This is a genomic window from Variovorax nitratireducens (genome assembly GCF_051216545.1).
Classification (GTDB): domain Bacteria; phylum Pseudomonadota; class Gammaproteobacteria; order Burkholderiales; family Burkholderiaceae_C; genus Variovorax.
This window is the reverse complement of record NZ_JBPJZO010000002.1, coordinates 1-443,313: the sequence shown is the minus strand read 5'-3', so window position 1 is coordinate 443,313 and position 443,313 is coordinate 1. Positions and strand designations below refer to the sequence as shown.

General features: G+C 67.2%; 428 protein-coding genes, 7 pseudogenes and 2 riboswitches (1 of these 437 only partly in view). Of the genes and pseudogenes, 252 read left to right on the top strand and 183 right to left on the bottom strand.

The annotated features are described in order from the left end of the window. Positions 1-1,407, bottom strand: partial view of a CYTH and CHAD domain-containing protein gene (locus ACSFA8_RS07435; RefSeq protein ID WP_435478853.1) — the 5' portion only. 120 nt of this gene lie to the left of the window's left edge; only the first 1,407 of its 1,527 coding nucleotides appear in the window; its start codon is at positions 1,405-1,407; its stop codon lies beyond the left edge, outside the window. 100 nt (positions 1,408-1,507) lie between these two features. Between ACSFA8_RS07435 and ACSFA8_RS07430 the strand changes: the two genes are divergently transcribed. The 3 genes from ACSFA8_RS07430 to ACSFA8_RS07420 all read left to right on the top strand — a co-directional run bounded on the left by ACSFA8_RS07430 (position 1,508) and on the right by ACSFA8_RS07420 (position 3,281). Then, positions 1,508-2,605 (top strand): pirin family protein, encoded by a 1,098-nt coding sequence (locus tag ACSFA8_RS07430; RefSeq protein ID WP_435478852.1) that lies wholly within the window; start codon positions 1,508-1,510, stop codon positions 2,603-2,605. A gap of 5 nt (positions 2,606-2,610) precedes the next feature. After that, a complete protein-coding gene (locus ACSFA8_RS07425; protein ID WP_435478851.1) occupies positions 2,611-2,829 on the top strand; it encodes a SlyX family protein in 219 nt (72 codons plus the stop codon). Positions 2,830-2,948: 119 nt separating this feature from the next. Then, positions 2,949-3,281, top strand: coding sequence for a hypothetical protein (locus ACSFA8_RS07420; protein WP_435478850.1), 333 nt, complete (start codon positions 2,949-2,951; stop codon positions 3,279-3,281). Between the two features lie 9 nt (positions 3,282-3,290). Here the strand turns inward: ACSFA8_RS07420 and ACSFA8_RS07415 are convergent, their stop codons facing one another. Then, positions 3,291-4,049 (bottom strand): S1 family peptidase, encoded by a 759-nt coding sequence (locus ACSFA8_RS07415; RefSeq protein ID WP_435478849.1) that lies wholly within the window; start codon positions 4,047-4,049, stop codon positions 3,291-3,293. Between the two features lie 82 nt (positions 4,050-4,131). Beyond that, positions 4,132-5,247, bottom strand: coding sequence for a YihY/virulence factor BrkB family protein (locus ACSFA8_RS07410; RefSeq protein WP_435478848.1), 1,116 nt, complete (start codon positions 5,245-5,247; stop codon positions 4,132-4,134). A 234-nt stretch (positions 5,248-5,481) separates the two neighbouring features. Between ACSFA8_RS07410 and ACSFA8_RS07405 the strand changes: the two genes are divergently transcribed. The 3 genes from ACSFA8_RS07405 (at position 5,482) to ACSFA8_RS07395 (ending at position 7,050) form a co-directional block, all read left to right on the top strand. Then, positions 5,482-5,790, top strand: a complete 309-nt coding sequence (locus ACSFA8_RS07405) for a putative quinol monooxygenase (RefSeq protein WP_435478847.1) — start codon at positions 5,482-5,484, stop codon at positions 5,788-5,790. Positions 5,791-5,872: 82 nt separating this feature from the next. Continuing rightward, positions 5,873-6,442, top strand: coding sequence for a hypothetical protein (locus ACSFA8_RS07400; RefSeq protein ID WP_435478846.1), 570 nt, complete (start codon positions 5,873-5,875; stop codon positions 6,440-6,442). Positions 6,443-6,459: 17 nt separating this feature from the next. Next, on the top strand, positions 6,460-7,050 hold the full coding sequence (locus ACSFA8_RS07395; protein ID WP_435478845.1) for a hypothetical protein: 591 nt from the start codon (positions 6,460-6,462) through the stop codon (positions 7,048-7,050). A 227-nt stretch (positions 7,051-7,277) separates the two neighbouring features. Here the strand turns inward: ACSFA8_RS07395 and gap are convergent, their stop codons facing one another. Then, positions 7,278-8,276, bottom strand: a complete 999-nt coding sequence (gap, locus tag ACSFA8_RS07390; RefSeq protein ID WP_435478844.1) for a type I glyceraldehyde-3-phosphate dehydrogenase — start codon at positions 8,274-8,276, stop codon at positions 7,278-7,280. Between the two features lie 33 nt (positions 8,277-8,309). Further along, on the bottom strand, positions 8,310-10,430 hold the full coding sequence (locus tag ACSFA8_RS07385; RefSeq protein ID WP_435478843.1) for a transketolase family protein: 2,121 nt from the start codon (positions 10,428-10,430) through the stop codon (positions 8,310-8,312). 109 nt (positions 10,431-10,539) lie between these two features. On the opposite strand from ACSFA8_RS07385, the gene ACSFA8_RS07380 reads away from it, so the two are divergent. Together ACSFA8_RS07380 and ACSFA8_RS07375 are read left to right on the top strand one after the other, a co-directional pair. Continuing rightward, on the top strand, positions 10,540-10,929 hold the full coding sequence (locus ACSFA8_RS07380) for an S-adenosylmethionine decarboxylase family protein (RefSeq protein WP_435478842.1): 390 nt from the start codon (positions 10,540-10,542) through the stop codon (positions 10,927-10,929). A gap of 11 nt (positions 10,930-10,940) precedes the next feature. After that, positions 10,941-11,675: a nucleotidyltransferase family protein gene (locus ACSFA8_RS07375; RefSeq protein ID WP_435479208.1), complete on the top strand. Its 735-nt coding sequence runs from the start codon at positions 10,941-10,943 to the stop codon at positions 11,673-11,675. Here the strand turns inward: ACSFA8_RS07375 and ACSFA8_RS07370 are convergent. Both ACSFA8_RS07370 and ACSFA8_RS07365 read right to left on the bottom strand, forming a co-directional pair. Further along, complete coding sequence (locus tag ACSFA8_RS07370) at positions 11,672-14,230, bottom strand: hypothetical protein (RefSeq protein WP_435478841.1); 2,559 nt, start codon at positions 14,228-14,230, stop codon at positions 11,672-11,674. The genes ACSFA8_RS07375 and ACSFA8_RS07370 overlap by 4 nt on opposite strands. A 268-nt stretch (positions 14,231-14,498) precedes the next feature. Continuing rightward, positions 14,499-16,472, bottom strand: a complete 1,974-nt coding sequence (locus ACSFA8_RS07365; RefSeq protein ID WP_435478840.1) for a hypothetical protein — start codon at positions 16,470-16,472, stop codon at positions 14,499-14,501. A gap of 134 nt (positions 16,473-16,606) precedes the next feature. Here ACSFA8_RS07365 and ACSFA8_RS07360 point away from each other — a divergent pair, with 134 nt between their 5' ends. Together ACSFA8_RS07360 and ACSFA8_RS07355 are read left to right on the top strand one after the other, a co-directional pair. Beyond that, positions 16,607-17,989 (top strand): aminopeptidase P N-terminal domain-containing protein, encoded by a 1,383-nt coding sequence (locus ACSFA8_RS07360; RefSeq protein ID WP_435478839.1) that lies wholly within the window; start codon positions 16,607-16,609, stop codon positions 17,987-17,989. A gap of 11 nt (positions 17,990-18,000) precedes the next feature. Then, a complete protein-coding gene (locus ACSFA8_RS07355) occupies positions 18,001-18,987 on the top strand; it encodes a hypothetical protein (RefSeq protein WP_435478838.1) in 987 nt (328 codons plus the stop codon). On the opposite strand, the gene ACSFA8_RS07350 is transcribed toward ACSFA8_RS07355, so the two are convergent. The 5 genes from ACSFA8_RS07350 to ACSFA8_RS07330 all read right to left on the bottom strand — a co-directional run bounded on the left by ACSFA8_RS07350 (position 18,978) and on the right by ACSFA8_RS07330 (position 25,283). Next, on the bottom strand, positions 18,978-20,558 hold the full coding sequence (locus tag ACSFA8_RS07350) for an FAD-dependent oxidoreductase (RefSeq protein WP_435478837.1): 1,581 nt from the start codon (positions 20,556-20,558) through the stop codon (positions 18,978-18,980). The genes ACSFA8_RS07355 and ACSFA8_RS07350 overlap by 10 nt on opposite strands. 109 nt (positions 20,559-20,667) lie before the next feature. Continuing rightward, complete coding sequence (locus ACSFA8_RS07345) at positions 20,668-22,197, bottom strand: polyamine aminopropyltransferase (RefSeq protein WP_435479207.1); 1,530 nt, start codon at positions 22,195-22,197, stop codon at positions 20,668-20,670. 34 nt (positions 22,198-22,231) lie between these two features. Further along, positions 22,232-22,450, bottom strand: coding sequence for a DUF350 domain-containing protein (locus ACSFA8_RS07340; RefSeq protein ID WP_435478836.1), 219 nt, complete (start codon positions 22,448-22,450; stop codon positions 22,232-22,234). 180 nt (positions 22,451-22,630) lie between these two features. Continuing rightward, positions 22,631-24,109: a DUF4178 domain-containing protein gene (locus ACSFA8_RS07335; RefSeq protein WP_435478835.1), complete on the bottom strand. Its 1,479-nt coding sequence runs from the start codon at positions 24,107-24,109 to the stop codon at positions 22,631-22,633. A 118-nt stretch (positions 24,110-24,227) separates the two neighbouring features. Next, positions 24,228-25,283, bottom strand: coding sequence for an SPFH domain-containing protein (locus ACSFA8_RS07330; protein ID WP_435478834.1), 1,056 nt, complete (start codon positions 25,281-25,283; stop codon positions 24,228-24,230). Positions 25,284-25,479: 196 nt separating this feature from the next. Here ACSFA8_RS07330 and ACSFA8_RS07325 point away from each other — a divergent pair, with 196 nt between their 5' ends. From ACSFA8_RS07325 to ACSFA8_RS07315, 3 genes are all read left to right on the top strand, one after another. After that, entirely contained in the window at positions 25,480-27,825 is a 2,346-nt protein-coding gene (locus tag ACSFA8_RS07325) for an NADP-dependent malic enzyme (protein ID WP_435478833.1), read from the top strand. Between the two features lie 182 nt (positions 27,826-28,007). Continuing rightward, on the top strand, positions 28,008-28,421 hold the full coding sequence (locus ACSFA8_RS07320) for a guanyl-specific ribonuclease (protein ID WP_435478832.1): 414 nt from the start codon (positions 28,008-28,010) through the stop codon (positions 28,419-28,421). Positions 28,422-28,483: 62 nt separating this feature from the next. Next, positions 28,484-28,903: a barstar family protein gene (locus ACSFA8_RS07315; RefSeq protein ID WP_435479206.1), complete on the top strand. Its 420-nt coding sequence runs from the start codon at positions 28,484-28,486 to the stop codon at positions 28,901-28,903. Between the two features lie 347 nt (positions 28,904-29,250). Here the strand turns inward: ACSFA8_RS07315 and rsmA are convergent, their stop codons facing one another. From rsmA to ACSFA8_RS07300, 3 genes are read right to left on the bottom strand one after another with little or no spacing between them, the layout of a single operon-like run. Then, positions 29,251-30,027, bottom strand: a complete 777-nt coding sequence (rsmA, locus tag ACSFA8_RS07310; protein WP_435478831.1) for a 16S rRNA (adenine(1518)-N(6)/adenine(1519)-N(6))-dimethyltransferase RsmA — start codon at positions 30,025-30,027, stop codon at positions 29,251-29,253. Beyond that, entirely contained in the window at positions 30,024-31,451 is a 1,428-nt protein-coding gene (locus tag ACSFA8_RS07305) for a peptidylprolyl isomerase (protein ID WP_435478830.1), read from the bottom strand. Before ACSFA8_RS07305 ends, rsmA begins: the two co-directional genes overlap by 4 nt. Positions 31,452-31,462: 11 nt before the next feature. Further along, positions 31,463-33,853: an LPS-assembly protein LptD gene (locus ACSFA8_RS07300; protein ID WP_435478829.1), complete on the bottom strand. Its 2,391-nt coding sequence runs from the start codon at positions 33,851-33,853 to the stop codon at positions 31,463-31,465. 100 nt (positions 33,854-33,953) lie between these two features. Between ACSFA8_RS07300 and ACSFA8_RS07295 the strand changes: the two genes are divergently transcribed. The 5 genes from ACSFA8_RS07295 to ACSFA8_RS07275 all read left to right on the top strand — a co-directional run bounded on the left by ACSFA8_RS07295 (position 33,954) and on the right by ACSFA8_RS07275 (position 39,124). Then, positions 33,954-35,042, top strand: coding sequence for an aminoglycoside phosphotransferase family protein (locus ACSFA8_RS07295; RefSeq protein WP_435478828.1), 1,089 nt, complete (start codon positions 33,954-33,956; stop codon positions 35,040-35,042). 7 nt (positions 35,043-35,049) lie between these two features. Further along, entirely contained in the window at positions 35,050-35,775 is a 726-nt protein-coding gene (locus ACSFA8_RS07290; RefSeq protein WP_435478827.1) for a 16S rRNA (uracil(1498)-N(3))-methyltransferase, read from the top strand. Positions 35,776-35,968: 193 nt separating this feature from the next. Continuing rightward, on the top strand, positions 35,969-37,336 hold the full coding sequence (locus ACSFA8_RS07285) for a M20/M25/M40 family metallo-hydrolase (RefSeq protein ID WP_435479205.1): 1,368 nt from the start codon (positions 35,969-35,971) through the stop codon (positions 37,334-37,336). Between the two features lie 121 nt (positions 37,337-37,457). After that, positions 37,458-37,907 (top strand): YidB family protein, encoded by a 450-nt coding sequence (locus ACSFA8_RS07280; RefSeq protein WP_475544484.1) that lies wholly within the window; start codon positions 37,458-37,460, stop codon positions 37,905-37,907. A 41-nt stretch (positions 37,908-37,948) separates the two neighbouring features. Further along, the gene (locus tag ACSFA8_RS07275) at positions 37,949-39,124 is read left to right on the top strand and encodes an MFS transporter (RefSeq protein WP_435478826.1); all 1,176 of its coding nucleotides are present in this window, start codon (positions 37,949-37,951) and stop codon (positions 39,122-39,124) included. On the opposite strand, the gene ACSFA8_RS07270 is transcribed toward ACSFA8_RS07275, so the two are convergent. Both ACSFA8_RS07270 and ACSFA8_RS07265 read right to left on the bottom strand, forming a co-directional pair. Further along, entirely contained in the window at positions 39,121-39,930 is an 810-nt protein-coding gene (locus ACSFA8_RS07270) for an alpha/beta hydrolase (RefSeq protein WP_435478825.1), read from the bottom strand. The genes ACSFA8_RS07275 and ACSFA8_RS07270 overlap by 4 nt on opposite strands. An 8-nt stretch (positions 39,931-39,938) precedes the next feature. Further along, the gene (locus ACSFA8_RS07265; RefSeq protein ID WP_435478824.1) at positions 39,939-41,450 is read right to left on the bottom strand and encodes a M20 family metallopeptidase; all 1,512 of its coding nucleotides are present in this window, start codon (positions 41,448-41,450) and stop codon (positions 39,939-39,941) included. 91 nt (positions 41,451-41,541) lie between these two features. On the opposite strand from ACSFA8_RS07265, the gene ACSFA8_RS07260 reads away from it, so the two are divergent. Continuing rightward, positions 41,542-42,324 (top strand): DUF72 domain-containing protein, encoded by a 783-nt coding sequence (locus ACSFA8_RS07260; protein ID WP_435478823.1) that lies wholly within the window; start codon positions 41,542-41,544, stop codon positions 42,322-42,324. Here the strand turns inward: ACSFA8_RS07260 and ACSFA8_RS07255 are convergent. Beyond that, entirely contained in the window at positions 42,321-42,854 is a 534-nt protein-coding gene (locus ACSFA8_RS07255) for a bactofilin family protein (RefSeq protein WP_435478822.1), read from the bottom strand. The two genes, ACSFA8_RS07260 and ACSFA8_RS07255, sit on opposite strands and share 4 nt — an antisense overlap. 162 nt (positions 42,855-43,016) lie before the next feature. On the opposite strand from ACSFA8_RS07255, the gene ACSFA8_RS07250 reads away from it, so the two are divergent. Next, complete coding sequence (locus ACSFA8_RS07250; RefSeq protein ID WP_435479203.1) at positions 43,017-43,946, top strand: ion transporter; 930 nt, start codon at positions 43,017-43,019, stop codon at positions 43,944-43,946. 109 nt (positions 43,947-44,055) lie between these two features. Here the strand turns inward: ACSFA8_RS07250 and metW are convergent, their stop codons facing one another. From metW to ACSFA8_RS07235, 3 genes are all read right to left on the bottom strand, one after another. Then, entirely contained in the window at positions 44,056-44,640 is a 585-nt protein-coding gene (gene metW / locus ACSFA8_RS07245; RefSeq protein ID WP_286540425.1) for a methionine biosynthesis protein MetW, read from the bottom strand. After that, the gene (gene metX, locus ACSFA8_RS07240; protein WP_435478821.1) at positions 44,637-45,776 is read right to left on the bottom strand and encodes a homoserine O-succinyltransferase MetX; all 1,140 of its coding nucleotides are present in this window, start codon (positions 45,774-45,776) and stop codon (positions 44,637-44,639) included. Before metX ends, metW begins: the two co-directional genes overlap by 4 nt. 111 nt (positions 45,777-45,887) lie before the next feature. After that, on the bottom strand, positions 45,888-46,448 hold the full coding sequence (locus tag ACSFA8_RS07235) for a TMEM165/GDT1 family protein (RefSeq protein ID WP_435478820.1): 561 nt from the start codon (positions 46,446-46,448) through the stop codon (positions 45,888-45,890). 5 nt (positions 46,449-46,453) lie between these two features. Next, a riboswitch (yybP-ykoY riboswitch) is annotated at positions 46,454-46,639 on the bottom strand. A gap of 252 nt (positions 46,640-46,891) precedes the next feature. On the opposite strand from ACSFA8_RS07235, the gene ACSFA8_RS07230 reads away from it, so the two are divergent. Then, a complete protein-coding gene (locus tag ACSFA8_RS07230; RefSeq protein WP_435478819.1) occupies positions 46,892-47,443 on the top strand; it encodes an RNA recognition motif domain-containing protein in 552 nt (183 codons plus the stop codon). A 59-nt stretch (positions 47,444-47,502) separates the two neighbouring features. On the opposite strand, the gene ACSFA8_RS07225 is transcribed toward ACSFA8_RS07230, so the two are convergent. The 4 genes from ACSFA8_RS07225 to ACSFA8_RS07210 are packed head-to-tail and all read right to left on the bottom strand — an operon-like array spanning position 47,503 to position 50,512. Next, the gene (locus ACSFA8_RS07225; RefSeq protein WP_435478818.1) at positions 47,503-48,285 is read right to left on the bottom strand and encodes an SDR family oxidoreductase; all 783 of its coding nucleotides are present in this window, start codon (positions 48,283-48,285) and stop codon (positions 47,503-47,505) included. A 21-nt stretch (positions 48,286-48,306) separates the two neighbouring features. After that, positions 48,307-48,930 carry an LPS export ABC transporter periplasmic protein LptC gene (lptC, locus tag ACSFA8_RS07220; RefSeq protein WP_435479202.1) on the bottom strand — a complete coding sequence of 208 codons (624 nt, stop codon included), beginning with the start codon at positions 48,928-48,930 and terminating at the stop codon, positions 48,307-48,309. Between the two features lie 20 nt (positions 48,931-48,950). Then, positions 48,951-49,511 carry a KdsC family phosphatase gene (locus tag ACSFA8_RS07215; protein WP_435478817.1) on the bottom strand — a complete coding sequence of 187 codons (561 nt, stop codon included), beginning with the start codon at positions 49,509-49,511 and terminating at the stop codon, positions 48,951-48,953. After that, a complete protein-coding gene (locus tag ACSFA8_RS07210) occupies positions 49,511-50,512 on the bottom strand; it encodes a KpsF/GutQ family sugar-phosphate isomerase (protein ID WP_435478816.1) in 1,002 nt (333 codons plus the stop codon). The genes ACSFA8_RS07215 and ACSFA8_RS07210 overlap by 1 nt, the downstream gene beginning before the upstream one ends. A gap of 54 nt (positions 50,513-50,566) precedes the next feature. Here ACSFA8_RS07210 and ACSFA8_RS07205 point away from each other — a divergent pair, with 54 nt between their 5' ends. Then, entirely contained in the window at positions 50,567-52,552 is a 1,986-nt protein-coding gene (locus ACSFA8_RS07205) for a monovalent cation:proton antiporter family protein (RefSeq protein ID WP_435478815.1), read from the top strand. Between the two features lie 80 nt (positions 52,553-52,632). Here the strand turns inward: ACSFA8_RS07205 and ACSFA8_RS07200 are convergent, their stop codons facing one another. Both ACSFA8_RS07200 and ACSFA8_RS07195 read right to left on the bottom strand, forming a co-directional pair. Continuing rightward, positions 52,633-53,325, bottom strand: coding sequence for a hypothetical protein (locus ACSFA8_RS07200; RefSeq protein ID WP_435478814.1), 693 nt, complete (start codon positions 53,323-53,325; stop codon positions 52,633-52,635). 170 nt (positions 53,326-53,495) lie between these two features. Further along, positions 53,496-54,053 carry a hypothetical protein gene (locus tag ACSFA8_RS07195; protein ID WP_435478813.1) on the bottom strand — a complete coding sequence of 186 codons (558 nt, stop codon included), beginning with the start codon at positions 54,051-54,053 and terminating at the stop codon, positions 53,496-53,498. On the opposite strand from ACSFA8_RS07195, the gene ACSFA8_RS07190 reads away from it, so the two are divergent. Next, complete coding sequence (locus ACSFA8_RS07190) at positions 54,052-54,513, top strand: hypothetical protein (protein WP_435478812.1); 462 nt, start codon at positions 54,052-54,054, stop codon at positions 54,511-54,513. The genes ACSFA8_RS07195 and ACSFA8_RS07190 overlap by 2 nt on opposite strands. Positions 54,514-54,581: 68 nt before the next feature. Here the strand turns inward: ACSFA8_RS07190 and ACSFA8_RS07185 are convergent, their stop codons facing one another. The 6 genes from ACSFA8_RS07185 to rpmH all read right to left on the bottom strand — a co-directional run bounded on the left by ACSFA8_RS07185 (position 54,582) and on the right by rpmH (position 59,253). Then, positions 54,582-55,049, bottom strand: coding sequence for a Crp/Fnr family transcriptional regulator (locus tag ACSFA8_RS07185; RefSeq protein WP_435478811.1), 468 nt, complete (start codon positions 55,047-55,049; stop codon positions 54,582-54,584). An 85-nt stretch (positions 55,050-55,134) separates the two neighbouring features. Continuing rightward, on the bottom strand, positions 55,135-56,541 hold the full coding sequence (gene mnmE, locus ACSFA8_RS07180) for a tRNA uridine-5-carboxymethylaminomethyl(34) synthesis GTPase MnmE (RefSeq protein WP_435478810.1): 1,407 nt from the start codon (positions 56,539-56,541) through the stop codon (positions 55,135-55,137). Between the two features lie 111 nt (positions 56,542-56,652). Next, positions 56,653-58,398, bottom strand: coding sequence for a membrane protein insertase YidC (yidC, locus tag ACSFA8_RS07175; RefSeq protein WP_435478809.1), 1,746 nt, complete (start codon positions 58,396-58,398; stop codon positions 56,653-56,655). Continuing rightward, complete coding sequence (yidD, locus tag ACSFA8_RS07170; RefSeq protein ID WP_286540450.1) at positions 58,395-58,661, bottom strand: membrane protein insertion efficiency factor YidD; 267 nt, start codon at positions 58,659-58,661, stop codon at positions 58,395-58,397. Before yidD ends, yidC begins: the two co-directional genes overlap by 4 nt. Continuing rightward, positions 58,658-59,047 carry a ribonuclease P protein component gene (locus ACSFA8_RS07165; RefSeq protein WP_435478808.1) on the bottom strand — a complete coding sequence of 130 codons (390 nt, stop codon included), beginning with the start codon at positions 59,045-59,047 and terminating at the stop codon, positions 58,658-58,660. The genes yidD and ACSFA8_RS07165 overlap by 4 nt, the downstream gene beginning before the upstream one ends. A gap of 71 nt (positions 59,048-59,118) precedes the next feature. Further along, complete coding sequence (rpmH, locus tag ACSFA8_RS07160) at positions 59,119-59,253, bottom strand: 50S ribosomal protein L34 (protein WP_007834827.1); 135 nt, start codon at positions 59,251-59,253, stop codon at positions 59,119-59,121. Between the two features lie 280 nt (positions 59,254-59,533). On the opposite strand from rpmH, the gene dnaA reads away from it, so the two are divergent. The 7 genes from dnaA (at position 59,534) to ACSFA8_RS07125 (ending at position 68,559) form a co-directional block, all read left to right on the top strand. Next, the gene (gene dnaA / locus ACSFA8_RS07155; protein WP_435478807.1) at positions 59,534-60,913 is read left to right on the top strand and encodes a chromosomal replication initiator protein DnaA; all 1,380 of its coding nucleotides are present in this window, start codon (positions 59,534-59,536) and stop codon (positions 60,911-60,913) included. A gap of 42 nt (positions 60,914-60,955) precedes the next feature. Next, on the top strand, positions 60,956-62,062 hold the full coding sequence (gene dnaN / locus ACSFA8_RS07150; protein WP_435478806.1) for a DNA polymerase III subunit beta: 1,107 nt from the start codon (positions 60,956-60,958) through the stop codon (positions 62,060-62,062). A gap of 152 nt (positions 62,063-62,214) precedes the next feature. After that, positions 62,215-64,821, top strand: a complete 2,607-nt coding sequence (gene gyrB, locus ACSFA8_RS07145) for a DNA topoisomerase (ATP-hydrolyzing) subunit B (RefSeq protein ID WP_435479201.1) — start codon at positions 62,215-62,217, stop codon at positions 64,819-64,821. 1,104 nt (positions 64,822-65,925) lie between these two features. After that, complete coding sequence (locus ACSFA8_RS07140) at positions 65,926-66,429, top strand: hypothetical protein (RefSeq protein WP_435478805.1); 504 nt, start codon at positions 65,926-65,928, stop codon at positions 66,427-66,429. Positions 66,430-66,528: 99 nt separating this feature from the next. Then, on the top strand, positions 66,529-66,993 hold the full coding sequence (locus ACSFA8_RS07135; RefSeq protein WP_435478804.1) for a hypothetical protein: 465 nt from the start codon (positions 66,529-66,531) through the stop codon (positions 66,991-66,993). Continuing rightward, complete coding sequence (locus tag ACSFA8_RS07130) at positions 66,993-67,322, top strand: hypothetical protein (RefSeq protein WP_435478803.1); 330 nt, start codon at positions 66,993-66,995, stop codon at positions 67,320-67,322. Before ACSFA8_RS07135 ends, ACSFA8_RS07130 begins: the two co-directional genes overlap by 1 nt. A 67-nt stretch (positions 67,323-67,389) precedes the next feature. Next, positions 67,390-68,559 carry a metallophosphoesterase gene (locus ACSFA8_RS07125; RefSeq protein WP_435478802.1) on the top strand — a complete coding sequence of 390 codons (1,170 nt, stop codon included), beginning with the start codon at positions 67,390-67,392 and terminating at the stop codon, positions 68,557-68,559. 9 nt (positions 68,560-68,568) lie between these two features. Here ACSFA8_RS07125 and ACSFA8_RS07120 read toward each other — a convergent pair whose 3' ends face one another. The 4 genes from ACSFA8_RS07120 to ACSFA8_RS07105 form a co-directional block, all read right to left on the bottom strand. Next, entirely contained in the window at positions 68,569-69,069 is a 501-nt protein-coding gene (locus ACSFA8_RS07120; protein ID WP_435478801.1) for a polyhydroxyalkanoate granule-associated phasin, read from the bottom strand. A 92-nt stretch (positions 69,070-69,161) separates the two neighbouring features. After that, a complete protein-coding gene (locus ACSFA8_RS07115; protein ID WP_435478800.1) occupies positions 69,162-70,184 on the bottom strand; it encodes a lysylphosphatidylglycerol synthase domain-containing protein in 1,023 nt (340 codons plus the stop codon). After that, the gene (gene clsB / locus ACSFA8_RS07110) at positions 70,181-71,413 is read right to left on the bottom strand and encodes a cardiolipin synthase ClsB (RefSeq protein WP_435478799.1); all 1,233 of its coding nucleotides are present in this window, start codon (positions 71,411-71,413) and stop codon (positions 70,181-70,183) included. Before clsB ends, ACSFA8_RS07115 begins: the two co-directional genes overlap by 4 nt. A 16-nt stretch (positions 71,414-71,429) precedes the next feature. After that, positions 71,430-72,158: an endonuclease/exonuclease/phosphatase family protein gene (locus tag ACSFA8_RS07105; RefSeq protein ID WP_435478798.1), complete on the bottom strand. Its 729-nt coding sequence runs from the start codon at positions 72,156-72,158 to the stop codon at positions 71,430-71,432. Positions 72,159-72,437: 279 nt separating this feature from the next. On the opposite strand from ACSFA8_RS07105, the gene ACSFA8_RS07100 reads away from it, so the two are divergent. Next, positions 72,438-72,797: a serine/threonine protein kinase gene (locus tag ACSFA8_RS07100; RefSeq protein WP_435478797.1), complete on the top strand. Its 360-nt coding sequence runs from the start codon at positions 72,438-72,440 to the stop codon at positions 72,795-72,797. 84 nt (positions 72,798-72,881) lie between these two features. Here the strand turns inward: ACSFA8_RS07100 and ACSFA8_RS07095 are convergent, their stop codons facing one another. Beyond that, positions 72,882-73,409: a Spy/CpxP family protein refolding chaperone gene (locus ACSFA8_RS07095; RefSeq protein WP_435478796.1), complete on the bottom strand. Its 528-nt coding sequence runs from the start codon at positions 73,407-73,409 to the stop codon at positions 72,882-72,884. 191 nt (positions 73,410-73,600) lie between these two features. On the opposite strand from ACSFA8_RS07095, the gene ACSFA8_RS07090 reads away from it, so the two are divergent. Continuing rightward, a complete protein-coding gene (locus ACSFA8_RS07090) occupies positions 73,601-74,263 on the top strand; it encodes a hypothetical protein (protein WP_435478795.1) in 663 nt (220 codons plus the stop codon). A gap of 49 nt (positions 74,264-74,312) precedes the next feature. On the opposite strand, the gene ACSFA8_RS07085 is transcribed toward ACSFA8_RS07090, so the two are convergent. From ACSFA8_RS07085 to ACSFA8_RS07015, 15 genes are all read right to left on the bottom strand, one after another. Continuing rightward, entirely contained in the window at positions 74,313-75,578 is a 1,266-nt protein-coding gene (locus ACSFA8_RS07085; protein WP_435478794.1) for an RNA polymerase sigma factor, read from the bottom strand. A gap of 19 nt (positions 75,579-75,597) precedes the next feature. Further along, a complete protein-coding gene (locus ACSFA8_RS07080) occupies positions 75,598-76,026 on the bottom strand; it encodes a YciI family protein (protein WP_435478793.1) in 429 nt (142 codons plus the stop codon). Beyond that, complete coding sequence (locus ACSFA8_RS07075) at positions 76,023-76,466, bottom strand: YciI family protein (RefSeq protein WP_435478792.1); 444 nt, start codon at positions 76,464-76,466, stop codon at positions 76,023-76,025. The genes ACSFA8_RS07080 and ACSFA8_RS07075 overlap by 4 nt, the downstream gene beginning before the upstream one ends. Before the next feature lie 142 nt (positions 76,467-76,608). Beyond that, on the bottom strand, positions 76,609-76,938 hold the full coding sequence (locus ACSFA8_RS07070) for a thioredoxin family protein (RefSeq protein WP_435478791.1): 330 nt from the start codon (positions 76,936-76,938) through the stop codon (positions 76,609-76,611). 2 nt (positions 76,939-76,940) lie between these two features. Next, complete coding sequence (locus ACSFA8_RS07065) at positions 76,941-77,840, bottom strand: pirin family protein (protein WP_435478790.1); 900 nt, start codon at positions 77,838-77,840, stop codon at positions 76,941-76,943. Positions 77,841-77,903: 63 nt separating this feature from the next. Then, positions 77,904-78,635, bottom strand: coding sequence for an aspartate/glutamate racemase family protein (locus ACSFA8_RS07060; RefSeq protein ID WP_435478789.1), 732 nt, complete (start codon positions 78,633-78,635; stop codon positions 77,904-77,906). Positions 78,636-78,642: 7 nt separating this feature from the next. Beyond that, positions 78,643-79,536: an ABC transporter permease gene (locus tag ACSFA8_RS07055; protein ID WP_435478788.1), complete on the bottom strand. Its 894-nt coding sequence runs from the start codon at positions 79,534-79,536 to the stop codon at positions 78,643-78,645. Positions 79,537-79,936: 400 nt separating this feature from the next. Further along, positions 79,937-80,854, bottom strand: a complete 918-nt coding sequence (locus ACSFA8_RS07050; protein WP_435478787.1) for an ABC transporter permease — start codon at positions 80,852-80,854, stop codon at positions 79,937-79,939. Positions 80,855-81,008: 154 nt separating this feature from the next. Next, positions 81,009-82,289: an ABC transporter substrate-binding protein gene (locus tag ACSFA8_RS07045; RefSeq protein WP_435478786.1), complete on the bottom strand. Its 1,281-nt coding sequence runs from the start codon at positions 82,287-82,289 to the stop codon at positions 81,009-81,011. A gap of 63 nt (positions 82,290-82,352) precedes the next feature. Further along, positions 82,353-83,450 (bottom strand): ABC transporter ATP-binding protein, encoded by a 1,098-nt coding sequence (locus ACSFA8_RS07040; RefSeq protein ID WP_435478785.1) that lies wholly within the window; start codon positions 83,448-83,450, stop codon positions 82,353-82,355. Between the two features lie 60 nt (positions 83,451-83,510). After that, the gene (locus tag ACSFA8_RS07035; RefSeq protein WP_435478784.1) at positions 83,511-84,254 is read right to left on the bottom strand and encodes a GNAT family N-acetyltransferase; all 744 of its coding nucleotides are present in this window, start codon (positions 84,252-84,254) and stop codon (positions 83,511-83,513) included. A gap of 3 nt (positions 84,255-84,257) precedes the next feature. Next, complete coding sequence (locus ACSFA8_RS07030) at positions 84,258-85,514, bottom strand: biosynthetic peptidoglycan transglycosylase (protein ID WP_435478783.1); 1,257 nt, start codon at positions 85,512-85,514, stop codon at positions 84,258-84,260. Between the two features lie 10 nt (positions 85,515-85,524). Further along, positions 85,525-86,109 (bottom strand): hypothetical protein, encoded by a 585-nt coding sequence (locus tag ACSFA8_RS07025; RefSeq protein ID WP_435478782.1) that lies wholly within the window; start codon positions 86,107-86,109, stop codon positions 85,525-85,527. Continuing rightward, a complete protein-coding gene (xrtQ, locus tag ACSFA8_RS07020) occupies positions 86,090-86,983 on the bottom strand; it encodes an exosortase Q (protein ID WP_435478781.1) in 894 nt (297 codons plus the stop codon). Before xrtQ ends, ACSFA8_RS07025 begins: the two co-directional genes overlap by 20 nt. Positions 86,984-86,998: 15 nt before the next feature. Next, complete coding sequence (locus ACSFA8_RS07015; RefSeq protein ID WP_435478780.1) at positions 86,999-89,074, bottom strand: VIT and vWA domain-containing protein; 2,076 nt, start codon at positions 89,072-89,074, stop codon at positions 86,999-87,001. A gap of 194 nt (positions 89,075-89,268) precedes the next feature. On the opposite strand from ACSFA8_RS07015, the gene creD reads away from it, so the two are divergent. Next, positions 89,269-90,705, top strand: a complete 1,437-nt coding sequence (gene creD, locus ACSFA8_RS07010; protein WP_435478779.1) for a cell envelope integrity protein CreD — start codon at positions 89,269-89,271, stop codon at positions 90,703-90,705. Between the two features lie 13 nt (positions 90,706-90,718). Further along, complete coding sequence (locus ACSFA8_RS07005) at positions 90,719-93,094, top strand: penicillin-binding protein 1A (RefSeq protein WP_435478778.1); 2,376 nt, start codon at positions 90,719-90,721, stop codon at positions 93,092-93,094. Here ACSFA8_RS07005 and creC read toward each other — a convergent pair whose 3' ends face one another. From creC to ACSFA8_RS06975, 6 genes are all read right to left on the bottom strand, one after another. Then, complete coding sequence (creC, locus tag ACSFA8_RS07000) at positions 93,095-94,534, bottom strand: two-component system sensor histidine kinase CreC (protein ID WP_435478777.1); 1,440 nt, start codon at positions 94,532-94,534, stop codon at positions 93,095-93,097. 4 nt (positions 94,535-94,538) lie between these two features. After that, positions 94,539-95,279 carry a two-component system response regulator CreB gene (gene creB / locus ACSFA8_RS06995; protein WP_435478776.1) on the bottom strand — a complete coding sequence of 247 codons (741 nt, stop codon included), beginning with the start codon at positions 95,277-95,279 and terminating at the stop codon, positions 94,539-94,541. A gap of 42 nt (positions 95,280-95,321) precedes the next feature. Further along, positions 95,322-96,095, bottom strand: coding sequence for a methyltransferase, TIGR04325 family (locus ACSFA8_RS06990; RefSeq protein ID WP_435478775.1), 774 nt, complete (start codon positions 96,093-96,095; stop codon positions 95,322-95,324). Between the two features lie 13 nt (positions 96,096-96,108). After that, on the bottom strand, positions 96,109-97,155 hold the full coding sequence (locus ACSFA8_RS06985; RefSeq protein ID WP_435478774.1) for a cupin-like domain-containing protein: 1,047 nt from the start codon (positions 97,153-97,155) through the stop codon (positions 96,109-96,111). A gap of 84 nt (positions 97,156-97,239) precedes the next feature. Beyond that, positions 97,240-97,638, bottom strand: a complete 399-nt coding sequence (gene cueR / locus ACSFA8_RS06980) for a Cu(I)-responsive transcriptional regulator (RefSeq protein WP_435478773.1) — start codon at positions 97,636-97,638, stop codon at positions 97,240-97,242. Then, positions 97,638-97,832: a heavy-metal-associated domain-containing protein gene (locus ACSFA8_RS06975; protein ID WP_286540512.1), complete on the bottom strand. Its 195-nt coding sequence runs from the start codon at positions 97,830-97,832 to the stop codon at positions 97,638-97,640. Before ACSFA8_RS06975 ends, cueR begins: the two co-directional genes overlap by 1 nt. A gap of 109 nt (positions 97,833-97,941) precedes the next feature. On the opposite strand from ACSFA8_RS06975, the gene ACSFA8_RS06970 reads away from it, so the two are divergent. After that, on the top strand, positions 97,942-100,161 hold the full coding sequence (locus ACSFA8_RS06970) for a heavy metal translocating P-type ATPase (RefSeq protein WP_435478772.1): 2,220 nt from the start codon (positions 97,942-97,944) through the stop codon (positions 100,159-100,161). Here ACSFA8_RS06970 and ACSFA8_RS06965 read toward each other — a convergent pair. The 3 genes from ACSFA8_RS06965 to ACSFA8_RS06955 are packed head-to-tail and all read right to left on the bottom strand — an operon-like array spanning position 100,136 to position 102,566. Further along, positions 100,136-101,419 carry a beta-ketoacyl-[acyl-carrier-protein] synthase family protein gene (locus tag ACSFA8_RS06965; protein WP_435478771.1) on the bottom strand — a complete coding sequence of 428 codons (1,284 nt, stop codon included), beginning with the start codon at positions 101,417-101,419 and terminating at the stop codon, positions 100,136-100,138. The two genes, ACSFA8_RS06970 and ACSFA8_RS06965, sit on opposite strands and share 26 nt — an antisense overlap. Further along, positions 101,416-101,691: a phosphopantetheine-binding protein gene (locus ACSFA8_RS06960; RefSeq protein WP_435478770.1), complete on the bottom strand. Its 276-nt coding sequence runs from the start codon at positions 101,689-101,691 to the stop codon at positions 101,416-101,418. Before ACSFA8_RS06960 ends, ACSFA8_RS06965 begins: the two co-directional genes overlap by 4 nt. Beyond that, a complete protein-coding gene (locus ACSFA8_RS06955) occupies positions 101,688-102,566 on the bottom strand; it encodes an alpha/beta hydrolase (protein WP_435478769.1) in 879 nt (292 codons plus the stop codon). Before ACSFA8_RS06955 ends, ACSFA8_RS06960 begins: the two co-directional genes overlap by 4 nt. A gap of 104 nt (positions 102,567-102,670) precedes the next feature. Between ACSFA8_RS06955 and ACSFA8_RS06950 the strand changes: the two genes are divergently transcribed. After that, positions 102,671-103,378: a response regulator transcription factor gene (locus ACSFA8_RS06950; protein ID WP_435478768.1), complete on the top strand. Its 708-nt coding sequence runs from the start codon at positions 102,671-102,673 to the stop codon at positions 103,376-103,378. A gap of 1 nt (position 103,379) precedes the next feature. After that, on the top strand, positions 103,380-104,759 hold the full coding sequence (locus tag ACSFA8_RS06945) for a sensor histidine kinase (protein WP_435478767.1): 1,380 nt from the start codon (positions 103,380-103,382) through the stop codon (positions 104,757-104,759). Here the strand turns inward: ACSFA8_RS06945 and ACSFA8_RS06940 are convergent. The 5 genes from ACSFA8_RS06940 to gstA all read right to left on the bottom strand — a co-directional run bounded on the left by ACSFA8_RS06940 (position 104,754) and on the right by gstA (position 107,901). Further along, positions 104,754-105,221: a GNAT family N-acetyltransferase gene (locus ACSFA8_RS06940; protein WP_435478766.1), complete on the bottom strand. Its 468-nt coding sequence runs from the start codon at positions 105,219-105,221 to the stop codon at positions 104,754-104,756. The genes ACSFA8_RS06945 and ACSFA8_RS06940 overlap by 6 nt on opposite strands. After that, positions 105,218-105,499 (bottom strand): putative signal transducing protein, encoded by a 282-nt coding sequence (locus ACSFA8_RS06935; protein WP_435478765.1) that lies wholly within the window; start codon positions 105,497-105,499, stop codon positions 105,218-105,220. Before ACSFA8_RS06935 ends, ACSFA8_RS06940 begins: the two co-directional genes overlap by 4 nt. 11 nt (positions 105,500-105,510) lie before the next feature. Next, positions 105,511-105,888: a PH domain-containing protein gene (locus ACSFA8_RS06930; protein WP_435478764.1), complete on the bottom strand. Its 378-nt coding sequence runs from the start codon at positions 105,886-105,888 to the stop codon at positions 105,511-105,513. Between the two features lie 190 nt (positions 105,889-106,078). After that, complete coding sequence (locus tag ACSFA8_RS06925; RefSeq protein ID WP_435478763.1) at positions 106,079-107,182, bottom strand: alkene reductase; 1,104 nt, start codon at positions 107,180-107,182, stop codon at positions 106,079-106,081. A 110-nt stretch (positions 107,183-107,292) separates the two neighbouring features. After that, the gene (gstA, locus tag ACSFA8_RS06920; RefSeq protein WP_435478762.1) at positions 107,293-107,901 is read right to left on the bottom strand and encodes a glutathione transferase GstA; all 609 of its coding nucleotides are present in this window, start codon (positions 107,899-107,901) and stop codon (positions 107,293-107,295) included. A gap of 172 nt (positions 107,902-108,073) precedes the next feature. Between gstA and ACSFA8_RS06915 the strand changes: the two genes are divergently transcribed. The 9 genes from ACSFA8_RS06915 (at position 108,074) to ACSFA8_RS06875 (ending at position 116,109) form a co-directional block, all read left to right on the top strand. Then, positions 108,074-108,259 (top strand): DUF1328 family protein, encoded by a 186-nt coding sequence (locus ACSFA8_RS06915; RefSeq protein ID WP_435478761.1) that lies wholly within the window; start codon positions 108,074-108,076, stop codon positions 108,257-108,259. Positions 108,260-108,331: 72 nt separating this feature from the next. Next, positions 108,332-109,219 carry a transglutaminase-like domain-containing protein gene (locus ACSFA8_RS06910; protein ID WP_435478760.1) on the top strand — a complete coding sequence of 296 codons (888 nt, stop codon included), beginning with the start codon at positions 108,332-108,334 and terminating at the stop codon, positions 109,217-109,219. 172 nt (positions 109,220-109,391) lie between these two features. After that, on the top strand, positions 109,392-111,338 hold the full coding sequence (mnmG, locus tag ACSFA8_RS06905) for a tRNA uridine-5-carboxymethylaminomethyl(34) synthesis enzyme MnmG (protein ID WP_435478759.1): 1,947 nt from the start codon (positions 109,392-109,394) through the stop codon (positions 111,336-111,338). Then, the gene (gene rsmG, locus ACSFA8_RS06900; RefSeq protein WP_435478758.1) at positions 111,335-111,982 is read left to right on the top strand and encodes a 16S rRNA (guanine(527)-N(7))-methyltransferase RsmG; all 648 of its coding nucleotides are present in this window, start codon (positions 111,335-111,337) and stop codon (positions 111,980-111,982) included. The genes mnmG and rsmG overlap by 4 nt, the downstream gene beginning before the upstream one ends. Positions 111,983-112,087: 105 nt before the next feature. Next, the gene (locus ACSFA8_RS06895) at positions 112,088-112,702 is read left to right on the top strand and encodes a LysE family transporter (RefSeq protein ID WP_435478757.1); all 615 of its coding nucleotides are present in this window, start codon (positions 112,088-112,090) and stop codon (positions 112,700-112,702) included. Positions 112,703-112,710: 8 nt separating this feature from the next. Beyond that, positions 112,711-113,583 (top strand): ParA family protein, encoded by an 873-nt coding sequence (locus ACSFA8_RS06890; protein ID WP_435478756.1) that lies wholly within the window; start codon positions 112,711-112,713, stop codon positions 113,581-113,583. Positions 113,584-113,625: 42 nt separating this feature from the next. Next, positions 113,626-114,168: an RBBP9/YdeN family alpha/beta hydrolase gene (locus ACSFA8_RS06885; RefSeq protein ID WP_435478755.1), complete on the top strand. Its 543-nt coding sequence runs from the start codon at positions 113,626-113,628 to the stop codon at positions 114,166-114,168. Positions 114,169-114,171: 3 nt separating this feature from the next. Beyond that, the gene (locus ACSFA8_RS06880; RefSeq protein ID WP_435478754.1) at positions 114,172-115,113 is read left to right on the top strand and encodes a ParB/RepB/Spo0J family partition protein; all 942 of its coding nucleotides are present in this window, start codon (positions 114,172-114,174) and stop codon (positions 115,111-115,113) included. 99 nt (positions 115,114-115,212) lie between these two features. Then, positions 115,213-116,109: a CsgG/HfaB family protein gene (locus tag ACSFA8_RS06875; RefSeq protein WP_435478753.1), complete on the top strand. Its 897-nt coding sequence runs from the start codon at positions 115,213-115,215 to the stop codon at positions 116,107-116,109. 170 nt (positions 116,110-116,279) lie between these two features. Here ACSFA8_RS06875 and ACSFA8_RS06870 read toward each other — a convergent pair whose 3' ends face one another. After that, entirely contained in the window at positions 116,280-117,704 is a 1,425-nt protein-coding gene (locus ACSFA8_RS06870; protein WP_435478752.1) for an FAD-binding oxidoreductase, read from the bottom strand. Between the two features lie 62 nt (positions 117,705-117,766). On the opposite strand from ACSFA8_RS06870, the gene ACSFA8_RS06865 reads away from it, so the two are divergent. Further along, positions 117,767-118,339: a cob(I)yrinic acid a,c-diamide adenosyltransferase gene (locus tag ACSFA8_RS06865; protein ID WP_286540543.1), complete on the top strand. Its 573-nt coding sequence runs from the start codon at positions 117,767-117,769 to the stop codon at positions 118,337-118,339. A gap of 6 nt (positions 118,340-118,345) precedes the next feature. Here the strand turns inward: ACSFA8_RS06865 and ACSFA8_RS06860 are convergent, their stop codons facing one another. After that, positions 118,346-119,566: a D-amino acid dehydrogenase gene (locus ACSFA8_RS06860; RefSeq protein ID WP_435478751.1), complete on the bottom strand. Its 1,221-nt coding sequence runs from the start codon at positions 119,564-119,566 to the stop codon at positions 118,346-118,348. Positions 119,567-119,744: 178 nt separating this feature from the next. On the opposite strand from ACSFA8_RS06860, the gene ACSFA8_RS06855 reads away from it, so the two are divergent. The 3 genes from ACSFA8_RS06855 to ACSFA8_RS06845 all read left to right on the top strand — a co-directional run bounded on the left by ACSFA8_RS06855 (position 119,745) and on the right by ACSFA8_RS06845 (position 123,402). Beyond that, positions 119,745-120,629, top strand: coding sequence for a transporter substrate-binding domain-containing protein (locus ACSFA8_RS06855; protein ID WP_435478750.1), 885 nt, complete (start codon positions 119,745-119,747; stop codon positions 120,627-120,629). 122 nt (positions 120,630-120,751) lie between these two features. Continuing rightward, on the top strand, positions 120,752-122,767 hold the full coding sequence (locus ACSFA8_RS06850; RefSeq protein ID WP_435478749.1) for a tetratricopeptide repeat protein: 2,016 nt from the start codon (positions 120,752-120,754) through the stop codon (positions 122,765-122,767). A 134-nt stretch (positions 122,768-122,901) separates the two neighbouring features. Further along, positions 122,902-123,402, top strand: a complete 501-nt coding sequence (locus ACSFA8_RS06845) for an RcnB family protein (protein WP_435478748.1) — start codon at positions 122,902-122,904, stop codon at positions 123,400-123,402. A 16-nt stretch (positions 123,403-123,418) separates the two neighbouring features. Here ACSFA8_RS06845 and ACSFA8_RS06840 read toward each other — a convergent pair whose 3' ends face one another. The 7 genes from ACSFA8_RS06840 to minC form a co-directional block, all read right to left on the bottom strand. Next, positions 123,419-123,670, bottom strand: a complete 252-nt coding sequence (locus ACSFA8_RS06840) for a hypothetical protein (protein ID WP_435478747.1) — start codon at positions 123,668-123,670, stop codon at positions 123,419-123,421. Positions 123,671-123,755: 85 nt separating this feature from the next. Then, positions 123,756-125,477: a long-chain-fatty-acid--CoA ligase gene (locus tag ACSFA8_RS06835; RefSeq protein WP_435478746.1), complete on the bottom strand. Its 1,722-nt coding sequence runs from the start codon at positions 125,475-125,477 to the stop codon at positions 123,756-123,758. Continuing rightward, positions 125,474-126,388, bottom strand: a complete 915-nt coding sequence (locus ACSFA8_RS06830) for an alpha/beta fold hydrolase (RefSeq protein ID WP_435478745.1) — start codon at positions 126,386-126,388, stop codon at positions 125,474-125,476. Before ACSFA8_RS06830 ends, ACSFA8_RS06835 begins: the two co-directional genes overlap by 4 nt. Beyond that, positions 126,385-126,927, bottom strand: a complete 543-nt coding sequence (gene phaP / locus ACSFA8_RS06825; RefSeq protein ID WP_435478744.1) for a TIGR01841 family phasin — start codon at positions 126,925-126,927, stop codon at positions 126,385-126,387. The genes ACSFA8_RS06830 and phaP overlap by 4 nt, the downstream gene beginning before the upstream one ends. Positions 126,928-127,146: 219 nt before the next feature. After that, positions 127,147-127,422, bottom strand: coding sequence for a cell division topological specificity factor MinE (minE, locus tag ACSFA8_RS06820; protein WP_286540557.1), 276 nt, complete (start codon positions 127,420-127,422; stop codon positions 127,147-127,149). A 3-nt stretch (positions 127,423-127,425) separates the two neighbouring features. Continuing rightward, complete coding sequence (minD, locus tag ACSFA8_RS06815; protein ID WP_435478743.1) at positions 127,426-128,241, bottom strand: septum site-determining protein MinD; 816 nt, start codon at positions 128,239-128,241, stop codon at positions 127,426-127,428. Between the two features lie 13 nt (positions 128,242-128,254). Beyond that, positions 128,255-129,019: a septum site-determining protein MinC gene (minC, locus tag ACSFA8_RS06810; protein WP_435478742.1), complete on the bottom strand. Its 765-nt coding sequence runs from the start codon at positions 129,017-129,019 to the stop codon at positions 128,255-128,257. A 234-nt stretch (positions 129,020-129,253) separates the two neighbouring features. Between minC and ACSFA8_RS06805 the strand changes: the two genes are divergently transcribed. Genes ACSFA8_RS06805 through ACSFA8_RS06795 form a run of 3 tightly spaced genes read left to right on the top strand, consistent with a single transcriptional unit; the run spans position 129,254 to position 132,173 of the window. Further along, the gene (locus tag ACSFA8_RS06805) at positions 129,254-130,063 is read left to right on the top strand and encodes an esterase/lipase family protein (RefSeq protein WP_435478741.1); all 810 of its coding nucleotides are present in this window, start codon (positions 129,254-129,256) and stop codon (positions 130,061-130,063) included. 53 nt (positions 130,064-130,116) lie between these two features. Then, positions 130,117-131,838 (top strand): WS/DGAT/MGAT family O-acyltransferase, encoded by a 1,722-nt coding sequence (locus tag ACSFA8_RS06800; protein ID WP_435478740.1) that lies wholly within the window; start codon positions 130,117-130,119, stop codon positions 131,836-131,838. Beyond that, complete coding sequence (locus ACSFA8_RS06795) at positions 131,835-132,173, top strand: hypothetical protein (protein ID WP_435478739.1); 339 nt, start codon at positions 131,835-131,837, stop codon at positions 132,171-132,173. The genes ACSFA8_RS06800 and ACSFA8_RS06795 overlap by 4 nt, the downstream gene beginning before the upstream one ends. Here the strand turns inward: ACSFA8_RS06795 and ACSFA8_RS06790 are convergent. Then, the gene (locus tag ACSFA8_RS06790) at positions 132,170-133,462 is read right to left on the bottom strand and encodes a solute carrier family 23 protein (protein ID WP_435478738.1); all 1,293 of its coding nucleotides are present in this window, start codon (positions 133,460-133,462) and stop codon (positions 132,170-132,172) included. The two genes, ACSFA8_RS06795 and ACSFA8_RS06790, sit on opposite strands and share 4 nt — an antisense overlap. 43 nt (positions 133,463-133,505) lie before the next feature. Next, on the bottom strand, positions 133,506-133,931 hold the full coding sequence (locus tag ACSFA8_RS06785; protein ID WP_435478737.1) for a hotdog fold thioesterase: 426 nt from the start codon (positions 133,929-133,931) through the stop codon (positions 133,506-133,508). A gap of 106 nt (positions 133,932-134,037) precedes the next feature. Here ACSFA8_RS06785 and ACSFA8_RS06780 point away from each other — a divergent pair, with 106 nt between their 5' ends. Together ACSFA8_RS06780 and ACSFA8_RS06775 are read left to right on the top strand one after the other, a co-directional pair. Then, complete coding sequence (locus ACSFA8_RS06780; protein WP_435478736.1) at positions 134,038-135,348, top strand: AsmA family protein; 1,311 nt, start codon at positions 134,038-134,040, stop codon at positions 135,346-135,348. An 82-nt stretch (positions 135,349-135,430) separates the two neighbouring features. Beyond that, positions 135,431-136,042, top strand: coding sequence for a nuclear transport factor 2 family protein (locus ACSFA8_RS06775; RefSeq protein WP_435478735.1), 612 nt, complete (start codon positions 135,431-135,433; stop codon positions 136,040-136,042). Positions 136,043-136,120: 78 nt separating this feature from the next. Here the strand turns inward: ACSFA8_RS06775 and fahA are convergent, their stop codons facing one another. Genes fahA through ACSFA8_RS06740 form a run of 7 tightly spaced genes read right to left on the bottom strand, consistent with a single transcriptional unit; the run spans position 136,121 to position 142,348 of the window. Further along, on the bottom strand, positions 136,121-137,440 hold the full coding sequence (fahA, locus tag ACSFA8_RS06770) for a fumarylacetoacetase (RefSeq protein WP_435478734.1): 1,320 nt from the start codon (positions 137,438-137,440) through the stop codon (positions 136,121-136,123). Position 137,441: 1 nt separating this feature from the next. Continuing rightward, a complete protein-coding gene (locus tag ACSFA8_RS06765) occupies positions 137,442-138,248 on the bottom strand; it encodes a cyclase family protein (RefSeq protein WP_435478733.1) in 807 nt (268 codons plus the stop codon). 28 nt (positions 138,249-138,276) lie between these two features. Further along, positions 138,277-139,059, bottom strand: coding sequence for an ABC transporter permease (locus tag ACSFA8_RS06760; RefSeq protein ID WP_435478732.1), 783 nt, complete (start codon positions 139,057-139,059; stop codon positions 138,277-138,279). Next, positions 139,056-139,910, bottom strand: a complete 855-nt coding sequence (locus ACSFA8_RS06755; protein ID WP_435478731.1) for an ABC transporter permease — start codon at positions 139,908-139,910, stop codon at positions 139,056-139,058. The genes ACSFA8_RS06760 and ACSFA8_RS06755 overlap by 4 nt, the downstream gene beginning before the upstream one ends. Then, on the bottom strand, positions 139,903-140,673 hold the full coding sequence (locus ACSFA8_RS06750; protein WP_435478730.1) for an ABC transporter ATP-binding protein: 771 nt from the start codon (positions 140,671-140,673) through the stop codon (positions 139,903-139,905). Before ACSFA8_RS06750 ends, ACSFA8_RS06755 begins: the two co-directional genes overlap by 8 nt. Next, positions 140,673-141,620, bottom strand: a complete 948-nt coding sequence (locus tag ACSFA8_RS06745) for an ABC transporter substrate-binding protein (protein ID WP_435478729.1) — start codon at positions 141,618-141,620, stop codon at positions 140,673-140,675. The genes ACSFA8_RS06750 and ACSFA8_RS06745 overlap by 1 nt, the downstream gene beginning before the upstream one ends. Continuing rightward, a complete protein-coding gene (locus ACSFA8_RS06740) occupies positions 141,617-142,348 on the bottom strand; it encodes a TetR/AcrR family transcriptional regulator (RefSeq protein ID WP_435478728.1) in 732 nt (243 codons plus the stop codon). Before ACSFA8_RS06740 ends, ACSFA8_RS06745 begins: the two co-directional genes overlap by 4 nt. A gap of 99 nt (positions 142,349-142,447) precedes the next feature. On the opposite strand from ACSFA8_RS06740, the gene ACSFA8_RS06735 reads away from it, so the two are divergent. From ACSFA8_RS06735 to ACSFA8_RS06725, 3 genes are all read left to right on the top strand, one after another. Further along, positions 142,448-144,475, top strand: a complete 2,028-nt coding sequence (locus tag ACSFA8_RS06735) for an acetoacetate--CoA ligase (RefSeq protein ID WP_435478727.1) — start codon at positions 142,448-142,450, stop codon at positions 144,473-144,475. 31 nt (positions 144,476-144,506) lie between these two features. After that, positions 144,507-145,088, top strand: coding sequence for a DUF4124 domain-containing protein (locus tag ACSFA8_RS06730; RefSeq protein WP_435478726.1), 582 nt, complete (start codon positions 144,507-144,509; stop codon positions 145,086-145,088). A gap of 130 nt (positions 145,089-145,218) precedes the next feature. Next, the gene (locus ACSFA8_RS06725; protein ID WP_435478725.1) at positions 145,219-145,785 is read left to right on the top strand and encodes a hypothetical protein; all 567 of its coding nucleotides are present in this window, start codon (positions 145,219-145,221) and stop codon (positions 145,783-145,785) included. Positions 145,786-145,820: 35 nt separating this feature from the next. Here the strand turns inward: ACSFA8_RS06725 and ACSFA8_RS06720 are convergent, their stop codons facing one another. From ACSFA8_RS06720 to ACSFA8_RS06710, 3 genes are read right to left on the bottom strand one after another with little or no spacing between them, the layout of a single operon-like run. After that, the gene (locus ACSFA8_RS06720; protein WP_435478724.1) at positions 145,821-146,297 is read right to left on the bottom strand and encodes a DUF2269 family protein; all 477 of its coding nucleotides are present in this window, start codon (positions 146,295-146,297) and stop codon (positions 145,821-145,823) included. Beyond that, the gene (locus ACSFA8_RS06715) at positions 146,294-146,680 is read right to left on the bottom strand and encodes a DoxX-like family protein (RefSeq protein WP_435478723.1); all 387 of its coding nucleotides are present in this window, start codon (positions 146,678-146,680) and stop codon (positions 146,294-146,296) included. Before ACSFA8_RS06715 ends, ACSFA8_RS06720 begins: the two co-directional genes overlap by 4 nt. Then, the gene (locus ACSFA8_RS06710) at positions 146,667-147,794 is read right to left on the bottom strand and encodes a saccharopine dehydrogenase family protein (protein WP_435478722.1); all 1,128 of its coding nucleotides are present in this window, start codon (positions 147,792-147,794) and stop codon (positions 146,667-146,669) included. The genes ACSFA8_RS06715 and ACSFA8_RS06710 overlap by 14 nt, the downstream gene beginning before the upstream one ends. Positions 147,795-147,988: 194 nt before the next feature. Here ACSFA8_RS06710 and ACSFA8_RS06705 point away from each other — a divergent pair, with 194 nt between their 5' ends. Further along, positions 147,989-148,369, top strand: a complete 381-nt coding sequence (locus tag ACSFA8_RS06705) for a VOC family protein (RefSeq protein ID WP_435478721.1) — start codon at positions 147,989-147,991, stop codon at positions 148,367-148,369. Positions 148,370-148,372: 3 nt separating this feature from the next. On the opposite strand, the gene dapB is transcribed toward ACSFA8_RS06705, so the two are convergent. Then, positions 148,373-149,185: a 4-hydroxy-tetrahydrodipicolinate reductase gene (gene dapB, locus ACSFA8_RS06700; protein ID WP_435478720.1), complete on the bottom strand. Its 813-nt coding sequence runs from the start codon at positions 149,183-149,185 to the stop codon at positions 148,373-148,375. Between the two features lie 19 nt (positions 149,186-149,204). Continuing rightward, positions 149,205-150,113: a LysR substrate-binding domain-containing protein gene (locus tag ACSFA8_RS06695; protein ID WP_435478719.1), complete on the bottom strand. Its 909-nt coding sequence runs from the start codon at positions 150,111-150,113 to the stop codon at positions 149,205-149,207. 173 nt (positions 150,114-150,286) lie between these two features. Between ACSFA8_RS06695 and ACSFA8_RS06690 the strand changes: the two genes are divergently transcribed. From ACSFA8_RS06690 to treF, 3 genes are read left to right on the top strand one after another with little or no spacing between them, the layout of a single operon-like run. Beyond that, positions 150,287-151,486 (top strand): acyl-CoA dehydrogenase, encoded by a 1,200-nt coding sequence (locus ACSFA8_RS06690; protein ID WP_435478718.1) that lies wholly within the window; start codon positions 150,287-150,289, stop codon positions 151,484-151,486. A 2-nt stretch (positions 151,487-151,488) separates the two neighbouring features. Next, the gene (locus ACSFA8_RS06685) at positions 151,489-152,721 is read left to right on the top strand and encodes a CaiB/BaiF CoA transferase family protein (RefSeq protein ID WP_435478717.1); all 1,233 of its coding nucleotides are present in this window, start codon (positions 151,489-151,491) and stop codon (positions 152,719-152,721) included. After that, positions 152,718-154,340: an alpha,alpha-trehalase TreF gene (gene treF, locus ACSFA8_RS06680; protein ID WP_435479200.1), complete on the top strand. Its 1,623-nt coding sequence runs from the start codon at positions 152,718-152,720 to the stop codon at positions 154,338-154,340. Before ACSFA8_RS06685 ends, treF begins: the two co-directional genes overlap by 4 nt. 93 nt (positions 154,341-154,433) lie before the next feature. Here the strand turns inward: treF and ACSFA8_RS06675 are convergent, their stop codons facing one another. The 6 genes from ACSFA8_RS06675 to ACSFA8_RS06650 all read right to left on the bottom strand — a co-directional run bounded on the left by ACSFA8_RS06675 (position 154,434) and on the right by ACSFA8_RS06650 (position 159,620). After that, positions 154,434-155,414, bottom strand: coding sequence for a Bug family tripartite tricarboxylate transporter substrate binding protein (locus tag ACSFA8_RS06675; protein WP_435478716.1), 981 nt, complete (start codon positions 155,412-155,414; stop codon positions 154,434-154,436). Continuing rightward, entirely contained in the window at positions 155,411-155,815 is a 405-nt protein-coding gene (locus ACSFA8_RS06670) for a cupin domain-containing protein (protein ID WP_435478715.1), read from the bottom strand. Before ACSFA8_RS06670 ends, ACSFA8_RS06675 begins: the two co-directional genes overlap by 4 nt. Further along, on the bottom strand, positions 155,812-156,801 hold the full coding sequence (locus ACSFA8_RS06665; RefSeq protein WP_435478714.1) for a quinone oxidoreductase family protein: 990 nt from the start codon (positions 156,799-156,801) through the stop codon (positions 155,812-155,814). Before ACSFA8_RS06665 ends, ACSFA8_RS06670 begins: the two co-directional genes overlap by 4 nt. Before the next feature lie 282 nt (positions 156,802-157,083). Further along, positions 157,084-157,974, bottom strand: coding sequence for a beta-keto acid cleavage family enzyme (locus ACSFA8_RS06660; protein ID WP_435478713.1), 891 nt, complete (start codon positions 157,972-157,974; stop codon positions 157,084-157,086). Continuing rightward, the gene (locus tag ACSFA8_RS06655) at positions 157,971-158,735 is read right to left on the bottom strand and encodes an SDR family NAD(P)-dependent oxidoreductase (protein WP_435478712.1); all 765 of its coding nucleotides are present in this window, start codon (positions 158,733-158,735) and stop codon (positions 157,971-157,973) included. Before ACSFA8_RS06655 ends, ACSFA8_RS06660 begins: the two co-directional genes overlap by 4 nt. Positions 158,736-158,753: 18 nt before the next feature. After that, the gene (locus ACSFA8_RS06650) at positions 158,754-159,620 is read right to left on the bottom strand and encodes a dioxygenase family protein (protein WP_435478711.1); all 867 of its coding nucleotides are present in this window, start codon (positions 159,618-159,620) and stop codon (positions 158,754-158,756) included. A gap of 132 nt (positions 159,621-159,752) precedes the next feature. On the opposite strand from ACSFA8_RS06650, the gene ACSFA8_RS06645 reads away from it, so the two are divergent. After that, a complete protein-coding gene (locus ACSFA8_RS06645; RefSeq protein ID WP_435478710.1) occupies positions 159,753-160,781 on the top strand; it encodes a LacI family DNA-binding transcriptional regulator in 1,029 nt (342 codons plus the stop codon). A gap of 83 nt (positions 160,782-160,864) precedes the next feature. Here the strand turns inward: ACSFA8_RS06645 and ACSFA8_RS06640 are convergent. Then, positions 160,865-161,005: pseudogene (locus tag ACSFA8_RS06640) on the bottom strand (YjiS-like domain-containing protein); the annotation flags it as partial. An 88-nt stretch (positions 161,006-161,093) separates the two neighbouring features. Here ACSFA8_RS06640 and ACSFA8_RS06635 point away from each other — a divergent pair. From ACSFA8_RS06635 to ACSFA8_RS06530, 22 genes are all read left to right on the top strand, one after another. Continuing rightward, positions 161,094-161,984 (top strand): LysR family transcriptional regulator, encoded by an 891-nt coding sequence (locus ACSFA8_RS06635; protein ID WP_435478709.1) that lies wholly within the window; start codon positions 161,094-161,096, stop codon positions 161,982-161,984. A gap of 120 nt (positions 161,985-162,104) precedes the next feature. After that, positions 162,105-163,286 (top strand): CaiB/BaiF CoA transferase family protein, encoded by a 1,182-nt coding sequence (locus ACSFA8_RS06630; RefSeq protein ID WP_435478708.1) that lies wholly within the window; start codon positions 162,105-162,107, stop codon positions 163,284-163,286. A gap of 82 nt (positions 163,287-163,368) precedes the next feature. Continuing rightward, complete coding sequence (locus ACSFA8_RS06625; RefSeq protein ID WP_435478707.1) at positions 163,369-164,382, top strand: AraC family transcriptional regulator; 1,014 nt, start codon at positions 163,369-163,371, stop codon at positions 164,380-164,382. 96 nt (positions 164,383-164,478) lie between these two features. After that, positions 164,479-165,981 (top strand): class I adenylate-forming enzyme family protein, encoded by a 1,503-nt coding sequence (locus tag ACSFA8_RS06620; protein ID WP_435478706.1) that lies wholly within the window; start codon positions 164,479-164,481, stop codon positions 165,979-165,981. Further along, entirely contained in the window at positions 165,978-166,397 is a 420-nt protein-coding gene (locus ACSFA8_RS06615) for a PaaI family thioesterase (protein ID WP_435478705.1), read from the top strand. Before ACSFA8_RS06620 ends, ACSFA8_RS06615 begins: the two co-directional genes overlap by 4 nt. 49 nt (positions 166,398-166,446) lie before the next feature. Then, a complete protein-coding gene (locus ACSFA8_RS06610) occupies positions 166,447-167,433 on the top strand; it encodes a tripartite tricarboxylate transporter substrate binding protein (RefSeq protein ID WP_435478704.1) in 987 nt (328 codons plus the stop codon). A 5-nt stretch (positions 167,434-167,438) separates the two neighbouring features. Beyond that, entirely contained in the window at positions 167,439-168,254 is an 816-nt protein-coding gene (locus tag ACSFA8_RS06605) for an SDR family oxidoreductase (RefSeq protein ID WP_435478703.1), read from the top strand. Next, on the top strand, positions 168,251-168,694 hold the full coding sequence (locus tag ACSFA8_RS06600) for a PaaI family thioesterase (RefSeq protein WP_435478702.1): 444 nt from the start codon (positions 168,251-168,253) through the stop codon (positions 168,692-168,694). The genes ACSFA8_RS06605 and ACSFA8_RS06600 overlap by 4 nt, the downstream gene beginning before the upstream one ends. 123 nt (positions 168,695-168,817) lie before the next feature. Further along, positions 168,818-170,002: a lipid-transfer protein gene (locus ACSFA8_RS06595; RefSeq protein WP_435479199.1), complete on the top strand. Its 1,185-nt coding sequence runs from the start codon at positions 168,818-168,820 to the stop codon at positions 170,000-170,002. Positions 170,003-170,009: 7 nt separating this feature from the next. Then, positions 170,010-170,453 (top strand): MaoC family dehydratase N-terminal domain-containing protein, encoded by a 444-nt coding sequence (locus ACSFA8_RS06590; RefSeq protein ID WP_435478701.1) that lies wholly within the window; start codon positions 170,010-170,012, stop codon positions 170,451-170,453. Positions 170,454-170,747: 294 nt separating this feature from the next. Then, positions 170,748-171,176 carry a MaoC family dehydratase gene (locus tag ACSFA8_RS06585; protein ID WP_435478700.1) on the top strand — a complete coding sequence of 143 codons (429 nt, stop codon included), beginning with the start codon at positions 170,748-170,750 and terminating at the stop codon, positions 171,174-171,176. A 22-nt stretch (positions 171,177-171,198) separates the two neighbouring features. Then, positions 171,199-172,026: an SDR family NAD(P)-dependent oxidoreductase gene (locus ACSFA8_RS06580; protein ID WP_435478699.1), complete on the top strand. Its 828-nt coding sequence runs from the start codon at positions 171,199-171,201 to the stop codon at positions 172,024-172,026. Between the two features lie 58 nt (positions 172,027-172,084). After that, positions 172,085-173,239 (top strand): acyl-CoA dehydrogenase family protein, encoded by a 1,155-nt coding sequence (locus ACSFA8_RS06575; protein WP_435478698.1) that lies wholly within the window; start codon positions 172,085-172,087, stop codon positions 173,237-173,239. Next, the gene (locus tag ACSFA8_RS06570) at positions 173,236-174,957 is read left to right on the top strand and encodes a long-chain-fatty-acid--CoA ligase (RefSeq protein ID WP_435478697.1); all 1,722 of its coding nucleotides are present in this window, start codon (positions 173,236-173,238) and stop codon (positions 174,955-174,957) included. Before ACSFA8_RS06575 ends, ACSFA8_RS06570 begins: the two co-directional genes overlap by 4 nt. After that, positions 174,954-175,754, top strand: coding sequence for an enoyl-CoA hydratase/isomerase family protein (locus ACSFA8_RS06565; protein ID WP_435478696.1), 801 nt, complete (start codon positions 174,954-174,956; stop codon positions 175,752-175,754). Before ACSFA8_RS06570 ends, ACSFA8_RS06565 begins: the two co-directional genes overlap by 4 nt. Before the next feature lie 24 nt (positions 175,755-175,778). Then, positions 175,779-176,684 (top strand): SDR family NAD(P)-dependent oxidoreductase, encoded by a 906-nt coding sequence (locus ACSFA8_RS06560; RefSeq protein WP_435479198.1) that lies wholly within the window; start codon positions 175,779-175,781, stop codon positions 176,682-176,684. An 8-nt stretch (positions 176,685-176,692) separates the two neighbouring features. Then, positions 176,693-177,088, top strand: a complete 396-nt coding sequence (locus tag ACSFA8_RS06555; protein ID WP_435478695.1) for a Zn-ribbon domain-containing OB-fold protein — start codon at positions 176,693-176,695, stop codon at positions 177,086-177,088. Further along, the gene (locus tag ACSFA8_RS06550; protein WP_435478694.1) at positions 177,085-178,263 is read left to right on the top strand and encodes a thiolase; all 1,179 of its coding nucleotides are present in this window, start codon (positions 177,085-177,087) and stop codon (positions 178,261-178,263) included. The genes ACSFA8_RS06555 and ACSFA8_RS06550 overlap by 4 nt, the downstream gene beginning before the upstream one ends. A gap of 35 nt (positions 178,264-178,298) precedes the next feature. Beyond that, entirely contained in the window at positions 178,299-179,267 is a 969-nt protein-coding gene (locus tag ACSFA8_RS06545) for a Bug family tripartite tricarboxylate transporter substrate binding protein (RefSeq protein ID WP_435478693.1), read from the top strand. Continuing rightward, entirely contained in the window at positions 179,264-180,769 is a 1,506-nt protein-coding gene (locus ACSFA8_RS06540; protein WP_435478692.1) for a class I adenylate-forming enzyme family protein, read from the top strand. Before ACSFA8_RS06545 ends, ACSFA8_RS06540 begins: the two co-directional genes overlap by 4 nt. Before the next feature lie 16 nt (positions 180,770-180,785). After that, the gene (locus tag ACSFA8_RS06535) at positions 180,786-181,940 is read left to right on the top strand and encodes an acyl-CoA dehydrogenase family protein (RefSeq protein WP_435478691.1); all 1,155 of its coding nucleotides are present in this window, start codon (positions 180,786-180,788) and stop codon (positions 181,938-181,940) included. A gap of 32 nt (positions 181,941-181,972) precedes the next feature. Beyond that, on the top strand, positions 181,973-182,959 hold the full coding sequence (locus ACSFA8_RS06530; RefSeq protein WP_435478690.1) for a Bug family tripartite tricarboxylate transporter substrate binding protein: 987 nt from the start codon (positions 181,973-181,975) through the stop codon (positions 182,957-182,959). Between the two features lie 528 nt (positions 182,960-183,487). Here the strand turns inward: ACSFA8_RS06530 and ACSFA8_RS06525 are convergent. After that, positions 183,488-184,324 (bottom strand): hypothetical protein, encoded by an 837-nt coding sequence (locus ACSFA8_RS06525; RefSeq protein WP_435478689.1) that lies wholly within the window; start codon positions 184,322-184,324, stop codon positions 183,488-183,490. Next, entirely contained in the window at positions 184,324-186,000 is a 1,677-nt protein-coding gene (locus ACSFA8_RS06520; protein WP_435478688.1) for an AAA family ATPase, read from the bottom strand. Before ACSFA8_RS06520 ends, ACSFA8_RS06525 begins: the two co-directional genes overlap by 1 nt. 550 nt (positions 186,001-186,550) lie before the next feature. Here ACSFA8_RS06520 and ACSFA8_RS06515 point away from each other — a divergent pair. Beyond that, positions 186,551-187,360: a hypothetical protein gene (locus ACSFA8_RS06515; protein WP_435478687.1), complete on the top strand. Its 810-nt coding sequence runs from the start codon at positions 186,551-186,553 to the stop codon at positions 187,358-187,360. A gap of 61 nt (positions 187,361-187,421) precedes the next feature. Beyond that, positions 187,422-188,618 carry a hypothetical protein gene (locus ACSFA8_RS06510; protein WP_435478686.1) on the top strand — a complete coding sequence of 399 codons (1,197 nt, stop codon included), beginning with the start codon at positions 187,422-187,424 and terminating at the stop codon, positions 188,616-188,618. A gap of 286 nt (positions 188,619-188,904) precedes the next feature. Here ACSFA8_RS06510 and ACSFA8_RS06505 read toward each other — a convergent pair whose 3' ends face one another. Then, a complete protein-coding gene (locus ACSFA8_RS06505; RefSeq protein WP_435478685.1) occupies positions 188,905-190,377 on the bottom strand; it encodes an aminotransferase-like domain-containing protein in 1,473 nt (490 codons plus the stop codon). A 169-nt stretch (positions 190,378-190,546) separates the two neighbouring features. On the opposite strand from ACSFA8_RS06505, the gene ACSFA8_RS06500 reads away from it, so the two are divergent. From ACSFA8_RS06500 to ACSFA8_RS06475, 6 genes are all read left to right on the top strand, one after another. After that, positions 190,547-190,900 (top strand): hypothetical protein, encoded by a 354-nt coding sequence (locus tag ACSFA8_RS06500; protein WP_435478684.1) that lies wholly within the window; start codon positions 190,547-190,549, stop codon positions 190,898-190,900. Next, complete coding sequence (locus tag ACSFA8_RS06495) at positions 190,897-191,382, top strand: RidA family protein (RefSeq protein ID WP_435478683.1); 486 nt, start codon at positions 190,897-190,899, stop codon at positions 191,380-191,382. Before ACSFA8_RS06500 ends, ACSFA8_RS06495 begins: the two co-directional genes overlap by 4 nt. 96 nt (positions 191,383-191,478) lie before the next feature. After that, positions 191,479-191,940, top strand: a complete 462-nt coding sequence (locus ACSFA8_RS06490) for a hypothetical protein (protein ID WP_435478682.1) — start codon at positions 191,479-191,481, stop codon at positions 191,938-191,940. 12 nt (positions 191,941-191,952) lie between these two features. Next, positions 191,953-192,492: a DUF2867 domain-containing protein gene (locus tag ACSFA8_RS06485; RefSeq protein WP_435478681.1), complete on the top strand. Its 540-nt coding sequence runs from the start codon at positions 191,953-191,955 to the stop codon at positions 192,490-192,492. A gap of 112 nt (positions 192,493-192,604) precedes the next feature. Next, a complete protein-coding gene (locus ACSFA8_RS06480; RefSeq protein WP_435478680.1) occupies positions 192,605-193,246 on the top strand; it encodes a CerR family C-terminal domain-containing protein in 642 nt (213 codons plus the stop codon). Further along, positions 193,243-194,436: a multidrug effflux MFS transporter gene (locus ACSFA8_RS06475; RefSeq protein WP_435478679.1), complete on the top strand. Its 1,194-nt coding sequence runs from the start codon at positions 193,243-193,245 to the stop codon at positions 194,434-194,436. Before ACSFA8_RS06480 ends, ACSFA8_RS06475 begins: the two co-directional genes overlap by 4 nt. Positions 194,437-194,455: 19 nt before the next feature. Here ACSFA8_RS06475 and ACSFA8_RS06470 read toward each other — a convergent pair whose 3' ends face one another. The 3 genes from ACSFA8_RS06470 to ACSFA8_RS06460 are packed head-to-tail and all read right to left on the bottom strand — an operon-like array spanning position 194,456 to position 197,247. Continuing rightward, positions 194,456-194,974: a hypothetical protein gene (locus ACSFA8_RS06470; RefSeq protein WP_435478678.1), complete on the bottom strand. Its 519-nt coding sequence runs from the start codon at positions 194,972-194,974 to the stop codon at positions 194,456-194,458. A 27-nt stretch (positions 194,975-195,001) separates the two neighbouring features. Then, positions 195,002-195,922: a glutaminase gene (locus ACSFA8_RS06465; RefSeq protein ID WP_435478677.1), complete on the bottom strand. Its 921-nt coding sequence runs from the start codon at positions 195,920-195,922 to the stop codon at positions 195,002-195,004. A 23-nt stretch (positions 195,923-195,945) separates the two neighbouring features. Then, a complete protein-coding gene (locus tag ACSFA8_RS06460) occupies positions 195,946-197,247 on the bottom strand; it encodes a UDP-N-acetylglucosamine 1-carboxyvinyltransferase (protein WP_435478676.1) in 1,302 nt (433 codons plus the stop codon). 86 nt (positions 197,248-197,333) lie between these two features. On the opposite strand from ACSFA8_RS06460, the gene ACSFA8_RS06455 reads away from it, so the two are divergent. Then, on the top strand, positions 197,334-197,501 hold the full coding sequence (locus ACSFA8_RS06455; protein WP_286540657.1) for a hypothetical protein: 168 nt from the start codon (positions 197,334-197,336) through the stop codon (positions 197,499-197,501). A gap of 45 nt (positions 197,502-197,546) precedes the next feature. On the opposite strand, the gene ACSFA8_RS06450 is transcribed toward ACSFA8_RS06455, so the two are convergent. Then, positions 197,547-198,440 carry a DMT family transporter gene (locus ACSFA8_RS06450; RefSeq protein ID WP_435478675.1) on the bottom strand — a complete coding sequence of 298 codons (894 nt, stop codon included), beginning with the start codon at positions 198,438-198,440 and terminating at the stop codon, positions 197,547-197,549. 88 nt (positions 198,441-198,528) lie between these two features. On the opposite strand from ACSFA8_RS06450, the gene ACSFA8_RS06445 reads away from it, so the two are divergent. Next, positions 198,529-199,494: an isopenicillin N synthase family dioxygenase gene (locus ACSFA8_RS06445; protein ID WP_435478674.1), complete on the top strand. Its 966-nt coding sequence runs from the start codon at positions 198,529-198,531 to the stop codon at positions 199,492-199,494. Here ACSFA8_RS06445 and ACSFA8_RS06440 read toward each other — a convergent pair. Further along, positions 199,431-200,285, bottom strand: coding sequence for an SDR family oxidoreductase (locus tag ACSFA8_RS06440; RefSeq protein ID WP_435478673.1), 855 nt, complete (start codon positions 200,283-200,285; stop codon positions 199,431-199,433). The two genes, ACSFA8_RS06445 and ACSFA8_RS06440, sit on opposite strands and share 64 nt — an antisense overlap. A 90-nt stretch (positions 200,286-200,375) precedes the next feature. Here ACSFA8_RS06440 and ACSFA8_RS06435 point away from each other — a divergent pair, with 90 nt between their 5' ends. After that, on the top strand, positions 200,376-200,852 hold the full coding sequence (locus tag ACSFA8_RS06435) for a winged helix-turn-helix transcriptional regulator (RefSeq protein WP_435478672.1): 477 nt from the start codon (positions 200,376-200,378) through the stop codon (positions 200,850-200,852). Here ACSFA8_RS06435 and ACSFA8_RS06430 read toward each other — a convergent pair. Both ACSFA8_RS06430 and ACSFA8_RS06425 read right to left on the bottom strand, forming a co-directional pair. Next, entirely contained in the window at positions 200,802-201,341 is a 540-nt protein-coding gene (locus ACSFA8_RS06430) for a flavin reductase family protein (protein ID WP_435478671.1), read from the bottom strand. The genes ACSFA8_RS06435 and ACSFA8_RS06430 overlap by 51 nt on opposite strands. Positions 201,342-201,371: 30 nt before the next feature. Continuing rightward, positions 201,372-202,601: a nucleoside recognition domain-containing protein gene (locus ACSFA8_RS06425; RefSeq protein ID WP_435478670.1), complete on the bottom strand. Its 1,230-nt coding sequence runs from the start codon at positions 202,599-202,601 to the stop codon at positions 201,372-201,374. 86 nt (positions 202,602-202,687) lie between these two features. Between ACSFA8_RS06425 and ACSFA8_RS06420 the strand changes: the two genes are divergently transcribed. After that, positions 202,688-204,259 (top strand): phospholipase D-like domain-containing protein, encoded by a 1,572-nt coding sequence (locus ACSFA8_RS06420; RefSeq protein ID WP_435478669.1) that lies wholly within the window; start codon positions 202,688-202,690, stop codon positions 204,257-204,259. A gap of 109 nt (positions 204,260-204,368) precedes the next feature. On the opposite strand, the pseudogene ACSFA8_RS06415 reads toward ACSFA8_RS06420, so the two are convergent. Further along, positions 204,369-204,649: pseudogene (locus ACSFA8_RS06415) on the bottom strand (FAD-dependent oxidoreductase); the annotation flags it as partial. Between the two features lie 195 nt (positions 204,650-204,844). Between ACSFA8_RS06415 and ACSFA8_RS06410 the strand changes: the two are divergent. Then, positions 204,845-205,465 carry a TetR/AcrR family transcriptional regulator gene (locus ACSFA8_RS06410; RefSeq protein WP_435478668.1) on the top strand — a complete coding sequence of 207 codons (621 nt, stop codon included), beginning with the start codon at positions 204,845-204,847 and terminating at the stop codon, positions 205,463-205,465. Between the two features lie 4 nt (positions 205,466-205,469). On the opposite strand, the gene ACSFA8_RS06405 is transcribed toward ACSFA8_RS06410, so the two are convergent. Continuing rightward, positions 205,470-206,276, bottom strand: coding sequence for a metallophosphoesterase (locus tag ACSFA8_RS06405; RefSeq protein ID WP_435478667.1), 807 nt, complete (start codon positions 206,274-206,276; stop codon positions 205,470-205,472). A 124-nt stretch (positions 206,277-206,400) separates the two neighbouring features. Between ACSFA8_RS06405 and ACSFA8_RS06400 the strand changes: the two genes are divergently transcribed. Continuing rightward, positions 206,401-206,574: a hypothetical protein gene (locus ACSFA8_RS06400; protein WP_435478666.1), complete on the top strand. Its 174-nt coding sequence runs from the start codon at positions 206,401-206,403 to the stop codon at positions 206,572-206,574. A gap of 3 nt (positions 206,575-206,577) precedes the next feature. Here the strand turns inward: ACSFA8_RS06400 and ACSFA8_RS06395 are convergent, their stop codons facing one another. Continuing rightward, positions 206,578-207,564 (bottom strand): LysR family transcriptional regulator, encoded by a 987-nt coding sequence (locus tag ACSFA8_RS06395; RefSeq protein ID WP_435479197.1) that lies wholly within the window; start codon positions 207,562-207,564, stop codon positions 206,578-206,580. Between the two features lie 107 nt (positions 207,565-207,671). On the opposite strand from ACSFA8_RS06395, the gene ACSFA8_RS06390 reads away from it, so the two are divergent. Next, positions 207,672-208,214 carry a hypothetical protein gene (locus ACSFA8_RS06390; RefSeq protein WP_435478665.1) on the top strand — a complete coding sequence of 181 codons (543 nt, stop codon included), beginning with the start codon at positions 207,672-207,674 and terminating at the stop codon, positions 208,212-208,214. A gap of 80 nt (positions 208,215-208,294) precedes the next feature. Here ACSFA8_RS06390 and ACSFA8_RS06385 read toward each other — a convergent pair whose 3' ends face one another. The 3 genes from ACSFA8_RS06385 to ACSFA8_RS06375 form a co-directional block, all read right to left on the bottom strand. Then, the gene (locus tag ACSFA8_RS06385) at positions 208,295-210,145 is read right to left on the bottom strand and encodes a phosphoenolpyruvate carboxykinase (GTP) (RefSeq protein WP_435478664.1); all 1,851 of its coding nucleotides are present in this window, start codon (positions 210,143-210,145) and stop codon (positions 208,295-208,297) included. A gap of 144 nt (positions 210,146-210,289) precedes the next feature. Continuing rightward, on the bottom strand, positions 210,290-210,442 hold the full coding sequence (locus tag ACSFA8_RS06380; protein WP_286623977.1) for a hypothetical protein: 153 nt from the start codon (positions 210,440-210,442) through the stop codon (positions 210,290-210,292). Positions 210,443-210,553: 111 nt separating this feature from the next. Further along, the gene (locus ACSFA8_RS06375; protein WP_435478663.1) at positions 210,554-211,783 is read right to left on the bottom strand and encodes a threonine ammonia-lyase; all 1,230 of its coding nucleotides are present in this window, start codon (positions 211,781-211,783) and stop codon (positions 210,554-210,556) included. 113 nt (positions 211,784-211,896) lie between these two features. On the opposite strand from ACSFA8_RS06375, the gene ACSFA8_RS06370 reads away from it, so the two are divergent. Next, positions 211,897-214,221, top strand: coding sequence for an ATP-binding protein (locus ACSFA8_RS06370; protein WP_435478662.1), 2,325 nt, complete (start codon positions 211,897-211,899; stop codon positions 214,219-214,221). Next, entirely contained in the window at positions 214,199-215,782 is a 1,584-nt protein-coding gene (locus ACSFA8_RS06365; RefSeq protein ID WP_435478661.1) for a S41 family peptidase, read from the top strand. Before ACSFA8_RS06370 ends, ACSFA8_RS06365 begins: the two co-directional genes overlap by 23 nt. Here ACSFA8_RS06365 and ACSFA8_RS06360 read toward each other — a convergent pair. Next, positions 215,779-216,606 carry an IclR family transcriptional regulator gene (locus ACSFA8_RS06360; protein WP_435478660.1) on the bottom strand — a complete coding sequence of 276 codons (828 nt, stop codon included), beginning with the start codon at positions 216,604-216,606 and terminating at the stop codon, positions 215,779-215,781. The genes ACSFA8_RS06365 and ACSFA8_RS06360 overlap by 4 nt on opposite strands. A 150-nt stretch (positions 216,607-216,756) precedes the next feature. Here ACSFA8_RS06360 and ACSFA8_RS06355 point away from each other — a divergent pair, with 150 nt between their 5' ends. The 8 genes from ACSFA8_RS06355 (at position 216,757) to amaB (ACSFA8_RS06320) (ending at position 225,127) form a co-directional block, all read left to right on the top strand. Beyond that, positions 216,757-217,845 (top strand): ABC transporter ATP-binding protein, encoded by a 1,089-nt coding sequence (locus ACSFA8_RS06355; protein WP_435478659.1) that lies wholly within the window; start codon positions 216,757-216,759, stop codon positions 217,843-217,845. Continuing rightward, positions 217,842-218,702 carry an ABC transporter permease gene (locus ACSFA8_RS06350; protein ID WP_435478658.1) on the top strand — a complete coding sequence of 287 codons (861 nt, stop codon included), beginning with the start codon at positions 217,842-217,844 and terminating at the stop codon, positions 218,700-218,702. The genes ACSFA8_RS06355 and ACSFA8_RS06350 overlap by 4 nt, the downstream gene beginning before the upstream one ends. Before the next feature lie 136 nt (positions 218,703-218,838). Then, entirely contained in the window at positions 218,839-219,633 is a 795-nt protein-coding gene (locus tag ACSFA8_RS06345; protein WP_435478657.1) for an ABC transporter permease, read from the top strand. Continuing rightward, entirely contained in the window at positions 219,630-219,935 is a 306-nt protein-coding gene (locus ACSFA8_RS06340) for a (2Fe-2S)-binding protein (protein WP_435478656.1), read from the top strand. Before ACSFA8_RS06345 ends, ACSFA8_RS06340 begins: the two co-directional genes overlap by 4 nt. Next, positions 219,932-221,350: an FAD/NAD(P)-dependent oxidoreductase gene (locus tag ACSFA8_RS06335; protein WP_435478655.1), complete on the top strand. Its 1,419-nt coding sequence runs from the start codon at positions 219,932-219,934 to the stop codon at positions 221,348-221,350. Before ACSFA8_RS06340 ends, ACSFA8_RS06335 begins: the two co-directional genes overlap by 4 nt. Beyond that, a complete protein-coding gene (locus tag ACSFA8_RS06330) occupies positions 221,347-222,534 on the top strand; it encodes an NAD(P)/FAD-dependent oxidoreductase (RefSeq protein WP_435478654.1) in 1,188 nt (395 codons plus the stop codon). The genes ACSFA8_RS06335 and ACSFA8_RS06330 overlap by 4 nt, the downstream gene beginning before the upstream one ends. Positions 222,535-222,545: 11 nt before the next feature. Continuing rightward, positions 222,546-223,592 (top strand): ABC transporter substrate-binding protein, encoded by a 1,047-nt coding sequence (locus ACSFA8_RS06325; RefSeq protein WP_435478653.1) that lies wholly within the window; start codon positions 222,546-222,548, stop codon positions 223,590-223,592. Between the two features lie 17 nt (positions 223,593-223,609). After that, on the top strand, positions 223,610-225,127 hold the full coding sequence (amaB, locus tag ACSFA8_RS06320) for an L-piperidine-6-carboxylate dehydrogenase (protein WP_435478652.1): 1,518 nt from the start codon (positions 223,610-223,612) through the stop codon (positions 225,125-225,127). Between the two features lie 9 nt (positions 225,128-225,136). Here the strand turns inward: amaB (ACSFA8_RS06320) and recQ are convergent, their stop codons facing one another. Next, complete coding sequence (gene recQ, locus ACSFA8_RS06315) at positions 225,137-227,038, bottom strand: DNA helicase RecQ (protein ID WP_435478651.1); 1,902 nt, start codon at positions 227,036-227,038, stop codon at positions 225,137-225,139. A 220-nt stretch (positions 227,039-227,258) separates the two neighbouring features. Between recQ and ACSFA8_RS06310 the strand changes: the two genes are divergently transcribed. The 14 genes from ACSFA8_RS06310 (at position 227,259) to ACSFA8_RS06245 (ending at position 241,972) form a co-directional block, all read left to right on the top strand. After that, a complete protein-coding gene (locus tag ACSFA8_RS06310; protein WP_435478650.1) occupies positions 227,259-228,221 on the top strand; it encodes an ABC transporter substrate-binding protein in 963 nt (320 codons plus the stop codon). A 122-nt stretch (positions 228,222-228,343) separates the two neighbouring features. After that, positions 228,344-229,117 carry an ABC transporter permease gene (locus ACSFA8_RS06305; protein ID WP_435479196.1) on the top strand — a complete coding sequence of 258 codons (774 nt, stop codon included), beginning with the start codon at positions 228,344-228,346 and terminating at the stop codon, positions 229,115-229,117. A gap of 154 nt (positions 229,118-229,271) precedes the next feature. Continuing rightward, positions 229,272-230,057: an ABC transporter ATP-binding protein gene (locus ACSFA8_RS06300; RefSeq protein ID WP_435478649.1), complete on the top strand. Its 786-nt coding sequence runs from the start codon at positions 229,272-229,274 to the stop codon at positions 230,055-230,057. 135 nt (positions 230,058-230,192) lie between these two features. After that, on the top strand, positions 230,193-230,927 hold the full coding sequence (gene hutC, locus ACSFA8_RS06295) for a histidine utilization repressor (protein WP_435478648.1): 735 nt from the start codon (positions 230,193-230,195) through the stop codon (positions 230,925-230,927). Positions 230,928-230,979: 52 nt separating this feature from the next. After that, complete coding sequence (gene hutH, locus ACSFA8_RS06290; protein WP_435478647.1) at positions 230,980-232,530, top strand: histidine ammonia-lyase; 1,551 nt, start codon at positions 230,980-230,982, stop codon at positions 232,528-232,530. Positions 232,531-232,532: 2 nt separating this feature from the next. Next, the gene (gene hutU / locus ACSFA8_RS06285) at positions 232,533-234,338 is read left to right on the top strand and encodes a urocanate hydratase (protein ID WP_435478646.1); all 1,806 of its coding nucleotides are present in this window, start codon (positions 232,533-232,535) and stop codon (positions 234,336-234,338) included. Positions 234,339-234,366: 28 nt separating this feature from the next. Then, positions 234,367-235,116, top strand: a complete 750-nt coding sequence (locus ACSFA8_RS06280; RefSeq protein ID WP_435478645.1) for a transporter substrate-binding domain-containing protein — start codon at positions 234,367-234,369, stop codon at positions 235,114-235,116. Positions 235,117-235,122: 6 nt separating this feature from the next. After that, positions 235,123-235,791, top strand: a complete 669-nt coding sequence (locus ACSFA8_RS06275) for an amino acid ABC transporter permease (protein WP_435478644.1) — start codon at positions 235,123-235,125, stop codon at positions 235,789-235,791. Continuing rightward, the gene (locus tag ACSFA8_RS06270; protein ID WP_435478643.1) at positions 235,788-236,372 is read left to right on the top strand and encodes a HutD/Ves family protein; all 585 of its coding nucleotides are present in this window, start codon (positions 235,788-235,790) and stop codon (positions 236,370-236,372) included. The genes ACSFA8_RS06275 and ACSFA8_RS06270 overlap by 4 nt, the downstream gene beginning before the upstream one ends. Then, complete coding sequence (hutI, locus tag ACSFA8_RS06265) at positions 236,369-237,589, top strand: imidazolonepropionase (protein ID WP_435478642.1); 1,221 nt, start codon at positions 236,369-236,371, stop codon at positions 237,587-237,589. Before ACSFA8_RS06270 ends, hutI begins: the two co-directional genes overlap by 4 nt. After that, a complete protein-coding gene (locus ACSFA8_RS06260; RefSeq protein WP_435478641.1) occupies positions 237,586-238,974 on the top strand; it encodes a formimidoylglutamate deiminase in 1,389 nt (462 codons plus the stop codon). Before hutI ends, ACSFA8_RS06260 begins: the two co-directional genes overlap by 4 nt. Further along, the gene (gene hutG, locus ACSFA8_RS06255) at positions 238,971-239,786 is read left to right on the top strand and encodes an N-formylglutamate deformylase (protein WP_435478640.1); all 816 of its coding nucleotides are present in this window, start codon (positions 238,971-238,973) and stop codon (positions 239,784-239,786) included. Before ACSFA8_RS06260 ends, hutG begins: the two co-directional genes overlap by 4 nt. A 23-nt stretch (positions 239,787-239,809) precedes the next feature. Further along, on the top strand, positions 239,810-240,874 hold the full coding sequence (locus ACSFA8_RS06250; RefSeq protein WP_435478639.1) for a homocysteine S-methyltransferase family protein: 1,065 nt from the start codon (positions 239,810-239,812) through the stop codon (positions 240,872-240,874). Between the two features lie 171 nt (positions 240,875-241,045). After that, positions 241,046-241,972 carry an SH3 domain-containing protein gene (locus ACSFA8_RS06245; protein WP_435478638.1) on the top strand — a complete coding sequence of 309 codons (927 nt, stop codon included), beginning with the start codon at positions 241,046-241,048 and terminating at the stop codon, positions 241,970-241,972. A 6-nt stretch (positions 241,973-241,978) separates the two neighbouring features. On the opposite strand, the gene ACSFA8_RS06240 is transcribed toward ACSFA8_RS06245, so the two are convergent. Beyond that, entirely contained in the window at positions 241,979-242,893 is a 915-nt protein-coding gene (locus ACSFA8_RS06240) for a LysR family transcriptional regulator (RefSeq protein WP_435478637.1), read from the bottom strand. Positions 242,894-242,963: 70 nt separating this feature from the next. Here ACSFA8_RS06240 and ACSFA8_RS06235 point away from each other — a divergent pair, with 70 nt between their 5' ends. The 6 genes from ACSFA8_RS06235 to ACSFA8_RS06210 all read left to right on the top strand — a co-directional run bounded on the left by ACSFA8_RS06235 (position 242,964) and on the right by ACSFA8_RS06210 (position 250,492). Further along, positions 242,964-243,437: a PACE efflux transporter gene (locus ACSFA8_RS06235; protein WP_435478636.1), complete on the top strand. Its 474-nt coding sequence runs from the start codon at positions 242,964-242,966 to the stop codon at positions 243,435-243,437. 7 nt (positions 243,438-243,444) lie between these two features. Next, a riboswitch (S-adenosyl-L-homocysteine riboswitch) is annotated at positions 243,445-243,527 on the top strand. A gap of 25 nt (positions 243,528-243,552) precedes the next feature. Continuing rightward, positions 243,553-246,291: a methionine synthase gene (gene metH / locus ACSFA8_RS06230; RefSeq protein WP_435478635.1), complete on the top strand. Its 2,739-nt coding sequence runs from the start codon at positions 243,553-243,555 to the stop codon at positions 246,289-246,291. A 71-nt stretch (positions 246,292-246,362) separates the two neighbouring features. After that, entirely contained in the window at positions 246,363-248,063 is a 1,701-nt protein-coding gene (locus ACSFA8_RS06225) for an ArnT family glycosyltransferase (RefSeq protein WP_435478634.1), read from the top strand. Continuing rightward, entirely contained in the window at positions 248,060-249,076 is a 1,017-nt protein-coding gene (locus ACSFA8_RS06220; protein WP_435478633.1) for a glycosyltransferase family 2 protein, read from the top strand. Before ACSFA8_RS06225 ends, ACSFA8_RS06220 begins: the two co-directional genes overlap by 4 nt. Beyond that, complete coding sequence (locus ACSFA8_RS06215; protein ID WP_435478632.1) at positions 249,073-249,459, top strand: GtrA family protein; 387 nt, start codon at positions 249,073-249,075, stop codon at positions 249,457-249,459. The genes ACSFA8_RS06220 and ACSFA8_RS06215 overlap by 4 nt, the downstream gene beginning before the upstream one ends. Before the next feature lie 136 nt (positions 249,460-249,595). After that, a complete protein-coding gene (locus ACSFA8_RS06210) occupies positions 249,596-250,492 on the top strand; it encodes a hypothetical protein (RefSeq protein WP_435478631.1) in 897 nt (298 codons plus the stop codon). A gap of 12 nt (positions 250,493-250,504) precedes the next feature. On the opposite strand, the gene ACSFA8_RS06205 is transcribed toward ACSFA8_RS06210, so the two are convergent. The 3 genes from ACSFA8_RS06205 to ACSFA8_RS06195 are packed head-to-tail and all read right to left on the bottom strand — an operon-like array spanning position 250,505 to position 253,178. Then, positions 250,505-251,692 carry an amidohydrolase family protein gene (locus ACSFA8_RS06205; RefSeq protein ID WP_435478630.1) on the bottom strand — a complete coding sequence of 396 codons (1,188 nt, stop codon included), beginning with the start codon at positions 251,690-251,692 and terminating at the stop codon, positions 250,505-250,507. 26 nt (positions 251,693-251,718) lie between these two features. Next, positions 251,719-252,402: a TetR family transcriptional regulator gene (locus ACSFA8_RS06200; RefSeq protein WP_435478629.1), complete on the bottom strand. Its 684-nt coding sequence runs from the start codon at positions 252,400-252,402 to the stop codon at positions 251,719-251,721. A 2-nt stretch (positions 252,403-252,404) separates the two neighbouring features. Next, complete coding sequence (locus ACSFA8_RS06195; RefSeq protein ID WP_286540733.1) at positions 252,405-253,178, bottom strand: ferredoxin--NADP reductase; 774 nt, start codon at positions 253,176-253,178, stop codon at positions 252,405-252,407. Between the two features lie 173 nt (positions 253,179-253,351). On the opposite strand from ACSFA8_RS06195, the gene ACSFA8_RS06190 reads away from it, so the two are divergent. The 13 genes from ACSFA8_RS06190 (at position 253,352) to ACSFA8_RS06130 (ending at position 269,794) form a co-directional block, all read left to right on the top strand. After that, positions 253,352-254,968, top strand: coding sequence for a 6-hydroxynicotinate reductase (locus tag ACSFA8_RS06190; RefSeq protein WP_435478628.1), 1,617 nt, complete (start codon positions 253,352-253,354; stop codon positions 254,966-254,968). Between the two features lie 5 nt (positions 254,969-254,973). Beyond that, a complete protein-coding gene (locus ACSFA8_RS06185) occupies positions 254,974-255,882 on the top strand; it encodes a UPF0280 family protein (RefSeq protein WP_435478627.1) in 909 nt (302 codons plus the stop codon). A 10-nt stretch (positions 255,883-255,892) separates the two neighbouring features. Next, positions 255,893-256,534, top strand: coding sequence for an amino acid synthesis family protein (locus tag ACSFA8_RS06180; protein WP_286540736.1), 642 nt, complete (start codon positions 255,893-255,895; stop codon positions 256,532-256,534). Next, positions 256,531-257,115, top strand: coding sequence for an amino acid synthesis family protein (locus tag ACSFA8_RS06175; protein ID WP_435478626.1), 585 nt, complete (start codon positions 256,531-256,533; stop codon positions 257,113-257,115). Before ACSFA8_RS06180 ends, ACSFA8_RS06175 begins: the two co-directional genes overlap by 4 nt. A 158-nt stretch (positions 257,116-257,273) precedes the next feature. Beyond that, the gene (locus ACSFA8_RS06170) at positions 257,274-258,479 is read left to right on the top strand and encodes an ABC transporter substrate-binding protein (protein ID WP_435478625.1); all 1,206 of its coding nucleotides are present in this window, start codon (positions 257,274-257,276) and stop codon (positions 258,477-258,479) included. Between the two features lie 216 nt (positions 258,480-258,695). After that, positions 258,696-260,612 carry an ABC transporter permease gene (locus ACSFA8_RS06165; protein ID WP_435478624.1) on the top strand — a complete coding sequence of 639 codons (1,917 nt, stop codon included), beginning with the start codon at positions 258,696-258,698 and terminating at the stop codon, positions 260,610-260,612. Next, on the top strand, positions 260,609-261,421 hold the full coding sequence (locus ACSFA8_RS06160) for an ABC transporter ATP-binding protein (RefSeq protein WP_435478623.1): 813 nt from the start codon (positions 260,609-260,611) through the stop codon (positions 261,419-261,421). Before ACSFA8_RS06165 ends, ACSFA8_RS06160 begins: the two co-directional genes overlap by 4 nt. A 58-nt stretch (positions 261,422-261,479) precedes the next feature. Next, positions 261,480-262,214 (top strand): ABC transporter ATP-binding protein, encoded by a 735-nt coding sequence (locus ACSFA8_RS06155; RefSeq protein ID WP_435478622.1) that lies wholly within the window; start codon positions 261,480-261,482, stop codon positions 262,212-262,214. Between the two features lie 160 nt (positions 262,215-262,374). Continuing rightward, positions 262,375-263,094, top strand: coding sequence for a bifunctional nicotinamidase/pyrazinamidase (gene pncA, locus ACSFA8_RS06150; RefSeq protein WP_435479195.1), 720 nt, complete (start codon positions 262,375-262,377; stop codon positions 263,092-263,094). 57 nt (positions 263,095-263,151) lie between these two features. Continuing rightward, on the top strand, positions 263,152-264,258 hold the full coding sequence (locus ACSFA8_RS06145) for an ABC transporter substrate-binding protein (protein ID WP_435479194.1): 1,107 nt from the start codon (positions 263,152-263,154) through the stop codon (positions 264,256-264,258). Further along, the gene (locus ACSFA8_RS06140; protein ID WP_435478621.1) at positions 264,236-264,745 is read left to right on the top strand and encodes a (2Fe-2S)-binding protein; all 510 of its coding nucleotides are present in this window, start codon (positions 264,236-264,238) and stop codon (positions 264,743-264,745) included. Before ACSFA8_RS06145 ends, ACSFA8_RS06140 begins: the two co-directional genes overlap by 23 nt. Further along, entirely contained in the window at positions 264,742-268,539 is a 3,798-nt protein-coding gene (locus ACSFA8_RS06135; RefSeq protein ID WP_435478620.1) for a molybdopterin cofactor-binding domain-containing protein, read from the top strand. The genes ACSFA8_RS06140 and ACSFA8_RS06135 overlap by 4 nt, the downstream gene beginning before the upstream one ends. A gap of 46 nt (positions 268,540-268,585) precedes the next feature. Then, the gene (locus ACSFA8_RS06130) at positions 268,586-269,794 is read left to right on the top strand and encodes a fumarylacetoacetate hydrolase family protein (RefSeq protein WP_435478619.1); all 1,209 of its coding nucleotides are present in this window, start codon (positions 268,586-268,588) and stop codon (positions 269,792-269,794) included. A gap of 101 nt (positions 269,795-269,895) precedes the next feature. Here the strand turns inward: ACSFA8_RS06130 and ACSFA8_RS06125 are convergent, their stop codons facing one another. From ACSFA8_RS06125 to ACSFA8_RS06110, 4 genes are all read right to left on the bottom strand, one after another. After that, on the bottom strand, positions 269,896-271,152 hold the full coding sequence (locus tag ACSFA8_RS06125) for an NAD(P)/FAD-dependent oxidoreductase (protein WP_435478618.1): 1,257 nt from the start codon (positions 271,150-271,152) through the stop codon (positions 269,896-269,898). A gap of 24 nt (positions 271,153-271,176) precedes the next feature. Next, entirely contained in the window at positions 271,177-272,682 is a 1,506-nt protein-coding gene (gene amaB / locus ACSFA8_RS06120; protein WP_435478617.1) for an L-piperidine-6-carboxylate dehydrogenase, read from the bottom strand. A gap of 22 nt (positions 272,683-272,704) precedes the next feature. Further along, positions 272,705-274,456 (bottom strand): thiamine pyrophosphate-binding protein, encoded by a 1,752-nt coding sequence (locus tag ACSFA8_RS06115; protein ID WP_435478616.1) that lies wholly within the window; start codon positions 274,454-274,456, stop codon positions 272,705-272,707. A gap of 76 nt (positions 274,457-274,532) precedes the next feature. After that, positions 274,533-275,669 carry a saccharopine dehydrogenase family protein gene (locus tag ACSFA8_RS06110; protein ID WP_435478615.1) on the bottom strand — a complete coding sequence of 379 codons (1,137 nt, stop codon included), beginning with the start codon at positions 275,667-275,669 and terminating at the stop codon, positions 274,533-274,535. Positions 275,670-275,996: 327 nt separating this feature from the next. Here ACSFA8_RS06110 and ACSFA8_RS06105 point away from each other — a divergent pair, with 327 nt between their 5' ends. The 4 genes from ACSFA8_RS06105 (at position 275,997) to ACSFA8_RS06090 (ending at position 278,904) form a co-directional block, all read left to right on the top strand. Next, a complete protein-coding gene (locus ACSFA8_RS06105) occupies positions 275,997-276,917 on the top strand; it encodes a transporter substrate-binding domain-containing protein (RefSeq protein WP_435478614.1) in 921 nt (306 codons plus the stop codon). A 106-nt stretch (positions 276,918-277,023) separates the two neighbouring features. Further along, on the top strand, positions 277,024-277,731 hold the full coding sequence (locus ACSFA8_RS06100) for an amino acid ABC transporter permease (protein ID WP_435479193.1): 708 nt from the start codon (positions 277,024-277,026) through the stop codon (positions 277,729-277,731). 1 nt (position 277,732) lies between these two features. After that, a complete protein-coding gene (locus ACSFA8_RS06095) occupies positions 277,733-278,521 on the top strand; it encodes an amino acid ABC transporter ATP-binding protein (RefSeq protein WP_435478613.1) in 789 nt (262 codons plus the stop codon). Then, positions 278,518-278,904, top strand: coding sequence for a GFA family protein (locus ACSFA8_RS06090; protein WP_435478612.1), 387 nt, complete (start codon positions 278,518-278,520; stop codon positions 278,902-278,904). Before ACSFA8_RS06095 ends, ACSFA8_RS06090 begins: the two co-directional genes overlap by 4 nt. Here the strand turns inward: ACSFA8_RS06090 and ACSFA8_RS06085 are convergent. Continuing rightward, the gene (locus tag ACSFA8_RS06085) at positions 278,872-279,819 is read right to left on the bottom strand and encodes a LysR family transcriptional regulator (protein WP_435479192.1); all 948 of its coding nucleotides are present in this window, start codon (positions 279,817-279,819) and stop codon (positions 278,872-278,874) included. The two genes, ACSFA8_RS06090 and ACSFA8_RS06085, sit on opposite strands and share 33 nt — an antisense overlap. A 162-nt stretch (positions 279,820-279,981) precedes the next feature. Here ACSFA8_RS06085 and hglS point away from each other — a divergent pair, with 162 nt between their 5' ends. Genes hglS through ACSFA8_RS06060 form a run of 5 tightly spaced genes read left to right on the top strand, consistent with a single transcriptional unit; the run spans position 279,982 to position 285,224 of the window. After that, on the top strand, positions 279,982-281,370 hold the full coding sequence (hglS, locus tag ACSFA8_RS06080; RefSeq protein ID WP_435478611.1) for a 2-oxoadipate dioxygenase/decarboxylase HglS: 1,389 nt from the start codon (positions 279,982-279,984) through the stop codon (positions 281,368-281,370). A gap of 5 nt (positions 281,371-281,375) precedes the next feature. After that, entirely contained in the window at positions 281,376-282,812 is a 1,437-nt protein-coding gene (locus ACSFA8_RS06075; RefSeq protein WP_435478610.1) for an FAD-binding oxidoreductase, read from the top strand. A 12-nt stretch (positions 282,813-282,824) separates the two neighbouring features. Continuing rightward, positions 282,825-284,045: an aminotransferase-like domain-containing protein gene (locus ACSFA8_RS06070; protein WP_435478609.1), complete on the top strand. Its 1,221-nt coding sequence runs from the start codon at positions 282,825-282,827 to the stop codon at positions 284,043-284,045. A 20-nt stretch (positions 284,046-284,065) separates the two neighbouring features. Beyond that, positions 284,066-284,527 carry an Lrp/AsnC family transcriptional regulator gene (locus ACSFA8_RS06065; protein WP_435478608.1) on the top strand — a complete coding sequence of 154 codons (462 nt, stop codon included), beginning with the start codon at positions 284,066-284,068 and terminating at the stop codon, positions 284,525-284,527. A 16-nt stretch (positions 284,528-284,543) separates the two neighbouring features. Continuing rightward, positions 284,544-285,224 (top strand): aspartate/glutamate racemase family protein, encoded by a 681-nt coding sequence (locus tag ACSFA8_RS06060; RefSeq protein WP_435478607.1) that lies wholly within the window; start codon positions 284,544-284,546, stop codon positions 285,222-285,224. 199 nt (positions 285,225-285,423) lie between these two features. On the opposite strand, the gene ACSFA8_RS06055 is transcribed toward ACSFA8_RS06060, so the two are convergent. Then, positions 285,424-285,786 carry an HU family DNA-binding protein gene (locus ACSFA8_RS06055; protein WP_435478606.1) on the bottom strand — a complete coding sequence of 121 codons (363 nt, stop codon included), beginning with the start codon at positions 285,784-285,786 and terminating at the stop codon, positions 285,424-285,426. A gap of 101 nt (positions 285,787-285,887) precedes the next feature. Further along, complete coding sequence (locus ACSFA8_RS06050; protein ID WP_435478605.1) at positions 285,888-287,432, bottom strand: YifB family Mg chelatase-like AAA ATPase; 1,545 nt, start codon at positions 287,430-287,432, stop codon at positions 285,888-285,890. Positions 287,433-287,646: 214 nt separating this feature from the next. Between ACSFA8_RS06050 and ACSFA8_RS06045 the strand changes: the two genes are divergently transcribed. The 3 genes from ACSFA8_RS06045 to ACSFA8_RS06035 all read left to right on the top strand — a co-directional run bounded on the left by ACSFA8_RS06045 (position 287,647) and on the right by ACSFA8_RS06035 (position 290,489). After that, complete coding sequence (locus ACSFA8_RS06045; RefSeq protein ID WP_435478604.1) at positions 287,647-288,510, top strand: TorF family putative porin; 864 nt, start codon at positions 287,647-287,649, stop codon at positions 288,508-288,510. A 66-nt stretch (positions 288,511-288,576) separates the two neighbouring features. After that, positions 288,577-288,915, top strand: coding sequence for a P-II family nitrogen regulator (gene glnK, locus ACSFA8_RS06040; protein ID WP_187053895.1), 339 nt, complete (start codon positions 288,577-288,579; stop codon positions 288,913-288,915). A 32-nt stretch (positions 288,916-288,947) separates the two neighbouring features. Further along, positions 288,948-290,489, top strand: coding sequence for an ammonium transporter (locus ACSFA8_RS06035; protein WP_435478603.1), 1,542 nt, complete (start codon positions 288,948-288,950; stop codon positions 290,487-290,489). Between the two features lie 156 nt (positions 290,490-290,645). Here ACSFA8_RS06035 and ACSFA8_RS06030 read toward each other — a convergent pair whose 3' ends face one another. Next, on the bottom strand, positions 290,646-291,662 hold the full coding sequence (locus ACSFA8_RS06030) for a Bug family tripartite tricarboxylate transporter substrate binding protein (protein WP_435478602.1): 1,017 nt from the start codon (positions 291,660-291,662) through the stop codon (positions 290,646-290,648). Between the two features lie 92 nt (positions 291,663-291,754). On the opposite strand from ACSFA8_RS06030, the gene ACSFA8_RS06025 reads away from it, so the two are divergent. The 7 genes from ACSFA8_RS06025 to ACSFA8_RS05995 all read left to right on the top strand — a co-directional run bounded on the left by ACSFA8_RS06025 (position 291,755) and on the right by ACSFA8_RS05995 (position 298,876). After that, positions 291,755-292,678 carry an SMP-30/gluconolactonase/LRE family protein gene (locus ACSFA8_RS06025; protein WP_435478601.1) on the top strand — a complete coding sequence of 308 codons (924 nt, stop codon included), beginning with the start codon at positions 291,755-291,757 and terminating at the stop codon, positions 292,676-292,678. Between the two features lie 46 nt (positions 292,679-292,724). Beyond that, complete coding sequence (locus ACSFA8_RS06020; RefSeq protein WP_435478600.1) at positions 292,725-294,230, top strand: FAD-linked oxidase C-terminal domain-containing protein; 1,506 nt, start codon at positions 292,725-292,727, stop codon at positions 294,228-294,230. 11 nt (positions 294,231-294,241) lie between these two features. Further along, positions 294,242-295,363 (top strand): glycolate oxidase subunit GlcE, encoded by a 1,122-nt coding sequence (gene glcE / locus ACSFA8_RS06015; RefSeq protein ID WP_435478599.1) that lies wholly within the window; start codon positions 294,242-294,244, stop codon positions 295,361-295,363. A gap of 6 nt (positions 295,364-295,369) precedes the next feature. Next, a complete protein-coding gene (locus ACSFA8_RS06010) occupies positions 295,370-296,170 on the top strand; it encodes a YoaK family protein (protein WP_435478598.1) in 801 nt (266 codons plus the stop codon). A gap of 9 nt (positions 296,171-296,179) precedes the next feature. After that, on the top strand, positions 296,180-297,433 hold the full coding sequence (gene glcF / locus ACSFA8_RS06005) for a glycolate oxidase subunit GlcF (RefSeq protein WP_435478597.1): 1,254 nt from the start codon (positions 296,180-296,182) through the stop codon (positions 297,431-297,433). Then, positions 297,430-297,831: a carboxypeptidase regulatory-like domain-containing protein gene (locus tag ACSFA8_RS06000; RefSeq protein WP_435478596.1), complete on the top strand. Its 402-nt coding sequence runs from the start codon at positions 297,430-297,432 to the stop codon at positions 297,829-297,831. Before glcF ends, ACSFA8_RS06000 begins: the two co-directional genes overlap by 4 nt. A gap of 430 nt (positions 297,832-298,261) precedes the next feature. Further along, positions 298,262-298,876, top strand: coding sequence for a hypothetical protein (locus ACSFA8_RS05995; protein WP_435478595.1), 615 nt, complete (start codon positions 298,262-298,264; stop codon positions 298,874-298,876). Here the strand turns inward: ACSFA8_RS05995 and ACSFA8_RS05990 are convergent. Then, positions 298,867-299,661: a winged helix-turn-helix domain-containing protein gene (locus ACSFA8_RS05990; RefSeq protein ID WP_435478594.1), complete on the bottom strand. Its 795-nt coding sequence runs from the start codon at positions 299,659-299,661 to the stop codon at positions 298,867-298,869. The genes ACSFA8_RS05995 and ACSFA8_RS05990 overlap by 10 nt on opposite strands. Positions 299,662-299,916: 255 nt before the next feature. Here ACSFA8_RS05990 and ACSFA8_RS05985 point away from each other — a divergent pair, with 255 nt between their 5' ends. From ACSFA8_RS05985 to ACSFA8_RS05940, 10 genes and pseudogenes are all read left to right on the top strand, one after another. Then, a complete protein-coding gene (locus tag ACSFA8_RS05985) occupies positions 299,917-300,657 on the top strand; it encodes a response regulator transcription factor (protein WP_435478593.1) in 741 nt (246 codons plus the stop codon). Next, positions 300,654-301,901: a FecR family protein gene (locus ACSFA8_RS05980; protein ID WP_435478592.1), complete on the top strand. Its 1,248-nt coding sequence runs from the start codon at positions 300,654-300,656 to the stop codon at positions 301,899-301,901. Before ACSFA8_RS05985 ends, ACSFA8_RS05980 begins: the two co-directional genes overlap by 4 nt. Before the next feature lie 38 nt (positions 301,902-301,939). Then, on the top strand, positions 301,940-304,354 hold the full coding sequence (locus tag ACSFA8_RS05975) for a CHASE2 domain-containing protein (RefSeq protein ID WP_435478591.1): 2,415 nt from the start codon (positions 301,940-301,942) through the stop codon (positions 304,352-304,354). A gap of 139 nt (positions 304,355-304,493) precedes the next feature. Further along, entirely contained in the window at positions 304,494-305,018 is a 525-nt protein-coding gene (locus ACSFA8_RS05970) for a hypothetical protein (RefSeq protein WP_435478590.1), read from the top strand. A 36-nt stretch (positions 305,019-305,054) separates the two neighbouring features. After that, positions 305,055-305,492, top strand: coding sequence for a DUF4019 domain-containing protein (locus tag ACSFA8_RS05965; RefSeq protein WP_435478589.1), 438 nt, complete (start codon positions 305,055-305,057; stop codon positions 305,490-305,492). Positions 305,493-305,737: 245 nt separating this feature from the next. Further along, positions 305,738-305,911 (top strand): annotated as a pseudogene (locus tag ACSFA8_RS05960) (ESPR domain-containing protein); the annotation flags it as partial. A 93-nt stretch (positions 305,912-306,004) separates the two neighbouring features. Next, positions 306,005-309,169 (top strand): beta strand repeat-containing protein, encoded by a 3,165-nt coding sequence (locus tag ACSFA8_RS05955; protein ID WP_435479191.1) that lies wholly within the window; start codon positions 306,005-306,007, stop codon positions 309,167-309,169. A gap of 17 nt (positions 309,170-309,186) precedes the next feature. Next, positions 309,187-310,107: an OmpA family protein gene (locus ACSFA8_RS05950; protein ID WP_435478588.1), complete on the top strand. Its 921-nt coding sequence runs from the start codon at positions 309,187-309,189 to the stop codon at positions 310,105-310,107. Positions 310,108-310,129: 22 nt separating this feature from the next. Further along, on the top strand, positions 310,130-310,459 hold the full coding sequence (locus ACSFA8_RS05945; protein ID WP_435478587.1) for a hypothetical protein: 330 nt from the start codon (positions 310,130-310,132) through the stop codon (positions 310,457-310,459). Positions 310,460-310,527: 68 nt separating this feature from the next. Further along, positions 310,528-310,722, top strand: coding sequence for a hypothetical protein (locus ACSFA8_RS05940; RefSeq protein WP_435478586.1), 195 nt, complete (start codon positions 310,528-310,530; stop codon positions 310,720-310,722). 158 nt (positions 310,723-310,880) lie between these two features. On the opposite strand, the gene ACSFA8_RS05935 is transcribed toward ACSFA8_RS05940, so the two are convergent. After that, the gene (locus ACSFA8_RS05935) at positions 310,881-311,786 is read right to left on the bottom strand and encodes a GntR family transcriptional regulator (protein ID WP_435478585.1); all 906 of its coding nucleotides are present in this window, start codon (positions 311,784-311,786) and stop codon (positions 310,881-310,883) included. Between the two features lie 101 nt (positions 311,787-311,887). Here ACSFA8_RS05935 and ACSFA8_RS05930 point away from each other — a divergent pair, with 101 nt between their 5' ends. Both ACSFA8_RS05930 and ACSFA8_RS05925 read left to right on the top strand, forming a co-directional pair. Continuing rightward, positions 311,888-313,375 (top strand): NCS1 family nucleobase:cation symporter-1, encoded by a 1,488-nt coding sequence (locus ACSFA8_RS05930; RefSeq protein WP_435478584.1) that lies wholly within the window; start codon positions 311,888-311,890, stop codon positions 313,373-313,375. 139 nt (positions 313,376-313,514) lie between these two features. Next, a complete protein-coding gene (locus ACSFA8_RS05925; RefSeq protein ID WP_435478583.1) occupies positions 313,515-314,633 on the top strand; it encodes a serine hydrolase domain-containing protein in 1,119 nt (372 codons plus the stop codon). Positions 314,634-314,642: 9 nt separating this feature from the next. Here ACSFA8_RS05925 and ACSFA8_RS05920 read toward each other — a convergent pair whose 3' ends face one another. From ACSFA8_RS05920 to ACSFA8_RS05910, 3 genes are read right to left on the bottom strand one after another with little or no spacing between them, the layout of a single operon-like run. After that, positions 314,643-315,257: a hypothetical protein gene (locus tag ACSFA8_RS05920; protein WP_435478582.1), complete on the bottom strand. Its 615-nt coding sequence runs from the start codon at positions 315,255-315,257 to the stop codon at positions 314,643-314,645. 8 nt (positions 315,258-315,265) lie between these two features. Next, positions 315,266-316,387 carry a DUF2827 domain-containing protein gene (locus ACSFA8_RS05915; RefSeq protein WP_435478581.1) on the bottom strand — a complete coding sequence of 374 codons (1,122 nt, stop codon included), beginning with the start codon at positions 316,385-316,387 and terminating at the stop codon, positions 315,266-315,268. 26 nt (positions 316,388-316,413) lie between these two features. Then, entirely contained in the window at positions 316,414-317,565 is a 1,152-nt protein-coding gene (locus ACSFA8_RS05910) for a DUF2827 family protein (protein WP_435478580.1), read from the bottom strand. 152 nt (positions 317,566-317,717) lie between these two features. Here ACSFA8_RS05910 and ACSFA8_RS05905 point away from each other — a divergent pair, with 152 nt between their 5' ends. Together ACSFA8_RS05905 and ACSFA8_RS05900 are read left to right on the top strand one after the other, a co-directional pair. Beyond that, positions 317,718-318,854 carry a DUF2827 domain-containing protein gene (locus ACSFA8_RS05905; protein WP_435478579.1) on the top strand — a complete coding sequence of 379 codons (1,137 nt, stop codon included), beginning with the start codon at positions 317,718-317,720 and terminating at the stop codon, positions 318,852-318,854. A gap of 183 nt (positions 318,855-319,037) precedes the next feature. Further along, a pseudogene (locus tag ACSFA8_RS05900) lies at positions 319,038-320,174 on the top strand (ESPR-type extended signal peptide-containing protein); the annotation flags it as partial. Positions 320,175-320,314: 140 nt separating this feature from the next. Here the strand turns inward: ACSFA8_RS05900 and ACSFA8_RS05895 are convergent. Beyond that, the gene (locus ACSFA8_RS05895; RefSeq protein WP_435479190.1) at positions 320,315-320,509 is read right to left on the bottom strand and encodes a hypothetical protein; all 195 of its coding nucleotides are present in this window, start codon (positions 320,507-320,509) and stop codon (positions 320,315-320,317) included. On the opposite strand from ACSFA8_RS05895, the pseudogene ACSFA8_RS05890 reads away from it, so the two are divergent. The 4 genes and pseudogenes from ACSFA8_RS05890 to ACSFA8_RS05875 all read left to right on the top strand — a co-directional run. Further along, positions 320,415-320,660: pseudogene (locus ACSFA8_RS05890) on the top strand (hypothetical protein); the annotation flags it as partial. The gene ACSFA8_RS05895 and the pseudogene ACSFA8_RS05890 overlap by 95 nt on opposite strands. Positions 320,661-320,672: 12 nt before the next feature. Beyond that, positions 320,673-324,239, top strand: a pseudogene (locus tag ACSFA8_RS05885) (beta strand repeat-containing protein); the annotation flags it as partial. Continuing rightward, positions 324,228-325,028 carry a YadA family autotransporter adhesin gene (locus ACSFA8_RS05880; protein WP_435479189.1) on the top strand — a complete coding sequence of 267 codons (801 nt, stop codon included), beginning with the start codon at positions 324,228-324,230 and terminating at the stop codon, positions 325,026-325,028. The pseudogene ACSFA8_RS05885 and the gene ACSFA8_RS05880, both read left to right, overlap by 12 nt. 190 nt (positions 325,029-325,218) lie before the next feature. Further along, positions 325,219-326,112, top strand: a complete 894-nt coding sequence (locus tag ACSFA8_RS05875) for an OmpA family protein (protein WP_435479188.1) — start codon at positions 325,219-325,221, stop codon at positions 326,110-326,112. 147 nt (positions 326,113-326,259) lie between these two features. Here the strand turns inward: ACSFA8_RS05875 and ACSFA8_RS05870 are convergent, their stop codons facing one another. Beyond that, positions 326,260-328,410, bottom strand: coding sequence for a LamG-like jellyroll fold domain-containing protein (locus ACSFA8_RS05870; protein ID WP_435478578.1), 2,151 nt, complete (start codon positions 328,408-328,410; stop codon positions 326,260-326,262). A gap of 193 nt (positions 328,411-328,603) precedes the next feature. Here ACSFA8_RS05870 and aqpZ point away from each other — a divergent pair, with 193 nt between their 5' ends. Then, positions 328,604-329,320 carry an aquaporin Z gene (aqpZ, locus tag ACSFA8_RS05865; RefSeq protein ID WP_435478577.1) on the top strand — a complete coding sequence of 239 codons (717 nt, stop codon included), beginning with the start codon at positions 328,604-328,606 and terminating at the stop codon, positions 329,318-329,320. A gap of 44 nt (positions 329,321-329,364) precedes the next feature. On the opposite strand, the gene ACSFA8_RS05860 is transcribed toward aqpZ, so the two are convergent. Genes ACSFA8_RS05860 through lplT form a run of 3 tightly spaced genes read right to left on the bottom strand, consistent with a single transcriptional unit; the run spans position 329,365 to position 332,063 of the window. After that, positions 329,365-329,850, bottom strand: coding sequence for a glutathione peroxidase (locus ACSFA8_RS05860; RefSeq protein WP_435478576.1), 486 nt, complete (start codon positions 329,848-329,850; stop codon positions 329,365-329,367). Positions 329,851-329,860: 10 nt separating this feature from the next. Continuing rightward, positions 329,861-330,757, bottom strand: a complete 897-nt coding sequence (locus ACSFA8_RS05855) for a DMT family transporter (RefSeq protein ID WP_435478575.1) — start codon at positions 330,755-330,757, stop codon at positions 329,861-329,863. Between the two features lies 1 nt (position 330,758). Further along, positions 330,759-332,063 carry a lysophospholipid transporter LplT gene (gene lplT, locus ACSFA8_RS05850; protein WP_435478574.1) on the bottom strand — a complete coding sequence of 435 codons (1,305 nt, stop codon included), beginning with the start codon at positions 332,061-332,063 and terminating at the stop codon, positions 330,759-330,761. 180 nt (positions 332,064-332,243) lie between these two features. Here lplT and alr point away from each other — a divergent pair, with 180 nt between their 5' ends. Then, a complete protein-coding gene (alr, locus tag ACSFA8_RS05845) occupies positions 332,244-333,335 on the top strand; it encodes an alanine racemase (protein ID WP_435478573.1) in 1,092 nt (363 codons plus the stop codon). Positions 333,336-333,354: 19 nt separating this feature from the next. Beyond that, the gene (locus ACSFA8_RS05840) at positions 333,355-334,092 is read left to right on the top strand and encodes a hypothetical protein (RefSeq protein WP_435478572.1); all 738 of its coding nucleotides are present in this window, start codon (positions 333,355-333,357) and stop codon (positions 334,090-334,092) included. Positions 334,093-334,112: 20 nt separating this feature from the next. On the opposite strand, the gene ACSFA8_RS05835 is transcribed toward ACSFA8_RS05840, so the two are convergent. Then, positions 334,113-334,910, bottom strand: coding sequence for a CDP-alcohol phosphatidyltransferase family protein (locus ACSFA8_RS05835; protein WP_435478571.1), 798 nt, complete (start codon positions 334,908-334,910; stop codon positions 334,113-334,115). On the opposite strand from ACSFA8_RS05835, the gene ACSFA8_RS05830 reads away from it, so the two are divergent. The 4 genes from ACSFA8_RS05830 to ACSFA8_RS05815 all read left to right on the top strand — a co-directional run bounded on the left by ACSFA8_RS05830 (position 334,909) and on the right by ACSFA8_RS05815 (position 338,489). After that, on the top strand, positions 334,909-335,907 hold the full coding sequence (locus ACSFA8_RS05830) for a zinc-dependent alcohol dehydrogenase (protein ID WP_435478570.1): 999 nt from the start codon (positions 334,909-334,911) through the stop codon (positions 335,905-335,907). The genes ACSFA8_RS05835 and ACSFA8_RS05830 overlap by 2 nt on opposite strands. A gap of 135 nt (positions 335,908-336,042) precedes the next feature. Next, complete coding sequence (locus ACSFA8_RS05825) at positions 336,043-336,459, top strand: 6-pyruvoyl trahydropterin synthase family protein (RefSeq protein WP_286623845.1); 417 nt, start codon at positions 336,043-336,045, stop codon at positions 336,457-336,459. Positions 336,460-336,465: 6 nt separating this feature from the next. Then, entirely contained in the window at positions 336,466-337,602 is a 1,137-nt protein-coding gene (locus tag ACSFA8_RS05820; protein WP_435478569.1) for a glycosyltransferase family 4 protein, read from the top strand. Then, positions 337,599-338,489 carry a hypothetical protein gene (locus tag ACSFA8_RS05815; RefSeq protein WP_435478568.1) on the top strand — a complete coding sequence of 297 codons (891 nt, stop codon included), beginning with the start codon at positions 337,599-337,601 and terminating at the stop codon, positions 338,487-338,489. Before ACSFA8_RS05820 ends, ACSFA8_RS05815 begins: the two co-directional genes overlap by 4 nt. Here the strand turns inward: ACSFA8_RS05815 and ACSFA8_RS05810 are convergent. The 13 genes from ACSFA8_RS05810 to hpaR form a co-directional block, all read right to left on the bottom strand. Continuing rightward, positions 338,486-339,301 carry a RibD family protein gene (locus tag ACSFA8_RS05810; RefSeq protein WP_435478567.1) on the bottom strand — a complete coding sequence of 272 codons (816 nt, stop codon included), beginning with the start codon at positions 339,299-339,301 and terminating at the stop codon, positions 338,486-338,488. The two genes, ACSFA8_RS05815 and ACSFA8_RS05810, sit on opposite strands and share 4 nt — an antisense overlap. An 85-nt stretch (positions 339,302-339,386) precedes the next feature. Next, complete coding sequence (locus ACSFA8_RS05805) at positions 339,387-340,364, bottom strand: 2-dehydropantoate 2-reductase (protein ID WP_435478566.1); 978 nt, start codon at positions 340,362-340,364, stop codon at positions 339,387-339,389. Between the two features lie 3 nt (positions 340,365-340,367). After that, complete coding sequence (locus ACSFA8_RS05800) at positions 340,368-341,153, bottom strand: class II aldolase/adducin family protein (RefSeq protein WP_435478565.1); 786 nt, start codon at positions 341,151-341,153, stop codon at positions 340,368-340,370. A gap of 112 nt (positions 341,154-341,265) precedes the next feature. After that, positions 341,266-342,255, bottom strand: coding sequence for a Bug family tripartite tricarboxylate transporter substrate binding protein (locus ACSFA8_RS05795; RefSeq protein WP_435478564.1), 990 nt, complete (start codon positions 342,253-342,255; stop codon positions 341,266-341,268). Between the two features lie 83 nt (positions 342,256-342,338). Next, entirely contained in the window at positions 342,339-343,148 is an 810-nt protein-coding gene (hpaI, locus tag ACSFA8_RS05790) for a 4-hydroxy-2-oxoheptanedioate aldolase (protein WP_435478563.1), read from the bottom strand. Positions 343,149-343,161: 13 nt separating this feature from the next. After that, on the bottom strand, positions 343,162-343,965 hold the full coding sequence (gene hpaH / locus ACSFA8_RS05785; RefSeq protein ID WP_435478562.1) for a 2-oxo-hept-4-ene-1,7-dioate hydratase: 804 nt from the start codon (positions 343,963-343,965) through the stop codon (positions 343,162-343,164). 4 nt (positions 343,966-343,969) lie between these two features. Beyond that, positions 343,970-344,374: a 5-carboxymethyl-2-hydroxymuconate Delta-isomerase gene (locus ACSFA8_RS05780; RefSeq protein WP_435478561.1), complete on the bottom strand. Its 405-nt coding sequence runs from the start codon at positions 344,372-344,374 to the stop codon at positions 343,970-343,972. A gap of 5 nt (positions 344,375-344,379) precedes the next feature. Beyond that, positions 344,380-345,198, bottom strand: a complete 819-nt coding sequence (locus tag ACSFA8_RS05775) for a DODA-type extradiol aromatic ring-opening family dioxygenase (RefSeq protein ID WP_435478560.1) — start codon at positions 345,196-345,198, stop codon at positions 344,380-344,382. Next, positions 345,195-345,530, bottom strand: a complete 336-nt coding sequence (locus tag ACSFA8_RS05770; RefSeq protein ID WP_435478559.1) for an aromatic ring-opening dioxygenase subunit LigA — start codon at positions 345,528-345,530, stop codon at positions 345,195-345,197. Before ACSFA8_RS05770 ends, ACSFA8_RS05775 begins: the two co-directional genes overlap by 4 nt. A gap of 360 nt (positions 345,531-345,890) precedes the next feature. Beyond that, on the bottom strand, positions 345,891-347,348 hold the full coding sequence (gene hpaE / locus ACSFA8_RS05765) for a 5-carboxymethyl-2-hydroxymuconate semialdehyde dehydrogenase (protein WP_435478558.1): 1,458 nt from the start codon (positions 347,346-347,348) through the stop codon (positions 345,891-345,893). Next, a complete protein-coding gene (locus ACSFA8_RS05760) occupies positions 347,345-348,118 on the bottom strand; it encodes a fumarylacetoacetate hydrolase family protein (RefSeq protein ID WP_435478557.1) in 774 nt (257 codons plus the stop codon). Before ACSFA8_RS05760 ends, hpaE begins: the two co-directional genes overlap by 4 nt. Then, positions 348,115-348,729: a fumarylacetoacetate hydrolase family protein gene (locus ACSFA8_RS05755; RefSeq protein ID WP_435478556.1), complete on the bottom strand. Its 615-nt coding sequence runs from the start codon at positions 348,727-348,729 to the stop codon at positions 348,115-348,117. Before ACSFA8_RS05755 ends, ACSFA8_RS05760 begins: the two co-directional genes overlap by 4 nt. Next, positions 348,726-349,160, bottom strand: coding sequence for a homoprotocatechuate degradation operon regulator HpaR (gene hpaR, locus ACSFA8_RS05750; protein WP_435478555.1), 435 nt, complete (start codon positions 349,158-349,160; stop codon positions 348,726-348,728). The genes ACSFA8_RS05755 and hpaR overlap by 4 nt, the downstream gene beginning before the upstream one ends. Positions 349,161-349,280: 120 nt before the next feature. Here hpaR and radA point away from each other — a divergent pair, with 120 nt between their 5' ends. Both radA and ACSFA8_RS05740 read left to right on the top strand, forming a co-directional pair. After that, entirely contained in the window at positions 349,281-350,672 is a 1,392-nt protein-coding gene (radA, locus tag ACSFA8_RS05745; protein ID WP_435478554.1) for a DNA repair protein RadA, read from the top strand. Positions 350,673-350,692: 20 nt separating this feature from the next. Continuing rightward, positions 350,693-351,115 carry a glycerate kinase gene (locus ACSFA8_RS05740; RefSeq protein ID WP_435478553.1) on the top strand — a complete coding sequence of 141 codons (423 nt, stop codon included), beginning with the start codon at positions 350,693-350,695 and terminating at the stop codon, positions 351,113-351,115. Here the strand turns inward: ACSFA8_RS05740 and ACSFA8_RS05735 are convergent. Further along, positions 351,112-352,083: a recombination-associated protein RdgC gene (locus ACSFA8_RS05735; RefSeq protein ID WP_435478552.1), complete on the bottom strand. Its 972-nt coding sequence runs from the start codon at positions 352,081-352,083 to the stop codon at positions 351,112-351,114. The two genes, ACSFA8_RS05740 and ACSFA8_RS05735, sit on opposite strands and share 4 nt — an antisense overlap. Before the next feature lie 111 nt (positions 352,084-352,194). On the opposite strand from ACSFA8_RS05735, the gene ACSFA8_RS05730 reads away from it, so the two are divergent. Continuing rightward, the gene (locus tag ACSFA8_RS05730; protein ID WP_435478551.1) at positions 352,195-353,142 is read left to right on the top strand and encodes a branched-chain amino acid transaminase; all 948 of its coding nucleotides are present in this window, start codon (positions 352,195-352,197) and stop codon (positions 353,140-353,142) included. Positions 353,143-353,144: 2 nt separating this feature from the next. Beyond that, positions 353,145-353,354: a zinc-finger domain-containing protein gene (locus ACSFA8_RS05725; RefSeq protein ID WP_286540865.1), complete on the top strand. Its 210-nt coding sequence runs from the start codon at positions 353,145-353,147 to the stop codon at positions 353,352-353,354. A 284-nt stretch (positions 353,355-353,638) separates the two neighbouring features. On the opposite strand, the gene ACSFA8_RS05720 is transcribed toward ACSFA8_RS05725, so the two are convergent. The 7 genes from ACSFA8_RS05720 to ACSFA8_RS05690 all read right to left on the bottom strand — a co-directional run bounded on the left by ACSFA8_RS05720 (position 353,639) and on the right by ACSFA8_RS05690 (position 362,175). After that, positions 353,639-354,895 (bottom strand): O-antigen ligase family protein, encoded by a 1,257-nt coding sequence (locus ACSFA8_RS05720; protein ID WP_435478550.1) that lies wholly within the window; start codon positions 354,893-354,895, stop codon positions 353,639-353,641. 77 nt (positions 354,896-354,972) lie between these two features. Continuing rightward, positions 354,973-356,187 carry a HAMP domain-containing sensor histidine kinase gene (locus tag ACSFA8_RS05715; RefSeq protein ID WP_435478549.1) on the bottom strand — a complete coding sequence of 405 codons (1,215 nt, stop codon included), beginning with the start codon at positions 356,185-356,187 and terminating at the stop codon, positions 354,973-354,975. Continuing rightward, positions 356,187-356,900, bottom strand: coding sequence for a response regulator (locus tag ACSFA8_RS05710; protein ID WP_435478548.1), 714 nt, complete (start codon positions 356,898-356,900; stop codon positions 356,187-356,189). The genes ACSFA8_RS05715 and ACSFA8_RS05710 overlap by 1 nt, the downstream gene beginning before the upstream one ends. A 67-nt stretch (positions 356,901-356,967) precedes the next feature. After that, positions 356,968-358,620 (bottom strand): NAD(P)/FAD-dependent oxidoreductase, encoded by a 1,653-nt coding sequence (locus ACSFA8_RS05705; protein WP_435478547.1) that lies wholly within the window; start codon positions 358,618-358,620, stop codon positions 356,968-356,970. 4 nt (positions 358,621-358,624) lie between these two features. After that, positions 358,625-359,491, bottom strand: coding sequence for a beta-ketoacyl synthase chain length factor (locus tag ACSFA8_RS05700; protein WP_435478546.1), 867 nt, complete (start codon positions 359,489-359,491; stop codon positions 358,625-358,627). Further along, positions 359,488-360,681: a beta-ketoacyl-ACP synthase gene (locus ACSFA8_RS05695; RefSeq protein ID WP_435478545.1), complete on the bottom strand. Its 1,194-nt coding sequence runs from the start codon at positions 360,679-360,681 to the stop codon at positions 359,488-359,490. The genes ACSFA8_RS05700 and ACSFA8_RS05695 overlap by 4 nt, the downstream gene beginning before the upstream one ends. Before the next feature lie 135 nt (positions 360,682-360,816). Then, positions 360,817-362,175 carry an AmpG family muropeptide MFS transporter gene (locus tag ACSFA8_RS05690; RefSeq protein ID WP_435478544.1) on the bottom strand — a complete coding sequence of 453 codons (1,359 nt, stop codon included), beginning with the start codon at positions 362,173-362,175 and terminating at the stop codon, positions 360,817-360,819. A 36-nt stretch (positions 362,176-362,211) separates the two neighbouring features. On the opposite strand from ACSFA8_RS05690, the gene ACSFA8_RS05685 reads away from it, so the two are divergent. Beyond that, complete coding sequence (locus ACSFA8_RS05685) at positions 362,212-363,051, top strand: M48 family metallopeptidase (protein WP_435478543.1); 840 nt, start codon at positions 362,212-362,214, stop codon at positions 363,049-363,051. A gap of 6 nt (positions 363,052-363,057) precedes the next feature. Here ACSFA8_RS05685 and ACSFA8_RS05680 read toward each other — a convergent pair whose 3' ends face one another. From ACSFA8_RS05680 to ACSFA8_RS05660, 5 genes are all read right to left on the bottom strand, one after another. Continuing rightward, the gene (locus ACSFA8_RS05680) at positions 363,058-363,999 is read right to left on the bottom strand and encodes a hypothetical protein (protein ID WP_435478542.1); all 942 of its coding nucleotides are present in this window, start codon (positions 363,997-363,999) and stop codon (positions 363,058-363,060) included. 431 nt (positions 364,000-364,430) lie between these two features. Continuing rightward, a complete protein-coding gene (locus tag ACSFA8_RS05675) occupies positions 364,431-365,384 on the bottom strand; it encodes an ABC transporter substrate-binding protein (RefSeq protein WP_435478541.1) in 954 nt (317 codons plus the stop codon). Continuing rightward, a complete protein-coding gene (locus tag ACSFA8_RS05670) occupies positions 365,381-366,205 on the bottom strand; it encodes a class II aldolase/adducin family protein (protein WP_435478540.1) in 825 nt (274 codons plus the stop codon). Before ACSFA8_RS05670 ends, ACSFA8_RS05675 begins: the two co-directional genes overlap by 4 nt. Positions 366,206-366,341: 136 nt before the next feature. Beyond that, positions 366,342-367,451, bottom strand: a complete 1,110-nt coding sequence (locus ACSFA8_RS05665; protein ID WP_435478539.1) for an LLM class flavin-dependent oxidoreductase — start codon at positions 367,449-367,451, stop codon at positions 366,342-366,344. A 174-nt stretch (positions 367,452-367,625) separates the two neighbouring features. Next, the gene (locus tag ACSFA8_RS05660) at positions 367,626-368,606 is read right to left on the bottom strand and encodes an ABC transporter substrate-binding protein (RefSeq protein WP_435478538.1); all 981 of its coding nucleotides are present in this window, start codon (positions 368,604-368,606) and stop codon (positions 367,626-367,628) included. Positions 368,607-368,713: 107 nt separating this feature from the next. Between ACSFA8_RS05660 and ACSFA8_RS05655 the strand changes: the two genes are divergently transcribed. The 5 genes from ACSFA8_RS05655 (at position 368,714) to ACSFA8_RS05635 (ending at position 373,375) form a co-directional block, all read left to right on the top strand. After that, positions 368,714-369,925 (top strand): acyl-CoA dehydrogenase family protein, encoded by a 1,212-nt coding sequence (locus ACSFA8_RS05655; protein WP_435478537.1) that lies wholly within the window; start codon positions 368,714-368,716, stop codon positions 369,923-369,925. Beyond that, positions 369,922-370,899: an ABC transporter substrate-binding protein gene (locus ACSFA8_RS05650; protein ID WP_435478536.1), complete on the top strand. Its 978-nt coding sequence runs from the start codon at positions 369,922-369,924 to the stop codon at positions 370,897-370,899. The genes ACSFA8_RS05655 and ACSFA8_RS05650 overlap by 4 nt, the downstream gene beginning before the upstream one ends. Continuing rightward, complete coding sequence (locus tag ACSFA8_RS05645; protein ID WP_435478535.1) at positions 370,896-371,465, top strand: cysteine dioxygenase family protein; 570 nt, start codon at positions 370,896-370,898, stop codon at positions 371,463-371,465. The genes ACSFA8_RS05650 and ACSFA8_RS05645 overlap by 4 nt, the downstream gene beginning before the upstream one ends. Next, positions 371,462-372,709, top strand: coding sequence for a rhodanese-like domain-containing protein (locus ACSFA8_RS05640; RefSeq protein ID WP_435478534.1), 1,248 nt, complete (start codon positions 371,462-371,464; stop codon positions 372,707-372,709). The genes ACSFA8_RS05645 and ACSFA8_RS05640 overlap by 4 nt, the downstream gene beginning before the upstream one ends. Before the next feature lie 141 nt (positions 372,710-372,850). Continuing rightward, positions 372,851-373,375 (top strand): hemerythrin domain-containing protein, encoded by a 525-nt coding sequence (locus tag ACSFA8_RS05635; protein ID WP_435478533.1) that lies wholly within the window; start codon positions 372,851-372,853, stop codon positions 373,373-373,375. A 151-nt stretch (positions 373,376-373,526) separates the two neighbouring features. Here ACSFA8_RS05635 and ACSFA8_RS05630 read toward each other — a convergent pair whose 3' ends face one another. Then, positions 373,527-373,934 carry a nuclear transport factor 2 family protein gene (locus ACSFA8_RS05630; RefSeq protein ID WP_435478532.1) on the bottom strand — a complete coding sequence of 136 codons (408 nt, stop codon included), beginning with the start codon at positions 373,932-373,934 and terminating at the stop codon, positions 373,527-373,529. Between the two features lie 141 nt (positions 373,935-374,075). On the opposite strand from ACSFA8_RS05630, the gene ACSFA8_RS05625 reads away from it, so the two are divergent. The 3 genes from ACSFA8_RS05625 to ACSFA8_RS05615 are packed head-to-tail and all read left to right on the top strand — an operon-like array spanning position 374,076 to position 376,832. Further along, on the top strand, positions 374,076-375,296 hold the full coding sequence (locus tag ACSFA8_RS05625) for a helix-turn-helix domain-containing protein (RefSeq protein ID WP_435478531.1): 1,221 nt from the start codon (positions 374,076-374,078) through the stop codon (positions 375,294-375,296). A gap of 46 nt (positions 375,297-375,342) precedes the next feature. After that, entirely contained in the window at positions 375,343-376,020 is a 678-nt protein-coding gene (locus tag ACSFA8_RS05620; RefSeq protein ID WP_435478530.1) for an NHL repeat-containing protein, read from the top strand. Between the two features lie 20 nt (positions 376,021-376,040). Beyond that, positions 376,041-376,832 (top strand): DUF899 domain-containing protein, encoded by a 792-nt coding sequence (locus tag ACSFA8_RS05615; RefSeq protein ID WP_435478529.1) that lies wholly within the window; start codon positions 376,041-376,043, stop codon positions 376,830-376,832. A gap of 109 nt (positions 376,833-376,941) precedes the next feature. Here the strand turns inward: ACSFA8_RS05615 and ACSFA8_RS05610 are convergent, their stop codons facing one another. Next, complete coding sequence (locus ACSFA8_RS05610) at positions 376,942-377,355, bottom strand: hypothetical protein (RefSeq protein WP_435478528.1); 414 nt, start codon at positions 377,353-377,355, stop codon at positions 376,942-376,944. A 28-nt stretch (positions 377,356-377,383) separates the two neighbouring features. After that, the gene (locus tag ACSFA8_RS05605; protein WP_286623770.1) at positions 377,384-377,632 is read right to left on the bottom strand and encodes a DUF3297 family protein; all 249 of its coding nucleotides are present in this window, start codon (positions 377,630-377,632) and stop codon (positions 377,384-377,386) included. A 107-nt stretch (positions 377,633-377,739) separates the two neighbouring features. Here ACSFA8_RS05605 and atzF point away from each other — a divergent pair, with 107 nt between their 5' ends. From atzF to ACSFA8_RS05535, 14 genes are all read left to right on the top strand, one after another. Continuing rightward, a complete protein-coding gene (gene atzF / locus ACSFA8_RS05600) occupies positions 377,740-379,452 on the top strand; it encodes an allophanate hydrolase (RefSeq protein WP_435478527.1) in 1,713 nt (570 codons plus the stop codon). A gap of 43 nt (positions 379,453-379,495) precedes the next feature. Next, the gene (locus ACSFA8_RS05595; protein ID WP_435478526.1) at positions 379,496-380,497 is read left to right on the top strand and encodes an ABC transporter substrate-binding protein; all 1,002 of its coding nucleotides are present in this window, start codon (positions 379,496-379,498) and stop codon (positions 380,495-380,497) included. Positions 380,498-380,628: 131 nt separating this feature from the next. Then, the gene (locus tag ACSFA8_RS05590) at positions 380,629-381,456 is read left to right on the top strand and encodes an ABC transporter permease (protein WP_435478525.1); all 828 of its coding nucleotides are present in this window, start codon (positions 380,629-380,631) and stop codon (positions 381,454-381,456) included. A 165-nt stretch (positions 381,457-381,621) separates the two neighbouring features. Further along, the gene (locus ACSFA8_RS05585; RefSeq protein WP_435478524.1) at positions 381,622-382,455 is read left to right on the top strand and encodes an ABC transporter ATP-binding protein; all 834 of its coding nucleotides are present in this window, start codon (positions 381,622-381,624) and stop codon (positions 382,453-382,455) included. Beyond that, positions 382,452-382,658 carry a DUF4089 domain-containing protein gene (locus ACSFA8_RS05580; protein ID WP_435478523.1) on the top strand — a complete coding sequence of 69 codons (207 nt, stop codon included), beginning with the start codon at positions 382,452-382,454 and terminating at the stop codon, positions 382,656-382,658. The genes ACSFA8_RS05585 and ACSFA8_RS05580 overlap by 4 nt, the downstream gene beginning before the upstream one ends. Beyond that, positions 382,655-384,079 carry an AtzE family amidohydrolase gene (locus ACSFA8_RS05575; protein ID WP_435478522.1) on the top strand — a complete coding sequence of 475 codons (1,425 nt, stop codon included), beginning with the start codon at positions 382,655-382,657 and terminating at the stop codon, positions 384,077-384,079. Before ACSFA8_RS05580 ends, ACSFA8_RS05575 begins: the two co-directional genes overlap by 4 nt. 325 nt (positions 384,080-384,404) lie before the next feature. Beyond that, the gene (hpxZ, locus tag ACSFA8_RS05570) at positions 384,405-384,779 is read left to right on the top strand and encodes an oxalurate catabolism protein HpxZ (RefSeq protein ID WP_435479187.1); all 375 of its coding nucleotides are present in this window, start codon (positions 384,405-384,407) and stop codon (positions 384,777-384,779) included. 80 nt (positions 384,780-384,859) lie between these two features. After that, positions 384,860-385,975, top strand: a complete 1,116-nt coding sequence (locus ACSFA8_RS05565) for a BMP family ABC transporter substrate-binding protein (RefSeq protein ID WP_435478521.1) — start codon at positions 384,860-384,862, stop codon at positions 385,973-385,975. 127 nt (positions 385,976-386,102) lie between these two features. Further along, the gene (locus ACSFA8_RS05560; protein ID WP_435478520.1) at positions 386,103-387,185 is read left to right on the top strand and encodes an ABC transporter permease; all 1,083 of its coding nucleotides are present in this window, start codon (positions 386,103-386,105) and stop codon (positions 387,183-387,185) included. Beyond that, positions 387,182-388,102 carry an ABC transporter permease gene (locus ACSFA8_RS05555; RefSeq protein WP_435478519.1) on the top strand — a complete coding sequence of 307 codons (921 nt, stop codon included), beginning with the start codon at positions 387,182-387,184 and terminating at the stop codon, positions 388,100-388,102. Before ACSFA8_RS05560 ends, ACSFA8_RS05555 begins: the two co-directional genes overlap by 4 nt. Positions 388,103-388,111: 9 nt before the next feature. Then, positions 388,112-388,801: a biuret amidohydrolase gene (gene biuH / locus ACSFA8_RS05550; protein WP_435478518.1), complete on the top strand. Its 690-nt coding sequence runs from the start codon at positions 388,112-388,114 to the stop codon at positions 388,799-388,801. Between the two features lie 16 nt (positions 388,802-388,817). Continuing rightward, positions 388,818-390,482 (top strand): ABC transporter ATP-binding protein, encoded by a 1,665-nt coding sequence (locus tag ACSFA8_RS05545; RefSeq protein ID WP_435478517.1) that lies wholly within the window; start codon positions 388,818-388,820, stop codon positions 390,480-390,482. Continuing rightward, positions 390,479-391,153 carry a cysteine hydrolase family protein gene (locus tag ACSFA8_RS05540; protein WP_435478516.1) on the top strand — a complete coding sequence of 225 codons (675 nt, stop codon included), beginning with the start codon at positions 390,479-390,481 and terminating at the stop codon, positions 391,151-391,153. The genes ACSFA8_RS05545 and ACSFA8_RS05540 overlap by 4 nt, the downstream gene beginning before the upstream one ends. A 31-nt stretch (positions 391,154-391,184) precedes the next feature. Beyond that, positions 391,185-391,910 carry a GntR family transcriptional regulator gene (locus ACSFA8_RS05535; RefSeq protein ID WP_435478515.1) on the top strand — a complete coding sequence of 242 codons (726 nt, stop codon included), beginning with the start codon at positions 391,185-391,187 and terminating at the stop codon, positions 391,908-391,910. A gap of 5 nt (positions 391,911-391,915) precedes the next feature. Here ACSFA8_RS05535 and ACSFA8_RS05530 read toward each other — a convergent pair whose 3' ends face one another. Further along, the gene (locus tag ACSFA8_RS05530; protein ID WP_435478514.1) at positions 391,916-393,529 is read right to left on the bottom strand and encodes a bifunctional AfsR/SARP family transcriptional regulator/alpha/beta hydrolase; all 1,614 of its coding nucleotides are present in this window, start codon (positions 393,527-393,529) and stop codon (positions 391,916-391,918) included. A 131-nt stretch (positions 393,530-393,660) separates the two neighbouring features. Here ACSFA8_RS05530 and ACSFA8_RS05525 point away from each other — a divergent pair, with 131 nt between their 5' ends. Together ACSFA8_RS05525 and ACSFA8_RS05520 are read left to right on the top strand one after the other, a co-directional pair. Then, positions 393,661-394,446: a sterol desaturase family protein gene (locus tag ACSFA8_RS05525; RefSeq protein ID WP_435478513.1), complete on the top strand. Its 786-nt coding sequence runs from the start codon at positions 393,661-393,663 to the stop codon at positions 394,444-394,446. Between the two features lie 276 nt (positions 394,447-394,722). Then, entirely contained in the window at positions 394,723-395,148 is a 426-nt protein-coding gene (locus tag ACSFA8_RS05520) for a DUF3830 family protein (protein WP_435478512.1), read from the top strand. 28 nt (positions 395,149-395,176) lie between these two features. Here ACSFA8_RS05520 and ACSFA8_RS05515 read toward each other — a convergent pair whose 3' ends face one another. After that, positions 395,177-395,980, bottom strand: a complete 804-nt coding sequence (locus ACSFA8_RS05515; protein WP_435478511.1) for an exodeoxyribonuclease III — start codon at positions 395,978-395,980, stop codon at positions 395,177-395,179. A gap of 15 nt (positions 395,981-395,995) precedes the next feature. Between ACSFA8_RS05515 and pyrE the strand changes: the two genes are divergently transcribed. Then, positions 395,996-396,688 carry an orotate phosphoribosyltransferase gene (gene pyrE / locus ACSFA8_RS05510; protein WP_435478510.1) on the top strand — a complete coding sequence of 231 codons (693 nt, stop codon included), beginning with the start codon at positions 395,996-395,998 and terminating at the stop codon, positions 396,686-396,688. Positions 396,689-396,712: 24 nt separating this feature from the next. Further along, on the top strand, positions 396,713-397,363 hold the full coding sequence (locus ACSFA8_RS05505) for a DUF4124 domain-containing protein (RefSeq protein ID WP_435478509.1): 651 nt from the start codon (positions 396,713-396,715) through the stop codon (positions 397,361-397,363). Between the two features lie 103 nt (positions 397,364-397,466). Here the strand turns inward: ACSFA8_RS05505 and gatB are convergent, their stop codons facing one another. The 3 genes from gatB to gatC form a co-directional block, all read right to left on the bottom strand. Beyond that, complete coding sequence (gene gatB, locus ACSFA8_RS05500) at positions 397,467-398,963, bottom strand: Asp-tRNA(Asn)/Glu-tRNA(Gln) amidotransferase subunit GatB (protein ID WP_435478508.1); 1,497 nt, start codon at positions 398,961-398,963, stop codon at positions 397,467-397,469. 372 nt (positions 398,964-399,335) lie between these two features. Continuing rightward, on the bottom strand, positions 399,336-400,829 hold the full coding sequence (gene gatA, locus ACSFA8_RS05495; protein WP_435478507.1) for an Asp-tRNA(Asn)/Glu-tRNA(Gln) amidotransferase subunit GatA: 1,494 nt from the start codon (positions 400,827-400,829) through the stop codon (positions 399,336-399,338). Beyond that, the gene (gene gatC, locus ACSFA8_RS05490; protein ID WP_435479186.1) at positions 400,826-401,125 is read right to left on the bottom strand and encodes an Asp-tRNA(Asn)/Glu-tRNA(Gln) amidotransferase subunit GatC; all 300 of its coding nucleotides are present in this window, start codon (positions 401,123-401,125) and stop codon (positions 400,826-400,828) included. The genes gatA and gatC overlap by 4 nt, the downstream gene beginning before the upstream one ends. 212 nt (positions 401,126-401,337) lie before the next feature. Between gatC and ACSFA8_RS05485 the strand changes: the two genes are divergently transcribed. The 4 genes from ACSFA8_RS05485 to mrdA all read left to right on the top strand — a co-directional run bounded on the left by ACSFA8_RS05485 (position 401,338) and on the right by mrdA (position 406,036). Continuing rightward, positions 401,338-402,381, top strand: a complete 1,044-nt coding sequence (locus tag ACSFA8_RS05485; RefSeq protein WP_286540939.1) for a rod shape-determining protein — start codon at positions 401,338-401,340, stop codon at positions 402,379-402,381. Positions 402,382-402,466: 85 nt separating this feature from the next. Next, positions 402,467-403,450 carry a rod shape-determining protein MreC gene (gene mreC / locus ACSFA8_RS05480; protein WP_435478506.1) on the top strand — a complete coding sequence of 328 codons (984 nt, stop codon included), beginning with the start codon at positions 402,467-402,469 and terminating at the stop codon, positions 403,448-403,450. After that, positions 403,447-403,968 (top strand): rod shape-determining protein MreD, encoded by a 522-nt coding sequence (gene mreD, locus ACSFA8_RS05475; protein ID WP_435478505.1) that lies wholly within the window; start codon positions 403,447-403,449, stop codon positions 403,966-403,968. Before mreC ends, mreD begins: the two co-directional genes overlap by 4 nt. Before the next feature lie 97 nt (positions 403,969-404,065). Beyond that, positions 404,066-406,036 carry a penicillin-binding protein 2 gene (mrdA, locus tag ACSFA8_RS05470; RefSeq protein WP_435478504.1) on the top strand — a complete coding sequence of 657 codons (1,971 nt, stop codon included), beginning with the start codon at positions 404,066-404,068 and terminating at the stop codon, positions 406,034-406,036. Between the two features lie 8 nt (positions 406,037-406,044). Here mrdA and ACSFA8_RS05465 read toward each other — a convergent pair whose 3' ends face one another. Then, positions 406,045-406,233: a short-chain dehydrogenase gene (locus ACSFA8_RS05465; protein ID WP_435478503.1), complete on the bottom strand. Its 189-nt coding sequence runs from the start codon at positions 406,231-406,233 to the stop codon at positions 406,045-406,047. Positions 406,234-406,561: 328 nt separating this feature from the next. Between ACSFA8_RS05465 and ACSFA8_RS05460 the strand changes: the two genes are divergently transcribed. Continuing rightward, a complete protein-coding gene (locus ACSFA8_RS05460; RefSeq protein WP_435478502.1) occupies positions 406,562-407,623 on the top strand; it encodes an ABC transporter substrate-binding protein in 1,062 nt (353 codons plus the stop codon). A gap of 62 nt (positions 407,624-407,685) precedes the next feature. Here the strand turns inward: ACSFA8_RS05460 and ACSFA8_RS05455 are convergent. The 4 genes and pseudogenes from ACSFA8_RS05455 to ACSFA8_RS05440 form a co-directional block, all read right to left on the bottom strand. Then, a pseudogene (locus tag ACSFA8_RS05455) lies at positions 407,686-407,856 on the bottom strand (sulfite exporter TauE/SafE family protein); the annotation flags it as partial. Positions 407,857-408,203: 347 nt separating this feature from the next. Further along, on the bottom strand, positions 408,204-408,665 hold the full coding sequence (locus ACSFA8_RS05450; RefSeq protein WP_435478501.1) for a methyltransferase family protein: 462 nt from the start codon (positions 408,663-408,665) through the stop codon (positions 408,204-408,206). A gap of 24 nt (positions 408,666-408,689) precedes the next feature. Continuing rightward, entirely contained in the window at positions 408,690-410,321 is a 1,632-nt protein-coding gene (locus ACSFA8_RS05445) for a GMC family oxidoreductase (protein ID WP_435478500.1), read from the bottom strand. Between the two features lie 88 nt (positions 410,322-410,409). Beyond that, positions 410,410-411,834 carry an aminotransferase-like domain-containing protein gene (locus ACSFA8_RS05440; protein WP_435478499.1) on the bottom strand — a complete coding sequence of 475 codons (1,425 nt, stop codon included), beginning with the start codon at positions 411,832-411,834 and terminating at the stop codon, positions 410,410-410,412. Positions 411,835-412,016: 182 nt separating this feature from the next. Between ACSFA8_RS05440 and ACSFA8_RS05435 the strand changes: the two genes are divergently transcribed. The 7 genes from ACSFA8_RS05435 (at position 412,017) to ACSFA8_RS05405 (ending at position 419,907) form a co-directional block, all read left to right on the top strand. Continuing rightward, the gene (locus ACSFA8_RS05435) at positions 412,017-413,633 is read left to right on the top strand and encodes an ABC transporter substrate-binding protein (protein WP_435478498.1); all 1,617 of its coding nucleotides are present in this window, start codon (positions 412,017-412,019) and stop codon (positions 413,631-413,633) included. Between the two features lie 52 nt (positions 413,634-413,685). Then, complete coding sequence (locus ACSFA8_RS05430) at positions 413,686-414,627, top strand: ABC transporter permease (protein ID WP_435478497.1); 942 nt, start codon at positions 413,686-413,688, stop codon at positions 414,625-414,627. Positions 414,628-414,629: 2 nt separating this feature from the next. Beyond that, complete coding sequence (locus ACSFA8_RS05425; RefSeq protein ID WP_435478496.1) at positions 414,630-415,502, top strand: ABC transporter permease; 873 nt, start codon at positions 414,630-414,632, stop codon at positions 415,500-415,502. Between the two features lie 20 nt (positions 415,503-415,522). Then, entirely contained in the window at positions 415,523-417,175 is a 1,653-nt protein-coding gene (locus tag ACSFA8_RS05420) for a dipeptide ABC transporter ATP-binding protein (RefSeq protein ID WP_435478495.1), read from the top strand. Continuing rightward, the gene (locus tag ACSFA8_RS05415) at positions 417,175-417,912 is read left to right on the top strand and encodes an AzlC family ABC transporter permease (protein ID WP_435478494.1); all 738 of its coding nucleotides are present in this window, start codon (positions 417,175-417,177) and stop codon (positions 417,910-417,912) included. Before ACSFA8_RS05420 ends, ACSFA8_RS05415 begins: the two co-directional genes overlap by 1 nt. Beyond that, positions 417,912-418,256, top strand: coding sequence for an AzlD domain-containing protein (locus tag ACSFA8_RS05410; RefSeq protein ID WP_435478493.1), 345 nt, complete (start codon positions 417,912-417,914; stop codon positions 418,254-418,256). Before ACSFA8_RS05415 ends, ACSFA8_RS05410 begins: the two co-directional genes overlap by 1 nt. A gap of 178 nt (positions 418,257-418,434) precedes the next feature. Next, positions 418,435-419,907, top strand: coding sequence for an amidase (locus tag ACSFA8_RS05405; protein ID WP_435478492.1), 1,473 nt, complete (start codon positions 418,435-418,437; stop codon positions 419,905-419,907). Positions 419,908-420,245: 338 nt separating this feature from the next. Here ACSFA8_RS05405 and ACSFA8_RS05400 read toward each other — a convergent pair whose 3' ends face one another. After that, a complete protein-coding gene (locus ACSFA8_RS05400; RefSeq protein ID WP_435478491.1) occupies positions 420,246-421,763 on the bottom strand; it encodes a CoA-acylating methylmalonate-semialdehyde dehydrogenase in 1,518 nt (505 codons plus the stop codon). Positions 421,764-421,870: 107 nt separating this feature from the next. Here ACSFA8_RS05400 and ACSFA8_RS05395 point away from each other — a divergent pair, with 107 nt between their 5' ends. From ACSFA8_RS05395 to ACSFA8_RS05365, 7 genes are all read left to right on the top strand, one after another. Further along, positions 421,871-422,857: a LysR family transcriptional regulator gene (locus tag ACSFA8_RS05395; RefSeq protein WP_435478490.1), complete on the top strand. Its 987-nt coding sequence runs from the start codon at positions 421,871-421,873 to the stop codon at positions 422,855-422,857. A 44-nt stretch (positions 422,858-422,901) separates the two neighbouring features. Further along, entirely contained in the window at positions 422,902-424,044 is a 1,143-nt protein-coding gene (locus ACSFA8_RS05390; protein ID WP_435478489.1) for an MlaE family ABC transporter permease, read from the top strand. A 61-nt stretch (positions 424,045-424,105) separates the two neighbouring features. Next, positions 424,106-424,891 (top strand): ABC transporter ATP-binding protein, encoded by a 786-nt coding sequence (locus ACSFA8_RS05385; RefSeq protein ID WP_435478488.1) that lies wholly within the window; start codon positions 424,106-424,108, stop codon positions 424,889-424,891. 4 nt (positions 424,892-424,895) lie between these two features. Then, positions 424,896-425,873 carry an MlaD family protein gene (locus ACSFA8_RS05380; RefSeq protein ID WP_435478487.1) on the top strand — a complete coding sequence of 326 codons (978 nt, stop codon included), beginning with the start codon at positions 424,896-424,898 and terminating at the stop codon, positions 425,871-425,873. Between the two features lie 12 nt (positions 425,874-425,885). Further along, complete coding sequence (locus tag ACSFA8_RS05375) at positions 425,886-426,578, top strand: ABC-type transport auxiliary lipoprotein family protein (protein ID WP_435478486.1); 693 nt, start codon at positions 425,886-425,888, stop codon at positions 426,576-426,578. Between the two features lies 1 nt (position 426,579). After that, positions 426,580-427,074, top strand: coding sequence for a metallophosphoesterase family protein (locus ACSFA8_RS05370; protein WP_435478485.1), 495 nt, complete (start codon positions 426,580-426,582; stop codon positions 427,072-427,074). Beyond that, entirely contained in the window at positions 427,046-427,663 is a 618-nt protein-coding gene (locus ACSFA8_RS05365) for an HAD family hydrolase (RefSeq protein WP_435478484.1), read from the top strand. Before ACSFA8_RS05370 ends, ACSFA8_RS05365 begins: the two co-directional genes overlap by 29 nt. A gap of 3 nt (positions 427,664-427,666) precedes the next feature. Here the strand turns inward: ACSFA8_RS05365 and ACSFA8_RS05360 are convergent, their stop codons facing one another. Both ACSFA8_RS05360 and ACSFA8_RS05355 read right to left on the bottom strand, forming a co-directional pair. Beyond that, positions 427,667-428,308, bottom strand: coding sequence for a MarC family protein (locus tag ACSFA8_RS05360; protein WP_286541487.1), 642 nt, complete (start codon positions 428,306-428,308; stop codon positions 427,667-427,669). A 16-nt stretch (positions 428,309-428,324) separates the two neighbouring features. Beyond that, the gene (locus ACSFA8_RS05355; RefSeq protein WP_435478483.1) at positions 428,325-429,071 is read right to left on the bottom strand and encodes an SDR family oxidoreductase; all 747 of its coding nucleotides are present in this window, start codon (positions 429,069-429,071) and stop codon (positions 428,325-428,327) included. Positions 429,072-429,145: 74 nt separating this feature from the next. Between ACSFA8_RS05355 and ACSFA8_RS05350 the strand changes: the two genes are divergently transcribed. The 3 genes from ACSFA8_RS05350 (at position 429,146) to ACSFA8_RS05340 (ending at position 431,381) form a co-directional block, all read left to right on the top strand. Further along, positions 429,146-429,769: a 2-hydroxychromene-2-carboxylate isomerase gene (locus ACSFA8_RS05350; protein WP_435478482.1), complete on the top strand. Its 624-nt coding sequence runs from the start codon at positions 429,146-429,148 to the stop codon at positions 429,767-429,769. Positions 429,770-429,771: 2 nt separating this feature from the next. Continuing rightward, positions 429,772-430,455, top strand: coding sequence for a dienelactone hydrolase family protein (locus tag ACSFA8_RS05345; protein WP_435478481.1), 684 nt, complete (start codon positions 429,772-429,774; stop codon positions 430,453-430,455). An 80-nt stretch (positions 430,456-430,535) separates the two neighbouring features. Then, positions 430,536-431,381 (top strand): amidohydrolase family protein, encoded by an 846-nt coding sequence (locus tag ACSFA8_RS05340; protein WP_435478480.1) that lies wholly within the window; start codon positions 430,536-430,538, stop codon positions 431,379-431,381. A 7-nt stretch (positions 431,382-431,388) separates the two neighbouring features. Here ACSFA8_RS05340 and ACSFA8_RS05335 read toward each other — a convergent pair whose 3' ends face one another. After that, positions 431,389-432,300, bottom strand: a complete 912-nt coding sequence (locus tag ACSFA8_RS05335) for a LysR family transcriptional regulator (RefSeq protein WP_435478479.1) — start codon at positions 432,298-432,300, stop codon at positions 431,389-431,391. A 210-nt stretch (positions 432,301-432,510) separates the two neighbouring features. Here ACSFA8_RS05335 and ACSFA8_RS05330 point away from each other — a divergent pair, with 210 nt between their 5' ends. Both ACSFA8_RS05330 and ACSFA8_RS05325 read left to right on the top strand, forming a co-directional pair. After that, complete coding sequence (locus ACSFA8_RS05330) at positions 432,511-432,867, top strand: alpha/beta hydrolase (protein WP_435478478.1); 357 nt, start codon at positions 432,511-432,513, stop codon at positions 432,865-432,867. A gap of 236 nt (positions 432,868-433,103) precedes the next feature. Then, positions 433,104-433,472: a DUF4148 domain-containing protein gene (locus tag ACSFA8_RS05325; RefSeq protein ID WP_435478477.1), complete on the top strand. Its 369-nt coding sequence runs from the start codon at positions 433,104-433,106 to the stop codon at positions 433,470-433,472. Positions 433,473-433,538: 66 nt separating this feature from the next. Here ACSFA8_RS05325 and ACSFA8_RS05320 read toward each other — a convergent pair whose 3' ends face one another. Continuing rightward, entirely contained in the window at positions 433,539-434,666 is a 1,128-nt protein-coding gene (locus ACSFA8_RS05320) for a magnesium transporter CorA family protein (protein ID WP_435478476.1), read from the bottom strand. 6 nt (positions 434,667-434,672) lie between these two features. Further along, positions 434,673-435,677 (bottom strand): porphobilinogen synthase, encoded by a 1,005-nt coding sequence (hemB, locus tag ACSFA8_RS05315; protein ID WP_435478475.1) that lies wholly within the window; start codon positions 435,675-435,677, stop codon positions 434,673-434,675. Between hemB and ACSFA8_RS05310 the strand changes: the two genes are divergently transcribed. The 10 genes from ACSFA8_RS05310 to ACSFA8_RS05265 all read left to right on the top strand — a co-directional run. After that, complete coding sequence (locus ACSFA8_RS05310) at positions 435,676-435,816, top strand: hypothetical protein (protein ID WP_435478474.1); 141 nt, start codon at positions 435,676-435,678, stop codon at positions 435,814-435,816. The genes hemB and ACSFA8_RS05310 overlap by 2 nt on opposite strands. 173 nt (positions 435,817-435,989) lie before the next feature. Beyond that, entirely contained in the window at positions 435,990-436,418 is a 429-nt protein-coding gene (locus ACSFA8_RS05305) for a CopD family protein (protein ID WP_435478473.1), read from the top strand. Between the two features lie 5 nt (positions 436,419-436,423). Beyond that, entirely contained in the window at positions 436,424-437,533 is a 1,110-nt protein-coding gene (locus tag ACSFA8_RS05300) for a VanZ family protein (protein ID WP_435478472.1), read from the top strand. A 9-nt stretch (positions 437,534-437,542) separates the two neighbouring features. After that, positions 437,543-437,896: a (2Fe-2S) ferredoxin domain-containing protein gene (locus ACSFA8_RS05295; protein WP_435478471.1), complete on the top strand. Its 354-nt coding sequence runs from the start codon at positions 437,543-437,545 to the stop codon at positions 437,894-437,896. Further along, entirely contained in the window at positions 437,896-438,528 is a 633-nt protein-coding gene (locus ACSFA8_RS05290) for an alpha/beta hydrolase (protein ID WP_435478470.1), read from the top strand. Before ACSFA8_RS05295 ends, ACSFA8_RS05290 begins: the two co-directional genes overlap by 1 nt. A 27-nt stretch (positions 438,529-438,555) precedes the next feature. Next, positions 438,556-439,725, top strand: a complete 1,170-nt coding sequence (locus tag ACSFA8_RS05285; protein WP_435478469.1) for a D-alanyl-D-alanine carboxypeptidase family protein — start codon at positions 438,556-438,558, stop codon at positions 439,723-439,725. Positions 439,726-439,848: 123 nt separating this feature from the next. Next, complete coding sequence (gene rpsL, locus ACSFA8_RS05280) at positions 439,849-440,226, top strand: 30S ribosomal protein S12 (RefSeq protein ID WP_174328402.1); 378 nt, start codon at positions 439,849-439,851, stop codon at positions 440,224-440,226. Between the two features lie 171 nt (positions 440,227-440,397). Next, positions 440,398-440,871, top strand: coding sequence for a 30S ribosomal protein S7 (gene rpsG / locus ACSFA8_RS05275; RefSeq protein ID WP_114968651.1), 474 nt, complete (start codon positions 440,398-440,400; stop codon positions 440,869-440,871). A gap of 86 nt (positions 440,872-440,957) precedes the next feature. Further along, the gene (gene fusA / locus ACSFA8_RS05270; protein WP_435478468.1) at positions 440,958-443,057 is read left to right on the top strand and encodes an elongation factor G; all 2,100 of its coding nucleotides are present in this window, start codon (positions 440,958-440,960) and stop codon (positions 443,055-443,057) included. Positions 443,058-443,199: 142 nt separating this feature from the next. Further along, the coding region (locus ACSFA8_RS05265) for a GTP-binding protein (RefSeq protein ID WP_296316415.1) at positions 443,200-443,313 on the top strand (114 nt) is incomplete at its 3' end.

Genomic DNA, 443,313 nt, shown 5'->3' with positions numbered 1-443,313 from the left:
GGCGAACCAGGCACCGGGGTCGTGTTCCACCGCCTGGCGGTACAGCGCGCAGGCGACTGCTTCGTCGTTGAACTCGCCCAGCGCGTCTTGCGCGGGGCCAAGCCGTGCGAGGTAGCGCTTCGCCCGGGTTTCGATAAACAGCGGCGCGACGAATTCGCCCAGGTAGCGCAGCCGTTTGAGCCGTTTGCGCGCCCGGTGCTGGCTTTCGGCAGCCAGGGTTTCGAAGCGCTTGCCGTCGCGCACCGTCTTCTCGTGCAGCTGCTGCAGGTGCTTGCGCAGCAGACGCAGCGTGGCTTTGGAGTTGAGCGAGGGCTCGCTCACATCCTGAGCTTCAGCGGCAGTGAAGCCGATCAGCGCCACCAGAACGGCCTGGAAAGCCGGCGCACGCACGGCCGCACTCGCCGGGGGTGCGGGCGCGTTTTCGGGCGGCAGCGAAATGGCCGGCGCACCGGCCTCGCGCAATTGAGGTGCCACGTGTTGCACCACCTGCACGCGGTCGCGCAGAGCGCCGAGCGCGCGAAAGGCGTCGACCAGCGGGGATTCCCAGGCCGCATCGAAAGCGGACGGGGCGAGGTCGTTCAGCTCGCGCAGCGCGGTGCGCAGGCGCCGGATGCCGATGCGCAGCTGGTGGACTTGCTCCTCGTCCTCGCTGCCTGCCGCGAGCTCGCTGGCGTTGGGCAGCATCTGCGCCAGGCAGCTCGCGACGACGGCGCGCTGCACGGCCGGGCCGTCAGGTGGCAGGTCTTGCATCGGAAAATGCGGCGGCAGCGCCTTGACGGCCGGCACCACGTCGAGGCCCGCCAGCAGGCGCTCGCCGCGCTCGGCCTTGGAAACGGTGCTGAACCACAACCCGTGCTGCTGCGACCAGCGCTGGGCGAGGGCGACCAGGCCGGCCACCGGGCCGCGCTTGAGCTCGAGTTCCAGCTCGCACACCGGCGACTCTCGCGCCTCGGGCGTGCCCGCATGCGCGACCACCTTGCCCAGGTCGAGCGCGAGTTCCACGGTGCTGGCGCCGGCACGCAAGTCGCGCGTCAGCCGCCAGATGTCGGTGGCATAGGTTTCGGCCAGCGGCGCCCCGGCCAGCACCTGGGCCAGCCGCTCGCCCACCGGTGTGCCGTGGTGGCGCTGCGCATCGGGCGCCGGCACCACCCCGGCGCGCGCGACGCCGAGGTCCACGTTGTGCTCCTCGCGATGCAGGGGCCCGTCGCCCGCGGCCTTGACGGTCTGCACCCAGCGCCGGCCCTCCTTGCGCAGCCGCAGCACCATGCCACTGGAAGCCAGCGCGCGGTCGGCGGTGTCGAAGTAGCGCGCCTGCAGCCGCGTGCGAACCACGGCGCCGCGGCGCATGGCGGCTTCGACGGCCGGGAGGCGTGCGGACGGAATGCAGAATTTGAATTCGATTTCCATGGAGGGCGAGGGTAACGGCGAGAAGGCCATTGTTCTGCCAGCAGGTCGCTGCGTCCCATGCCGACCCCTTTCGCATCGGGGTGGGCGCCCCCATATTTCAATGATTCACAGAAGGAGTGCCCCCGTGTCCACGATTGCTGCCAGCCCGATCCTCCAGATCAAAGCCCTCGGTTTCCCCTGGGAGACGATCGACCCTTTCCTGTTCTGCGCGTATCACGACGATGCCTATCCGCAGGGCAACGGCGAGATGGCGGTCGACGAAGCGATGCTGGCCGGCCGCCAGCTCGGCTCGGACTTCAGCCGCAAGGACGGCTGGAGCATGTACCACGGCAACCCGGTGCCGGGCTTTCCGGGGCATCCGCACCGCGGCTTCGAAACCGTGACGGTGGTGCGCAAGGGCCTGATCGACCATTCCGACTCGCTCGGCGCCGCGGCGCGCTTTGGCGGCGGCGACGTGCAGTGGCTCACGGCCGGCAAGGGCATCGTGCATTCCGAGATGTTCCCGCTGCTCGATGCCGCGGCGCCGAACCCGCTCGAGCTGTTCCAGATCTGGCTGAACCTGCCGGCGCGCAACAAGATGGTGGCGCCGCACTTCACCATGTTCTGGGCCGAGGACATCCCGCACTTCACGGCCACCGATGCCGAAGGCCGCAGCACCGAAGTGTCGAGCGTGGCCGGCCGCATCGGCCCGGTCGACGGTGCGCCGGGCGAGGGCGGGCCACTGGCGCCGCCGCCGGACTCCTGGGCTGCGCAGCCCGACGCCGACCTGGCGATCTGGACGATCCGCATGGCGCCCGGCGCGCGCTGGACGCTGCCGGCCGCCACCGGAGAGGGCACGCGCCGCACGCTCTATTTCTTCAAGGGCACGTCGGTCGCCGTGGCCGGCCAGGACGTGACGCAGCACGCGATGATCGAGCTGCGCGCCGCGGAAGCGGTCGAGCTGGTCAACGGCAACGACGCAGTCGCCGAGTTCCTGGTGCTGCAGGGCCGGCCGATCGCCGAGCCGGTGGTGCAGTACGGGCCGTTCGTGATGAACACGCAGGCCGAGATCGCGCAGACCATGCAGGACTACCGCCGCACCCAGTTCGGCGGCTGGCCTTGGGCCGACGACGCACCGGTGCACGGGCGCGACCCGGCCCGCTTCGCACGGCATCCGGGCGGGCGCGAGGAGCGGCCGGCAGCGCTTCCTGTCAAATAGGCAGGATGGAACACCCGCAAGACGTCGAACACCGCCTGACCGAGCTGGAGATCAAGGCGAGCTACACCGAAGACCTGCTGGACCAGCTCAACCTGGTGGTCTACCGGCAGCAGCAGCAGATCGATAGCCTGGTTCAGCAGGTGGTGCAGTTGCGCCAGCAGAGCACCGACGCGGGCAGCGGGGGCCCGCGCAACCTGCGCGACGAACTGCCGCCGCACTACTGACCTGCGGGCGAACGCCCTGCACGCGCTGTAACGCGTTGTGCCCGGCGGGTGTCGCGTCCTACAGCCGTTTGCGGCCTGGATGTTTGGCCGGCGCCGTCGCCCGGCACTAGCCTCTCGGCATGACCCTTTCCAATTCCATTCGCAGCAAACTGACGCTCGGCCTGCTGGTCGCCGCCGCGCTGGCACTCACGGCCTGCACCGATCGCGCCGGCAACGAACCTTCGCGCGAGCAGGTCAACGCGGCCGTCGACAAGACCGAAGCGGCGGCCATCGCCGCTGCCAAGAAGGCGGCCGAACTGGCAGAGACGGCGCGCGACAAGACCGTTGCTTTCGCGAAGTCGCCGCAAGTGAAGCAGGACGCCGAAAACGCCAAGCAGGCGCTGGAGCGCGCCCTCGACAAGAGCCGGCGCGAGAAGGAGCCGTCGCCGAACGAGCCGTCGCCGAAACCGTAAGCGCCGCAGTCAGGCCACGGGCGCCGTGACCTTCGCCACCACGGCACCGGGCCCGGTCAGCGTGAGCAGGATGTCGGCGTACCAGGCGCAGTTGAGGCCGAGCGACTCGTCGAGCATCAGGTCGCGCGTGCGCATGTCCATGCGCGACGAATGCACGCCGAGCAGCTTCCATGGCAGCGGGCCACCGCCGGCCGGAACCCGCATCACGACCGGCGCACCGCTCGTGCCGCGGTGGGTGCGCGCATCCGTCAGAAAGAAGCCCTGGCCCTGAAACCGGATGCCGAACGACGACGCGACGACGGCCTGCCGCACTACCGGCAGGTGATGCACCACGTCGTGAAAGCCGAGCGGGAAGCCGACCACCAGAAGCACACTGCCGACCTCCACCTCGTCGAGCGAGCGCTGCAGGTGCGCGGGCGTGAAACAGAACATCGCGGTCGATGCCGGTATCGCGGCGCGCGAAATTTCGATCACCGCGACATCGATCTCGCCGCCCATGTCGCTGCCCTGGCGCCAGACGCTCTTGCCGTCCGCATACAGCCAGACCGAGACCGAGAACGAGCGCGTGAGATCGACCGCGTCGGTGTGCAGCTCGATCTCGATGCGGTTGGGAAAGTGCTTGGTCGGCGCGTCCACCACCACGTGCCGGCTGGTCACGAAGAACAGCCGCTCGTCGCGCTCGAAGAAAAAGCCGCTGGCGCCGGTGAGGAGCTGGTCGCCATCGAAAGTCGAAACGCGGGCGGTGGTGAGAAGCAGCGATTCGGCCATGGCAGTCTTTCGAAGGGGCCGGCGCTGCAGGATCGCGCACCGGTCACCCATCTATTGAACACCACAACCTCGCCGGCCGTGCTCAATGCTGCCGCCGTGCCGCCTTGCGCTGCCGTTTTTGCCAGCGCGACACCACGGCGCTGGCCAGCGTCACCGCGGCGAACACGGCGACCTGTTGGGTCAGCGTCCGGGTGGCAACCTGCAGCCGCTGTGCGACTTCGCGCTGTGCGGCGGTGGCGTGTGCCAGGGCCGCGCCGTCGGGCGCCGATGTCGCTACCGCTGCAGGCGGCGCGTCGGTGCCGGCCGCCGCCATCGTGGCCGTAGCCTCGGTGGCGACCATCGCCTTTGCACCCGCCACCGAGCCGTGCTCATTCGCATAGACCTTGGTGAACTCCGCGCCCAACAGGAAGATCTGCGCCGCGTAGTACACCCAGGCCAGCACCACCACCAGCGAGCCCGCCGCCGCGAATGATTCGGTGACGCCGCTCTTGCCGAGGTAGAGGCCTATCAACGCCTTGCCGACTTCGAACAGCACCGCGGTGACCATCGCGCCGATCCACACGTCGTGCCAGGCAATGGGCGCGGTCGGCATCAGCTTGAAGATCATCGCGAACAGTGCCGTGCTTACGGCCAGCGAGATCGCCACGTTGAGGAGCTGCAGCAGCAGCTCCGAGCCGGGCATCAGCCCGCCGGCCCAGCTGCCGAACGCGGCCAGCACCGCGCTGACCGTCAGCGACACCATCAGCAGGAAGGCCAGGCCCAGGATCAGCCCGAATGACAGCACCCGGGCGCGCAGCAGCGCCCAGACGCCCTTCGGCTTGTCTTTCTCGGGCACGTGCCAGATCCGGTCGAGCGCGCTCTGCAGCTCGGCGAATACCGTGGTGGCGCCGATGATCAGGATGCCGACGCCGAGCAGCCCGGCGACCAGGCCCTTGGCCGGCTCGCTCGCGCTGCGCACAAGACCCTGCACCGCGATCGCGCCTTCGCTCCCGATCAGCCCGGTGAGCTGGCCGACGATCTCGCCCTGCACGGCCTCTCGGCCGAACAGTGCACCGGCGATGGCGGTCACGATCACCAGCAGGGGCGCCAGCGAAAATATCGTGTAGTACGAAATCGCCGCGCCCATGCTCGGCGCGAAGTCATCCACCCACGCGCTGACCGCCTTGCGGGACAGGTCGAAGAGATATTTGGGATTCATGGTGTGCGACAGCGAGGCGTTTGGACGAAAGAACTGTCGCGCCCGCCACGCCGTGCCTCCATGCGCCAAGTTTGAAATTCCAGGTAGGCCAACAGCCCTGAAATTTCGCTTGCCCTGCCAATCGCGAGCGGCCGGGTGTCCCTGGCAGGCCGCGCGGGCGACAGACGAGGGCAGAGGCCTCGGCTAGAGTCCGGGACGCATTCCCTCGTCCAAACCAACGGAGCCAGCTTCACCATGATCCACGTCGTCGCCGTCATCACCGCCAAGGCCGGCCAGCGCGCCACCATGCTCGAACTCTTTGCCGCCAACCGCGCCGCCGTGCTGGCCGAAGCAGGCTGCATCGAATACGTCGCAACCGTCGACGCCGCCGGAATGCCGCCTTCCAAGGGCAGCTTCGGCGCGGACACTTTCGTGGTGGTCGAGAAGTGGGAGAGCCTGGCCGCGCTGCAGGCGCACGCAGTCGCGCCGCACATGGCGGCTTATGGCGCGAAGACCAAGGAGATGACCGAGAGCCGCGCAATCCACGTGCTTGAACCGGTCTGACACTGGAGCGCCGTGCTCCGGCGGATGAGTTGTTGCGGTGTGTTACCGTCGCCTCTCCCAATAAATTCAGAGGAGGGGGATCATGGCGATTTCACGCCTGCATGGCGCTGCAATGTGCGCGCTGGCAATTCTGGCAACGGGGTGCGCCCAGCTAAAGGCGCCGCCCTACGCGGCAGACTACGAAGCACTCGATAGGCTCAAGGCCGGCCGTCCGGCACCGGTGTCGGTCGCGACGGTGCAACCGACCGACCCTGCCCATCGCGTCAACAACCTCTCGCTGCGCGGCACCGGCCTGGGATCACCGAGCGGCACCTTCGCGAAGTACCTGGAAGACGCGCTGATCCGCGATCTCAAGGAAGTCTCGGCTTACGACGCCAACGCGAAGACCCGGCTTGACGCGACGATCGTCACCAACGAAATCAGCGTGGGCAGCATCGTCACCGGCTCCGGCACGATGGAAGTCACGCTGACGATCATGCGCGACGGGCAGAAGAAGCTCAGCAAGACCTACAAGGCCAACACCAGCTTCGAGTCGAGCTTCGCCGGCATCGTCGCAATTCCTGCCGGGCAGGCCGCTTATCCCCAACTCGTGCGCGCGCTGCTGCGCGAGGTGTATTCCGATCCCCAGTTCATCGCCGCCATCGGCAAATAAAAATCAGGAGAAATGACATGTCCATCGTTCGATTCGGCCGCATGGCCGCTGCCCTTGCGTTCGCCGCCGTACTGGTCGGCTGCGCCCATCCGATCTCGATGAATGCCGAAACGGCACCGGAGCGCGTGGAGTCGAAACTGATCCCGAAGAAGGTCGCCTACGCGCTGAGCGACGCGGAACGCGGCAAACAAGTGATCACCCCCGGCGGTGGCGGCGACCGCGTGAGCTACTACCCGTATCGCGACCTGGAGAAGTCGATCCGCGACGCGCTGCGTGCGGTCTACCAGGACGTGGTCGTGGTGAAGTCGGCCACTGATGCCGAGGCCGTCAAAACCTCGGGCGCCGCGCTGGTGTTTACACCCGAGATCAAGACCGATTCCAGCTCGCCATCGCCCTTCACCTGGCCGCCAACGATCTTCAAGACCGAGATCGCATGCACGATCACCGACGCATCGGGCGTGGAGGTGACGCGCGTCAAGGCCGTCGGCAATGGTGTGGCGGAGTTCAGCGAGTTCAAGGGCAACTTTGGCCTGTCAGCGAACCGCGCTGCCACCGATGTGACCGCCAAACTGGCACAGGAAATCCGGAGCAATGAGAAGCTGCACTGAGCGATGCCCTGCCCATGAAAGAAGCGCGCCCCAGGCGCTCTTTTTTTGGCGCTGAACCGCTTTGAATCCATTCAGCTTTTCGCGATCGCCGGCAGCGCCCGCACGTCTGTGTCGCTGATCTAGCGCGGCGACTCGAAGGGCATCACCTTGACCGCCGAGCGCAGCCGCCGGCGCCGCCAACAAAAACGCGCCCGAAGGCGCGTTCCTGAAGCGAAGGTTGGTCGGCCTTACTTGGCCACCACGCGCACCATCTCGAGCACCTTGTTCGAGTAGCCCCATTCGTTGTCGTACCAGCTCACGACCTTGACGAAGGTGCTGTCCAGCGCGATGCCGGCTTCGGCGTCGAACACCGAGGTGCGGGGCTCGCCACGGAAGTCGGTTGAGACGACCTTGTCTTCGGTGTAGCCGAGCACGCCCTTGAGCGCGCCTTCGGACTGCGCCTTCATCTCGGCGCAGATTTCGGCATAGGTCGCCGGCTTCTCGAGTTCGACCACGAGGTCGACCACCGACACGTCGGAGGTCGGCACGCGGAAGCTCATGCCGGTGAGCTTCTTGTTGAGCGACGGGATCACCACGCCCACGGCCTTGGCGGCGCCAGTGCTCGACGGGATGATGTTTTCCAGGATGCCGCGGCCGCCGCGCCAGTCCTTGTTGCTCGGGCCGTCGACGGTTTTCTGCGTCGCGGTGGTGGCGTGCACGGTGGTCATCAGGCCGCGCTTGATGCCCCACTTGTCGTGCAGTACCTTGGCCACGGGCGCCAGGCAGTTGGTGGTGCAGCTGGCGTTGCTGATGATGGCCTCGCCCTTGTAGGTGCTGTCGTTGACGCCGTAGACGAACATCGGCGTGTCGTCCTTGCTGGGCGCCGACATCACGACCTTCTTCGCACCTGCGTCGATGTGCTTCTGGCCGGTTTCCTTGGTCAGGAACAGGCCGGTGGCCTCGACCACCACGTCGGCGCCGATGTCGCTCCACTTGAGGTTGGCCGGGTCGCGCTCCTGCGTCAGGCGGATCTTCTTGCCGTTGACGATGAGGGTGTTGCCCTCGACCGCGACTTCACCCCTGAACCGGCCATGCACCGAGTCGTACTGGAGCATGTAGGCCAGGTATTCGGGCTCGAGCAGATCGTTGATGCCGACCACTTCGATTTCCTTGAAGTTCTGCACGGCCGCACGAAACACCATGCGCCCGATACGGCCGAAGCCGTTGATACCGATCTTGATAGCCACTGATTTGCTCCTGGATGGTTGTAAGAAACTGGTTTACTTCTTGCCGAGCACGGCGCGCACGGTGGCGGCCACGTTGTCTGGCGTGAAGGCGAAGTGCTTGAACAGCGCCGGCGCAGGCGCCGATTCGCCGAAGGTGTCGATGCCGACCACGGCCGCGCAGCCGTATTTCCACCAGCCGTCGGTCACGCCCATTTCGACCGCAATGCGGGGCAGGCCGGCCGGCAGCACGCTCTTCTTGTAGCCCGCGCTCTGGCGGTCGAATACGCTGGTGGAAGGCATGGAGACGACGCGCACCGCGATCTTCCTTTCGGCCAGCAGCTTCTGCGCGGCGAGCGCGAGCTGCACTTCGGAGCCGGTCGCGATCAGCACGGCCTTGGCTTTCTTCTTCAAGCCGACATCGGCCGGCTCGCTGAGCACGTAGGCGCCCTTGCTGATGTCGGCCAGGTCTTTCTTCGGCGAATAGGCGAGGTTCTGGCGCGACAGCAGCAGCGCGCTCGGACGGCGTGCGTTCTGCAGCGCGACGGCCCAGGCCACCGCGGTTTCGGCGGTGTCGCCCGGACGCCAGACGTCGAGGTTCGGAACCAGGCGCAGCGACGCCGCGTGTTCGATCGACTGGTGCGTCGGGCCGTCTTCGCCAAGGCCGATGGAGTCGTGCGTGAACACATGGATCACGCGGTGCTTCATCAGCGCGGCCATGCGGATCGCATTGCGGCTGTAGTCGCTGAACGTGAGGAAGGTGCCGCCATAGGGGATGTAGCCGCCATGCAGCGCGACGCCGTTCATCACCGCGGCCATGCCGAACTCGCGCACGCCGTAATTGATGTGGCGGCCGATCACGCCGTGCGGTGGCTCGGCGTTGTCGGTGCTGCTGGCGGGCTGGGCTTCGTCTTCTGCGCCCTGCTTGGCCGTTTCGTGCGGCGCACCGAGCACGACGTCGCCGGTCTTCGCGTCGAAGCGCAGCGGCGCAGTGCTCTTGGTGTTGGTGAGGTTGGAGCCGGTGAGGTCGGCGCTGCCGCCCAGCATCTCGGGCAACGCGGCGGTGAAGAACTCGAGCGCGATCTGCGAGGCCTTGCGCGAGGCCACTGTCTCGGCCTTGGTGTGGGCCGACACCACCGCGTCGAACGCGATCTGGTTGAAGTCCTTCGGCAACTCGCCCTTCATGCGGCGCGTGAACTCGGCGGCCAGTTCGGGATATGCCGCGCTGTAGGCGGCGAAGCGCTCGTTCCAGGCGGCTTCTTGCTTCGCGCCGCGGGCCTTGCCGTCCCAGTCGGCATAGACCTCGGCCGGAATCTCGAAGGCCGCATACGGCCACTGCAGCGCGCTGCGCGTGAGCGCGATTTCCTCGGCGCCGAGCGGCTCGCCGTGGGCCTTGGCGGTGTTGGCGCGGTTCGGGCTGCCCTTGCCGATCTGCGTCCTGCAGATGATCAAGGTGGGGCGCTGGTCGCTCTCGCCGTCCTTCTTCGCCTTGGCAATGGCCTTCGACACGTCCTTCGCGTCGTTGCCGTCGAGCGGGCCGATCACGTTCCAGCCATGCGCCTCGAAGCGCTCCTTGGTGTTGTCGATGAACCAGGGCTTGACCTGGCCATCGATGCTGATGCCGTTGTCGTCGTATAGCGCGATCAGCTTGCCGAGACGCCATGCACCGGCCAGCCCGGCCGCTTCATGGCTGATGCCTTCCATCATGCAGCCGTCGCCCAGGAAGGCGTAGGTGTGGTGGTCGACGACCTGGTGGCCCTTGCGGTTGAACTCGGCCGCAAGCAGCTTCTCGGCCAGCGCGAAGCCGACCGCGTTGGTGATGCCCTGGCCCAGTGGACCGGTGGTGGTTTCGACGCCCGGCGTCACGTCGATTTCAGGGTGGCCCGGGGTCTTGCTGTGCAGTTGGCGGAAGTGCTTGAGCTCGTCAATGGGCAGCTCGTAGCCGGTGAGATGCAGCACCGCGTACAACAGCATCGACGCGTGGCCGTTCGAGAGGATGAAGCGGTCGCGATTGGCCCAGTGCGGGTTGGCCGGATTGAACTGCAGGTGATCGCCCCAGAGCGCCACTGCCATGTCGGCCATGCCCATCGGCGCGCCCGGGTGGCCGGAGTTCGCGAGTTGGACGGCGTCCATTGCCAGCGCGCGAATCGCGTTGGCCATCAAGGCTTGGTTGGCCATTTGGGAAGGCTTTCGAGGAGGAGGGGGTTGGGGGGAACCCGCGATTTTAGCGAGCGGGGGGGTGCTTCTTCCGCAGACCCCCGGTTTGTCCTTTGCTAGAGTGCCGGCCATGCATGGACTGCACCTCACCGCCGACCTTCACGATTGCCAGTGCGAGACGCACTGGCTGCTCGATGCCGAAGCGCTCGGCGCGGCATGCCTGAAGGCGGTCGAGGCCGTCGGCCTGCAGGGCGTGGGCCGCCTCTTCCACAGCTTTCCCGCCACGCCGCAGGGCCCGGGTGGCGTCACGGCCACTGTGCTGCTGGCCGAGTCGCACCTCTGCATTCATACCTGGCCGGAGCAGCGCGCCGTGACGCTGGATGTGTACGTCTGCAATTTCGGCGGCGACCATTCGGCCAAGGCGCACGCGCTGATGTCCGCGCTGCTCGCGCTGTTTCGGCCCGGCCATGCCGAGCGGCATGCGCTGGCGCGGGGCAGCCTTGCTGCGGTGAACGCGTGACTGCGAAGGCGATGATCCTCGCCGCGGGTCGCGGCGAGCGCATGCGGCCGCTGACGGATGTCACGCCCAAGCCCCTGCTGGAGGTGCGCGGCAAGCCGCTGATGCAGTGGCCGATGGAGGCGCTGGCGGCCGGAGGCTTCACCGAACTGGTGGTCAATACCGCCTGGCTGGGCGACCGGATTTCAAGCCATTTCGGCCCCCGGCACATGCTCGAGGGGCATGGCGGGCTGTCCATTTCATACTCCCACGAGGGACGCGACTTCGGTGGCGCGCTCGAGACCGCCGGCGGCATCGTGCGTGCGCTGCCATTGCTGGGCGAAGTTTTCTGGGTGGCGGCCGGCGATGTGTTCGCGCCGGGCTTCCGCTTCACGCAGGAGGCCGTCGCACGCTTCGCGGCAAGCGGGATGCTGGCCCACCTGTGGCTGGTGCCCAACCCCGCGCACAACCCGCGCGGTGATTTCGGACTGTCGCCCGAAGGGCTTGCGCTCGACGATGCGCCGCAGCGCCTGACCTTCTCGACCATCGGCCTGTACCGTGACGCGCTGTTCGCGCCACCCTACAGCGAGATTGCCGCGGGCAACCCGCAGGGCATCCGGGCCGCGCTGGCGCCGCTGTTGCGTGCGGCCATGAAAAAGGGCCTGGTTAGCGCAGAACGCTACCCAGGCCCTTGGACTGACGTCGGCACGCCGGAACGGCTTGCGGCGTTGAACCGCACCGTGCCGGACGAACCGACTGCTATGCCTTAAGGCACGTTCGCACCGGCGACCCCGAACGCCTTGCCGGGCAGCATCAGGCTTCCGCCGAACTCGAACGGTGCGGCGCCGCCACTCGCATTGATCGTCGGGCAGCCCCCGTTGGTCTGCTGGCAGGCCGCGAAGCCCGGGTGCAGGTACAGCACGCCATAGCGGTAGTTGGAGATCGCCTTGCCGCTGTAGTCGGCGATCGAGATCACCGGCGCATAGGTGCCGCCACCCTCGTTGTCATCGGCCGAGATCGGGTCGATCAGGTTCCTGTCCTGCAACGTGCGCTCGATGGCGCCGCTGTTGACATCGAGCCACTGGATCTTGCGCTCGCCCCGCGAGACGACGATCAGCTTGTTGTTGATGTCGTTGCCGGCATTGCCCACCGTGTTGCGGAAGTAGGTCAGGCCCGTCACGTTCTGCCCGATCGCCATGACACCGGTTTCCGTAACTTCGGCGGGGGTGCCGGTTGCGGTTGGCGACAGGTAGTTGCCCAGCCCGAAGGTGTGCAGCACGCCGTCCTGCGTGGCGATCCACGCACGCGGCATGTTCCACAAGGTGGCCTTCACCGCCGTCGGCGAGTTTCCGAAGCTGACGGTCTTGATGACCTTCGGCATCTGCTCACCCGTGTTGGCGAAGGTGAACGGCCACTGGTTGGCAGCCTGCCCCACGTTCTTGGTCTGGTTGAAGTCGCTCAGCGTGCCGAAGTACATCTTCTTGTAGTACGCGAACAGCGGCTTCAGGTCGATGAAGGTGGCCTTGCGCTCGGACTTCGAGATCACCACCGCCACACCGGTCTTGGCATACGCGTTGACGTTGCCGCCGCTGATGAAGCTCTGGCGATTGCTCTCGGTGCTCAGGTTCAGGCTGTCGCGGTCGGCGGTAGTCTGGCCATAGCCCGTCCACGGGTTCACGCCGGTGGTGGCACTGATCTCCGTGGGCGCCTTCATGTCGGGCAGCTCGATGTAGCCCACCACCTTCATGAACGCGTAGTTGCCCAGGTTCTGCAGCCCCGGGTAGGTCGCGTTCCACTCACCCCAGAAGGTCTCCTTGGTCGGCTGCGCCGGCGTGCAGCTGTTGCACAGGCCCGCCAGCGCGATGACGGCCACGCGTCCACGCACGTTGACGGTGTCCCACACGGTGACCAGCGCAAACTCGCCGCTGTTGGTGACAGCCAGGCCCGTGGGCACCATGCCGGCTTCCAGCTGGGTGGTGACCTCGTTCAGCGCGTTGTTGCTGCCGCGCGCATTGGCGATCAGCCCGCTCTGGTAGGCCACGATGCCTTGCACGCACCAGCCGGGGCGGCCCGCGCAGCGAGCCATCGCCACCGGGTTGTTGGCCGCCAGGCCTTGGCGCTGGAAGTTGGCCGCGTTCGGGTCGACGATGCCGTCCGGGTAGATCCAGCTGATCTCGGGCTTCTGCGACAGCGCGTTGTTGCCCGCTGCGAGCTGCTGGTACACCGACACGCCCGGGCTCGTTGCCGGGTTGTCGGCGACGAAGGCCGCGTTCGCCATGTCCGAGAAGTACCAATCCGCGCCGTCCGTGACAGGGCCGCCGACCTGCCAGCTGGTGCGGGTGCCATCGCCTGCGAGTGGCTGCTGAGATCTCGTGAACACATTGTCCGGCCGCTTGTAGTACTGCGTGCTGACACTGACGGTCGACGGCGAACCGTAGCGGTAGGCAATGCCCGCGTCCTTGCTCAACAGCGGCGCCATGGCGCGGTAGGAGGCTGGGATCACATTGAGCGACGAGTCGACGATATCACCGGCGCCGGGTGCGGGTGCGGGTGCAGGCGCTGGTGCCGGAGCGGGTGCGGGCGCTGGTGCCGCGCCGACCATGAAACACGCCTTCAGTGTTTGCGGCGCCGGATCGCTGCCGAAGAAGGCATTGTTGCAGGTGCCCATGCCGTAGACGGTCTGCTGAACCCAGCTGGTGCCCGAGCCGTATTTCACGACCGCCCCGGCACCGAGCGTGAACGACTGGCCTTCGTCGGCGATCTTGGCGCCGGCGGCCGGTGCGGGCGCAGGTGCGGGAGCCGGCGCAGGGGCCGGTGCGGGCGCAGGCGCCGGCGCAGGGGCCGGTGCGGCGCTCACCGCATAGCATTCCTTCAACGTTTGCGGTGCGGGATCGCTGCCGAAGTACGTGTTGCTGCAGGTGCCAGTGCCGGAGACGGTCCGCTGGACCCAGCGGGTGCCCGAGCCGTATTGCACGAGCGTTGCGCTGGCGACCGTGAAGTTCTGGTTCTCTGCCGCGAGGCGTGCACCGGGCGTGGGTGCTGGCGCAGGCGCAGGCGCTGGCGCCGGTGCAGCGCCGGTTTGCACGAAACAGCCCTTGATCGTCATCGGCGCCGGATCTCCGAACTCCGCGTTGGTGCACTCAACTGCACCCGACAGCGTCTTGCTGGCCCAGCCCGCATCGGAGCCGTACTGCACGACCGTGGCGGACGCGAGCGTGAAGGTTTCGTTCTCGGAGGCCACCTGTGTCCAGCTCGAGTCGAGCGCCTTGCGCAGGACGGCGTCCTGCTTGACGGATGCAGTGTCCTGCGCCGCCGCTGCAGTCACCGCGGGTGAATCCGCGGCTTTTTCTGCGCCCAGCGAAATGCCGCTGCCAGACCCGAGGCCGGAGCCGGAACTCCCGCCTCCGCAACTCGCCAAAAATGCTGCTGCCGCCGCGCAGGTCACGGTTTTTAAAATATGCATGTTCTCACCAATGAATGGAAAAATAGAAGAGCGCTGCACCGCCGTCGCCGTGGTCATGCGCGACCACGCGACAGCCTCCGGCGCGCGCCGGGATCGTCAGAAAAAGGGGGGGGGGAGGAGGAAAGAGGTTTCAGGGCACATTGCTGCCGGCGACCCCAAACGCCTTGCCGGGCAGCATCAGGCTGCCGCCGAACTCGAACGGTGCGGCACCACCACTCGCATTGATCGTCGGGCAGCCCCCGCTGGCCTGCTGGCAGGCCGCGAAGCCCGGGTGCAGGTACAGCACGCCATAGCGGTAGTTGGAGATCGCCTTGCCGCTGTAGTCGGCGATCGAGAGCATCGGCGTATAGGTGCCGCCACCCTCGTTGTCGTCGGCCGAGATCGGGTCGATCAGATTCTTGTCCTGCAGCGTGCGCTCGACGGCGCCGCTGTTGACGTCCACCCAGGTGACCTTGCGCTCGCCCCGCGAGACGACGATCAGCTTGTTGTTGATGTCGTTGCCGGCATTGCCCACCGTGCTGCGGAAGTAGGTCAGGCCCGTGGGATTTGCACCGATGCCACCGAAGCTGCCGGTCTCGGCAACTTCCGAGGCCGTGCCGGTCGCGGTGGGCGACAGGTAGTTGCCCAGCCCGAAGGTGTGCAGCACGCCGTCTTGCGTGGCGATCCACGCACGCGGCGTGTTCCACAGGCTGGCCTTCACCGCCGTGGGAGCATTGGCCAGGCTGACCGTCTTGATGATCGTGGGCATCTGCTCGCCCGTGTTGGCGAAGGTGAACGGCCACTGGTTGGCAGCCTGCCCCACGTTCTTGGTCTGGTTGAAATCGCTCAGCGTGCCGAAGTACATCTTCTTGTAGTACGCGAACAGCGGCTTCAGGTCGATGAAGGTGGCCTTGCGCTCGGACTTCGAGATCACCACCGCCACACCGGTCTTGGCATACGCGTTGACGTTGCCGCCGCTGATGAAGCTCTGGCGATTGCTCTCGGTGCTCAGGTTCAGGCTGTCGCGGTCGGCGGTAGTCTGGCCATAGCCCGTCCACGGGTTCACGCCGGTGGTGGCACTGATCTCCGTGGGCGCCTTCATGTCGGGCAGCTCGATGTAGCCCACCACCTTCATGAACGCGTAGTTGCCCAGGTTCTGCAGCCCCGGGTAGGTCGCGTTCCACTCACCCCAGAAGGTCTCCTTGGTCGGCTGCGCCGGCGTGCAGCTGTTGCACAGGCCCGCCAGCGCGATGACGGCCACGCGTCCACGCACGTTGACGGTGTCCCACACGGTGACCAGCGCAAACTCGCCGCTGTTGGTGACAGCCAGGCCCGTGGGCACCATGCCGGCTTCCAGCTGGGTGGTGACCTCGTTCAGCGCGTTGTTGCTGCCGCGCGCATTGGCGATCAGCCCGCTCTGGTAGGCCACGATGCCTTGCACGCACCAGCCGGGGCGGCCCGCGCAGCGAGCCATCGCCACCGGGTTGTTGGCCGCCAGGCCTTGGCGCTGGAAGTCGGCCGCGTTCGGGTCGACGATGCCGTCCGGGTAGATCCAGCTGAGCTCGGGCTTCTGCGACAGCACATTGTTGCCCGCTGCGAGCTGCTGGTACACCGACACGCCCGGGCTCGTTGCCGGGTTGTCGGCGACGAAGGCCGCGTTCGCCATGATCGAGAAGTACCAATCCGCGCTGACCGTGGGAGGGCCGCCGACCTGCCAGTGCGTGCGGGTGCCATTGCCGGCGAGCGGCTGCTGCGCTGCGGTAAACTCGGTGTCCGCCCGCTTGAAATACTCGGTGCTGACGCTGACGGTCGACGGCGAACCGTAGCGGTACGCAATGCCTGCGTCCTTGCTCAGTTGCGGCGCCATGGCCTTGTAGGCTTCCGGGGAGATGGTGAACGACGTGTCGGCGATGTCGTTCGGCTGCGCCGGGCCTGCAACCGCAGCGCCCGTGCCCGACGACCCCGTTCCGGTACCTGTGGCGGCTGCGCCGGTGGCGGTCGTGCTGCTCAGCCCTACTGCGCTGAAGCCGCCACCGCCACCGCTACCACCACCCCCACCCCCACAACCCACAAGTGCGACCGCTGCGATCCATGGCAGCAGGATTGCCGAATTTCTTACTTTCAATTTGCTTGTCCTCTGATTGACTTGTGCGGTTTTTACATGCATGACTATGCTCGGGGCAATGTTTTTTTCAAATCCTTTCGGGATGTGCTCCTACACAACAAGCGCTTGTTACAGAGCTGTGGCATCGTCCGGGGATGACCTCAACCCTCTACGAAAATCGCCGCGCCCGCTTGGCCACGCAACTGGGTCGCGACGGAATCGCCGTCATTCCGACCGCGGCTGAACGCGCCCGCAACCGCGACAGCGAGTTCCTTTATCGCCACGACAGTTACTTTTACTACCTCACCGGTTTTGCCGAGCCGAACGCCTGGCTGGTGCTGACCGGCGACGGAAATTCGACGTTGTTCTGTGCGCCGAAGGACTTGGAACGCGAGATCTGGGACGGCTATCGCCTGGGCCCCGATGCGGCGCCCGCAGCCCTCGGGGTCGACCAGGCTTTCGCGACCGGCGAACTCGACGCTCAGCTGCCCAGGCTGCTTGAGAACCGCACCACCGTCTGGTATCCCTTTGCCACGCACAAGGGGCTGGAGTCACGCATTGACGGTTGGCTGTCGTCGGTGCGGGCCCGCGTGCGCTACGGCGCGCTGTGCCCCGACGAGCAGCGCGACCTGTGCGGCCCGCTCGACGAGATGCGGCTTGTGAAGGACGCGCACGAGCAGGACGTGATGCGCCGCGCGGCGCAAATCAGCGCCCGCGCCCACATTCGCGCGATGAAAGTGAGCGCTCGCATGCTGCGCGAGGGCAAGGATGTGCGCGAGTACCACCTCGACGCCGAACTGCTGCACGAGTTCCGCCTCGGCGGTTCGCAGTGCCCGGCTTACGGCTCGATCGTGGCGGCCGGCGCCAATGCCTGCGTGCTGCACTACCGTGCCGATGCGGCACCGGTGCGCGCCGGGGAGCTGGTGCTGATCGACGCCGGCTGCGAACTCGACGGCTACGCGAGCGACATCACGCGCACCTTTCCGGCCGACGGCAAGTTCAGCGGCCCGCAGCGCGTGCTGTACGACCTGGTGCTGGCCAGCCAGGAAGCGGCCGTGGCGGCAACCAGGGCTGGCGCGCGCTTCAACGACCCCCACGATGCCACGGTCCGCGTGCTGGCGCAGGGCATGCTGGACGTGGGCCTGCTCGACGCCGACAAGGTCGGCAGCGTCGACGACGTGATCGAGCAGCGTGCCTACTTCCCGTTCTACATGCACCGCACCGGGCACTGGCTCGGCATGGACGTGCACGACTGCGGCAGCTATGTGGAGCCGACGCAGGTCGGCGAAGTGAGCGAACGCAAGGATCCCTTGTCGAACGAGATCATCAAGAACCGCCCCAGCCGCATCCTGCACCCCGGCATGGTGCTGACCATCGAACCCGGCATCTATGTGCGGCCGGGCGAGGGCGTGCCGGAACAGTTCCACAACATCGGCATCCGCATCGAGGACGACGCGATCGTGACGGACAGCGGCTGCGAGCTCATTTCGCGCGGCGTGCCGGTGAAGGCGGACGAGATCGAAGCGCTGATGCGCTGAGTCGGCGCTGCATGTCCGACCGCATCTCGATGATCATCCCCAACCAGTCGGGCGGGGTGATGGACTATGTCGCCACCATGACCGCGCAGCTCGGCGGCGACGCGCGCATGCTGGTGTTCGACCCGACCCGGGACATGGCGATGGACGGCGACAGCGTGCTGCTGCACTACAGCGGCTACGGCTACGGCCGCTACGGCGCGCCGCTGCATCTGCTGGCCTGGGTGCGCCGGAACCGGCCGCGCATGAAGCGCTTCGGCGTCTTCTTCCACGAAACCCATGCGCAGAGCAGCTCGCCGCTGTCGTCGGTGTTCTGGGTGTCGCCGGTGCAGCGCTTCATCGCGACGCAGTTGGCCAGGCATGCCGACTTCTGGATCTCCAACATCGAGGTGTCCACCGACTGGCTGCAGGCCCGGGCCGACGGGGTGCCGCATGTGCGGCTGCCGATCTATTCGAGCGTGGGCGAGTTGGCCGAGCTGCCGCCTGTGCGCGACAAGTCGCTGGTGGTGTTCGGCAGCGAGCCGCTGCGCGCCGGCACCTGGCGCGAGGCGGGCGAGCCGCTGTTCCGATGGGCCGGCGCCAACGGTGTCGCGCTGCACGACATCGGCTCGACGATCCGCGACGCCGACATCGCGGCCTCGCTGCAGGCGCACGGCGTCACGCTGCACGGCCGCCTGCCGGTTGAGCGCATCCATGCGCTGATGCGCTCGGCGACCTTCGGCATGGTGGCCTACTCGCCGCACTGCGTGGCCAAGAGCAGCGTGTTCGGCGCCTATTGCGCGCACGGGCTGGTGCCGGTGCTGCTGTCGGGCAACACAGGTACCTACGACGGCTTGGAGAGCGGCGCGAACTACCTGCACGGGGTGCCCGCCGCAGAGCCGGCGCCGGCCGACCTGAAGCGCATCTCGCGGGCGGCCTTCGACTGGTACCAGGGCCATTCGGTTGGCGCATCCGTCACCGCCATAGACGCATTGCTGCGCCCGCAGGCCGTTCAGCGCTGAACAGCACGCCCGGCCAGGTGCCCGCGCGTGAACGCCTCCTCGAAGATCGAATAGCCCGACCAGTCGGCGTGCGCGAAGGCAAGCCGCCCCGCGGATGGCGCCTGCGCGCCAAGCCGGCGCAGCAGCCCGGGCACAGGCATCGCCATCGCGTGGCCGTAGCGGGTGATGTCGACGCGCGTCGCTTGCGTGCGCAGATCGGCATGCGGCACCGACAGCTCGTCCAGCAGCTCGTCGCGCCAGCCACTCCACGGACGCTCGAGCAGCAGTCGGCGCCCGTCGCCCGGGTCGTAGCGGCTGGGGCCGAGCGGCCGGTACCAGGTCAGCACGGTCGGGCCGGGGGTCGGGTCGAGCGTCTGGTGGCGCGCATCGACGTAGCCGAGGCCGCGCGTGCCGTACACCACGTTGTCCCAGCTGGGCGCGGCGCCGGGGCGGTCGGCCAGCGGCGCGCGCAGGTGCACGTTGGCGACCAGCCAGGGCGCGTACGCCAGGTGTGCGGCCGCGTTGCGCAATGCTACGGGCGGCGATTCGACCACGCGCGCGGCGATGAACACCGGCAACGCGACGATGCAGCGCTCCGCCTGCCAGCGCAACAGCGACTTCGATGCCACGTCGAACACGTCGACCTCGACCCCGTCCCGCGTCTCGGCAATGCGCGTGACGACCTGGCCGCAACGGAGCCGATCCCCGAGCGGCTGCGCGAGCCGGCCTGCCAGCCAGCCGTTGCCCTCGGGCCAGGTCAGTACCGCATCGCGCTCCTCGCTGCCGTCGCCCGGCGCATTAAAGCCGTGACGGCTCGCGAAGTAATGGATGCCGGCCCAGGCCGACACATGCGCCGCATCGGCGCCGTAGTCGTCGCGGCAGCAGTAGTCCAGATACCAGCGCAGGTGCGGTTCGTCGAAGCCTTCTCGATCGAGCCAGTCCGCGAACGTCACCGCGTCGAGCGCCAGCAACACGGGCGAAAGCGGCGCATGCAAAGTGGGAATGACGAAGCGCGCCGCGGCCTGCAACGCCTCGACGCGCTGGCCGAACAGGCGGTACTGCGCCAGCGCGGTGGCACCGACGCCCTGCACCGGCAGCAGGCCCTCGTGCCATTCGTCCTCGAAAAAAATGCGCTCCTGCGGGCTGTGGCACAGATGGCGTTCGTCGTACTGCCAGCGTCCGGCCACGCGCTGGCGCAGCCCGAATTCCTCCAGCAGGTTCTGCACTTCGGCCGCATCGTCGCCCGGCACCGGCAAGTAGTGCGCGCCGAGCGGGCAGGCGATGCCGCCCACCGCACCGCCCCGGCTGTTGCCGCCGGCCGTGTCTTCGAGTTCGAGCAGCACGAAGTCCTCGATGCCGGACTGGCGCAGCGCACGCGCCGCCGCCAGCCCCGCGATACCGCCCCCCGCGATCACCACGCGGGTACGGCGCACCTGCGTCGGCACCTTCGCGCGCAACGCGCCATCGCGCAGCGCGTGCCCGCGCGCGACATCGATGCCGGTAAAACCGCCCGCGATCTCGACCGCCGGTGGGCTGCAGCCCCCCAGCGCGAATGCCCCCGCCGTAGCGCCGACGAAGTCGCGCCGTCTCATGCCATGCCGGGAACACCGCAGAACCGGCTTTGCCGGGCTGCTGGTGTTGCCCCCTGCCAGGGGGTTGGCGCAGCGACACGAAGTGCGCGAAGACTGGGGGTGTGCGCAATCAATGCGCCACCACCTTGCCCCATTCCCGCTCGTAGGTGGTGACGAGAATCTGGTTCGAGAGACGGTTCACTTCAGTCGGCACCCGCGCCATGTCCTTCGGAAAATCGAACAACAGCGGCAGTGTCTTTGCCGTCAGGAAGCGCAAGCCGTCGGGCAATGCGTCGGGCTGCCGGTAGGGTCGGCGGCTCGCGATGATGAAGCCCCATTCGCCGAAGCTCGGCACATGCGCGTGGTAGGGCGTCGCCAGCAAGCCCACCGATTCGATCGTCGTGGCGACCGTCCAGAAGCTGCGGCGCGCGACCAATGGCGAGGTGGTCTGGATCACGGCGTAGCCGCTGGCCGACAGGCGCTTTTCGAGCAAGGCGTAGAAAGCGCTGGTGTAGAGCTTGCCGATCGCGAAGTTGGTCGGGTCGGGAAAGTCGACCACGATCACGTCGAAGGTATCGTCGGCGCTCGGGCCGCCCTGCTGCAGCCACTGGAACGCATCGGTGTTGACGATGCTCAGCTTCGGCGATTTCAGCGCACCGCCGTTCAGCGCCGACAAGGTTTCGTGCGTGCTGAACAGGGTCGTCATGCTCGGATCGAGCTCGACCAGCGTGACCTGCTCGACCGACGGGTACTTGAGGATCTCGCGCACCGCCATGCCATCGCCGCCACCGAGCACCGCGACTTTCTTCGGCGCGCCCTGTGCGGCCATCACCGGGTGCACCAGCGCCTCGTGGTAGCGGTACTCGTCGCGCTCGGCGAACTGCAGGTTGCCGTTCAGGAAGAGGCGGTGCCCAAGCTGGCCGCGCGTGACCACGATGCGCTGGTAGGGCGAGCTCGCGCTGAACACGATGCGGTCTTGATAGAACTTGTCTTCGGCCACGGTCGTGATGTGTTCCGCGCCGGCGAAGGCCGCGCCGAGGGCGGCCAGTGTCAGCAGGCAGGCCAGCGCATGAGCGCCGACGCGCCGCAGTTCGTGGCGGAACAACCAGAGCGCCCACAACGCCACCGCTGCATTCATGAAGCCGAACAGCAGGCCGGTACGGATCATGCCGAGCTGCGGCACCAGCAGCAGTGGGAAGGCGATCGACACCGCGAGCGCGCCGAGGTAGTCGAAGGTGAGCACCTGCGACACCAGATCCTTCAACTGCACGTCGCGCTTGAGGATGCGCATCACCAGCGGGATCTCCAGCCCGACCAGCGCGCCGACCACCATCACCAGGCCATACAGCAGCGGCCGGAACGCGCCCGGAACCCAGGCGTTGGCAAGAAACAGGATGGCCGGCAACATGCCGCCGACCAGCGCCACCAGCAGTTCGATGCGCAGAAAGTGCGCCGGCAACTGGCGCTCGAAGTAGCGTGACAGCCAGGAACCCACGCCCATCGCGAACAGGTAAGTGCCGATGATGGTGCTGAACTGCAGCACCGAGTCGCCGAGCAGGTAGGAGCTCAGCGCCGCCGCGGTCAACTCGTACACCAGCCCGCAGGCCGCAATGACGAACACGCTGGCCAGCAGCGCGATCTCGACCGGCCGCGCGCCCATGGCCCGCGCGGGCGCAGAGGCGGCGCTCACAGCGTCAATGGATCGCCGCCGCGACGATCACGCAGATGCCGAGGCTCATGGCCGCGACCACGAGGCCGAGCGCCACGTTCTGCTTCTCGACGATCTCGCTCCACAGGTCGTAGGGCGTGATCTTGTCGATGATCAGGAAGCAGAGCCAGAAGATCACGACGCCCACCAGCGCGTACACGAGGGAGCCGAGGACCACGCCCGGTTTCAGCCATTCAAATCCCATGATGAGGACCTCCAGTCAAAGTTGATTCAGTTTGCACTCAGTCATCGCACAATGCGCGCGCTCCAAAACTGGCGCCGCCAAGTCGGGGAACACCGCAGAACCGCCTTCGCCGGCCTGCTGGTGTTGCCCCCGGTGAGGGGGAGGGCGAAGCGACACGAAGTGCGCGAAGCCTGGGGGTGGTCATTTGTGCCCACCGCCACTCGAGTAGCCACCGGACGAGCCGCCCGAGCTGCGGTAACCGCTGCCCGACGAGCTGCTGCAGGTGCTCAGGATGATCAGCAGGATGATGATCACCACCACGATCAGGATGATGGTGCCGCAGCCCAGGCCGGACGCGGCGCTCAGCGGCGCCGCATCGTTGCGCTTGAACATCTCCTTTTTCGCATCGAGCTTGAAGGCGGTGGCGACGGCGGCGCTGTCGAGCTTGTCGCCGGACGACCAGGTCAACTCGCTGGCCGAGCGCTCCATCGACAGCAGCGACTTGCCCGCCGCGAAGTCGCGGTTGAAGGTTTTCTGGCCGCGCTCGACCTTCCAATAGAACTCGCCGGCCACGTAGGTGGTTTCGGCGTTGTAGGCGTACTGCTGCTGGTAGCTTTTGCCCAGGTAGGTGGCGGTGGTCGCATTGCTGCTGGCCAGGGTCGGCGCACCGGTCGTCGGCTTGACCATGCTCCAGCCGTCTTCGGCATCGACCAGGAAGCTGAAGCCGCGCTTCTTGTTGTAAAGCAGGTATTCGTCCCAGCCGAAGTGCTCGTCGTCGCCGGGTTCAGCCCCCATGCGGTGCTGGAAGCCCACCACCTGCCAGGTCACGCCCTGCAGCTGGCCCAGGGTGCCGAGCGGAATCAGCGGGCGCACCGGCTCGTCCTGCTCGGCATGCTTGAGTTCGCCGCCGATGCCCTGGGTCAGGTCGATGATGCTGTTGCAGCTTGCGCAGGTGATGCTCTTGCTGTTCTCGAAGTTGACCGTGACCGGCGAGCCGCAGTTGGGGCAGGCGAAGCCGCGGCCTTTTTCGTCCTTGGCCGATTCGTCGCGCAGGCCGGTGAGCTGCAGGTCTTCGAGCTGCACCGCGCGGCCGAGGTACGCGCCGGGCGGGCTGGTGTCGTAGTCGAGGCTGAGCACGAGGCCCTTGTCGCTGCGAAGTTCGACCACGGTGAAGGGCTTGCCGAGCTCCGGCAGCCGCGGCAGTTCGCCCTGGGCCGACAGCAGCGACACCAGTTCGCTCGACGCCACCGTGTAGTTCTGGCCGTTGAAGGCGGTCGTGGCGCCCACGCGCAACTCGCCGGCCGGCGGCGCGGGCCGCTGCAATTCGAGCGGCAGCGAAAAGACGTAGGCGCCGTTGTCCTCGCTCAGCGTTCCGGTGCGGTCGCCGTCGAGCGCAGCGATCCACTCCGTCCAGCGCCCGCCCGGGTAGCTGTACTGCAGCCGGCCGACCAGCGTGAAGGGCTTGTCCTGGATGCGGCCAGCGGCAAACAGCTGCAGCGGGCTGAAGTCGTCGAACAGCTCGGCCATCTTGCCGATGCGCGCCAGGGTGTCGCCCTGCCGCACCACGGTGCTCTGGCAGTAGGGGCAGACGGCAAAGGTCGATTGGGCCGAACGGAACTCGACCGGCGCGCCGCAGCCGGGGCAGGGCGCGCGGTAGGCGCGTTGGGGGGCCTCAGCCATGGCGGCGATGGCCGGCAAGCAGGTTCAGGAACACCGCGGAACCGGCTTTGCCGGGCCGCTGGTGTTGCCCCCTGCAAGGGGGTTGGCGTAGCGACACGAAGTGCGCGAAGACTGGGGGTTAGACCAATTTCTTGAGCAGGTCGGCCTTCTTGGCGTCGAACTCTTCCTGCGTGAGGATGCCCTTGGTCTTGAGCTCGCCGAGCTTTTCGAGCGTGGTCATGACGTCGGCAGCGCTCACCACGGCTACCGCGGGCTGGGCCGCGGTAGCCGCAGCGGCAGCGGCCGCGTTGTTGTTCGGGTTCAGCCCCTGCGCCAGGTTCTGCGCCATCACCTGGCCGAGCGCCACGCCAGCCCCCAGGCCCATCGCGTCGCCCGCGATACCGCTGCCCTGACCCGAGCCTTCGGCGAACTTCGGAATCGCCTGCGCGGTCTGGTACTGCATGAATTTGCCCATGTCGTTGCCGACCATGCCCATGCCGATTTTCTGGTCGAGGATTTTCTGCAGTTCTTCGGGCAGCGAGACGTTCTGAACCGTGATGCCTTCGAGCTTGATGCCGATCTTGGCGAACTCGGGCACCAACTGGGTGGCCAGCGCCGTCGCGAACTGGATCTGGTTGGCCGCGAGATCGAGGAACGGCACGCCGCTGGAGGCAATGGCGTTGCTGATGTTCTGCAGCACCAGGCCGCGCAGCTGGCCGTCGAGGTCGGCCACGCTGTAGATGTCGCGCGTGCCCGAGATCTCGGTGTGGAACAGCTTGGCATCGCCGATGCGGAAGCTGTAGTTGCCGAAGGCGCGCAGCCGCACCGCGCCGAAGTCCTTGTCGCGGATCGTGATCGGCTGGGGCGTGCCCCACTTCTGGTCGACTTGCTGGCGCGTGCTGAAGAAGTAGACGTCGCTCTTGAACGGGGACTCGAACAGCTTGTCCCAGTTCTTCAAGTAGGTGAGCACCGGCAGCGTCTGCGTCGTGAGCTTGTACATGCCGGGGCCGAACACGTCGGCCACCTTGCCCTCGTTGACGAACACCGCAACCTGGGACTCGCGCACCGTGAGCGAGGCGCCGTTCTGGATTTCCATCTCGGCCATCGGGAAGCGCCAGGCCAGCGTGCCGTCGCCGGTCTCGGTCCACTGGATGATGTCGATGAACTGCTTCTTGATGAAATCCATCAGGGCCATGGCTTCTCCTCGTCAGGTTGTTCTGGGCGGGGGCATATTGCCACATTGGCGCCGGCCTTCGCCGGCTTTTTGACGGCCGCGCAGGCCGGCCATGCTGGCTATGCCGCCAGGCCCCGGGTCTACAATCGCGCCCCCTACAACAGTGTCGCGGACGCGCCATTCGACGCGCGCCAGCGACAGCCGGAGCCAGTTGCCCATGTCCGATTCCGCCTCGACCATCACTGCCCCCAGCGCCGAAGACAAGCGCACCGAACTGCGCCGCGCCGCGCTCGAGTACCACGAGTTTCCGGTGCCCGGCAAGATCGCCATCGCGGCGACCAAGCAGATGGTGAACCAGCGCGATCTGTCGCTGGCCTACTCGCCCGGTGTGGCGGCGCCCTGCGAGGAGATCGTCAAGGATCCGCTCAACGCCTTCAAGTACACGTCACGGGGCAATCTGGTGGGCGTCATCACCAACGGCACTGCGGTGCTCGGCCTCGGCGACATCGGCCCGCTGGCCTCCAAGCCGGTGATGGAAGGCAAGGGCGTGCTGTTCAAGAAGTTCGCCGGCGTCGATGTGTTCGACATCGAGATCGACGAGAAGGATCCGGTCAAGCTGGTCGAGGTGATCGCCGCGCTGGAGCCGACCTTCGGGGCGATCAACCTCGAGGACATCAAGGCGCCGGACTGCTTCTACGTGGAGCGCGAACTGCGCAAGCGCATGAAGATTCCGGTGTTCCACGACGACCAGCACGGCACGGCCATCACGGTGGCGGCGGCGATGGTCAACGGCCTCAAGGTCGCGGGCAAGGACATCGCCAAGGTGAAGCTCGTCACCTCGGGCGCCGGCGCCGCGGCGCTGGCCTGCCTGAACCTGCTGCTCAAGGTCGGCCTGAAGCGCGAGAACGTCTACGTCACCGATCTGGCCGGCGTGGTTTACGAAGGCCGCGAAGAGCTGATGGACGACGACAAGCGCCAGTACATGCAGAAGACCGACCTGCGCAAGCTGGCCGAAGTGATCGAGGGCGCGGACGTGTTCCTCGGCCTCTCGGCCGGCGGCGTGCTGAAGCCTGCCATGGTGGCGAAGATGGCGGCCAACCCGGTGATCTTTGCACTGGCCAATCCGAATCCCGAGATCGCGCCCGAAGACGCGCACGCGGTGCGCGGCGACATCATCATGGCCACCGGCCGCACCGACTACCCGAACCAGGTCAACAACGTCCTGTGTTTCCCGTACATCTTCCGCGGCGCACTCGATTGCGGCGCCACCACGATCACCGACGAGATGGAAATCGCAGCGGTGCATGCGATTGCCGACCTGGCCCAGGCCGAGCAGAGCGAGCGTGTGGCGGCTGCCTACGTCGGTGAGAAGCTGAGCTTCGGCCCCGAATACCTGATTCCGAAGCCGTTCGATCCGCGGCTCATGATGAAGATCGCGCCGGCCGTGGCCAAGGCCGCCGAAGACAGCGGCGTGGCAACCCGGCCGATCAAGGATCTGGACGCCTACCGCGACCGCCTGCAGAGCTTCGTCTACGCGTCGGGCACGACGATGAAACCCATCTTCGATGCCGCCAAGCGCGCCAGCAAGAAGCGCGTGGCTTTTGCCGAAGGCGAGGAGGAGCGCGTGCTGCGCGCGGTGCAGATCGTGGTCGACGAGGGCGTTGCCCGGCCGACGCTGATCGGCCGCCCGGCCATCATCGCGGCGCGCATCGAAAAGTTCGGCCTGCGCCTGAAGGAAGAGCTCGACTACGACATCGTGAACGTCGAGCAGGATCACCGCTACCGCGATTTCTGGCAGACCTACCACCGCATGACCGAGCGCAAGGGCCAGACCGTGCAAACGGCCAAGATCGAGATGCGGCGCCGCCTGACGCTGATCGGGTCGATGCTGCTGCACAAGGGCGAGGTCGATGGCTTGATCTGCGGCACCTGGGGTACCACCCAGACGCACCTGCACTACATCGACCAGGTGATCGGCAAACGCGCCGGCGGTTGCGAAAGCACGCCGCAGGACGTGCCGGTGTATGCCTGCATGAACGGGCTGCTGCTGCCCGATCGCCAGATCTTCCTGGTCGACACCCATGTCAACTACGACCCGACCCCGGAAGAGTTGGCCGAGATCACCACCATGGCAGCCGAGGAAATGATGCGCTTCGGCCTGAAGCCCAAGGCCGCGCTGCTGTCGCATTCGAACTTCGGCACCAGCGAGCAGCCCAGCGCGATCAAGATGCGCAAGACGCTGGCGCTGCTGCGCGAACAGGCGCCGTGGCTCGAAGTCGACGGCGAAATGCACGGCGACGTGGCGCTCGACGGCAAGCAGCGCGCCGTCGTGATGCCGCACAGCGCGCTGGCGGGCAACGCCAACCTGCTGGTATTCCCGAACATCGACGCGGCCAATATTTCCTACAACCTGCTGAAAACGGCGGCAGGCGGAAATATTGCGATCGGGCCGGTGCTGCTCGGTGCGGCCAAACCTGTGCATATTCTCACCGCCAGTGCAACAGTTCGCCGCATCGTGAACATGACGGCACTCACCGTTGCGGATGCCAACGCCGAGCGCTGAGCGTTTTCCCGACAGCAATCGCTAACTTCGTTGCGAGGGGATCGCCCTCTTCGCCCTGCCCATTCCTTGGGCAGGCGCTTGCTATTTGGGCAAGGCTGGTGCACACTCACGGGCTTGAATTTGCGGGTTAACCCCAAGGTTGATCCCTGATTCGGCTCCGCTCTTTTTCCTTCTGGTGCTCCATGGTGGCTAACGCCCCGAACACGTCCCCTTTTTCCAGTTTTGCGCTCACCGGCTTGCTGCTGTTGGCGTTGAGCACCGGAGTTCAGGCTCGTGAGTGGTTCGGCACCAAAGCCGGGCAGCCGGTTCGGGAATCGATTGCGTTGACCGAACTGCCGATGCAAGGGCAGAAAACCTACGCGACCATTTTGAACGGTGGTTCCTTCCGACATGAAAAAGACGGCTCGGTGTTCGGCAACCGCGAACAACTGCTGCCGCGGGAACGGCGTGGCCACTACCGTGAATACACGGTCGATACCCCCGGTTCGCGTGATCGCGGTGCGCGGCGCATCGTCTGTGGGGGCGAGCGCACGACACCGGTGGCCTGCTGGTATACGGCCGACCACTACGCCAGCTTTCGGCGGATCGTGCCATGAGCAGCGATGAACTCGATTGGAGCGGCGCCCCGAAGCGCCTGGAAAAAATGACGACGACAACCATGGAAAGACCAGCGGAGATGACCTTATCCCTTCGTGCCGTGCGACCGAACATCGTGCAGTCGATTCGCGCCTTCCGCGTGAGCGACCTGCAGGAAGCGGCGCATTCGGCGGGCCAGCACTTTCTGTATGCCAATCTGGGCAACGCCCAGACCAAGCAGGACGTGCTCGACCTGATCGCCCAGCAGTTCACCTTTCCGGCGCATTTCGGCAAGAACTTCGATGCGCTGTACGACTGCATGACCGACCCGTTGCACAAATCGGGCCCGCAGCCCGGCTTCGTGATCGTGCTCGAGCAGATCCCGGCCAATGCCAAGTTCGACAAGGAAGCCCGCGAGCAGCTGCTCGACATCTTCCGCGACGCCTCTGACTACTGGGGGGACCGGAAGATACCGTTCAGGTGCTTCTATTCTTTTCTGTAGCCCGTTCTGCACACACCAGCCAAGCAGAACGGGCGAACGAGGCTTCGCAGGGCACCAACGTGCTCCCGGGTATCGACTTGAACGCCGATCCCAACGCCGAGAAAATGCCGACCGACAAATTGGTCGACGTCTCGCCACTGGCGCTGCGCATGAGCAGCCCTTTCAATGCCGGCTACTGGCTGGCTGCCGCGTAGCTGTTGCTCGGGGGCTGTTGCTCGCCCCCAGGCTGCGCGGCACTTCGTGTCCGCTTCGCCTACCCCCTACCGGGGGCAACACCAGCGGACTGGCTGAGCCAGATCCGCGGTGTTTCACGAACAAAAAAGTGCCTCGCAATGCGAGGCATTTTTTTATGGGGTCACGGCGGGTGGAACGGCTTGTGCCAGGGCCACGTATTCGGCCACCGGCACCTCCTCGGCGCGCCGCTGCACGTCGAAGCGGCCGGCAAAGCCGTGCGTCTCCAGCCATTTGCCCAGCGTGTGCCGCATGATCTTGCGGCGCTGGCTGAAGGCGACCTGCACGATCTCGCCCAGGCGCGCCGCATCGACCACCGGCGGCTCGGCCAACGGCACCATGCGCACCACGGCACTGTCGACCCGCGGCGGCGGCTCGAAGCTCTCGGGCGGCACGAACAGCACGTTCTCCATCGCATAGCGCCACTGCAGCATCACGCTGAGCCGGCTGTAGTCGGAGGTGGCGGGGCGCGCCACCATGCGGTCGATCACTTCCTTCTGCAGCATGAAGTGCTGGTCGGCGATGAGGTGCGCAGAGCCGAGCAGGTGAAAGAGGATCGGCGTCGAGATGTTGTAGGGCAGGTTGCCCACCACGCGCAACGGGGCCGGCGCCTTCTGTGCCGCCAGTGCTGCAAAGTCGACCCTGAGCACGTCGGACTCGATCACCTCCAATTGCGGATGGGCGCGCAGGCGCGCCGCCAGGTCGCGGTCGAGTTCGATCACGGTGAGGTGGCCTAGCCGTTCGACCAGCGGCTGCGTGAGTGCGGCCAGCCCGGGCCCGATCTCGACCATCGCATCGCCCGGCTGCGGCGCTATCGCCTGCACGATCGCGTCGATGATGCCGCCGTCGGACAGGAAATGCTGGCCGAAGCGCTTGCGCGCGATGTGCTTCAAGACTGCGGCGGTTCGCGAAACTCGACATACGCGCGGGCGCGGACTTCCTGCGACCAGGTGTCGAAGGCTTCGTCAAGACGCTTCTCGCGCAGCACGTTGCGCGCGGCTTCGCGTTGTTCGGCTGGCGTGAGCTTGTTTTCGCGCCGGCCTTCGACCTGGATCAGGTGCACGCCAAAACGCGACACCACCGGATCGCTGATCTGGCCCGGCGCAAGGCGGTTCATGGCCTCCTCGAACTCGGGCACGAACTGGCCCGAACGCGACCAGCCTATTTCGCCGCCATCCTTGGCGCTGGCGTCCTGCGAGTTGTCGCGTGCCAGCCCGGCAAAGTCGGCCGTGCCGCCCTGGATGCGGCGCTTGAAGTCCGCCAGCCTGGCCACCGCCTGCTCGGTGGTGAGGCGGGCATCGGTGCGCAGCAGGATGTGGCGCACCTGGGTTTGCGTGACGGTGGCATCCGACGCGCCGGCCTGTACCTTGGCCAGCACCTTGAGCACATGGAAGCCGGCACCCGAGCGCACCGGCCCGGCCACGCCGTTCACCGGGGTCGACGCCGTCGCTTCGACGAACAGGGGCGGGTAGCGTTCGGCGTTGCGCAATCCCAGCGCACCGCCGTTGGCCTTGTCGGGCGAGTCGGACAGTTCGGTGGCGAGCTTGGCGAAATCCTCGCCGCTGCGCGCACGTTGCGCGATGCCCTGGGCCTTTTGCTGCAGCGTGGCGACCTGAGCGTCGCTGGCGCCTTCGGGCACCGCCACCATGATCTGCGCGATGTTGATGTCGGGTGCCAGCGCGGCATTGGGCGAGGTGCGCTGGTCGCGCAGGAACTGCTCGACTTCGAGGTCGCTGATCTTCACGCGTGGCTCCACCTCGCGCTCGCGCAAACGCGTGAGCAGCAGCTGGTTGCGCAGGTCGCGGCGGAACTCCACCTGCGTGAGGCCTTCGGCCGCCACGCGCTTGCGCAACTCTTCCACCGTGAGCTGGTTCTGCCGCGCCACGGTCTGCTCGGCCTGATCGACCGCCACGTCATCGACCTTGATGTTCTGTTCCTTGGCAACCTGCAACTGGGCGCGTTCGCCGATCAAGCGTTCGAGCACCAGCGAATTCAGTTCAGGGCGCGGGATCTTGCCGGCCTCGGCCGGGTTCTGCTCGATGATGCGCGCCACCCGCTGCTGCACGTCGGAATTGGTGATCGGTTCGGAGTTGACCAACGCCACGATGTACTCGGCGGCACGTTGCGTCGTCGGCGCTGCGGGCGCACGTGGCGCCGGCGGCACCGCGCCGAAACGCTGGGGCGCCCGCATGATGTCGGTGATGCCGCGGCTGGCGGTGCTCGCGGTGCTGGGGCGGGTGCCTTGCGCCTGCGCGCCGGACGCCGCGGCCAGTGCCGCAATGACGGCCAGGGTGAGGGTGGAGCGAAGGTGTTTCATGGCGAAGATGCTCAGTCGTAATTGGTGAAGCGGCTGGGGCCGGGAACCGGCTGGCGCAGCGGCGTGTAGCGCGGGATGTTGGTTCGCAAGGTCTGCATCGGGCTGGAACCGACGCTCGAAAAGCCGACGAACTCAAGCTGGAACATGATGCGCTTGTTGGCTGTGACCTGGCCGGTGGTCAGACGTTCCAGCACGACGCGCGCGATGTAGCAGCAGCCGTCGTATTCGAGGCCGACCACGGCGTCGGTCAGCTTGCGGTCGATCATGCTGTAGTTGAGCCGGCCCACCGAGTACCAACGCCCGCCGCCCTGGCCCTTGCCGGGGCCGAGGTCCTTGCCCTTGTCGCCCCACAGGTCGTTCAGCGGCCACTGCCAGCCGATATCGATGGACTTGTTGCCGTCGCCCGCGCCCACGCTCGAATCGGCCTGGAAGCGGTAGGCCGCGCTGATGGTGCGGTACGGTCCGGGGCTGTAGCGCACACCGACGGTGTTGCGCGTCGAGGTCTGGGTGTCGGGGTTGTACTGAATCGTCGTGTCGACACTCCACTTCGGCGTCCAGTTGATCTGGGCGCCGAGCAGCAAGTCGCTGACCCGGTCGGTCACCGGCGCGACGCCGGGCAACTGGACTTTCTGATCGGCGAACCGGAGCCGCTGCGCGATGCCGAAGCGCGCCGCCTCGGCGCCGGTATCCGGATCGATCAGGCGCGAGGTGACGCCCAGCGTGAGCAGGTTGTTGTCGGCAATGCGGTCGTTGCCCGAGAACGCGTTTTCGGTGTAGATCGTGGCGAAGTTGAAGTCGTTCGCCGCGGTGTCGTACACCGGAATGACGCTCTGGTTGCGGTAGGGCGTGTAGACGTAGAACGCGCGCGGCTCGAGGGTCTGGCGGAACGAGCGGCCGAAGAAGCTCGCGTCGCGCTCGAAGATCAGGCCGCTGTCGAGGCTGAAGGTCGGCACAGTGCTGCTGGCCGAGCTGGCACCGGTGGAAAGCGGCGCATCGAACTGGTAGGCGCGGGTGTGCAGCTGGAGCTTCGGAATGATGAAGGTGCCGGGCGTCAGGAATGGCCGGCTGATCGCCGCCAGCGCGTAGACCCGCTCGGCGTTGGGCTGGAGTTGCACCGACGGGTCGCCACTGAAGCGCGTGTAGTCGGTGTTCAGCGTGATGTCGAAGCCGTTCCAGTCGTACTTGTTGTAGTTGGCGGTGATCTGCGGCAACCGGTCGTAGGGCGGCGTGATCGGCGACAGGTCGTATTTGAGCGTCTGGTACTGCAAGGCGCGCGCCTGGCCGCTCCAGTCGCCCTTGCTCCAGTTGAGCGAGGCCTCGCTCGCGAGCAGGCGCTGGGTGAGCGACGGCGTGCGCGTGAAGTCGCGCCAGTAGTCGTCATCGCTCACACGGTTGAGGCTGAGCGAAGCGCTCAGCGAATCGAGGCCGAAAGGCTTGGGGTCGAAGGTCTGCGAGTGGTGGCCCCAGATGCCCCAGCGATCGCGGCTGCGCAGCGTATCGCTCGGCATGTAGTCGAGCCGGATCTCGCCGCTGTAGCCTTTTTCGAGATAGCGGAAATCGTTGCTCAGGTTCACGCCGCGCTTGCTCATCACCGTCGGGGTGAAGGTGGCATCGCGGTTCGGCGCGATGTTCCAGTAGTACGGCTGCGTGACCTCGATGCCGTTGATGTTGTCGACACCGATCGTCGGCGGCAGGAAGCCGCTCTTGCGCGCGCTGCTGAGCGGAAAGCTCAGGCTCGGGAAGGGAGGTGTGCGCAGGCCCATGAAAGAGAGCTGCGCGTTCTCGGCCACGCCGACGTTTTCTTCGGTGTCGGTGGTGAGCCTGGTCGCGCTCAGCATCCAGGCCGGCACCCAGCCCGGGAAGTCTTCGCGCCGGCAGGTGGTGTAGGTGGCCTGCCGCGCAATCGAGCGGGACTCGTCGACGAAGTCGATACGCTGCGCATCGCCATGACCGCCAGTGGCGAGAAAGCGGTAGCGCACATTGTTGAAGAAGCCTTCGAAGCTCTCGACCTTGAGTTCGAGTTCCGGCCCCTCGTACACATTGCCGGCCTGGTTCACGCGCACGTTGCCGGTGGCCTTGGCAAGGTCGCCGGGCTGGTCGTATTCGAGCCGGTCGGCGTTGATCACGGTGTCGCCGCGGCGCAGCGAAGCATTGCCGGTGACCACGGTTTCCAGATCGGGCCGGCCCGTGATCTTGTCGCCGGTGATGAAGCTCGACTGCTCGCCGCGCATCGCTTTCGGCAGCGTTTCCAGCAGTTGAGGGGTGCGTTTGAGCGTCAGCGGCGCATCGAAGTCTGCGCCCTGCGCTGCGGCGCCATGGGCATGCAGCAACGCGAGCGAAAGCACAGCCAGCGGCAGCGGAGGGCGGCACCGGCGCCGGGTGGCGCGGGTCAGATCAGGCATCGGCACAGGCAACAAGATGGTCGGGCAAGAGCGGCGCAGCGCGGCCGGAGGGGGCGAGGGGTCGGCCGGAGCCGTCTCGCATTTGTAGAATCGATTATCCATGACAGCACCCCCGCCACCGGCCACCGGCCCCGCCCCGCCCATCTCCTGGAGCGACCCGGCCCGCGCCGTGGCGTTTGAACGCTGGCTCGCGGCCATCGCGCCGGCCCAGCGGCTGCTGCCCGAATCGGTGCGGCTGGCTTCGGCCGACGCCAGCTTCCGGCGCTATTTTCGCGTTGACAGCAGAGATGGCGCGGTCGGCACCCGGATCGTGATGGACGCGCCTCCCGACAAGGAAAACAGCGCCCCCTTTGTCCAGGTCGCGCAATTGATGGCCGGGGCGGGCGTCAAGGCCCCGCAGGTGCTCGATTGGCACCAGGCCGACGGCTTCCTGCTGCTCGACGACCTCGGCACCCGGACCCTGCTCGATGTGATCGACCCGGCCCGGCCCGAGGCGAACCTGCCGCACTACGTGCAGGCGATCGACGCGCTCATCCACTGGCAGCTCGCGTCAAAGCCCGGCGTGCTGCCGCCCTACGACCGGGCGCTGCTGGAACGTGAGCTGTCGCTGTTCCCGCAGTGGTATCTGGGCGCGTACCGCGGTGTCGCGGTCGAAGGCATGCTGAAGGAGCGGCTCGACCGGGCTTTCCGTCAGATCGTCGAAACCAACCTCGCGTCGGCCAGCGTGTATGTCCACCGCGACTACATGCCGCGCAACCTGATGGTCGGCGCCGACGGCGGGCTCGGTGTGCTCGACTTCCAGGATGCGACCTATGGCCCGATCAGCTACGACATTGCCAGCCTGCTGCGCGACGCCTTCCTGAGCTGGGATGAGGAGTTCGTGCTCGACGTCACCGTGCGTTACTGGGAGGCGGCCCGCCGTGCGAAGCTGCCGGTGGACGACGACTTCGGCAGCTTCTACCGTGCGGTTGAATGGATGGGCCTGCAGCGCCATCTGAAGGTGGCCGGCATCTTCGCGCGGCTGACGCTGCGCGACGGCAAGCCCAGGTACCTGGCCGACACGCCGCGCTTCATCCGCTACATCCGCACCACCGCCGCGCGCTATACGCAGCTCACGCCGCTGCTGCGCGTGATCGACGAAGTCGAAGGCACTGCCGACGCAACCGGTTTCGCATTCGGTCGGGTCTGATCCGCCGATGCCACGCTTTCACTGTTCCGTCCCGCTGTCGGCCGGCGTCGCGCTGACGCTGCCGCCGGGTGCGGCGCGTCACGTGCAGGTGCTGCGGCTGCAGCCTGGCAACGAGATCACGCTGTTCGATGGCGCTGGCGGCGAATACGCTGCGACAGTCGAACGCATGGGCCGCAGCGAGGTCACGGTGCAGGTCGGGGCCCACGACTCGGTCGAGCGCGAGGCACCGCGGGCGGTGCAGCTCGCGGTCGGCATGCCGACCAACGAGCGCATGGACTGGCTGGTCGAAAAAGCCACCGAACTCGGCGCGGCTGTGATCCAGCCGCTGGTGACCGCGCACGGGGTGTTGCGGCTCTCGGGCGAGCGCGCGGACAAGAAGGTCGCGCACTGGCAGGCGGTGGCCATCGCTTCGTGCGAGCAATGTGGCCGCAACCGCGTTCCGCAGGTGCTGCCGGTGCGCTCGCTGAACGAATGGCTCGGCGCACTGCCGAACGCCGATGCCGGGGAAGCGCGCAGCGTGCTGAGTTTCGCGCCGGGCGCGCGCGCCGCATCGGCGCTGGCCGCCGCCGGATCGCAACTACGCTTCACGGTGCTCAGCGGCCCCGAGGGCGGCCTCAGTGCCAGCGAAGAAGAAGCAGCGCTGCGCAGCGGCTTCGCGCCGCTCACGCTCGGCCCGCGCGTGCTCCGCGCCGAGACGGCCGCCCTCGCCGCCCTGGTCGCCCTCGCCGGTTAGCCGGCTCGCCCGGCGCGGGGCCGGCTGCTTGGGCGAGCGAGCCCGTGAACGACCGCGTCGAACACCAGCAGTGCGGGATCGTGGGCAGATGACGACGGGTGTTAGAAAAACTCACAGCTCGCTAGATTAAAGAAGAGCAGCCCAGGCCGGAAACCGAAAGAATGTCGGCTTGCTGTCCAACTCCGCACACGCCATGCCGCACGCCCTCCGCCCCCGCCTTGCCACCCTTGCCGCCGCAGCCGCGCTGATGGCGGCCGCCGCCGCGCATGCCCAGAGCTTCAACGCAGTGGCACCGACGCCCACGCAGGTCAAGCCCGGCATCGACCAGGCCTACACGCAGTTGATGGCGTCGCCGGCCATCCTGAAGCTGCTCGACGCGGTCAAGGCCGACCACGACCGCTCGGTCGAAGACCTGAAGATGCTGACCGAGATCGAAGCGCCGCCGTTCAAGGAACAGAAGCGCGCCGAAGCGTTTCTGGCACGCATGAAAGCGCTCGGCTTGGCCGACGCGAAGATCGATGCCGAGGGCAACGTGGTCGGGCTGCGCAAGGGAACGGGCAACGGGCCGAAGCTCCTGGTTTCGGCGCACCTGGACACCGTGTTCCCGGCCGGCACCGACGTTAAGGTGAAGGAGCGCGACGGCAAGCTCTACGCGCCCGGCATCTCGGACGACACGCGGGCGCTCAGCGTGCTGTTGTCGTGGCTCAAGGTGCTGAACGACAACAAGGTGCAGACGGTTGGCGACCTGCTGTTCGTGGGCAACGTGGGCGAGGAAGAGCTCGGTAACCTGCGCGGCATGAAGGCGCTGTTCCGCGACCAGCTCGACATCGACGGCATGGTCGGCCTGGAGCCGGCACCGGAGGGCAGCGTGCTGATCCTCGGCACCGGCAGCCACCGCTACGAGTTCACCTTCAAGGGCCCCGGCGGGCACAGCTACGGTGCCTTCGGCCAGGTGCCGAGCGCGATCCACGGCATGGGCCGCGCGATCGCCAAGGTCGCCGACATCAAGACACCGAGTTTCCCCAAGACCACCTTCACGGTCGGCACGGTCGGCGGCGGCACCTCGGTCAACACCATCGCGCCCGACGCGCGCATGACGGTGGACATCCGCTCCGACGCGATGGAACCACTGCTTGAGACCGAAAAGAAGATCCTCTCCGCGGTCGACGAGGCCGTGGCCGAAGAGAACAAGCGCTGGGGCGTCACCACGCTGGCGGTGTCGAACAAGCTCATCGGCGACCGGCCGGGCGGCCGCACTCCGGCCGATTCGGTGCTGGTCGAGGCGGCCATCCGCGCGAACACCGCGTTCGGCCACAAGACGCTGCTCTCGGGCGCGAGCACCGACGCCAATGTGCCGATGGCACTGGGCATCCCGGCCATCATCATCGGCGGCGGCGGCAAGACGGGCGGATTCCATTCGTTGAGCGAGTGGATCGACGTGACAGACGGCTGGAAAGGCGCGCAGAATTCGCTGGTGACGGTGTTGGGGCTGGTGGGGGTTCAGGGCGTGAGCGAACCATTGCTGCAAAAGCGGCCACCGCGCGCCGCGGCCGTGAAGTAATACTTCACGCCAAGACGCCGAAGTTACGACACCGCCGCATTCCGGGCACGCGGCATTCGACAGTGCATGCAGTCTGTCACACACCAAGCGCACTTCGGCGCACAACCAGCAGGGAAACATCATGGGATTGCTCGATTCGGTACTCGGACAAGTGCTCGGCGGCGGCGCACAGCAGCAGCCGGGCGGGGGGCTAGGGGGCCTCGGCGATCTCGGCGGTTTGGCCGGCGCACTCGGCGGACTGCTCGCGAACAACGGCGAGCAGGGCGGGCTCGGCGGGCTGGTCACGAAGTTCGAGCAGGCCGGCATGGGCGACGTGATCGGTTCGTGGATCGGCAAAGGCGAGAACGCGCCGGTCTCGGGCAATCAGCTGAACGACGTCCTCGGCAGCGACACCATCGCGTCCATCGCCAGCAAGCTGGGCATCAATGCCCAGACGCTGCTGCCGATGCTGGCGACGATGTTGCCGGCATTGATCGATCACCTGACTCCGAATGGCAAGGTGCCGGAGCAGGGGGTCGGCAACCACGACGATCTGCTGGCATCGCTCAGCGGCTTGCTGCAAAAGGGCTGACGCCCGTCGCGGAGCCGGCGCCCGCGGGCAACAATGCCGCCATGAACCGCAACCTCTGGCTGCTGGCGATCTGCCAGGGACTCTTTCTCACCAACAACGTCACCTTCATCGCCATCAACGGCCTGGTCGGGCTGAGCCTGGCGCCGCGCGGCTGGATGGCAACCCTGCCGGTCATGGGCTACGTGCTCGGCGGCGCCCTCTCCACCGGGATCGTGGCGCGCACGCAGCGCCGCTTCGGCCGGCGCGGCTCGTTCCAGACCGGGCTGGCCGTGGCGTTCGGCTCGGCGCTGCTGTGCGGCTACGCAGCCTATTCGAAGAACTTCTGGCTGCTGACGCTGGCCACGCTGGTGGCCGGCTACTACAGCGCCAACGCCAGCCTCTACCGCTTCGCCGCAGCCGAGCTCGCGGCACCGGCCTGGCGCGAGAAGGCGGTGTCGCTGGTGATGGCCGGTGGACTGATCGGCGCGGTGATCGGGCCCAACCTGGCTTCGGCCACGCGCGGGTTGTTCGAGGTGCAGTTCGTCGGCGCCTACCTTGCACTCGCCATCGTGGCGCTGCTGTCGATGGCGCTGCTGGCCTTCATCGATTTTCCGCCGGCCCTCACGAAACAGCAGGCCGCCGGTGGCCGGCCGCTCGGCCAGATCATGCGGCAGCCGGTGTTCATCGTTGCCGCGGCGGCCGGCTCGCTTGGCTTCGGCGTGATGAACCTGCTGATGGCCGCCACGCCAATCGCCATGCAGATCTGCAGCCTGCCGTTCCCGGACATCGCACTGGTGCTCGAGTGGCACGTGATCGGCATGTTCGCGCCGGGCTTCTTCACCGGCCACCTGATCCGGCGCTTCGGCGCGCTGCCGGTGATGGGCGTGGGATTGCTGCTGAACCTCGGCTGCATCGCGGTGGCGCTGTCGGGCGTCGAGTTGCACCAGTTCCTGATCGCGCTGGCCCTGCTCGGCGTGGGCTGGAATTTTTTGTTCACCGGTGCGACCACGCTGTCGCTCACGGCCTATGCGCCGGAAGAGAAAGACCGGGCCCAGGGCGCGCTGAACTTCTGCATCTTCGCCACGCTCGCCGTGACCTCGTTCGCATCGGGCGTGCTGGTCACCACGCAGGGCTGGCGCCTGCTGAACTTCGGGTCGCTGTTGCCGGTGGCGCTGACGGGTGCAGCCTTGCTGTGGCTCTCCGTCATCCAGCGGCGCACCGCACGCGCAGCCGCCTAGAAGCGCTGTTCGAGCCAGCCACGGAGCGCGGCGAACACCGGCTCTGCATGCAGCTCGTTGAAGATCTCGTGGAACAGCTTGTCGAAGCAGGTTGCGCTCACGACGCCGGCCGGCGCGGCGTGCGCAAAGGCGGCGCTCGCGGCCGGCCGCACGAGCTTGTCGTCGCCCGCGTAGAGCAGCAGCGTCGGCACCTTCCAGCGCGACGCCGCCGCCTGCACCACGACGCCTTCTTCCGACAGGAAGCGCGCCAGCCGGCCGCAGATGCGGTCGTGGTTGAGCGGGTCGTCGCGGTAGGCCTGCACCACAGCCGGGTCGTGCGAGATGTCGTTGCTGTCGATGCCGTTGCCGACGCGCATGTCCGGCGCGATGCGCGGCAGCACCGCGATCAGCATCTTCTGCACCGCGTCGAGGCCCGGGTCGAGCCCCGGTGAGGACAACACCAGGCCTTCGACCGGCCGCACGCCGCGCGTGACGAAGCTGGATGCAACCAGGCCGCCGAGGCTGTGGCCAAACAAGATCAACGGCACCTCGGGGCAGGCACGGCGCGTCTCGTCGACCACCGCTGCCAGGTCGTCGATCAACCGCAGCGTGCTCGGCAAGCCGCCCCGCACGCCGCTCGACTGGCCATGACCGTAGTGATCGTGCGCCCGCACCGCGAAACCCCAGCTGTTGAGCCGTTGCGCCACGTGCTCATAGCGGCCCATGTGTTCGCCGAGGCCATGCAGAAGCTGCACGGCCGCGCGCGGCGCCGCACCCTCGACCGTCCACTCGCGCAACGCGAGCGTCTCGCCGTCGGGCTGCTTCAATCCGGCGCTCAAGCGCTGACGGCTTCGGCCGCGTGCGACACCGGCAACGCGGCGATCACTTCGGCCACCGCGGCGGTGAGCTTCTTGGCATAGGGCACATGCAGGAATTCATTGGGTCCGTGCGCGTTGCTCTTGGGGCCGAGCACGCCGCAAACCATCATCTGCGCCTGAGGAAAGCCTTCGCTCAGCATGTTCATGAGCGGGATGGTGCCGCCTTGGCCGATGTAGCCGCAGGGTGCGCCGAAATGGGCCTGGCTCGCGGCGTTGAGCGCCTGCTCGAACCACGGCGTGATCGCGGGTGCGTTCCAGCCGGTTGCGCCGCCGCCATGCTCGAAGGTCACCCGCGCCTGATAGGGCGCGTTGTCTTCAAGTAGCTTCTTCATTTCCGCCACCGCGGCGTCGGCTTCCACCAGGGGCGGCAGGCGCAGCGAGAGCTTGAACGCGGTGTAGGGGCGCAGGACATTGCCCGCGTCCTTCAGTGCAGGGAACCCCTCGGCACCGGTGACGCTCAGTGTCGGCTTCCAGGTGCGGTTCAGCAGCGCCTCGACAGGGTCGGTGGTGGTCGGCAGCGCGAAGGTGGTCGAGCCGCCGCAGTCGTAATGCGCCCACGGAAAGCGCTTGTAGACCTCGTCGCCGAGGATCGCGGCCGTGGCCCGGGCCTGTGCCAGCCGGTCGGCTGGCACTTCGCAATGGAAGCTGGCGGGCAGCATGCGGCCGGTGGCGCTGTCTTCGAGCCGGTCGAGCACCTGACGCATGATCCGGAAGCTCGACGGCACCAGACCCGAAGCGTCGCCGGAGTGGATGCCTTCGGTCAGCACCTCGACCTTGAGCGTGCCGCTCGCCATGCCGCGCAGCGAGGTGGTGAGCCAGAGCTGGTCGTAGTTGCCGGCGCCCGAGTCGAGGCAGATCACCAGGCCGACATCGCCGAGCCGGTCTTTCAGTGCGGTCACGTAGGGCAGCAGGTCGTAGGAGCCAGACTCCTCGCAAGTCTCGATGAGGCCGACGATGCGCGGGTGGGCCGCGTCCTGTGCCTTGAGCGCCTGCAGCGCCGCGACGCTGGCGTAGACCGCGTAGCCGTCATCGGCGCCGCCGCGGCCATAGAGCAGGCCGTCCTGGTACTTGGGCGTCCAGGGGCCGAGATCGTTGCGCCAGCCGGTGAACTCGGGCTGCTTGTCGAGGTGGCCGTACATCAGCACGGTGTCGGTCATGGCCGTGCCGGTCGCAGGCACCTCGAAAAACAGCACCGGCGTGCGGCCTTCGAGCCGCACGATCTCGAGCTTCAGGCCCTCTACCTTCTGCGCCTCGACCCAGCTGGCCGCGTTGCGTATCACTGTTTCGAGATACCCGTTGGCCGACCAATCCTTGTCGAAGCCCGGCGACTTGGCCGGGATCTCGATGTAGCTGGTGAGCTGTTTGACGATGTCGGTGTCCCACTTCGTGGTGACGTCGGACAAGGCGCGTTCGGCGTCGAGGAAGCCGGCGGGCCGTTCCAGCTGACTGCGGTACAGCGGTGCGTTCATGGTGTGGGGATCTCCGCGGGTGAGGAAAAAAGCATTTTGCGCCTGCGCACCGGCTTGCGTAGAGTGCGATGGCATCAACCCGGAGACCGACGTGAGCAAAGCAGCAGCAAGCAACGTGAGAGTGGGCATCGGCGGCTGGACTTTCGAGCCCTGGCGCGACAACTTCTATCCCAAGGGGCTGTCGCATGCGAAAGAGCTGGGCTACGCCAGCCGCCGCCTGAGCGCCATCGAAGTCAATGGCACTTACTACAGCACCATGAAGCCCGAGAGCTTTCGCAAGTGGCACGACGAAACGCCCGACGATTTCGTGTTCTCGCTGAAGGCCTCACGCTTTGCGACCAACCGCCGCGTGCTGGCCGATGCCGGCGATTCGATCCAGCGTTTCCTGGGCAGCGGTCTCGCCGAACTGGGCGACAAGCTCGGCCCGATCGTCTGGCAGTTCATGCCGACCAAGCAGTTCGACGCAGAGGACTTCGAGGCATTTCTGGCGCTGCTGCCGAAGAAGGAGGGCAGCCGCAGCTTGCGCCATGTGATGGACGTGCGGCACGAGAGCTTCATCGTGCCCGCCTACCAGAAGCTCGCGAAGAAGTACCAGGTGGCGACCGTCTTCACCGACTCGGACAAGTTCCCGTCATTCGAGGAGCCCGAAGGCGAGTTCGCCTATGCACGGCTCATGATGGCCGACGCCGGGCTCAAGGCCGGCTATGCGCCGAAGGCGCTCGATGCATGGGCCGAGCGGGCGCAGGGCTGGGCCAAGGCGCCGAAGAAGCGCGATGTGTTCGTCTACTTCATCAACGGCGCCAAAGAAAAAGCACCGGCCGCGGCCGGTGCCTTGCTGGAGCGTTTGGGCTGGAAGCCCGCAGAAGGCCCTTAGGCGGCGGCTTGCAGGGCCGGCTTGCTTTCGGACTTGGCGCCCGAGGTGCCGAACGTGATTTCGCCCGAAAGCTGGCCGCCTTCTTCGATCACGATCTTGCTGTAGCGGATCTTGCCCGTGACCTTGCCGGTCGAGTGGATCACGAGCTTTTCGCGCACCGTAAGGTTGCCCTCGAACAGGCCATGGATCTCGGCAATGTCGATTTCGGCGGAGCCCTTGAAGGCGCCCTGCTCGGCGATCTGCATCACGCGCGAATCCATCGTGGCTTCCACCAGGCCTTCGACGATCAACGTGTCGCAGTCGGTGATCTCGACGCCCTTCAGCTTGATGTTCGGGCCGACGGTGAGCTTGCTGCCGCCTTCCTTGGACGCCGCCACGGCATTGGCCGCCTGCGCATTGATCAACGACGACGAGGGACTCACTGGCGAGCCCGACAAGTTAGTGGGGGAGCCGACCAGCGGTGCAGGACGGGAGGTGAGGTTGTCGGTGTCGCTGGTGCGTTTGCCGAAGAAGGGGGACTGTGTGGCCAAAAGAGAGCTCCTCAAGAAAGAGGACTATCGTAAGAACGCGCTTACGCATCCCGGCACTTCATTGCGAAAGATGCGTAACTGAATAAATCGAAAAACGGGCGGGCTGGGTACTTAAGATTGCGTTGCGCACCGGATCGCGCGGCAGCACCCGACACGCCGACAATCACCCGCATGTCGATCCTCGCCCCCTCCGCTTCGCCGGTCGCAGCCACCACGGACGACGACGCGCGCTTCGGCAAGCCCGACCAGGGCTGGCGTAGAGCGCTCTTTTCCGTGATCTTCGAATCCGGAACACGCGCCGGCCGCCTGTTCGACCTGGTGCTGATCGCGGTGATCCTGGCCAGCGTGGCCGTCGTCATCCTGGACAGCGTGCAGCCGATCCGCGCGCGCTGGGGCAGCGCCTTCGGCGTGCTCGAATGGGTTTTCACCGGGCTGTTTACGCTCGAGTACCTGGGCCGGCTCGCCTGCGTGCGGCGGCCGCTGCGCTATGCGATGAGCTTCTATGGGGTGATCGATCTGCTCGCGCTGCTGCCGACCTTTCTGGTGGTGCTGGTGCCCGAGGCCTCATACCTGATCGACGTGCGCATCCTGCGGTTGCTGCGCGTGTTCCGCATCTTCAAGCTGTCGCGCTATTCGGCCGAGTACCGCATGCTGGTCACGGCGGTCGCGGCGAGCCGCCGCAAGATCACCGTGTTCGTCGGCTTCGTCATGCTCGTGGTGCTGGTGATGGGCACGCTGATCTATGTGGTCGAAGGGCCGACGCATGGCTTCACCAGCATTCCGGTGGCGGTGTACTGGGCGATCTCGACCATGACCACGGTCGGCTTCGGCGACCTGGTGCCGAAGACCGACCTGGGCCGCTTCATCGCCTCCGTGATGATGCTGCTCGGATGGGGTGTGCTTGCGGTGCCGACCGGCATTGTGTCCGCGGAAATGGCGCGTCGAGGGCCGGACGGCGAACCGGTGCTGCTGCCCTCGCGCGGCCTGCTTGCGGCCACCGGCCCCGATGCCGCCCCCCCGGTTTCGCCGCGCCGCCTTACGCCGGCTGCCAGACGACGCGCCCTTGCGCAGCATCGTCGAGGCGGGCGATGACGCGAGCGCGGCCACCCGGTCGGCCACCGGCTGCACGCAGCCGATGAAGCGGCTCTAGCGGATCACGAGCTCGCTGTGCAGCGGTGCGGCGAGCGTGAAAGGCACCGCGTCAGGTGCGTTCGAACTTGAACACCGCGGTGCCGGCACGCGCGTTCGGAAGCCAGCGCACTTCACGCCCTTCCTGCAGGCCGAAGGCATCGAGCAGCCGCAGCTTGTTGCGCTGCGCGAGCACCTCGAAGTCCTTGAAGGTGCCGACGCGGATATTGGGCGTGTCGTACCACTGGTAGGGCAGCCGCCGGGTCACGGGCATGCGGCCGCGCGCCACGCTGAGCCGATTGGGCCAGTGCGCGAAGTTGGGGAACGCGACGATGCCGGTGCGGCCCACGCGCGCGGTTTCGCGCAGCATGATCTCGGCATTGCGCAGATGCTGCAGGGTGTCGATCTGCAGCACCACGTCGAACGAGGCGTCGTCGAACATCGCGAGGCCTTCGTCGAGATTGAGCTGGATCACGTCGACGCCGCGGCGAATGCACTGCAGCACGTTGCCGTCGGCAATCTCGACGCCGTAGCCGCTGCAGCCGCGCTCGCGCTGAAGCAGGTCGAGCATGGCGCCGTCGCCGCAGCCGAGATCGAGCACGCGCGCGCCGCGGGGCACCAGGCGGGCGATCAGCTGTTGGGTTGCCAGGTCGCTCACAGCGCGATCCTCTCGAAGTAGGAACGCACCACGCCGTGGTAGCGGGCGTCGTCGAGCAGGAACGCGTCGTGGCCGTGCGGCGCGTCGATCTCGGCGTAGCTCACGCTGCGCCGGTTGTCGAGCAGTGCCTTCACCAGTTCGCGACTGCGCGCCGGCGAGAACCGCCAGTCGGTCGTGAAGCTCACGAGCAGAAACCTGGCCGAGGCCCGGGCCAGCGCCTCGGTCAGGCTGCCGCCGAAGGAGCGTGCAGGGTCGAAGTAGTCGAGCGCGCGCGTGATCAGCAGGTAGGTGTTGGCGTCGAAGTACTCGCTGAACTTGTCGCCCTGGTGGCGCAGGTAGCTTTCGATCTGGAACTCCACCTCCTGCGTCGAATACCGGTAGGCTGTGCCGGCCACTTCGCCCTCGACCGCGCTGCGCAGCATGCGGCCGAATTTCTCGTTCATCACGTCGTCGCTGAGGTAGGTGATGTGCCCGATCATGCGGGCGATGCGCAGGCCCCGCTTGGGCACCACGCCGTGCTCGTAGAAGTGGCCGCCGTTGAAGTCCGGGTCGGTCACGATCGCGCGGCGTGCGACCTCGTTGAAGGCGATGTTCTCGGCCGTGAGGTTCGGCGCGCTGGCCACCACCACGGCATGGCGCACGCGCTCGGGGTATTGCAGCGTCCAGCTCAATGCCTGCATGCCGCCGAGGCTGCCGCCCATCACGGCCGCGAGTGTCTGGATGCCGAGCGCGTCGAGCAGGGCGGCCTGCGCGTCGATCCAATCTTCGACCGTGACGACCGGAAAGTCGGCGCCGTAGACGCGGCCCGATTGCGGGTTGATGTGCATCGGCCCGGTCGAGCCGAAGCACGAGCCGAGGTTGTTGACGCCGATCACGAAGAAGCGGTCGGTGTCGACCGGCTTGCCGGGGCCGATCATGTTGTCCCACCAGCCCGTGGATTTCGCCTGGCCCGCATAGCTGCCCGCCACATGGTGGTCGGCATTGAGCGCATGGCAGACCAGCACCGCGTTGCTCTTGTTTGCATTGAGCGCGCCGTAAGTCTCGTAGGCCAGCGTGTAGTCGGCGATCGACCTGCCGCTGCGCAAGGGCAGCGGGCCCGCGAAGGACATCGACTGTGGAACGACTTCAAAAGACATGAAAAAACCCGGCCTCGCCAAAAACGAGCCGGGTCGGCCACGGTCTTTAGCTGAATTTGTTAAGCGCCCGCAAGCTGTAGCAAATCGGCGCAGGGGAAGTATAGCCGCCGGTCAGCCGGCGATCATCACGAGGCCGAGGATCAGGAAGATCACGGCGGAGATGCCGTGCACCAGCTTGATCGGCACGCGGCGCATGATGCGTTCGCCGAGAAAGACCACGGGCGCGTTGGCCAGCATCATGCCCAGCGTGGTGCCGGCCACGACCCAGACGTAGTCGTGCACGAAGCGGGCGGCGAGCATCACGGTCGCGATCTGGGTCTTGTCGCCCATCTCGGCCAGAAAGAACGCGATGACCGTGGTGCCGAACACGCCGAAGTGCGAACTTCTGCCAGCTTCGTCGTCGTCGAGCTTGTCCGGAATCAACACCCAGATCGCCATGGCAATGAAGGAGCCTCCGAGGATCCAGCGCAGCGGGGTCGGCCCGAGCCAGTGCGTGACCCAGGTGCCGACTGCGCCGGCCAGCGCGTGGTTGACGAGGGTGGCGGCGAAGATGCCCAGCACGATCGGCCAGGGCTTGCGAAAGCGTGCGGCGAGCACAAGCGCCAGCAGTTGGGTCTTGTCGCCCATTTCGGCGAGCGCGACGATGCCGGTGGCAACCAGAAAAGCTTCCATGACGTGAGGTTCCTTGGGCCGAAGGACGCAATTGACCGTGCAACACCTTCGGCCATATTCCCGAAGTTGCACAGTCAAAGGTCTCGCCAGGTGGAACACTGTTTGCGCCATGTTCTGCTGGGCCGCAGGACAAGTCTGTTGACGCAAGCCCTTCTCGCGATGGAAGGCGGCTACTCCCCAATGACAGCGACGATTCTAGCCCGATGGGGCGGCGTGCAATGTGAGTGGGCGCTGGCTCCTGGAATTTTGCGGGCGGCGTGATCCAAGCCGCAAATTCCGTTTTGCGTGTTTGATATTTCACTCATAATGAACGGGCGTCCCTCCGCAAAATACTGGAAGACGCATTCGGGTGATCGGTCAGTTTCGCGCGACTCAGCGATTCAATGTTGGTTGTGCTCTCGGGACTCCATCGCTTTCTTTGATGTGTTTATAGGAGTCCCGTGATGGGCAACAAACTGTACGTCGGCAACCTGCCTTATTCGGTTCGCGACAGTGACCTCGAGCAGGCCTTCGGCCAATTCGGCGCAGTAACCAGCGCCAAAGTCATGATGGAGCGCGACACCGGCCGCTCCAAGGGCTTCGGTTTCGTCGAGATGGGCAGTGATGCCGAAGCGCAAGCCGCCATCAGCGGCATGAACGGCCAGCCGCTTGGCGGCCGCAGCGTCGTCGTGAACGAAGCACGCCCGATGGAAGCACGACCACCCCGCACCGGCGGCTACGGTGGTGGCAGTGGCGGCGGCGGCGGTGGTTACGGCGGTGGTGGTGGCGGCGGCGGCTACGGCGGTGGTGGCGCGGGCGGCGGCCGCAGCGGCGGCGGTTACGGCGGTGGCGGTGGTGGCCGCAGCGGTGGTGGCGGCGGCTATGGTGGTGGTGGCGGCGGCGGCGATGGCGGGTTCCGCAGCCCTTACGGCGCTGGTCCGCGCGGCGGCGGTGGTCGCAGTGGTGGCGGAGGCTACGGCGGCGGCAACAACAACGGCGGCAACAGCGGTTACTGACCACCCGGCGTCTTTCGACGCATGCAAAAAGAAGGCTCCTCTCGGGAGCCTTTTTGTTTTCAGCTTTCGCCAAGCCGCTTCTTGCGGCCACGGCCCTGGACGGCGCGGTCGTAGAGCGCGTTCGGCAGCACCCGCATGATCTTGGCGATCACGCCCATCTGCCATGGGATGACGCGGTAGCTCACGCCGGACTCGATGCCGCGAAAAGCCTGTTCGGCGAAATCCTCGGCCTTCATCAGGAACGGCATGCCGTAGCGGTTGCCTTGCGTCAGCGGCGTGTCGATGTAGCCGGGGCAGAGCGTGACCACCCGGACGCCGCTGGGTCGCAGTTCGCCGCGCAGGCTTTCGCAGTACGCCACCACGCCGGCCTTGCTGGCGCTATAGGCGCCGTGGCCCGGCAGGCCACGGATCGCAGCGACGCTGCCGATGCCGACCAGACGGCCGCTGCCGCGCGCCACCATGGCCGCGACGAAAGGATGGAAAGTGGCGGCCAAACCGGTGTTGTTGGTGGCGAAGGTGCTGGCCAGCACATCGAGATCGCTCCGTTCCGCGGTGTCGATGCCCACGCTGATGCCGGCGTTGGCAATGACCACGTCGGGCAGGCCCTGCTGCACGATGCAGGCCTGGCCGGCACCCACGATGCTGTCGGTCTGCGCCACGTCGGCGCTGTAGATCCGATAGCGTGCTGCGTCCAGCTGACGGGCGCTGGCCCACGATTCGATCTGATCCGTGCGGCGCGCCACCAGCGCCAGGTCATAGCCGGCGCTGTAGAAACGTGCGGCCAGCGCCTGGCCGATGCCGCTCGAAGCGCCGGTGATGAAAACCAGGCGGCGTTGCGTCATGCTTCTCCCTTGCTCCTGTTGTCAGGGTTTCGGCGCGGGCGCAGCCGCCGAGGGAATCAGCACGCCGCGCACGCGGCCCTGCAGGTTGGCGACACCGCTCAGGTTGTCGTAGTCGAGTGTATTGGCAGTGAACGTGTCGGTGCCGCGGGTCAGCGTGACCGGTTTGTTCGAGCGCACCTGTTCGGTGTCGAGAAACACGTGCAGGAACTCGCCGCGGAACTCGAGCCGCGGCAGCGGCCGGCCGTTCGCGCCGACGGCCGCATCGCGCACCACCACCGCATTGCCGAACAGCTGGATCTCGCTGCCATCGCCGTTCGAGAGGCCACGGTCGGCGGTGGCGCGGGTGACGAGGCCGGCCGGCGAAACCGAGCGTGTTCGAACCTGGTCCACCTCCAGCGTGTCGTTGTCGGGATAGTGCCGGCCTTCCTTGCCGGCCAGCTCGCTGCGCAGCTCGCCGTTCGGCAGGAAGTTCTTGATCACGAAGCCGCGCATGAAGTAGTCGGGCTCGTGCCGCGGCGCCTCTTGGGTGGTCGGCTCAAGCAAGCGCGGCGCGTTGCGCACCAGCCAGTAGGTGCCGAGCGCCAGCGCGGCCGTCAGGATGATCGGCAGGTAAAGCGTGGCGCGGTCGATGCCGCGCCGCAGCATCGCGAACAGGGTGGAATGGTTCAAGCGACCGGCCCCCGCGCCAGATCGAGCAGTCGCCGGTAGTGGCCGCCGGCTGTGAGCAACAGGTCGCAGAACTCGCGCCCCGCGCCTTCGCCGCCGCGTGCCGTTGTCACATAGTGCGCGATGGCGCGCACTTCGCAGTGCGCGTTGGCCGGCGCGGCGGCAAAGCCGCAATGCGCCAGCACCGGCAGGTCGGGCCAGTCGTCGCCAATGCCGGCAGCTTGCGTCCAGTCGAGGCCCAGCGCCGCCAGCATCGCCTCGGCCGCAGGCAGCTTGTTCTCGGTGCCGTAGCGCACGTGTTCGATGCCAAGTGCTTCGAGCCGGACGCGCAACGGCCTCGAATCGCGCCCCGTGATCACGGCCGGGGTGATCCCGGCCTGGCGCAGCAGCTTGAGGCCATGCCCGTCGAGGATGCTGAAGCGCTTGAGCGTTTCGCCGTGCTCGCTGAAGTAGACGCCGCCATCGGTCAGCACGCCATCGACGTCGAAAAACGCGATGCGCACATCCTGCGCGGCGAGCAGGGTCTCGGGGCTGAAGCGGGCGACCGGTGTTGCGGCCATCAGATGACCTTGGCCCGCATCAGGTCGTTGATGCTGAGTGCGCCGATCAGCAGCCCGGCCGCATCGACCACCAGGATGCTGGTGATCCGGTGCTGCTCCATCGCCTCGGCCGCCTCCACGCCCAGCGCGTCGGCGCGCACGGTGCGCGGGCCGGCATGCATCACGTCGGCGGCGGTCAGCTCGCGCAGATCGGCGCCGGTTTCGACCAGCCGGCGCAGGTCGCCGTCGGTGAACACGCCGATCGCCCGGCCCTGCGGGTCGATCACGGCGGCGGCACCGAGGCCCTTGGAACTCATCTCGCGCATCAGCTCGCTGAGCTTGGCGGAAGGCGCAACGCGCGGCACTTCGTCACCGGTGCGCATGAGGTCGCTCACATGCGTCAGCAACTTGCGCCCGAGCGCGCCCCCCGGATGCGAGCGCGCGAAGTCTTCGGTGCCGAAGCCACGGGCGTCGAGCAGCGCGACAGCGAGCGCATCGCCCAGCGCCATCTGTGCGGTGGTGCTTGCGGTGGGTGCGAGGTTGAGCGGGCAGGCTTCCTTTTCGACGCCGCTGTCGAGCACCAGGTCGGCATGGCGCGCCAGCATGGATTCGGGCCCGCCCGTGATGGCGATCAGCGGGACGCCCTGGCGCTTGACCACAGGCAGGATCGCGGCAAGTTCGTCGCTCTCGCCGCTGTTGGAGATGGCCAGCACCAGATCGACGGCCTTGATCATGCCGAGGTCGCCATGGCTGGCCTCGGCCGGATGCACGAACATGGCCGGCGTGCCGGTGGAGGCCAGCGTGGCGGCGATCTTGCGGCCGACGTGGCCGCTCTTGCCCATGCCCATCACGACCACGCGCCCGCGCACGTTGAGGATCTTCTGCACCGCCTCGACGAAGCTGGGCCCGACGCGCTCTTTCAGCCCCAGCACGGCCGCCGCTTCGATGTCGAAGGTGAGGCGGGCGCGTGCCAGCAGCTTGTCGGGGTCGGCGCTGGCGGCCAGATCGGGGCGGGAACTCATCGCGGCGATTTTAGGCGGGGCTCGCAAGCCGCCCACATCCTCTAGCATCGGGTCATGTCCTCGTTCCATCTCACGCTCCTTTATCTGCTTTCTGCGGTGGTTGGCGTGGTGGTGTGTCGCTCGCTCAAGCTGCCGCCGATGCTCGGCTACCTGGTGGCCGGCGTATTGATCGGGCCGCACGCGATGGCACTGACGGACAACACCGAAGGCATTCGGCACCTCGGCGAGTTCGGCGTGGTGTTCCTGATGTTCGTGATCGGGCTCGAGTTCAGCCTGCCCAAGCTGCGCGCGATGCGCCAGCACGTGTTCGGCCTGGGGATGCTGCAGGTACTGCTCACCATGACCATCGCGACGGCCGGCGCACTGATCGTTGCCTCCTGGCTGCCGCCGGAATGGCAGCTCGGCTGGCAGACCGCACTGGCCCTGTCCGGCGCACTCACCATGAGCAGCACCGCTATCGTGGTCAAGCTGATGTCGGAGCGGCTCGAGCTCGAAAGCGAGCACGGCAAGCGCGTGATGGGCGTGCTGCTGTTCCAGGATCTGGCCGTGGTGCCGCTGCTGGTGCTGATTCCGGCGCTCGGCGCGCCGCCCGAGGCGCTCCTCAGGGCGCTGGCGCTGGCCCTGGTGAAGGCCAGCTTCCTGATCGGCATCCTGCTTTATGGCGGGCCGCGCGTGATGCGCTGGTGGCTCACCATCGTGGCGCGGCTGCGCAGCGAGGAGTTGTTCATCCTCAATGTGCTGCTGGTCACGCTCGGCCTGGCCTGGCTGACCGAGCTGGCGGGCCTGTCGCTCGCGCTGGGCGCCTTCGTCGCCGGCATGCTGGTGTCGGAGACCGAATACAAGCACCAGGTCGAGACCGACATCCGGCCGTTCCACGATGTGCTGCTGGGGCTGTTTTTCATCACCATCGGCATGTCGCTGGACTGGCATATCGCGGTCGACCACTGGCTGCTGGTGGCCGTGCTGCTGGTGCTGCCGCTGAGCTTCAAGCTGGTGCTGGTGACAGTGCTGGCGCGCACGCTCGGCGCGACCTCCGGTGTATCGCTGCGCACCGGCCTCTACCTGGCGCAGGCCGGCGAGTTCGGCTTCGTGCTGCTGGCGCTGGCGCAGGAACGCAGCCTGTTGCCGGCGTGGTTGGTGAACCCGGTGCTGGCCTCGATGGTGCTGTCGATGCTGGCCACGCCCTTCATCATCATGTACAGCAACAAGATCGTGCGAAAGCTGGTTGCGAGCGACTGGCTGCAGCAGTCGCTGCAGATGACCAACATTGCGCGCAAGACCATCAACACGAGCAAGCACGTGATCATCTGCGGCTATGGCCGCTGCGGCCAGAACCTGGCGCGCATCCTCGAACGCGAAGGCATTCCCTACATGGCGCTCGACCTCGATCCTGACCGAGTGCGCCAGGCTGCCGCTGCCGGCGACTCGGTGGTGTTCGGCGACGCCGCGCGGCTGCAGGCGCTGATGGCCGCAGGCCTGGCGCGCGCCAGCGCCGTCGTCGTGACCTACCTCGACGTGGCTGGCGCGCTCAAGGTGCTGTCCAGCACGCGCACCCATGCACCGCAGGTGCCGGTGATCGTGCGCACGCAGGACGACCACGATCTCGAAAAGCTGCAGGCCGCAGGCGCCACCGAAGTGGTGCCCGAAGCGATCGAGGGTTCGCTGATGCTGGCCAGCCACGCACTGGCGCTGGTCGGCGTGCCGATGCGGCGCGTGATCCGCGTGGTGCAGGATCAGCGCGACGCTCGCTACAACCTGCTGCGCGGCTACTTCCACGGCGCCGACGACGACAACGCCGACGAACTCGACCACGAGCGGCTCAACTCGTTCACGCTTACGCCGGGCGCGCGGGCGATCGGCCAGTCGCTCGCGCGGCTGGCGCTGCATGCGGTCGGGGTGCGCGTGGCCAGCCTGCGCCGGCATGACGGCAAGGCGGTAACGCCGGAGGACGACACGGTGCTGTCGGATGGCGACACGCTGGTGCTGTCGGGCAAACCGGCCGCGCTGGCGGTGGCGATCGACAAGCTGCAGAAAGGCTGACCCCCGCGAGCCGCTGCAGGCCATCGCGCCCGCCGGTCGGACGCGAGGCGCTATTCGCTATTGATGGACAGCGCCAGACGCTACATGGGCGTCGTTGCGCTGCGCACCGGCGCCGACCGGTCGCGCTCCACCAAATCGCCGGACATCCATTGCGCATCGACCAGCACGAAGCTCTTGCGCTGGGTTAACGTCCAGCCCTCCGGGCCCGGCTGCCAGCGCGCGCTGCGCCAGCTCGGCAGTTCGCGCGCCAGCGCTTCGCCGACACCGGGCTGGGCCAGCCAGGGCGCCGGCTGGTCGAGCGACCAACGCACATCCGCCAGTACGCCGGTGTAGCGCTTGCCGCGCAGACGCATGTCCTCCACCGGCCCGATGTTGGACACCGTGTCGAGCCGAACCGCCTTGGCCACGCAAAGGCGCCGCGCCCCACCCCATTGCGCGAGCTCGGGCAGCGGGCGATAGACCGAGATCGGCTCCGGAAGAAAGCCGCCCGAACTGCCGCCTTCTGGCCCGGCGTAGAGGCCGGCCTCGACCAGCATGTTCATCCACGCCAAGGTGGCCGGATTGTCCAGCTGGACATTGACCGGTTCCTGGTCGTAGGCGATGCCGTTGGCCACGCAAATTGGATCCTGTCCGGGTGCCTGGCCGTTTGCGATGGCACTGGTCATGGCGGCATGCAGTGCGGGGGCGGCGACCTCCGGCGGGGCCATCCACCGATTGACGCCGAAGGCCGCCATGGCGAACAGCGCCAGTGCAACGAGAACGCGCGGCAGCACCCGGCGTCGATGCCCCCCGGGAACGACTGGCGAAGCTGCGCTCAACAGCGGCGCTCGCTGCACCGCCGCGCCACAGTGGTCGCAGAAAGGCGCCTCACTTTCGACTTCGCGGGAACAGACGGGACACAGCATCTTTTTGAAACCCCCTGGCTGCTTCGGCGCGGCCCGCGTCAGTTGAGCAGGCTCGGGTTGCGTTTTTCTTCCTCGAGCCGCTGCTGTGCGCGCACTGCCTCGCATTGAGCGGTGGCCTTGAATTCGGCCTTGCTGCATTGGGCTGCCATGCACTGCGCTTGCGCGACAAAGTTGCGGCCAGCACAAGCGGTTTGCGGGTTGGCTGGCGGCGGGGGGGCAGCCGGTGGCGGTGCGGGCACCGCCGGAGCGGCCGTCACAGCCGGCGCGGGCGGTGCTGTAGCAACGGGCACCTTGCGTGGTTTCGGTGCCGCTGCAACGACCGGCGGTCGCGCCGGTGCGGCGGCCTCGACAGGCGTCGGGGTGGGCGCGGGCGCGGCCACAACGGGCGGCGGTGGCTCGGGCGCCGGTGCGGGCTCCATGGCGGCGGGCTCAATCACCGGAACCGGAACCGGAACCGGAACCGGAACCGGCGCAGGCGCCACCGCCGTCGGCGGCGCTATGGCGACAGCGGGCGCGGTGTTGCCATCGCGCAGTAAGTACCAGCCACCGCCGCCCACCACGACGGCAAGGACGGCGATGCCGATCTTGAGTCCCATGCCGGACGATCTCGGAATCGCAGCCGGCCCTCTGCTGACGTGCGTCGATGGTTTCCGGGTGGCCGCGGGTCGTGCGGGCGCAGGCGGCGATTTCGGCGGATTCGCCGGGATCGCCGGCGTCGCCAACTGCGGCGCGCGCGCCGCAGGGCCCACGATCACCGTGGCCTCTTCCGGCGGCAGGGCAGCACGCGCAGGCATTTGCGGCGCAGGTGCCGAAACGCTGGGGTCGAACAAACCGACTGGCAGCTCCGGCGTGCGCGCAAGCGGTGCCGGGGCCGTGACCGGCCACGCCGTATCGGCCGGCCACGCCGTATCGGCCGACGGCGCCGGGGCGGGCAACGGCACCGGGGCGGGCAACGGCGACCCCGAGGCGATCAGCTTGGCGCCGCAACTCTTGCAAAATCTGGCTGCCTCACGGTTTTCCGTGCTGCAGTCTGCGCATACCACAGACATCTGTTGACTCTCCGATCTGTTTGTAACGCTGCCGCCAGGCCGGCGCCCGCTGGAGCGACGCTGGTCGCGGCTGCTTCAAGTGACGGCGACGCGTTTGGGACGGTTGACCATCCGCTTGGCGATCACCGAGCCGAGCGCCATGGTGAGTTCGAGCGCCACGCTCGGCTGACGATTGGCCAACTCTGCAAAGCGGATCGGCGGCATGCGCCAGACCCGCGCCGCACCGGTTGCAACCACGTTGGCAGAGCGCGGCAGACGCGAGAAAAAGGAGCCTTCGCCCACCACCGAGCCGGGGTTGAGAATGGCCAGCTGCATCTGGCCTTTATCGCCGATCAGGTGCACGCTGAGGGCGCCGCTTTCGATGAAGAACAGGGTGCGGTCGTGTGTGCCCTGGTTGATCAGCACCTCTCCCGCAGAGAGGTCGTTCGGCACCATGTAGGCGGCAAGCAACTCCCATTGCTGCGGGCTCAGCGCCGGCGCGAAGGCGTCATGACTGGTGTTTTGTGCAACTGCGCGGCACAGATCCTGGATCGTGGAAGACATATTCAACCCTTGGTTGGCCTCTTGAAGTATGAAGGATCGGCCAAACCGGGGGGAACAAATGTCACGTTAATGCACACTTCTGTTGTTACTTGCCAATACAGAAGCTGGAAAAGATCACTCCCAACAGTTCGTCGGCGCCGAACTCGCCCGTGATTTCGTTCAGCGCATTCTGGGCCAGCCGAAGCTCTTCGGCCAACAGGTCGAGCGCCGGCAGCCGCGCCGCCAGTTGGTCGGCCGCCAGGCCCACGTGGTCGGCCACCCGACTCAAGGCCTGCACATGGCGCGCACGCGCCAGATACACGCCTTCGGGCACTGTCTGCCAACCCGCGATGTCGAGCAGCCGGCTGCGCAGCGCCTCGATCCCGAAACCGGTCTTGGCGGACAGCACCAGGCCGTCCCGCGGAGCCGCAGCCGATACCGCGTCGTGCTTGTTCCAGACATCGAGCACCGGCACTCCGTTCGGCAGCTTGCGCTGAAGCGAAGCAAGGATGTCGCCATCGCCCGACGCGTAGGCTGCGTCGCCCGCGCGCGTGAGGTCGTGCAGGAACAGCACGGCGTCGGCCGACTCGATCTGGTTCCAGGCCCGGGCGATGCCGATCTGCTCGACCTCGTCGTGGCTCTCGCGCAGGCCGGCGGTGTCGGCCACATGCACCGGCACGCCGTGGATCTGGATGGTTTGCGCCACGACGTCGCGCGTGGTGCCGGGCACCGCGCTCACGATCGCGAGTTCGGCCCCGGCGAGCGCGTTGAGCAGCGAGCTCTTGCCGGCGTTGGGCTGGCCGGCGATCACAACCTTGATGCCTTCGCGCAACAGCGCACCCTGCCGCGCGCGCCGGCGCACTGCGGCCAGTTGCGCCTGAAGCGCTGCGAGCTGGCCCGCCGCGTCGGCCTTCTGCAGGAAATCGATGTCGTCCTCGGGGAAGTCGAGCGTGGCCTCGACCAGCATGCGCAGGTGCACCAGAGCGTCGCGCAGCACATGGATCTCGCGTGAGAACGCGCCCGACAGCGAGCGACCGGCGCTGCGCGCGGCGGCTTCGGTGCTGGCATCGATCAGGTCGGCGATCGCCTCGGCCTGGGCCAGATCGATCTTGCCGTTGAGGAAGGCGCGCTGGCTGAACTCGCCGGGCTGCGCGACGCGCAGGCCGGGCAGGCGTGCACGGCCGGTCGCGCCATCGACCTCGGCCGCTGCTTCGAGGCAGCGTGCGAGCAGCAGTTGCAGCACCACTGCGCCGCCATGCGCCTGCAACTCGAGGACGTCTTCACCAGTGAACGAATGCGGCGCAGGAAAATGGATGGCCAGCCCATGGTCGACCGGCTCGCCCGCGGCATCGCGGAAGGGGAGGTAGGTGGCCTCGCGCGGCCTGAGCGGTTTGGCGCAGACCGCGGCGATCAGCGACGCCAGCCGGACACCCGACACGCGCACGATGCCGACCGCGCCGCGCCCCGGCGCCGTGGCGATGGCAACGATCGGATCAGATGAGCGAGCAAACAAGGCAACTCTCATTCCGGAAACACCGTGGAGCCGGCTTTGCCGGACCACTGGTGGTGCCCCCGGCAGGGGGTTGGCGAAGCGACACGAAGTGCGCGCAGACTGGGGGCGAGCCTAGTTCACGCCGAGCCGTTTGTTGATGAACCACTGCTGCGCAATCGACAGCGTGTTGTTGGTGATCCAGTACAGCACCAGGCCGGCCGGGAAGAAGATGAACATCACGCTGAACGCGAGCGGCATGATCCACATCAGTTTGGCCTGCATCGGATCGGGCGGCGTCGGGTTAAGCCAGGTCTGGAACAGCGAAGTGGCGGTCATCACCACCGGCAGGATGAACCAGGGATCCGGTGCCGACAGATCCTGGATCCAGCCGATCCACGGTGCGTGGCGCATTTCGACCGACGACAGCAGCACCCAGTAGAGCGCGATGAACACCGGGATCTGGACCACGATCGGGAAGCAGCCGCCCATCGGGTTGACCTTTTCCTCGCGGTAGATGCGCATCATTTCCTGCTGCATCTCCTGCGGCTTGTCTTTCAGCCGCTCGCGCATCTCCATCACCTTCGGGTTGATGGCCTTCATCTTGGCCATGCTGGCGTAGGCCTTGGCATTGAGCCAGTAGAAGGCCGCCTTCAGCAGCACCACCAGCGCGACGATGGCCCAACCCCAGTTGCCCAGGATGCCGTGCAACTGGTTCAGCAGCCAGTAGAGCGGCTTCGAGATGATCGCGAAGATGCCGTAGTCCTTGACCAGTTCGAGGCCCGGGGCGAGGGCCTCGAGCTTCTTTTCTTCTTCGGGGCCGGCGAACAGGTCGCTGTCGATGGTCTGCGAAGCACCGGGCGACAGCTTGGGCAGCGGCAGCACCATGGCCACCGAATAAAGGTTGTCGCCAAGATCGCGCACGCGGAATTCACGCTGCAGACTCTTGCTGTCCGGCGTGTTGAGCAGCCAGGCCGACACGAAGTAATGCTGAACCATCGCGATCCAGCCGTTGTCGGCGGGCGGCGGCACTTCGGCTTTTTTCTTCGCGATGTCGCTGAAATCGACCTTGTGGAACTTCTTCTGCTCGGTGTACATCGCCGGGCCGGTGAAGGTGTTGGTACCGAACATGGTGCCGGCCGCCACCGTGCCGTGCCGCTCCAGCTGCAGGTAGAGCTGCGCTTCGACGGGCTGGTCGCTGACGTTGACGATCTGGTGCCTGACGCGGATCGAATAGTCGCCGCGCGTGAAGAGATACGTCTTCACGTACTTCAGGCCGCCGGCCGGCTGCGATTCGAACACCACTTCCAGCGTGTTCTGGCCGTCGGCCAGTTCGCGCGGGCCGGGCCGGGCCGTCATCTGGCTCAGGTGGTTCGGAAAGCGGGCGCCGGTATCGACCGGGTTCACCAGGCCGGTTTGCGCTACATAGCGCGTGGCCGGCGAGCCGCTTTCCATCAGGGTGACCTCTTTGACCTCGTTCGGCGGCACCGGGTAGCCGAACAGCTTGCGCACCGATTCGACCAGTCCGCCATTGTTGGTCTGGTCGACGTACTTGCGCAGTTGCAGTTGCGACAGCGTGCCGCCCTGGCCGTCGAGGACGGCCTTGAACACGTCGGTCGAAATGCTGACCTTTTCGCCCGCGGGTGCTGCCGCTTGCGCGGGCACCGCCGCCGAGCTTGCCGCCGCGCTGCCGGCAGCGGCCGGCAAGGCGCCGGGCGCCGACGAGGCCGCGGGCGCGACGGGCGTGTTCGCCGGCTTCGTCTGTTGCGCGGACGGCAGGAAGGTAGGCTTGTTGCCGTTGTGAACCTGCCATTGATCCCACAGCAGCACCAGCGAGAAACCAAAGATCACCCAGAGGATGGTTCGGCGGATATCGTTCATGAAGAAGGCTTCTTGTCGGAGATAAGAGAAGTGAACAGCGCGCCGGAGGCAGGCGGCACCGGATCGTGCCCGCCTTCGCACCAGGGCTGGCATCGTGCCAGCCGTTTCAGCGTGAGATAGCTGCCGCGCGCGGCGCCATGGGTTTCGAGCGCGCCGATCGCGTACACCGAGCAGGTCGGCTCGAAGCGGCAGGAAGCGCCGAGCCATGGGCTCAGCAGCAGCCGGTAGCCTTTGACCAAGCCGACCAGCAGCCGCTGTATCACGGTCGTGGCCCCGCCGCGCGTGCCAGCAATTGCTGGAGTTCGGCCCGCACGGCGGCCTTGAGCCGATCGGAGCTGGCGCTCACGAATTCCTTGCGATCGAAACCGGCGCGCAGGCGCACCACGTGCGCAGCGCGCGGCAGCACCACGTCAGGCGAGGCACTCACGTTGTAGATCTGGCGTTTGATCGCGTTGCGCGTGACGGCGCGCTTGGCCCAGCGCTTGGGCACCATCGCGCCAATCCACACGTCGTCGACGGTGAACAGGGGTGCGGCAGGATGCGAAAGGCCGTCGAGCGCACAACGGTGCAGGGCGAAGTGAGCGGTGCGCGCCACGGTGGAACCCGCGAGGACGGCCTGAAATTGAGCGCGGGTCTGGAGCCGCTGCATGGAAGCCAGTGCGCCTGCCGGTAAAGCTGGCGGTGGCTCGATGGCTGACAACGGCGCCCGCGAGGGTGCCGTCAGACGGCCAGGCGCTTGCGGCCCTTGGCGCGGCGTGCGTTGATCACAGCGCGGCCGCCACGGGTCTTCATGCGAACGAGGAAGCCGTGGGTACGGGCGCGGCGAACTTTGGATGCTTGGTAGGTGCGTTTCATGATGCTTTTCCTGATGAGCCGCCCGAGGAACGATTGCTTCGGTACGGTGCTCGGTGCGGTGGAACCCCGAAACACACAAAGAGGTTTTCAGGGAAACCCGCGATTATCGCAAACATTTGGCCGAGCGACAATATTGGTGGTGTTTCATAACGGTTTGGTGACAGCCCCGGGCCATGTGGATAAGGGTTTGACAAGTTAGAATGCCGGGCGCTTTGCACTAGAACTATCCACAAAGTAAAACAAGAGATGACAGCGGGTTTCACCACACGCCAGCGCACCCATGCCGGGTGACAGCATCGGCGACAGCCTGTGGCAGGCCTGTGTCGATCAACTGGCGCAGGAACTGTCCGAACAGCAGTTCAATACATGGATCAAGCCGCTGACCGCACAGGTCGCGGACGACCTGTCGCGCATGACCGTGTTCGTCGCAAACCGCTTCAAGCTCGACTGGATCCGCGCCCAGTATTCAGGCCGCATTGCCTCCATGGCCGAGAAGCTTTATGGCCAGCCGGTGACCGTTGAGTTAGCGCTTGCTCCTCGGGAAGCGCCATTGCGCTCTACGCCGATGGCCATCATGTCCGAAACCGACGTGCCGCGCGACGTGCCCGGCCCGGGGGAGGACATAGCCGCCGCCGCCTTTAAGAACCGGCTCAATTCCGGCCTGACTTTCGACACGCTGGTGGAAGGCACGGCCAACCGCATGGCGCGCGCCGCAGCCATGCACGTGGCCGGCATGCCGGGCCATCTGTACAACCCGTTGTTCATCTACGGCGGCGTCGGCCTGGGCAAAACCCACCTGATGCACGCGGTGGGCAACCGGCTGCTGGCCGACAGGCCCGATTCCAAAGTTCTCTACATCCACGCCGAGCAGTTCGTGTCGGATGTGGTCAAGGCCTACCAGCGCAAGACTTTCGATGAGTTCAAGGAGCGCTATCACTCGCTCGACTTGTTGCTGATCGACGATGTGCAGTTCTTCGCCAACAAGGATCGGACGCAGGAAGAGTTCTTCAATGCGTTCGAAGCCCTGCTCGCCAAAAAATCGCACATCGTGATGACCAGCGACACCTACCCGAAGGGCCTGGCCGACATCCATGAGCGGCTGGTGTCGCGCTTCGATTCGGGCCTGACGGTGGCGATCGAGCCGCCCGAGCTCGAGATGCGCGTAGCCATCCTGATCAACAAGGCGCGCGTCGAATCGGTCGAGATGCCGGAAGAAGTCGCCTTCTTCGTGGCCAAGAACGTGCGCTCCAACGTGCGCGAGCTCGAAGGCGCGCTGCGCAAGATCCTCGCGTACTCGCGCTTCAACCAGAAAGAGATCTCGATCGCATTGGCGCGCGAAGCGCTGCGCGATCTGCTGTCGATTCAAAACCGCCAGATCTCTGTGGAAAACATCCAGAAGACGGTGGCCGATTACTACAAGATCAAGGTCGCCGACATGTACAGCAAGAAGCGCCCGGCCAGCATTGCACGGCCGCGCCAGATTGCGATGTACCTGGCCAAGGAACTCACGCAGAAGAGCCTGCCGGAAATCGGCGAGCTGTTCGGTGGACGCGATCACACCACCGTGTTGCACGCGGTGCGCAAGATCTCGGGTGAACGGCAACAGTTGACCGAGCTGAACCAGCAGCTCCACGTACTCGAACAAACGCTCAAGGGCTGAAGCGTTGGAACGCAACTCAAGAAAGTTAGGAAGAGGTAAGCAATGATCGTGCTGAAGGCAACCCAAGACAAAGTTCTCGCCGCGCTGCAGTCGGTGTCCGGCATCGTCGAGCGCCGCCACACGCTGCCGATCCTGGCCAACGTGCTGATCCGCAAGACCGGCGGGCAGCTGCAGCTCACCACGAGCGACCTGGAAATCCAGATCCGCACGACGGCCGAGCTGGGCGGCGACGAAGGCAACTTCACGACGACCATCGGCGCGCGCAAGCTGATCGACATCCTGCGCACCATGCCGGCCGACCAGACCGTGAGCCTCGAGTCGAGCGCGAGCAAGCTGGTGCTCAAGGGCGGCAAGAGCCGCTTCACCCTGCAGTCGCTGCCGGCCGAAGACTTTCCGCTGGTGCAGGAGGCCGCGAGCTTCGGCCCGGTGTTCAGCGTGCCGCAGAAGACGCTGAAAGACCTGCTGAGCCAGGTTTCGTTTTCGATGGCGGTGCACGACATCCGCTATTACCTCAACGGCATCCTGTTCGTCGCCGAAGGCAAGCAGCTCTCGCTGGTGGCCACCGATGGCCATCGGCTGGCCTTTGCCTCGGCCACGCTCGACGTCGAAGTGCCGCGCCAGGAAGTGATCCTGCCGCGCAAGACCGTGCTCGAGATGCAGCGCCTGCTGTCCGACGCCGAAGGCGCCATCGAGATGCAGTTCGCCAACAACCAGGCCAAGTTCAGCTTCGGCGGCATGGAGTTCGTCACCAAGCTGGTCGAGGGCAAGTTCCCCGACTACAACCGCGTGATTCCCAAGACCCACAAGAACAGCGTCACGCTGGGCCGTGCGCCGCTGCTGGCCAGCCTGCAGCGCACCGCCATCCTTACCAGCGAGAAGTTCAAGGGCGTGCGCCTCAACATCGAGCCCGGCACCCTGCGCATTGCGTCGAGCAACGCCGAGCAGGAAGAGGCGCAGGACGAGCTTGACATCGACTACGGCGGCGACGCCATCGAGATCGGCTTCAACGTCACCTACCTGATCGACGCGCTCGCCAATATGAGCCAGGACATGGTCAAGCTCGACCTGGCCGACTCGAACAGCTCCGCGCTGCTGACGATCCCCGACAACGCGAGTTTCAAGTACGTCGTCATGCCGATGCGCATTTAGCTCGCCCCCAGGCTGCGGCGCACTTCGTGTCGCCTGCGCCAACCCCCTGCCCGGGGGCAACACCAGCGGCCGGGCAAAGCCCGATCCGCGGTGTTTCTGGACGGGAACATGCACCGTTCCGCCGAGTTACCGAGAGAGAGATAGGAAGGATCCTGATGAGCGAAGAAAACAAGCCGCAAGTCCCGCACACCGAGCCGGTCTACACGCCGGAGATTCAGATCGTCGGCGAGCCCGACACTTCGTACGGTGAAGGCTCCATCACGATCCTCGAAGGGCTGGAGGCGGTGCGCAAACGGCCCGGCATGTACATCGGCGACACCTCCGACGGCACCGGCCTGCATCACCTCGTGTTCGAAGTGGTCGACAACTCGATCGACGAAGCACTGGCCGGCCATTGCGACGACATCGTCGTCACCATCCACACCGACAACTCGATCTCCGTCACCGACAACGGCCGCGGCATCCCGACCGGCGTGAAGATGGACGACAAGCACGAGCCTAAGCGCTCGGCCGCCGAGATCGCGCTGACCGAGTTGCACGCCGGCGGCAAGTTCAACCAGAACAGCTACAAGGTCTCGGGCGGCCTGCACGGCGTGGGCGTGAGCTGCGTCAACGCACTGAGCAAGACGCTGCGCCTGATCGTGCGGCGCGAGGGCAAGATCCACGAGCTGGAGTTCAGCCGCGGCTTCGTGCAGAACCGCCTGCTCGAAACGGTGAACGGCTTCGAGGTGTCCCCGATGAAGATCATCGGCGAAACCGACAAGCGCGGCACCGAAGTCCACTTTCTGCCCGACACCACCATCTTCATCGAGAACGCGGATTTTCATTACGAGATCCTGAGCAAGCGCCTGCGCGAGCTGAGCTTCCTGAACAACGGCGTGCGCATTCGCCTGAAGGACGAGCGCACCGGCAAGGAAGACGACTTTTCGGGCGCCGGCGGCGTGCGCGGCTTTGTCGAGTTCATCAACAAGGGCAAGACCGTCCTGCACCCGAACGTGTTCTACGCGGCGGGCGAGCGCCCGGCCGAAACCTATGGCGGCATCCCCGGCACGCACATCGGCGTCGAAGTGGCGATGCAGTGGAACAGCGGCTACAACGAGCAGGTGCTGTGCTTCACCAACAACATTCCTCAGCGTGACGGCGGCACCCACCTGACCGGCCTGCGCGCCGCGATGACGCGCGTCATCAACAAGTACATCGAAGTCAACGAGTTCGCCAAGAAGGCCAAGGTCGAAGTCACCGGCGACGACATGCGCGAAGGGCTTTGCTGCGTGATGAGTGTCAAGGTGCCCGAGCCCAAGTTTTCGAGCCAGACCAAGGACAAGCTGGTCAGCAGCGAAGTGCGCGCGCCGGTGGAAGACATCGTCGGCAGGCTGCTGAGCGACTACCTCGAAGAACGCCCGAACGACGCCAAGATCATCTGCGGCAAGATCGTCGAGGCTGCGCGTGCCCGCGAAGCCGCACGCAAGGCACGCGAAATGACGCGCCGCAAGGGCGTGCTCGACGGCATGGGCCTGCCCGGCAAGCTGGCTGACTGCCAGGAGAAAGACCCGGCGCTGTGCGAGGTGTACCTGGTCGAGGGCGACTCCGCCGGCGGCTCCGCCAAGCAGGGCCGCGACCGGAAGTTCCAGGCCATCCTGCCGCTGCGCGGCAAGATCCTGAACGTCGAGAAGGCACGCTACGAAAAGCTGCTGACCAGCAACGAAATCCTGACCATGATCACCGCGCTGGGCACCGGCATCGGCCGCGCCGGTGCGAGCACGGCGGGCGGCGGCGCCGACGACTTCAACGTTGCCAAGCTGCGCTACCACCGCATCATCATCATGACCGACGCCGACGTGGACGGCGCGCACATCCGCACGCTGCTGCTCACGTTCTTCTACCGCCAGATGCCCGAGCTGGTGGAGCGCGGCCACATCTACATTGCGCAGCCGCCGCTCTACAAGGTGAAGGTCGGCAAGGAAGAGCAGTACCTGAAGGACGGCCCCGCGCTCGATGCATTCCTGCTCAAGGTGGCGCTGAAAGACGCGAGCATCGAAACCGGCGGCGACAAGTCGACCACCATCACCGGCGACACGCTCGCCGAACTGGCGCGCAAGCACCAGCTGGCCGAGGCCGTGATTGCGCGCCTGCGCAACTTCATGGACGCGGAAGCCCTGCGCGCGATCGCCGACGGCGTCGTGCTCGACCTGGACACCACGCCCGCAGCCGAGGCCTCGGCCGTGGCGCTGCAGACCAAGCTGCGCGAGCTCAACACCACCGGCGTGCCGGCCGAAGTGTCGAGCGAATTCGACGTGCGCACCGACAAGCCGCTGCTGCGCATCAGCCGCCGGCACCACGGCAACATCAAGAGCAGCGTGATCACGCAGGACTTCGTGCACGGCGCCGACTACGCGGCGCTGGCCGAAGCCGCCAACACCTTCCGCGGCCTGCTCAGCGAGTTTGCGGTGGTGAAGCGCGGCGAAGGCGAGCGTGCCAAGGAAGAAAAAGTGGGCGACTTCCGCATTGCCATGAAGTGGCTGATCGGCGAAGCCGAACGCACCAGCTCACGCCAGCGCTACAAGGGCCTGGGCGAAATGAACCCCGAGCAGCTGTGGGAAACCACGATGGATCCCGCCGTGCGGCGCCTGCTGCGCGTGCAGATCGACGACGCGATCGAAGCCGATCGCGTGTTCACCATGTTGATGGGTGACGAGGTGGAGCCGCGGCGCGAGTTCATTGAGCAGAATGCGCTGCGGGCGGCGAATATCGACGTTTGAACGTGCGCGCGAGGGCTGCTGCACGCCACCCTCGGGTGGCGTCTTGCTTTCAGGCGTCGACGAGGACGGCTGCATTGACAGCGGCTGCCGATCCCGCGATTCCTTCCGGTCTCGGGTCAGTTCGTCTTGTGTCCACGCGATCTGCGGCTGTCGCGCCATCGCATCGATCCACCTGATGTGCACATCCAGCGCCGCGCATTCTCCGAAGCGGTCATTGCTTCGCGGAGTTGCTCCGGCAGATCGCGCAAGTCAGAGGTCATGGAGTCGTGAGTGACTCCCATCCCCAAAAGCTCGAGCTGGATCGGCTCGCCGCTATCAAATGGAGAGCGACCCGGCAGCCAAGCGCTCGATCGCGCCTGAGATTCACGAAGCTGGCACGAAAAAATAAACCCAGCGGCCTACTCCCCACCGTCACCGCGGCGTCACAACCTTCTCCCCACAATCGTTGGCTAACCCTGTGAACAACTTGCGGACTGCTGTGTAGGGCACGTGCAAGTCATTGTTTTTCAAGGGAAAACTACAGTCTGCTTAATCCACAAGCAGCACCTCGCCGCCTGCACCCCCTCCCTTTAGCGACTCGTTCGCGCCGTGTCAAAGCACAACTCTGGGGACAGTTCCGGCACAAGGCAGCGGTTGTCCACAGGCCGGTCGGCAAAGGCGATGTTGTCCCTTTTGGATGGACACCAGGGAAGCGCGGCTGCGCACAGTGGTTGAGAGGGCGCAAGTCGTTGTGGCACAACGAGAAAGAGGCACTGTCCACAGAGCAGTGCCTCCCTTACTACTACTACTAATTTAAATAAGAAGAATAAGAAGAGATAAGAAGGTCGAGCCCGCCCGGTCAGGGCGTCTTGGTCAGGGGTGCGCTGTGAGCGACTGCGCTCCAGCATCCGGCACCTGTATTCGCTCAAGCAGCGCGCGATGGTGCTCAAGCACGCGGTGGCGCCTCTGCAACTACCTCTACTACCGGTTTCGCAAGGCCGGCTGGTTGTAACGCGCTGCCGGGCGGCGGGGCAGGGTCGCACCGAATAGCCGAAGGGCGCGCAATGGGGCAAATTGCGACCGCGCCCGAGTCTTGCTTGGGGTGCCTCAAAGGACTTTTCACCGATGAACCTTCGCACCATGTCAGCCCACTCCCGATTCGCCACAGTGCTTTGTTGTTGCGCCGCCTTGTCGGGGAGCTTCGCAACCGGCGCGGAGGCGGCGGCCAACCCGCCGATCCGGATGGCGCAGGGCATCGAGTACATGTGTGGCGGTGCGAACCGCGACGAAGCCGACTTTCTGAAGATGGTGTCGCCGCGCTGGTCGACCACGCTCGAATTCGCGGTCAATCGGGGGCAGCGTGGTGCGTTTCCGGTGCCCGTGCAGGTCAAGGTGCGCGACCGCTACAACGGCCATGCAGTGATGCAGGCCGAGGTCGATGGCCCGTTGATGCTGGCGCGGCTGGAGCCGGGCGCCTACGAGGTCGAGGCGTCGGTGGGGGGCGTTTCGGTGGTGCAGCAGGTCACGGTGATCGGCGGCTATGCGGCGAGCGCGCTGTTCCTGTTTCCTTCGAACGTCGACTTTGCCGCGCTGGCGCATCCACCGCGCACGCTGGCGCAGGGCCAGTAAAGCGCCACTCGTCGCGCGCTGAGTTCAGGTTGGCCTAAGCAGGCCGTCGGAAAGTGAAGCCGTGAAGTTGCTTCACTCAAGACGAAAAGGATTTCGACCATGAACACCTCCTGGCAAACAACGATGCGGCCCGTGACGGCCGCGATACTTTGCGGCGCGGCCCTGCTGGGCGCACTTTCGGCGCAGGCGGCCAATCCGCCCATTCATTTCACCAATGGCATCGAGTACATGAGCGGCGGCATCGGCAGCGACGAGGCCCGGTTCATGGAAACGGTGTCGCCGCGCTGGGCGGCCACGCTCGAATTTGCGGTGAAGGATCGGGCGGACAAGCAAGGCGCCGATTTCGCTGCCAACGTGATGGTGCAGGTGCGCGACGCCTCGTCTGGCAATGCGCTGCTGAGCACCACCTCCGAAGGCCCCTTCATGCTGGCCCGCCTCGAGCCCGGCCGCTATGAGGTCGAAGCCACGCTCAACGGCCAGACGCTCAAGCAGGAACTGATCGTGCGGGCCGGCATGCCGAGCAAGGCCACCTTCGTGTGGCCGAGCAGCGCACTGCATTCCTGATGCGCAGCAGCAGCGCAAGCGATCAGGTCGTCGTCGTGGCGCGGGGGCTTTCGGCACACATTCTGCCCACGTCGGCCACGATGATCGGCGTGTGCATGACGGTGCTGTCGATCGGGCACCTGCGCCAGGGCGGGCATTCGCGCGTCGTCGTCGACAAGCTGCTGGCCGCCGATGCGCTGGTGTTTCTGGCCAGTGCGGTGCTGTCGTTCATGTCGATCCGCTCGCGCCATGGGGGCGCACAGCATGAGCGGCGCGCCGAAATGGTTTTCCTGGTCGGGCTGGCCGTGCTGGCCATTGGCGCGGTGGTGCTGGCTTTTGTGATCGCGTGACCTTGAATGCAGGGCACGCGCCTTGCATCTGCATTGCCCCGGGCTGCGCCCGTTGCACAAGGCACCGATGCCGCTTCGCCCCCTGACCCTTTTGACCACGCTGCTGCACCTGTATATCGGGCTGCGGCTGTTGCCCGGATTGGCAGCGTTCACGCCCACTTGGCCCGTTCTGGTGCTACTGCTTGCGGTGTCTGCCCTGACCATGCCGCTGCCCTTTGTTGGCCTGCGCTCGGCCGCCAAGCCTGTGGCCGACACCTGGAAATGGATCGGCCTGCTCAGCATGGGCTGGTTCTCGTCGATGTTGGTGCTGACCGTGGTGCGTGATTTCGGGCTGTTGGTGGCCTGGGCGGCGAACTCGTGGAGCGGCCTGGCGGTCGATTGGCCCGTGTTCAAGGCCTGGAGCGCCGCTGCAGTGCCTTTGGCCGCCACGGCCACCTCTCTCATCGGTTTCGTGAATGCGCGGCGCACAGCGGGCGTGAAGCGGGTCGACGTGCCCATTGCGGGGCTACCGGCAGCGCTGGAAGGCTTCACGATCGCTCAGCTCAGCGACATCCACGTCGGCCCGACCATCAAGCGTGGCTATATCCACCGTATCGTCGAGGCCGTGAACAAGCTCGGTGCCGACGTGGTGGCGATCACTGGCGACCTGGTTGATGGCAGCGTGCCCGAGTTGCGCGAGCACATTGCGCCGCTGGGCGGCCTGCGGGCACGACACGGCACCTACGTGGTGACCGGCAACCACGAGTACTACGCCGGTGCATCGGCCTGGATCGCCGAATTGCGCCGCATCGGGCTGCGCGTGCTGCTCAACGAACACGTGGTGCTGCGGCAGGACACGCCGGGCCGCTCGACCGGCGATAGCGACGCACTGGTGCTGGCCGGTGTGACCGACTTCACCGCCGGGCACTTCGATGCCGCGCACGAGAGCGACCCCGAAGGTGCGCTGGCTGGTGCGCCGACCGGCAGCACCACGCGGGTGTTGCTGGCGCACCAGCCGCGCAGCGCGCCGGCTGCGGCAGAAGCGGGCTACCAGCTCCAGTTGTCGGGCCACACGCACGGCGGACAGTTCTTTCCGTGGAACCTGTTCGTGCCGCTGCAGCAGCCGTTCACGGCAGGGCTGCACCGATTGCGCGATATGTGGGTGTACGTGAGCCGGGGCACCGGCTACTGGGGCCCGCCCAAGCGCTTTGGCGCGCCGTCGGAGATCACGCTGCTGCGCCTGGTTCGGGCGGGCTGACGGCGTTCTTCAGTCGGTGGTCGCCTGCGAGAGACGGCGATGGTTCGAGGTCGCCTTGGCGTGAATCGGCTTGAGCGCGCGCTGCACAACGCGGGCGCCGGCGCTGGAGACGTGTGTAAGGGTGGCGGCCGCGCGGGTGCTGGCATCGACCAGGGCCTGGCCGCGCGACAGTGCCTGCGCCGGTGTGAAACTGGTGGCCAGCGAGACCAGCGCCGTGCCGGTGGTTACCCACTGCTGCACCGCGCGGTTCATCAGCGCGTACTGCGTGGTGTGAAGCTGGTTGGCAATGGCCGCGCCCGACTCGGTGACGGCGGCGAGTTTTTCCTCGCTCATGAGTTGGATCTCGCGCATGTCGGCCGACGTCGGCTGCATGCCGTGCTCGGCCATGCGGCGGGTGCGCATCTGGATCACCGAGCCCGAGGAGACCAGCATTTCGCCGGTCTTGAGCGCGACATCGGTCCACAGCATCAACGGGTTGATGAAGCGGGGATAGGAGTTGAGGGTGCGCATGAAGTGAACTATAGGCCTCGTCGCGCTATTTTGCTGCAGTGCAACATGAGTCTGGTGGCGCTCGCCTATTCGGGAGGCGTTAAAACTGCCAACTAATACCGTTTTGACGGTTTCGGTGCGGCGACGTGGATGCTGGCACTGGCCGCGCGGCGCGCACGCACCTCCATCACCACATAGGCGACGGTCGCGATGGCCAGCGGGGCCAGGTAGTAGAGCGCGCGGTAGCCGATGAGCCCCGCGAGGATCTGGCCCTGCGGCAGCTTGTGCGACAGGAGCGCGACGAACACGGCCTCGAGCACGCCGAGGCCGGCCGGCACGTGGGTGATGACGCCGGCCACTGCCCCAACCAGCAGCACGGCCAGCACCTCGGGGTAGGCCACCTTCTGCTGCAGCAGCAGCCAGACCACGCCGCCCATGAGCGACCAGTTGGTGCACGACATCACCAGCTGCAGCAGCGCCATGCGCAACGTGGGCACCTGCAGTTCGTGGCCGCGCAGGCTCAGGATCTTTTCTTTCGCGGTGGCGCACAGCACCAGATACCCGGCGCCGAGCGCCAGCAGCACGCCGCCCAGCACGCGCAGGCCGCCGCTGTCGATCTTCCAGTCGGGCGGCAGATCGAGCGGCCAGAAGCAGAAGGCCGCACCGGCCACCACCAGGTAGCCGAACCAGTTGGTGAGCATGCTGAAACCCAGCACCCTCGTGATCACGGCGTTGTCGAGGCCGAACCGCGAGTAGAGCCGGTAGCGGAACGCGACGCCGCCGACCAGCGAGCCGAGGTTCAGGTTGAACGCATAGCTGATGAAGGTCACGCCCATCACCGTGCGGGTGCTGAGCGGATGGCCGGTGAGGTTGCGACCCAGCAGGTCGTAGGTGCTGTAAAGCGCGAAGCTCGCGGCGGCCAGCCCGGCGGCGATGAGCAGCGTGCTCGCCGGCAGGCGCGAGAACGCAGTCATCACGTCGTCCCAGTCGATGCCGCGTGCCTGCTTCACGAGCAGCCAGCCAACCAGCCCGAAAAAGACCCAGGTGCCGATGCGCCGGGCCCAGAGCCACCGGGGTTTGGCGGTCGGGCCCGATGCGCCTGCGCCTTCGCGCGACGCGGGCATGGCGGTGGTCATGCGACGTCCGTCTGCGTTGACCCGTTGGGGGCGAGTTCGCCCGCATCGACCCGCCGAAGTCGCGGTGCGTGGCGCGGCAGCCAGCCGGCCCAGGCCGGGTACCAGCGCATCAGGTGGAAGATGAAGAAGCTGCGCACCAGCCGCCAACCGCTCCAGTCGCCAAGCTGTTGGCTGTCGATCTGCTTGCAGCTGTGGTGCATCAGGTGCTCGAGGCGTTCGGCGAGCACGGCATTGAACGCCTGGTCGCGCACCACGACGTTGGCTTCGAGGTTCAGCGACAGCGAGAGCGGATCGAGGTTGCTGGAGCCCACCGTGCACCACCGGTCGTCGACCAGCGCGACTTTGCCGTGCAGCGGCCGGTCGCAGTATTCGTAGATGCGCACGCCGGCATGCAGCAGGTGGTGGTAGAGCATGCGCGCGGCGGTCTTGACGATCGGCATGTCAGGCTCGCCCTGCAGGATCAGTTGCACGTCGACGCCACGTCGCGCCGCGCGCCGCATCTCCCGGATCAGCGTGTAGCCCGGAAAGAAGTACGCGTTGGCAATGATGATGCGTTGGCGGGCCGTGCGGATCGCGGCCCGGTAGTGGCGCTCGATGTCGTTGGTGTGGCGGCGGTTGTCGCGTGTGACGAACAGCACCTCGGCATTGCCGGCGTCGGCTACCGCGCTCATGTCGGGCGCCTGCTTCACGCGCTGGCGGTACCAGCGATGGCCCTTGCCGCCGACCGCGATCGCATGCAGGACGAAGCGGTGGATCTCCTTGACGACTGGGCCGGCGAGTTCGACCGCGTAGTCCTGCTTGGCCTTCGGCCCGAAGTCCGTCAGATGGTCGGCCGAGAAGTTGATGCCGCCGACAAACGCGCGCAGCCCGTCGACCACCACGATCTTGCGATGCATGCGCCGCAGCATGTTGGTACGCCAGCCCATGAGCTTGCCGCCGGGGTCGAACATGCGCACCTTGACGCCGGCCGCAGTGAGGCTGCTGATGTAGTCACCCGACAGGTCGGGCGAGCCGAAGCCATCGATCATCAGGTCGACGCGCACGCCGCGCTGCGCGGCGGCGAGCATCGCCTCCTGCAGGCCCTTGCCGACCTTGTCCTCGAACAGGATGAAGGTCTCGATGATCACCTCGCGTTCGGCTGCGGCGATGGCCTCGAACACGCGCGGGAAGAACGCCTCGCCGTTCTCGAGCAGGTCGACCTTGTTGCCGGAAACCCAGCGCGCGCTCATGGTGCAAAGCCTCTTTTCACAGTTCGATCTCCGCAACCAGCGGGGCATGGTCAGACAGGTGCGACCACGGCTTGCGCGGCAGCACGACCGGCGCGTGCACGGCGGCATTGCGCACGTAGATGCGATCCAGCTGGAGCAACGGAAACCGGGACGGAAAGGTCTTGGCAGCGCTGCCGTTGGCCTGCACGAACACCTCGCGCAACGCGGCGCCTTCTTCAAGGACATCGTGTGCGCGGCCGCGCCAGTCGTTGAAGTCGCCGGCGACGATCAGCGGGGCGTCGCCCGGCACCTCGTCCCGGACGATGTGGCATAGCAGCTCGAGCTGTTGTTGGCGGTGCGTTTCGGCCAGGCCGAGGTGTGCGCAGATCACGTGCACGTCGATGGGTCGGCCAGGCAGCCTCAGAATGCAGTGCAGCAATCCGCGCTTTTCGGGCCCGGCGATCGAAATGTCGTGGTTCTGGAAATGCACGATTGGAAACTTCGACAGCACCGCGTTGCCGTGGTGCCCCTTCGGATAGACCGCGTTGCGGCCGTAGGCGAACTGCGGCCACATGGTGTCGGCCAGGAATTCGTAGTGCGGCGCCTCGGGCCAGTTGTCGTGCTTGCGCGCATGGCGCTCGTGGGTGCCTTGCACCTCCTGCAGGAACACCACGTCGGCCCCGATCGTGCGCACCGCATCCCGCAGTTCGGGCAGGATGAACTTGCGGTTCAGCGCCGTGAAGCCCTTGTGGGTGTTGACGGTCATCACTTTGAGCGAAGTGGGCGCAAACGGCGAAAGGGGGGTCGCGGCAGAAGCCGCCGGCGGTGATTGAAGCAGCATGGGATGTCGTTTGTACGACCGGGCGGGCATATCGCCTGTAGGAAAGGAACGCGCCGAGGAGGGTCTTGCCTGCGGCGCTCGCCGGCCTGCTCCTACAGGCCTGGCTTGCGGAGGATCACACCCGCGCCGTGCACCGGGGACCTACGGTGGATCAGAGCTTCGAAAAGGGGCTCGCGTGTTCCAACTATTTCAAAGGACGACAACATGAAGCACCCCCATCTTTTCTCTTCCGCGCTGCTGGCCGGCATGGTGGCTTTCGCCGGCATCGCTTCGGCGCAGAACCCCGGCCCGGTCAAACCCTCCGAGGTCGAACCGGCGTCGCGCGAAGCGGTGCGTGCCGAAGCGCGCGCCAACAACAAGAGCCCTGCCAACACCCTCACGCCGGGCGGCGAGGCGAGCACCAAGACCAACAACCAGCCGAACATGGCGCCAACGCCGATCAGCGGCACCACGCGCGGCGAAGTGCGCCAGGAGGTGCTCAAGAGCAGGCCGCAGTTCGGTCAGAAGGGCGAACGCCCCGCCGTGCCCACCAATCCGAAGCATGAGACCGGAACGCCTCAATAGCGTGCGTCTTGCCAGGTGAAAAAAGCCCGCAGTGCGCAAGCGCTGCGGGCTTTTGTTCAAGGGCCGCCAAGGGGTGGCCGGCCCTCAACCCTTGGCGGGCGGGGCCTGGTGACCGTGATTGCCGTGGCTGCCACGGTGGCCACGGCGCATCGATTCGGCGTCGAAGGTCTTCTGTTGCTCGGGCGTCAGCACGGCGTAGAAGGTCTTGGTCGCCTCGGCGCGCTGGGCAAACCTTGCGCTGCGTTCAGCCTGGCGCGCCTGCATGCGTTCCAGGCGTTGCGGCGTCGTCAGCTTCTCGAACTCGGCCCGTGCCGCCGCGCGATCCGGACGCTGTGCCGGGCGGGCCGGCGGCTGCGTCGCGGCGGTGAAGGTCGACCATGCGCCCTCCTGCGATGCGTTGAGCTTGAGCTTGGTCTTCAGTTCGGCCAGGTGCTTGGCGCGGCGTTCCTGCATGCGCTCGAAGTGCTTGCCGTCATGGGGCTTGTGCATGCGGTGTTCGGCCGCCGGGCCGGCAGGCGGCGCGGCGGTGGGGGCCGGCGCCTGGGCCGAAGCGGCAAAAGCCGCGGTGGCCAGCAAGCCGGCGGAAACGAGACGTTGTGTGAGCGAGATCATGGAGAGAGCTTCCTTTCTGAGAAGCCTGATGCCACTCGGCAGCAGGTGAAGGAAGTGTGGAAGCGCACTGTTTCCCCGCCGTGAGCGATCGGTAGCGTTGCGTAAAGATCCGATGAATCGCCGCCTCTTCCGCAAGTAACCATTTGTATGATCCAATCGCCAGACGTGTCAACGAACTGGTAGGTGAATGCATGAAGAAGGTGCTCAGCATGTTGTGCGTCGCGGCATTGGTCTGCGGCTGCGCGGTTCGGCCCAAGGAGGGCCCGGGCTCGGGTTCCGGCGCGACCTATGTGCCTGTGGTGGAGCCGACGCAAGTCGACAGCGCCGTCTATGACGCCGACGTGGCGACCTGCCGCAAGTCCGCCAGCAGCCTGCCGTTCACCGCCACGCAGCACGACGACGCGCTGCTCGGCGTCGACGCGATCACGATTGGCGCAGGCATCCTCTACGGCTGGCCGACGTTGGCCGGGTTCGCTGCGATCGGCGGGTTGGCCGGCTTCGACTACGCCGTCTACACCCCTGAGCGTGCGACCTGGAAGGCGCGGCAGGAGACCCTGATGGCCAATTGCCTGGCCCAAAAGGGTTACGTCAACGCCGACCCGACGGTGCGTGTGACCTGGGTTCCCCTGAACAAGCGCCCGGTGGACGCGCTGCGGGCGACCGGCGTCGACACTTACAACGCCGAGCGACTCGCCAAGACGCAACGCTGCAACGCCATGCCGCTGGCCCAGCTGGTCGACAAGGGCCCGGGCTATGAGCGTCATTCCATCGCGTGCAGCAACGGCCAGGTGATGGCGGTGCGCTGCGAGTTCGGCAACTGCCGGGCGACGCAGGGCATCGCATCGCGCAACTGAGCGTTTGTCGCCGTCACCAAGCCCGCCCTCGCGCGGGCTTTTTTTTGCGCTACCGCGCGCAGTCGGCCGCGCGTTCGAGCAGCAGGGCGCGTTCGCGCACATTGCGCGTCAGCGCGGCAGCGGCCTTGAAGTGAGCGCAGGCTTCGGCGGAGCGGCCCAGCTTGGCCAGCAGGTCGCCCCGCACGCTCGGCAGCAGGTGGTAGCCCTGCAGGGCACCGTCGGCGACCAACGCATCGACGATCTCCAGCCCCGCGGCCGGGCCGAAGGCCATTGAGACGGCGACTGCGCGGTTGAGCGCCACCACGGGTGAGGGCATCAGCTGCGCCAGTGCGTCGTACAGCGCCGCAATGCGGGCCCAGTCGGTCGCCTCGGCGGTGCGCGCCCTCGCGTGGCAGGCAGCGATCGCACCTTGCAGTGCATAGGGGCCGAGTGCGCCGCCGAGCGCTTCGGCCCGTGCCAGCGCGGTGAGCCCGCGACCGATCAGCAGCCGATCCCAGCGCGCCCGGTTCTGCGCCAGCAGCAGGATCGGCACGCCCTGGGCATCGATCCGGGCGGCGGTTCGCGACGCCTGGATTTCCATCAGCGCGACGAGGCCGTGCACTTCGGGCTCTCCGGGCATCAGCTCGGCCAGCACCCGGCCGAGGCGCAACGCCTCGTCGCACAGCGTCGGCCGCATCCAGTCGCCGCCCGCGGTGGCGGCATAGCCCTCGTTGAAGACGAGGTAGATCACCTCCAGTACCGAGGCCAGCCGCGACGGCAGCTCGGCGGCACGCGGCACTTCGAACGGCACGCGCGTCTCGGCCAGCGTGCGCTTCGCGCGCACGATGCGCTGGCCGATGGTCGGTTCGGGCACGAGAAACGCGCGGGCGATCTCGTCGGTGGTCAGGCCCCCGAGCAGGCGCAGCGTGAGTGCCACGCGCGCATCGGGCGACAACACCGGGTGGCAGGCGGTGAACACCAGCCGCAGCAGGTCGTCGCCCACGTCGTCGTCAAGTGCCTCGTGCGTGTCGACCACGAAGTGCGCCTCCCGGGCCACGAGCTCGTGCCCGTATTCCTCGTGCTTGCGCTCCAGCAGCTTGCGGCGGCGCAGTTCGTCGAGCGCGCGGTACTTGGCCGCGGCCATGAGCCAGGCGCCGGGGTTGTCCGGCACCCCCGTCGAGGGCCACTTCTCCAGGGCGGCGACCAGTGCATCCTGCGCCAGTTCTTCGGCCAGACCAACATCGCGCACGATGCGCGCCAGGCCCGCGATGATCTTCGCGGACTCGATGCGCCAGACCGCATCGATTGCGCTGTGCGTCGCTCCCGGGCCGTTCACGGCACGGCCTTGGCCTTGGTCATGCCGCGCCGCCCATCTGCCGGTCGAGCGCGGCCCGCTCGACCTCGGTGATGCCTTCGAAGTCGTCGAGCTCGTAAAGCTGCCGCAGCTCGAGCGACACGTTGCCCTGGCCGTCGCTGGCTGGCCAGCGGCGCACCCAGTCGAGCGCCTCTTCCTTCGACGCCACCTCGATCAGCGTGAAGCCGGCGATCAGTTCCTTGGCTTCGGCAAACGGGCCATCGGTCACGCTCGGCTTGCCGGCCTTGAACTGAATGCGTGCGCCGCAGGCGCTGGGCTTCAGGCCCTGGCCGCCGCGCAGGATGCCGGCGTCCGTCATGGCCTGGTTGTAGGCCATCATGTCCTTCAGCAGTTGGTCGTTGCCCTCGCCGACCGGGCTGGCTTCCGATTCGCTCTCGGCGTCGGCCTTGCGGATGATCATGAATTTCATGCCGTGCCCGCCGACTGTTGCTGCGCGGCCGCCTGGGCCCGCAGCCGCTCTTCCTGGTCGCGCAACTCCGGCGTGAAGGCCTCGCCGAAGTCCTCGGCCGCGAAGATCTGGCGGATTTCGATCTCGGAATCGCCCGGCATCGGGTTCGGACAGCGCTTGACCCACTCGATGCACTCCGCCTTCGACTTGCATTGCAGCAGCCAGAAGCCGGCGACCAGTTCCTTGGTTTCGGCGAACGGGCCGTCGATGACGGTGCGCTCCTTGCCCGAGAAACGCACGCGCGCGCCCTTCGAGCTCGGGTGCAAGCCTTCGCCGGCGAGCATCACGCCGGCCTGGACCAGCGACTCGTTGTAAGCGCCCATCTCGGCAAGCAGTTGCTCGCTGGGCATGATGCCGGCTTCGGAATCGGCAGTGGCCTTGACGATGACCATGAATTTCATTTCGATCTCCTGATAGGTTGCGGGGGTGGATGAGCCGCCGGCCGGTCAGCAATCGACTGGATTCACGGCGCCTCTGTTGTCACGCCGAACGGGCCGGCGCGGATTCGACATCGGCACGGCCCTTGTTTTGTAACAGTCGTTTTCAGGCCGGCGCGCTGATTTCGCCGAGCGCACGTGCGATCTCGTCGGAGCTGGTGGGCCGCACCACGCGCGCGGTTTCCTTGCCGTCGCGCAGGAACACCAGCGTGGGCCAGAGCTTGATCTGGAACGAGCGGCCCAGCGGCAGGCCGCTGCCGTCCTCGACCTTGATGCGGCGCACCCCGGAATGGCCTTCGAAGGCGGCATCGACCAGTGGCTCGGCGCGTTGGCAGTAGCCGCACCAGTTTGTGCCGAATTGCACGACGGTGGCGCCTTCGTGCCGGTTGAGTTCGGCGCGGGTGGTGGATTCGGGGGTGTAGGGGATGGCGCTCATGTTCAGCCCAGTTTGCCATTCTGGAAGTCATGCATGGCTTGCGTGACCTGTTCGCGCGTGTTCATCACGAATGGGCCGTACTGCACGATCGGCTCATGCAGCGGTCGGCCGGCGATCAGCAAGGCGCGGGCGGCGCTGTGGTTGGTGGCGGCGGCACGCAGGTGTACGCCGTCGCTGCCGAGGTCGTTGGCCAAAATCGCCATGCGCCGCGTCGGCACCTCGCTGCCGGCAATCCAGACCGACTCGCGAAAGGCGTAGACCAGCGCGTTGTGGTCGTCGGGCAGCGGCTGCGCAAACTCAGTGCCCGGTGGCAGGGTGATGTCGAGGTAGAGCGGCTCGGTGTGCTCGCGCTGTTCCGCGCCCTGCACGCCATGGCTCGCGCCGGCGATCACGCGCACCTGCACGCCGGAGGGCGTCGTGTACTGGGGAATCTCGGTGCTCTGGATGTCGCGGTACCAGGGCTCGCGCATCTTGTCCTTGGCCGGCAGGTTGAGCCAGAGCTGAAAGCCTTCCATCAGGCCGTCTTCCTGCTCGGGCAGTTCGCTGTGCACCAGGCCGCGGCCGGCCGTCATCCACTGCACGCCGCCGTTGGACAGCAGGCCCTCGTGGCCGGCGCTGTCGCGGTGCCGCATGCGGCCGGCAATCATGTAGGTGACGGTTTCGAAGCCGCGGTGCGGATGGTTCGGAAAGCCGCCGATGTAGTCGCCCGGGTTGTCGCTGCCGAAGGCGTCGAGCATCAGGTACGGGTCGAGCCGTTGCTGCAGCGTCTGTTGCAGCACGCGCGTGAGCTTGACGCCGTCGCCGTCGCTGGTCGAGACGCCGGCCACGATGTGGTCGATGCCGCGCGGCGTGGCCACGGGCATCAAGTCGGTGAGATGGTGGTGGGTGTGTGCGCTGGTCATCGGAACATGGTGGCACCAAGTCGCGAACCGCGCCAGCAACGCGGATGTCCGGTCTGTGGTTGGTCAGGGCAGCGCGGCCATCTCCCAGGAGACGTTTTCCCAGGCGACGCCGAAGCCGCTGTCGCCAGCCTCGCGCCGGGTGCCGCGCACCGCCTCGAGCGCCCACTGCACGCCGGCTTGGACGCTGTCGATCAATGGCACCGGCACGTCGCCCGCAATGTCGGCCGCCATGCCCGCGAGCCCGGCGCCGCCAAGGATCACGGCCTGCACCTTGAAGCGCTCGGCCGCATCGCGGCAGGCCTGCGCCAGCAGCTTGCGCGCGCCGACCGGGTCGGCTGCGAGTTCGGCACCGGTCGGTGCCACCGTGTGGATACCGGCCAGCGTTTGCGTGTGGCCGAGCGCGCCGGCCAGGCGCGACAGCATCGGCCGCCAGCGCTCGCCGCCGGTCACGATGGCAAAACTCCCATGCCAGGCCGCCGCCGCAAAAGCCGCCTCGGCCAGACCGGTGACCGGCACACCCGCGCCTTCGCGCAGCGCGAACAGGCCGGGGTCGCCGAAGCAGCCGATCAGCACCGCGTCGGGCTTCGGCCGCTGCGTGAGCGCGACGGCCCAGGCGTCGAGCACCGTGTGGTTGGCCACCGCGTAGCTTGCTTCGGACGAGATGTAGGGCGCGCCGAAGCGGGCGGTGAGGGTGTGCACCTCGAGCGCGCTGCCGGCTTCCTTTTGCACATGCTGCTGCAGCAGCGCACTGACTGCGGTCGAAGTGTTGGGGTTGATGACGAGCAGCGAAGGCATTGCGCGCTCAGTGCGTCTTCTGGGTGGAGCGGCGGCGCAGCAGCGCGGCGGTGCCGAGCGCGACCGCCATCACGCCGAACGAGACGATGGTCGTCACCGTGCCGAGCGCGTAGATCGACGGCGTGGTAACGGTCGACGTGAGGCCCTGCAGTTCGAGCGGCAGGGTGTTGACGTCGCCGATGGCCTGCGAGGTGCGCGCGATCTCGTCCCAGCTCAAGGTGAAGCCGAACATGCCGATGCCGATGATCGACGGCCCGATCAGCGGCAGCACCACGTGGCGAAAGGCCTGCCAGGGCGTGGCGCCGAGGTCGCGTGCGGCTTCTTCGTAAGCCGGGTTGAAGCGGTTGAACACCGCGAACATGATCAGGAGGCCAAATGGCAGCGTCCAGGTCAGGTGCGCGCCGAGCGCGGAGGTGAGCAGGCCGAGCGCGGTGCCGTAGTTCTCCAGCGTGCCGGTCGCGTCCATGGCGGTCAGCATTTCCTTGATGCCGGTGTCGAGCAGGCGGAACTGCAGCCCGATGCCGAGCGACACGATGATGGACGGCATGATGAGGCTGGCGACGGTGATGAAGAACAGCGCGTTGCCGCCCTTGAGTTTCTTGCGGAACGCGAGGCCGGCCAGCACCGACAGCACCACGGTGAACAGCATCACCACGGCGCCGAGCATCAGCGAGCGGCGAAATGCCGCGCCGATGTCGACGGTGCCGAGGCCCTCGGCGAGCTTGTGGAACCAGTGCAGCGACATGCCGCGCAGCGGAAACGTGAGGCCGCCTTCCGGGCCCTGGAAGCTGAGCACGAAGATCGTGATCATCGGGCCGTAGAGGAACAGCACGAACAGTGCGAAGACGATGGCAAGGGGCCAGAAGCCGGCGGCGCGTTGTTCACCGATGCGTTGGCTCATCCTTGTTGCTCCGCTGTTGCGCGTTGCTGCCAGTAGGCTGCGTTCGGGGCGGGGGCGGGGGCGGGGGCAGGGGCGCTTGGGGCGCGGGGGGTCAGGGCGCGTGCCGAGGACACCGGGTACCTCCCTCCGCGAATGTCCCCCGGCTTCGCCTCCTCCTTTATTTCGCTGCGGGAGGCACCCGATGCCCTCGGCACGGGTAGCGCTGCGCCAGTTCCGTCGATGAACCACCGCTCTGCCGGATCACGTCGATGGTGTGCTCTGCGCAGCGAAATAAAGGAGGAGGCCGAAGGCCGGGGGACATTCGCGGAGCAGAGTACGCCGTCGGCCTGATCCCGCCCCGAGCCACCCCAGCGACCGAAACCACGCAACCCGCATCGCATCGAAAGGCCAGGTTTCATCCTCAGAGCTCCTTGCGAATGTCGACGAGCCGCGTCAGACCCCAGATGATCATCAGCACCACCGCCAGCAGAATCATCGCGTTGGCCGCGGCCAGGGGAAACTGCAGGTACGAGGTCTGCACCTGGATGATCTTGCCGATCGACGCGATCTGCTGGCCGCCCATCACGCCGATGGTGACGAAGTCGCCCATGACGATGGTGATGACGAAAATCGAGCCGATCAGGATGCCGGTGCGCGACAGCGGCACGATCACGTTCCACAGCGTCTGCCAGCCGGTGGCGCCCGAGTCGCTGGCCGCTTCGAGCAGCGAGCGGTCGATGCGCATCATTGAATTGAAGATCGGCACGATCATGAACATCGTGTACAGATGCACGAAGGCCAGCACCACCGAGAAGTCGGAGAACAGCAACCACTCGACCGGCTCGTGCACCATGCCCATGCCCATCAGCCCCTGGTTGACCAGCCCGTTGCGGCCCAGCAGCGGCACCCACGAGATCATGCGGATCACGTTGGATGTCCAGAACGGCACGGTGCACAGCACGAACAGCACGGTCTGCATGCCCGGCGACCGTACATGGAACGCAAGAAAGTACGCGACCGAAAACCCGATCAGGAGCGTGATGCCCCAGACCAGCAGGCAGAACTTGAGCGTGCTGATGTAGGTGCTCAGCGTGACGCAGAAATCACCGTTGTCGGTGAGCTGCGAACAGCCCTCGAAGATGCTCAGGTAGTTGCGCAGCGTGACGGCCGGAATCAGCTCGTACTCGTTGAAGTTCCACAGGCTGACCATCGCGATCAGCGCCAGCGGAATCAGGAAAAAAAGCAGGAACACCAGCGCAAACGGCGCCGCCTGCCACCACGCCTTCACGGCGTGGGTGGGCATGGAGGCGGCGTGGCCGGATGTCGCAGGTGCACTCATGAATCAAGGGTGAAGGTCTATTTATTCCCAGAGGCGAGCAAAGCGAAGCCCCTTCGTGAGACACCGCGGAACCGGCTTTGCCGGGCCGCTGGTGTCGCCCCCGGCAGGGGGTGGGAGTCGCGACACGAAGTGCGCAGCGACCTGGGGGCGAGCTCTATGCCGCGACGAATTCGTTCCACTTTTTGACCATGTACTCGTTCTCGTCCATCACAGCGTTCCAGCATGCGATGCCGCCCATGCGCTGCTCGTAGCTGCCGCCGTCGCGCACCGCACCGGTTTTGGCCAGCACATCGCCGTTCGGGCTCTTGATGTCCTGTGCGGCGGCCTTGCCTTCCATCCAGTAGGCCCACTCGTAGGCTTCCATCTTGGCCTTGGCGGTTTCGAGCACGGCGCTGTAGTAGCCCTGGCGATTTAGGTACGCACCGGCCCAGCCGTCGAGGAACCAGTTGATGAATTCGTAGGCGCCATCGAGCTTCTTGCCCGACAGCGTGGCCGGCAGGCCGAAGCCGGCGGCCCAGGCGCGGTAGCCTTCCTTGAGCGGCTGGAAGTTGCAGGCGATGCCCTTGGTGCGCACGGCAGTCACGGCCGGGCTCCACATCGACTGGATCACCACTTCGCCGGACGCCATCAGGTTGACCGACTCGTTGAAGTCTTTCCACAGCGCGCGGAACTGGCCGGCCTTCTTGGCTTCGATCAGGGTCTTGATCGTCAGGTCGATCTCGGCCTTGGTCATGTTGCCCTTGTCCTTGTACTTGTGGATGCCCTTGGCCTCCACCACCATCGCGGCGTCCATGATGCCGATCGAGGGGATGTTCAGGATCGCGGCCTTGCCCTTGAACTCGGGGTTCAGCAGTTCGGCCCAGGAGCTGATGGGGCGCTTGATCAGATCCGGGCGAATGCCCAGGGTGTCGGCGTTGTAGACCGTCGGGATCAGCGACATGAACTGCGTCGGCGTGGCCGAGAACTTCTTGGACTTTTCGCCTTCGAGGTAGATCACCTTCTTGGGGGCCGTGCCCTGGTCGCCAACCGCCTTGCCCGCCACTTCACCCTTGGTGAACAGCGAGGTGATCTTGTCGGCGTTCTTGATCTTCTTGGTGTCGATGCCCTTCAGGTTGCCGGTCGGCACGATCTTCTTGAGCGAGAAGAACTCGGTGTCGATCAGGTCGAAGCTGTTGGGTGCGGTGACGGCGCGCTTGGTCACGTCGTCGGTGGTCACGGCCACGTACTGGATCTCGATGCCGGTGTCGGCCTTGAACTTGTCGCCGATCGCCTTGTCCTGGTTGACTGCGGTGCCGAGGTAGCGCAGCACGATCTTCTCTTGCGCGTGGACGAAGGGCGCCATGCCCGTGGCCAGGATGCCGGCCATGCCGGTTGTGCCTTGCAGCAGGGCACGGCGCTTGATGCCGTTGGCGGAAGAGTCGATCGGTTCGGACATGAGGAGGCCTCCAGAGTTGGTGATGAGGGGTGAGCGCGGTGAAAAAAAACGAAGAAGAAAAGCTCAGGCGGCGACGGCAGCGAGCTCGTCGCGGTGCCCGCGGCCTCGTGCGGAGGGCGTGCTGCGCTGCGCCGGCCGCTTGACGCCGGGGCCGAGCACGCGCGCGTCGGCCGCATCCCACGACAGGCGCACCTGCTCGCCCGCCGCGTAGGGACGGGCCAGGAAAGCAGCCTCGTTGAGCAGCACTGACACGCCCTTGCGGCCGGCCGCGGCTTCGGTCACTTCAAGGCCCATCAGCACGTAGGTGCCCTGGTACTCGACATCGGTGATTTGCGCCGCGATGCCGGCCTCGTCGGGGCCGCCGACGCGCATGTGGTCGTTGCGCACCGCGATGGGGCCGGTGGGGGTGTCGATCACGTTGTGGCCGCCCATGAAGCGCGCCACGAACTCGCTGGCCGGATGGTTGTAGACCATGTGCGGCGAGCCGACCTGCTCGATCAGGCCGTGGTTCATGACCACCATGGTGTCGGCCAGCGCCATCGCTTCTTCCTGCGAGTGCGTGACGTGGATGAAGGTGAGGCCCAGCTCCTTCTGCCAGCGACGCAGCTCGGCGCGCATCTGGATGCGCAGGAAGGGGTCGAGCGCCGACAGCGGCTCGTCGAGCAGCAGCACGCGCGGTTGGGTGATGAGCGCCCGCGCCAGCGCCACGCGCTGCTGCTGGCCGCCCGACAGTTCGGCCGGCTTGCGTTCGGCCAGATGGCCCATGGCCACGCGTTCGAGCAGGTCGCCCGCGCGCTTGTGGCGCTCGGCCTTGCCGACGCCTTTCATCTTGAGGCTGAACGCGACGTTGTCGAGCGCCGACAGGTGCGGGAACAGCGCAAAGCTCTGGAACATCATGGCCGTGCCGCGCGCAGCGGCCGGCAGGTTGGTGATGTTGCGGTTGTCGAGCAGGATGTCGCCGACGGACACCGACTCGTGCCCCGCGATCATGCGCAGCGTGGTGCTCTTGCCGCAGCCCGACGGCCCCAGCAGGCAACAGTAGCTGCCGCTCTCGATGCGCAGGTCGATCTGGTCCACCGCGGCGGGTGTACCCGCGGCGTAGCGCTTTGTCAGCGCGACGATTTCAACGGCCGCAGGCGGGGGAGTGACAACAGCATCCATTGATGCCGCAATTGCAAGACATGTGCCACCCGGCACCGCACCGAATCGGTGCGACCGACGCTATGCCGGCTGCCAGTATGCGTAGCGCCAGGCCGGACCGAAGCCTGCGCGGCGGTAGAGCGAAAGCGCAGCGGCGTTGCCCGCTTCGACCTGCAGAAATACCCGCTCGACGCCCCGGGCCAGCGCCGCCTGCGCGAGTCCGGCCAGCACCCGGCCGGCCAGACCGCGGCCGCGCGCGGCCTGCTCGGTGCGCATGCCGTGCACGCTGGCCCAGCCGTGGCCGAAGGCGATCGCACCGGCCGCCACGGTGCGGCCGTCCTCGCGCACGCTGGCGAACAGCGTGCCGGACGCGCGGCTCAATGCACGCACGCGGCTGGCGCCATCGACCGGGTCGAAGCCGGGGCCGAGGAACACCGATTCCCAGCCGGCATCGGGTGCGGCGTCGAGTTCGGCCGGCGCACCGGCCGTGAGCGCCCCCATGGCCTGTGCACGGCCGAACTGCGTGACAGTGGCTTTGCAAGCGCCATAGCCGCGTTGCGCGAGCGCCTCGCGCATCGCGTCGAAACACGGCGCGTCGGGCAGGCGGAACGCGGGTGGCAGGCCGTGCGCGTGATAGCGGGCCTCGATGCGCTCGGCCAGCCCAGGCTCGGGTGTCGCATGGCGCAACGGCAGAGCGGTTTTCGCGCGGCTCACGGTGCCGCTGTCGAAAGGAAGGAGCCAGCCTTCGGGCAGCTCTTCAATGGCCTCCGGCGAGACGGCGGCGAGGGTGGCGCGTTCGATCGCCTCGATGTCGGCCGGCTCCATCGCTCAGGGCGGCGGCGCGAACCGCGCGTTGGCCACGCCTTTCAGCAGCGATTCGCGCTGGCCGCGCGTGATGCCACGAATCCCTTCGGCTACCAGCTTTGAGCGTGCCGCGTCGATGTTGCCGCTGCGCTGCCATTGCGCGATTTCGGCGCCGGGGTTGTGCAGCATCGCGGCCAGCCAGACGGCCTGCGCCGGCTCCAGCCTGGCTGCACTGCGCTTGAAGTAGCGTTTGGCCGCCGCTTCGGCGCCGCACACCCCGCTGCCCCAGGGCGCGTTGTCGAGGTAGAGCTGCAGGATGCGCGGTTTGCCGAGCGTCTGTTCCATCTCGACCGCATAGAGCAGTTCACGCAGCTTGCGTTCGCCGGTGCGCTCGCTACCGGTGACCAGCAGCTTGGTGAGTTGCTGCGTGAGCGTGCTGCCGCCGCGCTCGACCTGGCCGGCCTTCTGGTTCGCGGCAACGGCGGCGCCGAGTTCGGTCAGGTCGTAACCCGGGTGCTGGAAGAAACGCTGGTCTTCGGCCGCGATCACCGCGCGTGTGAGCCAGCTCTCGGCTGCAAGCCGCGATGGCGCGCCGCAGCTGCTGCGCGCATTGAGCATCGCCTCGGTGCCGAGCCCTTCGACCGTGAATTGCGAGATCGTCGGCTGGACCGTGAAACTGTCGGCCGGCAAGGCCAGCTGCGCGCGCAGCGCCATGGTGCCGCCGATGCGCGCGCGCTGCAGTTCGGGCAGCGCCGGCATGAACACGCCATACCACTGGGCGATCGGGGCGTCGGCCATGGTGATGTCGAGCTGCAGCGTTTTCTGCGTGAGGCGGCCGTCCCAGCGGCCACGCAGCGCGGGCGTGTCGGCGCCCGCTGCTTTGGCTTCGAGCGTGCCGTTGAGCACGACGACGTCGCGGCGAACCGTGATCAGCAGGCTCTCGACCTTGATCGGCTGGGCGCCGAATTCGGGCACGGTGGCGCTGCAGGGTGCGCAGACCAGTTCCAGCGTCTGACGGGGCGCGTTCCAGCCAAAATGCACCGGCCCGTAACGTGTGTCGAGCGTCTGGCCGTCGAGCTGCGGGGCGAACCAGGACGCGGTGGCGAGGCGGATCGCGGTTGGCACGCCGACATCGAAGCCGACTGGCCCGGCCTGCACCCGCATCGACCATTCGCCGGCCGCTGGTGCCAGCGCGATCTTCACGATCAGAACAATAGCGACGGCGACTGTGGCCACCAGCGCCAGAGCCACAAGAAGCAGGTCACGCAGAGTCTTCTTCACAAATTCTTCTTCAGAGCAGTTTCGCTGTCGTGACGGCTTGCCACGGTCCCTTCGATTGTCCGCTGGCCGCAGCCCAGTACCAGGCTGAAGTGTCGGTGAAAGAACTGCCGTCGGCGGCCTCGATGCGCTCGCATACCCTCAAGTTTGAGGGGAGGGTTTGCCCTTGGCTGCGCTTGGCCGAGAAGCAGCGCCAGAGCCGTTGCTGCGCGTCGCGCTCGAGCCGGGCCTGCTCGATGCGGTAACCCAGGGCACGGTAGCAATCCGCGGCCGGGTGCAGCATGCGGGTGGGCGACTTGACCTCGCGCAACACCAGCAGCTGGCGGCCATCGGTCATGCGCGCAATGCTGCCCGGGAACTGCTGCGCGAAGCGTTGCTCGATGGCGCTCAGCGCGAGCGGGCGCAGCGGCGCGCCGTCCCATTCGGCGGGCCATTCGTGGAAGGCGGCTGGTGCGGCTGGCGCTGCAGCAGGCCGCAGCGCCTGGGCGCTGGCCCAGAGCAGGCACAGCAGCATCGCGAGCGCGAACAGCGCCTTGTGCGCGACGCGCTGCATGAAATGGTTGGCGAACAGAAAACGTTCAAGCAGTCGTATCGACACGGCGGCCTCCAGGGATGGTGATCAGGCCGGGAATGGCCGGTGCGCGGCGCGGTGCCATGGCCCACGCGATGCCGCCGCAGACGGCGGCCAGTACCAGCAGTCCGAAGGCGTTGTGCGCCCAGGGTGCAAGCGGGCGGTCTGCGGCTTCGAAAGCCACCAGCACGCTGTTGCGCAGGATGTTGCCGGCCAGCACGAGCAGGCCGACGGCCGGCAGCCGTGCGAGGAACGCGCGGTCGCTGCGGGACGCCCACAGCGCGACCGCGCAGGCCGTGAAGTAACCGAACCACACCATCTGCACGCCGGAGCAGGGCGCATCGACGATCACGAGCCGGCCGTCCACCAGCAAGGAGGTGCCTTCGCGTGCCACGCCGAAGCCCGGCGCCAGCAGCCAGCGGCTGGCTTCGGCCGTGACCACGCGCAGCGGGTAGCCGGCGTAGAACTGCAGCGACGAGAGTAGCGGCAGCGCCAGCACTGCCAGCCCGGCGACCGGCAACGCGGCCACGCGGCGCGGCAGGAAAGCCATCAGTCCGCAGGCGAGCGCCAGTACCGCGAGCAGGCTGGCGGCGAGCGGCGGCAGGGCTATTCGCAGCAGCGTGGCTGCGAGCGTCCCGCCGGCGGCCAGCGCGAGCCAGCCGAGGCGCGGTGAGGCGCGCAGGTCGTGCCGCAATTGCCAGACCAGCAGCGCGAGCGATGCGAGTGCCAGCAGGCCGAGCGGATCGTCCGAGCCATCGCGCAGGCGTGCCGCCATCCAGAGCCAGGTGGGCGTGAGCGCCACGGCCTGCAGTGCAAGCCAGCCGGCGGCGGGTGCGCGGTCGAGGCGGATGCCCCAGTCGACCAGGCGCGGGTGGGTTTGTGCCAATGATGCAAGCGACATGTGCAGCCTTCTTCTTCAGGCAGTCAGACGGCGCGGGTCATGCCGGCGCGCGCGGCGGCGCAACATGGCCAGCATCGACAACACCACGGCGATGGCACCCAGCGTCTCGGGCTCCGGCGTGCTCGGCACCTCGGCGCCGAGCGTTGCGCCGCCAACGGCCAGCTCGCTCACGCCCTTGGGCAGGGGCGAGGGCTGATCGACGCTCGCAGCGTTTTGCGGCACCGGGTTGCGTACCACCTTGTCGACCGCGATGAAGCTGGTGTACTGCGTGAGCAGGCTGTACTTGAGGCCCAGGTCGGTGATGCGCTGCTTGAACGCGTCGCCGCCTTCCAGCGCTTCCTGGTCGCTCAAGGCGCCGATGCGATGGCGTGCCCACAGCGTGCGCAGCGCGGCCGTGTCCTGGCGCACCTTCGCGTCGATCGCGAGTTCCTGGCGGTACGGGCCGTTGGCGCTCTGGCCTTCGATGATCACGCGGCCCTTGGGCAGTCCCTCCGAGTTCGAGCGCCATTTGCCGAACACGATCACCGGGCGCTCGCCGAGCACGTCGGGCAGGGCGGTCGGCTCCACGTCGTAGACATCGAGGCCGCCGAAGGTGGCCTTCACATTGGTGAGCACCGGCGACTCGACCATGCGGCGAAAGCGCGCGGCCTGCTCGGGCGCCTGGATCGGGTCGGTGATGATGAACGGCTCGCCCATGCCGGCACGGGCCAGGCCTTCCATCAGATGCCGGTTGACCGAACTGCCGATGCCGAACGCGAACACGTTGGCTTTCGACAGGTTCTTGCGCACCAGCTCGAAGGCTTCGCGCTCGACCGTCACATAGCCGTCGCTCACCACCACCACGGTGCGCGACACGTTCTCGGGCTTGGGTTCGGCATAGACGCGCTTCAAGGCAGGAATCAGCTCGGTGCTGCCGCCGCCCTCGTACTTGTTGATGGTGGCGAGTGCCTGCTCGATGTTGGCGCGCGTGGCCGGCACCGACTTTGGCGACAGCATCTTGCTGCTGCCCGAAAACAGCAGCACGTTGAAGGTGTCGCTCGGGCGCAGCCCGCCGATCAGGCGTTCGAGCATCACCTTGGCGGTGTCGAGCGGAAAGCCGTGCATCGAGCCCGAGATGTCGACCACGAAGATGTAGTCGCGCGGCGAGATGGCGCTGGCGGCCACCGACTTGGGCGGCTCGACCATCGCGAGAAAGAAGTTCTCGTCCTGGCCCTTGTAGAGCATCAGGCCCGATTCGATCCTGTCGCCGGCAAGCCGCCAGGCGAGCACGAAGTCGCGGTTGTTGGCGGGCTCGGTGCTCGCGGCCAGTGCGATGTCGGCGTGCTGGTCGTTGTCGTCTTTCCTGACGTCGACCGCGTGCGTGGCCGAGCGAATCTCCTTGATGCCGAGTGGCGTGTCGATCGCGACCTTGAGCTTGAAGGCGGTGTCCGGCGCCACGCCGGCGCGCAGCACCGGTTGCGCAACCCACCGGGCATTGGCGTTTTCGGATTGCGGGCTGTTGTAGCGCGGGCCCACCACCGTCGGAAACACGAACTGGTAGTTGCCGCCACTGGGCACCAGCAGTTCGGTGTAGCGCAGCTCCACCTTCACGTCGTCGCCCGGCAGGATGTTGGCGACGTTCATCTGGAACACGTTGGGCAGGTGCTGTTCCAGCAGGGCGGCGGTCTTGCCTTCCTTCTTCGCCGTGTCGTATTCGATCTTCGCCTGCTGCTTCTCGCGGATCTGCGCGGTGATGAGGCGGTCGCCCAGGCGCACGTTGAGGCCGCTCACGGCCGCCTTGGTCGAACCCGGGAACACATAGCGCGCCTCGATCGGGCGCTGACCTTCGTTGCGGTAGGTCTGCGTCACGGTCACGTCGGCGATGACGCCGGAGACGCGCACGTTGACCTCCGTGCCCTTGAGCGGCAGCCGGTCGGTATCGGGCGAATCGCTCTTGACGAAGAAGTACGGGCTCTCGGTCTTCAGGCGCGGGCCGGGCGCCTCCTGCGCGCCGACCGGCCGGGCCGTGAGCAATACGAAGCAGGTGGATGCAATGCTCACGGTGGCGAGCCAGAGCCAGCGGCCGGGGCGGGGAGAAGTGGCTTGCAGCATGGGTTGTGTCCTCGGGTCGTGCGAACTTGCACGGGACTCAATGTCGCGAGCGGCTGCGAAGCCAATAGGAAGACTGCGGGAAGGCAAAACGCTTGTGTGAAGTCTGTGTGAAGCGCAGCGGTGGCAGTGCTTCATGAAGGCTTCTGCAACGGCCGCGAGCATCGGCGCTTCGAACAAACCGAAGGAGGACATCCATGTTTCAGGCGCTGAAGAATTCCATGCTGCTCAAGGTCATCGGCCTGGTGCTGCTGACCTTGTTGCTGTGCATCCCGCTGGCCGAGATCGGCTCGCTCAACCGCGAACGCGGGCGCAGCCAGCAGGAAGCGGCACAGGAGCTGGCCAGCACCTATGCCGGCAGCCAGACCGTGATCGGCCCGCTGCTGGTGGTGCCCTATGTGGAGCGCTGGAGCGAGACCCAGCGCGATAGCAAAGGCAGGGTCATCGGCAGCGTGGCGCGCAGCAAAGAGCTGACGCACATCGTGTTCCCCGAGAAGCTGAACACCGAGGGAAGCCTGACGCCGCAGGAGCGCTACCGCGGCATCTTCAAGATTCCGTTCTACACGCTCGACGCCACGTTGAGCGGCGGGTTCACCGGGTTCGATCCAGCGAGCGTTGCGCACAGCGAGGAAGACTCGAGGATCGAGTTCAAGGCGCCCTTCGTCGCGGTCAGCGTGAGCGACCTGCGTGGGCTCGACGGATCGCCCGCGCTCGACCTTGGCGGCGAGACCTTGCGCTTTGCCCAGCGCGTGCCGGGCATGGCCGCCGACGGCTGGCTCGATGGCGGCATCCACGCTCCGCTCGTGGGCAGTGCGCTCTCGGCCTGGCAGACGAAGAAGCCCCTGCCCTTTGAGCTCAAGCTGCGCCTGGTGGGTCAGGAAACGCTCTCGATGGTGCCTATCGGCGAGGAGACCACGGCGCACCTGACGTCGCCCTGGGCACACCCCAGCTTCGGTGGCCGCTTTCTGGCTTCGGAACGCACCATCACGGCACAGGGCTTCGATGCGAAGTGGCGCGTGTCCTCGCTCGTGACCTCGGCGCGGGAACAGGTGCGCGCCGGCATGGCCAGCCCGGGCCCGGCGGCCGCCGCCACGGCTGCGGCCGCCGTTGCTGTGGACACCGCACGCTATGCCGACAGTGCACGGCGCATGACCGGCCCGCTGGAAAGCTTCGATGTGTCGCTGGCCCAGCCTGTCAACGTCTATTCGATGTCGACGCGCGCCGGCAAGTACGGTGCGCTGTTCATCGGGCTGGTGGTCATGGCCGCCTTCATGTTCGAACTTTTCCGCAAGCTGCGACTCCATCCGGTGCAATATGGCCTGGTCGGCCTGTCGATCGCGCTGTTCTTTCTGTTACTGCTGGCGCTCTCGGAAAAGCTAAGGTTCCCGGTTGCCTACGCTGGTGCGGCCGGCGCCAGCGTGTTGCTGCTCGCGGCCTACTTCAGCGCCGTGCTCGGTGGCTGGCAACGCGGCGTGTCTTTCGGTGCCTATGTGGCGGTGCTGTACGGTGCGCTCTATGGACTGCTGGCATCGGAGAGCAATGCCCTCTTGCTCGGCGCGTTGCTGATCTTCGGCATGCTGGCCACGCTGATGCTCGCGACCCGCAAGGTCGACTGGTATGCGCTGGCGAATTGATAGCTCCCTCCTCATGAAAAAACTCTTCTTCATCCCCAAACCCGCTTCGCGACCCATGCGTGTCCTCTGGTGGGGCGGTGCCGTGCTGGCGTCCGGCGCGCTCGCGACGCTGTGCGTGGTCGGCCTGGCCGTGGCGGTGATCACGCCCAAGTTGCCGGATGTGTCCGAGCTGTCCGACTACCGCCCGAAGTTGCCGCTGCGCGTGTATTCGGCCGAGGGCGTTCTGATCGGCGAGTTCGGCGAGGAGCGCCGCAGCTTCGTGCCGATCGCGGCCGTGCCCAAGGTATTGAAGGACGCAGTGCTTGCCGTCGAAGACGCGCGTTTCTACGAGCACGGTGGCCTCGACTACAAGGGGCTCGCGCGTGCGGTGCTGGTCAACTTGCGGCATGGCGTGAGCCAGGGCGCCTCCACGATCACGCAGCAGGTGGCGCGCAACGTCTATCTCAGTTCCGAGAGAACCCTGACGCGCAAGACCTACGAAGCATTGCTGGCGTTCAGGCTTGAGCGCGAGCTGACCAAAGACCAGATCCTCGAGATCTACCTGAACCAGATCTACCTCGGCAACCGCTCCTATGGTTTTGCGGCGGCGTCGGAGGCGTATTTCGGCAAGCCGTTGCAGGACCTCACGGCCGCCGAAGCGGCGATGCTGGCCGGCCTGCCCAAGGCGCCGCGCAGCGGCAATCCGCTGAGCAACCCGCGTCGTGCGCGCGACCGCCAGCTGCATGTGATCGGCCGCATGCAGGCCACCGGCGTGTTGACGGCCGAACAAGCCGATGCAGCCAGGGCCGAGCCCTTGCGTCTGCGCGATGCGGCCGACCCGAAGCGCCTGCATGCCGAGTACGTGGCCGAGACGGTGCGCCGCCTGATGGTCGAGAAGTACGGCGACAGCACCTACACGCGCGGCCTCAAGGTCTACACCACGCTGGTGGCCGCCGACCAGGCGGCGGCCTACAAATCGTTGCGCAAGGGGATCATGGATTACGAGCGGCGCCAGCCCTACCGCGGCCCCGAGAAGTACGTCGACCTGCCGGCCGACCCGACGCCGACGGCGCTGGACGAAGCGGTCGACGACGCGCTGGCCGATCATCCGGACAACGGCGACGTGATTGCGGCCGTGGTGCTGACGGCAGGCCCGAAGGAAGTGACCGCGGTGCGCGCGAACGGCGACACGCTGCAGATCACGGGCGAAGGGCTTCGACCGGTGCAAACGGGCCTGTCGGAGAAGGCGGCGCCGAACGTCCGGATCCGGCGCGGTGCCGTGGTTCGCGTCGCGAAGACGGCGAAGGGCGGCTGGGAGATCACGCAACTGCCGGAGGTCGAGGGCGCCTTCGTCGCGGTCGATCCGCGCAACGGCACGGTGCGCGCACTGGTCGGCGGCTTCGACTTCGACAAGAACAAGTTCAACCACGTCACGCAGGCCTGGCGCCAGCCGGGCTCGAGCTTCAAGCCCTTCATCTACTCGGCCGCGCTGGAAAAAGGCTTCACGCCCGGCACCGTGATCAACGATGCGCCGCTGTTCTTCGACGGCAGCACCACCGGCGGCACACCCTGGGAGCCGAAGAACTACGACGGCACCTTCGATGGCCCGATGACGATGCGGCATGCGCTCGAGCAGTCGAAGAACATGGTGTCGATCCGGTTGCTGCAGTCGATCGGCACCCAGTACGCGCAGGACTGGATCACCCGCTTCGGCTTCACGGCCGAGAAGCACCCGGCCTACTTGCCGATGGCGCTCGGCTCCGGCTCGGTCACGCCGATGCAGATGGCCACCGCCTACGCGGTGTTCGCCAACGGCGGCTACCGCGTGAGCCCGCACCTGGTGACGCGCGTCACCGACCACAAGGATCAGGTGCTGGTCGACACCCCGCCGCCGCCGCTCGACGAAAGCATGCGCGCCATTCCTGCGCGCAACGCGTTCGTGATGGACACGCTGTTGAACAGCGTGGTGAAGAACGGCACCGGCCGCAAGGCCTGGACGACGCTGCGGCGCGACGACATCTACGGCAAGACCGGCACTACCAACGACTCGATCGACACCTGGTTTGCCGGCTTCCAGCCGACGCTGGTTGGCATCGCGTGGATCGGCTACGACACGCCGCGCCAGCTCGGCGTGCGCGGCGAAACCGGCGGCAGCCTGAGCTTGCCGGTGTGGACAGGCTTCATGGACACCGCGCTCAAGGGCGTGCCGGTGGCCGCGCTGAAGGCGCCCGACGGCGTGGCGCAGGTGGACGGCGAGTGGTACTTCGACGACTTCACGCCGGGCCACGGTATCGCAACCCTGGGGATCGACGTGGCCGAGCCGCAACCTGCCGAAGCGCTGGCCCCCGAACAGGTGGCACCGGCGCCGCCGCCGGAGGAGCGCAACCGGATCCTGGAGTGGTTCCGCTAGTCAGTCGTGCGCCGCCAGCGGCAGCGTCAGAGTCGCCAGCGCCCCGCCGCCGGGCCCGTTGACCAGCTCGACGCGGCCGCGGTGCAGGTTCGCAATCTCTTTCACGAACGCGAGGCCGAGGCCGGTGCTTTTCTTCTGGTTGTGCGGGCGCGCCAGTGAATAGAACTTCTCGAACACCTTGTCCTTGGCGTAGTCGGGAATGCCCTGGCCGCGGTCGCGCACCGTGATGCGGGCCAGGCGTGCGGTGGCCTGCAGCGTAAGCACCACCTCGCGGCCGGCCGGCGAGAAGTCGATCGCGTTGTCGAGCAGGTTGCTCACCGCGCGGCGCACCAGGAAAGGGTCGCCTTCGGTCGTTGCCTGCGCATCGATGGCCACGCGCAGCCCGACGTTGCGTGCCGACGCGGCGGGGCGGGCGCCGGCCGCGATGTCCTGCAGCAGCGGCGCCAGCGCGACCGGCTCGGTGCGGTCCAGCGCGCGCCGCGTTTCGAGCGCGGTGAGTTCCATCATGCGGTCCACGATCTCCTGGATGCGCTGCGTCTCGCGCGTGATGTTGACCAGGAAGTGCTCACGCTCGGCCTGCGGCATCGAGGGCTCCTGCAGCAGTTCGGCCGCGCCGCGGATGGCTGAGAGCGGGCTCTTCACTTCGTGCGTGAAGGTCTGCACATAGTCGGCCACGTAGTTGCGGCCGGTGAGCGTGTCGCGCATTTCGCCGAAGCTGCTGCGCAGTGCATCGAGCGCGCGGCGCGCCATGCGCGGCACGCTCAGGCGCGGCTGGCTGCGCACCCAGCCCCAGTAGTCCGAAATCAGCCCGAACGGCCGCACCAGCCAGACCGACACGATGAGGGCCAACACCAGCAGCGCGAAGGCCGAGCCGACACCGACCCACAGCGTGCGGGCGCGGGCGTCTTCGACGAACTGGCCGAAGCTCTGCACCGGCTTGCCGACGCTGACCACGCCGACGATCTCGTCGTTCCAGCGGATCGGCGCGCTCACATACATCACCGAGGTGCGCGGGTCGCTTTCGACATCGCGCGAGGTGCGTGCGCCGTACACGCCGGCCAGCGTGCGGCTGACGTCGCTCCACTTGGAAAAGTCAGCACCGTTCTGGCGGCCGGTCGAGTCGAACATCACGCGGCCGCTGCGGTCGGTCACGTACACGCGCAGCTCGACCCGGCGCTTGTGCAGGTTGTAGATCTGGGCCGAGAACTCGCGGGCGTAAACCGACTGGAACAGCGGCTCGAGCCGGGCCGTGTTGAGCGCGCCGGCGATCACGTCCTGCTCGATCAGGCTGGCCATGAGCTGCGAGGTTTCGACCAGCGATTCTTCGGCCGACTCGCGGTAGCGCGGGTCGATGTCGCCGACCACCCGGTAAAGCAGGAACGCGATGCCCGCCGTGTAGATCAGCAGGATGCCGATGAAGATGCGGGTTCTGCGGCTCACGGGCTCAGGGCGTGGCCGGCAGTTCTTCGTTCAGCGCATAACCGGTGCCGCGCAGCGTGCGGATCGGCTCGACCTCGGGCGCAATCGTCTTGAGCTTGGCACGCAATGTCTTGATGTGCGCGTCGACGGTGCGGTCGAAACTTTCGCTCGCGTCGTCCCACACCAGCTGCAGCAACTCGTCGCGCGTGAACACGCGGCCGGGGCGCTGTACCAGCAGGCGCAGCAGCCCGTATTCGTAGCGCGACAGATCCAGCGCGCGGCCGTAGTAGCGGATCTGCATGCGCTCGACATCGAGTGCGAAGGGCTGCGGGCTGGCTGCCGCCGGCGGGGTCGGCATGGCAGCGGGTGCCGGGGCCTGGCCGCGTCCGCTGCGGCGCAGGATGGTGCGAACGCGCGCCACCAGCTCGCGCGGCGAGAAGGGCTTGGCGATGTAGTCGTCGGCACCGAGTTCGAGGCCGACCACGCGGTCGATCTCGTCGCTGCGCGCGGTGAGAAAGATCATCGGCACCTGCGCGCCACCCGGCAGCGCGTGCAGGCGCTTGAAGAGTTCGAAGCCGTTGAGGTCGGGCAGCCCGACATCGAGAATGGCCAGGGCCGGTGGCTCCAGCGCGAACTGTGCCAGCGCCTCTTCTGCCGTGGCGCACCACACGGGCGTGAAGCCGTCGCTCTTGAGCACGTACTGCAGTGTGTCGGCAATGCCGGACTCGTCTTCGGCGATCAGGATGCGGGGGTTCGGCGACGGCATGGCGCGAATGGTAGCGGCTCGCGCCGCGCCGGCCTGCTTTGACTACAGCAGGTCGAAGCAGCAGCCGGCGTAGTAGACGCTGTCGCCGCCTTCGACGAAGGGCACGTCGATCGGCTTGCCTTCGTTGCGCCAGGCGTCACGGCGCTTGTAGCCGGCGTTGGTGAGCTGGGCGATCAGGTCGTCGTAGCGCTGGATGCGGTAGGGGCTGAAGCCGAAGCCGAGGCTGTGCACCGTGAAGATCGCGCGATCGGCATGCACCGCGGTGGTGTTGAGGATGATGCGCTTGGGCTTGACCGCCAGCGCATCGATCACCTGGGCCAGCGTTTCCGGCATGAACTGCAGGGTGCCTGCGATGAACAGCACGTCGCAGCCGCTGGCGTCCTTGTAGTCGGTCGTGAAATCCAGCTCCTTGCCGACACCGCGTTCGGCCGCAATCTCGCGGCCGGCCTGCACCACGCCGGGCACGTCGCAGACCGTCCAGCGCAGGTCGGGCGGGTAGTTGAGCATGCGGCGGAACGCATGGAATTTGATGCCCGCGTGGCCACCGAGGTCGAACACGCTGCGCATGCCGTCCTCGAGCGAGCGGCCGAGCCAGAACAGACCCGGGTAGTCGAAAAAGAAGACTTGCTGGCTGTAGAGCTTGCGCGCTTCCTCGGCGTTGTCGAAGCCCAGCGGCTTGCAGGTGGGCGCGGCCGCCGCGGCAGCCTCGAAGCTCGGGTAGGAGCCCATGAAAAGGTGCTCGTCGACGTTGTCGATGAACTTGCGGCGATACGCCGCTTCGCGCATCTTGCGCACGGGCGGCAGTTGATCCAGCATGGGTGGGAGGTACTCAGTTCGTGGGAATGCGGATGCGCAGCTGGCGACGCGACGGCTCGGGTGCCACTTCGGCCGATACCGGCGCCAGCAAGCCCGGCAGCACCAGCGCGCGGGCCAGCGCGGGGGAGTTGTGCTGCAGGCGCTCCATCGCGTCGAGCAGGCGGCCGGCGGTCTTGAGGTAGGTGCGCATCAGCCAGGCCTTGCGCGGCGCTTTCTTGGCCTCGTCGTTCGCCACTTCGTCGATATAGTCGCCCCAGTTGGAGCCGTCGAGCATGTTGGTGCAGACCGAGATCGAAGTCGACAGGGCGCGCGCCGCATGCCACCACTTGGCCGGCACGAAGATCATGTCGCCGGGCTTGAGTACGGTGCGGTATTGCGTTGCCTTGGCCAGCAACGGGTAGCGCGCCAGATCCTGCGAGACCGGATCGTCCACCATCGAGTGGTTGGGAAAGAACTTCTTCGGATACAGGTACTGCCCGTCTTCGGGCGCGTACATCACGAATTCCTTGTCGCCATAGATCTCGGTGATGGCCGCATGCGCGTTCTCGCCGTCGTAGTGCATCACCGGAAACTTGCTGCCCACGCCGCCGATCAGGAGCTTGAGGTAGCCGTCGGGCCGGCGCCATTTCTCGAGCATCAGCGGGCTCGCATAACGGCGCGCAAAGGCGAACTTGTTCTGCGGAATCACGTCGGGCAACAGCTCGGGCAGCACCTCGTGCAGGAACGAGCGATACATGTAGGGCCCGGGTTGCTCCGGGCTCGAGGCCAGCACCTGGTCGATGAACTGGTCGAACGGCATGTTGCGGTCGTAGCCGATCGCCACCGGCTGGCTGCCGAAGCGCTGCTTGAAATGCTCCGGCGTCCAGTTGCGCATCGCGGGCCAGTCGCCTGCCACGTTGGAGATCACGACTGGCCGGTTGGCGTGCATGAAGCGCGCGAGGAAATCGTCGTAACTGAGGTGCGTGCCGTCGATTCGTTCGATTGGCAGCCAGGCCGCCGGCGTGCGGCCGGTCGCAGTGGCCGGCATCGCCGAGGGCACCGGCGCGGCTTGATTTTGCATTTGCATACATTTATCTTACAAAAACCCTTGCCGGCCGGCAATGACCTTGGCATGCACAAACTGCCTATATCTCGCGTTCGACGCTCAATTGCCGGCCAGGTCCTCCAGGATCGGGCAGTCCGGCCGGCTGTCGCCGTGACAGCAATGCACCAGATGCGACAGCGTCTGGCGCATCGCCTGCATCGCGGCGATACGCTGGTCGAGCTCGGCCAAGTGCTTCCGGGCGATGGTCTTGACGCTCGAACTGGTGCGCTGGCGGTCGTGCCACAGGTTGGCCAGTTCGGCGATCTCGTCCATCGAGAAGCCGAGATCCCGGGCCCGCTTGATGAAACGCAGGCTGTGGATGTCGGCCTCGCCGTACTGCCGGTAGCCGCTCTCGGTGCGAACCACCGCAGGCAGCAGGCCGAGGCCTTCGTAGTGCCGCACCATGCGGGCCGATACGCCGGAGCGCCGGGCCGCTTCCCCGATGGCGACAGCGGACATCACGCGGCCTTGTAGCCCGCGTTCTCGATCGCGAGGATGATGTTTTCGCGCGGCTGCTGGCTCACCACGTCGACGTGGCCGGTCGGCAGGTCGACCGTGACCTGCGCCTCGGGGTCGATTTGTTGCACGGCGCGCGTGACGGCCTGCTGACAATGGCCACAGCTCATGCCGCTGACCTGGAATTTCTGGCTCATGGAAGGCTCCTTGGGTATCGAACGGCTTTCAGTCTGAACCTTGACAGCATGGCAAGGTCAAGTGGGCGGGCCTTGACCTTGCCATGGTGTGAGGCTTTAGCCTACAGGCATGAGCTCTGTGAACACCACCACGCTGGACATTTCCGTCGGCGGCATGACCTGCGCTTCCTGCGTGAGCCGGGTCGAGCATGCGCTGCAGAACGTGCCAGGCGTGCAGGCCGCAACGGTCAATCTGGCCACTGAATCCGCGCGCATCGCCTACGCCGCCGACGAGGGCATGGATGCGCGCCTGCGCCGCGCAGTGCGCGCGGCCGGCTACGAGCCGCGTGCCGCCGCCGAGGCGCAGGCCCTGCAGGCGGCATCGGGCTGGAGCGGCTTCGCACCGGTTGCGGCCGGACTGCTGTTGTCGGCGCCGCTGCTCGCGCCGATGCTGGTTCAGCCCTTCGGGCTGGACTGGATGCTGCCGCCCTGGGTGCAATTGATGCTGGCCGCGCCGGTGCAGTTCTGGCTCGGCGCTCGCTTCTACCGCGCCGGCTGGCATGCGGCGAAGGCGCGCACCGGCAACATGGACTTGCTGGTGGCGCTCGGCACCAGCGCGGCCTTCGGGCTGTCGCTCTGGCTCTGGTGGCGTGCGGCCAGCGGCGAGCACGCCGGCCACGCCGTGCCGCATCTGTACTTCGAGGCCTCGTCGGTGGTGATTGCGCTGGTGCTGCTGGGCAAATGGCTGGAGGGCCGCGCCAAGCGTCAGGCCACCTCGGCGATTCGCGCGTTGCAGCAGTTGCGGCCCGAGACGGCGCACCTGGTCGGCGCGCAAGGCGAAACCGATCTGCCGCTGGCCGAGGTGATGCCGGGCGACCGGCTCGCGGTACGGCCCGGCGAGCGCGTGCCGGCCGACGCGCGGGTGCTCGAAGGCGAATCGGAGGTCGATGAATCGATGCTCACCGGCGAGCCCTTGCCGGTGGTCAAGGGTGTGGGCGACATGCTCACGGGCGGCTCGGTCAACGGCGCCGGCCGGCTGGTGGCCGAGGTGCGTGCGGTCGGTGCCGAGAGCGTGCTGGCGCGCATCATCCGGCTGGTCGAAGACGCACAGGCGGCCAAGGCGCCGATCCAGCGGCTGGTCGACCGGGTCGCCGCCGTGTTCCTGCCGGTGGTGTTGCTGATCGGGCTGGCCACGCTCGCGGGCTGGTGGATGGCCGGCGCGGGCATCGAGCCGGCGCTGATCCATGCGGTGGCGGTGCTGGTGATTGCCTGCCCCTGCGCGCTCGGCCTTGCCACGCCGGTCGCGGTGATGGCCGGCACCGGTGTCGCGGCGCGCAACGGCATCCTCATCAAGGACGCGCAGGCGCTGGAGCTGGCGCACCGCGTCGACACCGTGGCCTTCGACAAGACCGGCACGCTGACGCTCGGTACGCCCGAAATGACCGCGTTGCTGCCGGTGGATGGCGACGGCGACGAGGCCGCCTTGCTGAAGATCGCGGCCAGCCTGCAAAGCGGCAGCGGGCATCCGCTGGCGCGCGCGGTGCTCGCTGCCGCGCAAGCCCGTGGCGTGCCGGTCGAGTCGCCGCGCGACCTGCAGGCGCTGCCCGGTCGTGGCGTGCGCGGCACCGTCGCCGGCGCTGACTGGGCGATCGCGAGCCTGCGCTGGTGCGAGGAGCTCGGCGTGCCGGTGCAGGTGCCGCCGGCCCAGCAGGATCAGGGCGCGACGCTGTCGGCGCTGCTCCGGTTCGAAGGCGGCCAGCCCGCCGTGCGTGCACTGCTTGCCTTCATCGACCAGCCCAAGCCGCACGCGGCCGAAGCGATCGCCGCGCTGCGTGCGCGTGGCTTGCGCGTGGTGATGATCTCGGGCGACAACACGCGCGCCGCGCAAGCCATGGCGGCGCGGCTCGGCATCGACGCCGGCGACGTGCGCGCCGAGGTGCTGCCGGCCGACAAGGCTGCGCAGGTGAGTGCGCTGAAAGAGGGCCAGCATGTCGTCGCCATGGTCGGCGACGGCGTCAACGATGCGCCGGCGCTGGCTGCAGCCGATGTCGGCATCGCCATGGCCAACGGGACCGACGTGGCGATGGAGGCGGCCGGCATCACGTTGATGCGCGGGGATCTCGCGCTGGTGGGCGAGGCGCTCGATCTGTCGGCGCGCACCGTCGCCAAGATCCGGCAAAACCTGTTCTGGGCCTTTGCCTACAACGTGGCCGGCATCCCGCTCGCGGCCTTTGGGCTGCTGAGCCCGGTGGTGGCCGGTGCGGCGATGGCGCTGTCCAGCGTCAGCGTGATGGCGAATGCGTTGCTGCTGCGGCGCGTGCGGCTCAGCCCGCAGCGCGGCCGGCGATGAGCACGGCGTTGGTGCCGCCAAACGCGAACGAATTCGACATCGCGTAGCGCAGACCCTTCGCTTCGCGCGCCGCGCCGCGCACCAGGTCGAGCGCGAAGGCCGGGTCGGGCAGCCTCAGATGGGCGGTCGGCGGCATCAGTTGCCGATCGAGCGCGCGCAGCGCGGCCACCAGTTCCACCACGCCGCCACCGCCGAGCAGGTGGCCGTGGACGGCCTTGGTGGCGCTGACCGGCACGCCGTTGCCGAATACCGTGTGAATCGATGCCGCCTCGGCCGCGTCACCGGCCAGGGTGGCAGTGCCGTGCGCGTTGACGTGGCCGATCTGCCGCGCATCCAGCTTCGCGTCGCGCAGCGCGGCGCGCATGGCGCGAGCCTGGCCACCGGCGTCAGGGTTGGTGATGTGGCTGCCGTCGCAATTGGTCGCATAGCCGACCAGCAAGCAGTTGCCGGCGGCGCCGCGGGCCTTTGCATGCGCTTCGGATTCGAGCACCAGCGCAGCCGCACCTTCGCCCAGCGCGAAGCCGGCCCGGTCAACGGAAAAAGGCCGGCACGCGGTCGCGGGGGCGCCCGCGGGCGGCGGCGCTATCACGCGCATGCCGTGCCAGGCCGTCATGAGGCCGGGCGTGAGCATGGCATCGTGGCCACCGACGATGGCCACGTCGATCCAGCCGCCGCGGATTGCGCGCATCGCCTCACCGACCGCCACCGCCGACGATGCGCAGGCACAGGCGTAGCCGATGGCGCCACCGCGCGCGCCGAAGTGCAGGGCAAGTTCTGCCACGGCCGCGTTGGGCATTACGGTCAACACCGTGGTGGGCCGCATGCGGCGCTGCTCGCCATAGAACGCTTGCGTGGTGGTGTCGAAGGTTGCGGCGCCGGCCATGCCGCTGCCCCAGAACACGCCCATGCGGTCGGGGTCGAGCGTGGCGGTGTCGAGGCCTGCCTGTGCGGCGGCGTCCTGTGCCGCGGCCAGCGCCATCGCGGTGCCGCGATCGAGCGGCAGGCGCGAGCTGCTGCGCACGCTCGCGTCGAAGTCGCAGGGAGCGATGGCCAGCTCGACCGGGTCGAAGCCGTCGACCGCCAGGGTGTGCGCGCGCACCGCCGAGCGGCCGTTGAACAGCGCGTCGTCGAAATCGGCGAGCGTGCGGCCGATCGGCGTCAGCAGGCCAATGCCGCTCACGCGCACCGGTGCAACGGCGATGCTGGCGATGCCGGCGGTCGACGCCGCCAGCGCCGCGTGAACCGCGCTGTTGCTCACGCTGAAAATGCAGGCACGCCCGCCGCCGGTTCGCCGGCCAGGTCGATCACCTCGCACAAACGCTGCAGGGTGAGGCCTGCCTCGCGCGGGTCGAGCCGGTCTTCGGGGATGCGCAGGTGAAACGCGTCCTCCACGGCAAACACGAACTCCATCAGCCCGAGCGAGTCGAGCCCGAGATCGGACAGCACGGCCTCCGGCTTCAGGCTGGCCCGTTCGACATGGAAATCGTTCACCAGAATCGCGGCGATGCTGTTGAAGGTGGGCGTGTTCATGCGATGGTTTCCTGCAGGCGGGGGAGGGGCAGCAGCGGCGCGCTGCAGTGGGCGACAGCGTCGGCGAAGGCGAGCGTCTCGCGCAGCACCTGGTGGCGGTCGTTGTCGATGGTGATCATGTGGTAGCTGTTGCCGAGCACCACGCTGCGAAAGGTGCCGCAGCCGAGGCCGCGTGCGAGCAGTTCGAGGTTGGCCACGCTGGCCACTTCGTCCTCGCGCGCGTGCAGTGCCAGCACCTGTGCGCAGCGCACCTGGCCCAGGTGGCGCCGCACATGGCGCAACAGCCGGTCGTGCTCGCGCAGATGGTCGATGCCGATCACCGCGCTGCCTGCGCGCGAGATCTGGCGGCTGCGCAGTTCGCGTGCGATCCAGGCGCGCACGCGTTCGTTCTTCACGCCGTAGGGCGCGCGTTCGCGGTACCGCCAGAAGCGCCCGAGCGGCGTGTAGAGTGCCAGCGGCAGCAGCGCCTGGGTGCGCGGAACGGCCCAGCCGTCGAAGCGCAGCGCGGTCGACATCAGCACCAGCGCATCGACGCGCTCGCCGCAGCGGATGGCCGCGCCGAGCGCGAGCGCCGAACCGGCCGAGATGCCGACCAGCAGCACCTTGTCGTGCATGGCACGCAATGCGTCGACGCGCGCCTCGATCGTGGCCAGCCACTGCGTCCACGGTGCGGCTTGCTGCAACGGCCTGGCGGCGTCGAACGAATAGCCTTCGATCGCCAGCGCTTCCACCGCGTAGCCGTGCTGGCGCAGCGCCGACTGCACGCTGGAGAGTTCGTCCGGCGTGCTGCACAGGCCGTGCAGCAGCACGACCGCGGTGCGGTGCACGGCGGGGTGCACGAAGCTCAATGAACCATCGGGTTCGCGTGCGCTCATAGGGTCAGCTGTCGTATGCTCATGCCGCGTTTATCGGGCCGAGCCACTGACTGCGCGCTGACCCTCCCGGCTGGTGGACATAACCAACTCTTTCATACCGCCCCATGCGAATCCTCCTGGTTGAAGACGATGTGGTGCTGCGCGACATGATGCTGCGCAGCCTCGGTGATGCGGGCCACCGCATCGATGTGGCGACCAACGTCGAGGACGCCGACCACCTCTGGCGCGTGCAGCCCTTCGATGCGGTGCTGCTCGACCTGAACCTGCCGGCCAGCGGCAGCGCGACCAGCGGGCTGGCCAGCGGGCTCGTCGCGCTGCGGCAGGCGCGCGCGCGCGGCGACCGCACGCCGGTGCTGGTGTTGACCGCACGCGACCGCACCGAGGAGCGCATTGCCGGCCTCGATGCCGGCGCCGACGACTACCTCGGCAAGCCGTTCGACCTGGCCGAAGTGGAGGCGCGGCTGCGCGCGCTGGTGCGGCGGGCGCAGGGCACCGAAGACATCGCCACACTGGGCAAGCTGAAGCTCGATCGCAAGGCGCGCCGCTTCTCGAGCGGTGACGGCCCGCTCGACCTGCCTGCGCGCGAGTTCGAGGTGCTGTGGGAACTCATGAGCCCACCCGGCCGTGCCGTGAGCAAGCGCACCTTGTCCGACAAGCTCTCGGGCTTCGATGAAGCGCTCGGCGACAACGCGCTCGAAGCCTTCATCTCGCGGCTGCGCAAGAAGCTGGCCGGCAGCGGCGCCGGCATTCGCACGCTGCGCGGCATCGGCTACCTGCTCGAAGCAGAACCTGAAGCCGAGCCGAACGACTGACATGGCACAGCCCCGCGCGCCCTCGCTCACACGCAGGGTTCTGCGCAATGTGCTGTGGCCACTGGCGTTGACCTGGTTGCTCGGCACCGCGGTGGCGACCGGTGTGGCCAACTACCTCACCGACCAGGCGTTCGACCGCGCCATGCTCGACGACGCCCACGCGGTCTCGGCCAACATTCAGGCGGGCGAGCGCGGACCCGAACTGCTGCTGTCGCCGCGCGAGGTCACCACCGTGCTGTTCGACGAGCAGGAAGAGGTTCACTTCGCCGTGCTGCGGCCCGACGGTTCGCTCATCGCGGGCGACGCGGGCCTGCAGGCGCTCGCGCCGGAGGGCGGGACGCGCTATCGCTTTTCCGACATCGCGTACCACGGCAAGACCTTGCGCGCGGTGGTTCTGAGCCAGGAGGCGCCGACCGCCTTCAGCGTGGTGATCGCGCAGACAACGCACGAACGTGCGGCCTTGATCGAGCGGCTGCTGTTCTACGCGCTGACACCGCAGCTGTTGTTGCTGATGCTGCTGGCGGTGTGGATCTGGCGCGGCATTCGCAGCGACCTGCGGCCGCTCGGCGCGCTTCAGCAGGCGCTCGATCGTCGTGATGCCGACGACCTGGCACCGGTCGCGGTGGTGCGCACCTCGCGCGAAGTCGAGCGGCTCGGCGACGCGGTCAACTCGCTGTTCGAGCGGCTCGGCCACAGCGTGGCCGCGCAGCGGGAGTTCACTGGCAATGTCGCGCACGAATTGCGGACGCCGCTGGCCGGCATTCGCGCGCTGGCCGACTACGGCCTCGGGCAGAACGATCCGGCCGTATGGCGCGAGCAGCTGGAGCGCGTGGCGAAGAGCGAGGCGCGCGCCAGCCACCTGATCGACCAGTTGCTGGCGCTGGCGCTGGCCGACGAGGCCCATGCCGCGCAGCAGCGCGCGCCGGTGCGGCTGGCCGAGGTCGTCGAGCGCACCGTGCTGCGCCACCTGGCGCGCGCCGATGCACGCGGCGTCGACCTCGGTGCGCGCGGCATCGACGTTGACGCCGGCGTGACGGTGCAGGCCAACGTGGCGCTGATCGAAGGCATCCTCGACAACCTGATCGACAACGCCTTTCGCTACGGGGGCCGCACCATCACGGTCGAGTTGGCCGGCACCGTGCTGAGCGTGATCGACGACGGACCCGGCATTCCACCCGAGGCGCAGCGCGATCTGCTGCAGCGCTGGGCCCAGGGCCCCGCCGGGCTCCAGCTCGGTAAAGGCGCCGGCCTGGGCCTGTCGATCATGGCGCGCTATGCGCAGCTGCTCGGCGCCGGCTTCACGCTGCAGAACGATGCAGTGACTGGCGGCCTGCGTGCCAGCGTGGCGTTCGGCCGACCAGGCGACCCCGGGGCGTCATAGCGCCAGCGGCTTGCGATAGAACACGCGGTCGTAGCCATCTTCAGTGCGGCGACCGGTCTCTACGTAGCCTATGTGCGGATAAAAGCGCTGATTCTCGGTCATCTTCGCGTTGGTCGCAAGGCAGATGCTGCTGTGGCCCAGGCGGCGCGCTTCGTCTTCCGCGAACTGCAGCAACGCGCGTCCGAGCCCGGTGCCCTGGTGCGACGGCAGAACCGCCACCGTGTCGACATGGAAGCCGTCCTTGTAGCCGGGCTCCAGCACCAGCGCGCCGACGATGCATTCGCCGTCCTGCGCGACCCAGGCGCGTGCCGCCTCGATCAGCCCCGCGAAGTCCGCGCGCATCGGGCCCGGCACCTGGCCGCCCATGCGCTCGATGTAGTGGCTGAACGCGGCACGCACGCACGCGGCAAGGGCCTCTGCATCGGCGGGCCGGGCCAGGCGGATGGCCGGCATGGGTTTCATGCGGCCGGATCGAAGTCGTCGTCGAGCGCAAAATCTCCGCGCTCGAAGGCCGCGATCACCTGCTTCGCTTCGTCCACATGCGCCGCCGCCACGCGCAACTTGGCACCGCCGACGGCCACGCTCCACAACGCGTTGGCCTGCACGAGGTTGGCGTCGGCCACGGTGGCGGGCACGCCGGCCGCGGCCAAGCAGGCGCAGAGCATGTGGGCGTCGGTGGGCGTGAGGTCGCGCGCGACCGTGATCATGTCGCCAGCGTAGTCGTCGGGGTGGTGGATCATGCGGCGCCTGCTCACTTCAGCACATAGCTGGCCAGGACAGACTGAACTTCGTAGATGCTCAGCTTCTTGTTGAACCGTTTCTGGATCGGCGCTGCGGTGCCCGATATCCAGATCTTCAACTCGGCGTCGAGATCGAAGGTGCCGGCCGTTTCGATGCTGAAGTGCGTGATGCTCTTGTAGGGAATCGAGTGGTATTCGACCTTGCTCCCGGTCACGCCCTGCTTGTCGACCAGCACGAACCGCTTGTCGGTGAAAACCAGGTAATCGCGGATCAGCTGAAACGCATGTTCCACGGTTTCGCCGGGCGCGAGGATCTGCTCGAACTCCCTTTGGATCTTCGTGGCGTCGATCTTCGATGCATTGCCAAGCATGCCGTCCAGCAGTCCCATGATGTTCTCTCCGTTGTGTCTTCGAACAGGCGCCGACATGTGAATGTTGGTCGATCCGAAGACATGTACCCGGTCATCGTATCCAGCACCAGAATCCGATTCTGATCCCAAAGAAAAAGGCGCGGTCGATTCGACAGCGCCTTGCATTCGTCAGGCAGGCATCGCGGCCCGCCTTCGCTTCGGAAAGTCGTCAGGCCAACGCCGGGTAGTCGGTATAGCCCTTCTCGCCTCCGCCATACATCGTCGCCTTGTCCACCTCGTTCAGCGGCGCGTTCTCGCGCAGGCGGCGCACCAGGTCGGGGTTGGCGATGAAGGGCTTGCCGAACGCGACCAGGTCGTCGCCTTCTTTGACGGCGGTTTCGGCCAGCGGCTTGTCGTAGCCGTTGTTCACCATCCAGGCGCCTCTGCCGCCGGCGGTGCGGTAGGCAGCTTTCAGGGCGTCGTAGTCGAACGGGCGGTCGTCGATCTCTCGCGGGCCGCCGGTGGCACCTTCGATGATGTGGATGTAGGCCAGGTTCAGCGTGGCGAGCTGTTTCACCACGTGGTCGAACAGCGGTTGCGGATCTTCGTCGTGCGCGTCGTTGGCTGGCGTCACCGGCGACAGGCGGATACCAGTCTTGCCGCCGCCAATGGCGTCGACCACGGCGCGCGTCACCTCGAGCAGCAGGCGGGCACGGTTTTCGATGCTGCCGCCGTAGTCGTCGGTGCGCCGGTTGCTGCCGGTCTTCAGGAACTGGTCGAGCAGGTAGCCATTGGCGCCGTGCACTTCGACGCCGTCGAAGCCCGCGGTTTCGACCGCGTTGCGTGCCGCCGCAGCGTAGCTGTGAACGATGCCGGGCAGCTCTTCGGCCTTGAGCGCGCGCGGCTCGGAGGTCTCGACGAAGGTCGGCACGCCGTCCTTGATCAGCACGGTCTTGGTCTTGGCCGTGATGGCCGAGGGTGCGACCGGCTTGCCGCCATCGGGCTGCAGTTCGGTGTGCGAGACGCGGCCCACGTGCCACAACTGCACCACGATCTTGCCGCCCTTGGCATGCACGGCATCGGTGACCCGCTTCCATGCGTCGAGCTGCTCGGTGCCGTAGAGGCCGGGCACGTCGGCGTAGCCCTGGCCCTGGTGGCTGATGGCGGTGGCCTCGGTGATGAGCAGGCCAGCGCTGGCACGCTGGGCGTAGTAGGTGATGGCGATGTCGCGCGGGATCGCGTCGGGCGAGCGGTTGCGCGTGAGCGGCGCCATCACGACGCGGTTGGCGAGCTGCAGGTCGCCGGCCTGGACGGGGTCGAAAAGAGTGGGCATCTTCGGTGTACGGATCGTGTTGTGGATGAACACCCGCAGCGTATGCCCGCGCCTGCAACCGTGCTGCCGCGGGGTTGTCGGCTTTGATGTAGGCGTGCCGACGACGCGGGCTACTTGAGCAGGCCTTCGGCCTTCATCGCTGCCTGCACGGCCGGCCGCGCGCCGACGCGCGCGTGCCAGGCCTGCACGTTCGGAAACGGTGCGAGATCGACACCCGTGGGCTTGGCCCAGTTGGTAACGGTGAAGAGGTAGCCGTCGGCCACGCCGAAGTGTTCGCCCATAAGCCACTCCTTGTTGGCGAGCTCTTTGTCGAGCCAGGTGTAGCGGCTGGTGAGCTTGTCCCGGGCGATGGTCTTGTATGCGTCGGGGGTGGCCGGGTTGAACAGCGGGCTGAAGCCCTTGTGGATCTCGGTGCCGATGAAGGTGAGCCACTCCTGCAGGCGGTAGCGCTGCAGCGTGCCGTTGGCCGGTGCCAGGTTCTTCTGCGGCGACAGGTCGGCAATGTACTGAAGGATGGCCGGGCCTTCGCGCAGGTGGGCACCGTCGTCGAGTTCGAGCAGCGGCACGTAGCCGAGCGGGTTGATGCCGTAGTAGTCGGTGCCGTCCTGCAGCTTGTGGCTCTTGGTGCTGGCCATCACCGGCTCGAAGGCCAGGCCGGCTTCGTGCAGCGCGATGTGGGGCGAAAGCGAACAGGCGCCGGGCGAGTAATACAGCTTCATGAAGAGATGCTCCTGATGGATGGAATGGGGGTTTGCAGCGCACGGATGCTAGCTGTTTCGCCGCGCGGGCTTGTCCTACGGGCCTTTGGGCGGGCTGCCGATCCGTTGCAGCAAGCCGCGTCTTCTAAGCTTTTCTTACCGTGGCCGGAGGGCCGCTTTCAGGAGTCCAGTCATGTTGAAGTACGCCCTAATTTTTGCGATCGTTTCGCTGATCGCCGGCGCGCTCGGCTTTGGCGGCGTGGCCGCCGGCGCGGCGGGCATTGCCAAGGTGTTGTTCGGCCTGTTCCTTATTCTGGCGGTGGTCTTCCTGGTGCTCGCGGCACTCGGAGTTGGCGCCGTGAAAAAGGCGCTCGACTGAGCGCGACCGGCCGTCAGGGGGCGCGGTGCCCGGCAAGCAGCCGGACGCCGTTTCCCCCTGCAGGGAGGATCAATGCACTGTTCAACGATCGACGCGACACTCGAGTACCAGGTAAGGGCGCCAGCGCACATGGTGCTCAACATCGAGGCTGCGCGTTGCGGCGCGCAAGCCGTGCTGAGCGAGCAACTCGTGGTCGAGCCGCCGGTTGAGATGAAGGCTTTTTGCGACGAGGGCAGCGGCAACCGTTTCATTCGCTTCGATGCGCAGCCGGGCCCGCTCAGCATCCGCTACCGTGCCAGCGTGCGGCGCTCGCCGGTGGCGGTGCCGCCGGATCTTGCCGAGGCACCCGTGAATGCTGTGCCCGACGAGGTGCTGCACTACCTGATGCCGACGCGCTACTGCGAGTCGGACTTGATGTCGCGGGCCGCGCAGCAGCTGTTCGGCAATCTGCCGCCCGGCATCGCCCGCGTGCAGGCGATCGCCGACTGGGTTCACGACAGCATCACCTACGAGCCGGGCAGCAGCAGCTCCACGACGACCGCGCAAGAAGTGTTCGTGCAGCGTGCGGGTGTCTGCCGCGACTTTGCGCACCTGGGCATCACGCTGTGCCGGGCGCTCAACATTCCGGCGCGGCTGATGGTGGGTTACGTCTGGTTCGACGAGCCGCCACAGGATTTCCACGCAGTGTTCGAGGCCTGGATCGGCAGCCAGTGGGTGCTGTTCGACGCCACCCGCATGGCGCCGGTTGACCGCATCGTGCGCGTCGGCACCGGGCGCGATGCCAAGGACGTGGCCTTCTGCACCATCTTCGGCCCGGTCAGCATGACCAACAAGGTGCTGACCGTGCGTGAGTTTCAGGACGAGACCGGGCCGCTCGTTGGCATCGGGAAACCGGTGCCGGCGACAACCAGGCCTGCCCGCCCAGAGGCGGCCGCGCACACGGCGGAAGCGGCGGCCTGAATTGATTGCTATTAAAATGATAGCAATAAACACCGACGGGACGCGCGCTGCAGCTCGATCTGGCTTGTGGCTCGACGGCCACGGCACTTGACCTTGCTGACGGCATACGACAGGGCGCCCGACTAAAATCGATGCCCCGTTTCGCTGTGCGCACACCTTGCGCCTGCTCCCCATGCTTTACCCTGAAGAATTCGATGTGATCGTCGTCGGCGGCGGCCACGCCGGCACCGAAGCCGCGCTGGCCGCGGCCCGGATGGGCGCGAAGACGCTGCTGCTGAGCCACAACATCGAGACGCTGGGGCAGATGAGCTGCAACCCGTCGATCGGCGGCATCGGCAAGGGCCATCTGGTGAAAGAAGTCGATGCGCTTGGCGGCGCAATGGCGATCGCCACCGACGAAGCCGGCATCCAGTTCCGCATTCTCAATTCGAGCAAGGGGCCGGCCGTGCGTGCGACGCGTGCGCAGGCAGATCGCGTGCTCTACAAGGCCGCGATCCGGCGCCGGCTCGAGAACCAGCCGAACCTATCGCTGTTCCAGCAGGCGGTGGACGACCTGATGATCGAAGGCGATCGCGTTGTCGGCGCAGTCACGCAGGTCGGCATTGCGTTCCGCGGCCGCACCGTGGTGCTGACTGCCGGCACCTTTCTCGACGGCCGGATCCATGTGGGGCTCGACAATTACCAGGCCGGCAGGGCGGGCGACCCGCCGGCGATCAGCCTTTCGGCGCGGCTCAAGGAGCTGAAGCTGCCGCAGGGTCGCCTCAAGACCGGCACGCCGCCGCGGCTCGACGGCCGCACCATCGACTTCAGCAAGTGCACCGAGCAACCGGGTGACGGCATGCCTGGCGGCACCACCGACGCGCTGCCGGTGTTCAGCTTCATGGGCAGCACGGCAATGCACCCTCAGCAGATGCCGTGCTGGATCACGCACACCAATGCGCGCACGCACGAGATCATCCGCTCCGGCTTCGACCGCAGCCCGATGTTCACCGGCAAGATCGACGGCGTCGGGCCGCGCTATTGCCCGAGCGTGGAAGACAAGATCAACCGCTTTGCCGACAAGGAAAGCCACCAGATCTTTCTGGAGCCCGAAGGCCTGACCACCAACGAGTACTACCCGAACGGGATCTCGACCAGCCTGCCGTTCGACATTCAATACCAGCTGGTGCGGTCGATGGCTGGGTTGGAGAATGCGCACATCCTGCGGCCGGGGTATGCGATCGAGTACGACTACTTTGACCCGCGCGCACTCAAGACGAGTTTCGAGACGAGGGCGATCCAGGGACTGTTTTTTGCCGGCCAGATCAACGGCACCACTGGCTACGAAGAAGCGGCGGCCCAGGGCTTGTTCGCCGGCATCAACGCCGCGCTGCAATGCCGCGGCGAAGACGCCTGGCTGCCGGGCCGCGACCAGGCCTACCTTGGCGTGCTGGTCGACGACCTGATCACCAAGGGCGTGACCGAGCCCTACCGCATGTTCACCAGCCGGGCTGAGTTCCGCCTGCAACTGCGCGAGGACAATGCCGACATGCGTTTGACCGAGGCGGGGCGCAAGCTGGGCTTGGTCGACGATGCGCGCTGGGATGCGTTTGCGCGTAAGCGCGACGTTGTTTCACGTGAAACAGAGCGGCTTAAGTCCATCTGGGTCAATCCGCGCAACTTGCCTGCAGCCGAGTCCGAGCGAGTGCTCGGCAAGGTGATCGAGCACGAATACAACCTGGCCGACCTGCTGCGCCGGCCCGATGTGAGCTACGGGGCCTTGATGTCGCTGGACGGCGGCAAGTACGCCCCGGAGGAGGGCGCGACCCTCGGTGCAATTGAGATCGAACAAATCGAGATTGCGGCCAAGTACTCTGGCTACATCGACCGCCAGAACGATGAAGTGCAGCGCGCTGCGCATTTCGAAAATCTCAAGCTTCCGGCCGACTTCGACTACGGGCAGGTTGCGGCTTTGAGCTTCGAAGTGCGACAGAAATTGACCAAGCATCGGCCTGAGACGCTGGGCCTGGCCTCGCGGATCTCGGGCGTGACGCCGGCTGCCATCTCGCTATTGATGATCCATCTGCGCAAGGGCGGGCATCGCGCCTTCACCACGGCTGCGGCCGAGCTGACGGAATGACGCCGCAAGAAGCCGCGCTGCGTGAGGGCGCGGCGGCTTTGGGCTTGGTGCTAACCGATCGCCAGTCGGAGCGTCTGCTGGCCTATGCCGCGCTGATCCTCAAGTGGAACAAGGTCTACAACCTGACGGCGTTGCGTGACCCGGGGTCGGTGCTGACACACCACCTGCTCGACAGCCTGGCCGTGATCGCGCCGCTGAATCGGGTGCAGCCGGGCGCGGGCAAGCTGATCGATGTGGGAGCGGGCGCCGGGCTGCCGGGCGTCGTCATTGCCATCCTTCGGGACGATATCGATGTGAGCTGCCTGGACGCGGTGGCGAAGAAGGCCGCTTTCGTCCAGCAGGTGGCGGCGGAATTGGCGCTGCCCAATCTGCGCGGCGTGCATGCGCGGGTCGAATCGCTGGCGGGGCGCTACGACATCGTGAGTTCACGCGCATTCGCGTCGTTGGGCGATTTCTTCAACGGCTCGGGGCAACTCGTCGCGCCGGATGGTGTCTGGCTCGCGATGAAGGGCAAGGCGCCCACGGACGAACTCGCTGCGCTGCCCATCGACGTCGAAGTGTTTCACGTGGAACAGTTGACGGTGCCTGGGTTGGACGCCGAGCGCTGCATTGTCTGGGCGCGGCCCAAACTGTCGTCGACCTGATTTTTCTCGCCTTTCGGCGGTTGGGACGGGTATCGCGAGGCCAGAGCGCAGTGGCCTTGCGTACACTCCGTGTTCCCCCTTTCTTCAGCCCCTGAGGCCCATCCTATGTTCGGCATCGCTGATTACGGCGCGTTCGTCGCAGCCATCGTTGTGTTTCTTGCGATTCCCGGCCCGGGCAATCTGGCACTGATCACTTCCACCAGCAAAGGCGGCATCCGCGGCGGCCTTGCGGCCACCCTGGGCGTGATTGCTGGCGACCAGGTGCTGATGTGGGCCGCCGTCGCCGGCATCGCCGCCTTGCTGAGCGCCTACCCCACGGTTTTCCACGCTGTCCAGTGGCTGGGCGCTGCCTATCTCGCATGGCTCGGCTTCAGGATGCTCATGGCCAAGCCCGGCGCGGCGCCGATACTGAACATCCGCCCGCGCCAGTATTTCCGCCAGGCATTGACGATCACCCTGCTGAACCCCAAGGCCATCGTGTTCTACATGGCCTTCTTCCCGCTCTTCATCGACCCCGCGCAGCACCAGGGCGCCACGACTTTCGGTGTGATGGCGTTGACGATAGCGATGCTGACCTTCCTCTATGGGCTGGCCGCCACGCTGTTGACCCACTTTCTTGCGGAGCGGCTGCGCGCCAATCCGCGTATTTCGGCCGGGCTCGAAAAGCTGGCCGGCGTGTTCTTGATCGCCTTCGGCGTCAAGCTCGCGATCTCGCGCTGAAGGCACGCATGGCCCGCATTTTCTGCATCGCCAACCAGAAGGGTGGGGTCGGCAAGACCACAACCACGGTGAATCTGGCCGCCGGCCTGGCCAGGGTCGGGCAGCGGGTACTCATGATCGACCTGGATCCGCAAGGCAATGCGACCATGGGTTCGGGCATCGACAAGCGCAAGCTCGAACTCACCGTCTACGACGTGCTGCTCGAATCGGCAACCGTGGCCGAGGCGCGCATCCGGGCCGACAAGTGCGGCTACGACGTGCTCGGCGCCAATCGCGAGCTGGCCGGCGCCGAAGTGGAAATGGTTGCGCTCGACCGCCGCGAAAAGCGTCTGCGCACCGCGCTGGCCTCCGTCGGTGCCGAGTACGACTTCGTGCTGATCGATTGCCCGCCTTCGCTGAGCCTGCTCACGCTCAACGGCCTGTGCGCCGCGCACGGCGTGATCGTGCCGATGCAGTGCGAGTACTTCGCCCTGGAGGGGCTGACCGACCTCGTCAACACCATCAAGCAGGTGCACGCCAACCTCAACAAGAACTTGCAGATCATCGGCCTGCTGCGCGTGATGTTCGACCCGCGCATCACGCTGCAGCAGCAGGTGAGCGAGCAGCTCAAGGCGCACTTCGGCAGCAAGGTGTTCGACACCGTGATTCCGCGCAACGTGCGTCTGGCCGAGGCGCCGAGCTACGGCCTGCCGGGCGTGGTGTTCGACCCGGCCGCCAAGGGCAGCCAGGCCTTCGTCGCTTTCGCGCAGGAGATGGTGGAGAAGATGCCGCCCGCGAGCGCCACCACCGGCGCAACGCCGGTGCCTGCGCCCGAGGCGGCGCCGCAGTTCACGGCCGCACCCGCGACCGCTCCCGAAGTTTCGGCCCCAAACGACCTTTAGCGCCCGCCAGTCGGGCGCAGGTCGCTATCAATTTAATAGCAAATGACGATTTCATCGATCTGGCTGCTGCCCGGCTGGCTCAACAGCGACGCGGCGCACTGGCAGAGCCGCTGGGAGGCGGTGCACGGCGACCACCGCGTCGAGCAGCACGACTGGCAGCGCCCGCTGCGCGGCGACTGGCAGGCCCGGCTCGAAGACGAATTGCTGGGGGCGCCCAGCCCGGTGACGCTGGTCGCGCACAGCCTTGGCTGCATACTCGTCGCGGCATGGGCGGCCCACTCGCGCAACGCGCACAAGGTTCGGGCTGCCTTGCTGGTGGCGCCGGGTGACCTCGAACGCGACGATGTCCGGCAGATGATTCCGGGCTGGGCGCCGATCGTGCGCCAGCCGCTGCCGTTCCCGGCGCTGATGATCGCGGCCAATGACGATCCGTACTGCGACCAGAGCCGCTCGCGCCAGCTGGCTGCCGACTGGGGCGCACACTTCATTGATGCTGGCCCGGGCGGGCATCTCAACGGCGAATCGGGCCTGGGTGACTGGCCCGAAGGCCGCAAGCTGCTCAACGACCTCCTGAAAGAAAGCTGACCCATGGCCACCAAAAAACCAAAGGGCCTCGGCCGCGGACTCGAAGCACTGCTCGGCCCGACCGCCAGCGAATCGGGTGAAGCCCGTGCCGACAGCGATCAACCGCAGAACCCGACCAACCTGATGCTCGACCAGATGGTGCCCGGGGTCTACCAGCCGCGAACCCGCATGGACGAGGGCGCCCTGTACGAACTGGCCGAAAGCATCAAGGTGCAGGGCATCATGCAGCCGATCCTGGTGCGCCGGCTCGATGCCGATTCGGCCGTCGCCAAGAACGCCGAGTACGAAATCATCGCGGGCGAGCGCCGCTTCCGTGCGGCCAAGCTGGCCGGGCTCGAAAGCGTGCCGGTGCTGGTGCGGGACGTGCCGAACGAAGCCGCGGCAGCCATGTCGCTGATCGAAAACATCCAGCGCGAAGACCTCAACCCGCTCGAAGAGGCCCAGGGTCTGCAACGCCTGGTGGCTGAGTTTGGGCTCACTCACGAGTTGGCGGCGCAGGCCGTGGGCCGCTCGCGCAGCGCCGCCAGCAACTTGCTGCGCCTGCTCAATCTGGCCGAGCCGGCGCAAGCGATGCTGATGGCCGGGGACATCGACATGGGCCACGCGCGCGCGCTGCTCGCACTCGAGAAGGCCATGCAGATCACGGCCGCCAGCCAGATCGTGGCGCGCAAGCTGTCGGTGCGCGAGACCGAGGCGTTGGTCAAGAAGCTCGGCGCCGACTTCAGCCTGTCGTCGCCGCGCCACTCGCGCACCGAGGAAAAGTCGCGCGACCTGCAGCGCGTTGAAGAGGAACTGGCCGACCTTTTGACTGCCGAGGTCGAGGTGCGCATCAAGAAGCGCAGCAAACGCGGAGGCAAGGTGGAGCAGAGCGGCGAGCTCGCAATCCACTTCGGTTCGCTCGACGCGCTGAACGGCCTGATCGAGCGCATCCGCCGAATGACATAGTCCGCGGCGGCATGACTTTCGGCAATTGGCCGACTGCTTTTTTCAGCCTATGCTCCCGAAGTTACCTTTTCTAACCATGAGCTTCCGAGGGCCTCGACCATGCATTTAGCCAAACTACCGCTCGCCGCCGCTGTCGTCGGCGCGCTGCTTCTGACCGGCTGCCAGACCACCGACATGCAGATGGGCAGCCAGTCTGCCAAGACCGTGGCCACCGGCAGCGCGGCCGGCTCTTCGTCGGCCAATGCCAGCGGCGCGCTCGAGCGCTGCGCATCGCCGCTCGGCACCGTCTCGCTGATCGAGAACCAGTCAGCCGGCTGGTACACGATCATTACCGGCGAATACAAACTGCCCCCAACAGCCACACTGTTGCGCCTGCTGATCCAGCAATCCAACTGCTTCGTCGTGGTCGAGCGCGGCGCTGCAGGCATGAACGCGATGAACCGCGAACGCGCCTTGATGCAGTCCGGCGAGATGCGTGCCGGCAGCAACTTCGGCGCCGGCCAGATGGTGGCCTCCGACTACGGCATTTCGCCCGAGGTCGTGTTCAACAACAGCGATGCGGGCGGCATGGGCGCGGCGCTGGGCGGCATCGTGAACCGCGGCCGTTACAGCAACGTGCTGGCCAACGTCGGCGGCAGCCTGCAAACGCGTGAAGCCAGCACCATGCTGACGCTCATCGACAACCGCTCGGGCGTGCAGATCGGCGTGTCGGAAGGCAGCGCCTCCAAGACCGACTTCGGCGGCTTCCTGAACGTTGCGGGCGCTTCGGCGGCCGGTGGCATCGGTGGGTACTCGCGCACGCCACAGGGCAAGGTGATCGCGGCAGCCTTCATGGACTCGTACAACCAACTGGTCATCTCGCTGCGCAACTACAAGGCGCAGGTCGTGCAGGGCCAGGGCCTCGGTGGTGGTGGCCGACTGGGCGTCGACGGCGGCGCAGCCCCGTCGCAAACCTCGGCGCCGGCCGAGCGTCGCCAGAACACCCGCAAGAAGTAAGCGCTCGACAACGTAACGAAGAAGCCCGCCATCAGCGGGCTTCTTTCTGTTCGCGAACACCGCGGAACCGGCTTTGCCGGGCCGCTGGTGTTGCCCCCGGTAGGGGGTTGGCAAAGCGACACGAAGTGCGCGCAGCCTGGGGGGGAGCCTATAGCGCCCTGGGGGCGAGCCTATATCGCGAAGATCTTGCCCGGGTTCATGATGTTCTTCGGATCCAGAGCGCGCTTGATGGTGCGCATCATGTCGATCGCACCGGTGCCAGCCTCCGTCACCAGGAAGTCCATCTTGTGCAGCCCCACGCCGTGCTCGCCGGTGCAGGTGCCTTCGAGCGCGATCGCGCGCATTACCAATGCGTGGTTCAGCGCCTCGGCCCTTGCGCGCTCCTCCACGTCGTTGGGGTCGATGAGATAGCCGAAGTGGAAGTTGCCGTCGCCCACGTGGCCGACCAGGAAGTAGGGGATGCCGCTGGCATCGGCTTCGGCCACCGACTCAAGCAGGCAGTCGGCCAGGCGCGAGATCGGCACGCAGGTGTCGGTGCTGATGACACGGCAGCCGGGGCGCGACTGGATCGCCGCGAAATAGCTGTTGTGCCGCGCCGTCCAGAGACGCGTGCGTTCTTCCGGCGTGCTGGCCCATTCGAAGGCATTGCCGCCGTGCCCGCTTGCGAGTTCCTGCACCGTCTCGGCCTGCTCCTTCACGCCGGCCGGCGAACCGTGGAATTCCATCAGCAGCATCGGTTCTTCGCGCAGGTCGAGCTTGGAATATGCGTTGACCATGCGTACCGTGTTCACGTCGATCAGCTCCACCCGCGCGATCTGAACGCCGAGCTGGATGATTTCGATCGTGGTGCGCACGGCCGCCTCGATGCTCGGGAACGAACAGATCGCAGCCGACACAGCCTCGGGCAGCGGGTAGATGCGCAAGGTGATTTCGGTGACCACGCCGAGCGTGCCTTCGCTGCCGACCATCAGGCGCGTCAGGTCGTAGCCGGCCGAAGATTTCTTGGCGCGCGTGCCGGTGCGGATGATCTCGCCGCTCGCCGTCACGACCTCGAGCGACAGCACGTTCTCGCGCATGGTGCCGTAGCGCACAGCGTTGGTTCCGCTGGCGCGCGTGGCCGTCATGCCGCCGATCGAGGCATCGGCGCCGGGGTCGATCGGGAAGAAGAGGCCGGTGCTCTTGATGTCTTCGTTGAGCTGCTTGCGCGTGACCCCCGGCTGCACCGTGACCGTGAGGTCGTCCGCATTGACCGACAGCACCCGGTTCATGCGCGATACGTCGATGCTGATGCCACCCTGCACGGCGAGCAGATGGCCTTCGAGCGAAGAACCGACACCGAACGCAATGACCGGCACGCTGTGCTCGCTGGCCAGCTTGACCGCATCGGCCACATCCTGCGTGCTTTCGGCGAACACCACGGCCGAAGGCGGCGGCGCTTCGAAGGACGACTCGTCGCGCCCATGCTGCGTGCGCACGGCGAGCGCGGTCGAGCAGTTCGTGCTGAAGCGGGCCTTGAGTGCGTCGATCAATGCGTCGGGCACGTTGCGCAGGGCGAGCTCGGGCGTCAGGTGGGCGAGGGCGGTGGGGGCATTCATGGGGCGCGTCTCCAGGGGGCGGTTTACCATTCTATGAACCGCTCCTCCAGAAAGACAGCTTCATGGGCAATCGCCTCACCCAGATCGCCACCCGCACCGGCGACGACGGCACCACCGGCCTCGGCGACAACACCCGCGTGCCCAAAGACCACCTTCGCGTGCACGCGATGGGTGACGTGGACGAGCTCAATTCGAACATCGGCGTGCTGCTGTGCGAGCCGATGCCCGCGGGCGTGCGCGAGTTGCTGGTCGATGTGCAGCACCAGCTGTTCAACCTCGGTGGCGAACTCTCGATGCCGGGCTACACGCTGCTCAAGCCCGAGGCACTGCTGCAACTCGACAACGCGCTGGCCGAGCACAACGCCGCGCTGCCGCGGCTGGCCGAATTCATCCTGCCGGCCGGCACGCGCGCGGCCTCGCTCGCACACGTGTGTCGCACGATCGCGCGACGTGCCGAGCGCGCGGTGGTGGCGCTGGGGCAGGGCGAGACGCTCAACGACGCGCTGCGCCAGTACCTGAACCGCCTGAGCGACCTGCTGTTCGTGCTGGCACGCGTGCTCAATCGCGTCGATGGCGGCGACGACGTGTACTGGAAGAGCGAGCGCATGGCGCGCGCGCAGGCTGACGACCAATAGCGCCGGTCAGGCCTGCGCTTCCAGCGCGTCGGCGATTCGCTCGGCCGAGCCGAACGCCAGCGTGAAGCCGAGCGCGCCGTGGCCGGTGTTGAACAGCAGATTTTTCGGCGCTCCCGCCAGGCGACCTAGGATCGGCAAGCCGGTCGGCGTGGCGGGCCGCATGCCCGTCCAGGGATGGCGCTCGGCGAAGTCGCTGCAATTCGGGAACAGCGCGCGCGTCGAGGCCACCAGCGACTCGATGCGCGTCGCGGGAATCGAGGCGTCGTGCCCGACCAGTTCGGCCATGCCGGCCACGCGCAGGCGGTTGCCCAGGCGCGCAAACACAACTTTGCGTGCGGCGTCAGTCACGCTCACGGTCGGCGCCGCGTTGGGCTCGGGATCGACATCGAGCGTGATGCTGTAGCCCTTCAGCGGATACACAGGCAGCCGCAGGCCGAGCCGGCGCGCGAGCGTGTGTGACGCGGTGCCGAGCGAGAGCACGAACGCCTCGCCGTCGATCGCGCCGCGCGCCGTGGTCACGGCACTGACCCTGTCGCCGCGCAATGCGAAGCCGTCGACCCCCTCGCCGAGCACAAACTGCACGCCACGCTCGCGCAGCGAAGCGACGAGTGCGGTACAGAGCTTCAGGCAGTCGGCCGCGCATTCGCTGTCGGTGTAGACCGCACCGGCGATCTCATGCCGCACCGCGGCCAGCGCCGGCTCGATGTCAAGGCACTCGTCGGGCTTGACGATGCGCTGCGGTGCACTGCCGAGCTCGCGCTGCAAGTCGAGCTGGCGCGCGGCACCGTCGAGCGCAACCTGGCTGCGATAGATCACCAGCTTGCCGGTGGCCGAGAAATCGCAATCCGGTTGCAGCGCCTGGCGCATCGCCTCGAAGCCGGCGCGGCTGCGCAGCGCGAGCGCCAGCAGTTGCGCTGTGGTCGCGCGCGAGGTCGTGCCATTGCAGGCCGCCAGAAACGCAAGCCCCCAGCGCCACTGGTGCGGATCGAGCTGCGGCCGCAGCTTTAGCGGCGAGGCCGGCGAAAGCATCAGCTTGGGCAACTGCTTCCATATCGATGCATCCGCCAGCGGTTGAACGTACGAATAGCTCAGTTGCGCGCCGTTCCCGCCGCTCGCGCCGTGGCCGGGTTCGGCGCGATCGACCACGGTGACCGCGTGGCCGCGTCGTGTGAGTTCCCACGCGGCTGCGAGACCCACGATACCGGCGCCGAGCACTGTGACTTGCATGTCGGGTTGAGAGTGAGGGGAGGAGGGATAAGGGCTGGTGTCGTTCTTGCGTTGGCCGCAAGCACTGCGCCAACTTTACGGGCGTTCGGGAAAAGGAGGGGATCACCATGGCCCCGCCGCTCCTAGACTGACCGCTCGTTGCGTTCCGTTTCATACCGAAGCGAAAGGAATTTTCGACATGAAGTTTTCTGCTGTGACCTCCGCCCTGCTGTTGCTCGGCCTCGCAGGTGGCGCCCAGGCCGCCGACACGCTGGCGAAAATCGCCGCGGCCAACAAGATCACGCTGGCCTACCGCGAGTCGTCGGTGCCGTTCAGCTACCTCGACGGCCCCGACAAGCCGATCGGGTTCTCGGTCGACATCGCCAATGCGGTCGTGGCAGAGGTTCGCAAGAAGCTCAACAAGCCGAGCCTCGAGGTCGGCCTGATGGCCGTGACCTCGCAGAACCGCATCCCGCTGATCAGCAACGGCACGATCGACCTGGAGTGCGGCTCTACCACCAACAACACCGCGCGCGCCAAGGACGTGGCCTTCGCCGTCAATCACTTCTACACCGGCACCCGGCTGCTCGTGAAGAAGACCGCGGGCGTCAAGGACTACGCCGACCTCAAGGGCAAGAAGGTCGCGATCACCGCGGGCACCACCAACATGCTGGTGGTGCGCAAGTACAACGAGGACAAGAAGCTCGACATCGACATCGTGTCGGCCAAGGACCATGCCGATGCGCTGCTGCTGGTGGAGAGCGACCGTGCCACTGCTTTTGCGATGGACGACATCCTGCTGTTCGGCCTCAAGTCGAACGCCAAGGCGCCGAACGAGCTCGAAGTGGTCGGCGAGTCGCTGCAGGTCGAGCCCTACGCCTGCATGCTGCCGAAGGACGACCCGCAGTTCAAGGCGCTGGTCGACGGCGTCATCACCGGCATGATGAAGTCGGGCGAGTTCGAGAAGCTCTACAACAAGTGGTTCATGGGCCCGATCCCGCCGAAGAACCAGGCGATCGGCCTGCCGTTGAGCCCGCAACTGCGCGACAACATCAAGGCTCCGAGCGACAAGCCGGCCACATAACCCTAGCGTCCACTTTATTGCTGCAGTCTGAGAACTTTCGGACTACAGTGGATCCCGAAAAAAGGGGAGTGCGACCAGCCGGGGCGCGCCCGTAGCGCGCAAGGATTCCCAGGAGGAATCTCATGCAGCGCGTTGCTTCGTCCCGCGCCCACATCGAAGGCGCCAACCATTTCCGTGTCGAGCACCAGCGCGGCGTGCTGCTGGCCGGCAATGCCGAGCGGGTGCACGTTTCGCTCGCCGGCCGCGACGTGGCCGAGCGCGGCGCGGAACACCGCAGCAAGCCGCGGACGCCCGCCGGGTTCCTGGATCGCGAAGAAATCACCGGCGTCATTCTTGGCTCGTTGCAGGCCGGCCTGTCGGCAGTCGAGGTAACGGGCGAGGCCGGTAGCGGCAAGACGTGGCTGCTGCGCCACACCGGCGCACAGGCCGGAACGCTCTTCGGCGACGGCGTGGTGTGCGTTCCGGACGGCATGCTGGGCGGCTTCGACCTGTTGCAGTCGCTGTTCGACGCGTTTTACAGCGTCGATGCGCGCTGCCGCCCCGCCCGAGTCGAGTTGCGCGCACGTCTGGCCGCCAAACGCGTGCTGCTGCTGGCGGACGACGCCGCGCTGGACGACCGCGCGGTCGAGCAATTGCGCGACATCGCGCCCGACTGCGCCGTGTTGATGACCACCAGCGTGCCGACGCTGCAGCGCGAAGCCACGCCCATCGCGCTGGGCGGGCTGCCCACGAGCTATGCAATGACCTTGCTCGAGCAGCTGCGCGGAGGGCCGCTGTCGGGCGCCAGTTTCGGCGAAGCGCTCGAGCGTTGCCAGGCCTTGGGCGGCAACCCCGAACAGCTCGCGCGCAGCGCGCCGCCCGGGTCGGTGGTCCGGGCCGAACTGCCAGGCCTGCCGTCGCGCACCAGTCCGGCTGCGCTCGCCATGCTCGGCGCCGATGCCCGCGCCGTGCTCGACACGCTGGCCGCCTTCAGCCCCTACCCGGTGCCAGCCACCGTGCTGGCCGAGCTTTGCGGCAAACCCGATGCGCACGCACTGGTGCTGCGCCTCTGCGACGCGGGCTGGATCTACGAAGACGACGATCAGCTGCGTCTGCTGCCGCATGCCGTGCCGGCGCTGCAGGCGCCACCGGCGCTGGTGCGGCACCGTCGCACCGCAGGGCTGGTTCGCCTGGGCCGCCATATCGCGCAACAGTCGTCCTCGGCGGCTCCGGCGTTGCTGGTGATGCCCTTGTTGTGGCTCGCCCTGGCACAGGCGCGCGAGGCCGACGCGCTGGCCGATGTGGTCGCCCTCGGGCGCGCCTGGGACTTGCCGCTCACGCTGGCGACGCGCTGGGATGCGGCCAGGTACCTGCTCGAGCGGCATGCTGAAGCGGCCAGGGCGCTCGGCGATCCGGTCGAGTGCGCCTGGGCGCTGCACCAGCACGGCACGCTGGAGTTGGCACAGGGCTATCCGCCCCGCGCCGCGCAACTGCTGCGCGAGGCCTTCAAGCTTGCGCAACTGGCCGACGAGCCGCAGCTGGCCGCATCGGCGCGCTACCACCTCGGCTGGCTGATGCCGGAGGCACCCCCGGAAGGCTGGGGCGATGCGCCGCAACCCGGGTTTGGGGTGGCCGCGAGCGATTCCACCATTGGCCAAGGTCATCCGTCGTGGTTGCCGCCGCCGACGCCGGCGCTACCGGCCTACGCCACTGCGGTGCCGTGGGGCGAGCGCCCGCTGCTGGGCCAGCTCGGCGTCGCGTTCGGCCTCGGCCTGGTCGGGGCGCTCGGCGTGGTGGGCCTGCTGCGCCTCACCGAGAAACCGGAGTTGGCGCTGGTGCCGCCGGCGCCCATCGATTTCGGCCACATCGCGCTGTCGGCGGCGCCGGGCGTGCCGCCCTATGTTCTATTGGTGCAAAACGCGGGCTCGCGCACAGCGGCGCCGCCCGCCCCGCAGCTCGGGGGCGCCGCCGCCTCCCAGTTCAGCGTGGAAGACGACTGTCAGGGGCGCGAGCTGGATGCCGACCAGACCTGCCGGCTCGTGGTGCGCTATGTGCCCACGCGCCCCGGCAAGCACCAGGCGCAGCTGGTGCTCGGCGCCAGGGCGGGCCTGCCGCTGTCGGGGGAGGCCCTGGCCGACCCTCTGCCGGCCGCTAAGTAGCCATGCGGCCGGCACACACCGACCCTGAAGGCTACCTGACCCTGACACAGCTTTACATTGCCGCCACCTCCGCAGCGCCAGTCCGATACACGCGCCGCCGACACTGAACTCGTCATCCAACCAAGGAGTTCAGCATGAACATCAAGTCCAGAACCGTTGCCATCGTGGCCGCCACCCTCGCGCTGGCGAGCGTCGGCAGCGCCTTCGCCCAGGATCGCTTCCAGCCGCGCGGCCCGGATCGCGATGGCCGCTTCGAGCAGCGGGGTGATCGCCAGGACTTCCGCAATGACCACAATGACCGCGACGGCCGCTTTGACCGCGATGGGCGCTTTGACCGCGATGGTCGCTTTGACCGCGATGGTCGCCATGACCGCTTCGGCCACCGTGGTGACCGCCAGGACTTTCGCGATGGCCGCCACGTGGATCGCAGCGGCTTTCCGTCACCGCGTGCCGAATGGCGTCGCGGTGGCCGTGTGCCGACCGAATACCGCGGCCGCAACTATGTCGTGAACGACTGGCGCGGCCACCACCTGAATGCGCCGCCGCGCGGCTATCAGTGGGTGGGAGTGGGTGGCGACTACGTCCTGGCCGCCCTGACGACCGGACTGATCGTCCAGATCGTCGCCGGCCAGTGACCGCGGGCAACGGCGGCTAAACCGCCGTTGGCGCCAGCTGCGCGCGCACGTTGCGCCCGGTGATGGTGAGCCGCAGGCCACCGCCGTGCCACTCGAGCCAGTTGAGCGCGACGTAGTCCTCGATGTCTTTGGCATCGATCTGGTCGGCGTGGCGTTGCTGGAGCCGGTCGACCGTGTCCGGCAATGCTTGCCGGAGACGCTCGCGGTGCGCGGCCTGCTCGGTCTCCTTTTGGGAGGGCGCCGAGTATGCGCGGGAAGTTGCTGCCATTGCTTGTCCGTTCTGGAACTTGGAATGTTCCCCAATGTACCCTCGTGCGGTGACGCCGGGCGCATTCTTTTTCTAGCTGCCGATCTCAGGCCGGCGTCTTGCTCGCTGCACGCTTGGCGTTCTCCTCGTCGTACAGCTCTTTCTTCGACAGCTTGCCGACCGCGGTCTTGGGCAGCTCGGCGCGCACGTCGATCTCGCCCACCATCTCGTGCTTGCCGAGGCGGTCTTTCAGAAACACCTTGAGCGTATCGAGGCTCAACGGTTCGGCGCCGGCCTTGAGCTTGATGAAGGCCTTTGGCGACTGGCCGCGGTAGGCGTCGGGAATGCCGATCACCGACACCTCTTCCACCGAAGGGTGCTCGTAGATCGCCTCTTCGACCGTGCGCGGGTAGACGTTGAAGCCGCTGCACAGCAGCATGTCCTTGGTGCGGTCGACGATGAAGACGAAGCCGTCGTCGTCCATGATCGCAACGTCGCCGCTGCGGAAGAAGCCGTCGCTGGTCATGCTTTCGCGCGTCGCCTTCTCGTTGTGCCAGTAGCCCTTCATCACGTTCGGACCCGAGATGCAGAGCTCGCCGCGTTCGCCGCGGGGCACTTCTTGATCCGGGTTCTCCAGGCTGCGCATCGACAGCGTGATGCCCGGCAGCGGCATGCCGCAGGAGCCTCCCTTGCGCCGTCCGCGCGCTGGCGTGAAGCTGCCGGTCGGCGAGGTCTCGGTCATGCCCCAGCCTTCGTTCAGGTTGCAGCCCGTCATGGCGAAGAACTTGTGGGCGACCTCCACCGGCAGCGGCGCACCGCCCGAGCCGCAGGACTTGAGCGAGCGCATGTCGATCTCCTTGGCCTTCGGGTGGTTGGCGATGGCGGTGTACATGGTCGGCACGCCGGCAAACATGGTGATCTTCTTGGCTTCGAACTCCTTCATCACGGTCTCGAGTTCGAAGCGCGTGTGCAGCACGATCTCGGCGCCGAGCCGGATGCCCATCAGCATGTTGACCGTGAGCGAGTAGATGTGGAACAGCGGCAGTACCGCGAGCACGCGCTCCTCGCCGAATTTCACGATCGGGTCGTCCCCCGAAAGGCTTTCCACATACTGGCCGCACGCCGCTGTCAGGTTGCCGTGCGTGAGCATGGCGCCCTTGGGCAGTCCGGTGGTGCCGCCGGTGTACTGCAGCGCCGCCACGGCTTCGGCCGGGTTGCCGATATCGTGCGGCGTGTACTTGCCGTCGTTGTCGAGCAGTTGCGCAAACGACATGTGGAAGTCGTCGCTCGCCACCGGTGCCAGCATCTTCGCGGCTTCGAGGTGCGCGCGCGTCGGCGCCGGCGCGGCCGAGTACTCGCCGAGCGTGCCGACGATGAGTTTCTTCAAGCGCGAATGGCCCAGCAGGCGCGCCATCTGCGGGTACAGCACCGCCAGATCCAGCGTGACGAGGATGTCGGTCTCGCTGTCTTCCACCTTGTGCTCGAGCACGCGCTCGGCATCGAGCGGCGAGTAATTGACCACGGTGCCACCGGCCTTGAGGATGCCGAAGAACGCGATCGGGTAGTGCGGCGAGTTCGGCAGGTAGAGCCCCACATGCACGCCCGGCTTCACGCCGAGCCTCTGGAAACCGCTGGCCGCGTGGTCGACCAGGGTGCCGAACTCGCGGTAGCCGATGCGCCGGCCCATGAAGTCGAGGAACGGCCGATCGGGCCACTTCGCCACGGCATCGTCGAGCAGTTGCTGCACGGGCGTGGCGGGCAGGGGTGCGTCCCAGCGCACCCCGGCGGGGTAGGAGGACGTCCACGGATGCGGGTTGGCGTTGCTCATGCTTGTCTCTCTCCTGATATTGATTTCCGGGAATGATTGGCGATGGCGCCGACCAGCTGCGGCCACAGCGACACCGGCAACGCGTGCCCCATGGTCGGCAGGCGCAGCAGCTTCGCGCCCGGGATCGCGGCGGCCACGTCGATGCCGGCCTGCACCGGCACCAGCGGATCGGCATCGCCGTGGATCACCAGCGTCGGCACCTGCGTGTCGCGCAGGGCCGCCTTGCGGTTGCCGGACGCAAAGATGGCCGCCAGCTGGCGCGCCGTGCCCGCGGGGTTGAGTCCTCGCGTGAACACGGCCCGCGCGCGTTCGGCATCGCGCGCTTCGTCTTCCGGGAAAGGGTGCGGCCCGCGCAGCACGCGCCAGACCTTGGCGTAGTGCGGAATGAAAGCCTCGAGCGTTGCAGGCGCCGGCGTGAACAGCACGGCCATCGCTTCCGCCGTGGGCGGCGGCAGCGTCGGGTCGCCGGTCGACGACATGATGCTGGTGAACGACAGCATTCGCCTGGCATGGTGGATTGCCATCTCCTGCCCGATCGCGCCGCCCATCGAGGCGCCGACGATGTGCGCGCGTTCCAGCTTCAGTGCGTCGAGCAGGCCGACCACGTCGTTGGCCATGTCGCGCAGCGTGTAGGGAACGGTGAACGGATGGCCGCCCAGGGCCTTCATCATCAGCGCCTGCACGTCGGGCACGCCGAGCTGCGGGAACTGGGTCGACAGCCCGATGTCGCGGTTGTCGAAGCGGATCACATGCAGGCCGCCGGCAGCGGCCAGATGGGCGCAGAACACCTCGTCCCAGCCGATCATCTGGGTGCCGAGGCCCATGACCAGCACCATCGGCACGGCGCCCGGGTCGCCGAAGCTGTCCCAGGCCAGCTCGACGCCGTTGGCCCGGGCGACGCCCTGGCTCACTTACCGCCGCGCTTCAGCAGCTTGCTGACCTGTTCCACGTTGTCGTTGATGCGCTCGCGCACCACGTTGAAGGCGTCGGCCTGCGACTTGGCGGCCAGGTCGGCTAGCTCCTTCATGTCGTCGAGTGCGCGCTTGAACGAGGCGCGGGCCATCTCGTCGAGCTGGGCCAGGTTTTCCTTCGGATTCTTGCCGGGCATGCCCTTAACCGCACCCTGCCAGTCGCTGATGGACGACTTGAGCATTTCGGTCTGCCGCGCCACCACGGCCTGCAGGCCCTTGTAGGACTTCTCGTTGGCCTCGACCAGCGCCTTCAGATCCTTGCGGCCGTTGTCGAGCAGCGCGCTGGCGGCTCCCTGGACGTTCATGTCCTTGAAGCGCTCGGCGATGCCGGGGATGTTCAGGGATTGCAGCCGCTCGGTCACGCCCTTGAACGGCTTGGCCATCGCTTCCTGGATGTCTTGCACCGGGTTCGCGCGCGGCGCTGCTGTCGGTGCAGCGGCGGCGGTCTTCTTGGGAGCGGTCTTCTTGCTGGTGGCCATGTTTGCTTTCGGTTGGGGTTGTGGAATCGGGCGGCTGACACGATACGCCGCCGCCGCGCATTCGGGGAGCTTCGCCGCGCAGATTTCGCTGCGGGGTTTCCCGCTGTCCCGCACCGGACTGTGCCGCACGCAACCCCTGGGCGCCAACGAAAACGCCCGCCGGCGCAATGCGGGCGGGCGTGGGCGGCGATCAGATCGATGGCCGGGCGTGGCGCGGCCTCAGCGTGCCGGCACCACCGCGTCGGGCAACTCGATCTTCACCTCGAGCACTTCGAGATCGTCCTGGCGCTCCAGGTTGACCTTGATGTCTTCCGGCCGGATCGAGACGTACTTGGAGATCACCGCCACCAGCTCGCGCTGAAGGTCGGCCAGGTAGGCCGGCGGCCGGCTGTTGCCGAGGCCCGAGCGTTCGTGCGCCAGGATGATCTGCAGCCGCTCCTTGGCGACGCTCGCCGTCTTTTTCTTTTCGCCGAGCAGGAACGAGAGAAAGGACATGGTTTACTTCCCCCCGAACATGCGCTTGAAGAAGCCCGGCTTCTGCGCTTCGACAAAGCGCAGGGGCTTGTCTTCGCCGAGGAAGCGCGCCACCACGTCGCCATACGCTTCGGCCACGTCGCTGCCCTTGTCGTGGATGGCGGGCACGCCCTGGTTCGAGGCGTTGAGCACGCTTTCGGACTCGGGGATCACGCCGATCAGCTTGATGCGCAGGATGTCCTGGATGTCTTCGAGCGACAGCATCTGGCCGCCGGCCACGCGATTCGGGTTGTAGCGCGTGATCAGCAGGTGCTCCTTGATCGGCGCACCGCCGTCCATCGCGCGCTTGGTCTTGCTGCTGAGCATGCCCAGGATGCGATCCGAGTCGCGCACCGAGGAGACCTCGGGGTTGGTCACGACCAGCGCCTCGTCGGCGAAGTGCATCGCCATCAGCGCGCCGGTTTCGATGCCGGCCGGCGAGTCGCAGACGATGTAGTCGAAGTCCATCGCGGCCAGATCCTTCAGCACCTTCTCGACGCCGTCCTGCGTCAGCGCGTCCTTGTCGCGCGTCTGCGAGGCGGCCAGCACGAACAGGTTGTCGCACTGCTTGTCCTTGATCAGCGCCTGGTTCAGGTTGGCCTCGCCTTGAATGACGTTGATCAGGTCGTACACCACGCGGCGCTCGCAGCCCATGATCAGGTCGAGGTTGCGCAGGCCCACGTCGAAGTCGATCACCGCCGTCTTCTTGCCCGCGAGTGCAAGCCCCGAGGCGAAGCTCGCGCTCGTGGTCGTCTTGCCGACGCCGCCCTTGCCCGAGGTCACCACCACAATTTTGGCCATCGCCTGTCCTTCTCTATTTTGTTGATGTGATCGGATCGATCACGAGTTTCTTGCCGTCGAGGCTGATCTGCGCCGCCTTGCCGGCCACGTCGGGGCCGAGCGGCACTTCGGCCGTGCGGTAGATGCCTGCAATCGCCACCAGCTGCGCTTCGAGGCAGGTCGTGAAGATGCGCGCCTCGGTGTTGCCGCGGGCCCCCGCAATCGCCTTGCCACGCAGCGGCGCGTAGACGTGCACGTTGCCGTCGGCGATCACTTCGGCGCCGAAGCTCACCACCGCGGTCACGATCACGTCGCCGCCACGGGCGTAGACCTGCTGGCCCGAGCGCAGCGGCTTGTCGATCAGCAATGTGCCGTTGGCTGGCACCGGCACCTCGCGCACGATCTGCGGAGCGGGGCTCGCTGCCTCGGCGGCGGCTGGCGGCGGGCGGGCCGGCGGCGACACCGGCATGGCGGCCAGCGCCAGGCCGGCGGCTCGGGCGGCGGTGTTTTGTTCGGGATTGCCGCCGCGCACGGCGATCGGCTGCGTCTGGTGCCGCGCCAGCAGGGCGCGCAGCGCGGCGAAGTCGAGCACGGCCGCTTCTCCCTCGCCCTGCAGCAGCGAGAGGTCGATGACCACTGGCTCCTGCTCGAAGAAATCGGGAGAGTCGGCCAGCTGGGCGTCGAGCGCCTCGGTCAGGACGGCCAGGTCGGCCGTCTTGAGGATCACCGCAATCAGCGGCAGCGTCGCGCTCTTGAATTCGAAAACCGCTCGGGTGCGCGCGGCGGATGCATCGGCCATGGAAAAGGTCTTGCGGAAAGCGCTCAAGTCTAACGGGCGCAGCTTCCGGTCCCGTCACAGGACGGCGCAGCCGCTGACGCCGCACAACACTCTTTGCATCGGGTTGCATTTGAGGCGCACCGCTTTCGTGCCTGCGGTAAACCCTAGTCGCGGCGGCGACGCGGTAGTGCTCCACTTTTGGGCTCAACCTTACAAAATCCGGCGCACACGAAAGATCCACAGGGAGCTATTTTTTTGAAACTCGCCGATGTCCTGCCTTTCAAGGGCCTGTTCCGGAACACGCCCGACGAAAGCCGTCCGTCCAGGCTGCTGCTGTTGCTCGAGGGCCGTGTGATCTGGGAGTTGTCGAGCCTGCCGCTCGCCATGCCCTGGCTGATGGCCCGCGTGCCGCGCGGCGATGGCCATCCGGTGCTGGTGCTTCCGGGGCTGATGGCCGACGACATTTCCACGGTGCCGCTGCGCCGCTTTCTGGCCGCGCGCGGCTACGACGTCACGGGTTGGGGCCAGGGCCGCAACTTCGGTCCGCGCCAGGGCGTGCTCGGCCAGATGCGCAAGACGCTGGCCGAAATGCACGGGCGCAGCGGCCGCAAGGTCAGCGTGATCGGCTGGAGCCTGGGCGGCGTGTACGCACGCGAGCTGGCGCGCGAGGTGCCCGGACAGGTGCGGCAGGTCGTCACGCTCGGCAGCCCGATCTATGGCGACCCCCATACCAGCAGCAATGCCTGGGGCGTCTACCAGATGGTGAGCGGCAAGAACGCCATCGACCCCGGCGAACGCGGCGAAGGCCCGCCGCCGGGCGTACCCACCACCTCGATCTTCACGCGCACCGACGGCATCGTCGGCTGGGGCTGCTGCATCGAGAAAAAGGGCCCGCTCACCGACAACATCGAGATCCGCGGCGCCACCCACAGCGGGCTGGGCGTGCACCCCCTGGTGCTCTATGCGCTGGGCGACCGGCTGGCGCAGGCCGAAGACGGGTGGACACATTTCAGCCCGCGCGGGCTGGAACGCGCGCTTTATCCAGCGGCCAGCCCCGATCGCTGAGCGAAAACCGGGGCGGCAGAACAACTTCAAGCGACACGGACAGAGGAGACACCATGAAACACCTTAGCGGCCTCGATTCGACCTTCCTTCACCTCGAAACGCCGGAGATGCCGATGCACGTCGGCTCGCTCAACGTGCTCGACCTGCCCGAAGGCTACGAGGGCGACTTCTACGAAGACGCCAAGGCCTACCTGCTGTCGCGCATCCACCTGGCCGACGTGTTCACGCGCAAGCTGGCGCTGATGCCGTTCGACCTGTCGAACCCGGTGTGGGTCGACGACGAAGACATCGACATCGACTACCACGTGCGCCACGTCACGCTGCCCAGCCCCGGCACCAATCGCCAGCTGCAGCAGTACGTGGCGCGCCTGCATTCCACGCTGCTCGACCGCAGCCGGCCGCTCTGGGAGTTCTTCATCATCGACGGGCTCAAGAGCGGCCAGGTCGGCCTCTACACCAAGGTGCACCATGCCGGCATCGACGGCCAGGCCGGCGTCGAGGTCGGCAAGGCGATCTTCGACATGGAGCCGACCGGCCGCGTGGTCAAGCCGCCGCGCACGCGTCCGCATCGCAACGAATACCAGCTCGGCATGGCCGAACTCGCGGGGGCCGCGCTGCGCAACACCGCACAGCAGTACGTCAAGCTCTTCAAGATGGCGCCGGCACTGGCCAAGGCCATCGGCGGGCTGGCCAAGCCGGTCGAAGGCGCGGACGGCAAGTCGGTCAGCGCGATGCCGAAGAAGTTCAGCCTGTTCGCGCCGCGCACCTCGTTGAACGTGTCGATCACCAACCAGCGCACCTTTGCCGGCCGCACGATCTCGCTGGCCGAAACCAAGCACATCGCCAAGCACTTCGGCGTGTCGCTCAACGACGTGGTCATGGCCACCGTGGCCGGCGCCATGCGCCACTTCCTGGCCGACAACAACGAGCTGCCCGACAAGCCGCTGGTGGCCGGCGTGCCGGTGAGCCTGCGCGAAGCGGGCGACACCACGGCCAACAACCAGGCCAGCATCATCCTGGTGAGCCTGGCGACCGACATCAAGGATCCGGTCGAGCGCATGCGCGCGATCAACAGCTCGTCGACCTCGTCCAAGTCGATGATGAGCCGGTTCAAGGCGGTGGTCATGGACGACTTCCCGACCTTCGGCGCGCCCTGGCTGATGTCCGGCATGGCATCGATGATCGGGCGTTCCGGCCTGGTCAACCTGCTGCCGCCAACGGCCAATGTGGCGATCTCCAACGTGGCCGGCGCGCCGTTCCCGATGTACTTTGCCGGCGCGCTCGTCACCTGCTACTACCCGGTGTCGATCGCGAGCCACGGCATGGCGCTCAACATCACCGTGCAGAGCTACAACGGCCGCATGGACTATGGCCTGATCGCCTGCCGCCGCGCCGTGCCCGACCTCACCGAGCTCGGCGACTACCTGCTGGCCGAGCACCGGCTGCTGATGGAGCTGACCCAGACGCTGCCCGGCGACGCCAAGACGGCCGGCGCCGCCGGCAAGGCCGCTGCCGCCAAGACCGCCGCGCCGCCGCCACCGGTTGCCGAGGTCGTGAAGGCCAGGCCTGCCGCGGTGATGGTGGAAGCGCCCCAGCCCGCGGCGAAGAAGGCGGCAGCGAAGAAGGCAAGCCCCGTCGCTGCCAAGGCGGTCGCAAAGCCGGCCGCAAAGCCGGCCGCCAAAAAGGCGGTGGGCAAGAAGGCTGTGCCGAAGAAGGCAGTGCCGAAGAAAGCCGCGCCGGCCGGGCGTGCGCGCAAGACCGCGAGGGCCGCATGATGAACCGAGCACCGATGATGCGCAGCGCTTTCGTGGCGTGCGTGGCGGCGCTCGTGCTGTCGCCGCTGGCAGCGCAGGCTGCCGACGATCACGCCAAACCGGCGCCGGCGGGCAGCCAAAGCAAGCCGCTGCAAAGTGTGAAGCGCGGCACCGATACTGCCGGCCGCAGCATCAACCGCGCCGACCACGCGGCACGCCGCGGCATCGCCACCGGCAGCGAGCGCGCCAGCGCCGGCCCGCGCCGGGTTGGCGAGGCGTTCGGCCGCAAGCTGGCCCCCGGTTCGAGCGGACGCGCTGCGCCGCCGCCGGTCGGGCCGCAGGGCAACCCGCCCTAGGCGTTGCGCGAGCGCCCGAGCAGCGCCCACAGCAGGATCGCGCCAAAGGTCGCGGTGCCGATGCCGCCCAGCGCGAACTGGCCGAACTTCAGCGTGAAGTCGCCGGTGCCGATGATCAGCGTGATGGCGGCCACGATCAGGTTCCGGTTCTGCGAGAAGTCGACCTTGTTGTCGACCCAGATCTTGGCGCCCGCGATCGCGATCAGGCCGAACACCACGATGCTCACGCCGCCCATGACCGGCAGCGGAATCGCCTGGATCACTGCGCCGAACTTGGGGCTGAAGCCCAGCACCAGCGCGATCAGCGCGGCCACCACGAACACCGCGGTCGAGTAGATGCGCGTGGCGGCCATCACGCCGATGTTCTCGGCATAGGTGGTCACGCCGGTGCCGCCCGCCGCACCGCTCACCACCGTGGCGATGCCGTCGCCGATGAAGGCGCGGCCCATGTAGCGGTCGAGGTTGCGGCCGGTCATCGCGTTCACGGCTTTCAGGTGGCCCAGGTTCTCGGCCACGAGGATGATCGCCACCGGCGCGATCAGCAGCATCGCGTTGCCGGTGAACACCGGCGCCGTGAAGGCCGGCAGGCCGAACCAGGCCGCGTTGGCAATGCCGCTCAAGTCCATCGGCTTGCCCAGGCCCAGACCGTTGGTGAGCACCGCGTAGACGATGCTCGCGAGGATCAGGCCGACCAGGATCAGCAGCCGTTGCAGCATGCCGCGCGCAAACACCGCCACCAGCCCGACGCAGAGGAACGTGACCGCCTGCATCCACGCGTCGAAATTGCTGGCCGCCATGTTCTTGATCGGAATGCTTGCCAGGTTGAGCCCGATCACCGCGACCACCGCGCCCGTGACCACCGGCGGCATGAAACGCTCGATCCAGCCGGTGCCGACCATCTGCACGATGGCGCCGATCAGCACGTAGAGCACGCCGCAGGCCACGATGCCGCCCAGCGCTACTGCGATGTTGGCGTTCGGCCCCGTCCCGGCATAGCCACTGGCCGCGATCACCACGCCGATGAACGCGAAGCTCGACCCGAGATAGCTCGGCACCCGCCCGCCCGTGACCAGGAAAAAGATCAGCGTGCCGACGCCGCTCATCAGGATTGCGATGTTGGGGTTGAAGCCCATCAGGATCGGTGCCAGCACCGTGGCACCGAACATCGCGATCACGTGCTGCACCCCCATCACGGCGGTCTGCGGCCAGGGCAGGCGTTCGTCGGGCGCGACCACGCTGCCGCTGGTGGCCTGCACCTCGCGCCAGCGGGGGAGGTAGGAATCGGTCATGTGCACTCTCCTTTTGTAGTTGTGGGAAAGCGGGTGCGGGCGGCTATGTGTGCTGCGGATGCATCGCCATCGTGAGGCGCGAGACGCAGGTCAACTCGCCGGCCTCGTTGGTCATCTCGATCTGCCAGACCTGGGTGGTTCTGCCGCGGTGCACCGGCCGCGCGGTGCCCGTGACCCAGCCGCCCATGGCGCCGCGCAAGTGGTTGGCATTGCTGTCGAGGCCTACGGCGCGTTGCCCTTCGGGCGAGGCGTAGTAGGCGCCCGCCCCGCCCAGGGTTTCGGCCAGCAGCACCGACACGCCGCCGTGCAGCAGGCCGTACGGTTGCACGGTGCGCGCGTCGACCGGCACGCGCGCGCGCAGGAAGTCGTCGCCGATCTCGGTGAACTCGATGCCGAGCACGGCCACTGCGCCCTCGGCGCTGCGCGAATTGAGGAGGTCGAGCGTGACGGGTTTTTGCCAGATGGGCATGCGGGGGCTCCAGGCCAGGGAAGGTGCAAAACTATAGCGAGCCCGCGCCGTGCAAACGGGCGGCCGGCCGACATCGGCGACACCGCCCTGACCCTAAGCTCGACGCATGACCCGTCCACAACGATGGATCGCCGGCATCGCCGCCACGGCGGTGGCGGTGGTCGTGCTGCTGGCCGCCGGCCTGGCCTGGTGGCTGCCCAGCAATGAAGAGCTTGCCGCGCGCATTGCGAGCGAGTTCGAGCAGCGCACCGGCATCGGCCTGCGCGTCGGCGCCGCGCACTGGACGCTGCGACCCGGCCCCGCCATCACGCTCAGCGAGGTCGCCACCGCCCAAAAGGAGCCGATCACCGTGCAACGGCTGGTGCTGCGTGCCGACCTGTCGGCCCTGCTGGCGCGGCGTGTGCAAATCGACACCGTCGAAATCGACGGTGCCGTGCTGCCGCGTGCATCAGTGCGCGCGTTTCGCGGCCGTGGCGGTGGCATGCATAAACCGGTCGGCAACTGGACGGTGCACGAGGTGCCCGTGGCACACGCCCGCTTCAGCGACCTGACCTGGATCGACCGGCGCGGCATCGCGCTGGCTTACGACGGCCGCATCGACTTCGATCCAGGCTGGCTGCCGCGCCACGCCGAAGTGGCGCGACGCGACGTGACGCCGCCGGCGCGCCTCGCGCTGAAGCGCGAAGCAGACACCGACCGCTGGCGCACCGACATCGAGGTGGCGGGCGGCAGCTGGAACGGCACCACCACCGTGCAGACCCTGCCTGATCAGCGCCTGCGCCTGCATGCCGAGCTGGCGCCGCGCAACGTCGACATCGCGCTGCTCACGGCCGCATTCAAGCGGCGCGCGCCGGTCGAGGGCCGCATCGAGGGCCGCACCGAAGTCGATGCCGAAGCCGACGACCCCGTCGCGCTGTTGCGGGCGCTGCACACGCGCACGCGCTTCACGGTGCGGCCTGCCACGCTGCTGCGCTTCGACCTGGCCAAGGCGGTGGTCACCGCCGGCATCAGCCGCGGTGGCCAGACCCGGCTCGACGAACTCGTCGGCACGCTCGAAACGCAGAACACCGACGACGGCGTGGTGATGCGCTATCGCGACCTCAAGGCGCGTTCGGGCCTGCTCACCGCCAGCGGCAGCGTCACCATGGTGAACCGCAAGCTCGACGGCCAAGCTGCGGTCGACCTGGTCGACGGCGTGGTCGGCGTGCCGCTCAAGGTGGGCGGCACGGTCGACGCGCCGGAACTGTCACTCACCGGCGGTGCGCTGGCCGGCGCCGCCGTCGGCAGTGCCGTGCTGCCGGGCGTCGGCACCGCGATCGGCGCGCGCATCGGTCAGAAGGTGGAGCAGATGTTCGACGGCGGCGGCGGCGACAAGAAGCCGAAAAAGCCCGCGGCACGCGGGCCGCGCAGCAACTGAGGCCGGGCGGGGGGTCGCCTGGCTGGCTTGCGTTGCGAACCCGCGAGGCGTCTAATTTCCTCCGCTTCCAACAGGAGGTGCCATGACGTTCAACGAACTCCGGTTCAGCGTGGTTTCTGTCCCTGTCCTCGTGGCCGACCGATCCCGGCGGGTGCTATTGCGCGGCGGTAGCGGCCTGCGGCGCCGGGCCCTCCTCGCGCTGGGTGGTGCGGCCCTGGTGCTCGCATGGCCCCCCGACGCGCCAGCCCAAACGAAGAAGGCGTCATCGGGCGGGACGGAGGCCGCCGTCCGCGACACCATCGCCCGGTTCGAGGCCGCATGGAACCGTCACGACGTGAAGGCCTGGCTCGCGCTCATGACCGAGGATGTGTGGTTCACGGCTGCCAGCGACTTCTATGGGCGGATGAAGGGCAAGGAGGCCGTGCGCGCGTTCTTCGAGTACGACGTGAAGAACACGGATCTGCGGTGGGAGATCAAGCAGCTCAAGATGATGCCGGACGGCACGGCCAGCGCGTCGCTGCGCCATACCGCGCTGCTGCTGCCAAAGGTCGACGGCAAGTACAAGCGCGAAGACGTCAGCGACCCCTGCCTGAGCCGTTGGCGGTTGGAAGGAGGGCGGTGGCGCCTGTTTTTCTTCACGGCCTACAAGGGTCTAGCCATCTCGGAAATGAAGAAGGATGGGCTGGATCCTTGACAGAAGCCGCAGCGGCACGTTGGAGTTCCTGTTCGCGCATCTGCGCCTGCAGGATGGCCGTCGACGCGCCGGTATCGGTCACCCCAGCGCCGGCAGCACCGTTCCCCGGCTCTCTCCAAACCCGATGCGCGCCGCGCCGGGTCTGGCGCAGGCGCCGCGCAGGATCACTGCGTCGCCGTCCCCCAGAAAGCTGCGTTGCTCGCCGTTGGCCAGCGTCACCGGTGACTGGCCCGCGCGGGCCAGTTCGATGATGGCGCCGGCCTCGCCCGGCCCGGGGCCGGAGATGGTGCCGCTGCCGAACAGGTCGCCCGCATTCAGACTGCAGCCGCCGACCGTGTGGTGCGCGACCATCTGCGCCGGTGTCCAGTACTGGTGCCGGAAGCTGGTGGCCGACAGGCGCGATGCGCCGCTGCCTTCGGCGCGCGCCTTCTCGCTCTCCAGCCAGACCTCAAGCTGGATGTCGATCGCCCCCTCGGCACGGTTGGCCTCGGTGTCGAGGTAGGCGAGCGGCTGCGGCTCGCCGGCCGCCCGCGTCCAGGCTTGGCGGTAGGGCGCCAGCGCTTCCATCGTCACGATCCACGGCGAGACCGTGGTGGCGAAGTTCTTGGCCAGGAAGGGGCCGAGCGGCGCCATCTCCCAGAACTGGATGTCGCGCGCCGACCAGTCGTTCAGCAGGCAGATGCCGAAGATGTGCTGCTCCGCCTGCGCGAGCGGAATCGGCTCGCCGGCCGCGTTGCCCTGGCCGATCCAGATACCGAGTTCCAGCTCGTAGTCGAGCCGCGCGCAGGCGTGGAAGGTGGGCGATGCGGCGCCGGGCGCCAGGGTCTGGCCCATCGGGCGGCGGAACTGCTGGCCGCTCACGCCGATGGTCGACACGCGGCCGTGGTACGCGATCGGGATCCAGCGGAAGTTGGGCGTGACGTCGCCCTCGGGGTTGAAGATGCGCGTGATGTTCAGCGCATGGTCGATCGAGGTGTAGAAGTCGGTGTAGTCGCCGATGCGTGCGGGCACGGCGTATTCCACCTCGGCTTGCGCCACCAGGCATTGGCGCACCCTGTCGGTGTTGTGGCGTGCGTCGGATTTCAGCAGCGCGAACAGGGCGTGGCGCAAAGCCTGCCACGCGGCCGGGCCTTGCGCGAAGAAGTCGTTGAGCGCCGGCTGCGCGGCGGCGCGTGCGGCGTCGCGCGCGAGGCCGTCGAGCTGCCCGCCGGCGGCCAGCGCCGCCAGGTCGAGCACCTGGTCGCCGATCGCCACGCCGCCGCGAAAGGCTTCGCTGCTGCCTGCGCGGCGAAACACCGCATGCGGCAGGTTCTGGATTGGAAAGTCGCAGCCCTCGGCATTGGCCGAGGCCAGCCAGCTGCGTGCTGCGGGGTCGTGGGTGTGGTTGAGCGCCGGCATGTCAAACCGAGGCCATCAAGGCGTCATCGAAGATCGCGACGGCGCGCGTCCAGCCGGCCGAGGCACCGCGGATCTTGTGCGGGAAGCAGCTGATGAAGAAGCCCGAGGGCGGCAGCGCCTCCAGGTTGTGCAGCTTCTCGAGGTGGCAGTAGCCGATGTCGCGGCCGGCCTTGTGGCCTTCCCAGATGAGGGACGCGTCATGCGTCTCGCCATACTTCTTGGCGGTGTGCACGAAGGGCGCGTCCCAGCTCCAGGCGTCGGTGCCGGTCAGGCGCACGCCGCGTTCCAGCAAATACATCGTCGCCTCGTAGCCCATGCCCGCGCCGGCCGAGACGAAATCGGAGTGACCGTAGCGCGAACCGGCGCGGGTGTTGACCACCACGATCTCCAGCGGCTTGAGCGTGTGGTCGATGCGCTTGAGCTCGGCCTCGACGTCTTCTGCCGTCACCACGTAGCCGTCGGCGAAGTGCCGGAAGTCCAGCTTCACGCCGGGCTGGAAGCACCATTCGAGCGGCACGTCGTGGATCGCGATCGCGGGCTTCTTGTCGCCCAGCGCCTTGTCCATGGTCGAGTGGAAGTGGTAGGGCGCATCGAGGTGCGTGCCGTTGTGGGTGGAGAGCTGCACCATCTCCACCGCCCAGCCTTCGCCGTCGGGCAGGTCTTCCTTTTTCAGGCCGGGAAAGAACGGCTCGATCTGCTCGTAGGTCTGCTCGTGCGTGAAGTACTGGATCTTCGGCGCGAAGGCGGGCGGGTCGGACAGCACGTCGTTTTCGAGAAAGATCGAGAGATCGACAAACTTGCGTGGCATGGGGGCTCCTTTGGAATGTGTTGTGAGTTCAGGGGTGCTGCCAGCGCAGCAGCTTCTTTTCGGCGATGGCCAGCAGTGCGTTGCTGGCAAAGCCAATCAGGCCCAGCAGCACGATGCCGGCGAACAGGTCGCTCGCACGGAACGCGCGCGCCGCGAGCAGGATGGCCTGGCCCAGGCCGCTTTGCGAGGCGATCATTTCGCCCACCACGGCGACGATCAGCGAGATCGTCATCGACAGGCGCATGCCGGCCAGGATGTCGGGCAGGGCGTTCGGCAGGCCGACCTTCCAGATGAAGGCTGCGCGCGACATCTGCAGGCAGCGCGCCACCTCCGACAGGCGCGGCTCCACCGCCGCAAAGCCATGCACCGTGGCCAGCAACACCGGCCACATGGCGCCGAAGGCGACCACGAACAGCACCATGCCCGGGTTCAGGCCGAAGATCGAAATCGCCAGCGGCAGCAGTGCCGAGGCCGGCAGCGGGCGGACGAACTCCAGTGTCGGCTGCACCCAGGCGCGCACCGCCGGTGAGACACCGATCGCCGCGCCCAGCAGCACGCCGAACAGCGATGCCAGCAGCCAGCCCTGCAGCATGCGCAGCACCGTGGCCTGCGTGAAAGCCAGCAGCTCGCCATTGCCGGTGCCGGAGAGATTGAGGCCGTCCGCCAGGCTCGCCAGCGTGGCCTGCGGCGTCGGCAGGAACACGCGGCTGACCCAGCCGGCATTGCTGGCGCCCCACCAGAGCGCAACCAGCAGGGCGAGCACGCCGACCGAGCCGAGCCAACCCGCCGCCTGATTCTTGCGGCCGTTCATGCCGGCACTCCCATTCGGCGCGCCACGAAGCGTTGCAACTGCAGCATGCCGACATTGACCGCGAAGCCGACCACGCCGATCCAGCCCAGCCAGGCCAGCATCAGTGCCGGGTCGAGGCTCTGCTGCGCGATCATCATTGCGTAGCCCATGCCGTTGGGGTTGGCCGCGATCTCGACGGTCACGGCCACCACCAGCGCGACCGCGACGCCAAGCCGCAATGCCACGAACAGCCGCGGCACGATCGCGGGCAGCACGATCTTCCAGGCCCGCTCGCGCGCCGAGAGGCCTAGCACGCGGCTCACTTCGAGCAGGCGCGGCTCGACCTGCTGCACCGCCGACTGCACCAGCACCAGCATCGGCCAGAAGGTGGCGAAGGCGACGATCGACAACTCCATGCGCACGCCGAAGCCGAACATCAGCATCGCCAGCGGAATCAGCGCCACCGAGGGCACCGGGCGGAACACCTCGATCGACAGAAAGCTCAGGCGCGCGGCGCGGCGCGAGAGCCCGAGCGCAATGCCAAGCCCCACGCCGAGCCCGGCGCCGATCAACAGCCCGAGCGCGGCGGTGCCGAGCGTGAAGCCGGTGGCCTGCCAGAGCGAGCCATCCATGGCCGCCGCGACGAAGGCCTTGGCTGCCGCGCTCGGCGGCGCGAGCGCATCGCTGCCCAGTGCCGCCGCACGCCGCGCGTACCACTCGAACAAAGCCAGCAGCGCCAGCGGCAGTGCAAAAGGACGGACGAATCCAGGAACACCGCGGAACCGGCTTCGCCGGGCCGCTGGTGTTGCCCCCTGCAAGGGGGTGGGCGAAGCGACACGAAGTGCGCGAAGCCTGGGGGTGTGCCTAATCATTGCCGTGCTCGATGAAGGCGAAGAGCTCGCGGCGCAGCTTGACGAACTCGGGGTGTTCCTTGGTCGTCAGCTGGTCGCGCGGGCGCGGGATCTGCACGTCGATCATCCGCGCCAGGCTCGGCCGGCCCGGGCCGGGGTTGGCCTGCAGCGCGATCACGCGGTCGCCGAGGTAGATCGCTTCCTCGAGGTCGTGCGTGACGAACAGCACCGTCAGCCCGTCGTCGCGCACCAGTCGAGCGAGCTCATCCTGCAGGCTCTGGCGCGTGAGCGCATCGAGCGCGCCGAAGGGCTCGTCCATCATCATCAGCTCGGGCTTTTGCGCGAGGCAGCGCGCGATCTGGGCGCGCTGCTGCATGCCGCCCGAGAGCTGCACCGGGAATTTGTGCCCGTGCTTCGCGAGGCCGACCTTGGCCAGCACTTCGGCGATGCGCGCCGGGCGCTCGGCGCCCGGAATGCCGGCGGCTTCGAGTGCCAGGCTCACGTTGCCCTCGACGGTGCGCCAGGGCAGCAGCGCGCGGCCGTAGTCCTGGAACACGAAGGCCACTTCGCGCGAAGGCCCGGTCATGGGCACGCCGTTGCGCCGCACCTCGCCGGCGCTGGCCGTGGCCAGCCCGCTGGCCGCGCGCAGCAGCGTGGTCTTGCCGCAGCCGCTCGGGCCGACGATGCAGACGAACTCGCCGCGCCCCACGTCGAAGGAGGTGGGCGAGAGGATCTCCTGCCTGCCGAAGCAGATGGCCACGCCGTCGAAGCGCAGGAACGGCATCACTTGGCGATCAGCCTGGCGGCTTCGAGCGGGGTCTTCAGCATTTCCTGGTCTTTCATCAGATCGATCCAGTAGCCGACCTGCTTCTCGCTCACGATCGCGCCGGGCGGCGAGATCTGGGCCTTGGCCAGCACCTCCGGCGGCAGCTTGATGTACTTGCCGATCGCACTGCGCATCCGGGCGTCGTTCTTCGGCTGCTGCATGAAGGCTGCGGCCTCGACCACCGCCTCGCGGAAGCCACGCGCAGCGGCCGGGTTCTTTGCCACCCACTCGCGCTTGGCGGCATGCACGATGGTCTGGTTGCCTTCGGGCAGAAAGGTGGCGTAGTACGAGGCTACATAGCCCGCGCCGCTCTCGGTGATGCGGCTCATGAACGGGTCGGCCGTCACCACCGCATCGACCGAGCCGCCGCGCAGCAGATCGGCATGCTGCGGGAACGAGGCCTCGACGAAGCTCACCTTGCGGTAGTCCACGCCACTGCCCTTGAGCCAGGCACGGAAGGTCACGTGCAGGAAGGCACCGAGGCCGGGCACGCCGATCTTCTTGCCCACGCAGTCCTGCGGCGTGCGGATGCCCGAGCCCGCGCGCGCCACCAGGCCAAAGCCGGTGAAGGTCTTGGAGGTGACGCCGCCGCCGGACACCAGCACCAGGTCGAGCCCGCCATCCACCGCCTGCAGGAACACCGAAGGCGTCGGCCCGCCGATGTGGAGCGAGTCCGACTGCAGCGCCGCCGGAATGGTCGAGTTGAGCGGAATGAACTTGAGCTCGACATCGAGGTTGCGCTTCTTGAAATAGCCCTCTTCGGTCGCCACGAAGACCGAGGCGAAGTCGGTCACGGCCGTGTAGCCGAACACGATCTTCGAAGGGGGCTGCTGCGCATGCGAGGGCAGTGCGGCGGTGGCCGATGCGGCTGCGAGCGCCGACAGCAGGGTGCGTCGTTTCATCATGGCTTGGGTCTCCTGGGGATGGTCTTTTGTGTGCGCGGGGTCTTGGGTTTCGGCAGCGCGGCACGCAGGCCGCCGACGATGAAGTTCACGAGCATCGGCGCCACGGCCGGGTCGCTCGGCTGGTTCTCGCCATGCGAGAGGCGCTCGATGCGGGTGCTGTTCAGATGGCTCAGCAGCGTTCCCAGCGCGAACTGGTAGCCCCAGGCGACCTGGCCGCGCGTGGCATGCGGCAGCGCGATGAGCAGTGCGTCGATGAATGCCTCGGCCAGCGGGTCGAAGTAGCCGCGCAGCACGCGGTCCGCCTCTTCGTTGGTGTGAAAGAGCTCGCGCGCCACCAGCAGTGCGTAGTGTTCGCCCTCGGTGCTGGCGCGCAGGGCCAGCACCGGGGCAGTGAAGGCTTCGATGATGCGCGGCAGCGTGTGCGGGTCTTCGGGGTCGTTCTCGACCGCGGCGAGGCCTGCAAGCCGCGCCTTGATGGTGTGGCTCCAGTGTTCGAAGATGGCGTGAAAAAGCTCGTGCTTCTGGCCGTAGTAGTAGCCCACCAGGGCCAGCGGCACGCCGGCCTCCTCGGCGATCTGGCGGATCGTCACGGCGTGGTAGCCGTGCTGTGCGAACAGCTTCTCGGCCGCCAGCAGGATGGCCTGCCGGCGGTCGGGCCGGGCGGCCTCGGCGCTTACGGCGGCGGCCCGATGGGCGCTGCGCCTGGCGGGCGGGGTGCGAGCATTCATGGCGCGTATTGAACGCTTGTACAAAAATCTTGTACACACGTACAAACCCTGAGGTCAACCCCGATTGAGCATGCTCGTTCGCAGGGCTACGCTCGGTTCATGCCCGCTCCCAACATTCCCCAGATCCGCCTCTATCAAAACTGGCTGCGCGAGACGCGCGGCCTGTCATTCGACAGCTACGACGCGCTGTGGCGCTGGTCCGTCACCGATCTCGATGCCTTCTGGCAAAGCATCTGGGACTACGCCGGCCTCCAGTCGCCGACGCCGCACAGCGCGGTGCTGGCCGACCGCAAGATGCCGGGTGCCGTATGGTTTCCGGGCGCCCAGGTCAACTACGCGCGCGAGATCCTGCGCCACGCCGATGCAGCCCATGCCGCCGGCATGCTCGCCATCGTCAGCGACAACGAACTCGGCGAAGTTCGCGAGCTGTCATGGCCTGAGCTGCGCCGGCAGATCGGCGCGGTGGCGCTCACGCTGAAGTCGCTCGGCGTGCAGCGCGGCGACCGCGTGGCCGCCTACCTGCCAAACGTGCCGGAAACCATGGTCGCCTTTCTCGCCTGCTCGAGCATCGGTGCGGTCTGGAGCGTGTGCGCGCCCGACATGGGCACGGCCGCCGTGGGCGACCGCTTCCGCCAGATCGAGCCCAAGGTGTTGATCGCGGTCGACGGCGTGCACTACGGCGGCAAGCCGCTCGACCGCAGTGCGGTGCTGCAGGAACTGCGCGGCCAGCTGCCGAGCGTGCAGAAGCTGCTGCTCGTGAAAACGCCCTTCGCCGCGAGCCCCGTCGAACATGATGTCGACTGGGCCGAGGCCATGGCGCGCAACGATGCCGCAGTGGCCGCCTTCGAACCCGAGTGGCTGCCCTTCGACCACCCGATCTGGATCGTCTATTCGAGCGGCACCACCGGGCTGCCCAAGCCCATCGTGCACGGGCAGGGCGGCATCCTGCTCACCATGCACGCCTGCGGCCTGCACAACGACGTGGGTGCGAGCTACGGCGCCAACAACTTCGGCGAGCGCTACCACTGGTACAGCTCCACCGGCTGGGTGATGTGGAACTCGCAGCTCTCGGGACTGGCCTTCGGCGCCACCATCTGCATCTACGACGGCAACCCCGCGGGCAGCAAGGAGAAGCCCGACTGGAGCGTGCTGTGGCGCTTCGTCGCGCGGCACAAGGTCACCTTCTTCGGCGCGGGTGCGGCCTACTTCACCAACTGCATGAAGGCCGGCATCGTCGCGAAGGATTGCGGCGACCTGTCGCGCGTGCGTGCCCTCGGCAGCACCGGCTCGCCGCTGCCCGAAGAAGTGCAGCGCTGGGGCACGCAACAGATCCTCGATGCAGGCTCGAAGGAAGTGTGGTGGTGCAACATTTCCGGCGGCACTGACTTCTGTGGCGCCTTCGTCGGCGGCAACCGCGAGCTGCCCGAAGTGCCGGGCCAGATGCAGTGCCGTGAGCTTGGCCATGCGGTCGAAGCGTGGAATGAGCAGGGCCAGCCGGTCATCGGCGAAGTCGGCGAGCTGGTCTGCACCCAGGCCATTCCGTCGATGCCGCTCTACTTCTGGGGCGACGAAGGCAACGCGCGCTACCTGTCGAGCTACTTCGACACCTATCCCGGCGTCTGGCGCCACGGCGACTGGATCAGGATCGGCGAAGACGGCGGCTGCATCATCTACGGCCGCAGCGACGCCACCATCAATCGCCAGGGGCTGCGCATGGGTACCAGCGAGATCTACAGCGCCGTCGAAGGCCTGCCCGAGGTGCTCGACTCGATGGTGGTCGATCTCGAATACCTCGGCCGCGACAGCTACATGCCGCTGTTCGTGGTGCTGCGCCCCGGCGTCGCGCTCGACGACACGATGCGCGGCAAGCTCAACAACGCCATCAAGACCTCGCTGTCGCCACGCTTCTTGCCGAACGACATCTTCCAGGTGGACGAGATCCCGCGCACGCTGTCGGGCAAGAAGCAGGAGCTGCCGATCAAGAAGCTGCTGCTGGGCCAACCGATCGAGCGCGTGGTCAACAAGGAGGCGATGGCGAATCCCGGCAGTCTGGATTGGTACGTCGCGCTGGCGAAGCAGCGCGCCGCCGGCGCACTGGCCGCGGCCCCGGCGTCGAGCAGCTCGTAGTGCCATTCCAACGGCGTCACAATGGCCGTTCATGAAGTCCTTGCTTGTCCTCGCAATCCTGGCCACCTTCGGCGCGGCTGCCGATGCGGAGGTCGTTCGTTGCGCCGACGCAGCCGGCAACGTGAGCTACACCGACAACGCTTGCCCCCCAGGTGCCAAGCCGGTGGGGCGCGTCGCGATTCCAGAGCCCGTGGTTCCGAGTGCCGACGAAGTCGAACGGCGCCGCCAGGCGCAGATCGACAGCGCTGCCCGTTCGAGCCAGTCGCAGCGCGAATCGGCCGAAGCGGCCGCGCGCCAGCCGGCACCGCAACCGAGCGGGCCGATCGTCATCGACGCCGGCCGCAGTGGCCCTACGGGCGGCCGGGCGTCGGACAGCCGCTGGAGCAACCGCAGCGACGAACCGGCATTCATCGACGATGGCGAGCCTTACCCCGGCGTGGCGGGCCGCCCGGTGCGGCCGCGCAACATGGCGCCGCGCATTCGCAACTGCGATGCCGGTGGCTGCCAGGACACGCAGGGCAACCACTACAACCGCTCGGGCCAGCTCGACCGCTATCGCAGCATCGACGGCAAGACCTGCCAGCCGGTCGGCACGACCACGATCTGCCGCTAGCCGCTACTGCGGCTTGCGGCAATCGCCGCCGACCGACGCCGTGCCGGCGGCCTGCATGAATCCCCCGCGGGACGGCATAGGCCACGCGGACGATCGCGAGCCGGCGCCATCGCCGCTAAGCTCGCGACCCATGCCTGCAGACACCCGCCCGCAAGACGCGACGAAGATCGCGCTGTCGCCGGACGGCATGCTGCGCATCGAGCAGGAACTGATCGAAGACGATCGATCCGGCCCGTGGGAAACCACACGCGTGTTCGCGCTGCCCGGCGGCACGCTGCTCGCGCAGGCAACGAGCCACGGCTACGCGACCGAGCCGCCGCGCTTCCCGGCGCATGGCGTGGTCGTGCTGCCGCTCACCGACCGCTCGGGCCAGTGGCGGCAGGTGCGCATCGATGCGGTAGCGCGCGGCTTCCGGCTGCTGCCGGGCGAGGTCGACGAACCGCTCGGGCTGCTGTCGAAGCGGCTGGGCCTGGACGAGGCGGCCGCGCCCTACACACCGCCGCCGGCGGTGGTGTCGGCGGCGCAAACCTTCCTGATGCTGCTCACCACTTTCGGCAGCCTCGTCTTCGTGCTCGGCGGGCTGTGGATGATGTGGTCCGGCCAAACCGCGAAGGATCGCTGGACGGGGCTCGCGGGCGTGGTGTTCTTCGGCGGCTGCATGTGGGGGTCGTTGTCGGAGATGCGGCAGCGGCGCTGATCAGGGCGGCGCGGCTGTCGCGTCCGGCCTTCGCCTCAGCCCCAGAGTGCAGGCTTGGCGACCATCAAATAGAACACCCCCAGCATCGCGACGAAGGCCGGGTATCCCAGGCCCTCCCAGCAGCGGGCGTAGCGCCAGTACATCGCTGGCAGGGCGCCGCCGCGTCGGCTCGCCTCTTGTGCCATCGCCGCCATGCGCAGTTGCAGCCAAACAACTGGCAGCCAGCAGGCGCCGGCCAGCGCGAACAGGCCCAGCGAGGCCACCAGCCAGGGCGTGGTGAAAGGCAGGCCGGCCAGGTACGCCATCAGCAGGCCGGTGGCCGGCTGGATCAGTACGGTGGGCGTGGTGAACCACCAGTCGGCCCGCACCACGAGCCGCGTGACCACGGCCTGCGCTGCCACGCTCTCGCTGCGGTTCGCAAAGAACATGTAGAAGGCCGAGCCGAAGCCGGTGCCCACGAGCACCACGCTCGACAGGATGTGCAGCCACTTCACCAGCAGATAGAGGCTCATGCACGCTTCCTGGCCAGCACCCACAGCGCGGCGGCGATGGGCAGGTTCTTGGTCAATGGCCCCAGCGGGTGCAGCCACCAGGCGGGTTCGATGGCGGTCGCGATCAATGTCATGAGCAGCATCATCCCCAGCGCGGCGAGAAAAACGGCGCGCACGGGTCGCAGCCACAGCAGGAGCCCGAGCACCACGTCGACCGCCGCGCCGGCCAGAATGACCGCGCGCGTCAACGCCGGGTTCGCGATGCCCGCAAGCGACACGAGCTGCGCGCTTTGCCCCTGCAGCTCCCACACGCTGGCCGCCGCGGTGAACAGCCAGACAAACACCAGGCTGAAGCGAAGCAGGTTCAAGTCGTTGTCCGTCGTCATGGTGTCAGCGGTGGGCATGCGGCGGGTCCTCGTCGACGGTGTCGCAGACCATGCCCCAGCGTGCGAACTCCGGCGCGAACGCGTCCAGCGGCAGCAGGCCCATGCAGCTCATGGCGCCAGACGGCAACCCGGGCCGGCCTTGCGCCAACCGGCGCGCCAGCAGAATCGCGGCCATGCACGGAATCTCGGGCCCGTGGTCGTGATCCGCGGCGATGTGCCAGGCGCGCCGCGCCGGTTGGCCCATGGCATCACGCCCTTCGACGCGCACCACCATGCCACCCAGCGCCGAGCCGAGGAAGTCGAAGGTGCGACCAAAGCGATTCAGCAATGCCGCCAACCGTGCCGGCCTGGACAGGACGCCGGCTGCACGCAACGCTGCCAGCAGCGCAAACACGCGCTGCGCCAGTCCCACCTCGAGCGCTGCACGGAACATCACGCGTTGCGTGACGCCATAGCGTGCGGGGAACAGCTCCAGGTCAGGGATGTCGCAAAGCGCACCCCGGCGCGGCTTGATGCGCTCGAACTGCACGCGCGCGGGCCGCGCCCACCCGGGCTGCTTCTGCCAGCGGCCCTGATCCCACACCTCGATGGCCTCGCCGCAATAGCTCAGCACGCCGGCCAGCGTCGCTTCGCCGCGCGGTGCCGTCTGCGCGGGTGCAATGCAGGTGTCGATGCTTTGGATGTGCTGCCATCCGGCGGCAAGGTGATCGACCACGGCGGACGAAAGCGCCGGCACCGTGCTTGCGCCGCTGACGGCCGTGCGGCCTGCGGCCCTGAACCGCGCGTCGAGCGCCGCCCCGAAGTCGCAGACGAAGCGCCGCCCGTCGGCCAGGTCGATGTAGTGGGCGCCGGCGGCAGCCGCGGCCTCTGCCACACGCCAAGCCTGTGCCTGGAACGGCCCCGCGGTATGGATCACCAGTTCGACGCCGAGCATACGCAGGGTCGGAGCCAGATCAGGCGCGGCGTGGTCGATGGTCACGCCGCGCGCACCGCCACCCAGTTCGTTCGCCAGCGCATCGGCCCGCTGCGGGTCTCGGCCACCGATCAGCAGCGCGATGGCGCTGTCGCCCGCAAGCGCGCGGCAGATGCGTGTGCCGAAGTTGCCATAGCCGCCGAGCACCAGTGTTTTCAACGCCGCGATTCCCTATCGATACAACTTGCTTACTATGAAATTAATAGCTGACCGCGTCCGCCGGACGGGCGCGCGAGGCCTATTCTGCTTGCAAGGAAAGGTGCCGGCGCCGACGACCGACGCAGACTGTCACAGCGCCGCGGCGCCCGCATGTGAAGAATGCCGATTGCGAGCCACGACGACCAAGGACTGCCATGCTCAAGACCGCCACGCTGCACGCCTATGTGCCCGCCCACGACGTGGAGCGCTGCCGCCGTTTCTACGACGAGAAGATCGGCCTCGGCCCCGGGCGCAAGGCCGGCCCGGGCTACACCTTCGACTGCGCGGGCGGCACCTCCTTCTTCGTCTACCCGTCGCCCGGTGCCGGCACCAACAAGGCGAGCTGTGCCTTCTGGCATGTTGACGACGTTGCGTCCGTTGTCGACTGGCTGAAGGCCCGCGGCGTGGCGTTCGAGCAGTACGACATGCCGGAGACCGCGCCCGGCAGCCGCATCTATCCGGCCGAGGATGCCAGTGCCGCGTGGTTCAAGGACACCGAGGGCAACATCATGGCCGTGGTGCAGAGCCCGTACTGAGCGCTAGATATCCATCACCTTGTCGAGCCCGCGCAGCAGCCCGGTGTGGCCGCCGACCTTGCGGATCGCGAGCAGCGCGCCATCGACATAGGGCTCCGCGCTGGCGCCGGCTTCGTGCCGCAGATGCAGTCGCTGGTCTTTCATGCCGAAGATGGTTTCGATGCCGAGCACGAAGCCCGGCACGCGCACCGCGTGCACCTGTACGCCGTTCAGCGTGGCACCGCGAACGCCATCCGGGCCGTTGACCTGGTCGAGCGGCACGCCAATCGCCGGCTGCCGCACCGCTCCGAGCCGCAGCGCGAGTTCGCGGCCGGTGCCGGAAGGCGCATCGGGCTTCGAATCCTTCGCGTAGTCGATGATCTCGAAGTTCGGGATGTAGCGCGCTGCCATTTCCGCAAAACGCTGCAGCAGCACAGCCGTGAGGGCGAAGTTGCCGCAGGCGAGCACGCCGCGGTCTGTGTCGCGCGCGGCCTTGTCGATCGCGGCGTAGTCCGCGTCGCTCAGGCCCGAGCTGGCGACCACCACATGCGCGCCGGCCGCCAGCGCGGCCAGGATGTTGGTCTTGACGATCTCGATGCTGCCGGGCTTCGCATACTCGACATACACGTCGCAGCCCTTGGCCAGCGCGATCGCCTCGGCGGCGCTGCCGGACACCATGCCCGTGATCGCCGGCAGGTTCAGCAACTCGCCGAGCGGCCGTCCGGCATTGCGGTGCCCGACGGCACCCACCAGCTGGAGATCGTCTTGTGCCGCGATGCCGCGGGCCAGCGCCGCGCCGGCCCAACCCGTGGCGCCGGAAAGAATCACACGCTGCATGGCTGCTCCTTTTCTTGTGTCATGTGCTGCTACTACGCGCCTGCGCCTGCAGCCAGGTGATGAACCGCATCAACAGCGGCCGGTCGTCGCCGCGTTCGGGGGTGACGAGATAGTAGTTGCGCTCGCCCGAGAGCGGCCGCGCAGAGGCCACCACCAGGTCGCCGCGCGCCAGTTCGTCTTCCACCAGCATGGTCGGCATCAGCGCCACTCCAAGGCCGTGCGCGGCGGCGGTGGCCAGCATCGAGAACAGTTCGTAGCGCGGGCCGCCGCGCGCGTTGGGCGCGTCGACCTGCTGCGCGTCGAACCACTGGCGCCAGCCGTCGGGGCGGGTGCTCTGCTGCAGCAGCGGCAGCTTCGCCACCGCCGCGGGCGCGACCGGCTTGCCCCGTGGCAGCAGCTTCGGGCTGCACACCGGCACCACGTCCTCGTGCAGCAGCAATAGCGCGCGCGTGCCGGCCCAGTTCGCGACCTGCGCGGGGGTGCCGGCGTACAGCGCCGCATCGAACTCGGCATCGGCAAACAGGAACGGGCGGGTGCGCGTCTCGATGTGCACCACCACGTCGGGTTGCAGCGCAGCGAACGCAGGCAGGCGCGGGATCAGCCAGCGCGTGGCGAAGGTCGGAACGGCAGCCAGCGCGAGCGACCCCCCTTCGCCCTGGTGCGCCATCGCGTCGAGCGTGTCGCGCTCCATCGCCTCCAGCCGTTTGGTGATCTGCCGGGCGTAGGCGGCGCCGCTCGCGGTGAGCGCGACGCCGTGCCGCGTGCGGCGAAACAGGGCCACGCCCAGAAAGGCCTCAAGCGTGCCGATCTGGCGCGACACGGCGCTCTGCGTCAGCGCGAGCTCCTGCGCCGCGCGCGTGTAGCTCTCGTGCCGGGCTGCGGCATCGAAACACACGAGAGTTTGCAGGGGCGGGATTTTTCGGCGCATGTATGCTGCCAGTGTATGACTGGGGCGGGGTCGTTGCCAATGGCAATGGCGGGAAAGTTCGCCACGAGACATGCGCTTGTCTCATATCTGGGTGCGGATTACTCGTTTGCGCCATGGCCCTTGCGCCGCTAGGATCGACCGCATCCCCCCATTCAATTTCCGGAGACAGCCACATGGCCACCAAAGCGCACTTTCACTGGGACGACCCGATGTTGCTCGAGCAGCAGCTCACCGACGACGAGCGCATGGTGCGTGACGCGGCCAATGCCTACTGTCAGGAACGCCTGCTGCCGCGCGTGACCGAAGCCTTCCGTTCCGGCGTGACCGACCCGGCCATCTTTCGCGAGATGGGCGCACTGGGCTTGCTGGGCCCGACCATTCCCGAGCAGTACGGCGGCCCCGGCCTCAACTATGTCTGCTACGGCCTGATTGCGCGCGAAGTCGAACGCGTCGACTCCGGCTACCGTTCCATGGCCAGCGTGCAGAGCTCGCTCGTGATGGTGCCGATCAACGAGTTCGGCACCGAAGCGCAAAAGCAGAAGTTCCTGCCCAAACTCGCCACGGGCGAATGGATTGGCTGCTTCGGCCTGACCGAGCCCGACCACGGCTCCGACCCCGGCAGCATGGTCACCCGCGCGAAGAAGGTGCCGGGCGGCTATTCGGTCAGCGGCGCCAAGATGTGGATCAGCAATTCACCGATCGCCGACATGTTCGTGGTCTGGGCCAAGGAAGTCAGCGAGTCCGGCACGGTCGGCCCGATCCGCGGCTTCGTGCTCGAGAAGGGCATGAAGGGCCTGAGCGCCCCCGCGATCCACGGCAAGGTCGGCCTGCGCGCCAGCATCACCGGCGAGATCGTCATGGACAACGTGTTCTGCCCTGAGGAAAACGCGTTCCCCGAAGTGCAGGGCCTCAAGGGCCCGTTCACCTGCCTCAACAGCGCCCGCTACGGCATCTCGTGGGGCGCACTCGGCGCCGCCGAAGACTGCATGCACCGCGCCCGCCAGTACACGCTGGACCGCAAGCAGTTCGGCCGCCCGCTCGCGGCCAACCAGCTGATCCAGAAGAAGCTGGCCGACATGCAGACAGAGATCGCCCTGGGCCTGCAGGGCAGCCTGCGCCTGGGCCGCATGAAGGACGAAGGCACGGCATCGGTCGAGATCACCTCGATCGTCAAGCGCAACAACTGCGGCAAGTCGCTCGACATCGCCCGCATGGCACGCGACATGATGGGCGGCAACGGCATCAGCGACGAGTTCGGCGTGGCACGGCATCTGGTCAACCTCGAAGTGGTCAACACCTACGAAGGCACGCACGACATCCATGCGCTGATCCTGGGCCGTGCCATCACGGGCATCGCGGCGTTCGCGAACTGAGCATGGCAGCGGCAGCCCTCGACGGCATCAAGGTTCTCGACCTCTCGCGCGTGCTCGCGGGCCCGTGGTGCACGCAGATCCTTGCGGATCTGGGTGCCGACGTGGTCAAGATCGAGCGCCCCGGCGTCGGTGACGACACGCGCACCTGGGGCCCGCCGTTCCTGAAGGACGCGGCCGGCCACGACACCAACCAGTCGACCTACTTCACCGCCTGTAACCGCAACAAGCGCTCGGTCACGCTCGACATGGCCACGCCCGAAGGGCAGGCCCTGCTCAAGAAGATGGCCGCGCAGAGCGACATCGTGGTCGAGAACTTCAAGACCGGTGGGCTCAAGCAGTACGGGCTCGACCACGAGAGCCTGCGTGCCGCGAACCCGCGCCTCATCTACTGCAGCGTCACCGGCTTCGGCCATGACGGCCCGCACGCGTCGCGCGCCGGCTACGACCTGATGATCCAGGCCACCAGCGGCATGATGAGCATCACCGGCCGCCCCGACGAGGCACCCGGCGGCGGCCCGCTGCGCGTGGGCGTGGCGCTCACCGACCTGTTCACCGGCGTCTATGCGAGCACCGCGATCCTGGCCGCGCTCGAAGTGCGGCACCGCACGGGCGAGGGCCAGCACATCGACATGGCCTTGCTCGATGTCGGCATGGCGATCCTCGCGAACCAGGCCAGCGCCTTCCTGAACACCGGCGTGGCGCCGCAGCGCCAGGGCAACAGCCATCCGAGCCTGGCGCCCTACCAGGACTTCCACACCAAGGACGGTTCGATGCTGCTGGCCATTGGCAACAACGGCCAGTTCGCGCGCTTCTGCGAAGCGGCGGGCCATCCCGACTGGGCCGCCGATGCCCGCTTTGCCACCAACACGCTGCGCGTGCGGCACCGCGAACTGCTGATTCCGCAGATGGAAGCGGTCACGCGCACGCGCAATACGGCCGAGTGGATCGCGCTGCTCGAAGACAAGGCCGTGCCCTGCGGCCCGATCAACGACATCGCACAGGCTTTCGACGACGAACAGGTCAAGGCGCGCGGCCTGGCCGTCGCCATGCCGCGCGATGCGGGCGATGGCATTGCGCAGATCGTCGGCGTGGCGAGCCCGCTGCGCCTTCAGGCCACGCCCCCGGTGCTGCGGCATGCACCGCCGGCACTCGGCCAGCACACCGACGAGGTGCTGGCCGAATTGGGCCTTGATGCGAAACAGCTGGCCGCGCTGCGCTCGGCGGGGGTGGTCTGACGACGCATCACGCACAACGGGCCGCGGCGTGTCCGGCGCCGGACACGCTGACGCCGGCGGATCGCTACCAGGAGCTGTTCACGGCCGTGCAGGGCGCGCGCGTGTTTGCCGACAGCAAGACCTTCGTCGACTGCGCGCCGCGCGGCGAACCGGCCGACATCCTCGCGTCCTTCCGCGCGCAGTGCAACGCAGCCGGCTTCGACCTCGCTGCATTCGTCGCTGCCAACTTCGAGGTGCTGCTGCCCGAACCCAGCGAGTACGTCTCGGTGCCAGGCCAGCCGCTCTGTGCGCACATCGACGACCTGTGGCCCGTGCTCACGCGGCAGCCGCTCGACCATCCGCCGCGCGGCTCGCTGCTGCAGTTGCCGTACCCGTACGTGGTACCGGGCGGCCGCTTCGGCGAGCTCTACTACTGGGACTCGTACTTCACGATGCTTGGCCTCGCCGCCAGCGGCCGACCCGAGCTGCTGCACGATATGGTCGGCAACTTCGCGCACCTGATCGACACCTACGGCCATGTGCCGAACGGCACGCGCACCTACTACCTCACGCGCTCGCAGCCGCCGCTGTTTGCATTCATGGTCGAGCTCGCGCAGCGGCTGGGCAGCATCGACGCGGCGGACTGCCTGCCCCAACTGCGGCAGGAGCACGCCTGGTGGATGCGCGGCAGCGAAGGCCTGGCGCCGGGCGCGGCCAGCGGGCGCGTGGTGCGGCTGCCCGACGGGCGGCTGCTCAACCGCTACTGGGACGAGCGCGATACGCCGCGCGAAGAAGCCTGGCTGGAAGACGTGACGACGGCGCGCGCCTCGGCATCCGACGCAGCGCAGGTCTATCGGCACATCCGCGCCGCGGCCGAATCGGGCTGGGACTTCAGCACGCGCTGGCTGGCGTCGTCGTCGCCGGCCGCGAACGATGCCGCGTCGCTCGCCGGCATCTGCACCACCGACATCGTGCCGGTGGATCTCAACGCCTTCCTCTACAAGCTCGAAACCACGATCGCCGACATCGCGCAACAGGCGGGTGACGCGGCCACGGCGCAGGCGTTCGCGCAGCATGCGCAGCAGCGCAAGGCCACCGTCGTCGAGCTGCTGTGGGACGAAGGGCAGGGCGCGTTCTTCGACCACGACTGGCGGCTCGGCACCCGGCGCACCTGCCTCACGGGGGCCACCATTGCGCCGCTGTTCGCCGGCCTTGCCGAACCGGCACACGCCGACGCATTGGCGGCCACCGTGTCACGCCGGCTGCTCGCACCCGGCGGCTTCTCGACCACCGAATACGCCAGCGACCAGCAGTGGGACCAGCCCAACGGCTGGGCCGCACTGCAATGGATGGCGATCGACGGCTTTGCGCGCTACGGGCACGAGGCGCTCGCGCGCACCATCGCGCACCGCTGGCTCGCCACGGTTGCGGCGGTCTATGAGCGCGAGGGCAAGCTGGTAGAAAAGTACGCGCTGCGCCAGCGCGAGCATGAAGCTTCGGCCGGCGGCGACGGCGGGGAGTACCCGCTGCAGGACGGCTTCGGCTGGACCAATGGCGTCACCCGCGCATTGCTGGCGACGCACCTGCAGCACACGGCGCACGGCTGCGTCGCCCACTCGGCTGCGCCGCTGCACCGTTAGTGCGGTGCAGCGTCGAACGGCGCCGCCGCATAGACCACCTTGCCGCCCACCATCGTCATCAGCGACACCGTCTTGCCGATGCGCTCGACCATCTCAGTCGACTTTGATGCCAGCCGCCTTGACCACCTGCTGCGCCTTGCCGGTTTCGTCGACGATGAACTTGTCGAACTGCGCCGATGGCATGGTGAAGGGTTCGGCGCCGAGCTTGTCGAGCCGCTCCCTGAGTTCGCTCGATGCCATGATCTTCGCGACCTCTGCCTGCAGCGCGTCGACCACCGGCTTCGGCGTTTTGGCCGGCGCGAACAGGCCGACCCAGAACAGGTATTCCGAACCCGGCACGCCGCCTTCGACCGTGGTGGGCAGGCTGGGCTGCACCGCCGAGCGCTTGCCGGTGCCGACCGCCAGCGCCTTGAGCTTGCCGCTCTGGATCAGTGGCAGTGCCGACACCATGGGCGCAAAGAACCAGTCGATGCGGCCGCCCATCACTTCGGTCATGGCCTCGGGCGTGCCGCGAAAAGGCACATGCTGGGCCTGGATGCCGGCGGCCAGGCGGAACACCTCGGCATTCATGTGCGTGGCCGAGCCGTTGCCGGCCGACGCGTAGTTGAAGCCGCCCGGCTTGGCCTTCGCCTGCGCGACCAGCTCCTTCACGTCGTTGAACTTGCCCGGCGTGGTGACCAGCACATTGGGCAGGCTCGCCATCGGCGTGATGCCGGCGAAATCCTTCAGGGTGTCGTACGAGAGGTTCGGGTAGATCGACGGATTGACCAGGTGGCCGGCCGAATGCACCAGCAGCGTGTAGCCGTCGGCCGGCGCCTTGGCCACCAGCGCTGCGCCCAGCGTGCCGCCGGCACCGGGCTTGTTGTCGACGATCACGCTCGTGCCGAGCGCCGGGCCGAGCCGCTCCGCCACCAGGCGCGCGACGATGTCGGTGCCGCTGCCGGCTGTGAACGGCACGACCAGCCGGATCGGCAGACCGGCCGGCCAGGCGCCCTGCGCACGTGCGCCGGCGACGGTACAGGCGGCCAGCGCGCCGATGACGATGTGGCGACGGGTGGGATGCAAGTAAGTCATGGTGTCGTTGTCTCCGTTGGATGGGGTCTTCTTTTCAGGGGGGCGGCCGGCGGCGCGTTCGCCATCACCAGCGCCACCAGCACCGGCCGGTTGGTGCGGTTGATCAACTGCCGCTTTTCGCCGGGCGCGAAGCGGGCGGAGTCGTAGCGCTCCAGCACCTGCTCCTGTCGCGCTTGTCCATCGACCTCGCCGACCAGCGTGAGCTGGCCTTCGAGCACCAGGTAGAGCTTCTCGATCGCCGAGCCCTCGAGCGTGGTGTGGCCGCCGGGCAGGATCTGGCTCATGCCCATCCACATCTGCGCCGACGGGCCTGCCTCCTTGCCCTGCAGGCGCAGGCAGCGCATGTCGAAGTGGTTCGGCGCCTCGTAGGCCGGCGCTGCATCGAGTCGCGTGACGTTCATGGCCGCAGCACCACGCGGTCGGTGCTGCCCGACAGCACCAGGCGGTAGGCGTCGATCGCCTCGTCGAGCCCGAAATGCCGCGCCACCGGAAATGGCTTCAGCGTGCCGCGCTCGAAGCCCTCGCGCATGGCATCGAGCTGCGCGGCGCAACGCACGCAGTCCATCGCGAGCGAGTCGATGCCGACGAAGGTGTGCATGCCGCGGTAGAACGCGAAGATGTCGAACGGCACGGCGCGGTCATGGGTGGCGATGAAGATCTGCGTCGCGCCCTTGGCCATGGCCTTGTTCGCGGCCTCGAAGTAGGCGCTGCCGACCGTGTTGTAGACCACGTCGGCACCGCGCCCGCCGGTGAGTTCGCGCACCTGCTCGCCCACCTGGCCCTGCGTCGCGTCGATCACATCGACCGGACCGCTGGCAAAACCCTCGAACGCGCCGGCGCGCCGTTGCACCGCGATTACGCGCGCACCGGCCTGCGCCGCCAGCTGCACGGCCGCCTGGCCGACCTTGCCGTTGGCGCCGAGCACCAGCACCGTCTGGCCCGGCTGCGGCATGCCGCTGCGGCGGAAGCCTTCATATGCGGTGACAAAGGGCACGCCCACCGCACCGGCCTCGTCCATCGAGATGCCCCGGGGCTTGGCACGCAACGCGCCTTCGGGCAGCACGAGGTAGCGTGCATGCGAACCGTCACGCGTGATGCCGATGTCGCCACCCGAGCCGTAGACCTCGCGGCCGATCCATTCGCTGGGCCCGCTCACCACGGTGCCCGCGAAGTCGCGGCCCGGGGTGCGTGGCCAGGCGGCCTGCGGCATGATGCCCAGCGCCGCTTTCACGTCGCTAGGGTTCACCGCGGCGGCGGCGACACGTACCGCGGCGTGGCCGGGCGGCGCTGTGGGTTCCGGCTGGGGCGCGGCTTCAAGTTGCAGCGCGTCGAGGTTGGCGGCCTTCTCGTTCACACGCAGTGCGCGAGAGGTGTGGGTTGTGTGCATGGCGGCGACGCTCATCTCAGTTCTTCACCGTGTGTTGTGTTGTGTTGCGGAGGTGACTTTGTTCGGGGCGCGGGCGCGGCTGTTGTGCTGGCCGATCAACCGCTGCGCCGAGCGATCACGCCGATGGGGTGCCTTGCGCAGCGAAATAAAGGAGGAGGCATGCGGCCCTAGGCCGCGCCGGGGGACATTCGCGGAGCAAGGTACCCCGTCGGCGTGATCGCGCCCTGAACAGCAGCGCCCCAAACGCACACCGCGACGAACAGAAAAGCAAGGCGTCATCTCCTAGCTCCCCGCACCAGGCAAGCCCAGCATGGCGCGCGCCTCGCGCGGGTTGGCAACCTCGCCGCCCAGGCTCCGCAGAATGTCGCGCGCCTTCGCCACGAGCTGCGCATTGCTCTCGGCCAGCACGCCCTTCTCCAGGTAGATGTTGTCTTCCATGCCGACGCGCACATGGCCACCCAGGAGCCAAGCCTGCGCCACGATCGGAAACTCCATGCGGCCAATGCCGAACGCGCTCCAGAAGGCGCCGCGCGGCAGCATGTTGCGGGCGTAGAGCAGCGTTTCCGGCGTGGGCGCAAAGCCGTACTTCACGCCGAGCACGAAGGTCCACATCGCCGGCCCGTCGAGCGTGCCATCGGCGATCAGGTCGAGTGCAAGGTTGATGTCGCCCGAATCGAAGATTTCCAGCTCGGGCTTCACGCCCGCCGCGCGAATAACCTTCGCCATGCGGCGCACGTTCTTCGGCGTGTTCATCACCACGTCGGGCCCGGAGTTCATGGTGTTGAGGTCGAGCGAGCACACGTCGGGCCGGATCAGCGCGATGTGCTCGACGCGCTTTTCCGGCGGCAGCAGCGAGGTACCGGGCGCGTAGACCTTGGGGTCGTCCTCGCTCGGAATGAAGCGGCCGCCCGGCCCGGTCGTGAGGTTGATCACCAGTTCGCGGTTCTGCTTGCGGATGCGTTCCACCACCTCGCGGTAGAGATCGACCTCCATCGACGGCTTGCCGGTCTGCGGATCGCGCACATGGATGTGCACCTGAGCAGCCCCGGCCTCGGCCGCGGCGAGGCACTCGTCGGCAATCTGCACCGGCGTGATCGGCAGGTGCGGCGTCTGCTCGGGCTTCACGAGGTTGCCGGTCACCGCGCAGGTGATCAGTGTTTTTGTTTCGCTCACAGGTGCCTTCCTCCATCGACCACGATGCGGGTGCCGGTCACGAAGCGCAGCGTGGTTGCAAGTGCTTCCACCGTGGCCGCCACGTCTTCGGGCAGGCCGATGCGGCCCAGCGGCGTGGTGGCGGCCATCTTGTCGGCAAACTCGGCGCCGCGGCCCGGCACGAAGGCCGACGCCACCGCGCCCGGCGACACCGACACCACGCGCACCGCCGGCGCCAGTGCCTTGGCCAGGGCATCGCCGACCACGTCGAGTCCGGCCTTGGCCGCGACGTAGGCGAGGTTGCTGCCGACGCCGGTGAAGCCCGCGATCGACGACACGTTCACGATCAGCCCGTCGCCGCTGGCCTTGAGCAGCGGCGCAAAAGCGCGGATGGTGGCAAACACGCCGCGGAAGTTGGCGCGCAGCAGTTCGTCGATGAGCTCGTCGGTCAGCGCGTCGAGGTCGGCGGCCGGCACCGGCTGCGTGTGGCCCGCGCTGTTGATCAGGATGTCGCAGCGGCCGTGCGTGGCCTGCACGTTCGCGGCCGCGGCCTGCAGGCTGGCGCTGTCGACGATGTCGGCGCGCAGCGCACCGTGGCGCTGGCCGTGGTCGGAGGGCAGGGCGGCGGCGCGCTCTGCGGCATCGTCGCCCTTGCGGTGCAGCAGCACGCAGGTCGCGCCCAGCGCAGCCAGCCGGCGCGCACTCGCGTAGCCGATGGCGCCGAGGCCGCCGGTGATGACGGCCACCTTGCCGTCAAGTCGGGAAACAGGATCGAAGCTCATGGGATGGCCGTGTGTTCATCAGGGAATGGGGGGGCGCGGAAACTTCATCTCGCCGGGTTCCAGCGCAAAGTCGTACTGCAGCGTGGCGCTGCCGCCATCGGACGCCGGCGCGAACCGGCCGATGAGCCGGCGCGTGACGCCGAAGGTCGGGTCGCTTTCGAGGTTCTGGTCGTCGTCGGCGAACACCTGCGTAACCAGTACCTTGAAGCCCGGCTTGCTCACCATGAAGTGCAGGTGCGCCGGCCGGTTGGGATGGCGCTGCTGCGCGCGCAGCAGTCCGCCGCAGGGCCCGTCGGTCGGCACCGGGTAGCCGGCCGGCCGCACGCTGCGAAAGTGAAAGCGGCCCTCGGCATCGGTGCGGAAGCGCCCGCGCAGGTTCATGTCGTCCTGGGTCGGATCCTGGTTCTCGTAGAGGCCGACCGGCGAGGCCTGCCACACGTCGACCACCGCATCGGCCACTGGCTGCCCCTGCGCGTCGCGCACCGCGCCCGCCACGGCGAGCGGAATGCCCGGCGTGCCGGAGCGCGCGATCGAGTCGCCGCCCTCGCAGGCTGGCGAGCCGTCGCGCCAGAACGGGCCCAGCAGCGCGGCCGGCGATTCGCCCTGCGGGTCCTGGTTGTTCTGCAGCGCGACCAATGTCGAAATGCCGAGCAGGTCCGCCGCCAGCACCACCTCGTTCTTGGTGTCGCCGGTGGCTTGGCCGAGGGCGACGACGAACTCCAGCGCCTGCTCGAACTCGTCTTCGGTCAACTTCACTTCCTGCACGAACGCATGAAGATGGCGCGTAAGCGCAGCCATCAGGGTGCGCAGGCGGGCATCGGGCGTGCGCGCCATGGCTTCGAGCGCGATCGGCAGCACGGAGTCGGGGGTGGTCACGAGGTTCATGGATGAAACCCAGGTTATGCAATCGTTTGCATATTATGTGATGGGATGATCGATGCCCCCAATCAGGGTTTACGCGAGTCCTTCCTGTCAAAGAGGGCTTAGGATCCGGCAGGACACAAACGTTTGCACCCAATGGCCCCCCAGCCCGCCCCCCCGATCACCATTCGCGATGTCGCGCTGGCGGCCGGGGTGCACGTGTCGACCGTGTCGCGCGCGCTCAATCCGGCCAAGCGCCGCTTGATCAGCGACGACGTGCTGCGCGTGGTCGAAGAGGCCGCGCAGCGGCTCGGCTACCGGCCCAACCGGGCCGCGGCGGCGCTGCGCACCGGCCGCACCCACACCATCGGCGTGCTGGTGCCGGACATCACGAACCCGGTGTTTCCGCCGATCCTGCAGGGCATCGAAGCCAGCGCAGCGGCGCGCGGCTACTTCGTGTTCGTAGCGAACGTGGGCGACCCGCAGTTGGCGCAGCCGATCCTCGAGCGCATGCAGGCCCAGCAGATCGATGGCCTGGTGCTGGCGATTGCGCTGCGCGACGATCCGTTGGTCGACTACATCACGCGAAATGGCATGCGCGCGGTGATGGTCAACCGTGCCGACGAAACCGGCCGCCTGCCCGCCGTGGTGAGCGACGACCGCCTCGCGATGAAGCTCGCGGTCGACCATCTGGTAGGGCTCGGCCACCGCCGCATCGCGCACCTGGCCGGTCCCCAGAACGTGCCGACCGGCGTCGGCCGCCGGCAGGGCGTCGAGCAGGCGCTGCGCGACCAAGGCATGGCGCTGGCCGCAGTGGTCGAATGCGACAGCTACAGCCGCGAGGGCGGCCGCGCCGCCATGCGCGAGCTGCTGGCGCTCGGCAGCCCGCTGCCCGATGCAGTGGTCTGCTGCAACGACCTTGTCGCGCTCGGCGGCTACGACGTGCTGCGCGAAGCGGGCATCCGCATTCCGCAGGACATCTCGATCACCGGGCACAACGACATGCCGCTGGTCGACATGGTCGACCCGCCGCTCACCACGATCCGGCTGCCCCATCGCGAACTCGGCTGGCGTGCGGCCGGGCTGCTGTTCGACGAGATCGAAGGCAAGGCACTTTCGGCATCGACCGTGGTGCTGCGGCCCGAACTCATCGTGCGCGCATCGACGCGCATGCGCCCGGCCTGACGCCAGCCCGGCGCGTCGGTAGCGTCAGAGATACCAGGTGCATTTGTCACGCGCGGTCGAGACCACTCCTGAACTTCGCTCCGGCCGATCCCCAGGTCTTTGAGTTCCCGGTCGCTCATGTGATGGAGTTCCAGCCGCTGGTGCCGCGCAGCCAGCACGCGGCCAACCCAGCGCCGCAGCGCGGTGAGCAGGGAGAAGGACGACGGTTGCTGCGGGCTAGACATGATGTGCTCCTGTGATGGAAGTGCATCTTCAGCGCCTGCGTGCTATTGTGGAAGTTGAGAATTCTGAAGCCATCGATCAGGAAACCTGATGCGTCAAATCAACCTCGACCAGCTGCGCACGCTGGTTGCCATCGCCGATCTCGGCACCTTCTCGGCCGCCGCGCAGGCGCTGCACCTGGCGCAGCCGACCGTGAGCCTGCACGTCAGCGAACTCGAGTCACGGCTCGGCGCGCGGCTGGTGGTGCGCGGCAGCCGGAGCGTCACGCCGACCGCGGCCGGCGCGGCACTGGTCGAGCGCGCACGCAGGCTGCTGCGCGACGCTGATGACGCGGTCGAAGCCGTCAAGCGCCAGGCCGAAGGCCGGCTCGGCCGGGTGCGCCTCGGCACCTCGACCGGCGTGGTGATCGACCTGCTGCCGCAGGTGCTGCAAGCGCTGCAGGTCAGCCACCCGGGCATCGACGTCGAAGTGAGCATCCTCGGCTCCAACGAGGCGATGGCGCGCCTCGCGCTCGGCACGCTCGACATCGGCCTGGTGGCCGTGCCACAGCCGCCGATGCGCGACCTCGTCGTCGCACCGTGGCGCAGCCAGCCCATGATGGCCTTCGTGCCGCAGAAGTGGAAGGCGCCGAAGCGCGCAACGCCCCAGTGGCTGATCGAGCAGCCGCTGATCTTCAACGACGCGACCACCCACATGTACCGCCTTACGATGGAGTGGTTCGCCAACGCCGGCTGCTCGCCGCGCGCCCGCATCGAGCTCAACTACGACGCAGCGATGCGCAGCCTGGTGGCGGCCGGCTACGGCGCTGCGGTCCTGCCGGTGCAGCAGGGCACCGACGCGGCGCTGAATGGCCGCATGCAGATCCTGCCGCTGAGCCCGAAGCTCACGCGCCGGCTGGGCATCGCGCACCGGGCGAAGGCGTCGCTCGACGGTGCAACGCTGCGCGTCGTCGACACCCTGATGGAATTCCGGCAGCGTTGACCTCGGTCGCACCGGCCCAGGCCGCGGTCACGGCGTTCGGGGCGTTGACGCTTTTCGCCAATCGACTAGACCACTGCCGCCATTGCCGCGAAGCTCCGCGCCCTCTAGATTGCCGACCCAATGAACTCTTCTTCTGAATCCCTGGCGAGCGTACCCACCGGCGCCCCGCTCGCAGGTGTGCGCGTGCTGGACCTGACCCGGCTGTTGCCGGGCCCGCTCGGCACGATGCATCTCGCCGACCTCGGCGCCGACGTCGTCAAGATCGAGGACACCGGCGCCGGCGACTACGCAAGCCTCACCGTGCGCGCGCTCGTCAACCGCAACAAGCGCGCGATCCGCATCGACCTCAAGCACCCCGAGGGCGTTGCCGCGCTGCTGCGCCTGTGCCGCGATGCCGACGTGCTGGTGGAGGGCTTCCGGCCCGGCGTGATGCAGCGGCTGGGCGTGGGCTACGCGGCGGTGGCGGCCGTCAACCCGCGCATCGTCTACTGCAGCATCAGCGGCTTCGGCCAGACCGGCCCGCTGTGCGACACGCCGGGGCACGACCTGAACTACGCGGCCCTGGCCGGCGTGGCCGACCAGGTCGGCAACGCCGCAGGCCCGGCGCTGTCGAATGTGCCCGTGGCCGATCTGCTGGGCGGCACCATGACGGCGGTGGCCGGAATTCTTGCTGCGCTGTTCGACGCCGCCCGCAGCGGCCGCGGACGCCATGTGGACATCGCCATGGCCGATGGCGTGCTGGCCCACGCGGTGCTGCCGCTGGCCAGCCTGCACCAGCACGGCCAGGTGCCGCGCACCGGCCACGGCGCGCTGACCGGCGCGCTGGCCTGCTACGGTTTCTATCGCACCGCGGACGATCGGCACGTCGCGGTCGGCGCGCTGGAAGCGAAGTTCTGGGACGACCTGTGCCGCGCGCTGGAGCGCCCCGACCTCGCACCACTGCACCGCAGCGGCGACCCCGCGATCGAGGAACGCCTGCGCGCCGAACTGGCCGCCATCTTCGGCGCGCAGCCGCTCGCGCACTGGCGCAGCCTGTTCCACGACGGCGTCGGCTGCGTGACGCCGGTGCTTCGCATCGAAGAGGCGCTGGCGCATCCGCACTTCCGTGCGCGCGGCATGCGCATCGCGGTCGACGATGCGGCGCTGCCGCAGCTCGGCTGTGCCATCAAGATGACGGGCTTCGACCCGTCCGCCCCGCGGCCCGCCCCGCACGCCGGGGAGCACACCGATGAGATCCTGCGCCAGGCCGGGCTCGACGCGCCGGCCGTGGCCGCCTTGCGGGCGACCGGCGCCGTCGGGTGAGGCAACCCCACGCCCGGCACCACGCCCGGCACTGTGGGTGCTGCCTACAATTGCGCAGGCCGAGCCGCGGAGACCGCCATCGATGACGCTCACCCACCACACCGTTGCCATCCAGCAGGTGCACCACATCCTGATGGGGGCGCGGCATCGCGGGCTCGATGTGGCCCCTCTGCTGGCCCGGGCAGGCATCGCAGCCCCGTTGCTGGAGTCGCCGCTGGCCCGCATTTCGCAGCGCCAGTACGCGCTGTTGATCCACGCCCTGCGGCGCGAAATGCGCGACGAGATCTGGGGCTTGCTGAGCAGCCCGCTGCCGCCTGGAAGCTTCGGCCAATGCATGCGCCAGCTGGTGCACTGCGCCACGCTGGGCGAGGCCATGCGCGAGGGCTTTGCCTGGTATCACCTGCTGCTGCACGACTTCGTGCCGCGCCTGTCGGTGCAGGCCGGCAGCGCGCACGTGCAGTTCGTGCTGCGGCGCGCCTCCGATCCGCGGCTCGACTACGCGGTGAAGGCCTTCATGCTGCTCGGCTTCAACACCTTTTCGTGGATGGTGGCACGCCGCATCCCGGTGCTGAGGGTCGACTACACGGCGCAGCAGACCGGCATGGACAGCTCACGCGTGTACCAGGTGCCGATCCGCTACGGGCAACCCCACGTCGGCCTGTGGTTCGACGCGCGCTGGCTGGATCTGCCGGTTGTGCAGTCGCAGCAGAGCCTGCGCGAATTCCTGGCCGGCTCGCCTGCCAACTTGATCGTGAAGTACCGCGACACCAGCAGCCTCACCGAACGCATTCGCCGGCTGCTGCGCAAGGGGCTGGGCACCGACATGCCGTCGCTCGAGGCGGTGGGCGAGGCGCTCGCCGTGACGCCGCAGACGCTGCGCCGGCGGCTGCGCGAGGAGGGCCGCGGCTTCCAGCAGATCAAGGACGAACTGCGGCGCGATGCCGCCATCGACGACCTTTTGCACACGCAACTGCCGCTGCTCGACATCGCCAACCGCGTGGGCTTCTCGGAAGCCAGCACCTTCCACCGCGCCTTCAAGCAGTGGACCGGCGTGGCCCCGGGTGAGTACCGCCTGGCGCACGGCCCGGAACGCTGACCGCATCCGCCAAGCCCTTTGGCGCTTCCTGCCATTGGTTGGGGCCGCACGCGGGCCTAACCTTCGCCGCATCCTCAACAAGCCGGCGGTTCCATCGTGTATCTCACCCAAGGCCTGCATCGCGCGCTGCAGCGCTGCCCCGACAAGACGGCGCTCACCCACGTCGGCGAAACCGGCGCGCGCAGCCATACGCATGCGCAGCTGGCGAACGGCATTGCCTTGCAGGCGGCCGCGCTGGCCAGGCGCGGCATCGGGCGCGGCGACCGCGTGGCGCTGCTCGCGCCCAACAGCGACCAGCTGGTGCGGGCCATCCTCGCCTGCTGGTGGCTTGGCGCCGTCGCCTGCCCGCTGAACATCCGCTGGAGCACACCCGAGCTGGCGCACGCGCTGCAGGACAGCGAAGCGTCGCTGCTGCTCGTCGACGAAACGCTGCAAACGCTTGCGCCGGCCGGCGCAAGCGAGCTGCTGCGCCTGGGCGCGCTGGAAGAAGAGAGCGCCGCGCTGGCGCCGCTGGCCGATACGCGCACCGGCGGCGACGCCCTAGCCGCCATCCTCTACACCGGCGGAACCACCGGCCGCTCCAAGGGCGTGATGCTGAGCCACGCGAACTTCTGGACCGCATCGATGACGCGGGGCGCCGAGCTGAACAATGCGCCGGACTCGGTATCGCTGCTGGTGGCACCGCTGTTCCACGTTGCCGGGCTCGGCCGCCTGGTGGGCCAGCTGATCGTCGGCGGCAGCTGCGTGACGATGGCGCAGTTCCGTCCCGCATCGGTGATCGAGGCGATCGCGGCGCATCGCATCGGCGACATCATCGTGGTGCCGAGCATGCTGCAGTCGCTGCTCGACGATCCCTCGTTCACGCCCGGGCGCGTGCGCAGCCTCGCGCGCATCGCCTTCGGTGCGGCGCCGATGCCGCCGGATCTGCTGGATCGCGCACTGGCCGCCTGGCCCCACGCCGAGTTCTTCCAGGCCTATGGCCTCACCGAAACCGCGGGTGCCGTGTGCATCAACCTGCCGGCGAACCACCGGCCCGAAGCGCGCGCCACCGGCCGCCTGAACTCCGTCGGCCGTGCCGGCCTGGGCGCCGAGATCATCGTTGCCGACGAGAGCGGCTGCGAACTGCCGCGCGGCGAAGTCGGCGAGATCCTGGCGCGCGGGCCGATGGTCATGCAGGGCTACTGGCGCAACCCGGAGGCAACGGCCGCCGCGCTGCAGGGCGGCTGGCTGCACACCGGCGATGCGGGCCGCATGCTGCCCGACGGCCACCTCTTCATCGTCGACCGCCTGAAGGACATGATCATCAGCGGCGGCGAGAACGTGTACTGCGCCGAGGTCGAAGCCGCGCTGCGCGGCCATCCGCAGGTCAGGCAGGCGGCGGTCATCGGCGTGCCGGATGCGCGCTGGGGCGAGGCAGTGCATGCGGCGGTCGTGTTGGCCGACGGTGCCAGTGCCGACGCCGATGAACTGCGCGCCTGGTGCCGCGAGCGTCTGGCCGGCTACAAGTGTCCGCGTGGCATCAGCTTCGTGCGCGAACTGCCGCTGTCGGCCGCCGGCAAGGTGCTGAAGAACGTGCTGCGCGAGCAGGTGCGCGCATGAAACCCGTCGCGGGCGCAGACCGCCGCAACCTGTTCGCACAGGTGCCCTTCACGCGGCTGCTGGGCGCGCGCCGCGAGTACTCCGAGGCCGGCCGCGCCCGCCTCGTCATCGACGCGCGGCCGGAACTCGGCAACGTCATCGGCGCCATTCACGGCGGGGTGCTGGTCACGCTGCTCGACGTGGCCATGGCCAGTGCCGCCGTGTCGCTGTTCGACTTTGCCCGCACCGCCGTCACGCTCAACCTCAACACCAGCTTTCTCGAACCGGGCCACGGCCGACTCACCGCCGATGGCGAAGTCGTGCAGCACGACGACAGCGTCGCCTGGTGCCACGCCTCGGTCACCGATGACGACGGGCGCGTCGTCGCGCGTGCCCAGGGTTCCTTCCGCTACCTACCGCTGCCGCAGGCCGCTTGAAACACCTACCCAGCCAGACCCGCCAACACCGACAACAGGAGACAACACCATGAACCGACCCCTCCATTCACTGCGCCGGCGCGCCGCCCTCGGCGCGCTGCTCGCGTTCGGCGCCGCAGCCGTGGCCGCTCCGGCTTTCGCCGCCGACCCTTTCCCCAGCAAGCCGATCACTCTGGTGATGCCCTTCCCGCCGGGCGGCTCGTTCGATCCGGTCTTCCGCGCGCTGGCGGAGGCGGCTTCACGCGAGCTCGGGCAACCGATCGTGCTGATGCACCGGGCCGGCGCGGGCGGCATCACCGGCCCGGGCTCGGTGGCGGCGATGAACGAATCCGACGGCTACACGCTCGCAGTGATCCACAACTCCGTGATCCGCGCGCCGCTGCTGCAGAAGATCAACTGGCATCCGCTGCGCGACTTCACCTACCTGGCCGGCCTGTTCGGCATGTCCACCGGCGTTGCTGTGGCGAGCGACGCGCCGTGGAAGACACTGGACGAGCTGCTCGCCGATGCAAAGAAGCGCCCCGGCGCGATCAGCTGGGGCAACGTGGGCGCCACCAGCATCAACCGCATCTACGGCGAGCGGCTCGCGCGCATGAACGGCACCACCTTCAACATGGTGCCCTTCAAGGGCGGCGGCGAAGCCTTCACGGCCTTGATCGGGCGCCACCTCGACGTCTATGGCGACCCGGGCTTCGGCCCGCAGGTGCAGGGCGGCAAGGTGCGGCTGCTGGCCACCTTCACAGCCGAGCGCCTGAAGCGCCATCCGGGCGTGCCGACGGTGAAGGAGCTCGGCCACGATCTCGTCATCGAGTCGCCGGTTGGCCTCGCAGCGCCGAAGAACTTGGATCCGAAGATCGCCGTGCGCCTGGCCGGCGCATTCCGCAAGGCAGCGGCCGATCCGGCCTACCTGAACCAGCTGGAGCAGTTCGACATGCAGCCGCAGTGGATCGACGGCGACGCCTACGCCGCCTATGCGAAGGCGCAGTTCGAGCGCGACGCGAAGATGCTGGCCGAGCTCGGCTTCAAACCGGAGTGATGCGCATGGACTTCTCTGCTTTCAATTTCAAGGGACGCCACGTGGCCGTGGCCGGTGGCTCCAGCGGCATCAACTTCGGCATCGCGCAGGCCTTCGCGCGTGCCGGCGCACGCATCACGGTGCTCAGCCGCTCGGCCGACAAGGTGGCTGCGGCTGCGCAGCAGCTCGAAGCCCTCGGCACCGAGGCGCTCGGCATCTCCGCCGACGTGCGCCAGCCCGAAGCGCTGGAACGCGCCTTTGCGCAGGGCGCCGATCGCTTCGGCCCGATCGACGTGCTGGTCTCGGGCGCGGCGGGCAACTTTCTCGCCAGCGCGCTCGACATGTCGCCCAACGCGTTCAAGACGGTGGTCGACATCGACCTGCTCGGCAGCTTCAATGTCGCGCGCCTGGCCCATGCGCACCTGCGCAAACCGGGCGCCTGCGTGATCCAGATCTCGGCCGGGCAGGCCTTCACGCCCACGCCCTTTCAGGCCCATGTGTGCGCGGCCAAGGCGGGCGTGGACATGCTGACGCAGGTGCTCGCGCTGGAGTGGGGGCCGCAGGGCATCCGCATCAACTCCATCGTGCCCGGGCCGATCGCCGACACCGAGGGTCTGAAGCGGCTTGCGCCGACCGACGACACGATGGCCGCGATGGCGCAGCGCGTGCCGCTGAAGCGCCTGGGCCGCATCGAGGACATCAGCCGCATCGCCATGCTGCTGGCCAGCGACTGGGGCTCGTACATCACCGGCGCGATCATTCCCGTCGACGGCGGCCTGGCGTTGACCGGCCCGCGCGACTTCACCGCGGCCGCTGCTGCCTCGAAGCGGGAGGCAGCATGAGTTTGCAACTGGCGAGCGCGCAGCAGCAACAGCAGGAGGAGGGCGACCGGCCGCGCAGCGGCCCGCAGCGCTACGTGCCCTTCTCCGAGCACATCGGCCTTTGGGTTGAAAGCGCCGAGGCCGGCGAAGCCGTGGTGTCGGTGGAGCTGCGCCCCGAACTGCTGAACAACCACGCGAGCGGCCACGGCGGCGTGCTGATGACCTTGCTCGACAGCGCGATGGCGCATGCCGCGCTCTCGCGCGTGGCCTATGCGCGCGAGGTCGTCACCGTCGACATGCACGTCGCCTTCATGCGGCCCAACAGCGGGCGGCTGCAGGCGCAAGGGCGCGCCACCGGCGGCGGCCGCTCGGTGTGCTTCTGCGAAGCCACCGTCACCGACGCCAGCGGCGAGGTGGCGGCGCGCGCCATGGGCACCTTCCGCTATCGCGATCCGGCGTGAGCACGGCGCCAAGGGCGCCCAGTGAGCGTTTCGGCCAATCGTTTTGGCCCAATCCGCGATTGTTGAAACGGCCCCCGCGGCCGAGACTTCACTTCATCGCATCCAGGAGTTTCCATGACACGTATGCAACGCCCCGTCCACGTGGTCGGCGTGGGGATGATCCCCTTCACCAAGCCCGGTGCCAGCGACCCGTACACCGTGATGGGTGCGCGCGCCGCGAAGCTCGCGCTCGACGATGCCGGCGTCGACTACGCCCACGTGCAGCAGGCCTACGTGGGCTACGTCTACGGCGATTCCACCGCCGGCCAGGCGGCCATCTACGGCGTCGGCCTCACCGGCATTCCGGTCTTCAACCTCAACAACAACTGCTCCACCGGTTCGAGCGCGCTGTTCCTCGCGCGCCAGGCGGTGGAAAGCGGCATGGTGGAATGCGCCATTGCGCTCGGCTTCGAGCAGATGCAGCCCGGCGCGCTCAAGGGCGCCTATGACGACCGTCCTTCGCCGATGACGCGCTTCGCCGAGGTGATGGCCGAGAAGCAGGGCTTCATTCCCGAAGCGCCGCGCGCAGCGCAGTTCTTCGGCGGCGCCGGCCGCGACTACATGGCGCAGTACGGCATCCGCCGCGACACCTTCGGCCGCATCTCGGTGAAGGCGCGCCAGCATGCCGCGCGCAACCCGCTGGCGGTGTTCCGCCAGACACTGACGCTGGACGAAGTGATGGCCTCGGCGCCGGTGTTCGATCCGCTCACCCGCTTCCAGTGCTGCCCGCCCACCTGCGGCGCGGCCGCGGCGATCGTCTGCTCGGCCGAGTTCGCGAAGAAGCACGGCCTGGACATGCGCGTCGTGATCGCGGCGCAGGCCATGACCACCGACACGCCCTCCACCTTCGAGAGCAAGGACATGCGCAAGTTGGTGGGCTACGACATGACCGCAGCCGCGGCGAAGCAGGTGTACGAAGACGCGGGCATCGGCCCCGAGGAGCTGGACGTGGTGGAGCTGCACGACTGCTTCACTGCCAACGAGTTGATCACCTACGAGGCGCTGGGCCTCACGCCCGAGGGCACTGCGGAGCGCTTCATCGTCGAAGGCGACAACACCTATGGCGGCCGCGTGGTGACCAACCCTTCCGGCGGCCTGTTGTCCAAGGGCCATCCGCTCGGCGCCACCGGCCTTGCGCAGTGCGCGGAGCTGGTGTGGCAACTGCGCGGCCAGGCCGAGCAGCGACAGGTGGAAGGCGCGCGGCTTGCGCTGCAGCACAACCTTGGTCTGGGCGGTGCCTGCGTCGTCACGCTCTACCAAACCACCTGATATCGAGATGATCGATCGCCGCCACATAGGCCACACGCTGCCGCCGTTCAAGGTGGAAGTGGAAAAGGGCCGTTTGCGCTTCTTCGCCAAGGCCACCGGGCAGACCGACCCGGTCTACATCGACGAAGCCGCGGCACGCGCCGCGGGGCATCCAGGCCTGCCGGTGCCACCCACCTTTTTCTTCTGCCTGGAGATGGAGTCACCCAACCCCGCCGCCATCCGCGAGCTGCTGGGCATGGACTACCGCAGCCTGCTTCACGGCGAGCAGGGCTTCAGCTACCACGCGATGGCCCATGCCGGCGACACGCTGCGCTTCGAGCAGCGCATCGCCGACATCTACGACAAGAAGGGCGGGGCGCTGGAGTTCGTGGTGCGCAATACGCGCGTAAGCAACCAGCGCGACGAACTCGTGGCCGAACTGCGCTGCGTGACGGTGGTGCGCAATGGTTAGGGCCTTTCCGGGGTGGGATCAGGCCGGCGGGGCGCACTGCTCCGCGAATGTCCCCCGTCGGCCTGCGGCCGCCTCCTCCTTTATTTCGCTGCGCAGTACGCCCCACCAGCCTGATCCGGGGCGCGGCGTGGTTGTTCAACCGTCGAAACACCACAGCGCGCCCAAGCCGAGGGTGGTGAGTAGCTCCCGCAGCGAAATAAAGGAGGAGGCGAAGCCGGGGGACATTCGCGGAGGGGGCTACCCGGCGCCCTCGGCCCCGCATCGGCCGTCGAACCGCGAGTTGAGGGTGACCCAATGACGATCAAAACACTACCTGCCTGGGACGCACTGCAACCGGGCGACACCTTGCCGCCGCTGGAACTGCCACCGATCAGCCGTCTGGCGCTGGCGCTGTACTGCGGCGCTTCGGGCGACCACAACCCGATCCACGTCGACACCGACTTCGCCAAGTCCGCCGGCATGCCCGATGTGTTCGCGCACGGCATGCTGTCGGCCGCGTGGCTGGGGCGGCTGTTGACCAACTGGGTGCCGCAGTCGGCGATCCGCTCGCTCGATGTGCGCTTTGCCGCCATCACGCAGATGGGCGAGCGCATCACCTGCACCGGCACGGTCGCCGAGAAATTCGAGCACGAAGGCCAGCGCTGTGTGCGGCTGCAGGTCGCCACAACCAATGCGCAAGGCACACCCAAGCTGACCGGCGAAGCACTGATCGCCTGGCATTGACACCCCCAAGAGGAGACAACACATGAACCGAAAACTCGAAGGCAAGGTCGCCCTCGTCTCAGGCTCCGGTCGCGGCATCGGGCGCGAGATCGCGCTCAAGCTGGCGAGCGACGGGGCCAGCGTCGTCATCAACGACCTCGACGCCGAACCGGCCGCGCAGACCGTCGCCGACATCGTGGCCGCGGGCGGCAGCGCAACGGCCTGCGCCGGCAGCGTGACCGACAGCGGCTTTGCCGACCGGTTCGTGCGCACCGCCGTCGACAGCTACGGCGGCCTCGACATCATCGTCAACAACGCCGGCTACACCTGGGACAACGTGGTGCAGAAGATGACCGACGAGCAGTGGGAGGCCATGCTCGCCGTGCACCTGACCGCGCCTTTTCGCATCCTGCGCGCGGCCTCCGGCTTCATCCGCGATGCCGCCAAGCGCGAGGCCGACGAAGGCCGCGAGGTGTTTCGCAAGGTGGTCAACATCTCGTCCACCTCCGGCGTGTACGGCAACGCGGGCCAGGCCAACTACGCAGCCGCCAAGGCCGGCATCAACGGCCTGACCAAGGCGATGGCCAAGGAATGGGGCCGCTACAAGGTCACCGTCAACAGCGTCGCGTTCGGTCTCATCAAGACCCGCCTGACCGAAGCCGATGCCAGCGCTGGCGCGAGCATCGACATCGAGGGCCGGCAGATCAAGGTGGGCGTCAATCCGCAGATCCTGAAGAACGCCGAAGCAATGATTCCGCTGGGCCGCGGCGGCACGCCGCAGGAAGCGGCCGGCGCGGTCTACATGTTCTGCATTCCGGAGTCCAACTACGTCAGCGGGCAGGTGCTGGTCTGCGGAGGCGGGCGGCCGTGAGCCGCCGGGCCGCTCCCAAGGCGAACAGCACCGCAGCGCGTAGCGCGGAGGTTTCCATATGAACCCCACCCGGCCTTGGATGAACGAAGAGCTGGAGATGCTGCGCGACAGCGCGCGGCGCTTCTTCGAGCGCGAATGCGTTCCCAACGAGCCGCGCTGGCGCGCGCAGCACCATGCCGACCGCGACATCTGGACCCGGGCCGGTGCAGCCGGGCTGCTGTGCGCCAGCATCCCCGAGGAATACGGCGGCGGCGGCGGCAGCTTCCTGCACGAGGCCGTGATCTGCGAGGAGCAGATGCGCGCCATGGCGCAGGCCTTCAGCAACAACGTGCACAGCGGCATCGTTGCCCACTACCTGCTGGCCTACGGCACCGAGGAACAGAAGCGTCGCTGGCTGCCGCGCATGGCCAGCGGCGAACTGGTGGCCGCCATCGCGATGACCGAGCCCGGTGCCGGCACCGACCTTCAGCGCATCAAGACGCAGGCGCGGCGCGAGGGCGACCACTGGCGCATCACCGGCAGCAAGACCTTCATCACCAACGGCATGCACGCCGGCCTGGTTTGCGTTGCAGCCAAGACGGGTGCCGCGGGCGGTGCCAAGGGCATCTCGCTGCTGATGGTCGAAACCGAAGGCACGGCGGGCTTTCGCCGCGGGCCGCTGCTAGACAAGATGGGCCAGAAGACGCTGGACACCACCGAGCTGTTCTTCGACGACGTGTCCGTGCCGGCCGACAACCTGCTCGGCGGCCAGGAGGGCAGCGGCTTTGCGCAGCTCATGGGGCAGCTGCCGCGCGAGCGCATGCTGATCGCCGTCGGTGCGGTGGCGACCATGCAGCGCGCGATCGGCGACACGCTCGCATACGTGCGCGACCGCCAGGTGTTCGGCGAGCCGCTGCTGAAGATGCAGAACACGCGCTTCAAGCTGGCCGAGTGCGAGACGCAGGCGCAGGTGGCGCGCGCCTTCGTGGACGACTGCATCGCCCGCCTGATGCGCGGCGAGCTCGACGTGCCGACGGCCGCCATGGCCAAGTGGTGGACCACCGACGCCTGCTGCCGCATCGTCGACGAGTGCCTGCAGCTGCACGGCGGCTACGGCTTCATGAACGAATACCCGATCGCGCGGCTCTATGCCGACGTGCGCGTCGGCCGCATCTACGGCGGCGCCAACGAGGTGATGAAAGAAATCATCGCGCGGGCCATGGAGAAGCAATGATGGTGAGCGCTGCACGGCCGCCCGAAGGTGCGAAGGCCCCCCTGGGGGCCACTGTTCCCGAACGTCCGCACTTTCGCTTCTGGCCCAAGGGCGTCGCACGCGAGCTGGTCGTGCCGCAGGCGACGCTGCCGGAGTACCTGCAGGTTGCGGCGCGGCGGTATCCGGACAAGGCCGCGATCGTCTACTGCGGCAGCGTCGTCCGCTATGCCGAGCTCCAGCAGCGCGTGGCTGCGATGGCGGCCTGGCTGCGCGACACGCATGGGCTGCAGCGCGGCGATCGCGTGCTGGTGGCCAGCCAGAACTGCCCGCAGTTCGTGGTCGCCAGCTACGCGATCCTGCGCGCGGGCGGCGTCGTGGTGCCCGTCAATCCCATGAGCAAGGCTCAGGAGGTTCGGTACTACGCAGAGAACAGTGGCGCGCGCATCGCGTTCGCGGCGCAGGAGCTGCTGGAGTACTTCGAGCCGGGCCTGTTCGACCGGATCGTTGTGCACGCGTACAGCGAGGCCGTGGCGGATGTCTCCGACGAGATCCCGAACTGGGTGCTCGAGCCGCTGCGTCCGATCTCGCGGTCCGATTGCGTGGGCTGGGCCAGCGTGCCGGCCACCGGCGATGGCGTAGACGCGGGTGTGTGCCCCGCGGACCTCGCCATCCTGCCCTACACCTCGGGTACCACCGGCCATCCCAAGGGCTGCATGCACACCCACCAGACGGTGATCGCGTCCCTGGCCGCCTCGCACGTCTGGAAGGGCCTGCACTGCGAGACGGTGATGCTGGCCGTCGCACCGCTGTTCCACATGCTCGGACTGCAGAACGGCATGAACATGCCGATCTTCCTGGGCGGCACCTCGGTGATGCTCCCGCGCTGGAATCCGGCTCTGGCCGCACGGCTGATCGAGCGCCACCGCGTCACCGCGTGGACGGCCCCGCCGGCGATGATCCTGGACTTCTTCGCGAACCCCGAGCTGGCGCAGCGCGACATCTCCAGCCTGACGCTGCTCTCCGGCGGCGCTGCGGCAATGCCCGAAGCGGTGGCGACGATGATGCAGCAGCGCTACGGCATCACCTACAACGAAGGCTACGGCCTGACGGAGACCGCCTCCTTCCTGCAGGCCAACCCGCTTGCGCGCGGCAAGCGCCAGTGCCTGGGCATCCCGGCGCAGGGCGTGGACACCCGCATCGTGGACCCGCAGACGCTGAAGGAACTCTCGCAGGGCGAGCTGGGCGAGCTGGTCACCCACGCGCCGCAGAACACTGTCGGCTATTGGCGCAACCCGCAGGCCGACCGCGACGCCTTCTTCGAGCTGGAGGGCAAGCGCTTCTTCCGTACCGGCGACCTGGCCTACGTGGACGAAGAAGGCTACTTCTTCATGCGCGACCGCCTCAAGCGAATGATCAACAGCTCGGGCTACAAGGTCTGGCCGGCCGAGGTGGAGAACATGATGTACGAGCACCCAGCGATCCACGAGGCCTGCATCATCGGCGTGCCCGATGCGAAGCAGGGCGAGGCGGTGAAGGCGATCGTCTCGCTCAAGCCCGCCTTCCGCGGTAAGGTGCAGGCGCAGGACATCGTCGATTGGGCGCGCGAGCGCATGGCGGTCTACAAGGCGCCCCGTCTCGTGGAATTCGTGGACGCGCTGCCCAAGTCGGGCACCGGCAAGATCCTCTGGCGCGAGCTGCAGGAGCAGCATCGCGCCGCGGCAGCAAAGGAGTCGACATGAGCGACGGCCCGGTTCGCTTCGAGCGCCGCGGCAGCACGGCCGTGGTCACCCTCGACAACCCCGCCACCCGCAACTCGTTCACCCCCGATCTGAAGGAGGGCCTGGCCGCCGCCATCGCGCAGGTCAAGGCCGACAGCGGCGTCCGTGCCGTGGTGATCACCGGCGCTAACGGCGCCTTCTGCGCGGGCGGCGACCTGCGCGGCATTGCCGCCATCGGCACGCTCGAGAGCGACGGCATGCGCGCGCGCATGCACGGCGCGCACGCGATCTTGCGCGAGCTGCTGTCGTTGGACCGCCCCGTCATCGCCGCCGTGGACGGTGCGGCCTACGGTGCCGGTTTCAGCCTGGCGCTGGCGGCGGACTTCGTGCTGGTAACGCCGCGTGCCCGCTTCTGCATGGTCTTCATGCGGATCGGGCTCGTCCCGGACTGCGGCGCCACCTACACCCTGCCGCGCATCGTCGGCGCGCAGCGTGCCCGCGAGCTGTTTCTCTCGTCCCGCGAAGTTGATGCGCGCGAGGCGCTGGCGCTCGGCATCGCGATGGAGCAGCACGAGCAGCCCGCGCTGCTGCCGCGGGCACTGGCGCTGGCAGACAGCTTTGCCGGCGCCTCGCCGCTGGCCGTGAGCCTCATCAAGCGCATCGCGCTCGACGCGGGCGCCATGGAAGCCGCCTTCGAGGCCGAGGCCAACGCCCAGGCCCTGTGCTTCCAGACCACGCCGCACCGCGAGGCGGTGCAGCGGTTTTTCGACAAACAGCCGTCGGCCTTTCAGTGGCCGGCGCGTACCGACAAGGAGTGAGAGCGAATGAGCAGTGAAACCAGAATGCTGGAAGGCAAGGTCGTCGTGGTCACCGGTGCCGGCGGTGGCATCGGCCGCGACATCGCGCTGGCGATGGCGCGCGAAGGGGCCAAGGTGGTGGTCAACGACATCGGCGCCTCGGTAGCCGGCGAAGGCAAGAACGAAGGCCCGGCGCAGGCCGTGGTCAACGAGATCAAGGCCTTCGGCGGCGAGGCGGTGGCCAACACCGACAGCGTGTCGGAGCAGGCCGCCGCGGCGCGCATCGTCGGCACGGCGGTGGAGGCCTTCGGCCGCGTCGACGTGGTCGTCAACAACGCCGGCATCCTGCGCGACCGCTTCTTCCACAAGATGAGCGCCGAAGAGTGGGATGCGGTGATCAAGGTGCACCTGTACGGCAGCTTCTACGTGAGCCGCGCGGCCGCCACCCACTTCAAGGAGCAGGAAAGAGGCTGCTTCGTGCACATGACCTCCACCTCCGGGCTGGTCGGCAACCTGGGCCAGGCCAACTACAGCGCAGCCAAGCTCGGCATCGCGGCGCTGTCGAAGTCCATCGCGCTCGACATGCAGAAGTTCAACGTGCGCTCCAACTGCATCTCGCCCTTTGCGTGGAGCCGCATGATCGGCTCCATCCCGACCGAGACGCCCGAGGAGCAGGCGCGCGTCGATCGGCTGAAACAGATGACGCCCGCCAAGATCGCGCCGCTGGCCGTCTGCCTGGCCAGCGACGCTGCGAAAGACGTCAACGGCCAGATCTTCGCCGTTCGAAACAACGAGATCTTTCTTATGAGCCAGCCGCGGCCGGTGCGCTCGGTGCACCGCAGCGAAGGCTGGAGCCCGCAGACCGTGGCGAGCCATGCGCTGCCCGCGTTGAAAGCGAGCTTCTACGACCTGGAGCGTTCGGCCGACGTGTTCAGCTGGGATCCGATCTGAGGACTGGCATGACGACGCAAATTCTTCACGAAGGCGTGCAGGCCTTCCATCAACGCGAACTGGATGCCGGCCGCTTTCTCCTTCAATGCTGCGGCGGCTGCGGCCGCCACGTGTACTACCCGCGCGAGGGCTGCCCGCACTGCGGCGGCACCACGCTGGAATGGAAGAGCTTCAGTGGCCTCGGCACCGTGCATGCCATGACGACCGTGCGGCGCAAGCCCGCCGATGGCGGCGACCTCAACGTCAGCCTGATCGAGTTGGACGAAGGCGTGCGGCTCATGAGCCGCGTGGACAACCTTGCGCCCGACGCGGTGCGCATCGGCCAGCGCGTCAAGGCGCGGGTGCAGATGAAAGACAGCCGCGGCCTGGTGCTGTTCGATGCCATCGAAGAGGACAAGCCATGAGTGCCGGCCTGAAAGCCCTGCGCGGCAGTGCTGCGATTGCCGGCGTTGCCACCTTCGGCTGCGGAGAAACACCGGGCTTCACCGACATGGAACTGCTGGCGCGCTCGGCGCATGCGGCCGTGGCCGATGCGGGCTTGACGATGCGCGACATCGACGGCCTCTGCACCGCGAGCGCTTCGGCCGCGATGTGGGCGCTGCCGGTGGTCGAGTACCTCGGCCTCAACCCGCGCTTCATCGACGGCACGATGCTGGGCGGCAGCAGCTTCATCGCGCATCTCTTGCCTGCGATGCATGCGATCCGTTCTGGCCAGTGCAGCGCGGTTCTCATCTGCTACGGCAGTGCGCAGCGCAGCGCCGCCTACGGCCGGCGCGAGATCGTGGCGGCGCGCCGCTTTCTCGACCCGCAGCCCTACGAGCACCCTTACGAGCCGATGCTGCCGGTGTCGGCCTACGCACTGGCCGCCTCGCGCCACATGCACGAGTTCGGCACCACGCGCGAGCAGCTGGCTGACGTGGCGGTGGCGGCACGCGCCTGGGCCCGGCTTAACCCGGAAGCCTTCATGCGCGACCCGCTCACGCGCGCCGATGTGTTGGCCGCCCGCATGGTGTCGGATCCGCTCACGGTGCGCGACTGCTGCCTGGTCACCGACGGCGGCGGCGCCTGCGTGCTGGTGAGCGCCGAACGCGCGCGGGATCTGCCGAACAAGCCGGTCTACGTGCTCGGCAACGCCACGGCGGTGTGGAACCGGCAGATCTCCTCGATGGCGGATCTCACCGTAACGGCGGCCAGCCAGTCGGGCCGCGAGGCCTTCGCCATGGCGGGGCTCGCGCCGAAGGACATCGACGTCGTGCAGCTGTACGACGCCTTCACCATCAACACGCTGCTGTTCCTGGAAGACCTGGGCTTTTGCCCCAAGGGCGAAGCGGGCCGCTTCGTCGCCGATGGCGCCATTGCGCCGGGCGGCAAGCTGCCGGTCAACACCAACGGCGGCGGGCTGTCGTGCGTGCATCCCGGCATGTACGGCATCTTCGCGCTGATCGAGGCCGTGCGCCAGCTGCGCGGCGAATGCGGCGAGCGCCAGGTGAAGAACGCGCACACTGCCATTGCGCACGGCAACGGCGGCATGTTGTCCAGCCAGGCGACGGCGATTCTCGGCACGCACGAATCACTCTGACGCATCCGCCACCCGACCAATTCGGAGACAAACGCATGACCACTTTCCGCTTCATCGGGCGCGCCGCAGCCTGCATTGAGGTGCTGCTGTTCGCCGCATCGCAAGCCGCGGGCCAAAGCACGCAGCCGGTGCGCCTCGTCGTCGGCTATTCGGCGGGCGGCCCGGTCGACGCGGCGGCGCGTTTGTTCGCACCTGCGCTCGCGAAGGAACTGGGCACGCAGGTGCTGGTCGACAACCGTCCCGGCGCCAGCGGCGTGCTGGCGGGCTCCGCGGTGGCCAAGGCCACCCCAGACGGCCTGACCCTGTTCTTTGCCGCCAGCCCCACGATCACGATCAGTCCGAACGTGATGAAGAAGATGCCCTTCGATCCGGCCAAGGAGCTCACGCCGATCGCGCCGGTGCTGAGCTATGCCAACGTGCTGGTGATCAACAAGGATCTGCCGTTCCAGAACGTGGCGGAGCTGGTGGCCTACGCCAAGGCCAACCCGGGCAAGCTGGCCTACGGCTCCGCTGGCGTCGGGGCCTCCAACCACCTGAGCGGCGAACTGTTCGCCGCACAGACCAAGACGCAACTGAACCACGTGCCCTACAAGGGCAACGCCCCGGCCATGACCGATGTGATCGGCGGCCAGCTGGCGATGATGTTCGACATCACGAGCACGGCGCGCAACTTCATCAACGCGGGCCGCGTGCGTGCGCTGGCAGTGACCTCGCGCGAGCGCAATCCGTCGCTTGCCCATGTGCCGACGATGCGCGAAGCCGGCGTGCCCGGCTACGAAGTGGTCGGCTGGTACGGCGTGTACGGCCCGGCCAGGATGCCGGCGGCGCTGGTGAGCCGTACCACCGAGGCGGTGCGCAAGGCGTTGGCGAGCGATGAGCTGAAAGCCCTGTGGACGGAGCAGGGCTACGACCCGTGGCCGGGCGGCCCCGAGGTGCTCGCCGCGCAGGCCGCGAAGGACCGCGAGATGTGGGCCACGGTGACCAAAGGCATCGAAATCGAATGAGCCCGACCCGCATTCACCAGCCCTTTGACGCCTGGCTGGCGGCCTGCCCCGACGAGATCTTCGTTCACGAGCGTGAGCGGAGCCTCAGCTATGCCGCGCTCGGCGCGCTGGTCGATCGCGCGCAAGCGGAATTGCAGGGCGACGGCGTGCGCACCGGCGACCGCGTGCTGATAGTCGCCGAGAACTGCGCCGAGCATGTGGCGCTGATCTTCGCCTGCAGCCGCATCGGCGCGTGGTCGTGCGGCGTCAATGCGCGCATGGCGCCCGGCGAAATCGCAGCCATTGTCGCCAAGGCCGATCCGCGCATCGTCTACTTCACCTCGGCCGTCTCCGATGCGGCCGCGCGCCACGCGCAGCAGCATGGGGCACGTGCTTCAGCGCTGACCGGCCTGTCGCGCAGCCCGGTGCACACCGAGGCCGTCGCCGAGACCGGTGCGCAGGCCCAGGAGATCGCGGCGCTGATCTTCACCTCGGGCACCACCGGCACGCCCAAGGGGGTGCTGGTCACGCACGATGGGCTGCTGCACTTCGGCCGCGTGTCGGCGCAGTCGCGCGCCCTCGGCCGCGAGGATCGCTCCTACGCCTATTTGCCGATGACGCACATCTTCGGTCTGGGCACGGTGTTGATGGCCTCGCTGCACGCCGGCGCGGGTCTGGTGATGCGCAGCACGTTCTCGCCTGAGGACGTACTGGACGCGCTGGCCCGTCATGGCGTGTCCAACCTGCAGGGCCCGCCGACCCTGTTCTCGCGGCTGCTGGCGCACATGGACGCGCAGTGCATCACCGAGCCGGTGTGTCCGCAACTACGCTTGCTCTACACAGGAGCCGGCCCGCTGGACATGGCGCTGAAGACGCAGGTCGAAGCGCGCTTCCGGATGCCTCTGCACCACGGTTACGGCCTTTCCGAATACGCCGGCTCGCTGCACGTGACGCGCCTCGACGAATGGCGTTCGGACACCTCGGCCGGCTACCCCCTCGAAGGCGCGGAACTGCGCATCGTCGACGCGAACGGCGCCGACCTGCCGATGGGCCAGCGCGGCGAGATCTGGATGCGCGGGCGCGGCCTGATGCCCGGTTACTTCCGCGACGAAGCCGCCACGCGCCAGGTCATGCGGTCCGGTGGCTGGTATGCCAGCGGTGACCTCGGCGAGTTCGCCCAAGACGGTGCGCTGTTCGTCGTCGGGCGATTGAAGGAGATGATCATTCGCTCGGGCTTCAACGTCTATCCGGGTGAGGTGGAGGCTGTGCTCAACGCCTTTCCGGCGATCCAACGCTCGGCCGTGGTCGGCCAGTGCGAGGCCGATGGCAACGAGCAGGTGCTGGCCTACGTCGAACTGCGCCAGGGTGAGCGGCTCGACCCCGCTGCGCTCGAGGCCTTTGTGCGAGATCGCCTCTCGCCCTACAAGCGACCGTCGCGCGTGCAGGCGGTCGACCACTTGCCGACGACGCTCAGCGGCAAGCTGCTCAAACGAAATCTGCTGGCGCTGTACCCGCCTGCCTGACGAGGAACCCTTCACCATGATCCGCGATTCTGAAACCCTGGAAGCCCTGCTCGACGCCGTCAACCGCTTCGTGCGCGAACGGCTGGTGCCGGCCGAAGCCCTCGTGGCCGAGACCGACGAGATCCCCGACGACATCGTGCGCGAGATGAAGGAGCTGGGCCTGTTCGGCCTCACCGTGCCCGAGGAATACGGCGGCCTCGGCGTGACGATGGAAGAGGAGGTGATGGTGATGCTGGCCATGGGCCAGACCTCGCCGTGCTTTCGCTCGCTCTTCGGCACCACGGTGGGCATCGGCTCGCAAGGCATCCTCTTCGACGGCACCGAGGCGCAGAAGAAGAAGTACCTGCCGCGTCTGGCGACCGGCGAGCTCATCGCCTCCTTCGCACTGACCGAGCCCGAGGCCGGCTCCGACGCGGCCTCGCTGCGCACCACCGCGATCCGCGAGGGCGACCACTACATCGTCAACGGCACCAAGCGCTTCATCACCAACGCGCCGCATGCCGGCATCTTCACGCTGATGGCGCGCACCAATCCGCAAGACAAGGGCGCGGGCGGTGTCTCGGCCTTCATCGTGGAGGCGAACACGCCGGGCATCACCATCGGCCTCAAGGATCGCAAGATGGGCCAGCGCGGCGCCCACACGGCCGACGTCATCTTCGAGAACTGCAGGGTGCCGGTGAGCCAGCTGATCGGCGACCGCGAAGGCCAGGGCTTCAAGACCGCGATGAAGGTGCTGGAGAAGGGCCGCATCCACATCGCCGCCATCTGCGTCGGCGTGGCCGAGCGCATGCAGCGCGATGCACTGAACTACGCCATCGAGCGCAAGCAGTTCGGCCAGCCCATCGCCGAATTTCAACTGGTGCAGGCGATGCTGGCCGACAGCCAGGCCGAGATCTACGCCGCGCGCTGCATGGTGATCGATGCGGCGCGCCAGCGCGACGAGGGCCGCAACGTTTCGACCGAGGCCTCGTGCTGCAAGCTGTTTGCGTCCGAGATGTGCGGCCGCGTGGCGGACCGCGCGGTGCAGATCTTCGGCGGCGCCGGCTACATCGCCGACTACGGCATCGAACGCTTCTACCGTGATGTGCGCCTGTTTCGGTTGTACGAAGGCACCACGCAGATCCAGCAGATCGTCATCGCACGCAACCTGGTGCGCGAAGCGACGCGTTGAGTTTTTTTCCACCCACCTGAGGAGACAAGACCATGAAGACATCGAAGATGCGAAGACTCTGTATTGCGGCCGGCATTGCCACCGGCCTGGCCGCCGTGCTGGCCACACCGGCCCTGGCGCAAACCGCCTACCCGAACCAGCCGCTGAAGCTGGTTGTGCCGTACCCCGCCGGCGGCGCCACCGACACGCTGGCGCGCACCATCGGGCAGAAGCTGCAGGAATCCTGGGGGCAGCCCGCGCTGGTCGACAACCGGCCCGGCGCCGGTGGCACCATCGGCAACAGCTTTGTTGCCAAGGCGCCGGCCGACGGCTACACCATGCTCATCGCCATCACCGCGCTGATCCAGCAGCCGTCGCTCATGGACAAGCTGCCCTACGACCCGCTGAAGGATCTCGCGCCCGTCACCATGATCGCGCGCAGCCCGAGCATGCTGGCCGTGCCGCTGGACTCGCCCGCCAAAGACCTGAAGAGCTTCATCGCGATGGTGAAGGCCAGCCCCGGCAAGTACAACTTCGGCAGCTACGGCGCCGGCACCTCGTCGCACATCCAGGGCGCGCTGCTGAACATGCAAGCCGGCATCGACCTGGTGCACGTGCCCTTCCAGGGCGCCGCGCCGCTGGTGACCAACCTGGTCGGCGGCCAGCTCGCCTCGGCCTTTGTCGACAGCGCCAGTGCCCGGCCGCACCTCAAGTCCATGCGCCCGCTGGCCGTGACCGGCGCGCAGCGCATGCCCGGCCTGCCCGACGTGCCCACCTTCACCGAGCTGGGCTACCACTCCTTCGACCCCTACGGCTGGTTCGGCGTGTTCCTGCCCGTCGCCACACCGGCGCCGGTGGTGCAAAAGCTGTCGGAAGAGATCAACCGCATCCTGAACCTGCCGGAAGTCACAGCCAAGATCGAGGCGCTGGGCCTGCAGGTGGGCGGCGGCAAGCCCGAGGAGTTCCAGAAGGTCGTGCGCACGGATGCGGCGATCTACGCGAAGATCATCAAGGATGCCAACATTCGGCTGGCGCCGTGAGCGGGATTGACGTAGGGCTGTTCGAACGTATTGAGGGGGCGAAAGGGAACGGCCAGCGACCTGTTGCGCGCTCCTATGTCTGCGATGCAAGCGAAACGGCTGTTGGATTCAGCATGATGACGGTCAGTCGCCGCCGAGTGAGAATTCGCGCCCAAGCAGTCCTTTGGCCCTTTGAAATTTCGTCGTCCATGAAACCTTAACCCCCTCAGAGTTCTGGAGGCGCTGTCTATCTGTGTCTGAGGTCGAGGTTGAGTTGGCGCGGGAGTCCGCCGAACTCGGAATACCACTAAGTCCTCAGTGGCTCGCGCGCTGGGCTAGGCGGAGATGCTCCCGAATGATGAAATTTGGTACTGGGAGAACTTTCCTGAGCCGATGACGGGCGGCGCTGGCTATTGCCTCGTTCGTGATGGTCAGAGCGTCTTATCGCTGGCAACTATGCGAAGCTGAGCTACAGACGCCTGCCGGCCATGACCAGCCGTTCGCTGGTTCGGCAGAATGCCTCCGCACGCAGCTGTCTTTGATTGGCATCTAGAGGTTTTGGGGGAGGTCGCCGACTTCAAGGAACATCATGAGTTCTGCGTTGGCGAGCACACCTGCATAGAACACGTGATCCCAACAGTTGCGCGACCGTTTGCGGTTTATGCTCACAAACTGCTCAACTATCCACCTGACGTTCTGATTCCCCGCACGTATTTCCTGGACCTGACGCAGCAAGCGAACGTACTGTTCATCAAAGTAGTTTGTGAAGCGTCCCTTCACGTCGAGCTCTCTCAGATGACGCTCCACGAGTGAGCGCCATCCATCCTCAAGTACCAGGATGGGCCGCAAGTCGAATCCTGTCGGTGCGTCATAGGGTTCGTGGACGGTTAGAGTGATCAGTTGACACTTGGTAACTTCATCGAAGTAAGGATGCAGGAAATAACGTCGATTATTTTCATCCGCTATCTTTGTGCCTTTCTCGTCTTGGCAGGCATCGCACATGGGCGCTAGATTTGCTGGGATCACCGCCAGTTCTGGAAAGTCCTGCTGAGGTAGATAGTGATCGAGGGTGCGGGGTGCACCGCTCTCGCCGCAGAACGGGCAGAGTTGCAGTTTCCTGTCCCTCAGATTTCTGATGATTGAAGTCTGCACAGCATCTGGAACTCGGCTGCTATAGAGGTTCCTTAGGGTTCCTCCATATTCGCCAACCAGGTTCCAAGGCTCGATCAACTCAGGATTGCCGCCACGCGCAATATAGAAGCGAGTTCGAATCTTCCATTGCTCGCGGATTCCTTCGAAGTACTGCGCATGGATGCCGTTCTGTCGCTCGTTGACCAGGGTGTCGATCAGTTCGTCATGATCGATCTGCGGCAGCACCAAGTGCATCACGGTGCATCACCCTTCATCGCATGAATTTGGATGAGCAGCTCCTCGTTGATCTCATCACCGAGCGCGTTTATCAAGGCTTCAGTAGTGCCCAACTCGGTGAGCTTCTGGCGAATCCAGTCCTCGTACCCCTTGCGCGCAGATCGATCATCGAACACGTAAGAGGAGATTCTCTGGATGTCACCGCCGAATGTCTGGAACGGCGGGTTGTTCAGTTCAATGCCCGCATCTTTCGTTCTTTGCAAGACGTGGACGCAATCCTGCGGTACCTCGCGGACGACGGTCGCTGAATGCGTAGCGATCAGCGCCTTTGATGAGTACTCCGCCAGGACATTCTTCAACAATTTGATGAAATCGATCTCCAGAGTTGGATGGAGGAAGAGCTCCGGCTCATCGACAATGACAAGGCAGTCGCGCCGCATCGCACCGAGAACATTGATGACGATATAGAAGAACAGCCGTTGCCCTGAGCTCAGCTTCAAAAGGCGATCGCCTTTGAGGATTCCGACGCCGGCATCGGCGAAGAACAGCTTTCGGAAGGCCGCTACGTCCATCGTTTCTGCGAGGTCTGGATCGATCGAGAACCAACGAAGCTGCTCGACAGGCGAGCCTTCAACTGGCTCGAACGGAAAGTCAAAGGCGACACTCAGTTCGCGCACCGCCGCGTTGACGTTGTTGGCCAAGAAATCATCCAGATCCACGGTTGCCTTCGTAGCCAGCGCGACCCCGTCGAACTCGATCGCTTTGTTCAGGACGCGAAAGACATTCGTTGTCTTCTGCGACCAACCTCGGATGTGCTTGTACTTCTGATCATCCGCAAAGCAATCGAGCAGCGAGTGGGCAGCGCTCCGCTGCGCAAAAAGCGGCGAAAGCGTGATCTCCCCATGCGTTTTAAGAGCTGCTTCTACAGCGTGCCCACGCAACCCAAAGTATCGATAAATGTTCTTGTCCTTGCGCTCCCCCGGACCTTCGTCGATGGGAAACTGCTCGAACGGACTGTATGAGATCGCGACGATCTGGCTGAAACGCGGTCGGCGCTGGAAACCGACATCAGAAGTCATCTCTTGGTCCAGTTCGAGCCAATTCTTGACCATCTTGATCAGCATCTGAGACTTCCCCATCCCATTGGGGCCGATAAGCACGTTGATGTCGTGTGGCAAGAGTTCTCCGGAGGAAAACTGTAGATTTAGTCTCAGTGGCGTGTCATCGACGGCCGCACAACGAAATTCCACTTTCCCGATGTCAACGTCGTCGCCACCGAGCAACTTCCAGCCCAGTTCGAACGCCCGCTGGGCACCCCGCTCGCGCTGCAACGAAACTCGAAATCCTTCGGATCGAACCAAAGCCAGGGCTGCTTCGTCCTCCAGCACGCGCGCCATGTAGCTCGCGTCCCGCAGAGCCATTGCTACCTGAACGGCAGCATCAAGACCTAAAAGACCGATGACTTGCTGGTAGAACGCCAAGGTCGCCGGTGTTGATACGTAGTCAGCGTGCTGAAGCGGAAAGGTGGCGTAGAGTGCATCGCCGAGCGAACTGGCAAGGCGGTCGAACGAGTTCTTGTGTTCCTCAAAAAGAATCTGAATAGAGCCAAGGGTGACATATTCCCCCTCGAGCCGAGCGTAGGTCTTGAACGTCGTCTGATAACCGAAGTCATTCCATGTGTCGGGCGACAGCATGATGAAATTGGAGCTGGGAGGCATTGTGAATGGTGCCGGCCCGCTTCTTGGGACATAGGAGATGCTGAGGTTCATCGGTTGGTGTTGTGAGAGTCGCTTGTTGAGCTTGATCTCAGGCGACGAGCTGCCAGCGCCCTGACCTTAGTCGCCGACAGCCGCGCAAGAGTTTGTCCCGTGTTCCGGCGCACATCGCAGGCTCTTTGGCTCGATCCTTGTTTTTCTCTGACAGCGATGCTGCCGATGTCGAACGGGGGCGCCAAACTGAGAACTTCGATCCGGCCGCCATCGCCTCATCGAGCCGGTGCAGGACGTAGCCCGCGGTCACGAAGGCCCATGCGCCAGAGACTTCTGCGATGAAGCCCGAAAAACATGCGCTATCTCAGACCTGTCGGGAAGCGTTTGCACGCACGAAAGCGTGACGAAGTGCCTGTCGGCTGATGCTTTGAAGTGCTCTATCAAATCGTCCATGGATGCAGTATCGATCAAGGTCTTGCATCTCAGAAGGATCCACGGGGAATGCCTCACTTGCTTTTCGGGGTAGATTCCGCACATGGGTTCCTACGATCCGTACACTTTCATACGTCGGCTGAAGCTTGAGCAGGTCGATTGGCAACACATCGATGGTGCGCATGTCGATCCAGAGCTTTTGAAGCTCGGCGGGTTTGATGTGCCCGTCTATCGGTACGTCGAAGGTGATCCTGAAGCAACCGCACTTTTGGATAATTGCCGCGTTCGATTCGACCATCCAACGACGTGGTTAGATAAATACGAGCACTACGTTGCGCAGCAACTCTTCGACCCGGGCGCACCGTTCGGAAACATGGCGATCTATGCGAAGTGCTTTACTTATCATTACGCGTCTGAGGCGTTCTGGCGCATCAACGCGGGGCGGGTGCGTCTGAAGTTCCGATCCCTTAGGGCGCTCGTGCGTACGTTGGCAAACGCCAAGCGAGTCGGTGGCGGCGTGCTTCCAAAGTTGTTCGTGGGAAGAGTGAGATACATGGAGCAGGCAGACCTTCGCGGAGCCATTGAAGGAACTAGAGAAGCTCTGATCAAACCTGTGAGCAGGTTTGCTGCCGAGGCGGTGCTAATGAAGAGGATTGGCTTCTGTCATGAGAACGAGGTTCGCATCTTTTTTGTGGGGGATGAACCTGTAGGCGACCGCAAAGCTTTGGACATTGAGCTGGAAGAACCAGCTCCGATTGAAGAACTACTCGTCGGCCCTTACTTGCCGCCTGGCCAGAATGGAGCGCTGTCGAAGTACTCCTTTTTTGGTGAAATTCTTGGATGTGCTACTCGGCACAACCTAGTCCTTGCCGGCTCTCAATTCGATTTGGAGGTTAAACCAATAGCAACTTGAGACAGGGGCGATTTCTAGCCTGAAGTCGAGGTGGATTCGTGTAACGCCAGAGGGACGGACTGTGTTCGAAAGCATCGTACTTAGGAACAGCGAGGAGGTCGGAAACGTCACTTGGGGCGCCATTGCAGAAGCGCTTCTCTTTTACCAAAACACTCGCATAGTTATCGGCCACGGGACACTGGTCTCGCTCGCGAAGACCGGCAGCATCAGCGATGTTGTTGCGCTCGTAAAAGAAGGGCGACTGCAGGCTGTCCACTGCGAGGAGACGTTGGGAACAATTACCAATACTCACGGCGCATCGCAAGCACATAGCTTTAGCACCTTCACATTGGTGGGCCATGGGGACGATCGGGGGAAGAATCGTGCGGAACGCATAGAAATTGGTCTTCGACAGAACGGAATTGACGGTCGCCGAGCGAAGGCTGAGGCAAAGGCATTTGTTGGAGCAGTTCCTCAAAAGAGCTTCACGAGCGACGACTTTGTGAAGGGCGGCATAACGAGTGCGGCTCTCGCAGACGCCAAGGATGTTGCAATGCTCAAAGGGCTCCTTCGGGCAGGACTTGCTGCGGTACCCGGCGGGTATGACGCGGGGGACAGCCTTCAGGCCGACTACGTTCTGAGCGACCTAGGCTACTTTCTGTTTACCAACATAGATTTCGATGGGGTGAACCAGCGCAGAGCGCGCATGACGCCTGCTCTTGAGCCGTTGGCGCCTGCACACTTGCTCAACCTCATCCTCGAGTCGCGAGCTGACATGCATTTGGCGGCGTTCTACGGAGGCGACTTTGCGACTACTAGTTCAAATTCGGCATTGGTCAGGTGGCGCCAAGCGCAATTGCTTCAGCGCTCAGACCTCAATCTTCAAGCGCGAGATCAATTTTCCGAGCTTGTCTTAGCCAACTTCCCAAGCGTCCGAGATGTCATCGACAGTGGCGAGCGGTCATTCCCTGACTTCTTAAGGCTTTTGGACAAGGCTCAAAAATTTAAGACTTGGTTGGCAAGGACGAGCCCCGACCAGAAGCTCGTCAGCGAGTACATCGAAGCTCTGAACGCAGATACGTGGGCTGACAAGGCACCAGTCAAGGGGCTGCGTTACCTGTTCTCGCTCGGCTCAGGTTTTCTTGATCCAACCGCAGGCGTTGTGTCAGGGGCGGCTGACGCTTTTCTGCTGGACCGACTATTAAAGGGATGGCGTCCGAACCACTTCGTGGATGACAGACTCAAGCCGTTTCTTGGGAAGAAGACGCGAGACCGCTGACCTATGCAAGGCGGCTCGCAAGTTGCTGCTCCGATAAAGCGACAGTGTCAAACTTGCCAAGTAGCACGCCCTTCAAGTCATTGACCGCTTCGGCGCAGACCGATCTTCTGCTTCAGACCTAACAGAGCCATTCGCTGTGAGTTGGCAAACGGCAGCTTTCAGTCTTAATCAGCCATCGGCGCGATCCAAACGGACGGTCGTCTATGACCAATGGCGGTCTTTCAAATGCGAGGGCCACATGGCGAATTCGGGAAAGATTCTTCCAGCTGACCCCGTGCCCAACCACTCACCCCGCCGCCGCCCCCACGATCTCCCCCAACCGCCTCAACCCCGCATCGATCGCGTCGTCATACGGCCAGCCGCAGTTGAGTCGCAGGTAGTGATCGCTGCGCGCGCTGTTGGAGAACAGCCAGCCCGGCGCCACCAGGATGCCTTCGCGCAGCGCTGCGTCGAACACCGCGGCCGACTGGCACTGCCGGGGCATCTCCACCCACAGCTGCAGGCCGCCGTTGGGCAGGTTCAGCCGCGTCCCCGCGGGAAAGTAGCGCGCTATCGCCTCGGCCGTGCGCTCGCGCTGGCCGCGCAATGCGGTGCGCAGCCGGCGCAGGTGGCGGTCGTAGGCGCCGGTGGCCATGAATGTGCCGGCGCCGAGTTGCGACAGCACCTCGTTGTTGCGCGTCTGCGCGTACTTGAGCATTTCCACGCGGGCCTGCCAGCGGCCGGCCGCGATCCAGCCCAGGCGCATGCCGGGCGCCAGGATCTTGTGCATCGACGCGCAATGGATCACGTTGCCGGCGTTGCCGCCGCGATCCCATGACTTGATGGCGCGGGGCGTGTGGTCAACGTCGAGCAGCTCGCTGTAGGTGTCGTCTTCGATCAGTGCAATGCCCTGTTGCTCGCACAGCTGCACCAGCCGCTGCTTGTGCGCATCGGGCATCACGCTGCCCAGCGGGTTCTGCAGGTGCGGGATTACCACCACGGCCTTGATGTCGGTGTAGGTCTGCAGCGCCAACTCGAGCGCTTCGATCGACAGGCCGGTCTGCGGACTGGTGGGGATTTCGAGCGCACGCAGGCCCAGGCTTTCCAGCACCTGCAGCAGGCCGTAGAAGGTGGGCGATTCCACCGCGATGGTGTCGCCGGGCTTCGCCACCGCGCGCAGCGCGAGGTTGAGCGCCTCGATGCAGCCATTGGTGACGAGCACCTCCTCGGGCGCGAGCGTCATGCCGGCTGCGAGTGCGCGCTTGGCAAGCACGGCACGAAAGTGCGGGTCGCCCTGCAGCGGCGGCACGCCGGCCAGCAGCTCGGGGTGCAGGCGCAGCGCGCGCGTCATGCCGGCGCGCAAGGCCTCGGCCGGGTAGAACTGCGGCGCGGCACGCGCGATCGACAGGTTGAGCTTGATGTGGGCCGCACGCCGCTGTGCCACGAAGTCCGACACCCGCGCGTGGATGCCGACGTACTGCGCCGGGTCGGGCCGTTGGCCGGCCGGGGGCTCGTCCATCGGCGTCATGCGCAGGCGCTGCGGCCGGCGCACGAAGTAGCCGGAGCGGTCGCGCGCCTCGGCCCAGCCGTCGGACTCCAGCGTGCGGCACAGCTGCAGCGCGGTCGACAGGCTGATGTCGTGCAGCCGCATCAGGTTGCGCAGCGAGGGCATGCGCTCGCCCGCCTGCAGCGAGCCGGCCTCGATCGCGCCGCGGTAGTGCGAGGCGAGGCGGCGGTAGAGCGGCGGCTGGGCGGGCGACGGCGTCGTCATCATGTGCATGGCCCGATGGTGGCCGGGAGCGCAGGGTTGAAACAGATGCAGATTGCGCGAAAACGACCATAACAGACGGCACGGCCGCTGCGCTGTTCCGGTCGCAACAGCGCGGGCTGTGTCTGTTTTGCGGAGGCCTGCAGGGCGAACATCAAGGCCTTGCTTCAAGGAGCCTTCGATGATCCGCACCTCGACCACCACCATCACCCGGCTGCAGCGCGGCGAAACGCTGCACATGCCGCTCGACGCCCACACCACGCTGCAGGTTGCCGCAGGCGAGGTCATCGTGCGCGAGCCGCTGCGCTGGCTCGGCGACACTCTGGTGGCGCCGGTCGCTACGCTGTCTGAAGGCAGGAGCCACCGCCTTGAGAACGGCGGCTGGGTCGAACTCCGGGCGCTGGGCGACGGTGCCGAAGTCCGGAGCCACCGGCCGATGTCCGCGCTGCACGCCCTGTACACCGCCTGGCAGACCCTGTGGCGCCGCGCGACGCAACGCCCGCTTCACCACCCTACCGACAAGGAAACCGCATGACCGAACCGACCCGCCAGGCCATCGCAGATCAGATCGCGGCCGATCTCGGCCACAGCTTCGAGGGCGAAATCCGCGTTGGCGGCCACTACGCCTCGGCCGTGCGCGATGGCCGCATCGTCTATCTCAGCGGGCAGGTGCCGCGTGTCGGCAGCACCGTGGTTGTCACGGGCCGGGTCGGCGAGGCGGTGTCGCTCGACCAGGCGCGGCTGGCCGCGCAGATCTGCACGCTGCGCGCGCTGGCGATCCTGCGCCAGACGCTCGGCTCGCTCGACGCCGTCCAGAAGATGCTGCGCGTCACCGTGTACACGCAGAGCGCGCCAGACTTCACGCAGCAAAGCGAGGTGGCCGATGCAGCATCGGACCTGCTGCACCGCGTTTTTGGCGAGGCCGGCGTGCACACGCGCACCTCGGTCGGCGTCTACAGCCTGCCGAAGAATGCGGCGGTGGAACTTGACATGATCGTGGCCGCGCGCGGCGGCTGACAACACACAAGGGAATATCCTGTCGGCTATCCGCCGCGCCCCTGCGTTGCAGGTAAACCCCTCCGGGTTTCGACAGAACAAGGAAATTCCCTCATCATGAAAGCCATCCCCCTCGTCCTCGCCGCGCTGCTTGCGGCCGCGGCGCTCCCTGCGGCCGCACAGGTTTCGGTCAACATCAACGTGCCGGGCCTGGTGCAAATTGCGCCACCGCAGCCGCGCTTCGAGCGCATGCCGGGCCCGCGTGCCGGCCAGGTCTGGGTGCCGGGCCGCTGGCAATGGAACGGCCGCGACTACGTTTGGGCCGGTGGCCACTGGCAGCGTGCCCGCCCTGACTACGCCTACGCGCCCGGCCAATGGATCCAGGCTGATGGCGGCTGGCGCTGGCGCGAAGGCGACTGGCGCCGCGCGGAGCGCAGGGAAGCACGCCGTGAAGAACGCCGCGAAGAACGCCGGCACGATCGCCACGAAGAACGCTACGAGCGTCATGACCGGCATGACGACCGCCACGGCGGCGGCGGCCATTGCCCTCCGGGCCAGGCGAAAAAGGGCAACTGCTAAGGCAAGGAATTGGTGCCCGCGCCACCCCATCGCGCCCATGCCGTTGCGCTGCCGACCGGGGTGCGGGTCGCGCGCCTCTACCCCGGCGCCTCGCTGGCCGACGCGTTCGCGATCGATCTGCCGCCTGGCACCACGCACGACGTGCTGGCGCTCGCGCGCTGTGCGCTGGAGCGGCCGGCGCCGTGGGTCGACCGCCTGATGGCCGTGCGCGATGCGATCGTGTCGCTGTTCGGCCTGAAAACTGCGCGCGCCCTGCGTGCCGACAATGGCGCGGCAAGCCCGCCGCGCGTCGGCATCTTCCGCATCTATGAAACCTTGCCCGACGAAGTGGTGCTGGGCGAGGACGACCGGCACCTGGACTTCCGCGTGTCGGTGCAGCGGTCAGCGGGCCAGTTGACCGCCGTCACCGTGGTGCACTGCCACAACCTGCTGGGCCGCACCCATCCTCGCGATCGCACCGTTCCACCGCTGGGTGGTGCGCTCGGCGCTAAACCGCGCCGCGCAAGCTGGCTGGCCCGCTGCGGCAGCCTGAGGTTTCCAGCGTCTGACTGACCGAGCCGGCAATTGCGGCCTTTGCCGAAGGCCGAGCTGACGCGCATCTCTTCTTGACATCGGTTATCAGTTTCAATACAGTTCAAACAACTGATTGAAACGAGTGTTTGACATGGCCAACCCCTCTGAAGGAACCCGTGGCCGCTTGCTACAGGCGGCTGCCGAACTGTTTGTGGAATCGGGCTTTCGGGGCACGACCATCCGAAGCGTCTGCGCCGCCGCGGGCGTGAACGTCTCGATGGTCAATTACCACTTCCGGAGCAAAGAGCACCTTTATGCCGAAGTCCTGAATTACGCCCGCGACCAGGAACTCAAGGAGCCTGCCCGGGCGGAGCCGCGCGACGAAGCAGAAGCGAGTGCGCACTTGCGAGACTTCATCAAAGGATTTCTCTCCAATCTTCTGCTGCCCGGTTTGACCTCATTGCTGACAAAGCTGATCAGGCGGGAGTTGTTCGAGCGATCCGAGGTCGTGCGAATCTTTGTCGAAAAAGACATTATTCCGCAGCAGCGCCGGCTGAAAACAATTGTGCTGGCAATTGCAGGCCAAGACTTGAGTGAGGCGGATTTGCAGCATTGCATGTTCAGCGTGACTGGCCAGGCAGTATTCTATTTACACAATAGGGCAATGAACGAAATGCTGGCGCCCCATATAACTTATGACGAAGCAGGAATTGATTCGCTCGCCGATCATATTCACCGATTCACGTTCCACGCGCTGAAGCACTATTCTTCCGAATTGCCCTCCAGAAAATGAATGCACCCACACTGAGTTTTGCACTCATTCTGGCGGGACTGGCCATGGTCGGCCCTTTTGCCATCGATACCTTCCTGCCGTCGTTTCCCGCGATCGGAGAGCAGTTCGCCGTTGCGCCAGACGTGGTGCAGCAACTTCTCAGCGGCTTCTTGCTGGCCTTTGCGGCGATGAGCCTGTTCTACGGCACCCTCTCTGACGCATTCGGAAGACGCGGTGTGATCCAGACCTCGCTCTTCGTATTCACGGCCGCGTCGATCGGGGCGGCGCTATCGACCTCGTTCGGCTGGCTGCTGGCATTTCGCGTCTTGCAGGGCCTTTCTGCCGGAAGCGGAATGGTCGTAGGCCAAGCCATGATCCGCGACAGGTTCTCCGGGCCCGTGGCCCAGCGGCTCATGGCCCAGGTCATGATGGTGTTCGGCCTGGCTCCAGCGATCGCGCCCATCGCAGGCGGGTACCTGCAAGCCCACTTTGGCTGGCAGGCGGCCTTCGTGTTCATGGCGCTCATTGCAGCCGTATTGCTGGTGGCATGCCTGTGGTTTTTGCCTGAAAGTCTCCCGCGCGCATCGCGTTCGAGCTTTCACCCCGCGCATCTGGCAAGAAACTACCTTGCGACGATCCGGAATACGCGATTTCTCTTCGGCGGATTGGCGGTCGGCTTCGCGTTTGGTGGACTGGGGCTGTACATCGCCTCATCGTCCAGCTTTGTGATTCACATCCTCGGTCTGGACGAAACACAGTTCGCGTGGCTCTTCGTGCCGATGGTCGGAGGCCTGGTGCTGGGTTCCGCCGTTGGTTCGAAGCTCTCTCACCGCGCGCCTCCCGGCGTGAGCATTCGGCTCGGGTTCGCATGCATGGCACTCGGGTCGGTCGCCAACGTGGCCTACAACCTCGCGTTCGCAGCCACCGTGCCCTGGGCGGTTCTTCCGGTCATGGTCTACACCTTCGGCCTGGGTCTCGGGCTGCCGGGGATGAGCCTCATGACGCTGGAACTGGTGCCCGCCATGCGCGGTATGGCGGCATCCCTCCTGAACTTCATGCAGATGCTGATCTTCGCAATCATGTCGGGCGTTGTAGCGCCGCTGCTTTTCGACAGCGCGCTCAAGCTGGCGCTCTGCGTGACGGCATGCTTTGGCCTGTCTGCAGGATGCTGGGCAATCAGGTCTTGGCGGCAGACGGCCATGGCTGCCTGAGTGGGTTCAGCCTGAAAAGCTAGCGCGGCTTGGCCGAGTAGCCGCTCTCGATCCACGCCTCGGCGCTGGCGGCACTGAGCTTGAACGTCGGCGCCACGCGCGCCTCGCCGAGCTGCGTGCCGAACTCGTCCTGCGCGGTAAGCAGGGCGTAGGGGTTGTCTTCGTCGGGCACGATCTGCAGCGCCACGCGGATGCGTTCCGATCCTGCGCCGACGCTCAGCTGCTTGTTGAGTTGCGCGTGCAGTTGCTGCTCGTGCCGGCGCAGCACTTCCGAAGCGGTCTTCACCAGCGTGTGGAAGGCGGGCGCATCGAGCGGCTTGGGGTTCTTCTTGTCGCGGCCCATCGTCCAGGGGCCGACCAGCGCGGGCTCGGATTCGCCCTGGCGCGTCATCGCCACGGCCCAGCCGTCGTCGTCTTCGTTCTTGATCACGCGCGCCGTCCAGAGCGCGTCGCGCCAGAGACGGGGTTCCTGGATGTCGGTGGTGTCGGCGCTTTCAGCGTCGTTGCCGCTGTCGATGGAGGGAGTAATTTCAGTCATGAACCGGCAAGTCTTGCACAGGCGCGGTCAGAACACCGACAAGCCCGTCTTCGTCACGAACAGCTCCAGTGCCTTCATGCCCAGCAGCGAGTTGCCGGTGGCATCGAGCGCGGGCGACCACACGGCCAGGGTCAGCTGGTCAGGCACCACCGCGACGATGCCGCCGCCGACGCCGCTCTTGCAGGGCAGGCCGATGCGAAACGCGAATTCGCCGGCGGCGTCGTAGGTGCCGCAGGTCAGCATCAGTGAGTTGATGCGGCGCGTCTGTCGTTCGGTCAGCAGGTTTACGCCCGCCGCCCAGGGGTGCACGCCGTCGCGGCAAAGGTAACCGGCCGCGCGCGCCAGTTGCACGCAGCTCATCGACAACGCGCACTGGTGAAAGTACATGTCGAGCACCGTCTCCACGTCGTTGTCGAGCTTGCCGAAGCTCTTCATGAAATTGGCCAGCGCGTAGTTGCGATAGCCGGTGGCCGCCTCCGACGCGGCCACCTCGCCGTCGAAGGCGATCGGGTCGCCGGTGAGGCTGTTCATCAGCTCCAGCACGTCGGTCTTGGCCTCGCGGCCGAACAGGCTCAGCAGCCGGTCGGCGACGGCGATGGCGCCGGCATTGATGAACGGGTTGCGCGGCTTGCCCTGTTCGTTTTCCAACTGCACCAGCGAGTTGAACGGGTTGCCCGAAGGCTCGCGGCCGATGCGCTCCCACAGCGCTTCGCCCAGCCGCTGCATCGCCAGGGTGAGCGTGAACAGCTTCGACACGCTCTGTATCGAGAACGGCTTGTTCGCATCGCCCGCATGCGCCTCCTGCCCGTCGCAGGTGCGCAGCGCCATGCCGAACTGCGCAGCGGGCACCCGCGCCAGCGCCGGGATGTAGCTCGCAACGGTGCCGCCGGCACCGAGCAGCGGCCGGATCTCGGCGTCGATCTCGTCGAGCACGGGCTGGAACTTCATGGTGTGTCGTTTCAAAAGCGAACTCACTCCTCGCTGGCCCACTCCACCTGCGCGCCGAGCTGGCGCAGGTTTTCGACGAAGTGCGGATGGGCCCGGCGGATCGGCGTGGCATTGCGGATCTCGGAGCGGCCTTCGATGCTGGCCGCGACCATGAACAGCGCGATCGCCACGCGGATGATGTAGGGGCTCTCCACCACCGCCGGTGTTAGCGGATTGCCGCCGAAAGTAATGAGCCGGTGCGGGTCTGACGAGAACACATGGGCGCCGAACTTCGACAGCTCGCCAGTCCAGCCCAGCGCGCCGTCGTAGACCTTGTTCCAGAACATCGCATTGCCCTGGGCGCGCACGCCGAGCGCAATGAAGATTGGCAGCAGATCCACCGGAAAATACGGCCAGGGTGCGGCCTCGACCTTGGTCAGCACGTTGCTCGTGAACGGCGTCTGCACCTGGAGCGGCCCGGCGCTGCGCGCGCGCGACCAGCCGTCCTCGTGCGTGATCTGCACGCCGAACTTGGCAAAGGTGCGGTCGATCAGCGGGAACTGCGCCGGCGCGCTGTTGCGCACCATCACATCGCCGCCGGTGATCGCGCCGAGCGCAAGAAAAGTGGTGATCTCGTGGAAGTCTTCGTCGAAGCGGAACTCGCCCCCGCCGAGCGTTGCACCGCCGTGCACCGTCAGCCGCGAGGTGCCGATGCCTTCGATGCGCGCACCGAGCCCCACCATGAAGCGGCAGAACTCCTGCACGTGCGGCTCCGAGGCCGCGTTGGTCAGCGTGGAGGTGCCGTTGGCACCCACCGCGCACAGCACGAAGTTTTCAGTGGTGGTGACCGAGGCGTAGTCCAGCCAGTGGTCGGCCGGCACCAGGCCGCCGGTGTGCCGGATGATGAGCGAGCCCTCTGCGCGCTCGACGGTGCTGCCGAAATGCCGGAACACCTCGACGTGCGGATCGATCTCGCGCACGCCCAGGGTGCAGCCCTTGACGTTGTCCTCCAGCCGCGCCACGCCGAAGCGCGCCAGCAATGGCGGCACCAGCATGATCGACGAGCGCATCTCCTCGGGCAGCCGATGGCGCTGCGCGTCGAACACGGTGTCGCGATGGTGCAGGTGCAGCGTGCCGGTGGCATCGTCCATGCGAACCTCGCTGCCGAGCGTGCGGAAGATCTCGAGGATCTTGCGGACATCGGTGATGTCCGGCACACCATGCAGCTGCAGGGGTTCGCGCGTCAGCAGCGTGGCGCACAGCACCGGCAGGACTGCATTCTTGTTGGCAGAAGGAATGATGCGGCCGCGCAGTGGCGTGCCGCCGTGGACGATGAGATTGGACATGGGCAGGGCCCAATATGCTAGCGGCGCAGGCCCGGTTTTCCGCTGTGGCCTAATTACGCCCGGACATTTTTTTACCGGAGCCACTCATGCCCACCAAAATCAGAACCGAGAGCGACCGTTCCGCTCCCAAGCCCACTCCCGCACCGGGTTTCACCATGCCCAAGTCGGGTGGCGGCCAGAAGCGCAGCCTCGAGCGCGGAACCGCGACGCGCAGCAAGAAGAACCCCGGCAAGCGCGCCAAGAAGGGCGGCTAAGCGGGCCCGCGAGGGCCTGCGCCCCTTGGGCTAGCCCAAGGGCGCTCAAGCCCTCTTTCGGTTCACGAGGACGATCCCAAGCCCCACGCCCACCAGTGCCAGCACCAGTTGGAGCGTGAGCGGCTCGGCCAGCAGCACCACACCGAACACCAGCGCGAACAGCGGGGTCAGGAAGGTGAACGACGACATCTGGGTCGCCGGGTAGTGCCGCAGCAGCCACATCCACGTCAGGTAGCTCGCGAACGCGCCGATCACGGTTTGCAGGCCGATCGACGTCCAGGCCCAGGCTGAATAGGCAAAGCCCCACGACTCGCCGAGCGCGAGCGAGAGAAACGGGCAGACCGCCGCCGTCACCGCCACTTGGTAGAACAGCGTCTTCTCGGCGCTCGCCGTGGCGAGCTTCGTCGCGCGCAACGTGAGCGTGGTCAGTCCCCAGAGCATGCCGGCCACCAGTGCCAGCACGTCGCCGCGCAACTGCGCCGAACTGGAGTGCCCGAAGCTTTCGCTGAAGGCGAGCACGACACCGCCGAAGGCCAGCGCCAGCCCGACCCATTGCAGTCCGCGCAGCCGCTCGGCCGGCACCCAGCGCGGCAGGAACAGTGCCACCCAGAACGGCGAGGTGTAGAGAAACACCGTGAGCCGCGAGGCGGTGGTGTGCTGCAGCCCGATGTAGATACAGCAGAACTCGCCTGCGAACAGCAGCCCGGCCACCAGGCCGCCCGGCAGCGTGCCGTCGCGCGCGAACAGCGGCACTCCGCGCGAGCGGCACCACAGCCACAGCAGCGCGACGGCGCCGATCATGCGGATGGTGGCCTGCCAGAGCGGCGGCACCTCGGCGACGGTGGTCTTGATGAGAATCTGCTGCAGCCCCCAGAACGCGCAACAGGCGATGAGCAGGGTGATGGCGCGGGTATCGAGATGGGTCTTGCGGGCGATCATTTATCTTGCAGGCAGGCGCGCAGCCGAAGGCGCGGCATGCATCGATGGTAGCCGTGACGCCGCGCGCTGCCTGATGCAGACTGGCGCCATGAACACCGTCATTCCTGTCATCGACATCTCGGCACTGGCCTCGGACGATGCGGCTGCGCGTGCCCGCGTGGCGGGCGAGGTCGGCGCGGCCTGCCGCGAGGTCGGCTTCTTCGCGATCACCGGCCACGGCGTGCCGGCCGCATTGCTGGTCGACGCCTTTGCGGCCAGCCGCGAATTCTTCGCGCTCGACGCCGCGGCCAAGCAGGCGCTGGCGATCGGCCAACTGGGCCACAACCGCGGCTATGTGGGGCTCGGCACCGAGGCGCTCGACGAGAAGAAGGGCGCCGACCAGAAAGAGGCCTTCAACCTGATCTGGACCGACGAGCGCATGCGCCCGCCCAATGCATGGCCGCCGATCGAAGGCTGGCGTCCGCGGGTGCAGGCGTACTTCGATGCGGGCCTGCTGGCGGCGTGCAGGCTGCACGCCGCCTTTGCCATCGACCTCGGGCTGGCGGAGGGCTTCTTCGACGACAAGATCGACCGGCCGCTCGCCACCTTGCGCTTTCTGCGCTATCCGGCGCCGGCGCCCGGCGCAGCCGCAGAGGGCCTCGGCGCCGGCGCCCATACCGACTACGGCAACGTGACACTGCTGGCGACCGACGGCGTGGCCGGGTTGCAGGTGCGCACGCGCAGCGGCGACTGGGTCGACGCGCCGACGGTGCCTGGCGCCTTCATCTGCAACATCGGCGACTGCCTTATGCGATGGACCAACGACGTGTACGTGTCGACGCCGCACCGCGTGGCGCGGCCCACGCGCGAGCGCTATTCGATCGCGTTGTTTTTTGACCCGAACGCCGACGCGCTCGTCAGTGCGATCCCGTCGTGCGTGCCCGCTGGCAAGGCACCCCGCTATGAACCGGTCACCGCGCAGGCCTACCTGCAGTCGCGCTTCGACGCGACCTACGCGGTCAGTGCCGCAGCCACCGTGGTGGCCAGCGGCGTGGTCGGCCGGCCGATGAGCTGACTCAGCTGCCGGCCGTCGTCGAACAGCCCGCCCTTGGCAGTGCCTGCGTCCGAGTCGGCCAGCAGCGCCGCATAGCCTTCCGGCAGGCCGGCCTGCTGCAACGCGGCCTTGTACGCCGGCTCGGGCAGATCCTGGTAGGTCACCGCCTTGCCCGACTGGCGCGCGATCTCCGCCGCGAGTTCCGACAGCGTGTAGGCCGTGTCGCCGGCCAGCTCGTACACGCGCCCGGCCTGGTCTTCGCGCGTCAGCACGGCCGCTGCGGCCGCTGCGTAGTCGGCCCGTGCTGCCGATGCGGTGCGGCCTTCGCCGGCCGCGCCCAGCACCGCGCCATGCTGGAGTGCGGCAGGGATGCTCCCCGTGCGGTTCTCCGTGTACCAGCCGTTGCGCAGCAGCACGAATGGCAGGCCGGAGGTGCGGAGGGCGGCTTCCGTTTCCTTGTGCTCGGCTGCGAGCGCCAGGGGTGAGGTGTCGGCGCGCAGGATGCTCGTGTAGGCGAGCAGTTTCACGCCGGCCTTTGCGGCAGCCTCGATCACGGCGCGGTGCTGCGCAGCGCGCCGGCCGACTTCGCTGGAAGAGATCAGCAGCACCTTGTCGACGCCCTGGAACGCGGCCTCGAGCGTGGCGGGCTGGGCGTAGTCGGCCTGTCGCACCTGCACGCCGAGGGCGGCCAGGTTCTTGGCCTTCTCGGGGCTGCGCACGGCGGCGACGATCTCGGCGGCAGGAAGCTTCGGCAGCAGTGCCTCGATGACGAGGCGGCCGAGTTGGCCGGTAGCTCCGGTGATGGCGATCATGAGAGAAATCCTTTGGACGGAATGGAAGGGAACCGGCAGAATACCGGCAGCACAAACTTTTTGTAAGTACGTACATAAAGGTAAGTACCCATGCCATCGACCCCCAAGGCCCCCGGCACCGCAGCCCACGGCGCGTTGGCGCTCCAGTTGCAGCGCGGCCAGTTGTTCTCGGCCGCCTGCCCGTCCCGCGCGGTGCTTCAGCACGTCACCAGCCGCTGGGGCGTGCTGGTGCTGGTGGCGCTGCTCTCGGGCATGCATCGCTTCAGCGACCTGCGTCGCAAGGTCGGTGGCGTCAGCGAGAAGATGCTGGCCCAGACTCTTCAGTGGCTGGAGAGCGACGGCTTCGTTCTGCGCAAGTCCTATCCGGTGGTGCCGCCCCACGTCGAATACAGCCTGACGCCGATGGGCGTCGAAGTGGCGCGCCAGGTCGAGGGCCTGGCCGACTGGATCGAGGGCAACCTCCACCGCATCCTGGACGAACGCCGCACGCGGGAACGCTCGCGCGCGGGTGCAGCCTCAGAGCGGGTGCTCGGTGTAGAAACGCCCGCCGTGGTACAGCAGCGGTGATGCGCCTTCGCGCCAGCGGCAGCGCTCCACTTCGCCGACGAAGATCACGTGGTCGCCTTCGTCATAACGGCTGCGGTTGAAGCACTCGAAGCTCGCCGCGGCACCGGCCAGCAGCGGCGCGCCGCCGAGCCCCTCGGCGAAATCCACATCCGTCCAGCGATCCAGCAGCTTCTGTGCGAAGCGCTCGGCCAGCTCTTTCTGGTTCGCCGCCAGGATGTTGATCGCGTAGTGCGAGCCGGCGCCCAGCGCCGGCATCGAGCCCGAGCTGCGCGCCAGGCTCCACAACACCAGCGGCGGCGTGAGCGAGACCGAGTTGAAGGAGTTGGCCGTCAGCCCGACCAGCGAGCCATCGGCCGCGCGCGCGGTGACGATCGTGACGCCGGTGGCGAACATGCCAAGCGCGTCGCGGAATTCGTCGGTCGAGAAAGAGGGCGCTTGCGCCTGGGCGGGGACGGTCACGAAGAAAGGGGGAGAAGGGCAGGCTTGCATTCTGGCCGATCGGCCTTGGCGACGCTGTCGTCAACCGAAGAACCAGTAGCAGACCGCGATGGCCGCCACCACGCCGGCGAACTCCGCGGCCAGCGCACACCCGACCGCGTGCCGCGCGCGCTGGATGCCGACCGCGCCGAAGTACACGGCCAGCACATAGAAGGTGGTCTCGGTGCTGCCCTGGATGACCGCGGCGGCGAGCGCGGGGAAGCTGTCGACGCCCTGGCTCTGCATCGTCTCGATCAGCATCGCGCGCGCCGCGCTGCCCGAGAACGGTTTGACCAGCGCGGTCGGCAGTGCATCGACAAAGCGTGCGTCCCAGCCTGATTGCGCGACCAGCCAGCGGATGCCGCCGAGCGCGATGTCGAGCGCGCCCGACGCGCGCAGCACGCCGATGGCGCAGAGCATCGCGACCAGGTAGGGCAGCAGGTTCTTCGCGACGTCGAAGCCTTCCTTGGCGCCCTCGATGAAGCTCTCGTACACCTTCACGCGGCGCAGCGCCCCGACCAGCAGGAACACGATCACGATGCCGAACAGCGCCAGGTTGCCCAGCAGCGACGAGAGCGAAGCCAGCGCCGCAGCCGACAGCGTGCCGAGCAGCGCCATGAAGCCGCCGAGCACCAGCGCACCCGGCAGCAGGTAGGCCAGCACCACCGGATCCCACAGGCGCAGCCGCTGCATCAGCGCAACGGAGAGCAGACCGACCAGCGTCGACGCGCTGGTCGCCAGCAGGATCGGCAGGAACACCAGCGTCGGATCGGCCGCGCCCTGCTGTGCGCGGTACATGAAGATGGTTACGGGCAGCAGCGTGAGCGACGAGGCGTTCAGCACCAGAAACAGGATCTGCGCATTGGTCGCGCTGGCCGGGCTCGGGTTCAGCGTCTGCAGTTCGCGCATCGCCTTCAGCCCGATCGGCGTAGCGGCGTTGTCCAGGCCCAGCGCATTGGCCGCGAAGTTCATCGTGATGAGGCCGAGCGCCGGATGCCCGGCCGGCACCTCGGGCATGAGCCGCCGGAACAGCGGCCCGAGCAGGCGCGCCAGCCACGCAACCAGCCCGGCCGCCTCGGCGATGCGCAGCAGGCCGAGCCACAGCGTCAGCGTGCCGAACAGCAGCACCATCACCTCGACCGCCAGCCGCGCCATCGCGAACAGGCTTTCCACCACCGCTGCAAACACGGCCGCGTCGCCGCCGACCAGCCAGCGCCCGAGTGCGGCCACCGCGGCGACGAGGAAGAAGCCGAGCCACAGTCCGTTGAGCATGCGTTGTCCCTTGTTGCAAGTGCCGGGCGATCATAGGTGCCGCGGCTGTCTGGTCAGGCCCGGCCGACGGTCTTACAGTGCGGGCCATGCGTGTATCGGACACCCTTCGTTGCTGGCTGACGATTGGCGCGGCCTTGCTGGTCGGCGCCTGCGCCAGCCTGCCGCCCCCGGTGCCGGGCGTGCCGACGCATGCGATGTCCGATGTCGCCACCACCTCGCTTGCTCGCCTCGCAGCGACCGATGGGGCGGCCCATCCGTCCGCCTTCTCGGGCTTCCGGCTGCTGCCCGAGGCCGCGTTCGCCTTCGACGCGCGCATTGCCCTGGCACGCAACGCCGAAAAATCGCTCGACGTTCAGTACTACCTGATCCAGAACGACGATGTCGGGCTGCTGTTCCTGCGCGAGCTGCGCGACGCCGCCGCGCGCGGCGTGCGGGTGCGGCTGCTCGTCGACGACCTCTACGCCGGTGGCGAAGACGAGCTGTTCAGCACGCTCGCGGCCTACCCGAACGTTGAGGTGCGGCTGTTCAACCCGCTGCCGTCGCGCGCGGCCTCGCTCACCACGCGGCTGGCGTTGTCGCTGCACGAGTTCGGCCGCATCAACCACCGCATGCACAACAAGCTGCTGGTGGCCGACAACAGCTTTGCGGTTTCGGGCGGGCGCAACATCGCCAACGAATACTTCATGCGCAGCAGCGCGGCCAACTTCATCGACATGGACGTGCTCTCGTGCGGGCCGGTCGTGCGTCGGATGTCGGACGCCTTCGACCGCTACTGGAACAGCGAACAGGTGTGGTCGATCGACAGCGTCGCGCGGCTGCGGCTGGAGCCCGAGGTGGCGCAACGCCGCTTCGACGAACTGGTGAGCCAGGCTGCGCCCGACGTGCCGGTGCGTGCGCGCGACGTGCTCGACCGCCCGCCGGTCGGGCAGCAGCTGGCGACAGGGCAGCTCGACTTCCGCTGGGCGCACGCCGAGCTTTTTGCCGACGACCCGGCCAAGATCACGCGCCCGCCGGCAGAGGCCATTCGCGGCAGCGTGACGGAAGGCGCGCTGGGCGTCATCGGCTCGGCGCGCAAGGACGTGCACATTGCGTCGCCGTACTTCATCCCGGGCGCACGCGGCCTAGAGATGATGAAGACCGCCATCGACCACGGCGTTCGCGTCGCGGTCATCACCAACTCGCTGGGCGCGACCGACGAGCCGCTGGCCTATGCGGGCTACGAGCGCTATCGCGCCGACATGCTGAAGATCGGTGTCGCCGTTTCCGAGATTGCGCCCGAGTCAACTGGCCGCTCGGGCCGCTTCGGCGATTTCGGCAAGTCGATCAGCCGGCTGCATGCCAAGCTCGCGGTGGTCGATGGGCGGCGCATCTTCATCGGCTCGATGAACCTCGACCACCGTTCAGCGGCCGTCAACACCGAACTGGGGCTCGTGATCGACAGTCCCGAACTCGTACACGACTATGTGCAGCTGCTGAGCGGCAACCGCGTGAACCTGGGCTACCGCCTGCGCATTGGCCCCGATGGCAAGCGAGTGCAATGGCTCGAGTACGACGAGCAGGGCGCCGACGTGGTGCATGAAGACCAGCCCGGCCAGTTCCTGTGGCTGCGCTTCAAGAATTGGCTGCTGCTGCCGATCGTTGGCGAGGAACTGCTTTAGGGCCTCGTCAGGTTGTTGCCGGAGATCGCGGTGCCCGGCCAAGCTGCCTCTAGCCGCCGCGGCAGTCGAAGCCCTTGATGGGCGCGGCGTTGCCGCTGATCAGCTCCGCCATCGCCTGCGCTGCGCCATCCAGCGATTTGGCGTCGGTGAAGTAATGAGCGATGCCGCGCTCGAGCCGGTCGAACGCGATGCCGGTGGACATCACGACGTCGTTAAGCGCGGCGTGGCTGTACGCGCCGAGCGCGATGATCTGCTCGACGTTGCGGGCGAAGGCCGCGTCGTTGCCGCGTCGGCCTGGCGGTCGACCACGGTCACGCTGTGCCCGCGCCCGAGCAGGTGCCAGGCGGTGCTGATGCCGATGATGCCGGCGCCGAGAACGATCACTTTCATGCAACCAGTGTTGCAGACATGCGGACGCCGCCCGGCGCGGACAATGCCCGCGATGCAGCTTCGACGCCAAGACCTCCACCGCGCCGCGCTCTGGTTCCTGTCGAGGTAGCCTGACGCACAGGTTCTGATTAAGACTGTGCAGTAGCTTCACAGGCGCCTCGCCTGTTCGGTGACGTGCGGGGCTAGAATCGTGGCATGAACTCCGCCGTCGTCGCGCCGAAACCGTCTTTCAAGGAGCAGATGCTCGTCGCCCGCGAGGAAGCGATCGTCCAGGCCGTCAACCGGCTGCTGGCCGAAAAGGGCTTCGAAGCGATGACGGTCGATGAGGTGGCGGCCGCCGTGGGCATCGCCAAGGCCAGCCTCTACAAGCATTTCCCGAGCAAGGAAGACCTGGCCGCTGCCGCGATGGTGCGGATCATGAAGCGGACGCAGGATTTCATGGCAGCGCTGCCGGCCGACGGCGATCCGCTCGATCAGCTCAAGGCGGTGGTCCGCTGGGCCATGGAGGTGCAACTGGCCGGCGAAATGCCATCGCTGCCGCATCAGAGCTCCTCCCTGCGCACCACCCTGATGGCCAACCGCGCCTACATCGACCGCCTGATGGGCGTGAGCGACACGCTCGGCGGCTGGATCAAGGCGGCGCAGGCCAACGGCACGCTGAGCAGCAAGCTGCCGGCCATCACGGTGCTCTACACGCTGTTCGCGCGGGCCTGCGATCCGGTGCTCGAGTTCCTCAAGGCCGGCGACAAGTACAGCGACGCGCAAATCGTCGATATGGTGCTCGAAAGCTGCTTCGCAGGGCTGTCGGCGCGTTGAGTCTTCAGCGCACCTCGACGCACAGCGTCGGCTTGAAGCTTTCCTGCTCGCCCTTGCTGCGATAGCCCAGCGGGTTGGCGACCACGCGGCAGCCGTCCTTCACATAGTCGAAAGCGCAGTGCAGGTGCCCATGCAGCCAGAGCGAGGCCATTGGCAGCAGTTCGTCGAGCGAATTGCAGAAGCCGGCGGTGCCCGGCGTCAGGCCATAGCGCGGGTCGGCGCTTGCGAGGGTCGGCGCGAAATGCGTGATCGCCACCGTGGTGCCGTCGTAAGGCTCGGCCAGTGCATTGCGTAGCCATGCCTGGCACGTAAGTGAGTGCTCTCTCAGTGCATCGGCCATAAAGGGCTGACCGGCTCGTACCGTGGCTGCTTTCTCCAAATAGAAATTGGCCGCCCGCATCGCCTTGCCGCGGGCCTTGAGCTGCTCGGTCATGCCGGCGGCAGGGTCGACCAGCGCGTCGAAATCACTCCAGAGCGTGGTTCCGATGAAGCGGATGCCGCCGATCACTAGCGTTTCGCGCTCCAGCCAGAGGATGTCGAGCGCATCGCAGCTGTCGCGCAACCGGGCGTGCACCGCGTCGAAGTCGTCGCCGTCGTACTCGTGGTTGCCGGGTACATAGATCACCGGCGTCGGCCAGCCGTTTTTTGGCGAAAAGCGGCCGAGGCCGAAGTCGGGGTCGGTCAGGCGCGATCCGTTCTGGTAGGAGCCGATGTCGCCCGCCAGAACCAGCAGATCGGCATCCGGCGCAGGCTCCGCCACGAAGCGAGGGTGCGATTCGAGGTGCAGGTCGGACAGCAATTGCAGCTTCATTGCGAGCCAGTCTAGGGGAATGTGCCCATGCGCATCGCGCATGACGTCGGCCTTGAAAGACTAGGGAAAACCCTTAATCTTCAGTACATCACCACACCAGCACGGGCCAAGGCCGTGCATCTGTATGTTTTCGTTGTTTGGTCAATTGATGGGTTTCTTCCGTTCCCCCGCCGCCGTTGTGCCTTCGAGCCCGGCCGCCGCGCTGCTTGAAAGCGCCGATTCCCGTGCCGGCGTCGACCCGCACCACGCGCACGAGTTGCGTGAAGCCGCGAGCGCCTGGCTGCGCGTCGTGCGCTGAACTTCAGCCTCCTGCGGGCACCTTCTGCCCGATGACCGAGCGCGCAAACGCCACCGCGGCGGAGCGCACCAGCGCGTCCCGCAGCCATTCGTGCGCATGACCGTGCTGGGCGCGGCGATGCCAGACGGCGTCGACATGCAGCAGCGGCTGGTCGAACGGCAAATCGCGCAGCACCAGCTGGTCGTCGATGCCGGTCACGTTGACGAAATGGCGCGGCAAAACCGTCAGCAGGTCTGAATTGGAGACCACCCGGCCGGCCGTGAAAAACTGGTTCACCGTCACCACGATGCGCCGCTCGCGTCCGAGCGTGCCCAGCGTCTGGTCAACGAAGCCATAGGGCCGGCCCGAAAAACTAACGAGCAGATGGCGCGCGGCGCAATAGTCGTCGAGCGTCAGCGGCTGGGCGGCGAGCGGATGGCCGCGGCGCATCACGCACACATACTGGCCGACATACAGCCGCTGCGTCTCGAACGGCACCGCGGCACCCGACTGGCCGCGCGCCGTCAGGCTGGCCAGCACCGCCGGAAAGTAGCCGACCGCCATGTCTGCGCCCTCGCTCTCGAGCAATTGGCGCGGGTCGCGCGTGGTCAACGGCACCACCCGGATCGAGATGCCGGGCGCCTCGCGTTCGGCAATCTGCACCAGGCCCGGGATCAGTTCGGCCGCGGTGGCATCGGCCATCGCCAGCACAAAGCTGGTGTCGGCGGTGCCCGGGTCGAAGTCGCTGGGCGCCAGCGTGTGCTGCAGGTGCCGCAACGCGTCGCGGATGGTGGGCCAGAGCGCCAACGCGCGCGGCGTGGGCTCGACGCCCGCGCCCGCGCGGCGGACGAGTTCGTCGCCCAGCACGTCGCGCAGCCGGCGCAGGGCATTGCTCACCGCCGGCTGGGTCAGCGACAGGTTGCGGGCCGCGCGGGTGAGGTTGCGCTCGGCCATCACCTCGTCGAAAACGCGCAGCAGGTTGAGATCCAGTGTGCGAAAGTTGACATTTATCATCGTGGTGAATGATAAACATCAGAAAGATAAAGTGGAATAACACTAGGGAAACCCCTAATATCACTGCATCGGCTTCGGCCATTCTTCCCTTGGAGGGAACTACCATGACCAGTTTTGTCCACGTTGACCAACCCCAAGTCCATCCCGGCGTGCAGCGCGCCGAGATCCTGTTCGGCCGCTTCAGCGAAGCCCGCCGCAACGGCGCCAGCTCGCGCCATCTGATTCTGCTTTTGCTGGTGGCCGTGCTGGCCTCCGCAATGGTGGTCGTCGACACGCTCGTGTCCAACTGGACCGAGGCCAGCGTGCTGGCGGCATGGGTCACGCTGTCTGCTTTCGCGTTCGCCGGCCTGGCGCTCTACGCGGATATTTTCCGCGCCGGCTTCGCCCGCGTCGCTGGCGTGCTCCGCGCATCGGCCCAGCAGCGTGCCGCTGCCCACGCTGATGCCGTCTTCCTGGCCACCGCCCAGAACGACCCGCGCGTGATGCAGGAACTGCGAGCCGCAATCACGCGCCGCAACTCGGACGCCGAAGTCGCAGCCGGCGCCAAGCCCGCTGCGCCCGCGCTGCCGGCAAAGCGTTCGGATGACGTGCAACTGCCCACGCTGTACGAAGCCATGCGCCGCCTGAACGCTTCGCGCTACTACTGAGCCCTCGCGGCTCCCGCAAAAAAGCCGCCCTCGGGCGGCTTTTTTGCATGGCGTCGGGTCGGACGCTGCCGGGGCAGGCCTCAGGCCTCCAGGCGCTCCTCGATCGCAGCCTTGGTCGCCGGCAGTTCTTTCGGCAGGTGATGCGCAAGCTGCGCGAACAGCTCTTCGTGCAGTTTCAGTTCGTCGCGCCAGGCCGACTTGTCGATGCTGGTGACGGTGTTGAACTGCTCGGCGCTGAAGTCGAGGCCCGTCCAGCTCAGATCCTGGTAGCGCGGGCTCACGCCGAACACATGTTCGGTGCCCTCGGCCTTTTGCTCGATGCGCTCGATCATCCACTTGAGCACGCGCATGTTTTCGCCGTAGCCCGGCCAGACGAACTTGCCATCGGCACCCTTGCGGAACCAGTTGGTGGTGTAGATCTTCGGCAGCTTCGCGCCCGACGCGTCGAGCTTCTTGCCAAGGTCGAGCCAGTGCTGGAAGTAGTCGCTCATGTTGTAGCCCATGAACGGTAGCATCGCGAACGGGTCGCGCCGCACCACGCCGGCCTGGCCGGTCGCCGCGGCGGTCGTCTCGGAGCCCATCGTGGCGGCCATGTAGACGCCTTCGACCCAGCTGCGCGCTTCGGTCACCAGCGGCACCGTGGTCGAGCGGCGGCCGCCGAAGATGAAGGCGTCGATCGCCACGCCCTTCGGGTCGTCCCAGGCTTCGTCCAGCGCCGGGTTGTTGGTGGCAGCGACGGTGAAGCGGGCGTTCGGGTGCGCCGCCTTGGCGCCGGTTTCCTTCGCGATGGCAGGCGTCCACTCGTTGCCCTGCCAATCGATTGCGTGCGCCGGTGCGTCGCCCATGCCTTCCCACCACACGTCGCCGTCGTCGGTCAGCGCCACGTTGGTGAAGATGGTGTCGCGCTCGATGCTGGCCATGCAGTTCGGGTTGGTCAGCACGTTGGTGCCGGGCGCCACGCCGAAGTAGCCGGCTTCGGGGTTGATCGCACGCAGGCGGCCGTCGGCCTGGGGCTTGATCCAGGCGATGTCGTCGCCGATGGTGGTGACCTTCCAGCCGTCGAGGCCAGCCGGCGGAATCAGCATCGCGAAGTTGGTCTTGCCGCAGGCGCTCGGGAACGCAGCAGCCACGTGGTACTTCTTGCCTTCGGGGTTGGTCACACCGAGGATCAGCATGTGCTCGGCGAGCCAGCCTTCGTCGCGGCCCATGTTCGATGCGATGCGCAGCGCAAAGCACTTCTTGCCGAGCAGCGCATTGCCGCCGTAGCCCGAGCCGTAGCTCCAGATCTCGCGCGTTTCGGGGTAGTGGACGATGTACTTGGTCTTGTTGCAGGGCCAGGCCACGTCTTTCTGCCCGGCTTCGAGCGGCGCGCCGACCGTGTGGACGCAGGGCACGAAGTCGCCATCGACGCCGAGCACGTCGTGCACGGCACGGCCCATGCGCGTCATGATCTTCATGTTGACCGCTACATAGGCACTGTCGGAGAGTTCGATGCCGATGTGGGCGATCGGCGAGCCGAGCGGGCCCATGCTGAAGGGCACCACGTACATCGTGCGGCCCTTCATGCAGCCGTCGAACAGCGGCTGCAGCGTGGCGCGCATCTCGGCCGGTGCCATCCAGTTGTTGGTGGGGCCGGCGTTCTCTTTCTTTTCAGAGCAGATGAAGGTGCGGTCTTCCACGCGCGCCACGTCGCTCGGGTCCGACGACGCGAGGTAGGAGTTCGGGCGCTTGGCCGCGTTGAGCTTCTGGAAGGTGCCGGCGTCCACCAGCTGTTGGCAGAGGCGGTCGTACTCTTCCGTGCTGCCGTCGCACCAGTGGATGCGGTCGGGTTTGCAGAGTGCGGCCATATCGGCTACCCACGCGATCAGCTTCGCGTTCTTGACATAAGAGGGTGCCTGAAGGTTCAAGCCCCTCATCACGGGTGCGTTCATCGGAAGTCTCCTGGGTTTTGAAAATCGTCTTTTCGAACGAACCTCGGCGTCGATGCGCACGAAGGCCGTTGGAGAAAACGTTTTCTGCCGGAGTTTCGAGGGAGCGCCCGGCGGGCCGCACAGGGGCCCGCGCAGCCAGGGGGCTCAGGCCATATAGACAGCGATCGATGCCAGCAACAGCATCAGCACGCCGCCCGCGAGCGGCAGCACGAGCGGCATCAACGGCACGATCGACTCGACCGCGTCTTTCTCGACAGCGGCGCCGTGGGCCGGTTCGACAGGGGTGGGTGTAGACATTAGTAGTACCTCAGGTTCTCGAAACTGGCGGTTATTTTACCGGTGGGGTCGCGGGCCGCGCCTAAGGGTCAGCCCGGTTGGTCGTAGGACAGGGAGCACTGGCCGGGTGGCCTACCGCTGTTCTTCGGCGGCGAAACCGGCTGCATGAAGGGCGCCGAGCACCGCCGCCAGATGCGGCCGCCCGCGCGTCTGCAGCACCAGTTCGACATCGACGTTCTGGGCTGCCAGCACGGTGAAGGCGCGCTGGTGGTGCACTTCGTCGATGTTGGCGCCCGCTTCGGCCACGGTAGCCGTGATCTGGGCCAGCGAACCCGGCACATCGCGGGCGCTGACCCGCACGCGGGCCAGCCGTCCGGCCCGCACCATGCCGCGCTCGATGATGGCCGCGAGCAGCAGCGGGTCGATGTTGCCGCCCGACAGCACCAGGCCGATCTTCTTGCCGCGAAAGCGCTCCGGATGCCGCAGCAGTGCCGCGAGGCCGGCCGCGCCCGCGCCCTCGACCAGCGTCTTTTCGATTTCGAGCAGCATCAGGACGCCCTGCTCGATGTCGCCCTCGTCCACCAGCAGCAGATCGTCGACCAGGCGCTTGATGATCTCCTGCGTCAGCTTGCCCGGCGTGCCGACCGCGATGCCTTCGGCGATCGTGCTGGTGCCCTGCGCATGGTGCGTGCCCTGCACCGCATTGACCATCGCCGGGAAGCGCGAGGTCTGGACGCCGACGATCTCGATGCCGGGCCGGCGCGCCCGCGCCGCGACCGCCATGCCGGCAATGAGCCCGCCACCGCCGACCGACACCACCAGCATGTCCAGATCCGGCACCGCGTCGAGCATCTCGAGCGCGACCGTACCCTGGCCCGCGATGATGGCCTCATCGTCGTAGGGATGCACGAAGGCCAGGCCCTCGCGCTCGGCCAGCTCGAACGCATGGGCGCGCGCGGCGTCGAGCGAGTCGCCATGCAGCACCACCTCGGCGCCGAAACCGCGGGTGCGCTCGATCTTCACGCCAGGCGTGAAGCGCGGCATCACGATCAGCGCGCGCAGGCCCAGCCGTTGTGCGTGATAGGCCACGCCCTGTGCATGGTTGCCGGCCGACATCGCAACGACGCCACGCACCGGCATCATCTTGCCGTCTTCGCCGCGCACGCCGCTCTCGGTCAGTTCGACCAGCTTGTTGCAGGCGCCACGCTCCTTGAACGACGCGGTGAACTGCAAGTTTTCGAACTTGAGGAACACCTGCGCGCCGACGATGTCCGACAGCGTGCGCGATTCCACGCACGGTGTTTCGAGCAATTGCCCGCGCAGGCGCTGTGCGGCCCTGCTGATGTCTTCGATTCCAACCATGGCGGCGATTGTGGACGGATTCACAACATCAGGGTTTTTACTGTTCCCATGTCTTCCCGAACCCAAAAGTCTGCGTTATGGTCGCTCTGAGTCGGCTCTACAAAGGTGCTCCGATGGTCAAACGTTCCGGTGTTGATGAGGTGGTGGCTGCCGCGCGCGGCCAGGCCCTGCCTTCGCCCGGACTCAAGGGTGCGCCGGTGCTCGAGCTCATGTGCTCGCACTTCGTGCTCACGCTCGCGGCCAAGCAGGGCCCGCGCTTCAATGTGCGGCGCGATCTCAATGGCCTGCTGTCGCTGACGGGCCGTCATCTCGTGTGGCCGGCCCCCGTGCTGCACCGGTTGCGCGAGTTCCTTGGCCGGCGTTGCGCCGGCAACGAAATCTGGAAGGGCGTCGAGAACTTCGACGGGCGCACGCTGCTGGAGCGCCACGGCGTGTGGCGCGGCCCGTACGAGGAAGGCACGCTGTTCTTCTACCTCGACGAATACGCCAAGGATCAACCGAAGGATCTGCTCTCGGTGCTCTCGGCCACGCGCGACTGGCTCACGCATGCGTTGCGCAAGCAATCCACGCTGGTCGAGAAGAACATCGACGCGCTTGCCGGCCTGCTGCTGCTCAACAAGGCCGAGCGCGCGCTGCTGCTCTACGGCACGCTCGCACGCTACCAGCGCGACCTGCGCTCGCTGCTGGTCGAGTTCAAGGTCAACAACGCGCCCGAGGCCTATGCCGCGATCGCCGAAGTGGCCGGCGTCAACGCCAGCGATGTGGGCGAGGCGCTGCGCGCCGGTTCCCGGCTGGAGCGCATCGGCCTGGTCGAGAACCTCATTTCCGAACACAACATCACCGACCTGGCCGACCTCATGAAGGTTAGCGAGAAGCTGCCGCCGGTGCTGATGCGCGAGTACCGCGACCAGAACGAGCTGATGGCCGTGTTCACCCGGCCTTCGGCCAAGAGCGCACTCGTGGTCGACGACTTCGCCTTCGTGTCCGACGAAGCGCAGATGCTCATCACGCTGCTGCGCGCCGCCGTTGCGCGCAAGGAGCCCGGCGTCAACGTGCTGATGTACGGCCCGCCCGGCACCGGCAAGACAGAGCTGGCCAAGGTGGTGGCGCAGGCGGCGGGGCTCGAACTGTTCGAAGTGGAGTACGCCGACCGCGACGGCAATTCGTTGAGCGGCCGCGACCGCTACCGCTCGCTGCAGATCGCGCAGGTGTTTCTCAAGGGCAGCGCCAGGGCCGCGCTGTTGTTCGACGAGGTCGAAGACGTGTTCCCGCCAATCAGCACCGAGGCCGCGCAGTTCATGTCGCGCGCCGAGCAGATGCCCGCACCCACCAGCGGCAGCGTCAGCGGCAAGGCCTGGGTCAACCAGATCCTCGAATCGAACGCGGTGCCCACGCTGTGGGTGACCAACCGCATCGAGCAGATCGACCCGGCTTTCCGGCGCCGCTTTGCCTATCACCTCGAGCTCAAGTCGCCGCCGCCGGGCGCGCGCGAGCAACTTGTGCGCAAGACGCTCGAAGGCGTGGCCGTGTCGGAGGCCTTCACCGCCAAACTGGCCGAGCGCAAGGGCTTGACGCCCGCGCAGATCCGCACCGCCGCGCGCTTTGCCGACCTTGCCAAGACCGAGGATGGGTCGGTCGAATCGCTGATTGAGCGGCAACTCAAGAATGCCGATCTCGCACTCGGCACCACCGACCGGGGCCGCGGCGAGCGCCGCAGCGTCACGACCTACGACCTCGGCATGCTCAACGTCGAGACGCGTTTCGAGATCCCGCGCATCGTGGAGGCGATCAGGGCGCGCGGCCACGGCACGCTGTGCTTCTACGGAGCGCCCGGTACCGGCAAGACTGCGCTGGCCGAGCACCTGGCCCGTGCCATCGGCCGGCCCCTCATCATCAAGCAGGCCAGTGATCTGATGAGCAAGTACGTCGGCGAAACCGAGCAGAACATGGCCGCCATGTTCAAGGAAGCCGAGGCCGAGAAAGCCGTGCTGCTGCTCGACGAGGCCGACTCCTTCCTGCAGGATCGCCGTGGCGCGCAGCGCACCTACGAGGTCACCGAGGTCAACGAGATGCTGCAGGGCATGGAGCGCTTCAACGGCGTGTTCGTCTGCACCACCAACCTGCTGGACCGGCTCGACCAGGCGGCGCTGCGGCGTTTCACCTTCAAGATCAAGTTCATGCCGCTCACGGCCACCCAGCGCGAGTGCATGTTCGTCACCGAAGCGCTGGCAGGCGACGCGACGCTGATGGCGACCGATCTGCGCGTGCGCCTGGCGAGGCTTGATCAGCTGTGTCCGGGCGACTTCGCCGCGGTGAAGCGCCAGACCGACATCCTTGCGACCGAGTTCTCGGCGGTCGAGTTTCTCGACCAGCTCGAGGCCGAGCATCGCATCAAACCTGAAGTGCGCGAATCGCGTGGCATGGGTTTTGTGCAGTAGCGCCGTTCGACGCCGCCTCGCAGGCGTCGCCGTCATCTGTACCCTCGCGGCCTGCGGGGGTGGCGGAGGAGGCGGCGGCGGATTCCTGCCCATTGCTTCGGCCCCGGCTGTCGCCCCGGCCGCTGCGCCGGCGGCCGCAGCCGATGCCGAAGTCATCGTCGCCTCGTCCACCGTGGCCGGACTCTGCGCCGCGCCGCGCTTCGGCGTCGACCCCGACACCGGCGCCGCCTTCCCAGACCGGCCGGGCTCGCTCGCCGACGAGAAACGCTGGCTGCGCGGCTGGATCGACGAAACCTACCTCTGGTACACCGAGGTGCCAACCGGCCTGCAACCCGGCGCGTACGCCACGCCGATCGCCTACTTCGCCGCGCTCAAGACGCCGGCCCTCACCGCGTCGGGCCGCGCCAAAGACCGCTTTCACTTCACCTACGACACCGCCGTCTACCGCGCGCTGTCGCAGTCCGGCGTGTCGGCCGGCTACGGCATGGAGATCGCCTTTCTGAGCAGCACCGTGCCGCGCGATCTGCGTGTGGCCTACGTCGAGCCGGGCGCAGCGGCCGCTGCGGCCGGCATCGGCCGCGGCGCGAAGCTGCTCGAGATCGATGGCGTCGATGTCGTCAGCGGCACCGACACCGCCCGGCTCAACGCCGGCCTCACCCCGGCCAAAGCCGGCGAGCAGCACGGCTTCAAGCTCGGCCTGCCCGACGGCAGCACGCGCAGCGTGACGCTCACCTCGGCCAACATCACCAGCACGCCGGTGCAGAACGTAAAGACCATCGACACGGCGAGCGGCCGGGTCGGCTACCTGCAATTCAATGACCACAACGAACCGGCCGAGGCGCAGCTGATCAGCGCCGTGAACCAGTTCAAGACCGCCGGCATCGCCGACCTGGTGCTCGACATGCGCTACAACGGTGGCGGCCTGCTGGCCGTGGCCAGCGAGCTGGCCTTCATGGTGGCCACGCCCGCCGCCACGCAGGGCAAGGTCTTCGAGCAGTTGCTGTTCAACGGCAAGAACCCGTTCGGCCTGAACCCGTCGCTGGGCACTGTGCCGTTCTACGGCACCACGCGCGGCTACTCGACCACCGCCGGCCAGGCGCTGCCGCAACTGGGGCTGTCGCGCGTCACGGTGCTGACCGGGCCGGACACCTGTTCGGCCAGCGAGTCGGTGGTCAATTCGCTGCGCGGCGTTGGCGTTGCGGTCAACCTGGTCGGCGGCGCCACATGCGGCAAGCCCTACGGCTTCTATCCGCAGGACAACTGCGGCACCACCTACTTCGCGATCCAGTTCCAGGGCGTCAACGCTCAGGGCTTCGGCGACTACGGCGACGGTTTCGCGCCCACCTGCGCTGTGGCCGACGACTTCGGCCATGCATTGGGCGACCCGGCCGAGGCGCGGCTGGCGGCGGCGCTGAGCCTGCGCAGCGGCGGCGCCTGCCCGGCGGCGGGCAGCACCAAGACGGCGACCGCCGGTGCCGCCAAGACGGAAGTGGGCGACAGCCCTTACCTGCGCCGCTCGCCCGCGCGCGAGAACCGCGTGCTCGACGCCCCCTCCCGCTAGAGATCCTTGCTGTCTGCGGCGGCGAGCCGCCTCGACGGCTGGCGCAAGGTCGGGTCGAAAGGGTTGATCTTCGGCCCGATGGCGGCCGCTTCGCGGCGCAGCAGTTCCACCACGGTCGGCATGCGATCCGGGCTCAGGCGGTCGGCGATGGTGCCGACGCTCAGCGCGGCCACGGCGCGGCCTTCGCGGTCGCAGATCGGCACCGCGACGCCGGCCATGCCTTCGAGCAGGCCGGTGCTACGGCCGGCAAAGCCGGCCTGGCGCACGCGCTCGATCTCGGTGCGCAGATAGACCTCGTCGTACACGCCGTACTCGCGCACCCGCGACAGGTTGAAGCGGATCACCTCCTCACGCTCGGCCTCGGGCAGGAAGGCCAGGATGGCGAGCGCGCCCTGGCCCACGCCGAGCGCGACCCGGCCACCCACGTCGCCGACGAACGAGCGGATCGGAAACGGCCCTTCGCTGCGGTCGAGGCACACCGCATCGAAGCCGCTGCGCACCATCAGGAAGATGGTGTCGCCGAGGCTGCCGCACAGGCGCAGCATGGCCGGCCGGCACAGGCTGCGCAGGTCGCCGGGGTTTCCCGCGCGCGCGGCCAGCGCGAAAAAGTCGACGCTAAGCCGGTAGAGCTTGCTGCGCGCATCCTGCTCGACCATGCCTTCGGTCACCAGCGAGCGCAGCAGCCGGTGCACCGTGGCCTGGGTCAGCCCCACATCGAGCGCCAGCTGGGTGACGCGGGCGCCCCCGGATGGGGCTTCGGCCAGGGTGCGCATGAGCGCGAAAACGCGTGGCACGGCGCCAGGGGTTGCTTCGGGTGTGGCCATGGGGTCATCCGGTGAAATTTGCAGCCCACTATAGCGGCTTGATATTCCGTTCACCGGAATAAATCATAGAAATATTCCGTTTGATGGAATACCCGAACGAAGCTGGCGCGGCTGTTGCAATAGAGTGGAATACACGAAGGAGTGTTCTCCATGTCATTTCTCACCTTGAGCGACGTAAGCAAGCTCTACGGCAGCACGCTTGCGGTTTCGGCGATGAACCTGTCGGTCGAGCAGGGTGAATTCGTTTCCCTGCTGGGGCCGTCGGGCTGCGGCAAGACCACCACGCTGCAGATGGTGGCGGGCTTCCAGTCGGTCAGCAGCGGCACCATCACGCTGGCCGGGCGCGACATCACGCATGCCAAGGCCAACACGCGCGGGCTGGGCATCGTGTTCCAGAGCTACGCGCTGTTCCCGCACATGACGGTGGCCGACAACGTGAGCTTCGGCCTCGAGATGCGCAAGATGCCCAAGGCCGAGCGCCGCGAGCGGGTGGCCCGTGCGCTCTCGCTGGTGCACCTGGAGCCGCACGTGGATCGCTACCCGCGCGAGCTGTCGGGTGGCCAGCGCCAGCGCGTGGCGCTGGCCCGCGCACTCGTCATCGAGCCGCCGGTGCTGCTGCTCGACGAGCCGCTGTCCAACCTCGACGCCAAGCTGCGCGAGGAAATGCAGTTCGAGTTGCGCCAGATCCAGCGCAAGGTCGGCACCACCACCGTGATGGTCACGCACGACCAGAGCGAGGCCATGTCGGTCAGCGACCGCGTGGTGGTGATGCAGGCCGGCGTGGTGACGCAGGTCGACGAGCCCATGCGCATCTACGAGCATCCGCGCACCCGCTTCATCTCCACCTTCGTCGGCAAGGCCAACCTGCTCGATGCGCGCGTGTGCGAGGTCGGCACGCGCGTGCGCGTCGCGCTCGGGGCGCGGCAGTTCGACGTGGCCGTCGACAACGCCGCCGACTTCGCGATCGGCGACACGGCGCTCTTCAGCGTGCGGCCCGAGAAACTGCAGCTGGTGGCGCGCGGCAGCGGCCGCATCGACGCCGAGGTGCAGGAGCGTTTCTTCCTCGGCAGCCAGTGGCTCTACCGCCTCGCGACCGATGCGGGCGAGTGGACGGTGCTGAGCCCCAACGACGGCCGCGATGCGCTGGCCGTCGGCCAGGCCGCCGCGCTCGACTGGCCCGACCATTGCGCGCGGCTGCTGCCGGCCGAGGCACCGGTGGCAACCGAGGCCATGGTGTGAGCGCCCGCGCCAAGCCTGCCGCGCCCTGGCTGCTGGCCGGCCCGGCCATCCTGCTGTTCGCGACGCTGCTGCTCGTGCCGCTGCTGCTCACGACGGTGCTGTCCTTCAACGTCTACGACGCCGCCACCGGCGTCAAGGCGGGCCAGTACACGCTCGAACACTACGTGCACGTCTTCACCGACAACTACTACCTCGGCATCTTCTGGCGCACCTTCTGGATCTCGCTGCTGGTCACGCTGATCTGCGTCGCCGTCGGTGCGCCCGAGGCCTATGTGCTGAGCCGCATGCGCAATCCCTGGCGTTCGGTGCTGCTGCTGATCGTGCTGGCGCCGCTGCTGGTGTCGGTGGTGGTGCGCGCGTTCGGCTGGAGCATGCTGCTCGGCCCCGAGGGGCTGGTGAACGGCGTGCTGCGCTGGATCGGCATCGGCCCGGTCAAGATGCTCTACACCGAGATCGCAGTGGTCATCGCGCTGGTGCACGTGATGCTGCCCTTCATGGTGATCCCGGTCTGGACGTCGCTGCAGAAGCTCGACCCCGGCGTCGAGAACGCCGCGCTGTCGCTCAACGCCTCGCCCTTCACCACGCTGCGGCGCGTGGTGCTGCCGCAGGTCATGCCGGGCGTGCTGTCGGGCAGCCTGATCGTGTTCGGCCTGAGCGCGAGCTCGTTTGCCATCCCCGGCCTGCTCGGCGGGCGGCGCCTGAAGATGGTGGCGACCGTCGTCTACGACGAGTACCTGCACGAGCTCAACTGGCCGCTCGGCGCCACCGTTGCGCTGGTGCTGCTGGCGGCCAACCTGGTCGTGATGCTGAGCTTCAACCGCATGGTCGAAGGCCGCTACAAGAAAGCGTTGGGGTGAACATGGCACTCCCCCAGTCTTCGCGCACTTCGTGTCGCTACGCCTACCCCCTCGCCGGGGGCAACACCGGCGGCCCGGCAGAGCCGGTTCCGCGGTGTTTCACGAACAAGCAATCATCTGTGGGGGGTAGTGCCTCATGAGAAACAACGGGCCCTTCGCCCTGGCGTTCAACGCGCTCGTCATCGCCTTCATGCTGGCGCCGCTGCTGGTGGTGTGCGTGGTGGCGTTCACGCCCGAGAACACGCTCACCATTCCGACCACCTCGTTCTCGCTGCGCTGGTTCCGCGCGGTGTTCAGCCATCCGGACTTCGTGGCGTCGTTCTGGAACAGCCTGTGGCTCGCGCTGGGGTCGGCCACGCTGGCCACGGTGCTTGCGGTGCCGGCCGGCATTGCCATCACGCGCTACGACTTCCCGGGCCGCGACTTTCTCAACGGCCTGTTTCTCTCGCCGCTGATCATTCCGCACCTGGTGCTCGGTGTGGCCATGCTGCGCATGTTCGCGCTGGTCGGCGGCACCGGCAGCTTCGGCTGGCTGGTGCTGGCGCACACCGTGATCGTCACGCCGTACACCCTGCGGCTGGTGGTGGCGGCGCTCGTGGGCTTCGACCGCAGCGCCGAGCATGCGGCGCTCTCGCTCGGCGCAAGCCAGGCCACGGTGTTCCGCCGCATCACGCTGCCGATGATCCTGCCGGGCGTTACCGGCGGCTGGCTGCTGGCCTTCATCAACAGCTTCGACGAGGTGACGATGTCGATCTTCGTCACCGCGCCATCGACCGTCACGCTGCCGGTGCGCATGTACATGTACGCGACCGAGTCGATCGACCCGCTCATGGCCGCCGTGTCGGCATTGATGATCGCGGTGACGGCCGGTGCGATGCTGCTGCTCGACCGCATCTACGGCCTTGACCGTGTGCTGGTGGGGAGGTCATGAGCACCATGCAACCACTGCTGCGCCGCCTAGCCGAAACCGGCCGTGCCGAAGTGCCTTTCGTGCTCGACGGCGTGCCGCGCACGGCGCTCGCGGGCGACACGGTTCTCACGGCCGTGCTCACGCACACCGGGCAGCTGCGCCGCAACGAGTTCAGCGGCGCGCCGCGCGCCGGCTTCTGCATGATGGGCGCCTGCCAGGACTGCTGGGTGCAGACCGCCGACGGCGAACGCCTGCGCGCCTGCTCGACCTTCTTGCAGCCGGGTATGTCATTGCTGACCGGCACTGTCCAGGAGGCCGCATGAACGGTGACCCGGCGCCCGCCGCGCGCGACATGTCCGGCGTGCCCCCCGTGATCGTCGGTGCCGGCCCGGCCGGCGTGCGCGCAGCGCAGACGCTGGTGGCGCACGGCCTGCGGCCGGTGCTGATCGACGAGGCCGCGCGCGCCGGCGGCCAGATCTACCGGCGCCAGCCGCCGCAGTTCGGCCGCAGCAGCCGCACGCTCTACGGCTTCGAGTCGGGCCGCGCCGATGCGCTGCACCAGAGCTTCGATGCGCTGAACGCGCAAGTCGACTACCGGCCCGACAGCCTGGTGTGGAACGCGCAAGGCGACCGGCTCGACGTGCTGCACGGCCCGAGCCAGCGCACGCAGCGCGTGGCCTTCGCCGAGCTCATCGTCGCGACCGGTGCCACGGATCGCGTGCTGCCGGTGCCGGGCTGGACGCTGCCGGGCGTCTACACGCTGGGCGGCGCGCAGGTCGCACTCAAGTTCCAGGGCTGTGCCATCGGCGAGCGCGTGGTGTGCATGGGCACCGGCCCGTTGCTGTACCTGGTGGCCTATCAGTACGCCAAGGCCGGCGCCAAGGTCGCCGCAGTGCTCGATACCGCACGCCTGGCCGACCAGGTCGCCGCGTTGCCGGCCATGAGTTCCCAGCCGACGGTGCTGTTCAAAGGCCTGTACTACGTCGGCTGGCTGCGCGCCCATGGCGTGCCGATCCACGGTGGCGTGCGGCCCCTGCGCGTGCTCGGCGACGAACGCGTGCGCGGCGTCGCCTGGCACGACGGGCAGGGCGAGCGCACGCTCGAATGCGACGCCGTGGGCTTTGGCTACGCGTTGCGTTCCGAGACGCAACTGGCCGACCTGCTCGGCTGCCGCTTCGCCTATGCCGCACCGCACCGCGCGCACCTGCCCGAGCGCGATGCGGCCGGCCGCAGCAGCGTGCCCGGCATCTACCTGGCCGGCGACGGCGCCGGCATCATGGGCGCAGACGCGGCCGAGTGGGCTGGCGAGCGTGCGGCACTCGCGTTGCTGGCCGACCGTGGCATGGCGATCGATGCGGCCCGCGCCCGATCGCTCGAACAGAAGCTGGCGCGCCTCGCCGGCTTTCGCGGCGGCCTCGAACGCGCCTTTCCCTTCCCGGCCGATTGGGCCGCGCATGCGCCTGACGAGCTGGTGGTGTGCCGCTGCGAAAACGTCACGGCCGGCACCGTGCGCCAGACCGTGCGCGAAACCGGCGCCGACGAGATGAACCGCCTGAAGGCGCTGTGCCGCGTCGGCATGGGCCGTTGCCAGGGCCGCATGTGCGGCGTGGCTGCGGCCGAAGTGCTGGCGCATTGCACCGGCCAGCCAGTGCAGCAGGTCGGCCGCCTGCGCGGGCAGGCGCCGATCAAGCCGCTCCCGATGCAGCTGATTGCCGCGAGCGAGGGCGCGTTGTCATGACGCGGCGCATCGACACCGATGTGGCGATCGTCGGCGGCGGCATCGTCGGCGCCTCGGCGGCACTGGCGCTGCGCCGCATGGGCCGGCAGGTGGTGCTGCTGGAGCGCGACCTCTGCGGCTCGCGCTCCAGCGGCGTCAACTTCGGCGGCGTGCGCCGGCAGGGCCGCCCGCCGAGCCAGCTGCCGCTCGCGCAACGCGCGCACCGCATCTGGGGCGAACTCGCGACCTTGCTGGGCACCGACGGCGAATACCTGCGCTCCGGCCACTTCAAGATCGCGCGCAGCGAGGCCGACCTGGCCGCGCTCGAGCGCTACCGCGAACTCACCCGCGACTTCGACCTCGGCCTTGAAATGATCACGGGCGCGGCCTTGCGTGCGCGCGCCGGCTGGCTCGGGCCCAAGGCGCTGGGTGGCTCGTTCTGCCCCGAAGACGGCCAGGCCAATCCGCGGCTCGTGTCGCCCGCCTTCGCACGCGCCGCCGAACGTGCGGGCGCACAGGTGTTCGAGCGCACGCCGCTCGACGAAGCGGTGCATGACGGCCAGCGCTTCCTGCTGTGCTCCACCGCGGCCGCGCTGGAAGTGCGTGCACCGGTGCTGCTCAACTGCGCCGGCGCCTGGGCCGGGGCGCTGGCCGAACAGTTCGGCGACGCAGTGCCGCTGCGCGCCGGCAACCCGGCAATGGCCGTCACCGAGCCACTGCCGGTCTTCATGGACTGGAGCCTCGGCGTTGAAGGCGGCGGCATCTATTGCCGGCAGGCAGCGCGCGGCAATGTCGTGATAGGTGGCGGCGCGGGCTACGCGCTCGACGCCGACCGCGCCCGCGTCGAGCGCGGCACCCTCGACGGCATGTGCCGCCAGGCCATCGAGCTGTTGCCCGCGCTGCGGCATGCCCACATCCTGCGAACCTGGAGCGGCACCGAGGGCTACCTGCCCGACCGGCAGCCGGTGCTGGGCCCGAGCCTCGGCAGGCCCGGGCTGTTCCATGGCTTCGGCTTTTCGGGCGCGGGCTTCCAGATCGGCCCGGCCGCCGGCGAGGTGCTGGCCGAGCTGGCCTGCAAGGGCCACAGCAGCACCCCCATCGATGCCTTCGCGGCCGATCGCTTCGATCGCCTGCCTGTTTCGTCCCCGCCTTCGACCCCGCCCTCGACCCCACCTGTTCCCCACGCCACTTCCGTCACGCACTGAAAGGAATCCCCATGACCCGCAAGACTTCCCTGATCGCCGCCGCCTTCCTCGCAACTCTGCTGCCCGCCGGCGCCGCCTTCGCGCAGGCCAAGACGCTCTACATCGGCATGAACGGCGGCACGATGGAAAAGACGTACTCGCAGTACGTGTTCGGCGAGTTCGAAAAGCAGACCGGCGCCAAGGTCGTGGTGGTGCCCGGCACCTCGTCGGACATCCTGGCCAAGGCCCAGGCCAACAAGGACAAACCGCAGATGCACGTGATGTTCCTCGACGACGGCATCATGTACCGCGCCATCGGCATGGGCCTGTGCGAGAAGCAGCGCCCGAGCGCCGCGCTCAACGAGCTGTTTCCCGCGGCGCGCTTCAAGGGCGACATGGCCAGCGGCGTGAGTCTCGGCATGACCGGCATCGCCTACAACAAGAAGATGTTCACCGAGAAGGGCTGGGCCGCGCCCACGTCGTGGATGGACATGGCCGATCCCAAGTTCAGGGGCAAGGTGGTGTTCCAGTCGATGCCGTCGTCGTCCTTCGGCCTGCACGGCTTCCTGATGTTCAACCGCATCCAGGGCGGCAACGACAAGAACGTCGACCCCGGCTTCAACGCCTGGCCCAAGACCATCGGCCCGAACGTGCTGGAGTACATCCCGAGCTCGGCCAAGCTGTCCGAGATGGTGCAGACCGGCGAGGCCGCGCTCTTTCCGCTCACGCCCACGGCCGTGGCGGCGCTCAAGGAGAAGGGCATCCCGGTCGAGTACGCCCAGCCCAAGGAAGGCTCGGTGGTGCTCACCGTGGGCCAGTGCGTCATTGCCAACAACAGCGAGCCCGAGCTCTCGCAAAAACTCGCCGAGTACCTGCTGAGCCCGCAGGCCCAGGCCGCGGCGCTGCAGTACGGCAGCCAGTTGCCGACCAACCCCAAGACGCCCGCCACCGGCGACGCGGCCAAGCAGGTGGCGCAGATCAACGAGTGGATGAAGACCGCCGTCACGGTCGACTGGGAGAGCGTCAATGCCAGCCGCCCCGCGTGGAACACGCGCTGGAACAAGACCATCGAACGTTGAGGCACAGACAGATGACGATGACCGCCCCCGCCGCCCAGATCCAGACCCTGCTCGACCGCATCGGCGTGCCGCCGGCCGCCTGTAACGGCGGCGGCCTGCGCGTGCGCTCGCCGATCGACGGCAGCACCATCGGCCAGGTGCCGATGCACACGCCGGCCGACGTGGCGCGCACCGTCGGCGAGGCCCACGCGGCCTTCCTGGCCTGGCGCACCGTGCCCGCCCCGCGCCGCGGCGAGCTGGTGCGCCTGCTCGGCGAAGAACTGCGCGCTGAAAAGGAGGCGCTCGGCACCGTGATCTCGCTCGAGGCCGGGAAGATCCTCACGGAAGGCCTCGGCGAGGTGCAGGAAATGATCGACATCTGCGACTTCGCGGTCGGCCTGTCGCGCCAGCTGTACGGCCTGACCATCGCGTCGGAGCGGCCGGGCCACCGCATGATGGAAACCTGGCATCCGCTGGGCGTGGTGGGCGTCATCAGCGCCTTCAACTTTCCGGCGGCCGTGTGGTCGTGGAACGCGGCGCTTGCCTTCGTCTGCGGCGACGCGGTGGTGTGGAAGCCGTCCGAGAAGACACCGCTCACCGCGCTGGCCTGCCAGGCGCTGTTCGAGCGTGCCGCCAAACGTTTCGGCAGCGATGCGCCGGCCGGGCTTTCGGGCGTGGTCATCGGCCTGCGCGACGTCGGCGAGGCCATCGTGGACGACGCACGCGTGCCGCTGCTGTCGGCCACCGGCAGCACCCGCATGGGCCGCGAAGTGGGCCCGCGCGTGGCGCAGCGCTTCGGGCGCAGCCTGCTCGAGCTGGGCGGCAACAACGCGGTCATCGTCACGCCCTCGGCCGACCTCGAACTCGCGGTGCGCGGCATCCTGTTCGCCGCGGCCGGCACGGCCGGCCAGCGCTGCACCACCACGCGCCGGCTGATCGTGCACGAGAGCGTGCGCGAGGTGCTGGTCGCGCGGCTGCGCAAGGCCTACGAGGCCCTGCCCATCGGCGATCCGCGTGTGGCGGGCACGCTGGTCGGCCCGCTGATAGACCAGGCCGCGTTCGACGCGATGCAGGCCGCGCTGGCGGCTGCGGCGAAGGAGGGCGGCAAGGTGTCGGGCGGCATGCGCGCGCTGGCGGTGCAGCATCCCGACGCGTTTTACGTGCACCCGGCCATCGTCGAGATGCCTTCGCAAACGGCCACGGTGTGCCACGAGACCTTTGCGCCCATCCTCTACGTGCTGGGCTACGAGCGCTTCGAGGACGCCATCGCCCTGCACAACGCGGTGCCGCAGGGCCTGTCTTCGGCCGTGTTCGGCAACGACCTGCGCGAGACCGAATTCTTTCTCTCGGCCGCGGGCTCGGACTGCGGCATCGCCAACGTCAACCTCGGGACCTCGGGGGCAGAGATCGGCGGCGCCTTCGGTGGTGAAAAGGAAACCGGCGGCGGCCGCGAATCAGGCTCGGACGCCTGGCGCAACTACATGCGGCGCGCCACCAACACCATCAACTACTCGCGGGAGCTGCCGCTGGCGCAAGGGGTGCGGTTCGATGTGTGAGCGGCGGGTTCAGAAGCTGCTGCACACCCGCAGCACATCCGCCCCGTAGGCCTCGAGCTTCTTGCTGCCGATGCCGCTGATGCCCTGCAGGTCTTCCAGCGTGACGGGCGCGCGCTCGGCGATGGTTGCGAGCGTGGCGTCGTGGAAGATCACGTAGGCCGGCAGGTTGTGCTCGCGCGCCACTTCGGCGCGCCACGCCTTCAGTGCGGCAAAGCGGGCCTGGCCGGCCGCATCGAGCGCGGCGGCGGCCGGCGAGGGCGCGCCGCGTGGCGTCTTCTCACGCCGCGCCTTGCCGCCCGAGCGCGAGGTCGGCGAAGAGACCGATTCGCGCAGCGCCACGCTCGCCTCGCCCTTGAGCACGGCGCGCGAGCCTTCGGTGAGCTTCAGCGTGTTGAAGGCTTCGGTGTCGACCGCCAGCGCGCCGGTGGCGATCAGCTGGCGCAGCACACCGCGCAGCTGCACCTCGCTGAACTCGGCGCCGAGGCCGAAGGTGCTGATGCTTTCGTGCCCGAACTGCTTGACCTTCTCGGTCGCCTTGCCGCGCAGGATGTCCATGATGTGGCCCGCGCCGAAGCTGATGCCGCTTTGCTGCTGCACGCGGTAGATGGTGCTGAGCAGCTTGCGTGCGGCATCGGTGCCATCCCATACCTGCGGCGGCGTGATGCAGTTGTCGCAATTACCGCAGGGTGTGCTCTGTTCGCCGAAGTAGCCCAGCAGCCGCACGCGCCGGCAATCGCTGGCCTCGGCAAGTGACAGCAGTGCATCGAGCTTGCCGCGCATCACCTGCTTGAACTCCTCGCCGGCCGGGCTCTCGTCGATCATGCGGCGCTGGTTCACCACATCCTGCAGGCCGTAGACCATCCAGGCATCGGCCGGCGCGCCGTCGCGGCCGGCGCGGCCGGTTTCCTGGTAGTAGCCCTCGATGTTCTTGGGCATGTCGAGGTGGCCCACGAAGCGCACATCGGGCTTGTCGATGCCCATGCCGAACGCAATGGTCGCGACCATCACGATGCCGTCTTCGCGCAGGAAGCGATCCTGGTGCTTCTGCCGCACCGCCGAATCGAGCCCAGCGTGGTAGGGCAACGCGTTGATGCCCGCGTTCTGCAGCGCCACGGCCACGTCTTCGACGCGCTTGCGCGACTGGCAATAGACCACGCCGGCCTCGCCCTCGTGCTCGCGCTCGATAAAGCGCAGCAGCTGCGTGGTCGCGTCCTTCTTCTCGACGATGGAATAGCGGATGTTGGGCCGGTCGAAGCTCGAGACGAACTGCCGCGCCTCTTCGAGCTGCAGGCGCTCGACGATGTCGGCACGCGTCAGCGCATCGGCCGTGGCGGTGAGCGCGATGCGCGGCACGCCGGCATAGCGCTGGTGCAACACCGTGAGCGCGCGGTACTCCGGGCGGAAGTCGTGGCCCCACTGGCTCACGCAATGGGCCTCGTCGATGGCAAACAGCGAGAGCTTGCCGCGAGATGCCAGCCCGTCCATGAGCTCCAGAAAGCGCGGCGTCGTCACGCGCTCGGGCGCGGCGTAGAGCAGCGTGATCTCGGCGCGCGCCAGGCGGCGCTCGACGTCCTGCGTCTGCGCCCAGTCCAGCGTGGAGTTGAGAAACGCCGCGTTCACGCCGGCCTCGTGCAGCGCGCCCACCTGGTCGTGCATCAGCGCGATCAGCGGCGACACCACGATCGCCACGCCATGCCCCGCGCGTTGCCGCGCGATCGCCGGGATCTGGTAGCAGAGCGACTTGCCGCCGCCCGTAGGCATCAGCACCAGCGCGTCGCCGCCGTTCACAACGTGGTCGACGATCGGCGCCTGCGGGCCGCGAAAGGCCTGGTAGCCGAACACCTCGTGCAGGATGTGCAGGGGCTCGGTGGAATTCGACGGGGAAGGCAGTGCGGACACGGGCGGGATCATTGAAGGGATGGCCCATTGTCGCCGGGCTCTTTCCGCCGCCGGCTGGCACGGCGTTTGCGATGTTCCAGTGAGCGCGCCGCCCCAACCTGTATAGACAGCAATATGGTGCATTTCCATAAGAGAAGTGCACCAGGTTCGCACACAGGGTTCTCCCTGTATAGACAAGTTGGGGCGTCCGACACAATCCATCCATCCCGCTAGTCAGAACCCAGGAGTTCCCATGGTCAAAACGGTCGTCTTCAAAGTTGCCACCCTTCTTGCAGCCGGCCTCTGTGCCGCGGGCGTCGCCCAGGCGCAGGACACCACCAAGATCGCGCTCGGCATGTCCGGCTGGACCGGCTTTGCGCCGCTCACGCTGGCCGACAAGGCCGGCATCTTCAAGAAGAACGGGCTCGACGTCGAGCTGAAGATGATCCCGCAGAAAGACCGCCATCTGGCGCTGGCTTCCGAAGCGATCCAGTGCGCCGCCACCACGGTCGAGACGCACGTGGCCTGGAACGCCAACGGCGTGCCGATCGTGCAGATCTTCCAGATGGACAAGTCCTACGGCGCCGACGGCCTGGCCGTGCGCAACGACATCAAGAGCTTTGCCGACCTCAAGGGCAAGAGCATCGGCGTCAGCGCACCGGGCACCGCGCCGTACTTCGGCCTGGCCTGGATGCTCAACAAGAACGGCATGACGCTGAAGGACGTGAAGCTGGTGTCGCTGGAGCCGCAGCCGGCAGCCACCGCCTTCGTCGCCGGCCAGAACGATGCCGCCATGACCTACGAGCCCTACCTCTCGACCGTGCGCGCCAACCCGACCGCCGGCAAGATCCTGGCGACCACGCTCGACTACCCGATGGTGATGGACACGGTCGGCTGCGCGCCGACCTGGCTCAAGGCCAATGCCAAGGCGGCGCAGGCGCTGACCAACTCGTACTTCGAGGCGCTGGAGATGATCAAGACCGACCCGGCCAAGGCCAACGAAATCATGGGTTCGGCCGTCAAGCAGAGCGGCGAGCAGTTCGCCAAGTCGTCGGCCTATCTGCGCTGGCAGGACAAGGCCGCCAACCAGAAGTTCTTTGCCGGCGAGATCACCAGCTTCATGAAGGAAGCCGAAAAGATCCTGCTCGAGGCCGGCGTGATCCGCAAGGCGCCTGACAACCTCGCGGTGACCTTCGACGCGTCGTACATCAAGTGAACTGGCTCACCCCCCGGCTGCGCGCGCTGCGTGTCGCTTCGCCAACCGCCGACCCGGGGCCGCGCCGGGCCGCCGGCACTGCCGGTTCCGCGGCGCTTCCGGCGCGAAGCCAACGCCGTTCAATCGCTCCACTCGAGCCGGTGAGCAGCCGCGCGCGCTGGCTGCTCGGCGTCGGCTTCTTCATCCTGTTCGTCGCGGTCTGGGCCTTCTTTACGCTGGGCGGCTTTGTTTCGCCCACCTTCCTGGCCAGCCCGGTCACGATGGTGAAAGAGGGCTACCTGCTCTTCACCGAGTACAACTTCATCCACGACATCGGCATGACCGTGTGGCGGGTGTTCGGCGGCTTCGTGCTTGCCGCGCTGATCGCGGTGCCGCTCGGCATAGCGATGGGTGCGTGGAAGCCGGTCGAGGCCTTCTTCGAGCCCTTCGTGTCGTTCTGCCGCTACCTGCCGGCGTCTGCGTTCATTCCGCTGCTGATCCTCTGGGCCGGCATCGGCGAGACACAGAAATTGCTGGTGATCTTCATCGGCTCGGTGTTCCAGATCATCCTGATGGTCGCGGTCATCGTGGGCGGCGCACGCAAGGATCTGGTGGAGGCCGCCTACACGCTGGGCGCCAACAGCAAGGGCATCGTGGCGCGCGTGCTGATTCCGGGCGCCGCACCGGGCATCGCCGAGACGCTGCGGCTGGTGCTGGGCTGGGCCTGGACCTACGTGATCGTGGCCGAACTGATCGGCTCGTCCTCGGGCATCGGCCACATGATCACCGACAGCCAGGCGCTGCTCAACACGGGCCAGATCATCTTCGGGATCATCGTGATCGGGATCATCGGGCTCGTTTCCGATTTCGCTTTCAAGGCGCTCAACCGCCGCTTGTTTGCCTGGAGCACGCTGTGAACCGCACCGCACTCCGTGGCATCGCTCCCTCCCCTTCCGGGGGAGGGTTGGGGTGGGGGCCGGCGGCGCTTGAAAAAGCCGTGGCCTTGCCTTCTCCGCTTGCCCCCATCCCTGCCTTCCCCCAAAGGGGGAAGGAGTCTGAAAAAGGCCGCGCATGAGCACGAACCAACTCTCCATCCAGGGCGTCTCGCGCGTCTTCGAAGGCGCCCGGGGCCAGCGCACGCAGGCGCTGCTGCCGATCGATTTCGAGGTCAGGGAGAACGACTTCGTCACCATCCTCGGCCCCTCGGGCTGTGGCAAGTCGACGCTGTTGCGCATCGTCGCGGGGCTCGACTTTCCGACCACGGGCCAGGTGCAGCTCGACGGCCGAACCATCGAAGGCCCGGGCGCCGACCGCGGCGTGGTGTTCCAGAGCTACACGCTGTTTCCCTGGCTCACCATTGCGCAGAACATCCGCTTCGGCCTGCGCGAGCGCGGCATGAGCGAATCCGAGCAGAAAGAGCGCAGCGACTTCTTCATTGCCAAGGTGGGTCTGCGCGGTTTCGAGCAGCACTTTCCGAAGCAGCTGTCGGGCGGCATGCAGCAGCGCACCGCCATCGCCCGCGCGCTCGCCAACGACCCCCGGATGCTGCTGCTCGACGAGCCGTTCGGCGCGCTCGACAACCAGACCCGCGTGCTGATGCAGGAGCTGTTGCTCGGCATCTGGGAGTCGGCGCAGAAGACGGTGCTGTTCGTCACGCACGACATCGACGAGGCGATCTTCATGGCGAACCGTGTGGCTGTGTTCAGCGCGCGGCCGGGCCGCATCAAGACCGAGATCGCAGTCGATTTCCCGCATCCGCGCCACTACACGATCAAGACCTCGCCGGAGTTCATGGAGATCAAGGCCAGGCTGACCGAAGAGATCCGCGCGGAATCGATGGCGGCGGCGGAGCATTGACGTGAACCCCCACGCTCATCACTTCGTGTATTCGCTGCCCCCCGGGGGGGCGCAGGCCTCCCTTGGGGCGGCCCGGCGGGAGGCCTGACGTGAACCCCCACGCCCATCACTTCGTGTATTCGCGGAAGGCCCGACATGAAGCGTGATCTGCCGACGCTCGCGCTCTACGCGCAGGTCAAGGAACACATCTCCCGCAAGATCCAGGACGGCACCTGGCCGGCCGGGCACCGGCTGCCGTCGGAGCACGAGCTGGTCGCGCAGTTCGGCATCTCGCGCATGACGGTGAACCGCGCGCTGCGCGAGCTGGTCGAGCAGGGCCGCATCGTGCGCGTGGCCGGTGTCGGCAGCTTCGTGGCCGAAGACAAGCCGCAATCGACCTTGCTGCAGATCGCCAACATCGCGAGCGAGATCCGCGCGCGCGGCCACGACTACGGCTACCAGCTGGTGGCGGCCGAGCGCTTTGCGGCGTCGCCCGATGTGGCGGCCTGGCTCGACCTGCGCGCCGGGGAGTCGGTGTTCCACACGGTCTGCCTGCATCTCGAGGATGGCGTGCCGGTGCAGCTGGAAGACCGCTTCGTCAACCCGCGCGTGGTGCCCGATTTCCTGGAGCAGGACCTTGCCGCCACGCCGCCCAGTGAATACCTGGTGCGCCATGTTCCGTTCGACCAGATCGAGCACCTGGTCGACGCCGTGCTGCCCACGGTCGAGCAGGCCCTGCGCCTGTCGATGCCGGCCGCCGAGCCCTGCCTGCTGCTCACGCGCCGCACCTGGACGCGCACCGTGCCGGTGACGCTGGTGCGCTGCCTGCACCCGGCCTCGCGCTACCGGCTTGGCAGCCGCTTTCGCGCCGACGGCAATCCCGTTTCCTAGGTCGGCGCGTTCTGCTTCGCATCCGGCCCACACCCCTTGTATAGACAGCTTCATGACCAATGCATCCACCGTTGAACTCACGCCCGGCCAGGTCGATCTCGCGCTGCTGCGCCGCATCCATGCGGGCGGCCTGCGCCTCACGCTCGACCCTTCGGTGCAAGCGGGCCTGCGCGCCGCACAGGCCGCGGTGCAGCACATCGTCGACAACGACGAGGTGGTCTACGGCATCAACACCGGCTTCGGCAAGCTCGCGAGCACGCGCATCGGCAACGACCATCTGGCCGAACTGCAGCGCAACCTGGTGCTGTCGCACAGCGTCGGCACCGGCGAGCCGCTGGACGCGGCCGTGGTGCGGCTGGTGCTCGCGACCAAGGCGGTGAGCCTCGCGCGCGGGCACTCGGGGGTGCGGCCGGCACTGGTCGATGCGCTGCTCACGCTGTTCAACGCCGGCATCACGCCGTCGGTCCCGTGCAAGGGGTCGGTCGGCGCTTCGGGCGACCTCGCGCCGCTCGCCCACCTGGCGTGCGTGCTGATCGGCGAAGGCGAGGCGACCACGGCCGAGGGCCGGCGCGTCAGCGGTGCCGAAGCGATGCGCCTGGCCGGCCTCGCGCCCTTCGTGCTCGGCCCCAAGGAGGGCCTGGCGCTGCTCAACGGCACGCAGGTGTCGACCGCGCTCGCCCTGGCCGGCCTGTTCGGCGCCGAAAACGTGTTCGCCTCGGCACTGATGTCGGGTGCGCTGTCGCTCGAAGCGATCCAGGGCTCGATCAAGCCCTTCGACGCGCGCATCCACGCCGCGCGCGGCCAGCCGGGCCAGATGGCGGTGGCGGGCGCGGTGCGCGCCCTGCTCGAAGGCAGCGAGATCGTGCCTTCGCACGCCGACTGCGGCCGTGTGCAGGATCCGTATTCGGTGCGCTGCATTCCCCAGGTGATGGGGGCGTGCCTCGACAACCTCGCGCACGCGGCGCGCGTGCTGGTGATCGAAGCCAACGCAGCCTCCGACAACCCGCTGGTGTTCGTCGACACAGGCGAGGTGATCTCGGGCGGCAACTTCCACGCCGAGCCGGTCGCGTTTGCGGCCGACATCCTCGCGCTCGCCATCGCCGAGATCGGCGCGATCGCCGAGCGCCGCATCGCGCTGCTGCTGGACACCGGGCTGTCGGGCCTGCCGCCGTTCCTGGTGCACGACGGTGGGCTCAACTCGGGCTTCATGATCGCGCAGGTCACGGCCGCCGCGCTCGCGTCGGAGAACAAGTCGCTCGCGCATCCGGCCAGCGTCGACAGCCTGCCGACCTCGGCCAACCAGGAAGACCATGTGTCGATGGCCACCTTCGCAGCGCGCCGGCTCGGCGACATGGTGAACAACACGGCGGTCGTCGTCGGCGTCGAGGCGATGTGCGCGGCGCAGGGCATCGAGCTCAAGCGCGGGCTGAAAAGCTCGCCGCTGGTCGAAGCCGAATTCGCGGCCATCCGCGGCAAGGTGGCGTTTCTCGAACGCGACCGCTACCTCGCCCCCGACATCGAAGCCATGCGGCTGTGGGCCCTGAAGGCCGCGCTGCCCGACGTCCTGCTGAACATCCTCCCCAGTCACGCCAAGGAGCTCTGACCATGAACGCACCCGACAAATTCATCCCCGCAGCCGCCGACCCGCGCCACGACCCGACCCGGGTGATCCGCGCACCGCGCGGCAGCCAGCTCAGTTGCAAGAGCTGGCTCACCGAAGCGGCCTATCGCATGCTGCAGAACAACCTCGACGCCGAGGTGGCCGAGCGGCCGCAGGATCTGGTGGTGTATGGCGGCATCGGCCGTGCCGCGCGCAACTGGGCCTGCTATGACCAGATCCTGGAATCGCTGCGCACGCTCGAAGACGACGAGTCGCTGCTGATCCAGTCGGGCAAGCCGGTGGGCGTGTTCAAGACGCACGAGAACGCGCCGCGCGTGCTCATCGCCAACTCGAACCTGGTGCCGAAGTGGGCTACCTGGGAGCACTTCAACGAACTCGACCAGCAAGGCCTGTTCATGTACGGCCAGATGACGGCCGGCAGCTGGATCTACATCGGCAGCCAGGGCATCGTGCAGGGCACCTTCGAGACTTTCGTCGAGGCCGGCCGCCAACATTACGGAAATGTCAGCCCCTTGGCCGCCGCAAGCGGCGGCCCGTCCCCCGAGGGGAGCGCGCCTGGCTTGGGGCGGCCCGGCGCTCAGGCGCAGACGCCTTGGTCGGGCAAGTGGATCCTCACGGCGGGCCTCGGCGGCATGGGCGGCGCGCAGCCGCTGGCCGCCACGCTCGCGGGCGCGGTGTCGCTCAACATCGAGTGCCAGCAGTCGAGCATCGACTTTCGCCTGCGCACCCGCTATGTCGACAAGCAGGCAAAGGACATCGACGACGCGCTCGCGCTCATCCAGCACCATTGCGAGAAGAAGGAGGCCGTGTCGATCGCCTTGCTCGGCAATGCGGCGGACATCGTGCCGGAACTCGTGCGGCGTGCCCGCGCCGGCGCCATCAAGCCCGATCTCGTCACCGACCAGACTTCTGCGCACGACCTCATCAACGGCTATCTGCCCTCGGGCTGGAGCGTGGCGCAATGGCAGGACGCCATGAAAGACCCAGCCAGGCATGCGGGGCTGAAGGCGGCGGCGGCCAAGTCCTGCGCGGTGCATGTGCAGGCCATGCTCGACTTCCAGGCCATGGGCGTGCCCACGGTCGACTATGGCAACAACATCCGCCAGGTCGCGTTCGACGAGGGCGTGAAGAACGCGTTCGACTTTCCCGGCTTCGTGCCCGCCTACATCCGCCCGCTGTTCTGCGAGGGCAAGGGCCCGTTCCGCTGGGTCGCACTCTCGGGCGACCCCGAAGACATCTACAAGACCGACGCCAAGATCAAGGAGCTGTTCCCCGACAACAAGCACACCCACCGCTGGCTCGACATGGCGCGCGAGCGCATCGCGTTCCAGGGCTTGCCGGCGCGCATCTGCTGGCTCGGCCTCGGCGAGCGCCACAAGGCCGGCCTCGCCTTCAACGAGATGGTGAAGAGTGGCGAGCTGAAGGCGCCGATCGTGATCGGCCGCGACCACCTCGACACCGGCTCGGTCGCGAGCCCGAACCGCGAAACCGAAAGCATGAAGGACGGCACCGATGCCGTGTCCGACTGGCCGCTGCTCAACGCGCTGCTCAACACCGCGGGCGGCGCCACCTGGGTCAGCCTGCACCATGGCGGCGGCGTCGGCATGGGCTACTCGCAGCACGCGGGCGTGGTGATCGTGGCCGATGGCACGGATGCTGCAGCGCAACGGATCTCCCGCGTGCTCTGGAACGACCCGGCCTCGGGCGTGATGCGCCATGCCGATGCGGGCTACGACATCGCGATCGCAACGGCGAAGAAGCAGGGGCTTCAACTGCCGATGGTCAAGTAACCCTCCTTCCTCTCCAACGAAAGTCACCATGCAGATCCGCCGCCAGTTCCTTCTTGCCACCGCCTTCGCCGCATTGGCCTTCGGCGTCAGCGCCCAGGCACAGGCCCAGGCCGTGCTCACGGTCGGCACCGACGCCACCTTTCCGCCGATGGAATTCGTCGACAACGGCAAGCGCACCGGCTTCGACATCGAACTGGTCGAAGCCATCGGCAAGACCCTGGGTCGCAAGGTCGAGTGGGTCGACATCGACTTCAAGGGCCTGATCCCGGGCCTGATCTCGAAGCGCTTCGACATGGCCGTGTCTGCGATCTACATCACCGACGAGCGCAGGAAGGTGGTCGACTTCACCACGCCGTACTACGCGGGCGGCCTGGTTGCAATGGTGAAGGCCGACAACACCACGATCAAGGCGCCAGCCGACCTGAACGGCAAGAAGGTCAGCGTGCAGGTCGGTACCAAGTCGGTCAGCTACGTGAAAGAGAAGTACCCGCAGGTGCAGCTGATGGAAGTCGAGAAGAACCAGGAGATGTTCAACCTGGTCGACATCGGCCGCAGCGACGCCGCCGTGACCGGCAAGCCCGCCGCCTACCAGTACGTGCGCACGCGGCCCGGCCTCAAGGTGCTCGACGAGCAACTCACCACCGAGGAATACGGCATGGCGATCCGCAAGGACTCGCCCGAACTCACCAAGGCCGTGAACGGCGCGATCGAGAAGATGAAGGCCGATGGCACCTATGCCGCCATCGTGAAGAAATGGTTCAGCAACACGGCCAAGTAGTCTTGCGTGGATCTCGACTTCTCACCCGTCTGGCAAGGCTGGTCTGCGCTGTTGCAGGGCGCGCTCGTCACGGTCGAGATCACCGCCTGTGCGCTGCTGCTCGGCTGCGTGCTCGGCCTGCTGGTCGGCATCGGACGGCTGAACCCGGCGCGGCGCTGGCTCTATTCGATCTGCACCGCCTACGTCGCGGTCATCCGGGGCACTCCGCTGCTTGTGCAACTGTTCATCCTGTTCTTCGGCCTGCCGCACTTCGGCATTTTGCTGCCGGCGTTTTTCTGCGGTGTGCTGGGGCTCGGCGTGTACTCGGGGGCCTATGTGTCGGAGATCGTGCGCGGGGCGATCCAGTCGATCGACCGGGGCCAGACGCTGGCGGCCGAGTCGCTCGGCATGACGCCCTTCGTCGCGATGCGACAGATCGTGCTGCCGCAAGCCATCGTGCGCATGATCCCGCCGCTCGGCAACGAGTTCATCGCGCTGATCAAGAACTCGGCGCTGGTGTCGCTGCTGACCATCCATGACGTGATGCACGAGGGGCAGAAGATCATCAGCGTGTCGTACCGCTCGCTCGAGGTGTACCTTGCGATCGCGCTGGTGTACTTCGTGCTGACCGGCACGGTCACATTGATCCTGAGGCACTTCGAGCAGAAACTGCGGCAAGGAGGACTACTGCGGTGAGCATTCAACGTTTCACATTCAACGAACTGCCGGTCATGCGCTGGAAGAACGGCGGCGGTGCCACGCGCGAAGCCGTCAACTGGCCGCCGGGCGCGGGGCTCGATGCCTTCGACTGGCGCGTGAGCATCGCCAACATCACCGCGAGCGGGCCGTTCTCGGTGTTCACGGGGGTCGACCGCCAGATCATGCTGCTCGAGGGCGACGGCGTGCGGCTGAAGTCCGACGACTTCGATCACCGGCTGGTCGCGCCGCTCGAGCCCTTCGTCTTCAGCGGCGACGCCGCCGTTGAGTGCACCTTGCTGGGCGGGCCCTCCGTCGACTTCAACGTCATGAGCAGGCGCGCGCGCGGCATGGCCGAGCTGCGCATCGTCGCGGAAGCGGCGACGCTGCCGCGCGTGAGCCATGGGCTGCTGATGAGCGTGGATGGCCAGTGGCGCATGGGTGGCAGCAACCTGGCGCAGGGGCAGGGCGTCTGGTGGGCCGACCAGGTCGAGGAATGGCATGTGAAACCTGCCAGCCGCTCGGCGCGCCTGGCGATGGTGACGTGGTGGCCGATACAGGGAGAGACCCCTTCAGCATGAAAAGCTTCGACGCCCATCCCTCGGCCGACGGACTCTGGACGGGCTTGCGCTCCGATGGCGGCGACGACCTGGCGATCGTGGTCGGGCAAGGCACGATCCGCTGGATCGGCGAACGCGCCGCACTGCCGGCCGCGCACACCGGCCTGCCGGTGCACGAGGGCGGCGGCGCGCTGGTCACGCCCGGCCTGGTCGATTGCCACACGCACCTGGTCTATGGCGGCCAGCGCGCCAACGAGTTCGCGATGCGGCTCGCCGGGGCCAGCTACGAAGAGGTCGCAAAGGCCGGTGGCGGCATTGTCTCGAGCGTGCGCGCAACGCGCGAGGCGAGCGAAGACGAGCTGTTCGCCAGCGCCAGCGCCCGGCTGCAAAGCCTGCTGGCCGAAGGCGTCTGCGCGATCGAGATCAAGTCGGGCTACGGCCTCGCACTCGAACACGAGCGCAAGCAGCTGCGCGTGGCGCGCCGGCTCAGCCAGGCGCACGGCGTTACGGTGCGCACCACCTTCCTGGGCGCGCATGCACTGCCGCCGGAGTACGCAGGCCGCAGCAGCGACTACATCGACCTCGTGTGCCGCGAGATGCTGCCCGCGCTCGCGGCCGAAGGCTTGGTGGATGCGGTCGATGTGTTTTGCGAGCGCATCGCGTTCTCGCTGGAAGAAACCGAGCGTGTGTTCCAGGCCGCGCAGGCGCTTGGCCTTCCGGTCAAGCTGCATGCCGAGCAACTGTCCGACATGGGCGGCGCCGCGCTCGCGGCGCGCTACGGCGCGCTCTCGTGCGACCACATCGAGCACCTGTCGCAAGCCGGCATCGACGCGATGCGCGAAGCCGGCAGCGTCGCCGTGCTGCTGCCGGGCGCCTACTACACGCTGCGCGACACGCAGTTGCCGCCGATTGCCGCGTTGCGCGCAGCCGGCGTGCCGATGGCCGTCTCGACCGACCACAACCCCGGCACCTCGCCCGCGCTGAGTCTGCTGCTGATGGTGAACATGGCATGCACCCTGTTTCGCCTCACGGTGCCCGAAGCGATCGACGGCGTGACGCGGCATGCGGCGCGTGCGTTGGGCCTGCAGGGCACGCATGGCGAGATCGCGGTCGGCATGCCCGCCAACTTCGTGCTGTGGAATCTGCGCGAGCCGGCCGAGATGGCCTACTGGTTCGGCCAGCGGCCGGTGCGCACGGTGGTGCGGCAGGGCCGCATCGCGGAGGGTGTGGGCGCATGACGCAGACGCTGTTCGCAGCCGATGCGCTGCTGCCCGGTGGCTGGGCCCGCAACGTGTCGCTGTCGTGGGATGCGGCGGGCACCTTCACCCGCGTCGAAGCAGGAGCACAACCGGCGCCGGGCGCGCAGGTGGCCAGGGGCCCGGTCATCCCCGGCATGCCCAACCTGCATTCGCACGCCTTCCAGCGCGCCATCGCAGGCCTCACGGAGTTTCGGGGCGAGGCGCAGGATTCGTTCTGGAGCTGGCGCACGCTGATGTACCGCTTCGCGTCGCGGCTCGACCCGCTGCAGCTCGAGGCAATCGCGCTCGGGCTCTACGTCGAGATGCTGGAAGCCGGCTACACGGCGGTGTGCGAGTTCCACTACGTGCACCACGATGCCGATGGCCGGGCCTATGCCGACGACGCCACGCTCGCGCTCGCCCTTCTGCGTGCGGCGCAACGCGCGGGCATCGGCCTCACGCTGCTGCCCGTGCTCTACCAGACCAGCGGCTTTGGCGGCCTCGCGCCGAACGAGGGGCAGCGCCGCTTCATCCGCTCGACCGATTCGATGCTCGCATTGCTCGAGCGCCTGAAGCCGCTGTGTAATGCGCAAGGCGCGCGGCTCGGCCTGGCGCCGCACTCGTTGCGCGCCGTGCCGCCCGAGGGCTTGCGCGAAGCGCTTGGCGGGCTGGCCGCGATCGATGCGAGCGCGCCCGTCCACATCCACATTGCGGAGCAGACGCGCGAGGTCGACGACTGCATCGGCTGGAGCGGCCAGCGCCCGGTTGCGTGGCTGCTCGACCACGCACCGGTCGACGCGCGCTGGTGCCTGGTGCACGCCACGCACATGGACGCCGACGAATACCGGCGTGCGGCCGCCAGCGGCGCCGTCGCGGGGTTGTGCCCGACCACGGAAGCGAACCTCGGCGACGGCATCTTCGACCTGGTCGCCTGGCGTGCGGCCGGCGGCGCTTGGGGCATCGGCTCCGACAGCCACATCTGCGTGAATGCCGCCGAAGAGCTGTTGATGCTCGAATACAGCCAGCGGCTCGCGACGCGCCAGCGCAACGTGGCGGCCGACGCTGCGCAGCCGCAGGTCGCCACGGCCATGACGCTCGCGGCGGTGCAGGGCGGCGCGCAGGCCGCCGGACGCCGCATTGCCGGCCTCGCGGTGGGCCAGCAGGCCGACTGCACGGTGCTCGATGCCAAGCACCCGGCGCTGGCCGGTCTGCCGGCCGCCGACATGCTCTCATCCCATGTGTTCGCCAGCCACCGCACTAGCGCGATCGATGCCGTGTGGGTCGCGGGCCGGCAGCGCGTGCAGGCCGGGCACCATCTTCTCCACGACAGCGCGACGGCCGGCTTCGTTGCCGCGCGCAGCCAATTGTTGACCCACACGCCATGAGCCTCTTCGAGACCACCGAACCGCCTTTCCGATTCCGCCAGGGTACCCGCCCGCTGCTGATCTCGATGCCGCACGTCGGCACCCACGTGCCGCCCGCGCTGGCCGAACGCTTCACTGCGCAGGCGCGCCATGTGCCCGACACCGACTGGCACCTGGAGCGGCTCTACGACTTCGCCGATGAACTCGGCGCGTCGGTGCTCGTGGCCACGCACTCGCGCTACGTGGTCGACCTGAATCGCCCGCCCGACGACCAGAACCTCTACCCGGGCCAGGACACCACCGGCCTGTGCCCGGTCGACACCTTCGACAAGACGCCGATCTACGCGGCCGGCGACCTGCCGGGCGAGTTGGAGATCGCCGCGCGCCGCGACGCGATCTGGCATCCATACCACCGGCAGCTGGAGGCCGAACTCGGGCGCCTGAAAGCCGCGCACAGCACCATCGCGCTGTGGGACGCGCATTCGATCCGCTCGGTGCTGCCGCGCTTCTTCGAGGGCAAGCTGCCCGACCTCAACCTCGGCAGCGCCAACGGCGCGAGTTGCGACCCGGCGCTCGCGGCAACCTTGCTGGGCATCGCGACCTCGGCGCCTGGCTACACCGGCGTGCTCAATGGCCGCTTCAAGGGCGGCTACATCACCCGGCAGTACGGCAACCCCGTACAGGGCATCCATGCGGTGCAACTCGAGATGACGCAGTGCAGCTACATGCAGGAGGCCTTGCCGTTCGACTACCTGCCCGAGGTCGCGGCGGGTGTGCAGCCGCATGTGCGCCGCATGCTCGAAGCGGTGCTGGCCTTCGTCGAACAACGTTAAGGCGCGGTTTCTACAATCGGGGCATGAAGCCCGTCACCTACACCCGCGGCCAGGCATTGCCCGGCATCCTCGCCCAGCGCATTGCGATCCTCGACGGCGCGATGGGCACGATGATCCAGCGCTTCAAGCTCAACGAAGCGCAATACCGCGGCGAGCGTTTCAAGGACTTTGAGCGCGACGTGAAGGGCAACAACGAACTGCTTTCGCTCACGCGGCCCGATGTCATCAGCGACATTCACGAGGCCTACCTGGCGGCGGGCGCCGACCTGATCGAGACCAACACCTTCGGCGCGACCACCATCGCGCAGGAGGACTACAAGATGGCCCACCTCGCGCGCGAGATGAACCTCGAGTCCGCCAAGCTGGCGCGCGCAGCCTGCGACAAATACAGCACGCCCGACAAGCCGCGCTTCGTGGCCGGCGCCCTTGGCCCGACGCCCAAGACCGCGAGCATCAGCCCCGATGTGAACGACCCCGGCGCGCGCAATGTGGATTTCGAGACGCTGCGGGCGGCCTACTACGAGCAGACCGAGGCGCTGGTCGAAGGCGGCGCCGACCTGATCCTGGTCGAGACGATCTTCGACACGCTCAACGCCAAGGCTGCGCTGTTTGCGGTCGACGAATACTTCGACAACAGCGGCCAGCGGCTGCCATTGATCATCAGCGGCACCGTGACCGATGCCTCGGGCCGCATCCTGAGCGGCCAGACCGTCACCGCCTTCTGGCACAGCGTGCGCCATGCGCAGCCGCTGGCGGTCGGCCTCAACTGCGCGCTGGGCGCGGCGCTGATGCGGCCGTACATCCAGGAGCTGGCCAAGGTGGCCGGCGACACCTACATCAGCTGCTACCCGAATGCCGGCCTGCCCAACCCGATGAGCGACACCGGCTTCGACGAGACGCCCGATGTCACGTCGCGGCTGCTGCACGAGTTTGCGGCCGAAGGGCTGGTCAACATCGTCGGCGGCTGCTGCGGCACCACGCCCGACCACATCGCCGCGATCGGGCGCGCGGTCTTGCCGATCGCGGGCCGCGCGTTGCAGCGCACGCCGTTCTATCGCGAAAGCAGCGAGGCGCAAGCCGCGGCCTGACCTGCGCTGTTGCGCGAGGGCCGGTTGCGCCCATGTCAAGCGCAGGTGAAGCTGATTGCCGAAGGTTGCAGTCGTGCACCACATGCGCCTTCCAGGCGTTGACTGTGGAGGTGTGGGCTGATTGACAACACCCCAACGCGGCCTACCCTCGATTGCAAAGGAAACAACGCCATGAACAACCAACACGTCACCCGCTGGCTCGCCGTGGGAGCGGTTGCGCTGGCCCTGCCGCTGGCGGCAGCGGCCCAGGAGGCTTACACACGAGGCCCGGTCAATCTGCGCGCCGGCCCATCGAACGATTACCCCTCGATCACCCGGCTCGGGCCAGGCCAGCCGCTCCAAGTGCTCGGCTGCACCAGCGGCTATGGCTGGTGCGACGTGGTGCTGCCCGACGGCCTGCGCGGCTGGGCTGCGGCACGGCGCCTCGAATACCCCTACCGCGGCGGCAACGTGCCGCTCGCCACCTACGGCGCCACCATCGGCGTGCCCATCGTCGGCTTCAACATCGGGAACTATTGGGGCGACCATTACCGTGACCGTTCCTGGTATGGCGACCGCCGCTGGTGGGGCAACCGCCCGCCGCCGCCGCCCCAGCAGGGCTGGCGTCCGCCCCCGCCGCCGCGGGCGAGCTGGCAACCGCGCCCGGTCGAACCGGGCTACCGCCCCGAACACGGCTACAACAGGCCCCAGCCCGGCTATCGGCCTGACCGGGGCGGCCCCGGCTACGGGCCCGATCAGGGCTACCGGCCCGATCAGGGCTACCGGCCCGATCAGGGCTACCGGCCCGAGCAGGGCAACCGACCCGATCAGGGCTACCGGCCCGAGCAGGGCAACCGACCGCACCCTGGCGATGGTCAACGGCCACCTCGCGATCCGGGCTTCCGCGCGCCGCAACCCGGCCCTGGTATCGGTCTTCCCGGCCCGGCCGTCGTACCGCCGCAGCAGGGCGGTGGCCGACCGAATGTCGGCGTAGCACCGGCCACGCCGCCAGCGCCGCCCAACGTCAATGTGCCGCAGGCGCCGCGACCGCATACCCCCCCGGGCGGCCGGCCCAATCTCGGGGACGGTTCGGGCGCGCAGAGGCCCGACGGGGGCTGACAGCCTTCAGGCGGCGGGCGCCGGTGCGCCCTCGCTCCTGTCGGCGCGCTGGATGAGCTGAATGAAGCGTTGCGCGCCCAGGCCGAGCGGGCGCTCCTTCGACCACACCACGTCGACCCACAGATCGAGCCCGTTCGAGAGGTTCTCGAACTCGATCTCGACCAGTTCGCCGGCCGCCACATGGGGCTGCGCGAAGCTGCGCGGCAGCCAGCCCCAACCGACCCCCGCCTTGATCAGGCTGAGCGCCGCCTGGGCGTTGTCGCTGCGCCAGATGTGCCGCGCGAACACCAGGCGTGGGTCGCTCGATGCGAGGTCGCGGCCGGCCACGACCACCTGCCGCGTGTTGGTCAGGTGCTGCTCGCGCAGGCGCCGGCCGGCGGCCACGAACACCGGGTGGTTCGGCGCGATCACCGCCACCAGCAGCTCGCTCGCGACCTCCTGAAAACCTTCGCGCCCGTCGATGCTGGGGCGCTCGAACACCAGCGCGAGCTGGGCCCGACCGGTGTGCAGCATTTCGAGCGCATCGGCCTGCGGTGCCGCGAGCACTTCGACTTCGAGCAGGGGGTGCTCCTGCGCCAGCGCGGCGAGCGGCGCGCTCCAGGGCGCAGACAGCAGTTCCGGCGCAATCGCCAGCGTGAGGTGGTTTTCGAGCCCCTGCGTCAGCCCGAGCGCCTGCACCTGCAGCGCCTTCAGCTGGGCCGCCAGCAGCCGCGCCTGCGGCTCCAGCGAGCGCGCCGCTGCGGTGGGGCGCGGTTCGCGGCCACTGCGGTCGAACAACGGCAGGGCGAGCTCAGCTTCGAGGTGGGCGATGGCCATGCTCACGGCCGAAGGCACGCGCCCCAGCGAGCGCGCGGCGGCCGAAAACGAGCCGCGGTCGATCACCGCGAGAAAAACTTCGACCGTGTCGCTGGAAAAGGCCATGGGTTGACTATCAATTTATCTGAAAGAAGATGACTTTTTATATCAATTCACCCGTCATAAAGTCGACTTCATGCAAGGAATTCAACGCAAAGTCGTCTACATCAGCCTCTATGAAGGCATTGCCATCGTCGCGGCCGCCGGCGGCCTGGCGCTCATGACGGGCCAGGGGCTGGGGCATTCGGGCGCACTGGCCGTGGCGGCATCGGTCGTGGCGGTGGTCTGGAATCTCGCGTTCAACACCCTGTTCGAGCGCTGGGAGTCGCGCCAGGCCGTGCGCGGCCGCAGCGTGCGCCGCCGCATCGCGCATGCAATCGGCTTCGAGGGCGGGCTGATCGCCTTTCTGGTGCCGATGTTCGCGTGGGGGCTGGGCGTGAGCCTGTGGGAGGCCCTGGTGATGGACCTCGGCCTGGTGCTGTTCTTCCTGGTCTACACCTTTGCCTTCAACTGGGGCTTCGACCGCGTCTTCGGCCTGCCGGCCTCGGCCGCGGGGGCGCCGCCAGGGCGGCTCGGGGTTTGTGAACCGGCCCTGGCCAAGACGACTTAAAATCCGCGCTCCCAAGGAGCGTTGCAACATCCCCCGCGCGGAGGTGTCAGGCTTGGGGTTCCAGGTCTCCCGCAACGACGCTCACCTGCTGATCCGATTCACACAGGTGAGTGCCATGTCCCAAGTCCCCGTTCCCCCCATGCTGCTGTCCGGCCTCGAGCCGGTCACGATCGGCGAGGGCTCGCTGTTCGTCAACATCGGCGAGCGCACCAACGTGACGGGCTCGAAGGCCTTTGCGCGAATGATCCTGAACGGCCAGTTCGAAGAGGCGCTGGCGGTTGCGCGCCAGCAGGTCGAAAACGGCGCGCAGGTGATCGACATCAACATGGACGAAGCCATGCTCGACAGCAAGGCGGCGATGGTTCGTTTCCTGAACCTGATCGCGAGCGAGCCCGACATCGCGCGCATGCCGATCATGGTCGACAGCTCGAAGTGGGAAGTGATCGAGGCCGGACTGCGCTGCATCCAGGGCAAAGGCATCGTCAACTCGATCTCGATGAAGGAGGGCGAGGCGCAGTTCAAGCACCAGGCCAAGCTGCTGCGGCGCTATGGCGCGGCCGCCGTCGTGATGGCCTTCGACGAGAAAGGCCAGGCCGACACCTACCAGCGCAAGATCGAAATCTGCGAGCGCGCCTACCGCATCCTGGTCGACGAGATCGGCTTTCCGGCGGAAGACATCATCTTCGACCCCAACATCTTCGCGGTGGCCACCGGCATCGAGGAGCACAACAACTACGCGGTCGACTTCATCGAGGCGACACGCTGGATCAAGCAGAACCTGCCCGGCGCCAAGGTGTCGGGCGGCGTCAGCAACGTGAGCTTCAGCTTCCGCGGCAACGACCCGGTGCGCGAAGCGATCCACACCGTGTTCCTGTACCACGCGATCAAGGCTGGCATGGACATGGGCATCGTCAATGCCGGCATGGTCGGTGTCTATGACGACCTCGAGCCGACCTTGCGCGAGCGCGTCGAGGACGTGATCCTGAACCGCCGGCCCGACGCCGGCGAGCGCCTGGTCGAGGTGGCCGAAACCGCCAAGAGCGGCGCCAAAGACGAGAGCAAGCGCAACGACTGGCGCGGCACGCCCGATGCACCCGTCACGGTCGGGCAGCGCCTGACGCACGCGCTGGTGCACGGCATCACCGAGTTCATCGTCGAAGACACCGAAGAGGCCTACCAGGACATCCTCGCCAAGGGCGGCCGCCCGCTGCACGTGATCGAAGGCCCGCTGATGGACGGCATGAACGTGGTCGGCGACCTGTTCGGCCAGGGCAAGATGTTCCTGCCGCAGGTGGTGAAGTCGGCCCGCGTGATGAAGCAGGCGGTGGCGCACCTGCTGCCCTACATCGAGGAAGAAAAGCTGCGCGACGAAGCAGCCGGGCGCGACGTGCGCACCAAGGGCAAGATCATCATCGCTACCGTCAAGGGCGACGTGCACGACATCGGCAAGAACATCGTCACCGTCGTGCTCCAGTGCAACAACTTCGAGGTCGTGAACATGGGCGTGATGGTGCCCTGCCACGAGATTCTGGCGCGCGCCAAGGTCGAGGGCGCCGACATCGTGGGCCTCAGCGGCCTTATCACGCCGAGCCTCGAAGAGATGCAGTACGTCGCGGGCGAGATGCAGCGCGACGACCATTTCCGCATCAGGAAGATCCCGCTGATGATCGGCGGCGCCACCACCAGCCGCGTGCACACGGCGGTCAAGATCGCGCCGCACTACGAAGGCCCGGTGGTCTACGTGCCCGATGCCTCGCGCAGCGTGAGCGTGGCGCAGTCGCTGCTTTCCGACCAGGCCACGAAGTACATCGACGAACTCAACGCCGACTACGACAAGGTGCGCCACCAGCATGCCAACAAGAAGCAGGTGACCCTTTGGCCGCTCCAGAAGGCGCGTGCCAACAAGACACCGGTCGACTGGTCGGCCTATACGCCGACCGTGCCGCGCTTCCTGGGCCGCCGCGTGTTCAAGAACTTCGACCTGACCGAGCTCGCCAGGTACATCGACTGGGGCCCGTTCTTCCAGACCTGGGATCTGGCCGGGCCGTTCCCTGCGATCCTGAAGGACGAGGTGGTCGGCACCGAGGCCGTGCGCGTGTATGCCGATGCCAAGCGCATGCTGCAGCGCCTGATCGAAGGCCGCTGGCTCAGTGCCAGCGGCATCGTCGGCTTCTGGCCGGCCAACACGGTCAACGACGACGACATCGTGCTCTACACCGACGAGTCGCGCACCGAAGTCGCGCTCACCTGGTACGGCATGCGCCAGCAAGCCGAAAAACAGGTGATCGAAGGCGTGATGCGCCCGAGCCGCTGCCTGGCCGACTTCGTGGCGCCGAAAGACAGCGGCATCAAGGACTACGTCGGCGTGTTCGCCGTGACCGCCGGCCTCGGCATCGAGAAGAAGGAAAAGTACTTCATCGACGACCTCGACGACTACTCGGCCATCATGCTGAAGGCGCTCGCCGACCGCCTGGCCGAAGCCTTTGCGGAGGCCATGCACCACCGCGCGCGCACCGACCTCTGGGGCTATGCGACGAACGAGGGGCTGAGCAACGAAGACATGATTGCCGAGAAGTACCGCGGCATTCGCCCGGCGCCCGGCTATCCGGCCTGCCCCGACCACAGCGTCAAGGGCCCGATGTTCGACCTGCTGCACTGCGCCGACATCGGCATGAGCGTGACCGAGAGCCTGGCCATGCTGCCGGCGGCCAGCGTGAGCGGCTTCTATCTGGCGCACCCCGATGCCACGTACTTCAACGTCGGCAAGATCGGGCACGACCAGCTGGCGGATCAGGCCCGGCGTCGCCAGGCCAGCGAGGCCGACCTCGAGCGCCTGCTGGCGCCCAACCTCTGACGCTGCATCCGGGAGTCGTTATTCAGAAGCTTGTTTTTGCGGCCGCGCACTACGCGGCCTTTGCGGTGTTCGTGGCGGCTTGCTGGGGCTTCGGCCGGCTGCTGCTGTCGCGCCTGGCGGCGCCTGCACACCGTGACCGGTGGCTCGAAACGGCGATGGCCACGGCGCTCGGATTGGGGCTGTTCGTCGTCGCCCTGCAAGCACTCGCGCTCGCGGGTGCATTGAGCCGCGGCGCGGTTCTTGTGCTGGTGGCTGCCGGTGCGCTGGCCGGCGCGCTCCAGTGGCGCGCCTGGCATCGGCAACCGGACGCCCCAGCGCCCGCCCTCACGCGGGTCGACCGCTTTGCGCTGGCCGCGCTGGCATGCGTTGCGCTGCCCACGCTGACGGCGCCGCTCGCGCCGCCGGTGGCATTCGACGAGATCATGTACCACCTGCCCTATGCGCGGCAGCTCGCCGAGAGCGGCCGCATGGGCGTGTACGAGTGGCTGCGCTATCCCTGGTTTCCGTACAACTACGACCTGCTCTATGCGGCCGGACTGCAGGTCTACGACGACGTCTTCACGCACCTGCTGCATGCCCTGGCGGGGTGGCTGTCGGTTGTGATGGTCTACCGGCTCGGGCTGCGCCACGTGAACCGACTGGTGGCCTGCATCGGCGCCGCGATCTGGCTGGCGCTCGGCGACTACCCGAACTCGTACATCGACATGGGCGTGGCGCTGCTGGTGCTGTCGGCCTGCGTGGCGCTCTGGTGGTGGCGCGAGGCTGCGGCGCCGGATCGCGGCGTGCGCTGGCTGGCGCTGGCCGCCTTCTTTCTCGGTGTGGCCGCGGGCTCGAAGTACCAGGCGCTGATCTTCCTGCCGCTGGTCGCGGTGTTCGTGGTGCGGCGCGAGCGCCGGCCGCAGGTCTGGGCGCTGGCCCTGCTCTGCTTTCTGTTGCCCTGCATCTACTGGTATGCGCGCAATGCGCTTATGACGGGGGATCCGTTCAACCCGATCGGCGCGCGCCTGTTCGGCTTCACCAACTGGAACGCCGCGGACTACGCGCAGCAGATCATCGATGTGCAGCAGCACCACGCGAATCCGCCCAACGTGATGCTGTGGCCGGTGCTGCTGGCGCCGTTCAGCCTGGCCTGGAAGCGCTCGCCCGCCGTGCGTGCCGCCGTGGTGTTCTGCGCCTGGGCACTGCTGGTGTGGGGCGTGACCTCGCGCTACCCGCGCTACTTGCTGCCGTCGTACCCGCTGATTGCATTGATGGCGGCGGTGGGCTGGCACCAGCTCTTCGTCTGGATCGGCCGCGCCTGGCGCTGGCGCCTGCCGGCGAGGTCGCCGCAGATCGCCGGCGGCGTATTGATTGCCGCGCTCGTCGCGACCTCTCTGTCCCACAGCCTGCGCAACGTGCGCATGATCTCGCCCACGCCGGAAAGCCGCGAGGCCTTTTTCCGCGAGCGCATTCCGGGCTACGAGGTGCTGAGCCACCTGCGCACGCACCCGGTCGAGGGCAAGCTCTACCAGGTGGCGCTGAACGATTCGCTCTACTTCGCGCCGAACCCGGTCTGGGGCGATATCTTCGGGCCCTGGCGGTATTCGGACTTCGTCTATTTGCCGGCCGACCAGATGGCGCGCAAGCTGCGGGATCAGCAGTTCAGCCGCATCGTGATCCAGACCGCGCTGGCGCCTTACATTCACACCAAACCCGACTTCGACCGCTACTTCCAACTCATCACCGAGAAGGACGGCGTGAAGGCCTACCGCATTCTCCCGACCTCGCCATGACCGAGCCTCTAGCGTCCCCGCTGCCCGCACTGGCCGCACTGCCTGCACTGCCTGCACTGCCTGCATTGCGAATAGCCGCCGTGATCCCCTGCTACAACGAGGCGCTGGCCATCGGGCAGGTGATCGAGGCTTTCCGGGCTACGCTGCCCGAGGCCGAGATCCACGTGTTCGACAACAACTCGAACGACGACACGGCTGCCGTTGCCGCCGCCGCAGGTGCGCACGTGACCCACGTGGCGCTGCGCGGCAAGGGCAACGTGGCGCGCCGCATGTTTGCCGACGTCGATGCCGATGTCTACGTGATGGTCGACGGCGACGCGACCTACGACCTCGGCGAGGTGCACCGCATGGTCGACATGCTGGTGGCGGGCAACCTCGACATGGTGGTGGGCGCGCGGGTCGACGACGAGCGCGATGCACTGACCTACCGGCGCGGCCACCGCTTCGGCAACCGGCTGCTGACCGGCGCCGTCGCGAACCTGTTCGGCGGCGGCTTCACCGACATGCTGTCAGGCTTCCGCGTGTTCTCGCGCCGCTATGCAAAGTCGTTCCCGGCGCTGGCGCGAGGCTTCGAGATCGAAACCGAGCTCACCGTGCACGCGCTCGAGCTGCGCATGCCCTATGCCGAGCTGCCCTGCCGCTACCTGTCGCGGCCCGAGGGGTCCGAAAGCAAGCTGTCGACCTACCGCGACGGCTGGCGCATCCTGCGCACCATCACGCGGCTCTTCATCAGCGAGCGGCCGCTGGCGTTCTTCTCGATCGCAGCCGGCCTGTTGACGCTGGGCGCGCTGGTTCTGGTCGAGCCGCTGGTCGTCACCTATCTGCGCACTGGCCTGGTTCCGCGCCTGCCGACCGCCGTGCTGGCCACCGGCACCGTGTTGGTCGCGATGCTCTCGCTGGTGTGCGGCATCGTGCTCAACACCGTCACCATCGGCCGGCAGGAGGCCAAGCGCCTGCGCTACCTGGCCATTCCGGGCGTGCTGTCCGTCGTCCGGTACGGCCGCGGCCGATGAAGGCGGCGCGCAGCTTCGGCTGGTTCCTCGTTGCGGGCCTGCTGGGTCTGCTGGTCGACGTGGCCGTGCTGTACCTTGCAGCGCCGTGGCTCGGCTGGTACGCGGCGCGCGTGCTCTCGTTCCTGGCGGCGGCCACGGTCACCTGGCAGGTCAATCGCCGTTACACCTTCGCCGATGCGGCCCCCCATGCTTCGCTGCTGCGCGAGTACCTGGCCTACCTGTCGGCCATGCTCGGGGGGGCAGCGGTCAACTATGCGGTTTACGTGCTGACGCTGCACTGGCTCGCGGGTGCCTGGGCGGCGGCCGTCGGCGTCGCGCTTGGCAGCGCGGCCGGTCTGGTGGTCAATTTCGTATCGGCACGTTACTTGGTGTTCAAGCATTGACGGAGTTCTTCAAGACCCTCCGCGCCGCCAGGCGCCAGCACGAGAGGCATGCCCGGCTGCGTTCAGTGACATGTGGACACGCACTCTGGACGCAAACTGACAACTAAAGCGCTCGTATTCATGCAAAGTTAAGCGCATGTTCAAGTTCAGGTCTCCATCGGTCGTCTGCCCGGTGTGCGGGAACCCCAATCGCGCACAGGCGACATTCTGCGCGGCATGCGCCGCCCGGCTCGGCGAAGAGCCTTCGATCGCGCGCGCCCAGCAGCGGGCCGCGGCGGCCGCGACGGTGCCGCCGCTGCGCGACACCGGCCTGGATGCGCCGCGCACCGTCTATTCGCGGCCGATGCCGCTGCACGCGCCACCTTCGGATGCGCTCGGCTTCTGGTTCAAGTTCTGCATGACCGGGCTGGTGGTGATGCTCGGATTCATCGCCTGGGCGGTCTACGTGCTGACCGGCAGCAAGGCCGTGCCGCCACTGCCGCTGGGGCAGGGCGGCACTGCGCCGATGTCGCAAAGCGCGCCGCCATCGGCATCTGCTGCATCCACGGCGCCGCCGGTGGCCGCCGTAGCGGCGGTGTCCACGCCGCCGAGATCCGTCGCGGCAGCAACGGCGGCAACAGCAGCAACAGCAGCAACAGCAGCAACGCCGTCGCCGCCAGCGGCGCGCGTGGCGATGACCGGTGCGCCCGAGGCCGATACCCGCCGCCGCAGCGCCGAGGCGTCGCCGCAACGCCCCGCGGGCTCGCAACGGCAGGCCTCGCGCGAGCGCAGCCGGACGCCGGTGTGGAATGAGGAAGAGATCGCTGCGCCGGGCTCCGGCGCGTGGGTCATGCCGTCCCGGCCGCCCGCGGTCACGTCCTCGCCGCAGTTCCGGGATGCGGGGCCGCCGATCGTGCCCGGGCCGGGGCCGAGCGAGCCGTATGTCGCAGCGCAGGATGCACCGGCCGCGCCCGCCGGCGACCTCGGCCCGCCGATCGCGATAGGGCCCGGACCGCGCTATGACTATTCGACGCCGAGCGGCGGCCGCAGGTAGCCGGCGCCGGGTCTACAGGACGACCGGAATCTCGGTCGCAGGTGGCGTGTTGCGGCTGCGGCCGCAGCGCACGATGCCGTCGATCATCACCATGCCGACACCCGGAATGTCGCCGAGCTGAACGCTCTCGAGCAGGCCCGGGGCCGGCGAGTGCTGGGCGCGGTCCATGAACACGAAATCGGCATCGCGGCCGACCTCGATCAGTCCGCAGTTGAGCTTGCGGATCCTGGCCGTATTGCCGGTCGCGAAACAGAAAACGAGTTCGGCCGGGATGTTGGCGATCGACGACAGCATCGCCACCATGCGCAGGATGCCCAGCGGCTGCACGCCCGAGCCGGCCGGCCCGTCGGTGCCGAGGATCACGCGGTGCGGGCACTTGAGTTCTAGCGCGGCTTTGGCCGCCGCGATGGCGACCTTTTCGTTGCCGTTGTGCACGATCTCGATGGCGCGGCTGCTCTTCTCGCAGAGCTCGCACACATGCGCCTCGGGCAGCGCGGTGTGGCCGCCGTTGATGTGGCCGATGATGTCGGCGTCGGCCTCCAGCACCACGTCCTTGTCGATCAGGCCCGAGCCCGGAATCGAAGGCCCGCCCGTGTGGATCGTGCTCTGGATGCCGTACTTGCGCGCCCAGGCCACCATCTCTTTCGCTTCGTAGCCGGCCTTGACCGAGCCCAGGCCCACCTCGCCAAGCAGGCCGACGCCGGCCTCGGCGAGCTCCTTGAAGTCGCTCTCGACCATGCCCTTCTCGATCACGGGGGCGCCGGCCAGCACCTTCACGCCGCCCGGGCGGAAATTGTCGAACGCGCGCTGCGCCGTGATGGCCAGTGCCTTCAGGCCGACGATGTCCTTGGGGCGGCCCGGCAGGTGCACTTCACCGGCCGAAATCATCGTCGTCACGCCGCCGTTCATGGTCGAGTCGATCCAGCCCAACTGGCTCTGGCGCGGCGTCCAGTCGCCGAACACCGGGTGCACGTGGCTGTCGATCAGACCAGGGGCGACGCAGGTGTTCCTGCAGTCGATGACGGTCTTCGCACCCTCGATGTTGCAGTCCTTCTCCTTGCCGACCGCGACGATGAGCCCGTCGTTCACCACGATGGTGTCGGCATCGAGGATGGGCTTGTCGATGTCGCCCGACAGCAGCAAGCCGATGTTCCTGATGACGACTTTGCCGGACTTGCCGGCCGCAGCAGCTTCTGCCATGGGGACTCCTCGTGGGTGGAGATGTTCTAGGGGGAGAGGGGTGCCGCGCTGACCGCGCGCAGCACCGTGTCGATCGCGAACGCCTCCCAGCGCGCCACGGCCTCCGCGGTTTCCAGTGGCTCGCCGAGAAAGGCGGTCAGCGTGTGCCGGTTCGACATGTAGAAGTAGCCGGTCGAGGCGATCAGAAGGTAGACGTCGCGCGCCGCAACGTCGGGCCGGAACAACCCCTTGGCGACGCCGCTGGCCAGCACCTCGCGGATCACCGCGATCGCGTGCGACGAGTATTCGCCGGCACGCAGCGACTTCGCGATGTGGCGCCCCTTGTGCAGGTTCTCGGTGTTCAGCAGCGTGACGAACTCGGGGTTCTTGCGGTAGTAGCCATGCACGAAGCGGATCACGGCGGTGAGCGTTTCGACCGGGCGGCCGGCATCGAGTGCGATGGCCGTCTCCGCGTCGTCCATCGCGCGGTACATCTCCTCGAGCACCGCGATGAACAGGCCTTCCTTGCTGCCGAAGTAGTAATAGATCATGCGGTCGTACGACTTGGCCGCCTTCGAGATCTTCTCGACGCTGCCGCCGTCGTAGCCGTATTTGGCAAACACCTTGGTCGCCGCCTTGAGGATCGCCTTGCGCGTGGCCTGCGCGGCAGCGTCGCGCACGCCGGTGCCGCGACGTTGGCCGTTGACAGCGGTAGCCTTGACCGCCGCCATGCTTACTTTTCGGCGAAGGCGCGTTCGACGACGAAATCGCCGGGGGTGCTCGTGTTGCCTTCCTTGAAGCCCTTGGCCTCCAGCATGTGCTTCAGGTCGGTCAGCATGCCGGGGCTGCCGCACAGCATCACGCGGTCTTCGGCGGCATTGAGCGGGGGCAGGCCGAGGTCGTCGGTCAGCTTGTTGCTTTCCATCAGCTCTGTGATGCGGCCCATGTTGCGGAAGTCCTCGCGCGTCACGGTCGGGTAGTAGAGCAGCTGGTTCTTGATCAGGTCGCCCAGAAACTCGTGCTGGGGCAGGTGGTCGAGCACGAGGTCGTGGTAGGCCAGCTCGTCGACCTGGCGCACGCCGTGCACCAGGATCACCTTCTCGAACTTCTCGTAGGTGTCGGGGTCGCGGATCACGCTCATGAACGGCGCCAGGCCGGTTCCGGTGCCCAGCAGGTAGAGGCGTTTGCCGGGCAGCGTGTAGTCGATCAGCAGCGTGCCGGTCGGCTTGCGGCCCACGATGATCTTGTCGCCCGGCTGGATGTGCTGCAGTTTCGAGGTCAGCGGACCTTCCTCGACCTTGATGCTGAGGAACTCGAGGTGTTCCTCGTAGTTGGCGCTCACGATGCTGTAGGCGCGCAGCAACGGTTTGTTGTTCACCCGCAGGCCGATCATCGTGAAGTGGCCGTTCGAGAAACGCAGCGCGGGGTCGCGCGTGGTGGTGAAAGTGAACAGGCGATCGGTCCAGTGGTGGACGCTGAGGACGGTTTCTTCGCTGAATGCACTCATGACTTGAAGTTGGTTCGGTAAAAACGCCGTTGCGCGTTGGCATTGCATTTGCTACATTGATTTTGAATGTAGCGTTCACAACATCAAAGTGGAGTGAATGCTACACAAAGAGCAAATCGATCACAAGCATCTTCTGAGCCAGCCGATGCGGGTGATCCCCCTGATTTTCCACGATGACCGAACACACAAAAACCGACGGGCTTCCGGGCATGGACATGCCGGTCATGGGCGACCTTGCCGGGCGCGCGCCGCTGCGCAACGACAAGATGAGCACGGCCAAGGTCGAGTGCAACGCGTGCCCGGTGCTTTGCCAGATTTCCGAGGGCCGCAGCGGCGCCTGCGACCGCTATGCGAACCGCGCGGGCACGCTGGTGCGGGTCGATCCGGTGGTGCTGCTGCGCCGCGCGGTCGCAGCCGATGCCACCGCACTGGTGCCGTTTGCACGCCCGGCGGCCGATGCATCCGCGCAATCGCCCGCCGATGGTGCACCCGACTGGAACGGCGACCTGCTGCTGGCCGACGAAGTGTTCGTCACCGGGGTCGGCTCTTCCACCACCTACCCGGACTACAAGCCGGCGCCCTTCATCGTCGGCTCGAAGGCGAAGGGTGTCGACATGGTCACGGTGGTGACCGAAGGCATCTTCAGCTACTGCAGTTTCAAGATCAAGATCGACACCGACCGCTTCCTCGGTGCCGAGCAGGCCAACGTGCGCTACAAGGGCGAGGTGGTCGGCCACGTGACCACGGCCGAATACGGCTCGCAGATGCTGTCGCTCGGCGGCGTGCATCACCTCACCGGCGGCAGCAAGAAGGAAGGCCGCATGACGGTCGAGCTCATGCAGCTGCTCGGCAACAAGAAGCCGGTGGAATGCACCATCGACGGCGGCGCCAGCCTCGTGATCCAGGCCGGCCGCGCGCCCATCGTCAACGGCGTCGAGGAGCAACGCATGCGTGTCGGATGCGGCTCGGCCGCGGTCGGCATCTTCGCGCGCCAGTTCGCCGGCGTGGCCGACGAGGTGGTGGTGGTCGACGACCACATCACCGGCGTGCTCACCCAGCACCAGGCCGGCCGCTGCCTCGACATGGCGCCTTCGGGCATCGAGATGCGCGGGCGCAAGTCGACGCCGGGGCGCTACTTCCAGGTCGCCAATCCCGGCAACGGCTGGGGCGGCACCGACATCGCCGATCCGCTGTCGATCATCGAGGGATGGGAAGCGGGGGTTGCCAAACCCGGGCTGCGCCTGCTCATGACTTCGACCACGGGCGAGCACGCCCAGTGGTATGTGCTCGACGAGACGCTGCAGCCGGTCGAGCAACCCATGCCCGACGAAGTGCGCCGCATCGTCGAGCGCATCGGCGAGAACTGCGAACCCTCGCTCTGCACCGTGCTGTTCCTCGGCGGCGCCGGCGGCAGCCTGCGTGCGGGCGTCAGCGAGAACCCGGTGCTGCTCACCCGCGCCATCAAGCGCGCGCTGGTCAACGTGACCTGCGGCGGCGCGCCGGCCTATGTGTGGCCCGGCGGCGGCATCACGGTGATGGTCGACGTGATGCGCATGCCCGACAACAGCTTCGGCACCGTGCCGACGCCGGCAATCGTCGCGCCGATCGAATTCAGCATGCGGCTCGACGACTATGCCGCGCTGGGCGGCCACACCGGCCATGTGTTCCCCCTCGAGCAGGCACTGGCACGCGGCGCCTGGCAGGACGACGGGGCGCCGCTGGCGCGGCAGTGGCAGCAGATCGATGCCGCGAATCCGTGGCCGCTCGGCCAACCGCCGATGCTCGGCTGAACACCATGTCTGCGCAACGAAACGCGCTCGACGCGCACCGCTGGCACCTGAGTCACGGCCCGATCGACATCGTGGCCGAGGCACATGGTGAGCCGCGGGCGGTCGCTGCCGCGCACGAGGCGGCATGGCAGCGCTTCGGCACCGTGCTCGGCGAGCTGGTCGACGAGTTGCCGCTGCTGCGCCAGCCGGTCGGCGAGCGTTGCGCGCTGCACGGCCCGGTGGCGCGGCGCATGTGGAGCGCCTGCTTTCCGTTCCGTGCGGCCTTCATCACGCCGATGGCCGCGGTGGCCGGTTCGGTGGCGCAGGAACTGATCCGGTTCTATGAGCGTCCCGGCATCGACCGCGCCTGGCTCAACAACGGCGGCGACATCGCGCTGCACCTCGCTACGGGGTATTCGGTGCGCGTGGGCCTGTTCTCCGACCTGGCGCGCTTCGACCCGCGCGATGTTGGCGCCATAACGACCGACGGGCAGTTCGAGATCACTGCCGACATGCCGGTGCGCGGCGTCGCGACCAGCGGCTGGCGCGGGCGCAGCTTTTCGCTCGGCATCGCCGACAGCGTCACGGTGCTGGCAAGGAGCGCGGCCGAGGCCGATGCGGCTGCGACCGTCATCGCCAACGCGGTCAATGTGGAAGACGCCGGCATCACGCGCCGCCCCGCCAGCGAATGCAAGGATGAGAGCGATCTGGGCGACATTCCGGTCACGGTCGGGGTGGACGCGCTGGCACCGTCGCAGGTGCGCCGCGCACTGGATGCGGGCGTGGCGCGTGCCCTCGTGCTCCAGCAGGGCGGATCGATCGACTCGGCGGTGCTCGTTTGCCAGGGGCAGTACCGCGTGGCCGAGCCCTTATGCTCCAAGGCCCGGCTGCCGGTTCGCGCATCCCGGATGGCCGTTGGTTCAGTATTTGCTTAACGAAATGTCCATGATCGAAATCCGCCGCGTGTTCACGCAAGTCGAGCACATCCACCACGAGTTCGGCCCGCGCGCCGCAACCCCGCTGGTGCGGGGCGCCATCGGCGCCGTGCTGACCAACCCTTTCGCCGGCCGCTACGAACCCGACATCCTGCCGATGATGACGTTGCTCGATCCGGTCGGCGTCGACATGGCGCACCGGCTGCTCGCGGCCATGGACGTGGGCACGGAGCAGATCGCCACCTACGGCAAGGGCGCGATCGTCGGTGCCGCGGGCGAACTCGAACACGGTGCGCTCTGGCATGTTCCGGGCGGCTATGCGATGCGCGAGCTGCTCGGCTGGAAGGGCGACCGCAATGCCTACCGCAAGGGCGAGGCCGAAGAGAAAACCGGCCAGCCTGCAAATGCACTGTCGATCGTGCCCTCGACCAAGAAAGTCGGCCCGCCGGGCGCCGCGCTCGACGTGCCCCTCACCAACATCAATGCCAGCTACGTGCGCGGCCAATTCGATGCCATCGAGGTGCGCGTGCCTGGCGCGCCGGCCGCGGACGAGATCGTCTTCATTCTCGCGATGAGCACCGGCTACCGCATCCATGCCCGTGTTGGCGGGCTGCTCGCCAAAGACATTTCCAAGTGGGACGGACTCCGATGACTGCCAATATCCGCAAACTCGTCGTCCAGGTGGACGAGACCCGCATCGAAATGGGCCAAGCCATCGACCCGCCGACGCGCCGCGCCGTGGCCATCGCCGTGATCGAGAACCCCTATGCCGGCCGCTACAGCGAAAACCTCGACGAACTGATCGCGATCGGCGAAGAGCTTGGTGCGCTGCTCGGCCAGAAATGCGTGGCCGCGCTCGGCATCGCACCGGGTGCCGCGCAGAGCTACGGCAAGGCCGCGATCGTCGGCGAAGCCGGCGAACTCGAGCACGCCGCGGCCATCCTTCATCCCAAACTTGGCGCGCCGCTGCGCTTGGCGGTGGAGAAGGGCGCGGCCCTGGTGCCGTCGAGCAAGAAGCGCGGCACGCTCGGCACCGCGATCGACGTGCCGCTCGGCCACAAGGATGCAGCCTTCGTGCGGAGCCACTTCGATGCAGTCGAGGCCCGCGTCTCCGATGCCCCGCGCGCCAACGAAATCGTCGTCGCCGTCGCGGTCACCGACAGCGGCCGGCCCCTGCCGCGCATCGGCGGCCTGAAGGTCTCTGAAATCAAGGGCGAAGACGGTCTGAAATGAAGCTCGAGTATGAAGCTCGCCCCCAGTCTTCGCGCACTTCGTGTCGCTTCGCCAACCCCCTGCCGGGGGCAACACCGGCGGCCCGGCAAAGCCGGTTCCGCGGTGTTTCGCGAAAAGTCAGTTATTCGTTTTTGTTCCCTGTCCTCAAGGAGTTTTTCATGAAACCACTGCGTCATGTCTTCAGCGCCGCGGCACTCGCCACCCTGGCCACCGCTCTCGTTCCCGCGCATGCGCAGGGCGTGATCAAGATCGGCGAGGTCAACAGCTACAAGGCGCAGCCCGCCTTCCTCGAGCCCTACAAGAAGGGCATGGAGCTGGCCGTCGAAGAGATCAACGCCAAGGGCGGCGTCAACGGCAAGAAGCTCGAGCTCATCACGCGTGACGACAACGCGAACCCCGGCGATGCGGTGCGCGTGGCCGAAGAGCTGGTGGCACGCGAGAAGATCGACGTGCTGACCGGCACCTTCCTGTCGAACACCGGCCTGGCCGTGGCGGACTTCGCCAAGCAGAAGAAGTTCTTCTTCCTGGCCGGCGAACCGCTCACCGACAAGATGACCTGGCAGGGCGGCAACGAGTACACCTTCCGCCTGCGCCCCGGCACCTACATGCAGGCTGCGATGCTGGTGCCCGAGGCGGTCAAGCTCAACAAGAAGCGCTGGGCCATCGTCTACCCCAACTATGAATACGGCCAGTCAGCCGTGGCCGCCTTCAAGAACCTGCTCAAGGCTGCGCAGCCCGACGTGGAGTTCGTGGTCGAGCAGGCCACGCCGCTGGGCAAGGTCGACGCCGGTGCCGTGGCCCAGGCACTGGGCGATGCCAAGCCCGATGCCATCTTCAACGTGCTGTTCGGCGCCGACCTGTCGAAGTTCGTGCGCGAGGGCAACACGCGCGGACTGTTCAAGGATCGTGCCGTGGTCAGCGTGCTGACCGGCGAGCCCGAATACCTCGACCCGCTGAAGGACGAAGCGCCCAACGGCTGGCTCGTTACCGGCTACCCCTGGTACGGTATCCAGACGCCCGAGCACAAGGCCTTCTTCCTGGCCTACCACGGCAAGTACAAGGACTATCCGCGCCTCGGCTCGGTGGTCGGCTACAGCATGATCAAGTCGGTCGCGGCCGGCATCGCCAAGGCCAAGAGCACCGAAACGCCGAAGCTGGTCGCCGCCTTCAAGGGCCTGCAGGTCGACACGCCGTTCGGCAAGATCACCTACCGTCCGGAAGACCACCAGTCGACCATGGGTGCGTTCGTCGGCAAGACCAAGAACGAAGGCGGCAAGGGCGTGATGGTCGACTACGTCTACCTCGACGGCGCCAAGTTCCAGCCGTCGGCCGCCGACGTCAAGAAGGCACGCGCGGCGCAATGAGGCTCGCCCCCAGGCTACGCGCACCTCGTGTCGCTTCTCCTTCCCCCTGCCGGGGGCAACACCGGTGGCCCGGCAAAGCCGGTTCCACGGTGTTCCTGGTAGGGCTCCCTCCCCTTTCGGGGGAGGGTTGGGGTGGGGCACGACGGCGCCAACCGCGGGGCTGCGTTGAATGCGGATACCTTGCCCAAATGAAAACCGCCACCTGAAGGTCTTCGGATGAGTCTTTCGTCATTGCTGCTGCAGTTCCTCACCGGGCTCTCATCGGCTTCTTCGCTGTTCCTGGTGGGGGCGGGCCTGTCGCTGATTTTCGGCGTCACGCGCATCGTCAACTTCGCGCACGGCTCCTTCTTCATGGTGGGCATCTACATCGCCTACACACTGGTCGACAAGCTGGGCACCGGCCTGGGCTTCTGGCCGGCACTCGTGATCGCGGCCGTCGCCGTGGGCATCCTCGGCGCGCTGATCGAGGTGGTGCTGCTGCGCCGCATCTACAAGGCGCCCGAGCTGTTCCAGTTGCTCGCGACCTTTGCCCTCGTGCTGGTGATCAAGGACGCAGTGCTGTGGCTCTGGGGCCCCGACGAGCTGCTCGGCCCGCGTGCGCCGGGCCTGTCGGGCTCGGTCGAAATCCTCGGCCGGCAGTTTCCGAGCTACGACCTGTTCCTGATCGTGATCGGCCCGGTGGTGCTGGGCCTGCTCTGGTTGCTGCTCACGCGCACGCGCTGGGGCACGCTGGTGCGCGCCGCCACGCAAGACCGCGAGATGGTCAGCGCGCTCGGCGTCAACCAGGCCTGGTTGTTCACGGCCGTGTTCGCGCTCGGCGCCCTGCTCGCAGGGCTCGGCGGTGCGCTGCAGTTGCCGCGCGAGCCCGCCACGCTCGAGATGGACCTCAACACCATCGGCGCCGCCTTCGTGGTGGTGGTGGTCGGGGGCATGGGCTCGATCCCGGGGGCCTATGTTGCGGCACTGCTCATTTCCGAGATCAAGGCCGTCTGCATCTGGCTCGGCGTGGTCGACGTGTTCGGCTATAGCGTTTCGTTCTCCAAGCTTACGCTGGTGGTCGAATTCCTCGTCATGGCCGTGGTGCTGGTCTGGCGCCCCTGGGGCCTGTTCGGCAGGCCGCAGGCGCCGAGCCGTTATGTCGGCATGCAGGAAGAGCCGCTGCGCCGCGCCGGCAAGGGCTACCTCTGGCTGGTCGCCGCACTGGGCGCCGTGCTGATGGCGATGCCGCTGCTCACGGCCGATTCGCCCTACACCACGGTACTGCTGATCGACCTGCTGATCGCCGCGCTGTTCGCGGCCAGCCTGCACTTCATCATGGGCCCGGCCGGCATGCACTCGTTCGGCCACGCGGCGTATTTCGGCCTTGGCGCGTACGGCGCGGCGCTGATGGTGCGTTCGAGCGGCCTTCCGATGGAGGTGGCGCTGATCGCGGCGCCGCTGGTCGCGGCCATCGGCGCCTTCGTCTACGGCTGGTTCGCGGTGCGGCTGTCGGGCGTGTATCTCGCGATGCTCACGCTGGCCTTCGCGCAGATCACCTGGGCCATCACCTACCAGTGGGATTCGTTCACCGGCGGCAGCAACGGCCTCACCGGTGTCTGGCCCTCTTCGTTCCTGTCGGACAAGCGCGCCTATTACTGGCTCACGCTGGTGCTGGTGGGCGGCGGCATCCTCATGCTGCGCCGCGTGCTGTTCTCGCCGTTCGGCTACGCGCTGCGCGCCGGGCGCGATTCGGTGCTGCGTGCCGACGCGATCGGCATCGACGTCAAGCGCATGCAATGGACGGCCTTCGTCATCGCGGGTGCCGCGGCCGGGCTCGCCGGGTCGCTCTATGCGTTCTCCAAGGGCAGCATCTCGCCGGAAAGTCTCAGCGTCGGCAAGTCGGTCGACGGCCTGGTTATGGTGCTGCTGGGCGGCATCCAGACGCTGGCCGGGCCAGTGGTGGGGGCCTTCACCTTCAGTTGGCTGCACGACTCGGTGGCGCGCAACACCGACTACTGGCGCGCGATGCTGGGCGCGATCATCCTGATCCTGGTGCTGCTGTTCCCGCAGGGCATCGCGGGCTTCACGAAGCAGCTGTTCGACCGGTTGAAGCGCAAGCCGGATGCGGTCGAAGTGAAGGGGGCCAAGGCATGAGCACGACGTCCCTTCTCAAGGTCGACAACCTCGGCAAGTCGTTCGGCGGCGTGAAGGCGGTCGACGGCATCAGCTTCGAACTCGCGGCCGGTGAACTGCTGGCACTGATCGGCCCCAACGGCGCCGGCAAGTCGACCACCTTCAACATGGTCAACGGCCAGCTCAAGGCCGATCAGGGCTCGATCCTGTTCGACGGGCACGAACTGGTGGGCCGCAAGCCGCGCGCGATCTGGCGCCTGGGCGTCGGCCGTACCTTCCAGATCGCCGAAACGTTTGCGTCGCTCACCGTGGTCGAGAACGTGCAGATGGCGATGCTCTCGCACGACGGCAAGCTGTTTTCGATGTGGCGCCGCGCGGCCGAGCACAAGCGCGACGAGGCGCTCGCGCTGCTGGAGCAGGTCGGCATGAAGGCGCAGGCCGATCGCCCATGCAGCGAACTCGCGTACGGCGACGTCAAGCGCGTCGAACTCGCGATCGCCATGGCCAACAGCCCGAAGCTGCTGCTGATGGACGAGCCCACGGCCGGCATGGCGCCGAAGGAACGCAATTCGCTGATGGCATTGACCAAGGAACTCGTGATCCAGCGCGGCCTGGCCGTGCTGTTCACCGAGCACAGCATGGATGTGGTGTTTGCCTACGCCGACCGCATGATCGTGCTGGCCCGCGGCCGGCTCATCGCGCAGGGAAAGCCGCTCGAGATCCGCGACCATCCGAAGGTGCAGGAGGTGTACTTCGGCAGCGGCAAGACCTTCGAGAAGATTGCAGAGAAGGCCGCGGAAGTGAACGCGGCAGTGGGAGCGGCGATATGAGCGCCGCCCGGCCGCCCGAAGGCGCTCGGCACCGCAGCCCGCAGGGCGGAGGTATTCAATGAGCACACACGAAACATTGCTTCAGGCGAAATCGCTGTGCGCCTGGTATGGCGCCGCGCAGATCCTCTTCGACGTGGATCTCGAAGTGCGGCGCGGCGAAGTGGTCGCGCTGATGGGTCGCAACGGCGCCGGCAAATCGACCACGCTCAAGGCGCTGATCGGCATGCTGCCCAAGCGCCGCGGCGCAGTGAGCTTTCTGGGCCACGACATCTCGAAGCGGGAGCCGCACGTGGCGGCACGGCTGGGCCTGGGCTTCGTGCCCGAAGACCGGCGCGTGTTCACCGACCTCACGGTGATGGAAAACCTCGAGGTCGGCAGGCAGCCCGAGCGCCGCTGGACGGACGGCAGCAGCGCGCCGGTGTGGACGCCTGAACGGCTGTTCAAGCTGTTTCCCAATCTGGGTGAAATGCCGAACCGTCCGGGCGGCCGCATGAGCGGCGGCGAGCAGCAGATGCTGACCGTGGCGCGCACGCTGATGGGCAACCCGTATCTGGTGCTGCTCGACGAGCCCTCGGAAGGCGTGGCGCCCGTGATCGTCGAGCAGATGGCCAACATGATCCTCGAGCTCAAGGCACATGGCGTGAGCATCCTGTTGTCGGAGCAGAACATGCACTTTGCCGAGCTGGTGTCGGATCGCGCCTATGTGCTCGAAAAGGGCCAGATTCGCTACCAAGCCTCGATGGCGGAACTTGCCGCGAACGACGAGATTCGCCGCGCGTATTTGAGCGTATGACCCCCAGTCTTCGCGCACTTCGTGTCGCTTCGCCAACCCCCTTCCAGGGGGCAACACCGACGGCCCGGCAGAGCCGGTTCCGTGGTGTTCCTGGAATGGAGTCGCGACGTTTTGAGTTTTTGTCTCTCAGCTTTTTACAGGAGCCCACACCATGTCCGCAATGCATCGCAGAACCCTTCTCCAGTCCGGCGCCGCCCTCGGCCTCATGGGCGGCTTCGGCCTGTCCGCCTTCGCGGCCGGCAAGATCAAGCCCGGCAGCAAGGCTGCACTGATCGTGGTCGACGTGCAGAACTGCTTCCTCGACGGCGGTACGCTCGCAGTCAAGGGCGGCAACGAAGTCATCCCGATCATCAACAAGCTGGCACCGGTGTTCGAGAACGTCGTCGTCACGCAAGACTGGCATACCGCAGGCCATGCCTCGTTCGCAAGCACGCACACGGGCAAGAAGCCGTTCGAGACCACCAAGCTCACCTACGGCACGCAGGTGCTGTGGCCGGATCACTGCGTGCAGGGCACCGAGGATGCCGCGCTCGGCAAGGAACTCAAGGTGCCGACCGCGCAACTCATCATCCGCAAGGGCTTCCACAAGGACATGGACAGCTACTCGGCCTTCGAGGAAGCCGACCACAAGACGGCGACCGGGCTTGCCGGCTACCTCAAGGCGCGCGGCATCAAGACCGTGTTCGTCACCGGCCTGGCCACCGACTTCTGCGTGGCCTGGACCGCGATGGATGCACGCAAGGCAGGCTTCGAAGCCTATGTGATCGAAGACGCGACACGCGGCATCGACCTCAATGGTTCGCTGGCTGCGGCCTGGAAGCAGATGACCGCCAAGGGCGTCAAGCGCATCCAGTCGGCCGACATCGCAGTGGCTGCCTGAGGTATGGGCTTGCACTTCAAACAACATGCCCGCGCGGCGTGGCACGCGGCGCTTTGGCTGGCCGCCGCGCTGCCCGGCCTGGCGCTCGCCGAGAACGGCGTGACCGACAGCACCATCCGCATCGGCCAGTCGGCCGTGTTCAGCGGCGTGGCCAAGGACTTCGGCATCGACTACCGGGCCGGCATCCAGCTCTACTTCGACCGGGTCAACAAGAGCGGCGGCGTCAACGGCCGCAAGCTCGAACTGGTGTCTTACGACGATGCCTACGAGCCGCAGCGCACGGCCGCCAACACAGCCAAGCTGATCGACGAAGACAAGGTGTTCGCGCTCGCCGGCTATGTGGCCACCGGCAATCTGGTGGCCGCGATGCCGCTGGCCACCAAGGCAGGCGTGCCGATGTTCGCGCCGCTGGTCGGCACCACATCGTTCCGCACCAACTTCGACCGCCACCTGTTCCATGTGCGCGCTGGCTACGACCTCGAGCTGCGCAAGATCATCAGCCACCTCTCGACCATCGGCAACAAGAGCATCGCCGTGGTGTTCCAGGACAGCGCCTTCGGCAAGGCGAACCTCGCCACTTGCGAGCAGCTGGCGGCCGAGTACAACGTCAAGGTCGTTCAGACCCTGCCGATGGCGATCACCGCAACCGACGCCAAGGCCATCGGCGAGAGCCTGACCAAGGCACAACCCGGCGCGGTGGTGATGATCATGGCCGGCCGCATGAGCGAGGTGTTCATCCGCGACTACCGCACCAGCGGCGCCGCTGCGCCGCTCTACACGCTGTCGGTCGGCATCACCGATGCGCAAGGCTCTGCGCAGCGCCTCAACGGCAAGCTCGAAGGCCTGGTCACGGCCAGCATCGTGCCGCCGCCGCAGGTGCCGCGCCTGCCGATCGTGGCCGACTACCAGCGCGACCGCGCCGAGTTCGGCCAGAAGATCGACAGCTACACAGCGCTCGAGGGCTACATCGTCTCGCGCGTGATGGTCGACGGCATCAAGCGCGCGGGCCGCAGCCTCACGCGCGAAGGCTTCATCACCGCGCTCGAAGGCATGGGCAACGCGCGCTTCGGCGAGTTTCCCGTGACCTACAGCGCGAAGAACCACAACGGCTCGAACTTCGTGGATCTGGAGATGTACACCCGTGACGGCAGCCTGCGGCGCTGAAGCCGCACAGAGACTCGAACTGCAGGTCAATGGCCGGCTGCAGGCGCTGGCCGTCCCGCGCGAGGCCTCGCTGTTGCATCTGCTGCGCAACGACCTCGGGCTCAACGGCCCGAAGTACGGCTGCGGGCTCGGCCAGTGCGGAGCCTGCACGGTGTGGGTCGACGGCGTGGCCGCGCGATCCTGCGTGATTCCGGCGCACGGCGTGGCAGGCCGCTGCATCACCACGCTGGAGGCCCTCGGCTCGCGCGACGACTGGCATCCGGTGCAGCAGGCCTTTGAAGATGCACAGGCGGCGCAGTGCGGCTATTGCCTCAACGGCATGGTGATGCAGGCCGCCGCGCTGCTGGCACGCGAGCGCAGGCCGAGCGAGGATCGCATCCGTGCCGAGCTGTCGGGCAACCTGTGCCGCTGCGGCACGCATGTGGAAATTTTGCGCGCGGTGCAGCTCGCCGCGCAGCGCATCGCCGACAAGGACGAGCCCTTGTGACGCGTCGCGCCGATGCGCCGCGCACGCGGGCCGATTTTCTGGAGGCCGATGGCGTGCTGGTCGTGCTGCGCGAGACACCGCCCGCGCCGCCTCCAACCCCGGGGCAGCCACCACTCGTTTCCGGCAATCCGGCCGAGGGCCCTGAAGTCCTGCTCGCGCTGTGGGACGACGGCAGCGCGACCGCACTCAACGGCCATGTCGATCTCGGCACCGGCCTGCAGACTGCGCTCGCGCAGATCGTGGCCGAAGAACTCGACCTGCCGCTCGCGCAGTTGCACGTGGTGCTGGGCGACACCGCGCGCGCGCCCAACCAGGGCGCGACCATTGCCAGCGCATCGATCCAGTTGCACGCAGCGCCGCTGCGGCTCGCCGCAGCGCAGGCGCGCGGTTGGCTGATCGCGCAGGCGGCCGAATGGCTCGGCATTCCCGAAGCCGACCTCACGGTGACCGAAGGCCGCGTGCATGCGCGGGCCGATGCCTCGGTTGGCCGGTCGTTCGCCGAACTGCTTGTGGGGCAACGCGGCCTGCTGATGCTCGCCGTCGACACGCCGCTCAAGCATCCCGACGACTATCGCCTGGTCGGCACGAGCGTGCCGCGCGTCGACATTCCGGCCAAGCTGGCCGGCGATGCCGTGTTCGTGCACGACATGCGGGTGCCCGGCATGCTGCATGGCCGCGTGGTGCGGCCACCCTATGCGGGCGCCGACCACGGCGAGTTCATCGGCAACACGCTGGAGGCGGTCGACCAGGCGTCGATCGCGCACATTCCCGGCATCCGCGCCGTGGTGGTGATCCGCGATTTCGTCGGCATCGTGGCCGAGCGCGAGGAGCATGCCGAGCAGGCGCTGCGTGAACTGCGCGTGCAGTGGAAGCCCTGGCCGGGCTTGCCGTCGCTCGACGACCTCGAAGGCGCGATCCGTGCCAATCCGTCGACACAGCGCCTGCTTGTCGACGAAGGCGATGTCGACGCCGCGCTCGCCGCTGCAGCGCAACCGATGCCGCGCACGTATGTGTGGCCCTACCAGATGCATGCGTCGATCGGGCCGTCCTGTGCGCTGGCCGACTGGCGCGGCGATGGTTGTGCCGCCGGGCCGCTCCCAGGGCGGAATGCGGCCCCCTCGGGGGGCAGCGAGCCACACGCAGTGGGTGAGCGTGGGGGCACGGTGCTCACGGTGTGGGCCGGCACGCAGAATCCGCACGTGCTGCGCGCCGACCTCGCGCGCCTCATGGGCCTGCCCGATGTGGCCATCGAGGTCGTGCGCATGGAGGCGGCCGGCTGCTATGGCCGCAACGGCGCCGACGACGTGGCCGCCGACGCGGCGCTGCTGGCCCGTGCCGTGGGTGCACCGGTGCGCGTGCAGCTCACGCGCGAGCAGGAGCATGCCTGGGAGCCCAAGGGCGCGGCGCAACTGATGCAGGTCAATGGCGGGCTCGCGGCCGACGGCAGCGTGGCGGCCTACGACTTCGAAACCTCGTACCCGTCGAACGGCGCGCCGACGCTCGCGCTGCTGCTCACGCGCACCATCGAACCGGTGGCGCAGGCCTTCGAAATGGGCGACCGCACCGCGCGCCCGCCCTATGCCTACGAGAACCTGCGCGTCAAGGTCAACGACATGGCGCCGATCGTGCGTGCCTCGTGGCTGCGCGGCGTGTCGGCGCTGCCGAGCTCGTTCGCGCACGAGTCGTATGTGGACGAGCTGGCCACCGCTGCCGGCATCGACCCGGTCGAGTTCCGCTTGCGGCACCTGCCCGACCCGCGCGCCGCCGAGCTGCTGCGCGCCACCGCGCAGAAGGCCGGCTGGCGCATGCGCACCGGCCCGCAGGAGAACGCCGACGGCGGGCTCGGTGCCGGCGGCGACATCCTGTTCGGCCAGGGCGTGGCGTATGCGCGCTACATCCACAGCAAGTGGCCCGGCTTCGGCGCGGCCTGGGCCGCCTGGGTGGCCGATGTCGAGGTCAACCAGAAGACCGGTGAAGTGCATGTGCGGCGCGTGGTTGTCGGCCACGACGCGGGTCTGCTGATCAACCCGGCCGGCGTAGAGCACCAGATCCACGGCAACGTGATCCAGACCACCAGCCGGGCACTGAAGGAGAAGGTGCAGTTCGCGCCCCAGGCGACGAACCAGGCCGGGCTGTTGCCCGGCGTGCCGCCCGCCGGCGTGGTGGTGAACCGCGAATGGGGCAGCTACCCGATCCTCAACTTCCGCGAAGTGCCGGTGATCGAGGTGATGCACATGCCGCGGCCCGGCGAGCCGGCGCTCGGTGCGGGCGAGTCGTCGTCGGTGCCGGGCACGGCGGCGATCGCCAATGCGATCTTCGATGCGACCGGCGTGCGGTTCCGGTCGCCGCCGTTCACGCCCGAGGTGGTTCGTGCAGGCTTGCACCCGGACTTGCTCCCTCCCCCTCCGGGGGAGGGCGGGGGTGGGGGCGAGCAGCGGTCGAATGGCGACGCCCTCGTGCCCCCATCCCAGCCTTCCCCCGGAAGGGGAAGGAGCAAAACCGCCTGGGCCACGGCCTTCCTGCTCGGCAGCCTCGGCGCCATCGCCGGCCTGTTCGGCTGGCGCCCCGCGATCGCACCGGTCGCACTCAGCGCACCGGTCTACACCGAAGCAACGATCGAACGCGGCCGCGTGCTCGCCGCCATCGGCGACTGCGCCGTCTGCCACACCGCGCCCGGCGGCGCCGTCAACGCGGGCGGCCGTGCGATGGAAACGCCGTTCGGCACGCTCTACACCACCAACCTCACGCCCGATGCAGAGACGGGCATCGGGCGCTGGTCGTTCAGCGCGTTCCAGCGCGCGATGCGCGAAGGCGTCTCGCGCGACGGCCACAAGCTCTACCCGGCGTTCCCGTACACCGCGTTCGCCAAGACCAGCGACGACGATCTCAATGCGCTCTACGCGTACTTCATGGCGCAGCCCGCGGTGCGCGCCGAAACGCCATCGGCCGAGCTGAAATTCCCGTACAGCGTGCGCCCGCTCATGGGCTTCTGGAACGCGATGTTCCACGACCCGGCGCCGTACCAGCCCGTGGCCACGCAGACGGCCGAATGGAACCGCGGCGCCTACCTGGTCAACGGCCTCGGCCACTGTGGCGCCTGCCACACGCCGCGCAATGCGCTCGGTGCCGAACAGGGCGGCAGCGCGTATCTGGCGGGCGCGATGGTCGAGGGCTGGGAAGCGCCTGCGCTCACTGCGCGCTCGGCCTCGGCGGTGCCCTGGAACGCCGATGCGCTCTACCGCTATCTGCGCCATGGCCATGCGCCGCAGCACGGCATCGCCGCAGGCCCGATGGCAGAGGTGGTGCGCGAACTCGGCGCCGTGCCCGATGCTGACATCCGCGCGATGGCGAGTTATCTCGCCAGCTTCAACCCGCAATCGACCGAAGCGCAGGCCGCTGAAAAGGCGCAGCAGGTGATCGCCACGGCCGCCAGCCGCCAGGGCCAGCTGCTCAGCCCGGCGCAGCGCATGTTCGACAGTGCGTGCGCGAGCTGCCACCACGACGGCAACGGCCCGACGCTGCTCGGCGTGAACACGCCGCTCGCGCTCAACAGCAATCTCACGAGCAGCCGCCCCGACAACCTGCTGCGCACCATCCTCGACGGCGTGCGCGCGCCGGCGACCCAGGACATCGGCTTCATGCCCGCCTTCCGCGAGGCGCTCGACGACGCGCAGATCGCCGAACTCGCCGGCTACATGCGTGCGCGTTTCGCGCCCGGCGAGCCGCCCTGGCGCGATCTGCCGCAGGAGGTGGCGCGCGTCCGTGCGAGCGCTTCGCACAGCGCGGCGCGCTGAGCACATCCCGGTACCATCGGGCGAAGAAACCCGGAGACACATCGACATGCCCAGCGCCACCCTGACCCCGCAAGATGCCCTGCCACGCGACGCCGATCGCGCCACCCTGATCGGCCGCCTCTGGCAACCCGACGTGGGCCCGGTCCTGGTGGCCGTGCACCAGGGTCAACTGCACGACCTGTCGCGCATCGCGCCCACCGCGAGCCAGTTGCTCGAACTCGACGCGCCGGTGGCGCACATCCGCACGGCGCTGCGTGACGGCACGGCCCCGGGCATTGCTGCACTAGATGCGGTGCTGGCCAACAGCGACGAGACGCTGCGCGACACCTCGAAGCCCTGGCTGCTCGCGCCCTGCGACCTGCAGGCCATCAAGGCCAGCGGCGTGACCTTCGTCGCCAGCCTGCTCGAACGCGTGATCGAGGAGCAGGCGCGCGGCGACGCGGCCAGGGCCGAATCGATTCGCGCCGGACTGACCGACGTGCTGGGCGACAACCTTGCCGGCATCGTGCCGGGCTCGGCTGAAGCCGCGAAGGTCAAGGAGGTGCTGATTGCCCAGGGCGTGTGGTCGCAGTACCTCGAGGTCGGCATCGGCCCGGATGCCGAGATCTTCACCAAGGCACCCGTGCTGGCGGCGGTTGGCACCGGTGCCGATGTCGGCATCCACGAAGGTTCGGCCTGGAACAACCCCGAGCCCGAAGTCGTGCTGGCTGTCAACAGCCAGGGCCACACCCGCGGCGCAGCGCTTGGCAACGACGTGAACCTGCGCGACTTCGAAGGCCGCAGCGCACTGCTGCTCGGCAAGGCCAAGGACAACAACGCGTCGTGTGCGATCGGCCCCTTCATCCGCCTGTTCGACGAGCACTTCGGCATCGACGACGTGCGCCGCATCACGGTAGGCCTGCAGGTCACCGGGCCCGAGGGCTTCGAGCTCGAAGGCGCGAGCTCGCTCGCGAAGATCAGCCGCGACCCGCTCGACCTGGTGGGCCAGGCGATCGGCCCGCAGCACGACTACCCCGACGGCCTGATGCTGTTCCTCGGCACCATGTTCGCGCCCACGCAGGATCGCCATGGTCCGGGGCAGGGCTTCACGCACGTGGTGGGCGACCGCGTCAGCGTCAGCGCCCCCGAGCTCGGCGCGCTGGTCAACCGCGTGGTGCATTCGCAGCAGGCCGCGCGCTGGAACTTCGGCATCGGCGCACTGATGCGCAACCTGGCCGGGCGCGGGCTGCTGCAGGGCGGGGCGCCGACGGCATGAGCGCACCGAAGCCCGCGTGCATCAAGACGCGGCTTTTGCAAGCCATCAGGGCGGCTTGACCCGGGACATGCCGCGCCTCGCGGCGCCGCCGCCTCCGACAGTCAGCGAATGAAGCGGGATGGGCGGAACGGCGTCGGGTCGAAGGCACAGGCTTCCCCGGCCATCATGGATGCCAACAGGGAGGCGGTTCCGGGGCCGGTGCTGAAGCCGATGTGCTGGTGGCCGAACGCGAGCCATAGGCCAGGATGCCGAGGGCATTCGCCGATGATCGGCCGGCTGTCCGGCAGCGTGGGCCGGCTTCCAAGCCAGGCGTCCGTATCGAGCCGGCTGTCCAGGGGAAAGGCTTCCCGTGCAGAGCGCTCGGCGAGTTCGAGCTGGGCCAGGTTCTTTGGCGCGTCGCGCGCGGCGAGCTGCACGCCGGTGGTCAAACGCAAGCCCTGCTCCATGGGGGACAGTACATAGCCGCCGCCGGTGTCGTAGATCGGACGTCCAAGAGAGGCGCTGCCGATGGCGCCATAGTGCATGTGATAGCCGCGCTCGAAGGCCATCGGCACCGACAGGCCGAGTGACTTCCGGGCGAACTCCTTGGTCCACGGGCCCAACGCGAGCACGACCCGGGCGGCCTCGTGAACCAATCCGCTCTCCTCGGTGATCTGCCAGCCGTCACCCGCGCCCGACCGGCTGATGCCGCCGATGAGCGTCTGCTTGATCCGTCCTCCCCGGGCGACGAACAGCTTTGCATACGCCTCCACCACGCGGCCCGGACTGTCCACAGAGGACGCGTCCTTGATCCAGAGCGCGCGGGGGAAAAGAGGCTTCAGGTCGGGCTCCAGCTCCGACAGCTCATGCGCATCGAGCGTTTGTGTCGAGACGCCGAATTTGTCGAGCGTGTCGCGCGCAAGCCGGCCGCCGGCAAAGCCCTGTTCGCTCCGATAAAGAAACAGCCAGCCAGTGGCGCGGAGCCGATGCGCAGCGCCTGCCTCGACCAGCAGGCGCTGATGCTCCTTCGTCGAGAGCCGGATCAACGCGTCGAGCGCCGTCGTGGTCTCCTGGAAACTGCCGGGGCGCGCGCGGGAGAGAAAGCCCAGCGCCCAGGGCAGGTTCCTGGCCAGGAACAGCGGGTCGTAGCGGAAGCTCGCCGAATTGTTCTTCAGCAGCTTCGGCAGCATTGCCCACAACCCGGGATGGTTGAAGGGCATCAGCGAGCTGCGCGCGATCACGCCGGCGTTGCCGTACGAGGTCTCGCGGCCTGGCGCCACGCGATCGAAGATCGTGACGTCGTGGCCGCGCCGCTGCAGCTCGAGCGCGCACGACACGCCGACAATTCCGGCACCCAGAACGGCAACAGTGTTTCTCATCAGGCGACGGTCATCGTTGCAGGGTCAAGCGAAGGTGATGCCTTGGGCCAACGGCAACTCCTTGGAGAAGTTGATCGTGTTGGTGGTGCGGCGCATGTACTGCTTCCACGCGTCGGAGCCGCTCTCGCGATCGCCGCCCGTTTCCTTCTCGCCTCCGAAGGCGCCGCCAATCTCCGCGCCATTCGGCCCGATGTTGACGTTGGCCATCCCGCAGTCCGAGCCGGCTGCGGAGATGAAGGTCTCGACCTCGCGCATGTCGTTCGAGAAGATGCATGACGACAAGCCTTGCGGCACGTCGTTGTGCACTTCGATCGCGTTGTCGAAGTCGTCGTAGGTCAGCACATAGAGCAGTGGCGCGAAGGTCTCGTGGCGCACGATGGCCGTTTGCGCCGGCATCTCGACGATGGCTGGATGCACGTAGAACCCGTTCGGAAAATTCTTTTCCAGCGCCCGCTCTCCGCCGATCAACACCTTGCCGCCTTGTTCCTTGGCTGCCTTGATCGATTCCTGCATGGCGTCGTAGGCGGCTTCATCGATCAGCGGGCCGACCAACGTGCCGGGAGTCAGAGGATTTCCGATCCGCAGGGTCGCGTAGGCCTTCAGCAACTTCTGGAGCAGCGCGTCCTTGACGGTGCGATGCACGATCAGGCGGCGCAGCGATGTGCAGCGTTGGCCCGCGGTGCCGACGGCGCCGAAGAGGATGGCAAGCAGCGCCATGTCGAGATCCGCTGCGGGCGTGACGACCATGGCGTTGTTGCCCCCGAGTTCAAGGATGCGCTTGCCGAACCGGCTGGCGACCTTGGGGCCGACCGCACGGCCCATCCGCGTGGATCCGGTGGCCGAGATAAGCGGAATCGAGGGGCTTTCGACCAGGGCTTCGGCCAGGGGCGCTTTGCCGATCACGATCTGGGCCAGTCCTTCCGGTGCCTTGTCGCCGAAGCGGGCGATCGCGCGCTCGAGCGCCTTGAAAGTGGCGATGCCCGACAGCGGCGCCTTCTCCGAAGGCTTGAAGATCACCGGGTCGCCGCACACCAGCGCGAGCGCTGCGTTCCACGCAAACACCGCGCTCGGGAAGTTGAACGCCGTGATGATGGCGACCGGCCCCAGCGGGTGGTACTGCTCCATGATCCGATGACCCGGCCGCTCGGACACGATGGTCTTGCCGCACAACTGCCGGGATTGGCCCAGCGCGAATTCGCAGATGTCGACGCCTTCCTGCACCTCGCCCAGGCCTTCTTCGATGATCTTCCCGACCTCGATCGAGACGATGTAGCCGATGTCCTGCTTGGCCTTGCGCAGTTCCTCGCCCCACAGGCGCACCAGCTCGCCGCGCACGGGTGCCGGCACGTTGCGCCATTTCAGGAAAGCGGCCCTGGATTTGGCGATGACCTCGTCCACCTGCGATGCAGGCGTCTCGTGCAGGCGGGCCAGCTCGGCGCCGTCGACGGGAGAGCGCACGGCCAGCGAGCCGCCTTGATATTCATCAGGCTCGAAGCCACAGCGTTGAAAGACGGACGACAGTTCACTCATGGTGTTCCTTGGTTCCAAAAGTTTAAAGGTAGGCGACGTCTTCGGGCTGCAGCGCCAGGGGATCGAGGCCCTTCCTGCTGAGCCAGGAATAGACCGGCGGCACGCGATCGGCAAGCGACTCGACATGGATGTCCATGAGGCAGGGGCCGTCGTATTCGAAAGCTTCGTCGAGCGCAGCGATCAGCTCGTTGGGCGTTGTGACGGTCCAGGCCTTGATGTCGAAGGCCTCAGCGATGGCCTGGCCGCGCGGGGGCAGGAAGTCAACGCCGAAGCACTCGTCGTGGCCCTTCAGGCGGTGAAGGCCCTTGATCCAGCCGAAGCAGCCGTTGTTGAACAGCATCAGAAGCGCGGGCACCTTCTTGCGTACCAGCGTTTCGAGCTCGCCGACGGCCATGTTGAACGAACCGTCGCCGAACATGCCGATCGGCCGGCGGTTCTTGTCCGCGTACCAGGCGCCGACTACCGCGGGGATGGCCGAACCGAGGCCACCGAATGCGCGAGGAATCACGAAGCGGGTGCGGCGATCGCCGATCCGCAGGAAGCGCGTCATGTAGGGGGTCGGTGTTCCGGCGTCCGAGAGGATGTGTACGGCCTTGCCGTACTTCTCCAGGCGCTTGCTGAACTCGCGAACCACGCGCTCGGGCCGCAGCGGCACGTCGTCGAGCGACAGCACCGACTCGGCATGTGCCCAGAAATTCGAGCGGTATTCGTTGAGGTGGTCGACCCACTTCTGATGCTTCGACGTGTCGAAATCGGCCGGGGTCTCTTTCAGGAGTTGCTGCAGCACGAGCTGGGCATCGCCCGCGATCGACAGCAGGTTCTCGTAGTTGTTCGCGAGACGCTCGGGGTTGATGTCGATCTGCACGACGCGCTTGTTCAACGTCGACTTCGGGAAAGTCCAGCCCACCGTGACCACGGAGCCCATGCGCGAGCCCACGAAGATGACCAGGTCGGACTCCTCTAAGGCGCGGTTGGCGTGCGGGTGGAAGCCGTTGTCGCCGATGACGCCGATCGCCAAGACATGGTCGTCCGGCAAGGCGCCTTGCCCGGTGATCGTGTTGACGACGGGAACGTTCAGCCTGGCTGCAACGTCGGTGAGCGCGCTGCCGGCGCAGGAGCGGTTCACGCCCCCGCCCGCAACGAACAAAGGCTTGCGCGCGGCCTTGAGCAGGCCGAACAGTTCGTCCAGTTTCCCGGGGGCGGGCGCCATGGGGAATGCGGGGAAAGTCTTGCACTCCGGCTCGACGTGCAGCGAGATCGTGGCCGGATCGATTTCGGCGAGGAGCATGTCCTCCGGGATCTGCAGGTGCACCGCGCCCGGAGTGCCGGAACAGGCGACCCGGAATGCGCGCCGGATGATCTCGGGGAGCTTGTCTGCCGACTTGATCTGCACCGACATCTTGGTCACCGGCTCGAACAGCTTCGCGCAATCGAGTTCGGTGATCATGCCGCGGCCTTCGCCGGGCAGCGGCAGGTCGATCGTCAGAAGAATGACCGGCACCGAGGACGCATTCGACTCGGCAACCGGGGGCAGGGAATACATGGCACCGGCACCGGAAGGGCACTCGAAGATGCCAGGCTTGTCGGTAAGGCGTGCATACGCGTCGGCCATGTAGCCCGCGGAGCGCTCGTCGCGCGCCATCACGTGTTCGATATCGCCGGCGCGGCGCTGGAGCGCCTCGTAGAACGGGACGTTCGTGTCCCCCGGGACACCGAAGAGAACGTCGACGCCGTAGTTGATCAACATTTGCACGAGCACATCTGCACCACGCATGGGAAGCTCCATTTTTTGGATTGACGAAAAGAGGGGCAGCTGTGCCGGCCCGATGCCGGCACAGCCGAAAAACCGATCAAGCGTGCGCGGGTTCGCCAGTGGCCGCGCTGGGGGCGAACGAGACGCCGAGGCCCTTGTAGTAGTGGCCGACCCGGGTCGCGAGGAACTGCTCAAGCGGGGCCTGCTCCTGGCCGACGAAGCCGCGGGCCGGAAGCTTGCCTTGCTGCAGCAACTCGAACACGCCGACGACGCCGGCAGCGGTGGTGAGTTCGATCGCGGTGCGATCCTTCCCGCGCAGCGGCGCACCGAACACGCGTGCGACGCGTGTCTCCTGTTCGAAGCGGCCATCGCGCAGGCCGGACGCCGAGGCAAACAGGATCACGACGTCTTCGCGGCTGTGCGGCACGGCATGCTCGAGCACCTGGCGCAGCAGATCGCGGCGCTCGATCAGGCGCAGGTCGTGCAGGAGGAAGTCCATCGCGGCGCGGTGGCCGGGATAGCGAATGGTCTTGTAGTCGAGGTTTCTGACCTTCCCCTTCAGGGTCTCGCACAGCGTGCCCAGGCCGCCCGACGTGTTGAAGGCTTCGAACGCCTCCGCGTCGAGCGTGAAGGTCTCGTGCCCTTCCATCGGCTGCACGGACACGAGCTGGCCGTTGACGATGGCATCACACGGATTGCAGTACTCGTTGATGACGCCGTCGATGCTCCACGTGAAGTTGTAGCGCAGGCTGTTCGTCGCATTGCGCGTGAGGGCGCCGACGCGCAGGCGCAGGTCGTAGAGTTCGTCGAAGTGGCTGGCCAGGTAGCCGCCGAGCATGCCGATCACGCCGGGCGCCAGGCCACTCTGCGGCATGAGGATCGACGTCGCGTCGTTCGAGAGCTCGCGGATGGCCTTCGTCGCCGCCACGTCTTCGGTGAGGTCGAAGTAGTGGACGCCGCACCTTGCAGCCTCGGTCGCCACGCGCTGCGCGAGGTAGAAGGGCAAGCAGTTGATCACGACCGAATGGGCCGAGAGCGCCGCACCCAAGTCCTGCGTGCTCTCGACATCGAGCGCGACCCGGCGAACCAGCGCGTCGCTCTCGGCGGCGCGGCCCGGCTTCACATCGGCGAGCGTCACCGGCAAGCGGTGGTACTCCGCGATCATGTCCGCCACCGTGCTGCCGACCTTGCCAGCACCCAGAACCAGAACGTTTTCGATCTGCAGCTTCGTCATTTCATTTCTCCTGTGAGCATGTTTGCCCGCTGGGGAAACTGTAGGAGCGAGTGCTGGCAGATGGTAGAGAGCAGATCGTCGAAAGAGCGCGCCGCTTCGTCAATCTGACGAGGGCGTTCGTCAGGTTGCGGCATCCGGCGCAGGCCGCATCCCGAATACAGGCGTCGCCAAGGCTGCTATGAGCTTTCGGTCTGAAGTCGCCAGCGCGCCGCTTGAGAGCTGCAGGCCTCCGGAAACGGGTCCAAGCCGAGATAGCATACGTTTCGCCGAGAACGCTGTCGGTATGACGAGAGATTTTCGTCATATTGACGATCTGCCACGTTGTTTGTGACAGCACTGACTTCTAGACTTCATCCCGAGCTGGAAAGTGTTCTTTCCTTTTTTTCAATGGCGAGCTTCTTGCTTGGAGATACCGTGTTCACAAAACGAAATTTCTTCTGCGCCCTGGTGGCCCTGACCACCGCCTGCACTTTCGGTTCAGCCTCCGCGCAAGAGGCTGAAAACTCGTTGGCCAGAGTGCAGCGAACCAAGGTTCTGCGCGTCGGCGCGGTGGCTGGCGCCATTCCTTATTTCGCCAAGGACATCAGCAGCGGGAAATGGGAAGGCTTCGGGCCTGACTTCGCCGAGAGCCTGGCACAAAAGCTCGGGGCCAAGGTCGAGTACGTCGAGACCACCTGGGGCAACGCGGTGCTCGACCTGCAATCTAACAAGATCGACGCGATGTTCGGTATGGCGCCGACGCCAGCCCGCAAGGAAGTCGTGAACTTCTCCGAGACGCTCTTCGACAACACCTACACAGTCGTTTGCAAGAAGGGCATTCCTCAGAAAACCTGGGAGCAGCTGAACACGCCCGAGACCAAGATCGTCGTGGACGTTGGCTCGAGCCACGATCAGCTGGCGACGCGCGTGCTGCCCAAGGCCGAGGTAACCCGCCTGGAAAATTCGGGCGCTGCCACGATGTCCCTGCAGGCGGGGCGCTCCGATTGCCAGATTCTGGTGATCCTGCTGGCGCAGCCGCTGCTTGCGAAGCGCGCCTCCATCGGCACCATGTACATCCCGCAGCCCGTCTACACCGCGCCGGTGAGCATCGGGCTGCGCAAGGAGCCGGATCCCGGCATGCAGAAGGCAGTGAACGCCTGGTTGACAGAGGTTCGCGCGAAGGGCGAAGTCCGCGGCGTGATCCTCAAGAACATGGAAAAACTGGCCGGCGTGCCCGCCAGCTCGTTCCCGCCTGAAATCAAGTTCTGAGGAGGCTCTCATGAACTCCGTGGAAACCTCGGACGAGCCGAAGAGCCGCTCTCAACTTGGCATAGCGCTGTTGGTGCTTTTCGCCATTGCGGGCATCTGGGCGGCCATGAAGCATTTTTCGGGCGGCGTCCCGGGTGCTGGGGCCGCGGGGTATGACTGGGATTTCGGCGTGTTGTGGAAGTACCGGAGCCTGTTGCTGACCGGCCTGATGTACACGCTGATCTTCACGGTGGTCTGCGTCGTCCTCGGGCTGTTGGTCGGCCTGGTGACCGGCCTGGGCCGGCTCTCCAGCAACCCTCTGCTGACCGCGCCACTGCGCGCCTACATCGAGGTGTTCCGTTGCACGCCTGTGCTCGTTCAGCTTGTCTGGTTCTACTACGCCTTGCCTGTTCTGACCGGCATCGAAATGTCAGCCATGGTGGCCGCCACGGTCTGCCTGACACTCTATGGCGGCGCCTTCTACTCGGAGATCGTTCGCGGGGGGATCATCTCGATCGATGCCGGACAAACGGAGGCAGCCAAGGCGCTCGGCATGACGCGCCTGCAACTGCTGCGGCGCGTCATCCTGCCCCAGGCGTTCAAGAAGATGGTTCCGCCGCTGATGAACCAATCCATCATGCAGCTGAAAAACACTTCGCTGCTCTCCGTACTGGCCGTCCCCGACCTGCTGTATCAGGGGCAGGTGATCGCACACGACACCTACCGTCCGCTGGAGATCTACACCTTCATCGCGATCACGTACTTCGCGGTTCTGTTGCCTATCACGATCTGGGCCAAGCGCATGGAATTCGGCGCAGGCGCGAAGGAGGTTTGAAATGTCCAGTCCCCTGATCGAAATCTCCAATCTGAAGAAGGCCTTCGGACAGAACGTGGTCCTGAAGGACATCTCGCTCACGATCGAGCGTGGCCAGGTGGTCGCCATGATCGGGCCGTCCGGCTCCGGCAAGTCGACGCTCCTGCGCTGCATCAATCTCCTGTCGATCCCGAACGGCGGCCGCATCACGGTGGGCGAGCAGACGATCGAGTTCAACGGCGTCCACACGACGCTGCCCAACGAACGCAAGCTCGCGCGGTTCAGGGCGTCCACCGGCATGGTGTTCCAGCACTTCAACCTGTTTCCGCACATGACGGCGCTTCAGAACGTCATGGAAGGTCCGGTCACCGTCCTGAAGACGCCCAAGGCGCAAGCCCAGACGGAGGCGCGTGCACTGCTGGCGAAGGTGGGCTTGCTGGAGCGTGCGGACTACTACCCGGACAAGCTTTCCGGTGGCCAGAAGCAGCGCGTCGCGATTGCACGGGCACTCGCCATGAAGCCGACGGTCATGCTGTTCGACGAGGCCACGTCGGCCCTGGATCCGGAACTGGTCGGGGAGGTCTTGAATGTCATCAAGGCGCTGGCCAAGGAAGGCATGACGATGATCCTGGTCACGCACGAGATCGGCTTCGCGCGAGAGGTCGCCGACCAGGTGATCTTCATGCGCGACGGCGTGGTCGCGGAATGCGGCCCGCCGAGCGTCGTGATCGACAACCCGCGGCAGGAATCGACGCGTGCCTTTCTGGGGCGCTTCAAGGCGTCGGAGTCGGCCAACGCTGCGCTGGCATGAGCGCGGGGGTTGAAGCCGGCCCACGGCTGTCCTGGTACGCCGGGCAATGCCACTGCGGTGCAGTTCGCTTCGACTTCTCTTCGGATCTCGCTGGGGGTGTGCGCTGCAACTGCAGCTATTGCGTGCGCAAGGCCGCACTGCATCACCGCGTCACGGCGCAGCGCTTCGTCCTGAAGTCAGGGGGAGACGACCTGTCCGTGTATCGCTTCGGCACGCGGCGCGCCAACCACTACTTCTGTCGGCACTGCGGTATTCACACGCACTGCAATCCGCGGTCGGCGCCTGAACAGGTGAACGTGAACCTGAACTGCGTCGACGCGGTCGCCGCAATGAGCCCCGGCATCGAGGTTTCAGCGTACGACGGCCGTAGCTGGCTCGCGTGATTTCGTCGGGCCGCGCGGCCGCGCCGCGGCGGCCTCGCCAACGAGCCAGTCCCGGAACGCCAGCACCAGGCGATTTTCTGCGCCGGTCTCCGGAACGACGACGTAGTAGGCCCGTTGGGTGATCAGCGCCTCGCGGAACAGGACGATCAATCGATCGGATGCAAGTTCTTCCTCGACGAGAAACCGGGGTACCAGCGCCACCCCGAGTCCATTCGCCGCAGCTTCCGCGAGCATTGCGAACTGCTCGAAGCGCGGGCCGCGCATGGCGTGCGGCGCCGCGATCTTGACCTGCTCGAACCATTCCGCCCACTGCATCGGCCGCGACGATTGATGAAGGAGGCACTGGCCCGCAAGATCCTCGCGCGTGTGAATGCCGCTGCGGCGCTTGAACTCGGGGCTGCAGACAGGGACGACGCTCTCGCCGAGAAGGTAGTCGCAGGAAGCGCCCGGCCAGAAATCGGCGCCAAAGTGGATGGCCGCATCGAAGGGCTCGCGCGCGAAGTCGAAGGGCTCCGTTCTGGATGCGAAATTGACCGTGACACCAGGCTGCACCGCGGCGAAGCGCCTCATCCGGGGAATGAGCCATCGCGTTCCGAACGTTGGCAGCACGGCCAGATTGAGAACTTCGCCAATGCCGCCCATGGTCATCGCGTGCTGGGTCGCGTTCGACAGTGTCTCCAGGCCTGCGCGAAGCTCCGCCGCGTACACGCGGCCCGCATCCGTCAGGACGACGCGCTGGCGCACACGATGAAAAAGTGCTGTCCCGAGCTGGTCTTCCAGCAGCTTGATCTGCCGCGAGATCGCGCTCTGCGTGAGGTGGAGTTCCTGCGCCGCTCGCGAAACGCTGGCGTGGCGTGCAGCGCTTTCGAAAGCCATGAGCTGCCCCATGGAGGGCAGAAATTCTCGTCTGAACATGATGACCAATGCGCAATATGTGGAGCGGTTGCTCTGAATGCAGCGTGCATGCCTGCTGAGCAGGTTGATTCCATTTTCACATGAAATCGTTCCGACTTATCGCTATCCATCGCACGCCAACCGGACGATAGTTGGCCTTCCAAAATCTTCACGCGAACCGCCATGCAGACGAACGCTCTTGTTGACCCTGACGACATTCGCGGACTGTTCTCGCGGGCACTGTCCGGCATGTACAAGACCGAGGTGCCCCAGTACGGTGACCTGCTCGATCTCGTTGCCGACATCAATGCAGAGGTGCTGCGCGAGCGCGAGGGGCTCGCCGATCGCCTGCGTGAGGCCGGCCAGCTCGACCGCCTGGACGTGGAGCGCCACGGCGCCGTTCGTCTTGGAACCGTCGACGAGCTTGCCGTCATGCGCCGCTTGTTCGCGGTGATGGGCATGCAGGCAGTCGGCTACTACGACCTTTCGGTGGCCGGTGTCCCGGTGCATGCCACGGCGTTCCGCCCGGTCGACGAGTCTTCGCTCAAGCGAAACCCGTTCCGCGTGTTCACCTCGCTCTTGCGCCTGGACCTGATCGACGATGCCGCGCTGCGCGAGCGTGCCGCGCAGATCCTCGCCGGGCGCAGCATTTTCACGCCGCGGTGCCTCGCGCTCATCGGCCGTGCAGAGCGCGATGGCGGCCTGCCCGATGCGCTCGCTCAGGAGTTCGTCGCGCAGGCGCTCGAAACCTTCCGCTGGCACAGCGAGGCGACCGTCGATATCGAGACCTACCGGCAACTACGGGCTTCGCACCCGCTCATCGCGGATGTGGTGTGTTTCAAGGGGCCGCACATCAACCATCTGACCCCACGCGTGCTCGACATCGACCAGGCGCAGGCGGCAATGCTGGCGCGGGGCATCCGTGCGAAAGACGCGATCGAGGGGCCGCCGAAGCGCAGGTGTCCGATCCTGCTGCGCCAAACGAGCTTTCTCGCTCTCGAAGAGCCCATCCGCTTCCAGGGCGCCCATGGCGTGGATGGCACCCACACCGCCCGCTTCGGCGAGATCGAGCAACGTGGCTGCGCGCTCACGCCCAAAGGGCGTGCGCTCTATGACGAGCTCCTGAGCGTCGCTCTGGCGGCTGGACCTGGTGCAGCGTCGAATGCATCGGCTCTGGCGCAGGCTTTCGAAGCCTTCCCGGATGACGTGCGCGTGCTGCGGCGGGAGCAGCTCGCCTATTTTCGTTATTCGGTCGATCGAGACTGCGCGGATCAGCCGGGGCCGGTATCGGCGAACGCGAGTATCGAAGAACTCCTGGATCGGGGCCTTGTGCGTGCCGAGCCCCTCGTGTACGAGGACTTCCTGCCGGTCAGTGCCGCCGGAATCTTCCGCTCCAACCTGGGATCAGAAGGCGCCGCGCACTACGCCGCCGGCGGCAACCGCGAGGCCTTCGAAGCCGCGCTGGGAGTGCGCGTCATGGACGAGTTCGCCTTGTACGAGGCCGCGCAGGCAGCCTCGCTCGAACAATGCAGGCGCGAACTGGCCGACCTTGTAGCCGCGGCGTCGAGCTGAACGCCATGAACCTGCAAACCCACCGCGCCGGCGTTGTGGCGCAAGCACCGGAACATGGCTTGGTCGGCAGGCTGCTCAGCCGGCTCGGCGTGCCGGGACTTCTGACGGACGCACGCGACAAGGCGCCGTTCGAAGTCTCCGCCCGGCACGGGCACGGCCAAGCGCGCGCCGTGGTGCGGCCGGCAACGGTCGAGGAACTGTCATGGGTGGTTCAGGAGCTCGTCGAGGCGGATGCTTCGTTCGTTGTCCAGGGCGCTGCCACCGGCCTCGTCGGAGCGGCCACCCCGACCGACTGCGGCACGCAATGGGTGCTGTCCACTCAGCGTCTGCGGGACCGATTGGAGATCGACCCGGTCAATCGAACGGCGGTCGTGGCGGCCGGCTACCGGCTGTCGGATCTCAATCGCGCCGCCGCCGAGCATGGACTGACCTTCCCGATCGATCTTGGCGCGGATCCGTCCATCGGCGGAATGGTGGCCACCAACACCGGCGGTTCGAGGCTGATCCGCTACGGCAGCGTGCGCGAGAACCTGCTGGCCGTCGCCGGCGTTCTCGCGAATCCGCCGGGCGCACGGGTTGGATCGACGCGCGGATTGCGCAAGAACAATACCGGCCTCGACTGGACGCAACTGATGACGGGCACCTTCGGTGCCTTCGGCATCGTGACGCATGCGACGCTGAAGCTTCATCCTGTCCAGCGGCAAACCGCCGCTGCGCTGGTTGCGCTCGAGTCCGCAGAAATGGCCATGGCGTTGCTGTGCTCCCTCGAGGATGCGCTTGGCGAGTTCGTGAGCGCGTTCGAAGGCATGTCCGGCAATGCGTTGACTGCAGCCGTACGGCATCTCCCGAGCGTCTCGGCCCCTTTTCCGGTCGCGCCGCCGTATGCCGTCTTGCTGGAGGTGTCGAGCGCGGTATCGAAGGCCGCCGGGCTGGATCTGGAGTCGATGCTGATGGGCTGGCTCGAGGCGCAGATGGAGCTCGCCCGAATACTAGACGCCGTGGTCGACAAGCCTGAACGTCTCTGGCGCATCCGCCATGCCGTCAGCGAATCGGTGCAGGCGCTCGGCAAGCTCGTCGCCTTCGACGTGTCCGTCAGCCGTTCGCGCTTTGCTGCGTTTCGCACGCGAGCCGTCGAGTTGATCGCCGCTGAAATTGCGTCGGCCCATGTGTGCGACTTCGGCCACCTGGGCGACGGCGGGGTGCATCTCAACATCGTCGTTCCTCCCGGAACCAGCGCCGATGCCATCGCGCAGCTCCGGTCGAAGCTCTACCAGGCCGTTGTCGAGGAGTTCGATGGAAGCTTCAGTGCAGAGCATGGGATCGGCCCCTACAACCAGGCCTTCTACCGGCGCTTCACCGATCGGCCGACGCTCGCGCTGGCAGGTGCCCTCCATGCCCAGCTGGATCCCCGGGGTCGGCTCGGGAATGTCCGGCTCGACTGAACAAAGCAAAAGATGACCTCCACCTCATTCGTCAATGACCGCTACGCCAGTGCCCCGGGATCTCCGATACGCGAGCTGAAGCGCTTCACGGAATTGCCGGGGATGATCTCGCTGGCCGGTGGATACCCCGCGCCGGAACTGATGGACTCCGGCGGATTGCAGAAGATCTTCAGCAGCCTGACGGGGCCTGCGTTCGCAAGCGCGCTCGAGTACGGCGCGACCGAGGGCGCCATTGCCCTTCGCACGGAGCTGGCGCGTCTGTCCAGCACACGCGGTATCGCCGTGGAACCCGGCGAGGTTCTTGCGCTGAGCGGCTCGCAGCAAGGGATCGACTTGCTGGCGCGGACGCTCTTGTCCAGGGGCGACACTGTCCTGGTGGAAGCACCCACGTACCCGGCCGCGATCTCCGCCTTCCGCTTCGCGGGCGCCGCGATCCATCAGGTCGCCACCGATGACGAGGGACTTGTTGTCGAGGATCTGGAGCGGGCACTGATCCAGCTGAAGCCCAAGCTCCTCTACACCGTACCCACGTTCGGCAACCCGAGCGGCCGCACCCTCAGCGCAGGCCGGCGACGCGAACTGCTGAAGCTGGCGGTTCGGCATCAATGCCTGGTGATCGAGGACGACCCCTATGGCGACCTCTGGTTCGACCAGGCTCCCCCACCGCCCATCTATTCGATGCGGCATGCGGTGGACGGCGGCGAGCGCGTCGTCGCCTATCTGTCGAGCCTTTCGAAGACGCTCGCGCCGGGGCTGAGGCTCGGCTGGATGCTGGGGCCTGCAGAGGTGCGGCGTGCGTGCGTGCTCGCCAAGCAGACCGACGATATGCACGCATCGACGCTGACGCAGGCAGCCGCGGCGGCCTACCTGGCGCAGGGCCTCTTCGCCGACAACCTGCCCCGGCTGCGCGCCAGCTACGGCAAGCGCGCCAACGCGCTGGTGTGCGCGTTGCGCGAGCAACTGGGCCACCGCATCGAGTTCACCGCGCCGGGCGGCGGCATGTTCGTATGGGGTCGTGCGCCCGGGGTCGACACGGCCGAATGGCTCAAGGCGGCCATCGAGCGCCGCGTGCTGTTCGTGCCGGGGGTCGCCTTTTATGCGCAGGAAGCGGACACCGCGACTTTCCGGCTCTCGTTCGCCAGCCAGGATGAAGCGGGCATCGCCATGGGGGTGTCGCGCCTTGAAGAGGCGCTTCACGCACGAGCACCTGTCGGGGCGGGCCACAATCGCTGAGTTTTGCTGCAGGGCTGCCCATGGACTTACGACTTGATGACCTTGATCGCCACCTTCTGAGCTTGCTGCAGGCCAACGCCCGTGAGCCGGCGGCCAACCTGGCGCGCAAGCTGAAGATCGCCAGAACCACCGTGGTCGCTCGCATCGCCCGACTGGAACGCGAGGGCATCGTCTCGGGTTATGGGGTTCGCCTCGGCCAACGCATTGAACGCGCTGCAGTTCGCGCGTTCTGCGGGCTCAGCGTCAACGCCAAGAGCGCCCCCGCGGTCATCGCGGCGCTCGAGCGCCTGCCCGAGGTGGAGGAGGTCTGGGCCTTGAGCGGCCAATTCGACTACATGGTTCTTCTGCGCTGCGACACACCCGAGCAGTTGGACAAGCTGCTCGATCAGCTGGGTCAGATCGATGGCATCAACCAGACCCACACCTCGATCGTGCTCAGCCGAAAGATCGATCGTCGCAGCACCGTCTCCAATAGCGGATAGCCATCCCGACAAGAAAATGCTCCCAACTTCCGAACGCTTCCTGGGTGTTCTGATGCTCGACACGCGGTTCCCGCGGCCGCCGGGCGATATCGGAAATCCGGAGACCTTCCGCCGGAACGGAATTCCGGTTCGCTTCCATGTTGTCCGGGGTGCCTCGCCGCGGCGCATCGTGAAGGAGGCAGATCCCGCGCTGCTGCAGCCATTCGTCGCCGCCGCTTTGAGCCTGGTCGAGGAGGGCGCCGCGATGATCACGACCAGCTGCGGTTTTCTGGCCGCCTACCAGGAGACGCTGGCCGAAGCCGTTCCGGTTCCGGTCGTCACCTCGAGCTTGCTGCAATGCAAGGACTTCGCCCGGCCCGGCATCGTCACCTTCGATGCGGGTTCGTTGAGTGCCGGCATCCTCAGGGCGGCCGGCGTTCCCGAGGCGACGCCCCTGCAAGGCGTGCAGCCGGGCTGCGAATTCCACCGGCGCATCCTCAACAACGAAGAGCGGATGGACCTCGTCGAAGCCGGCAGGAACGTGGTCGACGCGGCACGCCGCCTCGTCAACCTGTTTCCGTCGGTCGAAGACATCCTGCTCGAATGCACGAACATGCCGCCCTACCGCGAGGCCGTCGCGCGCGCGACCGGGCGCCACGTGCATGACATCGAAACCCTGCTGGCAGCCCGGTGGACAACCTGCACCGCATCGCCGTAGTCGGCTGCAGCTGCTGAGCTACACCGGCAGGCAGCGCAGCTACGCCTGGGGCGACTGCAGCTTGTCGGCGTATCAGCCGTCTCGTGCGGGCGAGATCAGCGCGCCGAGCCCGTCCATCAGCGCCACGCGTGCGTTCTCTCAACAAAAACGGCCCCTCAGGGCCGCGGTGCTCACTCCGCAGCATGCGCTGCGAGACCGATCACTTCTTCTTGGCAGCGGCCTTCTTGGCAACCGGCTTGGCGGCCGGCTTTGCGACTGCTGCCTTGTCGGCCTTGCGCTTAGCGGCCTTGGGATCCACCGCCGCCTTGAACGATGCGCCCGGCACGAACTTGGGCACCTTCTGTGCGGCAATCTTGATCTTCGTGCCAGCTTGCGGATTGAAACCGGTGCGCGCAGCACGCGCCACCTGCTTGAACGTGCCGAAGCCGACGATCTGAACGGGGTCGCCCTTCTTGACTGCAGCGACGATGGCGCTGGTCACGGTTTCGAGGATGCGCGCGGCTTCGGCCTTGCTGACGGTATGGGCGGTGGCGATTTTTTCGACGAGTTCGATGCGGTTCACTGAGAGATTTCCTTGGACTAGAGATCAGGCACTTGCCTGTTGCAACGCTGCCAGCAAGCGCTGACAGCGAGGGGCGGCAGTTTAGCCCGCAGCGCGCCGGGTCAAGCAGCACCGCGCAATGCACGCCGGTACTGCACCGCTTCGGCCACATGCGCCGTCTGCACCTGCGTGGCGCCGGCCAGGTCGGCAATGGTGCGCGCGACCTTGAGCGTGCGGTGCGTCGAGCGGGCGCTCCAGCCGAGTTTGGTGGCGGCGGTTTGCATGAAGCGCAGGCCCGCATCGTCCAGCGCGGCGTGGGTGTCGATTTCCTGTCCCTGCAGCGCCTGGTTCGGCTTGCCCTGGCGCGTAGCCGCGCACTCGCGCGCCGCCTCGACCCGGGCGCGGATGCCGGCGGTCGCTTCGCCCGGCTGCGCCGTCAGCAACTCTTGCGCAGACACGGCCGGCACTTCGATGTGAAGGTCGATGCGATCCAGCAACGGGCCGCTGAGCTTGCCCTGGTAGCGCGAAATCTGGTCGGGCGTGCAGCGGCAGGCCTTCAGCGCCGAGCCCGAAAAACCGCAGGGGCACGGGTTCATCGCGGCAATGAGCTGGAAGCGCGCCGGGAACTCGGCGCGCCTGGCGGCCCGCGCGATCGTGATCGTGCCGGTCTCCAGCGGCTCGCGCAGCGCCTCCAGCGCGGCCCGCGGAAACTCGGGCAGCTCGTCGAGGAACAGCACGCCATGGTGCGCCAGCGAGATTTCGCCGGGGCGCGGCGGCGAGCCACCGCCCACCAGCGCGATCGCACTCGCGGTGTGGTGCGGCGCCGCGAGCGGCCGGCGCATCCAGCGTTCGACTGCGAAGCGGCCGCCAAGGCTCGACACCGCTGCGCTCTCCAGCGCCTCTTGGACCGTCATGGCCGGCAACAGGCCCGCGAACCGCTGCGCCAGCATCGACTTGCCGGAGCCTGGCGGGCCGACCATCAGAAGGCTGTGCGAACCTGCCGCAGCGATCTCCAGCGCGCGCTTGGCGCCGGCATGGCCCTTCACGTCGGACAGCTCCGGATAATTCTCGAGGTGAGTGCCGGCTTCGGCTGAAACCCTTGTCCATCCATCATCACCGGGCGCTGGCTCCGGAAGATCGGTGGCGCCTGCCGGCAGAAACTGGCGCACTACATCGAGCAGATGACGGGCGCCGTAGATCTGCGAGTCCGGCACCAGGGCGGCTTCCCGGGCGCTGTCGGTCGGCAGCACGAGCCGGGTCGCAATGCCCCGGCTGTGCAGTGCCAGCGCCATGGCGAGTGCGCCGCGCACCGGCCGCAGCTGGCCAGAGAGCGACAACTCGCCGGCAAATTCGTAGCCGGCCAGCCGCGCCGCGTCGATCTGGCCGCTGGCGGCAAGGATGCCGAGTGCGATCGGCAGATCGAAGCGGCCAGAATCCTTGGGCAGATCGGCCGGTGCCAGATTGACTGTGATCCGCTTGTTGTTCGGAAACTCGAGGCCGGCGTTCTGGATCGCGCAGCGCACCCGTTCACGCGCCTCTTTCACTTCGACATCCGCCAGGCCGACCAGCGTGAAACTGGGCAGGCCGTTGGCCAGATGCACCTCGACCGTGACGCTGGCCGCTTCCAGGCCGAGCAAGGCACGGCTCTGCACCAAAGATAAACTCATTTTTCTCTCCCTTCACCAAGATGGTGCGTCCATCTTTGGTGCAATCTTGCTTTCTTTCCTGTCTACTCGCCCCCATGCCGAAACATTGGATGACGAATCGGTTGTTTGCAAGGGAACTCGTGTTGCGCCGCGGCATCGCCGCTACCCACTTTGGCACGCTCCCTGCTTTGAACGGGTTCCACCCTCAATCCACACCCTCCCAGGAGTTCCCCCGATGATGCACCGTAAAACCGCCAAGGCTTTGGTCGCGCTGGCCGCAGCACTGACCGCGTCGAGCGCAGTCTTGGCCCAAACGACGCCGGCAGCGGACCCGGCGCCCGCGTCGCCGTTGACGGCCAACATCTCGCTGACCACCAACTACAAGTTCCGTGGCCAGGATCAGGATCAGATCGGCAAGAACGACTACTACAAGACGCGCGCCGTCAAGCCCGCGATCCAGGGCGGTTTCGACTACGCGCACGAGAGCGGCTTCTACGTCGGCAACTGGAACTCCAGCGTCAACTGGCTCCAGGGCAACAGCATCGAGAGCGACATCTACGGCGGTTACAAGTTCAAGGGCGGCCCGATCGACTGGGACGTGGGCGTGCTGACCTACATCTACCCGGGCAACAGCCTGGGCAACACCACCGAAATCTACGGCGCAGGTACCTATACCAACGAAGTCATCGGCGCCTTCACGCTGAAGTACTCGCACACCGTGTCGAAGGACTACTTCGGCTTTGCCGGCACCAAGAACGGTTCGGGCCTGAAGGGCCGCGGCACCGGCTACTTGAACCTTGCCTACAGCAAGGAAATCGTTCCGAAGCTCACGCTGAAGGCGGCGGTCGGCTACACGCGCATGTCGAGCGACATCCGCAGCCTGGGCTACAAGAGCTATGTCGACTACAACGTGGGCGCCAGCTACGACTTCGGTGGCGGCCTGTCGCTTTCGGGCGCGGTCGTGGGCGCCAACAAGAAGAGCTCCTACCTGCTGACCAGCAACCCCGGCATCGAAATCCCGGACTTCGGTACCTTCGGCGCCCAGCAGCAATCCATCAACAAGGCCCGCTTCATCGTCACCCTGACCAAGACGCTCTGACGCGGCACAGCCAGGCGCGGCCTGCGTGCCGCGCCCATCCCTTTATTCCTCAGGAGTCATAAAACCATGAAGCTGGTCACAGCCATCATCAAACCCTTCAAGCTCGACGAGGTGCGCGAGGCGCTCTCGGCGATCGGTGTGCAAGGCATCACCGTGACCGAAGTCAAGGGCTTCGGCCGACAGAAGGGCCATACCGAGCTCTACCGTGGCGCAGAGTACGTGGTCGACTTCCTGCCGAAGGTCAAGATCGAAGCGGCTGTGTCCGACGAACTGGTTGAGCGCGTGATCGAGGCGGTCGAGGGCGCAGCCCGCACCGGCAAGATCGGCGACGGCAAGATTTTTGTCTACAACCTCGAGCAGGTCGTTCGCATCCGCACCGGCGAAACCGGCCGCGAAGCCCTCTGATCAGGTACTTCAAGGCACGAAAGAACACCGAAATGAAAAAACTGCTCGTCTCCCTCGCGCTCGGCCTGAGCGTTCTCACCGCTGGCGTCACCGGCTTTGCCCAGACGCCTCCGGCCGCGGAAGCTTCGGCCCCCGCTGCCGCGGCAGCCCCGGCCGCCGCACCCGCACCGGCCGCGCCCGCCGCCGCAGCAGCGCCCGCGGCAGCTGCCGCCGCGCCCGCCGCAGCACCTGCTGCTGCACCGGCCCCGTCCTTCAACAAGGGCGACACCAGCTGGATGATGCTGTCGACGCTGCTGGTCATCATGATGACCATCCCGGGCCTCGCACTGTTCTACGGCGGCCTGGTCCGCAGCAAGAACATGCTGTCGGTGCTCATGCAGGTCATGGTCACCTTCTCGATGATCGTGGTGCTGTGGCTCATATACGGCTACAGCCTGGCGTTCACCGAGGGCAACTCCTTCATCGGCGGGTTCGACCGGCTGTTCATGAAGGGCATCTTCGACCCGGCCACCGGCGTGTTCGCCCCAGCCGCGACCTTCAGCAAGGGTGTCTACATCCCCGAGTTGCTGTTCGCCGCCTTCCAGGCCACGTTCGCCGGCATCACCTGCTGCCTGATCGTCGGTGCCTTCGCCGAGCGAGCCAAGTTCTCGGCGGTGCTGCTGTTCATGGTGATCTGGTTCACCTTCAGCTATGCGCCGATCGCGCACATGGTCTGGTTCTGGATGGGCCCGGATGCCTACACCGCCGCTGGCGTGGTCGACGAGATGAACGGCAAGGCCGGCCTGCTCTGGCAGTGGGGCGCGCTCGACTTCGCAGGCGGCACCGTGGTGCACATCAATGCGGCCGTTGCCGGCCTGGTCGGTGCCTATGTGATCGGCAAGCGCGTCGGTTACGGCAAGGAAGCCTTCACGCCGCATTCGCTGACGCTGACCATGGTCGGTGCCTCGCTGCTGTGGGTGGGCTGGTTCGGCTTCAACGCCGGTTCGGCCCTCGAAGCCGGCACCAGCGCCGTGCTCGCGTTCATGAACACCTTCTCGGCCACCGCCGCTGCCGTGCTCGCATGGTGCATCGGTGAAGCGCTGATGCGCGGCAAGGCCTCGATGCTGGGTGCCGCTTCGGGTGCCGTCGCCGGCCTCGTCGCCATCACCCCGGCCGCCGGCAACGTCGGCCTGATGGGCGCGATCATCATCGGCTTCATCGCCGGTTTCGCCTGCCTCTGGGGCGTCAACGGCCTCAAGAAGCTGCTGGGTGCGGACGACTCGCTCGACGTGTTCGGCGTGCACGGTGTCGGCGGTATCGTCGGCGCGCTGCTCACCGGTGTGTTCAACACGCAGGCACTCGGCGGCCCCGGCCTCGTGGGCGACTGGGTCACGGCGTCGGTCATCTCCAACCCGATCGGCACCCAGGTCTGGATCCAGCTCAAGGCTGTGGTGCTGACCATTGTGTGGTCGGGCGTGGTCTCGTTCATCGCCTTCAAGATCGCCGACCTGACCATCGGTCTGCGCGTGACGGAAGAAGAAGAGCGCGAAGGCCTCGACATCTCCGCCCACGGCGAAACCGCATATAACAGGTAACCCCCCAGGCTTCGCGCACTGCGTGTCGCTTCTCCTTCCCCCCTGCTGGGGGCAACACCAGCGGCCCGGCTGAGCCGGTTCCGCGGTGTTTCTGGAACTCAAGAAAAAGCCACCCTCGGGTGGCTTTTTCTTGTCTGACTCGGAGGGGGCTCTTGGCTATTCGGCGCGGATGTCGTTTTTCTTCACGACCTCGCCGAGCAGCTTGTAGTAGTCGCGCGTCATCGCGCCCAACTGCTCGGGGGTGCCGCCGCCGGCATCGTCGCCGCGGTCGGCAATGGTCTTCTGGATGGCGGGGTCCTTGATCGCGGTGTTCATCGCCGTATTCACCTTCTTCACGATGTCGGCGGGCAGGCCGGCCGGTCCGTACAGGCCGATGAACGAAATGATCTCGAAGTCCTTGATGCCCCGCTCCTTCGCGGTGGGCACGTCGGGGAAGGCTGGCACGCGCTTCGCGCCGGTGGACATCAGCGCCTTGAGCTGTCCGGACTTGAGCATGGGCGCGACCACGGAAGAAGCGTCGAACATGCAGGGGATTCGGCCGGCGATCAGGTCGATCATGGCCGGGCTGCTGCCCTTGTAGGGCACATGGCTCATTTTCGGCTTGCCGATGCGCTCGCGAAACAGCTCCATGGCGGTCTGCACCAGGCTGCCGGGCCCGCCCGAGGCGTAGTCGACAGTCTTGCCGGCCTTGTCTTCGGCCTTGACCCAGGCGATGAATTCCTCGACCGTCTTGACCGGCAGGCTCGCCGGCACGACCAGCATCAGCGACGAGGTCAGCAGCAGCCCGATGGGCGTGAGCTTGAGCGGATCCGCCACGGTGGTGTTGCGGTAGGTGTGCGGGTTGAGCACCATGTTGCTGCCATTGCCCACCAGCAGCCGGTAGCCGTCCGGCGGCGACTTCGCGATGTAGTCGGTGGCGATGTTGCCGTTGACGCCGGGCTTGTTGTCGATCACCACCCCCTGGCCCAGGCTGGTCTGCATGCCGGCGGTGAGCACCCGTCCGGCAAAGTCCGTCTGCCCGCCGGGCGGATAGCCGACCACCAGCGTCACCGCCTTGGTCGGCCAGGTCGCTTGCGCTGAGGCGAAACCCGGAAATATGGCGCCGAGGCCCCCCAAGCCGAGTTGCAACGCCGTCCGGCGTGAAAGCGAGGCGTTCGATCCGTCGAGTTCCATGTGTTGCTCCAATGCTGGAAAGGCCAGCCGCCGCATCTTAGGAGCGTGTGGACGGGCTCACAAGGCCGCCCTTGCCCGCACAATCCCGCACCATGTGGCAAACGCTTTCGAACTCCCTCTGCGAACTCGGCGAGTCGCCGTTCTGGCATCCGCAGGAGCGCTCGCTCTACTGGATCGACATTCCGGGCCGCGCCGTGCTGCGCACGCGCGGCGAAATCGACGCCGCATGCACCATCGAACGCTGGCCGCTGTCCGAAGAGCCCGGGTGCATTGCACCGGCAAGGCGCGGCGGACTGGTGATCGCCCTGCGCAGCGGCATCCATCGCGCAAAGGAATGGGGCGGGGTTTTGCAGATGATCGCGCCGGCCGACTACGACACTGCCACCCTGCGCTTCAACGACGGCAAGTGCGATCCGCTCGGCCGCTTCTGGGCCGGCACGCTGAACGAGCCGAAAGACCAGGCCAATGCCACGCTCTACTGCCTCGATGCTCGCGGCGGGCGCGCGCCGGTCGTGACGAAGATGGCCAATGCCGCCACCACGGCCAACGGACTCGGTTTTGCGCCCGATGCGCGCACCGTCTACTGGGCCGATACCGCGGCGCATTCGGTGCGCGCGTGGGACTGGGCCGGCGACGCCAATGCCCTCACGCACGAACGCGTGTTCCACCAGTTCGACATGAAGCCCGCAGGCTGGGCGCCGGAGAGCGGCGTGCCCTACCAGGGCCGGCCCGACGGCGCCACGGTCGACGCGGGCGGCGATTACTGGGTCGCGATGTTCGAAGGCGCGCAACTGCTGCGCCTCTCGCCTTCCGGCGAAGCGCGCGAGGCGATCGCGCTGCCGGTGCAATGTCCCACGATGCCCTGCTTCGGCGGCGACGACCTGCGCACGCTGTTCGTCACGAGCGGGCGCAAGGGTCGTCCGGCAGCCGAGATCGCGCGGCTGCCGGCGTCGGGCAGCGTCATTCGCCAGCGTGCAGCCACGCCCGGGCTGCCCGTCGCGTTCTTTGAGGACTGACGCGCCGGGCTGGCGGGTCTACCATCGGCTGCATGAAGGTATCTGCATGAATGCGCCGTTGAGCCCGACCCAGCACGATCTGCTCTCGAAATCAGAGCGCCAGGCGCAGGTGGTGCGGGCGCTGCAGGCGCATCTGCCTTCGCACGCGCTGATCTGGCACGACGAGGACACCACGCCTTACGAATGCGACGGCCTCACCGCCTACCGCCAGCGTCCGCTGGTGGTGGCCTTGCCCGAGACCGGAGCGCAGGTGCAGGCCGTGCTCAAGACCTGCCACCAGCTCGGAGTGCCCGTGGTGGCGCGCGGCGCCGGCACCGGGCTCTCGGGCGGCGCGATGCCAGATGCCATGGGCGTGACACTCTCGCTCGCCAAGTTCAACAAGATCCTCGACCTCGATCCGGTCGCGCGCACGGCCAGCGTGCAGTGCGGCGTGCGCAACCTCGCGATCAGCGAAGCCGCTGCACCCTATGGGCTTTACTACGCGCCCGATCCGTCCAGCCAGATCGCCTGCACCATCGGCGGCAACGTGGCCGAGAACTCGGGCGGCGTGCACTGCCTCAAGTACGGCCTCACCTTGCACAACGTGCTGCGCGTGCGCGGCTTCATGGCCGATGGCGAACCGGTCGAGTTCGGCAGCGCCGCGCTCGATGCCGCGGGCCTCGATCTGCTCGCACTGGTGATCGGCAGCGAAGGCATGCTGGCCGTCACCACCGAGGTGCTGGTCAAGCTGGTGCCCAGGCCGCAACTGGCGCGCTGCATCATGGCCAGTTTCGACGACGTGCGAAAGGCAGGCGATGCGGTCGCCACTGTGATCGCGGCCGGCATCATCCCGGCGGGGCTTGAGATGATGGACAAGCCCATGACTGCCGCCGTCGAAGACTTCGTGCGCGCCGGCTACGACCTCACGGCCGAGGCCATCCTGCTGTGCGAATCCGATGGAACGCCCGAAGAGGTCGAGGAAGAGATCGGCCGCATGAGCGAGGTGCTGCGCCGCTGCGGCGCCACCGCCATCGCGGTGAGCGAAAACGAAGACGAACGCCTCAAGTTCTGGAGCGGCCGCAAGAACGCGTTCCCGGCCTCGGGCCGCATCAGCCCCGACTACATGTGCCTCGACTCGACCATTCCGCGCAAGCGCCTCGCCGACATCCTGCTTGCGATCCAGCAGATGGAAATCAAATACAAACTGCGCTGCTGCAACGTGTTCCATGCCGGCGATGGCAACCTGCACCCGCTGGTGCTGTTCGACGCCAACGACCCCGACGAGCTGCACCGCTGCGAGCTGTTCGGCGCGGACATCCTCGAAACCAGCGTCGCGATGGGCGGCACCGTGTCGGGCGAGCATGGCGTGGGCGTGGAAAAACTCAACAGCATGTGCGTGCAGTTCACCGCGCCCGAAAACGAGCAGATGTTCGGCGTCAAGCGCGCGTTCGATCCGGCCGGCCTGCTCAACCCCGGCAAGGTGATCCCGACGCTGCAGCGCTGCGCCGAATACGGCAAGCAGGTGGTGCGCGGTGGCAAGACGCTTGCGTTCGCCGAACTGCCGCGGTTTTGAGGCGCGTGACCTTGACCGATTCCGCACCCCAAGCCCTCCATGACCTCATCGACCGCGTGCGCGCCGCCGCTGCGCACGCCAGCCCCCTGCGCATCCGCGGCGGCGGCACCAAGGACTTCTACGGCGAAGCGCTGCAGGGCGAAGCGCTCGACACCACACCGCTCGCCGGCATCACGAGCTACGAGCCGAGCGAGTTGGTGGTCACGGTGCGCGCCGGCACGCGGCTGATAGAACTCGAAACCCTGCTCGCCACCGAGGGGCAGTGCCTCGCGTTCGAGCCGCCGCGCTTCCAGCCCGGCGGCACCGTGGGCGGCATGGTGGCTGCGGGCCTGAGCGGCCCGGCGCGTGCCAGCGTCGGCGCGGTGCGCGACCACCTGCTCGGCGCCGAACTGCTCAACGGCAAGGCCGAGCTGCTGCGCTTCGGCGGCACGGTGATGAAGAACGTCGCCGGCTACGACGTGTCGCGCGTGCTGGCCGGTGCGCTCGGCACGCTGGGGCTCATCACCGAAGTCAGCCTCAAGGTGCTGCCGACGGCGCCGGCTGAAGCCACGCTCGACTTCGAATGCAGCCAGGCCGATGCGTTGCGCCTGCTGAACGCATGGGGCGGCCAGCCGCTGCCGCTGAACGCCAGCGTCTGGAGCGAACGCAACGGCGTGGGCGTGCTGTCGCTGCGCCTGCGCGGCGCAGTGGCCGCCGTGCAAGCGGCCTGCGCGCAGCTGGGCGGTGCGCGCCAGGACACCGACCCCGGTGCGGCCGAGTGGCAGTCGTTGCGCGACCAGCAGAACCCGTGGTTCGACACCGATGCGCACGACCTGTGGCGCGTGTCGGTGCCGCAAACCGCGCCGGTGCTGGCGATCGACGGTGCGCCGCCGCTGGTCGAATGGCACGGCGGCCAGCGCTGGTACCGCGCGGCGCCGGGGCAGGGTGCTGCCATCCGCACGGCGGCCGGTGCCGTCGGCGGACATGCCACGCTTTTCAGGGCAGCGGCCGCAGCCGGCACGGGCGCGCGAGCCCCGTCCAGTTCCAGTTTCGAGACGCTGTCGCCGGTGCTCGAGCGCATCCACCGCGCGCTCAAGCACGAGTTCGATCCGCACGGCGTGTTCAACCGTGGCCGGCTGCACGCCACCTGGTAGGCAAGCATGCGGCGCCTGCGCTTCCTCACCGGCCGGCACCGCACGCCGTCCATCAACCGTCTGCTCGGGCTGCTGCTCGCGTTCATCGCGGGCGCCGTCAATGCCGGCGGCTTTCTGGTGGTGCACATGTACACCTCGCATATGACCGGCTTCGTCTCGATGCTGGCCGACAACCTGGTGCTGGGCAACATGGCGCTGGTGCTCGGTGCCACGGGCGCGTTGCTGGCCTTTGTCTGCGGCGCGGCCTTCACGGCCGTGGTCGTGAACTGGGCGCGCCAGCATCGTCTGCGCAGCGGCTTCGCGCTGCCGCTGCTGTTCGAAGCCGTGCTGCTGTTGCTGTTCGGGCTTGTGGGTGCCACCACGCTGAGCCAGGCAACGCCGTTCGCGGTGCCGTTGACCGTGCTGCTGCTGGCGTTCCTGATGGGGCTGCAGAACGCGCTGGTCAGCAAGGTGTCGTCGGCGCAGATCCGCACCACGCACATGACAGGCGTGATCACCGACCTCGGCATCGAGCTCGGCAAGCTTTTCTACTGGAACCAGGCCGGCACGCCCGCCACCGCGCAGGTGCGTGCCAACCGCGCGAAGCTGCGGCTCTTCAGCCTGCTGCTCGCGATGTTTCTGATCGGCGGGCTGGTCGGTGCCACGGGCTTCAAGTACATCGGCTTCATCTGGGTGGTGCCGCTTGCGGCACTGCTGTTCGCGGTGTCGCTGCCGCCGGTGCTGCAGGATCTGCGGCATTCCATCTACCTGCGCGCAGCCATCGGGCGCGTTGCGCGGGCACTGCGGCCGCACGCCAGCCAACGTTGAACACCTTCCATGCAAACCGAACTCGCCCCCGAATTCCGTGACACCGCCGATGGCCGCGAAGCCGAAGCCATCCTGCGCAAGTGCGTGCACTGCGGTTTCTGCACCGCGACCTGCCCCACCTACCAGCTGCTCGGCGACGAACTCGATGGGCCGCGTGGCCGCATCTACCTCATCAAGCAGGTGCTCGAAGGAAAGGCGCCGACGCGCAGCACGCAGCTGCACCTCGACCGCTGCCTGACCTGCCGCAACTGCGAAAGCACCTGCCCGAGCGGCGTGCAGTACGGCAACCTGGTCGACATCGGCCGCAAGATCGTCGACCAGAAAGTGCCGCGCCCCGCCATGGAATCGGCCACGCGCTGGCTGCTGAAGGAAGCGCTGCCCTCGCCTCTGTTCGGCCCCGCGATGAAGCTCGGGCAATCGGTGCGCGGCCTGCTGCCCGCGGCGCTCAAGGCCAAGGTGCCGGCGAAGCAGGACGCCGGCGCATGGCCGACGCGAAAGCATGCACGCAAGATGATGATGCTGGCCGGCTGCGTGCAGCCCTCGATGATGCCCAACATCAACAGCGCCACCGCGCGGGTGCTCGATGCCGCTGGCATCGAGACGGTGATCGCGAAAGAGGCCGGCTGCTGCGGCGCGGTCAAGTTTCACCTGAACGACCAGCAAGGCGGCATGGCGCAGATGCGCGCCAACATCGACGCCTGGTGGCCGCAGATCGAGCGCGACGAGGTGGAAGCGATCGTCATGAACGCCTCGGGCTGCGGTGTCACCGTGCGCGAATACGGCCACATCCTGCGCGACGATGCGGCCTATGCGCCGAAGGCCAGGCGCATCAGCGAACTCACGCGCGACCTCAGCGAGTTGCTGCCCGAACTGGTGCCGCTGCTCAAGGCCCGTGTGAAAGCACCGGCCGGCGTGGTCGCCTACCACCCGCCCTGCACGTTGCAGCATGGGCAAAAGCTGCGCGGCGGTGTCGAAGTGAACCTGCGCGCGCTCGGCTTCGACCTACAGGTGGCGAGGAACGAATCCCACCTGTGCTGCGGCTCGGCCGGCACCTACTCGGTGCTGCAACCGGAGCTTGCCTATCCGCTGCGCGACCGGAAGCTGGGCCACCTGCAGCAGTTGCAGCCCACCACCATCGCCTCGGCCAACATCGGCTGCATCACGCACCTGCAAAGCGGCAGCGAAGTCCCGGTCAGGCATTGGGTCGAGCTGCTCGATGCCGCCCTGGTGGTTTCACCGTCTTCGAAGGAGCAAACGTCATGAACCGTCTTCAATGGATCGCCGCCGTGAGCATCGCCGGCGCGCTGCAGGCCCAGGCCCAGACTGCAGTCGCGATACCGCCCATGAAAGGCGATGGCGCAGTGCGCTGGGTTTGTGGCGGCATCGGCGTGGACGAGTCCACTGCAATGCGGTCGGCGATGAAATCGCATCCGCTCTCGCTGCTGTTCGCGCGCAAGGACGGCGCCTACCTGGCCGAGATCGACGTGACGATCCAGCGCAGCGACGGCGGCCCGACGCTGGCGCTGCGCGCGGACGGCCCAGTTTGCCTGATCGATCTGCCGGCCGGCCGCTACACCGTGCAAGCTGCGACAGGCGGTGCCACGCTGAAGGAGTCGGTCACTGTCGGCGGCGCGCCGAGAACGGCGGACTTCCGCTTCTGAGCAGGCGTGGCGTGACGAACGCCGCTCTCTGCACTGCAGGGATCGCGTCCGCGCATCGTGCTTGAGGTTTTCAGGTAAGACCTGTGGGTTAGGCCGCTGGCGGCGGGCGGCGCCCTCCGCAAATGTCCCCCGCCGCCCTGATCCCACCCCGGCACCCCGGCACCCCGGCACCTCAGCACCCGGAAACTCAGCACCCGGAAACTCAGCACCCGGAAACTCAGCACCCCGAGCCCTCTTTCATCGCTCGCCTGGGTGCTTGTTGCGCTAGGCAAGCATAGCGGCCGCATTGGATCAGCCCTTCAGCGTTCTGGACGAATCTCAGGGTTCATACCTATTTGTTTGCGCAAACAGTGCAACCAAAATCGCTTGTTTGCGCAAACAACTTATGTGTTTGCGCAAACAAACTGATGGAACACACAAAGAAGATCCTATGACCGCATTGACCGCAACCTCTGGCAAGGAGCCTGTCCTCGTTGCCGAAACCGCGCGTGCCAACACCGTGCGTGACCTGCTGCAGGCAATGTGTCGTCGCGCCGGCTTCGCAGGCATTGCAGCCCTCGCCGCGCTGGCTGGGGTGGCTGCGTACGCGCAGCAGGGCGCACCGGCCGGCCCGAATGCCAACACGCTGGAGCAGCTCGCCCGCACCGCGGGGGCTCAGAAGTGCGCGCAGGCCGCCGCCGCAGTGAGTCCGTCGATGACGGGCTTCGGCGCGGAACACGGGGCCATGCTCATGGCGCACCCGGCGGCGCCAGATGCCGCGATGTTCGGTGCCACCATCGAACGAACCACCGAGCGCGGGCCGAGCCTGGTCAGCGCCTGGTTCGCGCCTACCCCGCGCGGCAACTGCGACGTGGGTTACGACCTGATCGACGTGTGGCCCAAGGCCTGCCAGGACGTGGCGCGCGAAGTGTTCAACCATGCGGGTCCGTTGGTCGGAGTCGGCCGCAGCGTCGGCGTTCTCGCGATCGGCCCGACCCATCACGTCTACCTGATCGGCTCATCAGCCGGCTGCGTCAGCATCCGCAAGGAAGTGCTCTACCCATGAAGCTCAGGCAGATGTTCACGCACGGGTTCCTGCAATTCATACCCGCACCGCGCGATGGCCCGCAGCATCCAGCCATGTTCGGCGCGCAGGCCAAGTCGCCCGCGCAGGCGCGAGACATGAATATCGAGCGCGCGCGAGCCTTCCTCCATCCGGGCGCCCCACACCATCGCGTAGAGCCACTCGCGGGACAGCGTCCGGCCCCTGTGGCGAAACAATGCGATCGCCAGATCGAACTCGATCGGCTTCAGCAAGACTGTCTCGCCATCCACCGCCGCAGCGCCCGTCGCCAGCGAGAAACGGTAGCGTCCCCACACCGGGCTCAACCCCAAAGTCGGAATGCCGTGATGCGCCATGAACTTGCTGACGAAGTGGTGCAGCTCCTCGCGGGAAGGAGGCGTCCTGATCGCGTCGTCGCCCGAACCCGCGTGCGAGATCAAGAACATCCGCAACAGATCCCGGGAGCCAGTGACCAGACCCACAGGCACCTTGCGCCCCACGAGCGAACACACCTCCTCGACCGTTTCCATCGACAGGTCCTCGGCGTTGGACGAGGGGCAGACGATGAGCAACAGGTCGAACTCACCCGGGCGCACGCCGTGCGCACGCATCGCTTGCGCGTCCTGGAACGCGACAGGCATGTGGCCGAGCCGGTTGACCACGCTGCTGACGCGGCGGCGGGAACGCCGATCTGGGTCGACGATGGCCACGCACCGCTCGGCGTGCGCCCGCGATGCCAGGCTCATGTTGCACCCGCCGCCCATCGCCGCCACTTGATCGTGCGCCATCTGCAAGTCGCTCCCGCTTTTGAGTTTTATTCCCTTGGGTTCGCATGGTGCCGTGGGGCTGTCGTGCGGCGAGCCGTTGGCAAGAATTCATCAGATTCCACGGCGACAACGCACCCAAATGCGGTACTACCTCACACGCTGCGCTCCTTACCTCTGCGCTGCAACGGTTTCGTCAGAATTCATCAGATTTCGACGCTGGACCCAGCAGCACAATCGCGCAAAACCTGTTCTTGACCCCCTTTTATTCCCTTCGCCATGCGCATCGCCGTTCTGGAAGACGAACCCGCCCAGATGAGCCATTTCATCTCCACCATCGAGCGGCAGTTGTCGCTGGGCGACGAGCCGGTGGTGTGTGTGCCCTTCGATCAGGGCGAGGATTTGCGCCGCGCGCTGCGTCGCGAAACCTTCGACCTGCTGGTGCTCGACTGGAACGTGCCCGATCTGGATGGCGTCGAGCTGCTTCAATGGCTGCGCCAAATGCAGCAATCCTCTGTGCCGGTGATCATGCTTAGCTCGCGCGGCTCGGAGCGCGACGTGGCAGGCGCACTAATCGCCGGCGCCGACGACTACGTGGCCAAGCCTTTTCGCCCCCTGGAACTCGTGGCACGCATCAGCCGCCTGCTGGGGCGGCAACAGCCGGCCGTGGCAGTACCGGAGGAGCGTTTCGGTGCCTGGGCATTCGATCGGGCTTCGTCCCGCGTAAAAGTGGATGCCTACGGCCAGGCGCCCGGGTGGCAGCTGGTGCTGACCGGCAGCGAATTCCGCCTCGCACTGGCGCTGTTCCGCAATCTCGGCCGGCCGGTGTCGCGCGCCTACTTGGCGGAGTGCATCGGCCAGAACGGCGAAGGGCCCACCCGCGCGCTTGACACCCACATCTACCGGGTGCGCACCAAGCTCGGCCTTTATGCTTCGCACGGGTTGCGGCTGCAGACGGTGTACGGCTTGGGCTATCGGCTGGAACTGCTCGCCGAGGCGAGCCCCAAGGAGGCCCCATGAGCGCGAGGCTGAATGGCGCGCTGGCTCTGGCCTTGGCCCTGGTGCTGCCCGGCGCAGTGCAGGCGCAGGGAACCCACGTCGTGCGGCCGGGCGAGACGCTCTGGGACATTTCGCGCCAGCACATGAACACGCCGCTGCGCTGGCCCGAACTGCAGCGCGACAACGCGGTGCCGCTACCGCGGAAGCTGCAACCTGGGCAGGTGCTGCAGCTTGGCAGTGCGGTTGCCGCCGTGCGGGAGCTTGTGGGCATGGCATGGCTCAAGCGCGGCAACGATGCGCCGCGCACACTGCTGGTGGGCACCGCGGTGCAGGCCGACGACGTGCTCGTCACAGACCCTGGCGCATTCCTCAGCCTTGAGCTGGGCGACGGCAGCCGCGTGGTCGTGCCTTCGAGCAGCGCGCTGCAGGTGCTCGTCGCCAATGGGCGCGTGACGCGGCTTGAGCTGCTGAGCGGGCGGGTCGAAGCGCACGTCGAAAAGCAGAACGGCCGCGAGTTCGAAATACGCAATCGCACTTCGGGGCTCGGCGTGAGGGGCACGCATTTCCGTGCACGCGACGAAGACGGCGTCACGGCCGCCGAGGTGATCGAAGGCGCGGTGGCGGTTTCAAGCAACGGCCAACCGGCGCTTGTGCTGGGCGCTGCGAGCGGCACGCGGCTCGACGGTGCCGACGCGCTGAAGGCGCAACCCCTGTTGCCGCCGCCGCAGCGGGCACCGGACACATCCGGCGCCGAGTTGGCAGCAATGCCCATCGAGGGGACCCGAAGCTACCGATTGCAACTGGCGCGCGACGAACGCTTTCTGCAGATCGTGCACGAGGCGCGTTCGGCTCAAGGCAGGTTCACGCTCCCGGGCGAGCTGGACGCCGGCTTCTACCACCTGCGGCTGACCGCCCTCGACCCGCATCTGATCGAAGGGATGCCCGGCGACAGCATCGTCTACGCGCCCGGCAGCATTCCGCGCAGCAGCGTGCTGCGCATGAGCGACGGGCGCTACGAGATCCGTTGGCCGGCACGCCCGGCACAGCGCTACCTCTTCGAACTGGCGCGCACGGCGGCTTTCGCACCGCTGCTGGTGAGCGAGCCGGTCGTGTTCGGCGGCGGCGTGGTCGTGGGGCCGCTCGATACGCCCGGGCCATACCACTGGCGCAGCCGCGAATTGACGCCAGGCACCGATGCACCGGGCGGCGTCCAGCAAGGCAGCTTCGAAGTGCCTGCCCAAGCACCCCGGGTTCTTGGACGGTGAAGCGGCGCAGACGGCGCTTTCTTGCGGAATGGCTGCTCATGGCATTGCTGTTGCCGCCGGTGCTGTGGTGGCTGCAGAGTGCGCCCGGGCTGGCGCAAGCCGACCTGGCGCTGTACGACTGGGCGATCGCCCGCGGACGGCCCGATCCCTCGCTTGACGTCCTGGTGGTCGGCATCGATGAGCGCAGCCTGAACGCACTGGGCCCCTGGCCATGGCCGCGTAGCGTGCATGCCCGGTTGCTGGAGCAATTGGCATTGCAGGCACCGCGGGCCGTATTGCTCGACCTGTTCCTGGATTCGCCCTCCCAGAACTCCGACGACGACCAGCGCCTGGCGCGGGCGCTGGCGCAAGTGCCGGTGTACCTGCCTTTGCGCTATGTCAACCCCCCAGAAGCCGCAACGGGCGAAGTGCCTCGCTTCCAGGAACCCTTGCCCATGTTCGCCCAGAACGCCAGGGCGGTCGGCCACGCCATCGTCACCACCGATACGGACGGCATGGCGCGGCGAATGAACCTGCATGAAGGCCCGCCCGGCGCCATGAAGCCCTATGTGGGTTGGCAAATGGCAAATGCGTTGCCGGGTAGCAGGGCGCCTGCACTGGCAATCGCTGCGCAGGCAACGTCGGAGCGCGAGGGCTGGCAGACGCAGGGGTCCTTCGGCATACCGTTCGCAGGACCCACCGGCACCTGGCGCACCGTCTCCTACGCGAGCGTGCTGCGTGGCGAGGTGCCGCCGGAGTTGCTGCGCGGCAAGCTGGTGCTCATTGGAGCGCTCCCCAACGCCAGGCTGGGCGACCAGATTGCGGTGGGCGGTGCCGGGGCGGTGATGCATTTTTCCGGCATCGAACTGCAGGCCAATGCCATCGACGCGCTGCGGCACGGGCGCACCGTAACTTTTGCCGACGGAGCGGGGCTGCTGCTGTGGACGGCACTGCCGGTCTGGCTCGCGTTGGCGCTGTTCTTGAGCGCAGCGCGGCACGCCTGGGCAATTGCGTTTGCGCTGGGCGTAGCCTGCCTTGTTGTGTGTCTGGGCCAGCTCTGGCGCCAGCACCTGTGGCTGCCGCCGGCGGCGCCCCTGCTTGGCATTATGCTGACTTACTTCCTGTGGAGCTGGCGCCGGCTCAACGCGCTGCTGCGCTTCTTCCGCGAGCGCGTGGCCGCGCTGGATGCCGTCCCGGCCGGTGCCTTTGAACCCGAACCCCGGACGCCCGTGCAAGCCTGGGACAGCGTGGAAGCGCAGACGCTGGCGCTGGACGGCGCCATCGACCGCATCGCCCGGATGCAGGCGCTGCTCGCAACCGGGCTATGGCAAATGCCAGTGGCGGTGCTGGTCTGCAGCGACGCCGGCACGATCGTCCAAAGCAATGCTGCCGCCCGCTCACTGCTGCTCGCGGGGTTGCCCAGCGGATCTTTCGCGGACGACCCATTGCGTGGCAGCACAGTGCGCGGAGTGCTTCAGCAAACGACGTGCGAAAGCCCGCCCGCGCGGCTCGAGCCCAACGTGGCCGAGCATTGGTCGGATGCGTTGTACACGGAGCGCAAGGCAGTAACAGGCAAGGTGTTCCGGGGGCGCGCCGCACCGTTGGCCGATGCGCACGGCAGGGTGACGGCCTGGATGGTGGTGCTGCGCGACCTCACCAACCAACGCCGCGCCGAGCGCGAGCGCGAGCAATGGCTGAGCTTCATGTCGCACGACATGCGCACGCCGCAGATCAACATCCTTGGCATGCTGGACCTGCATGCCGATGGTGCCACCGGCATGAATCCCGGCCGATTGACCGAAGGCGTGCGCCGCGAGGCCGAACGCTCACTGGCGCTCGCCGACGGCTTCGTCGACCTGATTCAGGCACGCCTGCACACCTACCGCTTCGCCGAAGTGCCCGCCGGCGCCGTGGTACTCGATGCAGTCGATCAGGTGTGGGCCCATGCGACGGCGAACGGCGTGGCGCTGTCGACCCGCATTGAAGCAGAAGACGCAATGCTTTGGGTCGACGCAGCGCTGCTGACCCGCGCCATCGTCAACCTGCTGCGCAATGCCATTCGCCACAGCGCGGCGGGCAGCACGATCGAGCTTTGCATCACTACCGATACCGACGCAACGCCCGGCCGCGTGTTGCTGGCCGTTCGCGACCAGGGCGAAGGCATGACATCGCACCAGTTGCAATCGTTGCTGCAACCGACTGAACCGGGCAGCCGGGCGGCCCTGTCCGTGGTCCTCGCACCGCCCGGCACCGCGCGCTCGCATGGCATCGGGCTGGCCATCGTGCGCGCCGTCGTCGAGCGGCACGGCGGGCTGCTCAGGGGCGCTAGCGCGCCGGGCGTCGGAACGACGTTCGTGCTCGACCTGCCGCTGCATTTGCCCGCAGTGCCCGCAGTGGCCGCGATGGCCACGATGGCCACGATGGCCACGATGGCCACGATGGCCACGATGGCCACGATGGCCGTCGAATTCTGATCCCCCGCCCGGCGCCGTATGTGCGGTATTAACGCTTTTGGTCGCCTGGTACACCCCAATTCTGAGCAATTCTCGCGAGGGGCCCAGCGGTCGGCACTGCTTCTTGCCCAATTGGCAAGTCACACAGTTGAGGCACCACATGAACACGACACACGAACCTCCGAAGCGCCGGCACGCCGGCATCGCCACCGCCACAGAACCGAAGCCGGCCGAGTTTGTTGCCGTGCTCGACCCGGTGCCCTACAAGCGGGCGCGCACGCGCCGCCTGCTAGCGGGGTTCGGCCTGTCAACGCTGGGCTTCGAGCGCTCTGCCGAACTGATAGCCAAGCTCGCCGCGGGGCACTGCTTCACCATGCTCGTTGTGGCCTTCAATGGCAGCATCGCCCGCGCGCGCGTCGAGCTGGAGCACCTGATCGAATGCGTCGGCCCCGAGGTGCCGATCATGCTGCTGATAGACATTGAACAGGTCGACCTCGCGGCCGACGTCATGGGAAGCGACTACTACGACTTTTTGATGGGCCCCTTCTCGGACGAAGAGCTCCTCACGCGGCTCGGGATGCTGTATCTGAACTGGAGCCGCCAGGTCAACGTCGAGCTTGCGCGCCGAATGCAGGGGTTCATCGAAAGCCGGTACGGCGACGAATGCCGGATCATGCCGCTGTAACACGGCCACCAATCAACCAATAGAACAGATCCAATCATGAGAATCAACCCGAAGGCAGCGTGGCCATTGGCGCTCGCAATTTGCAGCGCGGCATCCGCCCAGGACGTCGACCCGGCTGCATTGGTAAAAGCAGCGCAAGCCACCATCCGGCAGATCGACGAGGGCAGCCCCGCGGGCGTTTGGGAGGCCATGTCCAGCGTGGTCAAGCAACGCGTCACGCGCAAGGACTTCACCGAGGCAACCCTGCGCGCACGCCAGCCCCTGGGCACCCCGGGCACCCGCTACTGGGTTGCGATCTCGCGCCAGCAACTGGCGGCAGCCACGGAGTCAGTGCCGGCCGGCATGTACAGCACCGTCCAGTTCGAGACCCTGTTTCAGGGTAACAAGGCGGTGCGCGAACTGGTTTCGTTCCGGCTCGACGAAGACAAGACATGGCGCGCAAGCGGGTACAGCGTGCGCGTTGACGCCCGCTGAGAAGCACCCGGTCTCGCAAGAAGCCGCCTGCGGGCGGCTTTTTTTTGCCCGCCCGCTTCGCACCGCGAGGTATCGGTCGAGGCGCAGAACAGTCGGTTAAACAGAACAGCCTCGAATGGCCTCTGGCCGAAGTCTGTGAACTTGTTCTGCTTTTTGCGCTCGGCGTGCGACCTAAATCTGACGGATTCTCGCGACATTTTCAAAACCAAAGCGACTTTTGAAATCATTTGTACTCAGGCGAGGGAGTGCTTCGGTTGTCGCGCACTAAAGGCCTGTGCGAACTTAATGGTGGGAGTAGAAAAGTGAACAAAACATACCGATCAATTTGGAATGAAGCGTCGGGCACCTTCGTTGCCGCGCCCGAAACAGCAAAGACATGCGGTGGCAAGGCAGGCAGCAGCTCCGACCGGAGTGCGCAGGGTTCGGCGGTGCACGAAGCGGCGGGCGGCAGGTCGGCAGCGCGGGGGCTTCCCGGACTTCTTGCAACGATTTCTCTCGCGGTTGTGGGCGCCTTGGCTTTGCTACCCAATGCCGCGACCGCGCAATACGCAGCGGGCGGGGGAACCGCTTCAGGCCTCAACACCATCGCCATCGGAAGTTCAACCTTCGCCACGGCCGCAAGCGCCATTGCCATCGGCCCGCAGTCGACCGCCAGCGCGACCAGCAGCCTCGCCATGGGTGACAACGCCACGGCGTCGGGTGCTCGGGACGTGACGATCGGCTCGCTGGCAGGCCTAGGCGCCGCGTCGACCGGGCAGAGTGTCTTCATCGGCGGCGACGCCGGACGCAGCCAGAGTGGCCTGGGCAACACTTCGGTCGGCTTCGCCTCCGGCCTGGGAAGCACCGGCGACTTCAACACCGGCGTGGGCAATGGCGCCATGTATGGTGTGCAGGGCGACCGCAACGTGGGCATGGGCGTCGGTGCCCTGCAGTTTGCGCAAGGCAGCAACAACGTGGCTTTGGGCGATTCGGCCAACAGCTCGGCTGCGCTCACCGCCTTCAACAACTCGGTGGCAGTGGGTTCTGGCAGCTCGTCGTTGCAAGATCGTGCCACAGCCATTGGTTCCAATGCGGTGGCCAACTTCACCAACGACGTCGCGCTGGGCGCCAATTCGACCACGGCTGCAGCCGTGGGCACGGCCAGCGCCACCATTGCCGGCACCACCTACAACTTCGCCGGCACCACCCCGGCCAGTACGGTCAGCGTGGGCAGCGTGGGCGCCGAACGCACCATCACCAACGTGGCGGCGGGGCGCGTCAGCGCCACCAGCACCGATGCCATTAATGGCAGCCAGTTGTACAGCGTGGCCAACACACTGAGCCAGTCGATCAGCGCGATTGATTTCCCGGTGCGCTCTGGCAACACGGGGCCATACACCACGGTGGCCAGCGGGGCGAATGCACTGGCGGTGGGCTCCAACGCACAAGCCACGGCCGCCAATGCCACGGCCTTGGGTGAAAACGCTGTGGCGACCGATGTCAACAACACGGCAGTGGGCAGCACATCGGGCACAACCTCGGGGGTGAACAATACCTCGGTCGGGGCGGGCTCTGGTAACTTGACCCAGGGCTTTGGCAACACGGCGCTGGGGGTGCGTTCGGGGCAGGGCGTGCTTGGCAACGTCAACACCGCCAGTGGCATTGACGCGGGCTCCAACATCACCGGCGACGACAACGTGTCGACGGGCTTCCAGGCTGGCAAGGGCACGCAGGGTTCGGGCAACGTAGCCATTGGCGGGTTGGCCAATTCTGATTCGCTGCTGCCGGCCGTTGTGGCCAGCAACACGGTGGCCATCGGCACTGAGTCACGCGCTGGTGCAGACAATGCCGTGGCCTTGGGCAACCGTGCCACCGCCAGCAATGCAGGCGATGTGGCGCTCGGCGCCAATTCGACGACGGCCGCCGCGGTGGGGACGGCCAGTACCACCATTGCCGGCGCCACCTACAACTTCGCCGGCACCACGCCGGCCAGCACGGTCAGCGTGGGCAGCGTGGGCAACGAGCGCACCATCACCAATGTGGCAGCAGGGCGCATCAGCAGCACCAGCACCGATGCCATCAATGGCTCGCAGCTGTACGCGACCAACAGCGCGATCGATGCGGTGACGACGACCGCCAACAAGGGCTGGAACCTGCAGGCCGATGGCGACACGGCCACCAACGTGGCGCCGGGCAGCACGGTGCAGTTTGTGAGCGGGCAGAACATCGCCCTCACGCACAGCGGCAGCACCATCACGGTAGCGACCACGCCGGATCTGGTGGCCAACAGCCTGACCATCAACGGCGGGCCGACCATCAACAGCAGCGGCATCACGATGAACGCCGGCAACACGCTGAACATGGGCGGCAACACCATCATCAACGTGGGTGCGGGAGTCAACGCGACCGACGCGGTCAACATGAGCCAGTTGACCAGTGCGACCAATACGGCGGCCAACATGTGGATCACCGGCTCGCCTTCGACCTATGTGGCGCCGACCTCTGTGGGCGCCAACAGCACGGCCGTCGGTTCCGGCGCGTCGGTCAATGCGGCCAACGGCGTGGCCGTAGGCACCGGCGCCAGCGCAACCACGGCCAACAGCGTGGCGTTGGGCAACAACAGCACCACAGGCACCGCCGTGGCCGTGACGGGCACGACCCTCAACGGCACCAGCTACACCTTTGCGGGCGCCGCGCCCACTGGCGTGGTGAGCGTGGGCAGTGCCGGCGCCGAGCGCCAGGTCACCAACGTGGCGGCCGGGCAGATCAGCGCCACTAGCACCGATGCCATCAATGGCAGCCAGCTCTACGCCACCAATACCGCCATCAACAACCTGAGTACGGCCGTTGCTGGCGGCCAGACGCACTACTACAGCGTCAACGATGGCGGCACGCAGGGCGCCAACTACAACAACAACGGTGCGACGGGGGTGAACTCGGTGGCCAGCGGCGTGGGTGCCAGCGCGAGCGGCACGGCCGGCGTGGCGGTGGGCCTCAATGCGGCTGCCAGCGGCGCCAGCGCCATCGCCATCGGCACGAGCGCCGTGGCCTCAAGCAGCGGCGGCGTTGCATTGGGCAGCGGATCCACGGCCAACCGCGCGGGCATGAACGGCCAGCGCGAGGCCTTCTCGACCGTGTCGGTGGGCTCCACGCAGGGTGCGATTTCGGTCGGCAGCGCAGGCAGCGAGCGGCAGATCACCAACGTGGCCGGTGGCACCCAAGCCACCGATGCGGTGAACGTGCGGCAACTGCAGGCGGTGCAGGCGGGCGCGGTGCGCTACGACACCAATGTCGACGGCACCACCAACTACGGCCAGATCACGCTCGGCAACGGGCAGGCGCCGAACGGCACGGTGATCTCGAACGTGGCGCCGGGTGTGGCGGGCACCGATGCGGTCAACGTGAACCAGCTCAACGGGGTGAACAACCGCGTTACCGCGCTTGGCGACGAGATCAACAAGGTGGGCCGCAATGCGTATGCCGGCGTGGCCGCCGCGATGGCGGTGCAGATGCCCGGCCAGGCGATTCCCGGCAAGACGGTGATGCGCATCGGCTACGGCGTCTTCAAGGGAGAGAGCGCGGTGGGCGTGAGCTTGCGCCGAACGGCCGAAAGCAATGGCTGGAGCGTCACGGGCGGCGTGGGCATGAGCCGTGCCGGCGCGGCGGCGACAGTCGGTGCCGAGTGGGTGTTCAATTGAATCAGGGAGTGAAGATCATGGAAAAGCAAAAACAACTGGGCGCGACGATGCTCGCAATGGTGCTGGTGGCCTTGCCGCCGCTTATTGCCGCCATATGCGTGGTGGTGCTCGGCGGCTGCGCCAGCCCGAGCTACCCCATCACTCCGCACGCGCATGCCAACGCAGCCCGGGAGAACCCGCCACCGCCGAAGGACGAAGACTTCCCCAAGCTCAGCACGGCCAAGTGGGAGCAGGGCGCGTTCCCGAGCCTCGAAGCGCTGCGTGCAATGCGCACCGGCATGGGCAAGGATCAGGTGCGCGAGTTGTTGAGCTGGCCGCATTTCAGCGAGGGCCTGGGTGGCGTACGCGAGTGGAACTACATCTTCCATTTCCGCACCGGCAAGGGCCCCGAGTACGTCACCTGCCAGTACATGGTGCGCTTCAACAAGGATGTGCTGACCAGCGGCATGTACTGGAAGGGGCAGGGCTGCGCGATGCTGGTCGATCCGCCGCAGGTCAAGCCTGTTCCGGCGGCGGTGGTCGCGCCGTCGGTCACGCCGCCGCCTGCGCCGGTACAGAAAGTGACGCTGGGTGCCGACGGGCTGTTCCGCTTCGACGGCGGGGCCGTGGGCGACCTGCTGCCCGAGGGGCGCACGAAGATCGAGCATCTCGCCACCGACATCAAACGCAACTTCACCCAACTGCACGGCATCGTCGTGGCCGGGCACACCGATCGGCTGGGCTCCGAAAGCTACAACGCGGCGCTGTCGCTGGCGCGTGCAAACAGCGTGCGCGATTTGCTGGCGCAGCAGAGCATTGACCGCAAGCTGATCCGCACCGAAGGCATGGGGGAGCGCCAGCCTGTGGCCCAGTGCCCGGGCACCGCAAAGACCCCGGCGCTGGTGAGCTGCCTGCAGCCCAATCGGCGCGTGGAAATCGAAGTGGTGGGCGCGCGCTAGCAGCAAGGCAGGAAAGAACTGTATGAGTGACCGTAGTCGTTTCCTGATCCTCTTGCCCATCGCGCTGGCAGCCGGCTGCCAGATGCGCGGCGACGTGCGGCCGCTGTCGTCCGAGGTGCCGCGACCCCCGGCCTTTGTCGCTCCGCCCGAGGCCTGCAATGCCTCCCGGAGCCACTTCGCCCTGGCCAAGCGCATCAGCGCTCCGCTGCTGGAAGAACTGCGCCAGCGTACCGGCGCCCGGCGCGCCCGCACGCAGCCGGTCGATGGCCCCCAGAGCACCGAATACGATGCCGCGCGACTGACCGTGGACGTCGAGCCGAACGGCCGCATCGTGGGCACGCGATGCGCGTAGGCCGCCATGAACCTGGCCGCCCGTCCGCAGGCGCCAGCTCGTACCCCTGGCGCCCGATCCTGCTCGGCGTGTTGATCGGCATTCTGATCGCGCAGGTGCTGGTCATGAAGTGGCTCGCCGAGTCCCAGGTCGAAACCGGCCGCGAGCGCCAGGCACGCGAGGCGGCCGCACGCGCGGCGCAAGCGCGCTGCTTCGAAGCGGCGAAACACCGTACCAAAGACGCTTGCCGCGTCGGCCTCGCAAGCGCTGACGGCGGGCGTTGATCTCAAGTTTTTAAAAGGGAGAATCCATGAAAGTCATCAACGCCCAGGTGGTCGGCCACACCGATCGAGCAATGCCACCGAAGAAGGCCGCACACAGAATCGCCGTGTCGAGATCTATTTGAAGCCAGTTGCGCGGTAGAGGTCGCGCTGATGCCGAGCTACGGCCTCTTGGCCCGTGGTCTGCGCTCCTTTCGCGAATCGCCCGCTGGCTTGGGAGACATGACTCCAAAGATAGTCTTGAAGTCCAACTCCTCTTGAGTCGCGGGTTGTTGGATACCACGCTCAACATGATCCAGATGTTCCAGCATCAAACGCTCTGCGCGGCGCACATCACCGGATTCGATTGCTTCGACCAGCTTGGCATGCTCGTCTGGAGGGCAGGCGCTTGTGGCGAGGGAGTCGTACTGCGAAATTGCAAGGCTGGTGAGTGTGGCGAGGCGGCGCAGGTTATCTCCGAACATCTTGTTCTCTGTGATCAGCGCCAGCCTGACGTGAAAATCACCTGTAAGACGTGCCAGCGTAGCCCGATCACCGGCCGCGCGGGCACGGTCTTCGTCGTCGATGTGACTTCGCAGCACCACCACGGGCTGCCCCCCGAACTGGGTGGTCAATTGGGCAACGATGGCCCGTTCCAACGCCCGACGCATCTCGAATACATCCCTCAAGTCTCGGGGCGAAGGAGAGGCGACAAACGCGCCACGGTTGGCGTGCAATTCCACCAGCATTTCCTGGCTCAGTCGCGCCAGTACCTCGCGAATGCGAGCGCGGCCGGATTGAAACGCCTCGGCCAGCCGCTCCTCGTTGAGTTTCGTCCCGGGAAGCAAGCGCCGCTCACTGATCGCCGAGTAGATGCGTTCGTAGATTTCCTGGTTGCTGAGCGACGTCGTCATGAAGGTTTGCTGATACGCATGGTTGGTTCGATTATCTGTTGGCGCAAATCGATCGCCCGCTGCGGATCGCACCAGTTTCGCGCCTCGGCCGCCCCATAGACAGGCGTTCTGCTCGATCTCGGTGACCAGATGATTGCACTTTTTGCCGTCAAACGAGCCATGGTTTGCCGACAAAGAGAAAAGCGCCTTGCATTCAATCTGGCCTGCTTATTGCAAGCACATCGGTTACGACACCTGATCAGAGGGGTCGCCAACCAATCCTTCAAGGAGTCACCATGTCATCCAGTGCAAATGAAGTTCCGGTGATCGTCGTTACCGGCGCCCATCCGCAGCTCTACAACCACGACCTTGCGCCTGTCGCACCCGAGGGCCGAACGTGGGGCACCTTTAGTCTGTTTGCCATGTGGATGTCCGATGTCCACTCGGTCGGCGGGTACACCTTCGCGGCGAGCTTGTTCTTCCTGGGACTCGCGGGCTGGCAAGTGCTGCTGTCGATGGTCGTGGGCATCACCATCGTGTACTACCTCATGAACCTGGTGGGCCGGCCGTCGCAGAAATACGGCGTGCCATTTCCGGTGTTCGCCCGGATGGCCTTTGGTGTCATGGGCGCGAACCTGGCGGCCATCGTGCGCGGCATCGTCGGCATCGTCTGGTACGGCGTGCAAACGTACTTCGCGTCCAAGGCAGTCGAGGTGCTGGTCATCACGCTCTTTCCGTCGGCGGCCGACCTCACGCACAACAACATGTTCGGCCTCTCGACCCTCGGTTGGGCCAGCTTCCTGTTCATGTGGTTTTTCCAACTCGTCATCTTCCTGTCGGGGATGGAGTCGATTCGCAAATTTATCGACTTTTGCGGGCCGATCGTCTACATCGTGATGTTCGTACTGGCCGGATGGATGATCTCCAAGACAGGCATGGACAGCTTCTCGATGCAGCTTTCGGACAAGAAGTTCACGGGCATCGAGTCAATCGGCCTCATGGCCAATGCTGCGATGCTTATCGTGGCCTACTTCGCCGCGTTGCTCCTGAACTTCGGCGACTTCTCCCGCTTCGCCAAGAGTGACTCGGCCATGAAGCGCGGCAACTTCTGGGGCTTGCCCGTCAACTTCATACTGTTCGCGATCATCACTGTGATCGTCACCGGCGGATCGATGAAGGTGTTCGGTGAAGCCATCATGGATCCGGTGCTGATTGTCGAGAAGATCAACAATCCCATAGCGACCATCGTCGGTTCCATCACCTTCATCGTCGCGACGATGGGCATCAACATCGTGGCCAACTTCGTCTCGCCGGCCTACGACATCGCCAACCTCGCGCCACAGAAGATCAACTTCAAAATGGGCGGCCTGATCACGTCCATCCTGTCGGTTCTGGTCTGCCCTTGGCTCTTCGTGTCCAGTGCCCATGCCATCACAGTCTTCGTGAGCATCTTCGGCGCCGTGCTCGGCCCTATGTTCGGGATCATGGTGGCCGACTACTACCTGGTTAAGAAGCAGACCATCGTGCTGGAAGACCTCTACACGCTGTCGCCCAAGGGCAGCCTGCACTTCGACGGCGGCTGGAACAGGAAAGCGCTGATCGCGGTGGCGTTGTCGGGAGCACTGTCGATCGGGCTGGCACTGGCCGGCGCGTTTGGGCTGATGTTCAACGTGGGTGACTGGGGATGGCTGATCGGCGCGAGCTCGGGCGCGATCCTTTATGTCCTGATCAACCGCGCGGGCGCTGCCGCGACGACAAGACCTGAATCAATCGCTACCTCGTAGTGCACCGCACCGTGCCTCCATAAAGGGAATGGCTCAGGTAGCAAGAGACGCAGGCTGCGAAGGACGCTTGTCGCATCGGCCTCGCGAGCGCTGACGCCGGGCGCCTAGCCTATATTCGTCCCTCATTTGTTAGGGACGCATGAGCTCAGCACTGCCCGCGAAACTGAAGAACATCGGCCACGCACTGATGCTGCTCATCGTGCTTGGTTCGGTGCAAGGATGCAGCTCGCCGGAGCCGCTTGTCCGTGCAGCGGATGAACTCTCCGCGCCGCTGCCATCGGCACAGCCCTCGGAGGTCGAAATGGATGGCGCGCTCCTGCGGCAGGCCGTTTCGGATCTGCCCCCGGAGAGCGAGCATGGCCTACGAAGCATGCTGGTGATGCGCCGCGGAAAGGTCGTTCTTGAAACCTACTGGAACGGACGCGATGGAAATGTCCAGCAAGACATCCGTTCTGCGACCAAGAGCATCACCTCGCTTCTGCTCGGAATCGCCATCGACAGAGGCCTCGTCAAGAGCGTGCAGGAACCCGTGCACACCTATCTCGGCACGATCTATCCCGAGAGCGCCTTGCTGAAGCAGAACGTCACGGTGGAGCATCTGCTGACGATGCGCAGCGGCGCCGCGTGCAACGATCACGATGGGCGCTCCCCCGGCCAGGAAGACAAGATGTACCGCGAGCGGGACTGGGTTGGCTTCTTCCTGGCGTTGCCCCTGGCAAACCCGGCAGGCGAAGTGGCGCACTACTGCACGGGCGGCGTGGTTGCTCTCGGCAGGATCCTCGCCGAGACCAGCAAGGGTTCCGTACCGGAGTTTGCCAACACCACCTTGTTTGATCCACTGGGCATCACGGGCGCGCGCTGGAGCCGCTTCGACGATGGTCGGCAAACAGACACTGGTGGCCATCTCTTCCTGCGGCCGCAGGACATGCTCAGGATCGGCCAGCTTGTGCTGCAAGGAGGCGTGTGGAACGGGCGCCAACTGGTGTCCCGCGAGTGGATCGAACTGTCAACCCGTGAGCACACGCGAATCGACAACAGAAGGCCGTACGGCTATCTCTGGTGGCCCCAGCCCGTGCCGTATCGAGGGCGTCTGGTCCGGGCGATCATTGCGGATGGAAATGGAGGCCAGTACATCTTCGTGGTTCCTGAACTCGAACTCGTGGCCGTCTTCACCGGAGGAAACTACAACTCGAGAAAGGCGCAGCGTCCATTCGAGATCATGAACACGTACATCCTGCCGGCCGTACAGGCTCCCTGACTGTCCTGCCTATCGCTTCTTCGGCAACTGCCCCATCGCACCCGCAGGCGCCGCGCCCGGCGCGGCTGCGGCGTTCTGCCAGCCATACTCGACATAGCGCCGGATGATCAGGCAGCCCGGCGGCGAATCGATCAGCGAGACCGACGAGGTCGGCTCCTTCTCATCGGTATAGACCGCGTAGTTGGGCAGCAGCCGCGTCATCCTGTAGTTCGCCAGCTCCTGCTGGGCGACGCTCGCGCAGGTGAAGGGCGCGACCGAAATGCGCTCGGCCGACACGGTGCAGGCGCCGCTTTCGTCGGGAATGGCGGTAATCGACGCAGCCACGCCGGCGTTCGGAAATTCCATGCCGATCAACGCGAACGTCGGCCCGGCATCGGGGCGTTTGCGATCCCAGTCGAGCAGCACGTCGTGGCTGCGGGCACCCTGCACGGTCAGAGTGGAAAGTCGGGTGATGGCCGGCAGGCAGCGCTTGATGCCCACGCTGGTGGCGGCGCGCGTCAGCGTGTCCTGCGGCGCCGCGGGGGGCGCCTGGGGAACCAGCACGCCCTGGGCGAGTGCTGCGCCGGCGGCTGCCCATGCAAGGGCAGCGGTCAGCACGCGAGGAAATCGTTGGGTCGGCTTCATCCTGGTTCTCATGCGTACAGGTTTTCGATGGCGGCGGTGTAGGCGCGCACGTTGTCCTCGCCCTCGGGGTCTAGCGTGGCGATGAAGCGGCGGGCGCGCTCGCGGTAGGCCGGCAGGTTGGCATCGTGCTCGGCCAGGGCGCGCAGCAGGGCGCGGCCACCCTCCTCGCAGTCGAAGCCGTGGTAGCGGTAGCCGCAGTCGCCGATGAGGTGCGAGTTGTGGATCAGCGCGTAGCCGCCGTACAGGGCCTCGTAGTAGAGATAGTTCTGCGCATTCTCCCAATGGTGCGCGAACACGGCGTCGATCCGGCCCGGCATCACCTGGTACATCGGAAAGCGCCCCTCGAAGGTGGCCAGCCCGTGCTGCACGATATCCAGGCTCTGGGCGAAGCCAATGAACAGCGGCTTGTCCTTCAGGTGGAAGCTGTTGTAGACCCATACCTTCTCGATCAGCCGGGGCTGCGCGCGGTGCGCCACCTCGCAGCCGAGCATCGGGATGAAGCTGGTCTTCACCATGCAGATGTTGGGCTCGAAGATGGCTACGCGCCACTGCTTGCGGCCGGGCTCGTAGGCAAAGGGCGGGCTCTGCGGCGCGCGGGCCATCGCGCGCTCCAGCACCATCGGGCTCCAGAGGTGCGGCATGAGCCGCACCGGCGCGCGGAAGGTGCTCTCGAAGTAGGGCTTGCACGACACCTCGTACTCGGGGATCGTCCAGACCTCGTCGTAAGGCGCGCCCGAGATCAGCAGGCCGTTCGGCTTGTCGAAGATCATGCGCTCGATGTCGATCACGTAGTCGTTGCCCACGCGCATCGAGACGATCTTGCCGCCGCGCTCGCGGAACGCCACCGACCACGGCATGGCCAGCTGGGCGCTCATCTCGATCATGAGGTCGAGCTCTTGCCCGGCCGTGGCCATGTCGATGATGGGCACAGGCGAATCTGCGAGAAAGTTGGTGGCATCCGCCGGGCCGCCGTCGCCGCCGCCAGCCACCAGCACGGCGCTTTCCATGCGCGGCGAACGCAGCAGCAGCATCACGAGGAACAGGCAGTTTTGGTACACGCCGTTTTCCCACAGGCTCTGCTCGCCCTTGCGGATGAAGATCGAAACGCCGACCTTCAGCTTCGCCGGCATGACGGTCTTTTGTTGTTGTGCCCCGCTCATGCGGCCGCCCTCATGCCGTCGGCCCGGAATGCGGCATTGCCACCCACCAGGTGCAGCAGGCGCTGCGCATAGCCGTCGACGTTCGCGGGGTTGAGCGGGTTGACCGACTCCAGAACCCGCAAAGAGCGGGCGCGGTAGTCGCCCTGCTGCTGGTCGTGGTCGCGCACGGCTTGCAGCAACTGCGCCGCGCCCGCGGCGATGTCGAAGTCGGGGTAGTAGTAGCCCGCATCGCGCAGCCAGGGCGAGTTGTGCACCAGCGGGTAGTTGCCGTAGAGCGCATCGAGGTAGCTGTAGTTCTGGTCGTTCTGCCACTGGTGCGACACCACCGCGTCGGCGAACTGCACCATGAAGCCCGCGAAGTCGTGCCGGCCATGGAACACCGCCTTGTGTTGGCGCACGATGTCGAGCGAGTTCGCCAGGTGGAGCATGGTCGGGTGATCCTTGATGTGCAAGGTGTTGAGCACCTGCATCGAGGTCACGGCGGCCGGGTCGGCGCGGTAGGCCCCGTCGCAGATCAGCATGGGCACGCTGCTCGACTTCACCACCGAGATGTTGGGCTCGAAGATCGCCACGCGAAAACCCGGTTGCTCCGCCGTGCGCCGCGTGTAGCCGAAACGGTGGCCCGCGGCCTCGACCTCCGCCGCGCGCTGCGCCAGGAAATACGGCGACCACAGGTAAGGCACCTCGAACACCGGGCGGCGGTGCAGGGTGCGCATCATGGGCGTGAACACCGCGTCCTTGGGCAGCAGCCACACCTCGTCGCAGCGGTCGGGCTTGCTGAAGTGGCCCTTGCCGGTGAACACGATCGGCTCGGCCAGCGCCACGAAAGGCTGACCCACGCAATGAAAAACCACGCGCCCGCCGCACGCGCGGAAGTAAGAGAGCCATTGCGCATCGAGCGCGCCGGCCATCTCGATGACCACGTCGAGCGCGTCGGTCAGCTCGGGCGCCCGCCCGACGGCCAGGCCCATCGCGGCCAGGTCGACCTGGGGCGGCATGCTCGGCTGATCGCCGGCGTCGATCAGCGTGACCGATTCGACGAACTCGATGCGTTGCAGCAGCCGGGCCAGAAACAGGACGTTCTGCCCCATCCCGTTTTCCCAGATGTTCTGCTCCGCGTGTGTAAGGATTGAAATACCAATTCGCATGGGCTCAAGGTGTACCAAAAAAAACGGCCCGGCCGCGGCCGATGCTGTGGCTTATTTCCTTCTTTTGCATTCCATCGATGCTGGCGATCACACCCTATGATGCGGGCCACCAAAATAATTGCGACATTTAACTATTTTTGACAATCAAGGCAATGGCGACTAATACAAGCCTCCGAGTAGGAATCACCATCGGCCTCCACCACGAAGCCGAAACCCTGTGGAACAACGGCATCAAGCAAAACGCCGTGTTCCTGGCGGAAGCCCTGAAGCACTGCCCGGCCGTCGCCTCGGTGGTACTGGTCAACACCACGGCCATCCCGATCACGCCCGCCCTGCCCTGGGACCAGACACGCTGGCCCACGGTTCCTTTCGAGAGCGCCAAGGACAGCGTCGACGTGCTCATCGAGCTTGGCGGCCAGATCGGCCCGGAGCAGACCGACTACCTCAAGCGCCGCGGCGCGCGGCTCGTGTCTTACTGCTGCGGCTGCGAATACGTGAGCGCCATGGAGTCGATGCTGTTCAACAAGCCGCTCTGGGGGCAGAACCTGTTCGTCAACCAGCGCTACGACGACATCTGGATGGTTCCGCAGGTGGCAAACATCAGCCAGCCCTACTTTGAAGTGCTGCGCCGGGCCGAGGCGCGCCCCGTGCCTTTCGTCTGGAGCCCCGTGTTTCTGGACGAACGCACGCGCGGCCTGCCCGATGCCGGCATCTACCAGCCGCACACCGGCCCCCGCCGGCTGAGCGTGATGGAGCCCAACATCAACGTCGTCAAGTTCTGCCTTTACCCGATCTTCATTGCCGAGTTGGCCTACCGCACGCGGCCCGACGCCATCGCGCAGCTGCAGGTTACCAACGCCGAACGGCAGGCCAGGGAGAGCATGGAATTCATCACGCTGATGAACCAGCTCGACCTCATCCGCGACCACAAGGCGGTGTTTCTCGGCCGGCACGAAACGCCCGTCTTCCTGGCGCAGAACACCGACATCGTGGTCTCGCACCAGTGGGAGAACCCGCTCAACTACTTCTACCTGGAAACCTGCTGGCAGGGCTATGCGCTCGTGCACAACGCGCACCTGTGCGCGGATCTTGGCTACTACTACGCGGGGAACGACGTGGCCGCCGGCAGCGCCCGCCTGCTTGAAGCCATCGACACGCACGACGCCCAGGCCGAGGCTTACCGTGAGCGCCAGCGCAGCCTGATCGGCCGCTACCTCCCCGGCAACGCCGCGGGCACCGAGGCCTACAACACCCTGCTGCTCGGCCTGATGCAGCGCCCCGCCAGATAGGCAAAGAGAGCAGCGCTGCGCGGCCAGTTCCTGGCCAGCCCGCAGCGCACCGGCACCACAGCTTCTGGGAGAAATCTGTGAAGTAGTGCCGCTTCAGGGCCCCTGTTGCGGTCCAAATCTGATCAATTCTCGCGAAATCCTCACTCGCCGATAGGGCCCCTTCACCATCCGCTCCGTCTGTCGATGAAGTGTTGCGCATCAAGTGATGCCGACATCTTTGTTGCACGAAGTGGGCAATGGGGAAGGCGCGAAAACGCGTTCACCGGCGCTCCGATTAACGGTACGGCCCAAGAGGAGAAGACGGTGAACAAGGTATATCGATCAATTTGGAACACGACGCTCGGCACATTCGTGGCCGCCCCGGAAACGGCCAAGGCGGCTGGCAAGAAAGCCGGCTCTTCGGTGAACGTCGTGGAGGGTGGCGCGCTCGGCGATGGTTCGGGCCTTTGGCTTTCGGCCGGGAGTGGGGCGGGGCGCTTCGCGCTTACGCTGCTTGCGGCGGGCATGTTGCTTGGCGGTGGCGTGTTTGCTCCGCGCGATGCAATGGCCCAATCGACGTCGGCCGTCGTCCTTGGCGGCGGCATCTTCAGCAATCCGACCTTCGGTTGTGAGGCCACATCCTTCACGAGCAGTAGCGTCGCCATCGGGTGCCTGGCTGCCGCTTCTGCCAACAACGCAGTCGCGATCGGTGTGGGTGCTCTCGGGCAGGGAACGAATTCGACGGCCATCGGTGCCTTTGCATTCACGCAACCTGTTAATGAGCAAGGAGTTGCCCTTGGGTATCAAGCCGCTGCATTCGGCGGCATAAACGCAAATGCCCTCGGTACGCAGGCGGTGGCGAACGGGAACAATGCAACGGCAGTCGGGTCGAACGCCACCGCCTCTGGCGATAATTCCACTGCCGTAGGCTTCGCCGCGAATTCAAACATTGAGGGTGTCGCAATCGGCCACAGCGCCAATGCTGGCGGTGTCGGCGGCACCGCCGTTGGTTCTGGGGCTCAGGCAAGCAGCGGGAATGCTTCCGCCTTCGGCATTGGGGCTTCGGCAAGTGGCGGCAACAGCGCTGCCTTTGGCGTTAGCGCAACAGCCATTGGTGTCTCGTCCGTTGCCATTGGCGACAACGCAGTGGCTTCCTCAGACGAATCTGTGGCCATCGGGGTGGGCGCGCGGGCTCTGAACGGCAGGGCCGTCTCCATCGGTTCGCGCAACACTGCCTCTGGCAATGGCGCCGTGGCCATCGGCGACCCTACCACAGCCACCGGCGCTGGCGCGCTGGCACTGGGCATGGACAGCACGGCCACCGGCAACGGCTCGGTGGCGCTGGGTAACACCAACATGGTGGGCGGCGGCGGCCAGGCTGTCAGCACGGCGGGTACCGCGGCGCAAGGCGCAGTGGGCATCGGCTTCCAAAACACCGTGGTCGGCCAGGGCGCCGTAGCGGTGGGCAACAGCAACACTGCTCAGGGACAAGGCGCGGTGGCGCTGGGCAACGCCTCCTCGGTGACTGCCGCCGGTGGCGTCGCTTTGGGCGATACCGCCAGTGCCAGCGCCAGCAATGCCATGGCGATGGGCTCGGGCGCCGTGGCCAGTAACGCAGGCGCTGTGGCACTGGGCTCGGGCTCCACCACGGCGGCGGCGGTGGGCACGTCCAGCACCGTCCTCAACGGCACAACCTACAACTTCCAGGGCACCACCCCCGGCAGCACCGTCAGCGTCGGCTCGGTGGGCGCCGAACGCACCATCACCAACGTGGCGGCAGGCCGGATCAGCGGCGCCAGCACCGACGCAGTCAATGGCTCGCAACTCTTCGCGACCAACAGCGCCATCAACAGCCTGACAGCCAGCGCCACGCACTATGTCAGTGTCAACGACGGCGGCACGACAGGCGCCAACTACGCCAACGACGGGGCGACGGGCAAAAACTCCATTGCGGCTGGCGTGGCTGCCAGCAGCACCGGAGCCAATAGCAGCGCATTTGGCCCCCAGGCGACGGCAGGCGGCATTTCGGCCCTTGCTCTCGGGCAACAGGCTACCGCCTCGGGCTTCTTCTCCATCGCTGCTGGTGTGAATGCCAGAGCCACCGGAGGCAGCGCGATCGCCGTGGGCAACAACTCGGCAGCTAGCGCGTTCCGCGCCGAGGCGTTCGGCAACAATTCCGCAGCAAGCGCGACTAATGCGACGGCAATCGGCGAGTCCTCGTGGGCCAGAGGGGTGAATTCCTTCGCCGGTGGCGCCCTTGCTGTCGCGGGCAATGGCAGCACGCCGACCGAGAACGATGTCGCAGTTGGTTACCTGTCTTCGGCAAGTGGCGGCGACTCCGTTGCTATCGGTTCATTCACTAACGCCGGTAACGCAGGCGATGTGGCACTGGGCTCTGGGTCCAGCACAGCGGCCGCTGTGGGCACGGCCAGCGCGACGATCGGCGGCACAACCTACAACTTCGCCGGCACGACACCTGCCAGCACCGTCAGCGTCGGCTCGGTGGGCGCCGAACGCACCATCACCAACGTGGCGGCAGGCCGGATCAACGGCACCAGCACCGACGCAATCAACGGCAGCCAGCTCTCTGCCACCAACACGGCGATCGAGTCGCTCTCGACTTCAACGTCTACGGGCATCACCTCGCTGTCGACAGGCCTGAGCACGACCGACAGCACGGTTGCAACGCTGTCCACGGGATTGAGTACGTCGAGCAGTGCAATTGCATCGCTGTCGACCTCCACCTCAACCACGGCCAGCTCGCTCTCGACCGGCTTGAGCACGACCGACAGCACCGTGGCCAGCCTGTCGACCTCGACCTCCACGGGCCTGAGCACGGCGACCAGCGGCATCACCAGCCTGTCGACTTCGACCTCTACGGGTTTGAGCACGGCAACCAGCGGAATCACCAGCCTGTCGACTGGCCTGAGCACGACCAACAGCACCGTGACCGCGTTGTCGACTTCGACGTCGACCGGCATTGCTTCGCTGTCGACGGGCCTTTCCAATACGGTCATGTATGACAACGCCGGCCACACGTCCGTGACGCTGGGCGGCGTGGGTGCAACAGTGCCAGTGGGTCTTACCAATGTCGCCGCGGGCGTGAATCCCACGGACGCGGTGAACTTCAGCCAGTTGACCTCGCTGTCGACTTCGGCCTCGACCGGCATCACTTCGCTTTCGACCGGCCTGAGCACCACCGACAGCACCGTTGCAAGCCTGTCTACCACGGTGAGTTCGTCGGCGAGCGGTCTCTCGAGTCTGTCGACTGCGGTGAGCACGACCGGCAGCACCGTTGCAAGCCTGTCGACTGGCTTGAGCACGACTGACAGCACCGTTGCCAGCCTGTCGACTTCGACCTCCACGGGTCTGAGCACGGCAACCAGCGGTATCACCAGCCTGTCGACCTCGACTTCGACCGGCATCGCCAGCCTTTCGACGGGCCTGAGCACAACCGACAGCACGGTTGCGAGCCTGTCGACTTCGACCTCCACGGGTCTGAGCACCGCCACCAGCGGCATCGCCAGTCTGTCGACTTCGACCTCGACCGGCATCAGCAGCCTGTCGACTGGCCTGAGCACCACCGACAGCACGGTTGCGAGCCTGTCGACTTCGACCTCCACGGGTCTGAGCACCGCCACCAGCGGCATCGCCAGTCTGTCGACTTCGACCTCGACCGGCATCAGCAGCCTGTCCACTGGCCTGAGCACGACTGACAGCACCGTTGCAAGCCTGTCGACCTCGACCTCCACGGGTCTGAGCACGGCAACCAGCGGCATCGCCAGCCTGTCGACTTCGACCTCCACAGGTCTGAGCACGGCAACCAGTGGCATCGCCAGCTTGTCCACGGGCTTGAGCACGACTGACAGCACCGTTGCCAGCCTGTCGACTTCGACCTCCACGGGTCTGAGCACGGCGACCAGCGGCATCAGCAGCCTGTCGACTGGCTTGAGCACGACTGACAGCACCGTTGCCAGCTTGTCGACTTCGACCTCGACCGGCATCAGTAGCTTGTCCACCGGCCTGAGCACTGCCACCAGCGGCATCAGCAGCCTTTCGACGGGCCTGAGCACGACCGACAGCACGGTTGCCAGCCTGTCGACCTCGACCTCGACCGGCCTGAGCACCGCAACCAGTGGCATCGCCAGCTTGTCCACGGGCTTGAGCACCACAGACAGCAACGTGACCAGCCTGTCGACTTCGACCTCCACGGGTCTGAGCACGGCGACCAGCGGCATCAGCAGCCTGTCCACGGGCCTCAGCACGGCAACCAGCGGCATCAGCAGCTTGTCAACGGGCTTGAGCACGACCGACAGCACCGTTGCGAGCCTGTCGACCTCGACCTCCACGGGTCTGAGCACGGCGACCAGCGGCATCAGCAGCCTGTCGACGGGCTTGAGCACGACCGACAGCACCGTTGCCAGCCTGTCGACCTCGACCTCGACCGGCATCAGCAGCCTGTCCACTGGCCTGAGCACGACTGACAGCACCGTTGCCAGCCTGTCGACTTCGACCTCCACGGGTCTGAGCACGGCGACCAGCGGCATCAGCAGCTTGTCGACTGGCTTGAGTACGACTGACAGCACCGTTGCCAGCCTGTCGACCTCGACCTCCACGGGTCTGAGCACGGCAACCAGCGGCATCAGCAGCCTGTCGACTGGCTTGAGCACGACCGACAGCACCGTTGCGAGCCTGTCGACCTCGACCTCCACGGGTCTGAGCACGGCGACCAGCGGCATCGCCAGCCTGTCGACTGGCCTGAGCACGACCGACAGCACCGTTGCCAGCCTGTCGACTTCGACCTCGACCGGCATCAGCAGCCTGTCGACTGGCCTGAGCACCACCGACAGCACCGTTGCAAGCCTGTCGACTTCGACCTCCACGGGTCTGAGCACGGCGACCAGCGGCATCAGCAGCCTGTCGACGGGCTTGAGCACGACCGACAGCAACGTGGCCAGCCTGTCGACGTCGACCTCGACCGGAATCAGCAGTCTCTCGACCGGCGTTGCTTCGCTGTCCACCGGCCTGAGCACCACCAGCAGCAACCTGGGCAACGTCGGAACCGGCGCAGCCGCAGCATTGGGTGGCGGCGCTTCCTACAACCCGACGACGGGTACCTGGACGGCGCCTTCGTACACCATCAACAACGCCAACGGCACGGTCAGCACCGTGGACAACGTGGGCGATGCGTTGACCGGTGTCTACACGCAGGGCACCAAGTACTTCCACACCAACTCGACCCTGCCGGACTCGATTGCGAGCGGTGCGAACTCGGTCGCGGTTGGGCCGAACGCAGTGGCAAGTGGTGACAACTCGATCGCAGTGGGCCTTGGCGCCCAGGCGACCGGCACGAACGCCGTTGCCATCGGTACCGGTGCGCTTGCCACGGGTTCCGTGGCGCTCGGCGCCAGCTCCCGCGCCGGTGGCGGGGGCACGGCGGTCGGCGACTTCGCCGACGCAGGCGGTACGCCGCTGAGTGCCGCACCGACGATCTCGCGAGGCACGGCTATCGGCTACGGCGCCGTCGTCCAGCAAAGCGGTGGTGTCGCACTGGGAACCGGGTCGGTCGCCAACAGGGCCGCGGGCACGGTCACCGAGGCGTACACCGGCGTGGCTGTCAACGCGCAGGCGGCGGTGTCGGTCGGCAGTGCAGGCAACGAGCGCCAGATCACCAACGTGGCAGGCGGCACGCAGGCCACCGACGCGGTGAATCTGCGGCAGTTGCAGGCGGCCAGTGCTGCTTCGGTGCAGTACGCCACCAATCCTGATGGCAGCGTCAACTACAACCAACTCACTCTGGGGAATGGCCAGGCGCCCAACGGCACGGTGATCTCGAACGTGGCGCCTGGGGTGAAGGGCACCGACGCGGTCAACGTGAACCAGTTGAACAGCGGCGTCGCCGCGGCCACTGCCTATACCGACGCGCGAGTCAACGGCTTGCAGACCAACATCAACGACGTCGCCAAGAAGTCGTATGCGGGGGTTGCGTCGGCGATGGCAATGGAAAGCGCGCCGTACATCCCGGGCAAGCTGACCTATGCCGCAGGGCTGGGCTACTACCAGTCCCAGAGTGCGGTCGGCGTTTCGTTGCGGCGCACGGCAGACAACGGCCGCTGGAGTGTCACGGGCGGTGTCTCCGCGAGTCCGGCAGGCGGCGTTGCGGTACGAGCGGGGATCTCGGGTGTCTGGGATTGATGGGGCGCCTGGAGAAACCATGCAAAACACCATGCACTTCACTCGCAACAGCCTTGCCGCTGCCGTGTCGGCCCAAGGCGCGCCTGGCGCGCCTGCGGAGCCGACATTGTTCCCCGCGCTCGAAGGCTTCCCCCTCGGGGGGCGCCGGGCGCACGTTCAACCAATTCGCGGAGTTTCGATCTTGAAAAAAATGATTCAACAGCGGGCAAAGCCCCTCGTGCCGATGCTGCAGTTCCTGCCGCTGGCGGTCGTGGCTGCGTTTTTGCTCACGCTCGGCGGTTGTGCCGGCTCGGCGGCCATCGCGCCGCAGGCCGGAATGATCAAGGAAGATTCGCCGCCGCCCAGGGCGGAGAATTTCCCGAAGGTCAACGCCGTGCAGTGGAAGGAGGGCGCGTTCCCGAGTACGGAGGCCCTGCGCACCATGCGTACCGGAATGGGCAAGGACGAGGTGCGCGAGTTGCTCGGATCGCCTCACTTCAGCGAGGGCATCGCGGGGGTGCGCGAGTGGAACTACCTCTTCCACTTTCACACCGGCAAGGGCCCGGAGTTCACTACTTGCCAGTACATGGTGCGCTTCAACCGCGACATGCTGACCAACGGCATGTATTGGAAGGAGCCCGATTGCGCGATGCTGGTTGATCCGCCGCAGGTCAAGCCGATTCCGGCAGTGGTCACGCCGTCGCCGTCGCCTGCGCCTGCGCAGAAGGTGACGCTGGGTGCCGACGGGCTGTTTCGCTTCGATGGCGGCTCCCTTGCCGACCTGCAGCCCGCAGGGCGCGCGAAGATCGAGCAGCTGGCCGCGGAAATCAAGCGCAGCTTCCGCAAGCTGAACCACGTCGCCGTGACGGGCCATACCGACCGGCTGGGCTCCGAAAGCTACAACGAGAAGCTCTCGCTCGCTCGTGCCAGCACCGTAGCTGATCTGCTGGCGCAGGGAGGGGTTCCGAAGGGGGTGATCCGTACCGCAGGCATGGGCGAGCGACAGCCGCTCGTGCAATGTCAGGGCGCCGCGAAGACGCCCACGCTGGTGGCTTGCCTGCAGCCCAATCGTCGCGTGGAGATCGAGGTGAGCGGGGATCGGTAAAGCCCCGACCCGCTAGCGATCGAGGGGAGTAGTTCGCAGCGAGCCCTCCCTTCAAGATCATGAACCTGTACGGCCTGCCGGCTGTACAGGTTTTTTGCTTTTCCCGGCACGCTCGGGCAGCTCGGGCCGGCCAAGGGGTCTGCCTGCCTAGACCAGCGCCGCGATCTCCGCCGCGCTCAGCGCCCCGCTGTAGAGCCGGAAGTCGTCGAGCCGGCCCGGCAGCGACGGATCCGACGCGAACTGCGAGCGCCCGAGCCAGTTCTGCGTGGTTTCGCCGAGATGGAAGGGCGCCAGCGTCATCTGCGTGTTGGTGCCGACCGCGATGCCGTCGACGTACAGCGTGCCGAGGCTGTCCGACAAGGTCACCGCCACATGCACCCAGCGGCCCGTCGGCAGTGCCGCGTTGCCGTCGATCTCCTCCGCGTTGTAGCCGTGAACCGTGGAGATCGCATAGCGGACCGTGCCGGTATTGCTGCGCGGCGTCAGCATCATGTAGCGGCGGGGGCCGGAGCCGAAGTCGAACACGCGCGACCATGTGGCCGTGCTGTCCAGGAACACGCGGACTGCGATCGTGAAGTCGGCGATATCCTTTGCCACGCCGGTGGCAAGCGTGGCATGGCCGTTGCCGCCGTCGTCGGTCTTCTTGTGCAGCAGCAGTTCGGGTTTGATCGCCACCCTCGCCTCGGTCGAGGGTGCGCTCTCGCCTGCCGCATTCACGCCAACGACCGCGTAGTAGTACACGGCGCCGGCGACGGCGGTGCTGTCGGTGAAAGTCAGCGTGTCGGTGATGCCGGCAGCGAGCGTGGCGTAGGGGCCGCCCGCGTTGTCGCCCCGCTTGACCGTGTAGCTCAGTGCGTCGGTGCAGCCCCACCACGACAGCAGCACCTGCGGCCCGCGCAGCCGCGCCGTGAGGCCGCTCGGCCGCAAAGTCGCGAGCGGGTCGCGCGTGAAGGTCAGCGTCCCGAAACCGAGCTGGTCGCCATTGCCACCGTCCCCCTCGGGGCGCATCTGCGCCACTTGCAGCGCCGCATAGGGCGTTGCGATGCCGAGGCGATTGGCATAGTGGTTGTGCACGCTCTCCCAGATGCCGCGCCGGTGGCCCTGGCCGGCGTTCGACAGCACCGACTGCGTGCCCTGCCTGTTGATGTTGGTGAAGAACGGCACCGTGTTGAAGGCGCCGGAGCCATCCAGAAGATTCGACTTCGCCACGTACTCCGCGCCGGCCAGGAAGCGATTGTTCTCGTAGCCGTAGATGTCGTCGCCCTGGTTCCACGCCATTTCGCAGAACGCGCCCGCCAGACCGATGCCGAGCGTGCAGTGCCCCTGGTCGCGTCCGCTCTCCTGCCATTGACCGAGATAACCGGGATGCACGTGGTAGACCGCCTGCAGGCCGGCCCCGTTGCCCTGGCCGGTCTTGTAGTAGCCGAGCGCCTCGTCGTAGATGTCCTGCCGGTCGCACAGCACGCCGATGGCCAGCATCGAGGCCAGTGTGCACTGGTCCCAGTTGGCCCAGTAGTTGGTGATGACGGAACCGTTGTGGTTGACCAGGAAGCTGTGGTTGAGCGGGTAGAACACCGTCAGCATCATGTTCTGGAAGCGCGCCAGATCGGCTGCCGCCCAGCCTGGGTAGGAGCGCATGATCTCGGCCGCATTCGCGAACTGGTAGCCATAGATGCCCGCCGCCAGGAAACGGTCCGCGTTGCCGTGGATGGCAGTCAGCGTGGAAGACCAGGCGTTCAGGAACACCACCGCCAGGTCGGCATAGCGCGTGTCCTGCGAGACCTTCCAGCGCAGCGCCAGTTGGTAGGCGCGCGCGATGTCGATGTACATCTGGGCGAAGTTCGAGTCGTCGCCGCCGCGGATCACCGTGGCCAGTGGACGCGGGCTGGCGCCGAGCTGGGCGCGGCCGTTGGATGTCAATGCGTTCCAGCCGCTCTGCCAGGGCTCGGCACGGGCCGTAACTTTCAGGCGCATGCGCTCGAAGTCAGCCTCGGTGTGCAGAAGGCCCGGATGCGTGAACTTGCGCGCTTGCGGCGGCGCGATCGAGTCGGGCTGGGAATCACCCGACGCACTGGATCCGCCGGACACAACGGCGTCGGTGGACGCGGCCGACGCGACGGAGGACCCGGACGAAGCCGCCCCATCCTGTTGGGCGGCGCCGAGCGCGCCGGTGCCCGTGAATCCGCCGTTTCCACCGTCGCCACAGGCTGCGGTTCCCAGTGCTGCGAAGCTCACTGCGCCCATGCAGAAGGTACGGCGGGCCAGGCGAGTGCTGTTGTCGTTGTCGATTGAATGCATTTGGCCGAGAGGATATGTGATTTTTTGTTACAGCAATATGCATGCCTGTTGTTTGCGCAAGACCGCAGGTCGTGAAGGTACATGTATTCGCGATCTCAATTCTGAACAATTGTCAAGCTGGCCGTATGAAAACGCGCCCGTGCCTATGCTCGCGAGGCAGCGCCGACGATGGCGTAAATAGGGAGCAAACAACATGCACAAAACCAACATTTCCATCTGGTCGGCCGAGTTTCTCGGAACGTTCTGGCTGACGCTGGGCGGCTGCGGGAGCGCGGTTCTTGCCGCCGCCTTTCCCGGTCTGGGCATCGGGCTTCTTGGCGTATCGCTGGCCTTCGGCCTGACGGTGGTCACCGGTGCCTACGCGTTCGGGCCGGTCTCGGGCGCGCACTTCAATCCGGCCGTCTCGTTCGGCCTGGTGGTCGCCGGCCGGATGCGCGCATCGATGCTGCCGGGCTATGTGATCTCGCAAGTATTCGGCGCCTGTGCCGCGGCGGCCGTGCTGTACCTCATTGCGACCGGGCGCCCGGGTGCCGATATCGGCAGCTTTGCGGTGAACGGCTATGGCGTCCACTCGCCCGGGAAGTACGGTCTGGTCGCTGCCCTGCTCTGTGAAGTGGTCATGACGGCGATGTTCCTGATCGTGATTCTGGGCGCGACCGCAAAACCCGCTGCCTCAGGATTTGCAGGGCTTGCAATCGGCCTGTGCCTGACCCTGATCCACCTGGTCTCGATTCCGGTGACCAACACGTCGGTCAATCCCGCGCGCAGCATCGGGCCGGCGCTGTTCGGGCCAGCGTGGGCCTCGTCCCAGCTCTGGCTGTTCGTGGTGGCGCCACTTGCGGGCGCCGCGATCGGCGCCCTGGTCCATCGGTTCCTGCTGAAAAACAGCAATGAGGCGGATGCGGGTTGATGGCTGCGGGCTGATGGCTGATGCGGCGCCGCGGCGCCGGGCTTTCAGCCGGCCAGGGCAGCCTCGATGTCGCGCGCCATCGAGGCGGGTGTTTCGAGCGGCGCGTAGCGCCTGAGCACCTTGCCGTCGCGCCCGAGCAGGAACTTGGTGAAGTTCCACTTGATCGCGGTGCTGCCCAGCAGGCCGGGCTTTTCCTTCGTGAGCCACTGGTAGAGCGGCGCGGCGCTGCTGCCGTTGACGTCGATCTTCTCCATCATCGTAAAGCTCACGCCGTAGTTCTTGGTGCAGAAGGCGCCGATCTCCTCGTTGCTGCCCGGATCCTGCGCGCCGAACTGGTTGGACGGAAAACCCAGCACCGTGAGGCCCTGCTCGGCGTATTTCTCGTGCAGTTCTTCGAGCCCGGCGAACTGCGGCGTGAAGCCGCACTTGCTGGCGGTGTTGACGATCAGCATCACCCGGCCCTTGTAGGCGGAAAGCTTCACCTTCTTGCCGTCGATCTGCTGGGCTTCGAAGTCGTAGACGGTGGTCATCGCATGTCTTTCAGGTAGGTGGTGGCCGATCATCGTCCGACCCCGGCGTTCGTGCAAACGACGCCCATGCCGCCGCGACAACGATCAGCACGCCGCCCAGCAGCACGCGCCGGTCCAGCGTGGCCGCGCCCAGTGCGGCCGACGACACGCTGGCGAACAGCACCTCCGACAACATGATCACCGCCGTTGCGCTGGCTGCCAGCCGCGCGGCGCCGTACTGCAGGCAGACGTTTCCCAGCACCAGGCCGAGGCCGAGCGCGGCGGCCCAGCCGAGCCAGCCCGCGTCCGCAAGCGTCATGGCCGGCGCGGCCATCGCGCCAAGGCCGGTGCCGGCCAGCGCCGTGGTACCCGCCACCACCGCGCAGCCAGCGAACATGGCGAGCGCGCGCGACATTCCCGGTGCTGCATGCAGGTCGCGCAGCAGGATGTTGACGACCGCGAAACTGAAGCCTGCGGCCATGCCCAGCCAGTCCGGCAGGCTCGCGGGCACCGGCCATTCGACGCCGGGTGCCTTCAGCACCACGGCCACGCCGCTCAGTGCCAGCGCGACGCGCAGCAGCGCGCCTGCTGTCGGCCGTTCGCCGAGAAAGGCCCAGCCGAGCAGCACGCTCCAAAGGGGCATCAGATAGAAGAGCAGTACCACGCGCACCACGTCGCCCTGCGTCACGGCCCAGTTGAAGCCGACGTTGGTGAAGCCGGCAGCGAGCCCGAGCAGCGCGAGCCGCGGCGAGGCCGCGAAGCCACGCCACGCCTGCGGGCGCACCAGGCTGGTCGCGAGCGCGATCGCCATGTAGATCAGCGCCGTTGCCCACACCGGGTGCACGCCGTGGGCTTCGATCTGGCGGAACGGAAACCACGAGACGCCCCAGACGAACGCGTTCAGCAGCAGGGCGAGTGCGGGCGCCACCTCAGTGGTGTTTGTCGCTGCGAGCGATGGCCAGCAGGTGCGCGATTTCCTCGGGGTATTTCACGCAGTTGCTATCGTGCCAGCGCTTGATCAGCCACATGAAGCCGGCCACCACGAGTCCGAACGCCGTGATCGCGGTATAGGCCGACAGGCCCATTCCGGTACAGGCGCTGTAGAACGCGCCGAGCAGCAGGATGCAGGCCTGCTCGTTGAAGTTCTGCACGGCGATCGAGCGGCCCGCGCCCATGAGGTTGTGGCCGCGGTGCTGCAGCAGTGCGTTCATCGGCACCACCAGAAAGCCGCCGAGCCCGCCCAGCAGGATCAGGAACGGAATCGCCACCCAGAGGTTGGTGATGAAGTTCAGCGAGATGATCAGGACGCCCATGCCGATGCCGAGCGGGATCACGCGGGTCGCCATGTCGAGCTTCATGCGCATCGACGCCACCACCGCACCGACGGCGGTGCCGATCACCACCACGCCGGTGAGCGCGGTGGCCTGCGCCGTGTTGTAGCCGAGCGCGAGCGAGGCCCAGGCCAGCACGATGTATTTGAGGTTGCCGCCCGCGCCCCAGAACAGCGTGGTGGTGCCGAGCGAGATCTGGCCCAGCTTGTCGCGCCACAGGCGCGAATTGCAGTGCCAGAAGTCCGGCAGCAGCGCGAACAGGTTGCGCACGAAGCTGTGCCGCGGGTTGGAGCGCAGCGGGCGCATCTCGACGCCGGTGTGCGGAATGCGGGTGTTGAACCAGGCTGCGATCAGGTACACGAAGATCAGCACGCTGATCGCGGCAGCGGGCGCGGTGTCGACGCCGGTGTCCAGCATGGGCAGGTCGAACGCCAGCAGATGGCTCGACACCATGTGGCCGACCAGTTGGCCGCCAAGCAGGATGCCCAGGATGATCGACGCGATGGTCAGGCCCTCGATCCAGCCATTGGCCTTGACCAGCTGCGAGGCCGGCAGCAGTTCGGTCAGGATGCCGTACTTGGCCGGCGAGTAGGCCGCGGCGCCGAGCCCGACGATGGCATACGACAACAGCGGGTGCGAGCCGAACAGCATCATCACGCAGCCGACCACCTTGATGGCGTTGCTGATGAACATCACCTTGCCTTTGGGCAGCGCGTCCGAGAACGCGCCCACCAGCGGCGCGAGCACCACATAGAAGACCGCAAAGATCGGCACCAGCGCCGCGCGCTGCCATTCGGGAGCCCCGGTGCTTCGCAACAGTTCGATGGCGGCGACGAAAAGCGCGTTGTCGGCCACCGACGAAAAGAACTGGGCCGACATGATCGTGTAGAAACCGCGCTTCATCGATGGGCTGGCTGGCCAGAGGAGTGAGGGCCGCTGGCAATAGTGGAAGAGGTCTCCGCCCCCTGGCGGATGCGCGGTTATAGCATGGGGTCAAATGACAGAATAAGGAGCGCGTATGCGGGTTCGCCCGTAGCCCGAACGTGCTGTTTTTCTCGCCTTCCCCTTCGTCCACGCCCCACCATGCCGCGTCCCATCCTCGCCACCGTCCACACCGACGCCCTTCGCCACAATCTCGACCGCGCGCGTCGCTCCGCGCTCGATGCGCGGGTCTGGGCCGTGGTCAAGGCCAACGCCTACGGCCATGGCATCGAGCGCGCCTACGAAGGCCTGCGCGGCGCCGACGGCTTTGCGCTGCTCGACCTGGCCGAGGCCGAGCGCGTGCGCGCACTCGGCTGGCGCGGGCCGGTGCTGCTGCTCGAAGGCGTGTTCGACGCGCGCGACCTCGAGCTGTGCTCCAGGCTCGACCTCTGGCACACGGTGCATTGCGACGAGCAGATCGACATGCTGGCCGCGCACAAGACCCAGCAGCCCCAGCGCGTGTTCCTGAAAATGAACTCGGGCATGAACCGGCTGGGCTTCACGCCCGAGCGCTACCGCGCGGCCTGGACCCGGTTGAACGCGCTGCCGCAGGTCGACGAGATTTCGCTGGTGACGCACTTCAGCGATGCCGACGGTGCGCGCGGCATCGCGGCGCAGGTCGCCACCTTCCAGCACGCCACCGAAGACCTGCCGGGCGAGCGTTCCATTGCCAACAGCGCGGCACTGTTGCGCCATGCCGACAGCACCCGCGCCGACTGGGTGCGCCCCGGCATTGCGCTGTACGGCAGCGCGCCTGACTTTCCCGAGCACGACGCGGCGCACTGGCAGTTACAGCCGACCATGACGCTCGCCAGCAAGCTCATCGGCATCCAGACGCTGGCGGCGGGCGCGCTGGTCGGCTACGGCTCCAGCTTTGCGGCCGAGGCGCCGATGCGCATCGGCGTCGCGGCGGTCGGCTATGCCGACGGCTACCCGCGCCACGCCCACACCGACACCCCGGTGCTGGTGAACGGCGTGCGCACGCGCATGGTCGGGCGCGTGAGCATGGACATGATCACGGTCGACCTCACGCCCGTGCCGGAAGCCGGCTTCGGCAGCGAGGTCACGTTGTGGGGCCGCTCGGCCGTCAACGGCGCCGTGCTGCCGATCGACGAGGTGGCGCGGGCCGCCGGCACGGTGGGCTACGAACTCATGTGCGCGCTCGCGCTGCGCGTGCCGACGGTGGTCGCTTGATGCTCGCCGCGGCGGCCGCATGAAGGTTTTATCGAACTGGCGCTCGGTCAAGCTGTGGGAGAGCGCGTTCGAGCGCGATCTGCACCGGCGCCACAGCCTGCGGGCGTACGGCCTCCTGATCGGCACCTTCACGCTGTTGCTGATGTGGGGCGTGTCCAGCCTGGTGATGCGATTCGGCACCGACTCGCTGGCGGTGCGCTACCTGTTCACGCTCGGCGTCGGCTACATCGCCTACCTGCTGATCCTGCGCTGGTGGGCGCAGCGGCTGGCGGAAGACCGCACGCATTTCAATCCCGATGTCGACATGCCCGATGTTTCCGGCGGGGGCAGCGACCACGGCATCGACACCGGCTATGCCGACCTGGCCCATGCCGACGGCACCGGTCTCGGCGACCTCGCCGGTGGCGCGCTCGAGGTGGCCGGCGGAGCCGACGAGGGCGCTATCGTCGTGGTGCCGGTGCTCGCGATCTTCCTGATTGGCATTGCCATCGTGTTCGGCGCCGGCTGGCTGGTGCTGCTGTACTTCGGCTCCGACGTGCTGCTGGCCGTCACGCTGGAGATTGCGTTCTCCTACGTGTCGGCTCGTGCCGCCGTGCGGCTGGCGCGCGAGGGCTGGCTGTCGGCCGCGCTGCGGCTGACCTGGAAGCCGCTGCTTGGCGCCGTGATCTGCGCGGTCGTGCTGGGCGCCGCCATCGACCACTTCATGCCCGGCGTGAGCACGCTGCCGCAGGCGGTTCGGGTGCTGCTCGGTCGTTGAACGGCCGCCGCGACCGCGCTTCAGGCGTGGCGGTGGCGTGCCAGCCAGCCGATGTCTGAAATGAACGAGTAGAGCAGCGCGGCCAGGCCGGCCCCTGCGATCCAGCGCGCGGCGGATACATCCACCCACGGCGCGAGGCAGACGATGAGCGTCACGGTCTGAACCACGCAGATCGCCTTGCGCAGCAGGCGCGGCGGCAGCGGTCGCGCCAGCCAGGGCCAGGGCGCGGCGGCGGCGACGAAGCCGTAGCGCAGCAGCCCGGCGAGCAGGATCCACGGGCCCAACTTGTCCGTTTGCACTGCCAGCACGCACAGCACCAGGATCAGCAGCGCATCGGTTTCCATGTCGAAGCGCGCCCCGAACGCGGATGCCGAGCCGCTGCGACGCGCCAGCGGCCCATCCACGGCGTCGAGCAGCGCCGCCACCGTGGCCACTGCAACCAGGGCCCAGGCCCCGGCGGGCGGGCTTGCCGCCGCCTCGCCGATGCTCGCCGCAAGCATGGCGATCAGCGCCAGCCGCAGCAGCGTGACGGCATTGGCCGACCCGAAGCGTGCATGCGGCCGGTGCGCCGGCAGCGCCCGCCATGCGAGCGCACAGCCCAACCCGAACACGGCCAGCGCCTTCACCGCATACCAGTCGCCGAGCCAGGCCTGTGCCGCCGCCAGCGCCGCACCGGCCAGCAGCAGCCCGACTGCCGCCACGGTGCGCGCGGCATCGTGCCGCAGCGCGGCCAGGCCGGCGCTGTCGGCGGGGCGGGGGGAAGCATGGCTTGAAAGCATCGCCTTAAGATCGGTCGGCATCACTACCCAAAGCAGCATGCCAGCAATTCAGTCCCGCGTCGCCTCCGGGGATTCGCGTGCCTGCTGGACCGAGGCGCCGGGCCGCGCGGCGCTGCGCCACGAGACGCTCGCCGCGCCGGACGCGAACCAGGTGCAGGTGCGCGCCCTGCACAGCGGCGTGAGCCGCGGCACCGAACTGCTGGTGTTCCGCGGCGAAGTTCCACCCAGCGAATTCGCCCGCATGCGGGCACCGTTCCAGGCCGGCGAGTTTCCGGCACCGGTGAAGTACGGCTACGCCAGCGTCGGGGTGGTCGAGGGTGGGGCAGAAAATCTATTGGGGAAGACGGTGTTCTGTCTTCATCCGCACCAGACGCGCTACGTGGTGCCGGCGATGGCCGTGCATCCGTTGCCCGAGGGCCTGCCGGCTGCGCGTGCGGTGCTGGCGGCCAACATGGAGACGGCCGTCAACGCGCTGTGGGACGCAGCGCCGCGGCTCGGCGACCGCATCGCGGTGGTCGGCGGCGGCGTGGTCGGCCTGCTGGTGGCCTGGCTGGCCGCGCGCATGCCGGGCTGCCAGGTCGAGCTGATCGACACGCACCGGCCGCGGGCGCGCGTCGCCGCGCAACTCGGGCTCCGCTTCGCGACCCCGGACGCTGCCACCCGCGACGCCGACCTGGTGGTGCATGCCAGCGGCCAGCCTGCCGGGCTGGTGACCGCGCTCGGGCTGGCCGCCTTCGAGGCGACCGTGCTGGAACTCAGCTGGTACGGCCAGCGCGCCGTGTCGCTGCCGCTCGGCGAGGCATTCCACGCGCGCCGGTTGACGCTGCGCAGTTCGCAAGTCGGGCAGGTGGCCAGCGCGCAGCGCAGCCGCTGGAGCCACGACCGGCGCATGGCGCTCGCGCTCACGCTGCTGTGCGACCCGGTGCTCGACGTGCTCATCACCGACACCGCACCTTTCGACGAACTGCCGGCGGTGTTGGCGCGGCTGGCAGCCGGTGCGCCCGACACGCTGTGCCAGCGCATCGAATATCCATGAAGCTCGCCCCCAGTCTGCGCGCACTTCGTGTCGCTTCGCCAACCCCCTGCCGGGGGCAACACCAGCGGCCCGGCGAAGCCGGTTCCGCGGTGTTTCCCCGATGGGTCTGCATTGGATCGTGAGACAAAGGAAACCATGTACAGCGTCAATGTTCGCGACCATTTCATGATTGCCCACAGCTTCCGCGGCGAGGCCTTCGGGCCGGCCCAGCGGCTGCACGGCGCCACCTACGTGGTCGACGTGGAATTCCGCCGTGCTGCGCTGGACGTCGACGGCATGGTGGTTGACATCGCACGCGCCACCGACGTCCTGCGCAGCGTGCTGGGCGAATTGAACCTGCGCAACCTCGACGACGAGCCGGCGTTCGAAGGCCGCAACACCACGACCGAGTTCATGGCGCGCGTCATCTTCGACCGCATCGCCGCGCGCAGTGCCGCCGGCGAACTCGGCCCGCATGCCGGCGGGCTGGCGTCGCTGCGGGTGCGGCTCCACGAGTCGCACGTGGCATGGGCGGCCTACGAAGGGCCGATGCCGGCGCTCGATCCGCGCTGATACCGCATGACCGAGGCCTGCTTCTTCCTCGTGCCCGGCGACTGGAACGCGGCCACCGGCGGCTACGGCTACGACCGGCGCATCGCGGCCGGCCTGCGGGGCGCGGGGTGGGCGGTCGAGGTGCGGTCGCCGGGCGACGCGTTTCCACTGCCCGATGCCGCCACGTTCGAGACTGCACGCAACGTGATCGCCGCGCTGCCCGACCACGCCCTGGTCGTGGCCGACGGGCTGGCTTTCGGCGCGCTGCCCGAACTGGTTGAAGCGCACGCGCGGCGCCTGCGCTGGGTGGCGCTGGTGCACCACCCGCTGTCGTTCGAGGCCGGCCTGCCGGACGACGTGCGGCGCCAGTTGTTCGACAGCGAACGGCGCGCGTTGGCGCATGCGCGGCAGGTCGTCGTGACCAGCCCGTCCACCGCCCGCGCGCTCGGCGCGTTCGGCGTGCCGCCGTCGCGCGTGACGGTGATCGAGCCCGGCACCGACGCGGCGCCGCTCGCCACTGGCGGCGGTGCCGGTGCGCAGGCGCTGTGCCTGCTCTGCGTCGCGACGGTCACCACCCGCAAGGGCCACGCAGTGCTGGTCGAGGCGCTGGCCGGCCTGGCGGATCGCCGCTGGACGCTGCATTGCGCGGGCAGCCTGGCACGCGACCCGGCGGCGGTCGCTGCGGTGCAGGCGCTGGTGGCGCAGAACGGCTTGCAGGAGCGCATCGTGTGGCACGGCGAGGTCGACAGCGCCCGGCTCGACGAGCTCTATGCGCAGGCCGACCTGTTCGTGCTGCCGTCCTTCCACGAAGGCTATGGCATGGCGCTGGCCGAGGCGCTCGTGCGTGGCCTGCCGGTCGTCAGTTGCGCTGCCGGCGCGATTCCCGACACGGTGCCGCCCTCTGCGGGCTTGCTGGTGCCGCCCGGTGATGCGGCCGCGCTGCAGGCGGCGCTGCGGCGCGTGCTGGACGAGGCCGGTCTGCGCGCTGCGCTGGCGGCCGGCGCGCGTGCAGCGGGTTCGCGCCTGCCGACCTGGCCGCAGGCCGTCGCGCGCTTCGCCACCGTGCTGCATCAGGTCGGCGAGCCGGGAGGAGGGGGCGGCGAGGCGAGAGAGGCTGGAGGGGCGAGAGAGGCCGGCGGGGCCGATGAGGCCGCGACGCCATGAGCGGTTTCAGCGCGGACTGGCTGGCGCTGCGCGAGCCGTTCGACCGCGCCGCGCGCGCCGCAACACCGGACGCTGAATGGTTGCACGCGCCATGGCGGCGCGCCATGCCGCGCGGACAGGCGCTACAGGTGGTCGACCTCGGCAGCGGCACCGGCGCCAACCTGCGCGAGATTGCGCCACGCCTGGGTGGCCTGCAACACTGGCGCCTGGTCGACCACGACCCGCAACTGCTGGCCGCGTTGCCCGATGCGCTCGCGCCGTGGGCTGCCACGCACGGACTGCAGTTGCAGCTGCGCGAGGCCTTGCTGGTGATCGAAGGCGGCAACGGCCTGCGCATCGAGGTCGAGCGCTGCGAGGCCGATCTGTCCTACGGGCTCGACGCGGTGCCGCTCGCGGGCGTGCACCTGGTCACCGCCTCGGCCTTGCTCGATCTCGTGTCCGCGGCCTGGCTCGATGCGCTGGTGGCTCGCTGCGGCGCGGCCGGCGCCGCCGTCTGGTGGGCGCTGACCGTCGACGACCGGATCACGTGGACGCCTTCCGATCCCGAAGACGCGCTGGTGCTCGCGCAGTTCCACGCCCACCAGCAGCGCGACAAGGGCTTCGGCCCGGCGCTCGGCGGCGGCGCAGCGGAGCGTGCCGCGAAGCGCCTTGCGGAAGCCGGCTACCGGGTCGTCCGCAGCGCGACCGACTGGCAGGTCGACGGGCGCCGGGGCGCGGCCGATCGCCCGCTGCTGCGGGCCATGGTCGAAGGCATCGCCGCCGCGGCCGCCGAGCAGGCGCCCGCGCTGGCCGAACCTGCGAGGCACTGGCAGGCGCGCAAGCTGGCGCGGCTCGACGCATTGCGCCTGCAGGTCGGACACACCGACGTGCAGGCCTGGCTGCCTTAGGGCTGTGGGTTTGGCATCGGCGCAGCGCGCAAGTCCAGATCCCACAGCACGTCGCTGCCAAGCGCAAAGGTGCGTGCCGGCGGCCGCAGGGCATCACGCATCGCGGTCGCGGGCTGCACCGACAGACCGCGCTGGCCGCCGCCGATCAGCACCGGTGCCACGATCAGGTGAAGGCGGTCGAGGCAGTCTTGCCGCACGAACTCCGACACGGTGATGCCGCCGCCTTCGACGAAGAGCCGCTGCAGTCCGCGCGCATGCAGCGCCTCGACCACGGCCGGCAGGGCGAGCATGCGGCTGTCCGCACGGCGGGCCACGGCGATGACGCGCGCGGCGCCGAAGCGCGCCTCGGCTTCGGCGCGCCGGTCGTCCCCGCACACCAGCAAGGTCGGCGCCAGGCCATCGTTGAAGATGCGCGCCGAGGCAGGAACGCGCAGCGAGGGATCGAGCAGCACGCGCGTGGCGTTCGGCCCCGGCACCCGCCGCGTCGTCAGTTGCGGGTTGTCGAGCGACGCGGTGCCGGCGCCGACGATCACGGCATCGCACAGCGCGCGCAGGCGGTGCACATGCACCAGCCCTTCGGGGCCGTTGACGAAGCAAGAGTCGCCGGTGTGCGTCGCGATGCAGCCGTCCAGGCTCTGGCCGAGCTGGCCGACCGCCCAGCCGGTGCCGCGCCGGCAGCCGTCGAGCAGCGGCTTGAGCAAATCGAAGAGCGCCTGCGCGCCCGGATCGTGCCCGCCCTGCAGCGCATGGCCGGTGGCTTCATGCCACACCACGCCGGCCGCCACGTCGGGCAGTACGTCGGCCGCATCCACACCGCTTCGTTGTCGTTGTGCGATTGCCAGGCACAACGGCCAGATGGCCTCGGGAGCAGGGGGCGGGCGGGCCTTCACCAGCGGGTCAGTACAGGCCGAGCTGCCGTGCCTGCACCCGGGCCAGGCCCAGCAGTGCGTCGGTGAAGGGCGCCGGCACCTTCGTGAGTTGGCCCAGTTCGCGCACCGCACCGACCAGCGCGTCGAGCTCCACGGCGCGGCCGGCCTCCACGTCCTGCAGCATCGATGTCTTGAACGCGCCGAGCTTGCGCGTCACGGCATGGCGGTCGTCCGGGCTGTCGGTGATGGCGATGCCGATGCGCGCGCCGATCTCCTTGGCTTCGAGCATCACGGCCGAGATGAATCCCAGCAGCAACTCGTCGCCCAGGATCTGGTCGGTGGCGGCGCCGGTGAGGGCGCTGACGGGGTTCACCGTCATGTTGCCCCAGAGCTTGAACCACACGTCTTTCTGGATCTGGGCTGACAGCCTGGCGTCGATGCCGGCACGCGTGAGCAGCGCCAGCAGGTGCGTGACGCGCGGCGTCGCCTCGCCCGAGGGCTCGCCGATGATCAGCCCGTTGCCAAAGTGGTGCCGCACCACGCCGGGCGCATCGAGCGAGCAGCTCGCGTGCACCACGCCGCCGATCACGTGCCGGTCGGGAATGGCGGCGGCGATCGCGCCTTCGGGGTCGACCGTAGCGAGCCGCGTGCCGGCCAGCGCGCCGCCGAAACCCCCTTGCAGAAACCACCAGGGCACGCCGTTCATCGCCACCAGCACGATGGTGTCGGGCCCGAGCAGCGGGCCGATGCGTTCGGCCACGCCGGCCAGCGCGGGCGCCTTCACGGCCACGACCACCAGATCCTGCTTGCCGAGTTCGGCCGGGTCGGCCACGGCGTTCACCGGCACGCGGGTGCGAACGTCGCCCCGCATTAGCGACAGGCCGTCGCGCTGCAACGCTTCGAGCGTGGCACCGCGCGCCACCACGTTGAGGCGTTCGCCGGCCTGGGCCAGCGCGACGCCGATCCAGCCACCGATCGCGCCGGCGCCGTAGATGCAGACTTTCATCGTTCAGTGCCTGTAGCTGTCGTCGATGCGGTCGACCTGCCGCACCAGCGCGTCGAACATGTCCTGGCCCGCACCGTGGTCGGGGTTGAACTGCAGCGAGTCGCGGGTGCAGCGCTGCGCTACCTCGTCGCTGACCGGGATCGCGGCGCCCATCGAAAAGGTCGCCATCTGGATCTCGCAGGCGCGTTGCAGCGTCCACAGGATCGCAAAGGTCTGCGGCAGCGTCTGGCCCCAGGCCAGCAGCCCGTGGTTGCGCAGGATCACGGCCGGCCTGTTGCCCATGCTCTTCAGCAGGCGCGGCCCTTCGTCGGCATGGATCGTGATGCCCTCGAAGTCGTGGTACGCCACCATGTCGTGCAACTGCGCGGTGTAGAAATTGGTCTGCTGCAGGCCGCCCTGCAGGCAGGCCACGGCCACGCCTGCCGTGGTGTGCGTGTGCATGACGCAGTGCGCGTCGGGCAGCCCGTCGTGGATGGCTGCGTGCACGGTGAAGCCGGCCGGGTTGACCGGGTACGCGCCGCCGTCGAGCACCTTGCCCTGCAGGTCGATTTTCAGCAGGTTGCTCGCCGTCACCTCGCTGTAGTGCAGGCCGAAGGGATTGATGAGGAACTGCTTGGCACCGCCCGTCACGCTGTCGGGCAACCGCACCGTGATGTGGTTGTAGATCATCTCCGTCCAGCCCAGCATCGCAAACACGCGGTAGCAGGCCGCAAGCTGCAGCCGCGCGGCGCGCTCGTCGGGGTGGAGGGAGGGGTGGATGAGCTGGGAGGTTGTGGCGAGGGTGTTCATGGAGTTCTCCTTTCGTGGAACACCGCGGAACCGGCTTTGCCGGGCCGCTGGTGTTGCCCCCGGTAGGGGGAAGGCGCGCGCGACACGAAGTGCGCGAAGACTGGGGGCGAGCCTAGCCCTCTGCAGTGAAGCCGACCTGCTTCACGATCGGGGCCCACTTGGCGGTGTCTTTCTTGATCAGCTCGGTCAGCTCGCCTGGCGTGGACGACATGGCTTCCAGGCCGAAGGTGCCGAGGCCGTCGATCACGTCCTTCGATGCCAGCGCGGTCTTCATCGCGGTGTTCAGGCGCGCCACGACTTCGGGCGAGGCCTTGGCCGGCAGCAGGAACGCGAACCACTCGCTGTGCGCCATGTCCTTGATGCCCTGTTCGCCGAAGGTCGGCACGTCGGGTGCAAAACGGCTGCGCTTGGCGCCCGACACGCCCAGGATGCGCACCTTGCCGGTGGCCAGGTGCTGCGTGATGTCGCCGATCGGGCCCGACACGGCCGAGATGTTGCCGCCCAGCAGGTCGAGCATCGCGGGCTGGGTGCCGCGGTAGGCGGCGTGCTTGAGTTCCACGCCGGCGTTCTTGCCGAGCAGCGCGCCGATGAAGTGCGGCGTCGAGCCGGCGGCCGGCGAACCGTAGTTGGCACCGGCCGGGTTGGCCTTGGCCCAGGCCAGAAATTCGGGCACCGTCTTCACGCCCGCCGGTACCGCCGGGCCGACGGCGAAACCGAAGTCGAAGATGCAGGCAACGCTGACCGGCGTCAGATCGACAAGCGGGTCGTACGGCAGCTTCTTGTAGATATGCGGGTAGATCGTGAGGATCGAGGTCGGCGTCTGCAGGATGGTGGCGCCGTCGGCCGGCTGGCCCTTGACGTAGGCGACGGCGATCTGGCCGCCCGCGCCGGTGCGGTTCTCGACCACGCAGGTGTTCGCATACGGCGGGCCGAGCTTGGTGGCGACGCGCCGGCACAGCGTGTCCGACGTGCCGCCCGCGGCAAAGCCGGTGATGAGCCGTGCTGTTTCGATCTGCGCCTGTGCAAAGGCCTGCTGGCCGATGGCGGCGAGCAGGGCGGCGGCGCCGGTGGATTGCAGGATGTGGCGGCGGGTGGTGTCCATGGTGTCTCCAGAGGTGGTTTCGAGCGGATATTTTTCCAGCAAGAGGCCTTGCTGCGTCCCCGCGTTTACCTGACGTGGTGGCCTCAATAGGTCTTGCTGGCCGGGGCCGCGGCAACGCTCGCCTTGAAGTGCGCGGCCAGTGCGGTGGTGTGGCGGATCAGCAGGTTGGTGTCGAGCCCGACGGCGACGAAGGTGGCGCCGAGATCCAGGTACTTGCGCGCCAGCGTTTCGTCAGGCGTCAGGATGCCGGCGGCCTTGCCGGCCCGCTGGATGCGCGCGATCGCGTCCGCGATCGCGGCCTGCACTTCGGCGTGGCCGGGGTTGCCGACATGGCCGAGCGAGGCTGAAAGATCGGCCGGGCCGATGAAGATGCCGTCCACGCCCTCGGTTGCGGCGATCGCGTCGAGGTTGGCCAGCGCCTCGCGCGTCTCGGCCTGCAGCAGCAGGCAGACCTGGTCGTTGGCTTCTTTCGGATAGTTGGCGTAGCGGCCCCAGCGCGAGGCCCGCGCGCCGCCCATGCCGCGGACGCCCTGCGGCGGATAGCGCATCGCGCGCACGATTGCGGCGGCCTGTTCGGCCGTGTCGACCATCGGCACCAGCAAGGTCTGGAGGCCGAGGTCGAGGTATTGCTTGATCAGCGCCGTGCCCGCGTCGCCATGGCCCAGCGGCACCCGCGCGATCGCATTCGCGCCGGGGTAGGCGGCAATGGCCTGCGCCTGCTGCAGGATGCTCTGCAGCCCGTTGGGCGAATGCTCGCCGTCGATCAGCAGCCAGTCGAAGCCGGCGCCGGCGCAGATCTCGGCGCTGTAGGCGTCGGCCAGGCCGAGCCAGAGGCCGATCTGCGCGCGCTTTTCGCGCAAGGCTTGCTTGAAGTGGTTGACGGGTGTTTGCATGATGGAGTCCTGTTCAGACGAAACGAAAGGCAATCGAGCCCAATGGCCCGTAGTCGGCGTGGAAAGTGTCGCCCGGCGCGGCACTGGTCGGCCGTGTGAACGAGCCGCCCAGCACCACCTCGCCGGCCTCGAGGCATTCGCCCCAGGGGGCGAGCTTGCTGGCGAGCCAGGCGACGCCGGTGGCCGGATGGTTCAGCACGGCGGCCGCCACCCCCGATTCTTCGATCACGCCGTTCTTGTACAGCAGCGCGCTGACCCAGCGCAGGTCGACCGCGTCGGGCTTGACCGGCCGCCCGCCCATCACGATGCCGGCGTTGGCCGCGTTGTCGGCGATGGTGTCGAACACCTTGCGCATCTGCTTGGTGTGGCGGTCGAACTGCTCGATGCGCGCATCGATGATCTCGATCGCGGGCACCACGTAGTCGGTGGCGGCCAGCACGTCGAAGATCGTCACGTTCGGGCCTTCGAGTTTCTTGCCGAGGACGAAAGCCAGCTCGACCTCGACGCGCGGCGCGATGAAGCGCGTGAACGGGATGTCGCCCCCCTGGTCGAAGAACATGTCATCGAGCAGGGTGCCGTAGTCGGGCTCGGTGATCTGGCTGGCCTGCTGCATCGCGCGCGAGGTCAGACCGATCTTGTGGCCTTTGACGGTGCGGCCTTCGGCGAGCTTGGTCTTGACCCATTCACGGGAGACCGCATAGCCGTCTTCGACCGTCATCTCCGGATGGCGTTTGGAGAAATGCTCGACCTGCACGCGCGACTGCTCGCTGCGGTGCAGCTCGGCCGCAAGTTGCTGGATGACGCTGTTGGAGAGCATGGAGCTATTGGTTGAACAGGGGATGCAGGTTGCTGTGCTTGCCGTCGTAAACCTGGCCTGGCGCATCGTCGATCTGCAGTGTCACACCGAGCAGCCGTTTTGAGAACAGCGGGTCGAAATGTTCCCTGACGCTCGCCAGCAGGGCGTCGCCCACGGTCGTCTTGACCGCGCCGGAGCGTCCGGCAGCCATGCGCAGGTTCAGGTATACAAAGGCATAGTCAGCGTGGCCGTCGGCCACCGCATAGTGCGCGGCCGGGTAGGCCAGCACGCGCGTGCCGCCGGTCGGGAACACCTGCTTGCCGGCCTCGTCCTGCTGCGCCAGCATGGTGTTGGCCAGCGCGCGGCACAAGACCGACATGTCGGTCTGCGCTTCGAGGTTCGGCGTGTAGAGGATGACAAGATGGGGCATCTGCGTTACTCCACCGACATCGTGGCGGCCGTGCAGCTCACCGCGAAAATCGGAATCGCTTTCATGTGAAAGATCTCGCCGCGCCCGCGTGCTGCGGCGGCCACGGTAACGAAGGTGCGGATCTCGAAGCCGCCCTGGCCTGCTTCGCGATAGGTGGCCTCGTCGGTATAGCCCAGCATGCCTGCGCGGTCGTTGGCGCACCAGTGTTGCATGAAGGCGGCGTCCCAGGCTTCGTTGACCTTGCCAGAGTCGGGCGTTGCCGGCCAGTGCGAGATGCCGCCGGTGCCGACCAGCGCGATGCGCTCTGGCGCCGCATCGCAGGCGCGGCGCAGCGCCTCGCCGAAGGCCCAGGCCCGGTGCAGTGGCGTGAGCGGTGGCCCCTGGCAGTTGATGTTGACCGGGATCACCGGCAGGTCGTACTTCGGCGTGAGGAAGTTGAGCGGCACCATGATGCCGTGGTCGAACTTCCATTCCTCCGCATAGGCCACGTCGACCGTTTGCATCACCTCGCGGATCAGGCGCTGCGACAGCGCGGCATTGCCGGGAACCGAGGTCTTCGCAATGCCGAGCCAGGCCGGGTCTTCGATCGGCCCTTCGTAGTGGTCTGCCATGCCGATTGCATAGGCCGGCATGTTGTTCATGAAGAAGTTGGCGAAGTGCTCGGCTGCGATCACGATCACCGCGTCGGGCCTGGTCGCGCGCATCGCTTCGCCGAAGCGATGGAGCTGCGCGTGAAATTCGTCCTTCACCGCAGGATCGGCGAGGTGAGCGCGGCCGGTGATGCCGGGGGCGTGGCTGCAGACGCCTGCAAAGACCAAACTCATACGCCTGCCACCTTTTCGTCTGTGCCTGTCGTCATGGCATAAATTCCTGCGCGCACCGGGCCGTATTTGCGCACGCCTTCCCGCATGGCTTCGAGGTAGTCGGCCCACGGCATGCCGAGCAGTGGTGCAAAGTGCATCAGCAGCTGTCCGTTGCAGCCCAGCACGTAGAGCTTGCCGATGTCGCCGCCGTCAATAGCTTCGCGCTCTTCGTCGGTGAAGTCATAGGCGCCCAACAGCGCCGCGCGCATGTCGCCGCCTTCCTTGTAGTGGCGTTGCACATCGGCGTCGCGGTTGAGTGCGAACAGGAATTTCTGCATGGCGTACAGGCTCATCTCGATGATCCAGGGCGCCGATTGGCGTTTTTTAGCGCATGAAGCGGGTGCGTTCTTTCGGGGCGGGTGCCCAGGCCACCGGGTACTCCCCTCCGCGAATGTCCCCCGCCTTCGGCTCCTCCTTTATTTCGCTGCGGGGAGCACCCGATGCCCTGTGCACCAGGGCACGCTGTGGGTGAACCGCCGATCAACGACCGCTCTGAACAACGATCACGTCGATGGGGTGCCTTGCGCAGCGAAATAAAGGAGGAGGCCGCAGGCCGGGGGACATTCGCGGAGCAAGGTACCCCGTCGGCGTGAGCGCGCCCTGAACAACGCGCCCGACGCTCAACCCAGTCAAGCGAAAAGCAGGGGCTCATCTCAGACCCCCCAATGCGGAATATGGTGCGAACCCATCGACACCGCAACGTTCTTCGGCTCGCAGAAAACCTCGTAGCTCCAGGTGCCCCCTTCGCGCCCCGTACCCGAGGCCTTGGTGCCGCCGAACGGCTGGCGCAGGTCGCGCACGTTCTGGCTGTTGACGAAGCACATGCCGGCCTCGACGGCAGCGGCGACGCGGTGTGCGCGGCCGATGTTCTCCGTCCACACGTAACTCGAGAGGCCGTAGGCGATGTCGTTGGCCAGACGGATCGCATCGGCCTCGTCGTCGAACGGAATCAGGCAGGCGACCGGGCCGAAGATTTCTTCCTGCGCGATCCGCATGCGGTTGTCGACATCGGCGAACACCGTTGGCAGCACGTAGTTGCCGCGCTTCACGCGATCGGGCAATTCGGGCGTGCCGAGGCCGCCGCACAGCAGCGTCGCGCCTTCTTTCGGACCCAGCTCGATGTAGCTGCGCACCTTGGCCAGATGCGCCTGCGAAATCATCGGGCCGACGATGGTCTTCTCGTCCAGGGGGTCACCGACGGTGATGCGCTTCGCACGCGCCGCGAACTTCGCGGCGAAGTCGGCATAGATCGACTTCTGCACCAGGATGCGCGAACCGGCCGTGCAACGCTCGCCGTTGTTGCTGAAGATCATGAACACGGCCGCGTCGAGCGCGCGGTCGAGGTTCGCGTCGTCGAAGACTACGAACGGGCTCTTGCCGCCGAGCTCCATGCTGAACTTCTTGAGGCCCGCGCTCTTCACGATGCGGTTGCCCGTGGCGGTGGAGCCGGTGAACGAGATCGCGCGCACGTCGGGGTGCGCCACCAGCGGTTCGCCGGCCTCCTTGCCGTAGCCGTGCACCAGGTTCAGCACGCCGGGCGGAATGCCGGCTTCGAGCGCAAGCTCACCGAGCCGTGCGGCCGAGAGCGGCGACAGCTCGCTCATCTTGAGCACCGCCGTGTTGCCGAACGCGAGGCAGGGCGCGACCTTCCAGGTGGCCGTCATGAACGGCACGTTCCATGGCGAGATCAGCGCGCAGACGCCGACCGGGTGGAACAGCGTGTAGTTGAGGTGCGTCTCGGTCGGGTAGGTGTGGCCGTCGACACGGGTGCACATCTCGGCGAAATAGGTGAAGTTATCGGCTGCGCGCGGCACCAGTTGCTTGCCGGTCTGCGAGATGGTCTGGCCGCAATCGTCGGTCTCGGTTCGTGCGATGGCCGGTACGTTGGCTGCGATCAATTCGCCGAGCTTCCGGATCAGCCTGGCGCGCTGCGGTGCCGGCATGCCGGCCCATTTCGGGAAGGCTTCCTTGGCGGCGGCCACGGCGGCGTTCACTTCGGCTTCGCCGCCAGAGGCCACTTCGGCCAGCACCTCCTGCGTCGCGGGGTTCACGGTCTCGAAGTAGTCGGTACCAGCAACGGCCTTGCCGTCGATCAAGTGGTCGATTCTCATGGGGTTCCTCGAATGGTGTTCACGAGCGCGCCGATGCCTTCGACCTCGGTGACGACCACGTCGCCCGGCTGGCAATCGACCACGCCGTCGGGTGTTCCGGTGAGGATCAGGTCGCCCGGCGAGAGCGTCATGAAGTTGCTGAAATACTCGATCAGGAACGGCGCATCAAAAATCATGTCGCGCGTGTTGCCCGATTGCGTGACCTTGCCGTTTACCGTGGTCGAAAGCGCAAGCGCCATCGGATCGGGCACGTCGGCTGCGTCGACGAACCACGGCCCGATCGGCGTGCAGGTGTCGCGGTTCTTCACGCGCAGGTTGGGGCGGTACCAGTTCTCGAGGTAGTCGCGGATCGCGTAGTCGTTGGCGACCGTGTAGCCGCCGATGAAGTCGTACGCATCGTCGCGCCGCACCTTCTTCGCGGTCTTGCCGACCACGATGACCAGCTCGCATTCGTAGTGCATGAACTGCACGCCGGCCGGCCGCCGGGTGAGCTGGCGATGGCCGGTCAGCGTGCCTTCGCCCTTCACGAAGACCAGTGGTTCTTCGGGCGCCTTGAATTCGAGTTCCTTCGCGTGGTCGGCGTAGTTGAGGCCGAGCGCGAGGATGGTGCGCGGACGCGGCGTCGGCGCGAGCGGCGGCAGCCAGGTGAGCAAGTCCTGGAACACGACGCGGCCGTCGTCGAGGCGCACGGCCGCGTCGGGATGGCCACCGAATTCGTGGGCGGTGCCGCTATGTTCGCGGCCTTCGTAGATGACGCGTGCGTGCTTCATGCAGCCTCCTGCGCCAGCGTGTTGCTCAATGTCTCGAAGCCTGGCGCCACGATCTCGATGCGGTCGCCGGCCCGCGCCAGCGGGCGGCCCGCATTGCAGCCCAACATCAGCACATCGCCGGGTGCCAGCGTCATGAATGCGTTCACGTCGGCCAGCAACCGGGGTGCGCTGCGAACCAGTTGCGAGAAGTCGGCCGTGTGGCGTGTCTCGCCGTTGATGCGCACTTCGAGCGAGAAGCCGGACGGATCGCCGCCGACACGCAGCGTCGGGCCGATGCCCAGAAAACCGTCGACGCATTTGTACTTGACCGGCGGCCGGAAGAAGCTCGCATGCGGCAGCGAGAAGTCGTTCATCAACACATGGCCCGCGACGCTGCCTTGGGCACCGATCACCATCGCAATGGTGGCGCCGACTTCGACCTGCGCCGCATCGCGCGGCAGCGTGACCGTGCTGCCATGCGGACTCCAGGTGTTGGCCGTCTTCACGTACAGCACGGGTGCTTGCGGCGGCGCCTTGTAGGGCGGCAGGCCCATCTGCGGTGCCAGCGCTTCGGCTTCCGCCTTGAAGTTGAGCAGCACGCCGTACACCGTGCCTTGGGGAACGAAGCTCATGGTTGCTCCAGTGCGATGAGTTGGTCGAGCAGCACATACAACTCCCCGAGCTTGGTCTTGCCCATCGACGCCTCGATCCATGCGTAGTGCGCCTCGATGGTGGTGGAAAGGCGCTTCACAAGCTTCTTGCCCTGGGGCGTGGCCTCGATCACCGTGCGGCGCTGGTCGTCCGGATCGCGGGCGCGCCGAACCAGACCGTCGCGCTCCATCCGCGCGAGCACGCCGGTCAGGCTGGGGCCGAGGATGAAGGCTTCGCGCGCCACGCGGCCGGTTTCGACCGCGCCGTGTTCGCCGAGCACGCGCAGCACGCGCCATTGCTGATCCGACAGCGCGTGTTCGCGCAGGCTTGGCCGGGTGTGGGCCATGACGGCCTCGCGTGCCTGCAGCAGGAGGCGCGGCAGGTTGCGGTGAACGAAGGGGGTGGTGCTCATGGATGGTGGCTATTATTTAACATGTTAAGTGTTTTGCAAAGCCTTGCCGAAGCCTGTGGCGCGGGGGTTTTCCCGGGGGCGTCGCGCGGGCCCGGCAGCGGCGCTGCCTACACTCGCCCGATGGCCAAGGAAAAAACAAACTACGTCTGCAGCGAATGCGGCGGCATCAGCCCCAAATGGCTCGGCAAGTGCCCGAGCTGCGGCGCATGGAACACGCTGGTCGAACAGGTCGCCGGGCCGACCGGAGGCACCGCCAACAACCGCTTCGGCACGCAGTACGCGGCGCTGGCCGGTGCGTCCGAACTCGCCACACTGTCGGAGATCGAGGCCAACGACGTGGCGCGCACGCCCACCGGGCTTGACGAACTCGACCGCGTGCTCGGCGGCGGCATCGTGGCCGGCGGCGTCACCCTGATCGGCGGCGACCCCGGCATCGGCAAATCGACCCTGCTGCTGCAGGCCGTCGATGCGCTGCAACGCGCCGGGCAGAACGCGCTGTATGTCACCGGCGAGGAAAGCGGCGCGCAGGTGGCGCTGCGCTCCCGGCGGCTCGGGCTCGATCATTCGCAGGTACAGGTGATGGCCGAGATCCAGCTCGAGAAGATCATCGCCACCCTCGACGCGAACCGGCCGGCAATCGCGGTGATCGACTCGATCCAGACGGTCTATTCCGACCAGCTCACGTCGGCCCCCGGCTCGGTGGCGCAGGTGCGCGAATGCGCTGCGCACCTCACGCGCTTCGCCAAGACCAGCGGCACGGCCGTGGTGCTGGTCGGGCATGTCACGAAAGAGGGCGCACTGGCGGGACCGCGCGTGCTCGAACACATGGTCGACACGGTGCTGTATTTCGAGGGCGACACGCACTCGAGCTTTCGCCTCGTGCGCGCCATCAAGAACCGCTTCGGCGCGGTCAACGAAATCGGCGTGTTCGCCATGACCGAGCGCGGCCTGAAGGGCGTGACCAATCCGAGCGCGATCTTCCTGAGCCAGCATCCGGAGCCGGTGCCGGGCAGCGTGGTGCTGGTCACGCTCGAAGGCACGCGGCCGATGCTGGTCGAGATCCAGGCGCTGGTCGACAACGGCGGCCCGAGCCCGCGGCGCCTCAGCGTCGGCCTGGACCGCGACCGCCTGGCGATGCTGCTCGCCGTGCTGCACCGCCATGCCGGCGTGGCCTGCATGGATCAGGACGTGTTCGTCAATGCGGTCGGTGGCGTGCGCATCAGCGAGCCCGCGGCCGACCTGGCCGTGATGCTGGCCATCACCTCGAGCCTGCGCGGCAAGCCGCTGCCCAAGGGCTTCATCGCTTTCGGCGAAGTGGGCCTGGCCGGCGAAGTCCGCCCCGCGCCGCGCGGCCAGGAGCGCCTGCGCGAAGCGGCCAAGCTCGGCTTCAGCATCGCGGTGGTGCCCAAGGCCAACGCACCGAAGAAGGGAGCGAAAGAGATCGAAGGCCTCACCATCCACGCGGTCGAGCGCGTCGAGGAAGCAATGGACGTGGTGCGGCAGCTCCATTGAGCCGCCGCGATAATGGGTCGATGAACCTGCGCAAAATCCTGGTGCCGCTCGGCGGGCTCGTGCTACTTGGCTTCGCCTGGAAGAGCTACGGTTGGGCCGGGGTGGCTTTGGTGTCGGGCGCGATCGTGATGTTCCTGCTGATGCACTTCAACCGCACCATGCAGGTGATGCGGCGCGCAGCGAACCGGCCGATCGGCTACGTCGACAGCGCGGTGATGCTCAACGCCAAGCTCAAGCCCGGCGTGACCTTGTTGCATGCGATGGCGCTCACGCGCGCCATCGGCGAATTGCGCTCGCCCAAAGACCAGCAGCCTGAGCTGTACCGCTGGACGGATGGCGGCGGCTCATGGGTCGATGCCGAATTCCAGGACGGCAAGCTGCGCCAGTGGTCACTGACGCGGCCGGAGCCGGAAGATTCGGCGTACCAGCCGCCCGTGGCCTAGAACGGCGCGTCTTCGGTTTCCTCTGCGGCGGGCACGGGGTCGGCTGCCACCGGTGCCGCCGTGCCAAGCGCCATTTCGCCGCCCAGCGCTTCGAGCAGATCGGGCACCAGTTGCCCCAGCTCCCCGGTCGCGATGGCGGCATCGGCGTCGAAGTTGTCGTCCTTCGCATCCCGTGACGATGTGGCGCTGTCGGTGCCTTCGAGGAACACGATCTTGCGCAGCTGCATCGCTTCGGTGAGCTCGAACGAAACGCGGTCGTCCCAGGTCATCGCGAGCCGTGTCGGGCGCTTGCCGGCGGCGATGTGCTGGCGCACCTCGTCGATGTCGAGCGCGTGCTTGGCATAGCGCACCACCGACTTCGACTCGTCGCTGGCCTTGAGCTCGCATTCGCGGTCGATGCTGAAGCCGGCCGGCGGCTCCTGCGTCGAGAGCCAGTTCGACATCGCGGCGGCCGGTTCGATCTGGGTCGACAGTTGCGCGACCGCAAAGCCGTCGAGCGCCTTGACCAGCGCCGTGACCACTTCGTCGGCGCGCGTCGCATTCGAGCTGTTCACCACCAGCCGGCGCTCGACCGGGTCGATCCACACCGCGACCTTGGCCTGGCGCGTGAAGGCCATCGGCAGCAACTCGTGCGCGATGTCTTCCTTGAGCTCTCTCTTTTCTTTCTTGCCGGGCTTGCGGCCGGTGGCGGCTTCGATCTGCGCGCAGCGCTCGTCGACCTTGCGGCGCACCACCGAGGCCGGCACGGCCTTGGCCTCGATCATGAATTCGAGCAGCCACTGGCCGTCGATGGATTCGACCAGCGGGCCGTGCGCCGCGCCGCGCGGCTCGATCCAGCCGGCCGATTTTTCCTGCGAGGGGCCGCAGGGCACGAAGCGCTGGCCATCGAGGGCCAGTTCGGCCTGCGCGAGCGTGGCAGACCATGAAGATTCGATGCGATAGACGATGACGTTCTTGAAGAAGGACAAAGGGACACTCTTTCCTGAAGCGGGGGGTCGAAACGTTGGGCGAAACCGTCATTGTGGCCGGGCCGTAAAATCGCCGGCTCTGCGAACCCCTTTCCCTCAAAGGACACAAAAATGAGCGCCCTCGTCCCTCCCGCGCCTTCGATGGCGGACCGTGACGGCAAGATCTGGATGGACGGCCAGCTGGTCGACTGGCGCGACGCCAAGATCCACGTGCTGACCCACACGCTGCACTACGGCTGCGGCGCCTTCGAGGGCGTGCGCGCCTACAACACGGTCGACGGCACGGCGATCTTCCGGCTCGAGGAGCACACCGAGCGCCTGTTCAACAGCGCCAAGATCCTGCGCATGAAGATTCCCTTCAGCAAGGAAGAGGTCAACGAGGCCCAGAAGCAGGTCGTGCGCGAGAACAAGCTCGAGAGCTGCTACCTGCGCCCGCTCACCTGGATCGGTTCGCAGAAGCTGGGCGTCAGCCCCAAGGGCAACACCATCCACCTGATGGTCGCGGCCTGGGCCTGGGGCGCCTACCTCGGCGAAGAGGGCATGCGGCGCGGCATCCGCGTCAAGACATCGAGCTACACGCGGCATCACGTCAACATCACCATGACGCAGGCCAAGGCGGTGAGCAACTACACCAATTCCATTCTGGCCAACATGGAAGCGCTGGACGACGGTTACGACGAGGCGCTGCTGCTCGATGCGAGCGGTTTCGTCTCCGAAGGCGCAGGCGAGAACATCTTCGTGATCAAGGGCGGCGTGGTCTACACGCCCGACCTGTCGGCCGGCGCGCTGAACGGCATCACGCGCAACACCGTGCTGCACATCTGCAAGGATCTGGGCCTGGAGCTGGTGCAAAAGCGCATCACGCGCGACGAGGTCTACATCGCCGACGAGGCCTTCTTCACCGGCACCGCCGCCGAAGTCACGCCGATCCGCGAACTCGACCGCATCGAGCTCGGCGCCGGTTCGCGCGGCCCGATCACCGAGAAGATCCAGACTGCGTTCTTCGACATCGTGAACGGCAGAAATCCCAAATACGCCCACTGGCTCGCGAAAGTCTGAACATGTCCACCACCGCTGTCGTCGAGTTGCTCGGCAAGGAACTGAACCACCAGGGCGGCGTGTTTTGCCCGAACCCCAAGGCCGACATGCCGCTCTGGAACAACCACCCCAAGGTGTACCTCGACGTGGGCCGCACCGGCGAGGCCAAGTGCCCCTACTGCGGCACGGTCTACCGGCTCAAGGCCGGCGAGATGCTGGGCCACCGGCACTGACTCGGACTGGGCGGCTGGGTGGTCCGGGTCCGGGGCGGGATCAGGGCGGCGGGGCACGCTGCTCCGCGAATGTCCTCCGGCCTGCGGCCTCCCCCTTTATTTCGCTGCGCAGCGTGCCCCACCGCCCTGATCCTGGACGCGGCGTGACCGTTTGGCGCTGAACATTCAGAGCGTGCCCTGGCCGATGGTGGTGGGTGGCCCCTGCAGCGAAATAAAGGAGGAGGGCGAAGCCCGGGGGACATTCGCGGAAGGGGCCACCCGCCGCCAGCGGCCCGCCCCAATCGTCAAGCCTTGTCTTCAACCCCGACCCGGTACAAAGGAAAGCCGCCCCGCCGAGGCCACAGCTCGCGCCACGGCTCGCCCGGCTCCTGCACCAGCCGCAGGTAGAGCATCGCGATCCAGAGCAGGCTCAGGCCGATCTGCGCATCGCGCAGCGCAGAGTTAACGCTGGTCGCCACCAGCAGCACGAACATCGCCACCAGCGCGAAGCGGCCGGTCAGGTCGTGCCGCCGCCAGGCCTGCCAGATGCCCACGAGCACGATCACCAGCAGGCTCAGCGCACCGGGCACGCCGGCCTGCGCGCCCATCCACAGAAAGTCGTTGTGCGGCATGTTGTAGTCGGCCAGCAGCTTCGGTCCGCGCAGGTGCCACTGTTGCGTCCAGCCGCCGATGCCCCAGCCGGTGAGCGGCTTGTCTATGATCATGCGCGCCGTGTCGCGGTACATGTAGAAGCGCACGACCCAGCTGCCTTCCGACACGGCGCCGGCCTGAGCCGCCTCGATCTCCTGCACGCCGAGCGCGAACTTCTGCTGCACCGCGGGCGATTGCCACACCGCCACGCCGACCAGCGCGCCGCCGAGCAGCATCGCGATCGCCAGCACGCGCAACTGCCGCCGCCACTGGTGCAGGCAGGCCAGCGGCACGGCCAGCAGCAGGGCCAGCATCGAGGTGCGCGAAGGCAGCGTGAACGTGATGATCACCATCACCGCCAGCGTGAAGCCGAACGCCAACACAACGGGCCATGGGCGGCGCCCGGCCAGCAGGGCCAGCCCGAGCACGGCCGCGCTGGCGCCGAAGATGGTCAGCAGCAACGCGTTGCTGATCGACTTGTTGCCGACCAGCACCAGCAGGGCGCGCCAGGCCTCCGCCATCGGAAAGCCGACCGTGTAGTACAGCGCGATCATCGCGATGCCGATCACCGCCATCAGCAGGAAGCCGCGCAGCGCCCAGACGGCTTCTTCACGCGTCAGCGCCAGCGCCATCAGCACCGTGGCCGCAATGCGCAGGCCATGCACGATGTTCGACGGCGTCTGCGGATAGTGCGCGCCGAAGGCCAGCACCAGCAGCGTCCAGGTGACGTAGGCCACGGTCGGCCACCAGAGCGGATGGTGGCGCACGCGCTGTGCTCGCTCGCGCCAGCCGCCACCCGCAAGCAGCGCCAGCAACAGCAGCGCAAAGGCGCCGTAGTTGGCGCCGACCGGCATGAAGACCACAAAGCCCCAGAGCATCGCTGCCGGGCGAACCAACCAATTTCTCGACATGGGCGAGATTCTAGGGATCAAAAGTGGATCAAAAGAGGCGGAGGCGCCCGTCTTCCGGACGCGGGTAGCTATGATTTTTATAGCACGGCGGCGCCGGCACGTGGCAGTGCGATGACGAAGCTGGCGCCGCCGCCCTCGCGCCCCTCGCAGCGCACCCTGCCGCCGTGGCGCTCGACGATCGATTTCACCAGCGCCAGCCCGAGCCCGACGCCGCCTTCGCGCTCGCTCGCGCCGGGCAGCCGGTAGAAGGGCTCGAAGATGCGCTCGCGCAGGGCGACCGGCACGCCCGGGCCGCGGTCGTTCACGCGCACCTCGGCGCTGTGTGCATCGACCGCCAGCTCCACGCTGATCTCGCCGGCGCCGTAGCGGCGCGCGTTTTCGAGCAGGTTGCGGATCGCGCGGCGCAACAGGCGCGCCACGCCCGGCACGTTGAGGCCGTTGCTGCTGGTGCCATCGACCAGGTCGAGCTCGGCGCCGACGCGCGAACATTCCTCGGCGGCCAGCCCGGTCAGGTCGACCGTCTCGATGGTGCCCATGTCGGCTTCGTGCGCGTCGAGCCGGCTCGCCAGCAGGATCTCGTCGATGAGCTGGTCGAGTTCGCCGATGTTGCGCGAGATCTCGTCGCGGGCGGTGGTGGTCGGCGTTGCGTTGGTGCCCATCAGCTCCAGCCCCATGCGGATGCGGGTGAGTGGCGAGCGCAGTTCGTGCGAGGCATTGGCCAGCAGCGACTTGTGCGAGCGCACCAGCGTCTCCACCCGTGCCGCCGCAGCGTTGAAGCGCTTTGAAAGGTCAGCCACTTCGTCGTCCCCTTGCTCGGGCACGCGCACCGATAGATCGCCGTCGCCCCAGCGCTGCACGCCGCGCTGCAGGGTCTCGAGCCGCTGCGTGATGCGCCGCACGATCGGGTAGACGCCGAGCGCCACCGCGACGCCGACCAGCGCGATCATCCAGATGAAGCCGAACGGCGTGCGCCAGGCCGGCGGCGTCTGGCGGCTGGCCGGGCCGGCCTGCTGGTCGCGCGGCGGCATCTGCAGCGTCAGCGCGCGGCCGTCGCTCAGGGTCAGGTCGAACTCCAGGCCCTGGCCGCGCACGCGCGTGGCCTGGCCGGTGCCGATCACGCGGTCTTCGGCGTCGCGCACGACCACCGTGCGCGGCAGCACCGAGATGCGGTCGCGTTCGCTCTCGGTCGCCACGCGCACCATCCAGCTCGCGGTGAGCGTGAGGATGACAACGCCCGCCACCACCGCCAGCCAGATGCGGACGTAGAGGTGGCGGGAGTAGAGATTGGCCATCAGTCCTGCTGCTTGGCGAAGACGTAGCCAACGCCGCGCACGGTCAGGATGCGCTTCGGCACCTTCGCATCGACCTCGATCGCGGCGCGGATGCGCCCCATGTGCACGTCGATCGAGCGGTCGAAGGCCTCGAGCTCTCGTCCGCGCACGGCTTCCATGATCTGGTCGCGCGTGAGCACGCGGCCGGCCCGCTCGGCCATGGCCACCAGCAGGTCGAACTGGTAGGAGGTGAGGTCGGCCAGTTCGCCGCTCACTGTCACGGCGCGCGCGTTGCGGTCGATCTCGAGCGAGCCGAAGCGCATCAGCGTGGCTGCCGCGGTTTCGCTGGCGGTCTCGCTGCGGCGCCGCAGCACGGCGCGGATGCGCGCAAGCAGCTCGCGTGGCTCGAAGGGCTTGGGCAGGTAGTCGTCGGCGCCGATCTCCAGGCCGATGATGCGGTCCATCGGATCGCCCTTGGCGGTGAGCATCAGAACCGAGACCTTGGCCAGCCCGCCGGGCAGCGCACGGATGCGGCGGCAGACCTCGAGCCCATCGATGTCGGGCAGCATCAGGTCGAGGATCACGAGATCCGGTGCGCGCTGCTGCAACTGCTCCAGCCCGCTGATTCCGTCGGGTGAATGCGTGACGCCGAAGCCCGACTGCGTGAGGTATTCGCTCACCATCTGGGCCAGGCGGGCGTCGTCTTCGATCATCAGGAGTTGCGGTGTGCTCATGGAACGATCGTCGCGGCGCGCCGGCAAGGCGGCTTGAACGCTGCGTAAAGTTGGGTAAACGCGCGGGTTACGCGAGGACGGGGGTTGCCGTAAAAAGCATCGCGGTCTGCGCCCGATCCACGGGCAGTCCGGGGATTTCCTGCGCCAGCAGCGGGCCGAGTGCACCGCTGCCGAGCCCGGGGTAGTCCTGGTTGGCGCGCTCGACCATTTCGGTGGCCAGCTGGCGCAGCAGCACCACCGCCGACCGGATGCGCCGGCGGAAGGCGTCGTCGTCGTCGCGCTTGTCCTTCATGCTCTGGTTGAGCGCGACGAACCACGGCAGCGCGGCATGGTCCAGCATCACGGCAGGGTTGCGCTTGGCGCTCACGCCGGACCACTCGCGCATGAAATGCTGCGCCGCAACGTTGAGCTTCTGGCAATGCACCAACTCGTTCTTCAGGCTGCCGAGCACCGCCAGATCGGTGAGCCGCTCCTGGTAGAAGATCTGCGACAGCACGCTCCAGTAGTAGGTGTAGTCCCAGATCACCTTCACCGGCAGCACTTCGGGGTCGCCGAACAGCGGGTACTGATCCTGGTAGAGCGCCAGCGTGCTCTCGTAGAACGAGTGGTAGAGCTGGTCGTACAGCTGCGCGCGCGCTTCCAGCGGATCGCCGGCACGGTCGTGCGCGATCAGGTCGGTGATGTAGGTGTTGCCGATCGCAATGAAGTCGCTGCCGGGCGAATAGAACGGGTCGAGGAACAGGCCGGCCTCGCCGGTCAGCGCCCAGCGCTTGCCCGAGAACACCTGCTTGCAGCCGTGCGAGAAGTGCCGCAGGAACAAGAAGTCCTGCAACAGGTGGCGCTTGTCGTCGAGCTTGTCGAACACTGCCGGCTGCCAGCGCTTCAGCCAGTCCATGGCCTTGTCGAAGGTGTTGTAGGTTTCCAGCGGGTGCAGCTTCGGGTCGGCCACGATGCCGACCGAGTGCGAGCCCGAGGCCAGCGGGATCAGCCAGACCCAGTAGCCCGCGCCGCACATGTGGTTGGTCGAGAGCCAGCGCGACTGCGGCTCGCACAGCGCGCGCCACTCCTCGTTGTCGCTCCATTGGTCGACGTCGATGCGCTCGCCGATGCGGAACCACGCGGCGTCGACGTCGTGCGCGTTGGTCTCGGCCAGTCCCAGCTTGCGCTTGAGCAGGCCGGCGCGGCCGCAGGCATCGATCAGCCAGCGCGACTGGGCGCTGTGGGTCTCGCCGCCCTGCGTCCAACTCACGCGGTGCAGGCCGTCCGTGTCGCTGCCCTCGGCCAGCTCGATCTTCCGCACCATCGCGTTGTCGACGAAGCGCACGCCGCGCCGCAGCGCTTCCTCGCCCAGGAAGTTCTCGAAGATGCCGCGGTCGATCTGGTAGCTGGGTATCGGCAGGTAGCGGCTGGCGCCGATCTCGGTCACCTGGTCGATGTCGCGCCGGCCCTCGCTGAAGAAGAAGCGGAAGCCGAACTTGTACAGCTGGCCCGAGTGCATGTGGGGCTTGAGGCCGAGCACGGTGTCGAAGTAGTGCGCGCCGATCTCCACCGACGATTCGCCCACCTTGTGCGCCGCATGCGGCAGCGGGTGGCCGCGGCGTTCCAGCACCAGCACGTCGATGCCCTCGAAGCGCTGCTTGAGCTGAAGTGCGAGGGTGAGTCCTGCCAGACCGCCCCCCATGATCACGACGTCGTGTTGAGGGGTTGTGGCAGTTGTCATGGTCTCAATCCGTATGTTGGTGCAGCGCGACGCGCAGCGAAAGGGTGGGTGCCAGCGGCATCAGCAGCGGCAGCGGGTTGTTGGCAGCCAGTGCCTCGAACAGTGGCAGCGCATCGGCGATCGCGTTCACCTGTAGTGTGCGCGCCGCTTCGGATTGCAGCATCGGCGACTGCACCGGGCCTGAATGAAGCGACCAGTCGAACGATGCCACCGTGCGCTCTGTGCGGGTGGGTGCCACCACGAACGCCACGGCCAGCAGACCCCGGCTGGTGGTGACCGAGCTCAGCGCGCCGACGGCCGGCACGTCGAAGCCCACCAGCAGCACGGCGCGCTGGTCGGCCGCGCACTGGGTGGCGGCCTCCAGCAGGCCGGCCGCAAAGCTGGCTTCGTAGGCGGTCAGCGAGTTGCTGGCCGCCATGCAGCCGGTACCGATCGTCCAGTAGCCGGCCGCGGCGTTGTGCACCGAGTTGTGGAACTTGGTGGGTGACAGCAGCGTGGGGTCGCTTGCAAGCGTGCTGCACATGTAGTCGTTGATGCCGAGGTCGCCGTGCGCCGAGGCAAACACGCAGGGCAGTTCCTTCGCGTCGCGGCCTGACGCCGCAACGGTGGCGGTCGCGACTTCCAGCGCCAGGGCCACCGTATCGGGGGCGCGGCGCCGCTCAGCCGGCGCCAGCAGTTGCGGCGCGGGCCGCTTGGCCGGCGGGTCGACCAGCGCGCCCTCGCCGCGCAAGGCGGCCCGGGCGACGTCCCAGCCAGGAAGCGACGGCGCCCAGAACGACGGGCCTTCGATATAGAGCGTGGGCGTGGATGGGGCGGCGCCTCCCGAGGGAGCGCTCGCGCCTTCGGGCGCCCGTGCGGCGCTCGTGCTCATGCCGCGACCCCCTTGCCGAAGATCAAGGCACAGTTGTTGCCGCCGAAGCCGAACGAGTTGGAGAGCGCGTAATTCACCTCGCCGCGAGCCGGATCGAGCCTGATCTGCGGGCCGAAGTCGGCCCCGATCTCCTGGCAGTTGACGGTGCCGGGCTTCAGCCCGCTTTCGAGCGCGAGCAGGCTGATCACCGCCTCCACGATGCCGGCCGCGCCGAGCGTGTGGCCGGTAAAGCCCTTGGTCGAACTGGCGTGGGTGGTGGCGGGAAAGCGCCGCGCCACCAGGCCGCCTTCGACCTCGTCGTTCTTGGTGCTGGCGGTGCCGTGCATGTTGATGTAGTCGATCGCGTCGGTGCCGAGCCCGGCGCGCGCGAGCGCGTCGTCGAGCGCATGCTCTGCGCCCAGGCCTTCAGGGTGCGGCGTCGACATGTGGTGTGCGTCGCTCGATTCGCCGTAGCCCAGCAGCTGCAGCGGGCCCGAGCCACGCTCCAGCAGCGCGAAGCCGGCCGCCTCGCCGAGGCTGATGCCGTCGCGTTGCGCATCGAACGGCCGGCAAGGCTGCGGCGACACCAGTTCCAGCGAGTTGAAGCCGAACAGCACGCTGCCGCAGAGCGTGTCGACGCCGCCGACCACCGCCGCGTCGACCAGCCCGAGCCGGATCAGCCGCTCGGCCGAGGCGAAGGCCTTGGCGCTCGAGGAACAGGCGGTCGAAATGGTTTCGCACGGCCCTTCGAGCTGCAGCACCTGCTGTACGAACAGCGCGAGCGAGTGCGGCGTGTGCAGGCGCGGGCGTTGCTGGTCGGGGCGGAAGCCGCCGTTCCCGTCGAGCTGCGTGTAGGCCAGCTCGGTCTCGCCGATGCTGGCGGTCGAGGTGCCGAGGATCAGCGCGATGCGGGCGGCGCCATGGCGCGCGCGCGCCGCTGCGACCGCTTCCATGAAGCCGTCGGCATGCAGGCCGAGCCAGGCCAGGCGGTTGTTGCGGCAGTCCCATTCGGCCAGCTCTTGCGGCAACTGCAGTTCCTCGAGGCCATCGACGCGGCCGATCCAGGTCGGCAGGGGCGCCGCGCCGAAGTCGTTGGCGCGCAGTCCGCTGCGGCCTTGTTCGAGGGCGGCGAGCAGCGGCGCCTTGCCGACGCCGACAGCCGACGTGGCGGTGAAGGCACTGATCTGGAGGGGAGGAATCGGGGAGGGCACGACGGTGTTTCGAAAAGGGAGAAGACGGAATCGTGGCCGGGGCAGATTGGCGCCAGGCCGGAGCGGCAAAGCCTACCAGTTCGGTCGCCGCCGCCACGTGGGGCTTTTCCGACAGAAGCGACCGGCCATCCTGGGCTAGGAGCGGGGCTCGGACACGCTCCGGGCGCGCGCCGCCAGCGTCACCAGCAACAGCACCGGCACGCCCAGCAGCGCGGTGGCGGTGAAGAAGGTGCCGTAGCCGTACGCATCGACGAACACGCCCGAATAGCCGGCGATGAACTTGGGCAGCAACAGCATCATCGAGCTGAACAGCGCGTACTGCGTGGCCGAATAGTTGATGTTGGTGAGGCTCGACAGGTACGCAATGAAGGCCGCCGAGGCGATGCCGCCCGCCAGGTTGTCGGCCGACACCACCGCCACCAGGGCCCGGAGGTCGTGCCCGCGCGTGGCGAGCCAGGCGAACAGCAGGTTGCTCGCCGCGCTGAGCACCGCGCCCAGCATCAGCACCCGCATCACGCCGAAGCGCATCGACAGCACTCCGCCAACGAAGGCGCCGACCAGCGTCATGATCACGCCGAAGATCTTGCTGACCGTGGCCACCTCGTCCTTGGTGAAGCCCATGTCGACATAGAACGGGTTGGCCATGATGCCCATCACGACGTCGCTGATGCGGTAGACGGCGATCAGCGCAAGGATCAGCGCGGCCTGCCACTGGTAGCGCCGGATGAAGTCGGCAAAGGGTTCGACCAGCACGCTCTGCAGCCACTCGGCCGCGTTCTTCGGCCTGGCCAGCACGCGCCGGGCCGGCTCGGGCGAGAGCAGCACGGTGAGCACACCCACGGCCATCGAGCCCGCCATCACCAGGTAGGCGGTGCGCCAGGCGGCATTCTGGTAGCCGCCGCTGCCGCTCACCTCGGCCCAGGCCGCGACCCACAGTACGCCGGCGCCGGCCCAGATCATCGCGAGCCGGTAGCCGGTTTGATAGGCCGCGGCCAGCGCCGCCTGCTTGCGCGTCTCGGCCGATTCGATGCGGAACGCGTCGAGCGCGATGTCCTGCGTGGCCGAGCCGAATGCCACCAGCAGCGCGCACCAGATCAGCGGATGCAACCCGGCGCGCGGATCGTTCATCGCCATGCCGACCAGGCCGGTGATGACGATGGCCTGCGCCAGCAGCAGCCAGCCGCGCCGGCGCCCGAGCAGCGTGGTCAGCGGCGGCAACGGCAACCGGTCGACCAGCGGCGCCCAGACCCACTTGAACGCATAGGCCAGGCCAACCCAGCTCAGGTAGCCGATGGTGGTGCGGTCGATGCCGGCTTCGCGCAGCCGGAAGCTCAAGGTGCCCAGCACCAGCAGCAGCGGCAGCCCGGCCGAGAAGCCGAGCGCGAGCATGCGCAGCGTGGCCGGCTCGAGGTACACCTTGAGCGTGTCGCGCCAGGGCAGCTTGCGGTCTTCTTCGGAAGCGGGGAGGGTTTGTTCGGCGGTGGGTAGGGACATGGAGTGCGAACGGGGCAGGCTGCTTATTATTCCCCCATGTGTTCACGCTGCTTTGGCTTCCGCCTTTCCAACCCCGGCGTTGCGCGCCGCGCGTTCCTCCTGCTCGCGGCCGGTGCTGCCGTTGCGCCCCCCGCGCTGGCGCAGGTCGAGGTCGGCAATCCCTCGATGGCGCGCAACCTCGTGCCCGCCGACAACATCGAGCAGGCCGGAACCCAGCAATACGGGCAACTGCTCGCACAGGCCAAGGCCAAGGGCGCGCTGGCGGGTGACGGCAACCCGCAACTGCAGCGGCTGCGCGCCATCGCGGAACGGATCATTCCGTTCGCCGCGCAATGGAACTCGCGTGCGGCGAAGTGGAAGTGGGAGGTCAACCTGATCGGCAGCAAGCAGATCAACGCCTTCTGCATGCCGGGCGGCAAGATCGCGTTCTTCACCGCCATCCTCGATACGCTGAAGCTGACCGACGACGAGGTCGCGATGGTGATGGGCCACGAGATGGCGCACGCGCTGCGCGAACATGCACGCGCGCGGCTGGCCAAGAGCGTCGGCACCGGCGCGGCGCTGTCCATCGGCGCGCAGATCCTCGGCCTCGGCCAGGCCGGCGACATGGCGGCGCGCGCCGGCACGCAGCTCATCACGCTCAAGTTCAGCCGCAACGACGAAACCGAAGCCGACCTGGTCGGGCTGGAACTGGCGGCGCGCGCGGGCTACGACCCGACGGCTTCAGTCTCGCTCTGGAAGAAGATGGCCGAGGCAAACAGAAAGGCGGGCGGCCTGAGTTTCCTGTCGACCCACCCGAGCGGGCCGGATCGCATCAAGAAGCTCGAAGCCAACGTGCCCAAGGTCGAGGGGCTGTACCGGTCGGCCAAGCGCTGACGCTGATCACCAGCGCGCCGGCGGATCCGGCACGTAGCCCGTCTGCGGGTTTTGCGGAAACGCCCGCGGCCGCGCCACGCGCTCGTCAGGATCGGGAATGACGCCCATGCGGATCAGGTTGGCGCGGCTGTCGTAGCGCAGCGCGATCACCTCGTCGGGCGTGCTGCGGGCGCGCTCGAAGCGGGTGTGCGTGATCACCGATTCCTCGCGCTGGCCGTGGCCGGTGCCCAGCTTTTGTTCCGCCATGGCGGAGCGCTCACGCCTGGCGAGTGCCGAGGGCGCGGCGTCGCTGGCCGCGCCCGCGCCCAGCGAGCCGGCGGGCGCAGCCGGTGCCGGCGCTGCCGCCTCGGCTTCGGCCGGCGCGGCGGCCTTGTTGGCGGCCGCGCGATCCTGCATTGGCGAGGATTGCATTACCGGCGGCGGCACCGGACGCGGCTCGGGCCGCCGCTCGCTGAACACCGCGACGCCGATCACGCCGAGGTCGAGCGGCCGGCCGGTGCGCGATGCATACGAATCGCCCGGCGCGGTGAACTCGAAGGCCGCGATCTCGCGGTCGCTCTTGCGCCAGCCGGCAATCTGGCCGGCGCCCAGCGGGCCGAGCACGTAGCCGTCCTGGTTCCAGCCGGCGGTCTGGCCGTTGAGCACGTTGACGCCGTCGACCGACATCACCACCAGGATGCGCTCGCGCCGCAGGTTGCGGATGGTGATGCCGTAGCGCGCGCCCGGCCGGCCGGCCACATAGCGCTGGCCATCGGCGGCGGTGTAGACCGGCAGCGTTTCGCCGCTGTCGCGATCCTGCACGTCGATGCGGAGCCAGCGTCCGTCGACTTGCGTGCGCGCCCAGGCCGGCACCGCACTGGCCGCGAGCAGGCCGGCCGGCAGGCCGAGCAACAGGCGGCGGTTCATCAAGTCCGCACGGGGCGGCAGGGCGGCGACAGGATGGGACATGAAAGGCTCCTCGCAAGCCGGTCGACATTGACCGTGGAGGCTTGTACGGGGCAGCGTGCCAAACCGGGTTAGCTGGTTGGCGAGTTCGCGAGTTCGCGAGTTCGCGAGTTCGCGGGTTCGCGGGTTCGCGGGTTCGCGGGTTCGCGGGTTAGCGGTTAGCGGGTTCGCAGGTTCGGGGCTTGACGCTGGGGGCGGGCCGCCGGCGGCGGGTGGCCCCTTCCGCGAATGTCCCCCGGCCTGCGGCCTCCTCCTTTATTTCGCTGCAGGGGCCACCCACCACCAGCGGCCAGGGCACGCTCGTGGTGTTCAGCGCAAGCAGTCACGCCGCCCTGATCCCGCCCCGAAACCCAGCGCCCCGAAGCCTCCGGGCCCGATCCCGCCCCTGACCCCGGCCCGGAGCGAGCCCCCGGAGCCCGCACGCGAAGACCGCCTCACCCGCTCGTGCCGAAGAACCCCGTGTCGAAGGTATCGCGCACCTCCAGCCGCTGTTTGATCAGCCCGACCTGCTGGTAGAAGTCGGCGGTGCCCTGCTGGTCGGCTATGACCTTGGCATCGATCGCCACCCAGCGTTGCTGGCGCCGCTCGAACTGCAGCTTCGCCGCCTCCGGCGGGATGCCGATGATGCGCGCCAGCGTGGCCGAGAACGCGTCGACGTTGCGGTACGACCAGGCCTGCGCGCGCACCACGCGCAGCAGAAAGTCCTGCAGCACCGGGCGCTTCGCGGCGATCGCCGCGTCGGTGGCGGCCAGGTAGCTCAGGCCCGGCAGCAGGCCGCGGCCGCTCACCAGCACCCGCGCATGCTGGCTGGTTTCGGCCAGCGCGGTGTAGGGCTCCCAGGTGGCCCACGCATCGACCGAGCCCTGCGTCAGCGCCAGCTTGGCATCGGCCGGCGCCAGAAAGCGGATGTTGACCTCGTCGGGCTTGAGGCCGGCCGACGTGATCGCCTTCAGCGTCACGTAGTGGCCGATCGAGCCGCGGTTGGTTGCGATGCTCTTGCCCTTGAGGTCGGCCGCGGTCTTCAGCGGCGAGTCGGGCCGCACCAGCACCGCGGTGCCGTACGAATCGGAACGGTTGGCGCCGATCGCCTTCACCCGCGTGCCGGCCGCCAGCGCGAAGACGAGCGGCGCATCGCCGATCGGGCCGGAGTCGACGGCATTGGCGTTCAGTGCTTCGGCCAACGGCGCTGCCGCAGGGAATTCCGACCATTGGATGTCATAGCCCAGGCCCTCAAGCCCACCGGCCGCTTCGAGCAGTGCGCGCAGGCCGCCCTTCTGGTCACCTGCCTTGAGCACGGGGCGCGGCTGCGCGCGCAGCGAGAGTGCCGGTGCTGCCAACGCGGCGCCCGTGGCCAGCGCGAGAAAGCGCCTGCGGTCGTGCGTGCTCATTCCAGCAGCTCCGGTTCTGATTCGACCAGGCCTTCGTAGAGGCTCTCGAAGGCGTGGCGGGCACCGTCCGGCCCGCCGATCTGGCCGTGCGTGTGGCGGGCCACGGCGTCGTCGATCGGTTGCGGCTTGCCGGCTGCCTCGGCCAGCAATTGGGTATGGCAGGCGTTGTCGAGCGCGATGTACCACCAGGCGGCGGCTTCGACTGTCGGGCCCGCGCTCAGGATGCCGTGGTTCTTCAGGATCGCACCCTTGCGGTCGCCCAGCGCCTTCGCGATGCGCAGGCCTTCGCTCTCGTCGACCACCATGCCGGTGAAGTCGTCGAACAGCGCCACGTCGTCGTGGAATACGCAACTGTCCTGCGTGAGCGTGTCGAGCTTGCGGCCCAGCGTCGACCAGGCCTTGCCGTAGGTCGAGTGGGTGTGCGCCGCGGCGACGATCTTCGGGTTGTGTTCGTGGATCGCCGCATGGATCGCGAAGGCGGCCTTGTTGAGCGGGCGGTCGCCGATGACGGTTTCGCCCCGGGAATTCACCAGCAGCAGATCGGACACCTTGATGCGCGAGAAATGGATGCCCAGCGGGTTGACCCAGAAGTGGTCGGCCAGCTCCGGATCGCGCGCCGTGATGTGGCCGGCCAGGCCCTGAGCAAAGCCGAAGCGCGCGAACAGGCGGAACGCGCCGGCCAGCCGTTCCTGCCGGTGGCGGCGCTCGGCGCCGATGCTGGTGCGCGGCGCGGGCGGGTCGAACCAGTACTTCTGCTGCGGGTTCGGGTTGAGCTTGAGCGGCTGGGCCGCGTTGCGGTCGATGGAAAGAACGGCACTCATGAAGGATCTCCTTGCATTGCTCCTTCCCCTCCGGGGGAAGGTTGGGATGGGGGTACGACGGCGTCGAAAGCAGTGACAGTGGGCGAGGCCGCTGCCCCCACCCCTGCCCTCCCCCGGAAGGGGAGGGAGGAATTCATCAAGCCGCCTTGCGAACGGAGGCCGCGCGCTGCGCCACCAGTTCGCGGGTGCGCGGGATCAGTTCGCGGCCATAGTCGATGGCGTCTTCCAGCGGGTCGAAGCCGCGGATCAGGAAGGTGGTCACGCCGAGGTCGTAGTAGTCGAGCAGCGCATCGGCCACCTGATCGGGCGTGCCAACCAGCGCGGTGCTGTTCGAGCGGCCGCCGATCTCCTGCGCCACCGCTGTCCACAGGCGCTTGTCGAGCCGCGAGCCTTGCGACGCCGCTGCCAGCAGCCGCTTGGCGCCCTCGCTCTGCTGCGGGCCGCCGCGGCCGAAGCCCTGCACCACGCGCAGCCTTTTCGTCTCGGCCAGGATCTGGTCGGCGCGTTCCCAGGCCTTGTCCTCGGTCTCGGCCAGGATCGGGCGGAACGACACCGAGAAGCGCACCTGCCGGCCAAGCTTCGCGGCCTCAGCGCGCACCCGCGAAGTCAGCTCGCGCGCCTGCTCCAGCGATTCGCCCCACAGCGCGTACACGTCCGCGTGCTTGCCGGCCACCGGGATCGCGGCCTCCGACGCGCCGCCGAAATACACCGGCACATGCGGCTTGCCGTTCAGCGTCTGCAGCGGCTTCACTTCCGAGAACGCGTTCTGGAAGCGGTAGTGCGCGCCTTCGTGGTCAAAAGGCTTTTCGCTCGTCCACACGCGGCGCAACACGTCGAGGTATTCGTCGGTGCGGGCGTAGCGCTGGTCGTGGTCGAGCCAGTCGCCGTCGCGTCGCTGTTCTTCGTCGGAGCCGCCCGAGATGTAGTGCACGCCGAGCCGGCCGCCGCTGAACTGGTCGAGCGATGCAAACTGGCGTGCTGCCAGCGTCGGCGCAACGAAGCCCGGGCGGTGCGCGAGCATGAAATGGATCCGCTCCGTCACCGAGGCCGCGTAGGCCACCGTGAGCGTGGCATCGGGGCTGGTGGAGTGGTGCGGCACCAGCACGCGGTCGAACCCGGCCTGCTCGTGCGCTTGCGCGAAGGCACGCACGTAGTCGCGGTCGATCGCCGGGCCCTTGGCGGCATGGATCTCAGAGACCTTTTGGCCCTGGATCATGCCGATGAATTCAACGTTGTTCTGGCTCATAGCGAAGTCCTCTTTGTCAATTGGCGAAGGTGCGATGCGGATTTCATTTCGGGTTCATTGCGGAAACACCGCGGAACCGGCTTTGCCGGGCCGCTGGTGTTGCCCCCGGTAGGGGGTTGGCGAAGCGGACACGCAGTGCCGCGCAGCCTGGGGGCGAGCCTCATCCCACGAGCCTCATAACAAGCTGCGATCCCACAGCGGCCGCACGTTGGCGGGCCCGTCGAGCACGCCGAGCTTCTGGAAGGTGTCGGCCACGTCCTGGTGGCTGCGGATCACGCTGTCGTCGACGGCCGCGAGGCTGTAGTCGCCGCTGCGCCCGTTGAACAGTTCGACCAGGTCGCCGACCGGCACGCGCGTCTCGGCCGACTGGGCCCGCGCGTACGCCAGGAAGTTGCCGTTGATCCAGGCGAACGAGCGCTGCAGCCGCTGCAGCAGGTCGGCAATGGCGGCGCGGCGCGGCGCGTCGTCCAGCGTGCGCGGGTTGGCATAGATCGGGAAGTTGCCCGAGAGGTAGCCGACGCCGGTCTTGATGGTGCGGGCGCCGTACTGCGTGCGCGCGAGCTGGCCGTTGTAGCCGTAGATCGCCCATGCATCGAGATCGCCGCGTGCAAAGGCCGAGAGGCCGTCGGCCGGTGTCAGGCTCACCGGCTGGATGTCGGCGAACGACAGGCCGGCCTCGGCCAGCTGCTTGGCCAGGTAGTAGTGCGAGGTGGTGGCGCGCACGTAGCCCACGCGCTTGCCCTTGAAGTCGGCGATGCTGCGGATCGGCGCATCCTTGCGGGCCAGCGTGGCCTGGTTGTTGAGGTCTTCGTGCGTCACGGCGACGAAGCGCACGTTGGCTTTCTGCCGCGCGGCGAACACGGCCGGGATCTCGCTGCCCGAGCCGAGATCCAGCGCGTCGCCATTGATCGCCTCGATGTGCAGCACGCCGTTGTTGAGCTCGCGCCAGTCAATTTTGTAGGGCGTGTCGGCCTGGCCCGAGGCCTGCAGCAGCGGGCGCCACAGGCCCTTGTAGGTGCCGACGCGAAGCGTCACGCCGCGCAGGTCGGGCTGGGCCGCGCCGGCCGCCTGTGCCAGCGGGGGGAGCAGGCCGGCGGCGGCGGTGGCGGCTGCGGCCTGGAGCCACGCACGGCGATGGAGGGATGAAGGTTTCATGGCTCCGACCGTAGCCATCGCGACCTGAAAAGAGAACGCAGAAAAACGAGTTTGCATATGCGGGATCGGTTGTTCCCCGGCGCGCCGCTCGCCGCTACCTTTGCGGCATGAGTGCCATACCCCTGCGCCGCGATGCGCCCGTCTCCGAATCGCCCGATGCGGCCTTGCTTGCGCAACTGACCGCGCTGTTCGCCACCACCGCGGCCGACCACGACCGCAGCGGTGCCTTTCCGCGCGCCAACTTCGAACTGCTGCAGGTCCGCGGCCTGATCGGCCTGGTGGCACCGCAGGCCTTTGGTGGCGGCGGTGCCACGCTGGCTGCTGCGCGCCGCGTGATCGCGGCGGTGGCGCGCGGCGAGCCGGCCACCGCGCTGATCCTCACCATGACCTACCTGCAGCACCACGCGATCGCGCGTAGCGACAGCCGCTGGCCCGCGGCGCTGCGCGAGCGCGTGACGCGCGATGCCGTGGCGCACGGTGCGCTGATCAATTCGCTGCGGGTCGAGCCCGCACTCGGGTCGCCGGCGCGCGGTGGCCTGCCCGGCACCACCGCGCGGCGCGATGGCGAGGGCTGGCGCCTCAGCGGCCACAAGCTCTACACCACGGGCATCGAAGGCCTGCGCTGGCTTGCGGTGTGGGGCCGCACCGACGAGGCCGCGCCGCGTGTCGGCACCTTCCTCGTGCCGCGCGATGCGCCAGGCATCCGCGTGATCGCGAGCTGGGATCACCTGGGCCTGCGCGCTTCGGGCAGTCACGAAGTCGTGTTCGACGAGGTGGCGATTCCACTCGCGCACGCGGTCGACCTGCGTGCGCCGGTCGACTGGGCGCCCGACGCCGGCAGCCAGACCGACATCGATGCCCATGCGGCGCAGCAGGCTTGGATGGTCGTGCTGCTAGGAAGCCTCTACGACGCGGTCGCGCAGGCCGCGCGCGACTGGCTCATCGAATTCCTCAACCAGCGCGCACCCAGCGGCCTCGGTGCACCCCTCGCGAGCCTGCCGCGCATTCAGGAGACGGTCGGCGAGATCGAAGCGCTGCTGCGCGTGAACCGCGTGCTGCTCGACCACGCCGCTGGATCGGTGGACGGTGGCCATCCGCCCGCGGCCGCCGACAGCGGCCTGCTCAAGCACACGGTGACGAACAACGCGATCCGCGCCGTCGAACTCGCGCTGCAGTCGAGCGGCAACCACGGCCTCACGCGCCAGAACCCGCTGGAGCGCCACTACCGCGACGTGCTGTGCGGCCGCATCCACACGCCGCAGAACGACGCGGTGCTGGTGGCCGCCGGGCGCCGCGCGCTGCAGGAGGTCGTTGCATGAAGGCATCTCATCTCTCCCGTCGCCGCTGGCTGCAGCAGGCCGGCGTTGCCTCGCTCGGCGCGGCCGGATTCATCGGCCACCATGCGGCCGCGCAGACCCCTGCCGCGCTCGTGCTCGGCGACCAGGCCGGCGGCCTGCGCGCGCTGTTCGAAGCCTCGCGCGCACTCGACGGCGCGCCGTTCGCCTGGCGCTGGGCCAACTTCCAGGGCGCGGCGCCGTTGTTCGAGGCGCACCGCAGCGGCGCGGTCGACACCGCGGTGGCCGGCGACCTGCCCGTGCTGGCCGCAGCCGTCGGCAAGACGCCGCTCAAGATCGTGGCCACGCGCGTCGGCAAGGCCGAATCGCTCGGCATCGTGGTGCAGCCGGGCTCGCCGTTGCGCAGCGTGGCAGACCTGCGCGGCCAGACCGTGATCGTCTCGTCGGCGCGCGGCAGCATCTCGCAGTACCAGCTCTACGGCGCGCTCGAAGAAGCAGGCGTGCGGCGCGACGAGGTCACGGTCAAGTTCGTGCTGCCGACCGATGCTGCCGCGGCCTTCGTGTCGAAGCAGATCGATGCCTGGGCCATCTTCGACCCGTACTACACGATTGCCCTGCAGCAGGGCGGCCGCATCCTGCGCGACGGGCGCGGCATCAACACGGCGCTCGGTTTCATCACCGCGAGCGAGGCGGCGCTGGCCGATGCGGGCAAGCGCGCAGCGATCGTGCAGTTTCTCGACCGGCTGGCGCGCGCCGGCGACTGGGCCCTGGCCAACCCGGAGGCCTATGCACAGGCCTACACCCAGCTCACACGGCTGCCGATCGAGGCGGCGCGCACCATCACCGCACGCTCGGCCGTCGCCGGGCGTCCCGTGAGCGAGGCCGACATCGTCGCGCTGCAGACCGTGGCGGACCGCTCGGCGCGCGACGGCATCCTGCCGGTGCGGGTCGACGTGCGCGCCATCACCGACGCGCAGCTCTGGCGCCGCGCCGCGTGAGCGCCGCCGCGATTGCACCGCTGCACGATTTCGTCGCCGCCTTCAGCCGCCTGCTCGACAGCGCGCCGGACGAAGCGCGCATCCTGCGCGAAGGCGGTGCGCTGTTGCGCCGGCTGGTCGCGCGCGATGGTTGGCTGCCCGATGCGTATGCGCAACCCGACCCGTTGCGCTACCAGCAGTTCGCGCTGCACGTCGATGCGGCCGCGCGTTTTTCGGTGGTGAGCTTCGTCTGGGGCCCGGGCCAGGCCACGCCGGTGCACGACCACACGGTGTGGGGCCTGATCGGCATGCTGCGCGGTGCGGAGTACAGCCAGGGCTATGCGCAGGTCGGCGATGCCTTGCAGCCACAGGGCGAGCCGGTGCGGCTGGCCCCGGGCGACGTGACGGCCGTGTCGCCCACCCTCGGCGACGTGCACCGCGTGCGCAACGCGCACGACGACCGCGTGTCGATCAGCATCCATGTCTACGGCGCCGACATCGGCCGCGTGCAGCGGCATACTTACCCGCCCGAAGGAGGGCGCAAGCCCTTCGTCTCCGGCTATTCCAACCTGCAGCGCCCGCCATGACCGACACCCTCTCTTTCGCGGACGTGCGCGCCCACCTGCTCGCCCGCCGCGAAATCGCCCTGATCGACCTGCGCGAAGAGCATCCCTTCGCACAGGCCCATCCGCTCTGGGCCGCCAACCTGCCGTTGTCGCGCATCGAGGCCGACGCACGGCGCCGCATTCCGCGCCGCGACACGCTGATCGTGCTCTATGGCGAGGACGATGCGGGCGAAGACCTGGTGCCGCGCGGCGCCGCCCTGTTAGCCGCGCTGGGCTACACCCGCGTGCACCGGCTCGAAGGCGGTCTCGAAGGCTGGCGCGGGGCCGGCGGCGAGCTGTTCCGCGATGTAAACGTGCCGAGCAAGTCCTTCGGTGAGCTGGTCGAGCACGAGCGCCATACGCCGTCGCTGTCGGCGCAGGAGGTAAAGGCACTGGTCGATGGGCAGGCGAACGTGGTCGTGCTCGACGCGCGCCGCTTCGACGAGTACCAGACCATGAGCATCCCCACGGCCACCAGCGTGCCGGGCGCCGAGCTGGTGCTGCGCGTGCGCGCGCTCGCGCCCGATCCGGCCACGCAGGTCATCGTCAATTGCGCGGGCCGCACGCGCAGCATCATCGGCACGCAGTCGCTGGTGAACGTCGGCATTCCGAACCCGGTTGCGGCCTTGCGCAACGGCACCATCGGCTGGAAGCTGGCGGGGCAGGTGCTCGACCAGGGTGCCGTGCGGCGCGCACCGGCCGCGCTCGGCGAGGCCATCCGCACGCAGGCGCAGGCCGATGCGCGCGGCGTGGCCGAGCGCGCCGGCGTTCAATGGATCGCGCTGGCCGCCCTGCATTCGCTCGAGGCGCCCGGCCGCACGCTGTACCGCTTCGACGTGCGCACGCCGGAGGAATACGCGGCCGGGCACCTGCCCGGCTTCGCCAGCGCGCCGGGCGGCCAGCTGGTGCAGGAAACCGACCACCACGTGCCCGTGCGCGGCGCACGCATCGTGCTGGCGGACGACGACGCCGTGCGCGCGCCGATGACCGCATCGTGGCTCGCGCAGATGGGCTGGGACGTGCATGTGCTCGCGCCCGTCGATGCCGCCGCGTTCAGCGAGACCGGCGCGCCTGGCGCGGTTCACTCTGCCGGTGCACAACGCTACCGCCGTCCCTACGAAGGCACCGATGCGCCGGCCGAGGCGATGCAGGCCTACCTCGACTGGGAGTTCGGCCTGGTCGCGCAACTCGCGCGCGATGGCACGCATCACTTCCGGGTGATCTGAGGCGGGTCGATCGAGGTCGCGGGCCACCGGGGGAAGGTCACGTTGCAGCGCCTGCCGCAACGCTGTACAAGTACCCTGTTGGCAAGACCGAACCTCCCGGGCAGGCCCGCAAGGGCAGGCCGGTTCAAAGGGGACGAAAACATGTTGGCGGCCGAATGTGCGTGGGCCATCTTGCGTGCCGAGCACGCTCGTATGCGCGAGTTGTCGACGCTGGTCGACGGCACGCTGAAAACCGGTTGGGCGCACCCGCAATCGCAGGCCGCGTCGCTCGTCGAACTCATCGAGCACTTTCAGGAATTCGAAGAAGCGACGCACCGCCCCAAGGGCGTCGTGCTGCTCGAGACCATGCGTGGCAGGACGGCCGAGGCAGACGAACTGCTCGATCAGCTCGAACTGGAAAGCGAGCGCTGTGACGACCTGCTCTCGCAGTCGAAAGCCGCGTTGAAGCTTGCCGGATCGGGCGACATGGGCGCAGCCAGAGTCGTAGAAATCCTGCTGCAGGAGCATCGCCGGCTGATGGCCGCCCATCTGGAGCGGGAGGACACGCTGCTCCATTCGCAAACCGCGCAGTTGCTGACAGGCGAGGAATGGGCCGCCGTGGTGTCGTCGATGTCCGAAGCCATGGGGGCCGCGACAGAACGCAACCGCGGGCGGCCGCTTTCCTGAGGACGGCTGGCGATCTGCCAGGCGCAGTCCGACGCCCCGCTCGAAGCCGTGCACGATCCGGCGTTGTGCGTGGTGGCTCGGGGCAGCAAGCAGGTGGCGGGGCGGAGCGCAACAGGGGCTTGGCGCACCTCCGCTTTGCAGGCGTAGCCCCTCATGCGCCCCCAGCGCCCAGGCCCGCCACCAGGGTTCCCTGGTGATAGACCACCTGCCACCGCCCCGAGACCCGGCGCCACAACGTCGCTCTTCGGGTCACTCGGTGGCCCTGATGGAGGGTGTACGTGAGCAGGTAGTTGGCTGGCGCGAGCTCCTGGCAGAAGAACTCCCTGGCCTCCCAGGAAGCTTCGTCTTCAGTGGTCGTTCGGGTCCTGAGAACCTCGAAGACATGCTCCCGGCTGTATCGACTTCCGGACGCACCCACTTCCCAGAAGTCGGAGTCCGTCATGGCTTCCAGGGTGGCCCGATTCGAACCCCACTTCGGGCCATGAAAGATCGGCTCAAGCGCTTGCAGTTCGGCCTGCACACCCAGCAATCGTGCTTCGGTCGTTCGATCAGGTTCCATCGAGATTTCTGCCAGGGCTTTCGTTGGGATGCGGTGGTGCGTTCGCGCCCGGTCGACTGTAGCCCTTGCAAGATGCGTTGATGCGTCGCATCGAATGCGTGCCGCCGTCTGCCGCCATATGCCGCGGTGTAGCCTGTCGCCATGGACTCCCTGATCGCCGCCTCCGCGCGTGCGCTCGCCGCCGGCGACGCGCTCGGCGCGCTCAAGCGGGTGGCCCTGCGCGACGACCCGCCGGCGCTGGCCTTGCGCGGCATTGCCATGGCCCAGCTCGGCGAGCACCCGCGTGCCCGTGAGCTCCTGCGGCGCGCTGCCCGCGGCTTTGGTGCCCACGAGGAGCTGGCGCGCGCGCGCTGCGTCGTCGCCGAGGCCGAGGTGGCGCTGGCCATGCGGGATCTCGGTGGTTCGCCGCGCCCGCTGGCGGCGGCGGCGAGCACGCTCGAGGCGCGCGCCGATCGAGGCAACGCGCTGCAGGCGCGGCTGATCGCGGTGCGCAGGCTCGTGCTGCTGGGCCGCCTCGACGAGGCAGCCGACGCGCTGGCGCGGCTCGATGCGCGTGGACTGCCGCCGGCGCTGGCGGCGGTGGCCAAGTTGACCGAAGCGGAGCTGGCACTGCGCTCGCTGCGCACAGTCCCGGCGCGGGCGGCGCTCGCATTGGCGCAAGAGGCGGCCGATCGGGCCCGCGTGCCGGCACTCCTGGCCGAGCTGGCGGAGTTGCGGGCTGCGCTCGACCGTCCCGCCGCGCGGCGCCGCTTCGCCGGCGGCGAGCAGGTGCTTCGCCTCGATGAAGTCGCGGCGCTGCTGGCCTCGGACGCACTGGTGGTCGACGCCTGCCGTCGCGGCCTGGGCGCTGGCGATGCATGGCGGCCGCTGGCGCGCCGGCCGGTGCTGTTCGCGCTGGCGCGTGCGCTCGCCGAAGCGTGGCCTGGCGATGTCGATCGCGAAGCCTTGATTGCGAACGCATTCAACACACGCCGGCCCGACGAGACGCATCGCGCGCGCCTGCGGGTAGAGATCGGCCGTCTGCGCGCGCTCGTCAAGCCGTTCGCGCACATCGAGGCCACCGCGCGAGGCTTCGTCCTCAAGCCGCACGGTAATCGCGCGGTCGTCATGCTGGCACCATCCATCGACGGCGACCAGGCATCGCTGGTGGCGCTGCTGTCCGACGGCGCGGCCTGGTCGACCTCGGCGCTCGGGTTGGCGCTGGGGGCCAGCCAGCGCACTGTCCAGCGAGCGCTGGTCGAGCTCGAGGCGGCTGGGCGGGTGCGCGCGATCGGGCAGGCACGCGCGCGCCGCTGGCTCGCGCCGCCGCTGGCCGGATTCACGACGATCTTGTTACTCCCCGCTGCGCTGCCGTTTGCATAGAGTTGTCTCCAGGCGCCGATCCGAGGCGCACCACCAGGAGCCAGCGATGAGCAGCAGCACAAGCAAAGACAGTCCCCAGCCCACGGCGCATGCGGCCGAGATCGTGCGCGAGTACGGCCCTTTCCCCGGCGTCGAGCACATCCACGGCGTGACCCACGACGGCCACCGCGTCTGGGCCGCCACCGGGGCCAGCCTGGTCGCTTTCGATCCCGGTAGCGGCGAGCCCGCCCGCACGCTGCCCTGTGCCTGCGACGCCGGCACTGCGTTCGACGGCACGCACCTCTACCAGATCGCCGAGACGCGCATCGACAAGATCGATCCGGTCAGCGGCGACGTCGTGGCGTCGATCCCGGCGCCCGGCAGCGGGAGCGACTCGGGGCTAACCTGGGCCGAGGGCAGCCTGTGGGTGGGCCAGTACCGCGATCGCCAGATCCACCAGATCGATCCGGCCACCGGCGCCGTGGTGCGCACCATCGAGTCCAACCGTTTCGTCACCGGCGTGACCTGGGTCGACGGCGAGCTGTGGCACGGCACATGGGAAGGCGACGTGAGCGAGATCCGCCGGATCGACCCGGCGAGCGGCGCCGTGCTCGAGCGGCTGGAGATGCCGAGCGGCACCGGCGTCAGCGGGCTCGAGTCCGACGGTGCAGACCTCTTTTATGCCGGCGGCGGGGAGAGCGGAAAGATCCGCGCCGTGCGCCGCCCGAAAACCGTCAGATCGTGATCGCGCAGAAGGAGTCCATCGTGAACACAGCCATTGCCGAACAAGCCCGCACCTTGAACCATCCCGTCGTGTCGAAGGATCGATGGGTCGCCGAGCGCAAGACGCTGCTGGCGCGCGAAAGGGAACTGACGCACCTGCGCGACCAGGTCGCGCGCGAACGCCGCGCGCTGCCGTGGGAGCGCGTCGAGAAGAACTACACCTTCGACGGGCCTGGGGGCCGGCGCTCGCTCGCTGACCTGTTCGAAGGACGCAGCCAGCTGCTGGTGCAGCACTTCATGTTCGGCCCGGGGTGGGAGCAAGGTTGCCCGAGCTGCTCCTTCATGGCCGACCACATCGCTGGGATGCAGGTGCACCTCGAACACCGCGACGTCACGTTGCTGGTCGTCTCGCGCGCGCCGCTGGCCGAGATCGAGCGCTTTCGCCAGCGCATGGGCTGGCAGTTCATGTGGGTCTCGTCGCATGGCAGCGACTTCAACCCCGATTTCGGCGTCAGCTTCACGCCGGAAGCGATGGCCAGGGGCGAGGTCTATTACAACTACAGCGTGCGTCCGTTCCCGAGCGAGGAGGCGCCCGGTATCAGCGTGTTTTGCAAGGACGAGGCGGGCGATGTCTTTCACACCTACTCGACCTACGAGCGCGGCGTGGAGGTGATGATGGGCACCTACAACCTGCTCGACCTCATGCCGAAGGGCCGCGACGAGCGCAAAGTGGACTACAAGATGGAGTGGGTGCGCCACCACGACCGCTACGAGCCGGCACCGGCCTCGAAGCCGGCAGCGGCGGCCGGTTCGTGCTGCGCTGCGCACGCATGAGCACACCATGGCAAGCCTTTGGCCATGGCTGGCGGTTGCAGGGGTCGGCGCCCTGCACGGGTTGAACCCGGCCACCGGATGGCTTTAGACTGCCGCGCCGCCGCCGCCCTCAGCGCACCGTCGACATCACCGTAGCACGGCACCTCGGCTGGTCGCGCGGCGCCAGCATCATGCAGTTGTCCAGGGCGCGCTGCTGCATGTCGCTCAGCTTGGGCTGCTCCCTGGGTTGATCCTGCCATTGACGATGGGCCGGCGGTGGCGGCGGCTGATCCGCCCATTGCTGGCGACGGTCGTAGCCCCTTTCGTCATATTCCCGTCGTTCGTAGTCCCGTCGTTCGTACTCGCGTCGTTCGTATCGGTCGCGGTCGCGTCGCAACTGCCGCATGCACGAGTTGAAGTCGACGCCGGAGCGGCCGCTGGCGCAGTACCTGCGGTCGCTTTCGTACACGTCGTTGTCGCTCTGGGCCACGGCACTGAAGGTGCTCATGAGGCCCAGGAAGGCCAGGACAGCAAGTTTTTTCATGATGGTTGGACGGGAAACCCGTGGTTGACTACCGGTAGAACACCTCGACTCGCCCCTTCAGCTTGATCAGCAGCGGCTTGCCCTTGCGATCCAGCGTCCGCCCTGCGGGTACCTTGATCCAGCCCTCGCTGATGCAGTACTCCTCCACGTCGGCACGCTCCTTGTCGTTGAAGCGGATGCCGATGTCGCGCTCGAACACGGCAGCGACGTGGTGTGGGCTGCGCGGGTCGATCGACAGGTGGTCGGGCAGGGGTGGAACTTGATCGGCTTCGGTCATGGGTGGTTTCTTGCTTCCTCGATTCCCGCCATTTTGACCCCCTTGCGGCCGAAAAACCGGTTGGCACGCCGCTTGCATCTAATCATGTACACAAGACAGGATGCTTGATGATGGTGCATGAAATGGCTCCGCTCGCCGGGCCCGCTTCGAATGACGAACCCGCCGCCACCGCCTGGATCGCGCGCTTCGCCGTGCCGGTGCAGGGCGCGCAGACCGGGCCGCTCGCGGGGCTGCGCTTCGCGATCAAGGACAACATCGACGCGGCCGGCGTGCCCACCACGGCCGCCTGCCCGGCGTTCGAGCGCTTCCCCGCCGAACACGCCCATGTGGTGCAGCGCCTGCTCGATGCCGGTGCCACGCTGATCGGCAAGACCAACCTCGACCAGTTCGCCTGCGGCCTGAACGGCACGCGCTCGCCGTACGGCGCCGTGCCCAATGCCTACGACGCGCGCTATGTATCGGGCGGCTCCAGCTCCGGCTCGGCCTATGTGGTCGCCACTGGCCAGGTCGATTTCGCGCTCGGCACCGACACCGCCGGCTCAGGGCGCGTGCCGGCTGGCCTGAACAACATCGTCGGGCTGAAGCCCACCAAGGGGTTGCTGAGCACGCGCGGCGTGTTACCGGCGGCCCAGAGCGTCGACTGCGTCTCGGTCTTCGCGCCCACCGTGGCGCTGGCGCTGCAGGTGCTGCAGGTGGCCAGGGGCTTTGACGCGGCCGACCCCTATGCGCGGCCGCTGCGGCTGCTCGGCGCGCCGCTGCCGGCGCGCTTCCGGTTCGGCGTGCCCTCGGCCCTCGAATTCTTCGGCGACCAGCTCGCCGCGGCGGCCTTCGACGACGCGATCGCGCGGCTCGAAGCGCTCGGCGGCGAGCGCGTGGCGATCGACTATGCACCGCTGGCCGAAGCCGCGGCGCTGCTCTACGACAGTGCACTGGTGGCCGAGCGCTACGCTGCCGTGCGCCCGTTCTTCGATGCCCACGAGGCCGACGTGATCGAGCCGGTGCGCAGCATCCTCGCGAGCGGCCGCAATTACAACGCGGCCGACTTGGTCGACGCACAGATCCGCCTGCGCGAACTCGCGCAGCGCGTGGCGCCCATGTGGGAGCACATCGACCTGCTGCTGGTGCCGACCGCGCCCACCCACTGCACTCTCGAGGCGATGCTGGCCGACCCGGTGGCGCGCAACCGCGAACTCGGCGCGTACACCAACTTCGTCAACCTGCTCGACTACGCGGCGCTGTCGGTGCCCAGCAGCATCCGGCCCGACGGGCTGCCGTTCGGCATCACGCTGATCGGCCCTTGCGGCAGCGACCTGCAACTGGCCGAACTGGGCCAGCGCTACCACCACGCCACCGGCCTCACGCTGGGCGCCACCGGGCAGCCCATGCCGCCGCCGGTCGCAATGCCGATGACTGCCGACACCGTCAAGGTCGCGGTCGTCGGCGCCCACCTGTCGGGCATGCCGCTCAACGGCCAGCTGCGCGAGCGCGGTGCGCGGCTGCTGGCCGAAACGCAGACCGCGGCGCAGTACCGGCTCTACGCCCTGCCCGGCACCGTGCCGCCCAAGCCCGGCATGGTGCGCGTCGCGCCCGGCACCGGCGGCGCCATCACGGTCGAGGTGTGGGAGATGCCCGCCGCGCACTACGGCAGCTTCGTCGCACTCATTCCGGCGCCTCTCGGCATCGGCAGCCTGACGCTGGCCGACGGCACCAGCGTGCAGGGCTTTCTGTGCGAAGCGCTGGCGCTCGAGGGCGCCGAAGACATCACACAACACGGCGGCTGGCGCCGCTTCATAGCGTCGAGACAAGTCACTGCGGCCTGAGTGCCGCGCCTTCATCAACTTCCATCTCATGCAGGAGCGTTCCATGACCCCCAAGCCAATCTCTTCCGGGCCCTCGCGCCGCAAACTGCTGCAAGCAGGCGCCGCCGGCCTCGGCGTGCTGGCCGCACCCGCCATCGTGCGCGCCCAGACCGGCCCGAAGATCCGCATTGGCTTCTGGCCGGTGGCGGCTGGCCTGCCGTTCTTCGCGGCGATCGAGAAAGGCTACTTCAAGGAAGCGGGCCTCGAGGTGGAGCCGCTCAAGTTCGCCGGCGCCCAGCAGGTGATGGAGGCGATGCTGTCGGGCCGCTCCGACGGCAGCTCCAACGGCACCGGCTCGGCCAACCTCGCGATCGGCGAGATCGCGCAGCCGGGCCTGTTCAAGATTTTCTGCACCAACCCGAGCAACGCGAAATTCGTGCTCGACGAGTTCATCACCGGCAAAGACAGCCCGATCAAGACCATGGCCGACCTCAAGGGCAAGAAGGTCGCGTCCGGCCCCGGCATCCAGAACGTCACGCTGTGCAAGACGATGCTGGAGCGCGCCGGCGCCACCGGCGCGACGGTGTCGGAACTGCCGATCGGCCAGCACATCGCCTCACTGGTGGCCGGCCAGGTCGACGCTTGCTACACGCTCGAGCCGACCGGCACCATCGGCCGCATGAACGGCACCACCCGCGTGATCGAGGCCGGCGTGGTCGCCAGGTACATCTTGGGTGACCCGATGGCGCCCTGGCACGGCGGCGCGGCCAGCCTCACCACCGAGTTCATCAAGAAGAACCCTGAGGTGTCCAAGAAGTTCATCGCCGCCTACGCGCGCGGCGTCGAGCTGGTGCGCAGCAAGCCCGACGACGCGCGCCAGTACATGAAGGGCTACACCGCCATCGAGGGCGCGCTCACCGCCGAGGTGCCGCTCGCGTCGTACATGCTCTACAACGAGTTCAAGCCGAGCGACGTGGCGTACTTCCAGAAGTTCTACGACCTGTTCACCGAGAAAGGCATCTTCGAAAAGAAGGTGCTGGTGGACGGCCTGCTCTACAAGGCCTGACATGAGGCTCGCCCCCAGCCTTCGCGCACTTCGTGTCGCTTCGTCTACCCCCTACCCGGGGGCAACACCGGCGGCCCGGCAAAGCCGGTTCCTCGGTGTTCCTGGAAAAGCAATCCTGAAGGAGTTTTGAAATGGGCGAAGCCAACACCGCCACGGCCGCGCCGTGGACTCCGCCAGCCAGCGCCGCCACAGCGGCACCGAAGCCGCCGCTGCGCGACCGCCTGCTGCCGTTCATCGGCCCCGTGGTGCTGTTCATCGTGTGGGATCTGGTGGTGCGCCTCGGATTCATCAAGCCGATCCTGCTGCCGACGCCAGCCGACACCGTCTCCGCGCTCATCACGGGGCTTGCGGGCGGGCCGTTGCTGCTCGACTTTGCGGTTACCGTGTGGCGGACGCTGCAGGCGTTCGCGATCGCGGCAGTCGTCGGTGTGCCGCTCGGCGTGCTGCTGGGCAGCAACGAGAAGGCCTACCGCAGCGTCGAGTTCCTGATCGACTTCTTTCGCTCGACACCCTCGTCGGCGCTGATCCCGCTGTTCCTGCTGATCTTCGGCGTGTCCGACATCAACAAGGTGGCGATCGCGGCCTTCGGCGCGTTCCTGATCGTCATCTTCAACAGCGCCTACGGCGTCATCAACGCGCGCAAGCAGCGCGTGATGGCGGCGCGCGTGATGGGCGCCTCGCGCTGGCAGATTTTCAAGGACGTGCTGATCTGGGAGAGCCTGCAGCCATCGTTCGTGGGCCTGCGCTCGGCCGTGTCGATGGCGCTGGTGATCGTGATCGTGGCCGAGATGTTCATCGGCAGCGACAACGGCCTCGGCCATCGCATCATCGACGCGCAGCAGGTGCTCAACGTCAAGAGCATGTATGCCGCCATCCTCGCGGCCGGCGCGCTGGGCTACGCGCTCAACATCCTTTTCCTTGTGGCCGAACGCCGCATCGTGCACTGGAGCGGAAGATGATGGCCCACCCCCAGTCTTCGCGCACTTCGTGTCGCTTCGCCAACCCCCTGCGAGGGGGCGCCGCCTGCGGCCCGGCGAAGCCGGTTCCGCGACGGCTCGCGAACGGCGCTCGCTGCGCGGCGCTTCGATTCGCCCATTCCGGTATTACCGCATCTGGAGCCTTGTATGCGCGCTTCGTCTGACATCGTCCTCAACGGCCCGGTGTATGCCGACGTGCCGAAGCCGGCCTTCGCGCCCGGTCCCGCCGGCACGCACATCACCATTCGCGGCCTGACCAAATACTTCGCGGGTTGGCCGCTCTACGAGAACTTCGACCTCGACATTCCGAAGCATGCGATCGTCTCGGTGTTCGGGCCCAACGGCTGCGGCAAGTCGACGCTGATCAACATGATCGCGGGGCTGATCCCGATCGACTCGGGCGAGATCCTGTTCGACGGCAAATCGCTCAAGGACACCAAGATCGGCTACGTGTTCCAGAACTACCGCGAAGCGATGTTCCCGTGGATGCGCACCATCGACAACATCGCCTACCCGCTCAAGCTGGAGGGCAGGTCGAAGGTCGAGGTCGACCGCCGCATGGAAGAGTTGGTGGCGTCGTTCGACGTCAAGTTCGACTTGAAGCGCTTTCCCTACGAGCTCTCGGGCGGGCAGCAGCAGACCGCATCGATCATGCGCGCGCTGGCGCCCAACCCGGAGGTGCTGTTTCTCGACGAGCCGTTCTCGGCGCTCGACTTCGAGATGACGCTGTTCATCCGCGAGAAGCTGCAGGAGGTGTTCATGCAGACCGGCACCACCATGCTGCTGGTGTCGCACGACCTGGAAGAGGCCGTGTACCTGGCCGACCAGGTGCTGCTGCTGACCAAGCGGCCGACCAAAGTGGCCGAGATCCTCGCCTACGGTGACGCACGGCCGCGCACGCTCGACACGCTCAGCGCGGCCAGCTTCATCGCGGCGAAGAAGCTCAGCCTCGAGATCTTCCAGCGGGAAGTCCGGCGATGACGCCCGCCCAGACCGAAGCCTATGTCGACGCGGCTGCCGCCGCGCTCGACCTGAAGCTGCGGCCCGAGCATCGCCCCGGCGTGCTGCGCTACTTCGCGCTGGCCGCGGAAATGGCGGCGCTGGTCGAGGCCGTGCCGCTCGATCCGCATGCCGAGCCCGCGGTGAGCTTCGTGCCGGTGTCGCCGAGGGAGCCAGAGGCATGAGTGCGGCCGACCTTTTGCTGAAAGACGCATCGGCGATGGCCGATGCGGTGCGCAGCAATGCGGTCAGTGCCGTCGCGCTGGTGCAGGCCAGCCTGGACCGCATTGCCGCGACCGACCCACGCGTCAACGCCTTCACAGACGTGGTGCGCGAACGCGCGCTGCGGCGCGCCGGCCAGGTCGACGGCTCGCTCGCGTCGGCCAACGGCGCACGCACGCGCGAGCTGCCGCTGCTGGGCGTGCCCTTCGCCGTCAAGAACCTGTTCGACATCGCCGGCCTGCCCACGCTCGCCGGCTCGAAGATCGAGCGCAGCAGTACGCCGATGCGCGCGGACGCAGCGCTGGTGCGGCGGCTCGAGAGCGCCGGTGCGGTGCTGGTCGGCGCGCTCAACATGGACGAGTACGCCTACGGCTTCACCACCGAGAACAGCCACGTGGGCGCAGTGCACAACCCGCACGACCTCACGCGCATCGCGGGCGGCTCCTCGGGCGGTTCGGGTGCGGCGGTCGCGGCCGGCCAGGTGCCGCTCACGCTCGGCTCCGACACCAACGGGTCGATCCGCGTGCCGGCCTCGCTGTGCGGCATCTTCGGGCTCAAGCCGACCTTCGGACGGCTGCCGCGCACCGGCAGCTACCCGTTCATATCGAGCCTCGACCACCTCGGGCCGTTCGCGCGTTCGGTGCGCGACCTCGCACTCGCCTACGACGCGATGCAGGGCCCCGAGACGGTCGAGCCGCACGATCCCGGCTGCGCGCAGCGCGCCGCCGAGCCCACTGTGTCGCAACTGACGCACGGCGTGGCCGGGCTGCGCATCGGCGTGCTGGGCGGTTACTTCCGCCAGCGCGCGCAGGCCGACGCCCTGAGCGCGGTCGACCGCGTGGCCGAAGCGCTGGGCGCCCGCAAGGTCGTCGAGTTGCCGATGGTCGAGGCCGGCCGTGCCGCCGCGTTTCTCATTACCAATTCGGAAGGCGCCGCGCTGCATCTGGCCAACTTGCGCAAGCGCCCGCAAGACTTCGAACCGCTCTCGCGCGACCGCTTCCTCGCGGGGGCGCTGTTGCCGGCGGCTTGGGTAGCGCGGGCGCAGCGCGTGCGCCGTCTGTATGCGGAGCGCGTGGCAAAGCTGTTCGAGCGCTTCGACATCCTGCTGGCCGCGTCCACGCCCTGCGCCGCGACGCCGATCGGTGCGGAATGGTTTGACATCAACGGCCACCAACTGCCGGTGCGCCCGAACATGGGCGTGCTGACGCAGCCGATCTCGTGCATCGGACTGCCGGTGTGCGGCGTGCCGGTGTGGGGCGCGCATGCCAGCCTGCCGATCGGCGTGCAGGTCATCGGTGCGCCTTGGCGCGAAGACCTTGTGCTGCGTGTCGCGGCGGCGCTTGAAAGCGCTGGGGTGGCGCAGTCGCCGGTGGCAGCGCTATGAGCTGGTTGCCTGCTTCAGGGCGGGATCACGCCGACGGCGTACTCTGCTCCGCGAATGTCCCCCGGCCTGCGGCCTCCTCCTTTATTTCGCTGCGCAGAGCACGCCATCGGCGAGATCCGTCAGAGCGGCGGTTCATCGACGAAAACAACACAGCGTCACCCGTGCCAAGGGCATCGGGTGTCCCCCGCAGCGAAATAAAGGAGGAGGGCGAAGCCCGGGGGACATTCGCGGAGGGGGATACCCGGTGTCCTCGGCACGCGCCCTGAATCTCCCCGAACGCACGAACGCACGAACGCAAGCAACCGACATGAATGAAGCAATGTCCCTGGCCATCAACCTGCCAGACATCGTGGCCGAGGTCACCGCCGCCTTTGCGCGTTACGAAGACGCACTCGTGAACAACAAGGTCGAGGTGCTCGACGAACTGTTCTGGGACAGCGCGCACACGCTGCGCTACGGCGCCACCGAAAACCTCTACGGCTACGACGCCATCAAGAACTTCCGCGCCGGCCGGCCCGCCACGGGCCTCTCGCGCGACATCCTGCGCACCGTCATCACTACCTACGGCACCGATTTCGCCACCACCAACGTCGAATTCCAGCGCCACGGAAGCCCAAGGACGGGGCGCCAGAGCCAGACCTGGATGCGAACCGCACAAGGCTGGCGCGTCGTGGCCGCGCACGTCAGCCCTCTGGGCTGATCCGCGCAGGCACGCTTTATGCACACCGTCTTGTATCCAAGTTGTCCCCGCCCTGTTTCCGTCTTTCTTTGGAGCACACCATGAGCCAGATCAACCGTCGCGACTCCCTCAAATCCATCGCCGCGCTCGGCGCCGCCACCACGCTCGGCGGCTGGAGCGCGCTTGCCAATGCCCAGAAGCCGCTGACCGTGGGCGTGATCTACGTCGGCCCGCGCGACGACTACGGCTACAACCAGGCGCACGCGCAGGCCGCCGCCGAAATCAAGAAGCTGCCCGGCATCAAGGTGGTCGAGGAAGAGAACGTGCCCGAAACCGCCGCGGTGCAGAAGACCATGACCGGCATGATTGCGCAGGACGGCGCCAAGCTGCTGTTCCCCACCTCGTTCGGCTACTTCGATCCCCACCTGCTGGCGCTGGCCGCCAAGTACCCCGACGTGCGCTTCTCGCATTGCGGCGGCATGTGGACGGAAGGCAAGCACCCGAAGAACGCGGGCAGCTTCTTCGGCTACATCGACGAATGCCAGTACCTCAACGGCGTGATCGCGGCGCACATGACCAAGAGCAACAAGATTGCCTTCGTCGCGGCCAAGCCGATTCCGCAGGTGCTGCGCAACATCAACGCCTTCACGCTCGGTGCGCGCTCGGTCAAGCCCGGCATCACCTGCAGCGTGATCTTCACCGGCGATTGGTCGATGGCCGTGAAGGAAGCCGAGGCCACCAACAGCCTGGCCGACCAGGGCTGCGACGTGTTCACGATGCACGTCGATGGCCCCAAGGTGGTGGTCGAGACGGCCGCCAAGCGCGGCAAGATGGTGTGCGGCTACCACGCGAGCCAGGCCAAGCTGGCGCCCGCCGCCTACCTCACCGGCGCCGAGTGGAACTGGCTCACCGCATACAAGACCATCATCGAAGCGGCGCAGACCGGCAAGCCGCATCCCAACTTCCTGCGCGGGGGCCTGAAGGAAGGCTTCGTGAAGATGTCGGCCTACGGCTCGATGGTCACAGATGCAGCGAAGAAGCAGGCCGACGAGATCAAGGCCAAGATGGTCGCGGGCAATTTCGACATCTTCAAGGACGGCATCAAGGACAACAAGGGCGCCGTTGTGGTGCCGGCCGGCAAGGTGCTCAAGCAGACCGACCTCGAGCTCGAAAAGATGAACTACCTGGTTGAAGGCGTGCTGGGTAGTATTGGATGACATCCCCCAGTCTTCGCGCACTGCGTGTCGCTTCGCCAACCCCCTTTGCAAGGGGGCGCAGCCGGCGGCCCGGCAAAGCCGGTTCCGCGGCTGCCCGCGACTGAAGCCTGAAAACAGGGGCCGCATCATGCGCAATGCCATCAAGGAAATCGCCCTGCCGGCGTTCGCCATCGCGGCGGCGCTGCTGGTGTTCGGGGTGCTGGTCTGGTTCGCCGGGGTCAACCCGGTGGACGTGTGGGTCACGCTGTTCAAGGGCGCGTTCGGCGACTGGTTCTCGTGGCAGAACACGCTGCAGCGCGCTGCACCGCTCATGCTGACGGCGCTGTGCGTGGCGATTCCGGCGCGCGCCGGACTCATCATCATCGGCGGCGAGGGCGCGCTGGTGCTGGGCGGACTGGCCTGCGCCGCGCTGCCCTACATCGTGCCGCTACCGGGCAGCATCGTGGGTACCGTGTTCGTGTGCATCGCCGGCGCCACCGCTGGCGCGCTGTGGATCATGCTGGCCGGCTGGCTGCGCCAGTACCGCGGCATCAATGAAACCATCAGCAGCCTGCTGCTGGCCTACATTGCCATCGGCATCTTCAAGCACCTGGTCGAAGGCCTGCTGCGCGACCCGGCCAGCCTCAACAAGCCGTCGACGCATTCGCTGGCCGAAGGGCTGCTGATCGGCGGGATGTTCGGCTCCGACGTGCACTGGGGCCTGGCGATAGCCGCGGTGGCCTGCATCGGGCTCGGGCTCTGGCTGCGCGCCACGGCGTCGGGCTTCTCGATCCGCGTGGTCGGCGGCAACCCGCGCACCGCGCAACTCGTTGGCCTGCCGGCCACGCGGCTGATCCTCGCGGCCTGCGGCCTTGGCGGCGCGTGCGCCGGGTTGGCCGGTGCGGTTGAGGTGGCGGCAGTGCACACCAACGCGAACGCTTCGATGATCGCGGGCTACGGCTACGCGGGCATCCTGGTGTCGTTCATCGCGCGGCACAACCCCATTGCAATCATCCCCGTGGCCATCCTGTTCGGCGGCTTCGGCGCGGCGGGCAGCCTACTGCAACGCCGGCTCGGCCTGCCCGATGCCTCGGTGCAGGTGCTGCAGGGCATGGCCTTCGTGCTGATCCTGGCGAGCGAAGGCCTGCGCATGGTCGACTGGAAGACGCTGTTCCGCAACCGCATGCCGCGCGCGGTTCAGCCCAAGCTGGTGAAGGAGACCACTGCATGACCGCCGACCAGTGGATTGCGCTGGTTGCCGGCATCGTTGGCGGCGCCTTGCGAGTGGGTGCGCCATTCCTGTTTGTGAGCCTGGGCGAATGCCTCACCGAGAAATCGGGCCGCATCAACCTGGGCCTCGAAGGCGTGCTGGTGCTGTCGGCCATGGCCGCCTTCGGCGGGGCCTACCTCTTCGACTCGGCCTGGATCGGCGTGCTGGTCGGTGCCGCGGCCGGCGCAGTGCTCGCGCTGCTGCATGGCCTGCTGTGCTCGCTCGACCGCGTCAACGACGTGGCCACCGGCATCGCGCTGATGCTGTTCGGCACCGGGCTCGCGTTCTACCTCGGCAAGCCGCTGATCCAGCCGCAGGCGCCGCAGCTTCCGGTCATTCCGCTCGGCTTCTGGAGCGACAACACGGTGGTGCGCGCGGCGCTGCAGGTCAACGCGCTGGTGCCGATCGGCATCGTGTTCGCGGTGTTTCTCTGGTGGGCCTTCGCCCGCACGCGTGCCGGCCTGCTGGTGCGCATGGCGGGCGACTCGGCCAATGCCACCCGTGCACTGGGTTACTCGGTGTCGGGCATCCGCATCGCGGCCACCACGGCGGGCGGCGCCATCGCCGGGCTCGGTGGTGCATCGCTCACGCTGTTTTATCCGGGCAGCTGGAACGAAGGCATCTCGAGCGGGCAAGGCCTGATCGCGGTGGCGTTGGTGATCTTCGCGCGCTGGAGCCCGCTGCGCTGCGTCGGTGCGGCGTTTCTCTTCGGCGGTGCGGGCGCGATCGGGCCGGCGCTGCAGTCGGTGGGCGTGGGCTGGGGCTATCACCTGTTCAACACGGTGCCCTACGTGCTCACGCTCGTGATCCTGGTGCTCACCTGCAAGCCGGGCAGCGTGGCGATCGGCAGTCCGGGTGAACTCTCTTCGACACGGTAAAGACATCCCATGACCGCCACCGTTGCAGCCCAACCCTACGGCTGGCCGTACAACGGCGACCTGCGCCCGGAGAACACCGCGCTCATCGTCATCGACATGCAGACCGATTTCTGCGGCAAGGGCGGCTATGTCGATGTGATGGGCTACGACCTGTCGCTGGTGCAGGCGCCTATCCAGCCGATCGCGCGCACGCTGGCGGCATTGCGGCCTCTGGGCTTCCACATCATCCACACGCGCGAAGGGCACCGGCCCGACCTGGCCGACCTGCCGCCCAACAAGCGCTGGCGCTCGCGCCAGATCGGCGCCAACGGCGTCGGCATCGGCGACGACGGGCCGTGCGGCCGCATCCTGGTGCGGGGCGAGCCGGGTTGGGACATCATTCCAGAGCTGGCGCCGCTGCCGGGCGAGGTCGTCATCGACAAGCCGGGCAAAGGCTCGTTCTATGCCACCGACCTGGAACTCATCCTGCGCACGCGCGGCATCGAGAACCTGATCCTGGCCGGCATCACCACCGACGTGTGCGTGCACACCACCATGCGCGACGCCAACGACCGCGGCTTCGAATGCCTGCTTCTGTCGGACTGCACTGCCGCCACCGACCACGGCAACCACCTGGCCGCGCTCAAGATGATCACGATGCAGGGCGGCGTGTTCGGCGCGCATGCCGAGTCCACCGCACTGCTGGCGGCGCTCACCTGACCCCCGCGAGGACACCATGCCCGAAGAAGCCGCCACGACCCCCATCGGCGCCTTGCCCGCCGGCACCGGCGCCCTTGCGCTCGACACCTACCAGCTCACCAAGCGCTTCGGCGCCTTCACCGCGATGGACAGCGTGACCATGCGCGTCGAGCCTGGCACGGTGCACGCGCTGCTCGGCGAAAACGGTGCGGGCAAGAGCACGCTGGTGAAGTGCGTGGCCGGCTTCCAGCGCGCGGAGCAGGGCAGCATCCTGATAGACGGGCGCGAGCAGGACATTGCCAACCCCATCGTGGCGCGCGCGCTCGGCATCGGCACGGTCTACCAGCACTTCACGCTGGCGCCGGGCATGACCGTCGCCGAAAACCTGTTGCTCGCGGGCGGCAAGACACCGGCGTTGATTGACTGGAAGGTCAAGCGCGCCGAGCTGCAGGCCTTTCTGGCGACCACGCCGTTCAGCCTGGATCTGGACGTCACGCCCTCGTCGCTCGCGGCCGGCGAGAAGCAGAAGCTCGAACTGTTGAAGCAGCTCTACCTGAAGCCGCGTTTGCTGATCCTCGACGAACCCACTTCGGTGCTCACGCCGCAGGAGGCCGACGAGGTGCTGGGCCATGTGCGCGCCTTTGCGCAGAGCGGCATGTGCACCGTGCTCATCATCACGCACAAGTTTCGCGAGGTGATGGCGTATGCCGACAGCGTGACGGTGCTGCGCCGCGGCAAGGCCGTCAAGCATTGCCGCGTGGCCGACACCAGCCCGGCGCAGCTCGCGGCTTCGATGATGGGCGAGGGCGACGCACCACCGCCCGAGGCGGGCCTGCCAGACGCACCCGGGGCGCCCGCCGCGCTCACCGGCCGCGCGCTGCATGGCGCGCAGGCCACGGCCCGAGATGCCAAGGTGCTGCTCCAGGTCGAAGGCCTGGTGGCGCAGGGCGACCGCGGCACACTGGCCGTGCACGACCTGAGCCTGCAGGTGCGCGCCGGCGAGATCCTCGGCGTGGCCGGTGTCTCGGGCAACGGCCAGCGCGAGCTGGTCGAAGCGCTCGTGGGGCAGCGCCCGCGCCTGGCCGGCAAAGTCACGGTGCGCGGCGAGCCCTATCTCGCAAGGCGCGAGGAGAACCGCCGACTGAAGGTACGCAGCCTGCCTGAAGAGCCGCTGCGCAACGCCTGCGTCGGCGACCTCAGCGTGGCCGAGAACATGGCGCTGCGCGACTTCGATCAGCCGCCGTTGGCCAGCGGCGGCCTGCTGCGTTTTCCGGTGTGGCGCAGCCGCGCGCGCGAATGGATTGCCGAGTACGGCGTCAAGACGCAGGGCGAGGGCGCGCCGATCCGCAGCCTCTCTGGCGGCAACGTGCAGCGCGCGGTGCTGGCGCGCGAACTGGCCGGCGACATCGACGTGCTGATCGCGGCCAACCCGGTGTTCGGCCTCGACTTCGCGGCCGTCGCCGAAATCCACAGCCGCATCATGCAGGTGCGCGAGAAGGGCGGCGCGGTGCTGCTCATCAGCGAAGACATCGACGAACTGCTGGAGCTGGCCGACCGCATCGTGGTGATGAGCGAAGGCCGCATCGTCTACGAGACCGACGCGGCCACGGCCGAGCGCCATGTGCTCGGCGCGCACATGGGCGGTGGCGACCACGGCCACGGCCATCACGCTGGCGAAGCTGTTGTTGCGGAGGCCGCATGAGCGTGCTCCAGATCGATGCGACCCCGTTCGCCTACCCGTTCGACATCGCCAAGACCGCCTTCGTCATCATCGACATGCAGCGCGACTTCATCGAGCCCGGCGGCTTTGGCGAAACGCTGGGCAACGACGTCTCGCTGCTCGAAGCGATCGTGCAGCCCACGCAGGCCGTGCTGCAGGCCTGGCGCCAGGCGGGCGGCCTGGTGGTGCACACGCGCGAGGCACACCAGCCCGACCTGTCGGACTGCCCGCCCGCCAAACGCAACCGTGGCGCGCCGACACTGCGCATCGGCGACGAAGGCCCGATGGGCCGCATCCTCGTGATGGGCGAGCCCGGCAACCAGATCATCGACGCGCTCGCGCCCATTGCGGGCGAGATCGTCATCGACAAGCCTGGCAAGGGCGCCTTCTATGCCACCGGCCTGCACGAGTTGTTGCAGGCCAGGGGCATCACGCACCTGCTGTTTGCCGGCGTCACCACCGAGGTCTGCGTGCAGACCACCATGCGCGAGGCCAACGACCGCGGCTACGACGGCCTGCTGCTGGAAGACTGCACCGAAAGCTATTTCCCCGCGTTCAAGACCGCAGCGGTCGAGATGATCCGCGCGCAAGGCGCCATCGTCGGGTGGACGGCGCCGAGCGCTGCGCTGCTGGCCGTTCTGCCCGCTGCCTGACCCGGACTGCAGCAGCGACTAACATTCCACGGTGTCCATCGTTCAAGCCGTTCCCCATCCCGCCGCCACCGTCAATGCCGTCGTGTTCCGCACACGCGCCGACGAGGTGTATGCGCAACTGAAGCGCGACGTGGCCGAGTTCCGCATGGTGCCCGGCGACCGCTTCACCGAAAACGAAATCAGCGAACGCCTTGGCGTGTCACGCACACCGGTGCGGCAGGCGCTGTTCAGGCTGCAGCAAGAGGGCTACGTCGAGGTGCTGTTCAGGAGCGGCTGGCGCGTGCTGCCCTTCGACTTCGACCAGTTCGAGCAGTTGTACGACCTGCGCATGGTGCTGGAGACCACCGCTGCACACCGCCTCTGCGAGACCGACCGCCACATCGACCGCGGCCTGCTCGAGAAGCTGGTCGGCATCTGGCTGGTGCCCGCCGCCCAGCGCAGCACGGACGCCACGCAGGTCGCGCAGTGGGACGAGGAGTTTCACTGCGCATTGGTCGCCGCAGCCGGCAACGCCGAGATGGCCCGCGTGCACAGCGACGTGACCGACCGCATCCGCATCATCCGCAGGCTCGACTTCACCAAGCAGCCGCGCATCGACGCCACCTACGACGAACACGCCAAGATCCTGAAAGCCGTGCGCGCCAACCGCGGCGACCAGGCCGCGATGCTGCTACGGGCGCACATCGAGACGAGCCAGGCCGAGGTGCGGAAGATCACGCTGCATCAGGTGCATTTGGCGCGGCATGCGGCGGGGTGATGCGGTCATCGCGCCTGCACGAACGCAAACATCGCATCCAGCAGCGGACGCGTATCGCCGCGCCACCACCAGTGGTCGTCGCCTTCGAGCTCTAGCCATTTCGAGCCGCTGATCCGCCTGGCGAGGTCGGCGCCGGCGCCCACCCGCACCGCACGATCGCCGGTGCGGTGCATCACGAGCGCGGGGCACCTGACGCGCGCAGCGTCTTCGCGCACATCGACATCGCGGAAGGCCCGGAGTGTCTCCGCCAGCGCGCCGGGGGAGGTGGAATGCCGGATCATGCGCGCCCACCAGGCCCGCAGCGCCGGGTCGGCCTGTGCTTCGGGTGCAAAGGCTTCGATGCCGGCAGGCCCGCCCCATACCGCCACAAGCCTGGAGAGCCACACGTCGAAGGCGCCGGGCGGCAGCGCGTGGGGGTAGTCCGGTGCCGAGCATCCCTTGGCCATCGCGCCGAACAGCAACAGGCCCTGCACCCGTGCGGGGTGGTCGACGGCCATCGTGATCGCCGCAGGGCCGCCTTCCGACGAGCCGAAGATCCAGGCTTTCTCGATGCCCGCGTCGTCGAGGATCAGTCGGATGTCCGTTGCCGTCGCGTGCGCGGAGGAGTTCACGTCGAGCCGTTCCGACAAGCCGACCCCGCGGCGGTCGAACATGACAACGCGAAAGTGCGCCGCCAGGCGCTGAATGAAGGCGCGGATGTACGGATCCTCCCAGCCGATCTCGATGTTCGACAGAAAGCCCGGCGCCACCACCAGAGCGTCACCGCGATCCCCCAGCATGGCGTAGGCCAGCGCGCCCGAGGTCGAGGCCGCATAGCGCACGTTCAGCGGTTCCCTCTCGACGCTCGCGCGCGCACCGGCGAGCTTGCGCATGAGCGTGGCGTAGGCGGCCTCGGTTTGCGCACTCGGTGCGATTCCGTAGTCGGCACGCAAGGCTTCTGCGCAGCGCGCATACACCGCTTCGACGCTGGACGCATTGCCCGACCGTGCCTCCAGTTCCATCAGCAGTACATAGCTCGATTCGCAGCCGGGACCCATGCGCACGAGCCGTTCGGCCAGTGCAATGGCTGCTGCGACGTCGCCGTCGGCGGCATGCCGCTCGGCCAGCATGGCCAGCAGGCGACGGTGCAGCTGGTCGTGTTCAATCTGCAGGCCGCGCACCCAGTCGTCGAGCGTCTCGGCGCCGCTCGACATGCCGCCGAAGATCGGTTGCACGGCGCGTTCAGACCATTGCTGCAGCGCGGCGAGCGCTGGAGGGTCGGCCGGCGGCAGCGAGGCAGCGGCCTTCGCCTCGCGCGCGAACGCGAGCACGTCGACGTGCAGGGTGCGTGTGCCGAGCCCGATGCTGGTCGCGTCCGCTTCGAACAGCGCGCCGCCAACCTGGTGGTCCACCGCATACACCAGGCGTCGCAGACGGGTGCGTGCCTGCGCCTCGGACGCGTCCGGCCACAGCAGCCCGGCCAGCACCGAACGCGATACCGGCCGGCCGGCATGTGCAAGGTAACCCAGCAACGCGAACGCGCGCCGCAGTGCCAGGCCGGTATCTACGCCATCCAGGAAAAGCCCCGGAACGCCGAAGAGGCGCAGCGCGAGCCTGTCTTGCAAAGCGTGATCTGCCATGGCGCGGTTATAGCCGGCCTTACCCGGAGTCACCCGGAAAGCAGAAGGGGATCGCCCAGGGGACGCGCAGGGGACGCGCCGTTCCTACATTCGGCGTCCTCCCTCCAACGCTTTGACAAAAGGAAGCCTTCATGACCACCCTCGAACTCATCACGCTCGGCATCTTGCCGGCCTTTCTGCTGCTCGACCTTGTGCACCGGGCGCGTCCGCAACCGGTCGCGCGCGGGTGGCGCGTCCGCGCGCTCGCCGTCACCGCATTCAATTTCGTCCTCTCGCTGGCCGTTGGCTTCGCATGGGCCGAACTGTTCAATGGCAAGAGTCTGCTCGACGGGAAACAACTCGGCACGGCGGCCGGCGCTCTCGCGGGCGTGCTCTGCTACGAGCTTGCGCATTACTGGTATCACCGCAGCGCGCATCGCCATGGGTGGCTCTGGCGCCTGGGCCACCAGATGCACCACAGCGCGGAATCGCTCGACGTCTGGGGCGCTTACTACCTGCATCCGATCGACGCGGCCATCTTCGTGTCGCTGTCGAGCATCGTTCTGTTTCCCGTGCTCGGTCTTTCGCCGCAGGCCGGCGCCATCGCCACGGCGGTGCTGACCTTCGCGGGCATCTTCCAGCATGCCAATGTTGCGACGCCGAGGTGGCTCGGCTACATCGTGCAGAGGCCCGAGAGCCATGCCGTGCACCACGCCCGCGGCGTGCACGGGCACAACTATGCCGATCTCCCGCTGTGGGACATGGTGTTCGGCACCTTCGTGAATCCGCAACGGGTTCAGGAGGACGCCGCGCATGGCTTCTACGACGGCGCATCGCGCCGCGTGCGCGACATGTTGCTGTTTCGCGATGTCTCGCAGCCGGAGCAAACCAGCGAAGCGACCTCGTCTGCACCGAATTCCCGGGGAGCCCTTTCATGATCTGGGATCACGCAGGCCATGTCGTCACGTGCAACTCCCGCGGCGGTCGCGCACCATGAGCACGCGATGGATCAGTTCCGCTGCTACAGCGGGGTCCGGTCGCTGCCATTGAGCAGGCAGAATTGCTGGCCCGCATGCGCGCTACGCTGGCGGCCGATGCAGGCCACCACGACTGGCGCGGCACCGGGGAGGCGCTGGCCGAAGACCGCGCCCCTTTTTACCGCCACGGCCACTTCGGTGGCTGCTGCGGCTGATTGCTCAAACCATAGAAACGACATGACCCGACTCAAGATCACCGCCGGCGGCTTCGACTTCGTCGCCGAAACCCATCCCGACGCGCCGCTCACCATGGCCGCGTTCGCCAAGCTGCTGCCGTATCGGCAAAAGCTGATCCATGTGCGTTGGAGCGGCGAAGGTTGCTGGGTGCCGCTGGGCGAGTTCAAGCTGGAGAACGACGGCGCACCCGTTGGCTTCGAGAACCACACCAGCCACCCGTCGGTCGGCGACATCCTGTTCTACCCGGGCGGCTACAGCGAAACCGAGATCATCCTGGCCTACGGCGCCTGCAGCTTCGCCAGCAAGATGGGGCAGCTCGCGGGCAACCACTTCCTGACCATCGTCGAAGGCAAGGAAAACCTGCGCAAGCTCGGCACCAAGGTGCTGTGGGAAGGCGCGCAGGACGTGCTGTTCGAGCTGGCCTGACCTCGGCTACGGCACGGCTTTCGCGCGGCTAAAGCGTGAAGTCGTAGTCGACCGTGATTGGCGCGTGGTCGCTGAACTTCACGGTCTTGTAGATTTCTTCGCTGCGGGCCAGTGCCGCGGTTTTCGGCGTGGCCAGGTGGTAGTCGAGCCGCCACCCCACGTTGTTGGCGTAGGCCTGGCCGCGGTTGCTCCACCAGGTGTAGGCGGCGTCGGTGGTGTCGGGCTTCAGCATTCGGTAGACGTCGACCAGGCCGGCGCCTTCCACGCTTGCATCGAGCAGCCGGGTCATCCAGGCGCGTTCTTCGGGCAGGAAGCCGCTGTTCTTCTGGTTGCCGCGCCAGTTCTTGAGGTCGATTTCCTTGTGCGCGATGTTGATGTCGCCGCACAGCACGAACTCGCGCGCTTTCTTCAGCGCGATCAGGTAGGGGAAGAAGCCGGCCAGAAAGCGGAACTTGGCAGCCTGGCGCTCCTCGCCCGATGAGCCGCTCGGGAAGTAGCAGCTGATGACCGAGAACTTCCGCTTGGGCGTGTCGAAGCGCAGTTCGAGATACCGGCCCTCGGCATCGAACTCCTTGTCGCCCCAGCCGACGATCACGTCGCTCGGCACGTGCCGGCTGTAGATCGCGGTGCCGGCGTAGCCTTTTTTCTCGGCATAGTGGAAGTGGCCCTTGAGTCCGGCCATCTCTTCGAAGCGGCCGGTGACGTCGCTGGCCTGCACGCGAATCTCCTGCATGCAAATACAATCCGGCGCCAGTTCGGCCACCCAGTCGGCCACGCCTTTGGTGGAGGCCGAGCGCAGGCCATTGAGGTTGAGGCTGGTCAGTTTGAACACAACAAGGATTTCCAGATGGCTGTGAGTGGTGGTTCGGACAACGGCTCGAAGCAGCTGGCCCAGGATTTCGTGCAGTTCGCACTCGATGCCGGCGTGCTGCGCTTCGGCGAGTTCAAGATCAAGTCGGGCCGCATCAGCCCGTATTTCTTCAATGCCGGCCTGTTCGACGACGGCGCCAAGCTGGCCCGGCTGGCCGAATTCTATGCAGAGCGGCTGATCTCCAGCGGGCTGGAGTTCGACATGGTCTTCGGCCCGGCCTACAAGGGCATTCCGCTGGGCGCCACGGTGGCGGTCGAGCTCGCGCGGCGGGGCCGCAACGTGCCGTTTGCCTACAACCGCAAGGAGGCCAAGGCACATGGCGAGGGCGGCAGCCTGGTCGGCGCACCGCTGCGGGGCCGGGTGCTGATCGTCGACGACGTGATGTCGGCCGGCACCGCGGTGCGCGAGTCGATCGCGATCATCGAGGCGGCCGGGGCCACGCCGCATGCGGTGGCGATTGCGCTCGATCGGCAGGAGAAGGCGACCGAGAACGGCGTCGACGTCGACTACAGCGCCGTGCAATATGTACGAAAACAGCTCGGCTTGCAGGTGACGGCCATCGCCACGCTCGATGACTTGTTACAGTACCTCACGGGGCGCGCCGACCACACGCTGGACGCCCACCGTGAGGGTGTGTTGGCCTACCGGACGCGCTACGGCGCAAGCTGACGACAAATCTAAAGGAACGATGCAGTGCGCTTCGCCATATACCTTGCCGGGCTGCCGTTGTTGCTGACCGGCATCGTGCAGGCGCAGCCACAACAGGCGGCGCCCGCCGGCATCTACAGCTGCATCGATTCGCGCGGGCGCAACATCACGTCGGACCGGCCCATTGCCGATTGCATGGACCGCGAGCAGCGCGAACTCAACCCGAGCGGGACCACCCGGCGCCGCATCGAGCCGACCTACACCGCCAGGGAGCAGGCCGAGCGCGACGAACGTGCGCGCCAGGCCGCGCTGGTCGCGCTGCGGCAAAACGAGGATCGGCGGCGCGAACGGGCGCTGCTGATGCGCTACCCCAACGTCGCCGCGCACGAACGCGAGCGCAAGGATGCGATCTCGCAGATCGACGCCGTGATCCAGGCCGCGCGCAAGCGCCAGGCCGAATTGGTGGACGAGCGCAAGAAGGTCGACGACGAGCTCGAGTTCTACAAGGGCGATGCGAGCAAGGCGCCGGCCTCGATCCGCCGGCAGCGGGACGACAACACCCAGAGCGTGCTGGTGCAAAACCGATTCATCGGCGAGCAGGAAGACGAGAAGAAGCGCGTGAATGCGCGCTTCGACGAGGAGCGCGCGCGCCTGCGCCAGCTGTGGACGGTCGACGCAGGCGGCCTCGCGAAATAAGGCTCGCCCCCAGGCTGCGCGCACTGCGTGTCGCGCGCGCCAACCCCCTGCCGGGGGCGGCGCCGATCGACCGGCAAGGCCGGATCGATGGCACCTCACCGCTTCAGCCCAATTTGGCCTTCAAGAGAGCATTGACCTGCGCCGGGTTGGCCTTGCCCTGGCTGGCCTTCATGACCTGGCCCACGAGCGCGTTGAAGGCCTTGTCCTTGCCGGCGCGGTACTCGTCGATGTTCTTCTGATTCGTGGCCAGCACGTCATCGATGATCTTGTCGAGCGCGCCGGTGTCGCTCATCGGCTTCAGATCCTTGGCCTCGATGATTGCGTCGACGTCGCTGCCTTCGCCGCTCCACAACGCATCGAAGACCTGGCGCGCGGCATTGTTCGGGATCGTGCCGTCGCTGATGCGCGCGATCAGCTGGCCCAACTGCGTGGCCTCGACCGGCGCGGCCTCGATGCCGATCTCCTGCGCATTGAGCCGCCGCGCCAGTTCGCCCGTGATCCAGTTGCTGGCCAGCTTGGGCGTGCCGCCGGCCACGACCGTGGCGTCGAAGTAGCGCGCCAGCGCGGTGCTCTGCGTGAGTTGCGCGGCGTCGTAGGCCGACAGCCCGTGGTCGCGCACATAGCGCTCGGCCATCGCGCGCGGCAGCTCGGGCATGCCGGCCTTCACGCGGTCGATCCAGTCCTGCGCGATGACCAGAGGCGGCAGGTCGGGGTCGGGAAAGTAGCGGTAGTCGGCCGCGTCTTCCTTGGTGCGCATGGCGCGCGTCTCGCCGGTGTCGGGGTCGAACAGCACGGTGGCCTGCTGGATCGCGCGGCCATCCTCGATCTCGCCGATCTGCCAGCGGATCTCGTAGTCGATCGCCTGTTGCATGAACCGGAAGCTGTTCAGGTTCTTGATCTCGCGGCGCGTGCCGAGCGGCGCGCCGGGCCGGCGCACCGACACGTTGGCGTCGCAGCGGAAGCTGCCTTCCTGCATGTTGCCGTCGCAGATGCCGATCCAGGTGACGATCTTGTGCAGCTCCTTGGCATAGGCCACGGCCTCGGCGGTGGAGCGCATGTCGGGCTCGGTCACGATCTCGAGCAGCGGCGTGCCGGCGCGGTTCAGGTCGATACCGCTCTGGCCGACGAAGTTCTCGTGCAACGACTTGCCGGCATCCTCCTCGAGGTGGGCGCGCACCAGGCGCACGGTCTTCTGCTCGTCGCCAACGAAGAAGCTGACCGAGCCGCCCTGCACCACGGGGATCTCGAACTGGCTGATCTGGTAGCCCTTGGGCAGGTCGGGATAGAAGTAGTTCTTGCGCGCGAACACGCTGCGCGGCGCGATGTGCGAGCCGAGCGCCAGCCCGAGCTTGATCGCGCGCTCGACCGCGCCCTTGTTCATTACCGGCAGCGTGCCGGGCAGCGCCAGGTCGACCGCACAGGCCTGCGTGTTGGGCTCGGCGCCGAACGCGGTGGAGGCGCGGCTGAAGATCTTGCTCGCAGTCGACAGCTGGGCATGGGTCTCGAAGCCGATGATGACTTCGAAGCCCTGCACCAGCGGGCCCGTGGGGCGGCCGGCTTGCGCTTCGGCGAAGGGGTTCACGACAGCGGTCTCACTCATCTCGATTGCTCCAACGCGCGGTTGTTTTGCCCGGTGCCTGCATTTGGGGTCGACGGTGTTCGTCGGGGTACGTGCCGAGGACACCGGGTACCTCCCTCCGCGAATGTCCCCCGGCCTGCGGCCTCCTCCTTTATTTCGCTGCGGGAGGCACCCGATGCCCTCGGCACGGGACACGCTGCGCCGGTTCCGTCGATCAACCACCGCTCTGACGGATCAGGCCGATGGTGTGCTCTGCGCAGCGAAATAAAGGAGGAGGGCGAAGCCCGGGGGACATTCGCGGAGCAGAGTACGCCGTCGGCCTGATCCCACCCCGAGCGCCCCGAGCGCCCCAAACCCCGCAGCCCGCATCGCATCGAAAAGCCCGGTTTCATCCTAGAAGCCCTCCGGCGTGCGCGTGTGCCAGTCGGTCGCCTGCTGGAACCGGTGGGCGGCGTTGAGCAGCTTCGCTTCGCCAAAGTAATTGCCGATGAGCTGCAGGCCCACTGGCATGTCAGCTTCGCCGAAGCCGGCCGGCAGGCTCATACCCGGCAGGCCCGCGAGCGAGCCTGGCAGCGTGAAGATGTCCGCCAGGTAGTCGGCGACTGGGTCGTCGCCGTGTTCGCCAAGGTTCCAGGCGACGGTCGGTGCGGCCGGGCCGGCGATCACGTCGCACTGTGCAAAGGCCTGCTGGAAATCGTCGGCAATCATGCGGCGCACCTTCTGTGCCTGCAGGTAGTAGGCATCGTAGTAGCCGTGGCTCAGCACGTAGGTACCGATCATGATGCGGCGCTTGACCTCGTCGCCGAAGCCCTCCTCGCGCGTCTGGGCGTACATGTCGGCCAGGTCTTTGTACTTCGCAGCGCGGTGCCCGAACTTGACGCCGTCGAAACGGCTCAGATTGCTCGAGGCCTCGGCCGCGGCCAGGATGTAGTAGACCGGGATCGAGAGCTCGGTGCGCGGCAGCGTGATCGCCACGCGTTTCGCGCCGAGCTTCTCGTACTCGGCCAGTGCCGCATCGATCGCTGCGCGCACGCCGGCCGCGACGCCGTCGCCGAGAAATTCCTTCGGCACGCCGATGCGCAGGCCTTCGAGCGAGTCGCTCAGGCTGCGCGAGAAGTCTTCGGCCGGGCGGTCGATCGAGGTCGAATCGCGATCGAGGTCCGGGCCGCACATCGCCGACAGCAGCAGCGCGCAGTCCTCGGCCGAGCGGGCCATCGGGCCGGCCTGGTCGAGGCTGGAGGCAAAGGCAACCATGCCGTAGCGCGAGGCGCGGCCGTAGGTCGGCTTGATGCCGGTTACGCCGCAGAACGAGGCGGGCTGGCGGATCGAGCCGCCGGTGTCGGTGCCGGTCGCGGCCGGCGTCAGGCGCGCGGCCACGGCCGCCGCGCTGCCGCCCGATGAGCCACCGGGGATGCGACTCACGTCCCACGGGTTGCCCACCGGCGTGGCGGCGTCGAAGCCGATCGCGGGCACGGCCACGTTCTCGTTGGCCGATCCCATTGCGAATTCGTCGCAGCTCAGCTTGCCGAGCGTGACCGTGCCGGCCTCGGCCAGCTTGCGCACCACGGTGGCGTCGAACGGCGAGCGATAGCCCGCCAGGATGCGCGAGCCGGCGGTAGTCGGGAAGTCGGTGGTGACGAAGATGTCCTTGTGCGCGATCGGCACGCCGGTGAGCGCAGGTGCACCGCCGGCGGCGAGCTTCTCGTCGGCGGCGCGGGCCTGGGCCAGCGTCACGTCGGCGTCCAGCGCGACGAAGGCGCCGAGCGCCTGGTGGGTGCGGGCACGATCGAGAAAGTGCTGCGCCGTTTCCACGGCCGACACCTCGCGCGCTGCCAGCGCCCGGGCAAGCTGGGCCACGCCCTGTTGGTGGAGGTCGGGCCGGCTCATTCGATCACCTTCGGCACCAGGAACAGGCCCGCCTCAACGGCCGGCGCACTCCTCTGATTGGCTTCGCGGTTGTTCGCCTCGCTCACCACGTCGTCGCGCAGGCGCAATGAAATATCTTCAATTGCGGCCACGGGATGGGCCAGCGGCGCGATGCCGGTGGTGTCGACCGCGCGCATGCGTTCGACCAGATCGAAGAAGCCATTGATCTGGCCAAGCATGCGCTCGCTTTCGTCAGAAGCCAGTTGCAGCCTTGCCAACGAAGCAATGCGCGCGATATCGGAATGGGAGAGAGACATCGAAAAAACCGGGTGAGCCGGAGCAAATCGCACGCCGCGAGGGGGTGCAAAGACAGGAGACGAAGGGGATTCGGGTATTATCCCGCCTTTGCCGCAACCCCCGCGAACGCGCCGGCTTTTGCCGCAAAAACGCCCAATCCACCCCGTCAGACTACCCAATAAGAGAGCGACGACATGCCGATGCGTGTGCCGTGCTCCAGAGGATTCCGCACATGTTTGGAGCTTTCCGTCGGTATTTTTCGACCGACCTCGCGATCGACCTCGGCACCGCCAACACCCTGATCTTTGCCCGTGGCAAAGGCATCGTGCTCGACGAGCCGTCGGTCGTGGCAATCCGCCATGAAGGCGGCCCCCACGGCAAGAAGGTGATCCAGGCCGTGGGCCGCGAGGCCAAGGCCATGCTCGGCAAGGTGCCCGGCAACATCGAGGCGATCCGCCCCATGAAGGACGGCGTCATTGCCGACTTCGTGATCACCGAGCAGATGATCAAGCAGTTCATCAAGATGGTGCACCCACGCTCGATGCTCACGCCGAGCCCGCGCATCATCATCTGCGTGCCCTGCGGCTCGACCCAGGTCGAGCGCCGTGCCATCAAGGACGCGGCCGAAGCGGCCGGCGCCACGTCGGTCTACCTGATCGAAGAACCCATGGCCGCCGCCATCGGTGCCGGCCTGCCGGTGTCGGAAGCCTCCGGCTCGATGGTGGTCGACATCGGCGGCGGCACCACCGAAGTGGGCGTCATCAGTCTCGGCGGCATGGTCTACAAGGGCAGCGTCCGCGTCGGTGGCGACCGCTTCGACGAGGCCATCATCAACTACATCCGCCGCAACTACGGCATGCTGATCGGCGAACCGACGGCCGAAGTCATCAAGAAGACCATCGGCTCGGCCTTTCCGGGCTCCGAAGTCAAGGAGATGGAAGTCAAGGGCCGCAACCTCAGCGAAGGCGTGCCGCGCAGCTTCACGATCAGCTCCAACGAAGTGCTGGAAGCGCTGACCGACCCGCTCAACAACATCGTTTCGGCCGTCAAGAACGCGCTCGAGCAGACGCCGCCCGAGCTGGGTGCCGACATCGCCGACCGCGGGATGATGCTGACCGGCGGCGGCGCGCTGTTGCGCGACCTCGATCGCCTGCTGGCCGAGGAAACCGGCCTGCCGGTGCTGGTGGCCGAAGACCCGCTGACCTGCGTGGTGCGGGGCTGCGGCATCGCGCTGGAGCGCATGGACAGGCTCGGAAGCATCTTCACGTCCGAATAGCCCGCCCCCAGGCTGCGCGGCTCTTCGTGTCCGCTCTGCGGCACCCACGAAAATTCAGGTGGTTTCTCTGGCGTAATGACGCACCATGCCGCTCGGCACCCTTGACCGCACCGCGCCGCCCCTCTTCAACCAGGGGCCGTCGGCGCTCAGCAAGCTGATCTTCTTCAGCGCGCTTTCACTGTTCCTGATGGTGGCGGATGCGCGCTTCGACATCGTGCGGCCGGTGCGCGCCGCCGTTGGCGCGTTGCTGTACCCGGTGCAGTGGATCGCGCTGAAGCCGGTGCAGATGGCCCTCGGCGGCACGCGCTATTTCGAAGACCTGCAGGTAGCCCAACGCAACGAGGCCGACGCGCGCCGTGCGCTGGCGCTCCAGTCCGAGCGCGCCGGCCAGGCCGACGCACTGGCGCAGGAGAACGCGCGGCTGCGCGCGATGCTCGATCTGCGTGCCACCACCGACACGCCGGGCCGCGTTGCCGAGGTGCTGTACGACGCGGCCGACCCCTACACCCGCAAGCTGATCCTCGACCAGGGCATGACGCAGGGCATCGTGGCCGGTTCGCCCGTGATCGACGAGCACGGCGTGCTCGGGCAGGTGACGCAGGTGCAACCCTTCACCAGCGAAGTGACGCTGGTGATCGACCGCGACCTTTCCATTCCGGTGCAGAACGCCCGTACCGGTGCGCGCAGCGTGGCGTTCGGCGAGGCCAGCGCGCACGGCGGCGGGCTCGAACTGCGCTTCATGCAGGCCAACTCCGATGTGCAGGAAGGCGACCTGCTCACCACCAGCGGGGTGGATGGCGTCTACCCGCCGGGGCTGCCGGTCGCCAAGATCGACCGCATCGAACGCCGGGCCGATTCGGCCTTTGCGCGCATCCATTGCGTGCCGCTGGCCGGCGTCACGGCCGCGCGCTATGTGATGGTGCTGTCGCCGTTGAGCGCGCGCGCCGCGCCGCGTCCGGCGGCACCGGCTGCGGCGCCCACGGCTGCCGCGAAGAAGAAGGCCGACAGAGAAAAGGCAGACAAAGACAAGGCTGACAAGGCTGAAAAGAAAGGCGCGGCAGCACGATGATCATGCGTCCTGGCCAACAGCAGCTGCTGCTGCCGGTAAGCCCGCTCTTCATGTGGGGCAGCCTGTTTCTGGCGCTGGTGATCGACATGCTGCCGCTCGGCCGCATCGCCTGGATGCCTGACGTGCTGGCGCTGGCCATCGTGTTCTGGAGCGTGCACCAGCCCACCCGCATCGGCATCGGCGTGGCGTTCGTGTTCGGCCTGTGCATGGACGTGCACCAGTCGGCCATGCTGGGGCAGCATGCGCTGTCGTACACCACGCTCGGCTTCCTGGCGATCATGATCCACCGCCGCCTGCTCTGGTACCCCGTGGCGTCGCAGGCATTGCAGTTGCTGCCGCTGTTCGCGCTGTCGCACCTGATCGAACTGGCGATCCGCATGGTAGGTGGCGGCGTGTTCCCGGGCTGGAACCTGCTGCTGGCGCCGGCGCTCGAAACCGCACTCTGGCCGCTGGCCAGCCTGCTGCTGCTGGCCCCGCAGAAACGCACGCCTGAGCCCGATGCCAATCGGCCACTGTGATGCTGGTTGCTACCAAAGCCATAGCGTGGCGCGCAGGCCCGGCGGGGGCTGCCACCCGATTGCCATTGAACACCCGGAAGCCTAAGCTCCAGCCCCGATGACCGAGATTCGCAACGTCGCCGCCGACCTCGCGCGCTTCAAGCGCCGCGTGATCGTGATCGGCCTCGTGGTGCTGACGGCCTTCAGCCTGCTGTGCATGCGGCTGGTCTACCTGCAGGTGGTGCGCCACGAAGACCTGGCCGAACAGGCCGAGAACAACCGCACCGCGATCGTGCCGGTGGTGCCGAACCGCGGCTTGATCCTGGATCGCAACGGCATCACGCTGGCCTCGAACTATTCGGCCTACACGCTGGAAATCACGCCTTCAAAAGCCGGCGATGTCGAGCAGACCATCGACGGCCTGGCCGAGGTGCTGGAAGTGACGCCGCGCGATCGCCGGCGCTTCAAGCGGCTGCGCGAGGACTCGCGCAACTTCGACTCGGTTCCGATCCGCACCCGCCTGAGCGACGAGGAGGTGGCCCGCTTCGCGGCGCAGCGCTACCGTTTCCCGGGTGTCGAGATCAAGGCGCGGCTGTTCCGCAACTACCCCCACGGCGAGATTGCGAGCCATGTGCTCGGCTACATCGGCCGCATCAACCAGACCGAGAAAGCCGCGATGGAGGAGTGGGAGGACGAGGACTTCGCCAACTACAAAGGCACCGAGTACATCGGCAAGCTCGGCATCGAACAAAGCTACGAGAAGACGCTGCACGGCCAGACCGGCGTCGAGCAGATGGAAACCTCGGCCGGCGGACGCGCGGTGCGGCGCCTCGCGGGCCATCCGGCCACGCCCGGCAACACGGTGATGCTGTCGCTCGACATCAAGCTGCAGAAGCTGGTCGAGGACATGTACGGCGAGCGCCGCGGCGCGCTGGTCGCGATCGACCCCAAGACCGGCGAGGTGCTGGCCTTCGTGAGCAAGCCGACCTTCGACCCCAACCTGTTCGTTGAGGGCATCGACAGCGAAAGCTGGAAGGAGCTCAGCGAATCGCTCGACAAGCCGCTGCTGAACCGCGCGCTGCGCGGCACCTACCCGCCCGGCTCGACCTACAAGCCTTTCATGGCGATGGCTGCCCTGCAAACGGGCAAGCGCGGGCCGAACGTGGTCGTCAACGACCCGGGGTATTTCAATTTCGGCGGGCATCGCTTCGGCAGCCCCGAGGGCAACATCGGTGGCGTCGACATGCGCCGCTCGATCCAGCTGTCGAGCAACATCTACTACTACTCGCTGGCCAACGAGATGGGCGTGGATCTGATCCACGACTTCATGAAGCCGATGGGGTTTGGCCAGATCACGGGCATCGACCTGGGCGGCGAGCTGCGCGGCGTGTTGCCGAGCACCGAGTGGAAACGCAATGCCTACAAGCGGCCCGAGGCGAAGAAGTGGTACGCGGGCGAGACCATTTCGCTCGGCATCGGGCAGGGCTACAACACTTTCACTATGCTGCAGCTGGCCCAGGCGACGGCCATCTTGGCCGATGGCGGCCTCAAGCACCGGCCGCACCTGGTGCTCGCGACGCGCGACGCGGTCAGCGGCAAGGCCGTGCCGGTCGAGCAACCGCCGGTCGTCGACCTCGGCTATGCGCCGGCCAACGTGGCGGTGGTGCGCGAGGGGCTGCAGGCGGTGATCACCGCCGGCACCGCGCGCGGCGTGTTCGCCGGCGCGCCCTACACGGCGGCTGGCAAGACCGGCACCGCGCAGGCGGTCAGCCAGGCGCAGAACACCAAGTACAACGCCCGCGCGCTCGAAGAGCACCAGCGTGACCATGCACTCTTCATGGCGTTCGCACCGGCCAACGACCCGAAGATCGCACTGGCGGTGATCGTGGAAAACGCGGGGTGGGGTGCCGGTGCCGCTGCGCCGATCGCGCGGCGTGTGTTCGACTACTGGTTGCTCGGCCAGTACCCGAGCGAGGCCGACATGGCGGCGATCAAGGTGGGCAAGGCCGCCGCGCCGATCGGCAAGCCGCGGCTGGCGAGCGAAGCGGCCTGGCCAGCGCCGACGACGACGCCTGCGACCGCGCCCTGAATCTCAACTCACCACTCGCCGGTTTCGCGCACCCGTTGATCGGGATCTAGGCGGTTGAGCCGCTCTTGCTGCAACTGCGCGTTGAGGTTGTTCCGGCGCTGCGAAAGAACCCCGAAATGACGCGCCACGGCGGTCACCATGGCCGGTCGCGGCGGCGCGGAAGCGGGCGTGCGGGTCAGGCTGTGCTGGCTGTGCATGGTGATTCCTTAAAGGAGTCTCGATGATCGATCCGGTTCGGCGGTTGTATCCAAAAGTTTTCGTGAACTCCTTGGGCTTTCAGGCCACTGATCGACCTGCCGTCGCGCACCGGCCACACTGGCTGGCTACGGGTTAACCCTCGATTTGCAAGGGTTAACCCTCAATCTGTACGCTCCTGGCTTTTGTAAACAATCGTTACAGAGAACGATGGCGGCGAAGCGCGCCGGAAAGGTTACGGACATGGGGAAGCAAGAAGGAATTTGGCTCGGGGGCTGGCATCGCGCATGCGCGGCCGTTTTTTTGCTGGCGGGCGTTCACTGGAATGCGATGGCCGCCGGTGAGCCCATCGTCATCGGTCAGGTCGCGCCTTTCACGGGCTCGCAGGCGGTCACGGGCCGCGCCATCCACGCCGGCGCCAAGCTGTATTTCGATGCCGTCAATGCCAAGGGCGGGGTGCGGGGGCGGCCGATCAAGTTCGTGACCCGCGACGATGCGCAAAAGGTGGAGGAAAGCGTGCGCCTGACGCGCGAGATCATCACCGCCGAATCGCCGGTCGCGCTGATCGGAACGGTGGGCACCGCCAACCTCGAGGCGATCGCCAAGGACGGCGTGCTGGCGCAGCAGAAGATCGCGATGATCGGCGCCGTCTCGGGCGCCACCAGCGTGGCGCAGGCGCCCGGCATGCACGTGGTGAAGGCGAGCTACCAGGACGAGGTGGCGCGGCTGTTCAGCCAACTCTCCGGCGTGGGCGTGCAGCGGGTGGGCCTGCTGTTCCAGGACGACAGCCTGGGCCGCGATGTGCTGGCCGGCGCCGAGGCGGCCGCCAAGCGCTATGGCATGCAGCTCGTCGTGCGTGCCGGCTACCCGCGCAACACCGTCGCCGTCGAGCAGGCCGTGGCCGAGATCGCCAAGGCCAAGGTGCAGGTGGTCTTCCTGGGGGCGACAACGGCGGCGGGCATCGAGTTCGTCAAGCAATACGTGGCCGTGGGTGGGGCCGGCAGCATGGTCTACGGCATGTCGATCATCGACACCGATGCGCTGCTCAAGGCGCTCGGTCCCGAGCGCGCGCGCGGCTACGCTTTTTCGGTCGTTCTGCCGCAGGGTAGCGATCGCAGCACCGTCGCACGCGAGTACCAGCAGCTGCGCCAGGCCTCCAGCGACGCGGATCTTTCGGCGCGCTCGATGGAGGGCTTCATCGCCGCCAAGGCGCTGGTCAAGGTGATGGAGGGTGCCAACACCCTCAACGCGGCCGGGATCGCCGCCGCGCTGGCCTCCGCGAAAGCCGTCGACGTCGGCGGCTACCTGCTCGACTTCAGCACCAAGGGTCAGACAGCCTCGCGCTACGTCGACTTCGCGATGTTCGGCGGCGGCGGCAAGCTGATCCAGTGACCAGCGGCCCGCTCACCGCAGGAACGCGTCGTAGCCGGTCTTGAGAATGAGGGCGCTCACGGCCACGATGAACACGCCGCGCACGAAGCCAGCACCGTGGTTGAGCGCGACGCGGGTGGCGCGCCCGGAAACGTGGCGAACAGCGCGGGCACCAGAATGAGGCCGCCGCCGCCCACGATCGAATCGACAAAGCCCTCGAGCAGCGAGGCGCCCGTCACCACCAGCATTTCCATGGCGGCCAATTTCGCACCGGGATTTGCTATCAAATCAATAGCTAAAAGTGTCCGGTCGGTCGGTGCTGCAGTTCGATTCGCCATAAAAAAAGCGCCGACCAGCGGCGCTTTTTAAAGGGTGGGCATCTCGTGAGCGGATGCCTTTGGAATCGTTTTATTAGTTCGCGAAGTTTTGTCTCCTCGGCCCCGCCCTGACGGGCATGGCCCGTTGCGAGTGGCGAGACTGTAGAGGCCGCACCGTGGCAGTGCATTGGGGGATACCCGTTCCACCCTTGTTCTTGCGGGGCAAATTTGTATCCGAAAGTTAACCTCCGGCACGACGCGCTACTCGCTGGCGCGGGCAGGCCTCACAGCCACCTGCGGACGCGTGACCGGTATGAAGCGTAGTCAGCGCCGAACTTGGCCACGAGCACTCGCTCTTCAGCGTCGATCTGGAACCGGTTGATATACGTGATGAAGGCGACCGGCCCTGCAAGGGACAGCGGCGACGAGAGCAGAACTGCCCAGGCAAGAAGCCCCAGCAGCAGGCCCACGTACATCGGGTTTCGAGTGATCCGATAGACGCCCGACGTGACAAGCGCAGTGGCCCGCTCGGGACGCAGAGGGTTCACGGTGGTCTTTGCACGCTTGAAAGCCAATGCTCCGGCAGAACTGAAACCCAAGCCGGCGAGGGCGATACAAACGGCGACGGCGACCCGAAGCTGTGAAGACACTTCGATGCGAGGCAGGGCTGTTGAAAGCAGCCACATGACCGGAAGCACCAGAAGGGCAACGACGGGCGGAGGGATTTTGTGTTCCAGGGATGCCATGTGCGAAGTGAAAGCAGCCTCGGCCTACGCGCGTGCGTCGGCCCGGATCCACGCGGCCGCCTTCTCGGCCATCATCAAGGTCGGGCTGTTGGTGTTGCCGCTGGTGATGGTCGGCATCGCGCCGGCGTCGACCACGCGCAGTCCCTGGATCCCGCGCACGCGCAGGCGCGAATCAAGCACTGCCATGGGGTCGTTGTCGGCGCCCATCTTGGTGGTGCCGACCGGGTGGAAGATCGTGGTGGCGATGTCGCCGGCCAGGCGCGCGAGTTCTTCGTCGCTTTGGTACTGCACGCCCGGCTTCCACTCTTCTGGCTTGTACCTGGCCAGCGCGGGCTGGGCCGCGATGCGGCGTGTCACGCGCAGCGAGTCGGCCGCAACCTTGCGGTCTTCGGCGGTGCTCAGGTAGTTCGGTGCGATGGCCGGCGCGTCCTGGTAGCGGCTGCTCTTGATGCGCACCGTGCCGCGGCTGGTCGGGTTGAGGTTGCACACGCTCGCGGTGAAGGCCGGAAAGCTGTGCAGCGGCTCACCGAAAGCGTCGAGCGACAGCGGCTGCACGTGGTACTCGAGGTTCGGGTGCTCATGCTCGGGCGAACTGCGCGTGAAGGCCCCGAGCTGCGACGGCGCCATGCTCATCGGGCCGGTTCGCTTCATCAAATACTCGAGGCCGATCTTCGCCTTGCCGAGCGTCGACGAGGCCAGCACGTTGAGCGTCGGCGCGCCGTCGATCTTGAACACGGCGCGGATCTGCAGGTGATCCTGCAGGTTGGCGCCGACGCCGGGCAGGTCGGCCACCAGCGGAATGCCGTGCTGTTGCAGCAGGTCGGCCGGGCCGATGCCCGACAGCTGCAGCACCTGCGGCGAGCCGATGCTGCCGCCGCAGAGCAGCACTTCGCGCGTCGCATGCGCGGTGACCATCTCGTGGCCGTCCCACACCTGCACGCCGGTGCAGCGCTGCGTGCCGTCGGGCTGTGTCTCGACGATCAGCTTCGTGACGTGGGCGTTGACCCACATCTCGAAGTTGGGCCGGCCGTAGCAGGTCGGACGCAGGAAGGCCTTGGCCGTGTTCCAGCGCCAACCGTCCTTCTGATTGACCTGGAAGTAGCCCACGCCTTCGTTGCTGCCGCGATTGAAATCGCTGGAATGCGGAATGCCGGCTTCCTGCGCCGCCAGCGCGAATGCGTCGAGGATGTCCCAGCGCAGGCGCTGCTTCTCGACCCGCCACTCGCCGCCGGCGCCGTGCACTTCGTCGGCACCGAGGTAATAGTCCTCGTGCTGCTTGAAGGCGGGCAGCACGTTCTGCCAGCGCCACTCGTCGTCGCCGGTGAGGGCGGCCCACTGGTCGTAGTCGCGCGCCTGACCGCGCATGTAGATCATGCCGTTGATGCTGGAGCAGCCGCCCAGCGTCTTGCCGCGCGGATAGCGCAGCGTGCGGCCGTTGAGCCCGGCATCGGGTTCGGTGCTGTAGAGCCAGTCGGTACGCGGGTTGCCGATGCAGTAGAGATACCCGACCGGGATGTGGATCCAGTGATAGTCGTCCTTGCGGCCGGCCTCGATCAGCAGCGTGCGCTTCTGCGAATCACGAGTCAGCCGGTTGCACATCAACGCCCCGGCGGTGCCGCCGCCGATGACGATGTAGTCGAATGTGGTGTCGCTCAACGCGTTGTCTCCAGATCAGGAAAAAGCCCGAGCCGGTGTATCCGGGCCTCGGGCGTTGCAGTTTAGGCGCCAATGACTGGGGGCCTGCTCAGCGGGCTGGAGTCCGCGGCGGGCGGGAGCGCCCGCCTTCCTCCGCGAGGTACCGGTAGAGCCGGGGATCGTCGGCATAGCCCACGTTGAAGCGCAGCCACGGCGTCGGGCGCAGGTCGGTGCGGAACAGGTCACCGGGCGCCAGCAGGAAGCCTTCGGCGATGGCGCGCTGTGCGAGCGCGCGCATGTCGACGTCGTCGCGCTCGAAGCGCGCCCACAGGAACGGCCCGCCGGCCGGCCGCATGAAGAGCTGCATGCCGGCCGCTTCCAGCCCGTCGCACACCTTCTCCTGCGCTTGGCGCAGTCGCGTGGCCAGTTGCGTGAGGTGGGCCCGGAAACGACCCTCGGCCAGCACGCCGTGCAGCAGCTTCTCGTTGAGCTCCGAGGTGGTGAGGCTATTGACCATCTTGTGAAGGATCAGCTTCTCGGCGAACTCCTCGCTGCAGGCCACGAAACCCACCCGCAGGCTGGGCGACACGGTCTTCGAGAAGCTACCGATGTGGATCACGCGCTGCAGGCGGTCGAGGCTCGCCAGCGAGGTGGCGCCGGGCGACTCGAGGCCTGACATCGCGTCGTTGTCGACGATGTGAAAATCCAGCTGCTCCGCCAGCCGCAGCAACTGGTAGGCGACCGCCGGGCTGCACTGGCTGCCGGTGGGGTTGTGCAGGTTGGCGGTCGTGAAGAAGGCCTTGGCCCGGTGTCGCTGCGCCAGCGTGCGCAGCGCCTCGAGGTCGGGGCCTTGCGCGGTGCGCTCGATGCCCACGAGCTTCAGGTCGAGCGAACGCAGCATGGCGAACAGGTTGGTCGAACTGGGCTCGTCGACCAGCACCACGTCGTGCGGCTGCAGCAGGCAGCGCGCCGCGAGGATGAGCGCCTGCGACGCACCGTGCGTCAGCACGATCTGGTGCGGCGGCGCCTCGATGCCCTTCTGCGCCAGCAGCACCTGGATCTGCTGGCGCAGCGGCAGGTAGCCGTACGGGTTGCCGTAGTTCGCAAGGCCGGCAGCCGACTTGCGCGAGAGCGCGGCCAGCGCGCGCCGAACGCCTTCGGTGTGCAGCAGTTCCGGCGGCACCCAGCCGCAGCCCGCGTTCAGCAGGCTCCGGTCGTCCTCGTACACATGCTTGAGCAGCCACAGCGAATCGACCGAGGTGCGGCCCGCGAAAGGCTTGCGCCGTGCGCCGGAACGTTCGGGGGCCGCGACGTAGTAGCCGCTCGCGCTGCGCGCCTCGACATGGCCCTCGGCCACTAGGCGCTGGTAGGCGTTGGTCACCGTCATGGTGCTCACGGCGCACGATTTCGCCAGCCCGCGAACCGACGGCAGCTTGTCGCCCGGTTTCATCGCACTCGACGAGATGTCGTGCAGCAAGGCGTCGTAGACCTGCCGCACCAGCGGGGTCGAAAGGGTGGGGTTGATAGCGATCATGGTGGCGGGTCGGTGCACGGTTTGTGTGCGGGGCCAGGCCCCAATCGAGTGATCTTGCCTCAACTGTTCTGCAACAGAAAACATAACTGTCTATATGCGTTTCCGGCGATTGCGCTCCCAATGCGGAGCACGCCAGCCCGGATGGGCGGGCCGCGCTCATCAACCCCGAACACCCAACGTCCATGCAGCAACGCTCTCTCGGGCCCGTCGGCCCCACCGGTTTCCTGTCGCGCCGTTTCACGAAGTGGGCCGCCACCGTCCTGCTCGCGGGCGCGGTCATGGCTCCAGCCATGGCGCAGACCAGCACCCTCAAGATCATCCCGAGCAGCAACATCACCGTGCTCGACCCGATCTGGACGACGGCCTACGTGACGCGCAACTTCGGCTACATGGTCTACGACACGCTGTTCGCGACCGATCTCGAAGGCCACATCAAGCCGCAGATGGTCGACAAGTGGAAGGTGTCCGCCGACAACAAGACCTGGACCTTCACGCTGCGCGACGGCCTGGAGTTCCACGACGGCAAGCCGGTCACTGGGGAAGACGTGGTCGCCTCCATCAAGCGCTGGGCCAGCCGCGACACCTTCGGCGCGCAATTGGCCAAGAGCACCGAGCGCTACGAGACCCCCGACGCAAAGACCTTCGTGATCGTGCTGAAGGAGCCCTTCGGCCTGGTGCTCGAAGCGCTGGGCAAGCCGTCGTCGAACGTGCCCTTCATCATGCCCAAGCGCATGGCCGACACCCCGGGCGACACGCAGGTCAAGGAATCGATCGGCTCCGGCCCGTACGTGTTCAAGGCCGACGAGTTCCGCCCCGGCGAACGCGTGGTGTTCACCAAGAACACCCGCTACAAGCCGCGCGCCGAGGCGCCCTCGGGCACGGCCGGTGGCAAGAACGTGTATGTCGACCGCGTCGAATGGCTGATCATCCGCGACGCGCAGACGCAGATGAATGCGCTGCTCAACGGCGAGGCAGACATCCTCGAGCAGCCCGCGTTCGAGCAGTACGCCACATTGCGCACCAACCCCGACGTCAAGCTGGTCGACGCCCAGCCGGCCGGCAACCAGTTCATCCTGCGCTTCAACTTCCTGCAGCCGCCCTTCAATAACGAGAAGGCGCGCCGCGCCGCCATGCTGGCGCTGGGCCAGGAGGCCTTCCTGCGCACGCAGGTCGGCACGCCGGGCCTCACGCGCTACTGCAAGAGCATGTTCCCGTGCGGCACACTGTTCGAGTCGGAACAGACCGGCGACTACACCGGTGTCGCCAATCCGGCCAAAGCCAAGGCCTTGCTGGCCGAAGCCGGCTACAAGGGCGAGCCTGTGGTGCTGATGCGCCCGACCGACAACGCGACCATCGGCAAGCTGCCGCTGGTGGCCAAGCAGCAGCTCGAGCAGGCCGGCTTCAAGGTCGACATGCAGGCCATGGACTGGTCGACGCTGGTGGCTCGCCGCGCCAAGAAGGACGCGCCCTCGGCCGGCGGCTGGAGCGCCTTCATGACCTCCTGGACCGCCTCGGACATTCTCAACCCGATCACCATGGCGATGATGAATGCGACAGGCGAGAAGGGCTGGTTCGGCTGGCAGACCGACGCCAAGCTCGAAGAGATCAAGGCCCAGTTCACGCAGGCCAAGACCGACGCGGACAAGAAAAAGCTGTCCGCTGCGGCCCAACTGCGCGCCTTCGAGACCGCGACCCACGTGCCGGTCGGCCAGTACAACCAGCCCGCCGCCGTGCGCAAGAACATCGACGGCCTGGTGCCGGCGGGTGCGCAGGTGTACTGGAACATCAAGAAGCAATAAGCGACATCGGCGGGGGCCTTGAGGGCCGCCGACCGGCCGCGGAGTTCCTCCTATGCTCACCTTCCTCGGCAAGCGCCTGCTCGCCACCCTGCCCGTGCTGATGGTCGTGGCCATCGCGATCTTCATGATCGTGCGGCTCACGCCCGGCGACCCCGCCGCCGTCATCGGGGGCAACAGCGCCACCAACGAAGACCTGGACCGCATCCGCGTGCAGCTCGGCCTGACGAAGCCGCTGTGGACGCAGTTCGCGATCTGGGGCAACGGCGTACTGCACGGCGACCTGGGCTTCTCCTTCTTCCTGAACAAGCCGGTGACCGAACTCATCGGCCAGCGCATGGAGCCGACGCTGTCGCTGGCGGCCGGTACGCTGCTGCTGGCCGTGCTCATCGCGCTGCCGCTGGGCACGCTGGCGGCCTGGCGCATGGGCGGCTGGCTCGACAAGGCCGTGATGGCCTTCTCGGTGGCCGGCTTCTCGGTGCCGGTGTTCGTGGTCGGCTACGTGCTGATCTACCTGCTCGCGATGAAGCTGCAGTGGTTCCCGGTACAGGGCTACCGGCGTATCGCCGATGGGGTCGGTCCGTGGCTCAACCAGCTGGTGCTGCCCTGCCTGACGCTGGCAATCACTTACGTCGCGCTGCTCTCGCGCGTGACCCGCGCCGCCGTGAGCGAGGCGCTGACCGAGGACTACATCCGCACCGCGCGCGCCAAGGGCATCACCGAGTTGCAGGTGCTCATGCACCATGCGCTGCGCAACGCCGCGGTGCCGGTGGTCACGGTGATCGGCGTGAGCGCCGCGCTGCTGCTCGGCGGCGTGGTCGTCACCGAGACGGTGTATGCCATTCCCGGCCTGGGCCAGCTCACGGTCGACGCGGTGCTCAACCGCGACTTCCCGGTGCTGCAGGGCGTGGTGCTGTTCTTCGCGCTGGTCTACGTCGGCGTCAACCTGCTGGTCGACCTGAGCTATCTCTTCCTCGACCCGCGCATTCGCTACTGATTATGAGCAATCTCCAAAGACTCTGGCGCAACACCGCCGTGCGCGGTGGCCTCGTCGTGCTGGCCGTGCTGGCGCTGCTGGGCGTGTGCGCGCCCTGGCTCGGCACCTTCGACCCGTCGGCGATGGACCCGGGCTTCATCTCGGTGGACGCTGGCACCGCGGGCCAGGTCATGCTGCCCGACGGCAGCCAGATCGCCCACACCTTCTGGATGGGCAGCGACAGCGTGGGGCGCGACGTGTGGAGCCGCGTGCTCTACGGCACGCGCATCTCGATGCTGGTGGGCCTGTTCACCGCCTTCGTCGCCATCGCCTTCGGCTGCCTGCTCGGCATGCTGGCCGGCTACTTCCGGGCGGTCGACGCGGTGCTGATGCGGGTGATGGACGGCGTCATGGCCATCCCGGCCGTGCTGCTGGCCATCACGCTGGTGGCGGTGCTCGGTGCCAACCTGTCGACCGTGGTCCTCGCGATCGCGGTCCCCGAGGTGCCGCGCGTCACGCGCCTGGTGCGCGCGCTGGTGATGAGCCTGCGCGACGAGCCTTTCGTCGAGGCGGCGCGTGCGCTGGCTACACCCGACTTCACCATCCTGTGGCGCGACATCCTGCCCAACGCGCTGGCGCCGCTGATCGTGCAGGGCACCTTCATCGCTGCGTCGGCCGTGTTGACCGAGGCCATCCTGAGCTTCCTCGGCCTGGGTCTGCCGTCGGACGTGCCGACCTGGGGAAACATCATGGCCGAAGGTCGCGTGCAGTTCTCGCAGAGCCCGGGCAACGTGCTGTTCCCCGCGCTATTCCTGGTGCCGACGGTGCTGGCGATCAACCTGCTGGGCGACGGCCTGCGCGACGTGCTCGACCCCAAATTCTCCAAACGCGTGTGAGCCTGCGACCCATGAATGCCATGACCGATTCCCCGGGCCGCGAGCTGATTCTCGAAGTGCGCGGCCTGCAGGTGGGCCTGCCGTCGGATGCGGATCGCCCGCATGCGATCGAACACCTCGACCTGCGCCTGGACGCCGGCCGCACGCTCTGCATCGTGGGCGAGTCCGGCTCCGGCAAGTCCGTGCTGGCGACCACCGTGATGGGCCTGATGGCAAAGGGCCTGACGCTCTCGGCCGGGCAGGTGGTGCTGTCGGGCGAGACGCTGGTCGACCAGGGCCGCTTCATCTCCGACAAGCGCCTGCGACAGCTGCGCGGCACTGGCATGGGGATGGTGTTCCAGGAGCCGATGACGGCGCTGAACCCGGTGCTGAGTTGCGGCGAGCAGGTCGACGAACTGTTGCGCACCCACACGACCTGGGGTGCCGCCGAGCGCAAGGCGCACATCCTCGCGATCTTCGAGCGGGTGCGCCTGCCCGACCCGGCACGCATCTTCGCGAGCTTCCCGCACCAGCTTTCGGGCGGGCAGCGCCAGCGCATCGTGATCGCGATGGCGATCATCCTCAAGCCCCGCCTGCTGATCTGCGACGAGCCGACCACAGCGCTCGACGTGACCACGCAGGCCGAGATCCTCAAGCTCATCGCCGAGTTGCAGGCCGAGGAGGGCAGCGCCGTGCTCTTCATCACCCACGACATGGGCGTGGTCGCAGAGATCGCCGACGAGGTGATGGTGATGCACCGTGGCGCGCTGGTGGAGCAGGGCGCCTGCGAACAGGTGCTGCGCCGCCCGCGCGAGGCCTACACGCGCATGCTGCTCGACGCCGTGCCCGGCATGACGCCGCCGCCCGCGCGCACGCTGCCAGACGGGCCGGCGCTGATAACGGGCGACGGCGTCGGCAAGGTCTACACGCGGCGCGACTGGATGGGCCGCGCCAGGCACAACACCGCGCTGCAGGCCGCGAGCGTCGCGGTGCACCGCGGCGAGACGGTGGGCGTGGTAGGCGAGTCCGGCTCGGGCAAGTCGACCTTCGCGCGCTGCATGATCCGGCTGATCGAACCGAGCGAAGGCCGCATCCTCTGGGGCGATGCGCCGGTGCACGACCTGCCTGAAGGCCGCCTGCGGCCGCTGCGCTCGCGGGTGCAGGTGGTGTTTCAGGATCCGAACCGCTCGCTCAACCCGCGGCGCACCGTGGGCTCATCGATGGTCGAGGGCGCGATGAACTTCGGCATGGACCGCGTGCATGCGCGCCAGACCGCCGAAGAGCTGATGGACCGCATCCAGCTGCCGCGCACCGCGCTTCAGCGTTACCCGCACCAGTTTTCCGGCGGCCAGCGCCAGCGCCTCGCGATCGCACGGGCCATCGCCTGCCAGCCGCAGGTGCTGGTGGCGGACGAGGCGGTGTCGGCGCTCGACGTGTCGGTGCAGGCGCAGATCCTCGAACTGCTGCGCGAGATCCAGCGCGACCTCGGGCTGGGCATTCTCTTCATCACGCACGACCTGCGCGTCGCGGCGCAGCTGTGCGACCGCGTGATCGTGATGAGCCAGGGCCGCATCGTCGAGCAGGGCGCCACGGGGCGCGTGTTCAACGCGCCCGAGAACGACTACACGCGCCGACTGCTGGCCGCCGCGCCGCGCGCGGAACTCGCGGGCCAGCCGGTGCCGACGGCGCTCTGATGCGACGGCCGTTCCTGTCGCCGCGGCTCAACGACCCCACATGGCGCCACGAGTTCACCCAGGGTTGCCGTGACATCAGGGGCCCGGCGCTCGGCACCCTGGCCATGGGCCTGGTCGCCGGCGTGGCGATGGCCAAGAGCGGCGTCGGCCTGGGCGTGATCCTCGGCATGTCGCTGCTGGTGTTCGCCAGTGCGTCGCAACTGGCCTGCCTGCCGCTCATCGCCGCCAACGCGCCGCTGTGGGTAATCGCCGCGACCGCCTGCGTGCTCAACCTGCGCTTCGTAGTGTTCAGCGTCAGCTGGCGGCGCTATTTCGGCGGGCATGGCCGGCCGCAGCGCGTGCTGCTGTCCTACCTGGCCGGTGATCCGGTGTATGCGCGGTTCGTGCAGCGGCATCCGGTGCCCTCGCCGACCGGCCGTGCGACCGTGTCGCAGCAGGGCTACTTCCTCGGCCTGGCACTGACCAACTGGGCCGCCTGGCATGCCGCGTCGCTCGCGGGCATCTTCCTGGCCGACGCCATTCCCACCGCCTGGGGCCTGCACTTCGTCGGCGTGCTGGCACTGCTCGCGCTCGCGCTGCCGATGCTGACCGACCGCGCGGTGCGCTGCTCGGCCCTGGCGGCCGCGTCGGTCGCGCTGGCCACCGCCTCGTGGCCGATGGGCCTGAACGTCGTCGCGGCCATTGCGACGGCCTTCGTGGCCGGGCTCTGGGCCGACCGCCACTGGAACGTGCGCTGATGCATGCGGCCCACGGGATGTACGCCTGGCTCGCGGTGCTGGCGCTGGTGCTGGTGACCGTGCTCACGCGCAGCTTCTTCCTGCTGCCCAACCGCGAACCCCGCCTGCCCGGCTGGCTGCGCCAGGGCCTGCGCCATGCCCCGGTAGCGGCGCTGCTTGCGATGGTGGTGCCCGAGGTCTTGCTGAGCAACGGCCACCTGCTGGCCGACTGGCGGGACGCGCGGCTGTTCGCCGTGGCGGCGGCCTTGCTGTACTACCTGGCCCGGCGAGGCGACGTGACCGGGACAATCCTGGTCGGGACGGCGACGCTGATGCTACTGAGGTTGGGGCTGGGCTGGTCTTGAAACGAAACCACCCCCGAAGCGCCTGCGGCGCTTCCCCCTCAAGGGGGCGACACCGGCGGCCCGGCGAAGCCGGTTCCGCGGTATCCCTGGCCTCTGGCCGCGCCGGTTTCGTGCGATGCGGGTGGCGCGCAGCGAAATGGACAACTGATTTGACAACCGAAGAGAAACGGAAACAGAGATGACGATGGCAATGAGCTGGTCCGAATGGGCTGATCACGATGCGGTGGCACTGGCCGAACGGGTGCGCAAGGGCGACGTGAGCCCGGCCGAGCTGGCCGCGCAGGCGAAGGCGGCCATCGACAAGGTCAACGGCCCGCTCGAAGCGGTGGTCGAGGTGTTCGATGACGCCGTGACCGACCCGGTGCGCAACGGCACGAACACCGGCGGCGCCTTCGCCGGCGTGCCCTACCTGATGAAGGATCTCGGCCCTACGCTCAAGGGCCGCCTGCAGGAATTCGGCTCGCTGCTGATGCAGGGCCACCGCCCGGCCGAAGACAGCTTCCTCACCTCCAAGATCCGCCAGGCGGGCCTGAACATCATGGGCCGCACCACCACGCCCGAGTTCGGCGTGTGCAGCTCGGCAGAGAACACCCTCTACGTCACGCGCAACCCGTGGGACACGGCATACACCACTTACGGCTCCTCGGCCGGTACGGGCGCCATCGTGGCCGCGGGCGTGCTGCCGATGTCGCACGCCACCGACGGCGGTGGCTCCATCCGCATTCCGGCCGGCGCCAACGGCAACATCGGCCTGAAGGTGTCGCGCGGCGTGTTCTCGCTGGCGCCCGGCCTGTCGGATCTGTCGGGCCTGGTGTCGATCCAGGGCTGCCACAGCCGCACGGTGCGCGACACGGCGGCCTTCGTCGACCAGTGCCGCGGCGGCGCGCCCGGCGAGTTCATGCCGTTCTGGTCGCCGGCCGAGCCGTACAGCGAACTCATCCAGCGCGACCCCGGCCGCCTGCGCATCGCGCTGTCGCACGAGTGGGGCGACTTGCGCGCCGTGCCGCATTTCGTGGCCGAGCTCGAGCGTGCCGGCCGCTTCCTCGAGGGCCTGGGCCATCACGTCGAATGGGCGTTGCCGAAGGTCGACTTCCAGACTGCATTCGCGGCGCAGACCACCTGCTACATCAGCAACTTCGCGCAGGTCATCGCGGGCCAGATCGCGCGCCTGGGCCACGAGCGGCCGCCGGCCGAGCTGCTGGAGCCGATCAACATCAAGATCTGGGAAGCCGGCCTGAACACGTCGTACACCGAGCGCTCGAAGATGCAGGCGGTGTTCAACGCCACCTCGCGCGCCTTCGGCAACTTCTTCGAGGACTGGGACATCATCCTCACGCCGGTGACCGCGCTGCCTACGCCCAAGGTCGGCACCACCGAGTACCTCACGGTCAGCGACAACCCGTCCGTCTACGACTGGTTCGGCAACCTGTGGAAGAACTTCGCGTACACCCCGCTCGCCAACCTGTGCGGCATGCCGGGCATCTCGTTGCCGCTGGCTGCGCAGGAGAACGGTTTACCGCTGGGCATCCAGGCGCAAGCGCGTCAGGCCAACGACGGGCTGCTGCTGCAATTGGCGGCGCAGATCGAACGGGCCATTGGGGGCAAGTGGAACGCGGGGCAGCGACCGGGTGTGCATGTGGCTGGCGCTTGAACACGATGAGACATCGCGCGCTGGGCTCATGCCGGCGCGGTGCACTGCTCCGCGAATGTCCCCCGGCCTGCGGCCTCGTCCTTTATTTCGCTGCGCAGTACACCGCACCGGCCTGGGCCTGGTGGCGGCGGTGGTTGATCGCGCGGAACGACACGGCGCGTCGAGGCCGAGGGTGATGGGTAGCCCCTGCAGCGAAATAAAGGAGGAGGGCGAAGCCCGGGGGACATTCGCGGAAGGGGCTATCCGTCGCCCTCGAGCCCACCCCGAACAGCAGTCAACAAAGAAAAACGCCTCGAGCCTCCAAAGGCCCGCGGCGTTTTTTATAGAAGGCGGTCGAGTTACTTCGCCGTAGGCATCACGAACTCCGCACCCTTGCCGATGCTCTCGGGCCAGCGCTGCATGATCGATTTCTGCTTGGTGTAGAAGCGCACGCCTTCTTCACCATACGCATGCATGTCGCCGAACAGTGAGCGCTTCCATCCACCGAAGCCGTGCCACGCCATCGGCACCGGGATCGGCACGTTGATGCCGACCATGCCGACCTGGATGCGGCGCGAGAACTCGCGCGCCACATTGCCGTCGCGCGTGAAGCACGAGACGCCGTTGCCGAACTCGTGCGCGTTGACCAGGTCGACCGCTTCCTTCAGATCGTGCACGCGCACGCAGCCGAGCACCGGGCCGAAGATCTCTTCCTTGTAGATGCGCATCTCGGGCGTGACATGGTCGAACAGCGTGCCGCCCATCCAGAAGCCGTTGTCGCAGCCGTTGCCCGCCGCCCCGGCATCGAAGCCGCGGCCGTCGACCAGCAGCGTCGCGCCTTCCTGCTCGCCCAACGCGATGTAGCCGGTGATGCGCTCGTGGGCGGCCTTGGTGACGATCGGGCCCATTTCGGCCGCGAGGTTCTCGCCGTCGAGCACCTTCAGCGTCCGGGTGCGCTCGACCAGCTTGGGCAGCAGCTTGTCGGCCACGTCGCCCACCAGCACCGCCACCGAGATCGCCATGCAGCGCTCCCCGGCCGAACCATAGCCGGCCCCGATCAGCGCATCGACCGCCTGGTCGACGTCGGCGTCGGGCATCACCACCATGTGGTTCTTGGCGCCGCCCAGGGCCTGCACGCGCTTGCCGTGGCGTGCGCCGGTTTCGTAGATGTAGTTGGCGATCGGCGTCGAGCCGACGAAGCTCACCGCCTTCACGTCCGGGTGCTCGAGCAGCGCATCGACCGCGACCTTGTCGCCCTGCACCACGTTGAACACGCCGTCGGGCAGGCCGGCTTCCTTCAGCAGTTCGGCCATGCGCAGCGAGGCGCTCGGATCGGTCGGGCTCGGCTTCAGCACGAAGGTGTTGCCGGCCGCGATCGCCACCGGGAACATCCACATCGGCACCATCACCGGAAAGTTGAACGGCGTGATGCCGGCCACCACGCCGAGCGGCTGGCGCAGCGTCCAGTTGTCGATGCCGGTGCTGACCTGGTCGGTGAAGTCGCCCTTGAGCAATTGCGGAATGCCGCAGGCGAACTCGACGATGTCGATGCCGCGGCTGACTTCGCCCTGCGCATCGGTGAACACCTTGCCGTGCTCGGCGGTGATCAGGTGCGCCAGCTCGTCCTTGTGCCGGTTGAGCAGTTCGAGAAACTTGAACAGCACGCGTGCGCGGCGGATCGGCGGCGTATCGGCCCAGGCCGGGAATGCGGCTTGCGCGGCCGCCACCGCGGCACCCACTTCGGCCGCACTGGCGAGGCCCGCGTAGCCGGTGACTGAGCCGGTAGCCGGGTTGGTCACGTCCTGGCCGCGGCCCGAGGTGTTGGCGACCATCTTGCCGTTGATGAAGTGGTCGATGGATGTCTTGGTGAGTTGCATGGCGGGTGTCGGGTGGTGGCAGGGGTGCGCGCAGTTTAGGCAGCGTCGACGGGCCCGCCAAGCGGCTGCCGCTGAATTGATTGTTCGCCATAGTGAACAATGCATGCATGGAACACCAAAAGATCGAAGCGCTCTGGGTTCATCTGCACTGGCTCACGGTCCTGGCCCAGCAAGGCAGTTTCACGGCGGCGGCGCAGCGCCTGGGCGTCAGCAAGGCGGCCATGAGCCAGCGCATCGCCGAACTCGAGCGTGCGGCCGGTGTGCCGCTGGTGCAGCGCACCACGCGCAGCGTTCGGCTGACCGAGGCCGGCCAGCGGCTGGTGGAGGACATGCGCGAGCCCTTCGAGCAGATTGCCCGGGGCTTTGCCGGCGTGCGTGACCTCGCGGGCGTGCCGCGCGGGCTGGTGCGCGTGACCGCGCCGGTCGCGTTCGCGCGCCAGCAGCTGGTGCCGCGGCTGGCGGAGTTCCTGCGCGCCCAGCCCGAGGTGCGGCTCGAACTCGACCTGTCGGACCGGCTCCGCTCGCTCGCGATGGAAGGCTTTGACCTCGCGATCCGGCACACTGCCGCGCCGCCCGACACGCACGTGGCCTGGACGCTCTGCCAAACGCGCTCGGTGCTGGTCGCCAGTCGCGCCTACCTGCGCCGCCGCGGCATGCCCGACGGGCCGGAGGCGCTGGCCGGCCATGACTGCCTGCACTACCCGCGCGCGCAGGACACGCCGGCCTGGCATTTCGAGGCGCGTGCGCCCGGGCGCACGCCGACGGCACCGCGCATCACCGTGCCGGTGTCCGGGCCGCTCGCGGCCAACAACAGCGAGGCTTTGCGCGACGCCGCCATCACGGGCCTGGGCATCGCGTTGATGCCGGATTTCAGCGCGCAGGCGGCGCTGCAGGCGGGCAAGCTGGTGGAGGTGCTGCCGCAATGGCAGCCGGTCGGCGCTTTTGGCGAACAGCTCTATGCGATCCGGCCCTACGCCACCCATGTGCCGCGCGCGGTTGCCGCGTTCGTGGCGTGGCTGCGTGACGTGCTGGCGCCGGGGTTCAGCGTGGGCCACGTTCCTACGCCGCGTGCGCGACCCCTGCGGTTACGATGAAGTCCGCTTCCACACACGAGCCGCCTCCAGGACCGATCGCACCCATGTCCGCCGCCGCGCCCAACCCCGCGCCTGACGCTTCGCCGCGCATCGAGCATGCGGGCAGCGCCGTGGTGGCAAGCGGTCGCTGGACGGCGCTGGCATTGTCCCGGGCCGGCGCCTGGCAGGCGCTGTCGAAGAGCCTGGCGTCGGCATCTGCGCAGCCCGCGACGGGTTGGGATCTGCGTCCGATCGACCAACTCGACCATATCGGCGCGCAGGTGCTCTGGAACCACTGGGGCCAGGCCTGGCCGGCGCAGCTCGAGATGGATCCGCAGCACAAGGCCGTGCTCGACCAGGTGGCGCAGTACACCTGCCGTGCGCCCGACGAGGCGCCCCCGTCGCTGGCCGATCGCTTCAAGACCTTTGCGCACACCGGCCCGCGCATCATGTTCGTGGCGAGGGATTTCCTGCGCCTTATTGGCCAGCTGGTGCTCGACATCGGCAAGCTGATCCGCGCGCCGCACCGAGGGCCTTGGCGCGATTTTTCGGGCCAGCTCTACCAGTTCGGCGCCACCGCACTGCCGATCACCGCGCTGGTCGGACTGCTGATCGGCGTGGTGCTGGCCTACCTCACCTCGCAACAGCTGCGGCAGTACGGCGCCGAGACCTTCATCGTCAACATCCTTGGCCTGTCGCTGATCCGCGAGCTGGGACCGGTGCTGGCGGCGGTGCTGATCGCCGGGCGCTCCGGCTCGGCCATCACGGCGCAGATCGGCGTGATGCGCGTGACCGAAGAGCTCGACGCGATGCGCGTGATGGGCATTCCGCACGGCTTCAGGCTCGTGATGCCGCGCGTGCTGGCGTTGGCCATCGCGATGCCGCTGATCAGCCTCTGGACCTCGGCGGCCGCGCTGTTCGGCGGGATGATCGCGGCCGACCTGGCGCTCGGTATTTCGCCCGCGTACTTCATGTCGGCTTTGCCGCGCGCCGTGCCGATGTCGAACCTCTGGCTCGCCATGTCGAAGTCGGCCGTGTTCGGTGTCCTGATCGCGCTGATCGGCTGCTACTTCGGCATGAAGGTCAAGCCCAACACCGAGAGCCTCGGGCGCGGCACCACCTCGTCGGTGGTCACCTCGATCACGGTGGTGATCCTGGTCGACGCGCTGTTTGCCGTGTTGTTCAAGGGCATTGGGTTCCGCGCATGAGCGCCGCGCCGGGCCGCCCCAAGCAAGCTCGCACCGCAGTGCGCAGCACGAAGGTACTCGCATGACCGACGCCGTCGAGAACGTGGTCGAGATCCGCAAGCTGTGGACCGTGTTCACCTCGCCCGATGGTGACCAGGTGGTGCACCGCGACCTCGACCTCACGATCCGGCGCGGCGAGGTGCTCTCGCTGGTGGGCGGCTCCGGCACCGGCAAGACGGTGCTGCTGCGCCAGATCCTCGGGCTCGAACACCCCACCAAGGGCGAGGTCACGGTGCTCGGGCAGCCGCCCGGCCACTCCAGCACGATGGCCGCGGCCGATGTCGGCATGCTGTTCCAGCACGGCGCGCTGTTCTCGGCGTTCAGCGTGCTCGACAACATCGCGTTTCCGCTGCGCGAACTGAAGCTGCTGCCTGACGACCTGATCCGCGATGCCGCGTTGGTCAAGCTGCAGATGGTCGGGCTGGAACCGCGGCATGCCACCAAGAGCCCGTCGGATCTGTCGGGCGGCATGATCAAGCGCGTGGCGCTGGCACGCGCGCTCATCATGGATCCGCCGTTGCTGCTGCTCGACGAGCCCACCGCCGGGCTCGACCCCGAAAGCGCCGACGGCTTCTGCGACCTGCTGAGCGGGCTGCACCGCGAGCTCGGGCTCACGGTGGTGATGGTGACGCACGACCTCGACACCCTGTTCGACCTGAGCACCCGCATCGCCGTGCTGGCAGACCAGAGGGTGATTGTTGCGGGCAGCGCGCGCGACGTGATCGCCTATCCGCATCCGTTCATCCACGAATATTTCCTCGGCGGCCGTGGCCAGCGTGCCATGGAAGCCCTGCACGAGAAGAGGTAGACCCATGGAAAACAAAAGCCACGCCCTCGCCGCCGGCGCCTTCGTGCTCGGCCTGCTCGCCGCGCTCGTCGCGCTGGTGGTATGGCTCACGCGCGACAACACGGTGCGCAACATCTACGAGCTGTCCACGCGCGACGCGGTCAGCGGGCTGCAGCCGCAGGCCACGGTGCGCTACCGCGGCATCGCGGTCGGCAAGGTGGCCTCGATCGACTTCGACCCCAAGGTGAAGGGCAACGTGCGCGTGCGCATCACGGTCGACGAGCGCGTGCCGCTCACCACCTCGAGCTACGCCACGCTGAGCTACCAGGGGGTGACCGGCCTGGCCTTCATCGCGATCGATGACAAGGCCGACGGCAGCCCGACGCTGGTGCCCGACAACGACAACCCGCCGCGCATTCCGCTCAAGCCCTCGGTGCTGGCCCAGCTGCAGGATCGCGGCGAAGCCATCATCACCCAGATCGAAGAGGTGACGAAGCGCGCCAACAAACTGCTCGGCGACGAGAACCAAAAGCGCATTGCCGATGCGCTGGAAAACATCGCGCAGGTGGCTGCCACGGCCAACCAGGTAACACGCTCGTTCGACACCACGCTCAAGACCCGCATCGATCCGGCGCTGGCGGCCATCCCGCCGCTGGCCAACACGGCGCGCGAGTCGATCGCCACCTTCCGCACCACCGCGGCCGACTTCTCGCGCGTGGCCAATTCGGTCAACGGCACGCTCACGCGCCTGAACGCCGAGGGCGGCACCATGGACCGGCTCGGCAACGGTACCTCCGCATTGCAGCAGACGCTGGAATCGCTCAACACCACCACGTTGCCGCGCTTCAACCGTGCGGCCGACGACACCTCGCTGGCCGCACGCCGCGTCGGCCGCGTGGCCGATGCCATCGCCGACAACCCGCAGTCGGTGCTCTACGGCACCGGCACGCCGCTGCCGGGGCCGGGCGAGCCGGGCTTCGTCGCACCGCCGGCCCGTCCCTGAGAAAGCACGCACATGACCGCATTTGCTATCAAAACAATAACTACTCGCGCAGGCAGGACGGGCGCTGCGGGCCTTTTTTGCCTGGGAATTCTGGGCCTGCTGGGCCTGGCCGGCTGCGGCGCGTTGCCCGACAAGCCCGGCCGCACCGTGCTCTACGACTTCGGCCCGGGGCCGCTGACCGTCACCGCCGCCACCGCCACCGCCACCGCCGCGCTGCCGCCGATCACGCTGGCCGACCTCGACACCAGCGCCTCGCGGCTCGAAGGCACGCAGCTGCACTACCGTCTCGGCTACGCCGACGCCAACGAACTGCGTCCGTACGCGGGCTCGCGCTGGACGCTGCCGCCCACGCAACTGCTGCGGCAGCGCCTGCGCGATGGGCTGGCGCAACGCCGCACCGTGCTCGGCACGCTCGAGGCGGCCAACCTGTCGCGCACCGAGGGCCGCACCACCGACCTGTTGCGCATCTCGCTCGAAGAGTTCAGCCACTACTTCGAGTCCCCCGCCAGCAGCGTCGGCCTGGTGCGCGTGCGCGCCACGCTGGTTCGCGGCAGCCCGGGCGGGGAGCGCGTGCTGGGCCAGCGCCTGGTCGTCATCACGCGTCCCGCCCCGAGCGCCGACGCGGCCGGCGGCGTGAAGGCGCTCACCGCGGCCACCGATGCGGCGGTCATCGAGCTGGTGCAATGGGCCGACGGTCTCAAGTGACGTGACGCGCATCGGCCTGATCTCCGACACGCACGGCCTGCTGCGGCCGGAGGCACTGACGTTTCTGCAGGGCTGCGACCACATCGTGCACGGCGGCGACATCGGCGGGCCACAGATTCTCGAACAGCTGTCCGCCATCGCGCCGCTCACCGTCGTGCGCGGCAACAACGATCGTGAGCCTTGGGCCGACGCCGTGCCCGAAACCGACATGGTTCAGGTCGGCGGCGTGTTCCTCTATGCGCTGCACGACATCGCCGAGCTCGACATCGACGCCGCGGCCGCCGGTGTGCAGGTGGTCGTCACCGGTCACTCGCACAAGCCGCGCATCGACCGGCGCGACGGCGTGCTCTACATCAACCCCGGCAGCGCCGGGCCGCGCCGCTTCAGCCTGCCGATTTCGGTGGGCGAACTCGTCGTCGATGGCGGCACGGTCACGCCGCGCCTCGTCGAACTCGAACTTGCCCCGAATGCAGATGCCCCAAAAGCAGCCGGTTGAAGCCCTGTTGTTCGACCTCGGGGGCGTGGTGTTCGAGTTCGATTTCGAGCATGCACTGCAGCACTGGGCGCTGCATTCGGCGCTGCCGCTGGACGAACTGCGCCAGCGCTTCGGCTTCGACGAGCCCTACCGCCGGCACGAGCGCGGTGAGATCGCCGCCGCCGACTATTTCGACAGCCTGCGCCGCACCCTGCGGCTCAGCGCCAGCGACGAACAGATCGCGCACGGCTGGAACGCGATCTTCCGCGCCGAGATCACCGAAACGCTGGATGCGATCCAGCAGGCGCGCAAGCACTGGCCCTGCTATGCCTTCAGCAACACCAACGCCGAGCACCAGCGCGCCTGGACGGTGGCCTACCCGCGCATCGCCACTACCTTCGACCGGGTGTTCGTCTCGTCGGAGATCGGTCTGCGCAAGCCGGAAGCCGCCGCGTTCGCCCACATCGCCGAAGCGATCGGTGTCGCGCCATCGGCCATCCTGTTCTTCGACGACCTGGCCGAGAACGTGACCGGTGCCATTGCCTGCGGCCTGCAGGCGGTGCAGGTGCACTCGCCCGCCGATGTGCGCGAAGCGCTGGCGCGGCTCTGAGGTTCAGGCGACGCGGTTCAGGATCGGAAACAGCTTGCCGAGCCCGTCGGCCATCACTTCCACGGCCAGCGCAGCGAGGATCAGGCCCATCAGCCGGGTCATCACGTTGATGCCGGTCTTGCCGAGCACGCGCGCGATCGGCTCGGCCAGCGAGAAGGCGGCGGCCGTGGCCAGCGCGATCACCGCGCCGTAGCCGACCAGCACCAGCAGCTCCCAGATGTGCCGCGTCTTCTCGGCATAGATCACCACGGTCGACATGGTGGCCGGGCCGGTCAGCAGCGGGATGGTCAACGGCACCACCGCAATCGACGCGCCGAGCGAGGCCTTGACCTCGGTGGCGCGGATCTCTTCGTTGGTGGTCTTGCTTTCGGCCGGCTTAGCATTGAGCATCGAGAGCGAACTCATCAACAACAGCAACCCGCCGCCGACCTGGAAGCTCGCGATCGAGATGCCGAAGAAGCCGAGCAGCTGCAAGCCCAGCAGCGCACTCACACCGATCACGACGAAAGCGCTGAACGATGCCACCATCACGGTGCGGCGCCGCTGGCCCTCGGTGAAGCCCTGTGTGTAGTGGATGAAGAAAGGCACGATCGCGAGCGGGTTCACGATCGCCAGCAGCGTGATCAGCGGCTTGATCAGATCCATCGCCGGGGTCGCCATGTCAGCGCCCTCCGGTGACGTCGACGAACGACGCGGTCGCGTAGCTGGATTCCGCGGACAACAGCCAGACGATGGCGTTGGCAACCTCGTCCGCGCTGCCGGTGCGCTTCATTGGCACCGTGGACGCCAGTTGTGCGGCGCGGTCGGGCAGGCCGCCGGAGGCATGGATTTCGGTCTCGATCAGGCCCGGGCGCACCGCGTTGACGCGAATGCCCTCGTCGGCGACTTCTTTCGCGAGGCCGATGGTGAAGCTGTCGATGGCGCCCTTGCTCGCCGCGTAGTCGACATACTGGCCCGGCGAACCGAGCCGCGCGGCCGCGCTCGAGAGGTTCACGATCACGCCGCCACGGCCTCCGTGCCGGGTGCTCATGCGCTGAACCGCTTCGCGTGCGCAAACGAAGCTGCCGATCACGTTGATGCGCAGCATGCGTTCCAGCCGCGCCACCGTCATCTGGTCGACGCGCGCCTGCATGTCGACCACGCCGGCGTTGTTGACGAGGCCGCTCAGCGGGCCGAGCTCGGCATCGACCTGGTCGAACATGGCAAGCACCTGCGCCTCGTCGCCCACATCGGCCTGCACCGCGATCGCGCGGCCGCCTTCGGCGCGGATGGCCTGCACCACCTCGTCGGCCGCCGCCGCCTGGCTCGCGTAGTTGACGGCCACGAACCAGCCGCGCCGTGCCGCGAGTCGCGCCGTGGCAGCGCCGATGCCGCGGCTCCCGCCAGTGATCAAGAGCACCTGATTCAAAGCCCGCCTCCTGCACAGAATCTGCGCGTCAGTTAAAACCCCCCGACGCCGGATTACATCATCGAGGAGACCGATTGAGCCGCACCATCGACTACTACTTCACGCCGCAAAGCCCGTGGACGTATCTGGGCCACGCGCGCTTCGCCACCCTGGCCGAAGCCGCCGGTGCCACGGTTCGGGTGCGGCCGGTCGATTTCGGCGCCGTGTTCCCGGTGTCGGGCGGGCTGCCGCTCGGCAAGCGCGCGCCGCAGCGGCAGGCCTACCGGCTGGTCGAACTGGCGCGCTACTCGCGCCACCTGGGCATGCCACTGGTTCCGCAGCCGAAGTTCTTTCCGGTGTCGGGCGACGATGCGGCGCGGCTGATCATTGCGGTGGATCTCAACGACGGCACCGACGCCGCGATGAAACTCTGCAGCGCCGTGTTTGCTGCGGTGTGGGTGCAGCAGCGCAACATCGCCGATCCGAAACATCTGGAAGCGATGGTGATTGAATGCGGGTTGCCCGCGCGCCGCATCGAGCAGTCGCAAAGCCAGGCGGTGCAGGAGCGCTATGAGCTGTACACGCAGGAGGCGATCGAGGCCGGCGTGTTCGGCGCACCAAGCTATGTGATCGACGGCGAAATCTTCTGGGGGCAGGATCGGCTCGACTTCGTCGCAAGCGCCCTGCAACCACCACTACCCACCACCAACGGAGCATGACCATGGGCCAATCCATCGACCTCACCGCCAAAGACGGCTTCACCTTCCCGGCCTACATTGCCGAACCCGCCGGCACGCCGAAGGGAGCCGTCGTCGTGGTGCAGGAAATCTTCGGCGTCAACTCGCACATCCGTGCAGTGGCCGACGGCTATGCGGCCGCAGGCTATCTCGCCGTGGCGCCGGCGACGTTCCACCGCGTCAAGCCCGGTGTCGAACTCGGCTACACCGATGACGACATGAAGGCCGGCTTCGGCCTCAAGACCGCGGTGGAAGCCCTGCCGGCGCCCGGCGTGCTGCAGGACATCCAGGCGGCGGTCGACTACGCGGGCAAGGCCGGCAAGGTCGGCATCGTGGGCTACTGCTGGGGCGGGCTGCTCACCTGGCGCGCGGCGGCGTCGGTGTCCGGCCTCGCGGCGGCGGCACCGTACTATGGCGGTGGCATGACAACGCCGGAAGAAAGCGCACTGCAACCTAAGGTGCCGGTGCTGGCCCACTTCGGCAACAACGATCACTGGATTCCGCTGCCCACCATCGACGACTTCCGCAGCGCGCACCCCGAGGTCGAGGTGCATGTGTACGAATGCGGCCACGGCTTCAATTGCGACCAGCGCGGCTCGTACAACGCGGAAGCGGCAAAGGTCGCGAAAGAACGCACGCTCGCGTTCTTTGCGCAGCATCTGGCCTGATCTGGTCTGAGCGCGTGCCGGCCTTCAAGCCTTTGCGGCATGCAGCGCCTGCAGGAAGGGCGCTGGCAGCGATCGTCTTGATGGCAGGCGCCGTGGCCGCACAAGCCGCCGACTACGCCGGCCCGCTGTTCGACACGCACCTGCACTACAACCAGGAGGCGTGGGACGGCAACACCGGCCCGTTTCCGCCGACCGAGGCGCTCGCACGCATGCAGCGCAACGGCGTGAAAGCCATCGTGGCCAACTCGCGGCCCAACGCCGGCACGCAGACTCTCGCCGCGGCCCGCGAGACGCGAGAGGCCGGCGTCACGGTGGTGCCCTTCGTGCGGCTTTACCGCAATCGCGACGACTACACCAGCTGGTTCCGCGACGAGACGATCTACCAAATGGTGCAGACCGAACTCGCGCGCGGCACCGCGAGCGGGCCGTACCGCGGCATCGGCGAGTTCCATCTGTACGAGAGCCCCAATGCCAACGGCACCGTCGCTAAAAAGCTGATCGCGCTGGCAGAGCAGAAGCAGCTCGCGGTGCTCGCGCACGTGGACGACGTGGCGATCGATCTGCTGATGGCGAACGCGCCTTCTAAAGGCCGGGCGCTGCGCCTGATCTGGGCGCACACCGGTATCGGCGGCGCGCCGGTGGCGCGCGTGCGCGCACTGCTCGAGCGCTATCCGCTGCTGATGGGCGAGCTCTCCTACCGCCCCGGCCTGACCTGTGCCGACGGCAAGCTGTGCCCAGAGTGGCGCGAACTGATCCTGCAGTTCCCGGAGCGCTTTCTCGTGGGCTCTGACACCTGGGTCAACCAGCGCTGGAGTTCGTACGACGAACTGATGCAGGGCTACCGCGCCTGGCTCGGCGACCTGCCGCCGGCCGTGGCGCAGCGCATCGCCTGGGACAACGCGGCCGGGCTGTTCGGCGTGAAGTGACTCAGGTCTATTTCGGCTTTGGGCCCTTGCCGGGAGGCCCCTTGATTCGGGTTTCCAGAAAATCCAGCAGCGCGCGCAACGCCGCGCTGTTGTGGCGTCGTTGCAGGTAGGCGGCCGACAACCACATGTCACCCCTCACATAGTCCTGCAGCACCGGCTCGAGCTCGCCTTTGTCGAGGTGCGACTGCACCAGCAGCGTGGGCAGGTACAGCACGCCGAAGCCGTGCAGCGCGACCTCGATCAGTGGGGAGCCTTCGGTCGCGTCCATGCGGCTCTTCACGTCCACCTTGAACGGCTTGCCGTCGACCTCGAAAGTCCACTCCGGATGCTGGCCCTGGTTGAAGTTGGTCAGCGCGTCGTGCTGCGCGAGTTCCGAGGGGTGCGTCGGCTTGCCGTGCTTCTTCCAGTAGCGCGGCGAGGCGCACACCACCAGATCCATCAACAGCAGGCGTCGCACGATCAGGTTGGCGTCGGTGATCGGGCCGAAGCGCAGCGCGACGTCGATGCCTTCCTCGGCCAGATCCACCACGCGGTTGGTCAGCTGCAGGCTGATGTGCACGTCGGGGTAGTAGCCCATGTACTGGGCCAGCAGGTTCGGCAGGTTCCCCTGGCCCATCCCGTGCGAGGCCGAGATGCGCAGGCGGCCGCGCGGCTTGCTTGCGTGATCCTGCAGTTCGGCCTGCGTGTGCTCGACCATCTCGATCACCGGCTTGCTGCGCTCGAGCAGCAGGGCGCCGGCATCGGTGAGGCTCACTGATCGGGTGGAGCGGTTCAGCAGGCGCACGCCGAAGCGCGTCTCGAGTTCGGCCACGTACTTGCTCACCGTGGCTTTCGACATGTCGAGCCGCTTGGCTGCCTGCGAAAAACTGCCCTGTGCGGCTACTTCGTGGAAGGTTTTGATGAGGTCAAGGCTGTCCATAGGCTCCTGGATTGTTTCGATAGCGTGAACGCAGCGGTTCGATTTTCAAGGGTTTTTACCTATGTTCTCGGTTCAAAATTCATCTCACGGGCAAGCACTCCAGCAAACCCGAGTGAACCAAGGCCCCCGAGCGAGGAAAGCGTCAAGGAAGACGCAATCCCACCCAAGACCAGTTCGATTCAACTGACTCAATGCTCAAAGGAAACTGAAATGAAGACCACCTCGAAGATCATCGCCGCCGCCGCTTTCACCATTCTGGCTGCCGCCGGCGCACAAGCCGAAACCTATGATGGCGTGCACCAGCTGACCAGCGGCCTCGCTCGCGCCGATGTCGCTGCCGAAGCCACCGTGGCTGCCCGTGCCGGCAACGTGTATGGCGACGGTGTGTCGTCCAACGTGGCACCGGCCCTGACCGCTTCGGTCGATCGCGCTGTCGTGCGTGAACAGGCAGTCGCTGCTGCGCACAACCCGCTGCAGAGCCTGGATCGCCGTGCTTTCTACCGTGACCAGGTGCCGGCGGCCTACAGCAAGCCGACCGTGTCCTTCACGCGCCAGGCCGCGCTGTAATTCATCCGGCCGCTTCGGCGGCCGCGTGACAGCGACACAGACAAAAGCCGAGGCGGCGCGCAAGCGTCGCCCCGGCTTTTTCTTGTGCACGTCACGGGACGGTCATTGTTTCGAAGGAGGAAACGTGGTGTCTCCTTTTCGTGCGTTTCCGAGAGGGCAATCGGCTCGAAACTCCGTCGCACAGGCAGGCATTCCAGCAAGCCTGCTCGATACCACCTGCCATCAAAGGAACCGACATGAAGACCTCTTCGCAACTCATCGCTGCCGCAGCCCTCGCATTTGTCGCCGCTGCCGGCGTCCATGCTGAAACCTACCAGGGCGTTCATCAATCGGTTTCGGCGCTCAGCCGCGCCGACGTCGACGCGGAAGCCGTTCGCGCCGCTTCGGCACCGAACCAGAACGTGACCCGCGGTTCGCGCGGTGCCGACCCGTTCACCTCGGTGGCCGATCCGGCTGCCGTGCGTGCCCAGGCCGTTGCAACCGCGAGTGCCCCCGACCAGAACGTGACGAGCGGCTCGCGCGTCAACAGCCGCGTGATCTCGACCATGAAGAACCCCGCCGAAGTGCGTCTGCAGGCGCAGCGCGACGGCGTTCAGGCCAAGTAAGCACCGGCCGCCTCGAACGGAGGCCCGGGCTGCGCAAGCAGCCCGGGCTTTTTCATGGGCGTGTGCTCAGCGCGCCGTGCGCGCGAGGTAGCGCTTGCGCCAGAACACCAACACCAGAGTCACCGCCACGACCACCATCGACCCCATGGCGATCCAGAAACCGCCGGCCTTGTGCACCAGCGGAATGAACTCGAAGTTCATGCCGAAGATGCCGGCGATCAGGTTCAGCGGCAGGAAGATCGCGGTCAGCACCGTGAGCACCCGCATGATGTCGTTGGTGCGGTGGCTCTGCACGCTGAAGTGCATCTGCACCGCGGTCTCGGCGTTCTGCTCGAGCCGGCGCACATGGTGCACCACGCGCTCGATGTGTTCGTGCACGTCGCGGCTGCGCACCATGACCAACTCGCGTTCGCGCCGTTCCGTCGCGTCGTCGGGCGTCGGCAGGGTTTCGAGCGCGTCGATCCAGTCCTGCACCGCGGCGCGCTGGTCTTCGCAGATTTCGTCCAGGTGGTGCAGCGACTGGCGCGCCTGCATCAGCGCGCTCCAGTTGTTGAAACGGCTGCGCGGGTCGATCAGCTCGGCCTGCCAGTGGTCCAGCTGCCGGGTGAGTTCGCGCCGCAGATCGAGGTAGCTGTCGACGATCTGGTTCACCAGCCGCAGCATCAGATCCGCCGGGCCGCTTGGCAATCGCGCGCTGATGGCGCGCACGTCGAGCGCCGGTATGCCGCTGCCCGGCGCGGCTGCGGCCAGCAGCTTGGCCGCATAGACGTCGCGCAGCGCTCCGTCTTCGGGGTGCACCGAGAGCAGCACGCGGTCGAACACGGCAAAGCCGACCGGGCGGGTGTCGATGCGGCGCAGTACCGTCGGGCCGCCCCGCGCTGGAGGCGGCGTGCCCGGCGCGGCGGCCTGTGGACCCGCCGCCAGCCGTCGGAACACCAGCACGTCGTAGAGCGAGGTGTAGTCGTACTGCGAGGGCAACTGGTCGTTCAGCAGATCGGCCACATGCAGGTCGACCAGCCGGGTGCCGCACAAGGTTTGGAGAATCTCCTGTACGTTGCCGAGCTCGGCCCGGAATTCCTCGCGCGTCAGCGAGATCCAGAGATAGCTGCCGTTGCCGCAAACGCCCGGCCGGGCCAGCGGTGCGAGCGAATCGTGCTCGATCACCCGGCTGCTGTCGATTTCGAAGCTGCGCATCGGGCGTTATTGTTTCTGCAACAAGCGGGCGGCGTCGAGCGCAAAGTAGGTGAGCACGCCGTCGGCGCCCGCGCGCTTGAACGCGAGCAGGCTTTCAAGCACCACGGCATCATGGTCGAGCCAGCCGTTCTGCGCGGCGGCCTTCAGCATGGCGTACTCGCCGCTCACCTGGTAGGCGAAGGTCGGCACGCGGAACTCTTCCTTCACGCGGCGCACGATGTCGAGGTAGGGCATGCCGGGCTTAACCATCACCATGTCGGCGCCCTCGGCAATGTCGATCGCCACCTCGCGCAGCGCCTCGTCGCTGTTGCCGGGATCCATCTGGTAGACCTTCTTGTTGCTCTTGCCGAGGTTGGCGGCCGAGCCGACCGCATCGCGGAACGGGCCGTAGAAGGCGCTCGCGTACTTGGCGCTGTAGGCCATGATGCGCGTGTGGATGGCGCCGTTGGCTTCGAGCGCGTCGCGGATCGCGCCGATCCGCCCGTCCATCATGTCGCTCGGCGCGACTATGTCGACGCCGGCTTCGGCCTGGACGAGCGCCTGTCTCACCAGCACTTCTACCGTCGGGTCGTTGAGGATGTACCCGGTCTCGTCGAGCAGGCCGTCCTGGCCGTGGCTGGTGTAGGGGTCGAGCGCCACGTCGGTCATCACGCCGAGTTCAGGGAAGCGCGACTTGAGCGCAGCCACCACGCGCGGGATCAGGCCGTCGGGATTGAAAGCCTCGTCACCGTCCGGCGTTTTCAGGTTGGCATCGATCACCGGGAACAGCGCCATCACCGGGATGCCGAGCGCCACGCACTGCTCGGCCACCGGAAGTAGCAGGTCGAGGCTGAGCCGCTCGACGCCGGGCATCGATACAACCGGATCGCGCCGTTGCTGGCCCTCCTGCACGAACACCGGATAGATCAGGTCGTGCGCGGTAAGGGCATGCTCGCGCACCAGATTGCGGGTGAACGCGTCGCGGCGCAGGCGGCGCGGACGGCCGGCGGGAAAGGGGGCGAGAAGGGTCATGAGGAAAATTGTGCCCGAACTGTTGCGGCGCGGCCGCTCTGCGCCGCACGACCGTTCGTTCTTCGGCCTCGCATTAATGAATACTTTATGGTTATTTGTGGGCGGCGAAAATGTCAAAAATAAGTTACCGAAAGCTTGAAAGCACCGGGTTGCTTTGTTAAATTCTGTCTTGGGCGGCTTGCCGTCCCCCGCTTTTCCTCCCTGAGCGGGTGCCTTGATGTGTGACAGCAAAAGGGCTTCCTGGCCCGACGTTTTGACGTCGGGCTTTTTTTTGTCCGCTTGCCGTCAGGGCGGCGCCACTAAACTGCCTTCATGCTCTGGGTCAAGTCGCTGCACATCGTGTTCGTCGCAAGCTGGTTTGCAGGGCTTTTCTATCTGCCCCGGATTTTCGTGAACCTGGCCATGGTGCCGCCCGAATCGATCGCCGAGCGGGCCCGCCTGCTACTGATGGCGCGCAAGCTGATGCGCTTCACCACCTTCCTGGCCGTGCCTGCGCTGGCGTTTGGCCTGTGGCTCTGGCTGGGCTACGGCATCGGACGGGGCTCCGGCAACGGGTGGATGCATGCCAAGCTGGCCCTGGTGCTGGTGGCGCTCGGTTATCACCATGCCTGCGGCGCGTTGCTGCGCCGCTTCGAGGCCGGCTCCAGCCGGCGCAGCCACCGCTGGTATCGCTGGTTCAACGAGGCGCCCGTGTTCCTGTTGCTCGGCATCGTGATCCTGGTCGTGGTGAAGCCCTTCTGACCACGGTGGCCGCGCACAAGACCACTGCACTGCCCCTGGCGCTCGCCTATGCGGCGCTGATTCTCTACGCCAGCCTCTATCCGTTTGCCGACTGGCGCGACCAGGGCATCGCGCCCTGGGCCTACCTGGCGGCGCCGTGGCCCAAATACTGGACCGGTTTCGACTTCGCCATCAATGTCGCGGGCTACGTTCCGCTCGGCTTTCTGGCCGCGCTCACGGTGCTCCGAACGCGGGCCGCCGCGAACGGCGCGCGCGCCGTGTTGCGGGCGACCCTGGCGGGCGCGGCGATCTCGTTCGCGATGGAAACCTTGCAGAGCTATCTGCCGGCGCGCATTCCGTCGAACGTCGACTTCGGCTTCAACACGGCCGGCACCCTGCTCGGGGCCGTGCTGGCGGTGGGGCTCGAACGCATGGGCGCCATCGCCCACTGGAACCGCACGCGCTCTAACTGGTTCGTCGAAGACGCGCGTGGCGCGCTGGTGCTGCTGGCGTTGTGGCCCGTCGCGCTGCTGTTCCCGGCGGCCGTCACGTTCGGGCTCGGCCAGGTGTTCGAGCGGCTTGAAACCGCCATCGCCGAACTGCTGCTCGACACGCCCTTCATCGACTGGATGCCGTTGCGTCAATTCGAGCTGCAGCCGCTGGTGCCGGGCGTCGAACTGTTGTGCGTGATGCTGGGTGCGCTGGTGCCGTGCCTGCTCGGCTTCATGGTGACGCGTTCGGCGGTGCGGCGCGCGATGCTGCTGCCGTTGACACTGCTGGCCGGCATCGGGGCAAGTGCGCTCTCGGCGGCGCTGAGCTATGGGCCGCCGCACGCCTGGTCGTGGCTCAGCCTGCCCGTGCAGATCGGGATCGTCGCGGCGGGGTGTTTCGGCATTGTCTTGCTGGGAGCACCGCGTCGGCTCTGCGGCGGGCTGCTGCTGCTGGCACTGGTGTTGCACCTGAGCCTGCTGAACCAGGCGCCTGAAAGCGCCTACTTCGCGCAGACGCTGGCCACCTGGGAGCAGGGCCGCTTCATCCGCTTCAACGGGTTGGCGCAGTGGCTGGGTTGGCTCTGGCCCTTTGCCACGCTCGGCTACGCGCTGGTGGCGCTGTCGCGCCGTACACGCCAATCCTAGAATGGCTCGATGCCCAGTTCTCCGCCTCCCGTCTCGCCCGGTTACTACGGCCGCCACATTTTTTTCTGCCTGAACGAGCGCAAGAACGGCGAGGAGTCCTGTGCGCAGCACGACGCCCAGGCCGGTTTCGACCATTGCAAGTCGCGGGTCAAGCAGACGGGTCTGGCCGGGCCCGGCAAGGTTCGCGTCAACAAGGCCGGTTGCCTGGATCGCTGCGCGGGCGGACCGGTGGCGGTGGTGTACCCGGAGGCCGTCTGGTACAGCTTCGTCGACCTCGAAGACATCGATGAAATCGTCGATTCGCACCTGAAGAACGGGAAGGTGGTCGAGCGGCTGCTGCTGCCACCCGACGTGGGCCGCTGATGAACGCGCAAACCGAAAGAATTCAGCTCAAGGGTGGAGCCGGCGTCATCCAGGCGCTGCGCGATGGGCCGGCTGCCGGCACGGCGCCGCGCGGCGTGGCGGTGATCTCACATCCCCATCCGTTGTTCGGCGGCACCATGGACAACAAGGTGGTGCAGACGCTGGCGCGCGCCTTCATCGGTGCGGGCTGGACGGCGGTGCGTTTCAACTTCCGCGGCGTCGGCGCCAGCGAAGGGGTACATGACGAAGGCCGTGGCGAGGCCGAAGACATGCTGGCGATCGTGCAGCAGGTGGCCCCCGACGGGCCGCTGGCGATCGCCGGCTTTTCTTTCGGCGCCTTCGTGGCCATCAACGCCTTGCAGTCGCTCTGGGACACGCGCGAGGTGCAGCGCGTCGCCCTGGTCGGCGCCAGCGTGGCGCGGATTCCGCCCCCGGCGCTGCCCGAGGCCGTGCACGACCGCGTGCTGCTGGTGCATGGCGAGCAGGACGATACGGTCGCGCTGGCGGCCGTGCTGGACTGGGCGCGGCCACAGTCACTTCCTGTCACAGTCGTTCCCGGAGGCGGCCATTTCTTTCACGGACAATTGCCGCTGCTCAAAAATCTCGTCGCCCGCCATCTGCGCGCGGGCTAGTTTTCTCCTGTTCCCCCCGACGTTTTCATGACCCGTTTCTCGAAAGCGCTGCGTGCGCTGCTGCTCGTTGCTGCCCTTCCGTTCTGCATGGTCGTTGCGGCCCAGGTGCCCATGCCGCCGGAAGTCGCCGCGCGCAGCTACCTGCTGCTCGACGTCACGGCCAACCAGATTCTTGCGCAGAAGGACATCGACATGCCGGTCGAGCCGGCGTCGCTGACCAAGCTGATGTCGGCCTACATCGTCTTCGACGCGTTGCGCGCCAAGAAGATCACGCTGACGCAGACCATGCCGGTTTCCCAGCGCGCCTGGAAGATGCCCGGCTCGCGCATGTTCATCGACCCGAAGATGCAGGTGCCGGTCGAAGATCTGATCAAGGGGCTCATCGTGCAGTCGGGCAACGACGCCACCGTGGCGCTGGCCGAGGGGGTCGGCGGCACGGTCGAGCACTTCGTGGAACTCATGAACGACCAGGCCAAGGCGCTGGGCATGAAGAACACCAGCTACAAAAACCCCGAAGGACTGACCGCGCCCGGGCACACCACGACCGCGCGCGACCTCAGCATCCTGGCGACCCGGCTGGTGCGCGACTTTCCGGAAGAGGCCAAGTACTACGCGATCAAGAAATACCGCTACTCGGGCACGCCTTCGACCAACGACACCAACCGCAACCTGCTGCTGTTCCGTGATCCGACGGTCGACGGGCTGAAGACGGGGCACACCGACGCGGCCGGCTTCTGCATGATCGTGACGGCCAAGCGCGACTTTCCGAACCTGACCGGTGGCCGCCGCCTTCTGACCATCGTGCTCGGCGCGACCAGCGAAAACGCGCGCGCCAACGAATCGCAAAAACTGCTGAACTGGGGCTATACCGCGTACGACGCGGTGCGCCTGTTCGATGGCGGCCAGGCGGTCGCGACCCCGGCGGTCTGGAAGGGCAAGCAGAACACCGTGAAGCTGGGCCGCAACGAGCCGATCGTGGTGGCAGTACCGGCCGGTTCGGCCAGCAAGATCAAGACGCAGATCGCGCGGCCCGATCCGCTGGTGGCGCCGTTCGCCAAGAATCAGACGGTCGGTTCGCTCAAGGTCACGCTGGGCGATCAGCCCGTGACCGAGGTGCCGCTGGTGGCGCTGGAAGCCGTGGAACAGGCCGGCGTGCTCGGCCGGGCCTGGGACGCCGTACGGCTCTGGATCAAGTAGCGCCGGCCTGCTATACTCGTGGGCTTTTCGGAAATTTCCGAAGGGTTTCACGTTTTCGTCATCTCCTGCCTCCTCATGTCACGATGAGGAACTCCGGCGGAGTGTTACTGGACTTATTCATTCATGCCAACCATCAATCAACTGGTGCGTCAGGGTCGCGAGGTCGAGAAGATCAACTCGAAGAGCCCTGCCATGCAGAACTCGCCGCAGCGTCGCGGTGTCTGCACCCGGGTCTACACCACGACCCCGAAAAAGCCGAACTCGGCGCTGCGTAAGGTTGCCAAAGTGCGCCTGACCAACGGCTTCGAAGTCATTTCCTACATCGGCGGCGAAGGCCACAACCTGCAGGAACACAGCGTGGTGCTGGTTCGTGGCGGTCGTGTCAAGGACTTGCCCGGTGTCCGCTACCACATCGTGCGCGGCTCGCTTGACCTGCAAGGCGTGAAAGACCGCAAGCAGTCGCGTTCCAAGTACGGCGCAAAACGGCCGAAAAAGGCCTAACAGCCTTCGTGCCCCAAGAAGGCTCAGGGCTTTCTGTATTTCAACGGTGTTCGGCGTGCCTTGGCGGGCGCATCGAGCGAAGTGACCCGGTTTTGGGTCGAGTAAGTGAGAGTTCTTGTTGGCTCTCGCGGTGCTGGAAACGGTGCCAACTGAAGCAAAGAGGTTAGAAAAATGCCACGTCGTCGCGAAGTCCCCAAACGTGAAATCCTGCCGGATCCGAAGTTCGGCAATGTCGAGCTGTCCAAATTCATGAACGTGATCATGGAAGGCGGCAAAAAGGCGGTTGCCGAGCGCATCATTTATGGCGCGCTCGAGCAGATCGAGAAGAAGAACCCGGGCAAGGATCCGGTCGAAGCTTTCACCATGGCCATCAACAATGTGAAGCCGATGGTCGAAGTGAAGTCGCGCCGCGTCGGTGGTGCGAACTACCAGGTGCCTGTCGAAGTGCGCCCGGTGCGCCGCCTGGCGCTGTCGATGCGCTGGATCAAGGAAGCCGCTCGCAAGCGCGGCGAAAAGTCGATGGCCCTGCGTCTGGCCAACGAACTCATGGAAGCCACGGAAGGCCGTGGCGGCGCCATGAAGAAGCGCGATGAAGTGCACCGTATGGCCGAGGCCAACAAGGCCTTCAGCCACTTCCGCTTCTAAGAACCCGTCCCCTCAAATCAGACAGGCTGGAAGCCCGACTCACCGTGTGGTGAGCGGGCTTTCATCCGTTAATGGAGTAATTTCTCATGGCACGCAATACCCCCATCGAGCGCTACCGCAACATCGGTATCTCGGCGCACATCGACGCTGGCAAAACCACGACGACCGAGCGCATCCTGTTCTATACCGGCGTGAACCACAAGATCGGTGAAGTGCACGATGGTGCGGCCACGATGGACTGGATGGAGCAGGAGCAGGAGCGCGGCATCACGATCACCTCGGCCGCCACCACCTGCTTCTGGAAAGGCATGGGCGGCACCTTCGACGAGCACCGCATCAACATTATCGACACCCCCGGCCACGTGGACTTCACAATTGAAGTCGAGCGCTCGATGCGCGTGCTCGACGGTGCCGTGATGGTGTACGACGCGGTCGGCGGCGTGCAGCCCCAGTCCGAAACCGTCTGGCGCCAGGCCAACAAGTACAAGGTTCCGCGTCTCGCGTTCGTCAACAAGATGGACCGCACCGGCGCCGACTTCCTGCGCGTGCGCCAGATGATGGTGGATCGCCTGAAGGCGAATCCGGTCGTGATCCAGATCCCGATCGGCGCCGAAGACCGCTTCCAGGGCATCGTCGACCTCGTCAAGATGAAGTCGATCATCTGGGACGAAGACAAGGGCGTGACCTTCAAGTACGGCGAAATCCCGGCCGACCTCGCCGACGTCTGTGCCGAATACCGCGAAAAGCTGGTCGAGGCTGCTGCCGAATCGAGCGAAGAGCTGATGAACAAGTACCTCGAAGGCGAGGCGCTGACCGAAGCCGAGATCAAGGCCGGCATCCGTCAACGCACCATCGCCGGCGAAATCCAGCCGATGCTGTGCGGCTCCGCGTTCAAGAACAAGGGCGTGCAGGCCATGCTCGACGCCGTTGTCGAGTACATGCCGGCACCGACCGACATTCCGCCGGTCAAGGGCATGGACGAAGACGAGGCGCCTGTTACCCGCAAGGCGGACGACAGCGAAAAGTTCTCGGCACTCGCGTTCAAACTGATGACCGACCCGTTCGTGGGCCAGCTCACCTTCGTGCGCGTCTACTCGGGCGTGCTGAGCAAGGGCGACAGCGTCTACAACCCGGTTCGCGGCAAAAAGGAGCGCATCGGCCGGATCGTGCAGATGCACGCCAACAACCGTGTTGAAGTGAGCGAAATCCGCGCCGGCGACATCGCTGCCTGCATCGGCTTGAAGGAAGTGACCACGGGCGAAACGCTGTGCGATCCGACCGCCATCCTGACGCTCGAGCGCATGGTGTTCCCGGAATCGGTGATCTCGCAGGCCGTCGAACCGAAGACCAAGGTCGACCAGGAAAAGATGGGCATCGCCCTGCAGCGTCTCGCTCAGGAAGATCCGTCGTTCCGCGTCAAGACCGACGAAGAATCGGGTCAGACCATCATCGCCGGCATGGGCGAGCTGCACCTCGAAATCATCGTGGACCGCATGAAGCGCGAGTTCGGCGTGGAAGCCAACGTCGGCAAGCCGCAGGTGGCATACCGCGAAACCATCCGCAAGACCGTGGACGAAGCCGAAGGCAAGTTCGTGCGCCAGTCGGGCGGTAAGGGCCAGTATGGTCACGTCGTGCTCAAGATCGAGCCGCAGGAAGCCGGCAAGGGCTTCGAGTTCGTCGATGCGATCAAGGGCGGCGTGGTGCCGCGCGAATACATTCCCGCGGTTGAAAAGGGCGTGATCGAAGCGCTCGGCCAGGGCGTGCTCGCCGGCTACCCGGTGGTCGACGTCAAGGTCACCCTGCACTTCGGCTCGTACCACGACGTGGACTCGAACGAAATGGCGTTCAAGATGGCCGCCATCTTCGGTTTCAAGGAAGGCTGCCGCAAGGCCAGCCCGGTGATCCTCGAGCCGATGATGGCCGTGGAAGTCGAAACGCCTGAAGACTATGCCGGCAACGTGATGGGCGACTTGTCCTCCCGCCGCGGCATGGTGCAGGGCATGGAAGACATGATGGGTGGCGGCAAGGCCATCAAGGCCGAAGTGCCGCTGTCGGAAATGTTCGGCTACTCGACCACGCTGCGTTCGATGTCGCAAGGTCGCGCCACCTACACGATGGAGTTCAAGCACTACGCTGAAGCTCCGCGTAACGTTGCCGAAGCCATCGTGGCCGCTCGCGCCAAGTAAGTTTTCAAGAATGTCGGGCGCCGCACGGCGTCGCCCAACTTGTCTGCGATCCGGTGCCGCCCTGTTCCCGTGCGGGGCGAACCAGCAATCGGATGCAGACATAAAACCAATACACGGGACTGCTCTTTCTAAGGATTGAAAAATGGCAAAAGGTAAATTCACCCGCACCAAGCCGCACGTGAACGTGGGCACGATCGGTCACGTTGACCATGGCAAGACCACGCTGACGGCTGCCATCGCAACCGTTCTGTCGGCC

What these genes read in the sequence shown, in the direction of transcription:
- hutC (WP_435478648.1), top strand. Translation starts at nt 230,193, where the DNA reads ATGAAGCGTGATCTGCCGACGCTCGCGCTCTACGCGCAGGTCAAGGAA.
- ACSFA8_RS05685 (WP_435478543.1), top strand. Translation starts at nt 362,212, where the DNA reads ATGTGTTCACGCTGCTTTGGCTTCCGCCTTTCCAACCCCGGCGTTGCG.
- ACSFA8_RS06670 (WP_435478715.1), bottom strand. Translation starts at nt 155,815, where the DNA reads ATGAACGTCACGCGACTCGATGCAGCGCCGGCCTACGAGGCGCCGAAC.
- ACSFA8_RS05575 (WP_435478522.1), top strand. Translation starts at nt 382,655, where the DNA reads ATGAGTGCGGCCGACCTTTTGCTGAAAGACGCATCGGCGATGGCCGAT.
- ACSFA8_RS07280 (WP_475544484.1), top strand. Translation starts at nt 37,458, where the DNA reads ATGGGATTGCTCGATTCGGTACTCGGACAAGTGCTCGGCGGCGGCGCA.
- ACSFA8_RS06755 (WP_435478731.1), bottom strand. Translation starts at nt 139,910, where the DNA reads ATGATTAGGCACACCCCCAGGCTTCGCGCACTTCGTGTCGCTTCGCCC.
- ACSFA8_RS06945 (WP_435478767.1), top strand. Translation starts at nt 103,380, where the DNA reads ATGGCACAGCCCCGCGCGCCCTCGCTCACACGCAGGGTTCTGCGCAAT.
- ACSFA8_RS06300 (WP_435478649.1), top strand. Translation starts at nt 229,272, where the DNA reads ATGAGCACGAACCAACTCTCCATCCAGGGCGTCTCGCGCGTCTTCGAA.
- ACSFA8_RS07040 (WP_435478785.1), bottom strand. Translation starts at nt 83,450, where the DNA reads ATGGATGCTGTTGTCACTCCCCCGCCTGCGGCCGTTGAAATCGTCGCG.
- ACSFA8_RS05345 (WP_435478481.1), top strand. Translation starts at nt 429,772, where the DNA reads ATGGGCCAATCCATCGACCTCACCGCCAAAGACGGCTTCACCTTCCCG.
- ACSFA8_RS05485 (WP_286540939.1), top strand. Translation starts at nt 401,338, where the DNA reads ATGTTTGGAGCTTTCCGTCGGTATTTTTCGACCGACCTCGCGATCGAC.
- ACSFA8_RS06525 (WP_435478689.1), bottom strand. Translation starts at nt 184,324, where the DNA reads ATGCACTTGGTGCTGCCGCAGATCGATCATGACGAACTGATCGACACC.
- ACSFA8_RS05405 (WP_435478492.1), top strand. Translation starts at nt 418,435, where the DNA reads ATGACGATGGCAATGAGCTGGTCCGAATGGGCTGATCACGATGCGGTG.
- ACSFA8_RS07410 (WP_435478848.1), bottom strand. Translation starts at nt 5,247, where the DNA reads ATGAATCCCAAATATCTCTTCGACCTGTCCCGCAAGGCGGTCAGCGCG.
- ACSFA8_RS05675 (WP_435478541.1), bottom strand. Translation starts at nt 365,384, where the DNA reads ATGAGCACGCACGACCGCAGGCGCTTTCTCGCGCTGGCCACGGGCGCC.
- ACSFA8_RS07305 (WP_435478830.1), bottom strand. Translation starts at nt 31,451, where the DNA reads ATGAAACACCTTCGCTCCACCCTCACCCTGGCCGTCATTGCGGCACTG.
- ACSFA8_RS06535 (WP_435478691.1), top strand. Translation starts at nt 180,786, where the DNA reads ATGATCCGCGATTCTGAAACCCTGGAAGCCCTGCTCGACGCCGTCAAC.
- ACSFA8_RS05440 (WP_435478499.1), bottom strand. Translation starts at nt 411,834, where the DNA reads ATGATCGCTATCAACCCCACCCTTTCGACCCCGCTGGTGCGGCAGGTC.
- ACSFA8_RS06170 (WP_435478625.1), top strand. Translation starts at nt 257,274, where the DNA reads ATGAAACCACTGCGTCATGTCTTCAGCGCCGCGGCACTCGCCACCCTG.
- ACSFA8_RS06325 (WP_435478653.1), top strand. Translation starts at nt 222,546, where the DNA reads ATGACCCGCAAGACTTCCCTGATCGCCGCCGCCTTCCTCGCAACTCTG.
- ACSFA8_RS06190 (WP_435478628.1), top strand. Translation starts at nt 253,352, where the DNA reads ATGACCGAACACACAAAAACCGACGGGCTTCCGGGCATGGACATGCCG.
- ACSFA8_RS07315 (WP_435479206.1), top strand. Translation starts at nt 28,484, where the DNA reads ATGGAAAGACCAGCGGAGATGACCTTATCCCTTCGTGCCGTGCGACCG.
- ACSFA8_RS07400 (WP_435478846.1), top strand. Translation starts at nt 5,873, where the DNA reads ATGGCGATTTCACGCCTGCATGGCGCTGCAATGTGCGCGCTGGCAATT.
- hglS (WP_435478611.1), top strand. Translation starts at nt 279,982, where the DNA reads ATGCAGACGAACGCTCTTGTTGACCCTGACGACATTCGCGGACTGTTC.
- metX (WP_435478821.1), bottom strand. Translation starts at nt 45,776, where the DNA reads ATGTCTTTTGAAGTCGTTCCACAGTCGATGTCCTTCGCGGGCCCGCTG.
- ACSFA8_RS05375 (WP_435478486.1), top strand. Translation starts at nt 425,886, where the DNA reads ATGACCGCATTTGCTATCAAAACAATAACTACTCGCGCAGGCAGGACG.
- ACSFA8_RS06750 (WP_435478730.1), bottom strand. Translation starts at nt 140,673, where the DNA reads ATGCCGTTCCTGCGCTTCGACGGCGTGGCCATCTGCTTCGGCAGGCAG.
- ACSFA8_RS06385 (WP_435478664.1), bottom strand. Translation starts at nt 210,145, where the DNA reads ATGAACGCACCCGTGATGAGGGGCTTGAACCTTCAGGCACCCTCTTAT.
- ACSFA8_RS06375 (WP_435478663.1), bottom strand. Translation starts at nt 211,783, where the DNA reads ATGGTTGGAATCGAAGACATCAGCAGGGCCGCACAGCGCCTGCGCGGG.
- ACSFA8_RS05690 (WP_435478544.1), bottom strand. Translation starts at nt 362,175, where the DNA reads ATGTCCCTACCCACCGCCGAACAAACCCTCCCCGCTTCCGAAGAAGAC.
- ACSFA8_RS06030 (WP_435478602.1), bottom strand. Translation starts at nt 291,662, where the DNA reads ATGGAACTCGACGGATCGAACGCCTCGCTTTCACGCCGGACGGCGTTG.
- ACSFA8_RS05595 (WP_435478526.1), top strand. Translation starts at nt 379,496, where the DNA reads ATGACCCCCAAGCCAATCTCTTCCGGGCCCTCGCGCCGCAAACTGCTG.
- ACSFA8_RS06210 (WP_435478631.1), top strand. Translation starts at nt 249,596, where the DNA reads ATGTTCAAGTTCAGGTCTCCATCGGTCGTCTGCCCGGTGTGCGGGAAC.
- ACSFA8_RS06450 (WP_435478675.1), bottom strand. Translation starts at nt 198,440, where the DNA reads ATGATCGCCCGCAAGACCCATCTCGATACCCGCGCCATCACCCTGCTC.
- ACSFA8_RS06745 (WP_435478729.1), bottom strand. Translation starts at nt 141,620, where the DNA reads ATGATGAAACGACGCACCCTGCTGTCGGCGCTCGCAGCCGCATCGGCC.
- ACSFA8_RS05975 (WP_435478591.1), top strand. Translation starts at nt 301,940, where the DNA reads ATGGCATTGCTGTTGCCGCCGGTGCTGTGGTGGCTGCAGAGTGCGCCC.
- ACSFA8_RS05980 (WP_435478592.1), top strand. Translation starts at nt 300,654, where the DNA reads ATGAGCGCGAGGCTGAATGGCGCGCTGGCTCTGGCCTTGGCCCTGGTG.
- metH (WP_435478635.1), top strand. Translation starts at nt 243,553, where the DNA reads ATGTCCCAAGTCCCCGTTCCCCCCATGCTGCTGTCCGGCCTCGAGCCG.
- hpaI (WP_435478563.1), bottom strand. Translation starts at nt 343,148, where the DNA reads ATGCAAACACCCGTCAACCACTTCAAGCAAGCCTTGCGCGAAAAGCGC.
- ACSFA8_RS06435 (WP_435478672.1), top strand. Translation starts at nt 200,376, where the DNA reads ATGCCATCGACCCCCAAGGCCCCCGGCACCGCAGCCCACGGCGCGTTG.
- ACSFA8_RS06850 (WP_435478749.1), top strand. Translation starts at nt 120,752, where the DNA reads ATGCAGCGCGTTGCTTCGTCCCGCGCCCACATCGAAGGCGCCAACCAT.
- ACSFA8_RS07355 (WP_435478838.1), top strand. Translation starts at nt 18,001, where the DNA reads ATGTCCGACCGCATCTCGATGATCATCCCCAACCAGTCGGGCGGGGTG.
- ACSFA8_RS06785 (WP_435478737.1), bottom strand. Translation starts at nt 133,931, where the DNA reads ATGCCCATCTGGCAAAAACCCGTCACGCTCGACCTCCTCAATTCGCGC.
- ACSFA8_RS06075 (WP_435478610.1), top strand. Translation starts at nt 281,376, where the DNA reads ATGAACCTGCAAACCCACCGCGCCGGCGTTGTGGCGCAAGCACCGGAA.
- ACSFA8_RS05660 (WP_435478538.1), bottom strand. Translation starts at nt 368,606, where the DNA reads ATGAAACCTTCATCCCTCCATCGCCGTGCGTGGCTCCAGGCCGCAGCC.
- ACSFA8_RS06990 (WP_435478775.1), bottom strand. Translation starts at nt 96,095, where the DNA reads ATGCTGGATCAACTGCCGCCCGTGCGCAAGATGCGCGAAGCGGCGTAT.
- lplT (WP_435478574.1), bottom strand. Translation starts at nt 332,063, where the DNA reads ATGAAGCGCGGTTTCTACACGATCATGTCGGCCCAGTTCTTTTCGTCG.
- ACSFA8_RS06430 (WP_435478671.1), bottom strand. Translation starts at nt 201,341, where the DNA reads ATGCAAGCCTGCCCTTCTCCCCCTTTCTTCGTGACCGTCCCCGCCCAG.
- ACSFA8_RS06775 (WP_435478735.1), top strand. Translation starts at nt 135,431, where the DNA reads ATGACGTTCAACGAACTCCGGTTCAGCGTGGTTTCTGTCCCTGTCCTC.
- ACSFA8_RS06560 (WP_435479198.1), top strand. Translation starts at nt 175,779, where the DNA reads ATGCTGGAAGGCAAGGTCGTCGTGGTCACCGGTGCCGGCGGTGGCATC.
- ACSFA8_RS06590 (WP_435478701.1), top strand. Translation starts at nt 170,010, where the DNA reads ATGATCGATCGCCGCCACATAGGCCACACGCTGCCGCCGTTCAAGGTG.
- ACSFA8_RS07230 (WP_435478819.1), top strand. Translation starts at nt 46,892, where the DNA reads ATGGGCAACAAACTGTACGTCGGCAACCTGCCTTATTCGGTTCGCGAC.
- ACSFA8_RS05950 (WP_435478588.1), top strand. Translation starts at nt 309,187, where the DNA reads ATGGAAAAGCAAAAACAACTGGGCGCGACGATGCTCGCAATGGTGCTG.
- ACSFA8_RS05290 (WP_435478470.1), top strand. Translation starts at nt 437,896, where the DNA reads ATGAACGCGCAAACCGAAAGAATTCAGCTCAAGGGTGGAGCCGGCGTC.
- ACSFA8_RS05795 (WP_435478564.1), bottom strand. Translation starts at nt 342,255, where the DNA reads ATGGACACCACCCGCCGCCACATCCTGCAATCCACCGGCGCCGCCGCC.
- ACSFA8_RS05530 (WP_435478514.1), bottom strand. Translation starts at nt 393,529, where the DNA reads ATGGCAGATCACGCTTTGCAAGACAGGCTCGCGCTGCGCCTCTTCGGC.
- ACSFA8_RS06855 (WP_435478750.1), top strand. Translation starts at nt 119,745, where the DNA reads ATGAAGTTTTCTGCTGTGACCTCCGCCCTGCTGTTGCTCGGCCTCGCA.
- ACSFA8_RS05995 (WP_435478595.1), top strand. Translation starts at nt 298,262, where the DNA reads ATGACCGCATTGACCGCAACCTCTGGCAAGGAGCCTGTCCTCGTTGCC.
- ACSFA8_RS05825 (WP_286623845.1), top strand. Translation starts at nt 336,043, where the DNA reads ATGTACAGCGTCAATGTTCGCGACCATTTCATGATTGCCCACAGCTTC.
- ACSFA8_RS06165 (WP_435478624.1), top strand. Translation starts at nt 258,696, where the DNA reads ATGAGTCTTTCGTCATTGCTGCTGCAGTTCCTCACCGGGCTCTCATCG.
- alr (WP_435478573.1), top strand. Translation starts at nt 332,244, where the DNA reads ATGCCGCGTCCCATCCTCGCCACCGTCCACACCGACGCCCTTCGCCAC.
- ACSFA8_RS07100 (WP_435478797.1), top strand. Translation starts at nt 72,438, where the DNA reads ATGAAGCACCCCCATCTTTTCTCTTCCGCGCTGCTGGCCGGCATGGTG.
- ACSFA8_RS07095 (WP_435478796.1), bottom strand. Translation starts at nt 73,409, where the DNA reads ATGATCTCGCTCACACAACGTCTCGTTTCCGCCGGCTTGCTGGCCACC.
- ACSFA8_RS05730 (WP_435478551.1), top strand. Translation starts at nt 352,195, where the DNA reads ATGAGCGCCCTCGTCCCTCCCGCGCCTTCGATGGCGGACCGTGACGGC.
- ACSFA8_RS05715 (WP_435478549.1), bottom strand. Translation starts at nt 356,187, where the DNA reads ATGGCCAATCTCTACTCCCGCCACCTCTACGTCCGCATCTGGCTGGCG.
- fahA (WP_435478734.1), bottom strand. Translation starts at nt 137,440, where the DNA reads ATGCCGGCGCTCAACCACACCCACGACCCCGCAGCACGCAGCTGGCTG.
- ACSFA8_RS06420 (WP_435478669.1), top strand. Translation starts at nt 202,688, where the DNA reads ATGCGTGTATCGGACACCCTTCGTTGCTGGCTGACGATTGGCGCGGCC.
- fusA (WP_435478468.1), top strand. Translation starts at nt 440,958, where the DNA reads ATGGCACGCAATACCCCCATCGAGCGCTACCGCAACATCGGTATCTCG.
- ACSFA8_RS05545 (WP_435478517.1), top strand. Translation starts at nt 388,818, where the DNA reads ATGCCCGAAGAAGCCGCCACGACCCCCATCGGCGCCTTGCCCGCCGGC.
- aqpZ (WP_435478577.1), top strand. Translation starts at nt 328,604, where the DNA reads ATGCACAAAACCAACATTTCCATCTGGTCGGCCGAGTTTCTCGGAACG.
- glnK (WP_187053895.1), top strand. Translation starts at nt 288,577, where the DNA reads ATGAAGCTGGTCACAGCCATCATCAAACCCTTCAAGCTCGACGAGGTG.
- dapB (WP_435478720.1), bottom strand. Translation starts at nt 149,185, where the DNA reads ATGCAGCGTGTGATTCTTTCCGGCGCCACGGGTTGGGCCGGCGCGGCG.
- ACSFA8_RS06975 (WP_286540512.1), bottom strand. Translation starts at nt 97,832, where the DNA reads ATGAGCCAGAAATTCCAGGTCAGCGGCATGAGCTGTGGCCATTGTCAG.
- ACSFA8_RS06260 (WP_435478641.1), top strand. Translation starts at nt 237,586, where the DNA reads ATGACGCAGACGCTGTTCGCAGCCGATGCGCTGCTGCCCGGTGGCTGG.
- ACSFA8_RS06495 (WP_435478683.1), top strand. Translation starts at nt 190,897, where the DNA reads ATGACCGAACCGACCCGCCAGGCCATCGCAGATCAGATCGCGGCCGAT.
- ACSFA8_RS06250 (WP_435478639.1), top strand. Translation starts at nt 239,810, where the DNA reads ATGAAGCCCGTCACCTACACCCGCGGCCAGGCATTGCCCGGCATCCTC.
- ACSFA8_RS05720 (WP_435478550.1), bottom strand. Translation starts at nt 354,895, where the DNA reads ATGTCGAGAAATTGGTTGGTTCGCCCGGCAGCGATGCTCTGGGGCTTT.
- ACSFA8_RS05410 (WP_435478493.1), top strand. Translation starts at nt 417,912, where the DNA reads ATGCATGCGGCCCACGGGATGTACGCCTGGCTCGCGGTGCTGGCGCTG.
- lptC (WP_435479202.1), bottom strand. Translation starts at nt 48,930, where the DNA reads ATGCTGCGGCGCGGCATCGACCGCGCCACGCTTTACCTGCCGATCATC.
- ACSFA8_RS05385 (WP_435478488.1), top strand. Translation starts at nt 424,106, where the DNA reads ATGACCGACGCCGTCGAGAACGTGGTCGAGATCCGCAAGCTGTGGACC.
- ACSFA8_RS05760 (WP_435478557.1), bottom strand. Translation starts at nt 348,118, where the DNA reads ATGAAGCACGCACGCGTCATCTACGAAGGCCGCGAACATAGCGGCACC.
- ACSFA8_RS06715 (WP_435478723.1), bottom strand. Translation starts at nt 146,680, where the DNA reads ATGCCCACCGCTGACACCATGACGACGGACAACGACTTGAACCTGCTT.
- ACSFA8_RS06340 (WP_435478656.1), top strand. Translation starts at nt 219,630, where the DNA reads ATGAGCACCATGCAACCACTGCTGCGCCGCCTAGCCGAAACCGGCCGT.
- ACSFA8_RS06310 (WP_435478650.1), top strand. Translation starts at nt 227,259, where the DNA reads ATGGTCAAAACGGTCGTCTTCAAAGTTGCCACCCTTCTTGCAGCCGGC.
- ACSFA8_RS05655 (WP_435478537.1), top strand. Translation starts at nt 368,714, where the DNA reads ATGAGTGCCATACCCCTGCGCCGCGATGCGCCCGTCTCCGAATCGCCC.
- ACSFA8_RS06090 (WP_435478612.1), top strand. Translation starts at nt 278,518, where the DNA reads ATGAGCGCGGGGGTTGAAGCCGGCCCACGGCTGTCCTGGTACGCCGGG.
- ACSFA8_RS07050 (WP_435478787.1), bottom strand. Translation starts at nt 80,854, where the DNA reads ATGAGTGCACCTGCGACATCCGGCCACGCCGCCTCCATGCCCACCCAC.
- ACSFA8_RS06405 (WP_435478667.1), bottom strand. Translation starts at nt 206,276, where the DNA reads ATGAAGCTGCAATTGCTGTCCGACCTGCACCTCGAATCGCACCCTCGC.
- ACSFA8_RS06425 (WP_435478670.1), bottom strand. Translation starts at nt 202,601, where the DNA reads ATGCTCAACGGACTGTGGCTCGGCTTCTTCCTCGTCGCCGCGGTGGCC.
- ACSFA8_RS06565 (WP_435478696.1), top strand. Translation starts at nt 174,954, where the DNA reads ATGAGCGACGGCCCGGTTCGCTTCGAGCGCCGCGGCAGCACGGCCGTG.
- ACSFA8_RS07070 (WP_435478791.1), bottom strand. Translation starts at nt 76,938, where the DNA reads ATGAGCGCCATCCCCTACACCCCCGAATCCACCACCCGCGCCGAACTC.
- ACSFA8_RS07275 (WP_435478826.1), top strand. Translation starts at nt 37,949, where the DNA reads ATGAACCGCAACCTCTGGCTGCTGGCGATCTGCCAGGGACTCTTTCTC.
- ACSFA8_RS06895 (WP_435478757.1), top strand. Translation starts at nt 112,088, where the DNA reads ATGTTCGGCATCGCTGATTACGGCGCGTTCGTCGCAGCCATCGTTGTG.
- ACSFA8_RS06335 (WP_435478655.1), top strand. Translation starts at nt 219,932, where the DNA reads ATGAACGGTGACCCGGCGCCCGCCGCGCGCGACATGTCCGGCGTGCCC.
- ACSFA8_RS06200 (WP_435478629.1), bottom strand. Translation starts at nt 252,402, where the DNA reads ATGGCGGCGGTCAAGGCTACCGCTGTCAACGGCCAACGTCGCGGCACC.
- ACSFA8_RS06845 (WP_435478748.1), top strand. Translation starts at nt 122,902, where the DNA reads ATGAACATCAAGTCCAGAACCGTTGCCATCGTGGCCGCCACCCTCGCG.
- ACSFA8_RS05860 (WP_435478576.1), bottom strand. Translation starts at nt 329,850, where the DNA reads ATGACCACCGTCTACGACTTCGAAGCCCAGCAGATCGACGGCAAGAAG.
- ACSFA8_RS06950 (WP_435478768.1), top strand. Translation starts at nt 102,671, where the DNA reads ATGCGAATCCTCCTGGTTGAAGACGATGTGGTGCTGCGCGACATGATG.
- ACSFA8_RS07375 (WP_435479208.1), top strand. Translation starts at nt 10,941, where the DNA reads ATGATCCTCGCCGCGGGTCGCGGCGAGCGCATGCGGCCGCTGACGGAT.
- ACSFA8_RS06675 (WP_435478716.1), bottom strand. Translation starts at nt 155,414, where the DNA reads ATGACTTACTTGCATCCCACCCGTCGCCACATCGTCATCGGCGCGCTG.
- ACSFA8_RS07265 (WP_435478824.1), bottom strand. Translation starts at nt 41,450, where the DNA reads ATGAACGCACCGCTGTACCGCAGTCAGCTGGAACGGCCCGCCGGCTTC.
- ACSFA8_RS06575 (WP_435478698.1), top strand. Translation starts at nt 172,085, where the DNA reads ATGAACCCCACCCGGCCTTGGATGAACGAAGAGCTGGAGATGCTGCGC.
- ACSFA8_RS06065 (WP_435478608.1), top strand. Translation starts at nt 284,066, where the DNA reads ATGGACTTACGACTTGATGACCTTGATCGCCACCTTCTGAGCTTGCTG.
- ACSFA8_RS06390 (WP_435478665.1), top strand. Translation starts at nt 207,672, where the DNA reads ATGACCAGTTTTGTCCACGTTGACCAACCCCAAGTCCATCCCGGCGTG.
- ACSFA8_RS07205 (WP_435478815.1), top strand. Translation starts at nt 50,567, where the DNA reads ATGTCCTCGTTCCATCTCACGCTCCTTTATCTGCTTTCTGCGGTGGTT.
- ACSFA8_RS07320 (WP_435478832.1), top strand. Translation starts at nt 28,008, where the DNA reads ATGGTGGCTAACGCCCCGAACACGTCCCCTTTTTCCAGTTTTGCGCTC.
- ACSFA8_RS07140 (WP_435478805.1), top strand. Translation starts at nt 65,926, where the DNA reads ATGAACCTTCGCACCATGTCAGCCCACTCCCGATTCGCCACAGTGCTT.
- ACSFA8_RS07425 (WP_435478851.1), top strand. Translation starts at nt 2,611, where the DNA reads ATGGAACACCCGCAAGACGTCGAACACCGCCTGACCGAGCTGGAGATC.
- ACSFA8_RS07055 (WP_435478788.1), bottom strand. Translation starts at nt 79,536, where the DNA reads ATGAGCCAACGCATCGGTGAACAACGCGCCGCCGGCTTCTGGCCCCTT.
- ACSFA8_RS05920 (WP_435478582.1), bottom strand. Translation starts at nt 315,257, where the DNA reads ATGAAGCCGACCCAACGATTTCCTCGCGTGCTGACCGCTGCCCTTGCA.
- ACSFA8_RS06555 (WP_435478695.1), top strand. Translation starts at nt 176,693, where the DNA reads ATGACGACGCAAATTCTTCACGAAGGCGTGCAGGCCTTCCATCAACGC.
- dnaA (WP_435478807.1), top strand. Translation starts at nt 59,534, where the DNA reads ATGCCGGGTGACAGCATCGGCGACAGCCTGTGGCAGGCCTGTGTCGAT.
- ACSFA8_RS05425 (WP_435478496.1), top strand. Translation starts at nt 414,630, where the DNA reads ATGAGCAATCTCCAAAGACTCTGGCGCAACACCGCCGTGCGCGGTGGC.
- ACSFA8_RS06400 (WP_435478666.1), top strand. Translation starts at nt 206,401, where the DNA reads ATGTTTTCGTTGTTTGGTCAATTGATGGGTTTCTTCCGTTCCCCCGCC.
- ACSFA8_RS05625 (WP_435478531.1), top strand. Translation starts at nt 374,076, where the DNA reads ATGGACTCCCTGATCGCCGCCTCCGCGCGTGCGCTCGCCGCCGGCGAC.
- ACSFA8_RS06180 (WP_286540736.1), top strand. Translation starts at nt 255,893, where the DNA reads ATGATCGAAATCCGCCGCGTGTTCACGCAAGTCGAGCACATCCACCAC.
- ACSFA8_RS05305 (WP_435478473.1), top strand. Translation starts at nt 435,990, where the DNA reads ATGCTCTGGGTCAAGTCGCTGCACATCGTGTTCGTCGCAAGCTGGTTT.
- minC (WP_435478742.1), bottom strand. Translation starts at nt 129,019, where the DNA reads ATGGCCGATGCATCCGCCGCGCGCACCCGAGCGGTTTTCGAATTCAAG.
- ACSFA8_RS05605 (WP_286623770.1), bottom strand. Translation starts at nt 377,632, where the DNA reads ATGACCGAAGCCGATCAAGTTCCACCCCTGCCCGACCACCTGTCGATC.
- ACSFA8_RS07405 (WP_435478847.1), top strand. Translation starts at nt 5,482, where the DNA reads ATGATCCACGTCGTCGCCGTCATCACCGCCAAGGCCGGCCAGCGCGCC.
- ACSFA8_RS05390 (WP_435478489.1), top strand. Translation starts at nt 422,902, where the DNA reads ATGTCCGCCGCCGCGCCCAACCCCGCGCCTGACGCTTCGCCGCGCATC.
- ACSFA8_RS06245 (WP_435478638.1), top strand. Translation starts at nt 241,046, where the DNA reads ATGAACAACCAACACGTCACCCGCTGGCTCGCCGTGGGAGCGGTTGCG.
- ACSFA8_RS06720 (WP_435478724.1), bottom strand. Translation starts at nt 146,297, where the DNA reads ATGAGCCTCTATCTGCTGGTGAAGTGGCTGCACATCCTGTCGAGCGTG.
- ACSFA8_RS06215 (WP_435478632.1), top strand. Translation starts at nt 249,073, where the DNA reads ATGAAGGCGGCGCGCAGCTTCGGCTGGTTCCTCGTTGCGGGCCTGCTG.
- ACSFA8_RS06685 (WP_435478717.1), top strand. Translation starts at nt 151,489, where the DNA reads ATGGCAGCGGCAGCCCTCGACGGCATCAAGGTTCTCGACCTCTCGCGC.
- ACSFA8_RS06605 (WP_435478703.1), top strand. Translation starts at nt 167,439, where the DNA reads ATGGACTTCTCTGCTTTCAATTTCAAGGGACGCCACGTGGCCGTGGCC.
- ACSFA8_RS06570 (WP_435478697.1), top strand. Translation starts at nt 173,236, where the DNA reads ATGATGGTGAGCGCTGCACGGCCGCCCGAAGGTGCGAAGGCCCCCCTG.
- ACSFA8_RS07105 (WP_435478798.1), bottom strand. Translation starts at nt 72,158, where the DNA reads ATGACCGTCAACACCCACAAGGGCTTCACGGCGCTGAACCGCAAGTTC.
- ACSFA8_RS05340 (WP_435478480.1), top strand. Translation starts at nt 430,536, where the DNA reads ATGGCAGGCGCCGTGGCCGCACAAGCCGCCGACTACGCCGGCCCGCTG.
- ACSFA8_RS06860 (WP_435478751.1), bottom strand. Translation starts at nt 119,566, where the DNA reads ATGCAAGTCACAGTGCTCGGCGCCGGTATCGTGGGTCTCGCAGCCGCG.
- ACSFA8_RS06705 (WP_435478721.1), top strand. Translation starts at nt 147,989, where the DNA reads ATGCTCAAGACCGCCACGCTGCACGCCTATGTGCCCGCCCACGACGTG.
- ACSFA8_RS05430 (WP_435478497.1), top strand. Translation starts at nt 413,686, where the DNA reads ATGCTCACCTTCCTCGGCAAGCGCCTGCTCGCCACCCTGCCCGTGCTG.
- ACSFA8_RS06840 (WP_435478747.1), bottom strand. Translation starts at nt 123,670, where the DNA reads ATGGCAGCAACTTCCCGCGCATACTCGGCGCCCTCCCAAAAGGAGACC.
- gatA (WP_435478507.1), bottom strand. Translation starts at nt 400,829, where the DNA reads ATGAGCCGGCCCGACCTCCACCAACAGGGCGTGGCCCAGCTTGCCCGG.
- rpmH (WP_007834827.1), bottom strand. Translation starts at nt 59,253, where the DNA reads ATGAAACGCACCTACCAAGCATCCAAAGTTCGCCGCGCCCGTACCCAC.
- ACSFA8_RS05815 (WP_435478568.1), top strand. Translation starts at nt 337,599, where the DNA reads ATGAGCGGTTTCAGCGCGGACTGGCTGGCGCTGCGCGAGCCGTTCGAC.
- ACSFA8_RS06800 (WP_435478740.1), top strand. Translation starts at nt 130,117, where the DNA reads ATGAAACACCTTAGCGGCCTCGATTCGACCTTCCTTCACCTCGAAACG.
- ACSFA8_RS06835 (WP_435478746.1), bottom strand. Translation starts at nt 125,477, where the DNA reads ATGAGCAACGCCAACCCGCATCCGTGGACGTCCTCCTACCCCGCCGGG.
- ACSFA8_RS06185 (WP_435478627.1), top strand. Translation starts at nt 254,974, where the DNA reads ATGTCTGCGCAACGAAACGCGCTCGACGCGCACCGCTGGCACCTGAGT.
- ACSFA8_RS05560 (WP_435478520.1), top strand. Translation starts at nt 386,103, where the DNA reads ATGCGCAATGCCATCAAGGAAATCGCCCTGCCGGCGTTCGCCATCGCG.
- ACSFA8_RS05630 (WP_435478532.1), bottom strand. Translation starts at nt 373,934, where the DNA reads ATGGAACCTGATCGAACGACCGAAGCACGATTGCTGGGTGTGCAGGCC.
- ACSFA8_RS05330 (WP_435478478.1), top strand. Translation starts at nt 432,511, where the DNA reads ATGAAGACCACCTCGAAGATCATCGCCGCCGCCGCTTTCACCATTCTG.
- ACSFA8_RS05580 (WP_435478523.1), top strand. Translation starts at nt 382,452, where the DNA reads ATGACGCCCGCCCAGACCGAAGCCTATGTCGACGCGGCTGCCGCCGCG.
- ACSFA8_RS05620 (WP_435478530.1), top strand. Translation starts at nt 375,343, where the DNA reads ATGAGCAGCAGCACAAGCAAAGACAGTCCCCAGCCCACGGCGCATGCG.
- ACSFA8_RS05820 (WP_435478569.1), top strand. Translation starts at nt 336,466, where the DNA reads ATGACCGAGGCCTGCTTCTTCCTCGTGCCCGGCGACTGGAACGCGGCC.
- gatC (WP_435479186.1), bottom strand. Translation starts at nt 401,125, where the DNA reads ATGTCTCTCTCCCATTCCGATATCGCGCGCATTGCTTCGTTGGCAAGG.
- ACSFA8_RS05415 (WP_435478494.1), top strand. Translation starts at nt 417,175, where the DNA reads ATGCGACGGCCGTTCCTGTCGCCGCGGCTCAACGACCCCACATGGCGC.
- ACSFA8_RS06585 (WP_435478700.1), top strand. Translation starts at nt 170,748, where the DNA reads ATGACGATCAAAACACTACCTGCCTGGGACGCACTGCAACCGGGCGAC.
- ACSFA8_RS06410 (WP_435478668.1), top strand. Translation starts at nt 204,845, where the DNA reads ATGAACTCCGCCGTCGTCGCGCCGAAACCGTCTTTCAAGGAGCAGATG.
- ACSFA8_RS05365 (WP_435478484.1), top strand. Translation starts at nt 427,046, where the DNA reads ATGCAGATGCCCCAAAAGCAGCCGGTTGAAGCCCTGTTGTTCGACCTC.
- ACSFA8_RS05650 (WP_435478536.1), top strand. Translation starts at nt 369,922, where the DNA reads ATGAAGGCATCTCATCTCTCCCGTCGCCGCTGGCTGCAGCAGGCCGGC.
- creD (WP_435478779.1), top strand. Translation starts at nt 89,269, where the DNA reads ATGTTTCAGGCGCTGAAGAATTCCATGCTGCTCAAGGTCATCGGCCTG.
- ACSFA8_RS06925 (WP_435478763.1), bottom strand. Translation starts at nt 107,182, where the DNA reads ATGCCCACTCTTTTCGACCCCGTCCAGGCCGGCGACCTGCAGCTCGCC.
- biuH (WP_435478518.1), top strand. Translation starts at nt 388,112, where the DNA reads ATGACCGCCACCGTTGCAGCCCAACCCTACGGCTGGCCGTACAACGGC.
- ACSFA8_RS06655 (WP_435478712.1), bottom strand. Translation starts at nt 158,735, where the DNA reads ATGAGCTTCGATCCTGTTTCCCGACTTGACGGCAAGGTGGCCGTCATC.
- pyrE (WP_435478510.1), top strand. Translation starts at nt 395,996, where the DNA reads ATGGCTGTGAGTGGTGGTTCGGACAACGGCTCGAAGCAGCTGGCCCAG.
- ACSFA8_RS05520 (WP_435478512.1), top strand. Translation starts at nt 394,723, where the DNA reads ATGACCCGACTCAAGATCACCGCCGGCGGCTTCGACTTCGTCGCCGAA.
- ACSFA8_RS05565 (WP_435478521.1), top strand. Translation starts at nt 384,860, where the DNA reads ATGAGCCAGATCAACCGTCGCGACTCCCTCAAATCCATCGCCGCGCTC.
- ACSFA8_RS06345 (WP_435478657.1), top strand. Translation starts at nt 218,839, where the DNA reads ATGAGAAACAACGGGCCCTTCGCCCTGGCGTTCAACGCGCTCGTCATC.
- ACSFA8_RS05840 (WP_435478572.1), top strand. Translation starts at nt 333,355, where the DNA reads ATGAAGGTTTTATCGAACTGGCGCTCGGTCAAGCTGTGGGAGAGCGCG.
- rpsL (WP_174328402.1), top strand. Translation starts at nt 439,849, where the DNA reads ATGCCAACCATCAATCAACTGGTGCGTCAGGGTCGCGAGGTCGAGAAG.
- ACSFA8_RS07060 (WP_435478789.1), bottom strand. Translation starts at nt 78,635, where the DNA reads ATGCCTTCGCTGCTCGTCATCAACCCCAACACTTCGACCGCAGTCAGT.
- ACSFA8_RS06205 (WP_435478630.1), bottom strand. Translation starts at nt 251,692, where the DNA reads ATGGCAGAAGCTGCTGCGGCCGGCAAGTCCGGCAAAGTCGTCATCAGG.
- ACSFA8_RS07210 (WP_435478816.1), bottom strand. Translation starts at nt 50,512, where the DNA reads ATGAGTTCCCGCCCCGATCTGGCCGCCAGCGCCGACCCCGACAAGCTG.
- ACSFA8_RS06095 (WP_435478613.1), top strand. Translation starts at nt 277,733, where the DNA reads ATGTCCAGTCCCCTGATCGAAATCTCCAATCTGAAGAAGGCCTTCGGA.
- minD (WP_435478743.1), bottom strand. Translation starts at nt 128,241, where the DNA reads ATGGCCAAAATTGTGGTGGTGACCTCGGGCAAGGGCGGCGTCGGCAAG.
- ACSFA8_RS06060 (WP_435478607.1), top strand. Translation starts at nt 284,544, where the DNA reads ATGCTCCCAACTTCCGAACGCTTCCTGGGTGTTCTGATGCTCGACACG.
- amaB (WP_435478617.1), bottom strand. Translation starts at nt 272,682, where the DNA reads ATGAGTGAACTGTCGTCCGTCTTTCAACGCTGTGGCTTCGAGCCTGAT.
- ACSFA8_RS06500 (WP_435478684.1), top strand. Translation starts at nt 190,547, where the DNA reads ATGATCCGCACCTCGACCACCACCATCACCCGGCTGCAGCGCGGCGAA.
- ACSFA8_RS06360 (WP_435478660.1), bottom strand. Translation starts at nt 216,606, where the DNA reads ATGGCCACACCCGAAGCAACCCCTGGCGCCGTGCCACGCGTTTTCGCG.
- ACSFA8_RS07120 (WP_435478801.1), bottom strand. Translation starts at nt 69,069, where the DNA reads ATGCGCACCCTCAACTCCTATCCCCGCTTCATCAACCCGTTGATGCTG.
- clsB (WP_435478799.1), bottom strand. Translation starts at nt 71,413, where the DNA reads ATGAGCGCGCGCTGGGTTTCCGGCAACAAGGTCGACCTGCTCGAGAAC.
- ACSFA8_RS07195 (WP_435478813.1), bottom strand. Translation starts at nt 54,053, where the DNA reads ATGGGACTCAAGATCGGCATCGCCGTCCTTGCCGTCGTGGTGGGCGGC.
- ACSFA8_RS06875 (WP_435478753.1), top strand. Translation starts at nt 115,213, where the DNA reads ATGCATTTAGCCAAACTACCGCTCGCCGCCGCTGTCGTCGGCGCGCTG.
- ACSFA8_RS06160 (WP_435478623.1), top strand. Translation starts at nt 260,609, where the DNA reads ATGAGCACGACGTCCCTTCTCAAGGTCGACAACCTCGGCAAGTCGTTC.
- ACSFA8_RS07225 (WP_435478818.1), bottom strand. Translation starts at nt 48,285, where the DNA reads ATGACGCAACGCCGCCTGGTTTTCATCACCGGCGCTTCGAGCGGCATC.
- ACSFA8_RS05875 (WP_435479188.1), top strand. Translation starts at nt 325,219, where the DNA reads ATGATTCAACAGCGGGCAAAGCCCCTCGTGCCGATGCTGCAGTTCCTG.
- ACSFA8_RS06380 (WP_286623977.1), bottom strand. Translation starts at nt 210,442, where the DNA reads ATGTCTACACCCACCCCTGTCGAACCGGCCCACGGCGCCGCTGTCGAG.
- hutU (WP_435478646.1), top strand. Translation starts at nt 232,533, where the DNA reads ATGAACGCACCCGACAAATTCATCCCCGCAGCCGCCGACCCGCGCCAC.
- ACSFA8_RS05990 (WP_435478594.1), bottom strand. Translation starts at nt 299,661, where the DNA reads ATGGCGCACGATCAAGTGGCGGCGATGGGCGGCGGGTGCAACATGAGC.
- ACSFA8_RS07215 (WP_435478817.1), bottom strand. Translation starts at nt 49,511, where the DNA reads ATGGCCGCAACACCGGTCGCCCGCTTCAGCCCCGAGACCCTGCTCGCC.
- pncA (WP_435479195.1), top strand. Translation starts at nt 262,375, where the DNA reads ATGCATCGCAGAACCCTTCTCCAGTCCGGCGCCGCCCTCGGCCTCATG.
- ACSFA8_RS06175 (WP_435478626.1), top strand. Translation starts at nt 256,531, where the DNA reads ATGACTGCCAATATCCGCAAACTCGTCGTCCAGGTGGACGAGACCCGC.
- ACSFA8_RS07045 (WP_435478786.1), bottom strand. Translation starts at nt 82,289, where the DNA reads ATGTCCGAACCGATCGACTCTTCCGCCAACGGCATCAAGCGCCGTGCC.
- ACSFA8_RS06050 (WP_435478605.1), bottom strand. Translation starts at nt 287,432, where the DNA reads ATGAGTTTATCTTTGGTGCAGAGCCGTGCCTTGCTCGGCCTGGAAGCG.
- ACSFA8_RS05775 (WP_435478560.1), bottom strand. Translation starts at nt 345,198, where the DNA reads ATGAGTTTGGTCTTTGCAGGCGTCTGCAGCCACGCCCCCGGCATCACC.
- mnmG (WP_435478759.1), top strand. Translation starts at nt 109,392, where the DNA reads ATGCTTTACCCTGAAGAATTCGATGTGATCGTCGTCGGCGGCGGCCAC.
- ACSFA8_RS06085 (WP_435479192.1), bottom strand. Translation starts at nt 279,819, where the DNA reads ATGTTCAGACGAGAATTTCTGCCCTCCATGGGGCAGCTCATGGCTTTC.
- ACSFA8_RS06070 (WP_435478609.1), top strand. Translation starts at nt 282,825, where the DNA reads ATGACCTCCACCTCATTCGTCAATGACCGCTACGCCAGTGCCCCGGGA.
- ACSFA8_RS06130 (WP_435478619.1), top strand. Translation starts at nt 268,586, where the DNA reads ATGCCCAGCGCCACCCTGACCCCGCAAGATGCCCTGCCACGCGACGCC.
- ACSFA8_RS05710 (WP_435478548.1), bottom strand. Translation starts at nt 356,900, where the DNA reads ATGAGCACACCGCAACTCCTGATGATCGAAGACGACGCCCGCCTGGCC.
- ACSFA8_RS06870 (WP_435478752.1), bottom strand. Translation starts at nt 117,704, where the DNA reads ATGAATGCCCCCACCGCCCTCGCCCACCTGACGCCCGAGCTCGCCCTG.
- ACSFA8_RS06100 (WP_435479193.1), top strand. Translation starts at nt 277,024, where the DNA reads ATGAAGCATTTTTCGGGCGGCGTCCCGGGTGCTGGGGCCGCGGGGTAT.
- ACSFA8_RS05700 (WP_435478546.1), bottom strand. Translation starts at nt 359,491, where the DNA reads ATGAGCACGAGCGCCGCACGGGCGCCCGAAGGCGCGAGCGCTCCCTCG.
- ACSFA8_RS06930 (WP_435478764.1), bottom strand. Translation starts at nt 105,888, where the DNA reads ATGGGACTGCTGGACGGCATGCTTGGCAATGCATCGAAGATCGACGCC.
- ACSFA8_RS05680 (WP_435478542.1), bottom strand. Translation starts at nt 363,999, where the DNA reads ATGTCCCATCCTGTCGCCGCCCTGCCGCCCCGTGCGGACTTGATGAAC.
- ACSFA8_RS05635 (WP_435478533.1), top strand. Translation starts at nt 372,851, where the DNA reads ATGTTGGCGGCCGAATGTGCGTGGGCCATCTTGCGTGCCGAGCACGCT.
- ACSFA8_RS06550 (WP_435478694.1), top strand. Translation starts at nt 177,085, where the DNA reads ATGAGTGCCGGCCTGAAAGCCCTGCGCGGCAGTGCTGCGATTGCCGGC.
- amaB (WP_435478652.1), top strand. Translation starts at nt 223,610, where the DNA reads ATGACCGCCCCCGCCGCCCAGATCCAGACCCTGCTCGACCGCATCGGC.
- ACSFA8_RS05905 (WP_435478579.1), top strand. Translation starts at nt 317,718, where the DNA reads ATGGCGACTAATACAAGCCTCCGAGTAGGAATCACCATCGGCCTCCAC.
- ACSFA8_RS05585 (WP_435478524.1), top strand. Translation starts at nt 381,622, where the DNA reads ATGCGCGCTTCGTCTGACATCGTCCTCAACGGCCCGGTGTATGCCGAC.
- ACSFA8_RS06610 (WP_435478704.1), top strand. Translation starts at nt 166,447, where the DNA reads ATGAACCGACCCCTCCATTCACTGCGCCGGCGCGCCGCCCTCGGCGCG.
- ACSFA8_RS07235 (WP_435478820.1), bottom strand. Translation starts at nt 46,448, where the DNA reads ATGGAAGCTTTTCTGGTTGCCACCGGCATCGTCGCGCTCGCCGAAATG.
- ACSFA8_RS06460 (WP_435478676.1), bottom strand. Translation starts at nt 197,247, where the DNA reads ATGTCCAATCTCATCGTCCACGGCGGCACGCCACTGCGCGGCCGCATC.
- ACSFA8_RS07065 (WP_435478790.1), bottom strand. Translation starts at nt 77,840, where the DNA reads ATGACCAGCGCACACACCCACCACCATCTCACCGACTTGATGCCCGTG.
- ACSFA8_RS06885 (WP_435478755.1), top strand. Translation starts at nt 113,626, where the DNA reads ATGACGATTTCATCGATCTGGCTGCTGCCCGGCTGGCTCAACAGCGAC.
- ACSFA8_RS05870 (WP_435478578.1), bottom strand. Translation starts at nt 328,410, where the DNA reads ATGCATTCAATCGACAACGACAACAGCACTCGCCTGGCCCGCCGTACC.
- ACSFA8_RS06695 (WP_435478719.1), bottom strand. Translation starts at nt 150,113, where the DNA reads ATGCGCCGAAAAATCCCGCCCCTGCAAACTCTCGTGTGTTTCGATGCC.
- ACSFA8_RS05460 (WP_435478502.1), top strand. Translation starts at nt 406,562, where the DNA reads ATGGCCGCCGGTGAGCCCATCGTCATCGGTCAGGTCGCGCCTTTCACG.
- ACSFA8_RS05740 (WP_435478553.1), top strand. Translation starts at nt 350,693, where the DNA reads ATGAACCTGCGCAAAATCCTGGTGCCGCTCGGCGGGCTCGTGCTACTT.
- ACSFA8_RS06280 (WP_435478645.1), top strand. Translation starts at nt 234,367, where the DNA reads ATGCAGATCCGCCGCCAGTTCCTTCTTGCCACCGCCTTCGCCGCATTG.
- ACSFA8_RS05285 (WP_435478469.1), top strand. Translation starts at nt 438,556, where the DNA reads ATGACCCGTTTCTCGAAAGCGCTGCGTGCGCTGCTGCTCGTTGCTGCC.
- ACSFA8_RS06780 (WP_435478736.1), top strand. Translation starts at nt 134,038, where the DNA reads ATGACCCGTCCACAACGATGGATCGCCGGCATCGCCGCCACGGCGGTG.
- ACSFA8_RS05590 (WP_435478525.1), top strand. Translation starts at nt 380,629, where the DNA reads ATGGGCGAAGCCAACACCGCCACGGCCGCGCCGTGGACTCCGCCAGCC.
- ACSFA8_RS05540 (WP_435478516.1), top strand. Translation starts at nt 390,479, where the DNA reads ATGAGCGTGCTCCAGATCGATGCGACCCCGTTCGCCTACCCGTTCGAC.
- ACSFA8_RS06985 (WP_435478774.1), bottom strand. Translation starts at nt 97,155, where the DNA reads ATGCAAAATCAAGCCGCGCCGGTGCCCTCGGCGATGCCGGCCACTGCG.
- ACSFA8_RS06025 (WP_435478601.1), top strand. Translation starts at nt 291,755, where the DNA reads ATGTGGCAAACGCTTTCGAACTCCCTCTGCGAACTCGGCGAGTCGCCG.
- rsmG (WP_435478758.1), top strand. Translation starts at nt 111,335, where the DNA reads ATGACGCCGCAAGAAGCCGCGCTGCGTGAGGGCGCGGCGGCTTTGGGC.
- dnaN (WP_435478806.1), top strand. Translation starts at nt 60,956, where the DNA reads ATGATCGTGCTGAAGGCAACCCAAGACAAAGTTCTCGCCGCGCTGCAG.
- ACSFA8_RS05835 (WP_435478571.1), bottom strand. Translation starts at nt 334,910, where the DNA reads ATGCTGCTTTGGGTAGTGATGCCGACCGATCTTAAGGCGATGCTTTCA.
- hutI (WP_435478642.1), top strand. Translation starts at nt 236,369, where the DNA reads ATGAAAAGCTTCGACGCCCATCCCTCGGCCGACGGACTCTGGACGGGC.
- ACSFA8_RS05705 (WP_435478547.1), bottom strand. Translation starts at nt 358,620, where the DNA reads ATGACAACTGCCACAACCCCTCAACACGACGTCGTGATCATGGGGGGC.
- ACSFA8_RS07285 (WP_435479205.1), top strand. Translation starts at nt 35,969, where the DNA reads ATGCCGCACGCCCTCCGCCCCCGCCTTGCCACCCTTGCCGCCGCAGCC.
- hemB (WP_435478475.1), bottom strand. Translation starts at nt 435,677, where the DNA reads ATGACCCTTCTCGCCCCCTTTCCCGCCGGCCGTCCGCGCCGCCTGCGC.
- ACSFA8_RS07290 (WP_435478827.1), top strand. Translation starts at nt 35,050, where the DNA reads ATGCCACGCTTTCACTGTTCCGTCCCGCTGTCGGCCGGCGTCGCGCTG.
- ACSFA8_RS05610 (WP_435478528.1), bottom strand. Translation starts at nt 377,355, where the DNA reads ATGAAAAAACTTGCTGTCCTGGCCTTCCTGGGCCTCATGAGCACCTTC.
- ACSFA8_RS06630 (WP_435478708.1), top strand. Translation starts at nt 162,105, where the DNA reads ATGAACTCTTCTTCTGAATCCCTGGCGAGCGTACCCACCGGCGCCCCG.
- mrdA (WP_435478504.1), top strand. Translation starts at nt 404,066, where the DNA reads ATGACCGAGATTCGCAACGTCGCCGCCGACCTCGCGCGCTTCAAGCGC.
- ACSFA8_RS07395 (WP_435478845.1), top strand. Translation starts at nt 6,460, where the DNA reads ATGTCCATCGTTCGATTCGGCCGCATGGCCGCTGCCCTTGCGTTCGCC.
- ACSFA8_RS06740 (WP_435478728.1), bottom strand. Translation starts at nt 142,348, where the DNA reads ATGAATGCTCGCACCCCGCCCGCCAGGCGCAGCGCCCATCGGGCCGCC.
- ACSFA8_RS06935 (WP_435478765.1), bottom strand. Translation starts at nt 105,499, where the DNA reads ATGATCCACCACCCCGACGACTACGCTGGCGACATGATCACGGTCGCG.
- ACSFA8_RS06515 (WP_435478687.1), top strand. Translation starts at nt 186,551, where the DNA reads ATGGGTTCCTACGATCCGTACACTTTCATACGTCGGCTGAAGCTTGAG.
- hutH (WP_435478647.1), top strand. Translation starts at nt 230,980, where the DNA reads ATGACCAATGCATCCACCGTTGAACTCACGCCCGGCCAGGTCGATCTC.
- ACSFA8_RS07345 (WP_435479207.1), bottom strand. Translation starts at nt 22,197, where the DNA reads ATGGGCGCGCGGCCGGTCGAGATCGCGCTGCTGGCCAGCGTGTTCGTC.
- ACSFA8_RS06665 (WP_435478714.1), bottom strand. Translation starts at nt 156,801, where the DNA reads ATGCACACAACCCACACCTCTCGCGCACTGCGTGTGAACGAGAAGGCC.
- ACSFA8_RS06725 (WP_435478725.1), top strand. Translation starts at nt 145,219, where the DNA reads ATGCCTGCAGACACCCGCCCGCAAGACGCGACGAAGATCGCGCTGTCG.
- ACSFA8_RS06440 (WP_435478673.1), bottom strand. Translation starts at nt 200,285, where the DNA reads ATGATCGCCATCACCGGAGCTACCGGCCAACTCGGCCGCCTCGTCATC.
- ACSFA8_RS07420 (WP_435478850.1), top strand. Translation starts at nt 2,949, where the DNA reads ATGACCCTTTCCAATTCCATTCGCAGCAAACTGACGCTCGGCCTGCTG.
- ACSFA8_RS06765 (WP_435478733.1), bottom strand. Translation starts at nt 138,248, where the DNA reads ATGCCACGCAAGTTTGTCGATCTCTCGATCTTTCTCGAAAACGACGTG.
- ACSFA8_RS06530 (WP_435478690.1), top strand. Translation starts at nt 181,973, where the DNA reads ATGAAGACATCGAAGATGCGAAGACTCTGTATTGCGGCCGGCATTGCC.
- ACSFA8_RS07380 (WP_435478842.1), top strand. Translation starts at nt 10,540, where the DNA reads ATGCATGGACTGCACCTCACCGCCGACCTTCACGATTGCCAGTGCGAG.
- ACSFA8_RS06960 (WP_435478770.1), bottom strand. Translation starts at nt 101,691, where the DNA reads ATGAACACGCCCACCTTCAACAGCATCGCCGCGATTCTGGTGAACGAT.
- hpaE (WP_435478558.1), bottom strand. Translation starts at nt 347,348, where the DNA reads ATGAGAATCGACCACTTGATCGACGGCAAGGCCGTTGCTGGTACCGAC.
- ACSFA8_RS07035 (WP_435478784.1), bottom strand. Translation starts at nt 84,254, where the DNA reads ATGGAGCCGGCCGACATCGAGGCGATCGAACGCGCCACCCTCGCCGCC.
- radA (WP_435478554.1), top strand. Translation starts at nt 349,281, where the DNA reads ATGGCCAAGGAAAAAACAAACTACGTCTGCAGCGAATGCGGCGGCATC.
- ACSFA8_RS06220 (WP_435478633.1), top strand. Translation starts at nt 248,060, where the DNA reads ATGACCGAGCCTCTAGCGTCCCCGCTGCCCGCACTGGCCGCACTGCCT.
- ACSFA8_RS05525 (WP_435478513.1), top strand. Translation starts at nt 393,661, where the DNA reads ATGACCACCCTCGAACTCATCACGCTCGGCATCTTGCCGGCCTTTCTG.
- hpaH (WP_435478562.1), bottom strand. Translation starts at nt 343,965, where the DNA reads ATGCTCTCCAACAGCGTCATCCAGCAACTTGCGGCCGAGCTGCACCGC.
- ACSFA8_RS06645 (WP_435478710.1), top strand. Translation starts at nt 159,753, where the DNA reads ATGGCCCCCCAGCCCGCCCCCCCGATCACCATTCGCGATGTCGCGCTG.
- ACSFA8_RS07335 (WP_435478835.1), bottom strand. Translation starts at nt 24,109, where the DNA reads ATGGCTGAGGCCCCCCAACGCGCCTACCGCGCGCCCTGCCCCGGCTGC.
- ACSFA8_RS07075 (WP_435478792.1), bottom strand. Translation starts at nt 76,466, where the DNA reads ATGAAATTCATGGTCATCGTCAAGGCCACTGCCGATTCCGAAGCCGGC.
- ACSFA8_RS06915 (WP_435478761.1), top strand. Translation starts at nt 108,074, where the DNA reads ATGTTGAAGTACGCCCTAATTTTTGCGATCGTTTCGCTGATCGCCGGC.
- ACSFA8_RS05970 (WP_435478590.1), top strand. Translation starts at nt 304,494, where the DNA reads ATGAACACGACACACGAACCTCCGAAGCGCCGGCACGCCGGCATCGCC.
- ACSFA8_RS05380 (WP_435478487.1), top strand. Translation starts at nt 424,896, where the DNA reads ATGGAAAACAAAAGCCACGCCCTCGCCGCCGGCGCCTTCGTGCTCGGC.
- ACSFA8_RS07340 (WP_435478836.1), bottom strand. Translation starts at nt 22,450, where the DNA reads ATGGGATTTGAATGGCTGAAACCGGGCGTGGTCCTCGGCTCCCTCGTG.
- ACSFA8_RS06110 (WP_435478615.1), bottom strand. Translation starts at nt 275,669, where the DNA reads ATGACGAAGCTGCAGATCGAAAACGTTCTGGTTCTGGGTGCTGGCAAG.
- ACSFA8_RS07360 (WP_435478839.1), top strand. Translation starts at nt 16,607, where the DNA reads ATGACCTCAACCCTCTACGAAAATCGCCGCGCCCGCTTGGCCACGCAA.
- ACSFA8_RS05755 (WP_435478556.1), bottom strand. Translation starts at nt 348,729, where the DNA reads ATGAGCTTCGTTCCCCAAGGCACGGTGTACGGCGTGCTGCTCAACTTC.
- ACSFA8_RS07135 (WP_435478804.1), top strand. Translation starts at nt 66,529, where the DNA reads ATGAACACCTCCTGGCAAACAACGATGCGGCCCGTGACGGCCGCGATA.
- ACSFA8_RS06635 (WP_435478709.1), top strand. Translation starts at nt 161,094, where the DNA reads ATGCGTCAAATCAACCTCGACCAGCTGCGCACGCTGGTTGCCATCGCC.
- ACSFA8_RS07415 (WP_435478849.1), bottom strand. Translation starts at nt 4,049, where the DNA reads ATGGCCGAATCGCTGCTTCTCACCACCGCCCGCGTTTCGACTTTCGAT.
- ACSFA8_RS06020 (WP_435478600.1), top strand. Translation starts at nt 292,725, where the DNA reads ATGAATGCGCCGTTGAGCCCGACCCAGCACGATCTGCTCTCGAAATCA.
- ACSFA8_RS05360 (WP_286541487.1), bottom strand. Translation starts at nt 428,308, where the DNA reads ATGGATCTGATCAAGCCGCTGATCACGCTGCTGGCGATCGTGAACCCG.
- ACSFA8_RS05915 (WP_435478581.1), bottom strand. Translation starts at nt 316,387, where the DNA reads ATGCCGGCGAAGCTGAAGGTCGGCGTTTCGATCTTCATCCGCAAGGGC.
- ACSFA8_RS05450 (WP_435478501.1), bottom strand. Translation starts at nt 408,665, where the DNA reads ATGGCATCCCTGGAACACAAAATCCCTCCGCCCGTCGTTGCCCTTCTG.
- ACSFA8_RS06735 (WP_435478727.1), top strand. Translation starts at nt 142,448, where the DNA reads ATGCCCGCTCCCAACATTCCCCAGATCCGCCTCTATCAAAACTGGCTG.
- ACSFA8_RS06125 (WP_435478618.1), bottom strand. Translation starts at nt 271,152, where the DNA reads ATGAGAAACACTGTTGCCGTTCTGGGTGCCGGAATTGTCGGCGTGTCG.
- ACSFA8_RS06690 (WP_435478718.1), top strand. Translation starts at nt 150,287, where the DNA reads ATGGCCACCAAAGCGCACTTTCACTGGGACGACCCGATGTTGCTCGAG.
- ACSFA8_RS05325 (WP_435478477.1), top strand. Translation starts at nt 433,104, where the DNA reads ATGAAGACCTCTTCGCAACTCATCGCTGCCGCAGCCCTCGCATTTGTC.
- ACSFA8_RS07350 (WP_435478837.1), bottom strand. Translation starts at nt 20,558, where the DNA reads ATGAGACGGCGCGACTTCGTCGGCGCTACGGCGGGGGCATTCGCGCTG.
- atzF (WP_435478527.1), top strand. Translation starts at nt 377,740, where the DNA reads ATGATGGTGCATGAAATGGCTCCGCTCGCCGGGCCCGCTTCGAATGAC.
- ACSFA8_RS05435 (WP_435478498.1), top strand. Translation starts at nt 412,017, where the DNA reads ATGCAGCAACGCTCTCTCGGGCCCGTCGGCCCCACCGGTTTCCTGTCG.
- mreC (WP_435478506.1), top strand. Translation starts at nt 402,467, where the DNA reads ATGCCGCTCGGCACCCTTGACCGCACCGCGCCGCCCCTCTTCAACCAG.
- ACSFA8_RS06795 (WP_435478739.1), top strand. Translation starts at nt 131,835, where the DNA reads ATGATGAACCGAGCACCGATGATGCGCAGCGCTTTCGTGGCGTGCGTG.
- phaP (WP_435478744.1), bottom strand. Translation starts at nt 126,927, where the DNA reads ATGGCCACCAGCAAGAAGACCGCTCCCAAGAAGACCGCCGCCGCTGCA.
- ACSFA8_RS07130 (WP_435478803.1), top strand. Translation starts at nt 66,993, where the DNA reads ATGCGCAGCAGCAGCGCAAGCGATCAGGTCGTCGTCGTGGCGCGGGGG.
- ACSFA8_RS07125 (WP_435478802.1), top strand. Translation starts at nt 67,390, where the DNA reads ATGCCGCTTCGCCCCCTGACCCTTTTGACCACGCTGCTGCACCTGTAT.
- ACSFA8_RS07330 (WP_435478834.1), bottom strand. Translation starts at nt 25,283, where the DNA reads ATGGCCCTGATGGATTTCATCAAGAAGCAGTTCATCGACATCATCCAG.
- ACSFA8_RS07190 (WP_435478812.1), top strand. Translation starts at nt 54,052, where the DNA reads ATGCCGGACGATCTCGGAATCGCAGCCGGCCCTCTGCTGACGTGCGTC.
- gatB (WP_435478508.1), bottom strand. Translation starts at nt 398,963, where the DNA reads ATGAGTGAGACCGCTGTCGTGAACCCCTTCGCCGAAGCGCAAGCCGGC.
- ACSFA8_RS07300 (WP_435478829.1), bottom strand. Translation starts at nt 33,853, where the DNA reads ATGCCTGATCTGACCCGCGCCACCCGGCGCCGGTGCCGCCCTCCGCTG.
- ACSFA8_RS05335 (WP_435478479.1), bottom strand. Translation starts at nt 432,300, where the DNA reads ATGGACAGCCTTGACCTCATCAAAACCTTCCACGAAGTAGCCGCACAG.
- ACSFA8_RS05770 (WP_435478559.1), bottom strand. Translation starts at nt 345,530, where the DNA reads ATGAGCCTGTACGCCATGCAGAAATTCCTGTTCGCACTCAACCGCGAC.
- ACSFA8_RS06865 (WP_286540543.1), top strand. Translation starts at nt 117,767, where the DNA reads ATGGGCAATCGCCTCACCCAGATCGCCACCCGCACCGGCGACGACGGC.
- ACSFA8_RS06580 (WP_435478699.1), top strand. Translation starts at nt 171,199, where the DNA reads ATGAACCGAAAACTCGAAGGCAAGGTCGCCCTCGTCTCAGGCTCCGGT.
- ACSFA8_RS06355 (WP_435478659.1), top strand. Translation starts at nt 216,757, where the DNA reads ATGTCATTTCTCACCTTGAGCGACGTAAGCAAGCTCTACGGCAGCACG.
- ACSFA8_RS05640 (WP_435478534.1), top strand. Translation starts at nt 371,462, where the DNA reads ATGACCGACACCCTCTCTTTCGCGGACGTGCGCGCCCACCTGCTCGCC.
- ACSFA8_RS05725 (WP_286540865.1), top strand. Translation starts at nt 353,145, where the DNA reads ATGTCCACCACCGCTGTCGTCGAGTTGCTCGGCAAGGAACTGAACCAC.
- ACSFA8_RS07430 (WP_435478852.1), top strand. Translation starts at nt 1,508, where the DNA reads ATGATTCACAGAAGGAGTGCCCCCGTGTCCACGATTGCTGCCAGCCCG.
- ACSFA8_RS05395 (WP_435478490.1), top strand. Translation starts at nt 421,871, where the DNA reads ATGGAACACCAAAAGATCGAAGCGCTCTGGGTTCATCTGCACTGGCTC.
- ACSFA8_RS06760 (WP_435478732.1), bottom strand. Translation starts at nt 139,059, where the DNA reads ATGAACGGCCGCAAGAATCAGGCGGCGGGTTGGCTCGGCTCGGTCGGC.
- ACSFA8_RS05805 (WP_435478566.1), bottom strand. Translation starts at nt 340,364, where the DNA reads ATGAAAGTCTGCATCTACGGCGCCGGCGCGATCGGTGGCTGGATCGGC.
- ACSFA8_RS06010 (WP_435478598.1), top strand. Translation starts at nt 295,370, where the DNA reads ATGCGGCGCCTGCGCTTCCTCACCGGCCGGCACCGCACGCCGTCCATC.
- ACSFA8_RS06470 (WP_435478678.1), bottom strand. Translation starts at nt 194,974, where the DNA reads ATGACTGAAATTACTCCCTCCATCGACAGCGGCAACGACGCTGAAAGC.
- ACSFA8_RS05295 (WP_435478471.1), top strand. Translation starts at nt 437,543, where the DNA reads ATGCCCAGTTCTCCGCCTCCCGTCTCGCCCGGTTACTACGGCCGCCAC.
- ACSFA8_RS05910 (WP_435478580.1), bottom strand. Translation starts at nt 317,565, where the DNA reads ATGCGAATTGGTATTTCAATCCTTACACACGCGGAGCAGAACATCTGG.
- ACSFA8_RS06545 (WP_435478693.1), top strand. Translation starts at nt 178,299, where the DNA reads ATGACCACTTTCCGCTTCATCGGGCGCGCCGCAGCCTGCATTGAGGTG.
- ACSFA8_RS06730 (WP_435478726.1), top strand. Translation starts at nt 144,507, where the DNA reads ATGAAGTCCTTGCTTGTCCTCGCAATCCTGGCCACCTTCGGCGCGGCT.
- ACSFA8_RS07080 (WP_435478793.1), bottom strand. Translation starts at nt 76,026, where the DNA reads ATGAAATTCATGATCATCCGCAAGGCCGACGCCGAGAGCGAATCGGAA.
- ACSFA8_RS07295 (WP_435478828.1), top strand. Translation starts at nt 33,954, where the DNA reads ATGACAGCACCCCCGCCACCGGCCACCGGCCCCGCCCCGCCCATCTCC.
- ACSFA8_RS05965 (WP_435478589.1), top strand. Translation starts at nt 305,055, where the DNA reads ATGAGAATCAACCCGAAGGCAGCGTGGCCATTGGCGCTCGCAATTTGC.
- ACSFA8_RS06475 (WP_435478679.1), top strand. Translation starts at nt 193,243, where the DNA reads ATGAATGCACCCACACTGAGTTTTGCACTCATTCTGGCGGGACTGGCC.
- ACSFA8_RS06455 (WP_286540657.1), top strand. Translation starts at nt 197,334, where the DNA reads ATGCCCACCAAAATCAGAACCGAGAGCGACCGTTCCGCTCCCAAGCCC.
- ACSFA8_RS06880 (WP_435478754.1), top strand. Translation starts at nt 114,172, where the DNA reads ATGGCCACCAAAAAACCAAAGGGCCTCGGCCGCGGACTCGAAGCACTG.
- ACSFA8_RS06240 (WP_435478637.1), bottom strand. Translation starts at nt 242,893, where the DNA reads ATGGCCTTTTCCAGCGACACGGTCGAAGTTTTTCTCGCGGTGATCGAC.
- ACSFA8_RS07325 (WP_435478833.1), top strand. Translation starts at nt 25,480, where the DNA reads ATGTCCGATTCCGCCTCGACCATCACTGCCCCCAGCGCCGAAGACAAG.
- ACSFA8_RS06790 (WP_435478738.1), bottom strand. Translation starts at nt 133,462, where the DNA reads ATGACCGATTCCTACCTCCCCCGCTGGCGCGAGGTGCAGGCCACCAGC.
- ACSFA8_RS05555 (WP_435478519.1), top strand. Translation starts at nt 387,182, where the DNA reads ATGACCGCCGACCAGTGGATTGCGCTGGTTGCCGGCATCGTTGGCGGC.
- ACSFA8_RS06330 (WP_435478654.1), top strand. Translation starts at nt 221,347, where the DNA reads ATGACGCGGCGCATCGACACCGATGTGGCGATCGTCGGCGGCGGCATC.
- ACSFA8_RS06910 (WP_435478760.1), top strand. Translation starts at nt 108,332, where the DNA reads ATGCACTGTTCAACGATCGACGCGACACTCGAGTACCAGGTAAGGGCG.
- ACSFA8_RS05800 (WP_435478565.1), bottom strand. Translation starts at nt 341,153, where the DNA reads ATGAACACCCTCGCCACAACCTCCCAGCTCATCCACCCCTCCCTCCAC.
- ACSFA8_RS06370 (WP_435478662.1), top strand. Translation starts at nt 211,897, where the DNA reads ATGGTCAAACGTTCCGGTGTTGATGAGGTGGTGGCTGCCGCGCGCGGC.
- gstA (WP_435478762.1), bottom strand. Translation starts at nt 107,901, where the DNA reads ATGAAGCTGTATTACTCGCCCGGCGCCTGTTCGCTTTCGCCCCACATC.
- ACSFA8_RS06480 (WP_435478680.1), top strand. Translation starts at nt 192,605, where the DNA reads ATGGCCAACCCCTCTGAAGGAACCCGTGGCCGCTTGCTACAGGCGGCT.
- rpsG (WP_114968651.1), top strand. Translation starts at nt 440,398, where the DNA reads ATGCCACGTCGTCGCGAAGTCCCCAAACGTGAAATCCTGCCGGATCCG.
- ACSFA8_RS06625 (WP_435478707.1), top strand. Translation starts at nt 163,369, where the DNA reads ATGACGCTCACCCACCACACCGTTGCCATCCAGCAGGTGCACCACATC.
- hutG (WP_435478640.1), top strand. Translation starts at nt 238,971, where the DNA reads ATGAGCCTCTTCGAGACCACCGAACCGCCTTTCCGATTCCGCCAGGGT.
- ACSFA8_RS05400 (WP_435478491.1), bottom strand. Translation starts at nt 421,763, where the DNA reads ATGCAACTCACCAAGACATCCATCGACCACTTCATCAACGGCAAGATG.
- ACSFA8_RS06465 (WP_435478677.1), bottom strand. Translation starts at nt 195,922, where the DNA reads ATGAAGTTCCAGCCCGTGCTCGACGAGATCGACGCCGAGATCCGGCCG.
- ACSFA8_RS05665 (WP_435478539.1), bottom strand. Translation starts at nt 367,451, where the DNA reads ATGAGCCAGAACAACGTTGAATTCATCGGCATGATCCAGGGCCAAAAG.
- ACSFA8_RS06890 (WP_435478756.1), top strand. Translation starts at nt 112,711, where the DNA reads ATGGCCCGCATTTTCTGCATCGCCAACCAGAAGGGTGGGGTCGGCAAG.
- ACSFA8_RS06505 (WP_435478685.1), bottom strand. Translation starts at nt 190,377, where the DNA reads ATGCACATGATGACGACGCCGTCGCCCGCCCAGCCGCCGCTCTACCGC.
- hpaR (WP_435478555.1), bottom strand. Translation starts at nt 349,160, where the DNA reads ATGAGCACCACCCCCTTCGTTCACCGCAACCTGCCGCGCCTCCTGCTG.
- ACSFA8_RS05930 (WP_435478584.1), top strand. Translation starts at nt 311,888, where the DNA reads ATGTCATCCAGTGCAAATGAAGTTCCGGTGATCGTCGTTACCGGCGCC.
- ACSFA8_RS06115 (WP_435478616.1), bottom strand. Translation starts at nt 274,456, where the DNA reads ATGCGTGGTGCAGATGTGCTCGTGCAAATGTTGATCAACTACGGCGTC.
- ACSFA8_RS07090 (WP_435478795.1), top strand. Translation starts at nt 73,601, where the DNA reads ATGAAGAAGGTGCTCAGCATGTTGTGCGTCGCGGCATTGGTCTGCGGC.
- ACSFA8_RS05780 (WP_435478561.1), bottom strand. Translation starts at nt 344,374, where the DNA reads ATGCCCCATCTTGTCATCCTCTACACGCCGAACCTCGAAGCGCAGACC.
- ACSFA8_RS05420 (WP_435478495.1), top strand. Translation starts at nt 415,523, where the DNA reads ATGACCGATTCCCCGGGCCGCGAGCTGATTCTCGAAGTGCGCGGCCTG.
- ACSFA8_RS06045 (WP_435478604.1), top strand. Translation starts at nt 287,647, where the DNA reads ATGATGCACCGTAAAACCGCCAAGGCTTTGGTCGCGCTGGCCGCAGCA.
- ACSFA8_RS06595 (WP_435479199.1), top strand. Translation starts at nt 168,818, where the DNA reads ATGCAACGCCCCGTCCACGTGGTCGGCGTGGGGATGATCCCCTTCACC.
- ACSFA8_RS05945 (WP_435478587.1), top strand. Translation starts at nt 310,130, where the DNA reads ATGAGTGACCGTAGTCGTTTCCTGATCCTCTTGCCCATCGCGCTGGCA.
- ACSFA8_RS05465 (WP_435478503.1), bottom strand. Translation starts at nt 406,233, where the DNA reads ATGCACAGCCAGCACAGCCTGACCCGCACGCCCGCTTCCGCGCCGCCG.
- ACSFA8_RS07005 (WP_435478778.1), top strand. Translation starts at nt 90,719, where the DNA reads ATGAAAAAACTCTTCTTCATCCCCAAACCCGCTTCGCGACCCATGCGT.
- ACSFA8_RS06195 (WP_286540733.1), bottom strand. Translation starts at nt 253,178, where the DNA reads ATGAGTGCATTCAGCGAAGAAACCGTCCTCAGCGTCCACCACTGGACC.
- ACSFA8_RS06035 (WP_435478603.1), top strand. Translation starts at nt 288,948, where the DNA reads ATGAAAAAACTGCTCGTCTCCCTCGCGCTCGGCCTGAGCGTTCTCACC.
- ACSFA8_RS06520 (WP_435478688.1), bottom strand. Translation starts at nt 186,000, where the DNA reads ATGCTGTCGCCCGACACATGGAATGACTTCGGTTATCAGACGACGTTC.
- creB (WP_435478776.1), bottom strand. Translation starts at nt 95,279, where the DNA reads ATGCCGTCGCCGAACCCCCGCATCCTGATCGCCGAAGACGAGTCCGGC.
- ACSFA8_RS06155 (WP_435478622.1), top strand. Translation starts at nt 261,480, where the DNA reads ATGAGCACACACGAAACATTGCTTCAGGCGAAATCGCTGTGCGCCTGG.
- ACSFA8_RS05320 (WP_435478476.1), bottom strand. Translation starts at nt 434,666, where the DNA reads ATGCGCAGCTTCGAAATCGACAGCAGCCGGGTGATCGAGCACGATTCG.
- ACSFA8_RS05985 (WP_435478593.1), top strand. Translation starts at nt 299,917, where the DNA reads ATGCGCATCGCCGTTCTGGAAGACGAACCCGCCCAGATGAGCCATTTC.
- ACSFA8_RS05310 (WP_435478474.1), top strand. Translation starts at nt 435,676, where the DNA reads ATGAGGAAAATTGTGCCCGAACTGTTGCGGCGCGGCCGCTCTGCGCCG.
- ACSFA8_RS06235 (WP_435478636.1), top strand. Translation starts at nt 242,964, where the DNA reads ATGCAAGGAATTCAACGCAAAGTCGTCTACATCAGCCTCTATGAAGGC.
- cueR (WP_435478773.1), bottom strand. Translation starts at nt 97,638, where the DNA reads ATGTCCGCTGTCGCCATCGGGGAAGCGGCCCGGCGCTCCGGCGTATCG.
- ACSFA8_RS06540 (WP_435478692.1), top strand. Translation starts at nt 179,264, where the DNA reads ATGAGCCCGACCCGCATTCACCAGCCCTTTGACGCCTGGCTGGCGGCC.
- ACSFA8_RS06955 (WP_435478769.1), bottom strand. Translation starts at nt 102,566, where the DNA reads ATGAGCGCACGCGAACCCGATGGTTCATTGAGCTTCGTGCACCCCGCC.
- ACSFA8_RS07015 (WP_435478780.1), bottom strand. Translation starts at nt 89,074, where the DNA reads ATGCTGCAAGCCACTTCTCCCCGCCCCGGCCGCTGGCTCTGGCTCGCC.
- mreD (WP_435478505.1), top strand. Translation starts at nt 403,447, where the DNA reads ATGATCATGCGTCCTGGCCAACAGCAGCTGCTGCTGCCGGTAAGCCCG.
- ACSFA8_RS06615 (WP_435478705.1), top strand. Translation starts at nt 165,978, where the DNA reads ATGAAACCCGTCGCGGGCGCAGACCGCCGCAACCTGTTCGCACAGGTG.
- xrtQ (WP_435478781.1), bottom strand. Translation starts at nt 86,983, where the DNA reads ATGTCGCTTGCATCATTGGCACAAACCCACCCGCGCCTGGTCGACTGG.
- yidC (WP_435478809.1), bottom strand. Translation starts at nt 58,398, where the DNA reads ATGAACGATATCCGCCGAACCATCCTCTGGGTGATCTTTGGTTTCTCG.
- ACSFA8_RS06445 (WP_435478674.1), top strand. Translation starts at nt 198,529, where the DNA reads ATGAACACCGTCATTCCTGTCATCGACATCTCGGCACTGGCCTCGGAC.
- ACSFA8_RS06940 (WP_435478766.1), bottom strand. Translation starts at nt 105,221, where the DNA reads ATGAAACCCATGCCGGCCATCCGCCTGGCCCGGCCCGCCGATGCAGAG.
- minE (WP_286540557.1), bottom strand. Translation starts at nt 127,422, where the DNA reads ATGTCCTTTCTCTCGTTCCTGCTCGGCGAAAAGAAAAAGACGGCGAGC.
- ACSFA8_RS06600 (WP_435478702.1), top strand. Translation starts at nt 168,251, where the DNA reads ATGAGTTTGCAACTGGCGAGCGCGCAGCAGCAACAGCAGGAGGAGGGC.
- ACSFA8_RS05925 (WP_435478583.1), top strand. Translation starts at nt 313,515, where the DNA reads ATGAGCTCAGCACTGCCCGCGAAACTGAAGAACATCGGCCACGCACTG.
- ACSFA8_RS06650 (WP_435478711.1), bottom strand. Translation starts at nt 159,620, where the DNA reads ATGAACCTCGTGACCACCCCCGACTCCGTGCTGCCGATCGCGCTCGAA.
- ACSFA8_RS07385 (WP_435478843.1), bottom strand. Translation starts at nt 10,430, where the DNA reads ATGGCCAACCAAGCCTTGATGGCCAACGCGATTCGCGCGCTGGCAATG.
- recQ (WP_435478651.1), bottom strand. Translation starts at nt 227,038, where the DNA reads ATGATCCCGCCCGTGTCCGCACTGCCTTCCCCGTCGAATTCCACCGAG.
- ACSFA8_RS07165 (WP_435478808.1), bottom strand. Translation starts at nt 59,047, where the DNA reads ATGCAGCGGCTCCAGACCCGCGCTCAATTTCAGGCCGTCCTCGCGGGT.
- ACSFA8_RS05830 (WP_435478570.1), top strand. Translation starts at nt 334,909, where the DNA reads ATGCCAGCAATTCAGTCCCGCGTCGCCTCCGGGGATTCGCGTGCCTGC.
- ACSFA8_RS06490 (WP_435478682.1), top strand. Translation starts at nt 191,479, where the DNA reads ATGAAAGCCATCCCCCTCGTCCTCGCCGCGCTGCTTGCGGCCGCGGCG.
- ACSFA8_RS05670 (WP_435478540.1), bottom strand. Translation starts at nt 366,205, where the DNA reads ATGAGTGCCGTTCTTTCCATCGACCGCAACGCGGCCCAGCCGCTCAAG.
- ACSFA8_RS06000 (WP_435478596.1), top strand. Translation starts at nt 297,430, where the DNA reads ATGAACCGTCTTCAATGGATCGCCGCCGTGAGCATCGCCGGCGCGCTG.
- ACSFA8_RS07115 (WP_435478800.1), bottom strand. Translation starts at nt 70,184, where the DNA reads ATGACCACCGCCATGCCCGCGTCGCGCGAAGGCGCAGGCGCATCGGGC.
- glcF (WP_435478597.1), top strand. Translation starts at nt 296,180, where the DNA reads ATGCAAACCGAACTCGCCCCCGAATTCCGTGACACCGCCGATGGCCGC.
- ACSFA8_RS06970 (WP_435478772.1), top strand. Translation starts at nt 97,942, where the DNA reads ATGAGCTCTGTGAACACCACCACGCTGGACATTTCCGTCGGCGGCATG.
- ACSFA8_RS07185 (WP_435478811.1), bottom strand. Translation starts at nt 55,049, where the DNA reads ATGTCTTCCACGATCCAGGATCTGTGCCGCGCAGTTGCACAAAACACC.